We start from the raw sequence: 461,373 nt of genomic DNA, 5'->3' as shown, positions 1-461,373 counted from the left end.
GGCTCTAGTGGTGGACTTCATCTTCCTGCCTACTTTGTTGATGATGTTTGACAAAGATACCCAGCCAGAATCCCAAACAAACGATGCCATCAATCAAGCAAACAACCCAAGCCCGCAGCAAGCATAAAAAAACGACAGGGCTAAGGACGGACTTAGCCCTGTCAAACAACGACTCAATTTAAAGGACTAACCATGAATACATCATTTAACACCATTGCCCGCTTTACTCTGTTGATGACCGCGACATTATTTAGTGTCAGTGTTTTTGCCGACGCGTCTCGTGGGCTTGAAATCGCTATGGAACGAAAAGCAAGAGATACCGGCTGGCAAGATTCAACAGCAACAATGAATATGGAACTGAGCAACGCTCACGGAGAAAGCAGCACAAGACTAATGCGAATGAAGTCATTGGAGGTAGAACAAGACGGTGATAAAGGCTTAACCATATTTGACCAACCAAGGGATGTAAAAGGCACCGCTTTTCTTAACCACTCGCACATACAACAAGCAGACGATCAGTGGCTATATCTCCCAGCGCTGAAACGAGTCAAGCGCATCTCTTCTCGCAACAAATCAGGCCCATTTATGGGCAGTGAGTTTGCCTATGAAGACTTAAGCTCCTTTGAGTTAGAAAAATACACCTTTAACTACTTAAAAGACGAAGAGTATAACGGCTACAGCACCTTTGTTATGGAGCAAATCCCTACCGATAAGAACTCAGGTTATACCAAGCAATTAGTTTGGTTAGAACAAGGTGAGTACCGTCCACTCAAGGTCGAATTCTATGACCGAAAGGGGTCACTACTAAAAACGCTAACCTTTGCACAGTATGAACAATATCAAGACCAATACTGGCGCGCCCACAAGATGGAAATGGTTAACCATCAGTCCGGTAAGAAAACGACACTAACCACTCAAGATATGGAATTCAAAACAGGGCTTAAAGAAAGTGATTTCAATAAAAATGCCCTTAAACGCATTCGCTAAGGATTGGCCATGAAACAAACATCGATTCTGTGGTTCGCCTTAGCGGTAACTGCATCACCCACTTTGTATGCTGAAGTCTCGGGGAAAATCAGCGTCGAGCATAGGCAGTTCTTTCAATCTGGATTGGATGACCAGGGTAAATCTCAGTCATCCATCACTGCCCAGCCAGAGTGGTATTGGCAGACCGACAATGGTGCCTGGAGTTTTACTCCCTTTGCTCGGCTAGATAGCATGGACGGCGAGCGAACACATGCCGATATTCGTGAAGCGCAATATTTGCATTTGTTCGACACTGCGGAAGTTCGTATCGGCATCAGTAAGGTTTTCTGGGGCGTCACTGAGTCTGCACACTTGGTTGATGTGATCAACCAGTCTGATTCGGTTGAGTCCCTTGATGGCGAACAAAAGCTGGGACAACCCATGGTTCACTTGACCTATCCAAGCCAATGGGGAACGCTGGATGCGCTGGTTCTACCCTACTTTCGAGAGCGTACTTTCGCAGGTTCCAATGGTAGATTAAGACCACCAGCACCCATCAGCAAAAACGCTCAATACGAATCTTCTCATGAGGCACAGCACGTTGACTATGCACTACGCTACACACAAATGCTGGGAGATTGGGATATCGGCCTTAGCTACTTTAACGGCACAAACCGAGACCCTTATTACTTACTGGGTAGCAACGGCATTACGCCTTATTACGCACAAATGTCGCAAGTGGGGTTAGATCTCCAAGGCATCGTAGGCGATTGGCTATGGAAACTGGAGAGCATATATAGAGACAGCCGAGATACACATACAGGTCTTGTTACTGGGTTTGAATACACCATGATTGGCGTATGGGATAGTAGTTGGGATATTGGCCTAATCAGTGAATACCTCTACGACTCCCGTGGTAACAACGCTCAGACGATAGGCCAAAATGATATATTCATCGGTACTCGATGGGTTGCCAATGACATACAGGGCACGGAAATCTTAGTCGGGCTAACTCAGGATCTCGACAACAGTGACGTGTACAACGCCCGCGTAGAAGCATCAAGCCGATTCAATAACAATTGGAAATGGCGAATTGATGCCTGGTTACTTCAAAATGATACCCCGACAGATTTGCTTTATTTTGGCAGACAAGATGATTTTGTAGAAGCCGCGCTAGAGTACTATTTTTAGCGAACTACTTACATTGACCTCCTATTAATAAAAAAGCATCCAATCATGCGAATGAATGGATGCCTTTTTATCAATAAAGCTCGAAGTTCTAAATCTTATTCCTACGCCCCGGCTTCCATTGGCCTATTCGCGAGCTCGTCACTTTGTTCAACTCGGCGATAAAGCACCATCATGACACCACACAGAACAATACACAGACCAAACAGCCAGTTAGAGCTTAACGTCCCCAGTACCATGCCACCAACAAGCGGGGCAACAGCAAAACCTAAGCTGTATAACGCTGCAGCTCCAAAATAGGAGCCTCTTAAATGAGGTGGCGCTAAGCGGTCTATTTGCACATTCAAGGTTGGAAACGCTATCACCTCGCCCATACTTAAAACAAAACATGCTAGCCCCCAGCCAATCACTGAATCGACCGGAGTCAGTAAAAAGCCCACTTGAGAAAGCCCCATCAAAGCCATGCCAATTCGGGTACGAACAAAGAGTGGTAGATGCTCCATTAGCTTCAGCATTGGGAACTGGAATATGATGATCGTTAACGTATTCACCAACACCAAACTGGCAATGAGTTGACCGGCATCTTGTATAGATGAGCGTACAATGACTTGAGGAATGGACGATTCGACCTGAGCATAAACAAACATCATCAAGAAGTTTGCCACCATCAACTTCACAAAAATGGTGTCTTTGCTGATCACTCGCACAATCGCAGAAAAATTGGGAACCGAACTTTTATCAATCTCAGTTTCACCGTTTTCTTGCTGGGATAGTTTAGGCTCAATACCAATGAGTAACCACACACCATAAACAACATAGACGATTCCAGTGGCGACAAATAGAGACTGAGGTTGCGCCAGCGCCAAGGTAATACCAATTAATGGCCCAATCGCACCGCCTAAGTTAATCAAAAAGTAACGAATATTCATCGCCAACTCTCTGTCTTTTAAATTGGACAAATTGTCACTGATCACAGCTTTTGAGGGTGCTTCTATCATCGGCCGCATAAAACCCGTCAATAATATCAACACAAAGAATTGCCAAATTTGGTCTGCTAGTCCAATCCCTGCATACGCAAACGCCGCAATGGTACTGCCAGTCACCATGACCCATTTACGACCAAACTTATCCGAGAGATAACCGGAATACAGCCCAGTAAATGCGCCAACAAGCGCCGAGGCCGCGAGCATCGCCCCTACTTCTATTTCACTTGCGCCATAATCCTGATAAAGAAATACGATGAGAAACGGCCACGCCATAAAATAACTAGTTCGAGCTAACAAGGTTCCCGATAAAACCGTCCAAATAGGGAGGTTAAAGTGCCCGACTCTTTGCCATTGAAATAAACTACCATCGTCTGTCATTAATGCTCCTTGCTAAGGTTCCAATGCGTGGTTAAAAATGCAACACATTTAATATCTACAATAACTTCAACGACCGAATTATACAAACTGAAATGATATTTAGATACATTTAGAATACAATTCTCTCAAATCACACTAAACAACATAAATAGATACTATATTATTGTTTAAAAAGGCTATTATTCAGACAAACAACACATTACTACCAGTTCATAGCACAACATACCATATAGATAACCATGAAAAACAAACAACTGAGAACGTAACTATTCAAAGCGTCCATTTCATCGCATTGATGATGTTTTATTGCCCATAGCAGTTCTAACGTCTATTCTGATAATCGTTTTCATGTATAGAGAATCTGAACTAAACTATAAGCAAATGCACTAGGTTATAAGAGTAAGAGCAACGTCTGTTATCTTGTTTATCTAAATTCATAAGTTTCAAATAGCTAGATAACTTGGCTTTGTGCATAATATGCGGCCATGCGAACGTATGCGTTAATTAAGGTCCGTCTTTATAATGTATTTTCACTCTTACCGTTTACTGCTGATTATTTTGCTGTCCTGTGCTTCATTGGCAGGATGCTCAACGACTATCGATCCTCAACGCTATGATAAAACCCCCTCTCATCATCAGGGTTACGCTTTGGGTAGCCCCTTAGACACATATCTAGCGATACCGGAAGAGCAACGTGAAACGCTCACAGGTTTTGTACCTTTGAATCTTGGTCATGATGCGTTACTAGCAAGAATCGCACTCATCGAAGCCGCTCAGGAAACCATCGATCTTCAGTATTATATTTATCGGGATGACGAAACGAGCCAACTTCTATCTTGGCGATTGTTTGAAGCGGCTGAGCGCGGAGTTCGCGTGCGAGTATTGTTAGATGACATGCAAAATCGCAACGATTCCGAACTGGCCCAATTCAGTCATCATCCCAATATCGAAGTCCGGCTGTTTAACCCCCATCAATATCGCACCGCTCGTGGGTTGGCACTTTTAAGCGATTTTGATCGACTGAATCGACGCATGCACAACAAGTCTTTGTCTGTTGATGGCGCAGCTAGCATCATTGGCGGTCGCAACATTGGTAACGAGTACTTCTCCGTGTCTGCAGGTGTCGAGTTTGGCGACCTTGACCTCTTGCTCGTAGGTAATACCGTCAAACAAATTGGCGAACAATTCGATCTCTATTGGAACGATGATTATGCCATCCCTATTGAATGGCTCTCCGATGAGACCACCACCATAACAAAACAGCAAATCGAAACTTGGGCCGTGGAAGTTGACCTAGCTGAAAAATTTTCTCACGGGCGATACGACTTTAAGAAGCTGCCCATCTACCATCGCCTCATCAATGGTGGGTTGCATTTCTACTGGGGGGAGGCGGAAGTCTTATATGATTTGCCCAGTAAAATCGAAACTCAACAAAGTGACCTAACCGACAGTCTTTCAGCCTTACTGGAGCAAGCCGAGCAGTCGCTTCTTATAATATCGCCGTACTTTGTTCCCACACAGGAAGGCACAGAGCAAATGATCGATGCCGTAAAAAATGGCAAACGCATCATCGTTGTAACCAATTCTTTGGCTTCCAATGACGTTTTCGCGGTCCATGGCTGGTATGCAAAATATCGCCAACAATTGGTCGAAGGCGGTGTCGAGTTGTGGGAAATGAAAGCCAATGCTCACATTGCCAAAAAGTGGAGTATCACTGGCAGTTCGCGCACCAGCTTGCACGCAAAAGCCTTTGTCATCGATAAAAAAGACTTGTTTGTCGGTTCAATGAATTGGGACCCAAGATCCGCGGTTTTAAACACCGAAATGGGCGTTATCATCCACCACGCTGAATACTCAAGCAAAGTATGGCAAGAAATGCCCCACTTACTGCGCCGTGCCGCCTTTGACATTCAAACCAAAGATGGAGACATCATTTGGGTTGATCACCAAAATGGTGTGACATACACCAGTGAACCTGATGCCAGCATGTTTAGGAAAATAGGAGCATGGTTTAGTGGCATCATGCCCATTGAAGATCATTTGTAAGCATGCCAAGAACCAAATAGGAGCACGACAAGTGCTCCTATTATTAACTCACATTATTCTTGATTCGCCTTTCGCAATGATCGCTGTTTATAACGAACACAAAGCGTTTCAATTAGCGTCATGGCTAAACCAAACCATATAAGACCAAAGCTCACCACTTTTACTTCATCAAACATTTCACCAAATAACAATACCGCCAAGACAAACTGCAAACTAGGTTCTATATATTGCATTAACCCAACATTGGTGAGGCTGGTGTACTTGATTGCCAATGAATAAAATACCAAAGGTAATAAAGTGATCGGAGCGGCTCCTAGGTAAAGTAAGAACACATCATAGTTAGACGTAAGAGCTACGCTACCCACGGTATATGACTTATAAATCATGTAGCCCAGTGCGACCGGAGTAAGCAACAAAGCTTCCATGAACAACGCGGTACTCCAACTATAACGAATGTACTTTTTGCATAACCCATACAGCGCGAAAAAAACGGCCATCGATATTGCTATATAGGGAGCATGTCCATACTGATACACTTGATAACTAATGCCCAACGCAGCAAAGAACACCCCTAGTTTCTTACCCGTACTGAGCTTTTCTTTTAGCGCCACGACACCCAAAGCGACGAACACCAAAGGGCTTATAAAAAAGCCAAGACTCGCTTCCATCACTTGCTCATTGGTCAAAGCCCAAGTGAAGCTATACCACGATATACTCATCATGGCACTGGCAAGAAACGAAAACAGCAGAGATCGTTTGTCAGAAAAAATGGCAGACCAGTTAGGTAGACGTCCTTGAATTACCACTATTATCAATAGCCCAACAGGAACTGAAGCAATAAGCCTCAATGCCAGCAACTCATCCGTGGCTGCATTTGGGAGGAAATGATAATAGAGCGGCAAAAGTCCCCAAATTAAAAAGGAGATGGCCGCCATCACGTCACCATAACGTGTCGATTTCATTTATATGTCTCTAATTTACGGTATGAATATCATCGACATTCTAACTATAAGTTACCACTTGTAAAGAAATTTTACAGTATAACCATCGAGGTTAGTTTCAAATGGTCGATATTCACGGATTTTTTATATTTAACTATTAATAACATGATGTTAGAGAATCTATATTTCAAAAAAACCAACCAATCCCATCATTGATCTTTATATTTATTCTTATTTTTCGTGGGTTTAACTGCTCTTTATAGCTGAACGACCCTTGGCTATGCGCGTTATTTTATATTAATTTAAAAATGAAATTGTTTTTTTGGAAGGAAGATGGCAAAAAACCAAAACTGAACATCGTCCAATTTTGGTTTATCATTATCAAAACGCAGAGTTTTGTCGTGTTGCTATTTTTGATTCACATAATCTTTGAATCGAGCTTGAGTTTCTGCATCGGCTTTATCGTACCAAAAATGCAGCATTTCTTCAGCCGTAGAGTCACCACTTGCACCGCTTTTCATCGCCCCTGCATCGGTCGACGCAGTTGTTGATGTGGCTGTTGCTATCACAGCAACGCCTTTACCTTGGCGATTATAGTCTTGAATTTCACGTTGTAGATCACGGCTCATCTGGAAGCCATGCTTGATCAGCTTATCTTCAACAATTTGAATCGATGCGCCACTTTCGTCTACCAAAGCCCACTCCATCGTGTCGATGTTTGCTTCCGCCTGACGAGCATCACGATACTTAGGGAGTTGGAATTCTAATTCCGTATCATAAGCATCAAATTTCGCGACAATAGGCTCACTTGGTACTTTAACGCGATCGTTACCCTGCTCAAAATACGGAGTGAAACGGAACACAATTTGGTTCACTCCATCAGGTAATGTGACGCTCTTAGTCGATGAGAACAAGCCACCTGACTTCATATTTACGCCGTACTCATTAGCAACGATGATATCTACCGTATCAGGAAATACCAGCTTCACTTCAGCCATCGCAATGTTTGCGCAGGTTAACGCCGCTAAGCCGACAATTGCTTTTGTCCATTTCATTCGTTGGTTCCTATTCAGTCATAGAATGTTTTTTGGAAAGGCTGCACCTGAATGGACAAATTTGCAATACGTAACCACTCAATAGATTTAAAATTCATCAAAAAATGACAATTATGATGATTTCTTCAGCACTCAGACAAACGAACATCGCCTACCAGAGTTTTCTAATGACTGACTCATAGACAGTAGATGAGACACTAGGCAAACGACTAGCAACATGAATATGATGGTGAGCTATGTTTTGCATGGTATTATCAGCGCTCACCTTAAATATCAGACCAACCGATCATGAAAGTTCTAAAATCCATTTTATTCATCGCCCTATTTTGTACTGTCGCATTTGCAGCTTGGTTGTTGATGCCAGCCCAATCAACACTTGAAAAACAAGTTCTCGACGCACCATTTTCAGATGCTCCGTTCAAAATGGTCGGATTTCGCAGTATCTCAACCGATCCGGAAATTGACCCTATGTACCATTATTATGTAATAACAGATGATACTAATGTCAGTGATATTGAACCTTTCCTGATTACCAGCGACCCGTTTGTCCGCTTGACTGACAATGAAGACCATACCCTAACAATTACGGTCAATGGCAAAATCACCCAATACAAGAATGATCTCTGGATAGAATTACCCAATGGTAAACTTCACCACTGGTACGTAAGCGCAATTGCGGGTTATGTGAGGTAGCCCATCACTCATTTGAACCACAGGAGCTGCGTACAATTAACTTTGGCGGGAAAATAAGACTCTTAATAGGCTTATCTCCTCCTTTCATCCTAGTTAAAAGGATCTCGCCTGCTGCTCTACCAATTTGACGAGCTGAAACAGAAATAGTCGTTAAACTAGGAATCGTGTCTGTCGCTTCAGGTACATCATCAAACCCAACCACGGCAATGTCTTCACCTACCTTCATCCCCATGTCTTTAATCGCCCGCATTACACCAAAAGCTACAATGTCTTGATACCCAATAACGGCGGTAATCTCCGGATTTTGTTTAAGCATATTTTTGGTCGCCGTCGCACCTTCCGGTCGGCTTGCACCGCAACTTAAAATGTATTTTTCTTGAGGAGAAATACCATGTTCAAGCAGCTTAGACATGTAACCACCAAGACGATGTGAGCGAGTTTGAGAGCCCTCTAAGCCACCAATAAATGCAATATTTCGATGACCAAGGTTAATTAAATGCTCTGTCGCGGCCTGCAACCCCATGAAATTGTTGGTACCGACATAATCAAACTGATCTTCTCCCACCGGACGCACTGCAAGTACGATAGGAAAACCTCGACCTCTTACCGTATTAAGAAAGCTCACATCGGTGTCTTTTGCTGGGCATAGCACTAGCCCTCCTGCATTCTGGCTTATCAAGGATTCAATAAATTTATCTTGCCTAGCAACATTTTCTTCCGCATTTGCAAGAAATAACAATGAGTCATTTTCTTCCAGCCAATGGCTTAGTCCAGCAATAAGCTCAGCATAGAATGGGTTAGTAATATCAGGAATAAGTAACCCCACGAGATTGCTGCGTTTGTGGCGCAAGTTCGCGGCTGCTTGATTGTAGATATAACCAAGATCATCTACCGCTTTAAGTACTTTAGCGCGGGTTGCCTCCGAAATACGCCCCTTATTGGTCAACACCATCGACACCGTTGCCGTCGACACTTGGCAATACTTCGCAACATCCGCAATCGTCGCCTTACCCATGACATCTCCTGTGGTTAACACCTAGGTTAATCGATTAACCTTAATTGGAGCTTTTTTAACCGTTTGATGCTGTGATCTGACCGACGTTTATCAGCCGAACGTACTTCAGTCGGGCTTAATTGACGGGTTAACCACGTTAACCAATTTGCCGTGTTTCACGTTTGCTGATTAATATATCAACAGAAAACAAACGAAGGATGATTTATGACGTATCTATCTGAAAGCCCGAATTACGACAAGTTTCCCCACGTCACTGTCACGGGATTTGATCACCACGCTTGGCAAAATTGGCCAGAGATTACCCGTGAAATTCAAACTCGCATTGAATCGGGCAGCAAGCATGTTTTAGTGATTGATACCTACCATGGGGTTAATCACGATGATCTACTGACACACCTAATCACCCCTTTAGGTGGCAAACACCTTTTCTTTACCGATCAAGCTAAATACAGCGAAGAACGCATCTTCGACATGCTAGAACGCCACATCACCGACGACCGAGTATTCGGTGTTATCGCTCCCCATAAATTAGATGAGTTCTTTGATAGGGACAAACTTTGCGACCTACAGCAACAAATAGAACGAATTGAGTCTGGCTTGGTTGTGGTTTACGGCCACGGAGCGTCTCTTTTTGCTAATGCTGATACGTTGATTTACGCCGATCTAGCGCGCTGGGAGATTCAGCAGCGCTTTCGTCGCGGCGAGCTAGGCAACTGGGGCGTTAATAACTTCGATGAAGATCTGCTGCGCCGTTACAAACGTTCTTTCTTTATCGAATGGCGCGTATTCGACCGCTACAAAAGCAAATTGTTGCCTCAGGCTGATTTCCTACTCGACACCAACAACATCAATACACCCAAGCTATTGACAGGACAGGCACTGATCTCGGGGTTAAAACAAACCACCGAACAACCATTTCGTCTTGTTCCTTTTTTCGACCCGGGAGTTTGGGGCGGCCAATGGATGAAAGAGGTGTGCGATCTTGACCCAAGTAAACAAAACTATGCTTGGTGTTTTGATTGCGTACCAGAAGAGAACAGTTTACTGCTTAAATACAACGACATCATCATCGAGATCCCATCACAAAACCTCGTCATGCTCGAACCAAAAGCGCTTCTAGGAGAAGAAGTTCATGCGAGATTTGGCGCTGAATTCCCTATTCGTTTCGACTTTCTCGATACCATGCAAGGTCAACACTTAAGCTTACAAGTTCACCCACTGACCGAATACATCCAACAGGAATTCGGCATGCACTATACCCAAGATGAAAGTTACTACATGCTGGATGTCGGTGACGATGCAAGCGTTTATCTGGGTACAAAAACAGGCATTGACCCAGACGATATGATGGCCGACTTACACGCAGCCCAACGGGGCGAGAAGTCTTTTGACGATGAGCGGTTTATTAATCAATTCCCGGCTAAGAAACACGATCACTTTTTGATCCCTGCGGGCACCATTCACTGCTCTGGCGCAAACTCAATGGTGCTAGAGATCAGCGCCACTCCTTACATATTCACCTTTAAGTTATGGGATTGGGACCGAATCGGATTAGACGGGCAGCCACGCCCCGTTCATTTGGATCACGGTAAGGAAGTGATTCAGTGGGATCGCGATACACAATGGGTTACTGACAACCTAGTCAATGCTGTAACGCCACTAGGTGAAGGCGATGGCTGGAAAGAAGAGCGCACGGGTCTACATGAGCGAGAGTTCATCGAAACTCGCCGTCATTGGTTTAGCAAACCTGTTTTGCATAGAACCGGAGGCAAAGTAAATGTACTTAACTTAGTGGAAGGGCGCGAAGCCGTAGTAAGCAGCCCAACTCACCAGTTTGCCCCATTTGTCGTCCATTATGCAGAAACGTTTATCATTCCAGCCAACGTCGATGAATACCAAATTCAACCTTGCGAACAGAGCGACCAAAAAACGCTCGCCACAATCAAAGCTTACGTGAGAGGTTAATCATGATTCACTTTGTTATAGCGACTCACGGCCCACTAGCCAACGCCCTGATTACCAGCGCGAAAATGGTGTTTGGTGAGCTACCCAATACTTCCAGCCTCTCTCTCACCGAAGTTGGTGGTATTGAACGGTTTAAACAAGATTTTGCTACCCACATGCTTGCGCTTCAGCAGCAAAATTTGAACGGCATCGTGGTTCTGTGCGATCTCGAATGCGGCACTCCCTATAACGTAGCCTGCACCTATGCTTTCGATGACAGATTGTCTGTCCCAGTAACTGTATTAACTGGGATTAACTTCCCCACCCTATTAATGGCAGCCGACTTAACCGAAGAGAACAACCCAACCTCGGTTGCCCATACCCTACAACAAGAAGCGCTTGGCACCATCGTAGTGGCAAAAAGACCGACGACAGTGGAACAAGACGACGATTTTTAAGGAGCAAACATGGCTATTTCATTTGTACGAATTGACGACCGAGTGATCCACGGTCAATTAATGACCCGTTGGGCTAAAGAACGTCCTTGTGACGGTATCGTCGCGATTGACGACGCGGTTGCCGCTGACCCCTTGCTATCTCAAGTAATGAAAGGCGCCGTCACTGATGTAAAAGTATGGCTATTTGACACCCAAACCGCCATTGCCAAGCTGCCAAAAGTGATTGCCAGCGAGAAGAAATACTTCGTAATTGCCAAGTCGCCAGTGACATTGGAGAACATCTGCAAAGCAGGGATCGACCTCCAAAACTTAAATAACAACATTAACGTTGGGCCAATGAGTGCCCGCGCCAACACCGTCACCATTGGCAGTAATCAATGTGTAAATCCAGAAGAGATCGCCGCATTCGATTACTTAACAACACTTGGTCATCAGATCGACTTCCGACTCGTGCCCGACGCCAGTTCCTACACCTGGCAAGATGCACAAGCCAAATTAAACAAATAAAAAATGACGTGAACTAAAGGACTATATTATGTTTTTTGAAGCTGTCTTAATCGGGATACTCTGTTATCTCGGCGCACTATCCACCCCTTGGCTACTTGGCCTAACAGGAGGATGGTACACCCTCACCCGCCCACTGGTATCCGGTATGTTAGTCGGATTGATATTGGGCGACCTGCAAACGGGGATCATGGTCGGGGTTGCCGTTCAGGCCGTATATATCGCGATGGTAACCCCTGGCGGTGCAATGCCCGCAGACCTAAACTTTGTCGCTTATCCCGCCGTCGCCCTTGGCGTAATGTCAGGGCAAGGGGTCGAAGTGGCCGTCGCCATTGCTGCCACCATCGGTATCGCGGGCACCATCATTTTCAACTTTATGATGGTACTCAACTCCTATTGGAACCACCGAGCGGACTTATCCATCGAAGATGGCGATGATAAAGGCGTTTACATGAACACCGCCATTTATCCGCAAATCACCAACTTCTTAATGCGCTTTATTCCAACTTTTATCGCGGTCTACTTTGGTAATCAATACATCGAAGGCTTTATGGCCAGTTTGCCCGACTTGGTGATCAATACAATGACGGTACTCGGAGGTATTTTGCCTGCCGTTGGTATCGCTATCTTGCTTAAACAAATCATCAAAGAGTCCACTATGCTGATCTACTTCCTCGTTGGGTTTGTTGGCATCGTGTTCCTTAAGCTCAATATGGTTGGCCTAGTTATGGTAGGGGCTCTACTGGCACTGCTCCACTACAACTACAAACCAGATCCGCAGCCAGCGCCTGCCGCATCGGCTCAAGTAATGGACGACGATGAGGACGAATTCTAATGACTAATACAACTCAAAACAGCATCGAAAACAGCCAAATTGCGTTGGATAAGAAAGACCTGACTAAATGTTGGCGCGCATGGATGATGTATAACCTTTCCTCAATGAGCTTTGAGCGTTTGGAATCCTTTGGCTTTTGCCTTGGCATGATGCCCGCACTAAAAAAACTCTACCCAAATAAGGATAAACGCCAAGAAGCGATGAAACGTCACGCGTCGTTTTATAACACTGAGCCACAACTGGGCGCCATCATATCTGGTATGGCTGTCGGGCTGGAAGAGAAAAAGGCCAATGGCGAACCGGTTGATGGTGAAACCATTAACACCTTAAAAGTCGGCCTAATGGGGCCGGTTGCCGGCATTGGCGATTCGATGATCCCGGGCATGCTTATCCCAATCTTACTTAGTATTGGTATGGCGCTCGCCGCTGGCGGCAACATTCTTGGGCCGCTGTTCTACATTATTTCATTTAATGTCATCGTCATTTTTGGCTCGTATGCGCTATTTATGAAGGGCTACAAAATGGGGGCAGGTTCGGTAGAGGTGCTGGTGAGTCATAAATCCACCAAAATTCGAGAAGCACTGTCATTACTTGGGGTGTTTGTTATGGGCGGAGTAGCAGCAAGTTACGTCAACCTAAGTACAGGACTAGAATACGTGACTAGCGACGGGGTGAATATCCATGTTCAAGCCATGATTGACGGCATCTTCCCTAAACTGCTACCGCTACTCGTCGTACTTGGGACGTGGTATGCCATGGCGAAGAAAAATTTAAGCCCAGTCAAAGCCATGTTGTCGTTGGTGGCGCTATCCGCACTCGGTGTTGCGGTCGGCTTGTTCTAATCATCTCTTAATTTAGGGGGCTTCGGCCCTCTTATATTTAACGGAAGACACAATGAATACCATTCATTCTCAAGCGCAACGGTGCCAAAAGTGGTTGATCCAACAGGCACTACCAACGTGGCTAAAATCAGGCTTTTCACCTGAATCCGCACTATTTCATGAAGGGCTTTATGCCGACGGTAACCCCTATCAAGAAAACGCACGTCGCTTTCGGGTTCAACCACGACAAATCTATGTATTCAGCCACGCCCATCTACAGGGGCTAATTAGCTCACGTAACCAAGTTGACCAGTGCATCCAAAAAGGGCTTCCCCGCTTTTATAACCAGAGCGGTGAATTTGTCTTTTCACTAGACGAACAGCTAAAGCCAAACGATAACAGCGCCAATGCCTATGAACACGCTTTTGCTCTGCTGGGGTATGCGTGGCATTACCACTTAACGTTAGACCCTGACAGTGAGCAGGAACTCGAACGAATTTACCAATGGTTTGAATCTTCACTGCAAGCCCCATTCACGCCAGGATTCCGCTCGTCGACAAACGAAAATCAACTTCGCTGTCAAAATCCGCACATGCATTTATTTGAAGCGCTCATGGTTTGCTATGAGTTAACCGGTGACACTATTTGGCTAACACGAGCTCAATCCATATACCGCTTATTTGAAACCATTTTTCTACGCAAAAACCACTCAAATGAAGGCTATTTAGCCGAGTTTTTCACCGCTACGTGGCGTAGCCAGCACCCTCTTAGTCATCAAGTTGACCCTGGCCATCACTACGAGTGGATATGGCTTTTACACCATTACCGTAAACTTTCTGGAACCGATATTTCAGCTCACATTACGACACTAGAGCAATTTGCCAACCAATACGGTCATAATCCTAATGGACTGGTTAGAGATGAAGTGCTTTTCGATGGAACACCATTCCGTTCTACTTCGCGATTATGGTGCCAGACAGAATATCTAAAAGCTCAGATTGCTTTATGGGAAGACAGCCGTCTCCCTTGTTACCGAGATAACATCATTGACGCCGTAGAGCGAATTTTCGATTTCTATCTAACACCCGCTAAGTCCGGTTTATGGATAGATCAGTTGGATCAATATGGTCAAGCACTTCACCACAACTCACCGGCCAGCACTTTCTACCACCTGTTTCTCGCATTTAGTGAACTCAACCGCATTGCCAATAAGGGGATCTCATGCCAATAGCTCTCTCAATATCACCAAGTATTGATTTCAATACCGGTCAAATCAATACCATCAACAAACAATCTAAAGTGACCAAGCTATCCGATCTACAAGGTGTTTTTCGTGATACTGACGCTTATCAAGCTAAGGATAGTGAACAAACGGTTTACCAAGTGGAAATGTTACCCGCCCAAAGTGCGGAAGGTGAACTCAATTTTGGTGTCACACACCTTGAAGCAGGCACCGTCGGTGATGAATTTTATATGACCCGTGGGCACTTCCACCAACGCATTGAACAAGCTGAATTCTATTTAGGTTGCCAAGGAGAAGGCTTGCTGGTTTTACAAGACGAACAAGGTGAAGTTCGTGTTGAGAACGTTTTTGCTGGCAGTGTTCACCATATTGGTAGTTATTTGGCACACCGCCTCGTTAATACTGGTAAAACCCGCCTGTCTGCTATGGCAGTTTGGCCAGCCGTGGCAGGACACAACTACGACGCCCTTAAACAAAACGGTTTTAATGTCTCCGTGATCAAAGATGGAGACCATTATAGGCTAGTTGAAAAACCGTAATTCAACGGCCTTTAGCGCACCTCCCCCAAGCGCACCCAAGCCAGCACGCTCCTTGCTGGCTTTTTTCGTTTAGGGGTGTTCAAAAAGCGGTAAGAAGGAAAATGATTAAGGGCAGCCCATATGACTTATCTCACTTAGACCTTGCGATGAAAACTCTTCATCATTGCTAAGTAGCTTTTTCCCTCGGGTTGCAGGACGATCGATATTGTAAATAAGAAATTTCTGATATTGTCCAACCAACTTAGCCTCCAGCCATACTCCAGATGAAGCTCGTTCAGTCGGGATTAGGTGATACCAAGTACCAACACATTCTCTTACTAGTAATGAGCCCGTTTCATTTCGAATCGCTAAGTAGCCACTTCCTTTAAAGGTCATGTGACTCCATCTAATGGTCGAAATATTACCTAGATTACTGGTGTAGCTTGAATCTAACTGTTTAGCAATTAAAGGCTCATTATCTGGTAAATAAGGGTTCCGTAACACCCCAGAATTTGTAAGCACAAAAACCAAACCAAACAATACAAAAGCAGCTAGAAGCCCCCATTTAAATTGGGTAGGTCTATGTAGATCGTGATCTTCGATTAACTCACGACTCTCTTGATGACGAAGCTGGTTCCTCAAAACGTAATTCTGCTGTTCAAGCGAATTCACTTTTTGGTGCATCGCTACGATCTTAAGCATCAGTTTTTCGTCTACACCAAATAAGCTGTCGGAACCTTTACCTTGCTCGATACGCTCTAACGCTTTATCGATCAAATTAAGTAAAGGCTCTGGCACATGATCAGATTGTTGGATCAGCTGATGCAATTGCTGATGTTGCTGCTGCGCTCGTTGTACGCTGCATTTCTCTTTTACACCCAACAGTTGAAAGCTCTTAACCATAGGACCTCACAAGATAAATTCGCGGCGATACTAGCACATTGATACTTAAAACGTTAAGCACAAAAAAAAGCGCCTAGCTATAAGACTAGGCGCAAAATTAGGACAGGACTACTTAATTATTAGAAATTGTAAATAAGGGCCAGTTCAACACGGGCAATGTTACTGCTATTCTCGCCAACAACATCTCGGGTGTATTGGCTATCCAATGCATAGTAGAAGTTGCTTTCTACTTTTACATTCGTCGTGAGGTAATTATGGAACTGTAAGTAAAACTGTGTGTATGCGTATTTTTCGTCTGAGTTTGCCCCAAACAACACATCTTGATTTAACGTATAAATCGCGTCTTCAGTGTTGGCTCTCCACGTCGACATAAAACCGGCAATCACACTCTGTTTTGGCATGTATTCAATCACAGTATAAGAACCTAACTGTATTGCGTTTCCGTATGCTCCATCATGTGCAAAGCCCAGAGGGTCCCCTGTCCATAATGGGTTAAAGGTATTTACTTTATCACTGTCTTTACTAGAACCAGAAGCATAGTGCATATTCATGCCTAAGCGGTAATTCCAATCAGCTTTCCAGTTGTAATTAAGGTCTAAGTAACCCATGTAGGCAGAAATGTCTTTTCCTGCATGATCACCAAACTGGTAAATACCGTCAGCCATGTAGCCAAAGCCTTCGCTAACAAAGTTATGAGCGTGCAAACCAAGCACTTGAATGTCAACATCACCATTTGGCGCATTAACGAAGCTCGAGTTCGTCAGTTTATTGCTCATTAAATAGCTTTGCATAGAACCAAAATCTGTTTTCCAATTTGCAAACAAACCAACCGATTTATTGCCGTTTACTTTGTCATCCCAATTACCGCCCCAACCGGCATCAGTTCTGGTTGGGAATATCTCTTCCCCGTAGTATGCGTCAAAGTTAATGCCGTTTACTTGATATTTAAAACTGGCCGCATTCCAACTAGACTGAACAGGCGTAGGCTCACGGTTCATCATTTGCCAGTCATTTAAATAAATTTCTTGTCGACCAAGGCGTGTACTTAAGAACTGCTCACCATCATCAAGAAGCTTAAATTCAGCAAATAGTTGATGTACATCAGTACCGCCATCATCAACGGGACCAGGGCTTTCCAAATTGGTATAATTGGTTCGAATTTCACCAAACACACGCATCCAGTCTTGATAGGTAACATCAGAGCTTAGATATAAACGCGTGCGGACTTCATTTTTTTTACGATCACTGCTGTCATACATGTGATTCCAGCGGTTATCCAACGACGCTTTAAAGTTGCCGCCAAACGACACTTTCCAATCACCAGATTCACCAAAATCAATGCGTTTCAGTTTTTCCGAAAAACTCTTTTCCGATTCAGTCAAACCATCGACATAACTCCAGTCTTCATTTGCTCGGTCCCCCCAGAACACAATAGGGCTTCGTTCTGACCATTCAGGATTAGAAGGAGTTTCGTTAGCATACAACGCACCAGATACACTCAGTGCAAGCACTGACAGAGTACAACTTTTCTTAGAGATCATCGTATTTTCCATATTTTGGGTACAGGGAACCCATCCCCATGACTGTGTGTCATGGAGTGGGCATTTTATTATTATTGGAGGGTAGAGCTAGGAGTCGAAGCCTAGGGCTTCTTTAACATTGGAAGCGATGGTGATCACATTAGCACCGTAAATCACCTGGATGCCTTTGTTCATACGCACAACCCCGATTGCATTCAAGTCCTGCTTCCATATTTGGTCGTTGGAAGCCAGTGATTCATCATGAAGTGATATGCGTAAGCGGGTTGCACAGTTAGCGACGTTTTCAATGTTGTCTGCACCACCCAATGCTTCAATGATGCCCTGAGTTAACCCTGTCGCGGCGATACCTTCTGCAGCAGCTCCTTCTTGTTTGCCGTCTTTTGCTAAGAAGTCTTTCTTAGTAAATAGTTTTGTTTCACCTTCAGTTTCATCTTCGCGCCCTGGTGTTTTCGCATTCCACTTAAGAATCGCGTATTTAAAGGCAAAGAAGTAAACCACAAAGTAAAGCGGTACAAGATATAACAGCGACCATGCATGTACTTTATGAGGCTGGAACAAGTTAGGTACCATGAACAACAATTGGTTACCTAAGATAGACACATTTGTCATCTCAGCCAGGATGTACGCAAGCCCGTTTAGTGGCACATGGATAGCAAAGTAAAGCAAAGGTTGAACAAATAGGAAGGTGTACTCGAGTGGCTCAGTAATACCAACGAACGCACAAGTGAACACGGCAGGAACTAACAACGAAGCCACTTTCTTCTTATTCTCAGCTTTTGCTGTCATGTAGATAGCAAGTGCCGCTCCTGGTAAGCCACCAAATTGAATAAGAATACGACCCGTAGTGAAGTTATGAACGATGTATTCTGTCGCATCGGCTGATTTCGCCTGAGCTAACATAATATTACGGACGCCTTCAATCATTTGACCGTCGACTTCCAGAACACCACCCACTCGAGTGTATTCAATCGGGAACGCTACTAAGTGGTGAAGCCCTAACGGCAATAGTGATTTATCCACAACACCGAACAGAAATGAACCAAACACACCTGACTCTGTAATCGCATAAGTAATCGACTGCAAGCCACCAGCAATATAAGGCCATACGTAGTAAGAAATACCACCAACCGGGATCATAACGAAGAACAGAATAATCACAACAAAGCGCGGACCGCCAAAGAAGCTGATCAAATTCGGTAGTTCGGTTTTGTAGTAACGGTTGTGCACTGCAGCAACAATCGCACCGACTAATAGACCACTAAATATACCCATATTGTAAGTGAAAATGCCACCAACATCGCCCCAAAGAGCATTGAAGTTTAGTGCAGTTTGTTTCTCCATACCCATTTGGGTAATAAGATTCTCAACTTCTATAGTTTCTTGCGTCCAACCATTGATCCCCGCAACGGTGCGGATAACAACGTTAAAGGCCATCAACATAGTGAAACCTGTAAAGGCTGCCCAGCCTTTTTCAGCTTTCGCTAAGCCAAATGCTAAGCCCATAGCAAAGAAGAATGGTAAGTAATTCATTACCATAAAGCCCATATCCACGATGATCTTGAATATAGCCCACAGGAATGTGCCCTCAGGTAAAATGTAGTTTACAAAGGCGGCGCCGATACCCACAAATAGACCTACCATAACCAGTAGGATAATTGGGATCATCATTGCCCCGGCGAATGCTTGTACCTTATCTCTCATAATTTACTCCTAAAGCGATATGAGAACTTTCACGTAAATTGTTATAGATTTTATAAGTGACTCTAGGCTGAGTTGTTCGTTCGGCTCATGCACATAAGTCACATCTCCTGGGAAGGTAGGGCCAAAAGCGACACCGTGTTCAAGAGCACGAGCATAAGATGCTGCGCCTTTACTAAAGCACTTTGCTTCAGTTCCGGTGACCGATTGATAGGCACTTCCCATCGCGCGGATTAAGGGGTCTTCGGGTGAGAGGTAAGATAGAGGTAAGTATTGATGTTCAACAAAGCTCGCTCCAAATTGGCGTGCCAATAATTGAAGCTGGGTACGAGCCTGCTCGACCGTCAATCCTTTAGGAAACCGAAAATCAAAATCCAAATTGTACTGATGTTGATCCATATTGAGCGAAGACACACAGCATGTCGTGCTGCCCATTTCTTCATCAACATGATATAGACCCAGTTTCTTTGCATCCCATGAGTTCGAAAATAAGGTATCTAACAAACTTACAACCTCACAGGTACGGCGATCTAGGTGATCCACATCTCGCAACACTTGAACAAACTGATCAATGCAGTTGTCCACTCGGTGCGGGTTGCGGGATTTCTCCCACGGCGTCTCAAACAAGACGCGACTGCACTCCTTTGACTGATAAATACTTGCAACATGAGCCATTTCACTGGCCAGTTGCGCTCCTTTTTTGCCCGTTAATTCCACTTCCAAATTGTGACAGGTAGAACTGCGGTCACGCTCGCTGGAAATGCCAATCATAAGGCCAGGATCTTGGTCATTACTCTCGGATGGGAAGTCCTTAATAAATGAACCATAAATGATCCCTTTTTCACCGTTGACGATTGGGAAGTCGCCATCGGGAGAAAAACCGTATTTCGGTTGCGGGTTGTGTTTGAAATAATGTTCAACACACTCCCACGTTGTTTCTTCTGCGCCACCAACAATCAAGCGAACACGCCTGTTTACAGGTAACTTAAGTTTTTTGATCATCTTCAAGATGTAAAAACTGGCAACAAGCGGCCCTTTATTATCAGTAACACCGCGACCAAATAACAAGTCATCTTCTTGCGTCAATTGATAAGCCGGCGTTCGCCACTTGGATACATCACCTTCGGAAACCACATCAACATGATGCAATAGAGCAATTTCTTCTTCACCCTCTCCATAGGCAATATCCAGTGCGTATCCTTCGTGGTCTCGAACTGCAAAGCCTTCGCGCTTTGCCATAGCGATAAGCACATCAAACGCCTGTCTTATCGCCAAACCGAATGGTGCATTTTCCGTTCGAGTCGATTCGTCACGAACCGAAGGTATTGCAACCAATTTAGCAAGATCGGATAACAGCGCCGTTTGATTGTGCTCAAGGTACCCTGTTAGCTGTTTTGTTACGTTGCAATCCTTCATATTTATCGCCTTATTGACCTTGACCTGACAGGGTTATTGATAGTTCTGTAACCAGGCTCTCATTTCGAGAAAACAGGGTTACACCGCTCTGCTCAGAAAACAGCATTAAGTCTGCTTTTCTGCTAGCAAAGATGCCATTTTCAACCACCCCAGGAACAGCATTCAGCTCTATTTCCAAACGCTCCGGTTCTGTCATATCAAGACCGGTTACATCCAAAATAATATTGCCGTTGTCCGTCACACAACCTGCTCTCAACGTCACTTCTCCACCTAACTGGCGGAAAGCGAGAGTGGCCGCAAGTTGTGCACTAGGCAAAATCTCGATAGGTAATGGGAATTGCCCTAATTCTTGTACCTTACGGCCACTATCAGCAATGGTGATAAACGTTTTGGCTAGCGTCGCTAGCACTTTTTCACGAGCAAGTGCAGCGCCACCGCCTTTGATGGTTGTTCCGTTTTCAAGCCCTTCATCAATACCATCGATATAGAAGTCAACTTGGCTGCATTCCTTCATTTCGATCAGAGGTAATTGGTGTTTTGTTATCGCCTTGGTCGAACGGTCAGAGCTAGACACGCAAGCAGCAAATGTTGCTCTGCTACTCGCAAGCAGCTCAACAAAAACTTCAACGGTCGCCCCTGTACCAATACCGATAATTGAATCTGTTTTTAGGTTCGCTAACACATGGGTTAATGCGATTTTGGCCGCTTTGGTTCTCAAGCAATCGTCCGTACCTAAATAACCATTGCGAAAGTCTTCATTTGAAAAATAATGCGTTGTCATAGTCATGCACTCACCTCAAGCAATGTGTTTGCACGGTCAACGATATTATCCACGGTAAAACCAAACATTTCGAATAACTGCTCCGCCGGCGCCGACTCACCAAAGCTTGTCATACCAACGATATCGCCGTTTAAACCAACATATTTAAACCAGAAATCACTGATGCCCGCTTCAACCGCAACCCTAGCCGTCACATTTGATGGCAATACCGAATCTCGATACGCTTTATCTTGTGCATCAAATAAGTCAGTTGATGGCATTGACACCACTCGAACTCGCTTGCCTAAAGCTGATAGCTTTGCGCTAGCGCTCATCGCAAGTGCTACTTCAGAACCAGTTGCGATGAAGATAAGCTCTGGTTCACCATCACAATCAGAAAGGACATAACCACCCTTAGCTATATTTGCCAACGTCTCGGGGCTACGATCAAACTGATCTAGGTTCTGACGAGAGAAAATAAGTGAGGTTGGGCCATCAGTTCGCTCTATCGCCGACTTCCAAGCTACTGCTGTTTCTACTTGATCACACGGACGCCACGTACTCATGTTCGGCGTTAAGCGTAATGACGCAATTTGTTCAACAGGCTGGTGTGTAGGCCCATCCTCACCTAGCCCAATCGAATCATGGGTATAGACGAAAATACTGCGCTGCTTCATCAATGCTGCCATGCGAAGTGCATTGCGAGCGTATTCCATGAACATAAGGAATGTGCCGCCGTAAGGGATAAAGCCACCATGAAGCGCAATACCATTCATCATGGCCGACATAGCAAATTCACGTACGCCGTAGCTTAAGTAATTTCCTGAAGCATCCTCTGCACTGATGGTTTTGGAGCCAGACCAGTTTGTTAGGTTTGATGGCGTTAAGTCCGCTGAACCTCCTAAGAATTCAGGTAAAATTGAACCGAATTCTTCTAAGGTATTTTGCGATGCTTTACGCGTCGCAATGGTTTGCGGGTTGGCCTGCAGTTTATTGATAAACGCTTCACTCACCGCCTGCCAATTCTCAGGCAAAGTTCCTGTTTCGCGACGTTCAAATTCAGCAGCCAGTTCAGGGTAGGCTTTTTGATAAGCATCGAAACGGGCTTGCCACTGTGCTTCATGCTGCTTACCTTGCTCTTTTCTGTCCCACTCTTTAGCGATATCTGCTGGGATTTCAAATGCAGGAGCACTCCAACCAAGTGACTTTCTAACCAGCGCCACTTCTTCTTTTCCTAATGGTGAACCATGACAATCATGACTGGCGGCTTTATTTGGTGAACCAAAACCAATGACGGTTTTGCAGCAAATAAGTGTCGGTTTGTTGGTTTCATTCTTTGCAGCCGTGATAGCGGCGTGAATATCGTCGGCATCGTGACCATCCACATCCGAGATAACATGCCAGCCGTAAGCTTCAAAGCGTTTAGGCGTATCATCAGAGAACCAACCTTCAACGTCTCCATCAATAGAAATGCCATTGTCATCCCAAAAAGCAACCAGCTTACCTAAACCTAACGTTCCAGCTAGCGAACATGCTTCATGAGAAATGCCTTCCATCATGCAACCATCACCCATGAAAACATAAGTATGATGGTCGACAATATCGTGGCTTGGACGGTTAAATTGTTCAGCAAGTACTTTCTCGGCCAGTGCCATGCCAACACCGTTAGTAATGCCTTGCCCTAGTGGACCTGTCGTCGTTTCGATACCCGGCGCATAACCGTATTCTGGATGGCCCGCCGTTTTACTATGCAGTTGACGGAACGACTTAATATCGTCCATTGACAGTTCGTACCCCGTCAAATGAAGCAAGCTGTAAATCAGCATTGACCCGTGACCATTGGATAGAATGAAACGGTCTCGGTCAGGCCAATTTGGATTGGTTGGGTTATGCTTTAAAAAATCGCGCCAAAGCACTTCTGCAATGTCAGCCATCCCCATAGGAGCACCTGGGTGACCAGAGCCTGCTTTTTGCACCGCATCCATACTTAAAACACGAACGGCATCAGCCAGTTTTGAACGTAAAATCATAGTCATGCTCCTACAAACGTGCCGCTAACATGGATTCAAGCTTGCCTTGGTCAACCGCAAAATTGCGAATGCCTTCAGACAGTTTTTCTGTTGCCATTGGGTCTTGATTCATTTCCCAACGGAACGCGGCTTCAAGCATGGCTTCAGGTGCAGGCTTTACTGTGTCTCTATGTGCTTCAAGCGCTGCGGTCACATCACCTTCTGAGCTTGCTAACTCATCTAACAAAGCAATGCCAATGGTTAAACGATCACAACCAGCAAGAGCCAATACTTCATCGGTATTACGGAAACTTGCGCCCATCACCACAGTTTTGTAACCATGATCTTTGTAGTAATTGTAAATTTCACTCACTGAAACCACGCCCGGATCTTCAAATGGTGCGTACTCTTGCTTGTCTGTATTGCTGCGGAACCAATCCAATATACGACCAACGAACGGGGAAATTAGGAATACGCCCGCTTCAGCGCACGCTTTTGCTTGTGCGAAATTAAACAACAACGTCAAGTTACAGTTAATGCCTTCTTGCTCTAATACTTTTGCCGCTTGAATGCCTTCCCAGGTAGAGGCCAGCTTAATCAGGATTCGATCGTTTTCGATACCAGCGTGGTTATACATTGCGATTAATTTACGTGCTTTGCTCAAGCTTGATTCTTTATCAAAAGACAAACGAGCATCGACTTCGGTCGAAATTTTTCCCGGCACGGTTTTTAGTATTTCCAGACCGATGTTGACCGCGAGCTTATCAGCCGCATCAATGATCTGTTGATCACGTTGCGTACTTTGCTTCTTAGCCCATCCAATAGCATCTTGAATTAGGTGATCATATTGCGGCATCTCGGCCGCTTTAAGTACCAAAGATGGGTTTGTGGTTGCATCCTGAGGTTGGAATGCAGCAATCGCCTCAATATCGCCTGTATCAGCTACAACGGTCGTAAACTGCTTCAGTTGTTCTAATTTGTTCATGATGACTTCTCTGATAAGTGATGAATTAAAGGGATAAGGGGCATGTCGGTCATTGAGCTAAGGACGACATTGGCTTCGGATAAATCTAAATGCCGCGTTAATGTGTTAGCAACGGCGACTGTCCGTATCCCTGCCGCTCGAGCTGCCGTCACTCCAGGAGGTGAGTCCTCGAAGGCGATAGCTTGACTGGCAGAAACACCGAGTAGGCGTAGAGCTTGTAAATAAACATCTGGCTGGGGTTTACGTCTTTCTTTAACGATGTCTTCTGCGCCAACAAAGTGGTCAAAAAAATGGGTCAATTGAAGACGTTCTAATATTGGTAAGTAATGTGATTGTTCTGAACTGGTGGCTAACGCAATGTTAAAGCCCAATTTACGAGCCTGTTGCAGGTAATCCAATACTCCTTCGCGCTCGGTAATGGTTTCGATCCGCTGATAAGCAATACGAAGTACTTGCTCAACAATTTCTTCATTACTGATTGATAACCCTGAAGCGTGACGATAGAGGTTATAGAGGTCGGTTGCTGGCGCTGAGCACCCTACTAGGCCAGCAACCTGGAGTTGCGATACCGAGACTTGATACGATGACAACAAAGCTTCCCAGGCTTCGTACATACAAGTTTCAGTGTCGACAAGGAGACCATCGAAATCAAAAATGACCGCTTTAGTGTTTGCTTGTAATGAATCCTCTCTTTCCATTTCATTACAGCCGTTACTCAATTGATTCATTGATTTTTCCATGGTCGTGCCTCCTGTTTTATTCGATTTAGACTAAGCTCGCGTGAAGTACTTTCTTCATATCTTCAGCGCTGGTTAATGGTAAATCGAAACAAAATGCAGGTTCTAAATCGAGTACGTCTTGCTCGGTAATGCCGACTTGCGTCAAATTACTTTCTAAGCCGATTTCCGATAAGAACTGAACAAGGTGTCCGGCTAATGCTTGTGCTTTCTCTTCAGTGCTTCCCACGGCACCAAACAGTTCGGCAACTTGTGCAAATCGCTCTGGTTGTTTACGCCATTGAATCTGTACATAAGCTGGATAAACGATGGCCAAAGTCAGGCCGTGTGGTAACGATGTATTTTTACCACCAAGGATTTCACCCAATGGATGCGGTGCCCCCGCGCCACCATTGGCCAATGAAATACCACCTAAAGTGTCGGCCACGGCTAGTTGGCACCTTCCATCCAAATCCAGTCCGTTTTTCACTACATTAGGTAGGTTATCCACTACCAATTTCATCGCTTGCAACGCAAGGTTGTCGACAAAAGGAGATGGCATAGCGCCCGTAAATGATTCAAATGCATGCGAAAATGCATCAAACCCTGTCATGGCTGTCATTCGTGCAGGCAAGGTGAGCATCAGCTCGGGATCTATCACGGCTTCAAGCGGGTAAAACTCTGGATGAAATAGGGTTAGTTTTGCGTGTTGTACTTGGTCTGTAATGACGGCAGCATGCGTAACTTGAGAACCGGTTCCAGATGTTGTTGGCACGGCGATTAGAGGCAAAACTTCAGCAGGAAGCGCTTCTATTTCACCAAACGGTTTGTCGTAACTGTTAAACCAATGCGGCCAATCAATACGTTCCGTTTTTGTTGTCGCAGAAATAATTTTTGCAGTATCAATGGATGAACCTCCACCAATCGCTAAAACCACATCACATTGACAGTCTATCGCTGCTTGCCTCCCCAGTTCAACCACTTCTGTTGGTGGGTTAGGTACTACACCATCAAAATGTACGACGTCGACTCCACTTTGTTCGAGCAAAGCAAAAATACGTTGATAAGCAGGTTCTACAGCCGCAAATACAGGCTCAGACACAACCAAACAGCGTTGACCATATCGAGCAACAAGTTGGCCGATTTGTTCAATTTTCCCAGCACCAAATGTCAGCTGAGTCGGTTGATAATGATTAAATGATGTCATACCTATGTCCTTAAGTATTGGCGCCTTACTGCGAGCATTAGGGGGGGAGCAGCTCAGCGCCAAAAATGATGATTGAAGTTATGCCGTTTCAGCTTCAACTTTCGCTTCTGTCTCTATTTCCGCTTTGTTTTCTAATTGGTCGATAGCCGCTCTGAAGTCACGCACACCGGCTGTAATGCCATCTTCGTGGCCGAAGATATTTGTTGACGCAACCATTACATCGATGTCTTCGTTTAGAAGCAGTTCGATATTGTGATTGCGAATGCCGCCGTCTACACATAGTTCACAGTTAGGGTTACGCTCGTTAATCAACTCACGCGCTTCACGGATCATCGCGATAGCAGACTCGCGCCATAGCCACTCATCGTCGTCATCGTTGATACCGTGAATAACAATATGTAGGCGATCCAAGTAGTAAATAGATTCTTTTACAAACGACACTGGCGTTAGAGCGCCCACTGTTAGACCAAACTTCATGTTCATGTCTTTACAGTATTTGATGATGTAACAAAGTGGTGCGCCAATGAAATGCTCCGCAGGCAAGATAAGCATGTCTGCACCAGCCGCTGCGATTTTTTCAATGAAAAGACGGTCGCAATCTTTAAAGTAAGCGTGTACTTCAATTGGTTTTTCAGTGTACGGACGAATGCCTTCAACGATCTGGTGACCACCCATTAACTGTAGATTTTTCAGGTCATGCATATCGGCAGCATCACAGTGAATGTAGTCAGCACCCGCATCGGAAACTTCTTTAACGACATCTGCAATGTGACCGTAATCAACGTGTGCAAGACCTGCGGCGATTTTTACTTTTTTCATGATTTTTCCTTATTAGCTATACGAGTGATTGTGAAAACGCTGACCTTCTTGAATAATCAAGCGAAGGTACTGGCCGATACCACAACCGTTATTATCAGTAATGATGACATTGGCGATACTTTTGAGACCTGGGCTGGCATTCGCCATAGCAACGGGTTCTCCAACACTATTAAGCATGGATGAATCGTTGTCCCCGTCGCCAAAAGCCACCGTGAAATGAGAAGAGATATCACAACGCTGTAACCAGGTTTCAAGCGCTCGGCCTTTACTGGCAGCTTTCGCGGTGATATCCAATTTGTTCGGTGTTGATAAGTCAGCTTGAAATTGTGTCGACAAGGTATTTCTAAGTTCGGCTAGTAATAGGTTGTCTTGATTTGGCACTAATATTTTGAACACCGCTCCGGCCGCAATAACCAATGAATCCAGGTCAGAGATAAGCTGAACGTTCAAATCGACACCTAATTCGTTGCCTTGTGTCGATATACCAGCAATATGTTTCGATTCATGTTGAGCGAAAATGCCGTTTTCAGCGTAAAGAGTGAAATCAAATTGCCCATCGTTAAGTAGATGAAGTAACTTAACGAGTTCCATTTTGTTAATCGGCAAGGCATCAATTTTCGAATTAGTTGTCACATCAAACAAGTAAGCACCGTTGCAACAAACCAGAGGTTCTTGAATGTTTAAACTCTTTGCGTAAGGCAACATCATCTGATGTGGTCTTCCACTAGCGAGCGTTACTTTATAGCCTTCATTAATGGCCAATTTCACTGCGGCTTGATTCACTTCATTTATTTGATTCTGGTCATTAAGCAATGTCCCATCTAAATCCAACACAACGGCTTGATACTTCATATTGACTCCTAGTGAACTCCCCTGCTGCAAAACAACCATAACCGACCACATTCGGTCACGTAAAGTCATTTTACTCTTTTTAAGGTCACAAATGTGTCATAAATCACAATTTATGCGTCAAAACAGGTCAATTCGAGTCATTAAGAATCTTAAATTGCTTTTATGGTCAAAAGAGGTCAAAATAAGTCAAGAAAAGTTCAGGAGAGAATAGAAATGAATGAATCTCAACGTCATAGACGGTTATTGGATCATTTAACCAGTCACCGGTTTATCTCAACCAATGATTACGTCAGCATGCTGGATATATCACTATCTACTGCAAGACGAGATATTACGAAACTTGGAAGAGAAGGAAGGCTGATAAAGATTAGAAATGGGGCTGAAGCCATTGATGCAGACTCAGAGCAAATAAGGCAAACACCAGTCAGCTTTATTCCTAGTGAAAAAGATATAGAGGGATACGATCGTAAAGAAGCCATAGCAGAAGCAGCAGCAATGATGTGTGATGAGCATGACAGCGTCGTGATCAGTGGCAGTAACACAACATTCTTAATGGCTGATCACCTAGCAGGACGTGATGTGCAAGTGGTTACAAACTTTATGCCGCTCGCATGCCAACTGATCCAGCAAGATCACCAAAATATCATCATATTAGGTGGGCAGTATTTACCAGAGCGACAAATAACCATATCGCCAGACCCTGAGGCCAGCGACGATACCAAGAGCCGTTTTATTTTCTTTACTGGCGCAGGTGTTTCTAAATCTGGAGTTCATACTTCAGATCTATTGGTCTACATGGCAGAAAAAAAGCTGTTGGAATATGGAGACAGATTAGTCGCGCTAGTAGACAGCAGTAAAATAGGAAAACATGGCGGAAAAGTACTCGCAGCCGCAAATCAGCTAGATACTCTCATCACCGATAACCTCTCTGATGAAACGGTTCTTGACTCTCTTAGAGACGCAGGGGTCAACGTTGTTATTGTTGACGTATAAGCGATGCTTTGAGCAGGGAAACCTTTATATATGGCAGACCAATAGCACTTGGTTCTGCCTCACCTTCGTATAGAGGTCCCTTTTTAGCTCCCTTCGGGCAAGTAATGGGAAAAAATATCTTGAAAGTCGCTTCGCCCAGTATCAGTTTTGACTTTCATTACCTCTTCAACCGCTTTTTGCAACTCGTCCACGGTACTTTGCTCCGTACCTCGGTTAAGTGCAAAGTACATATCCAATTCCATTAGCACATAAACAGATTCAAAATCTCGGCTATCAAGCCCGGATTGCTCCATCACCCACAAAGCAGCATTCTCTTCATAAGCCCATAAATCTATGCGGCCAAGATCGAGCATTTTTGCCAGTGATTTTGTGGTCGAAGTATGTTCAATCGTCTCGGCATCTACCCCATTTTGCTCAACTAACTTCTGTGCCACATCGTCTCTAATTGTGCCAATTTTATAATCCAATAGTTGGCTTGGTACGCTAATGTCGATCTTGCGACTTTTTTTGGCCAGCAGTACCACTCGGGTTTGACCAATGGGGCCGACCCACTTGAACAGTTTTTCTCTGCTGGGAATGTGCGCCATAGAAAATAGCATGGTGTTAGGCTCAACCTGTACTCGTCGATAGGACCGCGCCCACGGGTGTACTTTAATGTCGTCAGCTTGAATCGGCTTACCAATACGCTTAGTAGCTTCAAGTAACAACTCGACGGTAATGCCCCTTAACTTGCCATTTTCGGTGAAATTATAGGGAGGAAATTCTTCCGTGTAGATGGTTAGATCGTCGAACGACAACACCGAAAAACTGATGAAAATTATAGAAGCGATAAAGCTATTTCGAATCCATTTTAAACACTTTTTCATGCTAATACCTATGCGAGATTCAATTAATAGCCTTTGTTATTATTATGTTAATAATAGACCAGCATCTTCGACAATGATAAAAATCAGCAGATTATTCTCAAACCACATGCCATTCCTAATTTTCAGTTTGTTAATTTACCTATTGCCACCTTATTGTCATTCTTAGTTCGTGAGCCTACCGACTAAACCGAACGACTTATCGCATTAGTTTATTGTTCAAATTGGCTTTGTTTGTTACCTTTGCGCCACTATAGACTTAGTGTGTTTTTCCTATGCCTTCAGAATATCGAATTAAGAAAATTGTTGAGATTGGCGATAAGCTTCATCGTAGCGGTTGTGCGCCTTACAAAGTAGAAAAATACACGCAGCATTATGCGTCTAAGCACAATGTTGAAGTGATGATTCAAGCAACGCCAACCACTATCAACTATCAATTCCCTAACGATAACAACGCCGTGGTCATGAAGCGTTTAAAACCGGCTTCAATCAACCTCGCGCTGCTTGCTAATACTATCATTCGCATTAATCAGCCAAGTCACGAAGCGGTAGATGAACCTGTTGGCTACCCTAAATGGGTGGTCGCACTAGCAAACATGGGCATTCCACCGGCTTATCTCATGCTGGTGGGCAGTACCATGGAAGCGGTTTTGTTTTCGATATTTTTAGGCTTTATGGTTTGGGTTTGTCAGCTTATTTGTAAAGGGCGTCGAAGCATTGCGGTTGAATTTATTTCATCATTAGTTACCGGGATCTTAGTCGCTTTTGTTGCCAGCACTGGTTTGCCCATTCCGGTTTGGACCATATGCATTGCAGCAGTGATTTTGTTTGTGCCAGGGCTCTCTATCGCCAATGCTTTAGAGTGCCTCGCGTTTAATGATCTTGTATCCGGCACTAGTCTGTTAGGGCAAAGCGCGCTCACCTTGATAAAACTATTTGTTGGCATTGTGATTGGGCTGAATATCGGTGAATCCGTTTGGGGGCATGCGCCAGATACCAGTTACCTCAATGAAGTACCGATATTTTTGCACATCATTGGGCTATTTTTGCTGTCCGCTTCTATTGGTATCATTTTTAATGCGCGACCAATGGATATTCTACTTGGGCTTCCCGTTGCTGTATTAGGAATGTGGGGACCACATTACTTGGGATTAGACAGTGGATGGGTGGTAGGTACTTGGGTGACCACCGTACTGATCACCTTATATGGCACTTGGGTGGCTAAAAAACTCAACTTAACCGGAGCGATATACATTCTTCAAGGCATTATCATTTTGGTTCCGGGTAGCCGAGTGTTGATCAGTGCCAGCCAGTCTGTGTTTGAGCAATCTATTTTACCTATTCCAAGTATTGGTTTGTCTGCTTTGTTTATGTTTTCAGCTATTGTAGCCGGGCAAGTGACGGCCTACTCCATTTACCCTCCTAAAATAGAGCGATAACGAGCACGAAAAAGCGAGCATAACTGAGTGATTGCTCGCTTATTTTTCTTCAAAACCCGCCTTTCACAACCAATAATGATCCACCAACAATGCTGCAAATAACCACATCAATTGATAGATAGAGTATTTAAACACCCCCATTGCATAACCAGGTTTGTCAGTAAATTTTAACTGCCACGCTTTGTAAATAAACCCAGCGCTCAAGACGGTAGAAACCGCCATGTAGAACTGCCCGCTCATGCCGACTAAAACAGGGAATAAACACGAGATGGCCACCAAAATGGTATAAAGTAAGATACTGGTTTTAGTATATTCAACCCCATGGGTTACGGGCAACATTGGAATGTCGGCTTTTGCGTAGTCATCCTTACGATGTATGGCTAACGCCCAAAAATGTGGTGGTGTCCAAATGAAAATGATCATAACAAGTAACCACGCATGCGAATGAAGCTCTCCCGTTATCGCAGTCCAACCTAACAACGGTGGCATCGCGCCAGCAATTCCCGCAATGACGATATTTTGCGGCGTTGCTCGTTTTAAATACAAGGTATACACCACCGCATACCCCAGCAAACTAGCGAATGTTAACCACGCGGTCAGTGGGTTAGTCCACAAATATAAGATGACGAAGCCTAACGCGCCAATACCGACCGCAAAAAAGAACGCGTTGACGGCTTTTACATTCCCTGATGGCAAAGGGCGCTTATACGTCCTCGCCATCACCGCATCAATTCGTCGATCGATCAGGTGATTAAACGCAGCTGCACTGGCGGCCATTAAGCCAATCCCAACGAGGCCTGCGGTCACATTTAACCACGGCAGCGCCCCAGTTGAAGACAGTGCCATCCCCACTAACGCGGTAAGCAACATCAAGGCGACTACTTTGGGCTTGGTTAACCGATAGTAATCCTGCCATTGAAATGACGCCTCTGAATTTGATAACGACGCAGTTTGAGAAGAAGATTTATCGATCATGATTCGCCTCCAGTGCTCATCATTGGCTGAGAGTGTTTAATGGGTACCGTACGAGTAAATAGAATGTAATTAATACGAACCAAGCAGAGTAGCAACAAGGCCGCGCCTAAATTATGAGCAACGGCTACAGGCAGTGGAAGCTGGTATAAAACGTTACTAATACCTAACGTAATTTGCCCAATGAGTAATAAGAGTAAGGCTCTTCCAGAAACCTTTAACGATGCTTGGGTGTGATTCCATAACTTAACAATGAGGCAAAACAATACGATGGTCGTCAGAATTGCGCCGAACCGATGGGACACATGAATGGTCATTCTCGCAGAGTAATCAAGTACACCATATTCATAATTGTCATGACCGCTTTGCAATAAATCAAATGCTTGTGAAAAGTTGAGCTGAGAAGCCCACTCCCCTTGGCAAATAGGTAAAGTGGTACACATGAGTGCGGCATAATTCGATGATGTCCAGCCCCCCAATAAGATTTGACCAAGTAAGACAACAATGCTTAAAACCGCAAGCTTATTGGGCCAAGGAACTTGGTTATCACCCGACATCGATGTTTTTGATGCAATGCCTCGTGATAATTCCGCATTTTGTTGGCAATGAAGCAGATAAAGTAGACTCAGCAAGGTAAAGCCGCCAATGAGGTGCAGCATCACAACAACAGGTAACAACTTAAGCGTCACCGTCCACATTCCAAGTGCGCCCTGAGCAATGACCAGAAACACCAAAACAGACGGCAAGACTTGCAGTTGACCTTTAACTTTGGCACTCCAAATTGCTATCACACAAATAACCAAACCCAAACTCGCCGCGCAGTATCTGTGGATCATTTCTAACCATGCTTTATGTGGTTCTACCGTCAATTCAGGATACAGAGCTTTGGCTGCTGTCAACTCACTGGCTTTTTCTGGAACCAGCAGTTGCCCATAACATCCCGGCCAATCTGGGCAGCCTAATCCGGCATCTGATAACCTAGTGTACGCGCCGAGCACAATCACGATCATCGTCAGCAATACACACACTTTAATAAGTAAATTCAACGACAATCGTATTTTCATCTCACTTCCTTTTAAATGCGCGGCGCTCACTGCCCCGCCCTAGCCAACACGTGACAGTTTTAACAACTTACGAAAATCCGCTAACATGCCTTTACTTTGTGAAATGAGCAGGCCCTGTTTTTCCAGTTTTGGATAATGCATAACAAATTGCCCGAGCGGATCGATAATCACAAACTCTTGCTCTGGGAAATGATTCGTCAACTTATCGTCCACGCTCACTTGCGCAAAAACATAATCGCCCAATTGGCTGGTATCACTATCAATAGAAACAAACACCGTCGGCATCACTCGCGTTTTATACTTACCCAGTGAAATGTGACTTTGCTGGAGTAAATACAGCTGCTTTTGACAAAATTCGGTACACTTTTTTGGTAATACATAAGCCAATCGCCATTGTGGTTCTTCCGGTTGTGGCAAAGAAAAATCCATTGTCGATAGGCTCGGTTGCACTAACTCACCTTGGTTCGTCACTCCCGGTTGATACCAGTTCATGGTTAAAATCAATTTGGCAGCCAATGCTGGCAAGGCGAACACCACCACCAAAGCAATGAGCATTAAACGCCCTCTCAATACATCGCCTTTTAACACTGAGTTATTCATGATCTTCTCCTGTGGTTCGAACAGATCGAGCCGAAACCCTAATTTGGCGAATACTGCGCCAGCATATCGTTAGCATAATGAGAATAAATACGCCTGCCATCGAGAACCACTGCACCGCATAACCCATATGTTTGTCGGCATTCATGCTGACGGGTTTCCAAGGCTGAGGATATGGCCAGTTTTCAATGTTCTGAACTTGCATCGCCCATGGTAAGAGTTTAATAGGCGAGCCATTCTCCATGATTAATAGTTCAGCTAGTTCAGCTAGATTTAGATTTTGAATGCGTTTGGGCCAGCCAGATTCTGCGTGTAGCTGATGACTGATTGGGTTGGTTTCGCGTCGATACAGGCGGCCAGATACTATTTTTTTGTTTCGTAACATAGCAATCAGGGGCAGTTCATTACGACTTAATGGCGCCTTTACAAACCCTAACTCAAGTAACACGAAAAATGGCGTTTCGGAAGGAGCCGTAACCACAGCAACTTGATAAGCCAGATAGCCCACCTTGCCATTAAAGGTTTGATTATCCAGCAGTACGATTTGACCCGGCACAGGGTCAACATCGGCAATACCAATCACACCCGTTAAATTGGAGTCAGTTGGTAGTTTTGATATTTGAGTAAGGGAGACTGCCGCTTGATTTTGTCGTTCTGCCAATTGTTGTTCCAAAACTGATTTTTGCGCAGCACGGTCAAGTTGCCACAGCCCTAACTTGATCAAAATAGAAAACACCACCACAGTTAATACAAACGCCATCCAAAACCACACACGCATCAACATCACTCGCCATGGAGCAATTATCGAAATGTCTTGGTTTAAATTGATTCTCGTCTGCATGCTTCTATTTGTTATCCTTAACTTAGGTCGTGCCTTATTTGCCATGATGAAAGGCAACAGTGATAAACCGACCAGCCACTTTCTCGGCCGTCGCCTGATGTACTCTGCGCTTGTTATCGTCCTACTATTGGTCGCACTCAATTTTGGCTGGATAACCCCAAATCCAAGGCCTTATTAGAGGTACTAAAGGCGAGGTACTAAAAGCTAAGTTCTAAACTCTAAGTGGAAGAGCCTGTTCGTTTTAGCTTCAGGTACGTCGACTTTATAAACTCCACTCAACACTTACTACTTAGCTTTTTAGCGCTCCGCTTTTAGCTTTTAATACTTCGCTTTTAGCACTTAGCCTTTAGTACTTCCCCTTCCCCCATCAAAGCACATAAACAAAGATAAACAGAGTCAGCCAAACCACGTCAACAAAGTGCCAGTACCAACTGCCAGCTTGAAAAGCAAAGTGATTTTTCGGATTAAAATGGTCACACGCTATACGTGCCAGCAGTACTATCAAAAACACCGTTCCTAAAAATACATGCATGCCATGAAAGCCGGTGAGCAAGAAAAAGGTATTCCCATACACTCCTGATTGAAGCGTTAAACCCAAGTCCTGGTAGGCATGAATGTATTCTTGACCTTGGTAATACAAAAAAGTCACGGCAAGAATAATGGTCAGCTCTAACCACACAACTAATGCCGTTCGATGATTTTTCTCCAAACTGGTGTGAGCCATATGTAGAGTAATCGACGAGGTAATCAAGATAATGGTGTTAAAAAGTGGTAAGCCTTGCCACCCCATTGCTTGTGTCGTTTGCCCACTCGGCGTAGTGGTTAATGGCCACATTTCTTCGAATCCAGGCCACAATACTGCATTGGTCATTGCATTGTTGTCACCGCCCGCAAGCCAATGAACGGCAACCATACGGGCATAAAATAATGCGCCAAAAAAGGCTGCAAAAAACATCACTTCCGAGAAAATAAACCAACTCATTCCTTGTCTGAAAGAAACGTCTAACTGCCGAGAATAAAGCCCAGACAAAGACTCTTGAATGACATTTCTCATCCAACCGATGAACATGAATAGGAAAATAGCCACTCCCGCAAACAACATCATCTTGCCAAATACACTTCCTGTATCAAGGCTTTGCACCGTCACGCCCGCCCCTACTGCGATAAAAAACAACGCAATAGCGCCGACCAAAGGCCAAACACTATGAGGAGGAACATAATAGGTAGAGGGTTGAGTACTCATTGTGACGCTCCTTGCTCTTGCGCATGCTCTGGCGTTAGAGCTTGATAAGCCAATTTATCTCTTGCGATATGATTTGATACAGACTCTGTCGGTTCTGCGTTGGTGTTTTCTTTGAATTGAAAAAGAGTGTAAGAAAGCGTCAGGGTATGGATGCTCTCTGGAATATCAGGCTCGATATAAAAGATAACAGGAAGCTCTGCCGCACTTTTGCCAGCTAAAGGCTGTTTGTTAAAGCAAAAGCACTCGATTTTATTAAAGTAACTCGCAGCTAAACCCGGTGAAACCGAAGGTACTGCTTGCCCTGTTAGATCGTTAGAAGCCGTATTGAACGCATGATAGGCGGTTTGAATCACTTCCCCCGGATGCACGAACATTTCAGACTCGATAGGGCCAAAATCCCACGGAATTTGCGAATCAACTTGAGCGATGAACTGCACTTTGATTAAACGGCTTTTATCTACCTGCATTCCCGTTGGAGATTCCACCGCATTACTGTTCGTTTTGCCGTTAATCCCCAATTGCTCACACATGATGTCGTACAAAGGCACAAGCGCATAACCAAAGCCAAACATACCCACAACGGCCAATAACAGCCATTTAGTCAATGCTTTGTTCGCTTCATTAACATCACTCATAAGTGCTCCTAACTCTCAATTTTCGGAGGCGTTTCAAACGTATGATGTGGCGCAGGACTTGCTACCGTCCACTCTAATCCCTCAGCACCTTGCCAAACTTTCGCCGGTGCTTTCTCACCACCGCGCACGCACTTAATCACTAACCAAAGGAAGATTAGCTGTGATAAACCAAAAGCAAACCCGCCAATAGAAACAATTTGGTTTACATCAGCAAACTGAATCGCGTAATCGGGAATTCGTCTTGGCATACCAGCCAAGCCTAAGAAGTGCATCGGGAAAAACAGAATATTGACAGATATGACCGAACACCAGAAATGCCACAAACTCAAACGTTGGTCATACATATGCCCCGTCCACTTCGGCAGCCAATAGTAGGCAGCAGCCATAATGGAAAATACAGCGCCAGACACCAGAACATAGTGAAAATGGGCCACCACGAAATATGTATCGTGGTACTGAAAATCAGCCGGGACGATCGCCAACATTAACCCGGAAAAACCACCTATCGTGAACAGAACAATAAAGGCGATGGCGAACAACATGGGCGTTTCAAACGTTAATGAACCTCGCCACATAGTCGCGACCCAATTAAAGACTTTCACCCCGGTTGGAACAGAGATCAACATGGTGCAATACATAAAGAATAGCTCGGCAAACACCGGCATACCTGTGGTAAACATGTGATGTGCCCAAACCAAAAATGACAGCAGAGCGATACTGCACGTTGCGTACACCATGGAATGATAACCAAACAACTTCTTACCGCTGAACGCAGGCACAATGGCTGAGATGATGCCAAACGACGGTAATATCATGATGTACACTTCTGGGTGGCCAAAGAACCAGAAAATGTGCTGGAACATCACAGGATCCCCCCCACCTGCGGCATCAAAGAAGCTGGTGCCAAAGTACTTATCCGTCAAAATCATGGTCACTGCCCCGGCCAAAACAGGCATCACGGCGATAAGCAAAAATGCGGTAATGAGCCACGTCCAAACGAACATTGGCATTTTCATTAAGGTCATACCGGGAGCACGCATATTGAATATGGTTACAATCACGTTAATTGCGCCCATGATCGAGCTGATCCCCATGATATGGACGCTAAACACAAACAAAGCCGTACTGTCTGGAGCGTAAGTGGTTGATAGCGGTGCGTAGAACGTCCACCCAAAATTCGGGCCACCACCTTCCATGAATAATGAACTGAGAAGAATTAAAAATGCGAATGGCAGAATCCAAAAGCTCAGATTGTTCATTCGTGGCAGTGCCATATCAGGCGCGCCGATCATCAGCGGGATCATCCAATTCGCTAAACCAACAAAGGCAGGCATTACCGCACCAAACACCATGATCAAGCCATGCATGGTGGTCATCTGATTAAACAAGTTGGGTTCGAGAAATTGTAAGCCCGGCTGAAACAGCTCCACACGAATGAGCATCGCGAAGAAACCACCCGTCAAAAACATGCAGAAGCTAAACCAGAGATAAAGCGTGCCAATGTCTTTATGATTCGTTGAATAGAGCCAGCGCCCTAATCCCTTTGGCGCGCCATGGTGAACCTCATGATCATGCTCGGCATTTTGTTCGCCTCCGTAACTAGGATCTGCGCTTTGGTTAGTTAAATTCTCATTAGTCTCACTCATTGCGCTTCCTTAACACCTAGTTGATTAACGTCCGATGCTTGCACCACGTCGTTGGTATTGTTACCCCAGGCATTACGCTCGTAGGTGACAACGGCGGCGATTTCTTCCTCACTCAATTGATCTGCAAAGGCTTGCATCGCCGTGCCCGCTACGCCATTTGCGACAACATCAATGTGTGTCGTGACGTCCCCTAGGGCCACAGGGCTGTCTTTTAATGCGGGGAATACACCAGCGAGACCAGCACCTGTTGGTTGATGACACACGCTACAACGATCAAGGTAGACTTTCTCGCCCAAGGTCATTAACTCTTCCATGCTACGAGTGCTCGCTAGTGCCTGTTGTTCTGCCAATTTTGTTGCTTGTGCAAGTACTTTTTGTTCGGCCAGCCATACATCAAACTCTTTTTCTTCCATCGCATGCACCACGATTGGCATGAAACCGTGATTGCGACCGCACAACTCAGCGCACTGGCCGCGATACACTCCTGGCTTGTCTATTTTGGTCCACGACTCGTTAATAAAACCGGGAACGGTGTCTTTTTTAACCGCGAAGTCCGGCACCCACCATGAGTGGATCACATCGTCAGAAGTAAATAGGAAACGGATCTTTCGATTAATGGGCACGACTAACGGGTTATCCACTTCCAGCAAGTAGTGAGCACCTTTTACTTCCTCCCCTTCAATCTGCTTTGAACTGGTGCTCATGAAACTGTAGAACTCCACATCCTCACCAAAATAGCTGTAGTGCCACTTCCACTGTGACCCTGTCACCTTAACGGTAATATCGGATTTGCTGGTATCTTCCATCGCAATAAGTGTGGTTGTCGCAGGAATTGCCATAGCAATAAGAATAATGATAGGAATGACGGTCCAGATGATCTCGACCTTGGTGCTTTCATGAAAGTTTGCAGCGACAGCACCTTGAGATTTTCGGTGCTTAAGAATTGAATAAAACATTACGCCAAACACAATAACCGCTATTGCCACGCAAATATAAAATATCAACATGTGCAGTTCGTAAACTTGAGCACTTATTTGAGTGACACCTTTGGTCATATTGAACTGGCTTTCGCTCCAACCCGCTGGAGAAAAACATGCAGCCAATAGCCATAAAGATCCTGATCTTCTCAAAAGGTGTTCCCTCCCATGATCGCTCCCTGCTCAATACACGATTGTTGCATCAATGTTAATAAAGCTAGGTTCTTATTCCGATATGTTCAAGAAACAATCTTCGATATGCATGCAGATATTTCGCTAATAAATCACCTAATTAAGCAGCACCACACACTAAGTAATGTTAATAATGACAAGACTGTGAGCCAAATATGACGAGTGGCGGAAAGCAGAGACTCTATAGAGAGCAAGGGGTCTGAGTAAGACCATTTGAAGGTTAGGGTTAACGACAGAATGGAAATTAAGCTGATAATAAAATCAAAATGGCAGCATTCGCACTGCCAAATTAATTAACGTGTTTTTTTACAAAAAAGACCGCGGCGACTTGGCTGGGGTATTACTGAAATTATCTAGTGGCATCAAGAAAGCGACATTAGTTCCATCTCTGACATTTCTTGTTTTAACGTGGTGGATAGTTGCGCTTTTTGGTGAGTCGTAAAGTCAAACATCACAACTTGCGCTTCACCTTTAGTGACCACTTTCCCTTGCTTCGAGCTAAACACTTGATATTCCATATCGAAGCGATCATCGGCAATATTGACGACTTTTGTGCCAATATGCAAAGTATCTGGATAAGTGACTGGCAGGAAGTATTTCGCGTTAGTTGAACCAAGCACTGGCCCAATATTGGTCGCGTACATCGATTCCATTAACTGAACTCGGTTAAAATACTCTAACCTCGCGATTTCAAAATATCGAAAATAGACCGCGTTATTGACATGATTTAACGCATCCATTTCTCCCCACGCGACTTTGATATCGGTGATACAGGGAAACATTGTTTCAAACTCTTCTTTTGTCATTTTGCACTCCTTTTTATTATTTTTGTCATCCGTAACTCATGTGGAACTTTCGAAATAATGTTAACAAATTGTTACTCCAAATACTGTAAGTTCAGTCAAATTCTTTAACAAGGATTAAACTTACTCTGATGATTAAAGGAAGAACAACGAGATACCACCGATCGCTGCTAGCGTGCCTAATACTGCACTTTTCCCTATCGGTTCACCTTTCCAATAATAGATAAACAAAATAAAGAGCGGACTTGTTGCAATGAGAGTCTGAGCAACGGCTGGATTGGCATGCTTAAGTGCGATTTGTTGTAACCATAACGCCAAAAAGGTGCCAACGAAAATAGCAGCCAGCAAAACATACCGAGCTCTTTTGGTTAAGCTTCTGGCGTTACGGATCAACGTGGGATATGGCTTTTTCTCAAGAAAATTAATGCAAATCATCACTGCGAAAACGCCAACGGCTAAACGAATCAGCGCCCCCAAAAGTGGTGGCACATCACCTGCCACCAAAGCGTAATGAGAAATAACAACACCCGTAGCTTGGCATACGCTGGCTAACAAGCCAAAGCCAATACCCGATGCCGAGGTTTTCTCCCCCGTCGTGTCGGGTTTAAACATAACAAACGTCACGGCCAGTGTTGTGATCAAGACACCAAGCCAGCTTTGTATGCTCAAGCTAGACCCAAGGGCAATTAGAGCCAAAACACCAGACAAAGGAGGTGCGAGAGATTCTAGTAACAGTGTTTTATTCGCACCTATACGTTTAAGGGCTGCAAAGTAGGCACTATCGCCAATCGCAATGCCGATGACACCAGAGATAGCCAAGATCATTAAGTGGTCAGAGCCAATCGCCATCGTAGGCATTGGCATAAATGGCATCACCAACAGCATCATTGCCGACGCGACCGTGCCTTTAACAATATTAAGCTGCAGCGCAGAAAACTGATGACTAAACTGGCTATAAATCCAGGTTGCTACTGCCCACACTATTGCCGCCGATACCGCAGCTAACTCACCTATATACATCGTAACCTCACTTTTTCCTCACTGTATAAAGCGTGACAAAGTTAATCAAGAGAGTCCGTTGTTAAATCGGATATAGAAACCGACAAAAACCAATTAATCAACATGCATGTAAATTATTATTTTTCAAATAGATAAAGTATTGCTAATCTATCATTAACCATAATAAATCAAGGATCGATTATGTTTTTAGATTACTTTGCCCTTGTGCTTCTGATCTTTGTTGCCCTCGTTATTTTCTACGGCATCATTGTCATTCACGACATCCCTTACGAGATAGCAAAAGAACGCAACCACCCTCATCAAGATGCCATCCACGTTTCCGGTTGGGTAAGCTTATTCACATTACATACTATTTGGCCATTCCTTTGGATTTGGGCAACCCTTTGGCGCAAAGAGCGTGGCTGGGGCTTTCACAAATTGGAAGAAGAGCAACACGATATTCATCACCGAGTGGACGTATTAATTGACCAAGTTAAAAGCTTGGAAGAACAAGTGCAAAATTTACAGTCAACCAAGGCTCAGCCAATCAACTCCCCGGCCGTTGATGCTCCGAGCACATCAGAAGGAGAGAAATAATGGATTTACTGCTGATTCTCACCTATGCCGCGATGTGCATCGCTATTTTTAAGATTTTCAAGATCCCACTAAACAAGTGGACAGTCCCAACTGCAGTTCTTGGCGGTGTCGTTCTTATTGGTACGCTTATTCTGCTGATGAACTATAATCACCCATTTACGCAACTTGGCGGTCAATACTATACAACGACACCAATTGTCCCAAGCGTTAAGGGCAAGGTTATCGAGGTAAATGCTCAGGCGAATACGCCAATGAATAAAGGCGATGTTTTATTCAAGATCGACCCAACGCCATTCAAGGCTGAGTTGATCCGTAAAAAAGCCGCGTTGGCTGCTGCGCAACAAGATGCTTTAACACTCGAATCTGAGTACAAAGAAGCTCAAGCGGGTTCCATTAAAGCGGAAGCGGACAGAGATAAAGTCAAACGAGAGTTTGCAAGATACGAAAAAGGCTTCGCCAAAGGCGCGTTTACCGAGCAACAAGTGGATACTCGTCGTCAAGCTTATAAAGCAGCTCAAGCCAGTTTGGAAGCGGCCATCGCTAATACCAAACAAGCGGAACTGGCATTTACTTCTGAAATTGATGGTGAAAACACCACGGTTGCCCAAAGAAAAGCTGAGCTGGAACAAGCTCAATTTAACTTTGACGAAACCGTTGTTAAAGCACCAACAGACGGATACGTCACTCAACTTGCACTCCGTCCAGGAATGATGGCGGTACCCATCCCACTTCGTCCAGTAATGACATTTGTTCACACTGAAGACAAGTTCTACGTGGGCGCTTTTCGTCAAAACTCTCTGCAACGATTACAACCTGGTTTCCAAGCCGAGTTTTTGTTCAGAGCACTACCTGGCCGAGTGTTTACTGGTGAAATCGTAGAAGTGATTCCTGCGATTGGTGAGGGGCAAATACAAGCGTCAGGTAGTTTGCTTACCACAAGCGCGTTGCGCAGTAATGGGCGCGCTATGGTAAAACTTCGCATCACCGATGATTTGTCTGAGTACCATTTACCAATGGGTAGCAATGCCGAAATCGCTATTTATTCTGATAGCTTCACTCATGTTTCTATCATGCGTAAAGTATTAATTAGAATGAAAAGTTGGCAGAACTACTTGTACTTAGATCATTAAGAGCTAAAGGCCAGAATAATAAGCAAGAAGTAAAAATCCCAGCACGTTATTTGCTGGGATTTTTTACTTTCAAAGGTATCGTGCTTACTTAGAAGTAGTAGTTAGCCTGCAACCAAGCTACCGTGTCGGCTTTTTGATCTTTATCTAAGCTGTTGTTAGACGTTTTCTTAATTTCTGTTGTGTGTTCCAATTTGAAACCAACAGAAGTCACCGCTGACGTCATCAAACCACCACCTACTTCAATCTGATTTACAAATTGCTTACCCTCTACATGATAGGTTGTTTTAGGGTTGGCATATAACCAGTGTCCATCATCAAACGCATACATCGCATACACACCCGCTTGTGCTAAGCCGCTGTCTTTCGCCATGCCAAGCTTGTCTTTTCCATCTTTAGTAGCAGAGTAACCCGCTGATAAAATAGGGAATACGGTTACATTATCAGAAACTGGCATTTTGTATATCAAGCCACCAAGTACCGTCGTGTTATTCACACCGCCCAGCACGTCAACCGAGTAACCTAGGCCATCAGTTACGTGAAAATAGCGGCCACGGTAGTTAAGTCGGTCTTCGACATTTTTAACTTTCGCATCATAACCAAGGTCAAACGAAAAAATGTTAGAGCCAGCTCCGTACATCATGTTCACTTGCCCTGCACGGTCGGTACCACTCACACCAACGGTGCTAAAGCTTGCTGTTGGATCTCCATAATTGATGTCTTCTTTAGGCGCTTCCTGTGCCATTGTTGTTGCGCTTGTCGCACAGATAAGTACTGCTAGAAGTGTCTTTTTCATAATAATGCTCTCTTTCATGGATATCTTGTATGGCTTAATCATCACAAATGAGCTTTAATAGATCGAATTAGTATCTAACGGGTTATCGAATAGGTGGACCAATGCTCAACATGGATCAATTGGCTGCATTTGTTGCAGCTGCCGAAAAAGGCTCTTTTTCTGCTGCCGCACGGCACCTTGGCAAAAGCCAAAGCTCGGTCAGTATCGGAGTTAACAATCTGGAACTGGATCTCGGTGTTACGTTGTTTGATAGAAGTACCAAATACCCGAACTTAACACCGCAGGGGGAGCGTTTGTATGCCCAAGCCAAGGTATTAATACGTCAAGCGGAACGAATTCAAAGCTACGCTCAAGAAGTTGTGAATGAGGTGGAGGGCGAACTTAAAATAGCGATCGACCCGTTGGTGCCATTTGATGTGATTGATTCGACTTTGGAAAAGCTGGCTCAGCAGTTTCCTTATACTCAAATACACATAGCGAAATATAACAACGAACAAATAACCAGCTTGTTACTCAGTGAAGAGGTAAATCTCGGGCTACATATTACTCATAAAGGCATACCCGATAATCTGGAGTTCATCGCCATAGAGCAAGTAGAGTGGATTTGTGTTTGTAGCCCAGACTCAGAACTCGCCGATTTGGACGAAGTTGACAACGAAACCTTGATATCAAAAAGACAAATAGCTTGTGACAGCATGATGATTAACCCGCTATTAAGTGCGACAGGGAAAATTTCTCAAGATATTTGGACTGCATCCGATCAAGACGACATGGTTCGCCTAGTAGAGCAAGGAATTGGCTGGGCATTTTTACCTAAACAGATGTCTTTGGAAAAACTCGCGCTCGGTACTTTGATTGAGTTCAACCCTGAGTTTAAAAAAACCAATATGCACAGCGTTATCGACCTCATTTGGAAAGCGAACGCACAGCAAGGTCCAGTGATGCGCTTCTTGTTAAATGAGCTAGCACCCAAAGGTTAAGCGAAACAATAATGATGTAAAAAACCATGGTGACACTAGCCACCATGGTTTTAAAATGGTTACTTAGCAACCTGATCGTAGGCTTCTACTGCACTGGCTAATTGACTCAAATTCGAATCACACAAGTAAGGTTTTAACGCTTCAAATTTGGCCTCGGGCCAATCATAGATATTCATCGAAAGCAGCTGTTGTACTGTCTCTTCATCAAAACGGTGCTTGACCAGCTTTGCAGGGCTTCCACCAACGATACTATAAGGCGCAACGTCTTTTGTAACCACGCTGTTTGCCGCTATGATCGCTCCCTCACCAATAGTAACGCCCGGCATGATCATCGCTCGCATTCCTAGCCAAGCGCCATCATGTATGTGCGTATCGCCTTTAGAAACGTACGCTTGGTCGATCACATCCATAAATGGGTATAAACAAAACCAATCCGCTCGGTGAGTATGGTTACCTCCCATGAGGATGACGACCTCTGCACCAATACAGACGTAATCACCAATATGGAGTTTGTCGATCTCCCATCTTGGTTCCCACTCGCGGCTTATTTTATCTCCATGAAGATAGCGAACCACCGACTCTTCGAACCCGTTGTCCCAGCAATCACTGTAGTAACTGTGTTTACCTTTAACGGTGATGTTTTCGTTCGTTACCACTTCATGCAGTAACTGGAATTTAGACCAATGTTTTTCTTTCATGACAAGATTCTCTGTATAGATTTAAACTTTTGCCACGGAACGTTATGCCAATTAATGAACTGACAGTAACAGTGGCGATATGTTCACGCTCAGAACACATCGCGTCAAACGATTCGGGGATGATTCAATAGTGGATTCATCAGAAACCTCTCTTTGTACTTTACTCGTTTCTAAAAGAAAGTGCTTTGCATCAATTATAGATTACCTAAATAATTTCTTAGACAAAGCCGCACTAAGGCTGAGCGCTCTTTTAGGAATCAAGTTAAGTGAGATAATAAAAAATCCCACGTTGACTAGACGTGGGATTAGGTAACCAATTATAGGGGGCTAAAAATCTCGGATATGAATATTTTTTAGCATTTTTGGTTGGTTTTAGTATGCATAACATTGGAAAACAATAAAAGAGTAATAATCAAACCTTTACATTTCCCCTTTTAAATCCCAACTTGTTTGGATGCCTTGCATTTTTGCTAAAATTTACAATGTAAATCTTCTATTGAGCTTTGTGTCTATCTTAGCCGTACCATTAAGCCACTTAATGCTGCCCTTGTTGTTCCACCGCAACCGCAAGTGCGACCGTTGCACCTACCATAGGGTTGTTGCCCATTCCAATGAAACCCATCATGGCAACATGAGCAGGTACAGAGGAGCTACCAGCAAACTGGGCATCCGCATGCATTCTGCCCATCGTATCCGTCAAACCATACGAAGCAGGGCCTGCAGCTACATTATCTGGATGAAGGGTACGGCCAGTGCCGCCACCTGAAGCCACCGAAAAGTACAGTTTTCCTTGGTTTAGTCTTTCTAATTTATACGTCCCTGCGACAGGGTGTTGAAATCGGGTTGGGTTAGTCGAGTTACCCGTTATACTCACATCAACGTCTTCTCTGTGCATGATTGCCACGCCTTCTCTGACATCATCAGCACCGTAACAGAGAATGTCACCACGTAAACTTTTCGAAAAACGTTTACGACTGACTTCGTTTAGCTCCCCAGTTTCATAATCGTATTCAGTTCTTACATAAGTAAAACCATTTATGCGAGAGATAAGATAAGCGGCATCTTTACCCAATCCATTGAGGATCACTTTTATTGGGGTTTTACGCGACTTATTGGCGTTTAACGCTATTTTTATTGCGCCTTCAGCAGCAGCAAATGACTCATGACCCGCTAAAAAAGCAAAACACTTTGTTTCTTCATTTAATAAACGAGCTGCAAGGGCTCCATGACCTAGGCCTACGCGCCGTTGAGCCGCAACACTGCCTGGTTTACAAAATGCTTGCAGGCCCTCTCCAATACTCAGTGCCGCAGATTCGGCGTTTTGATTGTGTCGAAATAGCGCGAGAGCAGTACCCAAGGTATATGCGTCACACGCATTATCAAACGCGATGGGCTGTGTATCGAGCACCATTTCTTTAGCATCAATGCCATTAGATAAGCAGTATTGGTATGCTTGTTCGATATTACAAAAGTTCATGTCTTTTAGGATTTGGATCGCTTGATTGTTCATAGTAGAGCCTCTGATCATGCTTGACGTGGGTTGATGGTTTTAACGGCTTCATCGAAACGGCCATATGTTCCTTTCGCTTCGACCATTGCACTCTCGGCCGATTCGCCCTGCCCAATCAGAGCCATCATTTTTCCTAGGTTCAAATATTCATACCCGATAATTTCATCGTCTTCATCTAACGCTAATGCAGTGACATAACCTTCTGCTAATTCCATATAACGCGCTCCTTTAAGGCGTGTAGAATAGCTTGTACCAACTTGGCTTCTTACGGTTTTACCCAAATCCTCTAGCCCTGCACCAATTTCTAATCCATCTTCAGAAAAAGCGGATTGTGTACGACCGTATACAAACTGAAGGAAGATTTCTCTCATCGCGACATTGATTGCATCACACACCAAATCTGTGTTGAGTGCTTCCATAATCGTTTTTCCAGGCAATATTTCAGAAGCCATCGCTGCAGAATGTGTCATGCCTGAACACCCAATCGTTTCAATAAGTGCTTCTTCAATAACGCCTTGCTTGACGTTAAGCGTGATTTTGGCTGCACCTTGCTGAGGAGCACAAGTACCGACTCCATGACTTAAACCCGAAATAGCGATCACGTCTGTTGGACGGACCATTCGACCTTCGACTGGAATTGGCGCAGAGAGATGTAAATCGCCCCGTTGAATTGGGCACATGGATTGAATATCAGAAGAGTATTGCATGCTGCTTTCCTATGGTAAGGAAAACAAGTGTGGTTGTGGCGGTATTCCCACAGAACGATAAGCAATCTACATTGCTACACCAACAGATACACCTGTTTTCGTTTCTGTAGGAGTCATCAGCCAAATTGGCGGTTAAGTAGGTGGAACCCCATCACCTGTGACAACTATAGTAGATCTAGATCACCTTTTCGTGCAACCGCCTTATTAGAGCAATTTGTCATATTAATGATTTCTTAATACTCAGTTGAGCATATGGCCACTTTACCGCTTCGCTAGATCAAAAAAAAGGAAGCACTCTCGGGCTTCCTCTAATTCAAAGAACGTCAAATAATAACGACGCCTAAGTAGCCGATACTTGGTTTTCGCTGCCTAACGCAGACGCATGAGATTGAATCACAAATTTCAAACGAATCAGCATGAACAATGCCGCCAGCGTAAGGCCCGAAATAATACCAATCCAAAAACCGACCTCTCCCATTGCAGGACCTGCGAGATCGGTCATCCCTAAGATAATACCCAAAGGCAATGCGACTCCCCAATACGCAAATACTGCGAAAATCATCGGTATTTTAGTATCCTTGTAACCACGAAGTGCACCATTGGCTGAGGTTTGAATTGCATCGCTGATTTGATATACCGCAGTGTATACAAGCAATAAACTCGCCGTTGAAGCGATGACAGGATCAGGCGTATATAGACCGATTAGCCACTCAGGGAAGAGTAAAAGCCCGCTCACCGAAATCAACGACAGCAATACGGCAACAATGATTCCGACGTGACTTCGATGAACCGCTCCTAGGTTATCTTTTGCACCTAGAGCATGACCAACCCGTATGGTAATACCAAATGATAGACTCATCGGAATCATGTAAGTCATACTTGAGATGTTCAAAGCAATTTGGGCTGCAGCGACGTTTTCGGCACCTATTCGGCCAATAAGCAACGCAATCACAGCAAAAATGCTGCCACAGATCGCTATGTTCAAACCAATAGGGAATCCCAGTTTGAGCATATGTACAATCTCGTCTTTTCTTGGCTTTATATCACTCGCATCAATCACTTTTTTGTAGTGATGGTGTGACTTTATGTAGCTAATAAGCATGAGAGACATCAACCAAAACACCAAACTGGTCGCGACACCACAACCTACTGCACCCATCGCTGGTAAGCCAAATTCACCGTAAATCAGTATGTAATTCGTGGGTATGTTTATCAGCAAACCAATTACCGAAATGATCATCGGTGCACGAGTGTTATTCATGCCCTCACAAAAACCATTTAGCACATAGAACAGCGCAATACCAGGAACGCCAAAGGTCAAGGCTATCGCGTAATCACTTGCGATAGGGACAATTTCTGGTGCCACTCCAATAGCATTAAGAATGTTTTCGGCTTGCAATAAATACACGATCAAGACAATGCTGACCGCCGTCGCTATCCAAATCATTTGGAACAATTCAACGGATATGTTTTTAAAGTCTCTAGCACCGCGGTGAAACGCGACGATCGGTGTTAACGCCATGATGATACCGCGTAATAGCAGTGACACCGGAATCCATAGGCTGGTACCAAGCGCGATAGCCGCAAGATCTGCTGGGCTAACTTGGCCGGCCATTGTGGTATCAACAAAGCCCATCGCTTGTGTCGCCAGTTGGGTAAAAATAATTGGAATAGAAAGCTGCAAAAGGGAGCCAGATTCCGTCAAGAATCCAGATTTATTTGTATTTGTGTTAGGCATAGTACTTAGTACACCAATATAAATGCACCAAAGGAGGCAGGATAGCGTGGATGCATTTTAGGGTGTGCCCTTGGGGCGGCAGGCAATGTAGATGAGTTAGGTTTGATTATCAAGCAAGGAATTGTTAGACAACGCATCATCACAACCGCAACAGCACAAGGTTTCATTGTTTCTGATTTTAAAATCTCATATTATTCAGAATGATAGATGGTTTACATTACAATTTGTTCTGTGAAGCGCGCCGAAAATAAATCTTTCCTCTTATTTTGAATATGATTGCCCATCTAAGATAACGGTTCTTAATTTGATGGAGCAACACATGTATCCCGACGTCATTTTACTTAACGGAACCGGCAGTAGTGGAAAAACCAGTGTCGCAAAGATTTTGCAGGAAACGCTAAAAACTCAGTACTTGAACTTCAGCATTGATAGCGTTTTATATGCTTTACCACCTACTGATTTACAAGCCATGATCAAAGGTTCGCCAATCACAAGAGATGGCTACGACTACGCAAACTTAGTCAAAGGCTATCACTTATGCCTTCCGGGTTTAATCCAAGCAAACTGCCGCCTAATCATTGATAACGCTTGGATTGATAAGCAAGAGATAGACGCCTTACTTGCGCTATTAGCGCCATATAATGTCATTAAGATTGGCGTGTATTGTGAGCTTAACGTGGCGAATCAACGAGAAAAAGATCGAGGTGACAGAGCCATCGGTTTAGCCGCCTATGAATACCCTCTTGTCCATCAGAATATGAATTACGATTTAGTGGTTGATACCAGCACTAAGTCACCAGAACAGGCAGCAGAGGAGATTGTCGCTTTTTTGAAACATAACTAGCCCGTTTCAATCACGAATTGGCCACGTGTTAAAGATAGATCTCCAATGATTAAGGCCAAAATCCCTATTTGATTTTGGCCTTAATTTAACATTTTGCACATTCAAAATGGGTTCATTAATCAACTTTAAAGGCTTGTTGTTGGAACAGCTGGTCAACAATGTCATGTGAAGATGACGTCGCTGAGATGTCAAGCCCAGAGAGATCTAAGTTGTCCATTTGAACTGTTTGAGTCATACCCGCATCGGTTTTAACCGTCATGGCTATTTGATGATTGCCATCAAACTTAGCCTCGATATGACCAAGTAAATTGTCCATCGGAGACACGCTAGTGTTACTCGATAAAATATCACTAATGTCCAATTTATCTTGACCAAGCTTAAAGTCAGTAATGGTATCGGTATAATGAGTATCGCTTATTGATAGCAGATCAAACACGAATACATCATGACCACTACCACCTGTTAAAATATCGTTACCCAATCCCCCGACCAAAGTGTCATTTTCATCCCCCCCCATCAGGATGTCATTCCCGATGCCTCCGTGTAAAGAATCGTCACCTCCGAGTCCTGCCAGCACATCTCTCGCATCCGTTCCTGTTAGGGTATTGTTTCCGTCATCCCCTAGGATTGAATGTCGGGTTGTCGAGTTGACGAGGTCTTCAGTAGCACGATCTCGAATATCGATAACGATTTCACTGCTTGCCGTATCTCCATCAAAATCTCCAATAACCACCTTGAATGTCTCTTGCTGATGTCCCGAAACATTAGATGCCTTATAGTCATACCATCCATTTTCAAAATTTATGGTTAAAAACCCATGTTCGGTTGCTAGCTTAACAAGCGATCCTTCCTCAAACTGGTGATGAACATTAAATTTATCAGTCTTGATCACGTGACCCGCTTCTTTATCGAAGTGGTAAACATCATCGCCAATCGAAATACTGCGCACTTGCTCAATTTCGCCCTGATGAGACAGACTAATCGAGCCTTGCAACTGGCCTGAAATCGTCTTAGCCAATACGTCACCGATGTTTGCATCATCTTCGACCACAATCGCAGAACCTTTGTCAGTCGCAATTGGCGTTAAGTACTCCAAAGATGCCCCAGCACCAATACCTATAGACCAAATATTATTGAACGCATGGCCGTTTACCGTAATGCCACTTTCCATCGCCTGCTCAAGAATGAGTTGCTCTTCCGCTTTAGTTGGCGTTACACGACCATTGAGCAAGTCTTGATAGCGTTGGTCACTCTCAAAATCACTTGCTTGCATATACTCCATCAAATCCGTTCGAGCTTTGACATAATATCGATCGGTTTGATTGGTCCAATTATCAAAATCTGACGGACTACCATCAGAGATAAAATACAACTGGCTGTTTGTCCCAGCGATTTCATCTTGGCTTTCTTGCTCGTTAAGCACGTCACTGATTTGATTTATCGCCTGAGAGTATGGCGTAAAACCCGATGGCCTAACAGAATCAAAGAAAGCATCAATATCATCAACAGATTCAATCCAACCTGATACCTTTCCAGAAGGGTAACCACTGTGAGTGGCTATTTTGAGCTTAACATCACCGAGGTCATCGTATTTTTCGAACATGTCTTTAATGGAGTTTCTCGCCAAGTCCCATCGCGTTACATCATCTCCATCAGCATCTTTGACTACATTCATCATGGAACCAGAGGCATCTAAAGCAATGATCAAGCTGTTATTTTGCGGTTCAACATCATTGATGACATGATGTTGATTATTCGCCGTCGGAACGGAGTCGATGACATTAAGATTCAATGTCGCGGTGTCTGTTTGTGTTCCTACATTAACTGCAATGTTTATTGGTAACGTCAGTGTATCAGCCCCTTGATCTGGATGATCGATCGGAGCCGACTGTTCAACTTTGTAGTGCCCAGTCTCGGAATTTAACGTTGCCTTCAAGACTTCGACACGGTCTGCGCCTTGTCCAACAAACCCAGTTAACGTCGCCTTATCACTGCTAACTTCGAATTGAACAGCCTTACCTTCTGAAGTAATTCCAGACAGCGTTTGATTCTCACCAAACTGATAAGTTGCGTCGCTGGCCGAACCAATATCCGCTGAAAGGTCACCTTCCGCTTCAACCGGCTGCCCTGCATTCAAGTCAGATTCCGACAATGTTACTTGCGAATCATCCAGAGAAATAGCTTCACCAATAATGGTTACGGTTACGGATGCGGTGTCCTGCAGACCATGTTCGTCTTGTATCGTGTAGTCAAACTTCACATGACGAACCGCGCCAGCTTGGATATCTCGCTGATCGACAGGCAAAGTGTTCAGATATTTTTCAGAATCAAAGACTAGCTTGCCATCTTGTAAGGTTAAATAACCGTCCTTCGGATAATCAATAATGGTCAATGCATCATTATCTGGATCACTGTCGTTCGCCAGTACGTCGAGTGATAACGAGCCCGTACCGTGGGTGTGGTAGGCGTCATCAAACGACGTCAGGTTCGCTTTTACTTCAGTAATGAAATATTCAGAACCTTTCGGATCGACCACGCCATCTTTATAGCTGAGCGCCGACATTTCAATGCTATCGAAGTATCGTCCATTCGCATCAACGACAACCGTCGGTGAACCACTGCCAGTACCTTCAAATACACCGCTAGCGATCACTTCACCCTGATAGTAGGCTTTCCACATACCGCGTTCTATGCCCGGCTCCCAACTGCCGTGCTTGGTATCCGTCCACAGATTTTTCAATTCAACTTCTGCGTGATTGGCAAGTTGACCTTCAGCAAAGCTAAATCGTACAGCTTCACTTTGCTCTGTCGCATCGTCATAACCTATTTGTTGGTTTTTGACTTTATCGGTCCCGGTATCAAGAGCGGAATTAACGCCGAACTTGCTGTTACCACCATCGCCATCGTAGTCAGCCTTCGTTGCGTCTGCGGTTTTAGCACCTGTTTTGGTATCAATGACGTAATAGCTGACTTGAATATCCTTATGGCTATCCCAGTTACTCGCATCTAGAGTTTTGGTTTCAGTAGTCAAGCCCTGATCATCAACGGCAATAGGGGCTTCGTTGATGTCTTTCACGACTACGTCTATTTTCGCTGTGTCTTTCAGGCCATCTGAATCGGCGACTTCTACATCAAGTTGATAGCTAGGCGTGCTTTCATGATCGAGCGATACACCAGACTTCAGGCTAACTACGCCACTGACGCTATCAATTTCAAACAGGTCGGTATGGTTGGTTAACACATAAGACAGAGTGTCACCGTTATCATGATCAAACGCGTTTACTGCGCCAACTTCTGCACCAGCACTGTTCTCATTCACTTCGAATCGGTACGTATCAGCATCCGTTTGACCCTGTGCGTTCAGTCCTTTTTCGTCGTTCGCACCACTGATGAATTCTGGCTTATCGTCCGTCCCCTTAATGGTTACTTTCACTTCGTGCGTCGTGCCATCGGCAGAGGATACGGTGATAGTTCGAACGATTGGCTTGCTGTCGGTGTCTAGCGCCTGAACATCCGCATGAGCGTTATTGAGCGTATATTTCCACGCACCTGTTTCGTCAATGCTGAACGAGCCGTAGTTGCCATCGGCCACATTGGTTTGCTCAACGAACACGGCTTCGCCTGCGTCTGGGTCAACCACATTCAGGTTGCCTGAAGTCGTGAGCGTCACGTCTTCTTGCACTGCGCCGGCATCATCCGTCGGGCTGTTTGGTGTGATCACCGCTTTGTCGTCGCTGCCTGTGATGGTGACCGTCACTTCATGGGTCGTGCCATCGGCAGAGGAGACGATGATAGTACGAACGATTGGCTTGCTGTCGGCGTCTAGCGCCTGAACATCCGCATGAGCGTTATTGAGCGTATATTTCCACTCGCCTGTTTCGTCAATGCTGAACGAGCCGTAGTTGCCATCGGCGACGTTGGTTTGCTCAACGAACACGGCTTCGCCTGCGTCTGGATCAACCACGTTCAGGTTGCCAGAAGTCGTTAGCGTCACGTCTTCTTGTACTGCGCCAGCATCATCCGCCGGGGTGCTTGGTGTGATCACCGCTTTATCGTCACTGCCTGTGATGGTGACCGTCACGTCATGGGTAATGCCATCAGCCGAAGATACAGTGATGGTACGGACGATTGGCTTACTGTCGGCGTCTAGTGCTTGAACATCGGCATGGTCGTTGTTGAGCTTGTAGGTCCACTCGCCTGTCTCGTCGATAGTAAACGAGCCGTAGTTGCCATCAGCGACGTTGGTTTGAGTGATGAACACCGCTTCGCCTGCGTCTGGGTCAACCACGTTCAGGTTACCTGATGTCGTTAGCGTCACGTCTTCTTGCACCGCACCGGCATCATCCGTAGGGCTGTTTGGTGTGATCACCGCTTTGTCGTCGGTGCCTGTGATGGTGACCGTCACTTCGTGCGTCGTGCCATCGGCAGAGGAGACGGTGATAGTACGAACGAGCGGCTTGCTGTCGGCGTCTAGCGCTTGAACATCCGCATGGTCATTGTTAAGCGTGTATTTCCACTCGCCTGTTTCATCGATGCTGAACGAGCCGTAGTTACCATCGGCCACATTGGTTTGCTCAACGAACACGGCTTCGCCTGCGTCTGGGTCGACTACGTTCAAGTTGCCTGAAGTCGTGAGCGTCACGTCTTCTTGCACCGCCCCTGCATCATCCGTCGGGCTGTTTGGTGTGATCACCGCTTTGTCGTCAGTGCCTGTGATGGTGACCGTCACTTCGTGCGTCGTACCATCAGCAGAGGATACGGTGATAGTTCGAACGATTGGCTTGCTGTCGGCGTCTAGTGCTTGAACATCCGCATGAGCGTTATTGAGCGTATATTTCCACTCGCCTGTTTCGTCGATGCTGAACGAGCCGTAGTTACCATCGGCGACGTTGGTTTGAGTGATGAATACCGCTTCGCCTGCGTCTGGGTCAACCACATTCAGGTTGCCTGAAGTCGTGAGCGTCACGTCTTCTTGCACCGCCCCTGCATCATCCGTCGGGCTGTTTGGTGTGATCACCGCTTTGTCGTCGCTGCCTGTGATGGTGACCGTCACTTCGTGCGTCGTGCCATCGGCAGAGGATACGCTGATAGTTCGAACGATTGGCTTGCTGTCAGCGTCTAGTGCTTGAACATCCGCATGAGCGTTATTGAGCGTATATTTCCACTCGCCTGTTTCATCAATGCTGAACGAGCCGTAGTTGCCATCGGCCACATTGGTTTGCTCAACGAACACGGCTTCGCCGGCATCAGGGTCAATTACGTTCAGGTTGCCAGAAGTCGTTAACGTCACGTCTTCTTGTACTGTGCCGGCATCATCCGCCGGGCTGTGTGGTGTGATGACCGCTTTGTCGTCGGTACCTGTGATGGTGACCGTCACTTCATGGGTAGTGCCATCGGCAGAAGATACTGTGATAGTTCGAACGATTGGCTTACTGTCAGCGTCTAACGCTTGAACATCCGCATGGTCGTTGTTGAGTGTGTATTTCCACTCGCCTGTTTCATCAATGCTGAACGAGCCGTAGTTACCATCCGCCACATCAGTCTGAGTGATGAACACCGCTTCGCCTGCGTCTGGGTCAACCACATTCAGGGTGCCAGAAGTGGTCAGCGTCACGTCTTCTTGCACTGCGCCAGCATCATCCGCCGGACTGTTTGGTGTGATGACCGCTTTATCGTCACTGCCTGTGATGGTGACCGTCACGTCGTGAGTGGTGTCATCAGCCGAAGCTACGGTAATAGTTCGAACAATCGGCTTGCTGTCGGCGTCGAGAGCCTGAACATCGGCATGATCGTTGTTGAGCGTGTATGTCCACTCACCTGTTTCATCGATGCTGAACGAGCCGAAATTGCCATCGGCGACGTTAGTTTGCTCAACAAACACGGCTTCGCCTGCGTCTGGGTCAACCACGTTCAGGTTACCTGATGCCGTTAGCGTCACGTCTTCTTGCACTGCGCCTGCATCATCCGACGGAGTGTTTGGTGTGATCACCGCTTTATCGTCACTACCTGTGATGGTTACGGTCACTTCATGCGTCGTGCCATCAGCCGAAGCTACAGTGATGGTACGAACGATTGGCTTACTGTCGGCATCAAGTGCTTGTACATCCGCATGGTCGTTGTTAAGCGTGTATTTCCACTCGCCTGTTTCATCGATGCTAAACCAGCCGTAATTGCCATCGGCGACGTTAGTTTGCTCAACAAACACGGCTTCGCCTGCATCTGGGTCGACCACGTTCAGATTCCCAGAAGTGGTCAGCGTCACGTCTTCTTGCACTGCGCCTGCATCATCTTCTGGGCTGTTTGGTGTGATGACCGCTTTATCGTCGGTGCCTGTGATGGTGACCGTCACGTCGTGAGTGGTGCCATCAGCCGAAGCTACAGTAATGGTACGGACGATTGGCTTACTGTCGGCGTCGAGCGCTTGAACATCTGCATGATCGTTGTTAAGCGTGTATGTCCACTCGCCTGTTTCATCAATGCTGAGCGAGCCGTAGTTACCATCGACAACGTTAGTTTGCTCAACAAACACCGCTTCGCCGGCGTCTGGATCAACCACGTTCAGGTTACCAGAAGTCGTTAACGTGACATCTTCTTGCACCGCACCTGCATCATCCGCCGGGCTGTTTGGTGTGATGACCGCTTTATCGTCACTGCCTGTAATGGTAACCGTCACGTCATGAGTCGTGCCATCAGCCGAAGCAACGGTAATGGTACGAATGATTGGCTTGCTGTCGGCGTCTAGCGCTTGAACATCCGCATGGTCGTTGTTGAGTGTGTATTTCCACTCGCCTGTTTCATCGATGCTAAACGAGCCGTAATTGCCATCGGCGACGTTAGTTTGCTCAACAAACACGGCTTCGCCTGCGTCTGGGTCAACCACGTTCAGGTTACCTGATGTCGTTAGCGTCACATCTTCTTGCACTGAGCCTGCATCATCATTTGGCGAGTTCGGGGTGATGATGGCGTTATCGTCACTGCCTGTGATGGTGACCGTCACGTCGTGAGTGGTGCCATCGGCAGAGAATACTGTGATAGTTCGAACAATCGGCTTGCTGTCGGCGTCGAGCGCTTGAACATCGGCATGGTCGTTGTTGAGTGTGTATTTCCACTCGCCTGTTTCATCGATGCTGAACGAGCCGTAATTGCCATCGGCGACGTTAGTTTGCTCAACAAACACGGCTTCGCCTGCGTCTGGGTCAACCACGTTCAGGTTACCTGATGTCGTTAGCGTCACATCTTCTTGCACTGAGCCTGCATCATCATTTGGCGAGTTCGGGGTGATGATGGCTTTATCGTCACTGCCTGTGATGGTGACCGTCACGTCGTGAGTGGTGCCATCAGCCGAAGCTACAGTGATGGTACGAACGATTGGCTTGCTATCGGCGTCTAGCGCTTGAACATCCGCATGGTCGTTGTTGAGTGTGTATTTCCACTCGCCTGTTTCATCGATGCTGAACGAGCCGTAATTGCCATCGGCGACGTTAGTTTGCTCAACAAACACGGCTTCGCCTGCGTCTGGGTCAACCACGTTCAGGTTACCTGATGTCGTTAGCGTCACGTCTTCTTGCACTGCACCTGCATCATCCGCCGGGGTGTTGGGTGTGATCACTGCTTGATCGTCACTGCCTGTGATGGTGACCGTCACTTCCGTGGTAGTGCCATCGGCAGAGGATACAGTGATGGTACGAACGATTGGCTTGCTGTCGGCGTCTAGCGCTTGAACATCCGCATGGTCGTTGTTAAGTGTGTATTTCCACTCGCCTGTTTCGTCGATAGTGAACGAGCCGTAGTTGCCATCGGCCACATCAGTCTGAGTGATGAACACTGCTTCGCCGGCGTCTGGGTCAACCACGTTTAAGTTGCCTGAGGTCGTTAGCGTCACGTCTTCTTGCACTGCACCTGCATCATCCGCCGGACTGTTTAGTGTGATCACCGCTTTATCGTCGGTACCTGTGATGGTTACGGTCACTTCATGGGTCGTGCCATCGGCAGAGGATACAGTAATGGTACGAACGATTGGCTTGCTGTCGGCGTCTAACGCTTGAACATCCGCATGGTCGTTGTTAAGCGTGTATTTCCACTCGCCTGTTTCATCAATGCTGAACGAGCCGTAGTTGCCATCCGCCACATCAGTCTGAGTGATGAACACCGCTTCGCCTGCGTCTGGGTCAATCACGTTTAAGTTGCCTGAAGTCGTTAGCGTTACGTCTTCTTGCACTGCGCCGGCATCGTCATTTGGCGAATTGGGTGTGATCACTGCTTTGTCGTCAGTACCTATAATCGTGACAGTCACATCGTGAGTCGTGCCATCAGCAGAGGAGACGGTGATAGTACGAACGATGGGCGCACTGTCAGAGTCTAATTCTTGCACATCTTTATGGTTGTTATTGAGCTTGTAACTCCAGTTACCGTCTTTGTCGATGCTGAATAACCCATAATTACCATCGGCCACATCAGTTTGCTCGGTAAATTCAGCTTCACCTGGATTGCGATCGGTTACGTCCAACTTACCACCAGCTAACAAGATTTCGTCTTCTATGACCTTACCTTGATCTCCACCGTTGATACTTGGTTTGAGCACAGCCGGAGTTGCACCGATTTCAGTGTCAGATGCTACCCCACGAAATAAATTAAATAAGGTAGCCTGCTGTGTCGTTGGAAAACCTGACGTTTCAAAAAATGTACTTGCCAACACTTCAGCACCAGTACGCTCAATGGTGCCAGAAGCCGTTAAGCTAGAGCCACCATTATTAGATCCTGCCGCCGAAGCAAATTCATCACCTAACTGAGTCGGATCTTCTCCAGTCTGTAATGCGTCAATAATCGCTGCAATATCAGATGATATGTCATCAGCGTTACCCTCATCCTGAACAATTTTTGCACCAACAAAGGTTTGATCCACGAGTGTCTCAACGATCACTTCTCCAGGATACAGAATCTCTCCTTGCTCCAAAACTTTAATGTTTCCATCCAATCCGATAACAACAACTGTTTTTGAAGCTAATTCTGTTTTTTCGATCAAAACCTGTACCCCGATAGAATCAAAATAAAACTAAAATGTACTAAATAAAAATACTTAAAAGTCTATTTAATAATCATTATTCGCAAGGCGCGTAATTTATCATTAAGTCCACCACTTAAAACATGCACATTTACGCCAAGTAAATTTCATGTTTTAAATTCATTTAAATTTTCCTTATAAAAATCTATTTTAACAAGGAATCGATAAATCTAATTAGACCTGTATTAGAAATTAACCATTTTAAGTTCTAGTAAGAAACAGCCACTTAATTCCCAAAAAGAATTAACTAGAGGCCATTTATTTCCCAGAGCCCTGGGAGCTTAATAATAAATTAAATATTTTATATGTGGAGACACCCAGTGAAGTTTACTTCTCTTAGTGTATTGTTTTGTGGAGCATTGATTTCCCTAACAACAAATGCACAAACTTTAGAGCAAGCCGTATCCATTACGTTGGCAACCAACCCGGAAATCAAGAGTGCCTTCAACGAGTACATGAGCTCTAAACATACGATAGACATATCTTCTGGTGCATATAAGCCCGACATCAATTTAGATGCTGGCGTTGGTTATGAGCACATTAATCCTGCTGATTCGACGTCACGAGAGTCCACCAATTTAACAAGAAAAGATGCGTCACTTACCTTATCTCAGTTAATTTGGGATGGTTCAAAAACATTAAATGATATTAATCGCACCTCTGCCGATGCAGAATCTGTACGTTATCAACTATTAACTACTGCACAAAACACTTCATTAGAAGTCACTCAAATATACTTGGAGATATTAAAGTCAACGGAAGTCTTAGCATTGTCAGAAAGCAACCTAAGTACTCATAAGAAGATCTACAAAGATATAAAGAAACGAACAGAGTCAGGGATTGGCTCAACCGCGGACTTAACACAAGTAAAAGCACGTTTAGCGAAAGCAAATAGTAATGTCTTGGCGGCACAGAATAATTTACGTGATGCTGAAACAATGTACATACGTTTAGTTGGGCAACACCCTATATCATTAGTATTCCCTAAAGTTGATCAGAACTTTGTTCCAACGGACTTAAAACAAGCGCTCATACTCGCGCATGAGAGTCACCCTGTAATTAAGATAGCTCAAGCTGACGTAGAGTCGGCAAATTTTCAATATCAGCAATCTAAAGGCAATAATTTCCCAGCCATTTCATTCGAAGCAGCGCAAAACTGGCGAGATGATGCGGGAGGCATTGAGGGCAGCAGTAATGAATTGTCTGCAATGTTACGCCTTCGATACAACCTCTATAACGGCGGAAGTGATTCAGCCACTATCGATAAGAATGCATATCAAATCAATAAGGCGAAAGATCTTAGAGAAAGAGCTTTTCGCAATGTTGATGAAGGACTAAAGCTGGCTTGGAGTGCATTAGATTTAACCTCTCAGCAAAAAATATTCTTATCCCAACATGTCGATGCTGCATCAGACACAGTTATTGCCTACGAGAAACAATATCGAATAGGTAAACGAACACTTCTAGATTTACTCAACACAGAAAACGAATTGTTCGAATCTCGAAAAGGCTATGTAGAAGCACACTATGCGCAGCAATACGCTAAGTACCGAATCTTAACGTCTACTGGAACGTTGTTAGACGCACTTAGAGTCGACATCCCTAAGCAATGGAACCAAAAGGTGGAATACTAACCATGAATAACAAATGTGTATTATTCGCAACATTACTAGTTTGCATGTTCTCCACTACGAGCAGTATCGCTGAAGAGATTGACTACATCCCAACACCAAATGTCATTCAAATCGCAGACTTGAATGATGATGACAACGATGGCGTTATAAATGCTCGAGATTTGTGTTTACAAACACCAACAGGTGCTGAAGTCGACAATGATGGATGTGAAGCCTATGTAGAGTCGGAAGAGATCTATCAACTAAAAATTCTCTTCAATAATGACTCGGATAAGATTGAACGCGGATTCGAACAACAAATTGAAGGACTCGCGAGTTTTTTGGAAATTTATGCATCCACTTCCGTAGAAATACAGGGTTACGCAAGCAAAGTCGGCCGCGCTGCTCACAATCTAGAGCTATCGATTCGCCGAGCCAATAGTGTTCGCGACACTCTCATTCGATTTGGAATAGACGCACAACGCGTGAAAATTATTGGCTACGGGGATACCGTATTAAATCGCACTGGAACAGATGAAGCCACACATGCCGGAAATCGACGTGTCACAGCAGCAGTCGTTGGCCATAAAGGCAACGTAAAGGATGAATGGACCATCTTTACGACCATTCCAAAACAAGACTAATTCAAGGTAAAAAGATGTGGATGCAACTCATTCACATCTTACTTTTGAATAACTCGAGTTATTAAAGGTTCGTTAACACAATAAATGGGAGGAATAAAAACAAACAAAATCATAGGTATTATAAATATACATATTTTATGAATGTTCTATTGCCTCCTATTACCTTACTAATATTATTGCCAGTTAGGCGTAAGCTCATATTAACTCCAACTAATTGAAATATTTTAGTTATACTAAAAGTAGATAGGTCCCTCGAACCTAAAATTTCAAGCTTGCTTTACATAAACCAAATCTAATATATAAATTGCTTTTGTTGCTCACAGAACAACGAAAAGCTTAATAAGCCTAAAAATGGCAGAGCTCAATTATGACCGAAACATGTCTTCGTCGATTGAATCAACTACTAAAAAAGTTCAATCAGGCGCATATATACTCAACTAGCCTTGACGATTTGGAGTGCGCATTCTCTACGTCTCGCCGCAATACGTCCAACATACTAAAAATGCTTAATAATTTAGGTTGGATAGACTGGAAACCCGGAATCGGCAGAGGAAAAACAAGCACGTTAAAGATAACCACCTCGTTGCATCAGGCTATATACCAAACTATTGAAAACGAACTAAAGTCAGGGAATTTTGACCAGATCGGTAAGCTACTTGAGACTTACCAAGCTGTAGCGGCAAGTGCACTAAACCAAGCAATGGAAGACGCGACTCGCAGCCAAGAGAAAAGTAATTCCCTGATCATTAGCCAATACCCTTGGGTTGATCAACTTCACCCAGCCAAAACATACCGATTTTCTGAACTGCAAATCATTCGTAGCTTATACGATACGTTGCTCAGCATAAACTCCAGTGGTGAGATTTGTACCCACTTAGCATGTGACTTCAAAGTTATAGATAACACGTTGTATTTTTGGCTAAGATCTGACATCCCGTGCCATGATGGGGTGATACTCAGTAATGATGACGTTATTCTAAGTTTGCAAAACCTGAGAGATGAAGACGGTCCCATGAGTGGGCTATTTCGTCAAATACAGGAAATTGGGCTTGATGAAGAAAAAGGAGCAATCTACATTCGGTTAGAGCGAGCCAACCCTTTGTTCGTCTATTGCCTTGCGATCGCCAATGCCTCTATTTATTCTGATCGACTTGTTGATTACGGCAATAACAAATCAGCCCCTGTCGGTTCTGGTCCATTCAGCTTAAAGGCTTGGGACAAAGACCAACTCACGCTAAAACAACATCAAAGCTACTTTTCTAAGCGAGCCTTGTTACAAGAAATCAAGCTAAGCCACCAAGGTGAAGAACTGAGTAAGCACCTTATTAGCTACAATAAAAAAGGCAGTGAAACTGAAAGCCAACTGATTCAAGCATTTTCATATCTCGCATTGAACCGAAGGCCAGAAAGTAATGTCAGTTCCGGTACATGGCAGATTCTTTTCGATTACATTGAATACAAGCGTCATGAATTTAGTGACGGGGGTGACCTGGAGCTCGCATGCCTAGTGAGTGATGCGAACACTCATGATCCAGAAGGCCCTATTCCACAACTTCACGGCAACATCGTTTTATCGCATCCAAAGTGGACCATAGATTACTTAGATAAATTAACTCGCTGGTTAATCACAACAATTGAAGATACCGGGTTAAAAGTGACCATTCTGGAGCTTTCGGATGCGAGCAGGCCTCAAATTGTCCGCGATCAGTCTGATCTGTTCATTGTGGAAGATATTATTGAGCAACCAACTGAATTTGGCTTTTATGACTGGCTTTTAACAGGCTCGGCGATTCGGTTTGCCTTTGATGAAGAAACCCTTACTCATCATATTAATAATGTTCAACAGACTCTCAGTACAGGTGACATGAAAAGCAGCCTTTATGATCTGCTAAAAAGCCTACGTGAGGAATGTACAGTTTTACCGCTATTCTGGGGCTTAGAAAACATCACAAGCGCTAAAGAAGTCAGTGGAATCCAAATAGGTAAAACGGGATACAGCGATTTCTATAAGTTATGGATTAATCCAAGCTAATTCATACCTGCGCACTTTCTGTCAGATCTTTATTTCCCATGTGAATTATCCTTAATAAAAATATAAGGAGTTACCATGAAACGACTGGAATCGCTGGACGGAATTCGAGGTATATTATTATTCTTGATGACCATCAACCACCTTGTTTGGATGAGTGGGGGGCAATCTAGCCTGCAATATTTTACCTTACAACCATTTGGTCAGGTTGGGGCTGCAGAGGGGTTTATATTCCTCTCTGGCCTGCTTGCAGGAATGGTCTATAGCTCAAACAAACTCACCGAATTAAGCGCTCGCAGCAAGGCACTACTAAGAGCGTTCACTATCTACAAATACCATATCTTAGTTCTCGCGGTATTGGTGACCTATGGCTGGCTAATGATACAAGTGGATCCCGTATACCTTGATAGTGCCTTGTTCATCAACGCCAATTTTGTTCACGAGCCTATTCACAGTACGTGGCTGTCACTGCTACTGCTCAATCGCCCTGCCTATCTCGATATTCTGCCACTTTATGTGTTACTCATGCTTTCTTTACCGTTAATTTTAGCAGGGTTACGTCGTCACCTGTGGTGGCTGGTACTGCCGATCAGTGGGCTATTTTGGGCGGCAAGTGGTCACATTAGCATTTCGCTGGTTGAACCTATATACCAGTCAATTTCGACCAATTTGACGGCGAGCTTAGGTTATTTTGATTTCTTTGCTTGGCAGTTCGTGTTTGTTATCGGGGTTACTTTAGGTTATTACCAGCGACACCAACCCATTAATTGGTACCCATCTAAAGTACTGACAAGCACGGTAGCCTTGATAGCAATTGGCCTTGCATTGATTCACTTTGGCGTATTCGGTCAGTACGGGGTTCATCAGGGTGTTACTTATCCATTAGCAGATAAACCTGAAATGGGTTGGTTGCGACTGCTGCATTTGGGAGTATGGGTTTATTTACTCGGTGCGATAATAAGCCATTATCCAAATACATTTAAGCTACCGTTTTTCTCCTTTATTGGTAAGCACTCATTACAAGTGTTTGCATGGCAATCCTTGCTCATCTTTTTTGCATCCCCAACGCTATACTACGCAAGAGGTGAAATCAAGTATGACTTATTGCTTATCGGCTTTGCTGCCACGCTTTGGGTTCCGGCCAAACTGCACCAAATATGGCTGTTAAGGAGAAAGCCCCAAACCAATGCGGCTCTATCTGTAAACGAAGATCCTGTAAACGAGGCCCCTGTAAACGAAAGCCACTAACGCTTTTTAACCGGAAAGAGTGCCGTCACTCGATAGGTGTCGTGCACTTTTTTAATCTCGGAGAACCATTCACACCCAACGCAGGAGTAATAAGCAGAATCATCCAAGTAAGCAAATAGAACGTAATCGACCGCCTGTGCCAATTCGGTAACGGTACCAACCAATTCAACCCGCAAGTAATCATTTTCGGCCACTGTAATCACGGCAGTTGCGTCGCTTTCATACTTCTCATTGGAGATAAAATGGCTCGTGAACTGATGATCAATTGCAAACTCTGTTTTGGAGTAGTCACCTACAATAATGTCGGCATCAGAACGAAACTTTGTTTCCCAATTATCAAGCAAGCTTTTTATTCTTAACCCGGTTTCCCGAAGATCGACGCTTACGTCGTATTTTGCAGCGACAACCTCTTTACTCGGCATACGCACAAGGCCAGATGAAATAGATGCAATGGCCTTAGGCAAGGTTTGCTCATCAGCATATTCAAGTGCATACAAACCACATAGGTTTTGTTCTGGGTCCATTTGCCACAGAACAGGCAACTTCATTACGCAGCGCTTAGAGTGCGGCATATAAACGTAATATAGATATTCTAAGAAATATTCAGTCAATTCTGGCTTAGGTACTGAAAATCGCAGTCGTTGATGGGCAGGCATAAAGCTAACGGATTCAACATCTGGGTCAAATGATCGGGTTCTGGCTGCCATCATAGTAAACTTCTGCATCTGATGGGAACCTCGGTCAAAAGTTTCGACGGAATAATAATCTTGCCATCGCCCCATGTCATCATCTGGAATTGAAGTTAAAAACTCATCCCACAGGCCTCTTAATTGACTAAGAAAGCTTTCACTGTTAAAACGAATGGCCTCGAAATAGTCATACATACCGTAGAAGTGAGTGTCTGGAAAGTTGACAACACTCGGTGGGTTAGCCGAACAGTAGTGAAAGCAGTCGATGTATTCCTTGCCAATTGGCCGAGTAAATAAATTGTTAGCCCAAGTCGGTTGAAGTTTGAGATGTTTAGGCGAAATGCCATATTGACGTTTAAACGCACGAGCAAACGCTTCTTGAGATTCAAAATCAAAATCCATCGCAACATCTATAATGCGTTTGTCGGTGTTCGCAATTTCGTGAGCGGCCATACCAAGCCTTCGCGTTCTCGCATACTGGCCAATAGACATGCCCGTATTCGCCTTGAACTCTCGCTGTAGATGCCATTTTGAAACGGCAATTTTTGCTGCTAGGTCATCAAGAACCCAACTGTATGGCAACTTTTGTTCAACTAAAGCAACGACCTCCAAAACTCGAGATATCATTTTGTACTTACACCATCTTATTGCCATGCTTACGCACCAAGCCTAAATAGTAAGTCTTTCTATGCAAGATAAGTAACAAGGCAATTAAAGATGCGAGCTATTTCATAAAATAAACAAAACCTTTTGTTACAAAAACCCAAATTGCAGTTAATCTATTGTTTTTAAATATAATTATTTTCACCTTACAGTCCCCCACTTTCGACAGTCACCGATATTTCCTTATGATGTCTTCAAACTAATGGAAAAGGGCCTAAACAATGTGCGAGATCTATTCTGGCGTGGAAGACGAACTATTTGAACTGAAAACACGGTCGATTCGGCTTGATGGCGTTGTCACAAGCATCCGTTTAGAGGGGGTATTCTGGCAGGTTCTCGAAGCCATAGCTCAAGAAGATAACCTGACCATAGGCTTGTTTTTAACGCGCATTTACAATGAAGTTATCGCTAGAAGTGGTGAAGTAAAAAACTTCACCTCGATTTTGAGAGTCGCTTGTACCACTTACCTCAACCAAGGAAAGCGGATAACCCCGTTGCCTACACGCTATTGCGAAAGTGACATAATGACACCGTAAGCGCGTCCTATTTATGTGATGTTATAACAATTCATCTTGTTATTTTATAATTGATATTTTACTCTTCAAGGTTCTATATAAGACATCCTCTGGAACCTATCATGCGTTCTCGCGCTTATCGCACTTTCAAGGTACTGTTGCTTGGCCTGCTAGCCAGTACCTGCACTGTTTTCTCGAGTTTAACGGTCGCTCACCCACATTCTTGGGTAGAAATGAAAACTCTTATCAACGGTATTGATGACGTTGTTACGGGCTTCTCAATGGAATGGACGTTCGATGCAATGACCTCCGCCTATATGCTCGATGGCGAAGACATGTCACCGAAAAGCAAAGAAGGAACGCTCAAAAACTTGGCTCGATCCATTGTAAAAAACATGCTGCAAGATCATTATTTTACCTATTTTTTCGACGGTGATTCGCCGATCCGTTACAAAGAGGTTCTCGACGCCGAGTTAACGCAACACAGAGGAAAATTCACTTTATCCTTTAACCTGCCATTAGCTGAGCCCAAAACAGTGTTTGGGAGCAAGTTAAAGCTGATGATTTTTGAACCGAGCTATTACGTCGACATGAGTTGGAAAGGTGTAGAATCACTTTCTTTAAGCCCTGCACTTCAAGCTCACTGTCACATCAAACTTATTGAGCCTACCCCATCTTCAGAACAAATGGCTTATGCACTTGCCCTGCCTGCCGATGCCGACCCAGACAACGCTCTCGGTCAGTTATTCACACAACACGCTTACCTCAATTGTGGAGAGTAAACATGAGTTGTGAAGAAAGAAATGAATTCAGCCATCGTTTACTTTGGATAACAACCGCTGTTGCGGTGTTAGTCGCAGCCTTATTATGGCGCTATTGGCCTGATTTACTTTTGCAAGCAATCCATTGGCAACGAGACCTTAACAGCCAACTTAGCGACTTGTTATACGATATCCAAGAGAACAAGGAGCAAGCATGGTTAACTTTTGTGGTCGTGAGCTTCGCCTATGGTGTCCTTCACTCTATGGGGCCGGGGCATGGTAAAGTCATTGTTGCCACCTACTTGATGACCCAACCCAGCGATGCACGAAGTAGCCTAGTTATCACCGTGCTATCGTCAGTATTGCAAGCTATCGTTGCGGTGGTTTTAGTCACGGCCTTACTCTCGATATTTCAATCCTCAATGCGTGAAATCCATTCTCAGGCAGAAGTGGTGATGAAATTGAGCTACTTTTGTGTCGCATTACTGGGATTAACACTGTGTTACAAGGCACTTCGTAAGCTCATATTCACGAAAAGAAAATCGTCAGGCACTTGTAAAAATACGCCCACCAATTCCAGCCAAAAAGAAAAAGCAGCCATTATTCTAGCCATCGGTTTAAGGCCTTGCACAGGAGCCATTATGATTCTTCTATTTGCGAACATGGTGGGTTTGTATTGGGTGGGAATCGTCAGTGCGCTGATTATGGCATTGGGCACGTGCATCACGACATCGTGTATCGCTTTGATGACATTAGGTGGAAAAAAAGTGGTGCTGGGTTACATGAAATATTCAAATACGTCAGCAGTAAAAAGCCATGCGCCAGACCTATTCAAGCTCATTGGGGGTATATTAGTTGCGGCATTTGGGTTGCTATTGCTTCAGTCAACGGCCCCAGCGTTTTCAAGCGTCATTTAGTCAATAAACGAAGCGCAAGTGAATCGCTAACACCTTTATTCAGTTAGCGATTCATCACAAATCAATGGACAGGCTACTCGCTTTCCGCTTCTTCATGGTGCTTTGTTAACTGCTTATAAAGAATGTCTTTTAGCTCCATCCTCTTAACTTTCATCTCATGCATACTTTCATCGTCGATTGGGCTTCCAGAAACCTCTAATTCGCGAATATCGTAATCAAGTAAATGGTACTCCTGCAAATCAGCTTTGAACTTGGGATCGTCGTGGTTGAGTTGGACAATGTCTAATTTAAGCTCTGGGAAATCTAAAATAAAAGCATGGTTTTCATTTAACATCGGCATTCCTCTTCAATCGAATGATCTTCAGTATAAAAAATTTCTTCACGAAGAAATGCGGCATAAAACCCAAATTGGTGAATAGATAAATGACAATTCTGGACAGCTTATAGGGCCTTACTGTGCCCTCTTACATAAATGAAAAAACTGAGTAATTGGGGGGAATTACTCAGTAAAGAAAGAACCATGCTGCATCTGTTACGCGACATTCCCTGTCACGGCGGACCCCAGATAAACAGCACGGCCCTTTGACTAACATCAGGGCTCTTGGTGATGACGGTTTAGCGATGACAATCGAACGTCATCAGCCTTTCACTTCTCCGGCACCAGGTGTTGCATGACAAATGTAGATGGATTCTTTTAATCCAGTGATCGCTTGGTATTTATCTTCTACCGTTGCTGTTACTTCATTAACCAAATTTGGTGGCATAACCGCAACGATACAACCACCAAACCCTCCGCCAGTCATGCGGACACCACCTTTATCTCCGATGACTTCTTTAACCATGTCCACTAATGCATCCACTTCAGGTACCGTGATTTCAAAATCGTCACGCATAGAGGCATGAGACTGAGCCATTAACTCTCCCAATCGCTTCATATTTTGCGCTATCAATGCCTCTGCCGCTTCAAGCGTTCGCGTATTTTCGGTAATCACATGACGAGCGCGCATTGCTACTTGGCTACTTAGCTCACTTTCGCGACGCACAAACTCATCGATGGTGACATCTCTTAGGGCTTTCACTTCAAAAATACGAGCGGCTTCTTCGCATTGCTCTCGGCGGGTGTTGTATTCGCTATCCACTAAACCGCGTTTTTTATTTGAATTAATGATCACCACCGCCATTTCTTCCGGCATAGAGACCGCTTGGGTTTCAAGGCTTCGACAATCAATCAATAACGCATGGTTGGCTTCGCCTTGCGCTGAGATAAGTTGATCCATGATGCCGCAATTACAACCAACAAATTCATTTTCAGCCTGTTGACCATTCAGTGCGATGTCCGTTTGGCTAATATCCAGTTCGAACAGTACTTTAAATGTTTGACCAATCACGACTTCCAACGCAGCAGAGGAGCTTAAACCCGCTCCTTGAGGTACGTTACCGCTCACTGAAATATCAGCACCTGAGAACTCAAAGCCTCGCTCCTTCAAGCACTTGATAACCCCACGAATGTAATTCGCCCACATCTTGTCTTGTGAAAATGTAATCTCTTGATTTAAATCGAACTGATCGGTTTCATCGTCAAAATCTACTGCAACCAAACGAACTATTGAATCCGTGCGCTTTGAGGCTGCAACAACAGTCTGATAGTTAATTGCACATGGCAGTACAAACCCATCGTTGTAATCGGTATGTTCACCTATCAAATTGACCCTACCTGGGGCTTGGATGATGTGGCTTGCTTTATAGTCAAAAGCGCGCTCGAATGACGCTTTTACATTTTTTATCAAATCTATCATGCGTGTTTCCTCAAATTCTCTGATTCTTTTCGCTAAATCTTTGTCTTACAAGCCGCTTTAGAAACCGCTTATTTTTGTTCTTTATAGTGAACGTCACTCACGTCTCTCAAGCGCTGGGCGGCTTGTTCTGCCGTTAGATCTCGTTGAGATTCCGCTAGCATTTCATACCCAACCATGAATTTGCGAACAGACGCTGAGCGCAGTAATGGCGGATAAAATAGAGCGTGCAACTGCCAATATTCAATGTCTGTGCCCTGTTCGAAAAATGGTGCGTAATGCCACCCCATCGAATACGGAAATGAGCACTCAAATAGGTTGTCGTAACGACTGGTCAGCTTCTTGATTGCCAGTGCTAAGTCATCCCGTTGTTCATCAGACAGCTCAGCCATTCTGCGAATGTGAGCTTTTGGTAACAACATGGTTTCAAACGGCCAAGCAGCCCAATACGGGACCACCGCTATCCAATGTTCAGTTTCAACAACAGTACGAGTACCGTCCGCAGATTCCTGATTCGCGTAGTCCACCAGCAAATTACTTCCATGCTTCTGGTAATGCGATTTTAAATTAAGATCTTTACGTTCAATTTCATTGGGTAGAAAACTGTTTGCCCAAATTTGACCATGAGGATGCGGTTGAGAGCAGCCCATGGTTTCACCTTTATTCTCAAATGCCTGAACCCAAAGGTAATCTTCACCTAACTCTTCAATTTGCTCATCCCATGTATCAATGACGCCACGGATTTTTCTGAGCGGCAACTCTGGTAGAGTTTTGCTGTGGTCAGGAGAGAAACAGATCACACGGCTAAGACCACGTACACCTTGAGCTTTAAACAGAGGATTACTTGATTCCGGAGCGGCCGGTGAGTCTGGCATCAATGCAGCAAAATCATTACCAAATACGTACGTTCCCTCATAATCTGGGTTTTCATCGCCGGAAATACGGGCGTTACCAGGACAAAGAAAACACTCCGATTCGTACGACGCTAGGGTTTCTGTTGCGGGTGTTTCATCTTGCCCACTCCACGGGCGCTTGGCACGATGCGGTGACACTAAGATCCACTGTCCCGTTAATGGGTTGTATCTTCTATGGGGGTGTTCAACGGGATCAAATTTACTCTCTGACATTCAATAATCTCTTTTCGTTAAGTCAGCCGTATTTAAATGCAAACTATTAACCATTCACTCACATTAATCGGCTAAATCTGCTTCATTGGCTAAATACTAGCAGGTCATCCGGTTACAAACTTACGTTCACATCACAATTTGTGGAAACGTTTACACTAATTTAAATCGTTTATTAATGACAAGATAACTATATAACGACTTAAATTTTCACAAAAATACCCGCAAGCATTTGATACGTTTACATTTAAGTAGCAACAGGCAGTGGAATCGACTTCAATTCAACCAATTGTAAAATAACTCCGGAACACGTCACTCACAGCAATTGGTAGCGATATCGCACCTATTCCATGATTCTGTAGCCTGTTACCTAGCAAGTTTTGAATCCCGCCGCATGCTGACAAAAGCTCTCCCGACTGCATTTCCCGTTTATTCGCCGCGCGACTAAGATAATTTTTGACACAAGACTATTTCATTTATCCACCGTAATTTACGGAACACTTATTTAGATAGATTAGGAGTCAATTCATGTTCAAACTTGGCCTTATCCCTGCACTCATTGGTTGCAGCTTTGCAGCCGATGCTGCCACAATGAATCCACAGCCAGACCCTCTCAATCCGACCGGTTACATCGTTTCTCGAGCTGAAATTCACGCTCTCGAAGCAGCTAAAACCAGTGACCCTATGTACGCAATCTGGGCGCAAGCACTAGAAACACAAACCAACACCGTGGTTGAAGCTATTGATGCCGGTGTTGCGAGTAACCCTGCAAACGTAAAGCGAGTAGAGCGAGTATTTCCACAAGAACAATGGGATTTTCTAACCCATATGGCCGCCCCTGAATACACCTATACCCGCTTCTTACGAGCTATTGGTAAGTTTCCAGCCTTTTGTGGCGATTACACCGACGGAAGAAACGCAGATGCCATCTGTAAAAAATCGATCGTCACCGCATTCGCTCACTTTTCTCAAGAAACCGGTGGTCATATCGCCATCGACAATACGTGGGATAACCCGTTAGGGCTTGAAGAGTGGCAACAGGCTCTTGTTCATGTTCGTGAGATGGGCTGGTCTGAGGGGCAACCCGGTTACACCACTGGTTGTGGCCAAAATGACTGGCAAAACAAACGTTGGCCGTGTGCCGCCAACCAAGGTTATTTTGGGCGTGGCGCGAAGCAACTGTCTTATCACTTTAACTACGGTGCATTCTCTGAAGTCATGTTTGATGGCGATGCGACGGTATTGCTAAACAACCCTGGCCTGGTCGCGGACTCATGGCTCAACCTTGCTTCGGCAATTTGGTTTTTCCTTACACCACAAGCGCCTAAGCCTGCCATGTTGCACGTTATTGACAGAACATGGTCGCCTTCTTTGCGTGAAACTGAGGCGAATATTGGTTACGGATTTGGTACCACCATCAATGTCATTAATGGTGGTATCGAATGTGGCGAGCAAAACAAAAACAAAGGCCAACCTGTTAACCGTATTCGTTACTGGGAGGGGCTATCTAACCATTATCAAATCCCCGTCGAAGCAGACGAAGCCAATACATGCTGGCAACAAACCCCATACGGCAGTTTGAACTTAAATGGCGCGACTGACGTGCTTTATACCAACTGGGATGGTAACTGGAAGTACTACGCTGATAGGCCTGAGGGGGCCTCTTTTGAATGTGAACTGGTTGGTTTTCAAACCGCCTATTCTGCACTTGTACCTGGCGACTACGAAAAATGTGTGACTAACTTTTACGAGTCTCACTCCAACTGGCCGCAAGTTCGCGTTGTCGATACCATCACTCCGGATCCGGGACCAGGCCCCGATCCAACACCAAACGGCTGGAGTGCAACAAAGGTCTATAACGGAGGAGACCAAGTCGTCATTAATGGGATCACTTACGAAGCTAAGTGGTATACCCAAGGAGATGATCCAGAACAAAGTGGTGCATGGGGCCCTTGGAAAGTAGTATAGGATCTTAACGTAGCCAATAAAGCGCAAATAACGGGTATCCCTAATTGGATGCCCGTTATTTTTAGCGGGATGAGTTGATTTGTTATCTCGCAATCGGTGGTTCTATTAGCGGCCATTCAGACTGAGGCGTTGGTGCATCGCTGGTTAATATTGTTTCAAGTAACGTTAGAACTTGCCTTGAGTACACAAGATATTCTCTGTCACCAACCAGTTGCACTAACTTTAGTTTTCCTGATGAAATGCAATAACGAAGCACTTGTGTCAGCCAAGGTAAGTCAATGCCAACGGTGGTTTGGTTTCGGTAATGCGCGATAATAGAGGCCAAATCAATATCGATCACCAACTGTTCAACTTTTGCCCCAAAACTATATAACTGATCTTTGATTTGGTGGCGGTGTCGCAAGTTACATTCTGCTTTTGTTAACCAGTAGCAATTCATGTCTTCTGCGTATTCAAGCTCTGAAGCGCTGAGTTTTTCTTCGTCAATTCCTAGCCCTAAAAATTGCAACTGGTCATACTTTTCTAAAATACGATGATATGCCGATCCCGTTTGCAATGTCGCGTCAACCGACATATGAAAGTCCCGCCCTATGCTGATAACACCCACGCTGCCTTTGGTAGCAATCGGCTCAATATTCGTGTTCATCGTATCGTGGCAATTTGACATAATGACAGGCAGGCGCTCACTTTCCAGCCACGAAATCAAGTTCTGCAGCCACAATTGATTTCCGAATCTGTTCTCATGAGCCAATGCAAAATGGCCGGCCTTTTCAAACAACAGAGGATCAATTTGTTGTTTGTTTAGATACCAATCATAACTTGGGGCCAATACTTTTTGATTCATTATAAATTGTTGATTCGACATATTAGTTAATTGCATATATTGACTAGCAAAGATAACCAATATTGGGTCTTTCTTATCAGATTTGAACCACGACTTCATTAAACGTTCAAACATAAGCGTAACCAACCTATTTAGCTGTTTATTATGATTTATTCTTTTCTATTTAGATTCATACTCCCATAACTATATTTCACAATCATGACTTTATTATGCTGATACGCTTACAGCAGGTCTACGTTAGTAAATCTTGAGTTCTCTGAAATGGATATAGCCGCTATGGGGCCCTTACAATGAACCCACACGCAAATTTTATATTCCATTTATCATAAATTAAACATATTAAAAATAGCGTTTAACACACTAAACATCACGAGACATTTTATAATAAGCAACGCCCGATTTATAAAAAATCGTCCCGTTCACGATTAGACCTTGTCGTTGATAAAATCCAACAGCTGTTGCTCTTGCATCACACCAAAATACGCTGGCTTGTGTGTCAGTCAGATCCGTCAATATATAAGCCACTAGCTGAGTACCAATTCCTTGTGATTGATACTCGCCTAATGTGGCGAACTTTCTTAGCCTCGCTTTTTTTCCATCAATATAAATCGATGCAACCGCAACCAATTTTTCTTTAACAAAATAGCCATAATGCATCGCCGACTCGTCTGCTTCGACTTTGCAAAATTCTGGAGATTCAGTCGGCCACAATACTTGATGCCTGATTGGCAGCGCTTGCTGCCAGTTTATACGTTTAATTGTCAATTTTTTTCCTACTCACAGCGTTGCTAGTACCACGACACATTACCAATCACACACTCTAGATCACCAACACAACCAAGAATCAAGGGAGTATCAATATAACGGAGATCCTGTTCAGAAAACTCACTTATCGGGATGTCTATTGTCTGAAATTCATCGCTACCGATTAAGTCAGCATCAAGGTACGGGCTAATATCGATACTTAGATCACTTAACTCGGATATTCCTACACATATAGCTGAATCACTCAAACTGATTATTCTAATATCAAATTTTAGTCCTTTAGAAAAACCAGACAAGTTATCGGTACTGCCATCCGTGGAATTAAGGTACAACTCTCCACCACCGTCACGGCATATCCATCTGATCGCATCCTGTTGTTGCTGGTAATTATAAGGAAAAGTGTCAACACTAGATAATATAACTGGGTTATTTCGAGAAACGTCTACCCCCATGATATGTTCCGCGTCTCTCACTCTCAGTTGATAATCACCAACGTTGGCTCTGATTCCATATAATTCGAGTGGCTTATTTTGCTGATGATCGCAAAACTCGTCTTGATCTAATTCCACGTTAACGAACACATCATCTTTATAAGTCAAACCATAACCCAACTCAAATAGCGGCTTGTGTTCTCCTTCTGGATCTTGTTCTTGCTCGGGCAACACGTAATTCGGGACGTGAGAAGGACGAGCATTCACAGCATCACTGCGCATTTTATTTGGCCAACTGAAAGATAACTTACCTTGAAAATCAACCCTTGGCTTCACTTGTAAATCGCTATCACTGTCGCATGAACTCAGCCCTTTTTCAGTCACGGCCTCGCCGACCAATACATCGGTGATCCCTAAGCCCTCACTGCCGGGCAACCACGCAGCCACAAAGGCTTCAGACAAACCGATTTCTTTATTGAGATACAAAGGCCTGCCACTAAAGAATACAGAAATTACCTTTACACCTTGAGAGTGAAGTTTATCGATAATGGCACAATCGTTAGAGTAACTGCGCTTTAGGCTTGAATATTCCAAACTTTGCCACGTTTTTATGTCTCCCATCATTTCTGCATAGGGGTCTTCGCCAAACGCAACGATCGCGATATCTCCAGCGGCATACTCCCCTCTTTGCTCCGGGTCAAAGTCAAGGTTGGGCATTTCCTGCTCTAATGCCATTTTTAACGTAGTAGCCCCCGGAAAATCGGAAACTGAATTCTCATCACCTTGCCAAGTCAAGTTCCATCCACCCGCTTGTTTTTGCAAATCGTCCGCCGCGCTACCAGTTAGCCAAACCTTTTGATTTGCCGCTAATGGTAAGATATTGTTGTCATTCTTGAGTAATACCAAAGATTTTCTAACCGCTTCACGGGCCACCATGCGATGTTCGTCTGCCCCTAAGATATTTGAATTCCCGGCTAATCGGCGCTGACTCGGTTGCGGTTTGTCCCAAAGACCTGCACGAGCTTTAATTCTCAGTATTCTTGTGACCGCATCATCAATGCGTTCTGCCGAGATGATCCCACGATTAACGTCTTCTAGAGTTTGTTTCCAAACGCTTTTCCAATGTTCTCTTACCGGCACCATCAGCACATCGTTACCCGCGTTGATTGCGTAACTTGCGTCGCCATCAGAACATTTACTTACTTCGGCATGACCATGCCAATCCGTTACGACTACACCGTCATAGCCCATATGTTGCTTGAGCACATCATTAAGCAAGTACTTACTACCATGGATCTTTTGATTGTACTCGACTCCATTTGTGGTGTGGTCGTAATTGGCTTCGTCGCGCCAGCTATTAAAGGATGACATCACCACCTGAGCACCGGCTTGTAAGCCACTAAAATACCCAGGCCCGTGAATATTGCGAAGCAGCTCTTCTGAGTAACCATTTACTCCACGGTCAACACCATTAACCGTGCCACCATCCCCAAGCCAATGCTTCACATTAGACAAAACTTTTAAGTCAGTTTTAAGCTCTTGAGAGTTGCCCTGTAAGCCAAGTACCATTTGCTGCGCGTAGTGATAGGTAATCGTAGGGTCTTCCGAGTAACCCTCATATACACGACCCCAGCGTAAGTTACGTGGTGTCGCTACGGTAGGTGCGAATGTCCAATCAAGCCCAGTTGCCACAATTTCTTTGGCGGTGATCTCTCCAATTTTTCGAATCAGTTCGTTGTCTCGCGCCGCCCCTAAACCGATGTTATGAGGAAACACCGTTGCACCAAAAACGTTGTTATGCCCGTGCACCGCATCGGTTGCCCACATAAATGGAATTCGAAATGGGCGATCGATATAAGCTTCTTCAACCGCAAGCCAGAATTCATCGGCTTTGTTAGCCCAACATTTCGCGCTGGCGTGTTTATTTTCATTCGGCCACGCTCCTCCCCCATTTAAAATGGAGCCGAGTTTATATTCTCTGGCTTCTTCGGGAGTCACGTCTCGCAAGTTTGGTTGGATCATTTGACCCACTTTTTCTTCTAGGGTCATCTGCGCCAGAATTGTCGCAATTAACTGCTCAATTTTCGGATCTTTTTGGGTTTGTATTTTTGGCCAATCGGCGAAATATGGGCACGTTTCCATAACTGACTCTTACTCAATAAATGTTGATTCATAATAGGGCATAGTTTTGGCAAAATACGCATTGTTGATACGCTTAATCGCCAGTTTGTGAGCGATGTTTCATCCATACCCGGTCAAACGAAAAAAGGCAGCCATTACTGGCTGCCAAAGTCCCTCTGCTCCCCCGCAAAAGAAAACTAACTCATTACCACCACATATCAGCTTGAATGCCGACAATGAAATCTTTGTCACGCTTATCGCCATCTAAGTACGTTGCCAAGAATCTAATCTCTGGTGCAGGCCCCATTCCCGTTGGTACAATAATAGTTGGTGCTATCGTTGCTTTGTATTGTGTTGCGTTGTCGCCTGAACCACTTGCATCTTTCCAGTTGTTGTACTGATAACCAAATTCCGTTGCGATGAAGAAGTTTTCTACCACTGGGAATGATGGACGTACCATTGCCGATGTCCAGTAATCCGTCGCTCCGTCTTCCATGTCGTTATACTGACCTTGAATAGAGTGGAACACATTTACACCATTTTCAAAGAAGTAACCGCCCCATACCAAGGCACGAGCAGACGTGTCACCTGATTGAACTTTCTTCATTTTCGATGGCCCTTCAAGCGCACCGTTACCTGGCTTATATGCATTATAAGTAGTGAGCGTACCACCTAATAATTGGCCAGAACCTAAACCTTTACCCGCTTGTGCGATGTATTTTGTAAATCCTTTATCAGACAAACCAAATACTGACTCTGAGTGGTAAATACCCGTAACTTCAGCACCACTGCTCGCGTAAGTTTCACCACCAACAATATTATCAGGAAGATGTTTTGCCATGCCGTGTACTTCGAAAGTACCAAAATTCACACTAGTGTGAAAAGCATGCATCAGGTTGTTTTCATCGCTCCAAAAGTTAGTTGTATCTTGAGAATTATCACTTCCGATATAAGCGAAATCCCACTTGTTTCCTCCTAACTCGACACCTTCAATACCAACACCCGTACCAGACATATCGGTATAGAAGAAATCGGTCATGAAAATGTAGTTATCTTTGCCGTAAAAGCGTTTACCAGCCCAAAGTACGCCTGTATCACTCAGAACACCTTCAAACTCTACAAATGTTTCCATTAAACCAATTTGAGAATTAGCGGCATCAGCATTGGCGCCCAATTGGTTCATTGCAGATTGGCTGTTATCAGCACCCGCACGAGTTTTAATGCGGATTTTTTGGCCGTTGTCCATGCTGAAATTTTTCTGTAATGCCAACTCAAAGTGGTTATCCGACTCAATACCTAATCGGCCTAAACGTTCTTTTGATGCTGGAAACTTTGCTCGTTTAAAGTCATTGTCAGCACTCACCAGCACTCCTGCTCGGAAATAGCCGTGAAATTCAAACCCGTCTTCAGTTTCTGCCATTACCTGTGTTGCCTGGGTAGAAAGGGCTAGCAAGCACGCCAAAGATACTTTGGAAATCTTCATATTAACTCCATGTTATTTGCGCCAGAAAGAAAGCGCTTTCTTTTATATTTAAAAATATTCGACTATAAGACGAGGTGACAAAACAGGAAGGCAGCGGATTAAACTGATTAATTCCCTTTATCTGTCGGCTTTATTCATCCCTTAGCCGTTGATGCTGAGTATATAATCGCCCTTTCTAATAAACCGTGAACACCATCACCAAAGAAAGCGCTTTCTTTGCATGACTTCACATTTACTCTGGATAGTTCAATTAACCACCTTGTAAATGTGACCGCTAACCGTTTTTTTATCAAATAGCTTTATAACTAGAGTAAAGCGCTCCCCCAACGCGCTTTATAACGTTAACATAGAGACAGCTTTTACATTGCTCAGTAGGAAACAAGGTTTGATTACGATTAAAGAAGTTGCTGAATTTGCTAAAGTTTCACAATCTACTGTCTCTCGGGCATTAAACGGACATGCATCGGTTAAAGAAGCGAACCGCCAAAAGGTATTTGATGCGATAGAAGAACTTGGCTATCAACCCAATGCCTTTGCTCAAGCACTTGCTTCAAATCGCTCATACAGCATCGGTATGTTAGTAGGCACATTAGATGGCCCTTTTTATGGCCCACTTATGCACACGGTCGAGAAAATCGTTCGTAAAGATAACTATCACCTCATCATTACTAGCGGCCAAGAGCGCTATGACGAAGAGCAAGAATCTTTGCGCTTTCTCAGTTCCAAAAAAGTTGATGGCTTAATACTGACCGCAGATATGCTAAGCGATAGCGATATTCTAGCGATCACCCAGCAAACTCCTGCAACGATCCTAATGAACCGCTACATTCCAGAGATTGCCGATCGCTGTATCTGTGTCGACAATGAACTTGGCGCTATGATCGCCATCGAGTATTTGATCGAATGTGGCCATCAACACATTGGTTGTGTAACCGGGCAGCTAAGCAAAAATGATAGTCGTGATCGCTTACAAGGATACCGCAGTGCCCTAAGTAGGCACGATGTGGAGTACGATCCAAATTATGTCATTGAGGGACGGTTTGATCACAATGGCAATCATGAAACAATCAGTCGATTGCTAGATCGAGCCCCTAACTTAACGGCTCTATTTTGTATGAATGACAATATAGCAATGGCTGCATACGGTGTCTGTCATGAACGTGGACTTAAGGTTGGCGACGACATCTCAATTGTCGGTTTCGATAATGACAGCCACAGTGCCTATATGAGCCCAAGCTTAACAACCGTCAATTACCCTAAGTCTGAAATGGCTACCGAAGCCGCGAAGGGCGTTTTAAGCATCATAAAAGGGCAAGGAACAGTTGGAATTACGACTAAGCTTAACCCGACGTTGATTAAACGCGGTTCGGTCAAAAAATTCATTTAACCACTTACGAGGATCAATAAACCCGTGCAGCTCATTAACGTAGACAAAACCACGTACAAAAAACGCCTTAATTTAATTTCCGTTGTCCTTGTAGGAGCACTAGCTGTACTTGCTATTGGCTTTGGTAGTTTGCTCATTGCCTTATTTGGCGCACCGTCAGTGTCTGGTGAGTCTACTGGAAACTTCCACTTAAATCTGATTGGTGTTATTGGTGCTGCTCTTGTATGTGCTGCGGCTCTTTCTCGCCTGAAACACACCGCCTACTTTATCGAGGTGTATTATGTTTGGCGGCTAAAAGCGCTGCAAAACCGCATATACCGAAAAGTGAAAACCATCAAACAGCGAGCGAATGAAAACGACCGTGATGCGATCGTTGTACTCTATTTCTACTATCACAGCCTAAAACAAGTTTACTCTCTCGATAACAACACACTGACGCTTCCAGAACTTGAGAAAAATATCCAAGCTCTACAGCAGCAAATTGATTCATTAGGGATCCAAGTTAACGTAGAAGATTTCGATACGAGTTTGATTAAGTAAGCCTCAGGTTACTCAGCATAACCAGCACTAACAGACTATGCTTGCAACAAGGCTCGGCAAACACAGGGAAAGTGATGCTAACACTACCGCAAATCAGCTTATTATTTATCTCTTGTCTTACTGTTAGTTCTGCACAAGCACTGCAAGCTAAAAAAATAGCCAGTGATTTAGATGCGCCGTGGGGCTTGGCTTACTCCACTAACAACACAATGCTTGTCACACAGAAAAGGGGCACGATTAAACAAGTTAACCTCACCACAGGCGAACAGCAATCCTTATTCAGCATTCCTGATGTTTGGGCCAATGGTCAAGGCGGACTACTTGATATTGCCATCTCTCCATTTGCCGAAAATACGCTGTACTTCACCTACAGTAAAAATGTAAATGGCGACGGGGTAACAACACTCGCCACCGCTCACTACCAAAACAATACCATCACAAACTGGCAAGATGTGTTGATCTCGCAATCACGTACCGACACCAGCCGACATTTTGGTAGCCGTATAACCTTTGACAAGGACAGCCTCTACTTTTCGATTGGAGATCGCGGCGAGCGAGAAAACGGCCAAGATACATTAACGCATGCCGGTTCGATTTTACGCCTGAACCCAGATGGCAGTGTGCCTAGTGATAATCCACACGTTGAAAACAATAAAGTTCTCGATGAGATTTGGAGTTATGGTCATCGCAACCCACAAGGGCTATTTTTTGATTCCAAAAGCCAGCAACTATGGTCTATTGAGCATGGACCTCGTGGTGGCGACGAGATCAACCTAATCATAAAGGGCGCGAACTATGGTTGGCCTGTGACCTCGCACGGAAAAGAGTATTGGGGTCCGATTCGCGTAGGTGAATCAGAAGAAAAACACGGCATAGAGTCACCGATTAAGGTCTATGTACCATCCATTGCCCCCAGCAGTTTGATTTTATACCGAGGTACTCAGTTCCCAGAGTTCAACGGTAAACTACTCGCTGGAGCGTTAAAGCTCACTCACATTAATGTTGTCACGCTTGAAGCAAGCCTAAACGGTGATAAAGCCGTGTTTGAAGAGCGCTTATTTGAAGATTTAAATGAGCGAATCAGAGACATCGAGACCTCCCCGAGCGGAGAGATCTACTTCATAACCGATAACGGCAATCTTTATCAGATCACGCGCTGATTTTTCGTCTCTTTTTGTAAACGACGCAGAAGTTGCCACGCTTTGTTCGGCACTTTGAACATCGCTCGCAATCCACGGGAGTTATGCTCCCGTCTTTCCAACGCTTAACTAACTGAGGCTCTCCTAATAAAGGGCGCGACAGGGCAAAATATTCAATACCCGTGGTTTGTGCAATTTGATCAATCGCTCCGATGTCACTTAAGCCGCCCACGGTTATTACAGGCACATCGACATCTGGGCTGATCACGTGGCCGTACTCTTGAAAATAACCCTCCTGTTGCAGAGTATGCCCATCAAAAGTTTGCCCAACCATGGTACTGGCCTTTCCGTGAATATTGCCCGAAATGACATTTCTTCAGTGCGTCCCTCAATTTTGTGCTTAATAATTCTAAAATGTACTATATCTACGTATATCAAATTGATGTCTTTGTAATCTCTGCACCTTCCCCACAATTTAGCGTACGGGTAATATGATACAATCAGTGTATCCCTCTTTTTAGTCCACCCAATCTGCAAGCATTTCTCGTCTCTTGGCCACCATACTTTCAAAGTGACCGTTGATGCTCATCCACGTCATCAGGTTTTCGTGGGGCCTAAACTTGCTCTCTCTATCCAGCTCTTTTAGCTTGAGTAATTCTTTTGCTGCCTCAACTTCGATTTCTTTGTCTAGCAACTGATACCATCGTTTTGGGGGGGCGGTAACGGCACAATTCATCAAGTGAATTTCATTGGTCTTCAAATCCCTTAAGCCAGAACCTTGGGGGCCATTAAGAACAACGTTAAACCGAACCCCTGTCATGGAAACCAAGTCAGTATATTTTGGACGAATCATTGGCCTTAGCCCATTGACCTTATGACCAAAAAAGTTGATGTATGATAATTCAACGACATTGGCAAATAATACGGTCTCTTGTTCATAACTAAAAGCACGCTCCAGTGCGAGTTTACGTAAATCGAGTGAACTGAGCTTTTCAATGTCTCGCTGTAGCCTTCGCACCGATCCTGGCAACTGCTGGACGTCATATTCTAGTGCCGTAAAGCTGAATGTATTGCCATCTTCTTTTACGCTCCCCAAACGGTAGACTGATTGAATATCACTTAATCCTCGATCTTCAGAAAAAAACCAATTCCCAGGTTCTTGAACAGCCGTATTCAGCGGAATGATATTTTTATCATATTCAAAATTCGCGAGTTTTTCTGGATCACACGGTTTTGAGCGTATGATCAAGGTTGCGCTAACATCTTCATTCCAGCTAAATCCATCAATCGCCCCAAGAAGACGTTTGGATTTAGACACTAATGGGTTACTTCTATCTAACCTTTTTGCAGTCTCATCGAACATCAATCCTTTCTGACCGATGTAAAAGCTCGCCTTTGCACCATCAAACACCTGAGGGAAAGTCGCCGCTGTATGATTACTTGGTGGCTTAAGAAAACTCTTTTCATAAAACAGGCCATCCGCTAACTGCCCTGGAGCTGTATTTTTAAAGTCTTTGGTAAATTCATACATCCGCGAAGGAGTAAGGGTGACGTTGAACCGTTTCTCAGTATTTGGTGCCCCACGATAATTACTCAACAGGTTGATGTCTTTCTCAGTCTTGCTCTGCCCAGGGACGTCTAGTTGCAGGTAATAGCGCAAATGTTTTGACCCACCTGACACATGGGATTTCTCCGATGTGTCGAACAAGCTTTTCATGACGGAATCCTCGTAATCTGCAATCGGGCGAATTCCGAAAATTCGAGTCGTACCAAAGAAGTAGCTGGGCTCTATGATCACGCCGAATCGAGAAGCTGACATGTCGTTGCCAAAGATGGCCTGTTGCTCTTCTTTACTAGCGAAATCCGATGGCTGAAGCGGCATCACGTACTCAAGATTACTTGACGCTTCTGAATCAAAAAACGTCCAGCTACCTTCATTAAAGCTGTTTAACATGACTTTTAATCGAACGGGTAACTGACCGACGACGTTACTCTGATCTTCAGCTCCAAGCCCTTCTTTAAGCACCACCACAACCCTTACCTGATCATACGGCGTTAACTGCCTTTTATTTTCTTTATAATATTGTTCGAAAGGGATCCAATCATCTCGCTTTGGTACTCTGCCGTTATGCTTATACGGACGCCGCACAAAGACGACACAACGTTCAAATACGCTATCATCTAAGTTTTGTGGAATGTCATCCGCCACTAATGCTCTAAAGTGTTCATCGGTTTGGCTTGCTCGGTAATGTATTGGGAAATACTTGCTATTCCTTGCTGCTTTACCTTGAATTAAGGCCGTTTTTTCATCTGTGATGACTTTTCTAAACACGGTTTGCCCGTAAGCAAACGCCATTTCAACAGACCCAGTTCCAATGGATTCGTATTCAGATCTTAAAGGACTATTTCTCTGCATCCAAACTTCGTCTAAATGCTCTGCCCCTAGCAGGGACATGTCCACTGACCATTCATCTTTTAAAATAAATTCGTCAATATATCCAAGGACATCAAGACTCTCAAAACTAAAAGAATCAAAGGAACTTTGGCGATCCATCAAGGTATGCTCTGAACCTGCTGCTACTCCTCGTTGCTTAATAAACTGATAACTTTTAATAAGCCTAATCAAACCATTCAGAGCCATCATTCGCTTCATGTAGGCTTTTAAATGAACTTGCACGGCTTCTCGCGTATCTGACTGTGCCAGATAGCTACTAATGATCATGATGTCTTTATAACGGAGGGCTTCGAGTTGCTTCATCGCTTTATAACTGTTGGAGGTTGACTGCAATAAGTCGACCATCTGGTTGGCGAGTTCCAACCCTTCCTTAGCGGCAGCAATGGCTTTTACTGGTGGGAAAAAGGCACCAACACCAATTAACGCGGCATTCACAACAGAGTCCAACATTTTTACCGTGTTGTCATTGACCCCGATGTCTTTCAAGATTTTTTCTTTCGCGGCCTTCTCGACCAAGTACAAACCAGAACGGCAAGGCGGGTACTCAATCGCTTTACTGAAACTGAGTAGAATTTCAACTCGGCGGTTATGTTCGCGCTGTTCTTTAGTCTCGTTACCATTCTCAGGCAAAGGATCAGAAAACCCTTTAGCTACAACTCGTAGCATCGGTGTCCAAATATCTCGTTCATTCTCGCTTACCTGTTCTAAGTTAGCGAGTATCGCCTCTTTAACGGCTTCGGCTCGTCGCTTAGAAAGCTTTAGGTTATACCGCTCTGAACCGGTAGAACAAGTGTGCCCTGTAATGACGATTTCAAATGGAGAAGAGCTTAGCTTACTCAATTCATCCGCCAGCACTTTGTAAACAACGCCATCCTGGATATTTGATGAATCGAAATCGAACAAGGTGGCACTCAAGCGAAGGCGTGTATCCAAGACATCTTGCTGCGTTGTAAGCGTCGACTTATTAGGTTGTACGACAAGCAAATTATTCAGCTTTTGCTTAAGAGATAAAACAGCCGCTTTATAGGTCTCGTTACCCTCTTGCTGCATTTGTATCAACTGTTCGCGTCGAACGGATGCCGATTGCATTCCATAGTGAAAGACTTGCTGAATTAAATCGCCATCGGCTTTTTTCTGCTTGTCTACACTGCTATGAAGGGCTCCAGAATTATAAGCAACTTCTGCGAAAGACAATGGCTTATCGAGCAAAAAAGTGCCGAGCTTTCCGACACCACGTAACAATGGATCGAAAGAGCTGGATGTGTTTTGCAGTAAGGTGCTTTCTGGGAACAGATTAACCAGAGCCATTATTGCAGTGGTATGAGTTGGCAGACTTTCACCAAAAGCAAGAACTTGACCTAACCGGTTTGATACGCGGTGCGCCCCTCTTGTTAGCCAAGTGTCATAGTCCTCATGCAAATCTCCCAAAGTACTCATAAACTTGGCCGAGGCCCTGGTAACACCTGCGGCTTTTTGGGCGTTGAGGCCTATGTCGCTTATTGATTCATCGTGCTCACTCGTAACATATGAAGTTGCTGCAGCCATCACTTTGCCTAACGTTATCCAAGATATTCCTTTCTCGAGTGCGCCAGAACCGGCTTCTAATAAGCCTTTTTGATGTTGAATCACACTCCAAGTCTGCTCTGGGAGAGAGGTGCTAAGCTGTTTATTTAACGCCAGTTTGGCAGGCAGTTCAAAGGGTTGCTTTGCCATATCAGCAATTAAGTGCGGATAAAACTGTGGCACATGGTTAATCAATGCTTCTTCTACACTGATTGGATCGCCGTTAATCAAGCAGCAACGGCCCGAGGGAGTATTAATAGGAAGATTTAGTATGTTTTCTTTTAAGCTGTATGCTTTGGGGATACCTTTATTTTCTATTTCATCATGTTGATGGTCATTTTCAATTTTATACAAATTAATATCAATGCGGGAACTTTTCGCTACAGTAACTTGGCTTAAGACCTCGACCGACTCAATCCAAAAAGTTGCAATATATGCATATTCATCATAAGTGTTCGAGCCCTTGTTTTTGTCGCTAAAGTACTTATATTCCACCTCCTGAACTTTAGATACAGGATGCTGCAACTCTGACGAGTCCTCTGTACCAGTAATCATAATATGCTCGGGAACGTCACTTAATGTCACCTCCGCACCCAAATACACTTTCGATGAGAATATAACTTGAATGGTGTAAAACTGCGGAACCTCTACTGTATAAATAGTATTGTGCTGATTTTGGTTAAACCAATCCGTATAGTTTTTGAAGTATGTATCTTCTGCCAAGCTAGTTTCGTTACGAGGTGCCAAACACTCATTTTTTACTGATCTCTTTTGCATTGGCATGTCAAAAACACAATCAAACTCATCATCTTTATTTTTAAGAACACTTAACGCCTTATAGTCTAAAGAAGTATAGAGCATGTCTAACCAGCCTTTTTCCTCGAGTCCTTTTTTCGCGATATGCCCAATCTGACTCAGTGGCACCAAGTAACTTGGAAAGAACAGTACTTTTTTCAAGACGCCAAAATAATCGGTATTTGTATGTTCTATAGGGCAAAATCCAGCGGCTGCTCTGACTAACTTGCCACTCCCACCTTCATCTTCGCTTAAAATGGTTAGCGCACCATTTTGATCGCTTATCGCTATGGGGTATAGACCCTTATTCTCTGTCTTGATTTGCTTATCTTCATCGCCTAAACCTGGAGCAATAAAGGTTTCATGTGGCAATGGAAAGCTAGGGCTAACAGGGACACCGTCTTTATTATGTAAACGTCCCATTAGGTAGAGTTTTCTTATATCTGTGTTCGAACTCACGATTTATTCCTCTTCCCTGTCAATTTTTTTTCCCGCTCTTTAAGTTGCCTCTGTAACGATTCATCGTATTGCTCTTGAGTTGGGATCGTAGGGAAAAAGGGCCTTAAGTCATAGTTGGCAAAGTCTTTGGCTATTTTAGGTGGGATGAAGTAGTTCAATTTATTTAGCTGATAATATCCTGATGACCTATCTGCCGTTATAAAGACATAATGATATTTCAACCTATCAAACATGCCGGGCTCATCTTGTTGGCGAAAGCGTAGTAGTGCATGACCAAATCGCTCGGCATACCATTTTTGTTTTTGAAGTATTACTCTCATCTCATAAGGTGCTTCTTCAACTACCTTAGACGGATCGATAAAAGAGTAAATATCATTGTATTTATGTGAGACACCTTTAACTCGATTTTTCCCTTTATTACTACAGACAAAATAGTTAGATACAGGATTTCTACCGAATCCAGTCTGACAGTCTTCAGATAAATAACTTTGCTTTCCAATTAGTGACATGTCTGACAATTTAAAAACCAATTGCGCAATCTGAATTACTTCTCCACGATTATCTTTAGGTGAGACAGTCCAAATAAAACGATCATTTTTTTCATCTAACGCAAAACCTCTCTGGTGTCGTTTAGGATAAAACACTTCGTTTCCAACATGTATTGGGCCATCAAAAACATAGGATTTTTTCCTTGTTTCCAAGTCTATTTTTTGAACCTGTCTAGACTCTGTGAAATAAAATTGCTCACTGTCTTGCGTAAAGGTTGCCGAAAAACACGAATCTACCTTAGCGACAACTTCCCGCATTTTAAGATCGTATACAGCGCAAGATTGCGCCACGCTGGCGTAATAATTTAGAGCCAGATAACGCCCATTCGGCGAGCGCTGGGTAAACCCTCGATATGGCAACTCTCCCAGTTCATCCCGATGTAACAGCTGCCGTACATCGGTGCCATTTAAGTTCATTGTATATACGGTGGCGTCACGGCCATAAGTAAACATTACCTGCGGTTGATCATGCTTGGCATCCCATACTTCTATAATTGGGGTTTCTGGGATTTTTAATAATAATGTCCAACTAGGCGGTTTACTCAAAAAATCGTCTCGGTTTGCTTTGGTTCCATAGTCTCTAAACTCATGATTATAGACGATATAATCAAGCCGCTTTTGATAGACAAGGTCGACTTCTGGTTCAGGCTCTCCGCAACCGGTAAGCCCTGCTATCACTAAACCCGAGGCCATGCCGAGAATTATCCGTATCTTTTTCATTTTATTGGTCACTAAAAATTAATTGAGTCATCATATCCAGCACGTCATGTTGCTGTTGCCTGATACGTTTCGTTTCTTTATCCACTTCCTGAAGCTGGTGAGGCTCTCCAGTCGGTAGTTCTGCAGGTTTGGCTGTCACATCTTGATAGGTCATCCCTTCAAACAACACCATCGCACTGTCGTTACCCTCGACATTGGCCAGTATCAAAGTGAACACACCTTGGGGCGGTAAATTTAGGAACAGTGCGCTAATAAAGCCCTGCTGTACGTTGTGTTCAAAAGGTTCACAAGCGCTCCAATCGCTTTCTGAGTCTTCCATAATCGCGACGGCGCCTTGATAACGACTGCTTATTTCATCATCAGGTTGTTCACCTAATGTGCCCTCCTCGTAACTCACTTCTAGCCGTACTACGAGGCCCGAGTTATGCCCGTCAACATAAGCCACCACGGTATTGCTTGCATCAAAGCTTCGCACTGGCGCGCTTTCGTCTGATAGCCATGGCATGTCATTTTCGTTAAGGGAATGAACAACGGCAGCTTCTACATCACTGGTATGTTGCTGCGCTTTAAATATTTGGCTTTCGCTGTAACTCGTTAATTCATTTAATGTGACGCACTCTTTATCCAACTTACTCACATCAGACTCTAGCGTTTCTATTTGCTGCCATGTCTTTTGCTTCGGAGCAAAGTCGAGCTTAATACTGTGCTCTCCTTGCTGAATTTGGCCGTTAATTTTGTACGGTATCCACAACTGCGATAACCGTGTGCCTTCTGCCTTACGTGGTTCTACCGTATGGGCTGGTGATTTTTCATCGCTTCCTTCATCTTGATGATTTGCTTGTTGGCTTTTTTGTTTTTGGGCTTTTTGTCTATGGCCTTCTACATCGATGTCTCGGTATTCGCCTGAAGCCGTGACTTCTAACTCACGCCACAACTTATTTTTCCAATAAACGTATAAGTAGCCACTTTTTAGCTCTGCGGCGTAGTTTTTGTCTTGTTTTTCATCCAAGTACGCAAGCGGCCTTACAGGAACCAACACCGTATCCCACTCCGGCTTCTTAATTGCAAATTCAACTGGTTGAATATTCTCAGCCAGTGTAAGTTCAAGAGGCTCAGATTGACCACGCATAGGTATGGTTAGGATGAGGTTTTTTGGAGTCGGTTCTAGTTCTTCGAATTCAACGAGGCAACGATGGGTGAATTCATCGTCTTTCTTAGGCTTTCTGGTTAGCTTACTTTCGCTGCTACTTTCTTTATTGGAAGGAACCAGCATTAGGCTTGCAGGAGTACTCGGCCATTGGCCTGCAAGCTCTACGACAACCTTGTATTCGGGAGGTAGCTCCACAGGTTTACGAGCTTGCTTTTTGATAGGCGGCATCGCGCGAACTGGGGCTTTCTTAATGGCTGGCACTTGCACTACGTCATCTTGCTGTTTCGCGCCATTGCCACCAAGACGAGCGGTTGGATTATGTACCTTATTGACGGGTGCTAGCTTTTCTCCGACCAAGGCATTAATTAAAGCCTTTTCTGGCTCGGTGTCATTCTTGCCCGCAACAACGGTTGGGGTCTCGCAACACAAGCCCGTAGGATCAACCCAATTAATAGGGTTGGGCGCGTATTGATAAGGGTTAATCCCCCCTAAGATCCCAATCGGATCGGGTTGAATGAATCGCCCTGCGAGAGGGTCGTAATAACGCGCTAAGTTATAATGTAGCTTCGACTCTGCGTCGAAATATTGGCCTTGAAAACGCAGTGGGTTGTCGATGGTTTCAATTTCAACATGAGCAAGCCCCATTGCAGTGTAACTCGCTTGCCATACAGTAAGACCACACCTGTCTACCAAACGAACGGGCGTGCCGATATGATCGTTTTGATAAAAATAACATTGCCCACTGTCCACCAGCATAAGAGGAGAAAATGAATCGGGGTGATATACATACCAGCGACACTTACCCTTGGTTATTTCTCCTATCAGCTTACTGCCCTGCCAAATAAATTCGGTTATGCCAAACTCGGTGACTTTTTTGCAGCGACGTCCTAGTGCATCGTAATGATAGTGGCTAAGCTTGCCGTTGTGGTTAACGTGTACGAGTTGATTTAATGCGTTGAATTCTCGGTTTTGCCGCGCGTCATCAGACTGAAATACGATCTGATTGCCTTGCTCATCATACTGGTAATGATGCTGGCCGAGGTTAAGCAACATATCGCCATTTAGCTCTACACCTTCTCCTTGAGGGTTACCGAAGCTCCCCAAGCTAAACCGCTCTGTATCATCCAGCGTCTTTACTCTGGTTAGTTGGTTAAGCTCATCATAGTGATATTGATGATGCCCAAGTTCGCTATCAACAATACTGACTAGGTTATGCTTGGCATCAAAACGACAGTCTCGCGTACGCGTTTGCCACTGCTGGCACTTTAACCGTCCAATACCGTCAAAATGACGTTGCTCTGTTTGATTATTACCATAGAGAAGATGATCTACCCGTCCCATGTCATCATATGACAATTGAACATCCGGCAGGGAAACAGCAGCACGAGGATCGCAGATGAATTGTACACTGGCTAACTGCCCATATTGGGTATAGGAGAATTCAAATCCATCACCATTAGGTAACCACAAAGTTTGGCTAACACCGTGATTAACGTATTGGTATTGCAGGCCGAAGTCACCTTGCCACTCTCTTGCTAGGCGTCCGTTGTCTTGGTATTCGTATTGTAATGTTCGTGATTCATTAGCAGCAGTAAGCAGCTTACCGGCAAGGCTATGATGATAATGACTTTCTTGATAATGCTCTTGGCTGTAAGCGCGTAAAACCGAGATGTCGCTGTGGACGTTATAGTCCACTTTTAGCGTTCGTGAAGCCGAGCTTAACTCCATTAACTGGCCATTGCCGTCATAATGATAATGTTGGCTTACCCGATTAAAACTCTGTGTACTTTCAAGTAAGCCGTCACTAGTCTGCGTGAATAGATGCGTTAAGCCATCACTTCTTTCGATTGACGTGACATTACGCTCGCCGTCATAACTAAAGGTCAGTTGGCTTCCATCATTTCGTTCTAATACTGCGGGCTGAGATAAACCCGCCCACTCAAAATTAGTGATACCTGAGGGCGTAATGAGCATGGCTAATCGCCCGCTTTCATCGTAGCTGTAACGATGCTCGCGGCCAATGCTTGGTTCTTTCGGATGATAATGGGCTACTCGGCTAAGCTGCCCATATTGATTACGCTCGAAAGCCGTGATCATGCCATTTGAATAAGCCACCCCATTAAGGTGTTGTTGACGGTTGTAGCTATACCGAATCAAGGCTTGGTTATGCTTGCTAGCCTGCAAACGGTTGTGACTATTCCACCACCACTGCTCAGTTTCACCATGGCTGCCTTGCGCACGGATCATACGTCCGCATTTGTCATATTGATACGAAATGGCGGGCTGATATTCAAAACAGGCATCCACGGTTTCTGATTGAAACACTAACTGCCCTAGGCTATTGAAATTCTGCGATACGGCTTCGCCATCGGCGTTGATGATTAACGTTCTTTGTCCAAGATGGTTGTACTGATATTGCTCTATTGCACCACTGGAATGTTGCGTCGAAATCAGCTGACCAAACTCATTATAAAAATATTCAATGGACGCACCTTGCGGTAAGTTCGCTTGAGATAGTCGGCCAGTTTCATCGTATACCCAATGCCAAACGCGCCCTTCTGGTGACGTTTTCTTGCGTAACTTGCCCTGTGAGTCATGTTCAAAGTGCCATTGATTACCTAAGGTATTGGTATAGCTGGAGACATTGTCATCAAATTGGAAGTGATAATCGTAAGTCGCGTTATCACCGTAATTTCGAATGCATTGGGCTTCTTGCGCGTCACCTTTCCATTCGAAATAATGGCTAAATCCACTGGCTTTCTTCCGCTTCAATAACAAGTTATTCAAGCTGTATTGATAAGACTCACTTAAACCAAAACGATCGGATACTTCTACTAGCTGGCGATGGCTATTCTGTTGGTAGTTAGTCAGCATTACGTCCGTAAATGCGCAGCGTAACCCGAGCAAGCGGCCATCTCTATCGTATTGGCAACGAACAACCAAGGCTCCATTGGCGTCAATTTCAATCAAGCGCCCATTAGGTGAGTACCTTAAATCATATTGTTGGAAGCTCGGTTCGCGTATCTGACATAATCGCCAAACGTCATTTAATACTTGAAATTTGTACTGAACCCCAGAACTCAGGGTGATCACTCTGTAGCCATTTTCATGATATAGGCAACTGGCACCAACATAACTTTGATGGCTCACCGCCCCAATACCTACTGGCTGAAAGTGGATTTCATCTCCCATGTCATCAACAAAGCACCAAGCGATAACGTTATGGTTTTCATCGTATTGATCATGAAGCTCAAAGCAGAAACTGTGTCGCCAACCGAATCCCATACCTATATCTTGCAAGCATAAAGAAGAGCGGTAGTTTCGCAGCCAAGCCGTGCCGGAGCCATCGCTCCAATCTTCAATTGAAAGTAACTCTTCTCCTGTCACCATCGAGACTGGGTCGCCTGCAGTTTGGTGATGTTTGGCACTGTCTTTGACTGGATCTTCCTGCACTGTATCTTGTGAAGGCGATGGCGTTTTTTGACCATTCGAGTGCGCAGTTGGCGTGCTATCACTTTGTACACTCGTGACTTCTACGGTTTCGTACTCTTTAGAACTTAAGGAAATCGAACCCGACGAGATATAACAAAACACCTGTTCTTGATGAAGGGCTTTTGCGAGGTTTTTAACCTGGTGGCGGTGAACCGATAGTGGCAACTGACTTGTTGGAACTTGACCATCGCCTAAAAAACGAGATAGCTCGTACAACAATGAACTGTTTTCAGTGGTAAACGAGTCAAATAGGAATTTAGTAAATGCCAAGGCCTCAAATTCGCTGCTGAAATTACGTCGTTTACCTTGTCCCATTTTTTCAGCACTGAATGAATAGACATCATCGCCACAACGCTTAATTTTAACTGCGCTTTGCTTAATCATTTTTCATATCTCTTTAATCGCACCAATTAAAAACTGCAGCACTCAAATGTGCATTATCAGCAATATCCATTTGTAAGCAGTAATGCTCGTTATTTTGTGATTTGCTTAGTGCATTCATTATTTTAAGTGTTTTAAACAAAGCGAGATTCACACCCAAATCACCTACTTGGTATTCAGTAAAGTGGTGATGAGTCTGGGTATTAATGTTGTTGTGCAAAAAATGGAATTCGTGAATCCAATCATTTTCTACGTCGTCAGTTCGAGCCATCGGTAACCAAAGCGATTCATAAACATGAGGAACAGATTGAATACTGGCTCGAAATAGAAATCGAACGCACTCTTGCGTGCTCTTTCCACCCACAGCCGCATCCATTTGAGTCCATACAGGGTTAAGGCCTCTGCTGTGACTGGTCGCTTTAAGGACAAATAATGAATCAACACAGGCAACCATCTGCGTTATGCAGGTGTCCTGCTGACAAAAAGCCAAGGCTGTATCCAAGCCAATAACCCAAACGCCTTGTTCAAGGTGTTGATTTGCCAACGATTCAATTTTTCTTAATGCCATAAGAAATGAAGCATGTCCGTACGGGTAAATCAGCGCCAGTGAGCCGCCTTGCATTGGTAAAAATGCTTGCTTTAATGCATTAACCACGGACGCAGTGTTTTTCTGACCGTCCATTTCTGGCAATAACACAACGCACGCAGCCTGCTCGGTAATGGCTTGTAATGCTTGCGTTTGATCTTCTATGATGGATATTAAACGATCACTTAATGAACAAGACTGAGCTTCAATCATTCGTGAAGTGGGGGCCTGCACATAGTCTGTGTTTTCCCAAGTCATCTGAAGTTCGTCTTGTTGTACCAAGTAAGATTCGAGGCAATGGTTGCCACTGCGCAATATTTTGGGCTGAAAAAGTAACGGCATTTATCCACCTATCACCACGGTTCCAACACCCGATGTAATCACGCCACCATGCTGTGAACTGTCGCCCATTCGAGCCGCCGCTTTTCCGTTAATGCTTACGCTCGACGATCCAGAGGCGATCTTGTCTGGTGGTCCACTGCAGACCATCATGTCGCCCTCTCTTGCTGCTGGCATTCCACCAATGAATACATTGCCCGAGCCTGCTGCAACGGGACCACCTACATGTGGGGTTTTTCCATTCCACTGAGGACAAGAATGAGCGCTGCCAATAACTGCTGCGGGTTTTGCCATGTCTATACCTAACCCTTAATTAAGTGCGATCTTGCCAGCTTTAAGATTGATGGCGGAACCATTGATAGCAATTTCATTGCCTTTGATATCGATACTGCCTGAACTCGACATAGTGATGGATGCGCCTCCAACTTTTATTTCAATACTTTTGCCAGCCGAAAGGCTTAACACTTCACCAATATCCATACTCAAGTTCTTACCTATTTTGGCAATTTGATTGTTATTGGTTGTCTCGACTTTATCTTTTTCGACCAGAGAGATAGAGGACTCTTCAACCACAGATTGAAAGGTTTTTTCGGCATGAAGATACACCAACTCTTTACCCGGCTTATCGTCAAAGCGCAGTTCATTAAAGTTGGCGGCTTGCCCCTGAACGGTACGGGTCTTAATGCCACTTTGTGATTTGTTGTCTGGCAGCGAATAGGGGGTGCTATTCGCACCGTTGTACAGGCAGCCCATGACGATAGGTTGGTCAGGGTCACCGTTAACAAATTCAACAATGACTTCTTGCCCGACTCGTGGATGAAAAACACTGCCCCAACCATTTCCGGCACTTTGTTGAGCAACACGAATCCAACACGAACTTTCTGCGTCTTTTTTACCTTCGCGATCCCAGTGAAATTGAACCTTAATACGTCCAAATTTATCAACGTACACTTCACCTTGACTCGAGCCCGTTACTAGTGCCGTTTGTATTCCAGCAATTTGGGGTTTATTGACCGTTAATGACGGTCTAAATGGTTTATTGGCATCCACACAACTGAACTGAATATCCACTCCTTGCTCAGCGGAACCATCAACACCGGTTTGATTAAAAACCGAAGCTTGAATGGATACATGCGTCAAAACGTATTTTTTGCTAACAAACGATTTATCTTCATGTTGTTCAAATTTGAATGTTCTGCCAATTGAGAAGCTACGACAACTGGCATCACCACTAAAGAAATGGTCGTCTCGTTGCAATGATTCCAAGGTATGTCTATTTTTGCAAGCATATTGATCACTGGTTGCTTCTTCACCTAAGAATTCATAATGCTCACTGAGAGGAGGACTGTAAGACGCAGCATTACCCGTGAGAACATGATTGGGGTAGCTTTCCGGCTTTCTCATATCAAAACCTGAAAGGCAGCTAGATTTAGGAATCATATTTTGGCTTTCGTGCCACGAAGATATATGAGCTTTATCATTACTTCCGCTAGAGTAGCTAACTCGGTTTTCTATATTTGGTTTATAAAAGCTAACGTCATCAAAAAGTACTAATTTATGACTAGACTTTGAATGCTTGAAACAATAACTAACGCCTTCCTCTGACAATAACCTCAATACAAATTCTAAATTCGTTTCATTATATTGAACTTTAAAATCATATTTTTGGTAGCCTTTCGTTAAGTTAATTCCAAAATCAATTTCATGTTCAGAAAACAATAAAGAAACAATTTCTTTAACGTCTTTTTTTTGATACACACGATTATTTTTTCGGAAGGCACAAAATGACAACTTAGGTTGAATGGTCAGTTCGATATTTTTATAGTTTTCTCCGCCACCGCTAACCGTTACTCGACTACCGAGTATACGAGCACTCGTGACAATACCATGAAAATATCTTGGTTCACTCGCAACCAAAGAATGGCTATCCATAGAAATCACTGCGGGCTTGCCAATCACTTGGTTAAGTTCACCTTGGGTGCCGTTAAAATACGCATGAGCTTGCAATGAAAAAAGCTCTGATAACGCTTCATAATACTGAAAGTTATTCAGAATAATTGAGTCGTAACCAAAAGCAGTGGTGATTTTAATAAAACTATTGTTTTGCGTGGCTTTTTTCATGACTTACTACTTAAAAGTATTAGATAATGCGGGGCAAGATACCCCGCAAGAATTGATTACATCTGCTGGCCTTTAACGCCACTGTAACCGTAAACAAGAGGAGCAACAGTGTTGTTCTTATCGTCGGTAGGAGTCACTGTCATCATCATTTCTGTATAAGAGATAGTGATCGTTTCTACAGGGCGGTCGTCTTGGATAGACACGGCATAGTTTGAAATCATGGCATCGGTCAGTTCGATTTTCATAATTTCTTCTACTTTTTCACCTTGTTTGGTGATATGGAATACCGCAGGTTTCCCTTTACCAATCGTTGCTTCTTTGAACAAATCCGGAGAGGCTCTGTCTTGAAGCTTAGTGATTGTTAAGTCATAAAGGCGCGTTGAACTCGCTTCACGATCTTGAGCGGTACCAGTATATGAACTAATTTCACGGCCAACACTCCAATCGACTGATAAAAGAGTAATTAGGTCTTTATACTGCTCTGCTGTTGCTTCACCTTTAATATCTGCATATTTTAGGTATGTATTTGCCTGCATGCTAATCTCCTGTAGCATTAATAATTACAACTCATGGATATGAGTAAGTATTGGACTCTATTGAAAACAGAGACCATTAATAACAAAGTTATAAATTGAAATAATTCAACTTGCTTTTTTATACGCTATCTAATTGTCAATTTCATTGTATTATTGGTTAATAAATTGAAATTTTGAATTGCACCGCATTAGTTTAATAATAAAAAATGTAACGTTACTCTACATTGATAGATATAACATTTTCATTATTATCAACAGTAATGCAATTAACAAGCGTATCATTAAATACAGATTCTAATACTGACGATGATATTTTTGGTAACAATGAATTCTGAATAATAGTTTGAATCGCTCGTGCTCCACTTCCATCTTCATTACATTGATTTACTAGGTTCTCAATCAGATTTTCAGAATATAAAAATTCAGCTTGATAATGTTCGATTAAACGGTTCGATATTTTATTTAACTGTATCTCCGCAATCGTTTTTAATAGCTCTCGATCTAATGGAAGGTATGGGATAACGTTAACCCGGCCTAAAAAGGCAGGTTTAAATGCATCAAGCAAATCGTCTCTCAACGCTTCTTTCAGGCCATCAACGTCCGGAGCTAGCTGTGGGTCTTGGTAAAGCGCCATCGTAGTGTCTGTGCCTACGTTGGATGTCATGATAATGATGGTATTGCGAAAGTCGATATCTCTTCCTTCACCATCTTTGATGCTCCCTTTATCGAACACTTGGTAAAAAATATCCTGTACGCCTGGGTGAGCTTTCTCCATTTCATCTAGCAATATCACACTATACGGCTTTCGTCTGACCGCCTCGGTTAAGACGCCACCCTCACCATACCCAACATAGCCAGGAGGGGACCCAAGTAACAAAGACACTTTATGTTCTTCTTTAAACTCCGACATATTAATAACGGTAACGTTATCTTCACTGCCATAAACCTGTTCGGCAATCGCTAACGCCGACTCGGTTTTCCCCACACCACTTGGGCCCGTTAAAAAGAAGATCCCGTTCGGCTTACGTTCTTCATTTAACTGAGCTCGTGCGGTAATGATCACTTGAGACATAGTATCCAACGCATGATCTTGGCCGATGACTCTCTCGCAAAGTTTTTCTTTAAGCGACAATAAACTTTTTATTTCATTATTTTGCAATTTACCCAATGGAATGCCCGTCCAGTCCGATACGATTTCGGAAACTAGAGCCTCATTCACATAAGAAAAAACCATTGGCGTGACATTTTCCGCTAGGGTCGCTTCCAATTCGACAAGGCGAAGACGAGCATCTGGCTGCTTGCCATTCAATACACTGTCTTTAAGTTGATTTGATTCTTCAACTAACTGTTTTTCTTTTTGCCAAGTTTCATTTAGCGAAGCGATCTCTTTCTCTAGAATTTGGGTTTCTTCGGTCAATTGTTTTATCGTACTTTCATGGTTCCCCCCTAAAGCTTGCTCCTTTTCTAATTGAGATATTTGAGCCTTTCTTTGTTGTTGAACCCTTTGCTGTATGTCGAGTTGACCCGGCGTACTCGCTTGACTCAAAGCAACCCTTGAACATGCTGTATCCAGCACGGATACGGCTTTATCCGGCAACTGCCGCCCTTGAATGTAACGGCCAGAAAGCGACACCGCCGCTTTCAACGCTTCATTTGTAATATGAACACCATGATGCTTTTCTAATACCGGCACCAGCCCGCGTAGCATTTCTATCGCGAGATCCGGTGTAGGCTCTTCGATTTGAACAACTTGGAAGCGTCGGGTTAATGCGGCATCTTTTTCAACATATTTTTTGTACTCAGCCCAAGTCGTGGCGGCAATGGTTCTCAGTTCACCGCGAGCGAGAGCTGGCTTTAAAATATTCGCGGTATCACCTTGACCTGCTTGACCTCCACTGCCAATCAGGCCATGAGCTTCATCAATAAACATAATGATCGGCGTTGGTGATTCATTGACTTCTTTGATGACCGACTTTAAGCGGTTTTCAAATTCCCCTTTCATGCCCGCCCCTGCTTGCAACAGCGCCAAATCAAGAGACCGAATAGCAACACCGTTTAACGCTGGAGGTACATCGTCAGCCACAACTTTTAGTGCTAAGCCTTCCACTACCGCCGTTTTTCCGACACCCGCCTCTCCAGTCAAAATAGGGTTGTTTTGCCTACGGCGCATTAAAATATCGATCATCAAGCGGATCTCACTATCTCGACCAACCACTGGGTCAATACGCCCTTGCCGTGCTTGTTCGGTCAGATCTACGGTGAATTGGTCAAGAGCTTGAGTCGAAAGTGGGGGGCTTATTTGCTCGCTTGAGTGAGCTCGATTCTCCGATTGCCAAAAGAGCTTTAGTCCATCTGCCGACAACTTTGCTAGTTCGTCACCAAATACGTTCGATACTGCAAATAGCGTATCGTCATTAATAACCGCGTAAATGAGATGAACCGTGTCAATGTTGTTATCTGAAAACTCGATGCTAGACGCTATCCACGCGCCCTTCAGCAAACTGACGGTGTGTCCAGAAAGGCCGGGAACGGACTGACACCCCGTTTTCATTTTTTCTAAGCTGTGTTGTACATCGACCTCCAACTGAGCCAGGTTGAGATCGAAGTGCCCAGCCAACAATTTCAGGGTGTCGCTCTGCTGCTTAATAATACTGAGCAACCAGTGGCTCATTTCAATACTGTGATGGCTGCGACTGCTCGCCAATGCTGCGGCCTGCTCCAGTGAGCTTCTGGCCTCTGGTGTAAGCCTTTCAACTAACGCCGTTAATGATAGTGATGTCATTCAATTCCCTTTTTAACCGATTTCTGCGTTTGTAAATTACTGATAAATATGGCGTAATACGACTAAACTCGAATCGTAATAGTCCGTTTTTTCGAGCTTTCGTGGGGTGCGATAACACACCCCATCGCCAGCTGACTTTGTGTTTTATTTAATTGAACTCGTGGCAAATATTGATATTGCGTCGTCAACAGCCATTCAATTGCTAATGTTTCTCCTAACAACGCTCGGCAGGTTGTTTTGATAGCGTCGATTTTTTTGCCTTGTGGCAACAAGCCTTGAACTTGCGTAAGACAATCCGCAACAAACTCTACTTGGAACCCTGCATTCATGTTCCACGCTCGCTTCCCTAAGCTTGCCCCATTCCCTAATTGAGCGAACTGCCCTTCTTGCAGACGTGTCGAACATAGGCGAGTCTGCTCTTGGGGCTGTAGCTTCATCCACTGGCCTTTAAAGTCACGAATAATGACGGTACAACCCGCAAGCGATTCAAGACAAGCCTGTACAGCACCTCGACTGCGCACAGCCTGACTGAAATAGCCACCTAAATAGAGGCTTCTTGGCCCTTTATCACCGGTCAGAGACACCAATATTTGATGCCATGCCGATGGTTGCTTAGCGGCCACTTTTTGATATTGAACATGGGGTTGGTAGCTCTGCCATGTGCGATAAAACAGTGACAAAAGACGGTGGTTAAAAATGTCCAAGAAATCTTTAAACGTTGGGTCGTTATTTTTCAGTCGTTGAAGAACAAGCTCAGTGTAATGACTAGGTAATACACCATGCTCGCCAGTCAACCCGATTAAGTTAGTTACAATTTCGACCTCTTGATTGTTGCCCAATTGAATATCGGCAAACTCACCCGCTTCATAGCCAAGTTGCTGAGACACTTTTAGCTGAATGCTCTCGTTGCTCGGCAACACGTCGGTTCCGAGTGTTGATTGGCCTTTTTGTAAAAATCGCTCAATAAGATGAAGCGATTGGAACAACTGCTCACGATCCAAATCATCAAGAAACGTTTGTTTATTCATAGCAGGGCTTTCTCCCCACACAAAGCGGGCCATTGATGGAAGCACTCACCAGATTCTTTATAGATAATGGATAGCCGTGTGAAGGTGTTGATTTCGGCAAATTGGGAAAAATAGGTGGAAAGCACATTGCCCAACAAAAACATTTGCTCGCTCGCTAATAGGCTCTCCGATACTTCCAGCCTCACATCAGAGCCATGGCAAAAGCCAACGCGCCCTCTTTGATTGACACGTCCCGTTCTTGCCGTGACTGCTAGCCCAGTAATTGAGTCAATCAAAGCTTTGGACTCAGGTGACGATTTAAAGGCATACAAGTTTAATGTTTCGCGCAGGTTCTTGAGCCCATCGTTTCCAGAAAAATGGGACAGAGTCATTAATTTAGCAAACTGCCAACGCGTTGCTCCATCCATCGCAGGTCGAATGGTTTCAGAAGGCGCGACTAAGCAACGCAGCGAACCGAAGTTATTGCTAATATTGGGTAAATCAATGTTGGGTAGCCCGCCACCAAAGGGCAATTTTTTGGCTAAGTTACGATTACAGCACTGCGCTTTCACCGACATTATCCAATTTTCATCTTCTGCCAATTCGGCAAGCTGATGTTCTTTATCGATAAGAGAGATGTATACGTCACGGCCAGGTTCATCGAAGCCACCAGCCCAGCTTTTATCTTCTCTTCTCATGGACCAATAAATGTCACTTTCTGACAAGTAGTTGGTATGCTCTCCAGCATAAAACGGAGGCAGTTTTTGATAATTCATTTTCCAACTTCGAATGCCAACTTCTTCAATTTTAACGACTTCGGTGGTATCAGGCTCTAGATGCTCAGGATGAAGTGGGTACTCATATTCCGTAGGAACCACTCGTGACGGCTCCATAGGGTAAGAAAACAAATTAATGATCGGCGTACAACCGATCATAATATTGTCTTTGGTGACTTGTTTTTCTAACCATTCGTTGCTGCTATCAAAATAGATCCAAATTTCAGCCTTATCTGTATGACCAAACCAACTTGGGTCTAATTGGGTTAACTCCGCAAACAGGAATTTCTCTGGAAAATGGAAGTATTCGACCAATAACCGAGAGCCCATAAAGCTCTGCTTTCCGTAGGGCACGACTGCCGACTTCTGGTCGTATCCGACAGGGATAATATGCCTAGGCGTTAAGGTTTTCGTCACATTTGCCGACGGCGCTAAGGATTCTTGCTTAGTCCCGACCTCGTGAACCACTATCGCGATCCCTAAAGCAGACTGATGCATCAGCTGGTAAAGTTGATGGCAAACTTGAGGTTGCCCATTAAAGAACAATCTCAAGTTATCAAAGCAAAGCTGATTGAGTTCTATTTCTGGGCTGTAACCCTGAATAGCAAGTTTGAGTACTGAGCTGGCTTCTTTCTCAATACCCAACCCTACCCCTTTAAATGGCGCATTTTCAAACGTCGCCGATGTCATTTCAATTGGCAGTACCTGCGTGTCATAGCAAGTACGGAAGGTGCACGACTTAAAGCCCTGAGCACCTAACGATACCTTTTCGCCTTTTGCAATATTAAGGCCGGTTGTCGCCGTTTCGTCACACGCAATCTTTAAGATACTCAACGACGGAATAGGCGCATGAAAGTCAGGAAACAACTGGCCAATCAGTGCTTCAGTTAATTGCGGAAAGCTATTGTCTAGACTTTGTCTTATTTGAGCGGTAAGAAAAGCGCACCCTTCAAGGATCCTCGCAACATGAGGATCTTCGACTTGCTCTTCACTTAACTTCAGCCGAGCAGCAATTTTTGGATACATGCTGCCAAAGTCTTGCCCTTTGTGTCTCAAATAAGCGAGTTCTCGATTATAGTATTTTAAGAATTCATCATTCATACGGGCTCACTTAACTTAATCCCTAAACTGACTGGCTCCACTTCTGAGTCCAAAATCAGTTCTTGTACCTCATTGTCGACGTAATACCGAGCTGTGATACGTAAACGAAGTATTCGATCCAAATTGTCATTGTTGGAGACGATTTCAACAGAAACGTGCTTAAACCTTGGCTCGAAATCTAACAAGGTTGTTCGAACAATTTCACGCAAGTACTGCTGGCCATCTTTGCTACTAAAAGGCATCGAAGAAAAATCTGGCAGCCCATACCCCACAATAGAACCCGCTAATTCAGATAAGCTTGAATCGAGCTTAAGCCAGCTGGTTCGTGAGTTGAGCAAAGCTTCAACATCGCGGATCAAACCTTGGGCAATGGCTTTATCCGTTAATGGGTATGCGACATCTATGGCCGTCTCTGGGTTATGGTCAATCAACTTATCGAGTAAAGACATGCCAGAGTTCATAGAGTTTCGGTGCTTGATCATGAAGCGCAATCAATCTTTGTACTAATCTCGCTAATTGAAGTGATAGGAACAGCACATTCATCGGCTAACCAAACTTTTTGCCCTAAACCTTGGAAGACACGGTCTTCGGAAACTGGCTTCCAGTCCGTCTCTTTTCCTAATTTGTGTGCTTGTGTTGATGCATGCAAATAAGTCAGAGGTAAGTGAGCTTCACCTTCAATTACGCCTTCAATTTCAAACTCAACCGGACGCCATAGAGTTTCAAGTACGTTATTGGCAGGCTTAATACTGAGATAAGTGATTTGATCGAGTGGAGCTAAATAATAATTGCCTGTACTGCTGAATAGCTCGATGAATCCACCTAGCGAGTCGTCGATATCACGTACATCTTGGTAATCAGTCCCATTGATAGTCAGAGCTGTTTTTGGCCGTAGCGTTTCTAACTCATCACTTAATCGTGGAATATCATTTTGCTTATCATGGTAAATAGCTAAATTTAGTTTTAACAACTTTTGGTATTGTTCATCACGTCCCCCCAGAAAATTAGCAGTGGCTCCCCCTTTAGAGAAATCATCACGTGCTTGGGCGGCTTTAAGCATATGCCGTATTTGGCTTGCTCCCGCTATAAACTCGGGGAACAATTTAATTGCCTGCATCAATTGCTGATCGGCGCGCTCTAGCTGACCATCAATACAAAGAAGTTCGATAAATTGACTGCGTAAACCAGGGTCTTTAGGGTTAGATTTAATGGCGTTAACGACGCTTTCCATCGCTTGATTTAATTTTGCATTTCTTAATAGCTGTTGCCAATCTGACATATGACTTCCTAAATTATTTTTTCTGGTGAAAGTTCTGTAATAAGCCGAATCGAAGTCACCATTTGGTCCAACTGAAAATGTGGCCTTAAATGGATGATCGAATAATAGTGGCCTGGGCTGCCTTGCTTTTCTTTTACTTGAATACGAGCTTCATTTAATGGGTACTTGGCACGCAGTTCATCTGACGCCTCATCGGATCCGGTTGTGTACTGATGAAGCCAACGTTGAAAGTCAGATTCAATCGTCACCGCGCTCTGATAACGCCCTACTTTGTCTCGCCCCATCACTTTGATGTAATGAGCAATACGAGAGACACACAATGTATATTGGAGCATTGATGACAGCTGAGCATTCATCGCCGCCCCTTGTTGCTGGTAGTTTTGGGGGTGGTGCAACGATGCATTGGTTGCAAAAGACACAAAAGGCGTTTCCGCAACAGGAGACATAGGAATAAAGCCATTATCAGACAGCCTTTGTTCTTTACGCTCCGATACCTGAAAATTGACAGGGCTGCGGTAACGAGACTTTTTTCCGGGGAACCTCACTTGCATGTTAACCGGCGGAAAAACAACACCTTGCTGGTAATTTCCGGCCGTCACCCCCCTGATTTGAGCAAACCAGCCAGACTCGCTGTATGCCCTTAATATCACTGACGCTAAACAATATGAGGCGTTCCCCCACAAGAGATCCACTTCGGAATCAACGATCTTTTCTTTAAAGGCGAACGCTTCTAGGCGAGATCCGTCGGTTTGATATGGTTTTCTCATCAAGACAAAAGGTAAGGTGATCGCCAAAAACCGAGCGTCCTCACTGTTTCGTAATTGATGCCACTTAACGTATTCGGGTAATTCAAATTGAGTTTCTATCGCGGCCGTTGTCGCCAACTGAGCAAAGCTATCTACGCCAAAAAGACTTGGCGTAGCAGACAACAAAAACGGACAAAAGGCCGCCGCAGCAGTCTGGCTAATTTTCGTTAACACCGCTAAATCTCTATCTAGCTGATGACTACCCGGTTTATGTTGAATATGGTAATCCCCGACAAGCAACCCAAATGGCTCACCTCCAGGCATAGAAAATTCATTCTGATAGATCCACTTGAACAAGTTGGTTTGGTCAAATTCAATGGCATTCTGACTGTCTCGAACCAACTCATTCCAACTGCAACTCAACAGTTTTATTTTCGATTCTTGTTCTGATTCATAGCTCGATTGTTGAACGACTAAGTAGTGTAACCCTCGCCAACTGGCCTCTAGATCTTGCAATTGATCGTTATGAAGAATCTCATTTACTTGCTGGTTGAGTAGCGCATCTATTCGCTCAATTGCCCCGACAATACTAGGTCGAACAGAAATCACATCCTTAATACCGTTGGCATCGCACCAATATTTAAGTGCTAAACCATCGGTTCTAATATCTAAAAAACGCTCAAGCCAATTCGCATTCAACTCCGGATTTTCCGGTTCTGGAATGTCATGGCTAAGCTGATTAGGGTCTATAAATTGAATATCTGTCATGGGATTTAGCTGGCCTTTCGACCAGCTTATTTGTTAACTGCCTGAATCTGGAATTTTTGCGACTAAGCGCAATGACGTGGTCAGTTCTTCCATTTGTAGCCAAGGCTTAAGCCAAGCAACCGCATTATAAGAACCAGGGCTTCCAGGAATTTCCTTAACCTGGACTTTGGCATCCGCTAGTGGGTATTTGGCGCGGATATCCTGACCTCCACCTTCTGATGCATTCACATACGATAAGATCCAACGGTTAAGCCACGACTCGACATCTTCAGCCTCCATGAAGCTGCCAATTTTGTCGCGAGCCATTACCTTCAAGTAATGAGCAAAACGGGAGGTAGCCATCATATATGGCAATCTCGCGGAAATTGCCGCATTCGCAGTTGCATCTAATGAGCTATATTTAGCGGGTTTTTGACACGTTTGAGCGCCAAAAAATACCGCATAGTTCGTATTTTTATAATGACAAAGTGGTAAGAATCCCAGTTTTCCCAGTTCCGATTCGCGTCGGTCTGTAATACCAATTTCAGTTGGGCACTTCATATCTGGATCGCCATCATCGCTCATAAAGAAGTGAGTGGGTAAGTTGTCTACTCGGCCTCCGCCTTCAGCGCCACGAATTGCGGTACAGAACCCGTACTTAGAAAACGCGTCGGTCAATTTCGCTCCCATCACGTAAGAGGAGTTCATCCAACAATAATCGTCATGCTTGGCATCTACAGCGACGCCTGATATTGGATCAACATTGAACTCTTCATAACCGAACTCTTCGACCGGCGTAGTCGCTTCACCGTAAGGCAACCGTGCCAAGACTTTCGGCATGGTTAATGAAACAAATCGAGAATCAGAACTGTCGCGGAATGAACGCCATTGAGCATATTCCAGTGACTCGAATACTTTTTCTAAATCACGGGGCTTAGACAATTCTGACCACTCATCAAAACCAAATAATGCCGGAGATGCCGCCGACAAAAATGGCGCAAAACCAGCCGCTGCGACATTCGACATCAATCCTAGAGTCTCAATATCTTCAGGGTGATTTGTAAATTCATAGTCACCAATCAACGCGCCGTAAGGTTCGCCACCTGCGCTGCCAAATTCTGATTCATAAACTTTCTTGAAGATCTGGCTTTGGTCAAACTCCACCGCTTTACTTAAATCTTTATGAAGCTCTTTTTTACGTACGCTCATCATGCGTATTTTCAATGTCGCGCTGGTGTCAGAGTTCGATGTTAAGTAATGCAAACCACGCCAAGAGCCTTCTAGCTTTTGCAAGTCGGGGTGATGCATTACCGCGGCAAGTTGCTCTGATATTTGGTTATCTAACGCCGTAATCGCCTCGCGAAATGTTACCGTCAGATTTTTGTTCCAGCTAACGGTGCCTTTCATTGCTTCTTCGGTGAGTGTCTTGATTAACTCTTCGGCGCGAGACGCTTCAGTCTGTTTCGTCGCTCCAATAGCTTGATCCAAAAATGAAACCGCTTCATGCTCGAGAGTAGGGTCTAAATGTTGTTCCGTTTGCATGCTCATGACTCTACTCCTTCATTCGCATCAACGCCTTTGCCAAGGTTTAACTCACCCGCTAATTTGGCTAAATTGTCAGTGTTGTTCAGTACCGCTTCTAAGACATCTTCAAGCTCCTCAGAGCGATCGACTTTTGTCATTAAGTCGCGAAGTTTATTGCGGGTTTCCATTAATTTACGTAACGGCTCAACCTGATTTACGATAGCGGCGGGTTCAAAGTCTTTTAATGACTGAAACTGGAGATCAACCTGAAAGTTGGAGTCATTGTTCTCTAGCTTGTTATCGACGTTAAAAGATAATGACGGGCTCATTTTTTTGAGAACATCATCAAAGTTATCTCGATCTATTTGAATGAATCGACGATCTTTTAATGGCTTAAGGTCAGTGGTATTTTGCCCAGCAAAATCCCCCATTACACCCAATACGAATGGCAGTTCCTTTTTCAGCGACGCATTCTCTGTCTCGATGTCATAAGTGATATGGACACGAGGCTTCCTAACGCGTGAAAGCTTCGAGTGAATACTACTCGTCATATGTTTCTCCCTTGATGTTATTCATCATTTTTATTTGCTATACCAACCAGACGGAAGTAGCCATTTTTTGCTTCTCCATCAGAAATCAACTCTGCCAATAATTCAGGCAAAGGCATGTCACACCACCGAACGACTTGTTCAATGGAATAGGAAACCGGCGAGTGCGGCTCCGTAAGTTTAAAAAATTCAGCGATGTTGCTAAGTTGAGATATTGCCTGCTCACGAGAGGTTAAATTTGCCGCGAGCAAGCCCGTTGACACTTGTGCTCCTTCTGTACTCCCCCCTTCAGGCTCGGTACTTTGCACTTCGGTATCATCAATAATGGGTTTCGTTGGTCGAAGGCGCTCACCCACTAGATGCTCTAATGCGGTTTTTATTGCTTCCAGTTTTCTATCGATATAAGAGCTTGGCATGGGTTCAGCACATGCCTTGTCCATTGCTTGGCTGTAGCGCTTAAATGTGTCAATGGCCTGGTTTAAGTCTAAGTACAGCTGTTGGTAAAATTCATTTGAGGAACCTTCAACTTCAAGCTTAATGCTTTGTAAATCTGCACTGCCAGAATCGATTCGTTGTCGCTTTTTATCGTCATCCAGTTTTTCTATGTCTACCGCCTGTTGGTACTCCCAATAGGCATAACTTTTCCCACCTGTTGCCTGAGTTAACGGTATGGAGGCAATTGGAAACAGTAAGGTTCCTTCTTGCTCAATGCCGTTTAACCCAATGATGCCTGCTACCCGTGTTTCTACTCCGTCTTCATCCGGCATGGGATAGAGCCCATCCCAATATTGGTCAATAAGCTGCACCGCGATTTCGTAACCCTGTGCAAGTCCCTTAAAGCCATGAAGCCGAGTTAAGGCTTCGATGAGCCACGCAACCAGTTCTAAATCCTTTGTGACCGAGGTTAACTGTTCAGGTACCACATCTAAGAACACCCGCCATAAATTGGCATAGTGAGAAATGGGTTCATCATCTACGATTGCATTGCGTTCCTCGTTACGAGCCACCATGCGCTGATCTTTCAGGTAGAAATACGCTGATTCAGGACTAATATCTGAACGAAGATCTGTCCCTGTTGGGCTCTGCTCTGAGATGGCCTCAAGCACGTTAGGCACCCAATCAAAAATTGGCTCTTGAGACTCCATCATCTTCTTCCCCTAGGAAAAATAGGAACCGTTGCATCACACGAGCGTGGAGCGATACCAGAGCTTTCATTTGAGGCGACTTTGATCAACGCGCACGTCACGTTGTCTTGTGCGCCTTTCACCAATGCGGAGTGCATTAAAGCAAGACCCGATTGATTAACAGAATCGGCCTTAAGCCCCATGCTCATATCTTGTTCTGTTAATTCCTTCGTGAGGCCGTCACTACAAAGTAAAAACAGATCGTCGACTAATAGCTGACCAGACACTTGATCTATGACGACATCCGACTCAACCCCCACGGCGCGAGTTATTACGTTAGCTAAAGGGTGGCTTTCTGCTTCATGCAATTCGATTAAACCTTGTTCAACGAGATCCATGACTTGACTGTGATCTCGCGTTTTTTGTATCAGTTGCTGATGACGCATTAAATAAATACGGCTGTCTCCGACCCATAAGCAATGGTAATAACCATCTTGCAAATATAAGAGCACGGCGGTGGTGCCCATGGTTTTCCCGTTAAGATGCGCTTCCCCATACTGATAGATTTCAACGTTGGCTTTTTGAATCACGGCACGTAAATCGTCAATGCTAAAGTCGTTGTGATCCACTACGTATTGCTCGACAATATCGACAAGCATCTGACTGGCAATGTCACCCGCCTCATGGCCGCCCATACCGTCTGCGACCACCCAAACTCCTTTTGAAGGAAGATCTAAGACTGCGTCTTCGTTATAAGGCCGAACCTTACCTGGGTGTGTTCTAGAAAACGTAAAGAAGTTCCAGTTCATATGCTCAATCCCTACCAATTCCATTTATCCCAACAGCCATCCAACATCGCTGAAAATTGCCCTACTGCAGGCAACCCGTCTGTAACAGCACTAACCGGGCTGATACTTTCGGTGCCTTCCGTCCACCAAAAGCAGGCTCTCGGTTGTTGCGCTTGTAACAACTTATTTAATAGCGCACTGCCTTCTATCTGCACATGTTCTTCATACACCAAATTCTGCGTCGCTTGGAGGATCGGTGTGATCGGCCCTATCGCGGGATAACAAAACGTATCCTCTTGAAGATTCGCCTTTAAATCATTTATCCATTTCTCGTGTTGGTAGTTGTCATCAAGCACTTTTAATGCAAGACCTTGTGTCAGTTCGCTCCATGACCGATTTAGCCAATAAGACAAGGCATCGCCTTCAACGCTACGCGCCACAGTAAAAAAGAAGTATCGCCCTACAGAATCAACGCTCGGGATCATAGTGCCAATCATTGCTCGCTCTCCGCAGACCTTTGGCGCAAACGAAAAGTGCCATATCGGCGCATTCATATAGAGCGTTGTCCAATCCTCTTCCAGTTGTTCTCGGCTTACCGCTAGCACCGCTTGCTGCCAGTCTTGCCAACTATTAACAAAGTCCAAGGGCAAGCCATCTTTGATAAAATCGCCTTTAGTGGGGATTTTGCCAAAATACCCCCACGGCAAAACTACAGAACTTTCGGACATGAGAAACGCTCCAGATCGGTAGACCAAAAAGGGTTAATCGTGCTTTCTGGAATTAACTCTAATTGCACTTTGTTCCCTTTTAAGTTGATCATGACGATGTTATCTTTTCTCGACTCAGGGCGAGCTTTCAAAGATTGGTCCAAGAGCTTAAATAATCCCCATTGCCCCTGATAGCTATGGGAAACTTCTCGGCCAGAACCCGGCGGCGTGAAGACGATTCGAGTCTCGGAGTTCTTCGGTGACCACACAAGTTGTTGGCTTCTTGCTGGCCCGTGTTGATAGGTTAGACCTTGGCTTCCTAACTCCATCTTAAAACGAGCGATGTGTTGATCTAGGTAAACAGGCTTCAGTCCAAATTCAACTTTCAAGCTGTTGTCCGACTCAAAAAAGGTATGACGAATTTTTTTTGCTCGCTGGAAAACCGTCAACACCTCTTGGCTAACACCTATCTCTTTTTCAAACCGCCAGACCCGAGATGTGGTATCGACGAATGGAGAAAGGTAATCATTGAAAAACTTATCTAACGTTCCTCCATAGCCAAAGAAACGTTTAAAGTCTTTTAAGCTCACTTCTTTACTGGTGTTCGACTTAAACGGATAGCGCCCCTTAATGCTTCGCTCATAGGCTTTAACCACTTGCGTTTGCCAAATTTTGTTTAAGTGGATCTGGGATCCCTTTTCAGCCAATTTGGATGATTCAGCCGACAAGCTGGTTAACCATGAATTAAACGGGGCTGGTAATATTTCGTTTGTTCGTTGAATTGAACGGGCGATATCGGTTGTTACGGTGCCATCTAACATGCTGCGGTATGCCAACTTCTGGTTATTACCCGAGCTCGACAGATCAGAAAGGTACGCTTTCAGCGTCACAAGCGATTGATTGATTTCCTCAAACTGCTGCTGGTCGATTTGTAACAAGGGATCAAATGCCTGCTCAATTTCTTTACCTGGTAATGCAACTGAAAGCTGGGTATTTTCCGTTGGAAGAAAGCGGTTAATGCTGTTCTTTTTGTCTCGTAGCGCAACATCAGCCGCTTTTGTCGCGACTTCTGCCGCCACTTTACTATTTTGACTCAATGTCATCTTAGTTAACGCGACTTCTTTTTGTATCGCTTTGAGCAAGGCTTCAATTGGGCGCTCGGAGCTCGCCAATATTCGGCTTTGTATTAAACTCAGTTCTAGACTCGGCGCAGATTTTAAGCGGATATCGTCTAACAACTGCTCCCACTCATAAACAAAGTCACGGTTGTATCGCGCACGTACCCCCGCTAAAGCAACGTCAAAATCCACCGTTTTTACATCAATTTTGTCGCCATACACCCAGTTGTCTTCCATTAGGTTTTTAACGGTTCTATTGACTTGCATTTGAAAAACGCCATGGAATCCGTTGTAGGTATAAAAACCCGGAATTCCCATAGATAAAGGCTTGCCGCTCCCGCGTTCGAACTGGCTAAGACTCTGCGGCCCCCACACGTCCGTCAAACGAAACGATGGCACATGACTCTTCATAAACTGAAGCTTCATGCGTTGATAAGCACGCTCGGCCAGAGGAAGTTGAGTCAATATATCTCTTGCACTTTGAACCGACTCATAATCCATGTAGACCCCAAACTCATCGCCATTCAGCCAGTTATTTGTGTGCTTAATCAGGATTTCTCTTTGCTGCTCATTGAACTCTCCCGGAAATCGATTTTCAAAATACAAGACGAACCAACTTTGAACATGAACACGCTCCATTCGTTTTGGCATAAAGAGCATCAGGTACGCTTTTAACGTTTCGTATAGATATTCTCGGTGCTCTTGATTGCTCTCCATTTCGTCAACCAGCGCGCCAGATAACCACGTTGAAAAGTACTGGGTAAGGGCTTGTTGATAGGCCGAGTTGGCTGGCTGAGCTATTTTCTCGCCTTGGTAAAGACCAAATGAATTAATGCCTTCTACATCCTGATAGTTGCCCTCAAATCCCATCGGTAATTGAGCCAACTTATCAAGCAAAATTAACGACTCCGGCAAGTTGTATTCAAAGTCGAACTGCACTTGTTCGATGTCTTGTTCGAGATTCAAAATTCTTTGATCTGACGTATCAATGAGGGTCTTGTTCCATTGATAGCTTTGCAGCCAAATCACCCCGCATATTGCTAGGCTGATACAGCTCATTCCAAACACGCCGTGGCTGACCCAACGGTTTTGTTTTTGATGATGGCGATTAACACTGCCCAAATAGCGCTCTTGGAAAACAACATCTTCAAATAATGAGCGAATGAAGAATCGTGAGGATTGATTGGCATTCGTCTTGAGAGTAAGTTGTGAAAGCCCTAAACCAACCGAGGTTTCTCCCATAACGCGATCAATAGGAACGCCTTCCTGTACCGCGCTGACGATAAATACCCCACGGATCATTGCGGATTCTTCAAACGCATTATTGGCAAAGATGTCGGACAGCAATTCATCAAGATTGGCTTGTAACATTCGTAGTTGCTTTGGAAATTCAAAAATCAACGCTCGCCTATCTAGATCGGTTTCCTGCTCTAAACGCTTAACCATGCGTTTATCCAAGCTTTCCAATAACGTGTGAAATTCTTTATTAAATAATGAGATGACCCCTTTCTCATCCTCACAAAACTCAGGCAGTAAGAAACCAAACAGTTGGTCACGTTCGTCGTCTTCTAAATCAAGAAAAAATTCGTTGAAACCCGCGATAAGATCAGCTTTGGTTAACACAACATAGATTGGAAATTGCATACCAAGCTGATTCTTTAGTTCTTGAATACGCATTTTGATTGAACGAGCGTGCATGCTTCGCTCTGTCCGTGTTTGGCTCATTAGGCTCGCTAAACTCACCGCAACAATCGCACCGTTAACGGGTCTTTTTGTCCGATACTTTTTAAGCAGCCCTAAGAAGCCCAGCCAAGCTCTTGAGTCCTTATCGGCACCGCTATCTTGTGTTGTGTAACGTCCGGCCGTATCAATGAGCACGGCTTTATTGGTAAACCACCAATCGCAATGCAACGTTCCACCAATACCTGAAAGTGGAGTACTGCCCATGCTTTCACTTAATGGAAACTCTAAACCGCTGTTAGCCAGTACGGTTGTTTTACCCGTCCCAGGAGGGCCAATTAATAGGTACCAAGGGAGCTGATAAACACTCATTTTTCCTTTTTTTCCCGTCTTGGCGAGAACGGCAATCGCTTGATCGATTCTCTCTTTTAGTACGCCGATCTCCGCCGCTGATTCTTCGTCATTTTTTGCATCGACTTGAAGCAGAGATTGAATGCTTTCATCCTCAGCTTTCTTCTCTCTATTTTGACGGAGAAGATTGGTTGCTCCCCAACCAAACATCAAACACAGCAATACCACCAAACGTGCGCTTTCACTCTTTAACGGCTCGTATTCCGCAATGGCGATGAGCGGCCCAACCAACCAAATCAACAATGACAGTGCTAGTAGTCCTAAAAGGCTTATTAGCCACTTCTGACGCAAGAATTTTCCCGCTTTGCGAATACTCATTGCTCGTCTCCTTGTTCGGTTCTTTGGGTCACGATCAGATCTATTTCTACACGGCGATTTTTCGACCTGTTTTCTTCAGAATTATTTTTGACGATAGGACGAGCGTCGCCCATTCCCTCCGGGAGTAACCTTCCCCGTAAATCGCCACTGCTGGCTAATTGATCAGTCACCGACGTTGCTCGAGCCAAGGATAGATGCCAATTTGAAGGAAATTTACTAGTAAAAATGGGTTGGTCATCGGTATGGCCTATAACTAATAACTTTCCGGTTGTTCCTTCTAAAGCACGGGCAACTTTAGACAGTATCGGACGGGTATGAATCATCAGCTCTGCACTGCCCGACTCAAAGAGTTGATTAGCCAGAAAAGAAATTCGTACGCGATCGGGTAACGACTGAATATGAACTAAGCCACGCTCCGCTTCCGTCGACAGCGACTGGTTAATACGACTGGCTATCGCGGGCACAATTGCTACCGCTTGAGACGGTGTTTGTTCAATGGTTGGAACCAAATTAAGCAAGCGCGAAAATGTATGGTTAGAAGCCGTATTTAACTGATAACTAAATGACATGTACATAGCGGCTAACATAGCGCCTGTAATGGAGAGAACGACCCAAATTGGTGCACTTTCTTTCGCTGAGTTTTCAGCCACTAGCACTTTGTGTTCCCAATCGTTAACTAGGTATTTAGGCGCTTTAGACGTCATCGAATGTAATGTATCAAACACTCTTTTTCTGACGCTTCGGTGCGTGTCTAGGCCGTTTTTTTCGAGTCGATAACGCCCAACAAACCCTAAAGACATACAAATGTATTGAAGTTCCAATAAATTTGCCGCCTCGTTAGGCATGAGCAAAGCGTCATCTAAATATTGATAGAATTGCTCGCCGCCTTGTGTGTTGGTGTAAAACGTGGAAAGAAGGGAATTATCACCCCAAATAGACTGCCCACCCCAAACGGTATTGAGTATCGACTCGTCAACCAAGCAACATAGACAAAAACGCGCGATATCCACTTCTTTATCGGTGATATCTTGCAGCCTTAAACGGGTTTCGTAATCTCGGATCTTCTGTATAAAGGCATCGCGCAGTTGTTGAATATCTCCGTATTGACTTGTGGCTCTTATCTGGCCTATCAATGACAGAATCACGTTAGCTTCTGCTAACAATGGATTTTGACCAAAGGCAATAATGCTCGACGTTTTATCTTCACGGACGACTTTAGTCAGCAAGACGGTATTATCCTGCTCGGGACTTTGTGGAACAGGTGTCGGTTCTTGCGGCTTATTGACACTACGACGTCCAGGTGTAGGTTTCATTATTCGGTATTCCTTTGTGTATTCAGTTACTGATTAATTGTCCACAGTTCAATGCCTAGCCCTGGGTAACTCCCCGATAAATGAATAGCCAGCCCGCCACTTTCAAGAAGCCTCTGCCAATACATGCCTTGCTTATTAACTTCAAAATAGTGATAACCGGTTTGATAAGGCAACTGACGTGGAACAACCGCCAGCGCCGAGATTGAAATGCCGTGCAACTGGTTATTAATTAAGTCACGTATATTCTCAACGGGACCCAATTTAATTTGACTTGGCAACCGAGTTCGCAACTCCTCTCCTGCCATATCCGCTTTAACAGCAATAACAAATTGACAGGTAGATAGGATTTTTTTGTCCGGTATTGGCGTAACACGAATACCGTACTGGCGAATATCTAACGGTAATTTCGTCGCGGTTTGTTCAAGGACCACACTAAGGTATTGGCTCAATATTTGATGGTAGGAATGAAACACGTCATTAATTTGTGTATGTTGATACTCCAACAACTTCGGCGGACGTTTATCTTTAGCTGAAAAAGTAGCAAGTTCTCCGATGAGGCCAAGTAGAGACGTCGAAAGGTCAAAAGGATGCAGGTTGGCACTTTTGCTTAACTGACGTAAGGTCGTTTCATAGCGATTTAGCATTTGTAACATCACGAAATCAACCGTCGAAGCCGACGCTGATTTCCCGTGCCCTAAACGCTGCGCAACGGCATCAGCACGAATTTTAATCATTGCAACGACGTTAACTAAATACTTATTTAACGTCTTGTTTTCATTTGCATTAAGTGTCGGCGGTATGTAACTCGCATCCAGTATTATCTCGCCTTCAACCGTCACCTCTCGAATTCGTGCAATTCGAATTGACAGGTAACCGGGCAAGTTGTCGTTGGTAATTTTGATTTGCACACGTAAGGCAGCCAATTGTAGAACTTCTTCGTCCAACCCTGTTACGTTGTCAGTCACTGACTGATCTTGATAGGTATACCTTGTGACGAGATCGTCATCATAAGTCGATACATTCTGTCCCGTAACACGATCAAACGGGATAACCAGTGCTACATAGGTATCGGTAATCTCACTACCAACGAGTACTGATTCCGGGACAAACTCTTTATTTGGAATATCGATTAAGGTCATGTCAGGAAAGATCGCCTGACATTGTTCCAGTTGAATTTGCCCTTCTTTTAGCAAGGCCTGATTAATACTTAATGCACCGACTCCCCAAGGGTAAGGTGACAACAAACGCTGAATCCCTTTGGACTCAAAATTGATCGAACGCTCTTGCTGCTGAAAGTGCTGCGGGCGCAAAAACATGCCCTCACACCATACGATGGGAGAATACTCGCTCATGAAAAATATAACCTACGTCAGAAAATGAATTACTTAAGGGCTACAGACAGTTGGCCAATAATAACTTTGTGTTCTTTATAACCTGTTTTATCAATCGGCATTATTTTTCGCCAATTCGCATTTTCTATATCTCGGAATGCGGCGACGACACCAACATATTCCACTTCTGGACTCATACTTACCTCATACTTTTCAACCGCCCCCGGAGAAAAAGTAAATTCTTTTTTAGCCACTAAATCTGGCCCTAGAACAGTTTCAGCATTCTCATATAATGAGAAGAAATCTTGATTTTCAAATAACGTATTTGATGTCAATTCATAGACATAAATAACCACTGGTGACGGCCTACCATTTAAATCAGGATTGGCTTTATTACTCACATCAAAGGTTAACGTTGAATAAGCAGGCACGACATAATTTGCGACGGTACAACCACTAATAGACGTTAATAATAGAAGCGCTAACAATACACTTTGTTTGTTCATTTTGTACTCCTTTCAACTTTCTTTAATGCCACTTCGTAAGATTTGGCAAAGTCTTCCAAGTAGAATGGACTATTTCCTGCTTGGATTTCATTATTCAATTCAATAAATATTTTCTCATAGCGTTTCCAGTAATTAACTGCAGAGTTATTTGGAATTAGCTTATCAAGTACGCCCACTTTGAAATTTTGGTTGGTGATATAGCTTGGTTCTAGAAGGTTCATTACACCACTAACTGCACCTTCGACTCCGTGCATGAGTGCTTTTTCATGCTTTTCAATATCATCAAATGCTTCCTCTATTGATTGCAGCGGCCCCAGAAAACTTGCTGAATTTCGGTTATATAAATTGTGTATAGCATCTTCGACATTGGCAGAAAACTTAAGAGGGTTATTTTCATGTCGCTGGAACGCGGTATGGTTTAGCCGATTAGATTGCTTAAACGCTGCCCTATGGTGCAGCGTTTCCATTAAACCGCTCAAAAGCAGCGTAAATGACGAACCTAACATCTCAAACCACGCATCTTTGCCGTGGACGGGTACCATTTGAGGGGATATCCCCATTCCCTTCAAGAATGCAGCCATCTCATTACCTTCCGCTAATTGAGAGGTTTGCGCTAATTGAGCGGTTTGTTCTGGACGTTGAGATTGATTATCCTCATGGATAGGTGCAGGAGGACTCATTGTTGTCGATGGCTCAGCAGAAAATTGACGGACAGGTGACGTTGACTCTAAATCGAAAAAGTCATCAGAAAGGCCTAGGTTCGACTCAAATATCGATTCATGATTGGGTTCCTGAGAAAGAAGGACATTAATATCAACCCCAAATCCATTTTGAGATTCATTTGAAACGATTTTATTATCATCGTTATCCGTTAATAATGTTGTATTTCCACTATTAATCTCCACCACGACTTCATAGTCACCAAAATTAATAACATCATTGTCATTTATTTTAATTTCATTACCTAAACCTAATGCTGTTACTGAGTTATTTAAAAATATCCCATTGGTTGATAGATCTCTTATTAAATAATCCCCACCAAAAGGGATGATTTCACCATGAACATTGGAAATAACTCTTTCAGGATCGGGGAATTGCCAATCACAAGCCTCAGAACGACCAAAACTGACCGTGTTTTTGTTGTTTTCATCACTAATTACAAATTCACTTTCCATTTCCGACGTGAACTTATGAAAACTATTTACTTTAAGTGAAAGACTCATTAAAACCTCAGAACTATAATAACACTTAGCTCAATTATTATTGTTAATCATATCAGTAATAATACTAACAATAATAATCCGTCTAAATCAGGCTGCACTATGAATAATTTACGAGTAAATTAGTATTATATTTATTTCATCAATCAAATTTATACAGCGGACTTCAAAGTTTTCTCTCACCATATTCAAGCTTTATCAATCTGATGTTATATATACCGAAAATTTCATCCGTGCTAATTGTTTAGTTTTCGAGAGTGTCTGAACATGCTGCTATTCAAACTGGAGTTCAGTATATGTCTAAAGATAAAACCTCACCTTCCGAGCCAAAACAAAGTAAAGACGGTGATCGCACACAACTCATCGAGTCGGCTGAAGAGCCGACATCAACACAACCACAATCTGATGCTGAAGGCTTAATCGGAACAATGGTTAAAGGACGTTACAAGCTTGATGCTCTTATCGGTCATGGTGGCCTTTGCGATGTCTATCGAGCCACGGATAGAGTATTAGAATCATCCGGCGCCGAGTTTCCTTTTGTCGCACTAAAGATTTTGCAAAAAGAATACGTAAACCAACCTGAAACAGCGCGAATGCTTATCCGTGAAGCGCAAAACACCCAAAAACTTAGCCATCCCAATATCATTCGAGTTTTCGATTTTGGCGTCGATCAGCAAATTTATTATTTGGTAATGGAATATCTTGATGGCGAGACTTTAGAGCAGGTAATACAACGATCTCGCCCAAACGGATTGCAATTTACGAAAGCACTATCTCTATTAAATCAAGTGCTTGATGCGCTGGAATACGCGCATAATCAAGATATTATTCATGCGGATCTGAAGCCAGCTAATATTATGCTTACCTCGAATGGCCAGATTAAGATCTTTGATTTTGGCGTATCGAAAGTCTTTAAGATTAAGCAAGATCAATACGCGGCAGCACGTATCGATACGTCAGATGTCGTTGGAGGCTATACGCCTAACTACGCTTCCCTTAATGTTATCAATGGTTCCGAACCAACCCAAACCGATGATCTATTCGCATTTTGTTGTATTACTTACGAGCTCCTCACCTGTAAGCATCCTTATAGCAGAAAACAAGCCGATATTGCGCTAAAAGAAGGGATCAAACCGAACAAGCCCGCCAATATTCCCACGACAAAGTGGAAAGCCCTTAATCAGCATTTAGATTTGTCTTCTTCTATCCCACAAGACACCGCAACAAGGATTAAAACTCAGCTTAACAAAAACCATGCTCCTGCTATCGCCTCTATTGCTGCAATCTTAAGTTTAGGAGGGCTTCTAACGTTAGGCTATCAACAAAAAGAGGCGGAGGTTACCCATTACCAAGATCAAGTAACCGCACTACAACAAGAAATAGAGCTTACAAACAACAAACTCAATACTGATAGTGAACAGGTAACTCATTTAATTGATATGAGTGTTCATGAAACGTCTGTTATTGAAGACGGCCTTCTTCGACATCATAAATCATCGATCATTGGCCAATTCGAAACACAAATTGATGAAATTCTTAATGACCGTTCAAGTACGTACCCAAACTACTCCGCAATTGAAAGTGTGATTTCCGAGGCAAAACGGTATTATCCCGACTCTCACTCGTTAGAGTTGATTGCTGCAGATATCCAATCAAGTAAATTTTCCACCCTCTCGTCGATTGCACAGAGGATTAATACCCACCTCGAAAAAGGTCGCTATGCCCAAAACAACGACACAGACAATGTGTTTAGGCTGTATAAGGATTTGCATATTATTCAGTCGGACTATGACTTTACGCCATCATCACTTTCAAGTGATTTATTTGGCACAAACCTAGAACAGGCACTACAAAAGCAAGACACCGTCGCACTAGCGGAATTAATCACCGTTGGAAACGTATTATTTTCAGATATAGAAAAACACAAAGCACTGTTAGATAAGAGCAACAGCTTGGAAGAAGCCATCCGCTCACTCAGTCACTATCACATTTCAATTAAAAAGGGCAAACCAATAGCCTACCCACATCAGGCAGCTAAAATTTTGTATGGTGAAGAAGTGAGCCTCCTGACTTCCTCGTTAGAGAAAGCCAAAACCGTTAGACAACTAAATGAGCTCGTTAGCAAAATTGATCAGTTTTCAAGTAAGGTTCCTAATGACTTCCAAGATTTAACGACCTTAAGATTTGACACTGCGAACAAATACTTGGAGTTTTCCGACATACTGCTTAAGAAACGCAAGGCTTCTCAGGCTCGTGCCGCAATGAAAAAAGCCAATGCACTGCTTAAACAGGTCGATAACAGTAAGGTTCGCAGCTAGTCGTATGAGCTCTCTTTGTCAGCTGATTGAATTATCATACTTAGACCGAACGATTATCAAAGATCGCTTCGGAAATAGTTATCTATTCATAGAAAAAAGGAGGCTGTTACCTGTTAGTAACTGCCCTCCTTGTGAAACTCGTTCTGTCGCCCTTTCAGTCATGTTAGGGCAGAGCTCAAGCCTTCTTTCAAGGTTATTTCGAAAAATGCACACATGGAATCTTTTCGGAGTAGACAAGACTAAAGCACCAAGCATCACTAGAGAAATCATGCATCAGATAAACACGGGCACCGTGGTGCTTGTATGCTTAGGTAAATAACACTGACTGTGATTGTTTTAATCAATAAGTTTTAGACCCATTGCCGGCCCACTCTGAAATGAAACTGACATCAACTTGCTCTATATTTCAGCTTTAACATGAGCAAACTCAAGAGCGCACGATGTCTATTCCTTTATATGTCTTTGATATGGATGAAACTTTGGTTAATGGCGATTGTGCCATGATTTGGAATGAATTTTTGGTTGAAAAAGGCATTGCGACTCAACCGAATTTTTTAGAACAAGATCAACATCTAATGGCTCTCTATGCCAAAGGCGAGATGGATATGCAAGACTATCTCGCGTTTTCTATTGCGCCGCTCGCCGCTCTGCCCACTTCAGATGTGGCGATATTGGTCGAAGAATGTGTCGAGCAATACATTCTGCCCAAGGTCTTTGTGCAGGCCGCATCACTCATCGGCCAACTCAAGCGCAATAATGTTGAAATGGTGGTGGTATCAGCCTCTGTGACTTTTATCGTTGAAGCGGTGGCAAAAAAACTGGGCATTTCACATGCTATAGGCATTGATCTGGCCGAGTATCAAGGCTGTTACTCATCAAAAATGATCGGCACACCTAGCTACCGTGAAGGTAAAGTCACGAGGTTAGAGCAATGGCTAGCCACGCAAGACCAAAGTTTCACTGAGGTTCATTTCTATACCGATTCCATCAACGATTTGCCGCTTTGCAATTATGCCGACCATGCTTATTTGGTCAATCCTTGCAAACAATTGTCCCAGTGTAACCATCAAAACCAGTGGCAGGTATTGAATTGGGGGAATGAACAATAACTTCGAATGCGATAAAGGCAGCGAATAGTCGCGTGCCTTTTTGTGATCGAAACTAACGATTTTGGATATTAATATGCCATGAATCACTTGGCTCCGCGCATACATTGCTGTCCGCAATACTGGCATGAGAAGCAACGCCACTTTGGCAACGAAGGTAAGGTGTGCGATCAACCACTAGAGCGATAATGGTCGAAAACGCTAAGATAATCAGTACCCATCCGGCAATAAGTCGTAACATAATTCACCTCCATCTCATTAACTTCAGTTTTATTTTAACCGACCATAACGAATCAAAATAATGCATAATGAGGGGGATTCATTAACATTGGAGAGCGTATGTTTTCATATGAACACTTGGCTGCGTTTTGTGCGACCTACGAAGAAGGAAGCTACAGCGGCGCAGCAAGAAAACTGAATAAAGACCGGACAACCATTCGAGAGCAAATCAAGTTACTTGAAGACTGCTACGCCATCCAACTGTTCTCTATCAAAGGCAAGTCCGCTGTCGCTTCTAGTGACGCTGAAAACATCTATCAACAAGCAAGCCTATTGGTTCGCAACAGTGAAAAACTCGACGTGCATATGTTGAATTTATACCGCCAAGAAGTTACCCAGCTCGATATTTTTCACGATATCTTGGTTCCGAGCTCTCTTATCGTGCATATCGAGCAATACGTTGCAGACAAACACCCTAAAACTCGCCTCAATTGGTTACATAGAAATCGAGACGAAGCACTCAGTACTTTGGCACGCAGTAATCATCATTTGGCTATCATGCAACACACCTACGACAAGCGAACTGATTACCTAATTAGCTCACTTAACTTAGGTAGTGGCGCTTTTGCTCTGTACGCTAACCCTACGCATCCTCTTTGCCAACTCACGACCGTGTCGCTAGGAGAGTTGCAATTAGAAAAGCAGTACATCAGTGAAAACCACTTTAATGCCATGCCTCATTTCTTCCAAGTTTCGCCCGATTTTAGGTTGGTGAGTAACAACGATATCCTTGTAGAGTTATTGAAAAAAGATGGCTGGGCACTGCTCAGTACCAGCTTGGCAGAACATTACGTAGAAACTGGACAACTGAAACAATTACCAATCAAAGAGCTGGCATCTTCGCTCGATGTTGGAATATCTTTTTACTACCCTGACGCTCTGGCATCATCCCCTTTGCTACAAGAAATAATGCAGCAGCTAACATTGTATGTTTCACAACATAGAACCTAATGACACCGAAGCTTTACGCTACATCTAAATAGGTGATCAACCATTTTGTCCCACTCAGATCGAGATTTCTAGCCCAAGTTTGATAAAAGCAGTTACACTCAGGTTACTCACATATTTTGTGGGTAACCTATATTATTCCTATAGAAACAAATAGATAACAGGCGCGATAAGATATGCTCAATCCACTTTGGCTCAAGACGTTTTGTACCTTGGCTGACATCGGCCATTTCACCAAAACGGCTGATTCCCTTTATATGACTCAACCAGGCGTTAGTCAGCATATTAAAAAGCTGGAACATGCCTGTGGTTATGAGTTACTAAAGCGCGACGGGAAAAGTGTTGAGCTCACAGAACGTGGCAGGTTAGTTTACGATTACGCGAAACAACAACAGGTACACGCCAATAAGCTAACCGAAACGCTCGCGTTCGACGACCCACATAAAGGTGCCTGTAAGTTCTCATGTTCAGGGGCACTATCGTTGCGGCTTTATCCCGAATTCATCAAGCTGCAAAAACAGCATTCCGGGCTAATGACTCAGCTAGAAGTTGCGCCAAACCACAACATTTTGACGGCGTTGCAAGACTCAAGCATCGATCTTGGTATTGTCACCCACATCCCAACACCAAGTTTATTTAGCTTTGAGGAAATTGGGCAGGAAACACTCTGTTTGGTTCTTCCTGAGCAATATAGAGGCAGGGCCATCACACAAGAAACTTTGGCCGAATGTGGGCTGATTCACCACCCAGACGCTGAGCATTGCCTCACTCTGTATTTGGATTCGTGTGGCGACAAAGCATTACAAGAACTCGACGTCGAAAAGCTACCTATTACTAGTAAAATAAACCAGCTTAGTCAGATATTGCTGCCGATTTCTATGGGCGTTGGTTTTACTGTGTTACCGAAAAGTGCTGTAGATCTATTCCCACACAAAGACAAACTGCACATTCACACCCCAGCCAAAACCGTAACTGAAAATTTATACCTTGTTAGAAAGCGCAATCGTCAACTTCCTGTTAGATATGACACCTTGATATCTAAAATTAAAACGCTCATTAGCAACAAAAATGACACTTAGGCTAGGCGCGCATCCGTATTTCGAGCCTCTATTACTCATAGACTGCTAAAATGACATAAAGACTGTTTATATCGAGGTAAGAATATGGAATTAGGCGCTCACTCAATCAGCTTGAACGTAAAAGACTTACAGGCATCAAAAGCCTTTTATGAAAAGCTCGGCTTTGTTGTTACAGGCGGAGACGAGCCTAGCAGCTGGCTCATCTTAAAAAATGGACAGTGCATTATTGGGTTGTTCCAAGGCATGTTCGAAAAAAACATTCTCACTTTTAACCCCGGTTGGAATAACGATGCCGAAGAAACCAATCCATTTACTGACGTCAGGCAATTGCAGGAAACACTCAAACAAGACGGTGTGGAGTTCGTTAGCCAAGCAAACACTCAGTCTACAGGGCCCGCAAGCTTCATTATTGAAGATCCAGACGGCAACCCGATTCTGGTAGATCAACACAGATAGAGGAACATCTTGTATTACAAATATAAAGGTAACCCTATGGATTACTGTTCAATCTCACTCACACCATCAGTGGATAACAACCAATTTAGTTTGAATTCATAGAGATAATATTCATTGCGTTAATCATCTAGAATAAGCTGGATAATTAACCGACAAACTATTAGTATGATTTAATATATACACCCTCGAAGACAACATCATGCTTGAACAGTTTATTTTCTCCGCCACGATCACTGGCCCAATATTTCTTATGCTGTTGCTTGGGGTTGTGTTAAAGCGGATCAACTTGATCAACGAACCGTTTATAGAAACCGCTTCAAAGCTGGTGTTTCAAGTCACATTACCTGCTCTGTTATTTTTGAGTATCGTGAATGCTGATCATGATTTTGAAAAAAGTCTGCCGTTTGTATTTTATGGCTTGGCAGCAAACATTCTGTTCTTCATATTCACGTCGTTATCAACGAAAGTTTTATTCAAAAATGGCATCGACAACGGCGTGATCATTCAAGGCGGGTTTCGAGCTAACACCGCGATCATTGGCCTTGCATATATCGCTAATGCTTACGGGGATTCAGGGGTTGCGATTGCTGCGCTGTATGTCGCGTCAACCACTGTGCTATACAACATTTTAGCCGTCATCGCCCTTAGCCCTAAGAACGAATCGTCCAGTGTTAAAGCGTACGCAATGATCGTAAAGACCGTCACTAAGAACCCCCTAATCATTGCCATCATGGCCGCGTTTGCTTGCTTTTCACTCTCGATCCCTATTCCCGATATGCTAACAAGCGCAGGGCAATACTTCGCCGATATGACGCTGCCGTTAGCTCTCCTATGCACGGGCGGTTCACTAAACCTTAAATCATTGAAAGATGAGCAAATGAGTACCTGGTTTGCAAGTATTTGTAAGCTGGTTCTGTGCCCGTTACTGATCACCACTGGCGGCTACTTATTTGGCTTTAGAGGCATCGAACTCGGGATCTTGTTTTTCATGACCGCAGCACCAACCGCAGCAGCCAGTTATGTTATGGCGCGTGCGATGGGCGGAAACCCTACTCTGGCTGCAAACATCATAGCCCTAACCACCGTGGCATCATTGGCCACATACACCGTTGGCATTGTGTTACTTTCAAATCTCAACCTAATGTGAACCTTCTCGCAAACATTGAGGCAATTAAACGTTAACTTGTAAAATAGAAATCAAAATTGATACTAGACATTACTTTCAAACACTTAGCTGGTAATTTGTGAGTTCTGTTGAATATCTGGTTAAGAGTATGCCTCAAGAATCCGCTCATAAAATCGCTAGCTTCGAGCTAGGCCGAATCCTCGCTATGCTGGCTATTATCGTGCTACATAGCCAGGTTATTTTAACTTATGCATTGGTCGATGAAGTCCCGTGGGTTGGCTATATTGTCAACCAACTGTGCCGATTTGCCGTTCCTTTGTTCTTTCTCATATCTGGCTATCTCATTCAGCCAAAATTAGACAGCACACCTGCTTTCACTTTCATCCGCTACAGTCAACCTCTGGTCAAAATTTGGTTGGTTTGGAGTGTTATCTGCTTAGTGATGCCCTTTAACCTTCACGTCGTTGCCACTGATGGGTATTTGGCTGAACGAATGGGGTATTGGAGTTGGCTCATGCAGGCTCCTCTCAATACGTTAATGGAGGGAGGGTTAGTCCATTTATGGTACATCCCTGGTTTACTGTGCGCCCTTGCACTAATGACGTTATGCATTCATAAACACAAAGTGACGTTGATCCTGCCAATGGCGCTACTTCTGTACGTATACGGTGTGCTCGCAGGCAGTTACCAAGAACTGACACAATTATGGACACCATTCTTCACCCGAAATGGGCCATTTTTTAGCTTACTCATGGTCACTCTTGGCTATTGGGTGCGCAAAAATCAGTTCTCACTTTCTTTAAACAAAGCACTGGTGTTATCTGCTTTCGGGCTAGCGGTGCATTTCTTTGAGGCATATTGGCTAATGGGGTTCGACATTGCGTTCAATACACACGACTTTTTGTTCGGTACGCCGCTGTGGGCATTCGGGCTATTCATGGCATTGCTTGCCGTTCCTGATTTCGGCCGACGCATTCCAAATTTGTTTTCAGCGTCAGCTCTAATACTCGGAGTTTACGTCGCGCACCTACCTGTTGTTATCTTGATGAACAATGTGGCGGGTATGATGGAATTAGCCAATATGGAAAAAGATTTACTCGTGGTTATCGGCACCATCACGCTAACAATTCCGTTAGTTTGGGCTATCAATAAAAGTAAGCTCCGCTCGCTTTTGCTGCGTTAAGACAGCCCTACAAGGCACTCGGCACACAATCAATTGACACGCATCTAAGTTCGATGTTGATGACATGTCGATTGCCAATTCTTCAGCGCTTCTGGCGAGTATCGCTTCAAGCCGATTACTATGAAGAGTTACGAAGTAGAGAATTAGCGTACCTACAAAAAAACCACCTAAACAGGTGGTTTTCATCAGGATGCCCGCAAGGCACCGGCTTATAACACTGTGTTATTGCTAGCCTATTCGCTGCGGTTCATTAAGCAAGCGTAACCAACGTTAAATGCTTCTTCTTGATACTGCTTTAAGCCCATTTCTTTGAAGTTAACAGCCAGTGGGTTTCTTTTTAAGCTAGCTTTGATCTCCATTGGATCAACCACTCGCACATTAAGACCTTCAATAAGCTGGATTGCAGCTTCAAGTTTGAAACCTACCGCGCCACCAGCAAATTTACCTTTAGTCTGGCGCTGACGGATCACAACTCTATCTACTTGGTAATCTTCCATCAATTTAGCGAAAGAAAACTGAAATTCTCTTACTTTTTCAGTGTCGTTAGCGTCACCGATTGCAAGTTTAGGTACTCGGCAATCAGGAATGTTAAATACACCGTCAGATAGGGAAAGAAGACAAACAACCGCGTCGTTACCTTTAAGCTCAACACCACAAATTTTCATGTAAATACCTATTTATTTTCTAGACGCGCATTATAGGGCCTGTTGGCCTTTCAAACCAGTGCCGAAAGTCAGGCTTGGGCTGTTTATTTTCCTTAATAAACCTTCACTCAACTAACTGAGCCTGAAATTGCTTGGCGACAAAATCGAATACTCGGCGAATTCTTGGGTTGGTATGAAGCTCTTGGTGGCAAACCAGCCAGACGGGCAATCTCATAATCGGCCCGAATTCAGAGAAAGCTTGCATAAGTTGAGGCTCTTTTTCGGCCATGTCTTGAGGCAAATAAACAAGCCCGAGACTCCGGTTACATAAATTCAGTTGCAGCGGCTGAAAAGACGTCGTCACCTGAAAGTTATCTTTGCTTAACCGCCAGCCTCTCTGGTTCATCACCTCGATAACTCGACTGACATCGCTAAAGCCAATCAACTGAATATCTTGAACATCACTTAATTTGGTGACGTGTTTGTATGGATGCAGATAATCTGGGGTGCCATATAACCATATGACTTCTTCCCCCAGTTTTCTTGCGATTAAATCTGGTTGGGTTGGGCGAAAACTGCGAATCGCAATATCAGCATCACGTCGCTTTAGATCGCTCACTTCATTGGTTACCACAACTTCTATGCTGATTCCGGGCTCTTGCTGCCTTAATTGGGCAATGATATTCGGCAACCGGTAGATGGCATCAACTTCACACACCGATATCACCACATTACCTTCAAGCACCTGAGACTGCCCACCCGCAACCAACGAGAACTCTTGTGCGGCCTCGCCCATTTTTTTTGCCATAGCAAGCAGCTCTATGCCGCTAGGGGTTAGTACTAACTTCTGGCCCACTCGTTCAAACAGCGTAACGCCAATTTCATGTTCAAGTGCAGCCACTTGGCGACTCAAGGTTGGCTGTGTCATTCCTAACGCTTTTGCAGCCGAAGACAAACTGCCTTCTTCTGCGGTTACTAAAAAAGCGCGAGTGCGATTCCAATCAAAACAAACAGATGACCAACTCATACAAATACGTATATCCCTATGCAATTTTCGCCAATACACACACCAAAGACGTATAGGTATAGTAGCGATAATTCCAACACTTACAAGGACACGTTATGGCAACGCTGGTTTTAGGGGCAACAGGAGCAACAGGTCGATTGGTTGTTGAACAGCTCATCCAACGAGGTAAAAAAACAAAATTGATTGTGAGGAGTACAGAGCAGCTGCCAACGCATATAAAGGTGCATGAACTCGTCACGATTACTGTCGACAATGTGTTAGATATGAGTGACGAGCAACTGATGGAGCACCTCCGAGGGTGTGACTCCGTTGTTTCTTGTTTAGGCCATAACCTAACCCTTAAAGGCATGTTCGGCCAGCCAAGAAGGTTGGTGACGAATGTAACCAAGCGAGTTTGCCGTGCAATAGAGGCTTTGCAACCGGAACAGCCCGTTAAGTTTGTATTGATGAACACGACCGGAAATCAAAATAAGAGTGCCGGAGAATTAGTATCGGCTTCTCACTTTGCTGTCGTCAGCTTATTAAGAATACTACTTCCTCCCCATGTCGATAACGAACAGGCGGCTGCGTTTTTGCAAAACCAAATAACAAAAGACTCAGCCTACATTCAGTGGGTCGGCGTAAGGCCCGATAGCTTAGTCGATCAAGTCGCACCGAGTGCTTATGATGTACATCACTCCCCCACCCGTGATCCTATTTTTAATGCCGGGCAGACCAGCCGAGCGAATGTCGCTCACTTTATGGCATCGCTTTTGACTGATCCGCAATTATGGCAGCGTTGGCGGGGGCATCTGCCGGTTATCTATAATTCGGATGGTTCATGATGTTTAAGCGTTATTTTTCTGTTTTGGTCAGCGCGCGCATCAATTAGATTCCTGATAACAATGCTAACCTACAGCGCTAAAATTGGCTGTCGTGGGTACATTGTTTCAGGAGTGACGAATTAAATAGCTGAAATCTACTCATCACCTTTATGCTAAATGGGTCAACCTAAAGACCCATTAACAGCCGTTTCCCTATTTTGGCAACCCAACTACAGAACGATTTAACTTCTGGAACAGCCACCCTAGGGCAATCAATGAGCCGCCTAACCCTAAGAAACTGATCGCTCGCCAAAAACCGTCTAGGGAACGTACATCCCACAAGAACACTTTTAACGCGACACAAGCTAGCACAATCAAACCGAGGCGTTGCACTGAGTGCGCTTTACGCATGACACCACCCCAAGTAAGTAGGCTGCCCACAATCAAGCCAGCGACGGAGTAACTAAACAGCTCTGCCATGCTCGTCGGTTGCGATAACAACATAGAAACCGATTGCCAAAACTGGCGTATCGACAAACCTAACCAAATTGCGCCAAGTGTAAAGCCGAGGCCTGCCACTATTGGCCTTGGGATCTGTAGTGTGTTCCAACGTATAAACGCGGTAACGATAAGGATTGATGCGGGTAAGAACCAGCCTAGTAACAACATATTGAAAATTGGCATCGCCTCTACCGAGACGTTATTCACCACAAGTGGTGATTCTAGGGTATTAAGTAGCAAGATTAATAAACCAAATGTCGCCCAAAGGAGGTAGCTATACCCTTGATAGACACGCTGCAATTGTTGAGCAAATTGGCTGCGATAGCTGTAAACCAAGCCCATAACCAGAGCCTGATTGGCGAACACAACAGCTGAGGTAAAATCAACATCGCCTAGGTAGCCATAATGGCCAGTTAGCCAATAGTTAGTTTGAGTGAAAATCGCCATTACAAAGACGTGTAAAAACGCCCCTTCAAACCAATTCACCAGCTCGAAATCTGTACGCTGAAGTATTGTGCGTGCGTAAGCCAGAATCAATAAAGAAGGCAGGTAACTGGTCAGCCCCCATCCCCAATGAGCCACATTGACAGGTTGCCACTCTGGAATAAATGGCAACAAGGTTAGCCTGACCACCAAAATACCCATCGCGATCTTGATCGCCCAATTAGCAGGGCGGAACAAACCGTGTTGAGCTTGCAGGGCCATGACCGCTACTTGAATAGAAAGCGCGGTTGTAACCCAAATATCATTAAGCCAGACAACAAAAATGGTCGCAATAATGGCGTGCACAATCGCAGAACATTCTTGCGCCAAGAATTTCAAGCGCTGGCCAAGCACCAAGTAATGGATAGCCACTAAAGCGGTGAATACAGTCCAAGCGAATAAGTAGCCGCCCATAAATTGATAGATATATAGCAAAGTAGTCAAAGTCATCAGCGACGTGAGTACTAACAACAGGACTTTGGCTATATGCGATCGATCACCCGCACAGACTTGGAAGAACATTCTTGCGGCAATAAGCGCGATACTCGACGCCAACATAACCAGCAACCAAGTTTGCGAATTGATGACGTAAACAGAATCGATCCCAACGAAGAGCAACAACATTGCCGTTGAAGACACGAATATAGACGGCAGAAAAGCCCGCAAAGACCAACCTTTACGAATCGCAGGTAGCCAAACTAATAAGATTAGAATGGCAAAAAAGAAGGTAATTTGAATCGCGCTCGGCTCAGAAATACAAGCAGCCGAAAACAAAACCAGCAATACGATAGCAAGCGAAACCGCTACAGGTGAATGAGTCCATTGACTCTGGCCATGGCGATAGCGTGGGTTCAGCGCCCACCCTAGCCTTGGTACACTAAACAATAAGTACAGCGTAAATGACAAGAAAATAGCCAACCATGGGAATAGCTGCTCTGCTGGCATTGCCTCTGTCATCACCAGCATCCACATGAAATGCGGAACCGCAATACTTGGGGCGATCCAGTTGCGGCGCACGGTTTGCATCAACATCGTGGCTGCAATAGAGATCGCGCAGATGTACCCCGCGAGCAAGTAGTAATTAGGCTCGGCTCCAGCAATCCATAATGGCGCAGTGTAACCACCAATCAGCCCAAGTACGGCCATCGAAGGACCTTGGCGCAAAGATAAGAAAAGACTTGAGAACGCAACGGCCGCTAAAATCGCCAATGACACACTTGGGGTTAGCAGCTGATAGACAACAAAGGCGAATATCGCAGTGCCGTAAATACCCGTTAACCCCGTTCCCGTGATGGCGGCGGGAACATAGGTAAACCCTTGCGCTAGCTTGGATCGCAGTGGGATTTTCTGTTCTTTTTGATGAAGCCACTCGCCAGCAAAAACCGTCGCTAACGAAAGACAAAGCGCGATCGTCACACGCATGAACGGAGAAAACTCGATATGACTACCGATCACTTGAACTAAGTAACCCCCACCAATCAGCATTGCTAATGCACCGACCCAAATTAACCAGTTTTCTTGGAGATTGGCCATTAGCTTACTGCTCTGTTTTTCAAATGCAGGCTCACGGGGTTGGGTAAACGCTATTTGAACATCATCAGACTTAATGGGCTCTGGTGCATCTGCCTGCTGTGTTTGCGCTTTAGTTGCAAACGTATCAACTAGCTCTGAAGTGACTTCAGGGTCATCTGAGTGAATCGGTGCACAAGATTGAGCGAGCTCTGCCTCAACGACAGTAGGAGGTTCACTGGTTTGTTCACGTTCAGAGAAGCTCGTCCGTTCTAAAAACAGTGAACGTAACTCTGAAAGCTCTTGATTGAGCTTATAAACTTTGCCTTCTAGCTTTGATATTCGACTGACCGCTCTCCATGTAATAAGCGCCCCGACAATTACCACTATCATGAGTATGGTAAACAACTATTTGTGCTCCTGCCTCAAGTGCTGAGATCTTAGCTTAAAAAACTACCTAAGATTAATGGTAAGTTAATACTATATGCAACTTTAACCCTTAAATAGTTGTACAGCCCTCGAGTTACCCTGATTGTTTGATGTTTTGGCGTTAGGTGCCAGCCCTAGGTCCCCCTTAAGGGCGAGCAACATATTGGAGCGGGAGACCGACTATCTTGTTAGTTTGTTGATACCCATTTCTGTTCAAGGCTAAAACTGTGGTCATCGAAGTCGATTTTCCCTTGGATACCTAGGGGTGTAACAAGCATAGGATGGGTATGACAACTGTCAAAGCCATAAAAAATTGGTACAGGTTTACCATTCAATACTTCAAGTAAGACATCAAGTGGAGTTCGCCCTGTCCCCTTATCATCGAACAACTCATGCTTACCCAATATGATTGCCCCTACTTTGTCGAAAACACCACAAACAAATAAGTGAGCAAAAGATCGCTCTACGGTTTCGATGCCGCATAATGAGTCTTCGACTAACAAGATATCGCCTTGTTGAATGGTTGGCATATATGGACTCCCCCATATACCAGCCATTGTATTTAAGTTACCACCCACAATGCGACCTTCAACTATCCCATCACCGACAAATTTCCATTCATTAGGATAGGTAGGCTTACCTGAGTTTTGTGTATCCCAGTTATGCCGAACATCTGTCCACTCTTCCGGTATAGAATAAGAATACATACCAGAAGTTGAAGATAATATATCAATGAAAGAGTCGAATGTTTTGTCGACTAACGGTGGAAATTCACCAAAAGAAGCAACCAAGGCAGGGCCATAAAATGTAATTAGCCCAGTCTGGGCGTAGATACCCATGAGTAAGGCGGTAACGTCTGAGTAACCTATAATGATTTTAGGGTCATTACGCAGGGCTTCATAATCAATATACGGCAATAAAGCATTGCTGTTGTTGCCTCCAATCGTAGACATAATACAGCGAATACTTGGATCACGAATAAGTTCGTTTAACTCATGAGCACGTTCTTGAATTGAACCAGAACGATAGGAGTCTGTTTTTCCGGTTAGAGTGCCTGCAACTAGCTCGAACCCCTTTGATTTAAGGTAATTTTTAGCTCGATCAAATCGAATTTCTGCAAATACTGTGGCTGGTGATGACGGTGAGAAAAAGCCGATTTTGTCACCGGTATTTAGAGCTTTTGGATATAACACTTAATTTAATCCTCCATAATTTGAGTAAGCAAGCCAACACCTGCATTAAGGTGTGCCAGCACTGAACGCCATACCAAAACTACCAATTGTGACTTTTGGTTCCTGTCCCTTTAAGTCGTCAATATTCAGACTCGTTTAGCTGTTGTCTCATTTAGTTGTTTGCAATAACGGCCTGGTAACGCCCTGGTTTGTGGTTCATTGCTAATATGAGATTCGTGACTATCGCGCCAAGTACAGAGAGCGCAATCAACTCAATATTGACGATAAACAGCGACATAACCACTATTGAGCAATCCAATCCCATTTGCACTTTGCCAGCACGAATACCAAAACGCTCTTGTAAAAACAGAGCTAAGATATTAAAGCCACCGAGGCTCATTTTGTGCCTAAAGATCACCAGCATTCCCATACCAATCAACCCACCACCAACCAGCGCCGCGTACAACGGCTCGATATGAGCGATCTGAATGACATGGTAAAGGTGATCAACCGCGAATGAGACAATACTTACCGCGATAAACGTGTTAATAGAAAAGCGCCACCCCATACGAGTGACCGACAAGATATAGAAAGGAAGGTTTAACACAAAGAATACCTGACCGAATGAGAAATCAGACACTTTTGTGATGAAGATAGACAGCCCTGCGGTTCCCCCAGTTAAGAGCCCAACTTGGTTAAAAAATATCACGCCCAATGACACAAGCGCACTACCAAGAATTAAAGCCAGCAGGTTTTCTCGAAGACTATGATCTTTATCCATGATTCCAATATCCTTATCGTAATGACATTCAACAGCACTTCATGCGCCGTGAGCACGCCCAACAGTAAAATGACTCAAAACAATAGGTGAGGCGATTCAATTGAAGGCGTTGAAGCCATATAAGATGACGTTAAACAAACGGAATGTCGACAATCAATAAGAGGTTACCTCTTCAAGAAGTGTTAATAAATTTATACAGTAGAAGTCAGAAAACACGCTCCCAGTTAACAACACAGTTCTGTTTTTCGAGAAATTTATCGCTCTAATCCACAACGAATTAGTCATCTGATTTGTTATTTAGGAGGCGTTGGTTCGCTATCTCAACAGTCATGTCGAGAATGATATTGATGTAATACGATAGCAAGGATTATGCAAAGATGGCTTGGCGCACGTCTTGGATACTTGGTTCAAGACGAAACAGGTAGATCAGGTCCCAAAATTTGGGCGATTTGTCTCATGACAACATCATCATAAGTAAGGTGACTATTCGAACAACAAGCATGTTAGACTCAGCTTTCGTTATTCATATCAACAATAGAATCAATGACACTTGAATACATTCAAAAAGAGCTCGGTTCTGAAGAGAAACTTATCTGGTCAGGTAGGCCAAAACAAGGCGTTGTGGTCCAAGGCTTAGACTATATATCCATAGCGATAGGTGTTCTTTTTCTAGCAATAGCTATATCTGTGATGGCAACATTATACAGTTCTTTATTTGAGCGACCTGAAGTATCTGTCTTTCCAGCGATAGCCGCTTTAACTTGTTTTATGTTGCTTACCGCCTTCTTTCTATTCTGGCGTTTTCACAGCGACAAGATCTATCGTTCCCACTCTTATTACGGCGTGACAAATAAACGTGTGATAATTGTGAGCAGGAGATTTAGCAAAACGGTTTACAGCTTGTCTCTTTCCGAGTTGGAGAACGTTGCTACCATTAAAGAATATAGTGACAAATCCGGAAGTATCACCTTTGCTTCCAGAGAGAAAATCCGATCTGCTCACTTTACTCCAATGCCCATAATTTTCTTCTTCATAGCGGCTGGAGATGGCATTCCTAGATTCAAACACATCGAAAATGTCAGGAAAGTTTTTGAATTAATTGTTCCGAGGAAATAAACAGCGGGTGGTATAAGGTAACGCGGGTACTTTGTTGTGGCGTTAGGTGCTTGTCCCTTCAAAGTCCAGGCTCCACTATCGTCGTACCGAACACGGAACAATCGAATTCAGGCATATACCCATACACAGCATTGCTAACACATTTTGGGACATACACGATTTAGAAAGCCAGTTCAGTTTGTACCTATCTAGATAAGGTTCTGTATTGAAAACGTCTAAGTAAGTGCCCACCTTCACTTCACCACTGAATTACACCAATAATCATTAGTATCTGGATATTTCTAGTTATTAAATGTGCTAGTCTTGGCGAAATAAAGCAAACATGGAACCTGTTTTTAAGGGCCTTAGGTGCCTGTCCCTTCAAGTCCTGCAATCGCTCATTGGGCAACTTATGAATGGCTTCAGGTATAGCAAAATCACTTAACTCCATTCAGTTTTTAGACTGAAGTAACAAACAAACGAGTATCAACACAATACCAATCCACCCACTCGAAGAAATAGACTCTCCCACAATAACAACGGCCAGTACAGCAGCGATAACTGGTTCAAACAAAGTGAGTAAGTTTGCACTACTTGCAGTCACAAATCTTAATCCAAACCCATAAGCTATATAACCTACTCCCATCGGGATCAATGCCATGTAGCCAATAATCATTACGTTCGTCGATGACGCAAACAGGTTATCTCCCGTAATAAAAAGTGTTGGTAGAAGCAAAATAGCACCAAACCCAAAAGTGCAGCCCATAGCAGCTTGTGACTGTACACCTCGGTCAATCATAGCTTTTACTCCCCATGAGTAAGTCGCATAAGTCATACCTGAAACAAAGCCGAGTAAGATACCAACAAACCTCGTGTCTTGATCAATATTGTTGATCGAGGAAGACTCAGAAGTGACCAACAACATAATCCCTGCCACTCCTACTACGAAGCTAAGCAACCACTGTTTAGTGATGTTAGTCTTTTTGCTAAATAGACACTCTAAAAAAACAGAAAAGAAAGGAGCGGTAGAGATAGATATAACCGTGCCTATTGCCACTCCAGCCAACCTCATCGATGAATAAAAAGCTACTGGGTAGACAACTAAGGCGATAATACTAACCATTAACGTCTTTTAAGATTAAAGAGAGATTAAAGAGACACACACAAAACAAAGCAATTAAAGGAAGACGTACGAAATTCGCTGCGTATTCATTGAATGCGGCGTTGTTGTAACGAAAAGGCATATGAGGTGGTTTATTTTAGGGGTAGTGTCGACGTTACTCTGGATTTTAAACAAACGCCATTAGCCAACTTAATGCTGGCGTGGTATTTGGAGTGATAAAGGTGTGTTGCTGGTGCTATTCGAGTGGGTAGTAATGAATTTTTGATTTATTTAGCACGGCTTTCGCGTGCATAAGGTTGCAAGGTGAGCCGATGGCAGTTGAACGTTTTCGCTCCAATGCAGTACAGACTTCTAACCAACTCTTTTGATTAAAGCTTAGCCTTTCTAAAATTGGAGGTAAATTTGAAGCAATTGATGCCTTACCGTTTCGCAATTGCCTTGCCGTCCAGTCTACCAATTCGATGTAATCTATTAACCTAAAGGGTATCCCGTCTATCAATTTGTTGGTTGGGCTGCCAATAAACGGGTGCAAACACGGCGCGGTTTCAAACTGGTCGTTAAGAGCTCTTAATCTTGCTTGTATTGAGGTAAAGTCTGATTGCTCAGGGGTTTTCGCTATCCCCGCACGAACAGGATTTAAGTCTACATAGGCCATGGCAGCCGCTAAGGCTTTTTCATCCAGCAATGCTTGGCTTTTAAAGCGACTTTCCCAAAAGTGCCCAGTGCATTGGTCTTCTTGGTTGGCCTTACAGGCGATATCGTAGTTGAGCTCTTTCATAAACCAGCTCAATGACCATAACCTCTCTCGCCATGTTTCTATGATGTCTATCGCCTTATCTTGCTCAGCTTGGGTTTTTGCTTGTTGTTTTAGCCAACGTTGAATCAGTACTGGCAATTTGTGTGCATAGCTCCAGCGCTCAACCACCTCATCAAGCGATAAGCCAAGAGCCTTGTCGCGATTGATATGCAAGACTAGGTGGTAGTGGTTGCTCATCACAGCATACGCGCATACGTCGATGCAATAGCAGTGGGTGAGGGATTGAATTTTATTCTCAATCCATTCCTTCCTATGCTCATAACTCTTGTGAGTAGTGGCGTCTTCACCACATAAAAAGCTTCGTCTTACGCATCTAGAAACGCAATGATAATAGGGTGTCGCCTCGACGGATATGAGTTGTTTTCTTGCGGTGGCCATGAGCTTTCTCCGTGTTTTTTTGACAGGATAGCAATGGTGCAAGGTAGGAAAAGGTGGGGGAGATGGATTTGGAGCGGTATCGACGTAAAGTCAGTCGTTTGGTCATACTATTTGGTGTGTGTCCGCTTAAAGTCCTTAAAGTAGTCCTTAAAGTCACATTATGCTCCTCAAGACGAGCTAGCTTCTTTTTAAGCTCTCATATTTCAATTTGTTCAGGCGTCATTGGTGAGGCTTTAGGTGCTTTACCTTGGCGTTCTTCTTTTAGTTGGCGAACCCATTTATCCATGGTGGACTTGCCCACATTCATGGCTTGAGCAGCTTCAGCTACTGAGTGGTTTTGATCGAGGACTAGTTGGGCTGCCTCTAGTTTAAATTCAGCGCTAAAAAGTCGCCTTGTACGTTTCGTCATAATGTCACCTGTTAACTTATGAGGTGATGATATCACCTCTAACTAGGTGGCCAAATTAACTATGCCACTACAGTCTTTCGCACTTAGAAACGCAATGATAGTAAGGGGTCGCCTCGATGGATATGAGTTGTTTTCTTGCGGTGGCTATGAGCTTTCTCCGTGTTTTTTGACAGGATAGCAATGGTGCAAGGTAGGAAAAGGTGGGACTTATGAATTTGGAGCGGTATCGAAGTAAAGTCAGTCGTTTGGTCATACTATTTGGTGTGTGTCCGCTTAAAGTCCGAACGTTTACACAAAAAATAAGGGGTTGGTGAACATTACCCCGAGAGGTTACATGGTACAGCGCGCCTACATACTTAGTATGTAACGATCTACTCTTCTTTCTCCCAGCTTCGATAACTTGGCGCTGTTGTGCCTACCCAGCTTTTAAATGCACGATTAAAGTTACTCAAATCACTGTAACCCACTTGCCAGCTGATCTCTTGCACTGAAAGATCCGTTTCATCGAGCAACTGCTTGGCTTTACTCTCCCGAACCTTTTCTTTGGCCTCTTTAAAGAGAATACCTTTACTCTTCAGGTTTCGTTGCAGTGTTCGCTTTGTCATACCGAGCATGGTGGCAAACCATTCAATATTAAACCAAGGTAAAGTCGCATAGGTCTCTATCAATGTCTCGACGGCCTGGTGCCAATCTTGGGTGCTATTTTGTTCTGAAATGGCACGATAATCATCAGGCAGTGGAATCGAGAACGCACCATATTGCTCTTCAAACTGAATATCAGAATCAAAGAAATGCTTAGGTAATTTACGTGTGCTGTTGTGCTTAGAGACAAACTTGGCGTGTGATGGTTGCCAGCGACTGTCAATGAACTTACGACAGAGGCTAATCACGGTCAGGGCACGAAACCATTCGGCTTGTTCAAAACCTGAGGTCGATGGGTGATAGCAACTTCGATGACACAGCCACCACAATCCATCGCTTTTTTCCGTCCATATGCTGACGTGATTACTTAAGGTCGATATTTCAGTAATCAAGCAGCGTACAGCTTGCTCTAGTGAAGTGCACTGGTCAATTTTTCGGTCTAGCTCAGGTGACAATTGATCTAGAGAGGCTCTACGTCCAACCTCAATCCCTATCGAATAGCCAAACTTACGCTCAAGGCCATGAATGAAGCGAATCACATCTTGTGTAGGAAGCCATTGATTGGATTGTGTTAGCTCAATGGGTAGACCGCACGCAACGGCGACGGTGCGCCAATCGAGACTATGTTTGTCACAATACTGAATATACGGGGCAATGTTACTGGTCGAAGTGAGCAGTATGTTGGTGGTATTCGATGATGCTTTCATTATTTTTGTGCCTACCATTAAATGTCACCAAGTGACCTAATTAAGTATAACGCCTCTCTCTATACTTCTCCCAACCCAAACAGGAGAACAATTATGAAACTTAAACACATTGCCGTTCTAGTCTCATTAGCGACCGCATCGTCATTTGCTATTGCAGTAAACCCAGTTGAAGAAGCACTAAAAGTTAAAGGCGCTCAGGTTACCTTAACAGTGCAAGAGGCGAGTACAGCATTCACCCCAAGTTTTACTGATTCAGCTCGTGAGTTATTCAACAACTTCCACTGGCAGATGGGCGGCGACCACAGTGTTTATTACAACATGCATATGAGTGAGTTTCTACCTACGGCACTGGCGGCTCCAAACGAAGAATACAAACCGTTAGTCAAAAATATCGACCCACGACTAGCAGCACTCAAAGTTGACACTGAAAGCAAAGGTCCGTTGACAATGGACGAGTACTTGGCGGATGAGCAGTTCCGTACTCAGGGCTTTATGTTGATTCACAAAGGAGAGATCGTTTACCAAGCTTACCCAGGCATGAAGCCGACAGACACGCATGTCTGGGCATCTACTGCAAAAACGACAGTTGGTACTGTAATCGCGATGTTAGTGGAAGAAGGCAAAGTCGATCCTGAAAAGGACATCACAGAGTATGTTTCTGAACTGAAAGGAACGAACTGGGATGGCATCACAGTACACCAAGTTCTGAACATGTCGACCGCTCTAGACAATGAAGAGACATTAGAGTCTATCTTGAACCCAGACTCTGACGTGGTGCGTTTCTTCGCAGCATCGTTTAACTCACCAAGAGCTAAGACGGGTGAGATGGAAGCTTGGATGAATGTCGCTAAAGGCGCTCAGAAGCTAGATGGCGAGAAAGCAGGTGACCATTTCCGTTACGCATCTATCAATACCATGGTACTGACTAAGTTAGTTGAAAACATTGAAAACAAAACATGGACTCAAGTATTCGAAGATCGTGTTTGGTCAAAAGTGTACGCACGTCAACCAATGCAATTCAACTTAACGCCAGATGGCATGGCTATCGCGGTTGGCTTGGTTTCATCAACTCTAGAAGACATGGCTCGTTGGGGCACGCTATTCACACCTAGCTGGAAAGCGGTGGCTGATGAGCCAGTGGTTTCACAAGCTGTGATTGATCGTATTCGTGACAGCGGTGACCCAAAAGCATTCGTAGGCACTAGCAAAGAGATCAGCTCACTGCACGCTTACAACGAAAAAGCGGACTACAACGCATACCAGTTTGATTTCATTTTCAATGATGGTGCGATGTCAAAAAGCGGCAACCTAGGACAATTTATTTACATCGATCCTGCGCGTGACTTTGTGGGTGTGATGTTCTCAACCAACCCATACCACTCTGGTTTTGGTGAGAATAAAGGTCCGGCACTAATGCGCTCTGCTGCAAAACTACTTGCTGACAAATAATCAATTTATTACCCAACAGGATGTTCCAGGCTTCAAGGAGGAAGCAAACGACTTTCGAGAGATATAATGAAAAATTTTGCTCTATTAATCCCATTGAGTTTAGCTCTAGCCCTTCCTGCACATGCAGATTCAGAACGAGTTATCGACCCTGCTGATGTCACCAAAGTTTATACTCAAGCCGCATTGATGTTTAATGGTAGTTCAGATATCCAATTTCAGGGGCAAGTGTCTGGTGGTTTAAAAAACGGCCAACAGTTTGCCTTACTGGCTGAAGGGACCTTTGTCGATGAGAGTAACACAGCACTTCGAGATCCAGACAAATTCGGTACTGAATATAGTAACTCTAGAATCCAGTACTTTCACGTCTTTGAAACGGGCACTGAAGCGACACCTAAAGTGGGTCTTTCATTAGACTATATTAATACGCGTACTAGCATTAAAAACGATTTGTTATCGGTTGGTGGGGTTGTTGCGATAAATCCTGCTTACACCGCTGGTTTCCTAGTATTTCCAAGAGCAGGACTGATGACGGGTAGTATGGAGATCCCTGGTATTACCTCATCTAAAGATGATTTAACTGGATACTCGCTTGGTTTGATTACTGCGAAGCATCTCGGAGACTCTGGCGCTTATATCTCTTTTGTACCTGAGTGGCAGGATCTTTCTGGCGATGATATCGACATGCAAAACTTCTCATTTAAAACGTCGTTAAATGTGCCGATGAACACCGCAAGAACTTGGTGGCTGAATACGCGTTATGACATTACCAAAACGGATGTTGATGTAAAAGGTGCGTCAATGCCGAATGATTGGCAAACCGAGGCATGGGTTGGTGTGAGGTACTATTTCTAGTCCTTTTAAATTTGCTTAGTTTGCTTATACACATAGAATTCCCATGTGATAAAAACCACTCAGTTGCTGAAGAAAGCAGCTAAATACCCAGCGAGAAGTTGAAATAGAAACGCCATTCGCACTTAAGCGAATGGCATTAACCCTGAGGTCGGCTTCCGTTTAACTAAATTTTAGCTTATTGAGTGACTGTTACGTCATGGAACTGTAGTGCAATATCGTAGATAGTCATTGATGTGTACTCAACCATAGAGAAGTCAATCTTGTTTAAGTCAACTTTACGGATTTGCTGGTTGTCAGTAGTACGGAAGTAGTAATCTTTGTTGATGATGTCTACAACGTTACCGTAACCAACCATTTGTGGGGCTGGGGCTGGCGATACCCATTCCTAGAACAGTAGCAACGCGAGTGAAACGACCCTCAAGACTTGAATCACGCTTGTCGAAGGAAGCGAGAGCGTCACCGTCACGTGCGTTAACTTCTTTGATTGCTGCATTCGCCAGTTCAACTTGAATTGAGTATTACGTCGTGGATTGCGAAGTGCATGCTAAAATCAGGCTGTGAGTAACTTCAAGGTAGTTAATCTCGCCTTCAGAGACGTACTTAGAATCACCTAGCGCCAGAGACTCAACGTTAACTCCGTGCTCGTTAAGGCCTGTGAAGAAATCCACTCAGTTTCAGCGTGACGCATGCCGATGAAGCCTACATCGCCAGATTTACCATTAATTGCGTAGCCTTGTGGAACAGTAACTAGGTGCTACCTTCGCTTCCTTAATTCTTAACCTCACTGTCTTCTGGCTCTAAATTGAATCGAAGCCCTTCGCCAGCGTCACGCAATATATTGATTGGCGAAAGAATTACGCCCTTAACAGCACCTTGCGTAGCTTCTTGAGTCAATTGTTCGCTTTTTTCTACGATTTCATCGACCTTAGCAAGGATAACAGGCACATCTCGGCGCAGATGCTCAGATTCAGCAACCACGGTTGGTATTGTTGTTTGGCGATGTGCTTGGCTTTCTTTGATCACGGGTGGAATGACTTCTTTTCGATATAACGCCAGTTCAGACAAGGTATCTGGCACAGTTCGATTGTTGATCACATCGACCGTTTTAAGCACGCTTGGTAGCGTTGCGGTGCGGATGACCTTCACTTCATCGAGTATCAATGGGATTTTCTGATCCACGGAAGAAATGGTTTGGTTAACATCACCCACGGTGCTTTTTATTTCAGCAGCAAGTGCTATGGCTTGAGGCGCTATATTTTCAAAGGTTTTTGCTACTAGCAACCACTGTTCAATTTCAAGTTTGTCGGCAGTGGCGTTGATGTCTTCCATCACTTGAGGATAGGTGTCGACTACTTTTACGATCGTATGAGTGAACGTGTAGATGGTGTAACCCAAATAGAAGATCGACGCCGCCAATAGTGCCTGTATTACCAATCCAATTCGAACCTGCATGATTACATCCATTATGCGTTTGATTTACATTAACAATACATGAAGCCATGACGGTGAGACAAGTTAGGTTTAACCCGATCTACAGCACTTTGTTGATCACTTTATCCAAAACGTTAATGGCCTGGGCCGCATGAGTGATCACTTCTGCTTGCTGAGACACTTTAAGGCTCGCTTGCTCGGCCGTAGTTTTGTATTTTTTTAGGCTATCGATGGCTTGTAACCATTGATCATCTTGCCTCGCTAAACGCTCGCTGACCAACCTGTCCATTTGATAAAACAATTGCAATAATTGAGAACGCAGCACCGCGGTTTGATCAGGCTCTAACGTTATTTCTAACACCAAATTGTGCTTATCAATCGCTTCTTGAAGCTCTTTGAGTACGACGTCCTGCATTTTATGTCCTTATGAATTACAGATCAGTTGATTGTTTTTCTTTTCGACCGTGCCATCGCAGGTCGCGAGCAGCTCATCGACACTATCAAAGCCTTGCTTTAATTCCTGCATTTCTGCAATGGCTTGTTTAATGGCAGCGCTCGCGAATACATCTCGCGTAAGCTCATCCGCTAACACATGATGGCTTTTCTGAACGGCTTTTATGGCAGAGATGGATTGATCAACGGCCATTTGTGTTGTTGCAACTTCTTGCCAACGGCGATAAAGGTATTCCACTTCTTTGCGGCTTTTGTTCAACGCCATGGTTCGTATTTGAACGCGGTTGTTAAAGTCGCGAATTTCCTCGGCTAATACGTAAGAACGAGACGTTGAAAGTGCCACCGCAATGTTGCTTTGTTCAAGGGTTTCTAGCATGCCCTCGCACAGTAAGCTGACGACAGGATCCGCTTCCAATACGATGCGTTTGATCGCCTGCTGTTTTTCTTTCTCAGAATAAGCATTGCCTAGCTGAGCAACCAAACTGCTAAATAGTCGAAGATTATCTTCGTTAAGTGGTGCGTCTATCGCGTTGAGCTCTGCGGCGCTGGTATTCACCTGAGAAATAGACCGATATAGGTCAACACTCGCCAATTCAGTCTCTGTTGAGTGCTCGGCTTGCATGAGGGTCATTAAGGCTTCGCTATACGCTTTTAAGGCTTGTGACGCTTGAACGATAGGCAAGTTTTGTGGCGCAGAGGTTGTCTCGATAGACGCCAATTTAGAACTGGATAGTAACCCCTCGCCTTTGCTGCCGACTTCTACAGACAGCATGGTTAATTTGCGCTCGAACGTGGCGAGGTGATACTCAGCGATGAGTTTGTCAACTTGCTCAATTAGCGCAGCGGAACTGTGGGTATATAGTTTTACGTCGTTTTGAGGTACTTGAACGCATCCTGAGGATAACGCTAAAGTCGACATGATAAGGAAAATCCTTTTCTTCATCATTTAATAAGCTCTGATTTTATGAAATAACAGAGTTAAGTGTCTCAAATGCACAGCCCACGGTTTGAGAGTGATATCTCATTCTAAGTATTAGTAAATATGACAGTAATCAGCTCAAAAATACCACTCAAGCCAACCATAATTTACATCAATGAAAATCGCTTTTTTAAACCTATTCTGCTAACCATTCTGTTTCTAGCAAGATTTGGTCAGCATGCTTTAAGCGCATCATAAAGACGTCTCCAACTTCAACCGTACCGACACCTTTTGGAGTGCCTGTCATCAAAATATCGCCATCTTCTAGTGTGGTATAAGCCAATACTTCTTCGAGGATGACTTGCGGAGAATACAACATTTGTTCGATGTGACCGCACTGAACGCGAACACAATTAATGTACACTTCAACCGAAAACTGGTTGATGTCTAAACCGTCTAGAGAGACAAAACGACTAAAGACCGCTGAACCATCAAAGGCTTTAGCTCGTTCCCACGGCAATTGTTTAGATTTAAGCGCGCTTTGCAACGAGCGCTTCGTCAAATCAAGCCCCACTCCAATCGCCGCAAGCTGGCGGTTCTTAACGATGAAGCTTAACTCACCTTCGTAATGCAATTGTTCGTGTTGATGGTACGCATAGAGCTGAGGTGAAATAGAGGAGTTCGGTTTATTGAACACCACCATTTGTTCAGGAATGGCGTTACCCAGCTCATGGATGTGTTCAACGTAATTACGCCCTACACACACAATCTTAGATGGGGTTATCGGTTGTCCTTCTAACAAAACAGTACGCATTATTCCTCCATGAAAGCTGACGTAATTTCAAACAGTATTGAATCAAGGTCGTGAAATATAACAGCTTTTCATGACAACTTCTGTCACGGACAATAGGAATAATGCGATTCTTTGGCTCAAACTCTAAATTTGCTATCAAGCTCACTTAAACCTAAGCCGCTTTTCTTGTGCACTTTCAACTGCACTGGAATTCGCTCTTTCATAGCCTCTATATGGCTGATCACACCAATTGTTTTGCCCGAGGCATTCAGGTTATCCAAGGCATCGAGCGCCATGTCTAGTGTCTCGGCATCAAGCGTGCCAAAGCCTTCATCAAGAAATAAAGAGTCGATGCTGGTCTTATGGCTCACCAGGTCAGAGAGGGCTAACGCCAAAGCCAAGCTGACTAAGAAGCTTTCACCTCCGGATAAGGTTTTGGTGTCTCGTTCGCTGTCTCCTTGCCATGTGTCTAGCACCATTAACTCTAGCCCTTCACTTTGCTTGCGCTTGAGTTGGTATCGGCCGTGTAGGCGATCAAGCTGGTTGTTAGCCAGATAAATCAGGTTATCCAAGGTTAAACCTTGGGCAAATTTGCGGAATTTGTCACCTTTTTGAGAACCAATCAAACCATGTAAATAAGCAATGTCATCGTACTCTTTTTGATAAACTGCAATTTCATCGAATAGCGCTTGCTGGCTTTGTCTGTGCTGTTTATCTGATTGGATCTGATTATTCAGCTCACCTTGCTTATGCGCGCCATGCTCATAATTTGAAGTTACGTCGGTTAGCTGAGCCACCACGCTTTCTTCGGCCACATCCTGCCAATCTTGTGCTTTGGGGTGGAGGCACAATTGCGCCAATTTCTGCTCGCCACTGGCTAATAATGTTTGCTGACGTTCTAGCGCAGAATTGAGTGTTTGTTTCAGTTGCGCTAACTGTTCTTTCAAGTCAGGAGTGAGTAGCGCCGCTTTAAACACATCTAAGTTATCAAATGGGCTGCCTGTTAGAAGCTGTGCCCATTCATGGTTTCTCTGGCGCTCTTTTTCTGTCAGCTCAAGGATTTGTGCTTTAAGAGACGCAAGGTTCGCCACGTCTTTTGCTTGTGTAGATTGCATATTTTGATAAGTGCTGACTATCTCACTGAACGCAATTTCAGCTTCGTTCAGTGTCGTTTGGCTTTGGCTACGCTCTATGGCTGGGTCTTTATCTTCAAACAGCTGATGACGCATTTCTTGCTTCAGTGCTAGCTGCTCATTTAAGGCTTCAAGCCCTTGTTGTAGAGCCGCGACTCTGAGCTCTAACTCCTGACACTGGGTCTGTTGCTGAGCGGAACTCTGCTCTAACAGGCTAAGGTTTTGAATGCTGGTTTGCAGCAGTTCAGTGGCGTTTTGGTAGGCTTGCATGGCCTGCTGTTTATCTGCTAGCCAATGGGTGAATTCTTGCTCTGGCCAATCCACACCTTGCTGGCTCAGCGACGATTTCAACTCGGCTAATTTCGCTTCTAGTGCTTGTTCTTGCGTTTCTAGCACCAAGCTCTTTGCTTCCGCTTGTTCAATCACATTCACGTGTTGCTGTTGCGCCAATTTCAATTCTGTTTGCTGGTTGCTCAGTACGACGAGTGCTTGTTGCGCTTTTTGTTCCAAACCACGGCACAGATTCTGTTGATCTTTGATATTTCGAACCACACGTTGGTCATTCTGAGCTTGCTCGTTTAGCGCTTGCTGCCATGTCGCGACACTCTGGGGCTGAGTAATATCTAGATCCGCAGGTAAGTTTGATTCCGCCTGCCATTGTTGTTCCAGAGACTGTTTGGCTTGTTCAATAGAAACCAGCTTTGTCTTTTGCTCTTCCAAATGCCGTTGCTTTACAGCTAAGTCCGCACTGACTTGCTCACCGCGCTGTTTGGTTTGCTCTAACAAGGCCTCTTGCTCGGCTTTATCGCGTAAAGTTTGTGGTACATCCAGAGCTTTGTATTGTTCCAGTTTGGGGTGCTCTGTGCTGCCACACAACGGGCAGTCATCCCCTTGCTCAAGGGTCTTTCTGAAATGAGCTAAGTGTTCTTCTTGACCCAATAACAAAGACATACTTTTATACAATTGATTCTGAGCCGAATACAACTCGCGCAAGCTCTGTTGTTCTTTGAGCAAAGTGTCCGTTTGTTGTTCTAATTCGGTAATGTGAACTGTAATGGTTTTTATTTCTTCGACATGACCAGCCCATTGCTGCTGCCAATTACTCCACTGATGAGACTGCCCCAGCAATGCATTCGCAGCATGCTGTTGCTGCTCTAATTCTTCAAGGGTTTGGCCATTCAGTTTGCCTGCTAACGTTGCCTGCGCTGTTGTTAGATCGTTGTTCAACTGCTCGCTAATTAGGCTTTGTTTGTCGCTCTCTGTCTGCAGGTTAACTGACGATTGAGCTAGGGTTTGAGCTTGTGTATGCAAGTTCGTCAGTTCTTGCTTGCCCTGTTTTGCCTGTTTACGTTCAGCTTCAATGTGCGTGAATTCCGAACGCCATTGACCTAAATTCCCGCTCAGTTGCTTATCTTGCTCATGCTCACTAAGAAAGCGTTGATGCGTTTGCTGCTGTTGCTTATTTTGTTCAATTTGCACCGCACTGTTGGCAAGTAATTGCTTTTGTTCTTGCTGCTTGTTTATTTGAGTTGAGAGTTCACTTTTTTGCTTATTCGATTGATCTTGTACGGAGCGGATTTCACTATCAAGCGGTAACACTTTTTCAATCTGTTCTGTTAAATGCTGGTGTGCGTTCTTTTGCTTGGCGACGTTTTGTTCGGCCAATTCCAATTGCTGTTTAACTTCGGCGCATTGACGCTCAGATTGCTTTAACTCTAGCTCTGTTGGGGCAAGCTGATCTGTCGCTTTATCTAGTTGTTGAAGCGTTTCTTGCCACAACTGAAAAGGGGCTCGGAGTGCTTCTGCAGGTTGGCTGAGTCGCAACTGTTCGAGCTGCGGTTTCGCTTGTTCAAGTTCGCCTTCTGCAATGCCTATGGCCTGTTTCGATTGTGAATTTTCAGCAACTAATATGGCGTGATCGCACCACCATTTAAGCTGTTCTTGCAGTTGGGCTTGCTGGCCTTTGTGCACCGCTTGCGAGGTGGTAAGCGCAGCAAGTTCGGTTTCAATTTCGGCTAATTGCTCTTCTGACAACAAAATAACGCCATCAGCTTTTGCTTGCATGGTTTGTAATTTAGTTTTAGCCGCAGCAAAGTGTTGATGAACACGTTCTGAAATTCGGCCGTATATTTCCGTACCGGTGAGTTCTTCCAGCAACTCGGCTCGTTCACCCTCTTTGGCATTCAAAAAGGCCGCAAACTGGCCTTGAGACAACATCATTGATTTCGTAAAGCGGGCAAAATCCAGCCCAGTCACTTGCTCAATCAGGTCTGATTTTTTCTTAATTTGGGTCGCCAGTACTTTGCCCGTTTCAACTTCAGCAAGCTCTACTACCGCAGGTTGCAAATTGCCGTCGGCTTTACCGCGAGAGCGACGCATGCTCCAAAAAGCTCTGTAAGCGGTGCCTTTTACTTCAAATTCAACTTCGGCGCTGCACTCCGCCTCGCCGCGAGTCATGATCTCATTGCTGGATGTCGACAAGGTATCTAGGCGTGGAGTGCGGTGGTATAACGCAACACAAATCGCATCTAACAGAGTTGTTTTGCCAGCACCCGTTGGACCGGTAATAGCAAACAGGCCGTTATCGACAAATGGCGCTTGGGTAAAATCGACTTTCCACTCACCTTTTAGTGAGTTTAGATTGTTGAATCGGAGCGATAAAATTCTCATGCCTTATCCTCCGTCTTGATGTGCTTATCATCGGCATTCTCGTCTCGAACTTCTTCAACAATGTTGCGAAACTGCTCGGTAATTCGTTCACATCGTTTTTGCTCAACATCGGATTCAAAGACTTCTTGAGCCAGTCGTTTTTCAAACACATCAAAAGGCGTGAGTTCCGCTAAAGTTTCTTTTTGTTGCTGCTGCAATGCCTGACTTTTAGCTTGTCTGGCCCGTCTTAGTTGCAAAACTTCCACTGGAGAGCCGTCAATAAGGGTTTGTATTCGGTGCTGTAAATCGGTCAGGTAATCTTGGCTTTCAACTTCAATAGCAAGCCAAATCAATTTATCTCTATTCGCTTCATCACCCTCAATCAACTCACTGCACAGTTTGGTCAGCTCAGACTCAATATGAACAAGATCGCCTTTAATGGTTGCCATTGGTTGGAACATGGGTACTGGTAGCAATTCAATTTTCGTCGCTGGCTGAGTTTCTGAGCTTAGTTTTCCGCCTGATTCAAATTCCACCAGTACCACTTGTTTATTAGGTGATAGTTTATTAGATGACCATTTATTAGATGGCAGTTCATCAAAACTTAACGGAATTGGAGAGCCGCAATAGCGGATGTTATCTCGTTTAGCCACAATTTGTGGGCGATGAATATGGCCAAGGGCAATGTAGTCGGCAGGCGGGAAACCATCGGCAGCAAAGCCATCCAATGTGCCAATGTAGATATCTCGCACTGATTCAGATTGAGATACGCCCAACGCAGTTAAATGACCCGTTGTGATGATGGGTAAATTGATACCGAGTTGCGCGCGTTTTTCCAGTGCCAGTTGATACAAAGCACCATAATGTTGCTTGATGGCTTCTGAGATACCTTGCTGCTTTTGTTGACTAGATAGACCTGCCTCACTGCGAACCAGATCCCTTGGGCGCAAATAAGGGATCGCGCATAAAATAGCGCCCGGCTCCCCTTTGCTATTATTGAGCGTAAACAGCTGCTGAGATAAGTCATCATTGCTGCTGGCGACAACGTAAGTATTCAAACAGGCCAATAATTGCTTGGATTCATTTAAGGTCGAAACCGAATCATGATTTCCTCCTAATACCACCAGAGTGCAGCCTTTTTTTTGCAAGTCGACCACGAACTGATTATACAGCTCACGGGCATAGCTTGGCGGCGCTCCGGTATCAAACACATCTCCGGCCACAATTACCGCGTCAATCGACTGAGCATCAACTTGTTCTAGCAGCCATAACATGAACGCTTGATGTTCTTTTTTCCGGCTTTTGGTAAAGAAATTCTGACCTAAATGCCAATCGGAGGTGTGAAGAATTCGCATGAGAGAAATGGATTCGCTGTTTCAATAGTGTTGTGTCCAACGTTACCGCTTTTTTGCCCTTGCTGTCCATTGATAACCTTATGAAAAACCATGTCGCCATGCATTAGTCGGTTTTGTGTCACGATAGCGCTTTGCTTTAGGATTCATGCTGCTAGTATTAGAAAGCTGCCTGTTTGTATTCGCTCAACAACTCATGCAACAGACACTGGAATACATTCTAATAAAAACAAATAAGGATATTGTTATGACAGACCGACAACGCAAAAGCACATTGCGTTTTTTGGCTGAACCAACAGACGTAAACTTTGGGGGCAAAGTTCACGGTGGTACAGCAATGAAATGGATCGATTTGGCCGCTTACGCTTGTTCAGCCGCTTGGAGTGGTAAATATTGCATTACGGCGTACGCCGGGGGCATTCGTTTTGTGTCGCCTATTTTGGTCGGCAACATGGTTGAAGTTACCGCTAAGGTTATTTACACCGGTAGCTCTTCTATGCATATTGCCATCGACGTACAAGCGTGTGACCCGAAAGTCTTGGATAAAAAGCTCACCACACACTGTATTGTGATCATGGTTGCGGTAGACAGCGACGGCAAACCAACGCCCGTACCAAAATGGGTGCCAGAAACAGACGAAGATAAAGCACTAGAAACGTCGGCGCTGCGTTTGATTGAAATGAGAAAGCAAATTGGCGACGAAATGCAGGCTCACGTTAAAGATCTCAAATAACTTTTATCGCGTGCTAATTTATCAAAAACAAAAACGCGAGCCTTTTGCTCGCGTTTAATTATTCACTCTAGTTAGAACACTCAATTAGAGCACATCTAATGATTTAACAGTGCTTAAGCGATCTCCATAACGATTCGACCGGTTATTTCACCTTTTTCCATATCATCAAAAATGTCGTTAATGTCTTCTAGCTGTTTCACTTCGGTAATTGCTTTTACTTTGCCCTCAGCGGCAAATTGTAAGCACTCCATGAGATCTTTACGGGTTCCCACAATAGAACCAATCACTTTGATTCCATTCAGCACAGTATCAAAAATAGGAATGGGCATCTCTTCTGGTGGCAGACCGACTAATACACAAGAACCACCTCGACGAACAGAATAATAGGCTTCTTGGAACGCAGGCTTAGAGACGGCAGTACACACTACGCCATGGACACCGCCGTTGGTAAATTCTTTGATTTTCTCAGAGGGTTTGTCCTTCATAAAGTCGATACAATGTTGAGCACCAAGTTCTTTGGCAAGATCTAACTTTGCATCGCCAGTATCAACTGCAACGACGTTCATCCCCATTGCTACCGCGTATTGAATGGCTAAGTGCCCAAGCCCACCAACCCCTACAATCGCAACCCATTGACCCGGTTTAACACTGGTGACTTTCAATGCCTTATAAGTTGTGACACCCGCACAAAAAAGAGGTGCGGCATCTACATAACTAATCCCTTCTGGAATCTTAATGACATACTCGCCATTTGCTAAGCAGTATTCTGCAAAGCCACCGTCGACTGAGTAACCTGCATTATGTTGTTCTAAACACAGGGTTTCTTGCCCTTCTAAACAATAATCACAATATCCACAAGCGCTATAAAGCCATGGTACACCTACTCGATCACCTGCTTTCAGATGGCGAATTTCACTGCCGACCTCAACGACTTCACCTACCCCTTCATGCCCTGGAACCAACGGCATTTTAGGTTTCACAGGCCAATCGCCATGGCAGGCGTGTAAATCTGTATGGCAAACACCACAAGCGTGAATTTTGACCAAAACATCTCGCGCTTTAACGCTTGGAAGTGGGATGTTTTGTATCTCTAATTTACCCTTGAATTCGTTTACTACAGCTGCTTTCATCATATACCGAACCTCATTATTGATAATGATTATCATTCTTGATCGTTTTTATGAAATATGATGTGAGCGTAGTCTCAAAGTAACTAATTGCATTAAAGGGTGATCTAAGCCTGCCTATAGCGTTCGCAAAATGACCATAGCCCCTTTATCTCCAATATTGTTATGAATTAGAGGATTAACTTGAATATTGACGTTACTGGCGGTGTTTGGGCTAGATAATCGACTGATTGTCGCGACACCATGATGCTCTTTACCAAACTCCAATGCACGGTGAACCCAGTTAGACAAATGTTCTTTGGACGGATACGAAGACATTATGAGCTCTAAGAACTGCCCTTGAATTTGTTGTTCTGAGAACCCTAACCATTCGATCCCCGCCGGGTTGCAGTAATCAATTCGACCATTGGCATCAACGGTCACTATGATATCACTGATGGAATACAGCAAGATCTGGCTGAATAGGTGTTACTCGTAGAGACCATCATAAACTCGGTAAAACTGCTCTCCCAACAGTTTAAGTTCACTGTTTTTAGTATGATCAAATGGCGCTAGCTGCTTTGAGCTGTCTTCTATGTCTGCGGTTTTTAACCAAGACAGTAATTCGGAAATAGGCGTTGTGATATTACGTGTCAATACTTCTAATATCGCCATTGTCAGCACTAACTGCACGACGGCTATTGGTATTAACCACCCAAGGACGCCCCATAAGATGGAACTATCGCCATCCAAAGCAAATACAATTTGAATTGGCAGCGTATCGCCGACATCCGTTTGAATTGATACCACTCCAGAAGTCGCCGACAATCCGTTATTAGTGACGAACGTTTCCCAGCGCCAAGACGGATCATACGGATACACTTTCTTTGAACCATTTTGTTTACTAAATAACAGCGCCACATCGCTTTCTAGCAGATACGACATATCGGACAAAGCCCCATCCGACAGTTTAGTGATCAAGACGGTCTGCACATCGAGTCTCGGTGAATAGACATCTGTATCACTCTTGTAGCGAGCATAAATATAGGCATTTTCGTTGTCGATAATAACGCCGCCAGACTGCTTATTTTCCAAAATGGAAACCCATTCGTTTTGACTGAGTTCGAACACCCGGTGAGCACGCAATTGTAAACGTTCATTCATACCACCAAAAACCGCAATAGCTAACACTCGGTTTGCATTGCGAGAATCTTTTTCAAAGTGCAATGAATCCATCGAAATTTCTCCGCGCTGTTGCAATGCACTCTTCGACAATTGAGTTTTATGTTTCGCCAATAACTGCAATTGTTCAAATTCTTGTCGTAGAAGATTTCCTGCAATCGATTTGGTCAGTTGAAATCGAGCTAATTCTGAGTCCTTCTTTTGGGTCATCGCCGCGTAATACGCGCCCATGGCCATCAAAACGAAACTACACACTATCGCCAACACAAAAATACGGCTTAGTCTTCCACCAATAGAGGCGTCTTGTTTTAATTCAGGACTCACGGCTTACCTCTTTGTCCACAGCCAATGTAGCCAAACCGTCTGAACGTATGCTTTCAGCTGTGCTAATTTGATAACAAGACAATACTCGGATCACCACAATGGTCTTTGAAATAGCACGAGAGTGGACATCATTGGGCTGGCAAATGACATCACAACGAAACACCTGGTCTCGCTTTGTTAACACCACTAAGCTTTGCGTAAACTCAGTGCGTTGATTCGTATTGTTGATCTCTCCCAATAAATTGGGTTGGGGAAACAGTAGCGAAGATTCGGCGGCTTCTTGATACCCCCCGACAAATAGCTCGAACGGCTGACCAATCACAAGGCTTTCATCCAACCCTAACCATCTCACCGCTGCCGGATTGCAATACTGAATGTTGCGACTGTCGTCGAGTGTAATAATGATATCGCCAATAGCATCTAACAATCGTTGGCCAAATAAGTGTTGCTCGTTTAAATCCTGACTAACGGTGATTAAGCGGTGATAGATGCTTGCTAATTCCGTGGGTAAGTCGCCACACTGCTGACATTTACCTTCAAGGTCTAAGATTGGGCCATCAAAGCGTGAAGAAATGCAATCGATAGGTTTCAAGATTTCCCTACGTAATAAGTACCAGAAGCTAAAGCACATTACGGGGATCAGCAGGATCGCAAGTACAAGCCACCTAGGGTCAAATAAGCGATATTCATCAGCAACAATTTGAATCGCAAAACTGGCTGGCTGTTTCGCTCCCCCGTACAGCAGCACATCAAATAGCACTTCGGTTCCGTTACTGTGTTCGGTTTCACTCACCAAAACGGCCTCATAACCGTTATGGTAGCTTGACCTATTTAATCTTGACTCTGCCGTATTAAAATGAAGATTAAACTCGCTTCCAATTTGCTTACCAATTCGGCTCAAGTAACTCGGTGTTACTTCTTTAAAAACGGTGATGGTCGACTGTTTATGTTTATCACTTGGGATCTTCGTCCTTTGCTCATTAAGGAACACAGGCTGAGTGGCATACATGAACACGCGCCCATCAACAAACGCGATCCCCATGTCTTTTGATAGTGTGTTTGCTTTCCCTGCTATTGGCAAAAATAAGCCCCACAGGCGTTGGCTAAAAGTTGCACTCATCGTGGTTTCCGAGTGGCTTACTTCACCATTCTTATTTTGTTCAATAATCGCCGCAATATCGTATTGTTCTAAGCGACCATCTATCGTATCTGTATGTTGCTCCCACTGGCTTGAAAACACTGCAGCCAGTGAAACATGCTGCCAAAACTGCTCTTCAATGGCGTTAGTTACGCGGGTTTTGTAACGTTCAATTTTTCCATGGCGCGCATTGTTATGTTCTAACCACCAAATAGATCCCATTAGGATAAATGTCAGGAAACACATGCCGAGACAAAGCAAGGCCGAAGCCTGTTTGAAGTAACGCTGAATCGATCGTTCGATCATGATGCAACTAACGCCTCTGTACAATATTCACGAACTTGTTCACCAAGCTGTTTAATGCCATTCGATAGGCTTTGTACTCGTTGCTCTACCTCATCAAAGCCTAACTCCATAGCGTGAACTTCAATGAACTTAGCTTGATCAGCGGCGTTTTGCGCCCCCAAATACAGCAAACTGCCTTTCACTCGGTGAGCGGTAGATTTGAGCCTGTCCATGTCTCCTTGCGCGACAACCTCGGCCAGTTCTTCTATATCTTGTGGATAGTTATCAACAAAGGAAGTGAGAATATCTAACGCGATGTACATGTCGTCTCCACACATCAAGAGAATGTGCTCAGGATGAAACTCGATATCCTCATCAATAAGAATGAGCACTTCGCTTTCATCATTTGTCGCATTTTTTTTGCCAGCAGTGCTTATTTGATTTTCAAAGTCAGAAGCGTCCATTTCATCTAAAAGATCATGACCTGAACTGCGCATATGATGGGCCGCCAGTAAGGCTTTGCTGTCTTCATTAAGATCACTGTCTGCATCATCAACGTGTCTAGCGACATCAAAATCGCTGACGTGATTAAAGTCCTCGCCTACCTTCACATCGCTGTCGTCTAAAGAACAGAACTCCTCCATCAAAGCTAGCAGTGAGGCGGATAACGCTTCCTCATCACGTTGAACTTCTTGCTCTGAAGCAAACTCCCATGAATTGTTTGCACCAAATAACACCGAATCCAAATCAAAGGTATGATTCGCCGGCTTAGTGGCGTTTGATAGCCCTTTTAACGTATAGGCATACGTGAGTTTTGAATTGAGTAGCTCGATCGGACAAGGCTTGGAAAGATAATCATCAAACCCTGCGTTTAGGCATTTTTCAGCCGCGCCACTTAGTGCATCTGCGGTGATGGCGATCAAGTACGGTTTATCATCGCCATAGGTTTCTGCGATGTTCTTGGCAAGTGTAAAGCCATCCATTATCGGCATGTGGCAATCAGATAACACCACATCAACATGGTGAGCCGACATTAAGTCAAACGCTTCTTGCCCGTTATTGGCGGTAACAAAGTCGACATTTAAGCGCGATAACTGTCCGCCAATTACTTTCTGATTAACCTCATTGTCTTCAGCTAACAACACCGTCAAACCGCTGAAATTGGAGACCTGGCCCTGCTCGGCGATCAACAAGTGGGTGTCGCTGAAGGTGCGCTCGCTGTCTTGCTCCAAAGGCAAGGTAATGCTGAACAAGCTACCATGCCCTTGTACCGACGATACGTGGATCTCACCGTTCATCTCCGTTACGATTTCGTGGCAGATACTTAACCCCAACCCCGTTCCACCGAACCGACGGGTAATATCGCCGTCGGCTTGGACAAACGGATCAAACAAGGTGTTTAGTTTATCGGGGTGAATACCGATGCCGCTATCCCGTATATGAACGCGAACCAGATCAGTCTTGTTTCCTACCTCATCAGGGCTATGGTTCTCGATATAGTGAATATTGAGTTCAATAAAACCTGTTTCTGAAAACTTAATTGAATTCGATATCAAGTTATTAATCACTTGCATCAACCGTGTTCCATCGCACAGATAAGAATGCGCTAACTTAGGATCGACATAGCTGCTCAACTGTAAATTGCGAGAAGCCGCTTTGTGCCTAAAGTTGTTAATGACATTCGTTGCAACCGAACTCAAATTACAACTGGTGGATTCCAATGTGAGCTTGCCCGCATCCATTTTCGAAAAATCCAGCACATCATTGAGTAGCGCCATCAAGTTACATGCAGAGCCATTTAGTGTGTTCAGTAAGTCTTCTTGCTCCGTATCGAGTTGAGTAAAAGATAGCGCCTCAGCCATACCTAATACCCCATTCATCGGGGTTCGAATTTCATGACTCATTCTCGCTAAAAAATCGGATTTTGCCTGCGTCATAGCTTCGGCTTTTTGTTTGGCCTTTTCAGCCTCTTCTAACGCATTTTTTAACGTCGCTTGAATGCGTTTTTGCTTGGCGTTTTGCTGGCGGCTAATGATAAACCAGAGCGTAAAAACCAAAGAAGCGAGCAGCAAAAACCACATTGAACGTTGGTATACTTCGCTAACCCGTTCGGCCTCTCGGCTAAACACCAAGTACTTGCGCCATTTTTGTTGCAACTGCTGTTGGTAGTCCCCCCCAAGGCTGTTTAAGCTTTGATTCAATAATTGAACCCATTCAGGTTGGTCTTTTGCTAATGCTATTCTTGGTTTGAGATCGGCATTCAAGTCTTGGGCTCTGTGAATCGCCAAATTATGCAAATTCAGTTTGTTGATCAAATAGGCACTGCTTAGCATTTTTCCAACAAAGGCATCGGCTTTACCATCGGCGACTGCTCTGATCGCTTCTTCTGCAGTATCAACGAATATGATCGGATTTTCTGGCAGTTTCTCGGCAACCAGCTCGTTCTCATAAAAGCCGCGCACCATAGCTAGCCGTTGGTCGACTAATTCGCTGGTTTTGTAATAGTCTCGTTCTGAAATAATAGCCAGTAATGTATGATCAATATCAACCGAAAAATCTAGGCTTTGACTGCGACCCTTCGTTTTGTAAATCCCGGCAAATATATCCACTTCATTTTGCTTCACCGCATCCAATGCCGCTTGAAATGACAAGTAATCCGTCGCGGTGATATCGACCCCTAACCCACGCGAGACTCTAAACAGTACATCGACGATGTAACCATCAAGAAATACTTCATCATTGATAAAATATGGTTCTTCACCTTGTACAATGTTGACAAAAGACAGGCTAGCTTGTGCTGAAATCAATCGCTCTTGCTTCTCTGTTAAGTTAGTCAAAAAACCCGTATAGCGCTCATATACCGGGTTGTCCTTTACGAACAACTCGTCCCACAACTGTTGGGTCGACTCATTGTCAGTGGTTCTTATCCAGGTGTTCATGTTCAGCAGCAAATCTTGTTCACTTTTAAGTGTCATTGCCTGTAATGATATGGATGGGGTCGGCTGATCCACTCGGATAAAAGTATTGTTCAATGCGCTTGACTGGAGCTTGGCTTCAAAACTTTGTACGTCCCATGTAACGATATGATCTTGCTCCGTCGCTTTCGCAAAAACGGCATCCAACGATATGCTGTGTGTCACCACTGCATTTTTAGGATTGAGAAGCGGAACTAAAACTTGCTTTGGCAGATGTAGACCAATAGTTTGAGAAGACGATAGCTCTCCACTTCGACGATATAAAGCCGTCTTTATGCCAATATACGGGACGCTGTAAATGGCTCCCTCATTGCCCGACAGCTCTTTTGACGTCAGTGCTATCATGTTGATTTCCCCTCTGACGAGCTTTTTGTGCAGTATGTTTGTTGCTGCCACTTCAAACTCTATCTGGAAACCATTGGCTTTCGCCCAACGCGTCCAATACTGCGCCAAATAACTTTGCAGGTTATTGGCTTGGCGCAACCGATCCGAAGAGTCTTGGTCTAACGCTTTCGCTTGCCTAGACGTCGGGTTTAAGTAATAGGGGGTAGGGATCCCGACAACCACCACTTCACCAGAATCCTCAGCCACACTTGGCAGATCTATCGCCTGAGAAAACCCAATATGAGCAAGTAGCAGAAAAGAAGAAAGCATCAATCGGTAAATCATACGCAGAAAAACCATTCTCGAAGTGGCGATAAAGTGGCCGAATTGTATAGAGTAAAATCTGAAAACACTGTTCTTTAGGGAACAGACACGATCACATTCTTAAGCCACAATGCCGCCACCTAAAATACGGTAACCCAGAGCTATGAATTTCCAATCTGATCTTGTTTTAATCATTGATGACAGCTCAATGTATCGCACCGCTGCTAAGGGCATGTTGCAAAAGCTCGGCTTCCAAGTTCAGAACTTGCACTTTGCCAATGATGCTCACGAAGCATTACAAAAAGCGCGAACGCATGCATTTCAGTTAGTGCTTTGTGATTACAATTTGGGTGAAAAAGCAAACGGTTACCAACTGATTGACCAACTTCAATCTCAACAATTACTCCCTGCAAACTGCTCACTTGTGATCGTCACTGGGGACGGCACGCCAGATGTGGTGCGTGGATTCGCAGAACTAGAGCCCGATGGGTACCTGCTGAAACCACTTAACTACGTGACATTAAAAGAACGCTTGCCAATTTTTATGCACAAAAAGAAGTCTTTGTCTGACATGTTGCTTGCGCTTCGTAAAAAAGATTATCCGCAAGTTTTGGAATTGGTAGAACAAGCCTATTTTCGAGACTCAGAAAGCACGCTGCTCGCTCAGCAGATAAAAACGCAGGCCCACATTCAGATGGGCGATGTTGATTTAGCAGGCAATTGCCTCATCAGCATGATCAATAGCGATAAATCATTTGCTCACTACGAATTGGCCAAAATTTCGCTCAAGAAAAGACAGTTCAAAGAAGCTTCGTACCTGCTCAGCACCCTAGAAAAAGACGCCACCTATAAAGCGAAAGTCAGCCAACTCAATAGCGATATCGCCATACAACTCAAAGATTTCCAAACTGCGCTGGAACACAGCACCATCGCGGTAGCCTGTTCACCAAAAGTCATTCAACGGCATTGGCAGAAAGTCTACTTGGAGCTTATTGGCCTAGAATTTGGCGCTGCCTTACAATCAACAAAAACTATGATAGGCAGCGCTAAGTTCTCCTTTCGAGAGTCAACGGACATGTACTTGCTCGGCGCATCGTTACTCCTCGATACCGCTCAGGTCGACCCAACTAAGAACCTGGCGCAGGTCGCAAACTGGTGTGAAGTTTGGCGCAAGCGATTCAACCAACTGGATTACAAGCCATTCGAGTTACTGGTTTTCTCTCGTGGCTACATCATTCGTAATAATTTGGCCAATGCAAAACAATTCATAGGTGATTATGAGCAATACTGCGTAGAGCACGAAAACCACATTCCGTCGCCCCTTGAACTGGTTGAGCAACTTAAGGTGTATCAATTACTTAAGCAAAATGACAAGTATCAGCAAGTTCATGTTCAGCTTCAGGATCAATGGCAAGCAACCCTCGACAAGGGCATTCACGGCCATAATGAAGAAGGTCAGGCCGTGTTGATTCAATTGCAACAACATGCCCTATCTCAATGGCGCAGCCGTTTGCAAATCCAAACCCAAAAATTGATTGAAGTGAAACAGCAGAGCCACTCCCTACTCAAGCAGTCTCACTATGAAAAAGCGATTCATATTCTGGTTGAAGCATTGCCCACATCGCTCAACGATTTAGAAATACCGTTTTTGTTGATGGGTGCGTTAACCAAGTCATGGCCTTTAGGCTGGAACCGTCGCCAAGTCTCCGAGTTAGTGATGCGATGTCATGCAAAATTAGTGGGCAGCTCGTATGAGCATAATATGGAATATCGTCGTATTGCCCTTGTTTTATCTAAGAAACTCGAACTAACGGAGCTCAGTATTCAACATGCCTCTTAGCCCATCTGATTCGTTGTTTTCTTCCATTTTGATTGTGGAAGACGACCTATTCCAGAGCAAAATATTGAGCAGCATAATCGCGTCTTTAACCGATGCTGATATCCACTGCGCTCAAAACGGTGAAGATGCACTATCGCTCATTCATCAAGTAAAACCTGATATCGTTTTTTGTGACCTAATCATGCCCAAGATGGATGGCGTCGAATTTACTCGCCAATTGGCCGCATTCGATCCAACGGCCATTGTGGTGTTCATTAGCAGTGCAGCGCAAGATGTACAAAGAGCGGTTGTTGAGATGGCCAAATCAGCAGGCTTGATGCATGTGAATAACCTAGAGAAACCCATCTCTCGTAGCCAAATTGGCGACGTATTACACTGGGCCCAAGCGCAATGCCGTAACACTCATAATACCCATGCACAAAGCGTTTTCATTTCAGATGAAGAAATTCGTAATGCGGTTGCTGCAAATGAGTTCGAACCCTTTTATCAGGCGCATTTTCATGGTGAAAGCAACGAGCTAGTTGGGGCAGAGGCGCTTATCCGCTGGCGTCACCCTAAGCATGGTTACTTAGCTCCTGCACTGTTTTTAGACCGCCTATTTGAACTAGGGCTAAGCTACCCTATTTGCTGCCAGATGATACGTAACGCCGTTGAGACAGCGAATCTATGGCACCAAGCAGGGTGGTATCTTAATATTTCGGTTAATGTCACACCGTCCGATCTCGCTCAATCAGATTTCAGTCAACGTGTTCTAGCGATTTTAGAGCAAGCTCGCTTCCCAGCGAACAAGCTTACCTTGGAAGTTACTGAGATAGAGCTTAGCCCAGATGTGGTTTCTTCGTTGGAGTCATCAAGCCGTTTAAGAATGCATGGCATATCCATTTCAATAGACGACTTTGGTACCGGGCATTCATCCCTAACGCAGCTCATCAGTAGCCCATTTACTGAATTAAAGATCGACCAAACCTTTGTCGCCGACATGCTGGAAAGCACAAAACACATGGCTGCGGTGAAGTGTGTGATTGACCTCAGCAAAAACCTAGGGTTAACCGTGGTGGCAGAGGGCGTAGAAACCCTCGCTCAAGCTAAACAGTTAACCAGCATGGGTTGCGACATCTTACAAGGCTATGCTTTGGCTAAGCCTTTATCCAATCATGACTTTGCTCAACTGTGTGAAAATAGATTAACCCCAAGTGCCCGCGGACTCGCACAACCCGTGTCCATTTAATGTAACAGCCCTTGTTCAGGTAACGATCGTTAAATAAGATTATTCACGTGGTCCACATTAGGAGCTTGTACCTAGGAAATCATTTGTTCTAAAATGATCATCTAATCACCCCACCTAGGTGCAAACTTGTCCCATAATCATGTTGATATTCTCTGGCCCTGCGAGCTAGATGAGCAAACCAAAATTCAATTAATGAGTATTGTAAAGCCAATTACAGGCATCGCACATTTCGTTAATCGATCCGAGTTGACAAATCAACGACGTGGTGTGTATTACGTCCGCAAAGGCATCGTGGCAATTGCTTTCTCTCCTGAAGGTCCTAACAGCATGAATTCGGGAATATTGAGCCACGGTTTATGGATCGGGGGTGGTGTCATGATGGGCCAGCAGTTTATGCGTGCGGCTTTTGAAGAAATTGAACCACTAGAGCTATTTTTTTTCCAAAAAGACAAGATTGAACAGTTGGCTGAATCGAACCCTTTTATTTATAAGTGGTTATATTATGGGTCGCTGGATACGCAAAAGATCTGGATTTCCGCCCAAGTCGCGTCATTGCACGACAAAGAAGTTCGCATTGTTTCCGCTCTACTCGACCTACTAAATCGGTCTAAAACCATTAAAGGCAGCGTACCTGAAATAAAAGTCTCGCAGAAGCAGCTAAGTATCATTACAGGCATTTCTCGCCCACGCTTAAATGAAGTATTAAAACTACTCGAGAGCAGCCAAGAAATCACATTAGCACGAGGAAAGATTTACTTAACCGACTTAGAAGCGTTAACAAAAAGAACCAAAGCGCTCGATATTATTCTGCCTAAAAACAAATAGCTAATCGCTATTTTTCTCCAGTGTCATTTTTCTTTCATCAATCTTTGTTTTAATCCTTGGATTGAAATAGATATCGAAGCTCGAAAGCATGACTACGTCGACCACCCTTAGCCATAGCACCATCAAAAACCTTAAGTCTGTGGAATACCAGTGGGTGAGAAGTATGTATGTCGAGGGTTATGCAGACCTTGAAATCAATCACTACATTCAAGCCTGTTTTGGTGGAGACGAGGTGTTTGCTGATCTCTTTCGCAAAGTCGCACTTGAACATGAAAGCTTGTACGTTTTAATGCGTCACTTGGGCTGTGCACCATCCAACTTAGAACAAATTTAGCCTACCGCTAACTGCTACTCAAGCAGCATTTCTTGATGTAACCATAGTCTAGCTATGGTTATTTATTTGATCTGCGCCGCACACAAGTTCGATAATCGATGCTTAATAAAAATTAGATAGCTAATATCTGTTCTCTTCTATACCACTTTGCTTATGGCATAAAAAACCCAAGCTTTCGCTTGGGTTCCGTTACAAGAACTATTAGACAATTCATAAAGAACAAGGCTAACAGCCAGCTATGCATAACCAAAAATATGTGTGCATTCCACTTAGCGAAGTCAGCGGCCAAACCAAAAAGTGCTAAGCGAATACTATTGTTATTGTTAGATGCGGCCGAAACCGCAATCTCTATTATCCCTTAACGCCACCTGCTGTCAATCCTCCAACTAACCAACGTTGTGCCAATAAGAACACACATGTGATTGGTAGTGCTGAAAGTACAGCGGCTGCGGCAAAGTCACCCCATAAATAGTTCTGAGGATATAGATACTGTTGCATACCCACAGCTAGAGTATAGTTGTTAACATCAGAAAGAAGCAAGGAAGCAACTGGAACTTCTGTAACCGCTCCGATAAACGCCAAGATAAACACAACCGCTAGAATAGGCACCGACAATGGTAGCAATACCAAACGGAATGCCTGCCAAGGTGTTGCGCCATCAAGTGCGGCGGCTTCTTCTAGTGAATTATCAATCGTTTCAAAATAGCCTTTAATCGTCCATACGTGCAGTGCAATACCACCTAAATAAGCGAAGATTAAGCCACCGTGCGTGTTTAAGCCTAAGAACGGTATGTACTGACCTAACTTATCAAACAACGCATACAGAGCAACCAGAGCAAGTACGGCTGGGAACATCTGGAAAATCATCATTGCCTTTAGAATGGCACTTTTTCCGCTAAAGCGCATACGAGCAAACGCGTAAGCTGATGTCGTGGATAGCGCAACAATAATAATGGCCGTAACGCCTGCTACTTTTACCGAGTTCCATAGCCACAATAATACTGGGAACGGCGGTGGTGTGATGCTGCCATCAGCGTTAGTCACTGAAAATCCAAGAGCCAGTTTCCAGTGATCCCAAGATGGGTTCGATGGAATCAATTCACCTGTTGCAAAGTTACCCTCACGTAATGAAATTGCCACGACCATCAACAATGGAAAGATGATCAGTGATAAGAAACACCATAGTGCGATATGTGTTGCCCAAACTCTGTATTTGAGCGATTTCCCTTGTACCATTGGCATCGTAGTGCTCCTTAATCTTGAGACAGTTTGGTGAATCGTAGGTTAAGCAATGCAAGACCACCAACCAATAGGAATATAAGTGTTGCAATAGCACTTGCCAGACCAAAGTCTTGACCACCACTGCCTTCAAATGCAATACGGTAGGTATAGCTCACCAATAGATCGGTGTAACCTGCCGGCTCTGATGTACCAATCATGTTTGGCCCACCTTGGGTAAGCAGCATGATCATCACGAAGTTGTTAAAGTTAAACGCAAAGCTCGCAATCAGTAGTGGCGTTAACGGCTTGATCATCAAAGGAACGGTGATGTTCATAAAGTTTTTGAACGGACCCGCGCCATCAATAGAAGACGCTTCATACAAGTCATCAGGAATCGCCTTCAATAGACCCATACAAAGGATCATCATGTAAGGGAAACCCAACCATGTGTTTACAATGATAACCATTAGCTTGGCTAACATTGGGTCTGAGAACCAACTCGGGCTAATACCGAAGATGGCTTGAAGCAACATATTGATTTCACCAAAGCTTTGGTTAAACAAACCTTTGAAGATTAGGATAGAGATAAATGATGGAACCGCATAAGGAAGGATCAAAAGCACACGGTAAATTGCACGGCCTTTTAGCTCTTCCCACTGTACGATACTGCCTAGCACGAGACCGATAACCAGTGTTAAACCAACTGAAATAGCCGAAAATAAAACCGTCCAAATAAAGATGCTGATGAATGGCTGTTTGATACCATCATCTTTGTAAACTCGCTCGAAGTTGGCCGTTCCAATCGTTACCACAAACCCAGGAGAGGTAGTTTCGCCAACAAACTCGCCGTTAGCGTCAACGGTTTGATAGAAACCAACGTCCATATTTGGTTTAAGCGTATCGCCCGTGCTGTTGTTGATCAGTGTTTCACCATCGGATTGCAGCGTATAAAGCGGCGCTATGGCAGCAAATTTACGCAAGCTACTCATACGAACGTTTTTACCATCGGGTTTATGTAAATCTATGCCACTGATGGTTAAACGGTTCTGCACGATGGCTTTGATTTTTTCTTTTTCGCCAGTCACCTCTGAAACAGGTGTTAACTCGAGCGTCAAGTCAGTGACGTTAGCCAAGTTAATATCTTTGGTGACGAGCAGGTTGTCGCCATCTTTGATAGCAATTTTGTGTCCGCCATCAGTTTTATAAAGGGTGAACGGATAACTGTCACCACTTTGGAATGTTTGATCCAACAAGACCGATTGAGCCCGGTCAAAGGATAGTTGATTTTTAGCACTATAATTCGTGAATGCAAGACCTATGGTGTATACCAAAGGAAACAGAATGAACAAAATCATTCCAGCAACACCAGGGTAAATGTAACGGTGTGCGTAAGTCTTTTTACTGCCAAAAATATAGAGAGCAAGTGCGGTAAGAACAACGGTTAACAATGCAAAAGAGAGCTCTCCACGAGCGTACATCAATACACTTGCGTATCCGTTGACGAGGCCAATCGTCGACAGAAGAGACCATTTAATAAATACCTGCTTACTGGCCTTAGGTGGGGCTGCATTAATAGCGTCTGAGCCTTGAACTGACTGCATAGAAGAACCTACTAGCGAAATAATAAATAAAAAAGTAGGAGGGGTTACCCCCTCCTAAAAAGGGTAAAGCTTATTAACAAGTAATCAGGAGATTACTTAGTCATTTGTTTTTCAGCGTCAGCTAATGCTGCATCTACTGTTTGACGACCATCTACCACGTTTACTACTGCGTTCTTAGCTGAGCTCCAGAATGCGTTCATTTGTGGGATGTTTGGCATAACTTCACCGTTCAGTGCATTATCCATCGTTGCTGCGATACGCTTGTCGTTACCTAGCTCTTCTTGGAAAGAGTTAAGAGCAACTGCACCTAGTGGCTTATCATCATTTACTTTACGTAGACCATCGTTAGTCAATAGGTAGTTTTCAATGAACTCTACTGCAAGGTCTTGGTTAGGTGACGCCGTGCTGATACCAGCCGTTAGTACACCAACGAATGGCTTAGAAGGTTGACCGTTGAACTTAGGCAGTGTTGCTACGCCGTAGTTGATGCCAGATTTTTCAATGTTGCCCCACGCCCAAGGACCGTTGATAGTCATTGCCGTGTTGCCTTTGTTGAACTCTGATTCAGATACTGAGTAGTCCATATCGGCAGAGATAACGCCTTTATCAACAAGACCTTTTACAAAGTTCATTGAGGCTTTAACACCAGGTTTAGCGATACCAGCGTCTTTCACATCGTAACCTTCAGATGTATATTTAAACGCATAGCCACCGTCAGCTGCCATTAGAGGCCATGTGAAGTATGGTTCTTTTAGGTTCCACATGATTGCTGTCTTGCCGTCTTTCTGAAGTTTCGCGTTAAGTGCTTCTACTTCTTCCCAGTTCTTAGGTGGGTTTGGCACAAGATCTTTGTTGTAGATAAGAGACAGAGACTCAACCGCTACTGGGTAACCCACTAACTTACCTTTGTAAGTTACTGCATCCCATGCGAAATCAACCACGCCTTGCTTAATTTCTTTAGAAGGGTTCACTTCTGCTAGTAGACCCGATTCTGCGTAGCCACCGAAGCGGTCGTGTGCCCAAAATACGATATCTGGACCATCACCCGTCGCCGCTGTTTGCGGGAATTTATCTTGTAGGCCATCAGGGTGCGCTACGGTTACTTTAATACCTGTATCTTCTTCGAACTTTTTACCTACTTCAGCAAGTCCGTTATAGCCTTTATCACCATTAATCCAGATAGTTAGTTGACCTTCTTCGATCGCTGCGTTTGCACCGAAAGAACCTAAGGCCGTTAACGTACATACCGCAATAGTGCTTAGAGCTTTTCTCATTGTTATATCCTTTTTATATTGATGTAGGGCATTCAGTTTTAGCGAGTTCTCGTTATTAGCATTCATAACCCATAAGTACTGCAGTTGGGTTAAGAACCTGATGAAACCAAGTCGAAGCCGAATTTCGACTGTAATCATCTAAAATGTTGGCTTCAAGCTCATCCTCCTAAACTCTACGCCCTATGGATTATGAGACAGTTTCGTGATCTAAATCGAGCCATCTATCGAAGCAGATCACAAAACCAACTCAATATGTGATGAAGAGCACATAAAGGCGGCGATTTTTTTTGAAGTGCCTCGAAATACCCTCTAACCCCCTCCTCCCCCATTACTCCCCCTCAGTTATTTTTGCCTAGGAGGATGAACTTCAACGGGCAATATTACAGAATTCAGTCATCCAATGATGGATGTAAACCCAAGCATGCGATGTTCCTTATCTGCTTGGTAGAGTGAACCCTTATATCAGCGCCTAGCAGCTGAACTTTAAAGGCCGAGCATTTACATTAGGTATTATTTAAACGTGTGGTATATCTGTACGGGGGAGTACGTTTAAATAGTGGCGAGGGAAAATGTAAATGACTATTGGCTAAAGTGGGTGATGACTAACCTATTTTTCTTAGCATCACCCACTTTTTTTCTTATTTGACTGTTTCCTACTGTTATTGTCACAAAAATCAATCATATAATGTCGACAGTAACGGCTTAAAAAAAATAGATCGAGGACAAGCTAAATGGCGAGTGTCACGTTAAAAAATGTTAGTAAAGCATACGGCGACGTACTGATTTCCAAGAACATTGACTTAGAAGTTAAAGAAGGCGAATTTGTTGTTTTTGTCGGCCCATCTGGCTGTGGTAAATCAACACTTTTACGCTGCATCGCAGGTTTAGAAGATATTACGTCTGGCGATCTTTACATTGGTGAAGAACGCATGAATGACGTTGAACCGTCTAAACGTGGCGTTGGTATGGTGTTCCAATCTTACGCCCTGTACCCACACTTGAACCTATACGACAACATGTCATTTGGCCTGAAATTAGCGAAAGCAGATAAAGCTGAAATAGACAAACGTGTTTCTCACGCGGCTGAAATCTTACAACTAGGTCACTTGCTTGAACGCCAGCCAAAAGCACTATCAGGCGGTCAACGTCAGCGTGTTGCTATTGGACGTACTCTTGTTTCGCAACCTAACTTATTTCTGCTAGATGAACCGCTATCTAACCTAGATGCGGCGCTTCGAGTACAAATGCGTAGCCAAATCACCAAACTGCAGCGTCAGCTTGGTTGTACCATGATTTATGTAACTCATGATCAGGTTGAAGCCATGACCATGGCCGACAAAATTGTAGTACTAGATGATGGTTATGTCGCTCAAGTTGGCGCGCCACTGGAACTGTACCACTACCCAGAAAACCGTTTTGTTGCAGGCTTTATTGGTTCTCCAAAAATGAACTTCATCAGCGTGTTCATTGAAGCAGTTGAAAGTGAGCGTGTCATGGTTCAGCTTTCTAACGGCAGCACATTCTGGATCCCTGTTGATGGCACGACCGTCAACAAAGGCGACCGTATGTCTATGGGCATTCGTCCTGAACATATTGTTTCAACAGAAGTTGGTGATGCAGCCATTGAAGGTGAAATCATGGTGGTAGAAAAGCTGGGTAACGAAACCCAAGTTTACCTAAACCTTGAAGGCGCAGATGCAGACGTAATCTACCGAGCACAAGATACGCTAACGGTAGAGCCTGGTGAAAAGTACATGATTGGTATCCCGGCTCATCGTTGCCACCTATTCCACAGTGATGGCGCAGCATGTCGCAGGCTTCACAAAGAAGTCGGTGTATAGGCACACCATCTAATTCGTATATCTAAACCCTCTTCGGAGGGTTTTTTTTTGATAAAGTTTGACCCCATAAATTCATCACTATTCTTAATATTGAGATTGTCAATGTAAGCAGATGATTACGATGAATAATTTGTAAATCAACATAGATATCTATATGCATAAGGACTTGACCTTATGATTAGAAGGAATAAATTAACCTCTCACTTTGGTTGGCTTATAGGATATTGGCATGAACGTTAGTGTTGATAATGAGATCCAAGCGATTTTTATAGCAGAGAATAATTTACAATCAACACTGCTAAAAGAATCGATAGAAAAAGAAGTTCAATTAAGCGTCAAATTACTGTGCCCAGAGAAAGTGGCAGAAGCATCTTTCCTTTCCTCTACACACTCTCCTCAACTGATCATTGTTGATATTTCTAGCTGTAAGAATCACCGACTTGATAAGATACTTCGCGCCCACCCCACTCTACATTCCGTTAATGTGGTGCTGATTAATTGTCCTTGTGAAGTTGAATGCAAAGACGCCATTCGTTGGAAGTACTTAGTCGGGGTATTCAACGTAGAAGATACGTTAGAAAACCTACTCAATGGTATGGAAAAAATACGAAGAGGTGAACTTTGGTTAAGCAGAAAGCTCACCCATCAATATATTCATTTTTACCGGAAGCGAGAACAAAGCAGTACCAGCTCCGGTTATTTGGAACTGACGAAGCGAGAGCAACAAATCATCAAGCTACTTGGCAGTGGCGCATCGAACGTTCAAATCGCCGATAAGCTCTTTGTAAGCGAAAATACCGTTAAAACACACCTTCATAACGCTTTTAAGAAAATTAACGTTAAAAACCGCTTACAGGCTCTTCTATGGGTCAAAGACAACATCGGCAGCGAAGAGTTTGTGTAATACCATAATGCAGAGAACCTAAAAAACCCGAAATGATGTATTTCGGGTTTTTTAGGTTCTCTGTCAGGCCAAAACGAGCGGCTACTGTTTCATCACCAGTGTTTATAATATTTGGCGTTTTTGATTAACGTAACGCTGGATGATAGGGTCACTCTCATAATTCTCAGCTTGGGGCTTCCACAAGCCTGCTTGAATGCCTTTGACAACTAAATGGATCACCGCGGCGTCAATGGCTGACATCATCGCTATATTAACGGGTTCGTTATGGGCGTAGCCGAGTTCCGCTTCAAGCAGTTCTTTGTAATCAATGAACCTAAAGGCTCCAGCACTCACTTCATGTGAGAAGATCGTTTTACTGGTTGTGATGCTCAATAATATACGGCCACTTCGAACATCCACAGCTCTTAAATTAACGGTAACTTGATCTGTACGGTATTGGCCTGATGTACCTATCCCCAAATACCTTGCACCGACACCGCCTGTTCGGATGTTGGAATCGTAGGCAACAATCCCTCCCTCGACAACAATGTTAGCAGAGCTGAGCGAACTCAAACTATTACCATGGTTATTTACACTGGTGTCTTTTTTCTGCGCGGCTCGAATGATCTTTCTCTCAGTTAACAGGTTCTGCAACCCCTCACGTTCCAACGGCACAAACCAATTTGAATCAAGCAGGGAATTAGTCAGCAAGGCTGTTCCTCCCTGAGGTACCGCAGTAGAAAAGTTACTGTTTGGCTGAGGTTTATATTGGCCCGTTTGATCGCGAAAGTCGTACACCGACACCAGAATCTTACCTTTAGGAACAGGCAGAGAAACTAAGTCGAGGTAGGTGGCTCCCCTAGGCATTAACGTTGGTGCCTTATCGGCCTCTGGAATGGCTAAGCTCGCAGTACAACCGGATAAAAACACCAGACAGATACTTAAAATAATCCCTTTCATTGTTCCTATCCTTATAAGTCTGGGGTTAGGCCCGAAACCTGAATTTCAGTCGATTCACCGGTGGCTTTATCTACGATCTGCACCAGTAAGGTCCCATCTTCATCCACGATATTGAGAAAGAAGTCATCGGTTTCTAATTGGCCTGTATTGCCATTACCGACATCAGCCAATAATTGGCTGATCAACCGCGACTCCAGGCTAGATGCCAAGCGATCTAACGCACTTTGTTCGGTCAATCTGGAATCACTGGTCGGCCCTTTGTAATCATTAATGGCATTCGCTACACCAAATAAATGAGAGGTGTTAAGCGGGTTACCACCAAAACTTGGATTAACCGGTGTATATGTCAGTTCGGTAGCATGACCATATGAAACACAAAAAATGGATACCAAACTCACGACTAAAATCTTTGAGAACTTCATCCCTGCCTCGCTATATTTCGTCATATTCTAGGTCGAAGGTGTCTTGAAACAAACGCTCTGCTTCCCACCTTATGATATGAGCGTTAACCGCTCTGAGTGCTTGTTGTGCTTTTTCTTCCGCTTGCCTTCTACCAGGAGATAACGCCGTCCTATAGATGAGCTTATTTCGATGATGGATACTAATAATGCTGCCAGAAAGTGCTGTTGGTCTTTCACTCACCGTCAGGTTTTCGTCTAAATTGTCATACCGGTCATTGAGAAGCTGCGAAAAGTTTGAGTAGAAATCCTCACCAAACCGCGTCATCGTGCGATCAATAATCAAACCACCCACTTCTGAAAAATCGGAAAATTGCTGTGCTTTACTCTCTAGACTTGGCCCATTTTCAATGGGTTTACTGTCTTCAATCGGTTTATTTCCATCCCCTGAACATGAGAATGAAATTAATAAAAGAACAAAAGCTAAGGTATTAGCATTAGTCTTTTTATTTTCTATAATATATCCCATGTGTATTCACTCACACTGAAACTCTCGATAATTCTACACGCTATTTCTCTTATAGTTTGTATTCTCAATAGCTCAATTATTAGTTGTATCACTTTTAAGAAAATGCAATACAAGAAAATCATTCCATTACAATCAACATCTTAGCTAACACACCTAATACTTAAGTTTATTGCAAAAAAGGTAAAATAATCATTGAGTGCTAATTTAACCACTGCTAATCCTTACAAAGTTCAGAAATAAACTATTTATTTACTAACAAAGTTTATTGTCGTTCTGTTCATCACAAAACATAATTAACTCAAACACAGACATCGCTTATTTAATATAAGGGTAAGTAAATGACCATCAGGCTAAATAAACTAAACAGAACAATCGTGGGAAGTTTTGGTTCATTTGCATTGCTATTTGTTACTACAACATTTGCAGGTGGTGAAGCAAGAGGCTATATATCCGACTTAGGGCTAGAAGAATTTAACCCGTCTGACAGCTTTAATGATCTCGATGCAATATCAGATCTCGCAACAACCACTAACTATGCGGATGTTGAAGTCATTGCATCCGAAAATGGCCGCATCATTGTTCGCCAACGAGGGAACAGTAATGCAGCAGGCGTGACTCAAACCAACTCAATAAATAGTAAGGCAACGGTAAAACAGAAAGGCATTAACAACACGGCAATGATAGAGCAAGGGAATGTTGATTCCATCAGTAGCGATAATATCGCCATCATTGAGCAGTGGGGTGTCGATCACAAAGGATACATTAGCCAGGTTGGTCATAATAATCTGGCGATTTTGAAACAATGCGAACATCTAAATGGTAACTGTATTGGTGAATCTAATCACTCTAGTGAGTGGAGCATAAATCAAACAGGTAATGACAATATTGCTGAGGTATATGACTCTGGTCAGGCCAGCTATGACATTACACAAACCGGTGGTGACGAAATTCTCGTTATCAACAACATGAGCCGTGGTATCTACATCAAACAATAACCAATGTAGTCGGCGTTTATCTTAAGACATGAAGAACTTATAGTTCAAAAAGGACGTTAACATGAAAAAGGTAGCTTTAGCGGTATCAATTGCAATGATCTCAGGTGGTGCATTTGCAGGCAATTTAATTGACTATAACCTACAAGGTGAAGTCGATTCGGATATTACCGTCACTCAAAACTCACCGGGCACAGCAACAGCAGATGGTAATTACGTCAGTATCCAAATGACGAATGGTGATGATAATGACGGTACAATCATGCAAACTGGAGAAATGAATAAAACCTACATCGTTTCTGATGCGGGTGCATGGATGAATGAATTCACAGTTACTCAAACAGGAGATGGTAACACTTCAAACGTAGACTTTAATGACTCTTACTTAAATGAAGCAACAGCGACTGTGTCCGGTAACTTAAACACCACCACTTCCACTTTTGACGGTTACTATTCTGATCATAACGTCGCCGTATTAAACGTAACGGGTGATAGCAATACCATTACGACCTCAGTCGAAGGTAGCAACAATACGAACAGAAATAACTTTGCCGTTGATGCGACCGGAAATGGTAACACCGTTAGCCTAACCGCTCGTGGTCATCAGACTAATGATAACGTCTTTGATGTCGATATCACAGGTGACGGTAACTCGGTCACCTCTATTGTAAGAACATCTAACTCACAAGATAATGTTCTAGATGTCGATATTATAGGCTTAAGTAATGACAACACCATCATGACAACGCAAACGGGTAGTGATGCAGAAATTCACGTTAATGTCTCTGGTGCTTCATTTATGAATAATGTCACGATTACTCAAAATAATACTGATATTGCAAACGTTACTTACGGTGCTGCCTCAAGTAACAATACGTTAGTATTGGTTCAAAACTAATCATGAACTTTCCATTAATCAAAGCGGCCGTTTGCGCCGCTTTATTTTCCTGGAGTATTGTCCAACCGAGTGCGCTAGCTAGTGGCAACCAATCCGCGAAAAATATAATGAGTGACCCAAGCCTCCAATGTTCACTTGCGAATAACAAGGTACTTATCTCTCTCACTAGCGCCACGTTTTCAGGCCAAGTGGTATTGAAAACCAGTGATGGGAATTCTCTCACGATGACCAGTTCACCGAATTCTCATCAAAACTTTCGCTTCGGAGAAGAACAACTGCCAATCACACTGAACATCTACACTAAAAACGCTACGCCCATCTCTTATTTAATTGACGCAACTTGCCAAGTTAAGGCCCATTAAAAAAGCCAGTGACATGGTCACTGGCTTTTCACGACTACTTACTCATAGGTAAACAGTTCAGTTTTATAGCGCGCCTTCTTGGGCTTGCTTAAGTAATGCCTGACGTTGAGTTTCCGTATCAGAGTGAATTTCATTTTCCGTATGCAATTCAATATCCATTTCTTGCGGAAGAAAAACATAGTACTTATTAGTAATCATCTTAGAACCTCTATTGTTTGAACGCCTTAATTCTGTCGAATGACAGAAAAAGTCACATCCTCCATAATGTCTTTTTTATTGGCGTAGATTTCGAGGCGTAGAGTACTCCGAATAGGATTAATGTAAAATATGGTACTCATTTCATTTCTCACTATTGTTTTCGAACCCTTAGCTACCAACTTGCACCGCTAATACATTGTAATTCGAGTTCACTAATATAGCTTGCCACGCTGCTCGCCTCTCATCTACACTCGCAATGAAAGGAGAGAGCATAATGCATGACATACCAGAAGTTGGCTTTAATCATAACAAAACAAACAACGCCGAATTTGAAGTCGTCGACCTTTCAAAGATACAAACCGATCATAGCTTTAATGTAGGGAACCCTTCGTTACCTCACCGTATTAACTTCTTTAATCTCATTTATATAGAAGAAGGAAGTGGCAGCCATCTGATCGACTTCGTCGACTACCCATTTGAATCTGGTTCATTTATTTTTGTGCAAGTAAACCAAGTTCACGCGTTTGATTTTTCCCAACAGCCAAAAGGAAAGGCCATACTCTTCACACAACGATTTCTCGATCAATTACATCAAAACATGAGGGTACCCGAGTTTACTCCCACCCATCTAGACTACAACCATCGCCCAGTCGTCTCAGTAGAGAAAGAGCTACAAAAGAGCATTAAAGTACTGCTCAGTGAAATGGAGACAGAAATCTTAAGGCCCAACTCGGATCCTCTTATTGTTATGTACCTATTTTCTTCTCTGGCCTTAATGTTTCACCGGATCAGGCCTGAAACTCATCACCAAAAGCTCTCTCCCGAGCAAATGGTCAAATTTTCTAAGTTCATTGAACTTTTGCAGACTCATTTCAACCAAGTGCGTGACGCCAATTGGTATGCGGAGCAAATATTTACCACCTACAAGACATTGAACCTAGTTTGTAAAGTTGCAACTAACCTTACTGTGAAACAACTCATCGATGCTTACACCATTTTGGAAGCGAAACGTCGACTTGTTATCAGCCAGATTTCTACTCAACAGTTGGCATACGAGCTTGGGTTTGATGATGTTAGCAATTTCATTAAGTACTTTAAAAAGAACACTCTAATCACCCCTTCCCGCTTCCAAAAAATGTACCGCACTCCTAATCTTTAAGTCGAGAACGACAACCTCAGTATCTTGACGAATCAACCCAACCTCTCCTTATCGATCACTGTTCATTTCATTCTAAGGTTCGATATTTACCATTTTTAGGCTGAGTCGTACCGTGTGCTAACGGCAGCCAACTCGTATTATTTCCTCACACCAATACGAGGATACGAACATGGCTAACAACACTCTAACAACTCTTTTTCGCCGTTCACTCATTACTGCTGGCATTATTACCGCCGCAGGATGTACTACCTTTTCCGAGGGCACTTCTATGACATTAACTAACACCGACAAGGCAACCGCTTTAATCGAAAGTATTGAGACTGGCGATCATGCGCCTATCGCTTATATCAATGCCGATAAGTACATTCAACACAACTTAGCGGTGGCCGATGGGCTAGCAGGCTTTGGTGCTGTACTAAAAGCATTGCCAAAGGGCAGTGCGAAGGCCAAAGTCATACGAGCATTTGAAGATGGAAATTTCGCCGTTACCCACACCGAATATGATTTCTTCGGACCAAAAGTTGGCTTTGATGTATTTCGGTTCGAAGAGGGAAAAATCGTTGAACATTGGGACAATCTACAAGAAATCGCCCCTATCAACGCAAGCGGTCGCTCACAGCTAGATGGTACGACGAAGATGACCGATCTAGCTAAAACCGACCAAAACAAAGCCATCGTAGAAGATTTTGTACAAAGCATTCTAATTAATGGCGAAATGAAAAAAATAGAACAATTTATCGGTCCAAACGAGGATGATTATTTACAGCACAATCCATCTGTCTCAGACGGGTTAAAGGGACTAGGCGAGGCATTAGGCGCGCTTGCTGAACAAGGTATGCCGATGATCTATGAAAAAAATCATATCATTTTAGGTCAAGGTAATTTCGTGCTAGCGATAAGCGAAGGTCAGTTTTTGAATCAGCATGTGGCTTTTTACGACTTATTCCGTTTGGACAACAGCATGATTGTTGAACATTGGGATACCATTGAAGTCATTCAAGAAAAAGATCAGTGGAAAAACAATAACGGAAAATTTGCGTTCTAACTTTTCCATAACATCACTGTTAAAAAATTGGCCTGTGTTAATACAACATAGGCCAATTCATTTAATTCAACGATACGCTTATACTTCGATTAGCGAATTCTAGTCCCACCAATTCTAGAACTCGTTTGATAGGATCTAAGCGATATCAATTACACTTTAAAGTAACGTAACTGATCTTTGAGCACCTCAGAGGCTTCCGCCATCGATTGGCTTTCTTCTGCCAGCATCTGCGAGGCCTGCTTCACTTCATTGGCCGATAAATGAATACTACTCACATTGTGGTTCACTTCTTGCGCCACCGTTCCTTGCTGCTCCGACGCTGCTGCAATTTGAGAAACACGATCGCTAGAGGTCATCAATTCTTCAACCATCAAAGACAATTGATTTTGCGTTTCTTGTGCTTTAATCACACTCTGTTCCACTTTTTGATGGCTGGCCTGCATCGACTTTGCGGTATTACCCGTTTGCTCGATGAGAGCATCAATGGTGCTTTGTACTTCAGCCGTCGATTTTTGCGTTCTGCTTGCTAAGCTACGAACTTCATCAGCCACAACCGCAAACCCTCGCCCTTGTTCACCAGCGCGAGCCGCTTCAATCGCCGCATTCAATGCCAATAAGTTGGTCTGCTCGGAAACATCATTAATAACGTGTACGACCGCACTTATTTCATCGACACCTGATTTAAGCTCTGTGACCAATTTATCGGCTATAGCAATATTGTCGGACACTTCTGCAATCGTTGTGCTGGTAACTTCCATATTCTCACGACTGGTTTGGGCATGAGACACGACTGTATCCGTCGAATGGGCAGTACTTTCTGCATTGTGGGCAACATCAGAAATAGTGGCACTCATTTCTGTCATTGCGGTTGAGAGCTGTTCTAACTGGCTATACTGAGAGTTAACGCTGGTTGCGGCTTCTTCGCTGGCTGATGCAATATTGGTTGCCATGTCTGAAGATTGGGTTGCCGACTCATTTGCAGCAAGTAATGTCGATTGCAACTTATCTAACATACGGTCAATCTCGCTGCCCATTTCCCCCAGTTCATCTTTGCGTTTAAAATCCAACCTCACGGTCAGGTCACCATCCGCTATTTTATGTGTATTACCGATAAGCCTTTCAAGAGGCGTTACAATATTGGTCGAGATAATAAAACCGAGCAACAACAACATGCCCGTCATGCATATCGCGACTATTGCTTCTTTTATCGCATTGGCATAAAAGACTTCCTGGATATCGGCAACTAAAATACCAGAGCCGATAATCCAACCCCACTCAGGAAAATACTCAACAAAGGATATTTTGTCTTTCAATTCACCCGACGGTAACTTCCATTGGTAATCCAAAAAGCCTTTCGACGTCGTGCGCGCTATTGTTGCCATCTCTCGCCAGTGATGCTTCCCTGCCCCATCGACGTTGTTACGAACGTTTGTTCCATTCAATTCAGGCTTAACTGGATGCAGCAACACCTCAAGCTCTGGACTCACAACCCAAAAGTAGTTATCGCCGTCATATCTGAGATTGTTGATCGCCTCTAGGGCTAATGTTTGGGCTTGCTCTTTTCCGAGAACAGATCGTTTTGAATAGAAATATTTCACCAGGTTAGTGGTGGTTTCCACTTGTGCTGAAAGTTTGCCCTCTCTTTCACTGTAAGAGGCTTTCCTTTGTTCGTTTAGGTTGTATGTGCAGGTTGCGATAATCATAAACACAGCAGTTGCAACCATAACCAATAGTTTATTTTTTACTGACAGATTTCTAAGTTTCATAGTCATCCTACCCAATTGTCGTTGTATTAATTTTATTGTTATGCAACACAGTGTGGCAGAAAATTAGCATTTTCTTGATTTATAGATAACAAAATAACCGTACCATTCACAAAAAAAAACCTCAGTCTCAATTATGAGTCAGCTCATTGATAAGCAGAACCTTATTGGCACTTATATCAATAGTATAATGAGCAGATATCAACTCAGATAACGCCATCAAGTAAAGTGACAATGTCAGCAAAACAGAAGTAGTTGTTCAAATCACTGAACTATTAATCTTCCATCAAACGAGTAGACTAACAGCACTTTCAAAAAAGGATGCTTTCATGTTTCACGCACACGTATATTTTGCTTTAAGACATATAGATCGAGCCAAAGCACTGCATAAGAAAATAAAAAGCGAACGAAAAGACGTGACCGCTATTTTCCCTCTGGTCAATCATTTAGTGGGCCCTCACAAGATGCCAATGTTTGAGCTCCATTTTAGCAATGACGACAAAAACCTCATTGGCTGGCTTGAATCAGAGAGAGGCGACATGCCTGTTCTCATTCATCCCGTGTCGGGCGACGAACTACTTGATCATACCGAGCGTGCTATCTGGCTTGGACGCGAGTTGGGCATTTTTGAAGACACATTGCGCTAACAAGGTCGCTCGAATCATTATCAAATAATTTTTGATAATGATTCTATTGTGAGCTGCTTTTTCAGTAAATTAAACACGGCTATTATTGCCTCCAAGATAAACACCGTTGAATGTTCCGGTGTTTCGTAATACGCACGAAAATGCTGGAGAATAAAATGATTCACCCAATTATTGCTGATTTAGAAAGTCGCTATACTGCAAAAAAATACGACGCTACTAAGCGTATCCCTCAAGCAGATCTAGACGTTATCTACGAGGCTATCCGACTTTCTGCTTCATCGATTAACTCGCAGCCGTGGAAGTTCATCGTTATAGAATCTGATGAAGCAAAACAACGCATGCACGATACGTTTGCGAACAAGTTTCAATTCAATCAACCTCACGTTAAGTCTGCATCTCACATTGTGCTGTTTGCCCACAACCCAAACTACACCCGTGACGATTATGCCAAGGTAGTCGATAAAGGCATTGATGATGGCCGAACTACGCCAGAGCAACGCGATCAGGCATTTGGTGCGTTTGCATTTGTTGATCTCAATACTGATGAAGCAGGTAACAATGCTTCTTGGACAAAGTCTCAGACGTATTTAGCACTTGGTAACACGATGCACGTATTGGCTCGCTTAGGTATCGATTCAACACCGATGGAAGGTGTCGACGCGGAAATGATCAGTGAGATTTTCCAACAAGAATTAGGTGGCTATGTATGCGACGTGGCACTGGCTATGGGCTATCATGACGCATCAGAAGATTACAACGTAGGCTTACCAAAATCTCGCCTTACTGCTGAGCAAGTACTGCAAGTTTTATAAGCTACAAAAACAGATATCTATCACTTAAAAGCCTTCGTCATTTTGCGAAGGCTTTTTTATTTCAAATTATTAGGACAATTTAAACCGTCCAACGATTCCTGTTAGTTTCTGGTTCATGTCGGAAATGTTTTGCGCTTCTTCTAAAGCTTGTTGGCCGTTACTATCAAGTTCACCGACAATATCGCTAATGGCGGTCATATTGCGGCTAAGCTCTTGAGTTACACTGCTTTGTTCTTCAGCTGCGGTTGCAATCTGCGTGCTTAGGTCGTTAATATCAGTGACAAATTCAGTCATCACATCGAGGCTTTCTGCTACCTCACCAGCACCTTCAGCGGTTTGAGCACACTTCTGCTTTGTTGAGTCCATTGAATCAACCACAGATTGACTACCACGAAGTAAACTCGCTAGCGCTGCTTCAATTTCTTCCGTGCTCATTTTCGTGCGACTGGCTAGGTTACGAACTTCATCCGCGACAACCGCAAATCCTCTCCCTTGCTCGCCAGCCCTCGCCGCTTCAATAGCTGCGTTCAATGCCAATAAATTCGTTTGCTCTGCAATATCACCAATGACACCCAAAATGGTATTAATTCCGTCAGTCTCGGAAGCCATGCTGTTGACGTTTTCAGATGCAGCGCTCACATCTTCCACCAACTCTTGCACGTTATTTTGCGCTTGAGTCACGGTTTTTTTCGATGTTGAGCTCGCCTCACTCGCTTTGTGGGTAAGTTGAGCAGTATTTGCTGCATCCGTTGCCATCGAGTCAGCCGTAGAATTCATTTCTTCAATTGCAGTCACGACCTGCTCGGTTTCTTGAACATGATTTTGGAGAATGACACTGGTTCGTTGACTTTGATCTTTCATCCGATCGACATTCTCGTTCAAATTGTCCGTCACTTGGCTTATTTCTAGCATCATAGATTGAAGGTTAGCGATAAACGCATTCACCCCTTCCGAAATTTGGCCAAGATCATCCTTAGTTGTCACTTCAATTCGCTGCGTTAGATCACCATCACCTCGGCTTAAACCAGTAATGGTTTCTTTTAACACCAGAATTGGTCGATACAGTACTTTCATGATGATAAGTGCTAAGACAATGCTAATTGAGGTAGCAATTATAGCCGTCGTGATTGCTGTCTGCTTCGCTGAAGCCAGATCTGCAAATACTACGTCCTTTTCTAACCCAGCAACAAAGTACCAATTTTTGCCCGCAATATTGATTTGATGTGAAAAAAACAACTTTTCCTTGTCCCCCATGAAACCGTCAAATATCACGTCTGTATTATCAAGCGATGCTTGAACCACATCATTCAGCCACGGATAATTATCCGATTTCTCGCCCGCTTTTACGCTCTGAACCGATGAGGCTAAAACCGTTCTGTCATGATTGATGATCATCGCTATGGCACCTGGGATTTCATTGGCGTTTTTAACAATATCGTTCAAAAAAGCCAATTTCATATCCACGGAAATCATACCGCTGAATGTTTTCCTGACAATAGAAACCCAGTACACATCGCCATCACTACTGAGGTACGGTTCCGTCATTGCTGCAGATGCACTTTTGCGTCCAAGCTGGTACCAACTTCTAGTGGTGACATCTCCCTCGTACTTGTGATTTGGCCAGGTTGGTGCGGTTTGATTCCAGTAGCCGTCACCATTAGTGAATGCCACCACGGAGCTATTTAGGTTCATTCCACCAGCAATAAGATGAGTTAGCGCAATAAAATCATCGGGCTGGCCTTGAATCGGTTTGTTTTTAAGTTGATCACCCAGCTTGTCTAAGCCAGCGACTTTCTCATTCAGTTTATTCTCTATCTGCTCTGCTTGGCTTTTTACATACTCTTGGTTACTGCTAGTAATCAGTTCAACTAAGGTTTGTTTTTGTTTCACATAAGCAACATAACTAGATATCGATACCGAAAAAACAACCAAAGCAATGATTGAGATAAGCAACAGTTTTTTGAACCCTAAATTCCTCATTACACACGACCTTCTTTGCTCTTTACTTATAAATATAATTGATAGATTTATAAGTAAATTATGGGCGTTATGCGTCAAAGATCCACATCATGTGTGTAAATAAGGCATTAATAATTGCAAGGTCATTAATTCGAAGTGAAATTAGCGTAGTTGTAGCTGGTTACCCTAACCAACTAACGAGCAGGCACCAACCACATGATGTCATAACCATTCAACACGATTTCACTTTCTTTCAGTACTTTGCCACTCAGTAAATCAACAACATCTCGTGTAGCCAAAATATCACAAATAGAGCTAGGGACGGTTTGTGGGCGCTCACTAAAATTACAGATAACCAGCAATCGTTCACCATCATCATGAATTCGACAATAAGAGAATAGGCTACTTCGATACGTTTCCAATACTTGTGTCTTCGCTTGCCCTAACACCTTCAAGCTTTTTCTTTGGGCAATTAACGTCCTCAGTCCTTGATTTACTCTGTATGAGAAACTGCCTGCGTTCTCAGCATCATCAATTGCAGTTGACGTTATTTTTGGTCGATTAACCCAACGTGCGTCGTCTTTTTTGCTGTCGTCTTGCAAATAACGGTAATCGTTAAGAATACCAAGCTCGTCTCCTTGATAAATAAGTGGGATACCACCAATACTGAGGTTGATCCCGTTAAACAATCGAATTCTTTTCGCTGCCAATTCCAATGACTTAACCTGCACAGCCGACTCTTTTCCTGTTTGGAATAATGCTTGCTCAGCCCCGGTCAGGGAAGCCAAAGAACCACAGACGCGACAATCGCCAGTTACCGGATTTTGCTGAAACGGCACGCCAACAGCAAAGCTGCCTTGAAACTGCCCAGTATAAAACTGATTTAAAAAGCGACGATGATCATAACCATTAATACCTAATCTCATGGCGATATCATCATCAAACGTCCAGCCAATGTCATCATGACAGCGGATGTAGTTAACCCAACTGCATTGCTCGGAAATTGAAAAACTGTGTTTAAGAGATGCCGTCAATAATTTCGTTTCTCGTGTTGCCAAGCTCTCCCACATTAAAGCCATTAGCAGCGGGTTGTAAGAAAGTTGACACTCGGATTTGTCGATGTATTTCACCACTTCATCGGGGTGAACAATCGCCTCAGACTTGAACAATACCGACGGCGCAACAATCTGCAAACAGGCGTTAAAACACTGCACCAATGTATGAGCATGAGGCAAGCTTTCACAGAGCGTACCTTTCTCTTTCCAAATAAAAGCAAGAGCGTCTAACCTCAAGCCCTCACAGCCTAAGTTAGCTAAAAATAGCATTTCCTCTACCACAGCATTGAATACCGCGGGGTTTGAATAGTTCAGATCCCATTGAAAGCTGTTAAACGTTGTCCATACCCACTGATTTTGTTGTGGCAGATGGGTAAAGCTCCCGCGCCGAACGGAGGGGAATATCTCGCGGCACGTTTTGTTGTACTCGTCCACTTCACTTTTATCGTCAAAAAAGTAATAGAATTCGGTTAATTCGGGGTCGCCATGTTTCGCTCCTATCGCCCAGCGATGCTCATCAGAGGTATGGTTGAATACAAAATCCAACACCATGCTAATACCCGCCTCATTGAGCGCATCCGCGAGCTGTTGCAAATTTTTAGGGCTGCCGAGCTTAGGATCAGTTTGCCGATAATCTGACACTGCGTATCCGCCGTCGCTGTCGTTTTCAGGCGACTTATACATTGGCATTAAATGTAAATAGTTAACGCCGAGCGACTGAAGGTATGGAATTTTATTCACGAGCCCCTTGAAGTCACCCGCAAACAAATCCACATAAACCGCCATACCAAGCATCTGCTCACTGCGATACCACAACGGTTCTTTTTCTCTTTTCTGGTCTCGATCTTTGTGCTTTCTTTTACGCTCTTTAAAACCGTTAGCAAGCGACTCGATCAACTGCTCCAAGTGACAATAAAAATCAAATTGGTGTCCGTACAATTGATGCAGCTTACCAATGAGATCAGGTAAATGAGCGTGTAGCCTCTCCTCAAACAACCGCTTATCTTTTTGAGCGATCGGGGGTAGCTTAGCAGTAGACAAAAGTTTAACTACTGCTTGCTGCCGCTGTTTTTCCGTTAGCGTATTCACTGTGATTTAAGCACCTCACTACAGTAATAGTTGCACAAGTTACTGCAACAACGTCACGATCATCGATTCGTAAGGGCGTAGAGTCAGAGTTTGTAAGCTTAATGAACCCGAAGAATTCTGCGGATAATTACCCAAGAGAATCTTTTCGATTTCGCCCAAATAACAGCGATATTGAGTTTCACCGGTAAAGTTTGCAATAACCATTAGCTGCTTTGCCTGATACTCTCGGATATAACTGTAAACTTCACTGTCATCAGAATCGAGTAATTGATAAGTACCGTAAACAATCACATCGCCAAACTCTTCCCCTTGCCTCAACGCCACTAACTGTCGGTAATGGTGATAAATGGATTGATCATCTTGCACCGCTTGTTTGGCATTAATCAGATCGTAATTATCATTGAGCGGTAACCATGGGCTACCTGATGTGAAACCTCCATTTTCCGTGTCATCCCAGTGCATCGGCACACGAGCATGATCACGAGAAAAGTCATTAAGAAAGTCGATCGCCACTTGAGGTGAAACGCCTCTTTCCATCATTTTTTGATAATGAAACTTGGCCATCAGGTCGTTAAACTCTTCAATGTTATTGAAGTGCTTATTCGTCATCCCTAATTCTTCACCTTGATAGATATAAGGCGTACCGCTCATGCAGTGCAACACAGTACCCAACATTTTGGCACTGATCACTCGATAGGCTTCACTATCGTCTCCGTAACGAGATACCGCCCTAGGCTGATCATGATTACTCCAGTACACACTGTTCCACCCTTTGCCATGGAGATCATTTTGCCAGCGAGACATCACTTCTTTGTATTGCACTAAATCGAACGGTTTTTTTACCGCGTTGTGCTCTTCTCTGTCGATACTTACGTGTTCAAACTGAAAGATCATACTCAGTTCGTTACGTTCTGGGTGAGAGTAGAACCGCCCATCTGTCGTATCTGTAAAGGGTGTTTCGCCCACAGTAAGTACGTCATAATGGCGCAATACCTTGTCATGCATTTCACGTAAATATTGATGACAGAGGTCGGTATTTGACCAATGCTCCCACCCCGCAACGCCAGCATCAAAAATAGTGGCGTCCGGAAAATCCGAAGGCTTGCCAATCATATTGATGACATCCATGCGAAATCCGCCGAGCCCCTTTTTCAGCCAGAAATGCATCATGTCATACACAGCATCACGTACTTCTGGATTTGCCCAATTTAGATCGGGCTGGCGATTGCTGAAAATATGCATGTAATACTGACCTGTCGTTTCATCGAACGTCCAGGCTTTAGGCTTGAAAAATGATTCCCAATTATTCGGCTCGCTGCCATCAGCTTTTGCGTCTTTCCAGATATACCAGTCCCGTTTAGGGTTATCGAGACTGCTTTTAGATTCTTGAAACCAAGGGTGTTCATCAGAGGTGTGGTTAACCACCAAGTCCATCACGATTTTGATACCACGTTGTTTGGCTTGCTCAATCAGGCTGTCCATGTCCTCCATTGAGCCAAACTCAGGGGCTATTTTTCGGTAATCAGAAATATCGTAGCCATTGTCGTCCATTGGCGATTGATACACAGGGCTTAGCCATATTACGTTAGCGCCTAACCCCTTAATGTGGTCGAGCTTTTCAATAATACCGGGAATATCACCGATGCCATCGCCATTGGAGTCGTTAAAGCTCCTAGGGTAAATTTGATAAACAACGGCGTTATGCCACCAACGTTTTTCAATCAACTCAACACTCATTTTATGCACTCCTAAAGGAAAAACACGTAACCGACTTCTTGATCTTAGATTGTGAAGTTTTACTTTTTTGTACGCTACACCCCTACATCAGGCATCGCCGGTACTACTGCGTAAAACCAGCTCAGTTTGTAATGTCATGGACTGATAGGGAATTAAACCCAACGCCATTTTTGCAGCGGCTCTGCCTTTTTCAAACATAGGTTGCTGCACGGTAGTGAGTTGAGATGACTTAGCCTGTGGAATGCCATCAAAACCAGTAATTCTTAACTGCTCTGGTAGAGTGAGCTTTAGTTCATTCGCCACTTCCATCGCTGCAATGGCAATTCTGTCACTCATGCACAGCAACACATCCACCTTTTCCGGAGAGGTAAGCACCCCACGCAACATGGTTTTAAGGGTATCCGCTTCCAAATCGTGAATTTGCCAAACATTGTTACGTTTCAAAGTCACTCCCTCGTCTTTCAGTGCTTGTAAGTAACCCTCAAAACGACGGCGAGAGATCGATTCCTGCGCCGAATATAGGTTGTCGAGATTTGCAATAGAGAAAGAGGTCGAGGCTTCTAATCGCAACCCGAGTACCATGACATTATCTAGACTACTGCGAATAGCATGACGCGCAATATTGTAACTTGCATTCTGATCATCAACATCTATCGCTGCAATATCTGGCAGCGAAAAATCCACTGTTATGATCTTTTTATGCTGGCGCTGAATGAGGTTAATTACATCTTTTTCGAGGGGCTTACCATAAACGATGAAGCTCTCTGGAATCGTTTCCGCTTGGGTATTTTTGTAGTTTTCTACATTGGTTGGCAGCAGTAGCATATTCACGTGCTGCTCATCTAAAACACTGGAAAGCCCAGCCAAGAATTCCGTTGCTACCGGGTCGGTAAAGCTATAGGCCAGAGTCTCTGCCAACAAAACGCCTATTACGCCTGTTTTGCCGGTTCTTAAGCTGCGAGCGTTAAAGCTTGGTCCGGTATAGCCCAAAGCTTCACACTCGGAAAGGATGCGCTCTCGCAAGGGCTTGGATAATTGGTCAGGGCGATTAAATGCATTCGACACCGTCGCGGTCGACACCCCTAAATGCGCAGCAACCACTTTTAAGGTCGGCTTTTTGCGTTGAATGTTTGTCATTATTTGACCTATTGGCTCACTTTTAATACAGCAGTTACATTCTGCTCGCCTTAATACTAAAACGATTAAGATAAATTACCATTAATATGAATTCTAGATTTTCAAAACTTGACCACACGTCAATTTATCGACCAATAATTATTATAAAACGCGATCATTAACACAATTACAGCGCAATAATTGGTCAATATGCGAGTCAGTGCTATTTTAAGCATAGACCTTAAACGATTAAGTAATCGTGCAGTAATGGGTCATATCAGTATAAGACGATATACCAAACCCTATGACATGGAGTTGACATAATGAGAACGTCCTTACTCGCTGCACTCGTAGCCCTCGCAATCCCTACAACCTCTGCGCTTGCTGCTGATCTAAAATTCGCTCCCGGTAAAGACCCGCAATTCAATTGGCAAAGCTATGAAGCTTTAAAAAAAATGGATTTAAAGGGAGAAACCGTCACTATTTTTGGCCCTTGGCTGACATCTGATAAAGAGTTAGTAGAGAGCGTTATTGCTTACTTTGAAGAAGCAACAGGTGCTGAAGTAAAATACTCAGGCTCTGATTCCTTTGAACAACAGATTGCCATTGATGTACAGGCAGGCAGTGCGCCTAACATTGCAATTTTCCCTCAGCCAGGTTTAGCGGCCGATCTCGCTGCTAAAGGTTTTTTGACCCCTCTTCCATCATCAACGGCAACGTGGATCAACGATAACTACGCTGCGGGATCCTCTTGGGTAGATCTGGGCACGTTTGCCGGAAAAGATGGCAAAGACGCACTTTATGGTTTCTTCTATAAGGTCGATCTCAAGTCTTTGGTTTGGTATGTACCCGAAAACTTTGAAGATGCAGGTTATGAAGTACCTGAGTCACTAGAAGAGCTAAAATCACTAACAAAACAGATTGCCGCAGAAGGCGAGACCCCATGGTGTATTGGATTAGGTTCAGGTGGCGCTACGGGGTGGCCGGCGACAGACTGGGTAGAAGACATGATGTTACGAACTCAGTCTCCTGCTGACTACGACAAGTGGGTTTCTAACGAACTTAAATTCAACGACCCGAAAGTGGTCGCTGCGATTGAAGAATTTGGTTGGTTTGCTGGTAACGACAAATACGTCGATGGTGGCGCTCGCGCAGTAGCCACAACGGACTTCCGTGATTCGCCAAAAGGCATGTTCACTTCGCCGGCTAAATGTTACATGCACCGTCAAGCATCGTTCATTCCTAGCTTCTTCCCAGAGGGTACGGAACTGGGCGAAGACGCAGACTTCTTCTACTTCCCAGCATATGAGGGGAAAGATCTCGGTAAGCCGGTACTCGGCGCTGGCACAATGTGGAGTATTACCAAAGACTCCAAAGCAGCACGAGCATTTATGGAGTTCTTAGAATCTCCAATTGCTCACGAAATTTGGATGGCTCAATCTGGATTCTTAACACCTCACAAAGGCGCCAACATTGAGGCATACGGTAACGATACACTTAAGAAACAAGGCGAAATCTTACTAGAAGCGACTACGTTCCGATTCGATGGCTCAGATTTGATGCCGGGTAAAATTGGAGCAGGTGCTTTCTGGACAGGTATGGTCGACTACAGTGGCGGTAAATCTGCCCAACAAGTTGGTGATGACATCCAGAAAACTTGGGATGCACTTAAGTAACTATTTTTCTTAAATAGTTACTGTTAGGTTTTGGCGCTTATGGTTTCAGCTATGCTTTGATGACGTGTTCATCGAATGGACGAGGCTAGCGCCAAAATCGAAACTTTTGCACCGCATACGAGAGAGACAATTATGGAACAACTGTATTCCTCGCTTTTTATCATGGTACTTGGGGTCGCTTGCTGCGTGGTCTACTTTCTAGGCAGCAATTGGTTACTCACCGTAATATTCCCGACCAGAAAAGTCAGCAACGCCGTTATGGCTCAAAACCTACGACGTGCCGCCTCAATAAGACCATGGCTTTTCTTAGGGCCTGCTCTGTTCTTCTTAACCCTGTATTTAATCTATCCTGTATTTGAGTCTGTCTATCTCTCTTTTCATGACAGAAATGCCGACGAATTTGTTGGCGCATCGAATTACATTTGGCTGTTTAAAGACCCCGAATTTCAAGAATCATTATTCAACAATTTACTTTGGTTACTGATCGTGCCTGCGGCATCAACGTTCTTTGGTTTGGTTATCGCCGCATTAACCGACAAGGTAAGCTGGGGAAACATCGCCAAGAGCTTGGTGTTTATGCCTATGGCTATCTCGTTTATTGGTGCGTCTATCATTTGGAAATTTGTGTACGACTATCGTGCTACGGGCTCTGACCAAATCGGTATTCTGAACGCATTGGTCGAGTATTTTGGCGGTACTGCGCAAGCTTGGGTGACCATTCCTTTTTGGAACAATATCTTCTTAATGGTCATCTTAATTTGGATTCAAACCGGGTTTGCGATGGTAATTTTGTCCGCCGCATTACGCGGTATTCCAGAAGAAACCGTAGAAGCCGCAGTACTTGATGGTGCCAGTGGTGTACAAATTTTCTTTAAGATCCTCATCCCACAGATCTGGGGTACCATCGCTGTTGTATGGACCACCATTACCATTTTGGTACTCAAGGTTTTCGATATCGTACTCGCCATGACCAATGGCCAATGGAGTACACAAGTACTCGCGAACATGATGTTTGACTGGATGTTCCGAGGCGGGGGTGACTTTGGTCGCGGTGCTGCGATTGCCGTGATCATCATGATTGCCGTGATCCCCGTTATGGTATGGAACATGCGCCAAGCCGCAGATCAAATGGAAGATCGCTAATGACTGATAAAGACCAAAACATCACACCAGAAAACACTGAGGCACCTCAGTTTGGTATCAGCAAGTTACGACGTTCTCCGTTAACCATACTGGTTCACCTTTCTGTTTTGTTGATCGTCATCCTTTGGACGCTACCAACAGCTGGTCTTCTTATTTCGTCTTTTCGAGATAAAGACCAACTTGCTCTCACTGGTTGGTGGACGTCACTGACCGAATCTCAGCAAAATCTTATTGCGCGTACCGACGCGCCTAAAGATCAGATTCAAGAGGGGGGTCTCTATGTACTGCAAGGCGTACTAGAACTGGATGGAAACCCGGCTTCAGTCAGTGCCTTTGGCTTTTCTTCACGAGCACCGACCGCATACCAGCCCGGCCAGTCTGCGCCAATGAAGAACGATGGCTCGTTAACCGTATCTGAAAATGGCGAGTACCGCATGGTGTCTCCGATACCATTTAAGGGTAAGCGTGGTAAACGAATATTCTATACCAGTGTTGTTCCTCCCAAATTTGGCTTAGATAACTACCGCGAAGTCTTATCCGCCGAAGGGATTGGCCAATCATTTATTAACTCACTGACTGTGACGATCCCAGCCACCGTGATTCCCATTTTAATTGCCGCTTACGCTGCATACGCGCTGTCTTGGATGAGAATGCCCGGTAGAAATCTCCTCATTGCCGTCGTGGTTGGCCTACTTGTTGTGCCTCTACAAATGTCACTCATTCCTTTACTTAGGTTGTATAACGACATCGGTGCGTTCTTTGGAGTGGGTGCAAAGACCTATCTGGGAATATGGCTGGCCCACACTGGGTTTGGTTTACCGTTAGCGATCTACTTGCTTCGAAACTATATCTCTAGCTTACCGAAAGAAATCATCGAATCTGCCAAAGTAGATGGCGCAACCGATTTTGAAATCTTCATGAAAATCGTGCTACCGCTGTCTTTCCCAGCGCTTGCATCATTTGCGATATTCCAATTCTTATGGGTATGGAACGATTTACTTGTGGCGACCGTATTCTTAGGCACTGGCGAAGAACACATGGTGTTAACCGCCAGGTTACGAGAACTATTAGGATCTCGAGGTGGCAACTGGGAAATTTTGACCGCTTCCGCTTTTGTTTCTATCGCTGTGCCTTTAGGGGTGTTCTTTACCCTACAGCGTTACCTTGTACGCGGGCTACTTTCTGGCTCCGTAAAATAACCATCGTGAACACATTGAGAGAATGATTAAAATGACAGGATTGACACTGAAAAAGGTAAAAAAATCATACGGTGACACTCAAGTACTTCACGGTATCGACCTCGACGTACAACAAGGTGAATTCATTGTTTTCGTTGGCCCATCAGGTTGCGGAAAGTCAACTTTACTTAGAATGATAGCCGGACTAGAAGACATTTCTTCCGGCGAACTCTACATTGAAAATGCGAAGGTAAACGACCTACCCGCGGCCATGCGTGGCATTGCTATGGTATTTCAAACCTACGCGCTTTACCCACATATGACCGTCTATGACAACATGGCTTTCGCAATGCGCATCGCTAAAGAAACCACAGATGCTATCCATGAACGAGTGATGGAAGCGGCGCGGATGCTGCAACTCGAACCCTACTTAGACCGCCTGCCGAAAGCGCTCTCTGGTGGCCAGCGTCAACGAGTGGCCATTGGTCGAGCCATTGTACGTCAGCCAAAGGTTTTCTTATTTGATGAACCGCTATCCAATTTGGATGCGGCCCTACGTGTACAAACTCGAATTGAAATCGCCAACTTAAAAGAAGCACTACCCGAAACCACCATGATTTACGTCACCCACGATCAGGTTGAAGCCATGACTCTAGCCGACCGAATTGTGGTTCTGTCTGCAGGAAAAATTGAGCAAGTAGGCACACCATTGGAGCTCTATACCAACCCCTCGAACGTCTTCGTGGCTCAGTTCATTGGCTCCCCTTCCATGAACATCATTACCGCGAAAATGGAATCGACGGGCGAATCATCACAAGTTCTGACTCAACAAGGTGCTTCATTGGACGTCCCTATTGCGTCAGCCAGCATCTTGCAAGGCGCACAATTACAACTGGGGATCAGACCGGAAGACTTTGTATTGGCCGAAAACCACCCAGCCCTCATTGAGGGTAGAATATCGTTTGTTGAATCATTAGGCGAAGTCACGTTACTGCATATTGATGTGGAAGGCTTAGACAAAGCCGTTGTAGCAAAACTACCTGGAATTTTAGACATGCGAAAAGGAGAAAGCGTTGCGCTGCAAGCCAAAGTTGACAAGGTGCATTTGTTTACAGAGCTTGGTGAGTCTTTAAAGTATCTAGCTTAGTGCGCTCGTTGGGTAAGCCATTCTCGATAAGTGGCTTATCCTAATTCAAGATCTTCTCTACCAAACTTTTGATCCATAAAGTCCATCAGCGCTGATGACTACAGGTTATCAGCGTTCCCTCCACCACTAGCGCAGTCAACAGATCTCTATCTTTGCATCAAGGCACAACTTACACTCTTTCAAAGTCAAACTTCCCAACTGCAATTATGCAATAATGCAATAATATAGGCTGACGAATGCACGAGTTGAAGCTGGGAATGTATCGATAGGCCTTCTTAGACGGAAAGCCCGCCAGGTATAGGAAAGTCGCTTAGTGAAGTTCCAGTCTGACTGGAGCAGATCACTTTATTGGCAAGCCAAATTTGAACACCAGAGACCATAACAACAAGCACACTAATGACAATGGCAATGTGGATAGGGAGTGTTCTAGGTGCTTTATTCATCTACTGTTAAGGCCTATTTACTTTAGAGTTAATATGAGAATAGTTACATTTAATTGAATCGGTAGTGTCTCTCTTCAATTAAATGTTTTCGCTTAAAAAACATTTAATTAATGAGCTAGAAACGCCTTTAGTGCAGTACCTAAATTGCCCGTGTAGAATCACGAAATTTATGAGATAAATAATCTTGAGAATAAAGTGGGAAATGCAGTCAATTCGAATGAAAATAGCAATGAAAAACCTAAAGTATCAATTCCGATACGGGGTGCTTCCAATTGATGGACCATACAAAACCATCGTAGGAAGCAACCGTAAAAACCTTTAAGATTATGTTTGATGAGCTGTTAGCTGATTGCTATAACTAAGAACAGTTAAAAGCACTGTTCTTGGTTCAATTACTTAAAGTGATAAGAAAAAACAAGCTCTAGTGTATCAACATCACCCGATAAACGATGCCATTGTAGATCGGACTTAAATTGACCAAAGTTTAGTACATTCACGCCGACGCCTATATTGGGGTGGACATTATTCTCAACTTCAAAATCTTCTGAGTTGTTCGAACTTGCATCAAGATAACCTAAGCCCAAGCTGAAATATGGGGCGAATTGATCACCCCAAAGCTGTGTAACTCGATAAACAAAGTTAAAGCTGTAATGTTGGTAATCGACCGTCATATTATTATATTGCGGATGTTCCGCTTTCAAATCGACACTATTTAGCCAGCGATAAGTAAACTGGATACTCGCGTTATTATCAAACTGGTACCCTAAGCTACTGCCGGAAGAAAACTGACTGTTGCTTTCCTGGCTCCACGCGTCGTGATCAGTATCTGGCTCTAACCATGAAACACCAGGGTTAATTGTTACGTATATACCGTTATTCTCTTCTGCAGCGTGAGCGAGAGGAGAAAGGCTTATCAGTAAAGGTACAGTTATTTTAACGGCAAGTGACTTTTGATTCCTAACCAGTGCGAACATCATTAATAGCAGTATGCTTAAGAACCCTATAGAGCCACCACTACTGGTGCCGGCGATAACTTTACCGCCATGCGGAACCCCAGCGCTTACGTGAATTAAAACTTTGGTAGGGGAACTATGCATTCCATCACTATCAAAAGCTTCGTACTCAAAAACATCATCTCCAGTAAAATTTTGGTTAGGAGTATAAGTGAATTCACCGTCATCTTTCATCACGACTGACCCATGTTGAGGCTGCTTATAAACCTTTGCCGTTAACCCTGCATAAAGTGGAGATTGAGAGTTCTGATCATCTTTATCGTTGATCAATACTCCAGGTGCAACCATTGTATCTATACTGTCAGCATAAACTTTATAGCTATCACCTAAAGTTACAGGCGGTTGTTGCGTTGGCGATTGTGGAAGGATTTTTACCCAGCCAGTTGAACGAACAGTCAGTGAAACTTTGGCTTTTGAACCACCTATGGAATAATAGAATTCATCATTTCCATAGTAATCTGTATCTGGTTGGTATTGAAAACTGCCATCGCTATTTAAAGTAACATTGCCGTGTGTTGCATCTTGTTCTAGTGCGGCGCCCTGTCCTGAATAAGTATCATTGGCTAACACTCCATCAACTGAAAGTACGGCAAGCAATACGCCTTCATCTGTAACATAATTATCTGAATGAGCATACAATGTTATATGCTTTTCGTAGGCTCCGATATCTACATTTGCCCCTTGAGAACGCTGCTCCTTGCCTAAATCCTGAGTGATTAAACTGCCATCAGCATATACACTTTTTGAGCTATCCCCTTTGTCGATTAGACCTATGGATAACGCATTCGTTTTAAAACAATCAGTTACAGAAATATAACATGACCTATCACTCATTCCCGTTTGAGGAACATCATCCACACCCGGCGCTGAAATGTAACTATTATTGTTCCCAGCCGTCGGGTATTTAGTCGTGTCATCCCAGTCGTTAGGGTAAATAGTAGGGCCAGTATTTGAAGGAGAATTAAAAACGAGCAATAAGCTATTATTCGCTATAAGCTGAGCTCCTCTGCGCAGCTCAATATGCGTTGCCTTCAAAGAAGCATCGGTGTTGCTGCTAAATGGAGGGTAGTAAAGTGTGCTGTTGGTTAGTGTTAAATTAGCTTGGTCAACATAGATAGGCTCGCCTTTCTTTGCTGATGAACCATTAATCAAAGTGTTGCTAATTTCTATATCAGCTCGTTGGAAGAAAAAGCTTGAATTTGTCAAATCTTGGAAAATACTGTCTTTAATTGAAACAGAGCTCTGCCCAACGCCATTCCCTAACGTTTGAAGCATATGCGTGTAAATATTCGGCTTAGAGGGACCATTACTAGCGAATCGAGAGTTAATAATATCAAGGTCGCCATTGATAAATAGAAAAGTAGACGAAGCCTTTGGTCCTTTGTTTTCATACAATATAGAATCTTTTATTGTAAATTTCCCACCGCTTGCCGCTATCGCTGACACACTTCCATCTTTAGGCACAATGCTATGCACAATAACATTATCAAGAGTAACGTTAGCGTTATCAGAATCCAAAAAGCTGGACATGTGCTGCACCCTAATATTTTTTAAGGTGAGATTTAACGTTCGACCTGCTTGGTTATTGCGATTAACCTGGAACAGTAGGCCTGACAATTTAATCACTGTGTTTCGATAGTCTGAAGGGTAACCTGTATTAATTAAACCAGCTGATGATATCCAGCGTTGATGATCATCAATTATCACCTGAGTACTCCCCAAACCTTCGATGATAAGATCGTCTGTAATCGCCATTCTATGATCTGAATAGGCCCCTGTTACTACTCCTAAGTTCGTTGATAACGGACTATATTGAGCGGGGATTTCTATCGTATCCGCTCCTGGGTTTAGATTTGCCTTTTCAATGAGGTAACGAAGAGAGCCCAGTCCCTGATCTGAAGACGTAGTTACCGTGTATGTATCTGCCTGTGCCAGAGAGCTAAGGGTAAATAATAGAAAAGATAAGCAGATTTTCAACTTCATACCATAAATCCTTTTTATTGGCTTTTATAGAAACAGAATAGCACCCGATTTATTGTTTTTCATTAAAAAACCACAAACATATAACTGATACTTAACATATTAATTCCCCCAGTATTCGTATTGCGGTTAACATCAATCTAATGTCAATTGCACCTTGAGTGCAATGGTCCGGCTGCGCTCAAACATTGCCGCATCACATTTATAAGAACCGGAGAAGATTGAAATCTCCGTGTATATCGCCCCGTACCACACTCAAGTTCACAAAAAGAAGTTAAAAACGGATAACATTTTATAAGGGAAATCCATATCAAAGTAATATGGATTAATTATTACTCTTACGCATAAAGGGGCAGAAGCGTGTTAGCTAATTCGCTCCTCCAGACCTGACATTACTCAGAACAGATCAATCTTTATTGTAAATGATCAGACTTTATTGAAACTGAGCAAAGTTTATTGTCCACCGACCCGACCGCAGCACCGTCGTTCTGGATAAGCCAACTTGCTCAGGTAATTCGGATATTTTATACACGTAAATAGACCTTACTGCCGTTGATGGGTAAGTACTTTAAACGATAAAGTAGTAGATAGGTCAATGGATAAAAAATAACAAGACACTAAAGGTGGGGAAAGACGGACATTAACGGATACAGAACCTCTTTACTGCCGGACTGAGTTTACTTTAACGCTTCAACGGCTTTGCTTATCTTCAATGAAAATTTGTCTAAGGTGCCTTTAGCTCTAAGCCTATCCAGCGCTTGTTTGACCGGAGTTACTAAATAAGAATTGGAGGATTCTTTTGAGAAATACAGATCGGCTTGAATTGAACTAACAGTGTACATTGTCGTAATGGCATCTAGGGGGATATCCATTTGCTCCATCGCATAGTAAATTGTCTGATCTGCACTTGCTAGCGCATAGATACGCCCATTAAGTAACATATCAATACCTTGCTTCATCGATCCAAGCGAGCGTTTTTTCATTGTCCGATGATCATCGAAATCAGGCCCATATTTAGAACCACGAATATGGCCGACCATCTTACCTGTCAGATCATCCAGCGAGGCTATCGGTTCTCTATCCGCGACGCCAATAATGATCACGCGAGCGTCTACAACCTTGCCCAATGAAACCGCTATGCTGTTTGCGCTGGAACTATTAAACATAACGGCAAAATCAACAGTGGCCGTTTTAATTTCGTGGATTACCCGTGGGTATGGACGAAGCTGGTTTTCAATAACGATATCGCCGCCGTTGCTCAACTCACCTTGTAATGCGTCAGCGACGCGAATGAGTAGACCCGTTGGCTTACCGTCGCTGCCCAAAAAACCCCACGGTTTTACATTGCTGGTAGAGAACTTTGCAACACTCGCAACTGCGGGGGGCACTGAAAAAAGAACAACAATAAATAGCAATAAGTTAGCAACCGCACACCTAAGTCTCATTACCTCAAACTACCTTATTGAGCTAAAAAACGAATAATGGCTCAAGCATAGCACCAAAGTAATCGATTACATTAAGTTGAATAGATCGATTGGGAGTTAACACGAAGATTTTAGAAATAGCACAGAGAAGATTGAAGTAATACAGGTGATGTAAGAAATTGAATGTAGTTTGGAGTGTGTTGTAAGTAGGAGAGTTTTGGAAGTAGAGAGTTTTGGAATTTACATAGCGCAGATAAAAAAGTGACGCAAATGGTTAAAAACCATTTGCGTCGGCTTACAAGATTATAACGCTACAACGTTAGAAGCTTGTGGGCCTTTTTGACCTTGTTCAACTTCGAAAGAAACCTTTTGGCCTTCCGCAAGTGTTTTGAAGCCTTCAGAAGCGATAGCACGGAAGTGAACGAATACGTCAGCACCGCCGTTGTCTTGAGTAATGAAACCGAAACCTTTCTCTTCGTTAAACCATTTTACGATGCCAGTAGTCTTAGACATGATATGTCCCTTATATAATTAAATTCATAAAGTTATCGCGAAATTGCGACTGCGCTGATAGCTTGAATTATTGAATGTGACGATGAAGCTAAGGGAACCACTGAGGATAACGACAATAACGAAGCAATACTAAGGATTTTCTTTTACTTAATCTTTATGTTTCAAATAACTCTGCAATAGAGCGAGACGAATCATACCCCATTGAGGTTCTTTGTAAAGGCTTATCGTGAAATTAATGCAAATAAAGCGAGTTTTTTCTGTTTCTGTCGACAAAATAAACAAGCTAACCGAATGACACGAAAGGAAAAGACAAAAAAAGCCCCAAACAGACCAATCTGTTTGGGGCAAAGGGTACTTATAATATGAAAAAAACTATAGATGCCTCTCTACTTGCATCCTAAAGGTCACTGTTAAAAATAACCTTTAGGATACTCATTACAACACTTCTATGCGGCTATTTGTTTCACACTCAGATAAAACGATTGGCACCGCTAACACTAGCATTAACACTAATAGTGGTAAAAAAAGAAGATATTTGTTCGTTGTAATGCACCTCCCAAGTATGCTGTATTCCATCTATCTAGATATCGTTCCGTTGACACAAACAAGAATACGCTCGTCACCAATGAGAAGCGAAATATTAAGTATTCGGTAATCAAATACATTGCACAGTTCATGGTTTATTTTGACCATAGATTGTGCAACTTGCCGTTTGAATTGTGCAAAAATCTACCTACTATCGACTCTTGATATTCATAAAGGTAGATATTGTTGAAATAGTGAACACATAGTAACATCGCCGCGCTAATGGGTTTAAGGTGTAAGTCGACAATGAAAAAAAGTGTTTTAATCTCCATACTGGTATTCAGTGTAAGCCTGTTGACCGCCGTTGTTTTCGACATATTTACTTCTGAGCTTGATTCATCCCCTACGACCCAGCTCGTCAGTTACAACCCTGAAGTCGACCTCGCTACGTCTCCTTATGGGAAGGCGCTTCTATCGTTGCATTCATTGATGACGGCCACTGAACCTAAACAGGTACGCAAAGAACTGGCCCAGGTTGACGCCCAACACCCTGACTCCATCTCACCTTTAGAGTCAGCCTACCGCACGTTGATTTTGCAATATTTAGCAAAACAAGAAAAAGACCGAGTGCACCTAGCGCAATACACCAACGATCTGCGCCATCTCGCTAAGGAACACGAATTCGGATGGCTTGAGGCATCTCTAACAATCGATGATGCTATTAGCTACGCAAAAAAGGGCCAAGTAGAAGCTGGAATAAAGGCCGCCTTAGAAGCAATAACTTTGGCCCAAAACAGTAACGCACTGTATTTATTACCCAAGGCTTACAATACAGCCGGAGTGCTCAGTAACCTATCAAACCAACTTATTGATGCCCAACGCTACTTCATGCAAGGTATATCGGTTGCGGAGCAACTTCCCCCGAACCTCTACACGAGCAAAACTTACAATAATTTAGGGTTGCTCTACTTGCACATTGAGAAATGGCAAAAAGCCCTAGAATACATTCAGCAATCTAAGCAGCTTTATTATGAAAGTGGTCTATTTGATAACTACCTCATGAACGTTTTACTATTAAATGAAGCTTACGTTTATAACCGACTTGGTAATACAAAAGCATCAAAGCAAGCCTATGAGTCATCACAACAGTATTATGAACCAAGCGATGCAGGCACCCGACAAAACTTGATGAACCTAAAAGGTAAGGCTGAATTGGCACTATTGCTGGACGACTTAAGTAATGCGCTGACGTCCAGTGAACAATGTATCAACACTCTAAACGCGCAAAGCTTCCCAGTTGAATATGGGCAATGTTGGTTACTAAAATCCAAGACCCTATCGGAACTTCAATTACACGCTGAATCTCTTGAAAGTGTAGAACAAAGCATTGATATCTTTAAGAACATTGAGCATAGCCGCTGGCTTATACGCGCTTATAAGCAAAAGGCGCAAGCGCATGAAAACCTTGGTGAACCGCTCGTCGCTTTGACGACTTATAAAACGTTCTACACCCAAGAAAAGCAACAATTGCTAGGTAAGGTTTACGATCTAGAACATGCATTTGCCACTCGTCAAATAGAGCAAGAGCGAGATCTACTCAACATTCAAAATCGATTGGCTAATGTGCAACTCAGTAAAGAAACCTTGCGCTTCCAGGTCGCCTGTATTGCGGTGATCATTGCTATTCTTGCGTTAGCTTTTGCACTCAGACAAACTTTTTCGGTGCACTCCAAAAATGTTGAGTTAGAAAACCTGTCTAATATTGACCAACTCACAGGTCTGCACAACCGCCGTTATTACCTACAACAACTAAAACTATGCTCTCAGATCAACCGACGCACTCAATACCGCATCGTGTTATTTGATTTGGACCATTTCAAGTCTGTTAACGATCAGCATGGGCACGATATCGGAGACGAAGTACTCGTCGAAACTGCTGAGCGACTCAGACAGTTCACAGCTCAATCTGAACTCCTAATTCGCTGGGGAGGAGAAGAGTTTCTCATGCTTTTAAAAGATGATGCCCATTTACCCACAAGAATCGAAGTCATACGAGAAGCGATTAGCCAAGATGATTTCCCAACACTTGCTGGCGGGCTAAACGTCACTACGTCGATTGGTGTGAGTCAACCTGCCTCTCCGTTATTGTTAAGAGCCAACGATGAGTTCTTTCGAAATGCCGATAAAAACCTCTACGAAGCCAAACGTTCAGGTAGAAACCGAGCGGTATTTCCCATCAATGACGAAGAGCTGGTTTAACCCTTTAACTCGAGTTTAGCTTTCTATGCAGCACTCCGATTAAACAATAAAGCGTTTAGACCCTGCGCCGGTTGAGTAACGCTTTCGGAGAAAAACCGGTCACAAACATGGTTCCCGCTACCACCATTACTGAACCAACAATGGTATTGACCCCAATTTCTTCGCCTAAGAATACGTGCCCCCAAACAATGCCAAACACCGGGACGAGAAACGTAACTGAAAGCGCAGAAGGCGCCCCTAAATCTGCGATCAATCGGAAATACAACAGGTAGGCAAACCCAGTACATACAACGCCAAGCAGAATAACAGCCATTGCGATATCTAAGGTCGGGTCTTCTCGCATAGGGATGAATGGCACAAAGGGTAAAACCAACAACACAGATGCCCACATGCTTCCATGCGCGTTGCTGAAAGAGTCAACCTTAGGTGCGTTTTTTGCGTAATTGGATGCAATACCATAGCTAAATGCCGCCATGATCGCAGAAAAAATGGGCAAAATTGCCTCACTTCCGATATTTGCAGCGTCCCAACCAACCAAAATGCTCACACCGACGATACCGATACACAGCCCTAAGATCACTTTTTTCGTTAAGGGCGTCTTAGTCCAAATGGCGCCAATGATCGCCCCCCATATTGGGGCTGTAGAATTCAGAATGGAGAGTGACGAAGCATTAAGGGTTTGTGCAGCATAAGCAAAGCACAGGAACGGCAATGCGGTATTAAAACAACCCAGGGTAAAATAGTGCTTCGCATTAGAAGAGAAACTGAGCGTTTTCTTAAGATAAATGGAAACTAAAAGGAGTGTTATCGCAGCGAACACGACCCGAGCTTCAATTAAAACCGCTGGTCCCAATGGGTTTGAGGCAATGCGCATAAAAAGAAATGACCCACCCCAAATTGCTGCAAGCGTTATAAGTCTCAGAAAACTGGCCATGTGGTTCATCCATAAACTAAAGTGGCAATCACGTACTGTGAAGTATTCTAACGTTCGGCGCAAATAAAAAAACGACACCAGAACTAAACTAATGTCGCTTTAATAATACTGACGCTCGGTGATTAGCCAGCCAACACGAGACTAGAAACGTTAGGCCTGTTTAAGCTCATCGGTTTGCATCTAATCCCTGTTGCCAAAATGCCACCTCCATGCGAGTCGCCGTCTTAAACACCGCAATGAGGTTTCGTCCTCTTTCACTGTTTTTGTCTATTTCGGCTAAAATCTCATCTAGGTGAGCTGTACTTTCAGCGACACCCGTTTGAAACTCCTCTCCACTATACAGTTCAATCCAACTCGCGAATGGGTTTCCATTCAGCTGGGTGCTTGTGGCTGCCATCAAATTTTTGCCGATTTCAGCGTACCCGATTGAACAAGGTGCTAAAGCTGCATACAAATCAACGATATCCCCCGTCATCCCTGCATCAAGCACATACCGCGTATACGCCACAGTACCAAAGTCTTCTGGTTCCGCTTCCATGTCTGATTCCGTTAAGTGCCATTGCTCGCAGTACGTAACGTGGTGGGCAATTTCAGAATCTAACAGCGCATGCACACTTGGCAGCGCTCGTCGCATATCCGCCAGCGTCCTTGCCTTATAAATCGCAAGGGCATGAGCGCGAGCATATTGCTTAAGAAACAAGAAATCTTGCTTTAAGTAATGTAAATAGCAAGGCTGCGCCAATGTTCCATCAGCTAACGTTTGTACAAATTGATGCTGTGTATAGGCATCCCAATCTTCACGACAGGCATGAATTAAATCTTGATGGTTCATTTCGTTTTTCTCACTTAGAGGGATTTACCCGACCAATCTAAAAATAATTTATTGGAAGTTAGGCACGTAGTCTTTAGCTTTAGGTAATGTTTCAATGATGTTCTGTGAATACATAAACTCGGCATAATCATCATAACGCTTCAAATCTACCGCCGACGGACGTAGGGCAAATCGAGTTAATGTATCGTTCCACGCACGTTTATTTAGCTCATTGTTTAACGTATCTGGTGCATATGCGACAAACTCTTTCCACGACTGCTGAGGGTGATTAACGATGTAAGTGGTGGCTTGTTCTAGCGCTTTATTGAACGCCATGATCGCAGCTTTATCATAGTTATTAGCGTTAGCAACAAACACCAATTCATCGTAGGCTGGCACACCATGCTCTTCAGGGAAGAATGCTTTTGCTTCATAGCCCTCCAAAGCCAATTGATTGGTTTCAAAGTTACGTAAACCACCCCAAATAGCATCGACTTTGCCAGAAGCTAGTGACGATGACAGCGCCCAGCCGACGTTAACGATATTTACATCTTCGTAATTCACACCACCGGTTTTCAACATAGTTCCAATGGTCGCTTCTTCATTACCCGCAATCGCAATACCAATAGTTTTGTCTTTTAAGTCCGCTATCTCGCCAATTTTTTTGTTGTCTAGCACCATAAGAGTATTAAGAGGCGTGGCGATCAAGGTTGCTGAGCGTATCAACGGTAAGCCAGCGGCGACATCTATAGTTAAGCTCGGCTGGTAAGAAATCGCCAAATCCACTTTGTTTGCGGCAACGAGCTTAGGCGGCATGCTTGGGTCTGCTGGCTCTTGAACCTCAACGGTCAACCCTTGCTGTTTGAAGTAACCACGTTCTTTAGCAATCACGATTGGGCCATGATTCGGGTTTACAAACCAATCTAACATTAGGGTTAAGTTTTTGGTTTCTGCTTGAGCGTTCATTGAAAGCATGATGGTAGATAAGGCAAAAGCACCGAGTACGGTTTTGTTTTTCATTTGTTCTGATTTCCTTTCAAAATTTAATAAATTGATGGCTGTTTTTTCTAGTTATATTGGGTAACGCACGAATATTTTATAGTTGGTGTATCGTTTCGTTGGATCACTTTTCCCAAGGCACGAGCACTTTCAGTATTTTGTCGGTAATAAAGTAAAGTGCGACCGATAAAGCCGATAAGATGAACAAGGCCGCGAACATCTCATCAATCATCATTCGTGCATTGGAATGAAGCATTAAGTAACCCAACCCTTCACTTGAACCAACCCACTCCCCGGCCACCGCGCCAATCGGAGCGATAACAACGGCGACTCGAATCCCAGAGGCCAATGTTGGCAATGAGGCTGGCAGTTGAACATGCCGTAACAATTGCCAACGGCTTGCGCCCATGGTTTTCGCAAGATCAAGATAGCCCGACGGCGTATTTCTTAAACCGTCATAACAGCATGTGGTAACTGGGAAGAAAATAATAATGGCGGCCATGACTACCTTTGATGCTATCCCATAGCCAAGCCACAACATCAACACGGGCGCGAGTGCAAAAACGGGGATCGCTTGGCTAGCAATAAGTAAAGGCAACAGCCAACGTTTAACGGGTTTAAACAGCAACATTTGCAGCGCAAAAAACAACCCCATAGAAAGGCCTAATAATAAGCCTAATAGGATTTCCTGAGCGGTAACCCAGGTGTGTTTCAGTAGTACATCCTGACGCTGTATTAATTTGGTAAACACATCCAAAGGAGCGGGTAATATAAACGAGGGCATAGCAAAAATATCGACGATAGCTTGCCAAATCCCTATGATAACGGCAGCGCTAATGACCATTCTAATCAATGGGCGCGAGAGTTTTTCACTGTTTTTTAAGTCACGAGAAATCGACGTAATTTGAGTCATTTCGCTCATCGATTTTCCTGTGTATTCACTTGGCTAGACATAATCTTGCTCCAACCTTTCTATAATGACTTGCTGTAACAGAGCGCTTTGCGCATCGTACTTCCTCGGCATGCCCACATCAGAAGAACTTAAGGCAGCGGGCAGTTTTATTGCTTGAGCGTGGGCCGGAGAGCCCTGCATAACGTAAAGTTTATGGCCTAATCGAATTGCTTCTTGTGGATCATGGGTGATCAACACCACGGTTTTATCCGCCAACAGCTCAAATGCGAGACGCTGTAAACGATGCCTTGTCACCGCATCTAGCGCCGAAAATGGCTCATCCATTAAGACGATGGGCTGGTCTTGCATTAATGTTCGAGCTAACGCCACTCGCTGGCGCATTCCTCCAGATAACTGCATGGGCGAGTAATGAGCCTTGTCCACCAAGCCGACTTTTTCCAACAGGGTTAACGCTTTATCTTTTTGCTCTGCCGTCTGGTTTTTATTTTGCTTAGCAGACACGCCAAAACGTGTACTTAATAACACATTATCTAACGCTGAGAGCCAAGGCATCAGCAAATCTTGTTGGGCCATATATGCTATGTGATGGCTCATCGAATCGGCCCCATTAACACCTGTGTTCAAGGCTCGCTTTATCGTTAACTGACCGTCCCACTCAACCAAATGGTCTAATAGACCCGCCAAGTAACGCAACAGCGACGTTTTACCACAACCACTTCGGCCTAAAATGCACGTCCACTGCCCAATAGGGATCTGCATGTTTAAGCCGTCGAGAGTGGCTCTGTCACTATCGAGGTAACGTAAATAACCAGCACGAATGTCTATTTGGCCCTGTGAATAGACAGCCGAACGCTCCTCAGCAGGCAACGTCGATGGTGCTGCGCTCATTACTTGTCACCTAATCCAGCATAAAAATGATGAACCGGGCCATGGCCTTTACCTACATCTAACTGGTCTGCGTGTGCGATGGCATTCGAAATGTAACTTTTACCCAATTTCACTGATTCTAGTAGGCCATGGCCTTGAGCTAGGTAAGACGCAATAGCGGAAGAAAGCGTGCAACCCGTTCCGTGAGTATTCTTCGTGTTCACACGCTTGGCACTTAAATGTGCAACATCATCAGACAAGATTAACAAGTCATTGCTGTTGTCATCTTGCTCTAAATGACCACCTTTGAGTAGAACGGAATGAGCGCCTAAACCTCGTAATTGAGCGACCATTTCTGTCATTTGTTGCTCGGTTTTCGGAATATCACAACCAATTAATGCCGCACCTTCGGGCAAATTAGGCGTGATGACATCGGCCATGGGTAGCAGCTCTGTTTTTAACGTCGTAATCGCCGACTCTTGCAGTAATAAATCGCCGCTGGTTGCTACCATGACAGGATCAACCACCAGAAATTGAGGCTTGTATTGGTTCAATTTGGCCGCCACGACTCTGATGATGTCGCAGTCGGCTAGCATGCCAACTTTAACGGCCACAATATTGAGATCAGTGAAAACGGCATCAAGCTGCTTCTCAACGTGTTCAAGGGGAATAGGAAAAATAGCTGAAACGCCAAGGGTGTTTTGTGCGGTAATGGCGGTGATCACCGAACAAGCGTAACTGCCCGTTGCAGACATGGCTTTGATGTCGGCTTGAATACCAGCGCCGCCACCAGAATCAGATCCAGCGATTGTAAGCACAATTGGGGTAGTAGAGTGTACAGCCGATATAGGCGAAGATGCGCTAGTTTCAGACGGCGCAACAGTAGAATGGGACATTAAAGCTCCTATACTGGCGTGTAGGAACTGTGCTTACTAACGATCAGACAAACGGGTGCGCAGCATCATCAAGCAAGACTTATAGTTCCCTACGTCAGTGTTAACTGAATCAGGTTCAACGGGTCTCGCGGATGCGATCTCAGCCCTTAGGCCCCCCGACTATGTATGCGGCGATAATAACAACTTATACTAAAAGGGCAACGTTTTGATTAAATTGTTAATGACTAATCGCTACGCTCTAACGCCAAACACACCAAGTCTATCGGGCCAACAAGGGCTTCTGTTGGTAAAGTGCCCCCGTGATTACAATATTCGGAGATTTAGCAGAGCCGTTGAACTTCAAGCTAGTTAAAAGTCAGAGTTTTTTGGGTGCGATCGTTCAAAGCCACTACGTTAGAAATAAGCAGTAGCTAAACATTTAAAAAAGCCGCAATCTGTTGGCAAACACCTGTTATTAAATCGTTTTCCCAGCTAGCTTTAATTTCAGCTCATTTTTATTCTTGTACATGCTTTTATCCGCTTTAGACAACAGTTGTTTGATGGTCGTCTCTTCTTGGCCATCATAAATTGTATAGCCGATACTTAAAGATGGTCTTATCTCATGGCCATCAAAAGTAATGGGACTTGCTTCGATTAAACCGCGGATTTTCGCGATGATCTTATCCAGCTTCTGCGGGTCTGACACTCCGTAAAGTAACAGGGTAAATTCGTCTCCACCGAACCTAGCGACGACATCACTGGATCTCACACTGTGCTGCAGCGAAGTCGCAATGTGCTTTAACAATACATCACCGGCCTCATGGCCATGGGTGTCATTCACTTGTTTGAACGCATTTAAATCAATGCTCAAGAGAGAAAACGACGACTTACTCGGGTCTCTCGCCATCTGTCGCTTAAGCATGGTGATTATATAACGGCGATTAGGCAAGTTGGTTAGCTCATCATGTAATGACGCTCGATGAGCGATAACGAAATTTCGATACAGTAAAAACAAAAGGGAATACACGAGAAACGAAGTCAACACACCAATCACGGCGACCATCTTTTTCACGTATTGAAGATACGCGACATCTTCCGTGTTAAAGCTAGCGGCCAATTCCCAAGTAACACTCGGCAGATGAATTTGATGCAAAACATCAATATCCTGCTTATCAAATACCGCACTATTTCCATAAAACACACGGCTAGGCCCACTGCTAGTCACTTGCTTTCTTATTGCGACATCAGCACCTTCAAAGCCTGTTAGGCCGGTACTTTCGAGCAACTTGTCGTAGTCCATCACAACACTCACCGCCCCCCAATATACTTTGTTAGTCGGGTAGTCAGAAAAAATGGGAAAACGAGCGATGAGCCCCTGACCACCTTGCACCAATTCAACCGGCCCGGAGATGTACACTTTCTGCATTTTTTTTGCCGCCAGAATAGACTTATGCTGCTCTGGGACCGTGCGATAATCTAACCCGATGGCTTTTTCATTGCCTTTAATTGGAAATACATGACTGATGATATCGTTTGGTGCGAGCGCAACATTTCTGACGTAATTAGATTTTCTATGAAGCTTACCTGCAACTGTAGGCCAGTTATTGGTGGTGAGATCTGGATCAATGGTAACCACCGTTGCCAAACTGTCGGCAAGATAGGTATCCATGTAGATAGAGGCTTCAAAATTTGAACGAATCAAGGCCAGTTGGTTACGCAGCACATTTTCCGCTTTGGCTGTTTCACTTTGCACAAAGTAAGTGGTTACGACACCCGTAACAAAAGTGGCAAAAACCAAGTAGAAAAAAGATAACATTAAAAACAACACGTTAACTTTCTTATTTAGAATAGACAGCATAGACTTCCCATAAACTAAACCCAATAGGTGCTTTGATTCATTTTTAAAGCCGATACTTTAGTTATTATATTTTCTGTTAATTATACATATAAGCGCCACATTGTGCAGTAAACCGAAGAAATACCACATTGTGCGTACAGACCAACACATGATATGCAATCAATATTGTCCGTAATTTTCTGTTAAAAAACCATGATTTGATCAAACACCACTTAGCTGATCAGCTCACTTTGCCCATACATAAATAGGGGGATACGCCACTCCCCCCTACCTACAACCTCAGAATTACCCTAGGACGTTTGAAATAGCTAAAAGCGCTATCGCTTCATCGTCTTCTTGGGCTAATCCACTGATGCCGATCGCGCCGATCACCTCACCATCATGCTCTATGGGTACACCTCCCATAAATCCTGTAATTCGATTGTCGGCCCAACTTGCTAATGGTGTGCCAGATGACTTCGCCCAAGCTCCCAGATTTCCACTTGGTTGCCTGTCTCGCGCCGATGTGTAAGCTTTGTTTTGTGCCAACATACCGGCTTGCACACTCACACCATCCATCCGTAAGTACCCTAACAACTCACCATGAGTGTCGCATACCGACACCGCAATATTCTGTTGTTTCGATTCCGCCATGTTTATTGCTTGCTCTATCAGTTGCTGAGTCATTGCCTGCTTCATGCATTTTTCCTTTCTAGTTATCTATCCGATGAGTTTCATTCGGCTCGAATTTACCCTCATTAAGGCACTTCATTACCCAAACTGCGCTGTAATAACCCATACCAATCCTCTCGACTCAATTGAACATTCGACACGTCACCGCAAGCACGGATACGATCTAAATTCGTAGTGCCAATAACCGGCTGGATTTTTGATGGGTGGCGAGTCAAAAACGCTAGCACGATGCTTTCAGGGCTTGTGCGGTATCGTTCTGCAAGCTGAAAAACAAAACGCGTCGTTTCCCTGATGATTGAATTTTCAGAATTTAATGAGGTATGGCGACTAAATTGACCCTGGGCTAGTGAGCCCCATGATTGAAGCTGTATGCCATTCTCACCACAATACTCCAGCGTACCCTGAGGGAAATGACTGGCACTGTTTGACGTTCCAGAAACCGAAATAGACTGAGTAACAAACTCATTTTTCAGTAAGCTCATTTCCAACTGGTTCACAACAATAGGCATATCCAGTGCCGATTGAAGATACTGAATTTGATGATGGCTCATATTCGACACACCGAAGAACTTCGCCTTGCCGCTTTGATGAATGCGAGCAAGCGTTTCGGCTACTTCATCAAGCTCCATTAACGGGTCAGGACGATGCAGCATAAACACATCAAGATAGTCACAAGACAAGCGATCCAAGATGTTATTCAACGACTGTTCAATCCACTGCGCTGAAAAATCGTAACGTTTCCCGCCCGATTCATCGGGTAAGCGAATACCGCATTTGGATTGCAAGTAAAACTCACCTCTTAAGCTTGGTTTGTCTTTTAGCACGCGACCAAACGCGGCCTCCGCTTTACCAAATGTGTAAATATCTGCATGATCGAATAAGCTAATGCCCGCCTCTAACACAGTATCAATCACGCTTTGTGTTTGTTTTATGTCTTCCATAGTAACTGGCGCATCATTCCACCCACCACCTAGGCCCATGCAGCCGTAAGCCAACTGGCTAACTTTCGGCAAATATTGGCTCAACGGCAAGGCTTCCTGCGGACTCTGATTTGATGAACTCTCTTTAACGTGCAAAGACATGGGCTGACTCCTAATTCGTGCGTAAGCTTTCTTATTTGTTAGTCATAGTTTATTGTTCACTTAAAAAATGATAAGACGTTAATTATGAAATCATTATTCGATATAGCGAACAATAGGAATCAACATGAAAACTAAGCGAGTCGAGCAACTGATGTTATTTTTAGAAGTAGCACAACAACTTAGTTTCTCAAAAGCCGCCTCTGAGTTAGGTATTTCACGTAGCCACTTATCAGAACAAATCAAGCGGCTTGAAAACGATTTACGCACTCCGTTACTGATCAGAACAACACGCAGCGTTCGTCTGACAACCGAGGGAGAAAACGTCCGTCAGCAAGCACTAGAAATCCGCAATCAAGTGCATCACCTAGAGCGTAACTTACACTCTCAAAATACAATCGTGAGCGGTGTGTTGAAACTCACGGCTCCGAAAATGTTCGCTGAAACCGTCTTGCTTGATATGTGTAAACAGTTTCGCTGCTTGCACCCTGAGATCAGCTTTGAAATTAATTCGAGCTATCAGGCGTTTAATCTCGCGGAGTCTGATATTGATGTGGCCTTTCGTGCATCTCGCAATCCCCCACAAAACATGGTTGCGATTCATTTAGCGGATTACCAACACTGTTTGGTCGCGGCGCCAAACTACCTAGAGGCCAAAGGAACTCCCACCAGTATCGACGAGCTGATACACCATGAGTGTTTAACGACCTTGCATCAACGATTATGGGAATTAAGAAGTGGAGAGCGCTATGTGGAAGGATGGCTAACGACCAACGATAACCGAGCGTTGAGGCAACTGGCTCTGACTGGAGAGGGAATCATCAGAATTGCTCGATACTATGTAGAAAGTGACATTCAAGCTGGCGCCCTACACCCCATATTGCCGAACGAAACCAGTAACAGCTTTAACTCACTGTATATGGTTTACCCACAACGTGTTTACCCATCGGCTAAATTGAAAGCGTTTATCGAATTTGCGAAACAGTATTGCCAAGAAACCCACATCTTCGACTGATGCTACGTGGTTCTTGGCAAACTTCAATAGGGCATATTAAGCCGCAGAGGTGGAGTTACTTAAACATCCTTAGCAATGGCTAAACGATGCTCCAAGAATGCGTCATCGTTACCCCTTCGGCCAACATCAAACACACAGAGCAGTATTTCTTCAATGAGTCTTCAGTTACTTTCGCAACAATGCTCGGGTCTAAGTCCTCACCAGATACGTCAAAGTGAACGTTAATCGCTGTAAAAATCCGAGGCGCGGTATCTCGTCTTTCTGTTGTCATTTTCGCCACACAGCCAGTAACAGTTTGTTCCGCACTTTTTAGGCCATCAACCACATCCACTGAGCTACACCCACCAGCGGCCATCAGTACCATTTCCATTGGGCTTGGACCCGTTTTTCCACCGCTGCCATCCATCACTACGGCATGGCCTGATTGTGATTCACCAATAAATTGAAAACCATCAACCCACTTTACTTCTGCTTGCATACTCTTTCCTTACTGTTTCTATATAGATAGTAAGTACATACTATCTTTATGTGTTAACTATCGTCGGATAAATCAATATGACTTGGCGTTGTTTTATGAACATGCCATTGGGTACAACCATTAAACGTCATAAACTGGGTCAATTCGAGTTTTAAGGCGGCAACAAACTCATCCAATTGGGTTATGTGATCTTCTACGACAAGATTAAATATCTGTAAAGTACCGGTCTTTTTCTCTGCTTTACAATCCATACGTGCCACTAACGTTCCATCCCACATGATGGGCAAACAGAAATAACCGAATCGCCTTTTCGCTTCAGGCACATAGCATTCAATAAGGTAGTCGAAGTTAAACAAGGCTTGCATGCGCTTACGCTGAATCAACAGGTTATCAAAAGGGGAGAGTATTTTAAGTCTACTTTTTGCTAACGGTTTGGACAGCAAGGCTAGCACGCCTGGTAACGCATAATACGAAACACCCGCTACCTTGATTTCGATGACATCACCATCAGCGATCATTTGCTGGATCGTCAACAACACCATAGGTTTGGTATTTTTTAACAAGTACACCATTTCAGCGACTAAGCCCAACCCATTCGCCGTAAGATACCGGGTGATTAAATGCCGAGCGTATTCGTCATCGGTTGGCATGCTTGTGTCGATTCCATCTGGAATCACTCGCTCTGTTAGGTCGTACACTTTATGGAAATTAACGCGTTTTGGGATCATCAGATCCCCTTGCATATACAAGTTCTCCAACGCCCGTTTGGCAGGTTTACTGCCCCAACCTGCACTCTGTTGGCTCTCACCCTCAAAGTCCTTGGCCATCAACGGACCTTCGGTTTCTATTCTTTTTAGAATCGCGTCCATCATCCCATGATTACGCTCATACCAATGATTTTGATGCCCTTGGGTAACAGCGTGTTTTCTTAGCAGGCTAAAGCGATAATCTCGCATCGGTAAGTAAGCCGCTGCATGAGACCAATATTCGAAAATGGCTTTGTCTTCTAATAGAGTATCTAAGTGCTTGGCTTGATAACGAGGGTTTCGGTTCCACAACGTATGATGATGGGCTCGTTGAACCACCGAAATAGTGTCGATTTGTATATAACCTAGATGCTCAATCGCCGATAACGTCGCCATTATCGCGCTGCCTTTTTGTTGCTTAGGAGGCAGCCTTTGCGCGTGCAACACCAGTTTTCTTGCCTCAAAGGCCGATAGAGATTGCGTCATCGCGGATGTCATACTCATAGAAATGGGGATACGAAGTCCGCCACACGTGATTATTCAACAAGCAGCGAAGCAGAACCGAATCACATTAAGATTTTATCGACACACCTTCAATCTCAATGACAGTGCTAGCATTTGCGCGTTCGATAATTTTCACCAGCGCAGATTGAATCACTTCGTCTTCACGCGCATCCGTTTTCGTTGCGAATCGCTCTTCTTGAGGTTCCGCGCCCTCTTCTAACGTAAACTGAACAACGACTTCCGTCGCGACATCCACATTTTCGCCGAAGTAAGACAGCGAAATTTGAGGGTAGCCCTTAAATCCTTTCTTAACTTGCTTGGCTATACGTTTCTTCGCTTTATCTAGATTCATTTCAAGTCCTTGTAATAATTATGGCAACCAATCTAGCATACCTATTATTACGACTTATGTAACCAACACGACCGCTATGTTGGCACTTTCTTCAAATCAACCGTCACCAGCTCAAGCCATCAGCGCGGCTTTAAGGCTTAATATAGTCCCCTCGTTGAGACTCCATAAAATACTGGTCGTATTTACCACTTTGTTTGAGCTTTTTAAGACCACGGTTAAATACTTCAACTAACTCTTTATTTTTTTCCACTTTCTTAGACAACATCAAGTGCATATCCGCGTTTTGTAGCATTTTAGGGTGGTAAGTCACCAACTCGATATCTTCCGGGTGAACTTGTTGCAACGCATAGTAACCTTGGTCGATGGTCGAGAGTGCAATATCAATGCGATTTCCATGAGCTAGTTTGGTCATGTTCTGTTGATGAGTGTTAACTCGCTGAGTAGCGATTAATCCACTGGCATCTGCCTCATCGAATTCGTCGCTGTACGAGTACCCAAGCAAAGCACCGATTTTCAACCCTTGCAGGTCTTCCATGCTATTCCAATCAAATTGCGTGCTTTTCAAATGAAAAAATACTCGCTTTTTCTCGAAAACCGGATCGGAAAAATAAAAATGCTCAAGGCGAGAGGATTTTTTTGTTGCATAACCCACTCCATCCAACTTACCTGACAGAATATATTTATACGCCCTTTTCCATGGCAAAAATTTATAGGTGACTTCTACCCCTTCTAACGCAAACGCCTCTGTGACAATTCGAGACACAACGCCATAGTGTTTCAAATTAGGCGATTGATAAGGAGGGTAGTTACCAGCGGTCAGGGTAATAGATTTTTCGTAGCCAAAACTTGAAAAGGTAAACAGGAAAAGAGAACCCACTATGATTGTTCTAAGCATTAACACACTCCACGACTTGATCCTTGTTTAACCTTAGCTCACACACAATGGCAGCACACATATTTTGTAAAACAGCCGTCATAATCTCACTATCAAGACAGCTTATCCCGTGTATTACGAACAAAAAAAACCGCAACCCTTCATAAGATCGCGATAGTCATATTCCACACGCAATGTGACTCACTTGTCGGCATGTCGCCCTTAAGCGAATTCTTTTTCTAGGTAAGCAACAATATCAGACGACTCGTACATCCATACAGCTTCGCCATTCTCTTTCTCAATACGTAGACATGGCACTTTGATCGCACCGCCGTTCGTCAATAAGTCATCTCGATGTACTGGATTATTTTTTGCATCTCGAAGATCAAAAGTCACCGATTGACGCTTCATTGCACGTCGTACTTTTACACAAAAAGGACAAGCTTCAAATTGATACAGCGCCATTGATTTCGACCTTTCGTCAACATCTTGCTGCAACTCTACTGTACGTTTTTTACCCTGAGGACTAAAAACGAAATTCAGCGTCAAAATCACTTTCCCCAAAAACCAACGGATGAACGCCATAACTACTCTTTCCAATGATATATAAAGTTCACAATAGTGTAACAGTGTTATCAATAAGGAAACAAATGGAATTCACATGATAAAAAGCCCTGATTAGGTCAGGGCTTTAAAGGCAGCGTCTAGTTGGTCGTCTAGATCACTGTTTGTTTTTTCGAATTAGAATTTACTCACGTCTGTCCAATTGTCATTTTGTCTGATGACATCGATGATCTTCTGATACTGGCACCCTTGTTTAAAGGTCTGATACGGTTCTACACTTTCTCCTTGAACGTCTTTCACCAATTGAACAGCAAGATGAGTCCAGCTTCTTTGCGTATCATCCGCTATGGATGGCAGCGAAGCAGAAATATCCTGTGGTAGTGGGATTTCTTGCCACTGTTTATTTGCTCCCCAAAGGTAAAGTGGGCCCGTGCCATAGTGGCCCTTGATGTAAATTGAACCCGCACTGCCATGGAACACAATGTGATCATCGTTAAACCTTGGTGTCAGCCCACCATGCTTAAACAATACCGACACTGGGTTAGGTGCACGCAACTTACTTTCAATTTGGGCTAGAACGGTATAAGACCATTCCACATCGGTTTCTTTCCACTCTAAGTTAGGATCGTTAATGTCTTCTGGAATGTAATTTCTTCTTTCCATAAAGTTATGAACACCATCAACAACGGGCGCTGTTGGCATGTCATTTCTTACTTCACCTTTTATAGATAGAATATTTTCACCGACCACCGATGTCACGATGGATAATAAATGGGTAAAGTTGTTGTTTAGGCGACCACCACCGGCTTGTGCGCTGTGCGACCAGCCAAATGGGATGTATTTGTCTAAATTGAAGTGCGAGATACACTCCACCTCTGTCGGTAAACCTATCAGCCCTTGCTCCACCAATCGCTTGGCGTGCATAATTTCTGGCATATAACGAAAACTCGCGGCGAACGCTGTTTTTACGTTATGCGCTTTCGCCATGTCGTAGATTTCTTGCGCCGTTTCACCACTTTCCGTTAGTGGTTTATCGCAAAATATATGGCAGCCAAATTCGATAGCCTGTTTAATCGCCTCTACGTGCGCGCCCCCCGGCGTTGCAATCGCGACAATATCTGGCTTGCACACTTCTAATGCTTGTACCCAGTCGGTACCTGCGTAACCAATATCTAAATCACTGGCCACTTGCTTAACCACACTTTCCGTTCGCCCAACAATACCAACGACTTCTGCGCCAGCATCTCTAAACGCCTGAGAGTGACCTTGTCCGGCAAACCCCGTTCCATACACAAGCACTGTTTTCTTATTATTCATTCATATCCCTTAATTCTTTATGATAAATTGTTTGGGTTCTAAATCGGTTTACCAGTGCCAAAGTGTCCCATCTTCAAGACGACTAACTGGCAGATACGAACGCTTATACGGGTACTCTTGCGCCGCTTCTTCGTCAAATTCGACGCCTAGCCCTGGCTTGTCTGACACGTAAACCATACCGTTGTCTAAATACATATCATGGCTGAACAAGCGCAATGTCGCTTCGTTGCCTAACCCTACGTACTCTTGAATGCCAAAGTTCGGCGTTGAGATGTTCAGATGCATGTGAGCCGCGAAACAAATTGGCGATAGATCCGGAGCACCGTGTGGCGCTGTTTTCACGTTATACACACTGGCAAAGTCAGCAATTCTGCGCATAGCAGTAATACCACCAGCGTGAGTTGCTGCAACTCGGATGTAATCAATCAGTTGATTTTCTAACAGTTCTTTACAGTCCCAAATGGTGTTGTAGGTTTCACCCAAAGCCAATGGTGTTGTTGTGTGATGACGTATGATTTTGTAGTTATCTTGATTCTCTGCAATCGACGCATCTTCAAGGAAGAACAAGTTATACTTCTCTAGCAACTTACCTAGTTTTGCTGATTCGATTGGCGTCAAGCGGCTGTGCACGTCGTGCGTGAAGTGAATGTCGTATCCAAAACGCTCACGAGCTTGCTCGAACAACTCTACAACCATTTTAAAGTATTTACTGGTCGACCATTCTTGTTCTGGCGGTAATGGGCGGTTGCCTTGCAGCTCAAAATAATCTTTTTTGTCACCTAGCACACCGTACGTTTCTTTTAAGCCCGGTACCGCGCATTGCAAACGCACGACTTTATAGCCTTGCTCGATACACTCGCCCACTTTGTCTAGCGTGTCTTCGATGGTTTCACCATTTGCGTGAGCATAAACCGTAACACCCGTTCGGCTTTTTCCACCAAGCAATTGATAAACAGGCAAACCTGCAACCTTGCCTTTGATGTCCCATAACGCCATATCAATCGCAGCGATCGCTGCCATGGTAATTGGGCCGCGGCGCCAGTACACGCCACGATACAGGTATTGCCAAATGTCTTCGATATTATGAGCATCTCGGCCAATCAAACATGGAACAACATGTTCAGATAAGTAGCTTGCTACCGCCATTTCACGGCCATTAACCGTTGCATCGCCTAAACCGTACTCTCCGCTTTCTGTGATGACTTTTACCGTGACGAAATTACGGCCCGGACAAGTAACAAATACTTTAATATCTTTAATTTTCATAATCTTAATTCCATTCCAACAATTATATCTAGCGAATTAACCGACCTAGCATTGTTATAAGTTACTGATAAATCATCTCATCCAATGCAACTAAATCGGTTTACTAAACCGGTTTAGTTGATTAATTTACCCTCACTGGGTAGAATGTCAATAATGAAAAACGGACTTAGTTAACAAAAATATAATCAGGTATGAAAAAAATAAAAATAATCGATGTTGCCGAGCACGCAGGGGTATCAAAAAGTACCGTATCTCAGTTTTTAAACGGACGATTTGATTACATGTCGGAGGGGACGAGAGCGCGAATCGAGTCCGCCATCAGCGAATTAAACTACGTTCCTAATGCCATAGCGCGCAGTTTAAAAACCGACAAAACCAACACCATAGGCGTGATTGTTCGTGACATTACGGGATTTTATACCAGCCGTGTTCTGCGTGGTATTGACGACTTTTGTAAAACCAGTAAATATAACGTACTGATTTACAACACAGATTTTGATGCAGAAACCGAAGCTCGCGCCTTAAGGTCATTAAAGCAGATGCGGGTAGACGGCATTATCATTGCTTCATCAGGCAAGAACCTTAATATCGTATCTGAGTACATTGATAGCCATTTTCCACTGGTGCAATTTCAATTAGAATATGACGAGTGCGATTCAAACATTGTGCTATCGGATTATCGTAAAGCTGCATTTAAAGCGACGGAATACCTCATTAAACTGGGTCATCAGCGAATCGGTTTTCTTACTCAAAAATTTGAGGGAATTCGCTCCCGTGACGAACGATACCAAGGCTATTGCTCTGCGCTAAGCCGATATGGCCTCGAGAAAGATCCAGAGCTTGTGCACCTTTGGGATCGAGAGCATGGCTTTCATACTCCGCTTAACGACATCGTCAGAGGCGACAATGCTCCTACCGCCTTGTTCTCTCAACACTTGGCGATCACCATTGAAGTCATTAAAGAATTTGAACAGCTGGGTATTCAGATGCCACAAGATGTGTCTCTGCTTGGTTTTGACGAGATTCCGATGGTTGAGCATTTTAAAGTGCCGATCAGTGTGATCAAGCAAGATCCCTACAAAGTGGGTATCGAGTCGGCGAAGTTACTGCTAGAAAACATTAATGAAGAGACCAAAGAGGTTAAAAAAATCACCATTCCATGTACCTTGGTCGAGCGAAGCTCTTGTAGAAAACTGTAGTGCCTGCTTAAAAAGTAATGGGCCTAAAGCGGAAATAACGGATAAACCCCAATTTATCCGTTATTTAATGGCCTTAGAAAGCCCTAACGTCAGTAAGAGCTAAGGCGCTAGCGGCTTAGTTTAAACAATGCCACTTGGGTGGTTTGATCTTCAGACTGCACTTTTAACGCTTTACTGACTTCCGCATTATTCATCGCTTCTTGCTCGGTCGCTTCACCTAGTTCAACAATTCTATGCATGTTGTCATTCACTTGGCTTGCTACCAATAGCTTGTCTTGGGCCGTTGTTGCGATCCGCTGACTACCATCTTGGATTTGGCCCATCACTAACGCTATTTTCTTTAATTGCTGCTCATTTTTTTCAGTTTGGCTAAAGCACTGACTAACCATGCCCTCACCTTCGGCCATAATGGACACCGCTTCCTCAGACGCACTTTGTAACGACTGGATCACATTGAGGATTTCTACGGTCGAAGCTTGAGTTCTACTGGCTAATACTCGGACCTCATCAGCTACAACGGCAAACCCTCGTCCTTGTTCACCTGCACGAGCGGCTTCAATAGCAGCATTTAAAGCCAACAAGTTTGTTTGCTCCGCGATGCTTTGTATCACATCCAGGATCTGGCTAATGTCATTAGATTGCTCTTTCAATTGGCGTGTTTTATTAACCGCTGTATCCATTGAATCTCGTAGGGATAACGTAAGCTTATGAGTGCTTCTTACATCCTCTTGGCTCTGACTCGCAAGCTCTGACGCGTTGGCAATTTCATTTTTTGCGTTATCCGCAAGTTCAGACACTTCACGAATGCCTTCATTCATTTCTTCTATGGCGTTTGCCGCCTCTTCTATCTGTGATTTCTGGTCACGAATGAGAGATCGAGTTTCTTCACTACTTAACAAACCTTTGTCAGCCCCACCGGCTAACTTCTGAGCATTCCCGACCACTTCCACCAGAATGCCATTTAATTGATCTGTTAATGTGTTCAGTTGAGTTCCAATTTGGCCAAATTCATCTTTCGAGGCAATCACCGCCTTATGCGTGAAATCTCCAGACACTAAACGGTCCATTTGCGCGAGTGTTCTTTTCAGCGACCCTTTAATACTGCTGATCAAGCTCCATATAATGCCCGATGAGATCACAACAGAAACCAAAATCACAAGCATCATTTGAATGGTGGCATTGTGGCTGTTTTCGTCTGCTAATTGGTGAGCGCTAAGCAGTTCAGCATCAACGTGCTGGCTAGATAATTCAAGCTCGGGCAACATAACGTCGATTAGATCGCCAATTTGTACTAACTGTTGATTTTGTTTGGTTGCTAACATTGCCGTATTCGATAGCGTTGCGAACAAGCCTTCTTCTGAGAACGCGTCTTCTATCATTTGGAAATAGCCATCAAGAGACGAAATCGCATCTTGAGCATTTTGAGGGAACTGCTTTCTCTTGGTTAGCATGGATTCATGATGTGATGCCATGGCTTGTAAATACTGAGCCTGGTCTTCTTCGGTTGTTGCAAAGAACGCTTGCTCAAGCGCCCTTCCCAGCAAAATTCCGTCTTTCTTTAGCCCTTCGGCTAGCCATTGGTCACTACTGTTAACACTATCAATTAGATATTGTGCGTCGTCGGGAAAGAACTCCCACTCGTTCATGAAATCATCGGCAAGTTTGTTTTGTTGAACATTTGAGGAAACCCACTGCTCACGCACCAAGAATTGTGCTCGACTTACATCAAACAGGGACTCGGAGTGAATTACAACGCCCGAAAGCAATGCCTGGAATTTAGGTTGGCTAACGGAGTCTTTAACTAGAGATTGTGCCGTACTGCTATATGTGTCCATGAGCACAGTTGTTTGATCGACCAATTGAGCCCGCAGCTCTTGCTCTTTGGTGATCCCATGTAAGCTCACCAAACGCGCGACGTTCAATAACACTCCTGATAACTGATTGGTCTTTTTTGCCATCGGAGCCAAATTCGTGACCGTCGTGTCCAGTTGAAAATTCAACTTATTGATGTTGGCCAAGCCAATGACCGACGAAATAATGACAAACGATAAGAGAACAAATAAACTCAAAAGCGTGCGTTTTACAACTGATAAATTCATACAAATACCACAAAATAATAGGTACTCTATGATTTCAGCACCTGATAAACGTGTGGGAAAGTATACATTAAAGCAATAGAACATTGACTTGAGGCAGGTAAGCGAACTTCATTAGTGTGATATGTAATTATATATTAAAGTAATACATTATTATTTTTGAGATCTGCAATCAAAAGCAACTCTGATTCGCCTCTCTAGCATGAATCAATAACCTTCGATTGAGACGCTTATTTCGCAAAATTCCAACCTCCTTGTTGAAAATCGTTTCATGGGTCACACCAACGCGGTTGACGACTCTCACTCGATAATTTATATTAGTAATACAAAACTACAAATATTGTAGTTAACTCAATTTTTGAGTGCGTGTCGGCGTATTTTGGATTACTCGGTAGTCCTTACTAAGACATCACTCTATATGGTCATGTTGATTAAAACGTCACCATCTCGTGCATCTTATATTTAAAGGTAAAGACATGTTTGTATACAATGATTCTGTAGAACTTGAAGTCCTTGACGGTGGCATCTCACGTAAAGTACTAGCGTACAGCGACAACATCATGACAGTAGAAGTACACTTTGAAAAAGGTGCCGTTGCTGCAATGCACTCTCACCCACATGAACAACTAACTTATGTTCTTTCTGGTGCTTTTGAATTCACCATCGGTGACGAAACAAAAGTAGTGAAAGCAGGCGACACTATGTACAAAGAGCCAAACATCATGCACGGTGCAACGTGCATCGAAGCGGGTATCCTGCTTGATAACTTCACGCCAATGCGTAAAGATTTCGTTTAATTACGAATTCTTAGCAGCGTACAAAAAAGAGCGAAACAACATGATGTTGTTTCGCTCTTTTTGTTTTCTATTCGCACCAAATCGTTCTGATTAACTCAACGTACCCGTTTGGTCAAAACAACGTAATTGCTGCTCAAACTCACAGGTGTCACCGATATTTTGTTTCACCCATATTGGGTTCTGATAGGTATCTAAGTAGCGTTCTCCGCTATCACACAGCAAGGTAACAATGGAACCACCACCTTGTTGTTGCAGTTCACTGGCGAGTTGCAATACACCGTACATATTGGTTCCTGTTGATGGCCCAACTTTACGCCCAAGAATACCCTCTAACCACTTCATGGTTGCAAGGCTTGCAGTGTCTGGCACCGTAGACATCGTATCCACTACTCCGGCAATAAAGCTTGGCTCCACTCTAGGGCGACCAATGCCCTCAATGCGGCTGCCGCGCTCCCCAGTTAGGCTTGCGTCGCCGTTTCGAAAGTATTCATGAAATACTGAATGCTCTGGGTCGACCACGTGAAGTTTCGTTGCAAACTTCTGGTAACGAATAAATCGACCAATGGTCGCAGAAGTACCACCTGTCCCTGCACTCATCACAACCCAACTTGGCAACGGGTAACGCTCAAATTTCATCTGGTCAAAAATACTGTTGGCTATGTTGTTATTGCCTCTCCAGTCCGTCGCCCGTTCTGCGTAGGTGAATTGATCCATGTAATGACCATTCAACTCTTTTGCCAAGCGGCGAGATTCACTGTAAATCTGATCGGTACGTTCAACTAGATGGGCTTGACCGCCATAAAATTCAATCTGTTCAATTTTCTTCGCCGCGGTCGTTTTTGGTACCACCGCAATAAATGGCAAGCCCAACAGGCGAGCAAAATACGCCTCAGAAACCGCAGTGCTGCCTGAAGAGGATTCTATAATTGTCGTTTTTGGCCCAACGCAGCCATTACAAAGGGCAAACAAAAAAAGTGAACGTGCGAGACGATGTTTCAAAGAACCGGTTGGGTGCGTGCTTTCATCTTTTAAATACACATCGACATCTGGCACGCTCGGCAGGGTTATCTTGATTAAATGCGTATCAGCACTTCGTTGAAAATCGGCTTCAATCTTGCTGATGGCTTGATTAACCCACTCTCGATTACATATCGGCATAGTGTCTCTCTTTCTAATTGAGCTAAGTTGGCTGAAAGTCATCGCAGTGTTATGACTGCGTATTATTATCATTAAAAACTAACACCGAACCCAATAATAAGCCATCAAACATTTAAGATCATTTCAGCTAATCCACTAAGAGTGAATCGACGTTAACCAGCATTGAACATCTTTTACGATACTTTCACGATTTGTTTCATTAAACAATTCGTGCCTAGCACCTTGATACAGGTAATACGTCGTTTTACTGCAACCATGTTGATTAAGCTTGTCGACTAACGCACTGGTTCCAACCCCATAACGCGTAATAGGGTCCGCCTCGCCCCCAATCACCAATATAGGCAGGTCATTTGGAATCGCATCAAAGGCGTCATCTTTACTGATCGCAGCCAAACCACCTAAAAAGTCAATCCAAAATTGAGCCGTACACGTGAAACCGCAATAAGGATCTTGAATATACGCATCGACCAAAGCCTCTTCTCGGCTAAGCCAGTCTTGTTCTGTTCTAGTTGGGCGAATTCCCTTATTTGCATTCCCAAAACTTAGCTTTTCAAGTAACGGGCTCGGCACGTTATACCCAATTCGCTTTGCTTCCAATTTGGCCGCGATACGCCCCACCTGAAATAGGAACGGAGATTGATGATTTGATCCACATAGCACTAAGCCAGAAAGCTTATTTCCATTCAAGACAGCGTAATGACGTGCGATAAATGACCCCATACTGTGCCCGATAAGAACTGGGCGGGCTTCATTCGTTACTAACGCTTTTCGCTCGTTAGGTAAGATTTTCGCCCCATAATCAATGACGCAATCCAGATCATCCAACACGCAGTGCCAGCCATTGTCATCGGAAAAATGCCCCAACTGTTCGGCCTCTTCACCATGGCCTCGATGGTTAATACCTAACACCAACATACCTGAACGAGTGAGTGAGGTAGCAAGTTCATCGTAACGGTCAATGTGCTCGGCCATACCGTGGCTTAGAACGACCGTTTGAATCACTTCACCGATTGGCCGCCAAACTCGCACTTTCAATAGTCGATCATTTTTAGAATTTAGGCTTATCACTTCCATACATCAATTCCTTAGAATAACTATGTCTATCATTGCACAGCAACACTCACAAACGATACCGAATGGATCACTCTATTCACGCTTTCGACTAAAATGAGTCTATGCTACTCAGTGCTTTAAACCATTCGGTTAACCGAAAAGAAACCACCCTAGCGGCGGAATTCTCAATCTCGGACTCACGAACCAAGGCTGACCATTCAAGAGTGAGCGTCTTTTCTCCTAATGGAACCGACACCACTTTCCCACTGTCAATTGCAGACTGAACCGCCCACTTTGAAAGAATACTCACTCCAAACCCCGCAGCTATTAACTCAACAATGGCATCGGTCACTTCAACCACTGTCACTAAATACGGCACCACACCAGATGGGCGAATAAATCGCTCATACTCAAAACCGGGTTGAGCCGATTGACTGTAAGTTAGGTAGTCTTCATTTGCTAAGTCGCTCGCTTCAATAAATGATTGAGCCGCCAAGCTGTGCTTCGGATGAGCGATAAGAACCAATTCATCTTGAAAAATAGGAATAGAATCAACGCCGGGGATAGCCAAATGCCCAGGTGCCAGCACGACATCGACGGAACCATCTTGAAGATTTTTAAGTGGAGTCTGAGTGGCAGAGGCCACTAACTCTAGCTGGATATTGGGCTCTTTCTTTGCCATGACGTTCAAAAATGACGGCAACCAATGATAGCAGCTGTATGCCGCGACACCGAAGCGTACCACCGTCTTTTCATTGAGCGCCATTTTCTGAAAATCAAACTCAGCTCGCTGTAAAACAGGGATCACTTGCATCGCCGTTTGTATCATGGCTCGTCCCGCATTGGTTTGCCTAAGCCTGCGCCCCTCACGTTCAAACAACCGCCCACCTAAACGCCTTTCCGCTTCAGCCAATCGGTGGCTCAAAGCAGATTGAGTAATGCCCAAGGTGTAGGCTGCCTGCCTAAGGGTACCCGCATCGTTAATCGCTTTGAGCATTTGCCAATGCTTTAAATCTAATCTCATGAGGTTACCCATCATCCTTAATTGAGATAAACCACCGAGTGTGCCGATACACTCGAATCAATACATGAACATTATTAATCAATAAGGTGAATTTTTCATTATTTTAATAATCAATAGCAAGCTATTGTTCCACCTCTTTTAAACAACGGCGTTAAGGGAGTAAACTCGCGTGGATAGCAACTCAACAATAAATGGACAGTATTTGGTTCTAGCATCAGCATTCTTTTACGGGCTTAACCCTTTCTTTGCCCAGTTATTATTTGAAGAGGGCTTCGGTGCGGAAATGGTCAGTTTGTATCGATTTATCTTGCCCGCCGTCTTTTTTATCTTCTTTTTACGCACCCCAAAAAAGCATTGGCCAGAAGCGGCGCGTTGCTTTTTACTTGGGCTAGTGAGCGGTATTGCTATCTTTAGTTACTTTCATGCGTTAGAAACTATCCCTGCTGCCACCGCGATTCTTATTTACTACAGCTATCCATTTTTTAGCGTATTAATCGGTTGGGGCATCTTTCGTCGAACCCCATCTCAAAACGCATTGGTATCGGCTGCACTCGTCGCGATTGCAGCCTCACTAACAGTAAGGCCTGAATCGATACCTGATGGCACATTTTTAGCGGTCGCATGCTGTTTTTTAGCCCCGTTGACAGTGGCGACTCAAGTTCAATATTTATCCAAACCCAAAATAGTGATCCCAACGCTTAATCGAATGGGGTGGATCACCATGGGGCATGTAGTCGTCTTGCTACCCATAGCCTTATTGAGTAATCCGGTTCATCTGCTGCCACAGTCTCCTATGGGGTTTATGGCTATGTTAGGCGTTGCATTATTGGCCGCAGCAATCCCACAGTTTTTGTTTATGATAGGTGCGCCAAGGTCATGTGCGAATAAAAACGCCGTCACAGGCTCGCTTGAATTGATGGTCGCCATGCTCACTGGCGCCATATTACTCGGAGAGCACTTAAATAGGCTAGAAATCACAGCCATGGCATTAATGATGCTCGCTTTGTTCATTAAGCAAGTACAACCTACCCACACAAATGAGACTATTGTAAAGCAACACTGAATACGAACACATTGGGTTAGTGCTCTGAAAACATTCTAATCATGGTTTGATACAGCCACTCTGAGACAGGGCCCTCTCGGCTGTCACACCGTTTCACCAGCCCCATTTCAACCACCAATGAGTTAGGAATGTGTTTAGTCGACAATTGAACCAATCTATCTGCGTACCAGTCATCGTTTGCGACATGCTCCGGTACTAGCGCCCAGCCAATACCCACGTTCACTAGCGACGTAATCGAATAGTAACTGTCAGCATGCCAATGCAAGGAAGAGATAGGGTTAGATTGAGACTCGCCCATGCGATCTCGGATGACTAACTGCCGATATTGATTGAGGTCAGTAAAGGTTGGCACTGGAATTTGAGCGAGAGGGTGATCCTTACTCACAATTAACGATTGGCGAAAGTGACCTATCGACACAAACTCTAAGCTGTCTGCCAGTTCACTTAGATGGAATAAAAAACCAATGTCGGCTTTTTTCTCATCGACCCACTTAGCAATGTCGTCTTGAGAGCCATTGATAATGCTCACCCTCAGTGACGGATAGTTCACCGCAATTTCCGCAAACACTTTTTCTAAGAAGAAAATAGGCACGGCTTCGTCAAGCGCGATGGTTAATGCCAGTTCTTGTCCACTGCTTACCGTCATCGCACGCGACTCTAAACGCTGGCACTGGGAAAGTACCGCCTGTGCCTCGATATAAATGTCTGAACCTTGTGGCGTCAGCACAGGCAACCGTGCTGAACGATCAAACAAATCAAAGCCAAGATCCGCTTCTAAATTAGCAATCGCAGTACTGACTCGAGATTGAGCCTTACCTAGCTTACGGGCCGCTGCCGAAAATGAGCCAAGTTTCACCGACATAACAAAGGCTTCTAACTGATCCAATGTCCAATTCACAATCTTATTCTCCCCCATTTAATCCATCCGAAATACAGATGGATACTAACTTCCATCAATCTCACAAACAAGGATAATACGAGACACCATTTTTGACTGAAGCACACAAAATGCAAAACGACACCACACACATAGCAGGTAACGAATCTATCTCTCGCACATTTTGGCGCTACGCCATTCCCTCGATTGCGGCAATGATGGTGAACGGGCTATATCAAGTGGTTGATGGCATGTTTGTCGGCCATTACGTCGGGTTTGAAGGCTTGGCGGGTATCACATTAGCTTGGCCAGTCATCGGATTGATTGCGGGCTTAGGTATTATGATTGGTATGGGCGGTGGAAGTTTAGTTTCCATTTTCCGTGGCGAAGACAAGCCTCAAAAAGCAAAACTGGCACTATCAACGAGCCTATGGCTTATCGCTTTGGTCGGGCTACTGGCGATGATCTTTATCATTACGCTTGGCGACAGTATCGTCGCAATGCAAGGCGCTTCAGGTAATAGCCAAATCTATAGCCTAGAGTACATACACGTATTTGCTTGGGGCACCCTGGTTACCATTGGTGGCGCAGCCATTCCTATGCTGATCCGCAATGATAACAGCCCAAACGTTGCTACAAGCCTAATGGCAATAGGCGCAATCGTTAATATCGGCTTAGATTACTTACTTATCGGGCAATTTGGTCTCCGTTTAGAAGGCGCGGCCATTGCGACATTAATATCACAGTTCATCGTTGCCCTACTTGGTTTTGGTTACTTCTTTTCAAAGCATGCTGAAATTAAGCTCGATATACGCCAATTCGCATTTAACCCAACCATAGCTGGACGTAGCATTGCACTCGGCTCTTCTAGTTTGTTTATGTTCCTGTATTTCAGCTTCATCTCAGCGGTACATAACAAGTTATTTATGACCTACGGCGATGCCGTACAAGTAGGTGCGTTTGCTATCGTAGGCTATTTGGCCACCATGTACTACTTAGCATCAGAGGGCATCGCCAATGGTATGCAGCCCCCTGTCAGTTACTATTTTGGCGCTAAGCAAGTAGAACGCATTCGCGCAACGGTATGGTTAGCGCTCAAGGTGATCTTAATTTCAGGGATCGCCACTGTAGTGATTGTTAACCTCTACCCTGAAGTATTGATTAGTATGTTCAGTAACGGTGACCAAGCACTACTGGAGGCAACCAAAAATGGCCTCAGACTGCATTTATTTGCATTGTTCTTAGATGGGTTTATCTTTTTAGCATCGGTTTACTTTATGTCGGTTAACCAAGGTGGTAAGGCTCTGGCTATTTCCATTGGTAATATGGTCATACAGCTGCCATTCCTATATGTGCTGCCTAAAGTAATGGGGTTGAATGGTATTTGGATGAGTGTGCCTATTTCTAATATCGTGCTGACCTTAATCATCGTTCCAATCCTTTGGCGAGATCTAAAAAACATCAGCAATCAAAACGGCGAACACCCCCTAAGTAAAGAGCAGTTCGTCAAAGAAACGCAGCCAACGAAACTGCAAACCAATACGTAACCGTCACGACTTAAACGGTTTAACGCTCTAAACGTACTATCAAGATCACAACGCGCCGCAATCAATGCATGATTAATAATTAGCATTGTTGTGGCGCTTTTCGTTTCTAAAGCTAAAATTCCACCCTCCTTCAAACCCTATGGAAAAACCATAGGAAACCTATTTATTGATTAGGAAATATTAGTGGATAATTCAATCAGACCTCAGGGGATGAGGCAAATGACTTTCACAACGAAGCACTTTATTTCAAACTAATCAGAGGCAACAAATTATGAATAAATCAATCCTAGCAATCACAATGGCTCTTTCTTTTTCTGCGGCAGCAAGCGCATCACTAAATGTTGCAGGTGATGATCTGGCGTTCTTTGACGGTCAACGCGAAGCCGTACAAAAAGGGGCTATCGTGATTGATGTATCAGATCAAGGTCAACACGAACTAGCCAGCATCATGGCAAAACAGCCTCTGGGTGAATTCAGCCCTGAAGTACTAAAAGCGGCAGAAAGAGCAGTAGAAAACAACCGAAAGATTGCCCCTAAATACGTCGCAATGATGGAAGAAGCCGCTCAACTTCGTGGCATACCCGTTGCTGAAGTATTTGCATCAGTTTCTCAAGTTGACTACAGCGTTAACCAAGCCATTAAAGCAAGCATGTCTGCCAGTGAAGACGTTGATACCATGAAAGGCTGTACCTCTGTCGCATTCAATAATGGCATTGTAGGCCAAACTAACGACTTGAGCTTAGCAAGCAGCCTAACCGACCATACCACTGTGGTAAAAACAGAAGATTCAATATTTGTTATTGCCGACGGCGCTCATTTCCAAGGCATGGGTAAAAACGTCGGTATTGTCATTAACTTTATGGGCCAGCCTGCTGGCGTTGAAGGAATAGACAATGATGAACTAGTGACGGTAGATGCCGTATTTGCGGCGGCGACAGCGGCTAAAAGCGTGGAAGCCTTCATTGATACCATTAAAGATGTCAAGACCATCATTCCTTTCAACTTTACCGTTGCCGATAACAACGGCGGCCATGCTGCGATTGAAATTACGGTAGAAAATGGGCTAAACGTAACACAGTACTCTGAGCGTGGTTCGGTACATGCTAATCACTCAGCAGATTTCAAAGAGTCGTTTCTTAAAACCAATACCGCTCTTGAAGCGAATACAGCCTTCTTTAGCACCTTTGCACGTGAAGAGGCCGCTGCCAACTTCTTAGATTATTCACCGGAGCTTACGGTTGAATCAATGCAGTGGTTATTTAGCCAACGTCCAATCAACATGACAAAATACAACGGTAAAGACTTTGTTACGGTAGAAGCGATGATATTTGATACAGTAGAAGGCTGTGCTTATGTTGCGGGTGATAACCCTAACTTTGCTGGTTACTCACAAGTATGTTTCGATTAACGGATTAACAAATAAATAGTGACCGACCTCTAAAGCAAGTTGCTAGAAATCAAATGATAAATGCCTCTGCACACCAGTGCAGAGGCATTTCTATATCTAAGTGATGTTTACCACGTAATTAGAGCCGCCGGTGAACAGGTCTAGAACGTAAACGCCAAGTTGAGTGAGCCACCAAATTGGTTGTTTCCTGCGTATGTACCTGCAAGATCTAGGCTAACAAGATCGCCAGGGCTGATACCGACACCAAACGTAAAGGCATTATCTACGTTGTTTTTCATATCGATTTCATAGCCAGCACGTAACTGAGCCCAGTTCCATGCATTGCCCTCAACACCGATACGCGCAAACTGAGTATCATCTGACGAAGTATTGAATCGCTCTTGTTTAGTTAAGTCCAAATCAATGCTTGCCGTAATTAACTCTGTTACGTAACCCAAGCCCACTTTTGCTTGTGGATTCAATTTATACGTGTAGCCACCTTTCTGCGTTTTTATCTCTTGAGACAAAACGTCTTTAATCACCAAGCCCACACGATAGGCGCCTTGCACCCAAGCTGCACCGAGGTCAAAATTGAACGCGCTTTGTGTGACTTCACTGTCTTTATAGTTATCAAATTTAAAATCGTTCACTTTATCGATGGCCGAGTAAGTAAACAGCTGCTGAAATTTAGGAGTAATACCAAACGAGATATTATGGCCAGAGATCGGCACGACTTTAGAAAGAGACAAGCCATATTCGTAGGTACCAAAGGCCACCATACCCACCTTAGAGTCCTCATAACGTTTCTGTACATCAATAGGTGCATCACCATTATCTGCAGCCACATCTGTAATTGCGATCACTTCAGTAAAGCCAGCACCATAAAAATTCAGAGAAACATGCTCAGTTGGAATTGCAACAGCAAAACCGGCCCCAGCCGTCACATTTATAGGCGCATTACCATCAAGCTGATTGAGCAAATTATTTAATGCTGTCGCGTCTGATGGATCGACAGCACTCGATTTTTCATACAGTTTTTGCATGTCATCTATCGTTTGCAACGAATCGTCCGAATCTCTTGCATTCACTCCAACCGCAGGAATGAGAATTCCCACGTCGTCATTTTCACGGTACAAAGCACCAAGAGCCGGGTTATGAAATGAAGAAGTCAGGAAATCCGCTGAGACTACCCCTGTATTGCCCATACCGTTGCTTCTTGCGTCTGCCACATAAGGGGCAGCGACGGCTACTTGAACCCCTGCTGATGCGAAGATGGCGGTTGCCAATAACGTTTTTTTAATATCCACTGCGTAACTCCATTTATAATCTTTAATAGATTTTTTATTGTTCCAATTATCCACACGGTGATTGCCATAAACGGTAATCATTCAGGCAATCTAATAATTGCACCCGTAGTTGTTTTATACAACTGCTTTACCAATTTCATTTAGTGATTAGCTCAGCGGTGTTAGGTAAAGCCACATAACATCAAGTTGTTATATGAATATCTATTTTATTCAGCAGAGTAAAAGAGAACAAAGATTGGAAGGGAGAGGTAACGTCGCGGCATTATTGTTCGCCATAAGAGAATGTTCATTCACTTGATGACTCACTAATACACTCGAAGTTTTTTCAAATAAAGATCAAGGCTATCTAATTTCAGCATAATTTTGATAACCTAAGGAAACGCAACAGACTCTGTTTCTACCTGAATTTTTGGCATCATAAAGGGCGAGATCGGCTTTTTTTAATAGGGATTCCCAGCTTTCATTTTCATTACTTTCTGCAACACCAAAACTGGCTGTGATGTGTTTCTTGAGGTCTTGCTCACCAGAAAAATGATGCTCAATTGCACTTCTAATTCGCTCAGCCACTACGATTGCTCGATCGAGTTCGGTATCCGGTAGCACGACGAGAAACTCTTCTCCCCCGTAACGAATACAGTAATCTCTGTCTCGACACTGGCTCTTTAGTACTTTAGAAAACGAAGACAAAACAAGATCACCATAATCGTGACCAAACGTATCATTAACCCTTTTGAAGTGGTCTAAATCAGCGATAATTACAGACATCGTACTTGTTTTTATTCTGGCAGATTTGCGCCATTTTTCACGCAGTTCTTCCAATCCGTTGCGATTATACAAGTTCGTCAATTGGTCAAATACTGACGATTGATGCAACTTTGCTATCAGCCTTTCCGTCAATATCCAGAACACGGCAAAGCTGATTGAAATCACTACCATAATGATCATTAAATAGACCATTTTATGAAGAAATGACAAATCGAAATACGCCAATGAACTCTCTTCACTCAATGTGAACCCAACCCTTACCATCATGTACATGCCGTGCACAGATAATACTGCAGCCAAAATCATTACGGGTGTTCTGCTGTCTTTTTTTACTGACGTGACGTTAATATAGACGGCGATAAAACACATCAACGCCGTAAAACCACTCCGAACAGCGACTCGCCCAGTAAGCGATGGTTCGATCAAAATAAAATACCCGATCAAGAGACACGAGCTAAGCGTCACTGCTAATGCAAAGCGCTTCCCTGATACGCCAGAATAATCTCTGAGTTGAATGACTCCAAGCACTAGCGCACAGATAGATAATAGATAAATAACATTAGAATACAGGACATACGCCCAGTAGCTAGAATGAAACCCAAAACAAATTGGGATGATACTCGCCCCCATCAATGTAAATGAAAACGAAAAATAATTGACCCCTTTGACTTCACCATGAAACATAAAACGATAACAAAGAAAGAGCCCTCCGCCTAAAGACAGAGACAACAGCACGCTTATAATTGCTAAGGTGTGTATATCCACAAGATTCCAGCTTAATCGTTATTGTTTGCTTACTTAAAAAGTGTAGCAAGCCCTCTCTTTTCCGAACGCATAACGCGGACCAGAACAATCAAAATGATAAATCCATCACACTTTATATGGTTATTTTCAGAATAGGACCAAATTAAAGACTCACTGCTTAGCGGTCACTCGAACCAACCAAACTAAAATCACAAATGCTCAGCTCTCGGCCATTAAGAATAATAGATACTTGATGTAACCCCGGGTGAAACTTACGAGTCGTGATGACTTTAAAACTCTGCTTACGTTTTACTGGGTATCGCTCGCCTGTTGCAATTTCTCGCTCGCTGATCTTGAACACCTTACGAGCCAAAGTGCCATTATGCTTTTGGTAGTAAATGCCATATTCCAGACGAAGCTTTTTATTCTGCTCACTGCGGTTATATACCTCGAAAGAGAACTCTAGTGCCGAGCCAATCATCACTTGCGCCGTATGGACTACAAATTCAGACAATTCTATACCTTGGCTATCAAACCCAAACAACGCTAAGGTGTTGGGTTCCGCTTGCTTTAGCAACGTGCGGCAGGCGTGCTTGATCAGCTTATCTCGATTTGTGTTATCACCAAAGTAGCGCTGAGAAAACTCGATCACGACTGCAGAATTGTCTTTCGCTATGTCATTCAAGTTATTAGCCACACTACGTCTAACCACTTCGCACTCGTCATCTTTGAGTGCGAGTAGAATCGGCATGATCGGAGCGGGATCTTTCTTCAGCTCTGCCAGCGCCATTCCCCACGGCAGCCTCGGCCGACTCCCCTCACTGGCTAAACGGCGGACTCGGCGGTCGGAATGCACTGTCCATTTCTGCATTTGATCAATCATTTGTGGGTATTTGACAATGAAAGGTCGCACGGCGAATTCGCACGTGATAAAGGGCGTGATCACTTCAAATGCATCAACCGCCAATTGATACTCACCAATACCATAGCGTTCAACGTATTCAGGAATGAACAAATACACCAAACTGTCTTCCACAATCTCTTGAGCTTGAAGCTTACGCACCACCTCAACCAAGTATGGCGCCGCCTCTTCAAATTCGGCAGGCATAAATTCATGCAATACTTCACAGGTACGAGTGATCCTTTGCTTCATTTCAAGCTGTTCGAAGTCATCTGCGCGCACCTTTTCCAAGAAAACTCGCTCATCAAAGTTGGGTAACACGTCATTGAGGACTTTGATTAACCCATGGTAAAAATCTTCACTGAACAAATCTTTAAATAATGTGCTCATCTCATTCCTTTCTTATTGTCGTTAATCCGTAATGATTCAATTTCAATACTCACTCGTGAGCCATTTTTATTGCTTATGCTGGCCTACGTTAACCCAGCCTTAACCCAGAAATCCGTATCCTAGCTTTCATCATGACAGGAGATGAAAGATGATGCCCAATCTTCCTTTTAAACACACAATTTTATCACTCGTATTCACAAGCTTAGTTGGTTGTAGTACCACGAGCCAAACTGACTATGCAACACTCGCAAATGACAACATCACGAACCAGCAGATGTTAACGCACTTTATTGAAGACAAAAGCTCTGAGCAACAAGCCGGTGGAGAAAATAACGACCAGAGACAAAATACCCAACTCACCGAGCTAGTAGAACTTCCAGAAATGAACACGTTTATAGAAAACGCTCTCAAGAATAATCCTAGCCTCCAGCAGAATGTTGTTGCATTGAATATAGCCTACGCACAACAAGGTATTACTGGCTCTAGCCGCTTACCAACGGTAAATGCAAGTTTCACCGGTAACGCAGCACAAGACAGCGATTCGTCATACACAACCGAAGTTGCCGTGAGCTGGGAGCTGGACTTGTGGCAAAAACTGGCTGACAGCAATAACGCCGCCTACAAAGACATCGCAAGCTCACAAGCCAATTTGCAAGCCGCGCGGGATCTTGTTGCCGCAAACATCATGCGTACTTGGTTAGAGATAAGCCTGAAACAACAGTTGATTGCGATTGAAAATCAGAGATTGGACGTTTTAGAAAACAATGAAAACCTTGTTCTCGATCGATACCGTGCCGGACTTGGCAGCCTACAAGAACTGGATAATGCCAAAACCAGCAGTGCCACGACTCGCTCGACCCTTGCCAACTATCAAGAGCAACTAGCATTAAGCCAACGTAGCTTAATGTTGCTCTCTGGGCAATGGCAAGGTGACGATCTTACTGCTGAAATATCACCAACTTTTCCATCAATATTGAGCCCGCTCGATAATATGCCAAAGCAAGATTTATCACGCAGACCAGATCTCCAGTCAGCGTTCCTAAACATAGAAGCCGAGTCACTGCGTACCGATGCAGCCTATAAAGCGATGCTGCCTTCGATCAGCTTAAAAGCAAGCCTATCAGACATGGCAGAGTCCCCAAGTGAGGCACTACTAACTGGTCCTTTATGGAGTGCATTAGGGCAGGTTTCTGCGCCGCTTTTCCAAGGTGGCTTGCTTAAGTCGCAAGCAGAAGTGGCAGAACTCACAACAGAAAAAAGCTACTGGGCATACCAAGAAGCTTTACTCAACGCAGTTAACGAAGTTGAAAATGCCATTGGCCAAGAAGGATCTTTGTCCCAGCAGCAATCACATTTAACCGATGCGCTAGAAAGCGCGCAACGAAGCTTTGTGAGTTACGAAGAGAAATACCGTCAAGGTTTGGTCGACATTTTTGATCTCCTTACTGTTCAGCAGCAAACCTACGACTTAGAAGCTCAACTGACGCAAGCCATTTATAACCGTCTTGTTAACCGAATTGATTTAGGCCTAGCACTTGGCCTAGGAGTGTCCGCATGAAATTCAATACCATCACATTAGCCATTACTCTTATCGCAGGCTGTAGCATTTTTGCGGCCCTCGCCTATAACGGTTCTCAAATGGCCCCAAAAGGCCCAGAACAAAACGTTCAGGTTAAAGCGCCAGCCAGTGCAGAGCAACAACTCGAGTCTACCTTAGCCAAAGCGCTTAGCAAAAACGCTGCAAGCCAAGCGCAACAAGTCGCGGTGATCAATGTACAAGCGAATAACTATCAAGCGGAAGTGGTCGGCCACGGGGAAGCAAAATCACGTTACGAATTGAACTTTTCTGCGGAAGTATCAGGCCGAATTGAACAAGTAAGTTCACTATTTGAATCAGGACAAGTGATCAAAAAAGGCACCGTCATTGCGAGTATTGACGACACCAGTTATCGCCAAGCGCTGACTCAAGCTCAAGCTGACGTTGAACAAGCCAAACTCAACCTACTCGAAGAACAACGCCAAGGTGAACAAGCCAAATCAGAATGGGAACGCTCCGGCTTAACGGGCGAGCCGGATTCCCCCCTTGTATTGAGAATACCACAATTAGCACAAGTAACAGCCGCATTAGACAACGCCCAACTAGCCCTGAAAACGGCACAACAAAACTTAGATAGAACCCAAGTCAAAGCCCCTTTTGATGCCTTGGTAGTGAGCCGAGACATTCAACCGGGTAGCTACGTTCAAACGGGTACTCAAGTGGCAACACTGTATAGCGTTGATGAAATCGAAATTGACATTCCCCTTTCTGAAGCACAATGGCGCAACTTGCCCTCTTTCGACAATGCAGAGCTTGCGCACAGTCAATGGCCGGTATTGGTAGAAAGCTCAGACGGAGCCCATCAATGGCAAGGTTATGTTGGCCGTATTGAACAGCACTTATCTTCACAAACTCGACAACGTTCATTGATTGTCGTCGTTGAAAAGCCATTAGAACAAAACGCTGACCTGTACCCAGGGACGTTTGTAAAAGCCGCCATTAATGGTCGCTCGCTTGAACAACTTTGGCAATTGCCGTCGTCAGCGGTTTCCCAACAGGGAGAGTTATGGTTTGTTGACGAGCATGGCCAGCTAAATAAATCCGCTGCAGACACTCAGTTTGAAAAAGATGGCTTTGTTTATATTTCCCCATCATCGTTGAACAACGAAAGCAGCGTATCTCAAGTGCAAATAGTCAAGCGCCCATTAAGCAATTTCCAAGTAGGTACTCTTGTTACCGCCAAGGTTGAGGGCTAATTATGTCTGGGCAAAAACAACACACCGGCGCCATTGCCTGGTTCGCCAATAACTCTGTCGCAGCAAACCTATTGCTCGTCGGCATGATCGTTATTGGTTTGTTTTCAGTTAACTCATTACGTAAAGAGGCGTTTCCTAGCCTAGAACCCGATCGAGTAACCGTTTCTGTTAACTACGACAGTGGTGACCCAGTTCAAGCTGAAGAAGGCTTAGCCATAAAAATTGAAGACGCGTTAGAAACCGTTCCTGGAATCAAGCGCATCACCTCCACTTCCGATGCATCAGGCAGCCACGTTACGATTGAAAAAGAGAGTTCATACGACCTCGATACACTGCTCAGTGATGTAAAAACCAAAATTGATGCCGTAAACAACCTGCCGTCTGAAGCGGACAACCCTGTAATCGATAAAGCCAGAATGCAAGATCACGCGTTATGGATTCAACTTTATGGCGATGCAGATCGTGCCACATTACAGTCACTAGCCGAACAGTTAAAATCAGACTTACTGAGCCAGTCGAGTATTCGAGATCTTGAAATTAAAGCCAAAGCCGACCCAATGATTTCGGTCGAAGTGGACGAGAACAAGCTACAGGCTTACGGCCTAACATTAACAGATGTATCTGAAGCCATTAACGCAGAGTCTTCAACCGCGATGTCGACAAGCTTACGAAATGGCGACAAAACCGTGCGCTTGAAAGTGTCTGAACAAGCTTATGAACTGCAAGATTTCAATGCGATTCCTGTTGTCACCAGCAGCACGGGTACGCAAATAACGTTAGGTGATATCGCCACAGTTAAAGACACATTCGAGGATGATACGTTCATTCTGTCACGTTATAACCAAGAAAATTCCATCGCAATTCAAATCGTTATGGATGAATACGGCGACGTAATCAACATTGTGGAACAAGCAGAGAACGTAATTGAGCGCTGGCAAAACAGCAATATTTTACCCGCTGACGTCGAAATCGAATCCTGGTACGACAAAAGCACCATGATCGAAGATCGCTTATCTCTGTTAGTGAAAAACGCATTAACGGGTATTGCGCTCGTGTTCATCGTCTTGGCTCTGTTCTTAAACGTGCGTGTGGCGTTTTGGGTGGCTGCCGGTCTGCCGTTCGTTTTCTTTGGCACACTGTTTTTTATGACCGACTCCTTTGTTGGCCTCACGATTAATGAGATGACCACATTTGGTTTCATTATGGCCCTAGGGATAGTGGTCGATGATGCCGTAGTGGTAGGAGAAAGCATTTACTCGACTCGAAAATCCGACGGTGACTCCATCGACAGCACCATAAGAGGCACGATGAAAGTTGCCGCACCAACCATTTTCGGAGTCCTGACCACGGTTGTTGCCTTTTTAGCGCTAGCGAACGTCGAAGGTCGAATGGGTGAGATCTACGCTCAATTCGGCACCGTAGTTACCATCTGTTTACTGCTTTCATTAGTTGAATCTAAGTTTATTCTTCCGTCACACTTAGCGCACATCAACACGCATCGCGGTAAAACAAAAGGCATTTGGAGCCGCATACAACATGGAGCAGATTCCGGCTTACAATGGTTCAACCAAGAAGTTTACAGCCGTGTGATTGAGTGGGCACTCAAGTTCCGTTATGCCGTATTAATGGTCTTCATTTCTTTGCTAATTTTGGTGGCTGGCCTGCCAATGACGGGAGGCGTTCGCGTTGCATTCTTCCCTGACATCCCAGGAGACACCGTCACCGCTGATATGTCGATGTTAAATGATGCTAGCTTTGGCCAAACTCAGTCTAACCTGTTAGTGATTGAAGCAGCAGCCAAGCAAGCGGATCTTGATCTGCGCACAAAGTATGGTACTGAAAAAGAAGCCTCTGAATTAACCAGTTTGCAAATCATCGCAAGCAGTGACGATTCGGGTCAAGTTCGCGTTGAACTGGATTCAGACAGCGTTTACCCATCTAACGAGTTTTCCACGCATTGGTCTGAATTGGTGGGCAACTTAGAGGGCGTGAAAAAACTCAAAGTCTTATCTAAAATGGAGATGCTCGATAACTTCAAAGTAGAAATAAAATCATGGAATGATGAGTCGGTTACTGATGCTGGCAACCAACTGATGGCTCAGCTCCAAACCCTTGATGGTGTAAGCGGTATCGACCACAATTTAGATTTAGGCGAGCCACAATATCGCTTCGAATTAACCGACCAAGGACGCGCACTTGGCTTTGATACGGCCAGTCTTGCAAAGCAGGTACTGCAATCGTTTGGTGGCGATATCGTGCAAAGATTCCAACGTGGTAAAGACGAAGTAAAAGTCCGAGTTCGGTACCCAGAAGCGGATCGTCAAACCATTGCCGATATTAATCAAGCCAATGTAAGGACGCCAGACGGCACCGTTGTACCCCTTAATACCGTTGCAAACATCATCTCTGACTATCAAGTTTCTGAGATCACACGAATTGACAGCCAACGAGCGGTATACATCAGCGCCGTGTTAGACAAAGACGTCATCGCGCCAAACGAGTTAGTTAGCCAGTTAAAAGCAACTGTCGTCGCGGATCTGCAAACACAGTACCCAAGCTTAACGGTCGATTTCGCTGGCGAGGCTGAGCAGCAAGAAGAGACCACCAGCTCTATGACTAGCATGTTCATGCTTGCTATGATTGCTATCTACGCGCTGTTGGCAATTCCGCTAAAGTCTTACGTTCAGCCGTTAATCATTATGACCGCGATTCCTTTTGGCATTGTCGGGGCGATCTTGGGTCACTGGTGGAACGACTTAACCATCAGCATCCTGTCTTTGAACGGCATACTGGCACTCAGTGGTGTGGTGGTCAATGACAGCCTGCTGTTGGTATCTCGTTTTAACGAACTGATTAAAGAAAAAAGCATGTCGGTTCATGATGCTATCGTTCAGGCCTGTACAGGTAGATTACGTGCTGTACTGCTCACATCTGTAACGACATTTGCAGGGCTATCACCATTATTGGGTGAAACATCGTTACAAGCTCAGTTCCTGATTCCAGCGGCTGCGGCATTAGGGTATGGTATTTTGTTCGCGACATTTATTACTTTGATTCTTACCCCATCACTGTTAATGATTCAAATGGAAATTAAAGCAATTCTGGTGCGTTTAAAAAATAAAATGAACTCTAACAACAACGATGCGGCGATAAGTGTTGGAGAGCTATCTAACCAGAGTTCTAACGTTATCTAACCTATAAATAGTCTGACCTGCAAATGATAAGACAGCACTCAGTTTGGGTGCTGTCTGTTATAGGTAATAGGTAACAGGTAATAGGTAACAGGTAACAGGTAACAGGTAATAGGTAACAACGAGTTCTATCAACACCAATCACAATCGTAATAACAATAAAAATGAGGGCTTTATGATCACAGACAAACTTCAATTACTGCTTGTTGAAGACGACCTCGACCTCGCGACTGCCGTCATCGACTACCTAGAGTTAGAAGACATTCAATGCGACCACGCAGCCAATGGCGTTGCAGGTCTTAACCTCATTCAACAAAATCACTACGACACCGTTATTTTAGATCTCAACCTACCCAAGATGGACGGCTTGCAAGTTTGCGAAAAACTGCGGGCACACGGTATTGATGTCCCGGTGCTCATGCTCACCGCGAGAGACACATTGGATGATAAGTTAGCGGGTTTTTCAAAGGGCGCCGACGACTATTTGATCAAGCCGTTTGCGATGGAAGAGTTGATCGTACGCACCCAAGTACTGGCGAAGAGGCGAAGTGGCCAAATCACCAAACTGTCGGTCTCGGATTTGGTGCTCGATACGGCGCAACAACATGCGGAACGGGCCGGTTACCCACTCAAGCTATCTCCAACTGCTCTGAAGATTCTAGACATATTAATGCGTGAAAGCCCCAAAACCATTTCACGAGAAACACTCATGCAAACCATTTGGGGCGACGAACAACCCGATAGCAATAGTCTAAAAGTACACATATTTAATCTTCGTAAACAGGTGGATGCCAATAACGACCATAAACTGGTGCATACTATTCCAGGCAAAGGATTTGCGATAAAGGACCTAGCAAAATAATGAGAATAAGACCAAGTATTAGACTCTATGTGTTACTCGCGATGTCGGTCACAGGCATCAGCACAATATTGGTTTTATCTGCCCTTAGTGTCCATTATTTTGTATCGGGAATGGACGTATCAATGCGTGTCTCCATGTACATCCAAGCGAGTGAAGACTTGCCCCTATCGGATAACGATCTCCCAATTGAAGGCTTCGTTATCGCCAAACAATGGCAAGATCTGCCTCAAAAAGTTCAGGACAGCTTTCATGAAGAGGACATAGAATTTGACGTGCTCAGTAAGCATGTTGTGGGGGCAACGCTTTTCTCACCACCAAAATCAGGACATTTCGTGATGAAGGTCGGCGATGACGACAACTTTCGCTATGTGACAACAACGTTTAATACACCAGACAAAACACTATTTAGGATGAATGAGATACCGCACTTCCTCATTATATTCATCACCGCGCTGGGTTGTATCGCCCTATTTTCTGCCATATTGCTGCTTGTGATGAGACGAATAACTCGGCCGGTAAAGCAACTCAAAACTTGGGCAAAAGATCTGAATCAAGACAAATTGAACCAAGTCGTTCCCGATTTTCACTACAGTGAACTCAACACCTTAGCCACGATCATACAAAGCAGTTTAGGCTCGGTTCAAGAAAGTTTGGAACGAGAGCAAAAATTCCTTGGTTATGCGAGCCATGAATTGAGAACCCCGATAGCGGTCACACGAACCAATTGCGAATTACTGGAAAAACTAATTATTAAAGGCATGAGCCCTAGCAGACAGTTGGAAGTGTTAGAGCGCATTAAGCGCGCTGGATTCACCATGACGAATCTTACGGAAACCTTGCTCTGGTTAACGCGACAAGAAAGTAAACAATTACCAGAAAATGTCATACAACTTAGTGCAGTGGTGACTCAAATTAACCAGGATTTAGAATACATGTTAGCCGGAAAGAAAGTGGATGTTCGGTTGCAAACCGATAACTCAAAAGCGAGCTTACCGGAAGGGTTATGCCGCATTGTCATCGTTAACCTTATTCGCAATGCTTTTCAACATACCCAAGAAGGTCACGTAGAAATCAAACAAGAAGGCCGTCGCGTCTCTATCGTCAATCACAACGTCTCTGATAGCGGAGAAGACAGTCACCTCGGATTTGGTTTAGGATTGGAGTTGACCGAGCGTCTCGTAGGCCAATACAACTGGTTCTATCAAAATGAAAAGAAAGACTCAGGCCACGCTGTTGTGGTTAATTTCGATGAGAATGGGCACCATGGAAGCAAACAAATATAACACCCTGCGTTAATGTAATACGCACTCAGATAGAACAAGCCGCCACAGTCAGTGACGGCTTGATGCTTACCCATTTGATTCCTAACTTCGCAATCAATCTCTTTGCTATCAACCTCGTCGTAAGGCAAGTAACCCTGCTACATCAATCTCTTTGGTGAAGCGAGTAAAATCGGTTTCCTTGGCTTCAATGGCAAGTATAGACATTCGGTCAGCCAATTCATTGCCTTCGACACCAACGTGCCCATTCACGTGATGGATCGCGATCTTAGGTTCGATCTGCAAATACAATGCATACATGATCTTTATTAGTTCTAAGTTCTTGATCTCCCCAGACGACTTCTTCCAACCTTTGGCTTTCCAACCTTTGGCCCACGTCGTCATGCATTGAATCGAGTAACTTGAGTCACTGTAAATGGCGACGGTTTTACCATGTTCGATGAGCGCTTTTGCCAAAATAAATGATTGGTGCAGCGCATTCAGTTCCGCGGTATTGTTGGTTCCCATCGCTTCATACATGCCATACCAAAGGGCATCGACTTTATTATCACGATACACCGCCATCCCTGCGCCCGCTTCACCAGGGTTAGGCTCACACGCACCATCGGTATAGATTTTGTACTCGTAAGGCATTTGGGCAATTTTTTCATCAGTCAAAGGCGACGATTTCGGCTTCTTTTTCGCGAAAGAGCCGGCTTTAGCACCCGACCCACTCGGTTTGCGCGCAGAACCACTAAATGGCGTTGTTGATGCTTTGCCAAACGCTTGCTCTGCTTCGGCTTGAGTCGGAAACGATTTGTATCGAGCCCCGGTAAATTGATCGACTTGTGCTTTACAATCTGCCCAAGAAGTAAATATACCGGGTTGTCTGCCTTTCCAAACTACATAAAATTTTTTCGCCATTGGTAACCTATTGCATTGTTAATCTGCTATTGCAAGGCCGCCAGTATCTCACTATTCACGCTTCTCGACACCACCTTTCACCATATGCTTGGCTGTAATCAGGCATTTCAATTTCCGGGGCCAAGTCTTCTGCTGATTTCAGCGGACCAACAACGGTTTTGTAAGGTAAATATCCAGCCCATATCGGCAATTCCATGTCTGCTAAATCATCGCTCACACCAAAATTACTGATCTTTACCGATGCCTCTGTCAGCGGCATTTCCAGTAACATTGTCGCATTAAGCTCTTTCTGATTACTCAATCGTGCTTCGCCTGTTCTCCCTGGAGCAATCTGTTCAACGAAGTGATTCAGTAAGCGATCCTTTTCTTGGTTGTCATCAACAACTTCAAACGCCCCAAACACAACCGCTGAACGGTAATGAGCACTGTGATGAAAAGCCGAGCGTGCCAATACCCAGCCGTCAAACAAAGTGAACGTTAAACAAGTTTGCACACCTTTTTTTAAGTTCCTCAACAGACGGCTGTTATTGGCTCCATGGATATAAACTTTATCTTCAACACGCCAAGCCAACATTGGGATCACAATTGGGCCCGACTCCTCAATAATTGCCATATGAGCAATCAGACTTTCATCAATGATTTGATTCAAAGCTTGTGGGTCAAAACTGGTTTTTTTTACGTTTTTCTTAATCGTACTTCTGCTCGTGCTAGAAAGTTGAATATTAGAAGCTGGATTATTGGTGTCTGAATTTTTGGTGTTATTCGTCGATGAACTCATGGCTTGTCCCTAATTCTCATTACCTGTTGATTGCAATATAGCGACATACTGGTATGTTTTTTAGAACCAGTTTATTTTAATAGTTAGGGCCAGTTGTGCAATTAATCGATATCGGTGATTTAAAGCTAAGTGACGGAAAAGGCTCAAGACAAGGCAAGCTGTTCAACGCCATTAGAGATAAAATTGTTCACAACCTTTGGCCTAAAGGAGGAAAACTTCCATCAACACGTAAACTCGCGACTGAGCTATCGCTTGGAAGAAATACGGTCACTTCTGCTTATGAACAACTGGTTGCCGAAGGATATCTAGAAAGTCGCCAAGGCTCTGGTTTTTACGTTGCAGTAGAATTGCCCGAACACTACTTACCCGCTCATTCTACGGACAAAAAGACGGTTAACCTCGTCTCTACTCAAGACATCAACCGTCCCTTCGCACCAGGCGTGCCAGACTTAGCCCAGTTTCCGGTCTCAAAATGGCAAAAGCTGTTACAAAGACATGCCTCGAGAACCATCCTACTGGGTAATCAAGATGTACAAGGGAGCCCTGAACTTAGAACCGCTCTTTCTGATTACCTCGCCACCAGCCGTTCTGTCATTTGCAATCCAAACAGAATCATTATTACTTCTGGCGCACAACAGGCGTTAAGCATCGCTTTAATGGCCGTTATGCAAAAAAACGACGCGGTTTTGATGGAGCAACCCGGTTATACCCAAATGCGAAAAATCATCGATTTATTGGGGCACCAACTGCGCCCCGTCGACGTTACTCAGCCGTTTCACGAACAACTCGACACCATATTAAAAAGTGACGCGCGCGCACTCTATATTACCCCCAGCAACCAATACCCAATGGGCACGTCATTAAACATTGAGCAACGGCTTCAACTTATTGAATGGGCTCACTCAAATAATCGATGGGTTATTGAAGACGATTACGACAGCGAGTTTCAATTTGCGCACCGCCCTTATACCAGTTTACAAGGATTGGCGGGGCAAATGGGCCGAGATGAACACGTCATTTATATTGGCTCGTTTAGCAAAACCATGTTTAACGGTATGCGGGTGGGCTACATGGTCGTCCCTGAATCACTTGTTTCTCGCTGTTTAATGATAAAAGACGCCATCACAGGTGACTCCCCACCACACACTCAAGCGGCATTAACCGACTTCATTTTAGAGGGGGATTTAATACGCCACATTCGCAAAATGCGCCGTTTGTACAAATCAAAACACCAACAAATGGTCACGTCGATAGACACCCACTTAGGGTCTTCAGTAGAGATCATAAGCCAAGCTGCGGGGTTGCATGTAACATTGAGGTGGGCCAATGGCATCGACGAGAAAAGATGGGTACAGCGCGCTTACGAAAAAGGCATCATCATGCGTCCTTTAAGCTATTACGAATTAGATTGTGCGCCCCCTAGAAAGTGGCAAAGCGTCGTACTGGGGTTTGGAAATATCGCACTTGAGAGCATTGATGAGAACATCAAAACGCTGGCGAGATTGTTTTTCCACAGTAACAAATAAGAACAGATTTACTATGATAGACGCTTCAGTACTCAACCCCTTGTGAAGCGCATACGAAATTCTTTTGGCGTCAGCCCCATTGTTTTGATGAAAACCTTACGACAGGCACTGGCATCTTCATATCCAACTTGGTGAGCGATGGTTTCAAACGAAGCTTGTGAGCTCTCTATCAGATCGCACGCTTTTTGAATTCTTAACCGCTGTAAGTAGCGATTCGGATTATCACCGGTCGCTTTTACAAAGCGGCGCTGCATTGTTCGGACCGTCAAATTGGCATGACTCGCAAGCGATTGAACCGTTATGTCACGCATATATTCTAAGTTCATGCTCTGTTGAATACGAACAATAGCTTGGTCACCATGCAAAAGAGTGGGCTTGAATTGTTGATAGAAGCGTTGCTCTCTTGGTGCTGTATCTACGACAAGTTGTTTTCCTAGGTTGCGCATTACACTTGCGTTGGTGTGCTTGTTAATCAACTCAAAACCAAGATCAACCCAAGACATCATGCCACCAGCAGTGATCACGTCTCCATGATCAATGAGGATCTCATTACTTTTTAACTCTATATGAGGAAAAGTCTGATGGAATAATTCAGACAAACCCCAGTGTGTTGTCACCGCTCGCCTATCCACTAACGAGGTGGCTGCAAGGATAAAGGCGCCAGCACACGCTGTTGCTATCGTCGCTCCTTGTTCATGTTGAGATATGAGCCAATTTAAATCTTTTGGATTAACTTGGAGGTACGCTTGGCTATGTAAGCTCGGCGGCAACAAAATGACGGCAAATTTCTGCTCTATCGAAGGCGGTTCTACAAAAATAGTTGGAGAAAACCGAATATTCAACTGCTGCTCTTTGCAGATATTGTTAGCCAACATGAACATTTCTTCTAGTCCGTAAATGGCCGATTTCAACGCATTGGAGTAATGATAGATACCGATAGAAATTTGTTTCATCTGATAACACACCTTGTCGCTTTTGACTCATAATATATCATTTTAGACTATTAAGTATACTCTCATCTTCGGCGATAATTCTCCTACTGAAGCAACTCATGATCTATTTATCCAGGAGAAAACCATGAATAACAAAGCACTCATCGTCGTCGACTTACAAAATGACTACTTCCCAGAGGGCAAATTCCCATTGTGGAATACCGAACAAACGCTCATTAATGTTAAAGCCGCAATCAAACAAGCCAACCTTAAGAACATACCTGTCATTCATGTTCAGCATATTGCTGATCCGGCTAACGGTATCGCGCCTTTCTTTAATCAAGGTAGCCTAGGTGCGGATATTCACGCAGAAATTTTAGCATTGGCTCCTAATGCTGACGTGGTCACTAAACAATTTGCCGATGGGTTTGAACAAACCAATTTGGAAGAGGTTTTACAACAGCAGAACATAGACGAGTTACTCATTTGCGGCATGATGACCCAAAACTGTGTCACTCACACGGCTATCTCACCAGCGGCGAGTAAGTATTCAGTTTCTGTTCTGGTTGATTGCTGCACGACGGTTGATGAAATGATCCACAACATCGCTTTACATGCGATTTCGCATCGTGTTTCGCTAGTACCTGCCGAACAAGCACTGTAAATCAACCCGCTATAAACACTAGGGGCAATCACTGATGATTGCCCCTAGTGTTTATCCAATAAAAAGTACAAATGCGCTAAATCGTCACCACAACTCTAACCGCAAGCAGTATTAAGAAAATCCCCGACAAGCGATCGATCAACACGGCTCGTGCTCGAATACGCTCAACGACACGAGAACTAGACAGTACAAAAGTGATCAACGTATACCACAAGCCATCGAGCAATAACGGGGTGGCCACGATAATGAGCTGGCTGCTCAATTCGTTTCCGAGTGCCACAAATTGGCTAAAGAGAGCAATAAAAAACAGTGCGATTTTTGGGTTCAATATTGAAATCAAAAAGCCTTCGCGTGCCGATTGCATCACACTGGTCTCATCTCCCCCCTCCAACTTAGCCGCAACACCACCTTTTGAACGTAACGCATTTACCCCTAAATAAGCCAAATACGCAGCACCTGCGAGGCTGATCGACTTAAACAACAGCTCACTCTGCTGCAAGACAACAGCCAAGCCAACCAAACTGATTACGGCATAAATGCCAATTCCAAACGCATGAGCCCAAGCTGCCGCGATGCCGTTGGTGCGGCCTCCCGCTAAGGAATGCTTTGCAACTACCGCCAAACTAGGCCCCGGGGACATCGCCCCTAAAAGACAGACAATAAAAAGTGATAACCAAACTGTTAACGTCATAAAAAACTCTCCTGTTTGAGCTTAATCTACCAACAGACATGGCATGAAAGGAAATCATATTTACGCATAAAGGTCATGATTTTGAATCATAGGAAAAGGTAATCTCAACGGGATAGCTATCGAGTGGATTGCTATCGAATCGAATACTCAGCCAAGGCCATCACAGCCCGAATTTCTTCTCGCAGCCATTTATGAGCAGAGTCACTGTCGTATTTCGGATGCCACATAAGCCAATATTGGTGTTTGGCCATATCAAACGGCAAGGATTTATACTTCAAATTCCAGTGTTTGCTTAAATTTCTTGCGATGTGCTCAGGTACGACCATCAAGTGCTCACTGGATACCAATCGATTGATGGCAGCAGAAAAGAAAGGGACTTTTAACGTAATATGACGTTCCAACCCCAGATTCCTAAGCGCGAGATCGGTGTGCGAATCTTTATCGCCCCCTCCTGTCACCTTAATATGTGAATAACGTATCAAATCGTACACTTCAAGATCTGGGTTATCAGCCAAAGGATGAGTCGCACTCATCAGACAAACTGAATAGTCAGACCCAATGTTTATGCTCGACACCCCTTCAGGTTTCTCAGGGTACATAGACGAAGCAATATGAATCCCTGCCTCATGAAGTTTGTCCAACTGATCCGGCTGCCAAAGCCGGTAGGTCATATCTAACTGAGGGGCAAGATCACTTAAATGTGCGGCGATATCAGGCAGCACATACTGCGCCACGTAATCACTGGAAGCCAGTACGACCTCCCCTTGCCAGTCACTAGGAGCAAACGGCTTTTCATCCAGCAGGTGATCAAATTCAGCAAACAAAGCATCTAATTTGCTTCGTAAAACGAGAGCTCTTGGCGTCGGTATGAGTAAATTACCCTGACGCACTAGCAACGGGTCAGCACACAGCTCACGTAATTGAGAAAGTTGGCGGCTCACAGCAGATTGACTTATATTCAACCTATTCGCTGTTCGGCTCACATGACACTCTTCCAACAACACGTGTAATGAGCGCAATAAATTTAGATTAATGTTATTTAACATACGCTACCTACTTAACTCAGATTCAAGTAAAGGCGGGTCCTGCCTTATTAATTATCAAATTTATTTTGATAATATTTCAATCATTGCGCTGTTTTTGTTTTTAAGATTTATTCTATCATAGCGATCAACAACACGAGAGCAATCAAGATATTCGGACATTTTTCCCGTCAAATTTAATGATAAGGTAAAACATGACAAAGCTAACCATCGTCGCCAACATCGTAGCAAACGAAGACAAAATCGAACTCGTTCGCACAGAACTACTCAAGTTAATCGAACTTACTCGAGCTGAAGAAGGTTGTATCAACTACGATTTGCATCAAGATAACGACAACCCAACGCATTTCGTGTTTTACGAGAACTGGACGTCAAAAGAGCTACTTCAAGCTCATTTAGCAAGCCAGCATATTGCCGACTACGTAGCCGCTACTGAAGGTTGTGTAGCGCAATTTACCCTTAACGAAATGACGCATATTGGCTAGATAGCCCCTCATTACCAAAGCATTCTTAAAGCTGGGTATCTCACCAAATAAGTAACAGGATCACTGTAACGTTAATTTTTTTGCTGTTGCGTAGCTTTACTTCAATCCAAACGTTGATGTTAACGCGAGATAAAGCGTACACTGGGCTTAGTGATGATACCTAGTAAAAAGGACAACCAGTAATGACTCATGAAACGAAAACAATGGAAGTACCTGTCGCAATCGCCGAAAGAGTACAGGCTTTGATTGATTCCTACGAAGCTCAAGAGAAGTTCAAAGCTGAGCGTAAAGTCGTCGTAAACAACTTCCTCTCTATGGATAATCTGAGTTGTGAGATGGGCGTTTATAGCCTGCAACAAAATGAACTGCTAGACACACTAAGGTATGTCTATGAGATTTCTGGTACCAACAGCCGCTTTATCAAAAATATCCTGACTCAATCTAGAGAAAACCCGAAAAAGGTTTTATCTGATGCCCAGCGCTCATCCGCCAAAAGCTTGTTGTTCAACCTTCTTAACGACCCATCGGTCATTTCTGCGATGAAAGAAATGTAGTCATTTCGTAAACCAAGTTGCCTCTTGGCGAGAGCCGTCTCATACCGAGGTAACTTGGAATACTAGACTCTGTCTCTCTACTTATGAGATAAAAATAATGTCTTTATCTGCTCAAGAAAAAAGACATGAACGTCTGTCATTGGCTGGTTCTTAGGCCAAATTACATCATATTGGATCTGCATATGTGTTTCGGCAAATTCTGGGGCCAATACATAAGTGTCACTAGGTAATTGGGCTTTTTCAGCGTTAATAAATGCCCAACCAATCCCTGCGGCAACAAGCTGAAGAATCGCCTGATGGCCATTAGCAAACCATACCGACGGAGACATTTGAGTGACTTGATACAAGGTTTTGTTTTCTTCCACCCCACTACTGATAATTTGTGTATGAGACATCAAATCATCATTACTCACCACTCGCTTTTTAGCTAAAGCATGTTGTTTTGCACAGATAATATATACCGCACTATGTCCGACCGCTTTAAATTCATAAAATTGACTATTGCCCTCTAAACTCGGTACGACAGCGAAATCAATCTCTTGCTGACGCACTCCTTCAAAAATTTGTGTGGCCTTATCTATCATCACGGAAATACGCAAATGCGGCCATTTTTGTTGACAAGTTTTTAGTATGCTCGCAAATCTTAACAGATTTAAATCTTCATCGATGGCGATGGTAAATGTCGCAGGAATGCCCGCAGATAACTGTGTGGCACTCAAAGTAAAACGTTCTACGCTATCAACAATGACTTTCGCACTATCATAAAGGTTCAAACCAGCATCAGTTAATTGCGGGTATTTTCCGTCACGATCGAAAAGCAAGACACCAAGTTCATCTTCTAAACGTGCAATATTGCCACTCACTGTCGCTAGGTGTTTGCCAATCTTACGTCCGGCCGCACTGAAAGACCCCGTATCAGCCGCCGCAATAAAGCACTTTAACAACTCAGGCTTAACCATTGTTCATTCCATTCATCTCTGTTTTACCCACAACCTATGAGGTAACCATAGGAAATTCATTAAATAATATTTAAACTACTATAGATAATAACCTCGCATTCAACGAGAACCAAATAACCGAAACGCGAGACTCGTGATAAATACATCCATCAAAGCTCTCTCATCCACACATTTTCTACACCAATCTTCCAACCAATATTTGGAGTGCATCACTCCTGACAGGTTCTGACAATCCACTTAGGTATCCTTAACTCGACCTCAACAACACTAATAAGGACATACCATGCAACAAGTTATCGAAATCGTATCGTATAAAGCCAATGAAAATGTGTCAGAACAAGATATGATCGCAGCATCAGAGCAAAGCCATAAGTTCATTGCGAGTCTTCCAGGTTTCTTATATCGTTCAGTCAGTCATAATCCTGAAACTCAATCTTGGACCGATGTTGTTTATTGGCGCAACCTAGACGACGCAAAATCCGCAGGTGAACAATTTATGCAATCTGCTGACTGCCAACCATTGGTTGCGCTGATCAGCCAAGATAGCCTATCGATGCAGCACCAGTTCATTAAAATGAGCGGTGAATGCCAAGCTTAACTTCGTAATACAGCTTCTAAGCCAGCAAAGAGGGAAACATGAGTAAATCGGAACGTTTATTTGAATTGCTCACTTTGCTGCGCTCAAAGCGCTACGCTGTAACGGCTGTCGAACTGGCTAACCGAATGCAGGTTAGCGAGCGAACCATTTATCGAGACATTCAGTCGCTTATCAACTCCGGTGTTCCCATTCAAGGGGAGGCTGGAATTGGTTATATCTTACAAGCCGGCTCTCACCTGCCACCGCTTATGTTTACCGAAAAAGAAATGGTCGCACTTGAACTTGGCATGCGAATGGTTCGAGCTTGGTCTGATGCTGAATTGGCCGATGCCAGCCGCTCTGCTTCCACCAAAATACTCTCTGTATTGCCAGATAAACGTAAGAGTCAGGTAGAAAGCTTTCCCATCCTGGTGCCTAATTTTCATATTCAAACTCAGGCGGCCAAGCGCGGTCAGATGTTACGCCACGCTACGGATAGCCAGCTCAAAGTGCGCATCGCTTATGTCGCAGAACACGGTGATTCAAGCCAAAGAGTGCTGCATCCGTTAGGTCAGGTATTTTGGGGCAAAGTCTGGACCCTCATCGCGTGGTGTGAACTGCGAGAGAGTTACCGTAATTTTCGCCTAGATCGGATCGAGAAATTAGAAGTGCTCGATGAGAGCTTTGACATCAGTGAAACGAAATCTCTCACCCACTATATGTCCATTTATATCCCACCTGAACATCATGGTTCTCAGTAACCTTTAACGTTACTGCCCCTATCTAGTCGCTGTTCTTGTCACTGATGGCACCTGTTCATTGACAAACTTTGATTATCAAACTAAATTAACAATCAAACACTTTGACAATCAAACTAAATGGGTCGCCTTTTGCAATTCTCCTCTGAACACAGTCACAACTTTAGCGCTCATAATCAAAAAGGTGAGCAACGTACCGTCTATGTACTCATATTGACCGTCACAGCAATGGTGGCAGAAATCGTAGCGGGCACGGTATATGGTTCAATGGCTCTGCTCGCAGACGGCTGGCATATGGGCACTCATGCCGCCGCATTTTGCATTACATTATTTGCTTATCGTTACGCTAAAAAACACGAAAATAGTGGTAAATTCTCATTTGGCGCAGGAAAAGTCAGCGTTTTAGGGGGATACACCAGTGCTATTGCATTGGGGATCGTCGCACTAATGATGGTCATAGAGTCTGTCAATCGACTCTTTCACCCTCAAGATATACAGTTTAATGAAGCCATTATGGTCGCTATTATAGGGTTAATTGTAAACGTAGTGAGCATGTACCTTCTGCATGATCATCATGACCACTCTCACCATCATGATCACCAGTGCCATGAACATACAAGCCTTGAGCACACGAACGATGAACATAGCCACGGACACCACGACCACAACTTACGCGCTGCATATTTACACGTATTCGCTGATACGCTAACGTCTTTACTCGCCATCGTTGCATTACTGTTTGGTAAGTACTTGGGATGGAACTGGTTAGATGCCGTTATGGGTATTGTGGGTGCGATTGTGATTGCTAAATGGACAATAGGCTTGATGAAACAAACCAGTCCTATCCTGTTGGATGAGAGCAGTACTCATACACATAAGCAGAAGATCATCGATGCACTCTCCCCATGGGCAAAAATCAAAGACTTACATATTTGGAAAGTGAGCAGCCACCACTATTCAGCCGCCATCATTCTTGAATCTGATAGTGATAAAACCGTTCAAGATTTCAAAGACATCTTGGCTCGCTTCGATTCCATTCATCACCTCACTTTGGAGCTAAACCAAGTATCAAAACAAAATGAAACGTTCACATAACTGAGATTCAGTAGAATGCACAACAGAAACTAACTAACATAAAAGAAGTTTGGTAGTATCGATTCTATTATCTAAATCTTGCCGTGGTCGATGCATGCAACACATAGAGAAACTGAATCAAGCTTTAACTGAGTTCTACGACAAAATGTCGTCTTGGGAACAGTCCGTTGTAAAAGAAACGGGGTATTCGCTAGCGCAAGTACATACCATTGAAGTACTTGGTAATCACGGTGCCCTAAGAATGAAAGAACTGGCACAAAAACTCAGTATTACCACCGGAACGCTCACCGTTCAAATAGAAAAACTGGTTAAGGCAGAGCTTATTGAACGTCTTCCTCACCCTGAAGACCGTCGAGCTATTGTGGTGACTCTCACCTCTGAGGGCGAGAAAATTCACCGTCATCATAACCAGTTACACCTGAACCTAGTTAAAGAGCTCACTGCAAGCATTCCCCTAGAGCAAAGTGACATACTTTTAAACTGCTTAGCTACGATGAATCAAGAATTCTAAGCTAAAGCGCTTTATCAGCACGCCAATACGCATACAAACCAGCAATATCCGACGAGCACATTAACGCCATCGCCCCTTTCAATTGCTCGTCGCTCCATTGCCACCACTGCATTTCCAGAAGCTGTGCAATTTCTTGCTCAGAAAATCGAAAACGAATGTGTTTTGCTGGGTTTGAACCGACAACAGAATAAGGCGCCACATCTTTAGTAACGACAGCTCGGCTTGCGATGATTGCCCCATCCCCTACTGTCACCCCACTCATGATCATGGCTTCGCTGCCAATCCAAACATCATTCCCTATCACAGTATCGCCAGCACGCTGGAAACCATCTTTAGCACCGATAAAGTTTTCGTTATCTTGGTAGAAAAATGGAAAAGTGCTCACCCATTTATTTTGGTGGCCTTGATTGCCTGCCATCATAAATACCGCGCCTGAACCAACAGAGCAATAACTGCCAATGATCAGCTTATCCACATCGTCTCTGTCAGAGATAAGGTATCGCGCACAATCATCAAAACTGTGGTTATGATAATACCCGGAGTAATAGCTGTGTTTACCCACGACGATGTTCGAATTGGTGATTTGCTCGGCGATGGATACCCCTTTAAACGGGCTCTCGAAATAGTTGTTCATTGCTATCCTTAAAATTGCTCCAATTTCAATATAATGCTAAATGCTAAATGCTAAATGCTAACGTACAGTTTATCCCTATTAACCGCCAAAGCACTCTACATTTTCATCATGTTCGGATAAACGCTTTCATATCTATAGTATCAATACCTCTAACTGACTAGTACACAGGTAATCTGCACGCTAGAATAGCGCACACGACTCGCGGCATGAGGTCATCGGCTGCTTTGTTATCAAATAGAGTGAAAATACATTGGAATTACTAAATATCGACTGCTTAGGCAAGCCACTGCGCCTTGAAGGATCTATGGCGGGTTGGCAACAACTCTTTTGGGACAACCAAGTGGTTTCCGTCATTCATGCTTCAAGCGATTATGAAGGCATCAAAGAACATCAATTTTCTCTGAGCACACAACCGACACATACCTCCGGGAATCTAGATGCCAATACGTTAAGTGACGCCGACATAGCTCAGCAAACTCAAACCATTAACGTGCGCTTGGTTACAGACCTAACTTGGCAGCCCTTTGCGATAAGCTACCAGCTTTTTGTTAATGATGAAGCCATTGTCGACGGCAGTCGAAATACCAAAGACATCGAACAACAAACGCCTGTCACGCCGATTGAAAAGCAAAACAAACTCAGCATTATTGGCTTGGCTTCACTCGGGTTCAAACTACTAAAAAGCGCCAAAGTCATTAAAGTGGTGTTAATGGGGGCCAGTGTCGCCGCCTATTCTTGGCTTTTTTCGTTTCAATTTGCGCTCGCGTTAATCGCCTGTTTAGTGTTTCACGAATACGGCCACATTCGTGCGATGCAATATTTTGGCATGAAGACCAAAGGCATTTATTTGATCCCATTTATGGGTGGCTTAGCACTAAGTGACGAGCGGATTAATACACGCTGGCAAGATGTCGTAATTTCAATCATGGGCCCTACTTTTGGCCTACTGATGTCTGTTGCATCTTTGCTCGCATATTGGGTCACGGGATCAGATTTCTTTGCAGGCCTTGCTGCATTTAATGCGTTATTGAACTTGTTTAATTTGTTGCCCATCTTGCCACTTGATGGCGGCCACATACTTAAAAGCATCAGCTTTTCGATGAACTCTGTTGTTGGTTTATCACTGTGTATTGCTGGCGCGGCATTTGGTGTGTTTTTAAGCTATTCATTGAACCTGACGCTACTTGGTTTTATGTTGCTCATTGGTAGTATCGAAATCGTGGTGGAATGGCGTACACGCCACCATAGCCATCTACTGCCCTTGGATCGTTCAGGACAGATCTTTTCGGCATGTTGGTATATCGCGACGGTCGCTTGTTTAATCGGAATCATCTGGTATTTGGCGGGTACTGGCGACGACATGCTTGGCTTGCCATTGAAGATTTTGCAAAGCTAACCTGTAATTTTAGGTTTTCGTGTTGTAAGGGCATCTCGTAGGATGCCCTTTATTAATACGTACTGTTTATTCGTTTTTTCTTTAAAGCTAAACACAGCTGCGCAGTCGTGATTCCTGGCTTCGTTATACCGCCTTACTCCTACCCATAACTAATAGTTATTACTCTTTTCGCTCCCATCGGTTTTAAACTCAGAAAATGCCCCGATATAAGTATTACCAACTAAGGTTGGTATAGGCACTTCCACTAATAAAAAGGAATAACAATGGCTAACGAATACACTCCACCGAAAGTTTGGGTTAACGAAGCTAGTGGTGGTAACAAATGGGCGAACATCAACAGCCCTGAATCTGGCGCAAGATATGAAAGAGACCTACCGCAAGGCCAGCACGCGCTGCAGCTTTATTCTCTTGCAACCCCAAACGGCCAAAAAGTGACGATATTGCTTGAGGAGCTGTTAGCTCTTGGCATTAAAGAAGCGGAGTACGACGCCTACTTGGTCAATATTGGCGAGTCCGATCAGTTTTCATCCGGATTTGTTGGTGTGAACCCTAACTCGAAAATCCCCGCTTTGGTTGATAAAACCGGCGACGAAGCGGTTAACGTCTTTGAATCTGCATCAATATTGGTGCATTTAGCAGAAAAATTCGGTCACTTCTTACCAAAAGAAGGCGCAGAGCGAAGCCAAACATTCAATTGGCTGTTCTGGGCACAAGGTTCAGCACCTTTCTTAGGAGGAGGCTTTGGTCATTTCTACGCGTATGCGGACGAAAAATATGAATACCCAATTAACCGTTTTGCTATGGAAGCAAAACGTCAACTGGATGTTCTAGACAAGCAACTTGCTGACAATACGTTCATCGCGGGTGAAGAGTATTCAATCGCAGATATGGCTATCTGGCCATGGTACGGCAATTTAGTGCTAGGCAACTTGTATGAGGCTGGCGAGTTTTTGCAGGTCGAGTCTTACACCAACGTAGTTCGTTGGGCTAAGTTGATTGAATCTCGTGAAGCTGTTCAGCGTGGCCGCATAGTGAATCGCGGTTGGGGTGAAGAATGGGAGCAAGTGCCAGAGCGTCACTCTGCAGAAGATATTGATAGCGTACTAAACTCTCGCCCTTAATTACTTCCTCCTTTTCAAGGAGCCGGATTATTCACTGGCTCCTTATCGAACATCTAACGATCGTTCATTGCATTAGTTATGCTAACCTGATTTTACAAAAACATCGCTATCGCGGCACTCCACCTGCTTATATTCGCCTTACCCCCACTAATTCATTCGCCTAAATCTCCCATATTTATCGGTACCTATGAATTGAGGTAATAGATTTCTTGACAATATAGTTGACAACATCAATCAATTGACAATATGATTGATATTATCAACTAAATATCAATGAGCAGTTAAGGAAACACAATGACCACACAAACCGTCGATCGAAACTTAATGCCAAGCGAAAAGAAAGCACCTTTGATTCAAAAGGTTCTTATTGTCGCAGGTATGATGAGTTTAATGGCCGGATCACTGACTGGCGTTATGACATACATGAACGTTGGAATGACCGACTCATTCATGACTGATTGGTTAAGTTCGTTCTTATCAGCGGCCGTCGTTATGCCATTCGGCTTCATTTTCATGGTAATCATCACGGCTCTTATCGAAAAGCAAATGCCCAATACTAGTGAGCGCCGACGCAACCTCATCACTGGGGTGATTATGGCCATAGTGATGGAATCCATCATGGCGTTTGCAACCGCATTCAACAACATTGGGTTTGCACAACCCTCTGAATTTTTTTCAGGCTGGCTAAATGGATTTATTGCGGCGTTGCCACTGGGATTAACTTTGGTCATCACGATCTCTATGACCATCAAACCTAAAATTGAACGCATTCTGAAGAGCTAATCATTCAAATGCGCTCCCCGTAAATCATCCATTAACACATCGATTGAACGCAGGAAAACCTTATGCTTGACCATCTAAACAAAGAAAACACATACCGTGTCACCATAGAAAAAATCGAATTGGGTTCAGAGAAAAATCACTCTCTTCAGTTCGACTTTGAAGACAGGGAAGATCTATTTAAGACAATCTCTCGCTTAAAAGAGGGCAGTGGTTTGGAAGCCAAAGAAGCAACAAAAACGGCGGTGGCTTTACGTTTGCTCGGCCCTTTGATGATTAAGAACAGAAAGCACCCGCTGTTCATTGACTTCATGCCTCACTTTAAAACCTTTATGAAACACTTAAAAAGCACAGTGAAAAATTCACAAAAAGGAGATTGATGATGAATGTGACAGGACGTCGCAAAAAATGACGCAGGCTTAGCGTACTAACTCTGCGTCATTTCACTGGATATAGTGATTCAACAGTTTAAATTAAAATACTAACCCAAGAAATTCCCATTCAGACTCTGTTTCTCAAAGCTCTCGATATTCGACAATGTACTCTGAGCAATATTTTCCAGTGCATCCACGGTCAAAAATGCTTGGTGCCCAGTAAACACCACATTATGACAAGCAGAAAGGCGACGGAATACATCATCCACAATCACATCATTAGATTTGTCTTGGAAAAACAACTCTTTTTCACTCTCGTAAACATCCAATCCTAGCGCCCCAATTCGGCCCTGCTTTAGCGCTTCAATCGCGGCAGCTGAATCTAACAGTTCACCCCTACTGGTATTAATGATCATCACCCCATCTTTCATTTTACCAAACGCGGATTCATCCAACAGGTGATGATTTTCAGGCGTCATCGGGCAATGCAGCGAAATAATATCGGACTGACGAATAAGCGTGTCTAAGTCACAATAAGTGACGCCCAGCTTCTTGGCAGCATCGCTTGGGTAAGGATCAAAGCACAACACTTCCATTCCCAATCCCTTGAGGATACGTATCGTTGCTACGCCAATTTTACCCGTCCCTATAATGCCAGCCGTGCGACCGTGAAAATTGAACCCAACCAACCCCTCTAATGAGAAGTTCGCATCTCGAGTGCGTTGATACGCCTTATGATAACGGCGATTAAGCGTCATCATTAGTCCAACAGCGTGCTCCGCAATGGCTTCAGGTGAATACGAAGGCACACGAGCAACCAAGATACCGAGCGCCTTAGCCGCTTCCAAATCTACATTATTAAACCCTGCACAACGCATCGCAATCATTTTGACACCTCGATACGAAAGCTGCTCCAGTACCGGTTTAGAAAGGTCATCGTTGACGAACGCACACACGACGTCACAACCTTTCGCCATTTTTGCGGTTTTCTCTGTCAGCAAGAAGTCGTAAAAGTGGTAGTGAAATTCATGATGGGCTTTGGCTTGTTCGAATGCCGCTTCGTCGTATGATTTAGTACTAAAAAAAGCAATGTTGATCATAATTTTCCCTCATCGCATAAATTCTTAGATCTTTATAACACGATTGATGAGGCCAACTACAAGCGATTTTTTTCAACACTTAAGACGATAACTCATTGTTTTATATAGCCATACAAAAAACACTGTCTTTTATCACTTCCTTAAAATAGTTCTGGTAAGCCATTTTTAAACCAAAAACTGTCCTAGAAATAACTAGTTAGCCTAAGATCTAGATCACATTATTTTAGGTTCCGTCGTTTTAGCAGCCTATGAGAATTTGCAAGGTACCCCCTTCCAACTGCTTAGCTGTTTCCGATAGCTTTTTCACATAGAGTAAAACTTACATCTGTCTACTCCTTTGTTCTTTGTTCTTTGTCGTAGATGTGAATTTTCTTGCATTGACTTGGAAACTGATACTCATGGGAAATAAATGAATGTAGACATTAGCACCATAGTTTATTGATTTTGCGGCGAATTACTCTCTCACAGAAGTAAGCATTTGTATTTTCTCTAGCAGCCTTAGCCTCAACTGCTCATATGTTAATGGTCTGCGTCCACGTTTCGTTTTTCGTTCTCTAGCGATTCCGATTAATGTTTCCTTGTTTTGTTCTAACTCACAGAGTTGTCTCTCGTATCTATGTAGCTCCCTTTGAATTTTCTGATTTTTATTTAGTGGTTTACGACCGACTTTAGTTTTCATTGGATCGTGATATTTACTCCAAAGTTGCTGAGGTGTTATTGGGGTCAACTGCACCTCACGACATTCATTTGATAACGCTTGATAGTCATCGATTAAAGCCTGTTCTGCTCGGGTAAGTTTAATAGGTAGAGGAAGTTTGGGCCTTCCCGGGTTTCTGGCGCTGGTTAGTGGGAAAAGCACACCTATACGTTTATCGACCATATAGTTGAGGGCTTTTCTTAAAAATGATCGGTATCGTTGCAAGGTGTTCAGACTTATGGGTTTTAGACATTGTGTTTCGAACCACAAGGTAATACCACAGAGAGTAACTGTTTGGTCGTTCGTAGATTGCATTCCTATACGTGACAATTCTTTATTAATGATCTCTGAATTTGCATTACACCAGTATGCCTCGCTGGGCAAAATTGCCTGATGACGCTGACTTAATATTAACTGATAAGTCTGGCGTAGTTGAACCAGATGCGCGTCTATTTTATGTAGTTGTGTAGAGAACTGTTTTATTGGGTCTTTGTGCCTTTGAATAGACAGAAGACGATTATCCAAGGCTGACCACAAACGATACTCTTCAGCAGTAGCAAGGATCAACTGTTCAATATCTGCGAGGGAAGCTGAGTTCAGTTTTGGATAACGCTGCTTTAGTTCTATAGCGAACTGTTTACGTAGTTCCTGCAGTTCTTGATAACGCTTCGCAACGTGACGTTGATAGTACTCAACCTGGCTACGTGCTGGCCTTCCTCTTAGGGGGCGAAGATCGGAGTTTGGAGATTTTATCAACGTCATAATGGGATCAGAGAAGTTGCCTGAAACGCGCCATCACATTGAGATTCAACTTCGATATAAACACGCTGACCTATAGTCAAATCTAGGTGGGGAATGCTCATATCCGATAGTTCAATGAGCACATCAACCGGTAAAGCATCAGGAACAGCGAAGCCAAATTTTTTGTCTTTATTAAACCAAGTTATCTTTGCTTTTAAGCCAACCATTTTATGCCCCTTTGAATTAATAAGTATTAAATTAAATAGCAAAAAAAGCAGACCTTAACCACGCTTTCATGTTCCTAACTCTTCTAAATTTGATCTAGAACATTTCCTATACCTGCGCCGCTACGTATACGCCGTTGTTGACTGTAAAACACGCCTACTAAAACACAGGTAATCATTGTTATTACGTTGTAAACCTAAGAGTAAAACTATGAATAGACTAATGTTAAGCGCTGTTGGCATCAGTTTGACACTAAGCGGGACGTTCGCGGTGGCACAAACTGTCGATTTGCAGCAACTCTATCTCGACTCACTAGAGAATAACCCCATGCTAGCAAGCGCGGCATTGGAGGTGGATAGTGCGCGCAAAGGAAGTCGCATCATTGATGGCCAATATCGGCCTCAAGTCAATGTTGGTGTTCAATATGGCATGTTGCGAAACGATTGGACAACAATGAACGAAACGGATGGGCAAGGTGGAGAAGTATCGCTCACCGTTGGGCAAAATATTTTTAATGATCAACTCAATAGAGCGAGTGCGCTCTCCGAGCAGCAGCATGTTCTCAGCAAGGCTAGCTACGATTATGCTCTAGTGACAATGCAGATGAGTGTCGTAAATGGCTACTTCAATGCGCTCAAAGCACAAGAGAAACAAAAACAGGTCAACGCAACCAAGCAAGCTATTGGCGAACACCTAATTCAAGTGAAGCACCGTTATCGCAATGGTCTGGTACCAGAGAATGATGTTAAAGAAACGCGAGCGCAATATGACCTTGCGGAAACGGCTGTCATCTTTGCTCACAACGAATTGGAAAAGGCTCTCGATTACTTGTATGAATTGACAGGTCGTGAATATGCCTATGTTGCATCGCTAGACTCCAATCACCCTAAGGTTTCAATCCCACAAGCCAATGGTTACGTCAGCTGGCAAGAGCTCGCGCAGGCAGAGAGTCAGAAAATGGTGATTCAACGTCAGCTAGTCGAGTTATCGCGAGAACAAATTTCCTTAGCGCAAGCAGGACATATGCCGACGATTGGCTTAGTCGCAGAATACCGCTATGCGTTTGCTACTCAATCACGTAGCAATGATCCACAGCAAACAAAAGGTTCGTTTCAAGATTTAGACAACAATGCCACGGTGTTCGCCGGTGTGGCGATGTCCCTCCCTGCATACCGTGGTGGCTCGACAGACAACCAAGTTGAACAAGCAAACATTCAGTACCAACAGGCTCTTGAACTTCAAAGACATACTTGGCGACAGGTAGCCCGAAAAGTACGCAGTGCAGAAAAAGATTTAGTGGCGCTTGAAAGTGCGCAATCTGCTTATCAACAGGCGGTGCTTTCTGCGGAGTCGGCATTGAAAGCGACTGAACAAGGGTTAGACATTGGTACACGAACCATCGTTGATGTACTTGACTCTACTCGTCAACTCTACTCGGCGAGAGAGCAGTTAACGGTCGCTCAGATCGATTTTTTGGTTGCAAATCTTCAACTGCATTTCCTCGCTGGCGTCCTAGATGATGAAGCGCTAAAAGCAACAAACCGCTTATTAGCTATTTAGCGACTAAACCACATCCATTCAATCAAATTGTTTAATAAAGAGAAAATTATGAGAAAAGTGCCCTTGTACACAGCGATTGCCTTTTTGCTATCCGGTTGTGGTGGTTCAAATGAACGCAATCAGCAAAATGTTGCTCAAGTAACACACGTTAGTGTCGTAAACGCAAAAGCGCATTTACATAGCCCCACCAATTACTATGTTGGCCGAATACAAGCAATAGAGTCTGCAAAGCTGACGCCGAAAACCACCGGTTACTTACTTAAGAAGTGCTTTGAAGATGGCGCATTGGTTGAGCAAGGTGACGTTCTATTTACAATCGACCCCACGTCATACCAAGCTGCGCTTGATGCTGCTAGAGCGTCTATGAGCGAAGCGAAATCGGCGCTAGCACTCACGGAGTTGAACCATCAACGTAATGAAAATATGTTGAAAACAGGTGGTGTTTCTCAATCGCAGTTTGATTTCAGTGCCGCAGAATTGTCTCAAGCGAAACACCGTGTCGAATCGGCGCAAGCCAACCTAGTTATGCAGCAAGACAACTTAGAACAAACCCAAGTAAGATCGCCTTACAGTGGCAAACTAGGTAAGAGCCTTTTCTCTATTGGGGATATGGTTGGGCCTAACTTTGGGCCATTGATAGATTTGATCCAAATTCACCCGATTGAAGCAAGCTTCTCACTTAAGCAGACCGATGTCACCGCGCATGATTTCTCGCATCAAGGTTCGACACTCGTGTCACTTGAAATAGCAGGTGAAGTTGTCGACAGCGAAGGAGTACTCTCTTTTGTTGATAATAAGATTGATCCGCAAAGTGGCACGATTGATCTGGCAGCTACCTTCAATAATAAACAGGGGCAGTTGACGGCAAATCAATATGTTCGTGTTGGGCTTGCACCTACTCAATCATTAACTGGGGTTAAAATTCCACATGCTGCGGTACACCAAGATTACAAAGCGCAATATGTCATGACTATTGAAGATGGGATTGCGGTTCGTCGAGATGTGGAAGTGGCAGATCGCATTGGTCAAAATGTATTTATTACACAAGGTTTGGCCATGGAAGAGCCAATCATTATCGGTGGTCTACAGCGCATTAGAGAAGGTGCTCAAGTAGTGGTAGCGGAGTAGGTTCATGCTAAGTCAATTTTTCATCAATCGACCAAAATTTGCGTTTGTCATTTCGATCTTTCTGACGTTGCTCGGTCTGATTGCGATCAAAACCATGTCAGTTGCCGAATATCCAAGTGTGACACCGCCGCAGGTGCGTGTTATTGCCGTTCTACCGGGGGCGAGTGCTGAGACGGTCAAAGAGGTGATTGGTAACGCGATCGAAGAAGAAGTCAACGGCGTAGATGGTATGGTTTACATGCAGTCGCGTTCCACTAACGATGGCCGTTACTTCCTGAATATCACGTTTGATAACAGCGTCGACCCTGATATGGCGATGGTGAACGTTTCAAACCGTGTGGCGGTTGCGGAAAACATGTTGCCATTCGAAGTACGCGCACGTGGTATACGTATTCGCAAAGCGACCCCTGATGACTTGCTTGCCGTTGCATTTTACTCAAAAACCCAGTCAATGTCAGAGCTTGAGCTCAACTCGTGGGTGGAATCCAATTTCATGGAGCGTATTGCTCGTATTCCAGGGCTAGCGACCAGCGATCTTATCGGAGCAACGTATGGCATGCGTGTGTGGCTTGATATGGATCGCATGGCGGCACTAGATGTCAGCACAGTGGAAGTGAAGAATGCTATTCGTGAGCAAAATGCCGTTGTCCCTGCTGGCCGCATTGGTCAAGGTCCGAGCCGTGAAAATGCTGCACTTCAGTTTAATCTGATCACACAAGGACGTTTAACTAGTGCACAAGATTTTGAGCAAGTGATTGTCAAAACATTCGCCAATGGTAACCATATTCACCTTGCGGATGTGGCCGATATCGAAATTGGCAGTCAGTTCTACGATGCGTACGCCAACTACAATGGTCAAGAAGCCGCACTAGTCATGATGCAAGCGAACCCAGATGCAAACGCATTAGAAACGGGTGATGCGGTTAAAGCCATTCTAAAAGATATTGAATCCATTCTGCCTGCCGGAATGTCGTATGCCATACCTTACGACACAACACTTGCGGTAGAGGCATCAATTAAGAGTATCGTTGAAACATTGATTGTCGCGGTTCTGCTGGTTATTGCGGTGACTTACCTGTTCTTGGGCAATGTCCGTGCGACGTTAGCACCAGTAGTGGCGATTCCTGTCTCATTAATCGGTACATTTGCCTTTATGCAGGTGGGAGGCTTTAGCATTAATACCGTTACCCTATTTGGATTGATTCTAGCGATTGGTATCGTGGTAGATAACGCAATCCTCGTGGTGGAAAACGTTGAGCGCATTCTTGAAGAACAGCCACAGTGGTCGAGCAAAGAGGCGACCATTCAAGCCATGAAAGAGGTAACCGGACCGATTGTTGCTTCTACATTGGTTATGCTTGCGGTCTTTATTCCAGTTGCAATACTGCCAGGTATTACAGGCTTGATGTTCGCTCAGTTCTCGATCACGATTTGTATCGCGTTGGTGTTATCTGCAATTAACGCGCTAACTCTATCTCCAGCACTTTGTGCCATGGTAATGAAGCGAAATAGCAAGCCTGCGAATTGGTTTATCGCTTTTAACCGCATGTTTGATCGCGCCACCAACGTTTACGGTAAAGCCGTAGCACTGATGGTCCGCAAGAGTTTAGTGCTGGGCGTAACATTCATTGTCGCGATTGGCGCTATGGTCGTCATGAACAGTAAATTACCTACAGCGTTTGTTCCTGCTGAAGACAAAGGAGTACTTGCGCTCGCGATGTTCTTGCCTGACAACGCGTCTAAAGAGCGTACGCATGATCTGATCCGTAAAGCCGAAGCACTTTTGAACGAAGATCCAGCGATCGAAGATTATGCAGGTGCGATTGGTTTCAACGCGGTAACTGGTAGCGTGGCGTCGAACTCGGCGACCATGTTCATCAACTTAAAGCACTGGGATGAGCGCCTTGCACTCGAGGGGGACCATACTCAGGCTGCGGTTGCACAGCGTTTGAATCGTCAGTTACATGGCATCGATAAGGCGATGACGTTTACCATGGGTATGCCCGCGATTCCGGGTGTAGGTGCCGGTGACTCACTTGAGTTCATGCTGCAAGACACTGGTGGTCGTAACGCACAAGAACTGGCCAAGATGACTTACGCTATGGTCGCGGCGGCGAACCAAACTCCCGAGATCACCCGCGCGATGACAACGTATCGTGCTAACGTACCTCACTACCATGTAGACATTGACCGTGAAAAAGCGCGTCAAATGGGCGTAACGCTAGGCGCAATCAATGATGCGATGGCCACGCACCTTGCATCTTCTTACGTGAATGATTTTGCACTTAATGGTCGTAGCTACCGTGTGTTCGTTCAGGCAAAAGGCGAGCAGCGCAACGATCTTGATGACGTTCTACGTATCCATGTGCCATCAAATAGCGGTAAGCAGGTTCCATTGTCGACGGTGGCAACGATTTCACCGACACTTGAGCCAGATTTAGTGACTAGTTACAACATGCTACCAGCGGCGCGTATTCAGCTAAATGCCGCACCAGGATATTCATCGGGTCAAGCGATTGAAACGATGGAGCGCATTGCCGGTGAAGTGCTCGAGGCGGGCTATACATTTGAATGGACCAACATGGCGTACCAAGAGAAACAAGCGGGCGGTACAGCACAGATTGCGATGATGCTAGCATTGGTGTTCATCTACCTGTTCTTGGTGGCACAGTATGAATCTTGGGCGCTGCCTGTGGCAATCATCATCGTAGCCCCAACAGCTGCAGTCGGTACTTATGCGGCACTACTTATGGGTGGTCAGGCTCTGTCGATTTACGGCCAAATCGGGTTGATTCTGTTGGTATCGTTGGCAGCCAAAAACGCTATCTTGATGATCGAGTTCTCGAAAGTTAAGCGTGAAGGCCAAGGCCTGTCGATTGAAGAGGCTGCCATCCAAGGCGGTAAAATGCGCTTTAGAGCGGTTAACATGACGTCGTGGTCATTTATTTTAGGTATTTCACCTCTCGCCTTTGCACAAGGTGCGGGTGCGACAGCGCAAAACACCACCGGTCTTGCCCTGCTGGGTGGCATGCTGATGGTACTTGCGGTGGGCTCGATTATGACCCCAGGTTTCTATGCCGTGTTTCAAAAACTGCGTGAAAAAGTAAAAGCGTAATAAACACAGTCCTTAAGTTGTAAAGCGGAGCTCAATTGAGCTCCGCTTTTTTGTGTGAGTTATTTGATGGAATGAGCGTTGAATCTCGAACACCTATCTCGCGGCAATGAAATTTGAGAAGCGTAATGCATTTGAAGCCAAACTCAATGCAGTTTAACGAAGCCATAATTGTGGCATTTATTGGCCTAACAGTTATCGTTATGAGTGTGTTTTTTTGAGCGGTTAAAAGCGGACGTTGTACGAATTCCTGCGAGCCACGTTTTATCTTGTGTGCTCAAGGCTGAAGTGACGTATTACACGTCAGCGGTCACGGTTACCAAGGCACAAGTTCATACGCGTAGTAAGCCTCGAGCCCTTGTTCATTGCGCAGTTTATACGGCGTAAGTGAGCTAAAGTCTGCTCCTTTTTTCCGTGCTGTAAGCGTAGTTTAGCGACAGCAGGACTTGGCGGTGCGGAAAAGGCTAAGTTCGTAAAGCCATGACGCGTTCCTCCACCATAGAAACTGGCTGGGCGCATCATCTCAATCACATTAAACTTACCGACCATGATTAGCGACCAATTGAGTGTTGATCTTGACTCAGTGTATTGTCAAAGGTCGAATTAGCAATAGCGGCTGCGCTATAGCCGGAAAACATCGCTGTTAACGCGAATGCGATCGGTGAGCGTTTCATAAAGTTCTCTATGATTAAAGAATTTTTTTAACGTGCTTTAAGCTGTTTCTGACCTATCGAGGTTGCAACTGGACAAATTGCAAGCGTTGCTGGCATGCAAGTTGTGCGCGATAAGCGTCAATCGCTTCACTAAGGTTGAGCAGGCCTTTGCGGTATGCGGTGGCAATATGAAGACCATTGCCCTCCGTGAGTTGGGTTGGCCGTGAGATCATTTGTCTATTCATAAGGTAAGAGAACAGCAGGTGCATTTTCTCGTCATCTTGGCAAGAGAGAGGCTCATCATTGTTCAGCAAATAAGTCGCCATGCTCCGAGCTCGCTCGAGTAGCAGATTAAACTGGTCGTAACGCTTAAGGTTAATCACAACCGACAAGCGTTCTACCAATTCAAGTGCTTGGTGAATGTGTCTGACTTCGACTCGCTGCTGTTCTAGCGTATCTGAGACCAACTGTTCGACGAGTTCGATAATACGGTATTTCTCTATTGGGAAAATTTTTACTGTGTCGTCCCTAACATGAGCAATAATTTCCTGAAATAGCGTGACAAAATCTGTCAGTTCAGGGCGTTTTATGATCATGGTTTCTGTATTGTCTGTTGGGTTAATGTTGTTTACGTGAGTTGAGCGAGAACGACGATGTTCAACGTTCGGACAGTAAAGTGTAAACATGGTTTCGCTCGGTCTGGCTCGACTCTCGCTCAATATTGATTGGGTAAACGGAGTGGAGAATCAGCCGAGCGAATGTCACTGGTGTCGATAGCGTAAAATTGATATCCGATAAAATGGCTACATGGGCATGGAGCATTGCAGAATGTGCCATATTGTGGATAAAGAGTCTGGCTATAAAGTGTTGCGCACTGCTCCTATGTAGAACTACTCTCTTTGGACGACTCTAATTAAAAGAACCACTTCATGCCGATTTCGACACGCAGCTCAGGATCATTGTTAATTTCAGTACCGTCAGGCAACACAACATCGGCTGAGCCGTATTCAAAACGAGTCATTAACCATTGAGTACGGTCTGATCGAGTCGGTGCGCTGACAAAGAAATTCAGCTTGCTTGACTCCATCAATACCACATCGCCTTCTACTTTGAAGTACTCTGGCGAGAACTGAATGAAGCTGCCAGAGTCGCCAATTTCTTTGGTCAGGAACATGTTTAGCATGTAGCCATCTGCACTTTCACCAAATACGCTACCAGTGGTGTAAGCGATGTTCGGGAACACTTTTGCACCAAAGGTGTAGGCGGGGTTGATCAGACCAATGACACCTGCGGAAAATAGTGTCGTGTCTTTAAGGCCAGAGTCTTGTGCGGCACCCGCTTCGCCGTTTTGGTGAATTAAATCGGTTGAGAAACCAACACGAGGTACCACTGAGTTATCTAGCGCATGGACTTGAAAGTACTGCGCGCGCCCTTTCTGGTAGTCGGTTCCAAGTTTGTGTTTTCCATTAACTTTAGCGTCATCGTTGCCAAATGTACCTTCTGCAAAGCCAGCAAACTGAATGTTTTCTGACCATGCACCTGTCATCATTCCTGATACTCGAACGTCAGCATTGGAGTCTAGAAAGACGGCAGCTTGGGTATAAACGCGTGTAAGATCAGATGGGTTGATCACTTCGTTTTCTTGTTCTTCGGCAATCGCAGTACTGGAAAATGCGAAAATGAGTGAAGCGGTAACGGCAGTTCTATTCATGGTTTTACCTTGTGTTATTACCAGATTTTTGTTCCAACATGGTAGAAATGCATCCTTGCAAGGTCTTAAGTGAATTATGAAATAACGACGAGCGTATATGAAAAATGAGGAAAAAAGCTCTTACTTTCATACGCGTTGTGTCACCCAATTTGTAGGGTTATTAAAGCAAGAGAGCTTGCCTTGCGCTTTGCATTTTAGGTCAGTCGATTAGCCAGCTAGGACAATGGGGAATTTGTTGATTCTGGTCATCCTTTCTTAGGGGACTCAGTTTGTGATGTACGCGAAGATAATGAGCACAGTTGAGAAACGAGGACAGCGAATGCCAATAAAAGAGAGGTAGAAGGTTGTTGTGGTATCTAAAAATGCCGGCTGAGTAGGCCGGCATTTGATTCAAGCTAAGTACGGATGAGCATGTTGATCAAAGCAATCTAGTGCAAAACGAATTTCGTCTCGATTATTGCTGGTTAAGCCAAAAAATAGGCAAACGCCTCTCATATAACTGCGCGTTGCTTCATTAAGTGTGAGAGGTTGCAGAAGTCCTTGTTGAACAAATGGTTCGGCCAACGAACAGGACAGTGCTATCCAACCGCCTTGAGCGAGTAGCGCACTGACGAGATTGAGAGAGCTGATTTTTTCAATGGTGTTCGATACGCGAAAGCATCCCAAGTCACCTTCTTTAGTTTGGGGCAGTTCAAACTGGGTTTCGAGTCTTAGTCGCTCAATCGAAACATTATTTTGTTGTGCTAGAGGAGAGTCAGGGCTCACATAGGCACCAAGGGCTAGATTACCAATATAGTGCGAATCAATTCGAGCTTGGGTTCTTGGGGAATCTTCGGTGGACATAATCGCAATGTGACATTGGCCTTGCTCGAGGAATTCGTAAGCGTGCCCTCTTGAGGCACACGTTACATCGATAGCCAGTTGAGGGTATTGCTGTTTAATCTCCATAATGGCAGAGCTCATCCAGCCACTTGGGATCTGGTCATCATGCATTACGATCAGTTTTTCTAGTGGCTCATCGAGCAAGGAGAAAGCCGTGAGTTCAAAATCTTTGGCTTGTTTGCTTAAGTTAGTCGCCCGTGAAATGAGCTGGTGGGCCGCATTGGTGGGTTTGGCTTTTCTTCCCTTGATTTGGAACAGTTCAACACCAACCATATCTTCTAAGTTCACCACTTGCTCCCGAATTGTGCTGCGCTCTTTATGTGCTGCACGGGCAGCGGCACTGTACGAGCCGTATTGATAAACCAGAGTAAACGCGTGAATCTGTTCAATTGATATCATGGAGCAACCTTATAGCCGAAGATATATAAGATACTGGTTTGTGCTGCGATTGTCATGAGCAGGAGTTATATTATAAATCACCTAGCTTCGAGAATACTAATAGGATAAAAAGCCTAAACGTTTCCGCTTAGGCTTTGGTCTTATCCCGATAAATTGGTGTGCTTACTTTGCGTTAGCTAGTTGCTCTGCAACTTTGCGGAAGTAAGCAGGCGCTTTAATTTCACCGTAAGGTGGCACATAAGGTGTTGCTCCGAAGTAAACAGCTGCAAAGTCACGTGCTGGATCAACGTAGATACCTTGACCAGAGTTACCGTGTTTGTACATGGCACCATCTTCAAAAATGAAGTCGAACTGGTAGGCACCTTTCATTGGCTTTTCACCAAATAGACCAATCGCTTGGTTTTCTTTGTTACCTCCGACAAATGCGTCTGCGTTACCTGCTGAGCGAATGCGCTCAAGTAGAGTCGCTGTGACTACCTGCTCGTGGGCTACCTTATCCCAGCTTGGTGTGTACATAGTTGCGTACTTAGCGAAATCTTCTAGTGTCGAAGACATGATGGCTAGGTTTAGTGGTGTACCGTCAGGTGTTAAGTGAACCTGTAGCGGCATGCGTGCACCCAATTTACCCCAAATACGCTCTTCAGCAACGTCAGTCCAACGTTTATTGGTTGCGTTTTGAATCACTTGGCCCAGTACGTGCGTGTTAAGTGATGAGTAGCGGAAACGGTCGCCAGGTTTTTCGTTTTCTAGTGGTTGCACTTCTTTTAGCACGTCACGCCATGTTTCACCCTTAGTGCAGCCATTGGTAGTGCCGAGCGCAGAACTAATGAAGCGAACGAATACGCCTTCAGGGTCAAGGATAGATTCGTTGCTCTCTTCGTGCTCAAGACCAGCAGTATGGTTAACTAAGTCAAGGATAGTGACGTTGTCCCATGCTGTGCCTTTAAGTTCAGGTACGTATTTCGTGGTTGAAGCACTCATGTCTAACTGACCTTCTTCCGCAAGCATTGCCGTGATAAGGCCAGTCAGTGTCTTTGATGATGACATCCAAACGTGTGAATCCGTTGGTTTCATACCCGGGTATGCTTCGTACACCACTTCGCCTTTGTGGATCATCATCACCCCTTGGTGACGGAATGTTGGATGAACGAAGTAGTCATCCATCTTCAGCTCACCTTCGCTGTCAGTCTTAACAGTGATGTTACCGATTTTGTTATTGATATTGCGCGCCAATATTTTTTGCTCGGCCGCAGGATTAACATTGTCGGTGCGCATCACAGTGCTGAAGTTGGTCATGTAATAAAGCGCATGGTCACCACCCATTTGAGCATGGAAACTTTCGAAGCTGTCGTACGCGCCTTGCACAAAATCAAGTTCAAAAGACTGTTTTGCAGCGGTAACTGGCAAGTTTACCGAGGCACCCGGTGCACTTAGATATTTAGCTAAAGGATGATCGGCTGGAACATTCGCTTGCACAGTGGCTGACGTAAGTGCAAATGTTAAAGTGGTTAAGGCAAATTTCTTCATGATTTTTCCAAAGGACGTTATTTATAGGAACAAGATGTTTGTTTCGATGACTATGATAGCGTGAACGATCAAACAAAAAATTCAATTATGTATGGTTATCCCATACAAGTTTCGTTAAGCAAAGAAAAGCTCTGGGTAGGACAGAGCTCTTTGGCTTAGTCTGACTTTAGTTTTCGTTATTCAATACGTTCAATGATGGTCGCGATGCCTTGGCCCATACCAATACACATGGTTGCAAGGCCATAGCGACCGCCATGCTGTTCCATGATATTGATAAGAGAACCGACAATACGTGCGCCTGAACAACCTAGAGGGTGACCCAGTGAAATTGCGCCACCATGCAAGTTTACTTTGTCATCACGCTGCTCCCACAAACCAAGATCTTTCAGACAAGGAATCGCTTGAGCGGCAAAAGCTTCGTTGACTTCAGCAAAATCAATTTGGTCAATGTCTAATTCTGCTTTCTTCAGCGCTTTTTGTGTTGCTGGAACAGGGCCATAACCCATGATCGCTGCTGGTACACCAGCACTTGTCGCAGCAATAACTCGCGCTCTTGCTTTCAAACCGAGCTCGATGGCTTTTTCTTCGCTCATCACCAGTAGACATGACGCGCCATCAGACAGTGCTGACGATGTACCTGCCGTTACAGTGCCGCGCGGGTCAAACACAGGGCGAAGCGTTGACAACGATTCTGCTGTAGTCTCTGGTCGAATCACTTCATCGTGTTGTACTAAAATTGGTAGACCCGCAGCATCGTGGCCTAGTGTTGGGACAATCTCATTATCAAAGCGACCTTCAAGGGTGGCTTGATGAGCAAGACGATGAGAACGAGCGCCTAGCTCATCTTGTTCCTCACGAGGCACTTTATGCATCTTGCCAAGGGCTTCTGCAGTAAGTCCCATCATCGCAGAGGCTTGCGCCATGTTGCGGTTATATGGGTTCATACTGATGCCTTTTGTCATCGGCACGTGGCCCATGTGTTCAACACCACCGACAAGCACCACATCTGAGTCGCCCGCTTTGATGGCACGCGTTGCCATGTGCAATGCATCCATCGATGAACCACATAGTCTGTTGACGGTGGTCGCTGGCACGGTTTCCGGAAGGCCAGCTTGCAGGGCAGCAACGCGAGCTAGGTTAGCACCTTGTTCCTCAGTCTGTTGCACACAGCCCCAAATGACGTCGTCAATGAGTGCTGCATCAAGATTAGGTTGACGCTCAATCATGCTTTTCATTAGATGCGCAGACAGATCGTCCGCACGTACGTGGCGAAAAACACCATTCTTTGATTTATCCATAGGAGTACGGATAGCATCAACAATCACTACATTTTTCATTTTTATTCTCCTAATTAGGCGTAAAAGCTTTGGTTGTTATTGGCACGTTCAATCAGACCTTGAGGTATTGCGTAAAGTGAACCCAGTGATTCGTATTTTTGTGCTATTTCCATTAAGTTCTCGAGACCAAGGCTGTCCATGTAGTAGAAAATACCGCCACGGAAAGGAGGGAATCCCGTACCATACACAAAGGCTATATCGCCCTCTTGAGGCGAGTTGATGATACCTTCATCGAGGCAGCGAATCGCTTCAAACATCATTGGTAACATCATGCGCATAGTCACTTGCTCATCGCTAAATACCGCTGGTACGCCGCATTCATTGTCAAGTAGCGCTTGAGTATCAACGCTCAGTGACGGCTGTAAACGACCTTTACGGTCTTTACTGTAGCTGTAGAAGCCGTGTTCAGATTTCTGACCCAGTTTTTTGTGCTCACATAGCATTTCGATTAGGTTTACTAAAGGTTTACCTAGACGTTCAGGGAAAGCTTCGTCCATTACATCCATACAATGTTTGGCCGTATCAAGGCCAATCACATCAGCAAGGTGCGCAGGACCCATCGGCCATCCAAAGCCTTTACTCATGACTTTGTCTGCTTGCGCAATGCTGCCACCGTCAACTAGCAGTTGGTTGAACGCTAGGAAGTAAGGGGTTAAACAACGGTTAACCAAGAAGCCTGCACAGTCGTTAACCACAACAGGCACTTTGCCTAATTGGAGAACATAATTAACAGCTTTAGCGATAGTCTCTGTTGACGTCTTTTCGCCACGAATCACTTCGACTAGCGGCATACGGTGTACAGGGTTGAAGAAGTGGATGCCACAGAAGTTTTCAGGTTTTTTCAGTGCCTGAGCGAGCCCACTGATCTTCAGCGTCGATGTGTTTGATGCGATGATGGCGTTCGGTGCTATCTCTTCAAGTTGAGCCAATACTTTTTCTTTCACCATTGGGTTTTCAACCACCGCTTCGATGATCATATCGGTGCCTACCAGTGTCGCATCATGCAGCGTTGGCACGATGCGATTTAGGACATTACCCATCTCGCGTGGGGTCTTCTTCTTACGTTCAACTTGCTTCGTTAGAAGGTTGTTCGCTTCCGAAAGACCAAGATCAAGACCTTGCTTATTAATGTCTTTCATCACCACATCAATGCCACGATCTGCGCTCACGTAGGCAATACCGCCCCCCATGATGCCAGCTCCGATAACGCCGACTTGCGCTGTTTTACTCACTTCAGGCTGCTCTGCGTGTTTCTTAGCTGCGGCTTTTGCTGCCATGTCGCTTAGAAAAACATTCACTAGCGCGTCTGCCACTCCGCTCTCTGCACAAGCCACAATGCCCTTGGCTTCAATTTTCAGCGCGTCATCACGTGTACAACGTGCGGCGTTGAATACGGTATCGAGAATAATACCAGGGGCTGGATAGTGAGGACCCGCCGCTTTTGCCACCATGCCACGAGCGACATTGATGGACATCGTCAACTCTAGCTCGTTCATTGGAAGTGCTTGACGCTTTTCTTCTTGACGCGCTTGCCAATCCAGTTCACCACGTTGTGCACGCTCGATTACGCGCAGCGCTTGCTCAACCGGATTTTCTTGGCTTGGGTCGATGATGCCGTCTACAACGTGATCGCTTAATGCTTTTTCAGCCGAGAAGTTTCTACCCGTGGTCAACCAGCCCAGAGCAGTATCAACACCAACAATACGTGGAAGACGTGTTACGCCGCCCCAACCAGGCATAATGCCTAACTTAACTTCTGGCAAACTGATTTTTGCATCTGTTGTTGCCAAACGGTAATCAGCCAATAGAGAAAGCTCTACACCACCGCCTGCCGCCACACCATTGATAATTGCCACTTTAGGGCAATCGAGATCTTCTACGCGATTGTAGATTGAGTGAACCCAATCTAGGAACGGCGTAATCGCTGCGTCGCCCTCTTTGAATAATTCACGGAAGGCTTTTACGTCGGCCCCCGCACTAAACAGCGCTTTTCCAGAATGAATGATTAAGCCTTTCGGTTTGTCTTGTTCAAGTAGCGTAATACACACTTCAAGTTCAGTGAGTGCGGCATTGCGTAATGTATTCACTGGATCTTTTTCAGCGTTAAAAACCAGCTCTACGGCTTGCTTGTCGCCCAAAGTGCTTAGGGTGAAAAATTGACCTTTGTACATAATTGGGCTCCTTATTTGGCTAGACCTAGTTTTGTTGCTTTCTCATGAAGTTCATCTCTAAACTCTGGATGAGCAATGTTGATGAGTGCTTTCACACGTTGTGGGGTCGTTAAACCACGTAGGTCCGCTGCGCCGTATTCAGTGACAACAACTTGAGTGTCATTGCGAGGTGTTGTGATTGGTGTCCCTGCTGGAAGTGCGATACGAATATTTGACTCAAAACCGTCTTTGCCATCGCGAGTCGAAGACAGGGCTAGAATGCTCACTCCTCCTTTAGACATGCCCGCAGCACGAACAAAGTCGAGTTGACCTCCAGATCCAGAAATTTGTGAGAAACCCACACCTTCAGATGCGACTTGGCCAACGACGTCAACCATCACACACGTATTGATCGATACAAAGTTGTCGTTCTTTGCCACTTCATAAGCATCGACGACATCAGCCATCCCGCCCATTTCAATGGCTTCGTTGTTGTGTAGGTAGTCCATTACTTCTTGCGGTCCTGCAGCAAACGCAGTCACGATTTTATTCGGCTTGTAGTTTTTTAGCTTGCCGCTAACTGCGCCAGCTGTACACATTTCCATAAGAGATTCGGTAAACATTTCAGTGTGAATACCTAGGTCTTGGTGATCACACAGCGCCATGCCCAAGGCGTTGGAAATGGTGCCAATACCAATTTGTACCGTCATGCCATTTCTTACGAATGGGCTAACGTGCTGAGCGATTTGTTGTTCAAGTTCGCTTGGCTCCCCCGCTTTTGGCATTGCAATGCTGTGGTGGCCTTCAACGATAAAGTCGGCGTAGTCAACATGGACGAGGTTGTCTTTGTTGCCGATGAATGGCTGCTGATCGTTAACCGCAAAAATAACTTTCTTCGCGTACTTCAGCGCTTCTTTGCTGCCGACACCACCGCATGCCCCTAGGCTTACGTAACCGTCTGCATTCGGCGGTGTGACCTCAATGATAACTGCATTCGGTTTTAATGCTGCAAATGTCTGTTTGAAGTTAGAAAAGTGGAAGTTCATTACTTCAATATTCCCACCATGCTGGCACTTACGCTCCAACGGCCCCATAAACAGACTAACGTGTTTAAAATTCTCTTTGTATTGAGGTTTTAGGAACTCATATGGGTAGGTCATCAGGCCAGTGTATAGCTCACAGCCGTGGAATTGCTCTAGATGTTTGTCGAGTTCTTGAAGGAAGGCGACAGGCATTGACAACAAACCGCCAGCCCAAATTTTATCACCCGATTCAATTTTGCCTACTGCCGACTCTAATGAGATGATTTTTTCGGCGAATTGATTTTTCCAATCAGTCATAGTGATGCTCTCTGTTTTCGCATATTGAACTATTCGACATCGACTTCTCTACCGTGAAAATTTCCGATGCATCATGTCCAATTTGATTTATGTAGGGAAGAAAGTCCGTTTCACTGCGTACAGCTTACTCTGTTGATGAAGGTCAATGCTTTGCTTTTTAAGACAGATAGTATGCAAGTTGAGTCACTATTGACCTTTGTGTATTGAGCCACAAATTTAGGACATTCAATGATATGAATAATAAAAAATCCATGTTTGACAATGCGCTTTCTGTGCATGCTGGCTGGATGAAGCTATTTCAGCCGATAGCTGAAGCATCAGTGGTCGAAGCCATTAACTACAATGAAGAGGGTAGAGTAAATGTACAAGATTTACGCACCATTCTTTATCAAGCTTATAAGCAGAATGAGACACCAATAATGTTGGCCAATATCGCTGATACAGTAGAGTCGCTGACGTTTGGAAGCTTTTCGACCGCGCTATGGACGGCACAAGATCTCGATAGTTTGCTGAGTGTATTGCAAGAATTCGTGATCGTTTTGAGTGCGCCTGTACGGCTGAACTATAAGCGCGATCGCCAAGGTAATGCCGAGCTTTGGGTTATGGATGCGGAGTCGCTTGGTAACGATTCAAAAGTCAGTTACCTCGGGATTACGTTGTTTATCGCGGTTGTGATAAAAATTATTCACAAAGTACTCAGCAGTATTAAAGTGACGCTGGATGTTTGTTTGATCGAACATCGCTACCACGAGGCAGATAATGCGCTACTTGAAAAGGAAATGCGTTGCGTGATAGTGGAAGGCTCACCTATTCGTAAGCTGATTATTCCCAAACATTTTCTCTATATTCCTCTCGACCATAGTGACAAAAACCTCCATTTTTGTTGCATAAACCTATTGCGACAAGAAGCGGAACGTTTAAAAAAAGATGATTTGATTCTTCTGATTTATCATTTTCTCAACAACCAGAGTAATTTAGTGGACATCAATGGTCCTGTCATCGCAAATGCGCTGAATATGAACTTACGCACGTTAAACCGACATCTTGCGCAGCAAAACACCAGCTATCGAGGGGTGGTTGAAAAATACAAGCTAGAGAAGGCGCTGCACCTACTTGATGCCGGAAAAGTTAATATGACCGAAATTGCCTACCAACTTGGCTTTTCGGACTTAAGTACTTTCTCGCGCGCTTTTAAAAGGTGGACAGGTGTATCACCAATATCAATAAGGCAAGAGATTACGGAGAGGTAAGACTGAATATGATGCGTATCAAAGAATGTCAGGTTGTCTTGAATCGCTAATTGCCTGTCCTATAATGCCAAGCAATAAGCGTTGAGAGTTGTTTTAATACTCGCAGATTCTGTCACTGGTTATTTTGGTGACATACCAATAATGTGGAGTGTTCTATGTTAAAACAACAGCACAAAATTCTTTTTGAGCCGATGCAAATTGGCTCGTTAAAACTGAAAAACCGTTACTCAATGGCACCGATGGGCACATTGGGCTGTGTCGACGGCGACGGCGCGTACAACCAGCGTGGTGTCGAGTACTACATAGCGCGCGCTCGTGGCGGTGTTGGCTTGATTATCACCGGTGTACAAATGGTCGAAAACGAGTTGGAACAATTTCCAATGCCTTCACTACCGTGTCCTACCAATCACCCTACAGCCTATATTCGCAGTGCTAAAGAGATGACAGAGCGAGTACATACTTATGGTACAAAAATCTTTGCTCAGCTCACCGCTGGTTGGGGGCGTTCTTGTATTCCTGGTTTTACTCCAGAAAACAAATCGATTGCACCTTCAGATGCACCAAACCGTTTTGATCCTTCCATCCAGCACCGAGAGCTGACGACGGATGAAGTAAAGTACTTCATTGGTAAATTTGTTGAGTCTGCAGCAATTGCACAAAAAGCAGGCTTTGACGGTGTTGAAATTCACGCGGTGCACGAAGGCTACCTACTTGACCAGTTCACCATGGAGTTCTTCAACCAACGTACTGATCAGTACGGTGGTAGTTTTGAAAACCGTTACCGTTTTGCGGTAGAAATTGTGCAAGGTATCAAATCGGTTTGTGGTCAAAACTTTCCGGTCTCTCTTCGCTACTCAGTGAAAGGAAACATGAAAGGCTTTGGTCAAGGTATTCTTCCGGGTGAAGAAGCTGAAGAAGTGGGTCGCGACATGGAAGAAGGCTTGAAAGCGGCTAAATACCTGCAAGACGCGGGTTTCGATGCACTGAACGTGGATGCGGGTACCTACGATTCATGGTACTGGAACCACCCGCCTAACTACTTCGAACCAGGTATGTACAAACCTTACTGTAAGGCAGTATCAGAAGTAGTCGATGTGCCAGTATTAATGGCGGGTCGCATGGAAAACCCAGATCTAGCAGCTCACGCGGTCGAAAATGGCATCTCTGATGGTATTTCTCTTGGTCGCCCACTTCTGGCTGACCCTGATACGATAAACAAGATTCGCCGTGGTCGCTTTGACGAAGTGCGACCTTGTCTTTCTTGTCACTTAGGCTGTTTAGGTCGTATGGCTGAAGTGGGCAATTTGTCTTGCGCGGTGAACCCTAGTTGTGGCCGTGAAGAGGAGTTCCGCTTAACGCACACGCATCGTAGTCAGAACGTTGTGGTTGTGGGTGGCGGTGTCGCGGGAATGGAAGCGGCACGTATTGCGTCAGTACGTGGGCATAAAGTCACTCTACTTGAGAAATCGAAGCAACTTGGGGGCAACGTTATCCCAGGGAGCCAACCTCCATTCAAACACGATGACAAGTTACTTATCGAATGGTTTGCTGGAGAGATGCACCGTAAGAGTGTGGATGTGCGTTTTGACGTTACAGCAGATAAAGAGACAATCGAATCGTTTAATCCAGACAGCGTTATTTTTGCTACGGGATCCCGTCCATTACAGCCAAATTGGTTGTTTGGTCAAGATAAGCCGCATGTGATCGTTGCAGAAGATATGTTGATGAATCCAGATAAGATCTCTGGAGACAAAGTCACCGTAGTTGGTGGTGGCTTAGTAGGCGCTGAGGCTGCGTTGTGGATGGCTCAACAGGGTAAAGCTGTTACGTTGATTGAAGCAAGTGACGATATTATCGGTGGCCCTCATGGGACCTGTTTTGCCAATTATCAGATGCTTAAAGAGTTGTTAGTGAATGAACAAGTCAACGTACTTACGTCAACTTCATTGAAAACTATCACAGACACTGGTGTTGTAGTTAAATCTGATCAAAGCGACATAGAAATTTTATCGAATCATGTTGTATTGGCACTCGGCTACAAATCTGAAGACCACCTGCACGAGGCGCTAATCAATGAACTGGATGTAGATCATGTATTTAATATTGGTGATAGTCAGGAAGCGCGTACTATCATGACTGCTATTTGGGATGGGTTTGAAGTCGCTCGAACGCTTTAATTAGTGGGCTTTGGCTTATGCGAATGCCGCTAACAATAAAAGTATTTAAACGCCATTAAATACCGTAACAAATTGATTTATATGTACACATAGAAAAAGGGCTAAACGATGTTTCGTTCAGCCCTCTCCTATCAAACTAACACTTTCTATTGATTAGTCATCGGCGTTTTACTCTGCAGTAACTTACTGCTGTGCTAGTGGGTCATTTGCCACAACCACAGAGAATGAATTTCCATTATATGAGCTCGCTTCATTGAGATCAGAATCTAAATTCGTATCAACTGCATAGCCCTCAAAATCGTCAGAAAACAATTCATTCGTACCATCTGTATCGGTATAAACTTTATAGTTATCTACATACAATGTTGTGTCTGCCATACCAGAATTAGACGAGAATTTAATGGCGGTAGCTGTCACTTCTACACCCTTGTTTTGCCTGTTCAAAGGCCGCTTCGTCGTATGATTTAGTACTAAAAAAAGCAATGTTGAGCATAATTTTTCCTCATCACATAAATTCTTAGATCTTTATAGCACGATTGATGAGGCCAATTGCAAGCGATTTTTATTCAATACAGTAGTCCATAAGCCCTTGTTTTATATAGCCATACAACTAACATTGTCTTATATCACTTCCTTAAAAGAGTTCTGGGAAGCCATTTTTAAACCAAAAACTGTGCAAGAAATAACAAGTTAACCCAAGATCTAGATCACATTATTTTAGGTTGAGTCGTTTTAGCAACCTATGCAAATTTGCAGGATACACCCCCAACTGATTAGCTGTTTCCGATAGCTTTTTATCATTATCCATATACGCCTTTTCAACAAAATGATGTTTGAACGCCTCCGTGGCGTCTTTGAGAGTCATTTTATGGCTCGTTGACATAGCCGACATATCGAGTTCTGATGTTTGAATAGGTTCTGATACGGGATTAGAGACGGAGGTCAGGTTATCCCCCAAATGAAAATGATGAGGATGCAGAACCAGATGAAGTTGCTGACTTTCTGCCTTGGCAACCACAGCAGCTCGATTCATTGCATGCTCCAGCTCGCGCACATTCCCCTCCCATCGGTAATTAAGAAGCAGCCCATGAACGGAACGGTGCAATTGGATACTAGAAACATTCAACTTATGCTGACAGCGCTCCGCAAAAAAGCCAGCCAACAGAATGACGTCTTTTCCTCTTTCTCTAAGGGGAGGAACAAATATCGGGAACACACTCAGGCGATGATATAGATCCGCTCTAAACTGCCCCGCCTTAACTTCTTCATGTAGCACCTTATTGGTCGCAGCCACAATACGTACATCTACTTTTATATTGCGATCGTCGCCAACTCGCTGAATGTCACCATATTGCAGTGCCCGCAGCAATTTCGCTTGCAGACCAAGAGACAGCTCTCCGATTTCATCAAGAAATAGTGTGCCCTTGTTTGCCAGTTCGAATTTCCCTTTTCGATGACTGATCGCCCCTGTAAACGCACCTTTAATGTGCCCGAATAGCTCACTTTCAGCCACCGATTCAGGCAGCGCTGCGCAATTCAAATACACAAAGGCCTCTTTGCTACGTTGTGACTCAGAGAAAATCGCTTGAGCGACCAACTCTTTACCCACTCCCGTCTCCCCCAAAATTAGAACAGATAGATCGGTAGAAGCCACCGCTTCAATGTGATTCTTTAACTCAAGCATTCCCGTAGATTGGCCTATCATGTCTTGCTTATTGGAGTTAAAACGTTTTGAACGCGCAGGCGCTGAATTCAAATCTGCTGCTTTTTCTAGCTTCTCCATCAACAGCGCGGTATGCAAACTATTCGATGCCAATGCACTAATAAGTCGAAGATTATCATCATCAAATTGATCAAATTGAGCGGGGTCAAACGCATCAATGGTAACCGCACCAATAAGACGTTCATCATGCAATAAGGGCAAGCCCACACACGCATGGACTTCAAGGTTACCGTCGTGATTAGGGATCAAGGCATCGTAAGGGTCAGGTAAGTCACTGTCGCTTGGGAACCGAACGATGTCTCCAGCCCTTGCAATGGCTTCAAACCTTGGATGTTGCTCAATCGCGAATCGCCGACCTAAAACGTCTTCACTTAACCCGTTAGTTGCTAAAGGAATGAAGTTTTGATCTTTGTAAAGAAGAAGCGCAGACGCATCACACAACAGCATATGACGAACCGTAGATAGCAATCGATCAAAGCGATCTTTTTCTGAAATACCAGATGTAATATCCAGCGCCACTTGCAACCATTCATTCTTAAACTGTTTCATGCTACTCCTCTTAACTCTTCAACCGTCACTACCTTACTGCCATACTGCCATACTGCCATACTGCCATACTGCCATAGACCACTTAACTACCTGCCCCTTAACGTTACTCAAAATGGTAACTTATATCATAGAGATAATTGATTATCTTATAGATAAAGTTGAATCAATATCATTATGATAAAATATCACGTTAACAATAAAATAAACACCAAATAAACAACAAGTTACAGTCATCGTAATTATTGGCACAAGCTATGCACTATAAGGAGCAATCTCACTAAATCATATAGATTAAAAGGTAGTACTATGACGATTCACGTTAAAAACAACATCCATTGGGTTGGCCAACGCGACTGGGAAGTTCAAGATTTTCATGGCACGGAATACAAAATAACAAAAGGCACAAGCTATAACAGCTACCTTATACGTGAAGAAAAAACAGTACTGATTGATACCGTTGACCATCGTTTCAGCCACCAGTTCATCCAAAACCTAGAGATGGAAATTGACCTAGATTCTATCGACTATATTGTCATGAACCATGCTGAAGAAGACCACTCCGGCGCTCTTTCTGATTTAATGGCACGCATTCCAAACACGCCGATTTACTGCACTGAAGCGGCGATTGACTCTATCGTTGGTCACCACCACCATCCAGAATGGAATTTCCAAACCGTTAAAACTGGCGACTCGCTTGATATTGGTAACGGAAAACAGTTGGTGTTTGTTGAAGCGCCGATGCTGCATTGGCCTGATAGCATGATGACCTACTTAACCGGAGATGCGGTGTTGTTCAGCAATGACGCTTTTGGGCAACACTATTGCGACGAGCGCCTATTCAACGATGAAGTCGACCAAACTGAATTAATGGATCAATGCTTGCGCTATTACTCAAACATCTTAACGCCGTTCAGTAGCCTAGTAACGGCTAAGATCCACGAAGTACTGAGCTTCAACTTACCCGTTGATATGATCGCCACATCTCACGGCATTGTATGGCGCGACAATCCGACTCAAATTATTGAAAAATACTTAGAGTGGGCAGATGCATATCAAGAAGATCGTATCACCATTTTTTACGACTCCATGTCTAACAATACCCGTATGATGGCCGATGCCATAGCCCAAGGTATTCACGATGTTGATCCTGGTGTTGCGGTGAAGGTATTCAACACTTCGCGCCATGACAAAAACGAAATCCTTGCCAATGTCTTCCGATCCAAAGGCGTACTAGTGGGTTCATCAACCATGAATAATGTGATGATGCCAAAAATTGCAGGCATGCTAGAGGAAATGACGGGCTTACGTTTTAAAGAGAAAAAAGCGGGCGCATTTGGTAGCTATGGTTGGAATGGTGGAGCAGTCGATCGCATTCACTCTCGTTTAACCGATGCTGGTTTTCAGATGACGGAAGGCTTAAAAGCCAAATGGAAACCCGATGGTAAAGCACTGCGTGTATGCCGAGAACACGGTCAGCGTGTTGCCAAGTTATGGGCGCTCAACGCTATCAATGTAGAGCCGATCAACACTGAATCGAATGCGGACTTGCTTAATAATCAAGAAGCAATGCATGTACCTTCAGAAGTTAGTGATACAAGCACTTCTCTAGAGACAAAGCAAAGCCACGGCCCTGACTGCCAATGCATGATCTGTACCGTATGTAATTGGATCTATGACCCAAAAGTTGGCGAACCGAACCAAGGCGTAGAGGTAGGAACACCATGGGCTGAAGTACCTGATTATTTCTTATGCCCTGAATGCAACCTTGGCAAAGATGTGTTTGTTCCCCATAGCAAAGAGGAAGTGGCATAATGTCGGACTGCAACTTCAAAGCAAATAGCACGCAAGACCCGATTGTTATTATTGGCAGCGGTTTTGCGGCTTATCAATTGGTGAAAGCGATTCGCCGCCAAGACAAAAACATCAACATTTCAGTCATCACGGCCAACGATGGGCACGATTACAATAAGCCAGACTTAAGCCATGTATTCTCGAAGAAACAGGCAATACAAGATCTCATTGTTGCATCAGGAGAAGAGTTTGCTAAACAACATGATATTCAGCTATTTAGCCACAAGAAAGTAAGCGCCATTAATACAGATGAACGATACATCAGCTTTGATGGTGGCCAAATGAACTATGCAAAATTGGTGTTAGCAACAGGCGCAAACACGTTCGTTCCACCCATTCAAGGGAACAATGCCCATTCAATTGTTACGCTAAATAGCCTAGAAGAGTTTGCGACTCATGCTGAATCAATCACCAATGCAGACCATGTTGTGGTGCTTGGCGGTGGTTTAATTGGGGTTGAAATTGCGTTAGATCTTGCCAATGCTGGCAAACGAGTCTCGCTGGTTGAGCCTGCTTCAACGCTAATGGAAAATCAATTACCTGAACTCATCGCTCTGAAATTATCTTTGCACATGCAAAACAAAGACATATCAATCTACACCGAATCACGCATAGAACGCATAAATGCACACGAAACGAAATCCACAGTTTTGCTCTCTAATGGTAAAGAACTTCACGTTGACCAAGTCATTGCTTGCGCTGGATTACGGGCCAATACCTTTCTTGCACGAGAAGCGGGGCTTAAAATAAACAAAGGCATTATCGTAGACGGTACTATGCAAACGTCCACGCGGCATGTCTTTGCTATAGGAGATTGTGCAGAATTTAAAGGCGAAGTGCGGGCGTATCTACAACCGGCGTTAATCAGTGCAAATACGTTAGCCAAAACACTCTTAGGTGATAAAGCTGATGTTGTATTGCCAAAGATGATGGTTAAAGTAAAAACACCAAGCTACCCAATCCAGTTTGGCGGAATTACCTCCGGGCAAGAGGTTGAACGTTGGCAACTGGAAGTCACATCCGACGGGATAGTTGCCAAAGCAATTAATAGCGAGAATAAATCCATTGGTTTTGTAACGACGCAACGAATGGTGCCCCAATCCTTTTCTCTTTTAAGGGAAATCGTTTAAACCTGAAAGGGTACGTGTTTAGATCGCAACATCAAAGATAGCAACATCAAAAACAGAAACGGCAAATAGCTTTGTAACCAAAAGTAGCTAATTTGCCTTTTTTACCCTTAAAAAAATATACCGCTAGCTGACGACTGAGCAACTAGCGGTATTAACGTGTCGGCAAAGTTAAATTAGGTTTTCGATACCATAATCACAGCCATAGTTCTCAACAACAAAGTCGATATCTTTGTCACCACGTCCTGAAAGATTTAACAAAATCGATCCACTCTCACCTTGCTGTGCTAACTTAATTGCGTAAGCGACGGCATGTGCAGATTCAATCGCAGGAATAATACCCTCTAGACGCGAAAGCTCGAAGAAAGCATCAATAGCCTCTTGGTCGTTTATATGACCATAACGAACACGGCCGCTGTCTTTAAGGTAAGCATGTTGCGGCCCAACCGATGGGTAATCTAGACCACTGGCCACCGAATACACTTCTTGTGGTTCACCATTGGGGTCGGTGAGCATGTATGACTTAAAACCGTGCATTACACCAGGTTGACCTAAAGTTAGCGTCGCGGCATGCTCACCAATGGTATGCAAATCACGGCCAGACGGTTCAACACCATAAATATTGACCTTCTCATCCTCTAAGAAAGCACTAAACAAGCCCATCGCATTCGAGCCACCCCCGACACAAGCGACCAAATTATCTGGCAACGTCTCTGTCATTTCTTGAAATTGAATACGAGCTTCATTGCCAATAATCGACTGAAAATCGCGTACCATCGCAGGAAATGGGTGAGGCCCCACAACAGACCCGATAGCATAGAGTTGAGTATGAGGGTCTTTCATGTAAGCTTCAAAGGCGGCATCTACCGCCTCTTTTAATGTTTTACGACCGTGCGTTGCAGGGATAACATTGGCACCCAAAATTCGCATGCGCACTACATTTGGGTGCTCTTTTACTATATCCACTTCACCCATATAAATATCACACTCTAGCCCCACCAATGCCGCTGCGGTTGCAAGCGCCACACCATGTTGGCCTGCACCAGTTTCTGCGATGAGTTTCTTTTTACCCAACTTCTTCGCAATAAGTGCTTCACCTAAGCAATGGTTGATTTTGTGAGCGCCAGTATGATTTAAATCTTCTCGCTTTAGATAGATTTGAGCACCATACTTGTTAGACAAATTTTGAGCATGAAATATGGGGCTAGGCCGACCAACAAAGTGCTTATATAAACGGGCAAGTTCTGTTTTAAATGCGGGATCTTGACGACATTCATCGTAAGCGGCCCCGATTTCATCCATGATTTTTTTAAGTTCTGGCGGAATAAAACTGCCGCCATACTCACCGAAATAACCATCTTCATTCGGCATCTTGTGCTCAAACGTATTTTCCATGATCCTACACCTCACGTGAATTTAGGGTTATTTGGTTATAACGCAATCAAATTCACATGCACATAAGTTCTTGACAGAGTTGTGACTGATGGTGTTTTCAAAATGAGTATCAAAGACTGTTTTGGGATCTTGTTACTAATGGTGTTGAATATATCAATGACAAAGTAAGTCCTGATAGCCGCTGCGTAGTAAGATTTCGTCATAAAAAACGCAATGTTGATAATAATCTGTCCCTCCTTTAGAAAGCACTATTTTTGTTACCTCCTCACAAACGACTACACTTCCTCCCGATTAATTTCCCCACAAACTGTCTGTATTTGTCGAGTTATTGCTCAGTTATACTCCTGCCACACTAAAAAGGCTCAAGCAGCCATCGCTCAACTGCTCTGGATTTACGTTCCAGTTCGCAAAAGGAAAACTCACCATGACTCAATACGTCGTTTGTGCTCTGTACAAATTTGTAAAACTTGAAGACTATCAAGATATTCGCTTACCGCTAACCGACCTACTAGAAGACTTAGCAATCAAAGGTACTTTGCTTTTGGCCAGTGAAGGCATTAACGGCACCGTTGCTGGCTCTCGTGATGCTATCGACAAGTTGCTAGCTTGGTTCAAACAAGATGCCCGTCTAGCCGATGTGATATATAAAGAATCATTCAATGAACAACAGCCCTTTAACCGCACCAAAGTGAAACTTAAAAAAGAAATTGTCACTATGGGTGTAGAAGGCATAGACCCACGTCATGTCGTTGGTACTTACGTAAAACCCGACCAATGGAATGCCCTGATTTCCGACCCCGAGGTACTGTTGGTAGACACCCGTAATGATTACGAAGTAGACATCGGTACCTTCAAAAACGCCGTTAACCCACATACAGACACTTTCCGTGAATTTCCAAAGTACGTTGAAAAGAACCTAGACCCGGCTAAACATAAAAAGGTCGCCATGTTCTGCACCGGCGGCATTCGCTGTGAAAAATCAACTGCGTACCTTAAAGAGCAAGGCTTTGACGAGGTTTACCACCTTGAAGGCGGCATTCTAAAATACTTAGAAGAAGTGCCAGAAGAGCAAAGTATGTGGGAAGGTGACTGCTACGTTTTCGATGGCCGAGTTGCAGTTAACCATCAGCTAGAAAAAAGCGGCTATGACGTTTGTAATGCATGCCGTTTACCTATTACTGAAGATGAAAAACAATCAGATCAGTATGAAAAAGGCGTAAGCTGCCCGAAATGTATTGACCAACATTCTGATGATCAAAAAGCCCGTTTCCGTGAGCGTGAAAAGCAAGTGTCCCTTGCAAATCAACGCGGTGAAACCCATGTTGGCGGTGATGCTGGTAAGCTCATTGAACAGCGAAAAAAAGAGAAACAAGCGAAGAAACAACAACAGCGCGCATCAAAATAGCATACTGTAACAAATTGAATTTGCTGTGGAAAACTCATCTTGGTATGAAACTGATATCAAGATGGGTTACAATTCGCGCTTCAGATATTTAAGATTTGAAACGCCAGTTGCAAGGAGCACACGTGAATAGACGGGACGTTATAAACGCATACAATTTATATGAAAGACAGAGCCTAGCAATCCCCGGTTGTGAAAAGCTCACCACTCCCGAACTAACGCGCTTTGTCTCCCAGCAAGACTATGGCAGTTTCATTTCCTATCATCAATTCAATGAGCAAAGCACAGCCGCCATCATTGAGCGTGAGATTGAATTTTTCACACAAGAAAAACGCAGTTTCGAGTGGAAAACCTACTTATCAGACACCCCGACTAATCTCACTGAACAGTTAATCGCACGCGGCTTTTGTGCCGAAGAAGCCGAATCTTTCATGGTCTTTGATCTCGCTAATGTTACCCAGCGACTCGAAACAAGAAACCTGGCGGTAGAGGTCACAGATGAAGCTGGCATTCGTGATGCTATTGATGTTCAAGAGAAAGTCTGGGGCGGTGATCTTAGTGGTCACTACCATCAACTTGTCGCGTCTAAAAAAGCGGATCCCGAAGCACTTAGAATCTACGTGATCTATCAAAATGGCGAACCCGTTTCCTCTGCATGGATCGTTTTCAATTCAGACAGCCCATTTGCCGGTATTTGGGGTGGCAGCACGGCTGAAGCATACCGAGGCAACGGCTATTACACAGAACTTCTACATATTCGAATAAACCTTGCCAAACAATATGGCCGAGAATATTTGATGATTGACGCTTCTGATATGAGCCGCCCGATTGTCGAAAAGCACGGCTTCTTGTTTATCGACCAAACGACACCCTACATTTATAACGTCCCTACAACGGCAGATATAAAATGAAACCAGAATATCAGGCTTACATCGAGCAATATTTATCTCAACTTTCAGAACAAGAGCGTAATGCCGTTCCTCAGGTGACTGCCGAGCACTTTTGCGCTGATGAGTTCAATGCCAATGAGTGCGCACGTCTTATCAGCCAACGCATTAAAACCGCGACCTGCAGCCTAAAACAAGGTTACGACATAGACAACGAACCCCTACCAGAAGTAGGAAGATTAACCTTGGTGCTCAACTGGCAGCAAGAACCTGTTTGCATTATCAAAGTAACTGAGGTCTCTGTTTGCCCATTTGATCAGGTCAGCGAGGCATTCGCGTACGCAGAAGGGGAAGGAGACCGAAGCTATCAGTGGTGGCACAAAGCCCACCTCGATTTCTTTACCCAATACGCAGCAGAAATCGGCGCCGATTTTCAGCCGGATTCAGAATTAGTCCTTGAGCGATTCGAAAAAGTTTTTCCACTTAATTAAATTGGTATAACCCTATGATCCCAGTAAATACTTCCGTTGTCTCAGGTGTCGCTATCTCAGAAATTGATGGCGAACCTAAAATGCTATTAATGAAACGCGTCAAAGGCAAATTTTGGTGCCACGTTGCGGGCTCTATCGAGGCTGGAGAAAAAGGTTGGCAAGCCATCATCCGTGAGTTTGATGAGGAAACTAAAATCCCACCACATGCTCTTTATAACGCGCAATTTATGGAGCAGTTTTACGAAGCCAGCGTCGAAGTCATCGAGTTGATCCCAGTTTTTGTTGTAATGTGCCCAGCCAATCAAGAAGTGATATTGAATGAGGAGCACACCGAATTCCGATGGTGTACATTGGAAGAAGCGAAACAACTCGCGCCATTTCCTAATCAGCACGCTGTATACGATCACGTTTGGGCATGGTTCGTAAACAGACAGCCAAATGAACGTTTTAAGATGAAACTATAACAATTTGGTCTGAGTCTAAGTCTAAGTGGATTGTTTTGGTTTAATGGCTTAAGCACATCTTGCCATTAAACCAAAATCTCGAATCAAGCCAGTGTCATCTCTATGGCTGCACGATTAAAACCAATATCTTTAGCAGCATTCATCATGGCATGCTCTGTTTTAAATAATCTTGGCTTTAAGTCTCGACTATTTTCTAGAAAGCTATTTACGCCCCACTTTTTACTTTTAACCATTAAGTAATACCCGTCACCTTTGGGAGATGGAACGGCAATAACATCATCAAGGTTCCCTTGTTTATAATGAGTTTTAAATTCTCTAAGCAACACGACAAAATATCCTTATTATGTAAACGTCAGATATAAAAAAGGAGCGAATACGCTCCCTTTAATTTTATATGATATCTCTAATTATAAAAACGCTTTATAAGGCAATTCCGGTTCATTTGTGAATACATCAGTAAAGCCACGGAAGTGCTGGTAGTGCATACGCCCTTTGTCTGTTGGGTACGTATATTTACCACCAACCTGCCAGAAGAACGGAGCAAATCCATATTGCAGACGATCTTTCTTCATGTTCCATAACACTTCAATTTCACGAGGATCATTTTGGAAGTTTGCCCAGATATCATGATGGAATGGCATGACTACGTTACAGTCTAGTGATTCACCAGCACGTAAAATATCAGAAGCCGTCATTTTATCGGTTACGCCTCTTGGGTTCTCACCAAATGAAAGTAATGCCACATCAATATCGTAGTCGTTACCATGCTTCGCGTAGTAATTTGAGTAATGAGAATCACCAGAGTGGTAAACAGACCCGCCCGTCGTTTCGATTAGGTAGTTGACTGCACGGTCATCCATGCCATCCAAAATGCCTTTATCATAAGAAGACGTGCCTTCAGGTAAAGTAACGAGAGCGGTACGATCAAAGGAGTCCAGTACGCGAATCTTCATGTCTCCCACTTCGAGGACATCGCCTACTTTGGCAACCACACAGCGATCTTCAGGTACACCCCAGCCCAGCCACAAATTGACACACGCTTGTGGGCCGATAAATTTCACATGGTCACCGCAGTTTTGCAGTACCGCAGCAGCAACATTCACATCAATATGATCAGCGTGATCGTGAGAGGCTAACACTGCGTCAATTTCTTTAATGCCAAACGGATCAAGAGGGAAAATAGCAGTACGTAAATTTGGCTGTAGGTTTTCAACACCACCCATGCGCATCATCTGATGCTGATTTTTCATGAACGCATTTTTCTGGGTTTTTTTACCTGTGCCACACCAGAAATCAATCGATATATTGGTATTGCCTTCTGACTTAAGCCAAATTCCAGTACAGCCTAACCACCACATAGAAAATGTATCTTTTTCAACTTGAGTGTTCTCAATTTCTTCATTAAGCCACGTCCCCCACTCAGGAAATGTATTTAAGATCCAAGATTCACGTGTGATTTCATTTACATTACTCATATTATTACCTCTTACTTAATAAGTTATTGGATTATTTAGGATGTAGGGATCCTAACGTCTTATTTTCACAAGTCGCTTTATATTAATTTGGGTTATTTAGGATGTGATGATCCTAGCGCACTATTCTATTAAGGCGCTTAATTGCTCTATTTGACTAAGAATAGTGATTAACTAAATATATCTGTTGCTAAGAGTATTTATTAGCTATCACTATTCCTTTATTTAATTAAACCAGTAAAACTTCGACACCTTGAGCTCTCATGGATTCTATAACCTTAGGGTCGGCATCTTTACCTGTGATCACCATGTCAATTTTCTCGGTTGGGCAAAATAGCATACCGGTAGACTGGCCTACCTTCGAGCTATCCACGACCACCACCAACTTGCCTATTTGCTCTAGCATCTGTTGCTCTGCAATGGCTGTTAGCATATCACTCTTATACAAGCCGTTTTCCGTCAATCCTTTACCACTGGTAAACATCCAATGACCGGCATAGCCTCCCAACGAATTAGGCGTTGGATTCAAAAATATGTTCTGTGTTTTATTGTACTGACCACCGATGATGATGACATTGTCATGCTCTTCATTGATCAGGTAACTCGCCAACGGAAAGTAGTTCGTGACGATGTGAATGTCCTGCCCGCATAACTCTTGGCCTAAAAGAAACGCCGTAGACCCGCAGTTAATCACGACACTTTCTCCATCACCACAAAGTGATGCTGCTTTTACCGCGATTCTGGATTTCTCGTGGTAGTGATCCGTGCTGTCTATGTTTAAGGGAGTCCATGCACGCTTTTTACTTTCAATTCTTTGTGCACCGTTACGGACTTTCTTTAACTTACCTAGCTCATCTAACTTTGAAATGTCTCTTCGAGCTGTTGCTGGTGAAATCTGAAATTTATCGATGATGTTCGATACATTGATCGTTCTACGCTCATCTAATAGAGACAAAATTTCATGGTGCCTTTGCACTTCGTTCATAAATTATCACCTTATCTTTTCATCAAGTGATTACTTGGTGATTAATATTGATTTGTTATGATTGTATTGATGATTAAAAAATATGTCAATTTTCCACAGGATAAAAATGAGGCATTACGCATATTTTTTTATAACATATTGATTTAATTGCTATTGTTATTTTTATCAGTGATCAACCTATCAGTTTTGCCCCTACCAGCTGCTCAAAATTGATTTCGATCAATGTAATCACAAATGAGCATTGAATGATTATAAATGATTGGTATGGTTTGTTTTGTGAGCAAATCTTGAGTCGATATCAGAACAAAAATAACTGAATCACTCTGTCCTACACATAACTAAAAACACATAGATAAGGGGTAAGATATGGAGTTTCTTTACGATGCTTTCTATATTTTTTACAGCCAAGTAATGACAAAAGCGCCGTTACTGCTCGGTTTAGTAACGCTGATTGGTTACTGGCTGCTGCGACGCGATATCACCACCATCATCAAGGGAACCATCAAAACCATCGTCGGTTTTATGTTGGTTCAAGTCGGTGCTGGCACACTGGTAGCAGGTTTCAAACCGGTAATAACAAAACTTTCTGAATATCACGGCCTAACAGGTTCGGTGATTGACCCTTACACCACAATGATGTCGACCATGGAAACAATGGGCGACAACTACTCTTGGGTTGGTTACACCGTACTGTTAGCCCTTGGTCTTAATATCCTTTTGGTGCTTTTTCGCCGAATTACCGGTATTCGAACCATCATGCTTACGGGACATATCATGTTCCAACAAGCTGGTTTAATCGCTGTTTTCTATTTCATTCTTGGTACCAGCATGTGGGAAACCATCCTTTACTCTGCCGTATTAATGGCATTGTATTGGGGTATATCAGCCAACATCATGTTCAAACCAACACAGGAAGTTACAGGCGGAGCGGGTTTTTCTATTGGTCACCAACAACAAGTCGCTTCGTGGATTGCTACTAAAGTTGCCCCAAAATTAGGTGACAAAAAAGACAGTGTTGATCATCTAGAACTGCCTAAATGGCTGCATATCTTCCACGATAGTATTGCGGCAACTGCCATCGTCATGACCGTATTCTTCGGCATCATCTTGCTTTCATTTGGTCTTGATAACCTGCAAGAAATGGCAGGGAAAACGCATTGGTCTATCTACATTTTAGAAACAGGCCTTAAGTTCGCCGTAGCTATTCAAGTCATCGTTGCGGGTGTGCGTATGTTCGTTGCTGAGCTGTCAGAAGCCTTTAAAGGTATTTCTGAGCGTGTCATTCCAAACGCAGTATTAGCGATTGACTGTGCGGCTATCTACGCATTTTCTCCAAACGCGATGGTATTTGGTTTCATGTGGGGCGCAATTGGCCAATTCACTGCGGTTCTCGCTATGTTGGCATTTGATGCACCGATCATGATCATCCCTGGCTTCATTCCTATGTTCTTCTCGAACGCCACCATTGGTGTGTTTGCTAACCACTTTGGCGGCTGGCGTGCGGTAATGAAAATCTGTTTCGTGATGGGTATCATCGAAGTGGTCGGTTCTGCTTGGGCTATCCACTTGATCACCCAGCAAGGTGCCGAGTTCAATGGCTGGATGGGTATGGCTGACTGGGCATTAGTATTCCCACCAATCATGCAGGGCTTGTCCATGTCTAACCTGTTCTTCTTTGTATTGCTTGCTTTAGCTGGTGTGTACATGTACTTCGCTTCAAAACAGCTTCGTGCAGAAGAAGATGCAGAAGGCCTAGTACAAATCAGCGAAGAGCCAGAAATCGTCGAAGCGGTTGAACGTGCCATCTCACAAAGCGACGGTGTTCGTCCTGTTAGCATCCTTGCGGTATGTGGCAATGGTCAAGGTTCATCAATGATGATGAAAATGAAAATTGGTAAATACCTAGAGAAAAAAGGCATCCCTCATGTCATGGATTCATGTGCGGTCTCGGACTACAAATCGAAACTTGCCTCTACCGATATCATCGTTTCATCTAAGCATTTATCGGCCGAAATGACCCCAGGAGAAGGCAAATTTGTACTCGGTGTACAGAACATGCTGAACCCAAATAGCTTTGGTGACGAGTTGCTCGACATCATCGACAAGAACTTCGTTCCAACTAAGTAGACCTAAAACGATTCAGTAAACCTGAACACCCTACATATAACTAGAAATACCGTGCCAGTTAGCGCTGGCACAACCATCGAACGACCAACTGGAGATAGAACAATGGGTTTTAAACAATCACTTATCGACAACAATTCCATCTGTTTACAAGCGCAAGCAGGTTCATGGCAAACAGCGATAAAAGTGGGAACGGATATGCTCATTGCCTCGGGTGCAATTGAAGCTAGCTATCACGAAGCGATCATCAATAGCATTACAAAGCTGGGCCCTTATATCGTCATCGCCCCTAACTTCGCCATGCCACATGCACGCCCTGAAGATGGGGTAAACCGCACCGCTTTTGCTTTAGTCACACTCGCGACACCTATTTATTTTGAAGGTGAAGACGAGCCCGTTGATGTGATGGTCACTCTAGCAGGCAGCTCTTCAGATGAACACATGGAAGGCTTAATGGAAGTCACCACCGTATTAGATGACGAAGACAGCGAAACCGGGGTTGATTTAGACAAGTTACGCCGCTGCCGCAGTAAAGAAGACATTTTTAATGTCATTGACGAAGCGCTCGCCGCTGCCATCGCGTAGCCAATTCGGCCCAAATTAATCAGGAGGACCTATGTATCAAGCTCTTAAACAACGTGTACTAGACGCTAATCTCAAATTGCCAAAATATGGTCTTGTCACTTTCACATGGGGAAACGTATCCGAGATAGATAGAGAGTTAGGCGTCATCGCGATTAAACCTTCGGGCGTAGAATATGATGTGATGACGGTTGACCATATCGTTGTGGTTGATCTTGCCGGTAATCAACTGGAAGGCACACTTAACCCTTCAAGCGATACCGCCACACACCTCGAACTGTACAAAGCCTTTCCTAACATTGGTGGCGTTGTTCACACGCACTCACGTAGTGCGACCATCTGGGCTCAAGCAGGCATAGATATTCCCGCACTCGGCACCACACATGCCGACTATTTCTACGGGGATATTCCGTGTACTCGTAAACTCTCACAGGCTGAAATTCGTGAAGAATATGAGAAAAACACAGGCTTAGTCATCATCGAAGAATTCGCACAACGCAAGGTTGATCCAAAAGCCGTACCGAGTGTGATTGTGTCTGGTCATGCACCATTTTCTTGGGGCAAAGATGCAATAGACGCGGTGCACAATGCCGTGGTATTGGAAGAAATATCCGCCATGGCGCTGGCAACACGCTCACTCAATAGTGGCATAAAAATCCAACCTGAACTGTCCGACAAGCACTACCTGCGTAAGCACGGTGAAAATGCCTATTACGGCCAAAGGTGATCTTATGTACAAAGTGTTGGCTCTTGATCTCGATGGCACCGTTCTCACTGATGAACATACGATTAACCCTGAAGTAAAACGCGCAATTCAAGAAGCAAGGCAGCACTGCCATGTTGTGATTGTCACCGGCCGTCATCATACCGCAGCGAAACCTTACTACGAGGAATTGGGGCTAACTACGCCCATTATCTGCTGCAACGGCACGTACATATACGATTACCAGAATGATTGCGTTGTACAACATAACGCAATTAGCAAGCAAGACGCTTTGTCTTTTATCTCTCTTGCTCATGAGTACCAGATGAAAATGGTCATGTACGTTACCGACTCAATGACCTATTCATCACATAACCCAATAACGTACATGCAAGCACTTGAAAGTTGGGCCGATCAATTTGAAGGGAATTCAAAGCCAAAAATCGAGCGAATCGACTCCTTTAGTGATTTAGTCAACGAGACTCAATACGTGTGGAAGTTTGTTGTAGAAGGACAACCAAGTTCAGTCGAACGATTGCTTGAGCACGATTACGTTAAACGTAAGTTCAATGGAGAACGATCTTGGTCTAACCGAATTGATTTTGCCGCTTTAGGCAACAACAAAGGCGCACTGCTTGCAGAGTATGTCACCAATCTTGGCTATCACGCCAATCACGTGCTTGCTGTGGGCGATAACCATAATGACATTTCCATGCTCGAGTATGCCGGCTTAGGTGTTGCCATGGAAAACGCAGATGACACGGTAAAAAGTGCCGCCAGATTAGTGTGTGAAACAAATAACAATGAAGACGGCTTAGCTCGTCTGATTCGAAATAAAATTAAAGGATAACATCATGACTGTAACATCAACCGCCACCAATAAACCTATGATTCAAATCGCACTTGATCAAACGGATCTTGCGTCGGCAATTCAAGTGGCCAACAACGTAGAAAGCTTTGTCGATGTGATTGAAATTGGCACGATTCTGGCGTTTGCCGAAGGCATGAATGCCGTTCAAACACTGCGTAAAAACCACCCAGACCACATCCTCGTGTGTGATATGAAAACAACCGACGGTGGTGCCATTCTAGCAAAAATGGCCTTTGAAGCAGGTTCCGATTGGATCACCGTCTCCGCTGCGGCCCACATTGCCACGATTGCTGCATGCAAAAAGGTAGCCGACCAATTTAACGGCGAAATTCAAATTGAAATCTACGGCAATTGGACCATGGATGACGCAGAAGCATGGGTTGACCTAGGCATTACTCAAGCAATCTATCACCGCTCCCGCGATGCGGAACTGGCCGGGGTTGGTTGGACAGAAGAAGATTTAATCAAAATGCGTAAGTTGTCCGAACTCGGTTTAGAGCTTTCTATTACTGGTGGTATCGTGCCTGAAGATCTGTATCTATTTGAAGGCATCAAAGCCAAGACCTTTATTGCTGGCCGCGCACTTGCCGGAGAACAAGGCAAACAAACAGCCGAAGCACTTCGCGCCCAAATTGACCGCTACTGGGTATAGGTGATCTTATGTATCAACACTTACAACGACACCGAGTCGGGCTTTACGAGAAAGCCCTACCCAATGAACTAAGTTGGGATCAAAAACTAGAAAAAACCAAACAACTCGGATTCGATTTTCTAGAAATTTCGGTGGATGAATCTGATGAAAGACGCAGCCGCCTAGATTGGGACGACGCCACAATTTATGAACTTCGGGATTTGTGTATCAAACATGGTATCCCTTTGCAGTCCATGTGTTTAAGTGCGCACAGAAAGTACCCATTCGGTTCTGCAGATGCTGCAATACGAGAACAAGCCGTCATCCACATGGAAAAAGCGATCACTCTGGCTTTCAAGTTAGGAATCCGTAACATCCAACTTGCGGGCTACGACGTGTATTACGAGCCTGCAAACAAGGAGACTCACCAACGATTCATCGATGGAATGCGCCATTGTGCCAAATTAGCTGAGCGGGCCGGTATCATGCTTGCCGTCGAAATAATGGATACTGATTACCTCAACTCGTTAAGTAAATTTGAGATCTTAAAAAGAGAAATACCATCGCCTTACTTCACTGCATATCCGGATATTGGCAATATTTCGGGGTGGAATTATGACGTATGCACTGAACTTGCACTGAGCATGCCGCATATTACTCAGATCCATCTTAAAGACACTTATAAAGTAAAAGATGGATATGGCGGCCAGTTCCGAGATCTCGTCATTGGTGAAGGCGAAGTCGACTTCGATGCCATCTTTGTCACGCTCAAAGAAACCAACTGTGTTGTGCCCCTAGTGATTGAAATGTGGGCTCAAGATGAACAGTGGGAACACAACATTAAACTGGCGCAGAAAAGGTTGAATCAATCCTGCTTACAAGCCGAACTGCCAGTACTTTTTTAAACAAATCCATGCTCCTGACGCCTAATAATAAAACTTAAGGCGTCACAATCCCAACGTGGATAGCGCAGCCAAATCTTCTCTCCCCCGGGGATGTTTGCTGCGCTTTTTTTATGCCAGCCCGCACAGCAACCCATGCTTATTTTGTTGACAACCTAAGCGCGTTGCAGCAGAGTTGTGCACCTCATTGTTTATCCATTTAAGTCGACTTATGAAGCTGCTTCACCTACAACTCTTTTGGTTTGAAAAGCATCACGTGCTACTCGAGTTAGAAGATCTACCTGAGCTCACTAATAGCCAGCAAGCAGAACTGCAACAATGGATAAAAAGCAGAAGAAAGCTACTCAGCTTTGAAGTGCACCAGCAAGTATGGGTCAAAGTAAATTCAGATGGTTTTTCTTCTGAATTGATCATTAAACCCAATGGCACGTTGGTGGAAAAAGACCTGTTCAGTGACAAGAAGCTTAACGGACTATGGCAAGTGGTTGATGGTTTACTCTTTCTGAAAATTGTCAGTGGCGAGTTCATCGTTGAATATCAAGTCGTGGGCCATAATCAAGATAACATTCACAGTGGCGTTGAGTACATCAATGGTAAAGTAAGTGCTCATAGTCGCTTCGTGCAAAGCAGACCAACGTCTTTATAAACACATTCCGGAGGCAGGATCATGCGGTACGTTTCTTTTTTATTTTTCGTATTATTGGTTGGCTGCCAAACAACTTCAGCACCCAATAACACGCCTATCGGTTATCTCGGCTTTGCCAATCAGCACTCTTGGGCTGTTAAATTTAACGACTGTACCGTTTACGACCAACAAGGCGCTCTTCCGTATCTATGGCTAAACCGAACGCTCACAACCATTAGTTGCTATCAAGTTCAATCAAGCGATTTATCCTCATTCGATACCCCTCAGATCGCGCTTTATGATGAACCACATTTTGATGCCCAAGTAACAAATGTCGACACACTTGAAGAGCTTTTCATCTCGGAGTCTGGCTGGGGAACTTTCCCTTTCGTTTATCAGGCCCTTCCAAGTAACTGGATACAATTAAAGGAAGGGTGGATTCATCTTTCTTCTAATGACCTCAATGTCGTACAGCTCCATCAAGGAAGCCAAAATGACACAGCCAAAGCCAAACACGATGAATATTATTTAAACCATTGACATCCATATCAACCGCTCCATCAACCAGTCAACACTAAAATACGCGCCAGCCAAACGACGATTATCTTTCGCCTTGTATCTCAAAATGATCGCTGGCTAGTCGTGCTTTACCATCCGCCTCCACAACCCACAATTCGCGGTGGACTACCCCAAACGCTTTGTTCATCGTCCAATTAGAAGACAAGATATAACCATTGTCACCATGAGCTTCCCATTTCACCTCTGTGTAAGCCACATCAGCAAAACCTTTGTCCATGATATCTTGCCAAAATGCTTGAATGGCCTCTTTTCCTTCAAACTCACCAAACGGGGCGGCGGTCATCACGCAGCTTTCACTATATTGATCGGCACACCCTTTCGCATTTTGACTATTGAACGCCTGCTGCCATGCTGCAAGACCTTGTTTACATACTTCTAATACGTTGTTTGACATAATTATTATTCCTATTGTGAGCCTAGTTATTTTTCTAAAAGGGCCGCTGAGAAACGGGGATGTTTCGTTAAGCGCCGTAAAGTAAAGCTAGATTAACGCTACCAATAGAGTAGAAAAACAGTTAGATTAGAAATAACTGTTTAGAAAAATGGAACAATAAATGAATCGCCTACGTCAGATGTCGGTATTTGCGCATATTGTCGAATCAGGATCGATGTCAGCAGCGGCCGATGCTCTAGACCTTTCAAAGTCAGTCATCAGCCAACATTTGAAAGCTCTGGAAACGGAACTCGGGATTACTCTGCTAAAACGCACGACTCGGAGACAGGTGCTGACGGTTGAAGGCGAACGTTTCTACCAAAGCTGCAACAAAATCAACCTCCTTGCAGACTCTGCTTGGAGCGATGCGTTGGAGTCGATAGAAGTGCCTAAAGGCCGAATTCGGATCACCGCACCCAACGCGTTAATGGAAACCCTTATCACCCCTGTCATCGGAGAGCTGATGCAACAGTACCCACAACTGATGCCGGAACTCATAGGCAGTGACGAAAGGTTAGATTTTCTGGAACATGATATTGATTTGGCTATTCGTGTTGGGCAATCTGAAGACAGTGCCATCATTCAAAAACGTTTAGGTGAGTTTAAAGACGTGCTCTGCGGCATCTTAACCGATGAGCAAAAAAAGAACCCACTAGAGGTCAGTTACATCGCTAACTCTTGGCAGGGCAGGCGCATTCGACATGAGTTTGACCGCCAAAACACCGCGCCATTAATCTATGAAGCAGAAGCTCGCTGTATCACTAATTCATTTCACAGTACCTTGGCATTGATTACGTCGGGAGCGGGAGTAGGAATAGTCCCAGACTTTTATTTACCCTTAATAAATACCAAATTAGAACCTGTATTTCCAAAATACTCTCTTAAGACCACCAGCATTTATGCCTTAAATCCTTTTGGGAAGAAAACACCGTTGTCGGTTAGAGTCTGTACTCAGGCGATCCAAGAAAAACTCTCTACTTTAGTGACATGAACAGGAACTGGCGTGGCAATAGCAGCTGCGTTATTCTATCTGGCTTGCTGATCAATACGATGAGCAAGCCACCGTTTATGGCTTGAAACGGAGCAATCATTTTCATTGCAGGGAGCAATAAGTTCTATGTCTACCTATCTCGCTGGTTTTTCTTTAAGTCTCTCTTTGATCCTTGCTATTGGATCGCAAAATGCGTTCGTCTTAAAGCAAGGCCTGAAAAATCAACATATCTTCGCTGTATGCGCCGTGTGTGCGCTATCCGATGCCATCTTAATATCCGTAGGCATCGCTGGTTTTGGTGCAATGGTGCAACAGTTTCCATGGATTGAAGTGTCTGCTCGGTATGGTGGTGCTGCGTTTCTCACCATTTATGCTCTCATCAGTTTTCGTTCTGCTTTGACTACCGATCATGCTTTAAAAGCAGACCAACACACTCAAACATCGCTGGCTAAAACCATTGGTATTTGCTTAGCCTTTACTTGGCTTAACCCACACGTGTACCTTGATACCATGGTATTACTGGGATCTATTTCGACTCAGTATCATCCCTTTGAGTCTCAATTTGCCATTGGCGCAATTGCTTCTTCTTTCGTATTTTTCTTTTCTCTCGGTTACGGTGCAAGGCTACTCACCCCTTTATTTCAAAAACCAAAGACATGGAAAATACTCGAATTTGTTGTCGGGGCTGTGATGTTGTCCATCGCCACTTCATTAGTATTTAATGCCTAAAAACGAGGTCATCATGTTGGTATATTTAAGAGACATGCGACAAGAGGAATACCCTGCTTATTGTCAGTATTTCATCGACGATTACAGCCAAGAAATTGCCACCAATTATGGTCATTCGATGGAAATGGCGATTGAGCTAGCGCAAGCCGATTTACAGCGCTGTTTTCCTAATGGCTTAGAAACCGCAGAGCACGATTTACTTTGTATCGAAATTAATTCAAACGGCTTAACAGTACCAGTAGGCTATTTATGGCATAGCATCAACCAACAAGATCATTCGACCTTTATTTACGACTTCTTTATATCCGAAGAACATCGCGGAAAAGGCATCGGAAAGTCAGCCATCGAGGCTCTAGAACGCCAGCTTCTTCCTTTGGAAATCAAGCAAATAAAACTGCGAGTGGCTTATCATAACTCACGGGCTCTCAAACTATACCAAGAAGTAGGCTTTGCCATAACGGGCTATAATATGGCAAAAACCATAACATCGAATTAAGGATGATAAGATGATAAAGCAAGTTGGCGAGACCAAAATTAACCAAAAGCACAAAGCAAGTTGCCACTGTGGCGCGGTAGAATTGGAACTCTCCCTACCGAATGGCATTGAAAACCCACGCCGCTGTGATTGTTCAATATGTCGAAGAAAAGGGGCGATGGTTGGTTCGGTTGATTTAAGCGGAATTCGCATTGTGAAAGGTGCTGATGTTCTTAAGCTGTATCAATTCAATACTAATACAGCAAAGCACTACTTTTGCTCAAACTGTGGCATTTACACTCACCACCAGCGCCGTTCTAACCCGCATGAGTACGGATTCAATATTGGCTGCCTTGAAGGTGTTAATCCGTTCGATTTGAGTGACGTTGTCACTAACGATGGCGTAAATCATCCCGCAGATCGATAAGGCCTATATTGCCTTAATAACCCAATAGTCCTAACGAAAAAATAGCGTCCCACCGTTCCAAGACGTGACAGTGATAAACAAAGCTTCATATCTAGTCAAACCGAAGGCGGCCTCAGGGTCGCCTTTTGACTTTAAACGTATGACTTTAAGCGGACACGCACCAAATAGTATGTCGAGGAGAAGGGACCGAGTCCCAATAAACGCAAACACGTTTCTGCCCCTTTCTGAGTTGCGAGCATTTATCTATTCGGTTCTCTAAAGCGTAATTTGACCTATTCTTCCTTATACTTAGATCTCTAACTAAATTTGCCAATCCACTACAAACGGCTGTGTAAGATTAGACCTGAAAATATCACGAAATTATCGGCGTCATTATTTTGCCATTGTAATGTTCAATGGCAAATAATGAGGTGGGGTGTACCCCTAACTGAAGTGTGTTAACCCACTATACGTCTCACCAAGTAAAAGTGCTTTTTACCGCGTTGAAGTAACCAGTATTGGTCGAATAACGGGAAGTTCAAGTTTGAGTTTTCTGTATCAACTTTCTCGCCATTCACACTGATGGCGTTGCTGCCAATCAGTTCACGGGCAATGCGTTTTGATTTGGCTAAGCCTGACTCAACCAGAAGCTCTAACAAGTCTCGCTCAGCACTTTGCATATTAGGCAAGCCATCGAGTTCCAACTGTTTCAACTCGTTCAAGCTCAATTGCTGGACGTTACCACTAAATAGCGCTTGAGTGATTCGCTCTGCACTTGCTAAGCCTTCTTCACCGTGGACAAAGCGCGTCATTTGCTCTGCTAGGATACGCTGTGCTTGCGGTTTGCCTTTGCTCTCTTTGTCTTGTACTTCAATCGCAGTAATCTCATCGCAGCTCAAGAAGGTGTAGTAGCGCAGGAAGTGGTAAACATCGGCATCTTCAGCAGATAACCAGAATTGATAGAAAGCGTAAGGTGAGGTCTTACTTGGATCTAACCACACTGCACTACCTTCGGTTTTACCAAATTTAGTGCCGTCTGATTTGGTGATCAAAGGTAGGGTTAGACCGAAGACCTGCTCACCATTTTGACGGCGAGTAAGGTCAATACCGCTAACAATGTTGCCCCATTGGTCGTTGCCACCGATTTGTAGGCGGCAGTCGTACTGACGGTTTAGTTCTGCGAAGTCGTAAGATTGCAGCAGTGCGTAACTGAACTCGGTAAATGAGATGCCTTGATCTGGACGTTGTAAACGTTGTTTAACGGACTCTCGGCTGATCATGGTATTCACGGAGAAATGCTTACCTACGTCGCGGAAGAAGTCGATCACGTTAATCTGCTTCACCCAATCCGCATTGTTTACCATGATCATTGGCTTGCTGACTTGGTTATTCATCAACTGTTGAATTTGGTTCGACAGATCTTGTACCCAGCCCGTTACGGTTTCTTGTGAGTTTAAGCTTCTCTCTGTGGCTTTAAAGCTCGGGTCACCAATCATACCGGTCGCACCACCAATCAGAGCGATGGCTTGATGTCCTGCATCTTGAAAGCGTTTGAGCATAATCAGTGGCACTAGGTGGCCGATATGCAAGCTACCTGCAGTTGGATCGAAGCCGCAGTACAAGGTTTGTGGTTCAGATAGCAGTTGTTGAACTTGGTCTAAATCGCTCGCTTGGGCAATCAAACCGCGTGCTTGTAAATCTTCAATCAGTGTCATCGTCTTATCTTTGTCTGGTTTGGTTGTATTCAGATTAAAAGGCGATGCGGAATCTAGATATATCCCTAAAGGGACAGTTTGCTATCTTGATTGAGTGATCAGGTGGTTAAGAAACAATTGAAAGAACTCGCTTAACGATGCGACATTTAACTGCGCGTAGATGCGTTTGCGGTGGTTCTTAACTGTGCCTTCGGCGACATCTAGCTGCGTTGCAACCTCTTTGCTGTCATAACCTTGCGCGATCAATGCCGCGATTTCCTGTTCTCGTTTGGTGAGCACTGTTTCACCAAAAGATGCCAGTGCGGATTCAATCGCTACACGTATTTGCCCCGAGTAGGCGTTAGGGCTGAACACTGGCTCGGCGAGTATAAACTCGGTTTGTTTCCAGTGTTGTTGGCACAAAGACTGGATAATGGCGAAGTAAGATTTGAGCTTGGTTACTTGAGGCTTGGTGAAGCGCTTATCGTCCTGCATAAATCCAAAGTAGAGCATTACCCAGCGTGTCGGCTCAATTTCGATCAGCATACTGAGTTCATCCTTCCAGCCCGTTTGATGGTAAAACTGCTCACAGTAGGCTTGGTAATCGAGATCGTTGCGCGCGACGTCTTTGCCCACCACATCTTTGAGTGTAAAGATACCTTGTTCTTTGTTCGCGTTCAGCTTCTGATAAAACGGATCGTTTTGAAAAGAGGTGGTGAGATAACGTTGGAACAGTAGCTCGCGTTCATTTTCAATCGAATCATACAGATAGATAGGATGTTTACCTTGGCGGTAGCCGAGGATCACCGCGCAATCAAAACTCAATAATGAAGCAATAACGCTCATGAGTTTAGGCGTAAAGCTTGGTGAGTTAAGAGCAGAAATTGTTTCTGAAAGTTGAGTGTTGAATGGGTCGTTAGGCATGGTGATTCGGGAGTTGGGTAAAGGTGAGATAAGCATAACGCAACAGGCTGTTACCCCAAAGTTATCTGTATTGGATAAATGAATTTGGCCCCTTACATGTCATACTAAGTGCATGGCTGCAATACTTGAAGTAAGCCGAAAAGTTAGATTGTGTTGTGGTTCGTAACGCGTTTCTGTCCAGAGGTGTGTTGATGGCGCTAAGCAACAACGGCCATCACTACACCTTGTTCTGAACAACGTTATATTTGATTAACTATAGGTTGATTTTCTTCGCAACTTGAGTCGCCACGGCGAGGATTTCAGACTCTTGCTGGGAAGAAATAGATGACATGTTGTAAAACAAAATACAGTCTTGGCGCACCATTCTTGGGGGCTTCTTTTAGTTCTACTTCTCGAATATCGCAGCTTGAGGCGTGGTGGCTCATCTTATCGGGTGAGCACACTGTCCATCCACCTAATTTTAGTTTATCTATGAGTAAGTGTTGCGAGCTGACAATCTCAAATTCGCTGCTGAGCTTAGTGTGTCTTAACTCATTGACGAGATCATTTTCTGTTATAAGCTGGCGAAAAGTGGCTAACTCAGCGATAGATACCGGTATGTTAGGAATTGTTGAATTGGTAGCAGTAAAGATGCTCAAATGAAAAGAGCCAAGGTTGATATTGCCAATGCCTGCGCTAGGGTGGAGGTTACCCATGCCCGGCATGATAGCAAACAGTGCATCGCCGTCTTTTACTTGCTGTAAACAGTGGTTTCTATCCCTTTGCAACCAGTTAATGATCATGCTTGGTTGAAGCGATTTAATCTCTGACTCGATACTCAACAGCAGTTGTGAGGGAATTGAACTGTCGTGGTAAACGGTAATGTTGCTCAATTCACCTTTGTAGGCAGACAACGCAATATTCTCGAACTCCAGAGACTGCCTTGCCAATAACCTGTTACGAATAATTACGAACTAGACAGTTTTTCGCTATAGAGCGCGGGTTTAATATCAACTAAATGAGTATTGTCCAAACAGTCAAGTCCCTTAACGGTAAGTACACCTTCATCAATTGCTTCTATTGGTAATACTGCCGCTCCAATTGGATTATGGCGATGGGGAGAACGAAGTGCAAATGTCCCTTTGCTATCCCCACCACTGACAGCGTGCTCCAAAACGTCACGCTGTGCATTTGCTAACCAGTACAGTACGAGAATATTATCTCCTACTGTTAAACCAGTTAAGCCTTGTTTGAATTCGTCAAAAACCACAATTTTACAAATGGGTCCTTGAGGTTGAATATTGTTCGGACACACCTCTACTGAAGTATAAGGTGTCGTAATTTTCCCAATAAACTTAAGTGCTGCTGTCATAGGGTTCTCCTTAATCACTGGTTATTTTTCATGGTGACGAATGTGTAAATGAAAATGGTGACTAAAATAATTGAGCCTCCCATAATACTTGCTACCGCCGGTATCTCAGCGAAGAATAGAAAACCCCATACTGGTGCCAGTACCGTTTCCAACATCAACGTCATCGACACCTCTGCGGCCGTGATATAACGGGTCGCAACCATCGACATCACTCGTCCTAGTGGCGCGGTCAACAGCCCCATTGCAGCCATAATCAGCCAAGTATTTGCGCTGTAGCTGCCAGGTTCTGCGAAGAACGACATCACGACAGCTAAAAGAAAACCACCTAACGCAACGCTCGCCAGTCTACTTACATCGTGATATTTGCGCAGCAAGGTGAACATTAACGACAGGCAAATCACCGAGAACACCGCTAAAGCATCACCAAACCAGTTGCCCGAGCTAAACGACCCAGACACAACAATACCAATACCGATCATGACTGTGATAATCGCAATAACTGTCGTGCGACTGGTTTTCTCACGCAAAAATAACCAACTAAAGATCGCTGATACAGCAGGAGCAGCACTCAGAATAACGAAGGTATTAGCAATCGATGTATTTTTGATACTAAATACTAACCCCGTTGCACTGCCTACCATCAATAATCCAGCGAATAGTAGCGGCCAACCACTCTGAATTACGACCTTTCTAATGCCGCGCTTATCGTTAATCTTAAGAAAGACAGACATGGATATCGCGCTAAAAAAACCGAAAAGAAAAGCGGTATCGAAGCCACTTACACCAGCAAAGCGGATAAATATTGGATCGATACTCATCAATAGCGCGCCTAGAAGCGCTATTAAAAAACCAGTTGTGCGGCTGTTCTTTACAGCCAAAGTCGGAAGTGAAGAAGTAGTCATAATTAACCTCCATCAAAAATCATACTCGATAGTATGATTTTTAGATGCTATTGTGTCAATAAAAATCACACCCATGAGTATGATATTTATTTCCAAAGGACAGTGATGAGCAAAATTGAAGAAAATAGAGAGAAAAAAAAACAAGCTATCTTGGCTGCTGCAAAGTCTGTTTTTTTATCTGAGGGATACACTTCTACCGGTATGGATGCTGTCGCCGCGCAAGCGAAGCTGACAAAGCAAACGCTATATCGCTACTTCCCTTCCAAGAGCGAACTTTTCCAAGCGACTTTGAAGCAGATTGGTGAAAGTTATACCGACCGATATTCACAACATCTCGCGCTAGAAAGTACTCGAGATGCACTAATTGCATTTGCAACTGAGTTTATGAGGTTTCATTTATCGCAAGAACATATTGCAACACAGCGCCTATTGATTATAGAAGCGAATCAAGATCCTGAAATTCTAACGATTTTTATGGGTATTGCTCCTGACGATACCAATGCTGCTTTAAACGTGTTCTTTGCCGAACGATTTAATTTACAGCAACCAAATACCAAAATTGAACTCTGGCTCGGCATGTTGCTTGCGCCACGCTCTAGAGCACTATTGGGGACCCCTGTACTGAACGACCAACAAATTGAGAAGCATGCCATGGAGGCTACCGATTTGTTACTTTTTGGTATCCAATAGAGGCTTCTTTAGTAACATTATTGATACGGATTTATCCCTACACTTCCTCCCCTATACAAAAAGAGGATTAGTATCTCTACCAATCCTCTTTAGGTGGATTACCCTTCTGCCTTAAAGGCAGTAAGGGCTCACTGTTACTCGTAATCTGAAGCGTAAGTCTCTTCATAGGTATGAGAGTAAAGCTCAAACAAGTTGCCAAACGGGTCTTCTAGGTAAACCATTTTAGCTTGCTTGTTTTCATCTTCTGGGTGATAACGCATGATATCCATGCGAACCTTACCGCCAAATTTTTCAGTGCGTTCAATTGCCGCTGCAAAGTCGTCCGTTTGAAGACAAAAATGGAAAATACCTAAGCGAGAGAAATCCACTTCGTGACGTTCTTGGCGCTCTTTCATTTCAAACAATTCAACACCGATACCATCAGTCGTTACCAAGTGAGCAATATTGAAACCTTTAAAGCCTTCACCGAATACCGCAATGCACATACGGCCAATCGCTGATTCACGTTCTTCGATAACTTTGGTGTTATTCATCACGATTTTTAAGCCGAGAGCCTTAGTATAAAACTCGACAGCTTTGTCCATATCGCCAACCATGATGCCTACGTGATTCATTTTCATTTTGCTCTCCAAACTCAGTTAATTTGTCGTATCTTGTTTCGATGAGGAGAGTATATGCAAAATCAATAATTACTAGAAATTATCATAATTTATTATTTTGATAATTTAAATTTATACCAAGACAGGCATTGTCCGGCGTCTTTCGTAACTCGCACCAGAATGTTGACATATAGATTACAAATCTCTGGAGAATCGTTCTAAAATTCTCACATCATGAAAAACAGAGTGTCACCAATGATTGGGCGTCTATACATATTGTGTCTGGCAAGTTTGTTTTCTAGCGTCACATTTGGCCAAAATTTGCAAAGCCAGTGGCAAACGCTTTACCAGAATTTATGGCAAAAGACGCCGCTGACACTCTCACAAAATGAGATCAGCGAATATCCCAATGCACTATGGATGGACGCATCGCGTTACCCCAATTTCGAGAACATTAACTGGCATGACTTGCGAACTCTCAATAATGTCGCATCTCAGTGTCGTCCAGTAGAGCAAGCTAACAACGCGCTGCAGCCAGCGATTGGCTTTGAACTCGCCTTATGTCAAGGAACGCCTTTAAGCGAAGATTGGTTTGCGACCAACGATGTTTTACACCCTGCAGGCGGGAGCTATGCCGATCGCTATCTTGCTAACCGTGGCAAGCTTGCGCAAAGTTCCTCAAATAAGATATTAAGATTCACCAGTATCTCTAACCCGCTCAATCCTCTTCATCACAAGCTTTCACCCCTTTCTGAACCGGGTAAAGAAGCACTAATTAATGGCTATCGAGCCTGGATGGAAGGTGACACATTGTGGCTATCAGGTGAAAGCGGCTGGAAGGCGGTCCCCACTAACATTTGGCACCCACTAGTAAAGGAGGCAAACATAACACTCCAAGGTGACAGCTGCACTTTTTCCTACAGCAATTTATGTATTAGCAAGAAACAACCCTTGGGTGTCTCGATACAGGTCTTACTGCTATTTCTCGGTTCAGTGCTGTTGGCTTTTTTATTGCGTCTTAGCTATTTAAAACACAAACAACGCAAAGAGAAGCGTTTCATTTTACAGTTGCTAACTCACGAGCTGCGAACTCCCATTACCAGCTTGGGGTTAACCATTGATATGTTTCGTCACCATTTTGATTCGCTCGATGACGACGTACAAGATGTCTTTTGGCGGTTGCTCTCAGATTACCAAAGGTTGTCGCAACTCACTCAAAACAGTAAAGCCTATTTAAGTGCTGAAAAGTCTACTACTTTGCTGTATCAAACAGGCCCGCTTGGTGATTGGCTGAGTCACTATTGTGATAAACATGAAGTGCAATACAGCCTGAATAAAGATGACGAGATAAGCCTGCCTTACTATTGGCTCGCGATCTGCTTAGAAAACTTAATCAGAAATGCAAAGCAACATGGTAAAGGCGTGGTCACCGTTACCGCGCATTTGACTACAACCTTAGTGATTGAAGTGAAAGATGAAGGTGAATTCCCCACCTTATGGCAAAAAATATTTCAACAACGAGAAGCCATTAAAAGCAACGATAATATGGGCATTGGCTTAGACATTGTCGAACACTTAATACAGATGGTAAATGGCAAACTGACCATCCATCGCAACCCCACACGCTGTATTTTGGAGCTGCCGTATGAGCACGATTCTACTGATTGAAGACGATGAACTATTAGGTGAAGGCTTAGTCACTTTTTTCAAGAACAATAAATTTGACTGTGTATGGGCAACCAGCGCCAAACAAGCCACTAAGCTCTGGTATAAAGCTGATTTAGTCATTCTCGACCGACAGTTGAGCGATGGGGATAGCCTGCAACACATAGCTCAGTGGTTACTACTCAAAGCGGTGCCTGTTATCGTTTTGACGGCCAAAATCGATGTTGAGCAAAGAATTGAAGGGCTAAAGGCCGGGACCAAAGACTATGTCACTAAGCCATTTTCAAGTGACGAACTGCTTGCCAGAGTCAATACCCAATTGCGCCCATTAGGCTCGAGTTTACTGACGTATGCAGATATTGAAGTCGATTTAGGGCAGAGGATCGCTAAAGTGAACGAAGTAAACGTTGCTCTGAAACCTAAAGAATTTCAGCTTTTGCTGCTGTTTGTACAACATCAAGGCCGCGTATTTCACCGTGATGAATTACTCAATAAAATCTGGGGCTACGAGGTATTCCCGAGCACGCGAACCGTCGATAATCACATTTTACACCTAAGGCAAAAACTACCCAGTTTGGCCATTAAAACTCACCGAGGTGTTGGGTATCGATTGTTAGAGGCCAAGTAATGAAAACCATCAAACCACAACTCACACTGGCACTTGTTACCTTCACCCTACCTAATTTGGTGCATGCCAACCTATTTGCGGACACGCCGCTACAGCATGCATATCAGGCGCTGGCGACCAACCAGCCTCAGCTCGCTTGGCAGGAGCTGAACTTGGCCCTTAATCAGCACACGATAAGCAGCCAACATTGGCAACCCATTAAGCGCGAGATCCTCAGTCAAACGGCATGTGGAACAGCCCTACCGTTAGAGGTCAAGCTTGATACAAAACTACGGTTGAGTGTCATAAAACGCTCAGGGCTTACGTCTCAGGGCTACCAAGTTCGGCTTTCAACTGAAGCGAGCCCAGTTAAAGAAGAGATTTTATTAACCTCACCTGATGGCGTCGTGTTATTGGAAGGGAGTCTTGCAGCAAGCCGCCAATATCAAGAGCTTGAGAGCGCTGAACTTTTGCATAAACCTGCATCAGGGTTGTTTATGCTATCAGTAGGAGATAAACAAGTTACCCTGCTACTTTCAATGAACTTACTTTCAATGGACAGTCACACGTCATGGCTAACCCAAAGCCAACAGACCAATCGAGCACAAGTATCACTCGACTTACCAGCTCATATCGCCGGGTGCCCAGTTGCTGCGGCAAGTTGGCAATGGTTCGATAAAAACTACAACATGTTGGGTTCCAAAGTCCCGTTTCAATACGCTCAAGAGAATCGCCCAACCGCTCTACCTATCGCCTCTAAAGCAAGTTACCTGAGCGCCAGTGTTGAGCTTATCGAGTTTCAACAAGGTATTCGCATTGAATACGTTCAACGGCTCGCCATACCTTATCAATTAAATGGAGACATATAGGTGACATGACGGCTCCAACATCCAGCTTAAATACCGCTAAGATTAATTTGGAGTTATCTCATGTTACAAAGTAAAACTGATCGACGAAACACCGCGATCCTACGGGTACTGATGATGTGCCCGTTTCTGTTCTTTTCCGCAGTCAGCGCGGCAGACACCATTCAACTAAAGAGCGTTCAAGACCAAATCTCTATCTCTCCTAGCACTCTGGCTATCCGCTGGAATGGGCTATCTGTGAACGACGCGGCACTGACCATAAACTCACAAGCACAAAAAGACTATCGCATACTTGCGCAATCCGAAGATCAAATCAGCTGGGAAGTGTTACCTAGTGGTCTACATATCACAGCGTCATTAACTGATAGGAAACTCGCACTGTCTTTAAAACCAAGCCATGAACAGGTCATCTCTCGCCAGCAGCCTGCTACGGTAAATTGGTTCAATCTGAACGAAACCAAGAGCCAAACACTACTACTGCCTTTTAGCGAAGGCATGCGAGTGCCCGTTGCCCACCCTATTTGGGCCCAGTTTCTTGCCAATAACTACACGGGTTCTAATACGACTCAAGATCTAAAAATGCCATTTTGGACCGTTGAACAAAATGGCACGTTTATCAATTATCAATTACTGGAAGCAACCAACAACCAGTTAACTTTTACAGACCAACAAGGCCGCGTGGATATGGTAGCGGCACATCAATTTACGCCGCTAAACCGCACCGAATCGTACAAGGTAGAGATCGCTTTAGGAGATAACCTACTCAGTGGTGCTAAGCAATATCGACAGTGGCGAGAACTCAACAACCTTACTGACCCTTTAAGCGCTAAAGCGTCTCGCAACAGACAGGTTACGAAGCTAATTGGGGCAAGTCATGTGTACTTGTTTGGTAAAGACCCGCTAAGTCGTAGTGATGTCAAAGATTGGTGGGGACTAAAACACTGGTATCTTGAATTATCCGGCCTAACCATAGATAAATCTGCAGCAAAGGAGCTGACTGGTTTACACAAACAGCAAGGGTGGTTTAGCGCGTATCATAAACAACTGCTGCTAGAGTCGATCAATGCGTCTCTATCTTACCCATTCACAGTAGGTTATCCGACCTTAAGTGATAATACGATTGCCGCTCAATACCGCGCAGCTCAGTCTAAGGTCTCTTGGTTAGCCAAGCACGCAGGCGATTACTTAATTGAACCTAATCGTTGGGGCCAAGCACTTTCAATCGATATGCTCAAAAGCTTTAAACAGGCTGGGCTCAGTCGCCTATGGCTGGGTTTTGATAACTGGATGCCAAGCTTTTACAATCCGGAAGTAATAGAAAAAGCCAAACAACAAGGCTATTTGGTTGGCGTGTATGATTCCTATAACACCGCAATTTCACCCGGCAGTAACGACAGCTGGTTAACGGCCAATTTGCCAAAAGAAATGCGCTTTGGTTGCGCTATCGAGATGGCGAGCGGCAAGAAAAAGTCTGGTTTTCGTAATAACGGCTACTACCTAAACCCTAACTGTCATTTGGATTATGTAAAACAACGAGTATTGGATATCGTCAAGTATGGGCGTTTTAACAGCCTATTTTTAGATGTTGATGCAACCGCTATGGCACGTGAAGACTATCGCGATAACAGCAGTGAAAATGACATGCTCAACGCGTTCAATCAACGTTTAGCTTGGCTTGGCGAGCAAACAGGCATTATTTTGGGATCCGAAGATGGTAATGCCCTAACGACTAGGGGAATGGCGTTTGCTCATGGACTAGAAACCGTCGGCTTTGGTTGGACAGACACAGACATGACCAAAAATAGAAAATCGAAGTATTATTTAGGCCGTTGGTACCCTGATAACAAGCCAGAATATTTCTTTAAATCCGCGCAAGTCAAAGAGCCGTACCGCTCGCTATTTTTTGCGCCACAATATCGAGTACCTTTATACCAAACGGTATTTCATGATGAAGTGATCAACAGTCATCATTGGCATACCGACAGCTTAAAATTTAGCGATGTAAAGGCCAGCAGAGATCTCACCGCTATGCTGTACAACACACCCGCAATGGTGCACCTCACTCGCGATGAAGCGCTGTCTTCACAAAGTAAGAGAGTGCAGGCGCTTAAGCATTATCAAACAGGCTTTAAGCCAATCCATGAGCAACTCTGGGACAAAAAGCTAATGAGTTTCACATGGCTTGATTCTAAAGGATTCGTTCAACAAACCACATTTGAAGATGGCAGCAAAATTATTGCCAATTTCTTAGCTAAACCATACCAGCACAACGGCATCACCATTGATAAGCAATCAATTTACGCCAAGCTTGGTAACGGTGGCACCGTTCAATGGGCAAGCAAATAACCCCGCAAAGCAGAACATAATAAAAGGAAGAAAAGCCAACTCAGTGAACTGAACTCCAATCGTTGGCTTTTCTATTTCTTAATTCAGGCATCATATCGAATACGACTGTTCACAGGGTTATGTTATAAGCACACTTCACTCTGCTTATCGTCTAACAACCAAGAGACCCAACGCCTTCTTGAATTAAGCACAAACCCTTCACTCGGCTCTAGCCCACTTAAAACGTAACCATCCGAATTCCTTCCTCCTTCATTTTGGCTAAAGACCCAGTCGGCGCTATTAATTCGGCCGCCGCTGACCAGCTTTTCGCTTAACTCGGAATTGGTAATCACGATCGCGACTCCATTAGAAGAACGCACACCTATTTGAGCCTCTGAAAAGGCACCAATCGCGACAGGCACTTCGAGGGTACAATGTCGACCCTTCTCGTCGATACGGGTATATTTACCTTCGCCTACCCGGCCTTTTAACCACATGAGACGCCCTTCTGTCATGTGTTTTACAACCAAAATACCGACGATTTTCTGAGACTGAAGATCGGCTTGAATGTTCTGTGCCAATGACAAGTAACTCGCCATTGTGAGCGTTACAGCTAATGTTTTTAAAACAAGCGATTTCAACATGAGTAATTCCCCTCAATCATGGCACCTTCGCTATGTTTACATAACAAATAAATTAACCAGAACGGCCCGATAATCGGCAGCAAGAATACCCAACCCCACCAGCCTGAATGACCGGCATCATGCAAGCGACGAACAATAAACGCCAGCATAGGGAATAAGCTGATGATGCTATAAGACAGATCCAAAAAACCACCTGGCAGTACCACCACATCCAAGATGATGAGTAGTAAGCTTATGGCGAAGTGCACGGCCATAAACATCCAAAACTCGTGCCTATAGGCTCGCCCTGAAAAATCGAAACAGTGTCGCCATCCGCTTAGGTAACCAATCCAAAAATCATGTATCTTCATTAGGAGTCTCCATTTAAGTTGGTGAACCTAATATTGGTGTAAGCCAGAGCCAATAACGTCCTAATACCTGTTTTAGGACGTCCTGATACCCGTATTTGTTCGATTGGTGCTTTTTTGTATCGCTGCAAAACGTTAAGCTGATACTTCAATTTCCCCTTGGTTTCACAACAAGCAGATTTCTCTATGTTGGCTATACCGGTTCCTTTTGTTGTCTCAATGCTACTGGCTCTGTTAGCCATTACTTTGTATTTTCGTTACGAAGATCGAGCGAAAACGGTATGTTTGTTTTTAGGGTTGTGTGCATCAACAACGGCCATGGTCGGCCTAAGATGGACATTAAATATAGACGCCTTCGCAATTGCGCAGCCTATTCTGGCTTCCACCATTCCAATTGCTGCTTGGTATACGTTTGCTCATGCAAGCCAGGGGCAAGGCTTCTTACCATTTAAGCACTTTATTGCACCTCTATTCGTCGTTATTAGCGCGACAACTCAACCTTGGTTAACTCTTCCGTTAGATGAAATATTAACCCTGATTTACGTTGGTTACGGAGTAGCGCTTATTCGCTTTTCATCCAAAGAAACGGTGTTAATTAATGTTTCGCTTGGAAACTGGGAGGGTGTAAAGAAAGCAGAAAGTGTTGCTGGGTGGATGCTGATTTTCTCAGCGTTTGTCGATACGTTCATGTCGTGGGATTTCACATTCAACCAAGGAGCGTTTTCCCTCTATATTCTCACGACAGCGCACTTAGTTCTTTTGCCGGTTTTATCATTGGCTGTAGTGGTCGCTGGTATCAATACGCCTGTGGCAGAGGAACCACAATCACACAAAAACGACATCAAAAATGAGGAGCCAGTCCACCCCACCACAATGACTAATGAACGAGCTCATGAAATTGCCGCCATACTAGATCAGAGAATTCGCCAAGACTCCCTATATCTTGATCCTGAGCTCACTCTTTCTAAGTTAACGCGTAAATTAGGCGTGCCTGCCAAGCAAATTTCGATTGCCGTCAATCAAGTCCATGAGCAAAATATTTCCAAGCTCATCAATGAATATCGTATTAATCACGCCAAACATTCTTTGCTCACCTCTCAAGACACCATTACCCAGATCTTCATGAATTCAGGTTTTCAGACCAAATCCAATTTTAACCGCGAGTTTTTGAGAATGACCAATATGACTCCCAGTGAATTCCGAAAAAATAAAGCGGATCACATGGAATGATGTTGACGCCTATGTTCAGGAGCCTGACCTTCACAGCTGTGTTTCAAGCCACTCTATAAACGCCGCTATTTTGGGCCTGTGCTGCTGATCGTTTAAACAAATCAAATCATAACCTCGGCCAGAATCGACTCGCTCAAATGGGGCGACTAACTCACCGTTAGCGATACTGCTGCGTACTAAAGACTCCCGTGCGATACCGATTCCCATGCCGTTTTTAGCCGCAGTCATCGCCATGTCTGAGTGATTAAATAAATAGGTTCTGTCCATAACGTTTAAAGGCTTAAAGGCCTCTTCTGTCTGATTTTCTAACCATATTTTCCATTCAAGATTAGGGTCACTTGCTTCTAGCGATTCAGTACAGTGAATAAACGTTGCAGACGTCAATTGCGCGGCAAAACTTCTGCCACCAGCAAAGTGCGTGTCAAAATACTCGGGGCTGCACACGGGCACAAGCTGCTCATCAAACAATCTTCGGTGATAAAAGCCTGGGTGATCGCTGTCGCTATAATAGATGGCAATGTCGACGGGTTCGTGTTGAAAATCCAAACGGCTGGCTTTGACTCTAAGCTTAACATTGAGGTGAGGATACAAGCGTTGAAAGTCTGCCAGTTTGGGTAATAACCAGCTTTGAGCAAACGTTGGGGCTGCGCCAATATAAAGCTCTCCACGCAGTTCATTGAATTTTATCTCTTCCAGTTCCGAGAATATAACGTCAAAAGAGTGGTTCAACGCATGTAGCAACCGTTCTCCCTCTTTCGTTAGATCTAGCCGCCGCGTCATACGGACAAATAAGCTAAAACCTAATTGCTCCTCTAATGATTTTATTCGCTGGCTGACCGCCCCCTGAGTAATAAACAACTCTTCTGCCGCTTTAGTAAAACTCAGAAACTTACCGGCAATCGCAAAAGTGTACATGTTAGACAACATCTGTTGCTTTCGATCCATAACTCACCCCATACATTAGCAGTGCTAATTCATAGCAAGGTTTAATTGGTTTGTATAGCCAACACCAATCATTTTTAATCAATGTTACTTATCCATAACGAGAAACATCACAATGAATAATAATCTCAAAATTACCATTATTGGGGCAGGATCCAGCTACACGCCAGAACTCATTGAAGGCTTAATCAAACGAAGTTACGAGTTGCCTATTGGTGAACTTTGGTTGGTTGATATCCAAGATGGCGCTGAAAAAGTAAACATCATTGCCGACTTAACGCGACGCATGCTGGCTAAAAACAACCTGTCGCACATTGACGTACACGTCACTTTAGACCGTGCTCCTGCACTTAAGGGGGCAGACTTTGTTTGTTCTCAATTCCGAGCCGGTTGCTTGGAAGGCCGAATACGCGATGAGCGCATCTCGCTTAAATACGGGATGATAGGCCAAGAAACCAATGGGCTTGGTGGGTTTGCTAACGCTTGTCGCACGATCCCCATCGCGCTAGAGATAGCGAAAGAGATGGAAGAGTTGTGCCCAGAGGCATGGCTGTTGAACTTCACCAACCCATCAGGCATGGTGACTGAAGCCATATTGAAGCATAGCAAAGTGAAAACCGTCGGGTTGTGTAATGTTCCTGTCATCATGCAAAAAGGCATTGCGAAAATGCTGAATACCAACGAACAAGACTTTGTATTACAAGTGGCGGGGTTAAATCACTTTATTTGGGCTCGCCAGATCTTGCACGACGGCCGAGATAAGCTGCAAGAAGTGATGGAGGAAATTTTATCGGGTAATGACCCATTAGTGCCACAAAACATCCCACCGTTCGAATGGCCAGCGGAGTTGCTTCGCAACATGGGCATGATCCCGTGCGCTTATCTTCGTTACTACTACAGCGCCGAAGACATTCTGGCTCAAGAACAAGAAGAAGCCAGCAGCGAAGGCACTCGCGGTGAAGTCGTTAAAGCGATGGAGAAGCGTCTATTTGATATCTACAGCAATCCAGAATTAAATGAAAAACCAAAAGAGTTAGAAAAGCGTGGTGGCCAATATTACTCAGAAGCCGCCTGCGAATTGATGAGTTCTATATTCAATGACAAACGTACCATCATGCACGTAAACACCCATAATAATGGTGCCATTAATGGCTTACCTGACGACTGCGCCGTAGAAGTAAGCTGTATGATCACCAAAGCCGGCCCTGTTCCATTAAACGTAGCGCCTTTCCCATCCGACACTCTGCGCCTGATTCAATTAATGAAAGAGTTTGAATCACTTACAGTGGAGGCGGCCGTCATGGGCGATCGCAATGCTGCCCATCGGGCATTGATTTTAAATCCACTGGTTACAACAGGTACCGTTCTAGAGAGAGCACTAGAAGAAACCATTGAAGCAAACCTAGACTACATGCCTCAATTTCGTTAACCGAGATTGCATCATCACGTAGTTGAAATAGATCATCGTGCAAGGTTGCGCACTGGAGAGACATGATCTTCAAACGGCACATGGCGGCGTAAAAAAACCGCCCCTTGCACGCATTCAGGGTCACTTATCCGATCCATTCTAAAATGACGAAAATCGTTGCGCTCCGGATCCCACGCCACCAAATACCATAAGGGTGGCAAGATCAACATCGCTTGAGGTTCGACATATCGTTGAGTCATCGCTCCTTTGGCATCGCAATATTGAAAACGAAGATGTAGCTGTTGCAAAAACGCAGTTTCAAAAGCTGGCAATAGTGCTTCATCCATTTCTCCCATCCCTGAGATATCCACCTGCGAAGCCAGTTTACTGACAAATAAGCAGCCCAATAGGCGACGCAAGTCATGCAGTTTGTCGGCCGGTAGCGCTTTTTCTATTTTAGCCAGCGCAACATCAGCAAGCCCCGCAAACGGAATACCACCAATGGCAGCCATTGAAGCAACACTGATCAGCAGAGCAAAGACTTCCGCTACCGACAACTTAACCGTAGTTTGAACAGAACGAGGGTCAAGTTGCACCCCGCCTCCTCGACCAGATTCAGAGTGAATAACAAAGCCCTCATCACGCAATGCACTGAGATCGCGTAGTACCGTTCGTCTGGATGCACCAATCTCTTGGGCTAACTCGGCAACGGTTGAAGTCCCGTTCCTGCGGAGGCTGCGTACGATGGCGTCTTGGCGTAGGCGAATATTCATTTTGTCAGATTACCTTTCAAAGGTGCCAGTATTTGTCACCATTACGATATATAAATTAGTCGTCAACGTCAGTAAGGAGACGCAAAATGTTTGATCCAACCAAATTTCCACTACCTACTCAGATTTCAGTTAATGGAGTCACACTCGAAGTTTTCGAAGCAGGTCAGCACAATGCCGGCAACCCTATCGTGCTTTGTCACGGCTGGCCAGAGATCGCTTTTTCGTGGCGCTATCAAATACCAGCCCTTGTTGAAGCCGGTTACCATGTCATCGTGCCAAACCAGCGCGGGTATGGAAACTCCTCATGTCCATCCGATATTACAGATTATGATTTAGTCCATTTGACTGGCGATCTCGTCGGCCTACTCGACCATTATGGTTACCAAGATGCCACGTTTATCGGTCACGATTGGGGGGCAATGGTAGTTTGGGGGGTGGCATTATTTCATCCAAGCCGAATCAACAAAGTGATAAACCTGAGTTTGCCGTATCAAGAAAGAGGAGAAGAGCCTTGGCTTGAATTAATGGAGCAATTTCTTGGCGCCGACAACTATTTTGTCCACTTTAATCGACAACCCGGTGTCGCAGACGCCGTATTCGAACACAATACGTTCCAATTTCTCCGTAACCTCTACCGGAAAAACCAAGCTCAACAAGAACCAGAGCAAGGTATGGTGATGATCAACCTCGCGCAAGCAGGAGAACCGACAGGGGAACCTATAATGAGCGATGACGAGTTGGCTATTTTTGTTTCTGCATTCGATCGATCAGGCTTCACTGGCAGCATAAATTGGTATCGAAACCTTGACCGAAATTGGCACTTATTGGCTGATACTAATCCAGTAATTCAATGCCCTACACTTATGATCTATGGTGAGCGAGATGTGATCCCCCCATCAGAAAGGCTACCGATATTCGTGCCTAATGTGGACGTAGTCAGCCTAGATTGTGGTCATTGGATCCAGCAAGAAAAGCCAGAAGTAACTAACCAAGCCATTGTAGAATGGCTAACATCAAAAACCGCACACTAACTACAAAGCGATTCATCCTCCCTCTCGCCAAATAGGGGGACACTGAGTGTCAATATTCGAAGCATAAATACCAAACGATTAGAAAGGAATAACTGAAAATGACTGAACTGATTTTTTTCAGAACCCAAGAAGAATTTGGCCTGTGGCTAGAAAATCATCATAACGTCACCACTGAATTATGGGTCGGTTTTTACAAAAAAAGAACCAACCGAGAAAGTATTACCTGGTCTGACTCTGTTGATGTTGCGCTGTGTTTTGGCTGGATTGACGGCATACGAAAAACGATTGATTCCGAAAGCTATAAGATTCGCTTTACTCCACGTAAAACAAACAGCGTATGGAGTGCGGTGAACGTTAATAAAGCAAAAGCACTGATACAACTTGGCGCAATGAGGCCAGAAGGCGTGGTTCTCTTTAACAGCAGATCCGATGATCTCGGCTATAGTTCAGAACAACGGAATATAGTGCTTGCCAAGGAGTATGAAAACCAGATCAAAGCAAACGATAAAGCATGGCAATTCTTTATTCAGTTAGCCCCCTCCTACAAACGCGACTCAATCTGGTGGGTTATGAGCGCGAAGAAAAAAGAAACCCAACTCAAAAGGCTGGGTATATTGGTTGAATCATCTGAAGCGGGCTTGAAAATCCCAATGCTAAGAAAGAAATCAGATATTTGAAAGTTAGTGAAAATCCGCTACTTACTGCAGACTTTGGCTCTAAAAACTCGGAATCATCGATAAAATCAGGCATATTGAATCCACCTTACAAAATAATTACAACTGCCAGAGCACATATGAATTCAATCAACCTCAGTGAACCGTTCTCCCTAACTAATGGCCAAGTGATTAAAAATCGTCTGTTTAAGTCGGCAATGAGCGAGCAACTTGCGGATAAACAACATAATCCTACTCCTGGCTTAGCCACCCTATACCAACGCTGGGCCAAAGGAGGCATTGGGCTATCGATTACCGGTAACGTAATGGTGGAAAGAAGTGCTCTTGGCGAACCAAACAATGTGGTATTGGATGAAGAAAGTGACTTAGCGTTATTTAGCCAGTGGGCTGACGCAGGTAAGAAAAATGGTGCGCAAATTTGGGTACAGCTTAACCACCCAGGAAAACAAATCCCTAAGTTTTTGTGCGATGAACCCGTCGCACCATCCGCCATTTCCTTGGGTCGCGGGCTAGAAAAGGGCTTCAATACCCCACGAGCTCTGACTGAAAGCGAAATCCATCAAGTGATTGGTAAGTTTGCCACCAGCGCTAAACTAGCGAAACAAGCCGGCTTTACCGGCGTACAAATTCATGGTGCTCACGGCTATCTTATCAGCCAGTTTTTATCCACAAGGCACAACCAACGAGACGATAAATGGGGCGGTTCACTGGAGAATCGACTTCGATTTGTACGAGAAGTATATCGGGCCATTCGCAATGAAGTAGGCGATAACTTCCCTGTTGGAATTAAGCTCAACAGCGCCGACTTCATGAAAGGCGGCTTTACTGAGGAAGAGTCGATGCAGGTTGTGCAGGTATTGAGTGACGATGGTATAGACTTAATCGAAATATCAGGTGGAACCTACGAAAGCCCGTCGATGATGGGGGCTAAAAATAAATCGGTTAAGGCAAGCACCATAAAACGTGAAGCCTATTTTCTAGATTACATGGTAAAGGTAAGAAAACTGGTGAACACACCACTGGTCGTAACCGGTGGTTTTCGAACGGCCCCAGCGATGAATGACGCCTTAAATTCATCAGCCACTGATTTTGTTGGCATTGCTCGAACCATGGCTGTCGACCCCGACTTCCCCAATAAATTAATTGAAAACCCAGATTATGGCATGCCACTGAGCGAACCGACCACAGGTAAACCAGCGCTCGATAAAATGGCTATGGTTGGGCTGGTATGGTACGAACACCAAATGTGGCGTATTGCCGCAGGTAAAAATGCCAAGCCAAACTTGAGCCCGCTTGGCGTGGTAATAAAAACCATCCTAAGTGCGGGTTGGCATACGTTTAAACAACGTAGGGCATAAAGCCAATATTGATTACTAACGAATAGCCCTTTCGGATTACGTCATTCAACTAGTGACTTCACCTTATGGTGAAGATGAACGATCGCTTAGCACTGCACGTAAGAAACACCTCTCGACATAGTTACTACTAAGGAACAAGTCGATTAGCTTAGTTTGTTATTTATCAACTAGACTTATAAACAGTGTGGTTGATAAGGTACAAATATGACTCGTCACCCATTGAATAGATTTCAATACATTCCCGTTATTGCTTTGGCACTTTCTTTTGTTTTGGGTGGCTACGTATACAGCAGGACTCTCGACGAATGGCTAACGAACATCGTTAGTAGCTATATGCTTGATTTATTAGACGATGTTAATCATGAAGTAAAGAGAGGCAAACTTCACCTTTATGATTTTACCCCCCACGAAATTGATCAATTTTTGGATAACTTATCCCAATCCTCTTCACAGCGTCGATTCACTATAATCCATGAAAGTGGGAAAGTACTCGGTGATTCAATACTGACCAAGAAAGAAACTTACCATTTAGGGAGTTTTAGCCAACGCCCCGAGGTGGTGTCTGCCTTAGCCACTGGACATGGGATTGCAAAGCGATATAGTGAAACCAACCATCAAGAAGTTCTTTATGTCGCTGCTCGGCTAGAAATTGACGATCATGAACACGATCACTTGATGGCCAAAAATTCGGTAATAGATCCTAAAGAACACGAAAAGCCAAGTATTGCAGAGCAGAATGACCATGCAATACACAGCTCTGTTTACATTCTTAGGCTAGCAATGCCGATGACTTCGCTTCGAAGCATGTCCGAAGACCTCAGATTTATTCTCTTCATACTTATGGGCTGTTCTATGGGAGTGCTTATTGCTTCTTCATGGTTCAGTCAGCGAAAGATAACACAGGCGATTAATGAAGAAAGGCAGCAACAGCAAACGAGAATAGACAAAAGCACCCGGGAAATTGAATTACTGCGTCAACTCGCCAATATGCTTGCGGCCTGTAAGGACATACACGAAGCACAACTTGTTGTGAAAGACATTATTCCGAGATTACTTGGCAACGTAAATGGTTGCATTTCCATCATGCGCGAATCTCGAAACTTACTGGAAGTAGAAATTGACTGGGGAGAAAAGTGGCCAGCCGCCACCGCATTTTCTCCACAAGATTGCTGGGCCATGAGAAAAGGCAAAGCTCACCTGTCGCATGATAAACATCAGAGTTTAAATTGTAACCATATGAGCAGGAAAAACACTAAGGACACCACACTGTGTATTCCCCTTACCGCTCACGGAAACACAGTCGGGATCATCCATCTTAATTTCCCCAGCGCCGGCTCTCTAGTACCAAATGATATCCAACAGTTAGCCTTTACCCTGGCGGAGCACCTTGGCCTTGCACTGGCTAATCTTCGCCTTCAGGATAAGCTCCGCTCGCAGGCATTGCGTGACTCGCTAACAGGGCTATATAACAGACGGTATTTTGAAGATAAACTCGAAAAAGAATGGTCGCTTGTTTACCAAAGTGACGCCCCGCAGCCCTTATCCATCATCATGTTAGATCTTGACCATTTCAAACGATTCAACGACAACTTTGGCCACGATGCTGGCGACTATGTACTCAAAGAGCTAGCAAACCTACTGATGCATTCGATAGACGGTAGAAGTGTCGTATGTCGGCTTGGCGGCGAAGAATTTTCTGTTATTTGCCCCAATACTACAGAACAGGAAGCCATTGCCGTGGCCGAAACCACTATCGAGAAAGTCAGAGAACTGCACCTTAGCATCAAAGGACTGCCACTTGGCCAGTTAGGGATCTCTGCGGGCATCTCTACTTACTTAGACACCTTCATGTCTGAAGAAGAGTTAGTAAAACTTGCAGATACTGCGCTCTACAAAGCAAAAGAAAGAGGACGCGCTCAGGCTGTGCATGCCAACCAACTGCAAGATAATCCCCCGCAAGATAGTCATTTCCAAGACAACTAAAACATTTAAGCGAATTTAGATTTGTCTCTAAATCTATTGTTAACCACAGCCATACCAATCTATACGTATTTCGAATAGATACCATTTCGCATCAATCGAATAATAAATACATTATAGCTACACAGCAAACGAAGCAGCTCTGATTCACGACGAACTTAATAGCAGTTGCATCAATGGGTCACTAATAAAAGGCAAACGACATGAAGATGAAAAATACAGTCCTAGCAACAATTCTGGCAGCAACGACTTTTGGCGCTACCACTACCGCCTCGGCCGCAGACGCAGTCCCTTTGTCTAAGTTTTACGAAGGTTATGCCGTTGAAGAGATCCCAGCGGATGCATTCCAACAATGGCCCTACTACACTTATGCTTCGGCGCATATTGAAGACTTCTTACGCTATGGCGTTCACAAACTACCTGCATCTGCTAACCCAGTACAAGTAGAGCGCGTTGGTGGCTTTAATATCTCCCCTGAACTACGTAAAGACCTGATCGATACACAAGTGAAAGCTTTCGTAGTAATGAAAGACGGTAAAGTTCTAGCGGAGCATTTCGATAATGGCTTTAAAGTTGGAATGCTAAATAACTTACAGTCAGCAGCTAAGACTTACGTGGGTGTACTGTTAAGCCATGCCGTCGACTCTGGAAAAATTGCACTTGATGAGAAAGCCAAAACTTATTTACCTGAATTGGAAGGTTCTATAATCGGAGAAGCGACCATCAGCGAAATAGCGACAATGAACTCCGGTATTGAACCACTTAGCGACTACCACACCCCTGGCTCTAATGGCTACGAGTGGGAGAAAGAAATCGGACTGCAAAATGCGGGTGAACCGATCGGTCACTTGAATGCAATTAAGGCTGCTAAAGCGACACCAAACGAGCGTGGCACTAACTGGGATTACACCGACCAAAACTCTGACACCCTAGCGCTTATTGTAGCAAAAGTGGAAGGTAAACCATTTGAGCAACTGCTTGCTGACCTGCACAATAGTTACGGTGGCAACAACGAAATTCAAATTGCTAAAACGTCCGATGGCACAACATCTCCTGCGTATGGCATCAACATAAGCGCATACGATTACGCACTATTCACAGGATACATTGCGCAAGGAAAAGCAGGGAGTTCTTTCTATAAAGAGTTGAAAGACCCATCTAACGACGTACTAAATGTGACCCCTGGAGTGAAGGATGTCTTTGGCGCAGCAAGCCCTACGACGTATGACATGCAGTCTTACACAATGCTCGATGAGAAGATCATCTACTCGCATGGCTCATTCGGTCAAACCGGTTTTTCTGACACGAAGTCTGGCTATTCTGTGATCTATCTATCAGATTGGTATACCAATACAGATGTCCCTAGCCTACAGAAACAGTTAATCAATGCCGTTGATGTCATTAATGAGCTACGCGCTAAGTAATCACTTTCGTTAATTAACAAATCAGAACTTACCAACCTAAAAGCAGAGTGATATCACTCTGCTTTTTGTTTTTTATCGTAGAAACTCATTCCCCCTTAATAAGCTAACCCACCTCCACAATCTAGGCACTTGTCCTCGGTGCGCTAGAGCCAAAAAAAAACCAAGAAAGCTAAGCAGAATCAGAGATGCCATTACCGACATTCTGTTTGGCTTGGGCCTGTAAGGACACCACACTGTCTATTCCCCTTACCGCTCAAGGAAACACAGTCGGGATCATCCATCTTAATTTCCCCAACGCCGGCTCTCTAGTACCAGATGATATCCTACTGTTAGCCTTTACCCTGGAGGAACACCTTGGTCTTGCACTGGCTAATCTTCGTCTTCAGGATAAGCTCCGCTCGCAGGCATTGCGTGACTCGCTAACAGGGCTATACAACAGACGATATTTTGAAGATAAACTCTAAAAAAATGGTCGCTTGTTTACCAAAGTGACGCCCCGCAGCCCTTATCCATCATCATGCTAGATCTTGACCATTTCAAACGATTCAACGACAACTTTGGCCACGATGCTGACGACGATGTACTCAAAGAGCTAGCAAACTTACTGATGCATTCGATCGATGTTCGAAGTGTTGTATGCCGGCTTGGCGGCGAAGAATTTTCTGTTATTTGCCCCAATACTACAGAACAGGAAGCCATTGCCGTGGCCGAAACCATTATCGAGAAAGTCAGAGAACTGCACCTTAGCATCAAATGACTTTCACTAGGCCAGTTAGGGATCTCTGCAGGGATTTCTACTTACTTAGACATTTGCATACCTGAAGAAGAGTTGGTAAAGCTTGCTGATACTGCGCTCAACAAAGCCAAAGAAAGAGGACGCGCTCAGGCTATACATGCCAATCAACTGCAAGATCCACTCCCGCAAGATAGTCATCTTCAGGACAACCAAGACGATTAAGCGCGCGTGGATCTAACTGGGGTTACACTGGCCAACATTCTGATACCCTAGCGCTTATTGTAGAAAAAGTGGACGGTAAGCCATTTGAGAAACTACATGCTGACCTGCACAATAGTTACGGTGGCAAGTACGTATCGTCCATCAACCAAGAAGAGGCAGCTCTTTATTTTTCGAGCCTGGTATTCAAGCAAGGGAGGAGATTTAATTATATTTACTGAATTGGAAGATTAATGTCAACTTCGAAATACGGCTCATCAGGTTTAACCACTTTATATGAATCGAACCTAATCCTATTATCCAAACTATAACCACTATTGGGCAACCAGACATTAAAAACACCTTTATACTCATGTGCAATTACGCTTGGGTTACCTTTAGATGAATAGGATGCAAACTTACCTCCTTTAATAATACGCGTGTCGGTGGTTATATGTGGAGGCAAGCGTGTATCAGAATCTAATATAATACAAATATCATATATACAACGCTTTTTGTCTGTAATATTTGGATCGCTATAACACACATCAATTAATTGTGAATCATCTTGAACGAGACTACGATGCTCATCGATAAACTTCGGCCAGTGATGGATAAGGTCGCCATAGTCGCCAATGTAACGACGGTAGATTACTCGAATATCTTCTAACTCCCGAATTACAACATTTTTATTATAGTATTCAAAATCTTGATATACGATATCTTTACCGTCGAAATAGTTTACTAAGTCAAATTTCTTATCTTTCTTAAGTTTTCTAAATTTTGCAGGAGAGATCCCGTGGTGCTTAGTAAACGCTGAACTGTAGTTGGATGAACTGTATCCATAACCTAAGCCAATGTCGGTAATACTATTGCCGGTATTGGTGCCTAGGACAATCGCACTATCTTCCATTTTCAATCGTTTGATTAACGAGTATATACTTTCGCCAGTCGATTTTTTAAACAATCGACTAAAGTGGAATTTTGATATATTACAATAGCTTGCGACCGAATCCACACCTAACTCGCTGGTCAGGTTATCGAAAATGTATTCAATGGCATTGTTAATAATTTTATTTGTTATTTCCATTTATAAGTCCATTTGCATATAAATAACTGATTACTGTGCGGATTAAATACATAAGCCTATGTATTCCCAATACTATTTAAATTTTGAAAAAAAGCACAAATTCAGAAGTAAAGAGATATAAAACTTAGTACCATGCATTGTCGATAATGATTATCATTATCCTATCAAAAGGAAGGGCATTGAGAAAGCAGCTTTGAGATTATCAAATGGATTCGTTTGTTGTCTAAATCAGTTGTTGGCAGGTGTCGGTCAATCGTAAGTATTAGGGTTAAAAAACAATATGACGCAGTTTTCTCAACCTGTTTCAGAGACCAAAACGTTAACCTATAAAAACCAAGGAAAATTTAACCAAGTAGAGATTGCATGGACTGACAAAGATGTACCTCGTATCCAAGCAGATAACTATGAAGGTTTAGGGTTTGGCTATGGGTATGCCCATGCCCGAGATAGGTTGATTGAGGTGGCTGGGCAGGCTATTGCTATGCGTGGTCAGCGATCCAAGCATTACGGACCAGAAGCTTTCTCTACCTTAGGTTTTCTCAAAACTACCAACCTAAATTCGGACCTAATGTTCAAACTCAGGGTTCCTGATGAGTGGGTAAAAGAAGAGCTTGAACGGCTAAGGGCAGAGACGCGAGAGTATATCTTTGGCTATGTGAATGGCCTTAATTACTTTGTAGATAACCTATCTGAGACAGAATACCAGCAAATTATTGGCCAAGAACCGATGGTACGATTTGAAGTCGAAGACGCAGTACGCTTTGCCATGCGCTTTGGGGTGATGAAAGAATTGATCGAAATTGGCCCACACCTAGTTGCATCGGCTAATTACATCAATGATAGTAAGCCAAGTAATATGGTTTCTCCCCATGCTGCCCCTGTTGAGGTCGAAGGGGGATTTGGCAGCAATGCTTGGGCCTACGGTGGTGATGTCGTTGAAGGTAGTAGTGCCATGCTGGTTGGCAATCCTCATTCTGCTTGGCAAAGAAACCCTGATCAATTACGTATTTACATGCACCAATGCCATCTCACTATTCCGGGTGAACTTGACATTGCAGGCACCACATTTCTGGGATTTCCTCTCCCGTTGACAGGGTACAATGCTAACGTATCTTGGAGCATTTTGGATGCAGCGACAGTCACCCCGTATGTTATGCAGCTTATGGAAGTTAACCAGAAGCAAAACTCCATCGAATACTTGATGGATGGTGGCTATCAGTGCGCAACTATACGCTACATCGATATTGAAACACGGCAAGAATCAGGTGACGTCACCATTCAAACCTACCAGTTTGCTGAATCACATCTAGGGACACTTTTCCAGTTGCCCCAATCACCGAATAAGCCGGCAGGTTGGTACGCAATCACCAACCCGGGAGAGAGAAATGCTAAGGGCTTAGACCAATTTCTGTTGGCAGCTAAGGCTCGCTCAACTAGAGAGTTTATCGAACAGATAGAACAGTATCGCGGCGTGCTTTGTCAGCTTGTTGTCGCAGATAAGCATGGTGATGTGGGTTACGTGGTAGCGGGAAATGTACCACCGATCACCGATGAAGCAATGGCAAGTGCCCATGTGGGTATTGAAGGCGTTGCATTTAACGTCTTGAATGGAAGCAAATCAAAAAATTCGTTCCGAGATCAAAACCAAAGACCGCTGCAAGCGGCTAAGTCATTTTATCCCAACATCATCTCTCGCGGCATTATTCACAATACCAACAACAGCTATAAATACAGCGAATTTGGCAAGCAGCAGCCTGACTATCCATCAGTTTTTGGTCAGCATAAACAGCAACACTCCTTAGCAGCGGCTAGGCTCGATTATGACCCTCGACTGATAATGTCATATAAGCGAATGCAGGAAATCAGCTCGATCGGCAAGATCAGTGCTCGGCAGGCATTAGATGTAATATTTGATAACCGTAACTATGCTGCTGAAACCTTTCTTGATTGGATTTTGAATCTAGAGCCAAGTGATTGCACAACGCCAGTGAAGCAAGCATTTCAGGTCTTGGCAAGTTGGGATCGTAAGAACAACCCAGATAGCCGTGGTGCGCTGTTATTTCATCATCTATGGGGCAAGGTTATTCGCGCTAAGTTGGTATGGGTGATGGGGTTTGGCAATCCTGAAGTTGAATCAGAACTCTCGACTACACCACAAAGCAGAAAAGCGATATTAGAAGCATTAGCGCAATCCATCGATGAGCTTGAGCAACTTGGATTTGCGTTGGATACAGCATGGGGTAGCGTTCTCTATCAGACCGCAGAACAACTTCCCATCGCCATGCATGGTGGCTCTTATGAGCAAGGCATCCTTAATGGAGAAATGCCCGCTGAATTAACCCGAAATGGGTTTGCATACATCCTGTTTGGAACCGCATATATACAGCTAGTCCAGTGGCAGGGTGGTTCGATTTGCCCGCTGGTGTTATTGGCACATGGCCAGCGTGATGGGGTAGATTCTTTGGCACGTACACGTCAATTGCAGATGTTTTTAAATAAAGAGCTGTACCCGATGCCTTACGCTGCGCATCAGTGGGAGAATACCAACTTCACCAATATAATTACGATTACCAGCACCTAGCGTGCATTTTCAATTCGTGTACTTAGTTTGTCATTGTACCCACAGTTATATATTTCACATGAGTCTTAATCACTGATGAAAAAGATTATTCTAGCTCTGGTGGTTGTATTAACCGCCGCCACTTCAACAACTGCTTTGGCATGGCCAAGGAGTTTTGTTAATGCCGATGGCAGTACGACAACCATACCAACTAATCCCGTTAGGGTTCTATCTACCTCGGTAACAGTAACAGGTACTTTGCTTGCTATTGAAGCACCGTTAATTGCAAGTGCAACCGATACTGCTGGCAGGTTTTTTGGTCAATGGCAGGTGGTTGCTAATGAACGCTCGGTAGCGAAACTCTGGCCGGCAGGCAGTGTCGACCTCGAGTCTGCATATCTAAATCGACCAGATCTGATTGTGGTATCTAAATCTGGCGCCGACTCAGCGCTTAATCAAATCAAAGAGTTTCGCGCCATTGCTCCGACCATTATTGTCGATTACAGCACTCAGTCATGGCAGGATCTAGCCAAACAACTGGGTGACGCATTGGGCAGTGAAAAACATGTAGAAAAGACGGTAGCTGAGTTTGACTTATTAGTTGCTAATACCAAGGCTCAATTAAATCTGCCAGATGGGAAAGTCAATATCATTAGCTACCACGGAGCAGGAGTGACCAATGCGGTGGCGAAACCAGAAGGAGCACATGCGCTGCTACTTAGTGCTCTGGGGTTTCAGCTAGAATCACCAGATTATAACTGGCACACCGGTCCGCTCTCTCATAGTGATTTCTTACGAGTGAACTATGAAAAGTTGACCCTACTTAAGGCTGAGACCAGCTTCTTACTTGAAGCTTCTGATCAGCATGCGCAGAGATTAATGTCTAACAAGGTTTTAAAAAATCTACCATCAGTAAAGAACCACCAAGTATACGGACTTGGCGAGAATACCTTCCGAGTTGATCTCTATAGTTCGAAAGAGATCATCAACAACATGCTTAGGCGATTTGGAAGCGAGTGATTGATTGTGTTGGAAAAGTTAACCCAATGACCGAGCTAGATCATCAAATCGATCAAAAGAAAAAACGGCAAGTAAACGCCCCTATAGTGATCGTGCTCGTTTGTTTACCAATTTTGATGCTGATCAGTATCTTTGTTGGATCTAGGGATATTGCCGTAACAATCACTCTAGATGCCCTGTTTCACTTTGATGCCCATAACTCTCAGCACCTAATTGTACACCACTTGCGAATTCCTAGAACTCTACTTGCTGTGGTTGTTGGCGCTGCACTTGGCGTCTCAGGCATCATAATGCAAGCCCTTACTCGCAATCCTCTATCTGACCCGGGGATCCTAGGGATCAATGCAGGTGCAATGGTCATGATAGTTTTAGGTATTGCCATATTTGGCATGACAAGCCTTGCAAGTTATATGTGGTTAGGGCTATTAGGCGCTGCATTGGCGGGCTTTATGGTTTACCTCTTTGCTGGAAGGGGAAGGAAGGTTGATACGGTCCGAGTCGTATTATCTGGCACCGCATTAACTATTATGTTGCTGGCGATCACTAGCCTAATCACCATTAATAGTCACCAAGAAGTATTTCACCAGTATCGCCACTGGTCAGTCGGCTCACTGCAGGGGCGCGGTTATGACGTGCTCTATCCGGTGACTATATTAATCGCAATTGGACTGTTGTTGTCATTAGCTCTAGCAAAACCACTAGATTCGATTGTATTAGGCTATGAAAAAGGGCTAACACTGGGAGTTAACCCTAAACTGGTTTGGGCAGGTTCGTGCATAGTGGTGACTATATTAGCTGGTAGTGCAACTGCTGCTGCTGGCCCAATTAGCTTTCTTGGCTTGACCGCACCTCATATTACCAAGCTAATTGTAGGGACTGACCATAAAAAGCTGCTGCCGGCATCTATGCTGATTTCAGCATTATTATTGCTTTGCGCGGATATATTAGGTCGTATTGTTGGCCATCCCGATGAAATTAGTGCCGGTATTATGGTGGCATTAATTGGCGGACCTTTTTTTCTATTTTTAATTAGGCGTTAGTGTGTTTACTGTTACAAAAGTGCTTACTTCTCGACAAATGTACGCCCTGCGCTACAAGTCAGCCTCTATTGTAGTAAATATTAAGAATGTGTCGATTGCAGGAGCAATGTTACTCGCTCTGTGCGCTTTGATTTTATTTGCATTAAGCGTTGGTAAATTACCCCTTACTATTGCCCAAGTTATCGAGATATTGATTACTCCGGAAAATGCCGAATCTGCTTTTCCAGCTAAAATCCTATGGGACATCCGTTTACCGAGAGTTATTACCGCTGTATTTGCCGGTGCTGCTCTTGGGATCGCAGGTTCAATCTTTCAGTCGATTTCTCGTAATCCCTTAGGTTCTCCCGATATTATTGGTTTTACCTCTGGGGCCGCAACTGGCGCACTGATTCAGATCATCTACTTTGCCGGTGACTCTATTCAGGTAGCTCTTGGGGCAATTGTCGGCGGACTCGCAACGGCTGCGGTAGTTCTGACATTATCCTACCAAGGTGGCACCATCAAGCGTCAAAAAATGGTACTAACCGGAATAGGCGTTGGGGCAATGCTAAGTGCATTTAATGGCCTTCTGCTGGTCAAAGGGGAGATAGATAGTGCTATCTCCGCCAACCTATGGCTAGCCGGTTCGCTCCATGCCAGAACTTGGGATCATGCGCTACCCGTGTTAGCCGGAGTCGTACTATTGTTGCCGATAACAAAGCTATTTTCAGCGGAAATAGTAGGCTTAGAGTTAGGCGAGTTACGCGCTCGTTCAATTGGCATACGGGTACTAAAGTTACGCTTGATCATGACTTTACTGGGTGTATCACTTGCTGCACTAGCAACAGCATCAACTGGGCCTATCGCCTTTATCGCCTTGGCTGCACCACAATTGGCGCTTCGATTGAGAAACACCGCTAACCTGCCATTTGTTTCTTCCGCCCTGATGGGAGCATTGATACTGCTTATCGCTGATCTGATCACTCAATTGATACCATCGGATATCAACTTACCAATAGGAAGAGTGTGCGGGATTATTGGTGGATTTTATCTGCTTTGGCTCCTAATCAGAGCTCGTTAACTAAGTAATATATTATGACTATTTTTAACTCAGTAACTGCTGAAAATCTATCGCTAGGTGCGGAAAACCTAACACTTGGCTATGGCTCTAAGATTATATGTGAAGCACTAGATGTTATTATCCCTAATAGGAAGCTCACCGTGATTGTTGGCCCAAACGGCTGTGGAAAGTCGACCTTATTAAAAAGTCTCTGCCGATTACTTAAGCCAAAACAGGGGCATGTAGTCCTTAATGGTGAACAGATACAGCGAATGCCAGGCAAGGATATCGCTAAGCGATTAGGCTTTTTGCCACAAAGTTCTCCTAAGCCGGAACGGGTTACCGTCGCTGAGTTAGTTGCACGAGGCCGCCATGCTCATCAAGGATTGTTTAGCCAATGGAGTATCAAAGACGAGCAAGCAGTAAAGCAAGCCATGCGCATTACCCGAGTCGAAGAATTTGCCGAACTTGCAGTGGATGCACTATCAGGCGGCCAAAGACAGCGAGTATGGATTGCTATGTTGCTAGCACAGCAAGCACCCATCTTAATGCTTGATGAACCAACTACCTATCTAGATATATCCCATCAACTGGAATTATTAGAGCTGTTTAAAAAGCTGAACCAACAGCGGGGAAATACTGTCGTTGCTGTATTACATGACTTAAATCAAGCCTGTCGCTATGCCGATAATTTGATTGTATTAAGCGGTGGAAAAGTTGTCGCACAGGGCTCCCCTGAAGAACTCATGACAGAGTCGCTAATTAAGCAAGTGTTCGGCCTAGACAGCCTAATTATTCAAGACCCCGTTACAAACACTCCAATGATTGTACCCAAAGCGCCCATGATACCCGATGTAGTATAAGCAGAATTAAACCAAATAGTATTCGAATTGTTCTGCACTAGCAGGACTGGACACTTCATTAAGCAATATGACGCTATCAATGTTAACCGAGCTTAGATACCCGGGAACACAATGCCCTGATGGAGCATCTCATAAACTCCTCAGAGCATAGCTATCTTTTAAGAATGAATTAGCTAGATCAACGGCTACCAAAGCATTTATCTTTGCTCGATACTTGGCTATTAAAACTACAGATGGCAAAACAAAAATAAAGATTAAAACCATGATCTTTAACTAAATAATATAGTAACAGCTCAGCACTATATTCAGTCTATCTTCCGCTTAACTTACTATCTTAGCGACTTTCCATAATTCAGTTAGCTTGCCTGCTCGAACAGCACAAATTCAGAAGTATAAGCCTACAACTCTTAGTAACATACACAATGTAAATGATAACTATTATTAAATATATAATCTATATAACACGATAACTAGGCCATAAGATTCAAGGATATGCCCTACCAGAAAAAAGCCCGTATCAGGGGGAACACCTATATAGATCATGACTATTGTCACGTGTTAGACGTGTTAGACGTGTTAGACGTGTTAGAAAATTAATAAAGCAGTGCTACTGCCGTATCACCCAAAACTCAAGATAGAGGGAATGCAAGACATAGCTGCTTGCAATACGGCGACTGGTAACAACCTAGGAGAATGACCAAATGAAATTATTGCGCATGGAGCGCTTAACGAAAAGCCAGCCAAACAGACACCATCTCAGCGCCCTCGCAGCATCAATTGCCGTTGCCTGTTTTGGCATACAGACTAACCTTGCTGTTGCCGCTGAAGAGACCAAAGATGGAACAGTACCTACTCTAGTGGTATACGGTGACAAATCCGAACGTTCGCTCCAAGAAACCAGCGCAAGTGTTGTGGTTTATGACCAAGACTCAATGCAGGAAAAGGGCATTAACTCAACTCAAGATCTGCTGAGAATGAGCCCAAACATTGTCGATACTGGCTATGGTAATCAGGTTGCTACAATACGAGGGGTAGATGGTTCTGGTCCGGGAGTTGGCGCAGCGGCCTTTATTTCTGGAGCTAAACCAAGACTAAATGTCTCTTTAGATGGGCGCACACTCTCCTATAATGAACTCGCCTATGGTACAAGCTCAATGTGGGATATGCAGCAAGCAGAGGTTTATCTTGGCCCGCAAAGCTATATCCAAGGTCGAAACTCCATTGCAGGAACTGTGGTATTGGTATCCAACGACCCTGTTTTTGAGCGTCAGTTTTCAGCTAAAGGTGGCTTGGGAAATCATGGCTACCAACAAACCGCTCTTGTATATAATGATGTTCTTGTGGATGACCAAGTAGCGCTACGTATCAGTGCCGATCGACAGTATAAAGAAAGTGCCGTAGCACTGGTTAGTTACGACCCGGCAGGAAACTCAAAAGAAATTGAGTCGAATGTCATTCGAGCGAAACTACTGGTAGAGCCAAGCAAGATCCCAGAACTTTCTTCAACTCTCACCATTTCACGAAATAACATCCGTTCCCCACAAGGGGAATATGAACCTGATGATTCACCAAATGCTGCATTTCCTTCAACGCGGCCAGTATTTGAAGGAAAATCCAATAGCTATGTATGGGATCTAAATTACGATGCGACATCCAATATCGAGCTAACATTTAACACCAACTACACCGACTTTGAAATTGAGCGTATTGTTCCAAAAGGTGAGAGATTTGCTGCCGATATCCAAGGGAAGGAATACCATATCGAGCCGTCGCTTAGGTATCGGACTGATTCTGAGCAACTGGACCTTCTCGTTGGAGCACGATATTTCAGTAATAGCCAAGATGACTCTATTAATGGTATGGGTAGCTACGAAGATCAAACTAAGACTCAGTCTGTTTACCTGCAAGCTATTTATAACCTAAGCTCAAAGTTGGTGCTGACAGCGGTCGGACGCTATGAAAGTGAAAAACGCTTTAGACAGGGTGGCACAGGGCCATTTGCACTAGAGCTAGATAAAACCTACAACAATTTTTTACCTAAGCTAGCCTTAGCGTGGAGCTCAGACGAAAATAACACCTTTGGCGTAAGTGCAGCGAAAGGATTTAGCTCTGGCGGTGCCGGGGTTAGCTTTACCACCAGGCCTCCAACGGTTTATACCTTTGATGAAGAGTCAGTTTGGAACTATGAGTTCTTTACCCGCCACCGCTTGATGAATCAAAGAATGCAGCTTACAACAAACGTATTCTATAACGACTATAAAGATCTGCAGCAGCTTACTGGCTCCACCATTTCAAACATAGAGAGTGCTAAATCGTATGGCGCAGAGGCAACTATGGATTGGTTCGCAACAGAAGACCTCAGTATATTCGCCAATATGGGGTTATTGAAAACGAAAATTAACGATACGACCCAGCACATCTATGACGGTAAAGAGTTTGCTCGTGCACCAGCCTTTACTGGTGCAACTGGCTTAAACTACTGGCTAGGTAACTTTGAGTTCAATGGTAATGTTCAGTATGTTGGCGACTACTACTCAACCACTGACAATATCGAAGAAGGTAAGATACCTGCTTATACCACGGTAAATGCATCGATTGGTTATGTATTCGACTACGGACGCGCCACGCTATTTGCCAACAACCTGCTCGACTCCAATAAGGTCATACTCTATGAAGCGCGCGGCACTGTTTACAGTGAGTCACCGCTTCTGCAAAGAGATCGTACTGTAGGTTTGTCAGTACAGCTAGATTTCTAAATCTAAACTCAGGCTAGCATTCATGATGCTGGCCTTTTTTGATCAGCTACTGACTAGATTTTTTAAATTGCATATAAGACAGAGGCTTTGATGTGTAGGAGTCTACATGAGAAGCCGATAACGCCGTAGAATTAGCCAACAAACACCGCCCGAGCATTCGCTTAGCGGATGATATTTTGCAGGACGTCAATATCAAAGCCGACCAAAAGATTGCACAACTTGAATCAAAAGACAAACTTCAGAATTGGCTGTATCGCATTACTCATAATACGATTATGTATTTCTACCGTGCCCGTCAAAACCACTAAGGACTAGTTTTTTGTCACTACAATTTGCTTCCCACTACGTGCTTCGCGTTATGGCGTAATTACCTACCACTCTCTTTATTTTTACCTCTTCTCGCTCGGAACACCTTGCTCTTACGAATTCGCGTCTGTGTTTAATGCTATTTATCAATGGAATCAATCTCGTCACGGCCTAGCTCTCAATCCGAAAACTTTGTACAAGTCCCGGGTATGTTGAGTGCCATTGCTTTATTGGTCCGCCAATTTCAGTTCAAATAACTTGCCAATAGCATCTTGATAAGCTTGGGTATACAAAAGAGGCTTTACTCGAATGAAAGTAAAGCCTCTTAATAATATGCATTTTTGGATGAATTACTTACTGAATCAATCCAAACATTCGTGGTAAAAATAAGCTAATTTCAGGGATAAAGGTGATTGCCAATAATGTGACGATAAGTACGGCGCAAAACGGCATAATACTTCTTATCACATTTTCAATTTTGGAGCCGCTGACACTACAACCGACGAATAATGCGGTACCCACTGGTGGCGTTGCAATACCAATACATAAGTTGAATATAATCATCATTGCAAAGTGAACTGGGTGCATACCTAAATGCTCAGCAATCGGCATAAAAATAGGTGTAAAGATCAATACGGCAGGCGTAAGGTCCATAAACATACCAATAATCAGCAAAATCAGGTTCATCAAAATAAAGATGATAATAGGATTATCGGAAATAGACAGCATCCAGTCACTGATCATCGTTGGTAGACCAGTAAACGCCATTGCCCATGACATGATGGTTGAAGCACCAATCAAGAACAGCATGATACCGGTGACCTGAACCGTCTCTTTACAAATGAGTGGAAAGTGGGACCACTTAAGTGTTCGGTAACAAAGTGACAGCAAAAAAGAATAAAGAACCGCTATACAAGCCCCCTCCGTTGCCGTGAATACACCACCAATAATGCCACCAATAACAACAAAAATAAGCCCTAAGCTCGGCGTTGCTTGCCAAACAATGTTCAGTACATCTTTAACTGTGAAGCCGTCATTCGCACTTGTTTTATAGCCCTTCTTTTTGGCGATAAAATAGGCGACAACCATACAGCTTAAACCCATTAAAATACCCGGTACATAACCGGCGATAAACAGTGCAGCAACGGATGTTCCACCCGATACAACTGAAAATACGATCAATGAATTACTCGGTGGTATCAATAAGCCAGCTGGGCAGGATGCAACGTTTACTGCTGTTGCTAAGTTTTTATCGTACCCATCTTTTTCCAATTCAGGCCCTAACGTTTTACCAACCGCCGCAGCAGCAGCAACAGCTGAACCAGACACGGCTCCAAACATCATATTGGCAAAGATATTAACGTGAAAAAGTGAGCCCGGAATCCAGCCAACTAAGAGCTTTGCGAGATTGATAAGTCGACTAGCGATACCACCCACATTCATTATATTCCCCGCGAGAATAAAGAACGGGATAGCTAATAAACTGAAACTATCAATACCGGTTATTATTTTTTGACCGGCAGTAATACTTGCGACTTCAAACGGTAAAATGAAGTACATGATAGTCAAAGATGACATCGCAATAGCAATTGCAATGGGCATGCTTATCGCAATCATGAATAAAAATAGGCCTAACAGCCAAACACCAATGGACAAATCCATAATATAAAGTCCTTTTAAAACTTACTTTTTGTTAGGTTCACAAAAAAGATCAATAGTATTCATTGCCAAATAAATGAGAATAATAACGGCTGAAATAGGTAATATTGAATAAACCGTAGACATCGGCAATTGCAATGCTGGTGATAGCTGTTGTGTGGTTCTTCCCATTAGAGCGATGCCACCTTGAAGCATAGCGAGAGCGACAAACGAGCCAGAGATAGCATTAATAAGTACATGCAACGCTATGTGTGCTTTTCCCTTAAGATAACCGTCCAATAACGTTATTGCTAAGTGTCCTTTTATACCAAATAAGTAGCTTGCTCCTAATAAGCCAAGCCATATCATCGCATAACGAGCGAGTTCATCAGTCCAGTTACTTGGATCATTCAACACATAACGACTAAAAACCTGCCAAGTGACCGTAACGACAAGTAACATTAATGAAAAAGAAGAGACAAAAAGAATCAACCTATCGAGTAGGTTTCTGAAAGTTGCTAACATGGAGTTATACCTCAAAAAATTTTGCCTTAGCAACGCCAAGGCAAAATCATATTTTTACTAATACAAACTAAAGCGCTTCGATTTTTTCAATGAAGGCAGCAAGTTTAGGATCTTTTTTCGCTTCATCAATCATAGGCTTAACAGCGGCACGGAAAGGGGCTTTATCAACTTCAACGAACGTTACGCCTTCTTTAATTCCTTTCGCTTTGTTCATATCATCGGTTGCATCCCAGATTTTGATCTGCTCTTCAAGAGACTCTGCGGCTGCTTGTTTTAAGATTTTTTGCTCTTCTGCTGTTAGTGAATTCCATTTGTTTTCTGAAATGATGATCACATCAGGTGTCATCATATGCTGATCCATAGAGTAGAATTTCGCCACTTCACTATGTTTCATTTCAACTAAACTAGAAATATTGTTTTCTGCACCGTCAATGACGCCCTGTTGCAGTGCAGTGTAAACCTCATTGAATGGTACCGGAGTCGCCTTACCGCCCAATAAGTTCACCATTTCCATCATCGTTGGAGAACCTGGAACACGAACTTTCATGCCAGCAAGGTCAGCTGGCGAGTTGATTGCTTTTTTTGCGTAGAAGCTACGTGTACCTGAATCATAAAAAGTAAGGCCAATGAAACCTTTGCCTTCACTGGTCACTAGCATCTCTTGTGCGGCTTCACTTCTCATGAATTTTCTCATGTGTGGAACATCACGGAATAGGAAAGGCAGGGCGTTAACTTTGAACGTTGGTTCGAAAGACTCTGCTAACCCACCATTGATTTTTGCCATGTCAATTGCACCGGTAACAACTTGCTCTGCCTGATCACGTTCAGAACCTAGTTGACCGTTTGGAAAAATCTTAATTGTCAGGTCGCCATTTGATTTTTCTTTAACTTTATCGGCCATGATCACCATGCCTTGGTGAGCGGCGCTTTCTAATGACATTGCATGCCCAAGAGTGAGAGTTTTCGCCGTAACGTTGCAAGCAAAAAGGATTGAAGAGGTAAGGATGGTTAGGGCTACTTTGTTCATAGTTTTACTCCATAAAACATTATAATTAGATCCATTTTGTAACTGGACATTTCAGTAGGGACGAACAAAAACTAGCCTCTGCATTATTGTATTACAAGACTACAACGAGCGTATTGTGACCGCTATTTGATAAATTTTAAATCTTATGGGTTCTATTGTGAGCCCTATCTCCTTATCGATAGTTAACCACTCACCACACAAGCCGTTATATGCAATCTATTGATACAGAGCGACTTCATTAGCCGTTCCATCATTATAAAACTCAATGAACTAAGAAGGATCATTGGGAAGCAATTCCGACTCTGAGATTAGAAAAAAAACGAAAAAGCAGTGATTAAATACTTCATTAAAACAAGAAGAACATAACACAATGCCAATAATTAGTTGATTATAAACACAAAAAATACAACCCTCACTAAATGACGATTGAAAGTAACAGAAACATCAGCATCGATTCTTTCAAAGTGCCGTAACGAAATGACCACCTACGCGATAATTTCGGACGGACTAGCATGGAAACTCTTGGTTTAATGCATTTATACGGCATAAATCTCGGTCATCAGTTTTTTCATTTTGAGATAGAGTTAAAAATTACATATTTTTCAACTTTAAACCTCTCACCTAAGTGATGATTTCTTTTAATCTTATAAGACAAATGAAAATTGTGGACGAGCCAAGTAGTTCATTGGTAAGCGATTGAATACATCTGGGGGATGGAGATAGTGCATAACATTGCGTTTCGTCAAACGAACAAAAGTGCGTGATGAAAAAGAGGAAGATCAACCTCCCCTTTCTATGCGTTTAACGTGAACTAAGACACATCGACTAATGGACGAATTTTAACGATGTTTATCCGCTGTTTTTTCTTCAATTGAATATGGCAAAGCTCTAGAGCCAAACCAAATACCATCGCAAAATAGATATAGCCTTTATTCACATGAATCGCGAAGCCTTCTGCCATTAACAAGCCACCGAGTAGAATTAAGAACAATAACGCCAAGGTTTTAAAACCTGGGTATTTTGTCACCACGTGATTAATCTTCTCTGCCGTTAACACCATAACAACGGCCGATGAGACAATCGCAGCTATCATGATAGGGATATTATTAGTTAACCCCACAGCCGTGATCACCGAATCCATCGAAAATACAGCATCGACCGCGACTATTTGAAGTAATACCACAGCAAGCCCAGTCCTTGCACAGGTTGAATGCCCCATTTCCGTATGCATTAACCAGCCCCACAGCTCTTTCAAGCTTTTACCGAGCAAGAACGCACCACCAAAGATCATGATGAGATCTCGGCCTGTGAACGCGTGATTTGCAAGATTCATTAATGGCTGAGTAAGAGACATCAACCAAGAAATAGAAAAGACCAAGACAATTCGAGCCATTACCGCTAAGGCAATGCCTAAGTTTCGGGCTAATTTACGCTGCTGTTGTGGCAATCGTTCGCAAAGTATCAAAATAAAAATAACATTATCTACCCCAAGTATGACTTCGAGTGCGAATAACGTTGCGAATATTGCCCAGGTTTCTGGTTGTAGAAATAGCTCTATCATAATAATGCCTCCAAGGAGTGGAAGCTTAGTGAAGTGTTCAGTCGACTAAAGGGGTCGTCCATTAATTTTTATACCTCTATTACTTAGGAGAGCCAAGTAAATCACCAAATTTCGCCTTCAGCAATAGTCAATTTTCACGCGTAATGCTCTGTAACATTAGAGGTCAAAATAGTTTGTAGACTCCCCAATTCTTAAAGCTATGTGACAGAACCACTGCCAAATAATTTCAATAACGTTATTTATATCGTGTACTAATGGTTCACTTAGAAAATAAACGCAAATGTAACTGTCTCCAAACCTACATAGAGCAGCAGAATCCATCGAATAGCCTGAAGATTTTCATCTCTACAAATGTAAAAAAGCGACTTAACCAGAAGGTAAGCCGCCTTTACTATCGCTCATAAATACCAATACTCGGCACTAACTCAATTTAAAATTCGCCACTTGGCGCTTAAGATCGTCATTCGTATCATTAAGTAGCTGGGTCGCTTGCACGGTATGCTGACCACTGCTTACTAATGATTCAACAATATCTCGAATCGACAGCATATTACGACTTAACTCTTCAGCAACCGTACTCTGTTCTTCTGTCGCGGCAGCAATCTGAGTACTCACATCGTCGATTTCATTTACCGATGCACTCATGACCGTCAAGCTCTCAGACACTTCCGCCGTTTTGTCGGCTGTCTCTTGGCACTGCATTTTGGTTGAATCCATTGCTTTAACAACATTCTCAGTTCCACCCAGCAATTGATTAAGCATGTCTGAAATTTCCATTGTGCTGTTTTGCGTTCGGCCTGCAAGCGCACGTACTTCATCAGCTACAACTGCAAAGCCACGGCCCTGCTCTCCCGCACGAGCCGCTTCTATGGCGGCATTTAGCGCCAGCAAATTCGTTTGTTCAGAGATATCGCCGATCACATTGAGCACACTGCTGATTTTATTCGCGTCTTGATTCATCCGAAGAATGCTATTAGACATATCCTCGACTTCGATGACTAATGCTGTGACTGTGCTGACCGCATTGTTGACAATAGACAACGATGATTCCGCTTCTTTACTTGCCTCATCAGTAATGCGATTCGATTGATTCACATTTTCAGCAACGGTCCGTGCACTTTCACTCATCTGTGTAATGGCGGTAACCACTTGTTCAGTTTCACTAGAGTGAGTCACCAGCCTTGCTTCGTTTTCACGCGCCGTAGTGCCCAACTGATTGGCACTGACCGAGATATTTTGACTTGCTTGAGAGATATGGAGCATCATCTCTTGAAGGTTCTCTACAAATCGATTAAAGCCCTGACTGATGTGAGCTAAGTCGTCATTGCCTTCTATTTTTAATCGTTGAGTGAGATCACCCGTCCCATGAGAAAGATCAAGTACCGCACTTTTCAATTTCAGTAGCGGTCGATAAGCATATTGTAAAATAACAAAAATCGCACCGAAGCTTACAAGCAGGAGCAAACCACCTGTCACCAGTGAGTCGTACATTGCGGCGTAGACTACGGTGAGTGCACTCTCTTGATCAACAAATACCATCAACGTCCAATACATATCGGGAGTCAGATTTACACGCTCAAAATAGCCATCAAACTGAATTCCAAGATAAGGGAAACTCAAATTACCTGATTGCTGAGAAAAAAACTGACGCTCCATCTCCGCGAAGTTTGCACTAATTTGAGAGGGTGTTTTTCCGATATCATTCGGATCATCACTGGCAAAAAATACCGCCTTGTTATCCGTCAATGTCGCCGCGCCACCGGCAAAGCGCATATTGCTGACTGCGCTTATCACCTCACCCAGCGGTATATCACCAAGCAGAACACCAATAGCCTGCCCATCTTGAGTTACAGGCATCGTCACGCTAACGACTTTCTCTTGAGTCACTTGGTCTTGATACACGCCAGTAATCATAACATCACGGGCACTTTTCGCATTTTTATACCAATCACGCTGACGAAAATCAGGTTTATCTCCGCCTAACGACATGAACGCACGACCATCTTGATACGTCATGATGACATTGGAGAACGACGAGCTTTGCGCCAAAAGTTCGACTAAACGTTGGTTGTCCTCACCTGTCAGTTGGCGATTAAAACTTTTCGCTCCATTCTTAATTGCCAGACTCTTAAACGCCATCATCTGTTCCAGCTCCGTAACATGGAAGCTGAGCTTGTCCGACGTTTTCTCCACCAGAGAGCCAACCATGTTATCTTTCATCGCTAGTATATTAAGCGTCCCTAGCACGATGAGTGAAGCGGCAACGAGTACCCCGACACCAAAGAAAATTCTCGATTTAAAACCTAAATTCATCCTATACCTCACTGTTTACGTAAGTGTTAGAGCGATATTTTGATGATGCTGGTCGTTTATTTTTATTTCACGTCACTGAGCACTCAGCACATGAAGACTGAAACCAATCTATCACCTAGCCATGACAACCCGTTTGCTTATATGCAACTAAGCCGTCAATAGACTCTAGTTGCCGACAAGTAAACTATCAATGTTTATGCGCTTAATTTTATAAAAATATGCGCCTTCTTTAATATTTAAATATTCATTTAGTCCCATAACCAATAAAGTGCCTATAGTTAGCGATACACGAATAATTCGTGGTTGGCTAAGTAGCAAAAAACTCTCGCTACTGTTCCTGATAAACAATCTTAAAAAAATGGAGCAACACTATGAGTGACAAGGCAAAAATTAAATACGGCCCAAGGCGAAAGCCATGGATAGAGCAAGTACCAGACTTCGCGTTAGGAAAAATATCCCCACCCACAGCGGACCCAACAAAGGTTTATGCAGAAAGAAACTATGACTTTCACTACACCGAGCAGGCGGTTGACAACTTTGATGTAGAGCTCCCACCAATCGGGCAGACAAACGGAGAGCAAGATCAGGTTTATCAACAGTTACTTGCGTACGTGGATGTTCAGAAACAGCATTTTCTTGGCTATCAAACAGAAGAAAGCATCCGTTATGAAAAACGGCTCGCTCCGTTTCTTGACGTTAGTCTAAATAACGTCGGCGACCCTTTTGTTAACGGAAACTATACGATCAACTCAAAATGTGTTGAACGTTCAGTTCTCGATTACTTTGCCTGTTTATGGAATGCCAGATGGCCTTCACAAGGCCCGTACATTGATCAGAACGACCAATTTCAGCCCGGAGATCCGGAAAGCTATTGGGGCTATGTTCTCACTATGGGCAGTACAGAAGGAAACTTGTATGCCATGCTCAATGCGCGTGATTATTTGAGTGGTGTCATGTTGTTAGAAGAGGAAATAAGATCAGAAACGGTCACTGGTGCAACCTTGGTTAACAATGAAGTATATGCCCACTACCCTTGCCCACCACCAAAGCAAACCAATGCCTACACCCCTGTGGCGTTTTTTTCTGAAGATACCCATTACTCGATAGTAAAGGCCATGGCGGTTGAGAAAATCGACACCTTCGGCGATCTTGGTAATCGACTTTACCCTGATCAAAACCCCGTCGAACCGGGTAAACCTTGGCCAAGAGAAGTTGAGTCAGAAATGCCGACGCCTGACCTTCCCGCAGGTTCTGGCGCGATTGACGTTGAAAAACTCATCAAATACGTCACGTTTTTTGCTCAAAAAGGCTATCCCGTTTTATTGGTGTTAAATTGTGGGACAACCTTCAAAGGTGCTTATGATGATGTAGACCAAATAACGTCTCTGTTAGAGCCCATTTTAAAAGAAAATGGCTTATGGCAAAGAGAAGTGCCTATCGACCCACAAGACCCCAATAGTGATTTTGAAGTGCGAACGGGCTACTGGGTGCATGTTGATGGTGCTCTTGGTGCCAGTTATCTACCGTTCATAAAAATGGCAAGAGATTGCCCGGAGTACCAAAGCGATTTTGCCAATCATGGTGATAACTCAGGGCCAAATTTTGACTTCAAAAATACGATGATTCACTCCATTGTCACCAGTGGGCATAAGTGGCCAGGCGCACCATGGCCGACGGGGGTTTACATGACCAAGCAAAAATTCATGGTTTCTCCTCCCGATAACCCGGAATACATTGGCTCACCCGACACCACTTTTGCAGGTTCGCGCAACGGCCTTTCCCCGATCGTACTTTGGGAATATTTTGCCCGTAACAACTATCAGAAACAGATAGAACTTGCCATGCAAGGACAAAAAATGGCGCAGTATGCTTACGAGCAATTATCACAGGTTGCAGACTATTGGCGCGATAAAGGCACTGGCTTACCTGACGGATTGTGGCTGCAAAGGACTCCGTTGTCCCTCTCGTTGATATTCTGCCAACCAAATGAGGAGATTATTTTCCGTTATTCGCTTGCCAAAGAGAGCACCAGTATTGGTGAGCAAGATACCGAGCAGCGGCATTATGTTCATCTTTTCACTATGTGGGACGTCGACAAATCACTGATCGACAGTTTATGCCACGACCTTTCACAGCCGGGCGCATTCAACTGCCAGTTATTTGAATCCATCAAACACAGTAAGGTAAGTAAACCCAGAGTCGCAAACACACTCAAACAAATCCGATTACCCCTTAGGGGCCGTTCATTTCGTTAAGGAAATGCAGCTTTATTAGACACCAACATCGCCTCGAATTAGAGGCGATATTGTCTCGGTAAGGTTAATTAAAGTCTTGAGTCCAGTAAGACATCTTTGCTAAATCGCTTTTACTGTTCAATATCAGGTAACGAGCAAATGATCACGGTACGCTCTGTAACGGTTAACTCAGCCTGTTAACTGGAAAACTTCAAGTAAACTATTTATTAAGTAAGCTACCTATAAATGAGCTTGCTAATTACTTGGCCAAGTTCTTGGCAATTTGGCGAGCGTAACTAAAAGTATAGTAAGCTTGGTTCGTTGCAAATGAAGCAACCACTAAATCTTTGTCAGGCGATACGTATAACGTTTGCCCGTGATAACCCGCTTTAGCAAAGTCACCATCTGTCATGATGCCATCCCACTGGTAAGCAGTTGATTGCAAATCACCTAAGAAGTAACCGTTGAAGTAATCAAACCCTATACCTGCTTTAAGCACTTCAGGACGTCCCATGGTTTGAACATTTTTAATAAGCTTGTCTGAAATTACCCCTTTTTTATTTGAGCTAGGGGTAAACAACATGCCATAACGAGCTAAATCTCTCAGTGTTGAACTGATTGCACCGTGAGCACCTGGTGCTCCTGAAGGTGACACTTGTAACATTGCGTCATTTTCCGCCCCGATGTGCTGCCAGATTCTTTCTTCAATGACTTCAGCGTAAGTTTGCCCTGTAACCTTCTCAATTAACCAAGCGAGAACGAAAGTATTAACAGAGGTATATTCATGCTTCTCACCTGAGTTTTTCAGACGCTCTAACTTCGTCATATAGTCATAAGTAGATTTCATTGTTTTCGGCGTTTGCCCAACTAAACCAAGGCTCGATTCAAATAATCCGTAAGGTGATTCCTGATTAGTATATGCTTCTGGATCATCTGCTTCGAGGCCCGACATACCTGACGCCATTTCAGCGATATCTCTTACCGATGTACCAGCCCAGTCAGAACCATTTAGCTCTGGAATATACTTTTCAATATTGTCTTGAATGTTAACCTTGCCTTCAACTTCGAGCATACCTAGCAAAGTACCGGTAACGCTTTTGCTGATTGACCACCATAAATGTTTGTCTTGCGCTTGCATGCGAGGGTACTTTTCATAAACAATTTTACCTTTGTGAACCACAATAACACCATCTAGGTGGTCTTTAGTCCATTGGTCTAATGTGAGTTCGCCGTGGCTGGTATTTACTTTTACATCACCAATATTGTTATCAATTTTAGTGACTAGCTCTGTTACTTGGCCTTTTCTAGCGATCATTTCATGATTGAAGAATTCAGACATATTCAAGTAGGTAAACCTTGTTAAATCTTCATCAACCGCTAGCTGATAAGTATTAATATCAAAGTCTTTTTTAAATTGTGCCGATTGCTGCTGCGTATAACCTTCACTTGGGTTGATGTCAGAAGGTGTTGCAATAGCCAAAGAAGACGCTAAAACGAGTGAAGCAGCAATAGAAGTGCAAATAGTTGAAAGTTTCATAAGTATTCCTAAATCAGTTTTTTTAAGTTGGTTGTATTTTACAGCGAAGCATCTAAACTAAAAAAAACAAGTCGTTTAAAAAATCTAAACTAGATTCCTGGAACATCCATATGTTTACACTCGAGCAATTGCAGACTTTAATCCTTGTGAACGACACCGGTTCTGTTTCGCAAGCTGCAAGAACGTTAGGTAAATCGAAAGGCGCGGTGAGCTTGGCAATATCTGCACTTGAGGATGAATTGGGGTATACACTCTTTGATCGTTCAGGTTGGAAGTTAGAGCTAACGGAATTTGGCCAGAAAGTGCTAGGGGATGCTCACATACTTAATCGTCAAATCGCAAAAATTCAGTCGTATACTGAAGTTCGCGACGATACATATGAGCCCGTTCTAAAAATAGGGCTGCATGAAGTAATACCTATTCTTGAGTTTCAGTCTATTTTCGAACAATTTCAACAACGCTTCCCACATACTAGCATTCAAGTACTCAGACTGACCGAAGAGGAGTCACTTGAGGGGTTACAAACAGGAAAGTTAGATATATACATTCGCCTATTGCTAAAAGCGAAACCCCCAATCGATTGTGAAAGCGCCACCATTAAATCTATGCCGTTCGTTTTTGCCTGTGCGCCTGACGGTGAACTGACAAATACTGATATTTCAAGTTCAACCCAATTAATGAATATTCCACAAGTCATACTCGATTTACGAGATAGCGCTGAGAATGAAGCTCAACAGCTTTCAACGGAAATATTGTTAGCGGCAACAAGGGAAGATCAACTATATTGGGTTGAAATGGATGCTGGCTGGTGCATGTTGCCGAAATCTGTTTTTGAAGAACGCCAAGCGATTGGGAGCTTGATGCAGTTTTACCCCAAATTTGAACGACGCCCCATTTCACAAGTTACCCTTGATATGCTGTATTCCATTAAACGACCCGAGAGCTCAGCTTTTAATTGGCTTGTAGAGGCGCTAAGCGACGAACCAACAAAAAGCGGTTGAATCTTGTTTAGAAAATACAGTTGTAGAAGTGCTAAAAATTCGCTTATTTTTAAAAGGACAGGCGCTTAAGCATAAGAAGCACCATAGCTGACGGGTGTTTACATGACCAAGCAGAAATTCATGGTTTCTCCTCCCGATAACCCAGAATACATTGGCTCACCCGACACCACTTTTTCAGGTTCGCGCAACGGCCTTTCTCCAATCGTACTTTGGGAATATTTTGCCAACCCATTGAGGAGATTATTTTCCGTTATTCGCTTGCCAAAGAGAGCAGCGGCATTATGTTCATCTTTTCACTATGTGGGACGTCGACAAATCCCTAATCGACAGTTTATGCCACGACCTTTCACAGCCGGGCGCATTCAACTGCCAGTTATTTGAATCCATCAAACACAGTAAGGTAAGTAAACCCAGAGTCGCAAACACACTCAAACAAATCCGACTACCCCTTAGAGGCCGTTCATTTCGTTAAGGAAATGCAGCTTTATTAGACATCAATATCGCCTCGAATTAGAGGCGATATTGTCTCGGTAAGGTTAATTAAAGTCTTGAGTCCAGTAAGACATCTTTGCTAAATCGCTTTTACTGTTCTTATACCCAATCCCCATTTTCGTATGCTTACTATTCATAACATTTTGACAGTGCCCTGCATGTCCTGCCCAGCTATTGAGGCCCGCATCGTTAACCTTGCCATCGCTTCTTGGGCTTGTGTAACCAAAGATAGGGCTTATGGAGGTATTAGAAGATAAAACAAACGCATTTTGGCCGGCACTATTGACGACAAAATGACCTTGTGCATTTCTTCGGTACTGCTCGTCTGAATTCAATTGAGCATTGCTGGCCGTGCCGTTATCCCATGCGATCGGTGGAACCGATGGGTAGTTTCCACTTGAAAATGACGAGCCAAACGAATCACAGTAGCGCAATGTCGACCTTGCGCAATTAGTCGAAATGATTGATTGATACTTGATACTCTCCTGACTTAAATCATCGGGAATATTCACAATTTTGCACCATTTTTCGTCTGCGACACCTTGCCCTGGCATGCCCCAAATCGAACCCTTCAGTATTTGGTGTTTATCCAGAGAGGCGAAGTCGATAACCGCATCATTATTGAGCGAACCTAGATTCAAATGAATATTCCCAGAGGACGTATCTAATGCAAACATCCGAGCTCCTACATCTTTTGCAGCTGCATCAATTTTCTTTCGCTGCATCAGCTCCCATGCATCGCCAAATCGCTGTTTTGACTGATGACCATAAGCCAATGCTATAAATTGGTAAGTGGGTAAATTCACCTCAATACCGCTCTTGTTTTTTGTTACCACACTTCCAACCGTTGCAAACGTTAAGGCGTTATCAAAGACGGCATTGTTGAATACATACGTTCCTAAACTCTCGCTAGAGCAGGCGTTGGTTTTCATGTCGTATCGATATTCTGAAATGACACCATCAACAAATAACTGATGGTTTTTTCTTTGTGCGGTTAATCCAACGGCTTCGTAACAGTGCCAATCGTTAACTAGATTACTCCCGTTATCGATGATGATCGTCGGTACAGGAATGGTTATATCAACCTTTGGGGTATCTCCCCCCTTAAATGCCGGAAGATTGGCGTTAACAGGAATCGATGAATAAGGATTTACCATTCCTCCCTTTTCAACAAGACCTTCAATAGCAAAGATCATATTGCTCTTGAGTATCTTAATATCTGGCTGCTGAACAGTGACTGTTGATGATCCCCCAGGGTTACTCGAATGACTCGGTTTCGCATTCTTACTGCCCTCCCCTGATGAACTTTCGCCACCACATCCTGAAATGGTAAGTGCAATTAGCCCTACTGCTAATAAATTTTGGTGATCCATTAGTTAATCCCTAACCATACATTATTCTTTAGGGTTGGGATGTTGCCTCATAGCCTTAGTTTGAATTTCAGGTGAATGTCAGAGAACTCAAAAACTGACATTCAATTAACAATGAGAGGGGGATGCAAGCAGGGAGAGAATCGTAGGCGTCACATGTAGTTAGGTTGGTGTCGGTTGTAGTGACACTGAATCCAACAACCGCCTTGCTTGTTCCCTGAGCAAAGCACGTTTCTAGCTCACTTTTGCCCCAAAGCTTTTTAGAGTGAATGGCCTCTTTGAGTGTATCTCATATTTTTTACCCTAGTAGTGCTAATCCTGATGAGCTTGGTGTTCTATGCGGATTATTTCCGTAATCGATTCTCTATTGGTATACCAAAATCACACAACACCCTGAAGCGCATTGAGTTTCATACAGATCGAGCGCAGTATAGAGAGATTGCGGATACGGGAAAATACCGTCTATAAAGCGTTAGATTTTCATTTGAATCTTGGAGGAAAATATGAGTAATCCTATAGTGGTTACATCTCAGAGTCAGGTAGCAACGGGTGTTGATCAATTTTCAAATGGATTAACTACATACTTAGGTGAACTTGGTTTACCAACCGAGCAAGTTTTAGTTCCTGTGTCTGAAAGGTCACGAGTAATAAATAATTTACCTGAAGTTATTACGTTGATTGATGCAAGTCAGCGTACCACTTCAATCTACCTTTCTAAATTTATAGCGGCATGTGGTGCTGGCTTATTTGATGCCGCATTAAACTTTATTTGGGACGAAACGGTTGTTAACTTACGAGAAAAAGTTGCTCGTTTTGATATTGAATACTTTTATGACAGCGTGGTTACTGATGAAAACCGCAGGAAAAAACTGAAAGATGAACATGATTTAGTCAAAATTGATGAATGGGAGTTAGTCCGAGGGTGCCACCTGACAGGGATTCTGTCAGATATCGGTTATAAACATTTGGACTACATTCGAGATATGAGAAATTGGGCTAGTGCAGCTCACCCTAACCAAAATGATCTAACTGGTTTCCAGTTAATTGCTTGGTTGGAGACGTGTATAAGAGAAGTAATAGGTAAAGAACCTGAAGGCGTCGCAATCGAGATTAAACGCTTTTTAGGTAATGTTCGTAATAATGTTCTGAGTACAACAGATGCTGACCATATTAATGCTGGGTTAGAGCATTTACCTCAAGATCTTGGAACGTCATTACTTAGAACATTGTTTGGCATGTACACCGCGCCAAATGCCACAGTACAAATTAAAAATAACATACGTCTAATTTGTTCTAAGTCTTGGCTGATGGCTCCAGAGGCAGTTCGGTTTGAGTGTGGTCTAAAATATGCCACTTATGCTTCAAATGGTGAAATCATCCGAAAGGATGCTGCAAATGAGTTTTTAACTATTGTTGGTGGATTACCTTACCTTCCTAAAGATACGTTGGCTGTAGAGTTATCGGTGAAAATTGCCAACCTATATACAGCTCATATTGGTCACAATAATTTTCATAATGAACCAGCTCATGCTCGTATTTTGGACTCATATGTATCATCCACAGGTGTTGTGCCTGATTCAGTGCGTAAGCAATACGTTAAAACGATCGTAATGGCAAAAATGGGGAATGGTCATGGTATATCTACAATGGCTGAATCCTATTACGACAGTATGCTCGTAAAGTTTGGTGATGATGAAATCAAAGAGTTTGTAAGTCTTTTGACTGATAGAGAAGTAACATCAAGATTGTGTCTACCTTCATGTCATCAAGGCTATAAAAACTTAGCGACTTACTTTACTAGTCGCACTACGAATCAAGTTTCATTACAAGCAATTGGGTTTATTTCAGCTGCGACTTCACAGCAATTGCCTAACCTAGGTAAAGACACTCGTTACCAAACTGTTTTAGCTTCGTTTACATAGAAAATCTAACGCAGCGTTATTTGGTATAGGTAAGTTGGTAGGATAAAATGCATAAAATTGATTGGATTAGGATTAGGAATTTCCGCTCATGCGTTGATGTTTCCTTAAATCTAGAAAAATACTCTCCACTAGTAGGCTATAACAATGCTGGTAAATCAAATCTTCTAAAGGCGATCAAGTGGTTCTTGCGCCCTACAGGTTTAGCGGACAAAGATTTCAATGATGTAGCGAATGAGGTTATTGTCACAGCGAAGATTTCAGGCATAAGTGATGAGCTATTAAATGCCATTGATGAAAAACATAAGGCAAGTATTTCTCCTTACATTGAAGAAGAGTCTATGTTTGTTCGCCTTGTCCAAAAGTCACCGGGTGGTGCTAAAACCCTTCGTAAGCTTTACGTTTCAAAGGGTGGTGAAGGTGAGGACGATACATGGGAATGGAAAGTAAACCCGGGAGGTTTACAAGAAGCATTACATGATCTCTTCCCTGAGCCAATTTTTGTCCAATCAATGGACAATGCAACCGATGACGTCTCAAAATTTAAGACAAGCTCTACTATCGGTAAATTATTGCAATTACTAAGCTCCAGAATAGAAGAAGAGCAGCATGAACTGATAGATGCATTGAATGTTATAGGGAAAAAATTGAATTTCGATGGCGGAGAAAGATTAGCCGCACTCGATGACTTCGATCAACGAGCAACTCAGCGAGTTCAAGATTTTTTCCCGGGGGTATCAATCAAAGTACATATACCAACACCATCGCTGTCGAAATTATTTACTGATGGAACAATTAAGGTTCAAGAGATCGGGCGTGATAGTGCCGATGTAGACTCACTAGGTCACGGTGCTCAACGTTCTATTCAAATGGCATTAATTCGATTGCTCGCAGAAGCACAAACAGAAGCAGAGTCTGGGCAAACAACATTACTTCTTATTGATGAGCCAGAGCTATATTTACACCCACAAGCGACAGAGTTAGTGAGAGATGCCCTGAAAGTTTTGAGTGACAGTGGGTATCAAATTGTATTTACAACTCACTCGGCTTTAATGGTTGAACAAGAAGATGTTCCTAACACAAGTATCGTTCGCAAAAATGAACACCAACAAACAATCGTTTCGGAGAGAATTGCTGAAGCTATCAAAGCGGTAATTGAAGGGAATGCGAACCAAGCTCGAATCTTGTTTGAAGTGTATAACATGAGCCAAATTTTGTTTGCCGACAGAGTGTTGATCGCAGAAGGCGCTACAGAACTCTCAGTGCTACCAGATTTATTCAAAGCTTGTGGGCGTTCATTTAATGCTCATAAGACAGCACTAGTCATAGGTGACGGATGTGCTGGCATACATAAAATGGGGAGAATTCTCCGTCGAATCGGTATTCCTTTCAAAGCTCTGGTTGACCTCGACTATGTTTTCACTACAGCTAGAAGTGCGAATTTACTTCAAGAAGATGATGAGAATTTAACTACAGCTATACCGATGTTATCGGCATCTGCTGTTCAAAATGGTTTTGAGCTTGAAGGTGGTGTGCTACCTAAGAAAACTGGGGGCAGAAAGGCTTATGAAGCGTACGAATTATTTGCAGATGAGCAAGGTACATCCGAGGTTATTTCCGCTCTACATGAAAGCTTGAAGGAGCAAAACTATTGGTTGTGGACAAAAGGAGCAATCGAGAAGCACCTATCTTTGGAAGCAAAAACAACAGGAGATTGGATAGCCTTTAAGTTAGATCTAAAAGAGAACAATGTTGAAGATGTATTAGAAGACCATCCATTTGTAAATCAAATGGTTGAATGGGCTACGTCGTAAATACCATATGACAAGCGCTTAAGGTTTCAAGATACTTTTTCTAATCTGATAGAAACGGTTTAGCTCAGTGGCCGTAAATCGTTTCTGTCCAGCTCCGAGTCAGCGCAAGCACACCGACTCATCTTTCCCACCTTCCAAACCCTTGATTAAGCTTTCACAGAAACCGATTGAGTTCGAGTTTTTATAATGTCCGATATCGAGAACCAAACGATCAAGGCCACCGAGGTACTTATCAATCCCACTTCTTGAATCGAAGGCTTTGAATACAACGCCGACTCAAACAAGTAAGAAATAGCGGGGATGACTGACAGTCAAACAAATCCGATTCCCCCTTAGGGGTCGTTCATTTCGTTGAGGGAACAGAATAGTTTTAGACACCAACATCGCCTCAAATTCACCGTTTTCTTTGAGGCGATTTTTTCTTCAACATGCGTTGTATTCAAGCCAAAAACAGAGCAACGCACAACCGCTCACATTAAAACTTAGTTGCATATTCTTTACCTTTCTACTCTCAGCCAACAGATTAAATCTCGTTCAAAACTGAAACGTTAGCTTGCTCGATGTAGCGTTGACGGGCACGTTTAAGGAGCGCATTATTTTATCTTCAGACAGAACAAATCCTGCTTTCGTTGAGTGAGTAATCCATCATTTGTTCTGTGCAACGCAACTATTTGAATGGCAGGCCACATGAATAAAATCGTTATGTTAGTAATGGGGCTGCTTTTTACCAGTCGCTTGTATGCCAGTATCGCACCGCATGTAACTCAACTAGAGCATGATGCGCCTATTCTCATTCGCTCTGCACTCATCGTCGGCGTTATGGGCTATCTCATCTGGACGGTAATTAAATACCTGAAAAAAAATAAGACCTCTCCTTAAAATCAATTCATCCAAATTAGTCCTTTACCTCAAGTTAAGGTGAGGTTTTATGATGTCCTTGTTGATTACGAAAACACGAAAAGGAACATCGTATGATAAAACTTGAACATGTAAATATCGTCGTGAAAGATATCCCTGAAATGCTGAAATTCTATCAAGCTGTATTTCCCCACTGGTATGTACGTGATGAAGGACAAGGAGAATGGTATGGCAAGCCTCGTAACTGGCTGCATTTTGGTGATGAATATCAGTATATCGCCTTAAGTGATCATGGTGAGGGAGAAAACCGAGAACTATCCGGACATCAAGTTGGGCTCGCTCACTTTGCCTATGTGACCAACGATATTCAAAGCGTAATAGACAGGCTCACCCATGTAGGGTTCTCGGTGGCGAAAACGGGGGCAACAGAACCCTACCGTAAGAACGTCTATTTTGTTGACCCATCAGGCTTTGAAGTAGAGTTCGTTGAGTATCTAAGTGATGACCCAAAGCTACGAAACCTTTCTAGTTAAGTTGAACATTAGAGCAAGGTAAAAACGACGTGAGAAAATGAATAATACCCAAGCGACTCTCATCACTTGGGTATTCGATTTAAAAGTAGTAATTCACACCGGTTGAAATGTAGGTCGATTTCACATCATGGAAGTTGATATCGGAGTCTTCATTACTGACACCACCAATCACGCTAACACTGACACTTTCCCAACCAAACGGCTGTTCGTAAGCATAAACCCCAAATAAATTGGTAACCGTGGTATCTTGTTTCTTATCAAATACTGGGTTGTTGGCGTCAAAACCGCGTTTAGCGAAGCCTGCATGAGTAACAAAACTGTGTTTTCCAAAAGACATATGCACCCCAAGCTCTCCACCAAGCTCTTTAAAGCTATGGGCTTTACCATCTGCGTCTCGCATGGTGTATCTCACTGCTGGTAACAATGCGATGTTGTCGGTGATCGGCACAACGGTTTCAAGCCCTACCCTTTGATAGATGCTGTTTCTTTCTAGCTTCTTCATGCTTTCTGCCGATAAATTTTGCCCTTTACCTGACTTATCGTTTTCAACGTCATATTGTACGAAAGCGTATCGAATGGTTAGCGGCAAAATCAATTCAGGCGAATAAGCAATCCGGCCACCATGTGCATTTGACCCGGTTTTTTTACGAGCAGAGCCGACCAAATAAGCGTCTTCCCATACTTCATTTACCCCAGGAACTTTTGGAAAGTACGCGGCGTTCAATAAACCTAAGCCTTCCATATAGTGATTCACGCCAATTTCTGCTTGGAACTGCTCACTGGTGACCTGATCTTCACTTTGACCGAGATAAAATTGGGTATTTCCACTATCTAAGGTGTACTCAACTCGGACAAAAGGGAATAGGCCAAAACCAGAGATTGATTTACCACTGCTCTGTAGTGAATCGGTGGTTTTATTATCATCATCAGTATTGAGCTGAGATTGTTCACTACCCACGCCAACGTTGGCCGATAACACAAATTGCCAACCAGGTTCAAAAGCGGATTCTTGCTCTGCTGTTTCTTCGTTTGCTGCCAGTGGAGCACTCAGTATTAAGCAGGTTAATCCAACTGTTCTGTTCAGATATTTCATCCCTGTACCTTTTGTTCATTAAGAGAGTCGGCTTAATATGTTTGATTTCAAGCTATAGTTCCATGCCAGAATAAAGACTAACTGTGACCATTTGTGACGGCAGACGTACGGTTTATAGCTTGCTTATCTGTAGGCATCGCGTTCCAGCGTAAGGTAAATTTAGCGCCACCAAGTGAAGATTGAGAAACAAACGAATCGCCGTCATGCCAGATGGCAATCTGTTTCACGATGGCCAAACCCAATCCGTGACCAGTTGTGGTGTTCCTTTCTTCATTATCAACCTGTGCAAACGGATCAAAAATAGACTCCCAGAGCTCTTGAGGTATTCCTATCCCATCATCTTCAATCATCAACACCCAGCTTTTAGGGTGACGCTCAAAAGTCACAACAATGGTGCTCTTTGCGTACCTCGCGGCATTGGACAATAAATTGTTTACCGCTCGGATCATTGCTCTGTGATCGACCATGACCTCTTCATCAAGCAAGCGGGAACACTTAAACTCAACGGACAGTTGCGGATGTTCTAATTGGAAGTGATGCAGTTCATCTTGCAACATAGGCTCTAGAGCGCATGGGGCGATGTGGTTGGAATCAGGCACTCTGCGAGAATAGCGTGAGAGGATCAGCGCCTGATTAATCAAGTGGTCTAAGTCATCAATACTTTTCCCCGCAGCATTATTGTATTTTTCTATCTGCTCCTTGGAAAGGGTATTGTCATTGAGCATCTCTAAAGCAAATCTCAGCCGATAAAGTGGCGTTCTTAAATCGTGTGCTATGGCATTGGTGAGGTCACGATGCCCGAGTACCAGTTTTTCGACGCTATCAGCCATTTTATTAAATGATGTGCCCAGCTGAGCAACGACCGACCATTTAGACGTTTTTGCCCGAGCTTGAAGATCACCGTTACCATATTGGTTTGTTGTCGTTACGAGGCGTTTTAAATCGCGCCATAAAGGAATAGCCCATAACATCATGACTGCCGCAATGCACAGCATGATCCCCATAACAATCGCACTCATGAACAGTATTTGGACAGACGTCGATTGATTATCTATTACCTGTAAAATATCCTTATCTTCAATGAGAGCAAAGAGTATCTGATCTTCGTTTTCGTTAATTACAGACGCAATTTCTCCCGCTAGAAGTAGAGATTTCTGCTCTTCGGGCAGTTCTATCGAATCAAAGTGTTCAATCGTGGCAGCGACAGGCATTGATATGGTGATTTTATTCAATTGAACGCTGCGCTGATCTCTGGGTAATTTTTTCATTTCACGCACGAGTAAGAATATCGGCCCGCTGGCCTGCAATTTTCCATAGTCATCACTCGCTAGATCCATCGCGAGATAGATCGCTTGCTCACTTTGCTTTATGCCCATAACCAAAGCTGAAGGATCGGCAATATGGTAGGCCATTTCGCCTGCTTTGATGCTTGTTAAGTTCGCAGGACTTAACGGGAGCTCTGCTATATCGACAAGTTTGAGCTGCATACCAAAATGAGGTTGTAGATTTTGTATGGTTTGTTGCCAATCTTGTGGAGGCTGGGAAGTTAAGTCCTCATGTATTGTTCGTAACGTCGGCCCGTAAAGCTCTTGATAGACATCTTTGGAAATTATCTCGTTGATTTTGGTGATAGGGTTAACCGTAATGGGGTTAAAGAAAAACGCGATGAGTAACAATATCACCAACCAAAGAAGCGAAAATGCTTTAATCATGGGAGCTCCGTTAGCGGTTATCTGCGCAAAGCTGGTAACCTTTACCACGAATCGTTTTGATAATTTGTGGTTTGTTAGGATCATCTTGAAGGGTTCGTCTTAAACGAGAAATCCGTCGGTCTATTGAGCGATCCAAGCCATCGTACTCATAGCCTCTGACCTGCTGAACAATCTCGTCTCTCGATACGACTTGTCCTGAATTCTTTGCAAGCAAATGCAACAGCTCAAACTCGGCGGTAGTTAACCGTATTTCATTGTTATTTAGCGAAACCCGTCGTTTCTGTAAGTCGATTTTCAGTGCTCCAAATACAAATATCGACGGAGAATCTGAAGGGGTATTGATACGTTGATTCCGTCGAAGGAGTGCACGCACCCGCGAAAGAAGGAGCCTTGGTTGCACTTGCTTCACAATGTAATCATCGGCACCCAACTCCAAGCCCATCATTTGATCGATGTCATCATCGAGCGCTGTTTGCATCAAAATCATCCCCAAATAATCGGTTCTTACTTCTCGGCAAACATCCATACCAGAAAGACCCGGTAACATAACGTCCAATATGACCAAATCGGGTTGTTCAGCCATGATTCTTTGTACGGCTTCTAAGCCGTTACTCACGTGGGAGACATTAAACTCGTAATTTATCAAATAATCACAAATCAATTCAGCCAATTCCATGTCATCTTCAACGAGCATCAAGTGATATTGACTTGCAGGGTTCATTAGATACATTTCCCATCCTTAAGCATTACAGGCGATTTTATTTCATTCTGACTGAGTGGACTGTGACGGTTTGTGACGCGAACTAAGCAATACCTGAGAGTTATATTTTATAAATCATGGTTATCAGCACACTTTAAGGCATGCACCGAGCAAATAAAAGCGCAGATTAACATCAGCAATCAAAATAGGTGACAAGCGAACTGGTGTTAAAACAGCCATGAACTTAGGCTGTGGAGGAGTGGACTGAGGGCGAAAACAGATGTAGCGCCCTCAGTGCCATAAAGATTAAGACTGAGAAGATGACTGGTTAGCCAATCAATGGCATTCCAATGAACAGTTTATGTAAGTAGAGGATAAATACGACCGCTAATCCGACGCCAATAACAATGGCCAAAACATCGTTGACTACGCTAGGTTTAAGCGCAGGAACTTCACGTGGTTGCCGCTTCTTCATGGAGATTCTATCCACCACCGCCCACGCTAAAAACGCCCCGAAAAGGATCACGTCTGCCAACATGCCATTGACGAGTAAATGGCTGAGTGCCCAAAGCTTAACCGCTATGAGTTGGGGATGTTTGGTTACCTGTTTTATCTTACCGGGTAGATAAGGCGCAACCAGTAACACCATCACAGGCAGCATCAGTAAGTAAGTCACGTGCCTCATCCAATATGGAGGAACGTATAGCACCACAGGCTCAAGCCTAAGCGTGGCATATCCATTCGCGATCAGCACGACACCTGCAATGGATATCAGTGAATAAATGGCCTTCCAACCCATTTCACTTTTGGCGACCATTCTATTTCTGGTATCTTCCGCCACGATGGATATGGAATGAATCCCGAGAAACAATAATAAACCTGCAATTAAGCTCAACATAACCTATTTTCCTTTATAGCCGACAAATGAACACTCACTGTTTTTTGTTGTTTAATAACATTAATATCGTGCAAAATCAAATTGCGAGCAATTAAATTTATAACAGGTTCACTATTGCTTGAGCTGCACATCATCCGCCGCTAACTATCGCGATTATCATCTAACCAAGTTTGTAACCGTTGCGAATACGCGAGCATTTCATTGAGCTGCTTAGCATCCCACCCCTCAAAGCAGCGATCGACCATCGGTAAAAAACTCATGAACGCACTTTGGCTTTTATCCAAACCGTTTTGATTAATACTAATCCATTTTTTTCGGCCATCGTGGCTGTCTTTACGAATGCCGACCAACCCCATGTCTACTAACTTGTTCACGACTTTAGTGATGCCCGGCTGGTTCATCTGCATCACTTCCGCTAACTGACTGATGGTTTGCTCTCGCTCTGGGTGATGAGAAAAATGAACGAGTAAATTAAACTGCGATTGATTTATGCCGTGAGGTATTAGAGCCTTGCTCAACCATGCATCAGTAAGTTGATTTATTATCCCTAATGATGTCATTAACTTAAGTGAGATCTGCTGCTTTTCTTCCAACATTATTTAAAAACCCCTTGAATTACATTCCTAGGAATGTAATATTTATTCCATGGAATGATTCTAGCAGAAAGGGGCATATTATGAACAGAAGAAACTTTATCAAAATCTTAGGGGCTAGCGGGGTTGTGCTGGCTGCTACTCCGATAGTGACTCACCAGTTATCAAGTAAAGAAAGCCTAACCGTTAGGCCAACGCACACTTATGATGATATAAGAAAGACACTACTGAGCTATGCCATGCTGAGTGCGAATCCGCATAATACGCAAGCATGGAAAGTGGCTCTACCAAGTAACAACACTATCCTACTTTATGTTGATCCTGAGCGATTATTGCCTCACACCGACCCTATTTACCGCCAGATCCATATTGGTCAAGGCGCCTTTATTGAAAGCTTGGTCATCGCCGCCAGTCAATTCGGCGTTCGCGCAGAAGTCGACTACTTCCCACAAGGTGAGTACGACAATCAGACTTTAGAAGCCAAGCCTGTCGCCTCAATTACTCTGGTATCAGAACCCACTATTGTTGCCGATCCTCTGTTTCAATACTTGGTTACTCGCCAATCAACAAAGACACCTTACGACGCAGAAACCGTGCCTAAAGCGCAACTCACTCAGTTGAAAGCCGTCAGTAACAGCGCGACTTTTCCTATTCGGTTTATTGATGCCGCAGGTGATAACGGTAAGATGAGCGACTTCTTGACGGATTCAATGCGCATCGAAGAACACAATGCCTCACGAAGCTTAGAAACCATCGGCATGTTCCGCTTTAATGATGAAGAGTTTGTTACCCACAGAGACGGGTTCGGGCTAGAACAAAACGGAGTAAGTGGCGCTAAACGCTGGTTTGCTGAAAAATTTTTTATTAGCCGAGAACAAGCGGAAGCAGACCCACAAAATTTTGGTAAAGAAGGCGTAAAACTGACCAAAACAGTGGCCGACAACGCACCACACTTTGGTTTACTTATCAGTAATAACAACGGCCGTTTAGCTCAAGTTGAATGTGGCCGAATCTATCAGAGAATGAATCTGGTCACCACTTCCATGGGGTTAGCACAGCATCCTATGAGCCAAATATTGCAAGAATACCCAGACATGTTGCCGTTGCAGGCAGAATTTAAGAAACACTATGGTATTAAGCCTGACCAGACCGTGCAGATGCTGTTTCGCTTAGGCAAAGCATCATTAACTCCACCATCTCCACGCCGAGAAGTCAGTGATATTGTATTGAGTTAAACGGCTTTATCACATTTTCTTTCAATGACTTATGGACTCTCGCATGATTGAAAAAGGCGAACCACACTGTTCGCCTTTTGATTGATATTATCTCGCCCTAACACGAGCTTACACATTAAAGGCTAAAATGGATAATGACTGAATACGTCTTCTACCATTTGTTCTAATGGCGCGTTGCTATCATTGGCTTTAGCGTAAATACGTAGCCCTGATATTTGCACCTGTACGTGCCGAGCAAGATGTTGTGGGTCTTTGTCTTTGCTCACTTCGCCTATTTCTTGCGCTTCAATAATCAAACGAGCAAATTCGGCTTCCATTATTTTAAGTGATTTCTTCGCTTCAGCCAGTAATTCGGCGTGTTCTTCCGTCAACTCAGCAACAGTTTTTGCCAGCATACACATGCCATTTGGCGCATCATGTTGAGACTTAAGCACGAGATGTTTCACGAATGCCTTTAACGCTTCAACGGGCGTATCTCTTTCTTGTTGGCATTGCGCCAATTGCGCGATACCTAACTCAGTGTATCGAGCCAACGTTTCCTTAAACAATCCCTCTTTACTACCAAACGTGGCGTAAATGCTGCCGGGACGCATATCAATCACATCTTGTAGATTACGCATAGACGTTGCATGAAAGCCTTTTTCCCAATACAGATCTTTTGCTTTATCAACAACTTGCTCGCGATCAAATTTGGTATTTTTTCTCACAATATTAACTCACTGCAACATAACTTGAACGATTGTTCAATTTTATCTTGAACGATCGTTCAAATCCAGTTATATTCTCAACACACCAACAAACGAGTTAGCACTCTGGCTATAAACAAGATGTTTATAACTTTGACTATTGAAGATAAGAAGGGATCACAATGAGCAGCTTTAAAATTCACACGTTAGAATCCGCACCAGAAGCGAGTAAATCTGCGGTACAAGCCTCTATCAATGCCAATGGCCGCTTGCCTGGACTGCACGCTGTCATGTCTGAAGCGCCAGGGCTACTAGAGGGTTATCAAGTGCTGCACAAGCTTTTTACTGAATCATCATTTGATGCAGAAGAACTGACCGTGGTTTGGCAAACCATTAATGTAGAACACGAATGTGGTTACTGCGTACCGGCTCACACTGGCATCGCGCACATGATGAAAGTTGACCCAGCATTAACCGAAGCTCTTCGTAATAGTGAAGCAATGCCAACAGCGAAACTGCAGGCGCTGCACGACACGACACTCGCGATGACACGTAATCGTGGCAATTTGACCCAAGCAGAGCTAGATAACTTTTACTCGGCAGGTTACGAGCAACGTCAAGTGCTGGAGATCGTCTTAGGGTTGGCTCAGAAAGTAATGAGTAATTACACCAACCACTTGGCCGAAACACCAGTAGATAAAGTGTTTGAAAAATTTGCTTGGCAAAAATAGTGACATTCTAACTTGCTACAAAAGCTCATACTCTTATTAGATATGAGCTTTTTTTAGTGCTTCCAGCCTTCCAAGAAATACGCTTTTAACCTGTAGCAGATCAATTAAACAAGTCGCCTATGGAGTACAACCTAACATTCGCCAATGCCGTCTATCTCGGTAGGAAACGGATGGTAATAAAGCATGTTATAGTCAATATAAGTCAATGAATCATTATCGATTATGTTATTAGAAGATCTACAAGTCATATTAAAAGTGGCGGAATTTCGCAGTATCACCCAAGCCGCAGCCAATCTCGACATGCGAGTGGCCACCGCCAGTGCCGCCGTTAAACGTGTAGAGGCTTCTTTAGGCGTCGAGCTTTTCGTGCGTACCACTCGAAGTTTACGTTTATCGAGTGCTGGCGAGCGTTACTTACCTCAGTGCGAAGAAGCCCTGCAAATGTTAGAAAAAGCCAAGCTCAATATGAAAGGTGATCTCGACATTATTGATGGTGAATTACGTATTGCTGTTTCCAGCGATCTCGGCCGTAACCTTGCGATGGGCTGGATAGATGAGTTTATGGATCAATACCCAAAAGTCAGCTTGCGCGCTTATTTAAGTGACAGTAATGTCGATTTCTACCGCGATTCGATCGACATGGCTCTACGATACGGCTCACCATCAGACTCGAACTTATACGGTTTTAAAATCTGTACCATACCCAAGATACTGTGCGCGACACCTACATATTTAGCTGAACACGGAACACCAACCCACCCTAATGATCTGAACGCACACAACGGATTGTTATATCAAGTGCGCGATGTCATTCACGACGTGTGGGACTTCAAACATATTGATAGCTATCTAGAGTCTAGTGAAAGCTATAAAATTAAAATGAGAGCGAATCGCTCCTCTAACGATGCAGATCTTGTTAGACGATGGTGCGTTGCGGGTAAGGGGCTAGCCATCAAATCCGGGTTAGACATGGCAAACGATTTGCTCACGGGAAATTTAGTTCATGTCATGCCTGACTATCAAGCCAAACCGACAGAGTTATGGTTAGTGTGCCCAAGTAAGCAATCTATTACGCCTGCGGTGCGAATTTTACGTGACAGCTTTCGGGCTAAATCGAAAGCTATTCTGCAACAGTTAGTAGAACGCGGAATACTAGATTCAAGATTGGTTGACTAGCTTGGTTAGTTAACTCCGTACATCATCCAGGGAATTGTGCTGGCATGACTGGTCTCGATTTTAGCGTAACCAGCTTCCCCCTACTTACCTGATATTAAATAGATTATTGCCGATAATAGGCTTTCTTGCTTTGGTACATATGACGGTCGGCCACCTTAAACATCTCAAACGCAGAGCATTGATCCGATGACGCCACACCAATAGAGTAATGCAATACATGTTGTTGCCCTTTATCATCCACAATTTGAACGTTATTCTGCGCGATATCAAGCTGATCTAACATTTCAAGGCCGGCGATTGAGTTCATGTCTTCGCATAAAATCACGAACTCATCTCCGCCAATCCGATACAGGTATTGATTACCTACCAATTCATTGTTGATGAGATCAGCGCATTCCGTGATCAGTTTATCGCCTAACTCATGACCATGGGTATCATTGATCGCTTTCAATCCATTGATATCTAATACCAGCAATGAAAAACAAGCGAATCTATTGCTATCAAGGCTAGCCTGCATGTAATGAAAGTCTTCTTCGAAGGCTTGTCGATTACCTGCACAGGCTAAACTGTCGCTCCGAGTGAAGCTCAAAAGCTCTAGCCAATACCCTAATTGCTTGCCGTATAACTCAATTAAAACGGCACTTTCTTTATCATGTTGCGAGACATCAAACTCAATGTACGCAAGCGTTGCACCGCCACTAGAAGCGATAATCATCATCGACTCTGGATCGGTGTCGTGCCCCGGATTTGCATAACTGAATCGGCAATTTAGGTTAGGCAGCAGTGAGTCAAGATGCTGGTCAACCACCGCGATTAACCCCCGGTAACCTGCATCCTTGAGCTGAGAACTGCAATGAATCACTTCCACTAACTTACCTTGGTGGATCTCTTCTCGGTGCAATGAATCCGTTAATTGTGAAGTCTTGCTCGCGACTTGTTGCTCTAATTGCTGATTAAAAGAAGCCAGCCTTTCATTGGTCGCCTCAACTAAGGCATTGGCCGTCGTTAACTGGTCATTCTTATTTTTAAGCTCCACAACATGGTTGTTGATCTTCTTCCACATGCTATCAAGTAGATGAGACACATTTAGGAATTCTTGGCTGCGAAACTTATGAGTGTGTGGTAGCGGTTGTCGCTCTTGTGAATACGACTTTACGATGTCTGCAACACCCATGAATTGGCGTGAAACCCAACGATTAAGAAACAAAACGGTCAACACAACCAAAAGCAAAATACCGATGAGAATTCGAATCGTATCTGAGCGAGTTTCTTGTATTTCAGCTTTGCGGGCTTTGTCTGAGAAGTGATAGTACAGGTGCAGTTTAATCGGCGATGCTAAGTTATCGTGCTCGATGACCATGTCCGTGACAGGGAGTCCATCACGAGACTCATGACCATAGGCAACTTCAACATCGTGCACCATATCGACTCGTTCATCATCATATAACACAGTGTCTAGACTTTTAGCGGAAGCCTGATAGTCAACTAACGCAACAATCGTCCCCTGTGGTTCGTATTGCGAATGTTCTAAAAGCGTGTATGCCAACAAAGGTGAGAACAACGCAACACCTCGTGAACCACCATGATCAACTAAATCGACTTCATTAAATATCGTATGGTAGATTTTTCCTGCTTTGAATGCGGATTGTCCCTGATCTAATTTCTTATACAATTCACTCTTTTCAAAGTGGTAGGCACTGCCACCATGAGAATAGATAACTTCTCCGTCCTTATCTATCACATAGATAGCACTGATCACCTCACTAAACTGGCTCATGGCTTCAAGACGCTCCCAGATGACCGCAGAATACAAGATGTTATCGGCCCCTCGTAGCACCGAGCGATCGCGGGAAAACCACACCAAAATGTTAACCAATTTATCCACTTCAACGTCGATAGTAGACACAATGTTCGAGATAGTATTGTTAAGCTTATCTTCTTCGCTTTTTTGCATAAACTCGGTTTGTCGCTCGATGAAATACTGGCTAATAATCATCGCAGGAACGAGTGCGGTCACCAGCAACAGATAGCTGAGCGTTTTTTGTAGACTGATGGGTTTCCGATTACTTTTCGGCACGGCGATCCACCTTAGCAAAATACTTATTAAGGAAATGAATCACATACTCAGCACTTTCATCTGCTGGGCTGCCTTTTTGATACCTCATGTAGCCTCTAAACATTGCCTCCCAATAAATCGCCATTTTTAGCGAAGTATTCATGGGTTGAGACTGCAAATACAATCGGTACATTGTGGCATCGATACTGTTAGGTTCTGAAAAAAACTGGGCATTGACAGATTGATTAGCCGAAATAAAAATATTGCTGTTCATTAACTCTTTCAAGAATGCTGGTCGTTGTACCAATTCAGACAATTGCTTCATGGCTTGTCGTTTTTCTGGGTCAGCAAAGTGACGTTGGGTAAAAGCCAAGATTTTCCCACCGGATAAGGACGTCATTTTCTTTCCGTTTAACGTCGGCAGCGGTGCAATTCCCACTTTAGCTTTAAATTCGTCATTCATACTATTTATCGCCCAGTCACCGTCGATCAAATAGGCCGACTTCTCAGCAATAAAACGGGTTCTCGGACAAAGCGAATCACAGTGAGAGAAAAACACGCCTTGATCGATCAACTCTTTGTAAAACTCGAAAGACCGAGCAATGGTTGACGCTTCAAACTCGAGAATGGCAAATGGATTGTCATCGGTAAACAAACTAAAAAAAGCCGCTAAATAGTAGTTCTGTTTGTAGTCCATCAAGATGACTGGCTTTTGGGTTTCTCGAGTCGTCGTTATCAGTGCTTCCCACGAGGTGGCAGGCGTTTGTACTAGCGACTTGTTGTAATAAAGCATGAGGTGATTACCCAACGAAATGGGCAAAGCGTAGTATTGGTTATCGGTTGTAATATGGTGGAAGGCGGACGCTTCTAACTCCGATGAGGTAATCCAGTCATCTGGGATGGCTTGTAAACCTAGGTAGTCATGCATACCAAGAAAATCGGAGGGCACCCATACAACATCGGGCAAATAGGCTTCAAAACGTTCGGCTAATAAGGTTTCAGCTCGCATCGAGTTGGTGTCTACATTTCGGATCACCAATTCATGCCCTGTTTCTTGCTTAAATCGCTGTGCGACCTTATACAAAAGATCCCCATCGAACGCTGACCAAACTTCAAGAGTAAGTGCATGGGTCGTCGGTGCTATCAGGAAAGATAAAGCCAATAAAAGAGTTTGAGTAAAACGTTTCATATCACCGAGAAGAGTAATTAACCACAGAAAGCGTAACAGTTTATCACCCGCACTCGCACTTATCCCCCTTTGAAGATAGAAAATGTCGCCTCTATAATTTATCGCCTTTCAAATCCACTCAGATAAGCATTAGGCGCTAATCTTTTGTTGCATGCTCACCTAGGTGTATAAAAAAGCCCTGCTTGAAAGCAGGGCATATTTAATCCATTGAATGTTTAGATGAATTAATACTTAAATCGTTGGATCTGTTCCGACAATTGACTACCGACATCAATTAATTGGGTCACCACTTGTTCTGTAGATTGGTTCTCTTGTTCTAATTTCTCAGCTCCTTGCTGCAATTGTGCCATGTCTTGACTGACCAAATTAGTCACGTTCGACTGCTCTTCACACGCGCTTGATATCATAATGACCATATCATTAATACCCGTCATTTCAGCACTGATCTTTTCCAAAGCAACGCCTGTGTGTTCTGCTTTGTTTCTCGTGTCGCTGACCATGTTCTTACTGGTCACTGTTGCTTTATAAGAAGCATCTGCTCTTTGCTGAAGCTCTTCAATGATGCTTTCTATCTCTGTTGTGGAGTCATGTGTCTTGCTTGCAAGCGCTCTCACTTCATCAGCCACCACGGCAAAACCGCGCCCGCTTTCTCCTGCTCGCGCCGCTTCAATCGCAGCATTTAGAGCCAACAAGTTGGTTTGTTCTGCAATGCCTTTGATCACGTCTAAAACGCTACCGATGTTGTCACTGGTTTGCTTTAAACTCGATACTTCTTCGGACGTTACCTCAAGATTTTCGACCAACGCATTAATATTGGTGATATTCGCATCAATCGCTTCTTTACTACTGTCAGCCACATCACACGCTTGGTTGGCTTTTTGCACTGTAGACTCAGTACTCTGTGCAATCTCTTGGGTGGCCACGTCAAGATGAGAAATATTGGTTGCAGAGCTGCCAGTGAGCTGTAACTGACGAGCATTTGAAGCTCGGGTAGATTCAAGAATTGCCCCTACACGCTTAGACGCATCATCAAGCGATGCAGATGCAACACTCATGTCTTTAATGATATTTTGAATGGTTTCAATGAATGCATTAAAACGTTCCGATAGTTGACCGATCTCATCGGCTCTATCTACGGGAATTCGCGCGGTTAAATCACCGCCACCAGAAGCGATATCACCCAAGACGCTGTTCACTCTTTGTAATGGCTGCAATACGATGCGTTGTAGAACACTTACCAATACCACGATCATCAGTACGATAGTAATCAAGACGGAAATAATGGATTGCTCTAAAGAGTTTTGTAGCGTCTGACTCTTTGCCTGATGTGAAATGCTGACCATCACTGAACCAATACTTTTCCCCTCCCACGTCAGAGGCACTTCCATACTGTCGTCAGTACTCACTGTAGACTCTGTTTGCGCCAGTAACTGACCTCTGTGGTCTTTAACAACAATCTGCGCGATCATGGAATTTGAAGAAAATGAATCGACCGTAGATTGGATGATGGCTTTATCGTAAACATAAACAGGTTCTTGCAAGATAACTTCTAGCTGTTTGGCAAGATTCTGCTTGTCGAGAACGAACTCGGATTCAAGGGCACTGCTGTTTGTCCAATACATACCCATCGAGACAATGCCACCGACCACCAACAACAATAACGTCAGAACCGATAGGATTTTGGCTGTTATGCTTTTCATTATTTCACTTCCTTAAGGGGATCGAACCAGAATTTATTTGGAATTTGTTGGGACTTTTGACTCAACTCGGGGTTATTAAGATCAAATATTGTCCGTTTTTCTAGACCTGCGAGATTGAGCGCGTCAGACACCTCTTTATCGGCAAAGAACAATCGCTCATACGTTCCGTCTTCAAACATGTCATAAAGAATGTCTTGAAAATGCATCGCTAACTCCGGGTCATTTTTCGCAGTGTAGAAATAAAACGGCATGCGGTACCTCAGCATCACATATTCATCAACGGCTAAGTTAAATTGGCTTTGTGCGACCACTTCGGTAAACGGTTCAAACACGCCGCGAGGAAAGTAATCGCAGCGTCCACCGTCCAGCATTGGGAACAAATTGGGGTACTTTAGACTCTTGGCTATTTTGATACCATTCGCTTCCAAAATGGCGGTATCTGGCCACGCTTTCCCCTGACAAGCGACGAAATTCCGTACTTGTGAAAAGTTAGTGACTCCCTGAAACAAGCCCACATTCGGCTGTGTAACAATGCCGAGTCTCATGCCTAATAAACCACGGTAAATAGGAAAATAAACCGTACTCATATTAGATTCATTTTCTTTGGATGCCGCCACATACATGATGTCTAGATTTCCATTCATCAGGTCGGCGGTCATTTTGGCGGTATTGGGGTCACCATTTTGGCCGTAATAATGGGACACCCCTTCAAACCGATCGCTTCGTTCGGCAATTTCGGCCAGAACTGCTTGCATCAATTTAACCTCTCCCGGCTTGCCAGGAATAACCAGTGGCGCTGCCTGTGCTATTGCAGTCGCGCAACACAGAATCAGCCCGATCAATTTTTTCATAAAGATCCCTTTATGTTGTTTAATTTATACTTCTATTATTAACCACTCAGCAGGCGATGTAATCAGCCCAAGCACTCGTTATCGACACCGTAGGTAATGCAAAAAAAATCCTCCATAATTAGAGGTTTATGTTATTTATTTTATAAGCACAATAAATATATAGCACATAATATAGAACTCAGCCTCCAAGCCTACAAACTACTCCTAACTTTCCCACAACTCATCGCCGCACTACGCCTAGCTCCGCCTTGGTATGTCATACGGTCGTTGTGCATTTTTTAGAGCGATATCGAGGTTGGTAGTGGCTATAACCATCCCCCATCAGCGCTTGTTCTGGCAGCCCAGCTTCCGCCAACAAGAGACATAAACAATACAACTAAGCCCGCACCAATAATGGTTTGCTCTAATGGAATGCCTAAAACAACACTTGTGAACAACGCACATTTTAAAATTTATAGACCATTGTAAAAATAGAAGCTCTCAACCTTGTTAGAATTCGATCGTAAATATACGCGCCAAAGCCCACTAAGAAGTGGGGAAGTTAGAACGGACTCCACCGTAAGCATCAATCGTCAACCCGCGCTCTTTTTCGTAGGTTTTAGGAGTAAAGCCTAACTGTTTCTTTAGGTAGCGGATCAAATGAGGTTGATCACTAAAGCCGAACTTAAAAGCAACATCCACCCAATCTAGTTCTGCTGCGTCTCGTTGGTACACATATTCCAGCATTTCTTCCAAACGGTTCATCGACTGACACTGTTTAAGCGTTAACCCTGTGACACGCTGAAAGCTTCTTTCAAGTGTGCGTTGTGAACAATACAGTTGATCTCCAAGTTCTGAAATTGACACTTTATCTAGTAATTTCATAATTTTACTGGTCAGTTTACTGTGCTGATCTTCAGCACAATTTACGAGCCACGGTGCCAGTAAAGTATCGAGCAGTTCACAACATTGCTCGGGGTTACATCGCGCAGCATCGATCAGTGCACTCTCGTCTAAACGTAATTGTGAGTGAAGCGCAGAGCCTTCTAGCTGCTCGACCCTATCTAGCGATAGAGGATCATCAGAGAAGTCAGGTAAGTTATACAGTGCGCCTGTTTTGAACTTAATCCCGATATGTATAAAGGGCTTTGAATGGTCGAGTTCAACGGTTTGTTTATGTGGAAACAACCAATGGCTGCCCTGTCCTGCTGCAACTCCCGGATTAAAGTCGTAGTGATAGGCCTGACTCTGCGGTGAAATGATCAAATGAGCACAAGGATCAGGGTTAAGTTTAGGGTACTGATGAGCGGTCGAGTCCAATGTCTTTTCTATCACCCAATAACAATCTACGTATTTGGCAACCAGAGCGGATTGTGGCGACTGTAGCCAATGAATCATAACAAGGTCCACTTATCTATAAGAGGTTAACTATCAATATAAGACCAATAGCCGTAAACGCAAAGACCCCATGTGAAAGGTCAGCAAGGGGTCATCGCTTAGTTGCAACTAAGATGAGATCTGATCCGTTTCGCTGTGGCCAAATTCAATTTGAACGATACGATTTAGTGGTTCTAAACCCGCGCGTTTAATGGCTTTTTGGGCTCCAAGGTTATCACTTTCAGTAGAACAGATTGGAGTTAATCCTCGATCGTTCGCGGCACTAACTAGCCAATTAAGCACTTGAGTTGCAATGCCTTTACCGCGTTGAGATTGGGCGACGATCATGCCAAGATCGGCGTATTCAGTCTGATATTCATCAAATAAACGACATTCGCCTGTTGCCAATAATTCGCCCTCACTCCAGTAACCAAACAGCTCTTTACGGTTGATCAAATTTCCATAGTAACCAGATAGCCATTGCTCAGGCGCACCAATATTGGTTACCGCGAACGCAACGAATGTGTTCAATTGTTCAGGCTCTGCTCGCTTAAGTTCAAACTCATTCGGCTTATTTTGAGCATCGTGCTTGGTTTGCTTATACATCAGTGAATTCACTTTGAATACGGACGAATTATCAAGGCAAAGTGATAAATATTGAGGCTCTGCAGTGCTCACAAATGCGCCCTTTACGTCTCCGATCACGATACTATTCTGCTCGGCAATCAGGGTAAATAGTTCTTTGGCGTCGATCTTTGCTCCATCGTCTAGATAAAATTGCAGCATGTAACCATCGGCATTAATGCAGCAATATCCTACCAAACGCTCTTGTGCTAGCTCTTGTTCATAGAAACCGAAATGTGCCGACATAGGAACAAATCCGAAATGCCACATACCGTCTAGCGGTGCCGTAGACTGGGCAAAGTAAGCTTGCTTTAGTTGGCTGATTTCTTCTAAATTTTCGATAGGCTTAATTTTTAACATCGCGGATTACTCAATTTCTTATCATAAATATGAACGCCAACAGTCATTCCCCAAGCGGGTATCGCGTTCGGATGTCATAAATATTAATCAATGCGGCAAAGTGAAGATTGAATAAAAACGACAGTTTCGCGCTTTATCAGTGCAGTTAGAATGATTTGGATGGGACTATTCATTGATAGGGCTGCGCAGAACTAGCTGTGGCTGCTAGCTCAATGCACCGAAGACAGAGATTATTTTTCATCTCCACTGAGTAAATTGGCTCCTTCGCCAGTTTGACCTATGACATCTTGCGGGTTGCGTAAATTACAATGTTCCAACGACAAACAACCGCAACCAATGCAGCCACCTAAATCTTGTTGTAAGGATTTTAATCTAAGAATTTTTTCTTCTAACATGTCGTGCCAACGGCTAGCCATGTCTTCCCACTGTTTTTTATTTGGCGCGTGGTCAATAGGTAAATGCGACATCGCCTGAATGATCTCATCTAGGCTCAATCCAACTTGCTGCGCCGATTTAATCACAGCCACTCGCCTTAGCACACTGCTGTGATAACGTCGCTGGTTGCCCACATTGCGCCAACTGGTAATAAGCCCTTTTGTCTCATAAAAATGCAGCGCTGAAACCGCCACACCAGCCCTCTTTGCTACATTCCCTACACTGAGTTCCATCTTTACATTCCCTGCCGTTTTATTCCTTCATGACCATCACTATTAACCAAAAGAGACATGACCTCAAGTTAACTTTAGGGTGATATGGAACGATGCGTAGCTGTATTATGCGAATATGGATTCTATCGCTGCGACGACTTTGGCATTCTTCTCTGCATTTAATGCATCTGAATGAGGTGACGTAAAACAACCAGAATCGTTATCAAAGTATTTACCCGATGAGTTGGCAAATTCTTCAGATAAAGCAGCTCGGTGCAAAATATCGGCGCCAATCGATAAGTCATTACCAGCCACACCGTAGGCTTCTTTAACCAATTTGCTCCCAAGGAATGAAGCAGGGTTAACCGCGACCACCAGCGGCCCGTTACCATTTAATTGAGCCGCAAGATGAACCGACCACATCGTAAGTGCGAGTTTACTTTGCGCATAAACCTGGCCATCGGCGTTACCTGCGTTTGCGCTAACAAGATCATTCAAATTTACTGTCGTTTGGGCTGCAGAAGAAAGGTTCACCACTCGACCGGTAGCATCAAACAAAGGCAGTAATCGCTGAGTTAGGAGATAGGGCGCAATGGTATTTACAACAAAACGAATGTCTAGATTCTCTTTTGTCGTGATCGTCGGTACGTTAAAGACACCTGCGTTGTTAATCAACACGTCCAGTCTAGTGTGTTTCTCGGCAACAGCATGAGCAAAGACTTCAACTTCTTTAAGGCTTGAGAGGTCGGCAACATAGGACTCTATTTGGGCATCATTCGAAATCTGCTCAAGTGCTGCTTTCACGCTTTCCAGCTTATTCGGATTTCGACCATGTATAAGGACATTATGCCCCTCAGCCACAAGTAATTTAGCCGTCTCTAAACCAATACCGTCCGTTGACCCCGTAATTAAGATTGTTTTTTTCATCCCGTGCGCTCCGTAAACCTAATTCACCCTATTGGCCTAGTATAACCCTACAAAACGGACACACCAATTTACACAACTCTGATTGTTCATGGACATTAGAGGTGAGCCTTTGAAAGATCACTGAGCAATCTGAGACACTTTTTTCACATTCACTCAAGTGATAATACTCCTGCCGTTCATAACAGGAGCAAACCCCGTGCACCAGCAGACATCTGCCATCACCCTTTCAGCTATCTTGAGCAAGCACCGTTATAAAGTCGGTGTGACTTGGTTGATGGTCATATTAGAAAATGTGCTATTGGCATTGTTACCCTTGTTTATTGGCTATTCGATAGACAGCTTATTAGTTGGCCAGCATCATGATCTGATCACACTGTCAGTCATCCTGACCTCGCTGATCGTCCTATCTGTTTTGCGCCGAATATACGACACAAGAGCCTATGGCGAGATTCGAGTTGAAATTGGTATGCAAGCGGACAGTCTACTTCGCCGCCAATCTATTACCACTCGTAACGCACGATTAACCATGTCTCGAGAAATCGTCGACTTTCTTGAAGATGATTTACCGCCTCTGCTCACCGCCATCATTCAACTGTTTGTTGCCATCGTTATTTTGTGGAGTTTTAATTTCTGGTTAGGGCTTGGTGCCATTTTAACCGGCTTAATGATGCTACTCACATACAGCGGTTTTCATCAGTCATTTATTCGCCTAAATGCAAAACTGAACACCCAAATGGAACGTCAAGTAAACGTATTATCTTGCTTGCCACTGAGCGGGTTACGCGTTCATTTAAACAAGCTCAAATGTCGAGAAATTCACCTGTCTGATACCGAGGCCATCGTGTATGGGCTGATTTTCTTACTGTTGTTCGGCTTTGTCGTAATTAACCTGTTGTTAACTACCCAACTTCTGACGCCAAGTTCTGGAGAGCTATTTTCAATCGTCACTTATTCATTAGAGTTTGTTGAAGCGGCCATCATGCTGCCCATTACCCTGCAAACCTTATCTCGATTGAGTGAAATCAATCAGCGTTTAAACGTAACCTAACTAAACCTAACTAAACCTAAATAAGAGCAACTCAAACATGAAACGAAAGCTGCCTATTTTCATTGGATTCTTTATTTTCGCCCTTGCTGTTGTCACTGTCATAGTGATCGAACCAGAGCCTAAACTAACCAAAGAGCCGCAAGACACTTTGCCTCCTGTTACGGTACAAACGGTTCAACTAAGTAATTTTAGCCCGACACTTTCTATGCTTGGCACCACATCCGCACGTTGGATCAGTGAGTTAAAAGCCCAAAGCAGTGCCAAAATCGTGTGGCTTAATGATGAACTAGAACCTGGAAGCCTGATAAAAAAAGGGCAAACTCTAGCCAAACTAGAAACGACCCACCTTGAGTCGCAAGTGGCGCAAGCACATGGCTTAGTCAAACAGGCCGAATTACAATTGCGCAAAGAAAAGCACGAGCAAACCGTCGCCCTCAAAATGCTACAAGGAAAAAACAGCTCTAGCTATGCTCGAAAAGAACCACAAATTGAGGCGGCAAACGCTACACTAGACCAAGCAAAAACCGCTTTACTAGATGCGAAAAAACGCCTATCAGAAGCACATATACGGGCGCCATTTGACGCCATCATACTGGCTAGGAATATCAGCCCTGCGCAATATGTCGATCAAGGCCAAGCGTTATTCAAGTTGGCTTCCAGTAAAAGTTTGGACGTGGTGGTGCCCGTTGCAGAACAACAATGGCAAGCCATCAGTGCAGCGTTACACACTCCGTCGATCACTGTGAAAGATCGCCAAGATAAACAATGGAATGCTAGCGTGCGTCATTTGGCTCCAGAAGTGGATCAAGCGACAAGGCAAAGACAAGTCGTTCTGGCCATCAAGCAACCGTTTTTAAGTAACCCTCGCCTATTGCCAAACCAACAAGTGCGTGTCGATGTGACACTAGAAGATCAGGAAAATAGCCTATTAATTTCATCAAGCAGTATCACTCGCGATAGTCAAATATGGCTGGTTGATGAGCACGACACCTTAGTCAAACGCAACGTGAATTTACTGCAAAGGCTGGATGACGACCGTGTTTGGGTGCAGTTAGTGACTAAATCCAACATAGCCGGCATGCCAGACCAAAAAGACGTCATCCAAGATACCTATCAAGTGGTGATGTACCCACTACTTTCCATGTTACAGGGCATTGAAGTCACCCCTGTCTATGAAGGAGATGATGAATGAGCTGGTTAACCAAATGGTTCATTGAAAACCCTGTTGGTGCGAACCTACTCATGGTCGCTATTCTCGCGACTGGTGTTTTGTCGGTAGGAAGTCTAAGGGTTGAGTCCTTCCCACAAGTGGCGCCTTCCAGTTTGGTTATTCAAGTCGCCTATCCGGGAGCAACAGCAAAACAGATCGATCAAAGCATTACCCAACGTGTTGAAGAGTCGATAAGTGGCGTTGCTGGAATTAAACAAGTCGTGAGCAGTTCAAGCGATGGATTGGCATCCATTCGTGTCAAAAAAACCTCCGCCACCAATCTTGATCGGCTAATCGAAGATATTCGCAATCAAGTTAGCGCTATTGCCAACTTTCCAGTCAAGGCGGAACGTCCTCAGGTCGTTCGTGAAGAGTTCACCAACTTGGCGGCTTTTGTCATCATCTCTGGCCAACGTTCCGATGAAGAGCTGCAACCGATCGCACGTCAAGTGTCATTGGCATTAAAAAAACACCCCAAAATAGCCAAAGTCAGCAATTGGGGGGCAAGGCAACCACTACTTATCATTGAACCAGACATCACTAAGCTTGAGAGCCTAGGGTTTAATCTTGAGCAACTGGCACAAAAAATTGAGCAACGCTCGTTAGAGGGCACAAGTGGTCTGCTCAAAGGTAGCCAAGGCCGTATCACTATTCGTGGTGATGGCTTTGCGGATAACATTCTAAAACTTAAAGCACTAGAAATCGTATCTACCAAAGGCGGCTCTATACATTTAGGAGACATCGCCACCATTTCTCGCAGTTATGAAAGTAATGAATCCATTGTGCGAAACAACGGGGAGACAGCCATTGCCTTGTTGGTCAGCACTGGCCAGCAAGACAATTTATTGCAAGTCAGTGAAGCGATTACCGAAACACTCGCAGAGCAGCAATCTAGATTACCTGCCGACATTCAACTATCCGTGATGGCAGACATGGCGCCTTACATCAGCGATCAACTCAATCGGTTAGGCGAAAATGCATGGCAAGGCTTGATCATCGTCTTGATCTTATTAGGGATCTTCTTAGAAGTCAGGTTGGCTTTCTGGGTAGCGTTGGGGATCCCCATTTCACTGTTTGGTACGTTGGCTGCCATGAATGTGTTTAACTTCAGTATCAACGATATCACTCTATTTGGTTTTATCTTGGTACTGGGCATCTTAGTCGACGATGCGGTTGTTGTTGGTGAGAGTATTCACGGTGAACGAACCAAAGGACACACACCTAAAAAAGCCGCGTGGTTAGGGGTTAAATCCGTATCCGTTGCCACGGTGTTTGGTGTTTTAACCACCATCGCAGCCTTCTCGCCTATGCTGTGGATCAATAATGAATTTGCTAAGGTTTTAGCTGGGTTTTCTGCCGTTGTTATCATGGCTTTAAGCTTTTCCTTAATCGAGAGCAAGTTCATATTGCCTTCACATTTAGCCAGTTCCACAGGCAAAACATGGGGCTGGTTTGCCTCTATACAATCATGGTTTCAATCCGGATTAACCTGGTTCATTGAAACCCTATATACCCCAGTGGTACGTCACGCTATTCGCAATAAAAGAGCGACCTTGTTGAGTTTTGTTGCCTTTATTGTTTTGGCGTATGGCTTGTGGGCTAAAGGCATTATTGGCAGCGCTATATTTCCCGAGATCCCAGGGCGTTACGTAACAGCGAAAATTGATCTAGAAGATGGCGCGCCATTGCCTCTACAAGCAAAAGCACTGCTTCAGTCCGAACAAGCGGCTTTAAGCGTAAATACCGCCATTCAAAAAGAATACCAACTCAATCAACCACCCCTAACCAATCTTCTTAGCTGGTCGGATGGTTATGGCCAAATTGAAATATCGGCAGAGCTCACCACTGAAGCACTAAGCCGATTACCAGCCAATGCGTTGGTTGCCCAATGGCGAGAGCTCACTGCAGAAGTAGAAGGCGCTTATTCTGTTCGCTTCTCTTCAGCAGAATCTCCAGCGGGAGGAAGTGCGTTGACCATTTCGTCATCCGATCGAGAACTCGCAATTCTTGTCACAGAAAGCCTTTCGGATGAATTGGCTTCGTTTCCTGGGGTAGAAGATTTGTATCATGATGGTAAAGATGGTCAACCGCAGATTCGACTCACCCTCAATCAATTCGGTCGCCAGTTAGGCATAACCAAAGGCCAATTAGCCAACCTCGCCGGGGATACCTTTGGGCAACGAGAAATACACCGAATTCTTGAGCAAGGCCAGGAGACCAAGCTGATTGTCCGTTTACCCGAAAAACAAAAGCGTACACCAGAACAATTGATGAATACCCCTGTATTTGTTGCTGAAGGAAAAACCGTATTACTTGGCGATGTTGCAGACATTCAATTTACCCGTCAACCAGACGTGATATACCGACGAGACAGAGAGCAAGTGATCAACCTCTCTTGGAGTCAAAACCGAACGGAGCAATCACCTGAAGCAACGTTACAGCAACTTGAACCGGTTCTTGCTCAATTAAAAGTGCAATACCCGAATGTCACCATTAAGCCAGCAGGAGAGTTTGAAGAGATAGGCGAAGTCCAGAATGGTTTCAAACAGGCCATGTTATTTACTATATTGTTGATTTACATCCTGCTAGCCGTACCACTGAAATCCTATTGGCAGCCGCTTATCATTATGGCGGTAATCCCTTTTGGTTTTGCTGGGGCTATCTTTGGTCATGGGCTCATGGGGCTGCCTGTTAGCTTACTTTCATTGTTTGGCATGATGGCCATGACCGGTATTGTGATTAATGACTCCTTGGTCTTGATCACCCGATTTAATGATTTTTATCGTTCGGGCATGCCTCTTGAAGAAGCCTTGATTCGTTCGGCCACTAGCCGATTTAGAGCCATTTTCCTGACAACAGTAACCACTGTCTGTGGCCTATTACCCTTGTTAAGTGAATCTGCAGAACAAGCGCAATATCTCAAACCCGCGGTGGTGTCTTTGGTATTTGGTGAGTTGTTCGCCACAACGATTACGCTAATATTAATACCAGTGTTACTTGGCAGTACATCTAAAAAGTAGCATCAAGACCAAAGCGCAGAAATATCACTGGCTTAATAATGGAGCGCTGTACACGGTACGGCGCACAAAAGTCTGAAATACAATAATCCGATGCACCGTAGAATAAACCAAATAGGAACACCCATGATGTCCGAATTCACATCAAAGCCATACAGCCTAGTACCAGAAGCAAGCCTCATTGAGACCCTTCCCGAGCACCAACGAAAGAGGTTTGTGAAGGCGTTGGATCTGATGCATGAAGATATTGGAGAAGCGATCAGTTGGGAGGAAATAGCCACACGCAGTGCGATTTCCCCCTTCCATTTCCATCGCCAATTTACCCAGCTTTTTCATGAAACTCCGGGACATTATTTAGGCCGCGTTCGGCTGCAACACGCGGTATCGATGTTGTTTGAAAATCCAGAGCTCAGTGTGACGGACATTGCTCAGTATTGTGGTTTTTCTTCCTCTCAAGCCTTGGCAAAAGCCCTTAAGCGCGATTTAGGCATGACGGCTAAAGCCATTCGTAAGCTTGGAAGCGAGGGGAGTGCTGATGATGTCGCGGACCTATTTGATAAACTCGCACACAAAGACAGTAATGACGAGTCAATAGAGAATCAGTTGGCAGAAAATATGCCTTGCCAAGTGACGCATTTCCCACAGAGAGCGATCAAAGCTCGCGTATTACCAGACGTCGATTTCGAGACATTATGTGAAAAACTCGGTTCAAAAATGCTCGATCTGGTGTTCGTCACTACAATTAAAGATCTCGATAGTTCTTGGATCGACGACAATCACCAAGCGGGAGCGTGGGTTGCACCGAGCCAAGCTGATTCAGAGCATGATATTCATATCAAAGCAGGGCACTTTATTTGTGCAGAGGTCTACGTCACGTCCGACATAGGCTACGTCGCAGCTCTGGATGGCTTGTATTACTACGCCGAAAAGTACGGCTTAGAGATTGATCCTGATGGTCAGTGTCTTGAGCAAGTTAAAGACATTGAATGGACATCAACCGGCGGGATCGTAATATCAATACAGGTATCCATTTTAGGTTAACCAAGCGTCGCCACAGCACACCTCATCATACGTCTTAAACAGCTAACTCGAGCCAGTTTTACAGTAAATTGGCTCCACCGCCCTGCTCTCCGACGACATCTTCTGGATTTCTTAAATTACCTTTTTCAAGCAATAAACAACTGCAACCGATGCATCCTCCCAAGTCGTCTTTCAAAGAAGTCAGCATCTGAATTTTCAGTTTCAGAGCATCATGCCACTGGCTCGCCATATCTTCCCATTCTTGCTTATTATGAGTGATTTAGCTCATTGAAAAAATTTTTCTAAAAGGACAGACGCTTCAACATAACAGAATTTTCTGTTCCAGAGCATCATGTCATTGGCTCACTATCTCTTCCCATTCTTGCTTATCATGGGTGTTTTAGCACATTGAAATAATTTTCTAAAAGGACAGACGCTTCAACACAACACTGCCCACTTTACTAAGAGCACTTTGCTAAGAGGACACACGCTTCAATACTAAGGCTGACAAACCGCTTCGGAAAATTAAAAGACACACCACGAAGCACAACTTCAAAAGCATTCTTCTGTATTACTTACGATTTAAAAGATTGATGAGAGTCCGAAAGAGAATAAAAATAGACTTAAGGCAAAGAAAGGGCTATCTGGGATGGGGTGAGGTCTGAATTACACGATAACTCACTGGATAGGCGGTATTTGGGTATCGCTTATCATCGATCTAAACGAAGCCCATTGACCCGCGAGTGATTACTTTGAAGTCGCTGCATATTAGCGCTTCGGCCGACATAACAGGCTCGTTTACGTTCAAGCGTAGAGCATGCTTTTAGCCACTGCATTTGGTTAAGGGAAAGACGATCCAAAATAGGTGGGATATCATGACTAATCGCAGCTTTGTCGTGGCGATACTGCCTGCCGCTCCAGTCTAGCAATTCGAGATAGTCGATTAAGCGAAATGGAATGCCTTTTACCGATTCATGACTTGAACCGCCTATAAACACAGCTAACCCTGGGGCTGTTTGTTGGTTTTTCGATAACGATTTTAAACGCTGTTTGACAGATGTAAAGTCAGATGATTCCGGTGTTTTGGCGATCCCTGAACGAATGGCGTTTAAGTCTACATACGCCATTGCGGCGACTAGGGCTGACTCATCTAATAGTGCTTGGCTTTTAAAGCGGCTTTCCCAAAAGTGTCCTGTACAGTTATCCTCTTTATTCGCTTGGCAGGCAATATCATAATTGAGTTCTTTCATAAACCAACTAAGGTTAAACAGCCGAGATCGCCATTGCTCAATGATAACCTCACATGCGTCTCGCTCCGCTTTGCTAGTTAACGCCCCCTTTAGCCAATGAGTGATAATGACAGGCAACTTGTGCGCCATTCCCCAGCGTTTTACCACCTCGTCGAGGCTAAGCTGTTCGGCTTCCTCTTTATCAATATATACCACCAGATGATAATGGTTACTCATGATCGCGTAGCTGCAAATATCAATGCAATATATTGAGGCCAATGCGTACATTTTCTGCTCAATCCAGTCTCGACGATGATGATAACTTTTTCCTGTCAGCTCATCTTGCCCACACAAGAAGGAGCGGCGTACACAGCGAGAAACACAATGATAGTAAGCGGTGGTGTTTAGGTCGACTAATCGGCTTCGTGTAGTGGTCATCATGCTGCCCTTTTTCTCTTCATTCGATAAGAGCAAGAGTGAAGCATTTCGTTAGTCGCTAAAACCAACAAGTAACAGAGATGCTAGCGACTACGCTAATCTTCATGCTTTTTTCACTCTTGAGGTGTGTGTCCTTTTAGGAAGAAAGAGAGGACGACATTTAGTTCTGCGCTTTATTACCTCAAGTGCGCTTCTACAACTGCCAACAACTGCTCACCAAATTTACTGACTTTGCTTTCTCCAAAACCGGAAATTTGGCTCAACTGCTCTAATGTTTGTGGGCGATGTGTTGCGACTGCTTTTAAACTGGCGTCGTGACAAATAATATACGCAGGGACATTTTGCGCCCTTGCTAAGCTAGCTCGAACTTCTTTAAGTGCTTCGAACTGTGTGGTATCTGCTGGCGATAGGTCATCAAGCAGGCTCGATTTCGACGCTTTTTTCGGTTTGTTATTCCGCAATTCACGCAGTTGTACTGTCTGCTCTCCTTTGAGAATAGGTCGGCACTTCGGTGTGAGTTTTAAGCTATTGTAGTCACCTTCGACCCGTAAGTAATTGCTTGCAATCAATTGGCGAAAAACGCCCTTCCATTGGTTGGCATTCAACTCAGAACCAATACCAAATGTCGATACTTTATCGTGACCAAATCGAATCATGCGTTCATCACTTTTTCCCATCAATACATTAATGAGATACGTTACCCCAAACCGTTGATCGCAACGATACACCGTCGAAAGAGCTTTTTGCGCGGCTTGTGTGCCATCCCAAGTTTTAGGTGGGGTTAAACAATTATCACAATTACCACAAGGCTCAGGAAGCACCTCATCAAAATACGCCAAAATGGTCTGACGTCGGCATCCTACTAATTCGCAGTAACCCAATAATGCGTTGAGTTTTTGGTTCTGAACCTGTTTATAGGCATCGTTCCCGTCTGAGTTTTCTACCATTTGGCGCTGCATCACCATATCTTGCATGCCGTAAGCCATCCACGCATTGGCGGGCTCACCATCTCGGCCTGCACGCCCGGTTTCTTGGTAATAGGATTCCATACTCTTAGGCAAGCTAAGATGCGCAACAAATCGTACGTCAGGTTTGTCTATACCCATACCAAAAGCCACCGTCGCGACAATAATAATGCCTTGTTCACGTAAAAAACGTTGTTGGTGCTCATTACGTATTTCAACCGGCATACCAGCATGATACGCCAAAGCCACTCGACCTTTACTTGTTAGCCACTGTGCCGTCTCTTCCACTTTCTTACGTGACAAGCAATACACCACCCCGGCATCGCTGGCATGATGGGTGCTAATAAACGACCACAAATCATTTTTGGCGTTAGTCGGTTCATTCACGTAATAGCGAATGTTAGCGCGATCGAAGCTGTGCACAAAAACTTGTGCAACCTCCAAACCTAACTGGCTGATGATTTCTTGTTTCGTTCGCTGATCGGCCGTGGCGGTCAGCGCAATTCGAGGTACACCAGGAAAGCGTTGATGTAAGACTGAAAGTTGTTGATATTCAGGCCTAAAATCGTGTCCCCATTGGCTAACACAGTGCGCTTCATCGATAGCAAACAATGAAATTCTGCACTGCGCTAATAAAGACAATGTGGACTCCATCATCAGGCGTTCAGGTGCGATGTACAAAAGCTGTATTTCTTCATTTCGGATGGCTTCTTCAACTTCACGTTGCTCATAACTGCTCAACGTGGAGTTTAAGTACGCCGCAGCCACACCGACTTGGCGCAGCGCATCTACTTGATCTTTCATCAAAGCAATCAGCGGAGAAACCACCACACCAACACCAGGGCGAACAATCGCAGGGATCTGATAACAAAGCGATTTTCCTCCACCTGTTGGCATCAAGGTCAACACGTCACCTCCATCTACTAAGGTATCAATAATGGCTTGTTGTTGATGACGGAAACTATCGTAGCCAAAAACGGATTTTAACACCTCTATAGGGGTCGGACGCTGCATGAGGACTCTTCTTTATGACGTAAAAACGCGTAGACCTTACATTAGGTTAGGCCACAGATCACTAGCTTATGACAAATTGAATCGGATTGCTGCGCTTGGTTTGAATAGTCTCCGGTTTTCTCACCCACTACACACATTTTCTCTCATCCACAAATTGAACTGAGTAGATTCAATAACTTTCAAAAGACAGTAACTTTCAAAAAACACTTTACCTCAAGTAAAGTTGAGGTATTAGAGTGGCGCCATTACCCCACCAATTCGCAAAGGAATCGCGATGAAAAACCGAACTCTTCCCTACTTGTCTGGCCGATTTTTTGATGGCATCAGTTCTGGGCTATTTATGATGGCTCTGCCTTGGTTGATGCTTCAAACACCCAACATGGGCACCTTTGTGGCACTCACGGCACTGACCTGTACCGCCATTTCATTTTTGGTCACGCCATTTTTTGCCAATTTGACCGATCAACATTCTCGTAAGCATGTTCTAATTCTGGTGCAAGTCGTGCAGAGCGCTACAGCAGCAATCGTATTGATGGCTTACCTATCTGGATTAGGTTCGAACTGGGTACTTGCTGCATCTCAGCTCATTTTTTGGGTTTCAAGTAACATTGCATGGCACGCTAATAGTGCATTCACACAAGAAAATTATGAAAAGCACGAGTACGCTAAAATTTCGGGGTATCAAGAAATTGTTATGCAGGGAACGACTCTTGGAGCTGGCGCACTTGGCATCGTTCTACTTGAACATTGGGGTATGCAGCAATTCGCATTATTCGCGACCATGGCATCAGGAATAGCGGCGATTTCTTATCTTATTACCCCGTACACAAGAAAAATACAACCGTCAGCCAAGACACCGTTTCTCAAGCAAACATCAGAAATTAAACAGTTATTCATGGCTCAGCCAACTTTTTATGGCTTCCTGCTTATCTCATGCCTTTCCTACCCAATATTGACCTTCCTGGGCAAGCTGATCCCCATCTGGTTTGCAAAACAAGGCGTCTCGGGAGAATGGGTCGCTTGGTACAACATTGCATTTGGATTGGGGTCATTAGTGACTGGACTCGTCGTATCTTACATTCTGGCTTCCGTTCACCATGTGCGGATCATGCAATACTCAATGCTAATTCTTGCTTTTGTTTTGCTAGCGATGAGCCAGTTTATGCAACCTATCCACATTGTTGTACTAACTCTTAGCTTCGGGTTCTTTAATGCCCTAAACCGAATTGCACGCACTAATTGGATGCACCATACCGTACCAATGCAACAACGGGGACGAATTGATGGTGGCTTAGGCATGTTCGCCACCACCATACAAAGCCTAAGTTACGTATTCATCGCCTTTCTCGCCAGTTACAGCATTGAGGAGTACGGGTTCTTAGTTGTTGCTATGATTATGCTCATCGCCAGCGTATGGATGTTGCGATTAGGGAGCAAGCTTACAAAAGAACTTGAACTGGCAACTCAATAACCAGCTCAATACCAACCTAGATAGTATGGGTTGGTATTATGCGGTGAGTACTCTTATGACGTGAGCTCTATTATGCAGTAAGTTCCAAGCGATTGCCTTCAGGGTCCAGAACAACGCTTTCATAGTAGCCATCGCCCGTTGTTCGTGGGCCATCAAGTACTGTGAACCCATCGTTCACAAATCTCTTGGTAAGTTCGTCCACCTGTTGCTCGGAACTGAGCTGGAATGCAAAGTGCGCTAAGCCAAACATGATTTTGCTAGCCGATTCCGTGATTTCTGGTTGATGCATCAATTCAATGCGAGCACCTTCTTTTAGCTTGAGAAAATAAGAGCTAAATCCCTTGCTAGGATTGTGGTATAGCTCGTTAGACTCCATACCAAAGTAATGCTGATAAAACCCACGCATTTTTTCTAAATCTTGTACCCATATCGCTAAGTGTTCAATTTTCATCATGAATCCTATTTTTTGTACAACACTGGCTTGCTGAGATGAGCATTGGGGGGTGTTTACCTCAGCCCGCCAGATCATATTTTTGCATTCTCGTTATTTGTTTAAGACGTAAGCGATGCCTTACTAAAAATAACTACCAATGACATAACTGAATAAGGGAGAGAATAGCCAAACGTTCTAACCAACTTTGACTGTGCTCTAATCTGAAATGATAAAATTCAACCATGTGCTTTTCTTTACTATAAGTAGGTAACATAGGTCCTCCTTTATGAAGCGATGTTTAGGCTATTTGAGCTTGTCTAAATATGATGCAGCCAAAAGGGGATAACAAAAACAGACAGGTTTAACTAAATTTGTTCCTTAATTTAATCATTAGTTCGAACTTTAGGTCTAAATCGCAGAATTACACATAAAACAAGAACAAAAATTAAAGAACCGGTTCTGGGTATTTTGAATGATTTTTGGTTATGATGGTTCTACCCTTCATCCTTATGGTCTCTACGATGTCTGAACAAAGTCTAATGCGCTATTACTCACGCTTATTGCCATTAGGGGTTGGGGAGGAAATTAAAACATCGCTTTTTGAAGTGTCAGAGAGACTCTTTACCAGTACCCGACATGCTCGTACCCTGCTCAATAAAATGCACCTACAAGGGTGGTTAATATGGCAACCTAAAGCAGGTAGAAGCCAGCGTTCATCCCTATTTCTTCAGTTGGAACCAGGTGAACTAAAGTCTCAACTGGCGACTGAGCAAATAGCTCTCGGGCAATACGAAAAAGCCCTTCAATTTCTAGACGGTGACCAAGCTCTATTTGGTCAGCTACTGCAAAACACCTCAGGAGCAACCATCAGAGAGGGGTTATTGCATATTCAATTGACCTATAAGCGCTCTTTTGAGCAACTCGTTCCTCATCACCTACACAGATCAAGTGAACGGTTTTTTATCCGTCAGTTATATTCATGCCTTGTGAGTAGTAATAATGATGGTGAATTGGAAGGACAACTGGCTCACCATTGGGTTCACAACGGCCTTCAATGGCGATTCTATCTTCGTCCGGGACTCACCTTCCACAATGGCCAGCCGATAACTGCCGAATCCATTGCCGCTTTATTTAGCAAGTTACAAACTCTAGATGCATATAAGCACGACCTTTCTCACGTTGAAAGCGTCATCGCCCCAACGTCACACCAAGTTCTGTTTACTCTCTCTCAGCGCGACAACGGATTTGGTGGCTTACTCTCCGACGTCAGATATTCAATTCAGCCTCCGAGTCAGATCAATGGCTCCAATGCGAATCGAATTGTAGGGAGTGGCCCATTTATGCTCTTAGAGCACAATGAGGAGCAACTAAAATTAGAAGCCTTTGAGCGCTATTTTGGCAATCGTGCATTACCTGATCAAGTAACCGTCTGGCCTGTCGCCGAGTCGAACGATGGGCAATGCGAATACCATGTATCACAAGTTTGCTCCAACAACTCACAAAAAGGCACCAAACACAGCCAAGTTGAATATGGCTGCATCTTTTTGCTATTTAACCAACGACCAAACTCGGAATCAGTCAATAAGCTTAACGAGCAACAGCGCCGTTACCTCACCACACTACTCGCACCGCTAGCACTAAAGCAGTACACAGATAACACGGCATTTGGTGGCGTACCTGCTGGGAATATGTTGCCAGTGTGGAAAAAGATAGTACGCCCCAGCGCACCACATGTGCCACTGCCTAAGAAGATTTCCATTTCGATATATCGGTACTCAGCACTAGATATTTGTGCGACCGCTGCTGCATCTATTTTGGAGAAGCTAGGTGTTGAGGTGACCATAAACCGGTACACTTACAGGCAACTCATGCAGTCAGACAAGCTTGAAGAAGATCTGATCATCACCAATATAAACTTGGATGATAATCGCCATGCATCAGCCTTCGGTCATTTATGGGCAAATCCAATACTTCATGGTTACTTAAGTACAACTGCCAGTCAGTGGCTTAAAACTGAGTTGAGCAAATTAAGGAACGACACTCCGCTTAATCAGTATCTTGTGCAACTAGAACCCATCGCATCGACTCTCGTCACTGAGTACTGGCTAACGCCTTTATTTCATCACCAACAAACCTTACGATTTCATGGGGTATTAAAAAACGTAGCCCTGACGAACTGGGGCTGGCCAGATCTGCGTAACGTATGGTCAGCCGAAGAGTGACAAGCTATGTCGCCCTAAGTACGCCACTGCATAACCGGTGATTATTTAGTAACTGATGGTGTGAGCGTATTCCACCACAACTTGATTATTCTCGACATACACACGTTGAATTGCACCATCAACACTCATTCGACTTTCAAGGTAAACAACACTCTGCCCGTCCGAGCCATTAGTCATTAGCGATGGAATATAGAGCTTAGGGTCGACATGCAATAACCGACAAAACTGACTCACAAATGTCATGCTCAACTCAGAGTTCCCACGTAATAAGTTAGAAAAATCCAATTGTGTCATACCTAAGCGCCTTGCGACGTCCATTTGCGTAAGTCGCATTTTGGCCTTTTGAGACATCCAAATATTGTAAAGTGCATCTCTGTCGTTTTGATTAAATTCCACTGCCGTTCTCTCTCTATTCTTTATATGGCAAGGATTTTGGCAACTCCCACATTTGCCTTGTCAGTTAAGTGTGAATTTTCTTTCAGAGTTCTGACATGAAAAATACGAATCAATTACTTAGCAAGAAAGTCGTCAATACATCCTCCATTGATTAAAAAGTTCCCTCTCTAAAATAGTTTTCACAAGCCTCTAGTGTTCAATTATTGAACATAATTGACACAAAACTCAATTAACAACCTAATATTAACATTGCCCTGACTTAGCATAGCTTTCTATTCGAATATCGAATGGTTTCTATTTATGGGTTATGCGATTCCATTGCTAAATTTGCCGCACCTAACAAGTCCTAGGTACACAAATTCAAGGGTATTAGTAATGAACAAGAAAATTATGGTAATCGCATTAGCTTCAGCAATGACAAGTGGTTTTGCCGCTGCCGAAGGTGTTAATGCAGGGTTAGAACTAGACGTTAAAACACGTGTTGGTGCTGCCGCTGGTAATGCAGATTCAGGTGCAAAACTATTCGTAGGCTACGAAGGCTTCGGTGCTTCAGCAAAAAGCAAACGTAACTCAGACAGCGAGTATAACTTCAACTACAAGCACGACTTCGATGGTTTCTACCTAAAGGGTGAGTTCGAAATTGTTGATAAAAAAGAAGCAAACAACCAGCAAAAATTTGGTATTACGGCTGGTACCAACGTTAGCGGTTACTTCGATACGTCGCTTCGTTTGCGCAAAGACTTAGACACTGAAAACAAAAACAATGTAGAAAAAGGCGACGTGAACCGTTTTGACTTCGCAGTAGGCCGTCAGTTTGAAAATGTCTACCTAAACACCAAAGTTATTGGTCAAAAACAAAACACCGCTTCTCGTGTTGGCACTGATGGTAAAGACACTATCTACAACTACGAAGCGCGTTTAACGTTCACCAACATCCACGGGGTTACCCCGTACTTTGAAGCAGGCAATGAAGCTAGCTTTGAGAACTCTAAACGTAATACTTATGGAAAAGTCGGCGTTGTATTTCCTTTCTAGTGAGTAACGTATGATGAAAAAAAGTCTTATCGCTTTGTTAGCCATTTTTTCTGCTAATACCTTTGCTTTATGTGAATCTGGTAATTCCATAACAGATGCGGTTGAAGGTGCGGTAGTAGGTGGTGTCGTCGGCGCAGTCGTCGGAGACGCAGGAGCTGGTGCAGCTATTGGTGCAACAGCGGGTGTTATTGATGGCGCTTACGCAGATGTAGAATGCGAAGAAGCTATTGGTGATCACTTAGTTGCCGATGCCATTGAAGATGAATATGAAAGAGAGCTAGTTGAGGACGCAATTATTGAAGATGCGATAGTTGAAGACGCACTTTACTAAACCTTTCATCAAACAAGCCCCCTTTAAACTAGGCCGCCATTTGGTGGCCTAGTTTATTTGCACCAGTGTCATCCCGCCTTTCCTACTATATAAGCAAGTCGATGATGCTCCTCACTTTGTCTATATAGACAAAATGAAATGGAGGAATAGCCCTCCCCCGGCCAATTTACGTCCTTTAATCTGCAGCTTGCAGTACCAACTGCGATGTCATACCGCATTCTTGTACAAAATCTGCATCATGGCTTATCAACGCAAATCCCCCTCGATAGCCGTTTAGTGCCTCAGCCAATAAATGTTTTGAGTCTAGATCTAAATGGTTATCAGGTTCGTCCAACAGCAAAAATGGTTGCTCTGGTTGATGTGTAACCACCAGCATAGACAACTTCATCTTTTCACCGCCACTTAAGTTCGACACTTGCCTAAACACAGAGTCTTTACGAAAGCCAACACCGGCCAATAAAGTACGAGCATCACTTTCAAGAATGCCCTCACAAAAATGCCGCATTGTATCAAGTAGGCTAAGTTTGTTGTCGAGTAGACTAAAGTTCTGATCAAGATAGTGCATTTCTGTATTAACACGCAGCCCACCACTTAGCAGCGTAACTTTTCCCTGCAAAATCTGCATCAGTGTCGATTTTCCGCTGCCATTCGAGCCCATCACATGAACTCGGCATTGGCTGGAAATAGCAAACGTTAATGCCTCGTTAGCGACATACGGCAATACGGCTTGATCCAAGTAAAAGGCATCTGCGCTTCTTTGCTTGCATGAATCAATATACAACCTTTGCGCTTTGACTTGCTCGTAACGATTGCTTAAAGATTGCGACGTTTTAGCCAGCATTTCACTACGGCCACTTTCATTCTTCAGCCGATTAGAAACACTTTGCTCGGCGCTGTTTTTCATGCCATCTAATAAAATTTTGGGCTGACTGCCGTCCTTACGCATTCGATTTCCTTGCGAGGCACGTTGCTCTGCTTTTTCTCGGTTTTTTTGCGCCTGTACTTCTAATTTTTTTTGCTGTTTTTGTACGCTTGCCATTTGCCTTTCTAGCGCACTCACCGCCTGTGCTTTTTGCTCTGCATAGAAGTCATAATTGCCCCCATATTGAGTGAGCCCCAAACTGGATAACTCCCAAATCTGTTCCATCTCACGCAGTAACACGCGATCGTGGCTGACCAAAAGAATATGCCCTGAGAATCGCTGCATTTGCTCAATCAGCCAAGTTTTGGCATCAGAATCTAAGTGATTAGAAGGCTCATCAAGTACCAGTAGATCCGCGGCCGATTGAAATAGCTTCCACAATTGCAGTTTTGCCAACTGACCGCCACTTAGCTTATTACATACTAAGTCTAAATCTTGGGGTAAGCCCATTTCAGACAGCTTCGTTAACAACTCACTTTTGAGTTGCCACTGCTCGCCAATTAGATCAAATAACTGCGTACTGCATTCACCGTTTTCTATTCGTTTAAGCGCATTAAGCACCTCGCTAACCTCGAGGTACTCCGCAACCGTTATGTCTGTTAGCAATAGATCTGATGGTAACTGAGAGTAAGTAACCACTTTTCCATTAAGCCTTATATAACCTTGTGTCGGTGTTTTTTGTTCTGTAAGTAGAGAAACAAGCAGTGATTTACCACAGCCATTTTTTCCAACCAAAGCCACTCGGCTAGCCGTCATAGAGCAGTTAATGTTGTGTAAGATTTGATGACCATCAGCGAACTGATAACCAAGTTGATGAGTAAATAATATTGGCATAATGCCTCCTGTGATCAGGGACATTAGACGAAGCTAAATGTGCAGGTGCGTTTAGCCTAATACGTTAAGTAAGGCCAAATATTTTGTGCAAAGTGCAAGCAGAACTAAAGCTACGCCTACTAACCCTGTGAATCCAATAGATGATATGAAAATGGATGACAGGTATTAGTGCTTCATTATGGCGTAGACCTCTGGGGATATGATGCGCTAAGTGTAACTAACAGGTGGGACATAAAGCAAGCAGATCCATCACTAAATGAACAATATTCAATGTCTACTTCGCTCTACTCTCCCTAAGATGTTAAGTGCGTCCAATACCAAACAATTATCACTAAGCATTTGCATGTTTCAATATTAACCTTTGATTTTAATGAATTAATTTCTCTTCCTATTGACAGAAAAGTTACTTACATTCGTCATAAATAGTTAATAATCAGATATTATTCTTATCGCACTTCATACAGTTAGGCTTATTCCATGAAAAAAACAGCACTCGTCATCGCTCTATCTCTTACTTGCGCATCCGCAGCCGCGTTTGACCTAGGCAACCCAACAAATAACGACACGTCTAATCTAGTTTGGACTGGCCACATAAGCCCAGATACCGACACGGTGACTTCAGCTATTGCAGCCGCTCATATCTATGGCGGTCAAGCGGTGGTCCCGGAACAAATTAACCCCGAAAGTACCTTTGTGTTGGAATACTGCAAAACACAAACGCCGCCCGTACTGAATGACTTTTCAGGCAAAAAAGTCGGCCTAGTCGACTTTAACCAAAAAACTCAATTGCAGAAAACCATTGATGAAAGCAGCATTGTCGCCATCGTTGATCACCACGCAATCGGTGGACAGCCAGTGAACATGTCTCAGGTAGCAACGCTTGATATACGTCCTTGGGGTTCAGCCGCCACGATATTGGCAGACCGAGCAGAGAAAATGGGGAAAGTGCTTTCGAAGCAAGTGGCGTGTACTACGTTAGCCGGGATTTTATCTGACACTGTCGTTTTAGAATCACCGACCACTACTGAATACGATCACAAATACGCGAAATCTCTGGCGAAACAAGCAGGCATCAAAAATCTGCATGACTTCGGCCAAAAAATGCTGATCGCTAAGTCGGATCTTAGCCACCTGAGCGCATTAGAGATCCTGACAATGGACTATAAGAATTTTGAATTTTCAGGCAAGAAAGTCGGCATTGGTGTGGCTGAAACGCTAACGGCGGATCAACTGATTGCTCGTAAAGATGAGTTTATTCAAGCGATGCAAGCCCATAAAAAAGCCAAAGGACTCGATCACTTGTTTTTCTCCGTCACTGATACCAAAAATAAGCAGGCAAACCTTATTTGGATTGACGCAGCGGACGCTAAAGTCGCACAACAAGCGTTTCAACACTCAGAGATAGATTCTTGGTTAACATTACCAGGCGTGACTTCTCGTAAGCGCCAGATCGGCCCTTCAATCCAAAATGCGATTGAAAACCTAAACTAAGCCCAATAAAAAGGACAAGCTAATCATTTAACTTGTCCTTTAATCCTTCTATTCCGCAACACTCTTCATTAACAGGTTAATGATTGTTGACCTGCTAATCTTTATCAAACACAACACAGTCGAACTCGTCTCTACGAGCACATTCATTGCGCTTTTGATTCAAGACTTTGCTATTGATGTCCATTTGTTGCCATTCTTGGTCGGATACTAAGCGTGTACCGTCCCAAAAATCTAGCAGTACTTCAGGGCTTTTCTTGTCCCTTTCCCAAACAGACTTTTTGTAGACAAATGGCTTGTTCTTAAAAGAGCACTGATGGCTCCGCGCATCTTCAATCGGCAATGTACACGGATCAAATTCAAGTAACACGGTATCACTATTAGAGGAAGCAATTGCGGTATTTGATAGTAGTAATAACAGTGAAACATTCATTTTATTGTTCATATTCTTCCTCCCTTTGGTATTAGCTTTCGAACATACAATATATTTTATAAATTATATGCACAATGCTAATTTTACAGTAGCCCCTTAGTAATACCAGCGCGCTCTTGCTAAATCTTAGGCACTAAAACCGAAAACCTTGCTCCACCAAGATGACTGTCATCAACTGAAAAGGTCCAACCGAGCTGTTTTGCCGCACTAGTGGCTATTGCGAGCCCAAGCCCAAACCCTCCTTGATTTGCATTGCGGCTTTTATCCAATCGCGAAAAGGCGATAAAAATATCATTTCTATGCTCAATGGGGATACCAGCGCCATTATCATCAACGTCGACAATCCAAAACCCGTCTACTGACGTTAGCCTCAACTCTACTTGCCCGTTACCGTATCGGCACGCATTCTTCAATAAGTTATCCAGTACTAACCTTGCAAGGGTTACTTCAAACTCAAGCGGTTTATCTTCTTCGTTCCGCTCATAACAAAACGTAATATCGCACACACAGTTAGCACTTAAACGGTCTTTACAAAACTCAGGGAAGTTAACCAAAGTCGTCGAGATATCCTGAATACCACCAACCATATTTAGTTTTGAAAGCATCACGATACTTGAGGTTAGCGTAGAGATATCTTCGACGTAAGCATCTATGTTATCAAACATAGCCTGATCGTCTTTGCTCACTTTACTTCTAGCTAAGTCCGACGCCAATTGAATTCGGCTTAAAGGGGTTCTGACTTCATGGGGAATCGCTTGAGTAAACACTTGATTTTGCTTTACTCGGCTCTCGATTTCATCCGCCATCATGTTAAAGCTGTTGGCCAGTTCTTTTACCGGTGAAGTCAGATCATCAGTGACTCTCTCATCTAAACTGCCCGCACCAAAACGCTGCTGGGCTTGGCGGAGTTTCAGTATCTGATTTTGTAGTTGGCGAACGGGGAAATAGATGGTTAAGCCTAAGCAAAAAATAATAATGCCAATAAGGCCCAGAGCAAAGTGGAGTTCTGGGTCTTGCTGCCACTCGATTACAGGATCAAAAAATTCGTGATGCTCTTTAAATAGAAAGCTCTGATTAGTGTTTGGGATTGAAAAAACGGCTCGATATAAGTCGCCACCTTCAACAAAAACCGACACGTCGTCTTCTGAGATAAGTAATCGACAATCTTCACATAACGCGTCACTTTCCCAATCATCAATGAGGTACAAATCAAAAATGAAGAAACGCTGATGCTTATTTTCAATAAGAGGGCGATATAATGAATCAGGCTGATCTTTTTGTTGCAAATATTGCTCAACAAAATAACGACCGTCCTGAACGAACATTTTGATCTCAGTTCCACGAAAGTAATCGCCACCCAGACTAAAAATAAGAAGAATCGCCAAGGAAACCCCACTAATAATGCCGAGATAGAGACGTTTGAACAAAGATGGCATCATTTATGTCCCCGTTAGCATATAACCTTGATTTCTTATCGTCTTAATCACGGCCGTAGTAACATTGGCTTGAGTGAGTTTCTTGCGTAAACCAGAGACTCGCATATCAATTGAACGGTCTTTCGCGTTATATTCGATGCCTCGACTCGACTCACAACACGTTGCCCTTGAAACTGGCGTATCCACAGATTTCATCAAGATATGCAATATATCGTACTCAGAATCGGTCAACACGATGGGCTTTTGATTAAAAAACACTTGTTGCCTCTGAGTGCATAACTCCACCCCATAATGCTCAATAACATTTGGATTAGGGGCCTTAGCAGAGCGTTGATATCGTCTCAATAAAGCCTCAATTCGAGCGACCAGTATATGACCACGCACGGGTTTAGTGACGTAATCGTCTACGCCGAATTTAAACAAGCTGACTTCACTCATTTCATCTTCCGATGCGGTCACGGCCATAATCATACCTTGATAGAACTCTCGCACTTCACGGCAAATGGTCGCTCCATCTTTGCCTGGTAACATAAGATCAAGCAGCACGACATCAGGGTTATAGTCTTTTACTGTTTCAACGGCGATGGCCCCATCTTCTATTGCTAGAACCTCATAGCCTTCTGCTTCAAGGTACATTTTGGTTAAACGAGCAATCTCTCTGTCGTCTTCAATCAATAGAACTTTACAATGATCCAATAGCTTCTACTCACAAGAAATCCCACCCGGATTATATACAAGCCAAACTCATTCACAAATACTATAAATAGGCTTTCAGCATATAAAACAACAATCACAATAACGGTTTTTGTAAACCCACCCTTACACACCCTTACAAAACACCAATTAAGCTGATACCTTCGCTTTTAACGCAAAACACAACAATTAAAGCGGTCAAAAAGCCAGATTATTAGATAAAAACTCTAGTTAACTCACATAAACTAGAATTTAAAATCAAAAAGACATCCTTACTTTCTCTTACGTTTTTTTCTCGCCCCCATACGGGACTAATTGACCATATAGACATTATATTTTTCGGTCGTATTATTGGCGCCAAATTATTGTCATGAGTTTGAACCAGAGATATGGCCTTCTCACTCCGACAATAGCTGCATTATTCATTCGTCCTGATATAAGAGCCAAACATGAAAAAGACACTTAGCGTCATCCTTGCTTCTCTCGCGATTTCAGCTTGTGGCAGCATAGCCATCATGGATAAATCTGAGGCGGTTAAAGCACAGCCTGAAATGATCATTACCACAGATGCAGCATTCTGGAATTCAGCAGGTAACTACTCGATTGCAGGCCTGTACTCAGGTGAATTTACTCGCGACTACTCTAACTCAACTATGTTTAACACTTTTTCGTACAAAGATGGTGGCATGGCAGCCACAATCATCAATAACGAAACCAAAGATACATGGAAGATTCTGTGTACCGGTGGCGGTCTAGCCGTTACATATATGGGCGTCGACTTCGGTGGCAATGACCCATATCAGTGTGCGATCACCAAAGACGGTAAAGAACTGGGCGAGTATAAAATTGAGCCCGAAGCAGGCATGATTGACATGAGTTTAGAAAAGAAAGAAAAAGGGCTTATTCGTATCGGTTCAACCCACTTTAACATCGAAACGATTCACAGCAGTGAAAGCATGATGATGAATGTAGCAGTACCACTTGGTTACAGCTTTAAACAAGGCACTCAGGAAGTTGCGGCAGTTCAAACTAACGGTGTACTTACCGTGCAAATGCTTGAAAGCTTAACCCAAGAACAAAAAGACACCATCGCAGTTGGCGCAATTGCCAGCGCACTAAGCTGGCGTCCAGAAGATTAACAGCAATTTCCTGGCAAAATAGGAGAGGCGAAGGGATGCGCCTCTCAATCATTCTACACATCGGATAAGGTAAATAATTTCAGTGCTGCCTATGGTTTAGTTTATACCTCACCAGCTACACCAACCATCAACCATCAACCATCAACATAAGTAGTTTTGAAAGGCTTTGTACACTCGGAATAACAATCTGATAAACTTGGAAGTCTTTGATGTAATTAACTGATTCTTTAGTCACTTTGATGAAATCAATCTTTACAAAACTGGAAGCCAACACTTCTTTGCTCTGTTTATTCAATATCGTATAGTGAATGACATCATGCTTGTTTGGAGTTCTTGGAAATGAAGATAATTATACTGCACGGCTTATATATGCATGGTTTAGTCATGAAACCGTTAGCCGATGAACTTCGTACACTTGGATACCGCACAAAGATCATTTCTTACAACAGCGTAGCGATCAATGAAAGACGTGTTTTTGCCGCCATAGATGCAGCGCTAGATAGAACCAAAACTAACATTCTTCTTGGCCATAGCCTTGGTGGTATCGTGATTAAACGTTATCTCGCCAGTCGGCAACCCTCTCCCACTCTCGTCTCTCATGTTGTTACTCTTGGTTCTCCACTTAAAGGGGCTTCCATAACGGATAAAGTCACCCGTCTAGGACTCAAAAAAATTCTGGGCAACTCACCCGAATTTGGCCTGAACAAGCATCATGACCAATGGGAATATGCACAAAAACTGGGATCTATTGCGGGAACAACAGCAATTGGTATGCGTTCACTATTGGTTTGGGACGACAAAACCGAGTCCGATGGCACAGTGACGGTCGATGAGACAAAAATTGATGGTATGACCGACCATATAGAAGTAAACAGCAGCCACACGAGCATGATCTACAGCTCGCTTGTTCCAAAGCAAATCGATCACTTCATTAAGCAAGGTGAATTCAAACACAAACAATTTCACTATCAATAGCCCTCGACTAAGGTTTACCTTTTTCAGTTTACAGTGTAAATATGGTCATCTATTGAACATTTTTCTTTGGGGTTTGTATGAAAACGATAGGAATGATCGGCGGCATGAGTTGGGAGTCAACGCTCAGTTACTACCAACAGCTTAATCAAGGAGTAAAACACGCTCTTGGCGGGCTGCATTCCGCCAAAATCTGCCTATACAGCGTTGATTTTGCGCCTATTGAACAGCTTCAACATCAAGGTGACTGGGATAAAATGGCCGATATTCTCATTGATGCGGCCAAGCATGTACAAGCTGGCGGCGCGGATTTTCTCCTCATCTGCACCAACACCATGCACAAAGTCGCCCCTCAAATTCAAGCCAACGTCTCGATTCCACTACTGCACATTGCCGACGCTACGGCTAAACAGCTTAAAATAGACGGCATCACTAAAGTAGGGTTGTTGGGTACCATGTTCACCATGGAGCAAGACTTCTATAAACAAAGGTTAATTCAAGACTTCGGCATTGATGTCGTTATCCCAAACTCTACATCTAGACAAGTCGTACATGACATCATTTATCAAGAACTCTGCTTAGGTAAAATCTCTTCCGTATCGAAAGAAGCTTATTTAGGCATTATGAATGAATTAGCCGCGGATGGCGCGCAGGCGATTATTCTAGGTTGCACTGAAATTGCACTTTTGGTAAGCCAAACCGATACCAACATTCCGCTTTACGACACCACAAGCATTCATGCCAAAGCCGCTGTTGAGGATGCGGTTGGCAATGAACTTTTGCTCTAACGAGTAATCTGCTCCAACGAGCTACACACGCTACATTGAGTTCAATTGACAAGTTAGAAAATGGTGCAATAATGCAGGCTAATTCATACGCAAAAAAAGAGAGGACAAAAATGATTGTTTTAAATATCCACCCGGCACAAGAAAGCGCTAAGGCTTAATTACTATTAGTCGCATTGCGACATTGCCTACAAATTCCCTTCTATTGCCCGGTGTTATCAGACCGGGGTCTCGTTAATGCTCTATTACTTTGCGATCTTTCGCCAAGTACTATTTTGCATTAGCACTGCACGTTTTTCAGTCAGTACCCGACCTCATACAAAATTTATGCTGTTTTTCAGTAGGTACTATCATGAATACTATTTTTACTCATCCAATCACATTAACTCAACTTGGATGGCAACCATTTTTTACCCAACAACTCGCACTTGAAGATTACGATAATTGCGTTGTAGGCCGGGTGACAGAACACCACAAAAGTGGTTATGTTGTCGCAACCGAAGCCAAAACGTTTCACTTAGATGCCCATATCAACCTACCCGCAATGACCGTAGGTGACTGGATATTATTAAATAGCGAGACCTTTCAATTCGATCGCATGCTAGAGCGTAAATCTCTGTTTAAACGTAAAGCGCCTGGGCCAAAGCTCAAAGAGCAGTTTATCGCGGCAAACGTTGATACTGTTTTTATCGTGATGTCACTCAATCAAGATTTTAACCTCAGCCGAGTCGAGCGCTATTTAGCTCTGGCAAAAGAAGCAAAAGTTGAACCCGTTGTGGTGCTGACCAAAGCAGATTTATGTGACGATGCAGATGACAAACGTGCCGAAATCCAAAATCTAGATGCTTTTTTACTTACCGAAGTGGTTAATGCTCTGGATGCAAGCACCTTACAAGGGCTGCGCAGTTGGTGTAACTCCGGTCAAACCGTGGCATTTATTGGTTCATCAGGCGTGGGGAAATCCACCCTCGTAAACTCCTTAATTGGTGGCGAAAGCCAATCAACAGGAGGCATCCGAGAGGACGACAGCAAAGGACGACATACCACAACATCAAGAACCTTACTTCCTCTTCCAGAGGGTGGGTTATTGATGGATACTCCGGGAATGCGCGAACTGCAGTTGTCTAGCTGTGAAGAAGGTGTATCAGAAACCTTTGCTGATATTGAAACCTTGGTCTCACAATGTCGATTTTCCGATTGCCAGCATCACGAAGAACCCGGATGCGCGGTACGCAAAGCGTTAGAAAATGGTGATATTGATAATCGTCGATTAGACAATTACAACAAACTGCTCCGTGAACAAGCCAGAAATGGCGCATCCATTGCAGAAAAACGAAGTGCAGACAAAAAGTTTGGCAAGATGTGTAAAACCTTTATGTCGGCAAAAAAACAATCTAGGCATGGTGGCTAATACCATGACGTCATGACGTATAGTTAATACAACTATCCTCCATGAAAAAAAGCCAGCAAATGAATAGGTTTGCTGGCTTTTATCTACCGGGTATTCAGATCACTAAATTGCGGGTCTACCACGGAATGCATTAGCACGCTTTAACTTAGGCGGATGACGGCGAATCGCATTTTGACGTTGTAGTGGTTGGAACTCAGGGCGCTTCACATCAGAAGTAATGACATGCGCTCCTTCCAAACCTTGCTGCTGCTTCAACAATTCATTTTGCCAAGAAACGTCGCTGGCAAAGATGACGTTGTATTCCGCCGTGTATTCACGAATGTAACCGCCAGAGGCCTGCTTCATGTTTTCAATATGCTTAGACCCCTTAGTGTACTGAAGCTGCGCATCGGTACGCACACGCCCTAACCTATCCAATAAAGATAAGAAACTATATGGGTGAGCGATAGCTCCTGAGTGCATCAGTAGTGCACCTAATACAGGGCTCAGTGCCAAGGAGTTAGTAAACCAATCATTGAATCGCTTCGCATCCAAAGCTATCGAAGAACAGTTGAGCAAATTACCTTGCTCTTTCTTCGCTTTCTTCAACACTCGGTGTAAATTCACGCGTTGAATAATGAAATCAATCAGCTTAAAAATCTTCTGCAATGCGGTGGCCACGTAACTTAGAATCGATCCAATTCCGATGGTGTCGCCAGTCGCGGTAAGGGCAATTTTACCAACGGACACGCCCGCATCTTTTGCACCCAATAGCGCTTTGGCCGTCATATGCGAGCGCAGATCTCTTGCAATGATTTCTGGGTGACCACTCTTTAGAGAAACCCCACGTCCAGATAATTTCAAAGACACGTAAGTGGTCACGCCTTCAACGGTTGTTTTTAACCCTTTATACAAATCAGAAGCACTTTGCACATAAGCCCAGACTGGAATAGCGTTCGTAATGTCGGCTTTTAAAGACGCCACTAACCACCCTGCAACCTCCGTAATAAAAGAGGTCACCCAAGCGATATCGGAATAAGCTTTCTTGAAAAAGCTCATCATTTTACTCACGAATTTTTCCAATAATTCTTCGATTTTTCTTTTGATTTTATCAACCGCTTTGGCAGCTTTATCGGCCATATTTTTTAAAGCTACAGCTGGTCGACTGTTAGTAATCGCAGTTCTTACACCTTGAGCCACCTGAGAGACTTTGTGGCCAGCTTTTGTGTGATCAAGCACCATACAGCAGCCTTTCTTCAATAACGCCGTGGCGTCATCTAGAGGTGTTGTATCGACCAGAAAATTTGCCATCGCATCCGATGCGAACACCGCTTTTTTTTGCACTTCTAATGACGATAAATAATTCACCACATTCACACGCGCATATAAGGTTTCTATCTCTTGGATATTCCATCCAGTGGTATCTACCACGTTTTCAACGTCAGCAATTGAAACAGGCATGGTGCCCTCCTAGTTATTGTTATGGGTTGGTTTAGCCACCTCAGAGCGGCGCAACCAACCATCGAGCGACTCTCTAATTGAAACCGCCGTCTTTCTTTGCTTATGCCCTATGGGAGAGCGAACGAACTGATTGATCATTTTTTTTAAGGCGTGCCAATCGTCCGCCTGAGTAACGACACCTTCTCCTCGCCACTGCTCAGAAGAGGCGAAGGTTTGACTTGCTTGCCAACACGTTAAGTCTTCTCTTCGTGTCCCTAGCGGGTAACTCGCTCCGAAATCAATCAACAAAATCGAGTCCAAATGAGGAAGAAACAAAATATTGCTTGGCTTAATATCCCCGTGCACCCAGCCACATTGATGACAATGGTGAATAGCGCGAATGATGATAGGTAACATACCGACAAAAGTTTCAGCGTCTTGGAACTCGAACCTCGACAATGGCTTGGCCTGCTGCTCGTAAACCAGATGCATCACCTTTTTATCCGTATCGAATTCAAGCGCCTTTTGCACGTACCCCCCCGCACATGCCGTCAACGCTTGCCACTCTCGACTCATCGCTTGTTGATTCGAATAACGCTTTGTCAGTCGTTGTAGACACCAGTCCTCTTCCACGGAGTGAAAAAAAGTCCTTTGCATCGAAGTCTCTTCCGAATCGCACGTAACAGACTGGTGTTTAAGTGTCATCAATTGGCCTTAAAAACTCTTCATGATGTCGCTTTCAGAAGAGTCGGTAACCTGTTTCAAACCTTCCATATAGGTGTTGATGGTAAACGCCGTCGCTTCCATCGCTTTACACATGTCTGAGACTTTTTCTACGTAATGCTTCACCTCATACAAGCTCATTGCCGCGTCTTCACGACTTTTCACCAAAGCGCGCACATTCGCCGGATTATTAGGATCTTGTGCGTGTTTTGCGCTGCATAAGTTCAACTGCTGCTTGCGTGAATTTAAGATCTCTACTGACTGCTTTAATTTATAAAGGTTACGCTGGATCTTCGGTCCCAAATCCGCAATGTCTTTCGACTGCCATTTGGCTTTCTTTCGGTTATATTCTTGCTTACCCAACTTGGCTTCAAGCATCTGGCGATTGCCATCTGAGGTATATTCATTTTTCTTACGATCTCGCCTCGCCCCTGCAAACTTGCCAACCACATATTCGCCACCTTTAATGGCAAACTTAGCGACTTCACCTAATGGCACAATGCTCAATGGGACTTTTGCGACCTTGATAGGGTTCTTTTTCAAGCCACGCGCTTTGTCTTGCAATTTGCGCTGCATTTTATAAAAACGTTCACCCTGATGCTTTTTGTAAATGCCTTCTGCACCACTTAGCCAGTCTTGGCCTTTTTTCCCTTGAAGTGCGCCGCGTCTGTCTTTAGATAACACCGTTGGCGTGGTAAACGCAGAAACGGAATTGGCGGTTTTTTGGCTGACATAAGCATGGAATTTTTGCTTTACTGTTTCGACAACCTTGGTCTTTTCAATTTTGCCGAATCCGCCTTCTACTAATTCAACCGGAATATCAATGGCCTTTCCTAGCGGCGTGCTATCCAGTAGGCCAGTGCCTAAATCAAACGCACTCTCTCCAATTGCCAAACCATTCAAGCTAGTTTTTGAATTTCCGTCATTTGCATTGCCGATTTCGTCGTGTAGCGTTTTGCCAAAAGAGGTGGCGTTACTAATGTTGTCGAGCATGTTACTTCTCCTAAATGAAGTCTCGAGCTGTGTCGGCCATGATGCAACTCCTCATGACCTTCACACTCTCATTCGCTGGCAGAAAAAATAGCCAGTGTTAAATCATAAACTTACAAATGCTTGGGCAGCGCAAAACTGGTAAACAATGATTTATCCAGTGTTTGGTTTGAATCCCGTAGGGTGTAATCAATTACGATGCGATTGTCGTTAAGCTTATAATTGAGTTTCCTGACTAAACGAGTCGCTGTTTTGGTTGAATCGCCATCAAATAGCGCTCTGAACAGAGCCCACTGCCCTGTATAAGATCGGGTCGCGACGCGATTTTCACCTTGATAGAAGTTAGTCGTCAGGTATCCCTCAACACCCGTAGTAGGCCAACTCACTTCCGTCCAAACTCGTGGGCCATGACGATAGTCGAACACACTCTCTGCTTCGCGAATTTGAAACTGAGTGACTGAGGTATTCATCGAGCTCGCTCTAAGTGCAAATTTGAGTGCCAACTCCTGACCTGTTGGCCCAAAGAAAGTCTGACTCAACTTACGAGCTTGGCGAAGCTGGTTTCTTGCTTGACCACTTAAAGGCAAGGTTAAGCCGTCGACTTCGTTGAGTTTTAATGTCCCGTTGTCCCAATAGACAAAAGGTTTCAACATCTCGTCAATGAACTGATCTACCCGGCCTTGCGGTTTAAAGAACGACGCGAAATCAGTTAAGTCCACTTCTCCACGGCCATGCTTAGCAAATGGGAAGCGCCCTTCAATCGCTGCGACATAAAACTGATACACTCGCTCATCCCATTGCTGATTGAGGTAACCAACGCTGCCAGAGACGACTTGACGCCAAGCCTGCTGCGCCAAGTTCTTGGTCCATTTCGCCACTTGATTTGGCGCTTTACTGCCCTGTCTTTGAAACAAAACAATGGCATCTTGGCTACCCGCAGCATGTGCTAACGCATACGCGTGCATGGCTTTACCAGGATCTGCACTGGAAAGGGCGTCATCAAAGTAACCATTAAGAGAATCAAATTGTTGAATGAGCCCATCCAATGGCACGGCATCTCCCGCCTTTCCTGTTCCATTGATGTAGTTGGCGTAACCAATAAAGGCCTCGTTTACGACAAAAGAAGGCTGTAAACGAATCAATTTCCCACCTACAGCGCGGTTAATTTTGTCTGCTTTAGACAAGCCTTTAGCCACTTTTTTCAGCCCTAATTGACTTGCTACTCGTTTGTTGCCTCGAGTATCTGGCTGCTCTTCGACTGCAAGAGTGGTATTGACCACCACAGCGCCAAGCACATCCAACACTGGGCTGGTGACTGGCTCACGGGCCGCTTTTAGCGCGTACGCAAACTCAACAGGTGAATTGAATTGTTTGATGTGAATGTTATTCACCAAGTCTTTCCAGTAATAGATGTAGTCTGCAAAGTACAAACGCTGGATCTGCTTACTGAGGTCGGTTAACTCCGTTATGGAAGCGCCAGACATATCACCTTGAATCGATTTAAATTCACTTAACTGGCGGCGAAGCAATTCAGATTTGGCACTCAGATCTAATTGGCTATAACCTTGCTTGGTAAATATTTCCGGGATCAAATAGCCATGAAATCCTTCTGAAAACTCAAAGCTAGTGTCGAATTTATCTCCAAGCTGGCGGCGAATATCAACTTGGCTTCTATATTGCGGCAGCCCTTTAATACGAGCATAAATAAGGCGCTCTGGCGACAAGCCTTCTAAGTTGTTTGCTGCGACCGAAATCAAGGCCGCGTTTGGCTCTAGACGGTTCGCATAATCGCTGTTAAATAAGTCTTCAATGAGCAACGCCAAAACGTTGATGTCATCAGAGGAAACGTCACCCTGATCTTTGAGGTTATCCAACAAGTAACGTTGCATTTCATCAATGTTTAGTTGCTGTTTATCAAACAACATTTGGTAATAACGCAAAATCTCAAAGACTTTACTTGGGTTACCTAAATTGACGTAAACGTAGAGCTCGGAGCTTATCAGCTCTTCAAGTTTGGGCAGTAAAATGACATTTAACTGCTCTTGGTAAGTAGAATAAATGCGCTCTGCTGTATCACTTTGCTTGGTGCTCACCAATTGATACCAAGCTTTAGTTTCAATCCCGGCCGCCGCAACACCGCGCAGTTCATTAAGCACCGCAATCATGTCAGACAGCGAATAGTTGTTTTCCAAACGGTGAATATCAGCGCCGTAAAGTCGCAGTTGCGTCATGGCATCCGCTCGCCACTGCTCATCTTGGTTCCAGTTGTCTTTTAGCAGTAAACCAACGGAAGCAAGTGATGCGATCACCAATAGAATCATCATACTACGTGCCGCCAGATAGCCTATGTGGCGTATCTGATTTACGCCTGTGATGCCACTTTCAGGCAGGATCACATGGCTAAACAAGCGAGTAGAAAAGTAGCTACGGCGGCTCGGAAACTGCTCACGAGTACTTTGGCTGTTAAATTCTGCACGGTCGGCAACCACTTGGGTCAGCAAGTCATGTTCATTGCCTTTCTGACCACAAGACAGAAGGTAAGCACCCCTTAACCATACCGCTTCACGAACTCGGTTTTCTCGGCCAATATCCGTCAGCAGTTCGTTCACTCTTTCAAAGAAAATACGCAGTTGATATGGCAATGCGATCACAGAGCCCGACTTTTCTTTGCTGATGTTCCGCAGCAGTTCAAATTGCTGCTCTGCCATGGATTTCACCAAGGCTTTGCTTTGTGCTTCAAATTTGTGTTTGTCAAAACGACGCTGTGCATCACATGGGAAAGTGATGCCAAATGGGTTTTCAACATCGCAACCCGAATAGCTTTCAAAAAACTCGACAAAATCAGCAATGGTATCGGCTTTCGAAAACACACTGTAAACAGGCAAAGTTAACTGCAAAGTGCTGCCCATAGATAGCACCGCTTCTTGATAGATACTGCTGAGCTTCTGGCGAGCTTTACGATCCCCTTGCAGCAATCGGTCGCAACCGATCACCGAGACAACACCATTCAACCCTTGGCGAGGGCGGTACTTAAGCAATTGGTGTGCGAGCACATCCCATAGGCGTTCATCCACCCCTTCACTATCAAAAAGACGATGTCCGACTTCCACGGTCACCACATGGTCGTTGCTCCAAAACTTCAGATATTGCTCGGTATCGCTGTCTCCCAAATGCTTGTCCAAAACTGGCTCTAACCCGTTTTGTTGCAAAAAGTAGCTCTTGGCGTCTTTCTCTCCGCCGATCACCAAATACCACGGCAAGCTATACAGGCTGTCTAACTTACTGCGCCCACGGCCACGAATTTTCTTACTCGCCAGCTTAAATAACTGCTGAATGACCTTGGTGTCTTGTTTGAGCAATAACTGTTGATCGTGTTGCTCTTTTGGTTGATGGCTTTTTTTGCGTTGCTTGAACCACCACACCACGACCACCAGCAATACCAATGCAGCCAGTGCGGTAACACCGTATTTAACAGGGTTCATTTCTGGTTCTGGGTAATACCACCAGCAAAACGCAGCGGCTATTATCATTAGAGCTGCGAATAGCATCGCGACTGTTTTCTTCATCATGTTATTTCTGTGCTCTTCTAATCGTCGCATTGAGACCAAAACGAACGTTCAATTCATTTTTCAGTTTTCGGATCAGGGTGAGGTTGTCTCCGGCACGCAAGTAAAGCTCAATGCCGTGCTCTGTCTCACGCGTGAATGACTCGTAACCCGCTTTTTGCAACTCCGAGACAAGACGTACAGCGTCGGACGAACGAGTTAAAACGGCTAACACGACCTCCCATTGCTGCGCCACCGGCACAACTTGAGTGCTCTGTGACGTATCCGCCTCAGCAGTGGCTATTCCTATGTCCGATTCCGTACTGACATACACCAATTCGTTGTTGGCTTTTTTCAAATTCACGCCAGACATATCGATGCTGCTAAACTGCTGCAAAATCGGTTGGCTGCGGTTGAAATACCAATACTCAGACGCCGCATAAGCACTGCCAAGGCACAACGTGGCTAACGTCAACGTTTTGGGTAAACTCAACATCCGCCAAGGCCGTTTGCCTTCAATCAGTTCAGGTGTTTTCGGAACGGGTAAGACACTTTCACCGCGATAATGACGAATGACGGTGTAAACCCGAGATTGGATCTCATGCAACTCACTCTCATCTTCGTGACGGTAACGCCCTTTAAAACCCAGCATCAACAACACGTATTGCAGCTCTAAGAAATCCACCAATTTGGCGGGTTGCTGGCTGGCTTTGTCTAATAAAGAGAAAAACGCTTCGCCGCCATTTCTTTGTGAAAAGACCGAACTTAATAGCGAATGATTTTCCCAGCGTGCGCGTTCGCCCCAACTGGTATAGAGAATCGCCTCATCAAAGGCGGCACAAAGCACAAAACAGCTTTTATCAATGATGCTTGGATGGTAGTCCAAATAGAGACCACGCTGACGGAACGCAGAAATCGCATCCAATAAACGTTGGCGAAATCGCTCAATATCCCTTGGTTCTCCTTGGCGAGGCAAGGTCACCAAAATACCAAACAGCTCCGTTGCACCATTGAGCAACGGGCAACTGTACACCGCCAAGTTATCAATCAGACGCTCGGTTCCTGAAAGGTCGACACCACTGTTTTTCAACCCTTGAGGTTTGGCTTTAGGCTGTTCCTGCCGGCGGTGAATTTCCACCGTCGGCTCTTCATTAAATAGTCCAGTCACTGTTCACCTACCTGATCACGTGGAATTCAACGTGGACGTCTTCGATTCGCTCATCAATGTGCAAAGCGATCGGTTCATCTTTTTTCACCAAGCGTTGCCATATGTCCGATTTGGTGTCCACTTCAAAATAAGCAGCATCATGTTTCGATTTAAGCTCGGAAGGAGCGTAAGGAAGATTGCGCAGCGCAACACCTGATAATGCGTTACGCACCAACGCAGCAATGTCACTGTTGCCCGCCAGTTTCGTCGCTTTAGGAAATTCTTCGCTCAATCGTGATGCCCCTATTGGCGATGTGGCCACCAAAATGAAACGCCCTTGGTTATAAACGCTACGATCTTGCACCAGCGTTCTTAACAATCTGCGGCTCACAAACAACTGGGTATCCCACACAAGGCTTGTCACGTTATCAATTTGAACTTCACGAAGTAGAACCAACAACTCTGAAAATACGGCAGAAAACACGCCGTACAGATCGTGTTGGTTCCACGTTGCAAACGACTTAGGCATCTTCCCTTCCAGCCCCTGCATTTGCCCCGCCATTGATAAACATTCCAAGTAGAGCTGCTTAGTCAGTAACGTTGAATCTTCATTCCATTGCTGCAATTTTGGCATCCAAGCACCCAAGGCTTGTAACCACAAGTAATCGCGCATTAACGCTTGGTAGCTCTTACTTCCATCTTCGGCTTGTAAACGGGTCGAGATAGCACGCGCGCGGTATTGCACTTGCGCATACACATCCGCAACGCAATCTTTCAGATAATTAGAAACACCAAAATGCAGGCTCTGTGGAACAAAGGCTTGATTTAAAATAACCGCCCCTTCTGATTTGTGCTCACTCACATCGGCGATGGCAATCAGGGTGTAATCTTGCAGCTCTTCGCCTTCTAACTTGAGTTCAATATTCAACTCGGCCAATTCAAGCGGTACAGGATCACTGTGCTCACGGCTGGTATCAAAAACAGAGTGTTCAATCGATGCATGCCTCAGCCGTTGATCCTCTCCGACATCGACGGCTCCAGGCCTGGTGACAGGAAGCGCCAAATAGACTTTTTTACTATGGGTGTTTTTATCGATCTCTAGTATCAGGCTCTGATTGATCTCAAACGGCGTACCATCAGGAAAAATGCCTTTTGCTCGACGCACGGCCACTTTGCCAATGTTGAGCATGGAGCGATCTAAATCCAATAGAGTTAAGCCAAAGCACTGTGGCACCATTTGACCAGCAAATTCACGCGTGAATGATTCAACGTAACGCTCTTGCTGCTGAAAATGCTGTGGCGAAAGAAACATGCCTTCGCTCCAAACCACTTTTTTATTGTCCATGACTAATCCTCTTCGCCTGTGACCGATAAATTAACGCCATCTAATTGGATATTGATGGCCGATGAACCCAACACCACAGGCTGGTAAATAACTTTATTTTTTGCTTCACGGTAATCGGCGAATCCTGCGATCACGCCGATGTACTTAGTCTCAGCGCCCATAGGAATCACTTCTTTGCGGTTCTCGCTCGGTAAGACGCTGGCCAATTGGCGCGCAATCAACAACTCGGCTTTCAACACACCTTGGGCATCGCTGTATAGCTGAATAAAGTCAGCTTGATTGAACGCCTGACTGTCACTAAGCTGGTAAATTCGTACTTCAACCGGAGACGGTTTACCTTCCACGTTTGGATTTATGTTGGCTGAAGCTTGAATATTGATCACCAATTGAGGTGCTAAGTCGTTACCCCAGAAACTGCATCCTGAAAGCAACGCGGTCAACAAAAGTAAACCGACCTTTCTCATGAGTTTTGCCCTCCATCTAAATTACGCTGTAAGCGCATCGCATCATGAAAATAGGCATGAAACTTTATTTGCCAGTCACGATTGTCTACTTGGCGAGTGAAGTAGCGTTTGTACATGTCCCAGTACTTGGGTTTTCCGCCCCAAAACGTCGGCGCAGAAAGGTCATCAAACATGGTTTCAACGGCTTGCGGAGCGATGTCTGACAATAGGCGGTTTAGGGCCATTTCTAGCGCTTTGTCCGTTTGCTGCTGCAAGCGCTCTTCCGCATGTTGATAAGCCGCTAACTCGTGGCGAGATGGAGTCGTGTTATGAACGAGTGCTTCCATTGGCGTTGGCAAATTTGCTTGCAAACCTGTGTCGGCTAAAGGGTCATCATCGATCGCAGAAAAGCTCAGATTGAACTCGTTAGTTTCAACTCGACGTGGCGCAACATCACCTAGAAACGGGTCATCATCTACAACGTCAAAAGCCGATGCCGTAAAATCCGGTTCAAGCTCGGTTTCAATAAAAGGCGTCGCTAATGGCTCGTTATCGCTGCTAAAAGGATCGTCACCAAACAGGCCTTGACGCAGGTTGGGCTCTTCACTTTTAACCCGTGCCTGTTCGGGAATAAAACACGAGACCAACAAACGGTAGCGGCCAACATCCAAGACGTCGCCATCACTTAATGTCGATTGGTTGCCTTTGCCTAACGGCGTATCTGAACCGTTGATATACAAACCATTCGTACTGTTATCCAGCACTTGATAACCACGGGAAGTTTTTTTGATCAACGCGTGAGAACATGACACTTCTCTACGAGCGTCACTCAACTGCATCGTCGCCCCAAAAGCGCGACCAATTTCGCCCCCTTCATCTGGAAACGATTTATTCCATTCTGAAATGCTTTCGCCATCAGGAGAGCTAATAATTCTGATTGATAGAGGCATATTATTTACCCTTACATTGTGCGTTAGCGCGGTTAAATTCAGTTAAAAATTGCGGGTACTTTTCGGTAAATGACTTCGAAAAATAGACGCCTAAAGGCTGAGATTTCATCCGTGTTTTGGAGATAGCTCGATAGCTTATGCCCATTTGTTTGATCGTCTCTTCAATCACGGCATCGTTGCCTAAGATGGCTCCAACCCCTCCGTTCAACATCAGTTTCAGCATGGCTTTAGCGCTGCGCGGCTTCATCGACACTCGATAGCCATTCTTTTGCAGCCAAAACCACTTGTTTGAACCAAATAACGCGGCGACTTCCACTTGATTTTTGAACATTGCGCTGTTGACATCAGTGGCATCAGAAAGCGAAAACCAGCTCCAATTTTGCTCTGCCACGGCATCAGACGCGATCGCGTATTCGTCACGCTTGTTGTTGTGAGAGGCTAAGAAAAATCCGTGCTGGCTGCCGACTTCCGTCAACAGCTGGGCACGATCCCACTTAGTCATAGTGAATTGATATGGCTGGCGCATCACGCGCATCACGCATTTGATTTTTTCAATGCCAACCCCTTTCATCTGTCCATTCTCTTGATACTGATAGGGAAACCATTCTTGGGTCGCTAACAACAAACGCTCTGGACGATTGAATGCGTGAGCAACGTTCAAGCTGCTCATAACCAGTAATAAACACATCACTATTGACGGCTTCATGGCTTGGTTTTCTCCATACTCATACCGGCGGCTCGGATCATCTCGCCATCTTGGGCATAGATATCGCTGGCCATTTCGATCAAAACAAAAGGCAATTTGGCGTTAAGGCGGTCGGCTTGTTTAAAGCTGATAGAGATATCCGGTGGCGATAACACGCCAACAGGCAGCGCACTCGGTGACTTACCATCACGCAATATTTGAATGCCATACAGCGCTGCTTGGTGAGCATTGTTTTCAAATCCGACCCCCACCGACATCAATGCACTGTTTGCGCTACCATTAACGGCATCAGGTACCACGGTTAGCAAAGGGGCTTGCTCCGTATGGGCGTAGATCTCTTCCATTCGCTCTAGCAAACTGGAACTGCCCGTTAACCAAAGAATCGAATGTTCTAGTTGAGGATCGGCTTGCTTGATCGCTAACATTTGCTGCTGCATAACCTCGCCTAACCCCCCATTAGGGTCGTTTTCGTCGACTTCGAAGCCAAACACCGTAATGCCCGACTTCTCTGCTTGCGCTTTGAGGGGCAAATACTGAGTTACGTAAGCGCTGGTATTGCTTTTAGCGTATAAAATGCCAATTTGACGCAACTCTGGATTAAAGCGTCTGAGGAAGCTCAACGTGATATCCGCTGGCAAATTAAGCGACGTATAGGCAAAGTTATTACCACTGGTACGGTAGTTATCGGTTAAACCAAGTAACACGGGATCTTTGGCATTCACCGATACCACAGGTAAGGTTCCACCCGCATAAACATCATGCACTGCAACGGTCGCCTTAGAGCCAACGGCATAGATCAGACTCGCATTACGCTCCGCTTTTTTTAGCCAAAGGCGCAACGCGCTAGGCGTCTCAGGAAGCAAAAATACTCGAAATGACGTTGCACTCAGCTCCTGCTTATACACTTTGAGCATGGTTGCAATTGCTGTGTCATAAGAGCGAGCTTTACGTGATACCAACACCCAAACACTCGGTGTTTCACGCACAGGAAGAAATGCTACTGAGCGCTCACTGCTACTTATCTGCCAGGAAGACGTTTGGTTTAAGTCCTGACCTAACCAACTCGGCCATTCCGCTCGTAGCTGACAAGACAGTAAAGCGATCACAAAGCACAGACCGTAAATAGTGCGTTTTATCATGCTGCTACCTCACTGGCTTTTTGACGATCCAATAGCAACATCAAGACACTGGCAAAAATGAAGAACACGCCAATGGCCCAAAATGCATACAAGTGACCCAATGACGCCAGTAGTTGACCCACCACAATCGCACCTGCAACATGGCCGAATCGTTCCAAAAAGCGATACGTTGCTGCAACAGAATTGGCATTGTGCCCTTCGGTTGCTTTCACCACGTGCGTCACAACCGGCGCATTAATCAAACCGTGCGCCACGCCCATTACCAGCATTGAAATTGTCGCCAGTGACACCACAAATCCCGCTTCGACCAATGAAAAGGCAGCGCCTAACACCCCAAGAGACAATGCCGCAACGGCATTACCTAAACACAAGGCCCACTTGCTTGAACCAAATCGGTCGATAAGAGGCGAAACACGGCCACTGATAAACAGCACAGCAAACGCATAAGCCATGAGCACTTGGCCTATGCTTTCTTTCGCCACGCCTTTATCACTCAATAACAAAGGCACGGCGAAAGACACCACACCCGTTAGCATCATTTTGGTTGGCATACCAACTAACAACATGGTGCGCATAAACGCAGGCACTCGAATCAAGGTTGCAGACTCGTGCATCACCCCTTTAATGTTATCAAGCAAGCTGTTTTGCCCGGTACACACCGCTTTCATTGATGGCAGTAACATGCTGAACATCAACATCAAGCCTCCAATCAACGCTGATAACGCGAAAATGCCCTGAATACCTAATGTGTCTGCCAACAAAGCGCCGATTGCGGCACCTGAAATAAAGCCAGCGTTAAAACAAAAGACGATGATTCCAGCCGCTTGTGTTTTGTTCGACTGATCGCTAAAGCGCAGAATGTAGCCTTGCACAGCAATGAAGATGATGGCTTGCCCTACCCCTGAGATAAAACGCGCCACTAAAACGCTGGTCAAATGGCTGTCATAAGCTAAAAAGGCGCAGCCTAAGCTGGAAAGAATCACCCCTGCACTCAACACTCGTCGAATATCAAACATTTCTATCAAGCGAGAAGCAGGCAACAATGTCGCAGCAAAGCCAACAAAATACAGGGTAAAAAAGTATGAAGACCACGCTGCACTGCCACCGTTATCCAACGCAATTTGCGTCAGATATTGAGGCAAAACAGGCGCCATCAGGGACTCCATCAGGACGGTAACGAGCAAGAGCGGTTTCACTTGTGCCAAGACCACTTCTGAATGGCTCTGGTTTTCTGAGCGACTCAGCAAACGAATAAAAGCAAAACAGATGAAGGCACATCCCGCAAAAAGAATGGCAAAGTTTTTCAGTATTTTGAGTAATTGAGAAAGCAGCACCTTAGGGTGGAAAGCAATCGTCACCTTGTTGCCACGCTCATCTGAAATTGGGAATTCCGCCATCCCTTCAACAGACATCAACGCTTGCTGTGCCTGACTGCTGGCAATTGTGCGCGCTTGCTGTTCAACAACAATGCTTGATACTTCTTTATTGGTTTGACGAAAGCCATCTAGCATTTCATCTACACCACTGATACGTTGCGGAGAAATACCCCACACCAAAACAGGAGCTAAACGTTGTGTCACGATGCTAGCCATCGAGTTTGCTTTACTCTCAAGACCCGATTTATAGAGCGCACCAACCATCAACATCACGCTTAATGACATAGTCAAAAAGACAATGCCAAACGCGGTAAAGTAGATGGCTCGATTATGCGCTCGCAATACCATGAATACGAACAAGCCGACTAAGATCCCCACCAGCCAAATCATCGGCACAAAGCGGGCACTGATCTCGCGCTGAACTTTTTCGTCACTGACAACAATCTCTAGCTGCCCCACTTGGGTAAACTTATTGTGAAGCGCGATGCTAATCACGCTGCCATCAAATTCACTGTCGGTGTAACGGTAAAGCTCTTGCTGCCCCGAGATCATTCGAATGTCGACCACCGCCTTATCAGACAATGCGATCGGCGCTAGAACCTTTTCTAGGCCAGCAATGTCATGTAATGGCACACCAGAACTTAAGATCTGCTCGATCCCCATTCTTGCGGCGTCAGTTTGCGCGATTACCGCATCGCGGCTTTGCTGCTGATAACTCTTTAGTGCCTGCGCATACCCCACCACAAAAATCAGGGATAAAGACAGCACCACAAGTAAGGCGCCCAGCAGAAGTCGACTGTGTTGCTTAATCGTATTCAACCTTGACTCCTAAACGTCGCCAATCAGGTCGAATTGTTCATTCAAACAATGCGCCAATGCCATTGGACGTTTGGCTTTCAAAAACGACAAACGATTAAAAACCAATGATTGAATGAGGTCGGTATAGCTCATCCCTTCACGTTGTAAATCATGACAAACCAAGCTGACCTTATCGCCTTCAGGACGCTTTAGATCGGGCTTAGGATTGGTCTCTAACACATACAAATTACCGGCGTTATCCATACGCATATCGACTCGAACTAAGGTTTGTAAACCCAATTGGCGGTAGATTTTCTGGCCAATTTCCGCCAATTGATCTCGCAACGGCTGTTCGGTAACGGCAATCAGTCGGTCTTGCGTAATGGGTTTAATATCCATCGAGGTGAAAATAGGTTCATCGACGCCCAATACACGTTCGGTGATCGAAAAAGCCATCGGTTTGTCTGACTGAGTCAATTCGCCTTGTTTAAAGGTGTACTCTCCTGCCACTGCCACGACAAATTCACGCCCGCCAAGAAACGGTTCGATCATCACGATGTTATTACTCGCTTGACGCACTTTCTCAACCGTACTTGCCAGTTCACTTCGATCAAACACTGGGTACACATGAATAGAAGCTCGCCCAGAAACCGGCTTAACAATGAACCCTTGTGGGAAACGACGTGCAATGTCGTCCAGTGCGCGCTGGTTGCTTTCACTCGCAAAATCTTCGTCGATACCGATAGTAATGAAAGGCGCAGTGGGCAGGCCTGCCGCTTTTATTTCATGTTTAAAAAGGTGCTTATTGTCTAACAGGCCTGCTGTCATTGGTGAATGCCCCACATACGGCACGCCCAACATTTCTAGCATTGAAGGTAAGTGACACATAGAATCAAAACCTTGCAGACCACCGCTGTTGGTGATCACCAAATCCACTTGCTCCTGACGCAGAGTTTCAGCCAAATAAATATCTTCAGCCAATACCGTGACCAATTGGAAACCGGATTCACGCAGCGCGTTAGCAATATCGTGTGCCACGGCTTCATAAGTTTTGGTTGAACGTGGACTCAGGTTTTCAAAAATAAAACCTCGAGGTTGGGCTTTGTCTCCACCGTGGATCACGGCAATTTTCAATTTGTTGCGAATCCAATTAAGTTGTGCAGGCGAAAAAATAAAGTTGGTCATCTTGTGTTACCTATCAATGGGTTACTCTCAAAAAGTGGAGTAACAAGTTTTTACGATTTTGTTCTAATAGTGTTTGGGAGCGTGTCATGTCTATCGGCAGGCTCCCATTCGACCTACCGATAAGGTATTTAATTAGCTGATATCAATAACAAACCGGCCCTGTTGCACAGAAACAGAAACTGAATGAATGGGCTGAGACATACTCATACGAACGATGCATTTGTTCGCCAATTCAGGCATCAATTGTCGGTTGATCAATTGCTCAATCGCACGCGCACCCGTTTCTGGCGACAGGTTAAGGCTGACCAAAAGATCCACCACTTGTGGGTCATACTGGAAAGTCGCGCCATAATGCGATTTCACACGTTTTTCGATTCGGCGTAGCGACAATTGCGCAATTTTTCCCATCTCTTCATCATTCAATGGGAAATATGGCACTATGGTCGCGCGCCCCAAAAACGCAGGTTTGAAGAACTGTTGTAGCTCTGGAAAAATGGCTTGAGTCAGATCAGGAATCGCCGGACGGCCCGTCGCACAGGCGTTCACCACCGCGCTGTCTGCCGCATTGGATGTCATAATGATGATGGTGTTGCGAAAATCTATCTCACGCCCTTCGCTATCGGAAATCGAGCCTTTATCAAAGATTTGGTAGAAGATATCGTGGACACCTGGGTGTGCTTTTTCCATCTCATCCAGTAATAGCACCGAATAAGGGTTCCGACGCACGGCTTCTGTCAGCACGCCGCCCTTGCCATAACCCACGTAACCTGCAGGCGACCCCAATAGCATCGAGACTTTGTGCTGCTCTTTAAACTCAGTCATGTTGATGGTGGTAATGTTACGCTCGCCACCATAAAGCAGATCAGTCAAAGCCAAGGCGGTTTCCGTTTTACCAACACCACTTGGGCCACACATCAGGAATACGCCCACCGGTTTACGTGGATCCATTAACCCAGCTCGTGCCATGCGAATAGCTTGCGAGATTTCGGCAATCGGCGTGATTTGCCCAATGACTCGTTCACCGATGTGATTTTCAAGGTGCATTAGACGCTCAACTTCCTGTTTGAGCATGTTACCAACCGGTATCCCAGTCCAAAGCGAGATCACTTCAGCCACGGTTTGCTGATTGACTTGTGGTAACACCAAAGGTTGTTCACCTTGCATTTCGCGCAGCGCATTCATCTTGCTTTTAAGCAGCGCTTTTTCCGGGTTTTGCTTTAGATCTTCCCCTGCGACAAACAAAGCATCCAACTGAGTTTGAAGCTCGATGATCTCGTTCACTAACGACTTCTCTTGCTCCCAACGCAGCTCAATCGCTTGATGCTCGCTTTGCAATGCCGACAGTTTTTGCTCAACAGTGTCACGACGTACGTCATCAATCGACCAAAGTGCCGCTTCGTGATTGAGCGTCTCGATTTCGTTTTCAACGTAACGGATTTGCTCAGCAATGGCTTCCAACTGGCGCGGCGCCGCGCTTTGACTCAGGCCAATGCGAGAACACGCCGTATCAAGTAAGCTGATGGCCTTATCAGGTAGCTTACGCTCAGGCAGGTAACGTACAGAAAGCGCGACAGCAGCATCAATCGCTTCTTGCATCACTTTAACGCTGTGATGTTTTTCTAGGCTTTTTTTCACGCCGCGTAACATGTGAACCGCGTCTTCTTCACTTGGCTCACCAATAGAAACGACTTGAAAACGTCGGGTCAACGCTGCGTCTGACTCAAAATACTGCTTATATTCTGCCCACGTTGTTGCCGCGATAGAACGGAACTCGCCACGCGCCAATGCCGGTTTTAAGATATTGGCGGCATCGTTTTGTCCAGCGGCGCCGCCAGCACCGATCAGGGTGTGAGCTTCATCGATAAACATGATGATTGGCGTCGACGACTGTTTGATCTCGTTGATGACGTCTTTAAGACGGTTTTCGAACTCGCCCTTAATACTTGCGCCCGCTTGCAAAGCGGATAAGTCCAAACTACGTAGCTCGACGTTGGCAAGCGCAGGAGGCACATTGCCATCAACAATTTGCTGTGCAAGACCTTCTACAATCGCCGTTTTACCCACACCCGGGTCGCCCACTAAAATAGGGCTGTTTTGACGACGGCGACACAGAATGTCCACCGCTTTACGGACTTCGTCACCACGTCCAGAAATAGGGTCAAGCTCACCGTTACGAGCGCTCTGCGTCAGGTTTTGCGAGTATTTGTCCAGTGCTGGCGTATTGCCATCGACGAACTCGCTATTGACCATGCTCGGGGAAGTCGGTTTCTGTGCACTGGGAGCAGTATTTGCCAACGATTGAGAGCGTAACCATTCAGATGACAAAGCGTTAAGCCAATGAGAGAGTGCGCCGTTGTATGCGCCTTGTTCGATTCTCTGCTTAAGCACCATGAGAAGATGATATTCGTTGACCGACAGTTGCTTATGGTTAAGCGAGGCGATCATCCATGCGTCTTTTAACAGTTCAACTAAAGAAGGGGATAACGATGGCGATGTATTATTACCCTGTGCAAGCCCCGCCAAGTGATTATTCAGTTGCTCGATTAGCCCTTGCGGTGCCACACCAGCTTGCTGTAATGCTTGATGCCAACCCATGGATGAGTTTTGCAGCAATTGAATGAACCAGTGCTCTAACTCTATGGCAAAATGACCACGATTCACGCACTCGCCAGCTGCAGATTCCAACGACGACTTTAGGTTTGGGGTTAGCCGAGTTACTAGGCTTTGTAATTCAATATTGATCATTTTATTCACTCGCGGTTAGTGGCATTTCTACGAATTGCTGTTGATTGGTACGACTATTCATCCAAGCAGATTGACCGACTTTCAGGCCGCTTTCAGCACTACTCGCGAGCTTAACGCGCGGTAAATAACGACTATCTACTTTCATGTACAATTTGTATTTAATGTTGATTCCCATGTAACTTCTTACTAGGTGCTCTATCGCTCGAATCATCTTTTGGTCACTTCGAATACTCAGATAATGACGGTAGTTCTTTGGGCACAATTTGATATTGAGTTTTTGGCCAACCATTGGCGCATGTTTGCCCAACAATGCGCCCATTCCGAGCTGGCGGTTTTGGCCACGCCCCCCTAATTGGGTCAGAGAACATGGAGTTAATGGCTGATATTCAAGGCCGCTCGGTTCAATCACGAACTGCGCGCCAAAATAATCCTCTAGCAGGTGCTTTAACGCATGAGGGCAAGTTAGCTTTAATCCCAACAAGCCGCTGTACTGAATCAAGTGTGATTTTGGTACTACGTCGTTGGCTTCATGTTGACCACCAAAGCTCGACAACATGGTGGTCACAGACTGTTTATGCTGATTCCAACTGAAGGTTTCTTCTTCTAACTGGCTGCATAGGTCGTGCTTAAGCTCTGTCTGACAATACAAACGAAAATAGCGATTATTAAAGCTATCGAAAAAGTCCAGTGCCGCCTCGTCACCAAGATCAAACTGGGCGCTCAAAGCCTGACGGTACATAGTACGAGGCATAACGCCGCGACTGCCCGCTAACGCCATCAATGGTGTTTTCATTACGTAGTGGCCTTGGCTATCGCTCGAGACACTGGTCACTTGTGTTTGATAATGCGCAGGAAGAGATTCCGCACTAAAGCGTAATTTAGGACGAATGCCACGATGCTCCGCGCGATGCTTGAACATCTGCCACGCTTTATCGAGTTCCACATGAAATTGACCCGTCGCTAGGCGCTCTAAAGCAGACTTTTGCATCCAGCTCTCCTTGGGAAGGTCATGAACTGGCCATCTTGTCCTTCAAGTTTAATTTCAACCTGAGTAAAGCTATTAAAGCCGGCAAAATAGGAGAAAAATCGGTCAAGCAGATGGCTGAACAAAGTGACGCCACCGTTAATGTTGCTGCCATCAAGCGTCACGGTAATTTTGGTCCCATAAGCAAAACACGTTTTGCCCGATACGCGGATAGGAGCAACGACTTGCTCTTGATCGATACCAACTATCGACTCGATGTACACATGATTTTGCGAACTCTGATTATGGTTATAAAGCTCGAACACGTTTTTTAATGTGGCTTTAGGATCATCGGTTCCCAAGATTGCGTGGTAGTTAAAATGCAAATGGCAAAGCAACGACCAGACATTTCTGTTGGCGTCTTTACTGCGCATCGGTAAAGATGGACGACGCAACAATTCCATTTTTGCTGGAATGGTCAAAGACTCTCGGCACTCCACTTTACTGGTGACCGGCAGATAGCCCGCTTTAATGCCGTCACTTACCGTGCCATTAACCAACCAAGTACGAGGCTCACTTTGAGCACTGATATGATCAAGGTCTGCCACTTTTAGGCTGCTCTCCAACCCACCACTTTCGTGCAATGTTTGCACCAGCTGCCAACGCAAACCCGAGTGGTTTGGCGAGAATTTCTCACCATAAACTTGGGCAATACTGACAGGGGTAGCTTGGGTTACATCCAAAACGTCATCAACTGAAAACAGCTCTAAGTCATGATCTTGGCTCGCATCAAGCACGATAGGATAGTGCTTCTTAAAGAAGTCAATTTCGACAGGATCAGACACCGCTTGATGCAAGTTAACAATCGGGGTGGTAAACAGGCAAAAGTGTTCTTCGCTCAAGGTTCTCGCCAAGTCGACACTCAATTCATCAATGAACAGTTGCAGCTTAAATTGATGGCCGCGAACTCCTTTCAAAGCATCAGAGAAATCAAATCGGAATCCGTTAAAACGTTCTGAAAACATGAAGAATTCAGTCAATAACTTGAAGCCACCAAAGCTGGCTGCTTGATACGGTAATATGGTGTCGTCAACGTCGAAGCCGACGGGTTGCATCGCGTCTCGACCTAATTCAGATCGAGAGCCTTCACTCGCCACGCACACTTGAACGGTGCCTTGTGACAACAGGTCGTACAATCGCAAAGCAAAACTACTGTCACCCTTTAGGTGTACTTTAAGGCCATCAATATCAAGTTCAGATAACTCAACACCCGGGTCGATGGCTGAAATAGTAATTTCTATCAAAGCTTTGGCATGTTCGGCACCACGAGGTTTCGCAAATTCGAATGGGGCAAACGCAACGTTCACTTTTTCAATTTTTAGTGGGTACAAAGCAACGTTTTCAGTGGTACGAAAAATCGCACTTTCACCTTGTTCATCACGTAATTCGAACTCAGTACCGACTGGGATCTGGTGCGTCGCGTTCGCATCTTCATTGACAACAAAATCAAGCAAGCTGTACGACGGAATGGGGCGTAAATAATGAGGAAACAGTAAACGAATCAGGCTTTCTGTGAGCTCAGGAAACGACTCATCTAGACGCTGTTGAAGCTTGCCATTAAGCAGCGCCACGCTTTCTATCAATCGCGTAACTTGGGGGTCATCAATCCCATCTTGGTTGATCCCAAGAGAATTGGCCGCACCAGGATGACGGGCAGCGAACTGCGACGCTTCATCACGAATGAAACGCAGCTCTTGTTCGAAATAGGAAAGCAAAGTATCAGACAAGGTTCGATTTCCTTACATCTAGTTTGTTACGGCCAAAGTCCAAAAAGGAATCCAGTACAATCGCTTCATCCCCTAAATTGGAGTGCATGACAGCGGCGAGGCGAAACTTCAATTGATTGTGTTGATAAGAATCTTCATCGACGTCAATTTCCACTTGAATCAAGCGAGGCTCAAAACGTGCGATCAGATCAGCAATATCAGCCACGATCACATCGCTGTTCGATTTACTTTGTGAACGTGTCACGTTACGCAGACCAATATTCACAATGGTATTCTTCAATGCTTGGTCATTGGCTTCTGTTGCCCAAATAGGGGCACGGCTGGAAATCAAACCACATACATTTTCAATAATGGCGTCACGTTGAGCGTCCATATCTTCACGCCAGGTCTGCGTGAGTTTGGCCATAAGGCTCATGCGCTTTCCCCCACTTCTTGATTCGAGACAGAGGTAGTCAGCACCACTTGCGCATCCATCATTTCGTACTGATATTGAGGTTGAAGCATGATCTGACAGAGATAACGAGTCGGATCATGAGTGTCTTGTTCTATGCTCACTTGGCACGCCTTTAATGGATAGCGAGCCATAACGGAGTCCTCACCATAATCCACTTCGCTGATATAATGTTGGAGCCAGTTTTCAAGCGAGCGCTTACAATCAGAAGCACTGTCGTAACGACCAATTTGGTCGCGAATTTGCGCTTTGATGTAGTGACCAAATCGGCACGCCATTAAGTTGGTTTGTAACATCCCCAACATACGAGCCGCTTCATTAGGGGCCTGCCACACAGACTGATTACTAAAGAAACCTTTCTGCTCTGTAAGGTATAAGCTGCTCAAAGGAACAAAACCTTGCTCGGCCCAAAAACCATCTTCTTCGCTGTACAGGTCGACTTTTGCAGTAAGCGATGTAGAACCATCAACAATTGCGCCGTAAGAACCGGTTTCGTTATACGAACGCAAAAACCCAAACCAGCTGATCCGGTCAAACTCTCGAATCACATTCGCGGCCAGTAAGTAGCCACTGTTACCCCACAAGGCATGGTCACGATCATTTGCTTGGTTATAGATAAACCCCGCAGTGTACTGACGGTATGGCTGGCGCATAAGAAACTCAGGCATCACCAAGTGAAGAAAACGAGCAGAGGTTTTTTCACGTAATAGTTGCCAAGATCGGAAGTCTCGGCTGTCTAGAATCCGTTTAATTCTCGCGCTGTCGTGCAGTTGGCGATTTGGGTCATCACCGAAGAAAAACTCATCGAGGCCAAGTACCATTGGGCATAACGCACGCTCACCTAGCTCTGATAACAACTGCAAGGTATAAAGATCATCATGATCTTGCTCATCGCTGTAATCTGAGCTGACTTTGTGATCAACCAGCACCAAGCCAAATGGTGTGCCACCCGCCGTGTCAAACTCGTTGGAATAAAGCTTTTTAAACAAAGCAGTTTGCTTTATGTCGAACGAATAGTTGAGATCGTTTGAAACCATGTCCCAGCTTAGGTCAAGTGCTTTCACTTTGACTCGTCGCTGTGACACGGGCAGCTCAGTCAACATTTGCAGCCCTGACCAACTCGCTTCAAGTTGCTTAAAGTCGTTGTGTTGCATGACTTCAGATAATTGTTCACTGATCGTTTGATCTAGCTGAACGATCAGTTGGGTTAAAAGTGCTTTGAATTGGACACTCTCATTCTCTTTTGCAAGCGGCAATAACTCATGCCAAGCGAGCTTGGCAAGTGCAGGGGAAATCATTGCTATTCGAGATTGAGTTATCATGCAGTGTCCAAATCAAAGCCGTTTAACGGTACACATCGTCGGAAAAAATTCGGGGACTGTCGCCCCCGAATTAAATTAACCTGGGATGTTCGCTACCATGCGCAAGGAAGTGCTGAGCTCTTCCATTTGCAACCAAGGGCGTAAATACGCGACTGCAGAATAGGCACCCGGTCGTCCGGCTTGCTCTTCTACGGTTACCTTCGCTTCAACAAGTGGGTGACGAGCTTTCGCTTCGTTGCCAATTGCGTTCGGGTTAACGTATTGATGAATCCAAGTATTTAGGTCTTTTTCTACGTCGTTTGGATCTAGGTTTGAACCGATACGGTCACGTCCCATCACTTTCAAGAACTGAGCAATACGGCTGCTTGCCATGGTGTAAGGCAAGCGCGCTGAAATCGCTGCGTTCGCAGTCGCGTCAGGGTCTGTATAGGTCTTTGGTTTATGGGTCGTTTGAGCGCCCATAAATACGGCGTAGTTGGTATTCTTGTAGTGAACCAATGGTAGGAAACCAAGGTCGCTGAGCTCTTTTTCACGCTCATCAGTTAGATTCACTTCTGTCGGGCATTGCTGCAGCAAATCGCCAGCATTCGAGTAGTAAGTAAAGTTAGATAAATTCTCAACCTTACCGCCATTTTCAGTACCACGAATCGCCGTACACCAGCCAAATTGGGTATACGCTTGAGTCAGCAGTAAACCGAACTCGTATGCCGCGTTGCTCCAAACAAAGTCTTGATCAGATTCAACGATTTGCTGACCGTTTTCACGTGTTTTCAGCTCCTCAAAATCAAACGACTTCACTTGCACGGTCTCAGAACCATAAGGCAAGCGAGCAATGGTTTTTGGCAGCGTTAACGCCACGTAACGTGAGTCATCACTTTCTCGGAACGCATTCCAACTCGCATACGCAGGCGAATCAAAACCAGCTGCTACAGGTTTGCCATCAGCAAAAGTTGCAAAGGAATTGAAATCAAACATGCTTGCATTAGCAGCCGCAACAAATGGAGCATGAGAAGCCGAAGCCACTTCACCCATGTAACGTAGCAGAGCCACGTCTTCGTCGCCGTAACCAAATTCGTAATCACCGATAAGCGCACCGTACGGTTGACCACCAGCAGTACCAAACTCTTCTTGGTAAACCATAGTGAAGAAACGGCTACGATCGATTGCTGGCGCATCTTCAAACTGCTCTAGCAATTCGTCTTTGGTGTAATCGGCCAACTTAATCTTCAAATCCGGGCCAAGCTCACTATTTTTAACAAGCTTCTGTAGACCTAACCATGTGCCTTCCAGCTTTTGGAAGTCACTGTTTTTCATGACAGAAGACAGTTGCTCTGAAATTTTACTGTCCAGTGCACTAATGGCTTTCTCGATTGTTAGGGTTAAGTTTTTATCCCATGTGACTGTGCCTTCCAACGCTTGCGACGTCAGAATGCTCAATAATTCTTTAGTTGTATCCACCGGCGTTTGTGCCGTTGCAGTGATCGCGCGATCTAAAACGCTCAACGATGCTTGCGCTTCTACAGCACCTTCGGTAGCAGTTAGTTGCTCAGTAGACATTATTCAGCTCCCTCTTTTTTCAAGCCAAGCTCATCGGCTAAACCTTGAATAGCATCAGCACTTTGTAAGACTTCTTTTAGCAAACGTTCCAAATCGCGTGAGCGGTCTGCTTTACTCAGCAGAACTTTCAACTGGTTGCGTGTCTCTACCAATTGCTTCAGCGGATCGATTTGCTCAACCACGTTTTCAGGGTGAAAGTCTTTCATTGAGCTAAAGTTCATGTTGACTTCAAATTGGCTGTCATCATTCGCCAGCTTGTTATCAACTTTGTAAGAAAGGGTTGGGTTAACTTGGCTCATTACAGTGTCGAAGTTATCTTTATCGATGCCTGTAAATTCACGCTCTTCCAAGTCCACTTTGTCAGATTCTGGTTTGTGACCAGAAAAATCACCAATAACGCCTACGACGAATGGCAACTCTTTGGTTTCAACTGCGCCGTTGGTTTCTACATCGTAAGTGATGCTCACGCGGTTTTTGCTGACGCGCTTATGTTGTGAATTCAATGCCATAGATGTGTCCTAATTAAGAAATTGCATCGTTGTAAAAAAGGCACTTCGCCAAAACGAAGTACCTCACTGTGCGGATTATTTAGAGCCAGACAGCAACTTACCTTGAGGTAGGTTGTAAGTGACGATTCCGCCGTCTTTGATTTCGCCGCCTTCTAGTTCGTAGTTATGTTTCTGAGAAATCTCTACGTAAGACAAAGAAATGCTTTCGAATGGTTGAGAGCCGTCGCTGCCGCTTACGTTGTAAGAAACAAGACGTGCTTTAGATAGCTTCACTTGGAAGTACAATTTCGCGCCAGAACCGTCAGATTCTGGTTTAGTGAACGCGATTTCTACAGTCTTGCCTTCTTTACCAGGGTTAAATAGGTAAGAAAGCAGATCTTCAGACGCACCATCCACTTGTTTTGCGATATTAACTTCGCTTAAAGCCACCATGCCTGCATCGGCGTTGTTACCATTACCGATATCCATTGCAACGTTGCGCACACCGCCCCAAGAGTAAGAAGAGATAGCAAACCAACTGTTGCCTTCTAGGCCTTCAACTGTTGCGCCACCTTTAACGTCGACGCCTTCAATACGCATGTAAATACTTGCCATATTTATTCTTCCTTATTTGCAAAAAAGAGGATCACCAACGAAGGGCTGTTGAGCCTGATGGTGATGGTTTTTCACTTTGTTGTTTTAATGGAGTATCAGCAGTGGAAGACTCTGATACTTGTCGTTCAACACTGACGGGTTCCGGTTCAATAACCGGAGCCACTGGTGTTGAATTGTTTTTAATGTCGGTCGCGACAATCTCTACATCCGGCAGCAAAACCTGATCGAGGTGATTGAGCCCTGCGGCATTAAAAATTTGGTTAAGCTGATCACCTTGTTGCTCTGCCATCATGTCTTGCAATAATTCAGGCAACGGCAGGTAGCCCCAGCGAATGGCTTTTTCGAGCAAAAATGACACCGGACTATGCGGCTCACTTTGGCGGAAATAATCGGATATTTCGCGTAACAGATGAAACGCCACATCACGATTCATGCTGTTAGTTTTGGCTGTCTGGGACAGGTTACCTGTCCCTAATGTCATGGGCGCTGCGGCTTCAACCGAAGAAGCAACGGTTTGGTTAATTCCACTTGATTCAGGCTGTTCAACGTGGCTCGATTCCAAGGCTTGATCTTGAGTTTCAGGAGCAGAAGCAGAGGCAACGGCTTTCAATTCAACCTTAACGCCGGTTAACTGCTGAAGTGCCGCGCTATACTTAGTCATCAGCCCTTTAACAAAATTGAAATTCGGACTGGCCACTCCAAGAGAATTCGCTTTCTCACGCGTTAACCCAGCTAACCGCCCTATTTGCTCCAGACACAGTGTTAAGTTATTCAGCTTTTGATTAATTTGCGCTCGCTCGTGTCCGACGTGCGCGCTGGCTTGTTGCTTAAGTTGATTCAACTCCCCTTTACGTTCTGCACTCTGGTAGTCGTAAAAAGAAATATCGCCTACCAACGGCTGAAAGAGCATCGGCGCATAAAGCAAGCTGCTCTCTTCACTGTCACCCAAGAGCTGAAAAAACGCCTTCACTTTGGCTTCATATTGCTCCGCAGCGCGACCTGCTTCACCGTCACTCTTAAGCTTACTTTCCGGTAATACTGGGTTAAGCGCATCCCACTGTTGCTCGACGAGATCGCCCAACCAAACTAAGGTATTTGACAGAGCGTCGAGTTGTTCATCAAGCACCACTTGTGACGCCATGAACCAACTCACCAGTTCAATATCGCGAGTCACCGTTTGAAACTGCTTCAACAGAGATTGCGATAATTGTTGCCAATTTTCGTGATTCTGCTCTTGTAGTATTTCACGTTCTTCTGCACTTGGATTTTGGCTTAATTTACGCATAGAAGTTTGCGCAACATTAAATTCATTGCGAAGAGGACGAAACGCGCCTTTGTCAGACTTTAAGTAAACGCCACACACGGCATCATCTTGAATTGGAGACATTAGCTCCGATATATATTTTTTACTGAACAACATACGCGATAATCTTGTAGTGAATACTTACTTGAGCAATAAGAAAATTAAAGGTACAGAGATCAACAAAAGCTCTAGGGAGCCCGTCGAACCCAAGAAGATATTAAACCCTGCCTAAATAAACGCCAATACAACTGTAAATTCTGTGATACTGAATCCAAACAAATAGGAATAATTTAAATAAGGACCTACAAATTTAGATGGTGCTAAATTAGAGTTAATCTAGCTAAATATGAGGACTAAAAATAACTTAACATTAATCGAATGTTATAAATTATATCTTTTGAACTACTAAAAAAAAAGACCCGATTCTGTATTTATATAAATGCCACATCGTACCTAAATATATATCATGATTCGCTAAAAAACCGCAAATCATTGATTAATAAGAACAGCAAACGATTGCAAATGTAACCAAATATTTCTCATCTTACCAGATAGGTATCTTAGCGAACCAAGAACAAATGAACTTAATTGCACTGAAATTAATTATGCCCATTTGTTAAATATATATATGTTCCAAATTTTCTAATTTAGTGTTTTTACTCTATTTTACTATGACAAACATAGGACAAATAATTACTTTACTTTCCACTAAAGTAATTATAAAAAGGCGAGGTTAATAATACACACAGAGATAAACACAATAAATATGGAAGTCATTACATGACATTTGTTCATTGTTTAATTTTTCTTCCTTGAATGCTCTACTATGTTATTACTTACATCTAGTATATACCTTTAAAACCCACTTTAGAGGTATTGTTATTTATTAAAGAACGCGGTGGTTATGCCAAATAGTGAAATAAAGAATGAGACTCGCCCGCTCACAGCCAAACTGTCAGACGGTAAAACTTATATCGTGACACACCTAGAGTGCGAAGAACGCCTCTCTCACGGTGTAACCATGTCTTTTACTATTGCATCTAACAACCAAATTTCGAGCAAACCTCTAGGTAAACCTCTTTGCATACGCTATAAACAAGCCAGCGAAACTCGCCAGTTTTTAGGCCTTGTTTCCAGTATTGAGTTGATGAGTCATAGTGAAGAGAAATCTCTCTATTTCTACCAAGTGCAAGCAGTTGACCCGCTATCACTATTAGCATATCGCCGTAATCGCCAGATATTCCAAAATCTGACAACTAAGCAAATTATCGAAAAAGTTATCGGTGATTCTGACTTCAAAAGCTATTTCAAACTTGCTATTTCTGGTAATGGTCAAAAACACGAATATTGCGTGCAACTTGACGAGAGTGATCTTGCGTTTATGCAACGTTTACTTTCTGCTGAAGGCTGGCACTATCATGTCGAACACAGTGATAGCAAACCTATCGTCACTATTGCTGATTCCAACCAATCATTTAAGGCGATTGAGCGCAGTACTATCGCCTTTCAAAGTGGCCTTCTAGATCCAGAAAGAGTCCTGAATCATTGGCAGCATAAAGCTCAAATCACGACCTCAAAATTATGTCTAGCGGATCATAGCCAAGAATTGGCTGACGTCTTTGATAGTGGTGAACGAAAAAGCGCAGCAGACGACACAATCAAATCGTTGGAAGACTATCGCTACGGCCAAGGGTTTGGTGACAAAAGTGTCATTCGCAAAGCTGCGAAGATCCAAATGGAAGCCCACGATGCCCTGCAAAGCACCGTAACGTCTAAGTCCTCTATCAGTGCTTTAGCCTGTGGCAAGCGCTTCAAATTAAGCGATCACCCGGTTGCATCATTCAATCAAGATTACTTCATCATCAAGATTGTTCATTCGGTAACGTGTGATGAATCGAGCCAACAAACCCACTATAACAACCACTTTCAAGCCGTTAGTTACGCAACACCGTTTCGCCCAGATGTCATTGATAAACCCCATGCTAATGGTATCCATACTGCGACCGTCACCGGCCCCAAAGGGGAAGAGATCTACCGAGACAAAGTTGGCCGTATTAAAGTTCACTTTCACTGGGACCGAGACGGAAAGCCAGACGAAAACTGTTCATGTTGGTTGCCCGTATCGCAAGGCGCGGCCAGTAAAGGGTTTGGTATGCAATTCATTCCACGAATTGGTGATGAAGTACTGGTTCAATACATAGACGCCAATCCAGATAGGCCAATTGTCGTCGGTTCAATTTACAATAAAGCCAATAGCACGCCCTACTCCTCAGCGACTCAAGCAGGAATAAAAACTCGCTCGACGCCGAAAGGCAGCAGTAAGCAAGGCAACGAATTACGCTTTGAAGATCAAAAAGACAAAGAGCAGGTCTTTTTGCACGCAGAAAAAGACTGGTTGCTCGATGTAAATAACGATTCAACATCAACAATTAAGGGCAAGGCGCTCACACAAGTTGAAAAAACACTCGATGTATCCAGCAAAGAAGCGTTCACCGTTAAGAGTGAAAAAACTCTGACCACCAATGCAAAAGATGATCTCTCGGCAGCAAGCGACAAAAACATTAACCTAGATGCCGGGTCCAACGCCTCGATTACTGCAAAATCTGCCGTAAAAGTCGACGGAAGCAGCATCTCAATTACGGGCAAGAGCAAAATAGAACTCAAAGTTGGCGCAAGTAAAATTGAAATCAGCGCCAGTGGTATAAAAATAGATGCGCCTCAGGTTTCGATAAGCGGAAAAGCCAAAGCAGAAATGAAAGCCGCAATGGTGACCGTTGAAGGGCAAGGAAAAGCGGACGTTAAAGCCGCGATGGTGAGTATTAATGGAAGTGCCATGACTCAGGTTAAAGCGGGTGCGATGGTTCAAATTCAAGGGGCAATTGCAAAGGTAAACTAATGAAGTTAATAAAAATCCCTTATGAAAATGCAAAGCAGATCTTCTCATTCTATGACGCTAACAACGAAATCTGCCAACTCGCAACCGACGGCATGTCACCTTACGAATTGATTCAATTGGCAATCGGTGAAGAACTTTACGCGGATGCCATTACTTACCTTGCACACGGAATGCCCGTCAGAGAAGCGATTTGGTGGGCCAGTTGCTGTGCCAGCCAACGTCAAGATTGGAACGAACAAGAGTTAGATGCCATTCGTGCGGCCAAAGCCTGGGTTCATACTCCGGATGAAACCAGTCGCCGATTTGCAGAGTCGATGGCAGAAAGTGCCACACTGGATACTGGCGCTGGCTGGGTAGCACAAGCGGCGTTTTGGAGTGGCGGCAGTATGACCAGCCCGAAAGATCCGATTGTTCCGCCTCCTGCCTATTTGTATGCACAAGCCGTCGCAGGAAGCATTAACCTCACCGCTGTTTTGCCTGATGGTGAAGAGGCAAAGCAACGTTACAAAAGCTATTTCGACATTGGTTTTAACATCGCCCAAGGCGGAAACGGGGAAATTTAGGATAATACTATGTTACCAGCAGCTCGAGCCACCGACATGCATATGTGCCCGATGCAAACTCCGGCAATCGTTCCCATTCCACACGTAGGCGGCCCATTATTACCAATGCCAAGTACTGTGCTTATTGGCAACCTTCCGGCCGCAACCTTAGGCCAAATGTGCGTGTGTGTCGGACCTCCAGATAGTGTTGTAAAAGGCAGTGCGACGGTACTTATCAATAATAAACCAGCAGCTCGTATGGGCGATCTTACCGCTCATGGTGGCACGATCATTATGGGAATGCCTACGGTACTCATTGGTGGATAATATCTTCCCTATCTCGCCTTCACCATATATGAATTTGGTCACTCTTTATCGTTCGGTGGCGAGAGAAATATGCCGATTTGTTGCTTTAGCGATAAGCGCTTGTCTTGCGCAGCTTGGAACATATCTCGCCACTCAGAGAAGGTTACGGTAATCGGGTTATAACTGTGTACTGGCTTAGTAATTCCGTAGCGTACTGCCTCAACTTCTGGTGCGAAGGTACCGAAGATTTTGTCCCAAATGATCAGGACACCAGCGTAGTTTTTGTCGATATATTGCGGGTTTTTCCCATGATGCACTCTATGGTGAGATGGCGTATTAAAAACTAGCTCAATTAAACCTAATGAGCGAACCCACTGCGTGTGGACAAAGAACTGCAAACCTAGGTTGAGTAGTACCGCAAAAATCACCCATTTCGGCTCAAATCCCAAGATGACCAGAGGTACCCAAAATAGCCACATTCCCGCAATTGGATACATTAAGCTTTGACGGAATGCGGTGCTAAAGTTCATTCGCTCTGAACTGTGATGGGCGACATGAGCGGCCCACATCCAGCGTATTCTATGACTTGCCCGATGAAACCAGTAATAGCAGAAGTCTTGTAAAATGAGTAGAGTGATAAACGAAGTCACGTTCATTTCGATCTCTAATAGCTTCCAACCAAATAGCCACATATAGAGTTTTACGATGAGTAGCCCAGTCAGTAGATCCGCAAGTTGATGCATTCCCGCTAGCGAGAAGTTGCATAACACTTCGGGCAATTTATAGGCTGAATTTTCTGGCAGTTTGCCCCGTCTTTGGCCAATAAAGTACTCTGCTAACATCAAACCGACAAACAGTGGGGCAAGCAGCATAAGCAGCCACTCTGGATGATCAATAATTGTTTGAAATTCCATTCTTATCTCCGAAAAAGAGTTACCACTTGGCGAAGTGATCTTCTGTTAGCCCTAGTACGTTGCTCAGCTCGTGCTTTGCCCCATCAGTGTCGATAATAAAACCACTAAAGTGACCGATAAATTGGCGAAAGTTGCTCTTAAGTAGCAGTAAGTTGAGTTTTTCGCTGCGTTTGTTGACTGGAGTAAAATGAAGATCGAGTCGACCATCCTCTGAGTGGATGTGCCAATCTTGCTCGATATGGTCACGATCGAAGGTAAAGTGGACAGAATTAAGTAAGTGCCTACGGCCATCTACCCACAACGCATTTTCGCAGCTCCCGGTTTCGTTAACGCCTGCGGCCAAGTTTAGGCCCAATAGGCTGCCGTCAATTTGAGTGCTAATACTTGCCCATCTCCAACTTGTCTCACGGCGCATATAGCCTGCTGAGAAGTCGTAGCCTGCCAAGGCATCTTCCAGTTCAATAACGACATCATCCACCTTTAGCGAGCCCTTTACTGAAAGCGCGTTATGTTTTTGGGTGTACGTCCAGCCTGAGTATGCGGTAGGCGTACAGACTGACAATGGCATGCTTCCATCGCTTGGTTGTAAGTGAACGTCTAGCTCTAGGTGCTTGCAGTTTGCTTGTACGCGCCAAAGGCCTTGTTTGATTTCAAAATGCAGTTTGTTTTGAACAATATGGCTATCCCCAGAATAGGAAGAACTTGCCATTTTCTTACCAAAGGACAGCGGCCTTAGCCAAGTCTTCTCGATGAGGCCATCATTTTCTATATCGTAGACGTAACAAAATGAAGAGCCCAGATAACGGATGTCGGCAATGGCAACACCGATGAGGTATCGCTCGGTTCTTAAGCTCACAAACTGAAACTGTTTATAGTGGAAATATTTAGCCAGCTTGCCTGCACTCTTATCCATACAATCTCTGTAGTCAAACCTCTGGGCGTTAATGTTTTCTGGAATGCCATCGAAGTGACCATAGACAGGCTTACCGTCTATCGAAATTAAACTCTCAGGAGCAGGACGTGTAGAAGTCATAATTTTCTTTACAAATAGTTAACACTTACGTCAGTTTGATCTAATCTAGGCATAAATATCAGGTCATTATCGGACATAAAGTGATTGGCGATCACGAACATGGCTGAATGGGCCTGTATGGAAAGCAAAAAAATAGGGTGCCTTTACGATGGAAGTTGTCGCTGAATACCGGTCTACAGACTATCGCCATCAATTGGGAGTAATGGATATCGCCTTGTTGTTAGAGGCGGTTGAGGGCCTTGGATTTAAACCTACCGCTATGTTGCAGGAAATTGGGTTCGGGAAGCTAGATTGGCAGGCTGAAAGCGCTCAAATGACTTATGCCGATAAATTGATGCTATTTCGCAATATAAATCGTCACTTTCAGGGTTTGGGCGTTGGCTTGCTAGTGGGAGAGAGAGCAAAGCTAAGTCACTTCGGCATTTTAGGCTATGCGATATTGAGTAGCCGAACTGTAGAACAGGCCATAACCACGGGGTTTAAATACCTTAATCTCAATGGGCCGGTTTTTTCAGTTAAAGTTATAAAGGACGCTCAAACTGCGGCGATTGTGCTGGAAAATGTGCTAGATATCGGTGATTTGCTGCCGTTCTGTAGCGAGTATTTTTATAGTGCCATTGCCTCTTTATTCGAAGAGCTAACGGGTGAAGTTCTTGCCGTTCGCTCATTGACTGTTCCTTACCCTAAAACGGATTACAGCCAGAAGTACAATGAACGGTTTGGTTGTCGCACCCAATTTGAAGCAACAAGCCTTAAGCTTAGTTTAGATTCTTCACAGCTGTCGATGCCCCTTAAAACTCATAACGCGGATATGCTGAATAACTACCTTCAGTCATGTGAGTCGGTTATGGCCGCGTTGCAATCTCCTTATCTACTGACGAATCAAATTAAGGCGATCTTATACACGAGTACTGGTGATTTCCCTTCGATAGAGGCGATCGCCGTTCAGTTCGGTTGCTCGCCGCGCACATTGAGAAGAAAGCTTGAGCAGAATCAAACGAGCTATCAGAATCTAGTTAGTGAAGTGCGTGCTGATATCGCCAAAGAGTTTTTAATCCAGACTAAGTTGACGATAGAAGAGATGGCGTTTCGGCTGGGGTACAGTGATACCGCCAACTTTCGTCGATGGTTTAAGCGTTGGACCGGTATGACTCCGCAACAGTTTCGTGGGGACAGTTAAAAAAGCCAGCGAGTATAGATACTCACTGGCTTTTGTCATCCCAAATACAGAGATTAAGCGTACTTGAGCTCTACAGCGTCTGCTTTATGAAAAGCATCGTGGGTAGCGAGTTGCTCAGCGTAACGTTTTAAATTAGCGAAATGCTCAATAGAGCCATTGTTGACCAGGTTCTCGACAATGAATGACATCATGATATCCGCCCCTGAGAGCGTGTCTTCTACCAAGTAGGTTTTACCCACTAAGCTTTGGTCAAAGTAACTCAATACTTTCATGGTCTCAGCATCCGCGTAGTCCGCTAAAAAGTTAGTTTCACAACCATCTTTAGTAACAAACAATTTTAATAGCAGCGGTAACATCGCCGAACTTTCCGCAAAGTGCAGCCATTGTGAATATTCAGTATACGCTCGCGTTCCACGCTCTGGTGATAACGCTCCCTTGCCGTATTTGTCGATCAGGTATTCGGTAATTGCCCCCGACTCCGTCACCACTAGGTCACCATCTTCAAGCACGGGTGACTTACCCAAAGGATGCACGCTCTTTAACTCAGGTGGCGCAAGAAAAGTAACATTGTCTCTTTGGTATGGCGTAATTTGGTAATCTAGCTCAAGCTCTTCCAACAACCAAATAATGCGTTTAGAACGAGATTTATTTAAATGGTGTAAAGTAATCATTGCCGTTGTCCTTATTTTGGTTGGTTCACTTGAATAACGAGCTTGCCGAAGTTTTTGCCTTCTAGTAGACCCATAAAGGCTTCTGGTGCTTGCTCTAAACCATCGACTAGGTGCTCTCGGTATTGCATCTTACCTTGTGCAAGCCATGCACCCATCTCTTCTGCGAACTCGTTGTAACGATGCGCGTAATCATCAAAAATGATGAAGCCTTGCATCTTGATGCGTTTTACCAACAAAGCGCCCATCAGAGCAGACATACGATCAGGGCCTTCAGGTAATGCTGTTGCATTGTATTGAGAAATCAAACCACACAGTGGCACGCGAGCCGCCGTATTCAATAGCGGTAGAACCGCATCAAACACTTTACCGCCTACGTTCTCAAAATAAACATCGATGCCGTTGTCACAAGCGGCCGCCAATTGCTCGGCAAAGTCTTCTGCTTTATGGTCAATACACTCATCAAAGCCCAGTACCTCTTTTGCGTAACGGCATTTTTCTTCGCCACCAGCAACGCCGACTACACGGCAGCCTTTTAACTTACCAATTTGACCTACTGTTGCGCCTACTGCGCCAGTCGCCGCAGCAACTACCAATGTTTCACCTGCTTTAGGAGCACCAATATCAAGCAGCCCCATGTAAGCGGTAAACCCAGGCATGCCCATGATGCCCAGTGCGAACGATGGATGAGCAGGATTCTGACCGAGCTTAATTAAACCTTCTCCATTTGATACCCCATAGTCCTGCCAACCTGTGTAAGCTAACACCCATTCGCCTACTGGAAAGTCAGCATTATTCGACGCTTCCACCTGACACACTGTAGCGCCAACCATAACGTCATCAAGCTCCACTGGATCGGCATAAGATTTGGCAGCGCTCATGCGACCACGCATATATGGGTCTAACGACAAATAGATGCTTTTAAGTAACATTTCGCCGTCAGCAATACTTGGAATTTCAGCTTGTTCAATGCGAAAATCAGCTTGAGTGGGCGCGCCAACAGGGCGAGAAGCCAGTACAACGCGACGGTTAGTAGCTTGAGTCATTGGATTATTCCTTTATGTCGTTATTGACCAATCTTCATAAAATTAGACCAGTCGTCTAGTGTTCATTTCAAAAAATCCCGCCGTATTAAACAGCGGGGATTATGTTTGTTATCTAGTTGAGCTACTTATCGGACAAAAAGTGCTTGGTTGTCACCAAGGCTTGCTCTAAGCCGGTTTGATTTTGGTTCAACTTACTCATTAAGCTTGCCCCTAACCATAAGTGATAAATGGTGGCGGCCATTGACTCACTGTCTAAGGCTTTAATTGAACCATCCTCAATGCCACTTTCTAAGCACTGACTAATGGTCGATATCACTTTATTGGCACCCAATAGTAAAGACTCTCGCATCGTTGGCGACAAGTCTGACACTTCGGCGCTGAGTTTTACCACTAAGCACTTATGAGCATTGCAGCTGCCATTCTCAATATTCAACCAACGGCCAAAATACGCAAGTAGACGCTCACGACCATTACCGTCTCCCAATACTAAAACACCATTAATGCGTTCTAAGTATTGATGAAAGTAGTCTTCAATTAACGCCTCACCAAATTGCTCTTTCGATTTAAAGTAGTGATAGAAAGACCCTTTGGGTACATCAGCGGTTTTTAATAGTTCAGACAAACCAACACTGGTAAAGCCTTTTGCTACCACAAGCTGGTAGCCGACATCCAATATATGCTGGCGTGTATCGTTGATTTTTGTATTCATAAGCCAACTGTAACCAAAATTAGACCAGTCGTCTAGTGATAATTATTGTGGCCGTTATTTGGCCTTACCCAGAGTTAACGTAACGCCCACCATCAACTTATTGCTGTCTGTCTTTGAGATCGGAAAAAGACTACAATGCGCGCCTTACAGAGCAAGTGATCATGAGCCAATGAAAGAACGTAAACTGGGCAAACGACTAAAAAAAATTGAAGCCATGGTAGAGTCTGGTTACCAGCACATCTGGGATTGCTGTTGCGATCACGGTCAACTGGGAGGCGCTTTACTGACTCGAAAAGCAGCTAAAATGGTCCATTTTGTTGACATCGTCCCTAACCTGATCGAAGAGTTAACCAATAAACTCAACCAATTGATGGTAAAACAGGAAGCCCCTCATTGGCAGACTTACTGCCTGGACGTCACCAAAATTCCTGTTGCGAGCAAGCAAGGAAAGCAGCTTATTATCATTGCAGGCGTTGGCGGTGATCTCATGACGCATTTGGTTCAAGAAATCACACTGAACAATCCCGATATTGAACTCGATTTCCTACTTTGCCCTGTTCACCACAATCACACATTAAGGCACGCATTAAACAAATTAGATTTACGATTGAAAAAGGAAGTACTGGTAGAAGAGAATCGTCGGATCTACGAAATTTTATTCGTTACAAAGGCTCTGAAACAAGACCCACACCTACCGAAAATAAGCGCTGTTGGTGAGCAAATCTGGCAAACCGAATCGTTAGAGCAACGCCGTGTAGCAACACGCTACCTTGCCACTACTCTCGCACATTACCAACGAATGATGGCAGGGAAAAAGCAAGACATCGAGCCCATTTTGCACGCTTACCAGCAAGTCAGCATATCGGAACTATAATCACTCTATATAACAATTCACTCTATATAACAATTCACTCTGTATAACAATTCACTCTGTATAAAAAAAGCGGCTTAATAAGCCGCTTTCAATCATTCAAAAATCGCAGTTAACACTGATTAGTCCAGTTCAACCAAGTTCTTTTCAAATGCTTCGTGTTGAGATTTCACCTCGTCGCTTGGTTCACCGCTGATCTTACTTACAACAATGATTGCAATTGTCGAGAAGATGATGCCCGGTACGATTTCGTACACATCAAACCAACCGCCTGTCAGTTGCTTCCAAACCACGATGGTAATACCACCAATAACAATACCAGCAAGTGCACCATTACGGTTCATACCAGACCAGTATAGGCTTAGAACAATAGCAGGACCAAACGCAGCACCGAAGCCAGCCCAAGCGTAAGAAACCAAACCAAGAACTGAACTATCAGGGTTCATAGCAAGAAACAACGCAACCAGTGACAAGCCAATAACCGCAACACGGCCAACCATAACAACTTGCTGTTGGCTCGCATCTTTATTGAATACTTGTTTGTAGAAGTCTTCTGCTAATGCCGATGAAGAAACCAATAATTGGCTATCTGCCGTACTCATAATGGCCGCTAAGATAGCAGCAAGCAAAATACCTGCAATTACTGGGTGGAACATCGCGTTAACAAGCAGCATGAAGATTTTCTCTCCATCAGCAATCTCGCCACCGGTTTTGGTTGTGTAAATTAAACCAACTAGGCCGACTAGCATGGCACCAAACATAGAAAGACCGGTCCAGATCACCGCGATACGGCGAGCCGTCGTCAAATCTTTGTTGCTACGAGTCGCTTTAAAACGCGCCAAGATATGTGGCTGACCGAAATAACCTAGGCCCCACGCCGCAAGTGAAATAATCGCAATAGCGGTAAGTGGCTCACCTTTCGTGTCATTCCACAACGTGAGTAGCTCTGGGTTAATCGCGCTGAGATCCGATGTTAACTGGCCAAAACCACCGTCCATCGCCGCCAATGGGACAATCAGCAGCGCCGCTGACATCAGTAGACCTTGTACTAAATCGGTCCAAGATACCGCAAGGAAACCACCAAATAGCGTATAAGATACGACACAGACCGTGCCTATCACTACGGCGACGCTATAATCAAGACCAAATACCGTTTCAAACAATTTTCCGCCTGCTACCAAACCTGAGCTGGTATAAAAGAGGAAAAATAAAAGGATAAAGAACGCAGAAATCGTTTGAATCAATTTCGAATTATCTTGGAATCGACGCGACAAGAACTCTGGCAGAGTCAAAGCATCCGTCGTGATACTGTAGGTACGCAGTCTTTTGGCATTAATAAACCAGTTTGCCCAAGTACCAATTAATAGGCCACCCGCTAACCAAAATGCCTCAAAGCCTGCCGCATAAGCATAACCTGGTAGCCCAAGTAGCAACCAGCCACTCATATCTGATGCGCCAGCAGACAAAGCCGCAGGCCATGGACCTAATGAACGACCACCCAAAAAGTAGTCACTTGAACTTGATGTACGCTTATAAGCAATCACGCCGATCGCTAGCATACCGATTAAGTACGCAATAAAAGTACCGGTAATAGCAAAGCTATTCTCGATCATGGTTTTCTCCTCATTTTATAATAATGGCTCTTCCGTGAACCTCCGCCCGTAAGCGGAGGCTTTTAGAAAGATGGTCAGTGGCCGTCGCTCCCAAGCTCTAGCAAGGTTGCATTACCGCCTACTGCCGTAATATTGATGGTGCGCGTTCGTTCTGTAACAAAGCGCAAAGCGAGAACCGTATCTAAAGCGGTAGGTAGCCCCACCAAATCGGTCTCACTGATAAACGAAACAATCGCGCCACTCCGTTGTGACAAACTGCGATTTAAGTTAATTGCCTCACCCTCGCCCCCCACAAAACCTACGCAGCGCACATCGCACTCCAATAAGCTTTGCGCTGCATCTACTGGCACAACTTGAACCGAATTGGTTGGCAACGTTGCCCCTACAGATGCACTGCTAAGTAAAGCAATAAGCTCTTCATCGTCGCTTGCGACCACGACGCTATTGCCGGCCAATAAGCTACACGTCAATTGTGCAATTAACGCTTGTTGCGCCTGCTGGCCTATTTCATCTTGAATTAATAAACTCACTCCGCGTCCTGCGATGTAAAGTTCATTCGTTTCGCCAGTTGGACCTGGCATTAAATGGCAAGGAGATAAAATGGCATCCCCTTGTTCCAAATGAAAGGTCATCACCTTAGCGAGTGACACATCATGAAGCGCGACTTCATTTTTAAGTGCCATCACAGCATCACTGCGTTGTTGATAACCGGTTATGTTCCAATTTTCCCACGCTGAGTAGGCATCAGAAAAACACGTAACTTGATGAACCATAATGCTTCTCCTTATGCATAAACCGGTTGAGTAAATCGGAATAAATAGTGCGGACCACCCGCTTTAGGGCCTGTGCCCGAAAGGCCTTGACCACCAAATGGCTGTACGCCAACAACCGCACCGACTTGGTCTCGGTTGATGTAGCAGTTACCAACACGGACATGTTTTTCAATCCAGCGGTAGGTCGTTTCGTTACGGCTGTGGACACCCATAGTCAAACCAAAACCTGTTTGGTTAATCTCATCGACCACTTTGGCAATTTCATTCGCCTTAAAGCGAACAACATGCAAAATTGGGCCAAAATGCTCTTTGCTTAACGCCGCGATACTGTCAATTTCAAACGCCGTTGGTGGAACAAAGTCACCGTGCTCACAACCATCAGGCAATGCCGTTTGAGTAATGAGCTTTTGGGTAGAAGTCATGTGTTCAATATGATCAAGCAAGCCTTGTTTAGCCGCTGTATCAATCACAGGGCCCACATCCGTTTTATGTAAATGAGGCAGCCCCACGTCAAGTTGAGCCATCGCGCCTTGAATTAGGTTGATAATTCGCTCAGCGATGTCTTCTTGAACATACAAGACACGCAATGCCGAACAGCGCTGCCCGGCAGACGCAAAAGCAGAACGAATGACATCACGTACGACCTGCTCAGGCAAAGCCGTGCTGTCGACAATCATGGCATTTTGACCGCCAGTTTCAGCGATAAACGGAACCGGCATACTGCCGCGGCTTGCCAACGTCGAGTTGATTCTCTGTGCGGTTGCGGTTGAGCCTGTAAACACCACGCCAGCAATGGCTGGATGAACACTGAGCGCGCCACCTATTTCTGCACCAATACCCGGAAGTAATTGGATAACACCAGCAGGGAAGCCCGCTTCTAGCATCATTTCAACGGCGCGTGCGGCCATTAGGCTAGTTTGCTCAGCCGGTTTTGCCACAACGGTATTACCGGTCACTAATGCGGCTGTAATTTGGCCTAAGAAGATCGCCAGTGGGAAGTTCCAAGGGCTAATACAAACAAACACGCCACGGCCTTGACGGGTGATCTCACGAGTCACATCATCGAATCCTTTTACTGGCTGAGGAGTAAGTTCTAACGCTTGATGCGCGTAATAACGACAAAAATCGACCGCTTCTCGCACTTCATCAATACTGTCATGGATGGTTTTGCCCGCTTCTAAATGGCACAGAGCCACCAGCTCAGCTAAGTGTTTCTCAAGGACATCTGCAAAATCAAGGAGATACTGACCGCGTTCGCCAGCAGATAGCGCTTGCCAACCAGCGACACTGTTTTGAGCAAGATCGATCGCCTCGGAAACATGATCAAGGTTAGCCATTGCAACCTGACCCACTGAAATCCGGCGATCATAAGGAGCAGTCACCTTAACCGAAGTATGATCCGCCTTGATCATGCTTTCGAACTGGTTTACACCATTTAAAATTGGCGCCGCTTGCCACTCATGCTTCATCCAAGCATCTACTTTGGCTTCAAAAGGCAAAGCTTCGCTCGCGACGTCAACGTTCACCCCGATAGCATTTTTACGCTCAGGAAAAATAGCAGGGGGTAAAGGTATCTTGGTGTTGTTGATGGTTTCAAACGCCAATAGCGAATCCACCGGATGGTGAGTCAGGCTTTCAACTGGGCAACGTGCATCCACCAAACGGTGAACAAACGAGCTGTTTGCGCCATTTTCCAATAAACGACGAACCAAATAAGGCAGTAAATCTTTATGACTACCCACTGGCGCATAAATTCGCACTGGCTGCTGATACGCTTCCATTGCATGGTTATATAACGAGTCACCCATACCATGTAAGCGTTGGAATTCGTAATCACTGTGCGAAGCCATCACCGCAACGGCGGTAACAGTATGGGCGTTGTGACTCGCAAACTGAGGGTAGATATTGCCACGCACTTGTGGGCTTAGTAAGAAACGTGCGCAGGCAAGGTAAGCCACATCGGTCGATTCTTTACGTGTATAAACAGGATAGTCGTCGTACCCAGCTTGCTGAGACCATTTTACTTCGCTGTCCCAATACGCCCCTTTAACCAAGCGCAATGGAATAGGGTCACCCTGCTGCTTAGCCACAGCAGTAAGCCATGTGAGTACCGGTAAAGCCCGTTTTGAGTACGCTTGAATCACAAGGCCAAACTTTCCCCAGCCTTTTACTGTTTCGCTGTTATACAGTTTTTCAAACAGTTTTAAAGACAGCTCTAAACGATCGGCTTCTTCCGCATCAATCGTAATTGGCACATCCAATTCACGTGCACGTACCAACAAACTGCTTAGGCTTTCAAACATCTCGCCCATCACACGTTCTTGATTAGCCACCTCATAGCGCGGGTGCAAAGCGGATAATTTGATAGACACAGACGGTGATGGACCAGAACCATTAGGTTCACGGCCTACCGCTTCAATCGCCATGATGTAATCTTTAAAGTACTTATTCGCGTCTGCTTCGGTTAAAGCTGCTTCACCCAGCATGTCATAGGAATAGGTAAAGCCTTTATCGCGCATCTTAGCGCCATTTTTCTGAGCTTCTGCAATGCTGCGACCAAGAACAAATTGATGCCCCATGATCTTCATTGCCTGATGCATCGCGTTACGTATAACAGGCTCCGACAGCTTGTTCACTAAACCATTAATGGCTTGAGTAGAGCTGTTGGTTTTTGAATCTTTAAGGCCCACTACTTTACCTGTTAGCATTAATCCCCACGTTGAGGCATTAACAAAAACAGAATCAGAATTCTTTAAGTGAGACTTCCAATCGGCTACCGTCAGTTTGTCTCGGATCAGAGCATCGGCGGTGGCTGCATCAGGAATACGCATCAAGGCTTCCGCAAGACACATAAGCAAAATACCTTCGTGAGTATCTAAGCTGTATTCAAGCAGCAACGCATCAATCATTTGAATCGACGTCTTGTCAGCGCGAATCGCTTCAATCAAAGCGGTTGTCTTTTGCTGCGTCGCCAGTTTCTCGGCATCGGTAGGCTTGGCTAAAGGCAGGAGTTGCTCTAGCCATTGGGTTTCATCCACCATATATAATGGTGAGATCAACGACCAAAGCTCATCAAGCGGCTGCTCGACAAACTCCGGCTTCAACACATCTGTTGCTGTAAACATGCGTTTTCCTCAATCTCAAGACCCGAACAAAATGTCGGGTTCTTCCTCAATGGCTAGCAGTGTATTTTGAGCTTGAGAGAGATACTTGTCAAAAACTCCGAGTTTTTTGATAAAAAGTCGGATAATTAACAAAAGCAAAACATGATCACATTATATTTATTAACCACACTTAAATTAAGTGCAACCTATTTAACACTAAATCGCTTTTTATATTGAGAGGGAGACAACCCTTGGATGCGAGAGAAAGCATGAGTAAAAGCACTTTGACCAGAAAAACCCGTCAATTCAGCGATATGACCTAAGCTCAAATTGCCCGCTTCAATGAGTACTTTAGCTGCATCAATGCGTTTGGTGAGGACATATTGGTGAGGAGTTACCCCTGTTTGTTCTTTGAAAAGCATATGAAACTGGCTTTCACCAAGAAATACACTGCTTGCGAGTTCACTGACTGAGATCTTTCTGCTTAAGTGTAAATCGATGTACCGATCAACCCCATCTAGATCCATTCTACTTTCTCTTTGCAGCGCATGGTATGACTTCATGTGTTTCTGCAATAAGGCTAATACCATCTCATTACAGGAACGACTAAGCAGGCGATCTTCTGGCGCTTCAAGCATCTCGAGCGACAACGTCTTAATTAATTGCTGGATGGAAGAATCAAGCTGGAAGTAAATATCTTTTCTACCGAGCTCATTGAGCCTTTCATGAACCAATCGGTCCTCGGATCTTTCCGCCAACATATTCAAAACAAGAATATCGGACTTACCTACGCCACCAAACGCATGCTCCGTGGACGCTGTCACAACGCAACCTTGGCCCTGTCCAATAAAATTTCCCACGCCAGAAACATCAAATTCCGCTTGCCCATTAAGGCCTATCACAATTTGAGTGTAATCATGAGAATGGATATTCATTTCGCTAGACAAAGTCATCACTTGAGCTGGCTTAGGGTTGGAATACTCACTCGCAAAATTTAAATCGGGGCAAGTATTGGTTGGCAAAGATGAAGACGAAGTCATAGTGACACCAAGAATAATTTTGAGCCTATGTTACCTTTGCCCTTTTGTTGGAGTCAAAATCAAGTCCTCAATGATTTTATTCTTCGGAACAATGATCAAGAGCACATAAATTACGGCTTCTGCGGGTTCAATTTAAAATCAATGAAAACATCGTCATCGAATATTTACTGTAACAACATCCATTTTATAGACTCATTCAATCCAATCTTTTACTCATTTTCTAATCGGCTCAACAAAACTGAGCCTCTAAAGCTGAAATTTAAGTAAAAAGCTGTTACAAAGCAGGTATTATAGATAAAAAATAAGTTATACATTTCATATCTAGTTATGCTTTCTCACCATACAATGGCCGGAAGCCTTTGTTTAACACCTATTAAATGCAGGGAATTATGATCAAACGTCGAATCCCAGCGCTATTGCTTGCGCTAACACCTATTCTTATGTCTGCACATTCACAGGCCGAAGATATCCAACAAATTGACCCTGTAGCTGCCATTAATGAAAAAATTTCATTAAAAAACGATGACATCAAAACCGTTGAGCAAGATGCCGAGACTCAAACGACTCAATTAAACCGCTTACTTCAGAAGCGACAAAACCTGAAACAAGAAAGCAGCGAGTTTGCGACCAAAAGAAATCGCGCTAAAACGGCACTGGACAAGCAGTATAATAGGCTGACCGAAGAGCCAGATATCGACCTAACTAGCTTTCAAAAGCAATACCAAGAATCTTGGCAGTCAGTCAAAGAGAATCAAAAAGCACAACTTGAAAATGAACAGCTGATCAGTGAAAACGAAATGCAGCTTTCTTTGCTTAAACAAAAGAAAGCACGCTTGACCAGCGAACAACAGAACCTACAAGAATCTAAGATAGAAGCAAGAGTTAAGCGCCTATCTACTGAGTTACGCGAAGGTTCTGTATTAGAAACTCACTATCAAACCACCTGTTCAACAACCATGACTTTAGGTGAGTGTGCTAATCAAGGTAAATACTTAACGAAGCAAAAAGCCGTTAAAACATTCAAAAACAAGTTACTTGCCAATTTAACTGAATCGAATTTAGTTAAACAAAACCTGCAAGGTGTTCAGCTCAACATTCATGTGCAAGAAAGCCAATTTATCAAAAGTGGCTTTTCAGGTAACAATGGTTACTACACTGAAATGCAGGCGCAACTTCAAGCTAAGCCTGAAGCTGTTGCCTCATGTAAACTGCTTAATGTTGAAGCTCGCTACTGTTTGACCAACAGCAGTGCTAAAGGCAAAACGGTAAAAAAAGACGACAAACAGTGGGCTAACGTCACTGTACGTTCTGACCAATATAACGATGATGTCACCATCAACGGCGTTAAATACGGCAGCACACCCGTCGAGATTGTCCTACCGACAGGTCGCCACCAAGTGACCGTCGCTAAAGATGGCTACGAAACTTACAACCGAGCGATTACCGTCAACGGTAGTGACACGGTTTGGGTAAAACTTCGTCCTCAAAAAGACGGTTAACTCAATAAACCACCTAGAATTCCGGTCAATTTCTGGTCGGAATTCACAAAGATCACCTTTAAACGCCATTTTGTTGCTCAGTCGAGATACTAAGACTGCACACAAAATGGCGTTTTAGTATAAACTGGACAAATTAACTTCATTATCAAGATAGTAGTACTTCAATGCGACATGGTTTACCTGCACTTTTGTTGACGCTTTTTCCTGCTTTAATGAGCACTTCGGCATTTGCAGATGCTGGAAACATTGGCGGTATTGAACAAGCAATTTCAAACAAACAATCTGAAATTTCGATGGCCAATGATCAGGCTCGAGATACTCAATTAAATATTCGCCAATTCGAACAAGACCTTTCTAAATTGGAGTCACTGTCTAAAACACTGGACGGTAAACGGCTATCAAGTAAGAAAGCGCTCGATCGCGAATACGCTTTGATGCTTGATAAGCCTGATCTTGATATCACGGCAACCCAGCAGGCATACCAAGATGCCTGGGCGCTGGTCAAACAAAATCAACATTCTCGCCTAGAAAAAGAACAACAACTGCAAGAAGTATTAGCTGAACTAGCGGCCGAAAAAGCACAGTCCAGCAAACTACATGCTGAACTCAATCAGTTAAATCAAGACCACTTACGTTCACGTGCCGAGCGCCTACAGAGCGAATTAAGCGTACAAAATGAGCGTACGGTTCAATTTACTAATGTGTGTGACCAAAGCATGACGTTGGCTCAGTGTAACGATCAAACGTCTAACTTAGCGCTGCAAAAAGCCGTTAATCAATTTCAAGCTGAGTTAGTGAGTAATACCACTGAGACGGCAATCATCAAACAAAACATGGCCAATGCCTCATTTAATATCCATGTATTGAATCACAAAACAAAAGACTCTGGTTTCTACGACGGAAAAAGATACAAATCCGTGTTACAGGTAGCGCTAGAAGCACGACCGGCCAAAAACCTTGCGTGTAAGCTACTTGATATCGACTCAGGCTATTGTTTTGAGCAAAGCGATGTTAAAGAGCAACAAACACCGCAGAAAGAAGTGCGTTGGGTTAACCTCACGATTCGCTCCAATCAACACCAAGATAAAGTGAAAATTGATGGCGTCAATTATGGCACCACTCCGGTAGAAATAATGCTACCTGCAGGTGTTCATATGGTGACGGTTGAGAAAGAGGGATACCGCTCATTCCACCAAGAATTAACCGTTCGCTCTGATCATACCTTAAGGGCAAACCTGCGCGAGAAACAAAACCTACCCACCGCAGGTAAGGCGTTTGCCGATCAACTAAAAACAGGCACTAAAGCCCCAAAAATGATCGTCGTGACGGATGGCCAATATTTGATTGGCGAAAACGGATCACAGCAATTTAACCTTGATCATGCTTTCGCAATCGCGGCAACACCGATTACCGTTGATCAGTTCTCTACTTTCGTGAACCAAACCAACTATCAATCAGATGCTGAACTGAAAAAGATCTGCACCACCATTGATAATGCCAAAGTAATGCCAGTGAAAGGCAGTTACTGGCGAAACCCGGGGTTCAAGCAGCAAAGCAATTCTCCGGCGGTTTGCTTAAGCCAAAACGATGCAAAAGCCTATGTAAAATGGCTTTCAGGCCAAACAGGGCATCAATACCGCTTACCGACCGAAGCTGAGTGGGAAGTCGCTGCACGAGCTGGCAGTAAATCCGCTTATTGGTGGGGTAACAGCATGGGAACAGGGCAAGCAAACACAGGTTGGAGTGGAACAACTTGGTCGAACAACAGCACCTCCCCTGTTGACTCATTTTCTCCGAACCAATATGGCCTGTATGATATGGTCGGAAACGTATGGGAATGGACGGCATCTAAGCAGGGTACGGTTAAAGGCGGCGCGTGGAGTTTTGCTCCAGCTAAAGCAGCAGCTCACGAAAGCTTAGCGGTTTCTTCAAACACCACAGCGAACTATATCGGCTTTCGCGTAATCCGAGATCTTAGCAACTAATCTCTGTGCGATCTCTATTAGAAACCCAGCAATAAAAAGCGTCACAATAAAAAACCTCGCATTCAAAAAATGCGAGGTTTTTCCATTCTTACACTATTGAAACCATCACGACGTATGGCGCACAACTAAAACTCTGCCATCAGTATAGTAGTCCCGCTCACTGCTCAACGTACTCGGCTCTGTTAGTGCTAACATCGACGGCTGCCACTCACTGTCTAGGCTCTTAATTTGATTCGCCAGCGCATCTCTCATCTCATCTACATTAGGGTCAATACGGTGAAGTATGGTGACGATCCCAGCGTAGGCCGTCAGTTTAAAGCCATCATCATAGCTGATTGCCCCCACCCATTTGGGTTGCTTGGTTGCCGGATCTACGCCTGAATACCACCAGCGAATATGACTACGCTTATCAAGCGTACCCGGCAGTTGATACGCCATATTTTGCGGTTGCCCTTGCCAATACAAATCCGACACTGGCGGTGTATTTTTTCGCAACAACGCGAGGTAATCGAGCATTTCAATATCGTGACGAGAAAAGGTGCGATTTTCAATCCACCCTAATTGTTGCATGAGAGCATTTGGGTTGTTTCCAATATACACCACGTTCACCGCTTGGCTTTTAAAGTAACCAGAACGACCAGGACGAGCCTCAAAGTCGATCAAGGTGGTTTTGGTCACCGAATTTTGTTCCGGGGAAACATTAGCAATATCATCGCTAAACCAAAAAAAGTGGCTGTAGTTTATTGCAAGGATGCTAATCAACAGGACAAGCGCCGACTTGACCCACAATCGTGACCACTTGCGCTTAATGCCAATATAAGTAAACCCGAGCGACACCAACAGAGCCAGCAGCAGATATTGATGCTCGATAAAAAACTGTTGCGCTGCTGTCAACCAAGGCACGTTATCGATGCCATAAGAAAGCAGATACCCCCAGACAACGAACTGCCCAACACCTAAAACCAAACCTAAAAACGAGTACAGGCTAAATCGGCGCCACGGGATCTGTTCTACCCCCGCAATAAAAGGCACCACCCAAGCAACAGGGCCAAGTAAACGTGCAAACACCAAAACCATACGGCCTCTGTTTTTCATCAGCAGTTTGCACTTCGCTACACTTCTACGTGTTTTTGGTTGCCAACGCACCAGCTTTGTTTGTAGCCAACGACCATGACGACGACCAATAGCATAGCTGGCTTGATCACCTAGCCATCCCCCCAGCAAGACAGCAATCACGCCATATACCACTCCCTGATGAAGTTGGTAACCCGCAGCAATAAGAAAAGGTTCGCCGGGTACAAATAGGTTAGGGCCAATCAGCGCATCTAAGAATGCGCCGAAAAATAGGCCAAGTTGCGTCAACATCCTGTCTTCCTAACGGTTATTTCTGTTCTGCATAATGGCCAAAACGATAATTCATTTCGTTATTACGCATTTCTCCAAGAAAGAAACGACGCACATTAGCTTTTAGATAAGTGAAACCCATTTTGAAAAAACCATCTTGGTCGAGTCTTCTTGGATCAAATTCGAATGACAACGTCAGCATGCGGTAGCGCCATGTCTGACTGGCACGCTTTACATAGTCACAGTCTTCACACAACTTGATTTCTTCATCGAATCCACCGATTTCTTGGTGTAATCTCTTAGTGGAGAAAATACACGCGCCCACAGCCGTTGGGAAAAAGAACTGAGTGACAAATAAGCCCGCATTAAACGCACCGTAACCCAGCTTTTGTGCAACGGGCAGCTGCTTCGCTCCCATGTACACGCCAGCCACTTCAAGCTTACTGTCATCAAGCTTGGTTAAGGCGCGAACGAGAAAATCAGGAGAAAGCCTAACATCAGCATCAAGAAACAAAATTCTTTCGTGCTTTGCCAATGAAGCACCAGTATTACGCCCTAAACTAACGCCTTGTTGATCCATTTTGTGAATGGTTAATTCCGGCAAGGATTCACGATAGCCTTCGGCCACTTCACAAGTGTTATCGGTGCTATTTGAATCCACCAGCAACACTTCAAAATTTTGATGGCTTTGGTTAACTAAATCGCTGAGTAAGCGACCAATGCGTTCTTGCTCGTTAAGAGTGATGACAACAATACTAATCGGGTTCATATTCGGCTCCATTTTATTATTAAGTCGCAGTCTTTTTTCGTTACTCGCCATTGCGATACGCTGACTGCGTGAATTCTGGTGCCATCATAGAGCCAAGCAATTTAACCTAGCGTGAGTAATCTATTCAGTTTGCGTTCACTTTTAGATCGCCTTGATCATCTTTTCGTACTGAGTGTTTTTCGTCTACCGATTTTGGTTCACATGCCCATGCCGCGAATTTTCTAATTTGTGGAAGCACCGTTAAATTCAACACCAGCGCGCAGGGCCATGCCACACAAAATCCTTGGAACCAAATGGGAGGCCAATCAGCACTAAACCCCATCTTGCTGCCGGATATAATGCCTGACATGATCGACGCCATCGTTAATGACGACAGTAAACTCGTTAACCAAAATTGTTTTTTGTTCATTATTTTCACTCATTTCAATGATTGTTTTTTGATGTAAATAAGCTTATAACCATTCAATATTGAAAAAAATAGGCAGAAATAGAAGTATGAATTCCATATATGGAAATATCGACGATCTGTATTTATTTTGTGCGGTGGTCGAGCATGGGTCTTTGCTCGCCGCAGCTGAATATTTAAACTTGCCCGTTTCAACCATGTCCCGTCGACTGTCTGGATTAGAGTCGCGCCTCAACATTCGATTACTAGAAAAACAAGGCCGAGAACTGGTCGCAACACAGTTGGGTCAAAGTGCATTTGCGTCTTTAACTAGTGGTATGGAACAACTGGAGCATGCATTTTCTAATCTTCAAAGCGAAGCAAACGAAGTGCAAGGAAGCCTAAAATTAGCACTGCCTCATAATTTGTATCAAGGGTTCGCGGGAAAGGTCATTGAAGAGTTTTTGCAAAGCTATCCAAAAGTAAAGCTGGAGTTAATACTGAGCCAACAGCAAGTCACGCCAGAAACCGACCGAGATCTACTGATAACGTTTGATGTATCGCCGATGCAAGGCATGATAGCCAGACCGTTGTTTAATGCACGTCACGGTTTTTTTGCAAGCCCTACCTACCTAGCCCAACATGAAAAGATATTGAGCGCTCAAGATTTAAAACAGCATAGCTGGGTGAGTGTCGATCACATCACAACTATCCCGGTTTTTGAGGGCAATGAACTGATCGAGCAAATATCGATTAGCCCCAAGCTTATCGTCAATGACATTCTAGCGGTCATTCGCGCGACAGAAGCAGGCTTAGGTATCGCCTCTTTACCGTTTAGGCATGTGTCGCCGAGTGCCCACCTAGAACAAGTATTGCCAGAATATCACCGTAGCGAGCGCCAGGCCTATCTAGTGTACAAAGAACGAACCTACCAACCAAAAGCACTCACCTTATTAATTGACGCGCTACTCAGCGGTATTCACCAAATGCAAATACCCTACAAGGGCACAACGTAACTCGCCCGTTATCCATTAAGTGAAGGAGTTTTGAGTAAGTTATTGGTTCAACAATCATTAGAGAGGGAAATCCCCCCTTTTACCCCTTGATAAGATCCACTATTTTAGTATCAGTGGAGTTTAGATATTCAACTAAATACCTAACTCTCATGGTGTGCGCACTCAGACCCTGAAGTGCAACATACCTCTTCTACACGTCGACAAGATGTATCTTGTGTTTGCCAGCCCCCTCAGGCTGGCTTTTTTTATCCCTCTATAAACTTAATGATATTTTCGAACTTAGTGATATTTCCCATAATAGTATTGTGGTTTATTTTATGAGACTGGTATCATTGCATATCACTTAGAAGCCGTAGAGCCCTTTCATGGCGTTGGATAGCACCTTTCAATCATTGTTCGAACAACTCCCCGGTTGCTGGGGCTGCAAGGATAAAAACTCCACCTTTGTTTATGCAAACCAAGCCTATGGCAAGCTAATTGGCGTTGAGCACCACTCCCAATGCGTGGGCCGCAGTGATTATGATATGCCAAGCCCGACGACAGAATGCGCAGCCGACTTTCAGCGTCAAGACAAGCGTGTGATGTCAGAACTAAAAACTCTACGAGTATTAGACATTCACCCCTACCCTGATGGCCGCTGGCGAGCACACATTTTTACTAAAAAACCGTGGCTGAATTCGGAAGGAGAAGTACAAGGCACCATTTTTTACGGTCAAGAATTAGAAAACACCGCAATACTAGAAGTTGGCCACTGGATATGCAGGGCAACAGGGCTCAGCCAATCTCACCACGTCTTTGGCTCTAATTTGACTCACGCCCCCGCCAAACTGAACCAACGAGAATCCCAAGTATTGTTTTTGCTACTTTATGGAAAGAAACCGCAATTTATCGCGAATGCGATGGGTATTTCAGTCAAAACCGTCGAGGGTCATGTCGCAAGGCTGAGGACTAAATTTAATGCCAATAGCAAAAACGAACTGATCGAACTGGCACTTGATGCAGGGTATGGTTCAAGGATCCCTGAAAGTCTGCTTAAAACTCAGATATCCGTGGTACTGACGGCCATAGATTAATGAATAGCAATAGGCGAACAACAGCGCTCATCTGCACTTGCGAGGTTCCGAGCACAAAAATGCACTCATAATAGAGTGCATTTTTACATCATCTGAGCGCTTCTATATCAACATGCGCCTTTTTTATGGAGCAAGACGATCGATGTCCCAGCTTCCGTCTTTGCCACTGTATAAAAAGCGATCATGCAAGCGGTGCTCACCACCTTGCCAAAACTCAATGCTGGTCGGCTTAATTCTAAAGCCACCCCAGAACTTAGGTACTGGGATTTCACCTTGTTCAAACTGCTCTTTCAGCTCCATGTACTTGCTTATTAGCATGCTACGGGCAGAAATTCGGCTGCTTTGCTTACTCGCAATGGCTGCAATTTGGCTCTCTTTTGGCCTAGAACTAAAGTACTTCATGTTCTCAAGCGCGGTCAGCTTTTGGGCAACACCCGTAATATGAACTTGGCGCTCTAGCGGGTGCCATGGGAAGTGCAAACTGATATTCGCATTATGTTCCAGCTGTTGTGCCTTACGACTGCCAAGATTGGTGTAAAAAACAAACCCGTCTTTATCGACATTTTTAAGCAAAACAATACGCTGGAATGGCATGCCATTTTGATCAACCGTTGCTACGGTCATCGCGGTTGGATCCGTTAATTTTGCCTCTACGGCCTGCTCTAGCCACAAATTAAACTGGTCGATGGGATCGGCTTTTAAATCATCTCGGCGAAGACCACTTTTAAGGTACTCGCGACGAATATCTGTAAGTTCCATTTATGCTCCTTTTTATCTACGCCAATTTTGCGCCTAAGCTAATACGAACTCAAGCGATAAATCCCACTATGATTTAGAAAGCCAATTGCATTTAATTGTCTTCAATTTCGACTAAATCTCATATCTATAGCCTATAATTACAGGATTAACTTAACATCTTGTTAAACAAATAATAAACTGAAAGCAATGAACACATTTTGATGGTGTAAGACACGCATCAAATATAAGGGATTACGCATGGACAAAAAGAGCTTGAATAAGCTGGATAAACACGAGCTCGAATACGTTGATGATAAGACAGCGGCATTACTACTCAACACACCTAGTAGCGCGCGTATCTTGTTGTGGACCATGTTGCTGTTTTTTGCTTTGGCCATCGCTTGGGCCAGTTGGGCTCAGATCGATAAAGTCACGGTAGGACAGGGCAAAGTCATTCCCTCATCTCAGTTACAGATCGTACAAAACCTGGAAGGCGGATTAGTTAAGAAGATCCTTGTCTCTGAAGGGCAACATGTTGAAAAAGATCAACAACTACTGCTCATCGATGACACACGATTTCGTTCTGACTTCCGTGAGCGCGAACAGCAAGTGATCAACTTGACTGCTAATGTCTTACAACTGACCGCTTCGATTTCTAGTGTTCGAGTCGATGAATCGCTAAAAGATGCCAACTGGCGTGACAGCGTCACCCTTGATCGCAACAAATTGGTCTTCCCTACTCAGTTAGAAGAAAGTGCACCTACCTTAGTAAGTCGACAAATGGCCGAATACCGTAGCGACATTAATAATCTTCGCAACCAATTGTCCGTTCTCGATCAACAAGTAAAACAAAAACAACAAGACCTCATTGAAATCACCGCCCGCGTACAAAACTTAAAACGCAGCTATGATTTCGCCAACAAAGAATTGGAAATCACGCGTCCGCTTGCTGATGAAGGCGTTGTACCTAAAATTGAACTGTTGAAACTGCAACGACAAGTGAACGACACTCGCCGTGAGCTAACCTCTTCTCAGCTTAAACTGCCTACACTTCAATCATCTATCGATGAAGCAAAGCTTGGCCGTATTGATATCGCATTAAAATTTCGCTCGGAGCAACAAGAAAAGTTAAACGCAGCGCAAGACAAGCTTTCTGCCCTCACCCAATCGACGGTAGGCCTTGAAGACCGTGTAAACCGAACCATTGTTTTGTCACCGGTAACAGGCACCATCAAGAAGCTCTATATCAATACCGTTGGTGGTGTTATCCAACCAGGAATGGACTTGGTGGAAATTGTTCCGACCGAAGACTCCTTGTTGGTAGAAGCCAAAATTGCGCCACAAGACATCGCATTCTTATACCCTGGGCTCCCAGCGCTCGTTAAATTCAGTGCTTATGACTTTACTCGATATGGCGGCCTTGACGGTAAGCTAGAACACATCAGTGCCGATACGATTCAAGACGAAGAGGGAAACAGTTTTTACCTTGTTCGTATACGCACCACAGAGGAGCGCTTTGGTCATTCCGATAAACTGCCAATCATTCCGGGTATGACCGCGTCCGTTGATATTATTACCGGCAAACGCACGATTTTAGATTATATGCTCAAACCGATCACAAAAGCTCGACAAACGGCGCTGCGAGAATAACTCGTGAGTTTTAGCCTAAGCATGACCTTACCTCTAATGAGCCCTTCTTCATGAAGTCGTGGCTTGCGCTGATCTTCCTGTTCTTAGTGAGCAGTGCTTCGTTTGCACTCAATAAGCAGGAAGAAAAGTGGGTGTCAGCGGTACTAAACACCTATGGAGAACGTGCTGCTAAAAGGGTAACAGCATGGCGAGGGGTTTTAGAACAATACAATGGGTTACCCGAAACCGACCAGCTAGAGGCCGTTAACCAGTTTTTTAACCAAATGTACTTTACCAACGACATTGACCTTTGGGGTAAGAAAGATTACTGGGCGACACCACTAGAGTTTCTCGGCGCCGCCGCAGGGGATTGCGAAGACTTTACGATTGCTAAGTACTTTTCGTTACTCGAGCTTGGCGTGTCTGATAAAAAGCTTCGCCTGATTTATGTTAAGGCCATTGAATTAAACCAATTTCACATGGTGTTGGCTTATTACGCCAAACCCAGCTCACAACCACTGATTTTAGACAATTTAATATTCGACATTAAGCCCGCGTCTCGGCGCCCAGATTTACTACCGATCTACAGTTTTAACGGTAAAAATCTGTGGCTCATGAAAGAAAAAGGCAGCGGCAAACTCGCAGGGAAGTCATCACGCTTGAGCTTATGGAACGACTTACGCTCTCGTGAACAAAACCTAAAACTGAATACACCGATTATCAATTATGATGAGTAAGTAACATGACACTATATAAACAGCTCGTCGCGTGGATGTTGGCAGTCTTTTTACTGCTAATTAGTTCTGTCTTTGTGATTGAATTTAACACCACCCGAAACTTCTTAGAGCAGCAGCAGCGCTCCGAAGTCAACAACACCATTAACACCGTGGGGCTCGCATTGGCGCCCTATCTCGAATCGCAGGATCAAGTGGCGGTCGAGTCGGTGATTAATGCCTTGTTTGACGGCAGTTCTTACTCGGCGGTTAGGTTGACATTTCTAAGTGACGACAACGAAATTGTTCGGACTTACCCCATCAAACGTCAAGACGTTCCCGAGTGGTTCTCTAACCTTGGGCTATTTCGAACCATTCATGACCGACGCGTTGTGACTAGCGGTTGGTTACAACTGGCCGAAGTCGAAATTATTAGCCACCCAGGTGATGCCTATTTCCAACTGTGGAAAGCGCTCACAGGGCTATTAACCGCCTTCATCGGTATCTTCCTTATTGGTGCCTCAATCATTGCTCTTGTGGTTAAAAGTGCGCTTAAACCACTGACTTTGATCATTAAAAAGATGGACGAAGTGGCGAACAATCAATTTGGATCACCACTAGCCAAGCCAAAAACGCGAGATCTCATCGCGGTGGTCAACGGCATTAACAGCATGTCGGCACAAGTCGAACAGAGCTTTAAAGCTCAGGCTAAAGAAGCGGAACAATTACGCAAACGTGCGTACATGGATCCGGTGTCACAACTCGGAAACCGTTCGTTCTTCATAGGCCAGCTCAACACTTGGTTAAACGAATCGGCTATTGGTGGTGTTGCCATCTTACAAGCCACCTTTATCAAAGAAACTTATGACGAAGAAGGCTATGAAGTGGGCGACGCTTTAGTTAAAGAATTAGCCGACCACCTCAGAGTAACCACTTCTTCACCGGATGTGACGATCGCTCGTATCAATACAGCGGAGTTTGGTTTTATTCTGCCGAATTTAGATGAAAGTGAGCTGCACATGCTGGCAGAAAGCATCATGAATTACACGCAAGATGTTCGTCCAGACCCAACAGGGACCGCGCCAGCTCATGCTTACCTTGGCGTGGTTTACAACGAAAATAGAAAGAACACCACCGAGATTTTATCGCTAGTAGATAACGCCCTATCGACGGCACATGCCCACCCAGATAAAGCCTACAGCATGGTAACCGATCAACAGAACCACGTATTACTGGGTAAACAGCAATGGCGTGGGTTGGTTGAAGAGGCCATTCTTAATAATTGGGTTGAATTCAAATTCCAAAAAGCCATGTATTTGGATGGCAAGCCATACCACAAAGAAGTGTTTTCATCGATTGAAAAAGAAGGTGAACGTTACACGGCTAACCAATACCTGTTTGCATTAGAGCAACTCAATGCCGGTCATATTTTTGATCAGTACGTCATTAGCACCATGATTGAAAAACTTGAGTCGGGAGAAGTCACTCACAACCTAGCGATTAACTTAACCATTAGCAGTATTACTGAACCAAGCTTTATTCGTTGGTTAAATCACACCTTAACGAAGCATCGTCAGGTTGTGGGTAAACTGCATTTCGAAATCCCAGAGTCTTGCTTCATCAACCACCAGCACCATACGGCTTTAGTGTGTCATGCCATTAGAAGTGCTGGCGCGGAATTTGGCGTTGATAACTACGGCCGCCATTTCCACTCACTAGAATACATTAATGAATTTAGACCGGCTTACGTGAAGTTAGATTACCTTTACACGCACAGCCTAGATGACGAGAAACAGCAATATACTCTGACGTCTATTTCTCGTACGGCGCATAACTTAGGCATCATGACTATTGCCTCTCGTGTGGAAACTCAAGCCCAGCTCGACTTCTTGTCTGAGCACTTCATTGAAGCTTTCCAAGGCTTCATTGTTGATAACAACTAGAAAGGTCTGACTGGATGCAAGATCCACTATTAAATGCGCTGGTATACGTTAGCCGTTACTACGGGCTCTCGAATTCCCCTGAAGCGCTTATCAGCGGTTTACCGTTAGCGGATGGCAAACTCACGCCATTTTTATTCCCGAGAGCCGCAGAACGAGCCGGGTTAGTTGCCCGTGAAAACCGATCCAGCTTTGAAACAATCCCAGAGGTTGTACTTCCTGCCATTCTGATGCTGAGAGGAGGCGATGCCTGCGTTCTCGTAAGCATAAACAAAGAAACCAAGGAAGCGGAAGTCATCACCAGCGATTCGCACATGATGCCTATCTCTCTGCCACTGAGTGAACTAGCCGAACAATACATTGGCCGATATTTCTTAGTTAAAAAACAATTCCGCTATGATGAACGTTCTCCGGAAGTCCTAAAAACACGCGATGGCCACTGGTTTTGGAGTACCCTCTTTGAATCCAAAAGCATTTATCGCGATGTGTTTTTTGCATCAATATTGATCAATATTTTTGCCATTGCCGCCCCAATGTTTACTCGTTTGGTGTATGACAAAGTCGTCCCTAACCTCGCATTTGAGTCTTTATGGGTTCTGTCGTCAGGGATATTAGTGGTCTTTGTGTTTGATTTTATTCTCAAACTACTTCGAAGTTACTTTATCGATGTGGCGGGGAAAAAGTCTGACATTCTGATTTCATCCAAACTGTTTGCCAAAGTCATGGGCATTCGTATGGAGTCGAAACCACCATCAGTCGGCGCATTTGCTCGCCATCTACAAGAATTCGAATCTATCCGAGAGTTCTTTACCTCAGCAACCGTGTCTTCATTGATTGACTTGCCGTTTGCCCTGTTATTCCTAGTGGTTATTTGGCTAGTCGGAGGGCCTATTGTGTTAGTCCCTATCATTGGGATCCTCTTGTTGATTATTCACGCCTTTGTTATTCAAGGGCCATTGCGTAAAAGCATTGAAGAAGGCTCTCGTCTTTCTTCGCAAAAATACGCTAATTTGATCGAAAGCTTAGCGGGCCTTGAAACAGTGAAAGCATTTGGTGCACAAAGCCAATTCCAGTTCAAGTGGGAAGAAGCCGTTGCACACATGTCTAACTGGAACATCAAAACTCGACGCATTACAGACTCTATTCAAAATTCCGCGGGCTTTGTTCAGCAGGCATCGAATATCGGTATGATCATTGTGGGCGTGTATTTGATAGCGGAAGGCGAACTCAGCATGGGTGGACTTATCGCATCGACCATGTTGAGCGGCCGCGCAGTTGGCCCACTGGTTCAGCTTTCATTGCTTTCAACTCGCTACAATCAAGCGAAATCCGCAATGACTATCATTGAACAAGTGATGGAAATGCCAGACGAACAAGAAGAAGGTAAGCGTTATATTCACCGCCCTATTGTACAAGGGAAAATCGAATTAGATCGCGTGACCTTTAACTACCCTGAGGCAGAAATCCCCTCAGTACGTGATGTGAGTTTAACCATTAACCCCGGGGAAAAAGTCGCGATTATTGGCCGTATCGGTTCAGGTAAAACCACCATTGAGCGCTTGATCATGGGCCTATACCAACCCACGCAGGGCAACGTGCGAATAGACGATACCGACATCGCTCAACTCCATCATGTGGATGTGCGCCGCAACATAGGTTGCGTCCCTCAAGACGTTACGCTGTTCTTTGGTTCAATCCGAGACAACATTACGTTAGGTCAGACTCTGGTGGATGACCGCGAAGTACTGGATGCCGCCAACCGAGCTGGCGTTACCGTCTTTACTCAACAAGATCCAGCTGGCCTAGAAAGACAAGTCGGTGAAGGCGGCCTGATGCTCTCAGGAGGCCAGAGACAAGCCGTTGCTATCGCTAGAGCATTTGTTGGCAGACCCCCTATTATGCTGCTCGATGAGCCAACCAGTTCGATGGATAACCGCTCAGAGATGCACATTAAACACCAACTGCATGCCATGAAGAAAAGCGAAACACTTATCTTGATCACCCATAAAACATCAATGCTAGATATCGTCGATAGGGTCATTGTAATGGAAAAAGGTGTGATTATTGCAGATGGGCCAAAAGAAGAAGTGCTTAACGATTTGAAGCGAGGCAAAGTTCGCGCGGTAAACTAACCCACTTATCTTTTGAAGCGCGTTATCCAATTAAAGGCGTGATGATTATAGCGATCATCACGCCTTTTCTGTTTTGATCCTGCTGTGACCATCCCCTCCACTTCACATGTGCAAACAAACAGACATGTAAGAATACACAGTCATTCGATGTTAGAGTGCAAAGCGCTTTCTTTCACGATTAACTCACTTGGTAATTTGCTGATAATACCCTGTTTTACATCATCAAATGTGCTAATGTGCATATAAAATTTAAACCGGATAGATGGCGATCGATTGGAGCTTAAACAGGCTCTTAGCGGTTTAAAGACTGTTAAGCGATTTAAGAGTATTACGAAAGTTGGCAATAATAGGAAAGATAATGAAGAAAAAAGTACAGTGTTCAGGGGTATTGAAAACCTTGTCGTTGGATAGCTTATCCTTTTTTGAAAAAAGGATAGTTAACAATATATCAAAATCATGGTTTGTTACTTTTTGTAAGACAACAAAATTTAAAGGTAGTGATTACTCCTTTGTTTTTGGGAGAGCTACTGATGGAATTGCAGAACAATTCCATTTTTCACGTGAGGTTCTGTTTTTACTCACACCATCACAACATTTCTTGACTAGAAGCTTAGATTTTGTCGATAAATTGATGTCTGATTATCAAAATAGATTGGATAAGTTATGTGTAGTCATTATAAGCCGAGATAATCAGCTAGAACAAAAAGTCGCCAACGTGCTCCTACAAGATAAAGAGTCAAGAATCATAGTTCCCTTCACTTATGATGAACTGGGCGGGGAAAATACATGTCAACTTCAAATTGAAAGGTTGAAGAGCTCTTTTTATGAACGCGATTTATTTGCCTATGAAACGCCACTCAAAACAGACACATATTTCTTTGGCAGACAAAGTGTAATTCAAAGTATCTATGGTAAATACCAAACGGGTCAATGTGCTTCTTTATTTGGTTTGCGTCGAATAGGTAAGACATCTGTATTGTACGCTGTACTAAGAATGATGCGCATGAGAGATGAACCGGGAGTTTATATTGATTGTTCAGAGCCATCACTCCATATTAGACGCTGGAATGAAACATTACACTTTATTATTGGTGAGTTGAATAAAAGTTTATTTGGAGAAGACAGTTTACCCCTTAACAATGAATCTGATTACACTGAGCGTGATGCTTCAATAAAATTTGAGGAAGATCTTCAGAAAATATATGAAGCAAGCGGTGAGCAAAGAATTCTAATTATGCTTGATGAAATTGAAAACATAACTTTCAACATTTCACCATCACAGCATTGGAAAGATAGTTTGGATTTCATTTTCTTTTGGCAAGTTCTTCGTTCAATTTTCCAGAAAAGGCCAGAATTGTTATCTTTTGTTATATCTGGAGTTAATCCTAAAGCTATTGAAACTCCAACTGTAATGTCATATGACAACCCCATATATCGCTTTATAACTCCAATATATTTGCCTTTCTTCAATCAAGACGAAGTAAAAGAGATGGTTGAAACTATTGGCTCATATATGGGCATGAGTTTCGATAACGAGGTCTTTACGTACCTAACAGATGACTTTGGAGGACACCCATTCTTAATAAGACAAGTTTGTAGTAAGTTATTTAAGGATAAAGGTGGTTCTAAACAACTAATTATTACTAAATTCAATTATGAAGGCAAGCGAGATGTTTTAAACAAAAGTGTTACTGACTACCTTGATCTCATAGTTTCGGTTTTAAGAGAGCGTTACCCGGAAGAGTATGAATTAATAGAATATTTAGCTGCGGGAGATTATGCTACATTTAATGATTTCTACCGATTATCAGAAAAGTTAGTTGAGCATTTAGTTGGTTATGGTTTGGTTGTGAATTCTGATGATCACTTCCACTTTACAATCAAGTCAATTGAAGGCTATATAAATGATGTTTCTAATGTAAAGAAAGCACCTAAAAATAATCAAGAAAAATGGACTAGAGTTTGCTCTCTAAGGAATGAACTAGAATCGAATTTGCGAACTTTAGTTAAGAGAAACTTGAAGTATAAATATGGTGTTGACGAAGCTAAAAAAATGTTTGTAGCCATTATATCACCACCTAGTAGGCAGAAGCAGTTAGAAGCTATGTCTTACAATGATATTTTCACGTCTCATCTATATTTTCAGGATATTAGCAAAGTAATCGAGAAAAATTGGCAGGACTTCGGTTCTATATTTAAAGGAGACAAAGGGCGATTCAAACAATATATGGAGTTTATTAACTCTCATAGAGCTGATGCTCATGCAAATTCGATATCTTCAGAAGATATTGCAATATTGGAAATCGCAGTTGATTGGTTAGCTAATAGAATTGTGGACTACTTAGACTAAATCGCTTAACAAGACAATCAAGGTGATGCATTTTACTCGGCATTTTTGGTTTGAAGTTCGGTGTGCTTGGTTAGTTCAGAGTTGGCACACCTTATTGTAGGCGTTATGCAGCAGAGAGTGTAATCAAGATACTAACCTCTGTGGGGCTTGAAATATCAAGAGTCATACACATATCAGTTAAGTGGTTTTTATTAAAGGTTTTAAGCATGGATTTCTTAGTAAGTGGATGGCAGTGGCTGGTAGCTCAATTCGATAGCATTGGTGCAGGGATAATTACAACAGTTTTGATCGCGCTATTTCTCATGGTGGGCAAAGCACTTTATAAATTCATTAATCGATTAATGCCTTTAACACTAACTGAATACAAATTGTTGAATGGAGTACGTACGATTATTCCACCAACAGAAATCTCTGTCACAACGTACAACAAAGTTGTGGCTGGCACGTACTCTCCCGATGAATCAGATACATCCGAGTGCCTCAAAGCGATTGCGAAATTAAAGCAAAAAGGAGCAATCAAGAATGGCAACAATGGAAACAACTCAATAATAGAAGAGTCGTACATTATGACAAAGTACGGACGTAAACGTCTCAAGCGCTACGAGATCGCTATGAATGCGAAGCAAGTATTGAAGCCTGAGAATCTTAAACAAGTTTGGAACAGTGCAAAAGACGAATCAAGTCGTAAGTAACTGCATAACAAAGCGTTTAATACAGATTCCCAACGCATGGCATTTTTCATTCCATCGTTGGGTTTTGTGTTTACGGTGGTATGGTTAGGTTTCGTGGTAGCGTTGCTCACTACTTAACGCGGCCTTGATATGACCCCCACTGTCAATTGAAACGTAGAAGTTTATGCTCCCATATTTCCAGA

At 44.1% G+C, this 461,373-nt stretch carries 384 protein-coding genes, 7 pseudogenes and 2 riboswitches (1 of these 393 only partly in view); of the genes and pseudogenes, 165 read left to right on the top strand and 226 right to left on the bottom strand.

Annotated elements, in window-relative coordinates; genetic code table 11:
• From QWZ04_RS12605 to QWZ04_RS12595, 3 genes are all read left to right on the top strand, one after another.
• Nucleotides 1–127, top strand: the 3' end of a protein-coding gene (locus tag QWZ04_RS12605) for an efflux RND transporter permease subunit (protein WP_290328487.1). 2,234 nt of this gene lie to the left of the window's left edge; 127 of the gene's 2,361 nt are visible here — the last part of the coding sequence; its start codon lies beyond the left edge, outside the window; its stop codon occupies nt 125–127.
• 107 nt (nt 128–234) lie between these two features.
• On the top strand, nt 235–987 hold the full coding sequence (locus tag QWZ04_RS12600; protein ID WP_290328786.1) for an outer membrane lipoprotein-sorting protein: 753 nt from the start codon (nt 235–237) through the stop codon (nt 985–987).
• A 9-nt stretch (nt 988–996) separates the two neighbouring features.
• A complete protein-coding gene (locus QWZ04_RS12595; protein WP_290328486.1) occupies nt 997–2,157 on the top strand; it encodes a hypothetical protein in 1,161 nt (386 codons plus the stop codon).
• 101 nt (nt 2,158–2,258) lie between these two features.
• On the opposite strand, the gene QWZ04_RS12590 is transcribed toward QWZ04_RS12595, so the two are convergent.
• A complete protein-coding gene (locus QWZ04_RS12590) occupies nt 2,259–3,518 on the bottom strand; it encodes an MDR family MFS transporter (protein ID WP_290328484.1) in 1,260 nt (419 codons plus the stop codon).
• 522 nt (nt 3,519–4,040) lie between these two features.
• Between QWZ04_RS12590 and QWZ04_RS12585 the strand changes: the two genes are divergently transcribed.
• Complete coding sequence (locus QWZ04_RS12585) at nt 4,041–5,564, top strand: phospholipase D family protein (protein WP_290328482.1); 1,524 nt, start codon at nt 4,041–4,043, stop codon at nt 5,562–5,564.
• Nucleotides 5,565–5,617: 53 nt separating this feature from the next.
• On the opposite strand, the gene rarD is transcribed toward QWZ04_RS12585, so the two are convergent.
• The gene (rarD, locus tag QWZ04_RS12580) at nt 5,618–6,526 is read right to left on the bottom strand and encodes an EamA family transporter RarD (protein ID WP_290328480.1); all 909 of its coding nucleotides are present in this window, start codon (nt 6,524–6,526) and stop codon (nt 5,618–5,620) included.
• A 386-nt stretch (nt 6,527–6,912) separates the two neighbouring features.
• The gene (locus QWZ04_RS12575; protein WP_290328478.1) at nt 6,913–7,560 is read right to left on the bottom strand and encodes a DUF2057 family protein; all 648 of its coding nucleotides are present in this window, start codon (nt 7,558–7,560) and stop codon (nt 6,913–6,915) included.
• Between the two features lie 288 nt (nt 7,561–7,848).
• Here QWZ04_RS12575 and QWZ04_RS12570 point away from each other — a divergent pair, with 288 nt between their 5' ends.
• Nucleotides 7,849–8,253 (top strand): hypothetical protein, encoded by a 405-nt coding sequence (locus tag QWZ04_RS12570; protein WP_290328476.1) that lies wholly within the window; start codon nt 7,849–7,851, stop codon nt 8,251–8,253.
• 4 nt (nt 8,254–8,257) lie between these two features.
• On the opposite strand, the gene QWZ04_RS12565 is transcribed toward QWZ04_RS12570, so the two are convergent.
• Nucleotides 8,258–9,268, bottom strand: coding sequence for a LacI family DNA-binding transcriptional regulator (locus tag QWZ04_RS12565; protein ID WP_290328473.1), 1,011 nt, complete (start codon nt 9,266–9,268; stop codon nt 8,258–8,260).
• A 204-nt stretch (nt 9,269–9,472) separates the two neighbouring features.
• On the opposite strand from QWZ04_RS12565, the gene QWZ04_RS12560 reads away from it, so the two are divergent.
• Genes QWZ04_RS12560 through QWZ04_RS12530 form a run of 7 tightly spaced genes read left to right on the top strand, consistent with a single transcriptional unit; the run spans nt 9,473 to nt 15,612 of the window.
• Nucleotides 9,473–11,233 carry a class I mannose-6-phosphate isomerase gene (locus QWZ04_RS12560; protein ID WP_290328471.1) on the top strand — a complete coding sequence of 587 codons (1,761 nt, stop codon included), beginning with the start codon at nt 9,473–9,475 and terminating at the stop codon, nt 11,231–11,233.
• Between the two features lie 2 nt (nt 11,234–11,235).
• Nucleotides 11,236–11,670, top strand: a complete 435-nt coding sequence (locus QWZ04_RS12555; RefSeq protein WP_290328470.1) for a PTS sugar transporter subunit IIA — start codon at nt 11,236–11,238, stop codon at nt 11,668–11,670.
• Nucleotides 11,671–11,679: 9 nt separating this feature from the next.
• Nucleotides 11,680–12,177, top strand: a complete 498-nt coding sequence (locus tag QWZ04_RS12550) for a PTS sugar transporter subunit IIB (RefSeq protein WP_102524868.1) — start codon at nt 11,680–11,682, stop codon at nt 12,175–12,177.
• 28 nt (nt 12,178–12,205) lie between these two features.
• Nucleotides 12,206–13,009, top strand: coding sequence for a PTS mannose/fructose/sorbose/N-acetylgalactosamine transporter subunit IIC (locus QWZ04_RS12545; protein ID WP_102524867.1), 804 nt, complete (start codon nt 12,206–12,208; stop codon nt 13,007–13,009).
• A complete protein-coding gene (locus QWZ04_RS12540; RefSeq protein ID WP_290328466.1) occupies nt 13,009–13,851 on the top strand; it encodes a PTS system mannose/fructose/sorbose family transporter subunit IID in 843 nt (280 codons plus the stop codon). The genes QWZ04_RS12545 and QWZ04_RS12540 overlap by 1 nt, the downstream gene beginning before the upstream one ends.
• Before the next feature lie 52 nt (nt 13,852–13,903).
• On the top strand, nt 13,904–15,061 hold the full coding sequence (locus QWZ04_RS12535) for an AGE family epimerase/isomerase (protein ID WP_290328464.1): 1,158 nt from the start codon (nt 13,904–13,906) through the stop codon (nt 15,059–15,061).
• Nucleotides 15,052–15,612: a glucose-6-phosphate isomerase family protein gene (locus tag QWZ04_RS12530; protein WP_290328462.1), complete on the top strand. Its 561-nt coding sequence runs from the start codon at nt 15,052–15,054 to the stop codon at nt 15,610–15,612. Before QWZ04_RS12535 ends, QWZ04_RS12530 begins: the two co-directional genes overlap by 10 nt.
• A gap of 105 nt (nt 15,613–15,717) precedes the next feature.
• On the opposite strand, the gene QWZ04_RS12525 is transcribed toward QWZ04_RS12530, so the two are convergent.
• The 11 genes from QWZ04_RS12525 to QWZ04_RS12475 all read right to left on the bottom strand — a co-directional run bounded on the left by QWZ04_RS12525 (nt 15,718) and on the right by QWZ04_RS12475 (nt 28,566).
• Nucleotides 15,718–16,494 carry a hypothetical protein gene (locus QWZ04_RS12525; RefSeq protein ID WP_290328460.1) on the bottom strand — a complete coding sequence of 259 codons (777 nt, stop codon included), beginning with the start codon at nt 16,492–16,494 and terminating at the stop codon, nt 15,718–15,720.
• A 119-nt stretch (nt 16,495–16,613) separates the two neighbouring features.
• The gene (locus QWZ04_RS12520) at nt 16,614–18,035 is read right to left on the bottom strand and encodes an alginate export family protein (RefSeq protein WP_435433611.1); all 1,422 of its coding nucleotides are present in this window, start codon (nt 18,033–18,035) and stop codon (nt 16,614–16,616) included.
• A gap of 87 nt (nt 18,036–18,122) precedes the next feature.
• Nucleotides 18,123–19,736, bottom strand: a complete 1,614-nt coding sequence (locus QWZ04_RS12515; RefSeq protein WP_290328455.1) for a PTS transporter subunit EIIC — start codon at nt 19,734–19,736, stop codon at nt 18,123–18,125.
• 9 nt (nt 19,737–19,745) lie between these two features.
• Nucleotides 19,746–21,149 carry a Sapep family Mn(2+)-dependent dipeptidase gene (locus QWZ04_RS12510; RefSeq protein ID WP_290328452.1) on the bottom strand — a complete coding sequence of 468 codons (1,404 nt, stop codon included), beginning with the start codon at nt 21,147–21,149 and terminating at the stop codon, nt 19,746–19,748.
• Between the two features lie 10 nt (nt 21,150–21,159).
• Nucleotides 21,160–21,930, bottom strand: coding sequence for a ribose-5-phosphate isomerase RpiA (gene rpiA, locus QWZ04_RS12505; protein WP_435433615.1), 771 nt, complete (start codon nt 21,928–21,930; stop codon nt 21,160–21,162).
• A 2-nt stretch (nt 21,931–21,932) separates the two neighbouring features.
• On the bottom strand, nt 21,933–23,939 hold the full coding sequence (tkt, locus tag QWZ04_RS12500) for a transketolase (protein WP_290328448.1): 2,007 nt from the start codon (nt 23,937–23,939) through the stop codon (nt 21,933–21,935).
• Nucleotides 23,940–23,949: 10 nt separating this feature from the next.
• Nucleotides 23,950–24,903 (bottom strand): transaldolase, encoded by a 954-nt coding sequence (gene tal / locus QWZ04_RS12495; RefSeq protein WP_353958859.1) that lies wholly within the window; start codon nt 24,901–24,903, stop codon nt 23,950–23,952.
• Nucleotides 24,900–25,643 (bottom strand): HAD family hydrolase, encoded by a 744-nt coding sequence (locus tag QWZ04_RS12490; protein WP_435433610.1) that lies wholly within the window; start codon nt 25,641–25,643, stop codon nt 24,900–24,902. Before QWZ04_RS12490 ends, tal begins: the two co-directional genes overlap by 4 nt.
• A 25-nt stretch (nt 25,644–25,668) precedes the next feature.
• Nucleotides 25,669–26,826, bottom strand: a complete 1,158-nt coding sequence (locus QWZ04_RS12485; RefSeq protein WP_290328446.1) for an iron-containing alcohol dehydrogenase — start codon at nt 26,824–26,826, stop codon at nt 25,669–25,671.
• Between the two features lie 78 nt (nt 26,827–26,904).
• Nucleotides 26,905–27,645, bottom strand: a complete 741-nt coding sequence (locus tag QWZ04_RS12480) for a ribulose-phosphate 3-epimerase (protein ID WP_290328444.1) — start codon at nt 27,643–27,645, stop codon at nt 26,905–26,907.
• A 12-nt stretch (nt 27,646–27,657) separates the two neighbouring features.
• On the bottom strand, nt 27,658–28,566 hold the full coding sequence (locus QWZ04_RS12475; RefSeq protein ID WP_353958858.1) for an HAD family hydrolase: 909 nt from the start codon (nt 28,564–28,566) through the stop codon (nt 27,658–27,660).
• Between the two features lie 144 nt (nt 28,567–28,710).
• Here QWZ04_RS12475 and ulaR (QWZ04_RS12470) point away from each other — a divergent pair, with 144 nt between their 5' ends.
• Nucleotides 28,711–29,490 (top strand): HTH-type transcriptional regulator UlaR, encoded by a 780-nt coding sequence (gene ulaR, locus QWZ04_RS12470; RefSeq protein WP_290328442.1) that lies wholly within the window; start codon nt 28,711–28,713, stop codon nt 29,488–29,490.
• Between the two features lie 83 nt (nt 29,491–29,573).
• On the opposite strand, the gene QWZ04_RS12465 is transcribed toward ulaR (QWZ04_RS12470), so the two are convergent.
• Nucleotides 29,574–30,356, bottom strand: a complete 783-nt coding sequence (locus QWZ04_RS12465) for a substrate-binding periplasmic protein (RefSeq protein ID WP_290328440.1) — start codon at nt 30,354–30,356, stop codon at nt 29,574–29,576.
• 272 nt (nt 30,357–30,628) lie between these two features.
• Between QWZ04_RS12465 and QWZ04_RS12460 the strand changes: the two genes are divergently transcribed.
• Nucleotides 30,629–31,792: a threonine/serine exporter family protein gene (locus QWZ04_RS12460; RefSeq protein ID WP_290328438.1), complete on the top strand. Its 1,164-nt coding sequence runs from the start codon at nt 30,629–30,631 to the stop codon at nt 31,790–31,792.
• 63 nt (nt 31,793–31,855) lie between these two features.
• Here the strand turns inward: QWZ04_RS12460 and cyoE are convergent, their stop codons facing one another.
• From cyoE to QWZ04_RS12440, 4 genes are read right to left on the bottom strand one after another with little or no spacing between them, the layout of a single operon-like run.
• Entirely contained in the window at nt 31,856–32,767 is a 912-nt protein-coding gene (gene cyoE / locus QWZ04_RS12455) for a heme o synthase (RefSeq protein WP_290328436.1), read from the bottom strand.
• Nucleotides 32,764–33,828 carry a COX15/CtaA family protein gene (locus QWZ04_RS12450; protein WP_290328434.1) on the bottom strand — a complete coding sequence of 355 codons (1,065 nt, stop codon included), beginning with the start codon at nt 33,826–33,828 and terminating at the stop codon, nt 32,764–32,766. The genes cyoE and QWZ04_RS12450 overlap by 4 nt, the downstream gene beginning before the upstream one ends.
• A 39-nt stretch (nt 33,829–33,867) precedes the next feature.
• On the bottom strand, nt 33,868–34,428 hold the full coding sequence (locus QWZ04_RS12445; protein WP_290328433.1) for a redox-active disulfide-containing membrane protein: 561 nt from the start codon (nt 34,426–34,428) through the stop codon (nt 33,868–33,870).
• Complete coding sequence (locus tag QWZ04_RS12440; protein ID WP_290328432.1) at nt 34,421–35,203, bottom strand: SURF1 family protein; 783 nt, start codon at nt 35,201–35,203, stop codon at nt 34,421–34,423. The genes QWZ04_RS12445 and QWZ04_RS12440 overlap by 8 nt, the downstream gene beginning before the upstream one ends.
• A gap of 31 nt (nt 35,204–35,234) precedes the next feature.
• On the opposite strand from QWZ04_RS12440, the gene QWZ04_RS12435 reads away from it, so the two are divergent.
• Complete coding sequence (locus QWZ04_RS12435) at nt 35,235–35,444, top strand: DUF2909 domain-containing protein (protein ID WP_290328431.1); 210 nt, start codon at nt 35,235–35,237, stop codon at nt 35,442–35,444.
• A 189-nt stretch (nt 35,445–35,633) separates the two neighbouring features.
• Here the strand turns inward: QWZ04_RS12435 and QWZ04_RS12430 are convergent, their stop codons facing one another.
• The 6 genes from QWZ04_RS12430 to QWZ04_RS12405 all read right to left on the bottom strand — a co-directional run bounded on the left by QWZ04_RS12430 (nt 35,634) and on the right by QWZ04_RS12405 (nt 41,782).
• The gene (locus tag QWZ04_RS12430) at nt 35,634–36,509 is read right to left on the bottom strand and encodes a cytochrome c oxidase subunit 3 (RefSeq protein WP_290328430.1); all 876 of its coding nucleotides are present in this window, start codon (nt 36,507–36,509) and stop codon (nt 35,634–35,636) included.
• Nucleotides 36,506–37,144 carry a cytochrome c oxidase assembly protein gene (locus QWZ04_RS12425; protein ID WP_290328429.1) on the bottom strand — a complete coding sequence of 213 codons (639 nt, stop codon included), beginning with the start codon at nt 37,142–37,144 and terminating at the stop codon, nt 36,506–36,508. The genes QWZ04_RS12430 and QWZ04_RS12425 overlap by 4 nt, the downstream gene beginning before the upstream one ends.
• A gap of 8 nt (nt 37,145–37,152) precedes the next feature.
• Entirely contained in the window at nt 37,153–38,790 is a 1,638-nt protein-coding gene (gene ctaD / locus QWZ04_RS12420) for a cytochrome c oxidase subunit I (RefSeq protein WP_290328428.1), read from the bottom strand.
• Complete coding sequence (gene coxB / locus QWZ04_RS12415; RefSeq protein WP_290328782.1) at nt 38,787–39,893, bottom strand: cytochrome c oxidase subunit II; 1,107 nt, start codon at nt 39,891–39,893, stop codon at nt 38,787–38,789. Before coxB ends, ctaD begins: the two co-directional genes overlap by 4 nt.
• A 428-nt stretch (nt 39,894–40,321) precedes the next feature.
• On the bottom strand, nt 40,322–40,765 hold the full coding sequence (locus QWZ04_RS12410) for an acyl-CoA thioesterase (RefSeq protein WP_290328427.1): 444 nt from the start codon (nt 40,763–40,765) through the stop codon (nt 40,322–40,324).
• A 132-nt stretch (nt 40,766–40,897) separates the two neighbouring features.
• The gene (locus tag QWZ04_RS12405) at nt 40,898–41,782 is read right to left on the bottom strand and encodes a DMT family transporter (RefSeq protein ID WP_290328426.1); all 885 of its coding nucleotides are present in this window, start codon (nt 41,780–41,782) and stop codon (nt 40,898–40,900) included.
• A gap of 180 nt (nt 41,783–41,962) precedes the next feature.
• Between QWZ04_RS12405 and QWZ04_RS12400 the strand changes: the two genes are divergently transcribed.
• Nucleotides 41,963–42,358 (top strand): DUF3302 domain-containing protein, encoded by a 396-nt coding sequence (locus tag QWZ04_RS12400; protein WP_290328425.1) that lies wholly within the window; start codon nt 41,963–41,965, stop codon nt 42,356–42,358.
• Nucleotides 42,358–43,488 carry an HlyD family secretion protein gene (locus QWZ04_RS12395; RefSeq protein WP_290328424.1) on the top strand — a complete coding sequence of 377 codons (1,131 nt, stop codon included), beginning with the start codon at nt 42,358–42,360 and terminating at the stop codon, nt 43,486–43,488. Before QWZ04_RS12400 ends, QWZ04_RS12395 begins: the two co-directional genes overlap by 1 nt.
• A gap of 88 nt (nt 43,489–43,576) precedes the next feature.
• Here the strand turns inward: QWZ04_RS12395 and QWZ04_RS12390 are convergent, their stop codons facing one another.
• Complete coding sequence (locus QWZ04_RS12390; protein ID WP_290328423.1) at nt 43,577–44,281, bottom strand: hypothetical protein; 705 nt, start codon at nt 44,279–44,281, stop codon at nt 43,577–43,579.
• 101 nt (nt 44,282–44,382) lie between these two features.
• On the opposite strand from QWZ04_RS12390, the gene QWZ04_RS12385 reads away from it, so the two are divergent.
• Nucleotides 44,383–45,261: a LysR family transcriptional regulator gene (locus tag QWZ04_RS12385; protein WP_290328422.1), complete on the top strand. Its 879-nt coding sequence runs from the start codon at nt 44,383–44,385 to the stop codon at nt 45,259–45,261.
• A gap of 59 nt (nt 45,262–45,320) precedes the next feature.
• Here the strand turns inward: QWZ04_RS12385 and QWZ04_RS12380 are convergent, their stop codons facing one another.
• From QWZ04_RS12380 to QWZ04_RS12365, 4 genes are all read right to left on the bottom strand, one after another.
• Complete coding sequence (locus QWZ04_RS12380; RefSeq protein ID WP_102524837.1) at nt 45,321–45,959, bottom strand: CatB-related O-acetyltransferase; 639 nt, start codon at nt 45,957–45,959, stop codon at nt 45,321–45,323.
• 535 nt (nt 45,960–46,494) lie between these two features.
• Nucleotides 46,495–47,469 carry a GGGtGRT protein gene (locus QWZ04_RS12375; RefSeq protein WP_290328421.1) on the bottom strand — a complete coding sequence of 325 codons (975 nt, stop codon included), beginning with the start codon at nt 47,467–47,469 and terminating at the stop codon, nt 46,495–46,497.
• 14 nt (nt 47,470–47,483) lie between these two features.
• Nucleotides 47,484–48,176 carry an iron-sulfur cluster assembly scaffold protein gene (locus QWZ04_RS12370; RefSeq protein WP_290328420.1) on the bottom strand — a complete coding sequence of 231 codons (693 nt, stop codon included), beginning with the start codon at nt 48,174–48,176 and terminating at the stop codon, nt 47,484–47,486.
• A gap of 100 nt (nt 48,177–48,276) precedes the next feature.
• Nucleotides 48,277–48,341, bottom strand: a riboswitch (Fluoride riboswitch).
• Between the two features lie 175 nt (nt 48,342–48,516).
• Nucleotides 48,517–49,914 (bottom strand): MATE family efflux transporter, encoded by a 1,398-nt coding sequence (locus tag QWZ04_RS12365; protein ID WP_290328419.1) that lies wholly within the window; start codon nt 49,912–49,914, stop codon nt 48,517–48,519.
• A 319-nt stretch (nt 49,915–50,233) separates the two neighbouring features.
• Between QWZ04_RS12365 and QWZ04_RS12360 the strand changes: the two genes are divergently transcribed.
• Entirely contained in the window at nt 50,234–50,758 is a 525-nt protein-coding gene (locus QWZ04_RS12360) for a chloramphenicol phosphotransferase CPT family protein (RefSeq protein WP_290328418.1), read from the top strand.
• 115 nt (nt 50,759–50,873) lie between these two features.
• Here the strand turns inward: QWZ04_RS12360 and QWZ04_RS12355 are convergent, their stop codons facing one another.
• Complete coding sequence (locus QWZ04_RS12355) at nt 50,874–59,780, bottom strand: VCBS domain-containing protein (protein WP_290328416.1); 8,907 nt, start codon at nt 59,778–59,780, stop codon at nt 50,874–50,876.
• Between the two features lie 359 nt (nt 59,781–60,139).
• Here QWZ04_RS12355 and QWZ04_RS12350 point away from each other — a divergent pair, with 359 nt between their 5' ends.
• From QWZ04_RS12350 to opgC, 4 genes are all read left to right on the top strand, one after another.
• Nucleotides 60,140–61,453 carry a TolC family outer membrane protein gene (locus tag QWZ04_RS12350; protein WP_290328414.1) on the top strand — a complete coding sequence of 438 codons (1,314 nt, stop codon included), beginning with the start codon at nt 60,140–60,142 and terminating at the stop codon, nt 61,451–61,453.
• 2 nt (nt 61,454–61,455) lie between these two features.
• Nucleotides 61,456–62,076: an OmpA family protein gene (locus QWZ04_RS12345; protein ID WP_290328412.1), complete on the top strand. Its 621-nt coding sequence runs from the start codon at nt 61,456–61,458 to the stop codon at nt 62,074–62,076.
• A gap of 367 nt (nt 62,077–62,443) precedes the next feature.
• Nucleotides 62,444–64,108, top strand: a complete 1,665-nt coding sequence (locus QWZ04_RS12340; protein ID WP_290328410.1) for an SgrR family transcriptional regulator — start codon at nt 62,444–62,446, stop codon at nt 64,106–64,108.
• 75 nt (nt 64,109–64,183) lie between these two features.
• Nucleotides 64,184–65,353, top strand: coding sequence for an OpgC domain-containing protein (gene opgC / locus QWZ04_RS12335; RefSeq protein WP_290328408.1), 1,170 nt, complete (start codon nt 64,184–64,186; stop codon nt 65,351–65,353).
• Here opgC and QWZ04_RS12330 read toward each other — a convergent pair.
• Nucleotides 65,350–66,669 carry a helix-turn-helix transcriptional regulator gene (locus tag QWZ04_RS12330; RefSeq protein WP_290328406.1) on the bottom strand — a complete coding sequence of 440 codons (1,320 nt, stop codon included), beginning with the start codon at nt 66,667–66,669 and terminating at the stop codon, nt 65,350–65,352. The two genes, opgC and QWZ04_RS12330, sit on opposite strands and share 4 nt — an antisense overlap.
• Nucleotides 66,670–66,926: 257 nt before the next feature.
• Between QWZ04_RS12330 and QWZ04_RS12325 the strand changes: the two genes are divergently transcribed.
• The 3 genes from QWZ04_RS12325 to QWZ04_RS12315 all read left to right on the top strand — a co-directional run bounded on the left by QWZ04_RS12325 (nt 66,927) and on the right by QWZ04_RS12315 (nt 68,898).
• A complete protein-coding gene (locus QWZ04_RS12325) occupies nt 66,927–67,241 on the top strand; it encodes a ribbon-helix-helix domain-containing protein (protein WP_290328404.1) in 315 nt (104 codons plus the stop codon).
• Nucleotides 67,242–67,342: 101 nt separating this feature from the next.
• Nucleotides 67,343–68,002 carry a DUF1007 family protein gene (locus QWZ04_RS12320; protein WP_290328403.1) on the top strand — a complete coding sequence of 220 codons (660 nt, stop codon included), beginning with the start codon at nt 67,343–67,345 and terminating at the stop codon, nt 68,000–68,002.
• A gap of 2 nt (nt 68,003–68,004) precedes the next feature.
• Complete coding sequence (locus QWZ04_RS12315; protein WP_290328401.1) at nt 68,005–68,898, top strand: nickel/cobalt transporter; 894 nt, start codon at nt 68,005–68,007, stop codon at nt 68,896–68,898.
• Nucleotides 68,899–68,971: 73 nt separating this feature from the next.
• Here QWZ04_RS12315 and QWZ04_RS12310 read toward each other — a convergent pair whose 3' ends face one another.
• From QWZ04_RS12310 to QWZ04_RS12300, 3 genes are all read right to left on the bottom strand, one after another.
• Nucleotides 68,972–69,232 carry an HP1242/YdcH family protein gene (locus QWZ04_RS12310; protein ID WP_290328781.1) on the bottom strand — a complete coding sequence of 87 codons (261 nt, stop codon included), beginning with the start codon at nt 69,230–69,232 and terminating at the stop codon, nt 68,972–68,974.
• 304 nt (nt 69,233–69,536) lie between these two features.
• Nucleotides 69,537–70,694: a galactokinase gene (gene galK, locus QWZ04_RS12305; RefSeq protein WP_290328399.1), complete on the bottom strand. Its 1,158-nt coding sequence runs from the start codon at nt 70,692–70,694 to the stop codon at nt 69,537–69,539.
• A gap of 68 nt (nt 70,695–70,762) precedes the next feature.
• On the bottom strand, nt 70,763–71,818 hold the full coding sequence (locus tag QWZ04_RS12300) for a UDP-glucose--hexose-1-phosphate uridylyltransferase (RefSeq protein ID WP_290328397.1): 1,056 nt from the start codon (nt 71,816–71,818) through the stop codon (nt 70,763–70,765).
• Between the two features lie 525 nt (nt 71,819–72,343).
• Here QWZ04_RS12300 and QWZ04_RS12295 point away from each other — a divergent pair.
• A pseudogene (locus QWZ04_RS12295) lies at nt 72,344–73,780 on the top strand (chitinase); the annotation flags it as partial.
• An 85-nt stretch (nt 73,781–73,865) separates the two neighbouring features.
• On the opposite strand, the gene QWZ04_RS12290 reads toward QWZ04_RS12295, so the two are convergent.
• From QWZ04_RS12290 to QWZ04_RS12275, 4 genes are all read right to left on the bottom strand, one after another.
• Nucleotides 73,866–74,741, bottom strand: a complete 876-nt coding sequence (locus QWZ04_RS12290; RefSeq protein ID WP_290328395.1) for an arginase family protein — start codon at nt 74,739–74,741, stop codon at nt 73,866–73,868.
• A 246-nt stretch (nt 74,742–74,987) separates the two neighbouring features.
• Nucleotides 74,988–75,392, bottom strand: coding sequence for a GNAT family N-acetyltransferase (locus tag QWZ04_RS12285; RefSeq protein ID WP_290328393.1), 405 nt, complete (start codon nt 75,390–75,392; stop codon nt 74,988–74,990).
• Nucleotides 75,393–75,415: 23 nt separating this feature from the next.
• Nucleotides 75,416–77,965 carry a glycoside hydrolase family 3 protein gene (locus QWZ04_RS12280; RefSeq protein WP_290328392.1) on the bottom strand — a complete coding sequence of 850 codons (2,550 nt, stop codon included), beginning with the start codon at nt 77,963–77,965 and terminating at the stop codon, nt 75,416–75,418.
• A 184-nt stretch (nt 77,966–78,149) separates the two neighbouring features.
• Nucleotides 78,150–79,427 (bottom strand): carbohydrate porin, encoded by a 1,278-nt coding sequence (locus QWZ04_RS12275; RefSeq protein ID WP_290328390.1) that lies wholly within the window; start codon nt 79,425–79,427, stop codon nt 78,150–78,152.
• Between the two features lie 385 nt (nt 79,428–79,812).
• Between QWZ04_RS12275 and QWZ04_RS12270 the strand changes: the two genes are divergently transcribed.
• From QWZ04_RS12270 to QWZ04_RS12260, 3 genes are all read left to right on the top strand, one after another.
• Nucleotides 79,813–80,814: a LacI family DNA-binding transcriptional regulator gene (locus tag QWZ04_RS12270; RefSeq protein WP_290328388.1), complete on the top strand. Its 1,002-nt coding sequence runs from the start codon at nt 79,813–79,815 to the stop codon at nt 80,812–80,814.
• Nucleotides 80,815–80,838: 24 nt separating this feature from the next.
• Complete coding sequence (locus tag QWZ04_RS12265) at nt 80,839–81,354, top strand: DUF3087 domain-containing protein (protein WP_290328386.1); 516 nt, start codon at nt 80,839–80,841, stop codon at nt 81,352–81,354.
• 74 nt (nt 81,355–81,428) lie between these two features.
• Nucleotides 81,429–82,514 (top strand): PQQ-dependent sugar dehydrogenase, encoded by a 1,086-nt coding sequence (locus tag QWZ04_RS12260; protein ID WP_290328384.1) that lies wholly within the window; start codon nt 81,429–81,431, stop codon nt 82,512–82,514.
• Here the strand turns inward: QWZ04_RS12260 and QWZ04_RS12255 are convergent.
• From QWZ04_RS12255 to tagH, 24 genes and pseudogenes are all read right to left on the bottom strand, one after another.
• Nucleotides 82,504–82,863, bottom strand: a pseudogene (locus QWZ04_RS12255) (NADH:flavin oxidoreductase); the annotation flags it as partial. The gene QWZ04_RS12260 and the pseudogene QWZ04_RS12255 overlap by 11 nt on opposite strands.
• Nucleotides 82,864–83,010: 147 nt before the next feature.
• Complete coding sequence (locus QWZ04_RS12250) at nt 83,011–87,765, bottom strand: OmpA family protein (RefSeq protein WP_290328382.1); 4,755 nt, start codon at nt 87,763–87,765, stop codon at nt 83,011–83,013.
• Nucleotides 87,762–89,033, bottom strand: coding sequence for a TolB-like translocation protein (locus QWZ04_RS12245; RefSeq protein ID WP_290328380.1), 1,272 nt, complete (start codon nt 89,031–89,033; stop codon nt 87,762–87,764). Before QWZ04_RS12245 ends, QWZ04_RS12250 begins: the two co-directional genes overlap by 4 nt.
• A 1-nt stretch (nt 89,034) precedes the next feature.
• Nucleotides 89,035–94,059: an RHS repeat-associated core domain-containing protein gene (locus QWZ04_RS12240; RefSeq protein WP_290328378.1), complete on the bottom strand. Its 5,025-nt coding sequence runs from the start codon at nt 94,057–94,059 to the stop codon at nt 89,035–89,037.
• A gap of 13 nt (nt 94,060–94,072) precedes the next feature.
• A complete protein-coding gene (locus tag QWZ04_RS12235) occupies nt 94,073–94,984 on the bottom strand; it encodes a hypothetical protein (protein WP_290328376.1) in 912 nt (303 codons plus the stop codon).
• On the bottom strand, nt 94,985–95,275 hold the full coding sequence (locus tag QWZ04_RS12230; protein ID WP_290328374.1) for a PAAR domain-containing protein: 291 nt from the start codon (nt 95,273–95,275) through the stop codon (nt 94,985–94,987).
• 15 nt (nt 95,276–95,290) lie between these two features.
• Nucleotides 95,291–97,102: a type VI secretion system tip protein TssI/VgrG gene (gene tssI / locus QWZ04_RS12225; RefSeq protein ID WP_290328372.1), complete on the bottom strand. Its 1,812-nt coding sequence runs from the start codon at nt 97,100–97,102 to the stop codon at nt 95,291–95,293.
• Between the two features lie 56 nt (nt 97,103–97,158).
• Nucleotides 97,159–97,638, bottom strand: a complete 480-nt coding sequence (locus tag QWZ04_RS12220) for an Hcp family type VI secretion system effector (RefSeq protein WP_290328370.1) — start codon at nt 97,636–97,638, stop codon at nt 97,159–97,161.
• Nucleotides 97,639–97,852: 214 nt separating this feature from the next.
• Complete coding sequence (gene tssH / locus QWZ04_RS12215) at nt 97,853–100,420, bottom strand: type VI secretion system ATPase TssH (protein WP_290328368.1); 2,568 nt, start codon at nt 100,418–100,420, stop codon at nt 97,853–97,855.
• 62 nt (nt 100,421–100,482) lie between these two features.
• Complete coding sequence (gene tssG, locus QWZ04_RS12210) at nt 100,483–101,448, bottom strand: type VI secretion system baseplate subunit TssG (RefSeq protein ID WP_290328366.1); 966 nt, start codon at nt 101,446–101,448, stop codon at nt 100,483–100,485.
• Nucleotides 101,445–103,304, bottom strand: coding sequence for a type VI secretion system baseplate subunit TssF (tssF, locus tag QWZ04_RS12205; RefSeq protein ID WP_290328364.1), 1,860 nt, complete (start codon nt 103,302–103,304; stop codon nt 101,445–101,447). The genes tssG and tssF (QWZ04_RS12205) overlap by 4 nt, the downstream gene beginning before the upstream one ends.
• The gene (tssE, locus tag QWZ04_RS12200) at nt 103,301–103,786 is read right to left on the bottom strand and encodes a type VI secretion system baseplate subunit TssE (protein WP_290328362.1); all 486 of its coding nucleotides are present in this window, start codon (nt 103,784–103,786) and stop codon (nt 103,301–103,303) included. The genes tssF (QWZ04_RS12205) and tssE overlap by 4 nt, the downstream gene beginning before the upstream one ends.
• Nucleotides 103,783–104,583 carry a type VI secretion system accessory protein TagJ gene (locus tag QWZ04_RS12195; RefSeq protein WP_290328359.1) on the bottom strand — a complete coding sequence of 267 codons (801 nt, stop codon included), beginning with the start codon at nt 104,581–104,583 and terminating at the stop codon, nt 103,783–103,785. Before QWZ04_RS12195 ends, tssE begins: the two co-directional genes overlap by 4 nt.
• A gap of 8 nt (nt 104,584–104,591) precedes the next feature.
• Entirely contained in the window at nt 104,592–106,097 is a 1,506-nt protein-coding gene (tssC, locus tag QWZ04_RS12190; RefSeq protein ID WP_290328358.1) for a type VI secretion system contractile sheath large subunit, read from the bottom strand.
• 33 nt (nt 106,098–106,130) lie between these two features.
• Nucleotides 106,131–107,624, bottom strand: coding sequence for a type VI secretion system contractile sheath large subunit (tssC, locus tag QWZ04_RS12185; RefSeq protein WP_290328356.1), 1,494 nt, complete (start codon nt 107,622–107,624; stop codon nt 106,131–106,133).
• Nucleotides 107,621–108,151 (bottom strand): type VI secretion system contractile sheath small subunit, encoded by a 531-nt coding sequence (tssB, locus tag QWZ04_RS12180; protein ID WP_290328354.1) that lies wholly within the window; start codon nt 108,149–108,151, stop codon nt 107,621–107,623. The genes tssC (QWZ04_RS12185) and tssB (QWZ04_RS12180) overlap by 4 nt, the downstream gene beginning before the upstream one ends.
• A gap of 17 nt (nt 108,152–108,168) precedes the next feature.
• Nucleotides 108,169–109,293, bottom strand: a complete 1,125-nt coding sequence (gene tssA, locus QWZ04_RS12175; RefSeq protein ID WP_290328780.1) for a type VI secretion system protein TssA — start codon at nt 109,291–109,293, stop codon at nt 108,169–108,171.
• On the bottom strand, nt 109,293–110,081 hold the full coding sequence (locus tag QWZ04_RS12170; RefSeq protein ID WP_290328352.1) for a PP2C family protein-serine/threonine phosphatase: 789 nt from the start codon (nt 110,079–110,081) through the stop codon (nt 109,293–109,295). Before QWZ04_RS12170 ends, tssA begins: the two co-directional genes overlap by 1 nt.
• An 11-nt stretch (nt 110,082–110,092) precedes the next feature.
• The gene (tagF, locus tag QWZ04_RS12165) at nt 110,093–110,788 is read right to left on the bottom strand and encodes a type VI secretion system-associated protein TagF (protein ID WP_290328350.1); all 696 of its coding nucleotides are present in this window, start codon (nt 110,786–110,788) and stop codon (nt 110,093–110,095) included.
• The gene (gene tssM, locus QWZ04_RS12160) at nt 110,770–114,294 is read right to left on the bottom strand and encodes a type VI secretion system membrane subunit TssM (RefSeq protein WP_290328348.1); all 3,525 of its coding nucleotides are present in this window, start codon (nt 114,292–114,294) and stop codon (nt 110,770–110,772) included. Before tssM (QWZ04_RS12160) ends, tagF begins: the two co-directional genes overlap by 19 nt.
• On the bottom strand, nt 114,291–115,607 hold the full coding sequence (gene tssL, locus QWZ04_RS12155; RefSeq protein WP_290328346.1) for a type VI secretion system protein TssL, long form: 1,317 nt from the start codon (nt 115,605–115,607) through the stop codon (nt 114,291–114,293). The genes tssM (QWZ04_RS12160) and tssL overlap by 4 nt, the downstream gene beginning before the upstream one ends.
• Nucleotides 115,608–115,633: 26 nt before the next feature.
• A complete protein-coding gene (gene tssK / locus QWZ04_RS12150) occupies nt 115,634–116,959 on the bottom strand; it encodes a type VI secretion system baseplate subunit TssK (RefSeq protein ID WP_290328344.1) in 1,326 nt (441 codons plus the stop codon).
• Between the two features lie 29 nt (nt 116,960–116,988).
• The gene (gene tssJ / locus QWZ04_RS12145; protein WP_290328342.1) at nt 116,989–117,444 is read right to left on the bottom strand and encodes a type VI secretion system lipoprotein TssJ; all 456 of its coding nucleotides are present in this window, start codon (nt 117,442–117,444) and stop codon (nt 116,989–116,991) included.
• A complete protein-coding gene (tagH, locus tag QWZ04_RS12140; RefSeq protein WP_290328340.1) occupies nt 117,441–118,667 on the bottom strand; it encodes a type VI secretion system-associated FHA domain protein TagH in 1,227 nt (408 codons plus the stop codon). The genes tssJ (QWZ04_RS12145) and tagH overlap by 4 nt, the downstream gene beginning before the upstream one ends.
• Before the next feature lie 293 nt (nt 118,668–118,960).
• Here tagH and QWZ04_RS12135 point away from each other — a divergent pair, with 293 nt between their 5' ends.
• Both QWZ04_RS12135 and QWZ04_RS12130 read left to right on the top strand, forming a co-directional pair.
• The gene (locus QWZ04_RS12135) at nt 118,961–120,982 is read left to right on the top strand and encodes a serine/threonine-protein kinase (RefSeq protein WP_290328338.1); all 2,022 of its coding nucleotides are present in this window, start codon (nt 118,961–118,963) and stop codon (nt 120,980–120,982) included.
• A 440-nt stretch (nt 120,983–121,422) separates the two neighbouring features.
• Nucleotides 121,423–122,091: an HAD family hydrolase gene (locus tag QWZ04_RS12130; protein WP_290328336.1), complete on the top strand. Its 669-nt coding sequence runs from the start codon at nt 121,423–121,425 to the stop codon at nt 122,089–122,091.
• A 52-nt stretch (nt 122,092–122,143) separates the two neighbouring features.
• On the opposite strand, the gene QWZ04_RS12125 is transcribed toward QWZ04_RS12130, so the two are convergent.
• Entirely contained in the window at nt 122,144–122,329 is a 186-nt protein-coding gene (locus QWZ04_RS12125; RefSeq protein ID WP_290328334.1) for a hypothetical protein, read from the bottom strand.
• Nucleotides 122,330–122,427: 98 nt separating this feature from the next.
• On the opposite strand from QWZ04_RS12125, the gene QWZ04_RS12120 reads away from it, so the two are divergent.
• The 5 genes from QWZ04_RS12120 to QWZ04_RS12100 all read left to right on the top strand — a co-directional run bounded on the left by QWZ04_RS12120 (nt 122,428) and on the right by QWZ04_RS12100 (nt 127,159).
• Complete coding sequence (locus QWZ04_RS12120) at nt 122,428–123,318, top strand: LysR family transcriptional regulator (RefSeq protein WP_290328332.1); 891 nt, start codon at nt 122,428–122,430, stop codon at nt 123,316–123,318.
• A gap of 173 nt (nt 123,319–123,491) precedes the next feature.
• Nucleotides 123,492–124,394: a LysR family transcriptional regulator gene (locus QWZ04_RS12115; protein ID WP_290328329.1), complete on the top strand. Its 903-nt coding sequence runs from the start codon at nt 123,492–123,494 to the stop codon at nt 124,392–124,394.
• Nucleotides 124,395–124,478: 84 nt separating this feature from the next.
• The gene (locus tag QWZ04_RS12110) at nt 124,479–124,850 is read left to right on the top strand and encodes a VOC family protein (RefSeq protein WP_290328327.1); all 372 of its coding nucleotides are present in this window, start codon (nt 124,479–124,481) and stop codon (nt 124,848–124,850) included.
• Nucleotides 124,851–125,049: 199 nt separating this feature from the next.
• Nucleotides 125,050–125,997, top strand: coding sequence for an AEC family transporter (locus QWZ04_RS12105; RefSeq protein WP_290328325.1), 948 nt, complete (start codon nt 125,050–125,052; stop codon nt 125,995–125,997).
• 127 nt (nt 125,998–126,124) lie between these two features.
• On the top strand, nt 126,125–127,159 hold the full coding sequence (locus QWZ04_RS12100; protein WP_290328323.1) for an acyltransferase: 1,035 nt from the start codon (nt 126,125–126,127) through the stop codon (nt 127,157–127,159).
• 233 nt (nt 127,160–127,392) lie between these two features.
• On the opposite strand, the gene QWZ04_RS12095 is transcribed toward QWZ04_RS12100, so the two are convergent.
• Nucleotides 127,393–127,824: a DUF3010 family protein gene (locus QWZ04_RS12095; RefSeq protein ID WP_290328321.1), complete on the bottom strand. Its 432-nt coding sequence runs from the start codon at nt 127,822–127,824 to the stop codon at nt 127,393–127,395.
• Between the two features lie 103 nt (nt 127,825–127,927).
• Nucleotides 127,928–128,830 carry a LysR family transcriptional regulator gene (locus QWZ04_RS12090; protein WP_290328319.1) on the bottom strand — a complete coding sequence of 301 codons (903 nt, stop codon included), beginning with the start codon at nt 128,828–128,830 and terminating at the stop codon, nt 127,928–127,930.
• A 95-nt stretch (nt 128,831–128,925) separates the two neighbouring features.
• On the opposite strand from QWZ04_RS12090, the gene QWZ04_RS12085 reads away from it, so the two are divergent.
• Nucleotides 128,926–129,654, top strand: coding sequence for an NAD(P)-dependent oxidoreductase (locus tag QWZ04_RS12085; protein WP_290328317.1), 729 nt, complete (start codon nt 128,926–128,928; stop codon nt 129,652–129,654).
• Between the two features lie 192 nt (nt 129,655–129,846).
• Here QWZ04_RS12085 and QWZ04_RS12080 read toward each other — a convergent pair whose 3' ends face one another.
• From QWZ04_RS12080 to QWZ04_RS12070, 3 genes are all read right to left on the bottom strand, one after another.
• Complete coding sequence (locus QWZ04_RS12080; protein WP_435433609.1) at nt 129,847–132,534, bottom strand: DUF2339 domain-containing protein; 2,688 nt, start codon at nt 132,532–132,534, stop codon at nt 129,847–129,849.
• A gap of 209 nt (nt 132,535–132,743) precedes the next feature.
• Nucleotides 132,744–133,748, bottom strand: a complete 1,005-nt coding sequence (locus QWZ04_RS12075; protein ID WP_290328314.1) for a S66 family peptidase — start codon at nt 133,746–133,748, stop codon at nt 132,744–132,746.
• A 151-nt stretch (nt 133,749–133,899) separates the two neighbouring features.
• Nucleotides 133,900–134,508 carry a DUF6198 family protein gene (locus QWZ04_RS12070; RefSeq protein WP_290328312.1) on the bottom strand — a complete coding sequence of 203 codons (609 nt, stop codon included), beginning with the start codon at nt 134,506–134,508 and terminating at the stop codon, nt 133,900–133,902.
• A 543-nt stretch (nt 134,509–135,051) separates the two neighbouring features.
• Between QWZ04_RS12070 and QWZ04_RS12065 the strand changes: the two genes are divergently transcribed.
• A complete protein-coding gene (locus QWZ04_RS12065) occupies nt 135,052–135,624 on the top strand; it encodes a hypothetical protein (protein WP_290328310.1) in 573 nt (190 codons plus the stop codon).
• Between the two features lie 430 nt (nt 135,625–136,054).
• On the opposite strand, the pseudogene QWZ04_RS12060 reads toward QWZ04_RS12065, so the two are convergent.
• The 4 genes and pseudogenes from QWZ04_RS12060 to QWZ04_RS12045 all read right to left on the bottom strand — a co-directional run.
• A pseudogene (locus QWZ04_RS12060) lies at nt 136,055–136,735 on the bottom strand (DMT family transporter); the annotation flags it as partial.
• A 226-nt stretch (nt 136,736–136,961) separates the two neighbouring features.
• Nucleotides 136,962–137,921, bottom strand: coding sequence for a transposase (locus tag QWZ04_RS12055; protein WP_290328308.1), 960 nt, complete (start codon nt 137,919–137,921; stop codon nt 136,962–136,964).
• 199 nt (nt 137,922–138,120) lie between these two features.
• Nucleotides 138,121–138,330, bottom strand: a pseudogene (locus QWZ04_RS12050) (transposase); the annotation flags it as partial.
• A 371-nt stretch (nt 138,331–138,701) separates the two neighbouring features.
• Nucleotides 138,702–139,679, bottom strand: coding sequence for a helix-turn-helix domain-containing protein (locus QWZ04_RS12045; RefSeq protein WP_290328306.1), 978 nt, complete (start codon nt 139,677–139,679; stop codon nt 138,702–138,704).
• Between the two features lie 93 nt (nt 139,680–139,772).
• On the opposite strand from QWZ04_RS12045, the gene QWZ04_RS12040 reads away from it, so the two are divergent.
• Nucleotides 139,773–141,128, top strand: a complete 1,356-nt coding sequence (locus QWZ04_RS12040) for a serine hydrolase domain-containing protein (RefSeq protein WP_290328304.1) — start codon at nt 139,773–139,775, stop codon at nt 141,126–141,128.
• A 66-nt stretch (nt 141,129–141,194) separates the two neighbouring features.
• Nucleotides 141,195–141,980: a hypothetical protein gene (locus QWZ04_RS12035; protein WP_290328302.1), complete on the top strand. Its 786-nt coding sequence runs from the start codon at nt 141,195–141,197 to the stop codon at nt 141,978–141,980.
• A gap of 175 nt (nt 141,981–142,155) precedes the next feature.
• On the opposite strand, the gene QWZ04_RS12030 is transcribed toward QWZ04_RS12035, so the two are convergent.
• The 7 genes from QWZ04_RS12030 to sbcD form a co-directional block, all read right to left on the bottom strand.
• Nucleotides 142,156–142,335, bottom strand: coding sequence for a linear amide C-N hydrolase (locus tag QWZ04_RS12030; RefSeq protein ID WP_290328301.1), 180 nt, complete (start codon nt 142,333–142,335; stop codon nt 142,156–142,158).
• A 413-nt stretch (nt 142,336–142,748) separates the two neighbouring features.
• A complete protein-coding gene (locus QWZ04_RS12025) occupies nt 142,749–143,432 on the bottom strand; it encodes a hypothetical protein (protein WP_290328298.1) in 684 nt (227 codons plus the stop codon).
• A 79-nt stretch (nt 143,433–143,511) separates the two neighbouring features.
• Nucleotides 143,512–143,826 (bottom strand): hypothetical protein, encoded by a 315-nt coding sequence (locus QWZ04_RS12020; protein ID WP_290328296.1) that lies wholly within the window; start codon nt 143,824–143,826, stop codon nt 143,512–143,514.
• A 9-nt stretch (nt 143,827–143,835) separates the two neighbouring features.
• On the bottom strand, nt 143,836–144,783 hold the full coding sequence (locus QWZ04_RS12015; RefSeq protein ID WP_290328293.1) for a hypothetical protein: 948 nt from the start codon (nt 144,781–144,783) through the stop codon (nt 143,836–143,838).
• A gap of 196 nt (nt 144,784–144,979) precedes the next feature.
• Nucleotides 144,980–145,597: a fumarylacetoacetate hydrolase family protein gene (locus QWZ04_RS12010; protein WP_290328291.1), complete on the bottom strand. Its 618-nt coding sequence runs from the start codon at nt 145,595–145,597 to the stop codon at nt 144,980–144,982.
• Nucleotides 145,598–145,713: 116 nt separating this feature from the next.
• The gene (locus QWZ04_RS12005; protein WP_290328289.1) at nt 145,714–149,379 is read right to left on the bottom strand and encodes an AAA family ATPase; all 3,666 of its coding nucleotides are present in this window, start codon (nt 149,377–149,379) and stop codon (nt 145,714–145,716) included.
• On the bottom strand, nt 149,376–150,713 hold the full coding sequence (gene sbcD, locus QWZ04_RS12000) for an exonuclease subunit SbcD (protein WP_290328288.1): 1,338 nt from the start codon (nt 150,711–150,713) through the stop codon (nt 149,376–149,378). The genes QWZ04_RS12005 and sbcD overlap by 4 nt, the downstream gene beginning before the upstream one ends.
• Nucleotides 150,714–150,957: 244 nt before the next feature.
• On the opposite strand from sbcD, the gene QWZ04_RS11995 reads away from it, so the two are divergent.
• A complete protein-coding gene (locus tag QWZ04_RS11995; RefSeq protein ID WP_290328286.1) occupies nt 150,958–151,443 on the top strand; it encodes an acyl-CoA thioesterase in 486 nt (161 codons plus the stop codon).
• Between the two features lie 113 nt (nt 151,444–151,556).
• On the opposite strand, the gene adhP is transcribed toward QWZ04_RS11995, so the two are convergent.
• The 5 genes from adhP to QWZ04_RS11970 all read right to left on the bottom strand — a co-directional run bounded on the left by adhP (nt 151,557) and on the right by QWZ04_RS11970 (nt 159,122).
• On the bottom strand, nt 151,557–152,573 hold the full coding sequence (gene adhP, locus QWZ04_RS11990) for an alcohol dehydrogenase AdhP (protein WP_353958860.1): 1,017 nt from the start codon (nt 152,571–152,573) through the stop codon (nt 151,557–151,559).
• Between the two features lie 114 nt (nt 152,574–152,687).
• Entirely contained in the window at nt 152,688–153,020 is a 333-nt protein-coding gene (locus QWZ04_RS11985; protein ID WP_290328282.1) for a PAS domain-containing protein, read from the bottom strand.
• Between the two features lie 18 nt (nt 153,021–153,038).
• Nucleotides 153,039–154,055, bottom strand: coding sequence for a hypothetical protein (locus QWZ04_RS11980; RefSeq protein ID WP_290328280.1), 1,017 nt, complete (start codon nt 154,053–154,055; stop codon nt 153,039–153,041).
• Entirely contained in the window at nt 154,045–155,499 is a 1,455-nt protein-coding gene (locus tag QWZ04_RS11975) for a PAS domain-containing protein (RefSeq protein ID WP_290328278.1), read from the bottom strand. Before QWZ04_RS11975 ends, QWZ04_RS11980 begins: the two co-directional genes overlap by 11 nt.
• Nucleotides 155,496–159,122, bottom strand: a complete 3,627-nt coding sequence (locus QWZ04_RS11970) for an ATP-binding protein (protein ID WP_290328276.1) — start codon at nt 159,120–159,122, stop codon at nt 155,496–155,498. Before QWZ04_RS11970 ends, QWZ04_RS11975 begins: the two co-directional genes overlap by 4 nt.
• Before the next feature lie 142 nt (nt 159,123–159,264).
• Between QWZ04_RS11970 and QWZ04_RS11965 the strand changes: the two genes are divergently transcribed.
• From QWZ04_RS11965 to QWZ04_RS11950, 4 genes are all read left to right on the top strand, one after another.
• Nucleotides 159,265–160,941: a response regulator gene (locus QWZ04_RS11965; protein WP_290328274.1), complete on the top strand. Its 1,677-nt coding sequence runs from the start codon at nt 159,265–159,267 to the stop codon at nt 160,939–160,941.
• Nucleotides 160,931–162,169: an EAL domain-containing response regulator gene (locus QWZ04_RS11960; protein WP_290328272.1), complete on the top strand. Its 1,239-nt coding sequence runs from the start codon at nt 160,931–160,933 to the stop codon at nt 162,167–162,169. The genes QWZ04_RS11965 and QWZ04_RS11960 overlap by 11 nt, the downstream gene beginning before the upstream one ends.
• Before the next feature lie 126 nt (nt 162,170–162,295).
• Nucleotides 162,296–162,994: a Crp/Fnr family transcriptional regulator gene (locus tag QWZ04_RS11955; protein WP_290328270.1), complete on the top strand. Its 699-nt coding sequence runs from the start codon at nt 162,296–162,298 to the stop codon at nt 162,992–162,994.
• An 88-nt stretch (nt 162,995–163,082) separates the two neighbouring features.
• Nucleotides 163,083–163,328 carry a hypothetical protein gene (locus QWZ04_RS11950; RefSeq protein WP_290328267.1) on the top strand — a complete coding sequence of 82 codons (246 nt, stop codon included), beginning with the start codon at nt 163,083–163,085 and terminating at the stop codon, nt 163,326–163,328.
• 351 nt (nt 163,329–163,679) lie between these two features.
• On the opposite strand, the gene malG is transcribed toward QWZ04_RS11950, so the two are convergent.
• From malG to malE, 3 genes are all read right to left on the bottom strand, one after another.
• Nucleotides 163,680–164,570 (bottom strand): maltose ABC transporter permease MalG, encoded by an 891-nt coding sequence (malG, locus tag QWZ04_RS11945; RefSeq protein ID WP_290328264.1) that lies wholly within the window; start codon nt 164,568–164,570, stop codon nt 163,680–163,682.
• A gap of 11 nt (nt 164,571–164,581) precedes the next feature.
• Nucleotides 164,582–166,150 carry a maltose ABC transporter permease MalF gene (gene malF / locus QWZ04_RS11940; RefSeq protein ID WP_290328262.1) on the bottom strand — a complete coding sequence of 523 codons (1,569 nt, stop codon included), beginning with the start codon at nt 166,148–166,150 and terminating at the stop codon, nt 164,582–164,584.
• Between the two features lie 92 nt (nt 166,151–166,242).
• Nucleotides 166,243–167,424, bottom strand: coding sequence for a maltose/maltodextrin ABC transporter substrate-binding protein MalE (gene malE / locus QWZ04_RS11935; RefSeq protein ID WP_290328260.1), 1,182 nt, complete (start codon nt 167,422–167,424; stop codon nt 166,243–166,245).
• 731 nt (nt 167,425–168,155) lie between these two features.
• On the opposite strand from malE, the gene malK reads away from it, so the two are divergent.
• Both malK and QWZ04_RS11925 read left to right on the top strand, forming a co-directional pair.
• Nucleotides 168,156–169,265, top strand: coding sequence for a maltose/maltodextrin ABC transporter ATP-binding protein MalK (gene malK, locus QWZ04_RS11930; RefSeq protein ID WP_290328258.1), 1,110 nt, complete (start codon nt 168,156–168,158; stop codon nt 169,263–169,265).
• A 229-nt stretch (nt 169,266–169,494) separates the two neighbouring features.
• Entirely contained in the window at nt 169,495–170,169 is a 675-nt protein-coding gene (locus tag QWZ04_RS11925) for a LuxR C-terminal-related transcriptional regulator (protein ID WP_290328256.1), read from the top strand.
• A gap of 102 nt (nt 170,170–170,271) precedes the next feature.
• On the opposite strand, the gene QWZ04_RS11920 is transcribed toward QWZ04_RS11925, so the two are convergent.
• Genes QWZ04_RS11920 through QWZ04_RS11910 form a run of 3 tightly spaced genes read right to left on the bottom strand, consistent with a single transcriptional unit; the run spans nt 170,272 to nt 172,035 of the window.
• Entirely contained in the window at nt 170,272–171,108 is an 837-nt protein-coding gene (locus tag QWZ04_RS11920; protein WP_290328255.1) for a CsgG/HfaB family protein, read from the bottom strand.
• Between the two features lie 11 nt (nt 171,109–171,119).
• The gene (locus QWZ04_RS11915; protein WP_290328253.1) at nt 171,120–171,530 is read right to left on the bottom strand and encodes a curli assembly protein CsgF; all 411 of its coding nucleotides are present in this window, start codon (nt 171,528–171,530) and stop codon (nt 171,120–171,122) included.
• Between the two features lie 10 nt (nt 171,531–171,540).
• Nucleotides 171,541–172,035, bottom strand: coding sequence for a curli production assembly/transport protein CsgE (locus QWZ04_RS11910; protein WP_290328250.1), 495 nt, complete (start codon nt 172,033–172,035; stop codon nt 171,541–171,543).
• A gap of 338 nt (nt 172,036–172,373) precedes the next feature.
• Here QWZ04_RS11910 and QWZ04_RS11905 point away from each other — a divergent pair, with 338 nt between their 5' ends.
• From QWZ04_RS11905 to QWZ04_RS11895, 3 genes are all read left to right on the top strand, one after another.
• Entirely contained in the window at nt 172,374–173,030 is a 657-nt protein-coding gene (locus QWZ04_RS11905) for a hypothetical protein (RefSeq protein WP_290328248.1), read from the top strand.
• A 61-nt stretch (nt 173,031–173,091) separates the two neighbouring features.
• Complete coding sequence (locus QWZ04_RS11900) at nt 173,092–173,925, top strand: hypothetical protein (protein WP_290328247.1); 834 nt, start codon at nt 173,092–173,094, stop codon at nt 173,923–173,925.
• A 2-nt stretch (nt 173,926–173,927) separates the two neighbouring features.
• The gene (locus tag QWZ04_RS11895; RefSeq protein ID WP_290328244.1) at nt 173,928–174,287 is read left to right on the top strand and encodes a hypothetical protein; all 360 of its coding nucleotides are present in this window, start codon (nt 173,928–173,930) and stop codon (nt 174,285–174,287) included.
• Between the two features lie 63 nt (nt 174,288–174,350).
• Here QWZ04_RS11895 and QWZ04_RS11890 read toward each other — a convergent pair whose 3' ends face one another.
• Nucleotides 174,351–174,485, bottom strand: coding sequence for a hypothetical protein (locus QWZ04_RS11890; RefSeq protein WP_290328242.1), 135 nt, complete (start codon nt 174,483–174,485; stop codon nt 174,351–174,353).
• A gap of 274 nt (nt 174,486–174,759) precedes the next feature.
• Between QWZ04_RS11890 and QWZ04_RS11885 the strand changes: the two genes are divergently transcribed.
• Both QWZ04_RS11885 and QWZ04_RS11880 read left to right on the top strand, forming a co-directional pair.
• Nucleotides 174,760–175,644, top strand: a complete 885-nt coding sequence (locus QWZ04_RS11885) for an AraC family transcriptional regulator (RefSeq protein WP_290328240.1) — start codon at nt 174,760–174,762, stop codon at nt 175,642–175,644.
• A gap of 169 nt (nt 175,645–175,813) precedes the next feature.
• Entirely contained in the window at nt 175,814–176,689 is an 876-nt protein-coding gene (locus tag QWZ04_RS11880; RefSeq protein ID WP_290328238.1) for a nuclear transport factor 2 family protein, read from the top strand.
• A 149-nt stretch (nt 176,690–176,838) separates the two neighbouring features.
• Here the strand turns inward: QWZ04_RS11880 and QWZ04_RS11875 are convergent, their stop codons facing one another.
• Nucleotides 176,839–178,455, bottom strand: a complete 1,617-nt coding sequence (locus tag QWZ04_RS11875) for a methyl-accepting chemotaxis protein (RefSeq protein ID WP_290328236.1) — start codon at nt 178,453–178,455, stop codon at nt 176,839–176,841.
• A 326-nt stretch (nt 178,456–178,781) separates the two neighbouring features.
• Between QWZ04_RS11875 and QWZ04_RS11870 the strand changes: the two genes are divergently transcribed.
• Together QWZ04_RS11870 and QWZ04_RS11865 are read left to right on the top strand one after the other, a co-directional pair.
• Nucleotides 178,782–179,099 carry a DOPA 4,5-dioxygenase family protein gene (locus tag QWZ04_RS11870; protein WP_290328234.1) on the top strand — a complete coding sequence of 106 codons (318 nt, stop codon included), beginning with the start codon at nt 178,782–178,784 and terminating at the stop codon, nt 179,097–179,099.
• Nucleotides 179,100–179,254: 155 nt separating this feature from the next.
• Nucleotides 179,255–179,911: a nitroreductase family protein gene (locus QWZ04_RS11865; RefSeq protein ID WP_290328231.1), complete on the top strand. Its 657-nt coding sequence runs from the start codon at nt 179,255–179,257 to the stop codon at nt 179,909–179,911.
• A gap of 69 nt (nt 179,912–179,980) precedes the next feature.
• On the opposite strand, the gene QWZ04_RS11860 is transcribed toward QWZ04_RS11865, so the two are convergent.
• The 4 genes from QWZ04_RS11860 to QWZ04_RS11845 form a co-directional block, all read right to left on the bottom strand.
• Nucleotides 179,981–181,891: a methyl-accepting chemotaxis protein gene (locus QWZ04_RS11860; RefSeq protein ID WP_290328229.1), complete on the bottom strand. Its 1,911-nt coding sequence runs from the start codon at nt 181,889–181,891 to the stop codon at nt 179,981–179,983.
• A gap of 173 nt (nt 181,892–182,064) precedes the next feature.
• A complete protein-coding gene (locus QWZ04_RS11855) occupies nt 182,065–184,014 on the bottom strand; it encodes an amylosucrase (RefSeq protein WP_290328227.1) in 1,950 nt (649 codons plus the stop codon).
• A gap of 39 nt (nt 184,015–184,053) precedes the next feature.
• Complete coding sequence (locus tag QWZ04_RS11850) at nt 184,054–185,751, bottom strand: glycoside hydrolase family 13 protein (RefSeq protein ID WP_290328225.1); 1,698 nt, start codon at nt 185,749–185,751, stop codon at nt 184,054–184,056.
• A gap of 87 nt (nt 185,752–185,838) precedes the next feature.
• A complete protein-coding gene (locus tag QWZ04_RS11845; protein WP_290328223.1) occupies nt 185,839–186,888 on the bottom strand; it encodes a LacI family DNA-binding transcriptional regulator in 1,050 nt (349 codons plus the stop codon).
• A gap of 302 nt (nt 186,889–187,190) precedes the next feature.
• On the opposite strand from QWZ04_RS11845, the gene QWZ04_RS11840 reads away from it, so the two are divergent.
• From QWZ04_RS11840 to QWZ04_RS11825, 4 genes are all read left to right on the top strand, one after another.
• Nucleotides 187,191–188,543, top strand: a complete 1,353-nt coding sequence (locus QWZ04_RS11840; RefSeq protein WP_290328221.1) for an ABC transporter substrate-binding protein — start codon at nt 187,191–187,193, stop codon at nt 188,541–188,543.
• 132 nt (nt 188,544–188,675) lie between these two features.
• The gene (locus QWZ04_RS11835; protein WP_290328219.1) at nt 188,676–189,686 is read left to right on the top strand and encodes a carbohydrate ABC transporter permease; all 1,011 of its coding nucleotides are present in this window, start codon (nt 188,676–188,678) and stop codon (nt 189,684–189,686) included.
• The gene (locus tag QWZ04_RS11830) at nt 189,686–190,885 is read left to right on the top strand and encodes a carbohydrate ABC transporter permease (protein ID WP_290328217.1); all 1,200 of its coding nucleotides are present in this window, start codon (nt 189,686–189,688) and stop codon (nt 190,883–190,885) included. Before QWZ04_RS11835 ends, QWZ04_RS11830 begins: the two co-directional genes overlap by 1 nt.
• A gap of 31 nt (nt 190,886–190,916) precedes the next feature.
• Complete coding sequence (locus tag QWZ04_RS11825) at nt 190,917–192,011, top strand: ABC transporter ATP-binding protein (RefSeq protein WP_290328214.1); 1,095 nt, start codon at nt 190,917–190,919, stop codon at nt 192,009–192,011.
• A gap of 275 nt (nt 192,012–192,286) precedes the next feature.
• Here the strand turns inward: QWZ04_RS11825 and QWZ04_RS11820 are convergent, their stop codons facing one another.
• From QWZ04_RS11820 to cspE, 4 genes are all read right to left on the bottom strand, one after another.
• The gene (locus QWZ04_RS11820) at nt 192,287–192,454 is read right to left on the bottom strand and encodes a hypothetical protein (RefSeq protein ID WP_290328212.1); all 168 of its coding nucleotides are present in this window, start codon (nt 192,452–192,454) and stop codon (nt 192,287–192,289) included.
• A gap of 392 nt (nt 192,455–192,846) precedes the next feature.
• Nucleotides 192,847–195,450 (bottom strand): cadherin-like domain-containing protein, encoded by a 2,604-nt coding sequence (locus QWZ04_RS11815; RefSeq protein WP_290328211.1) that lies wholly within the window; start codon nt 195,448–195,450, stop codon nt 192,847–192,849.
• A gap of 674 nt (nt 195,451–196,124) precedes the next feature.
• Nucleotides 196,125–196,892, bottom strand: a complete 768-nt coding sequence (locus QWZ04_RS11810; protein ID WP_290328209.1) for a substrate-binding periplasmic protein — start codon at nt 196,890–196,892, stop codon at nt 196,125–196,127.
• Nucleotides 196,893–197,174: 282 nt separating this feature from the next.
• A complete protein-coding gene (gene cspE / locus QWZ04_RS11805) occupies nt 197,175–197,384 on the bottom strand; it encodes a transcription antiterminator/RNA stability regulator CspE (RefSeq protein WP_102524280.1) in 210 nt (69 codons plus the stop codon).
• A gap of 831 nt (nt 197,385–198,215) precedes the next feature.
• Here cspE and QWZ04_RS11800 point away from each other — a divergent pair.
• A complete protein-coding gene (locus QWZ04_RS11800; RefSeq protein WP_290328205.1) occupies nt 198,216–200,168 on the top strand; it encodes a tetratricopeptide repeat-containing diguanylate cyclase in 1,953 nt (650 codons plus the stop codon).
• 55 nt (nt 200,169–200,223) lie between these two features.
• Here QWZ04_RS11800 and QWZ04_RS11795 read toward each other — a convergent pair whose 3' ends face one another.
• The 9 genes from QWZ04_RS11795 to QWZ04_RS11755 all read right to left on the bottom strand — a co-directional run bounded on the left by QWZ04_RS11795 (nt 200,224) and on the right by QWZ04_RS11755 (nt 209,179).
• Nucleotides 200,224–201,102: a DMT family transporter gene (locus tag QWZ04_RS11795; protein WP_290328203.1), complete on the bottom strand. Its 879-nt coding sequence runs from the start codon at nt 201,100–201,102 to the stop codon at nt 200,224–200,226.
• 166 nt (nt 201,103–201,268) lie between these two features.
• Nucleotides 201,269–201,934, bottom strand: a complete 666-nt coding sequence (tenA, locus tag QWZ04_RS11790; RefSeq protein ID WP_290328201.1) for a thiaminase II — start codon at nt 201,932–201,934, stop codon at nt 201,269–201,271.
• Nucleotides 201,935–201,982: 48 nt separating this feature from the next.
• Entirely contained in the window at nt 201,983–202,933 is a 951-nt protein-coding gene (locus QWZ04_RS11785; protein ID WP_290328199.1) for an ABC transporter substrate-binding protein, read from the bottom strand.
• A gap of 103 nt (nt 202,934–203,036) precedes the next feature.
• Entirely contained in the window at nt 203,037–203,834 is a 798-nt protein-coding gene (locus tag QWZ04_RS11780) for an ABC transporter permease (RefSeq protein WP_290328197.1), read from the bottom strand.
• A gap of 24 nt (nt 203,835–203,858) precedes the next feature.
• Nucleotides 203,859–204,713, bottom strand: coding sequence for an ABC transporter ATP-binding protein (locus tag QWZ04_RS11775; RefSeq protein WP_290328195.1), 855 nt, complete (start codon nt 204,711–204,713; stop codon nt 203,859–203,861).
• Nucleotides 204,713–205,588 (bottom strand): bifunctional hydroxymethylpyrimidine kinase/phosphomethylpyrimidine kinase, encoded by an 876-nt coding sequence (thiD, locus tag QWZ04_RS11770; RefSeq protein WP_290328193.1) that lies wholly within the window; start codon nt 205,586–205,588, stop codon nt 204,713–204,715. The genes QWZ04_RS11775 and thiD overlap by 1 nt, the downstream gene beginning before the upstream one ends.
• A 69-nt stretch (nt 205,589–205,657) precedes the next feature.
• A riboswitch (TPP riboswitch) is annotated at nt 205,658–205,756 on the bottom strand.
• Nucleotides 205,757–206,042: 286 nt separating this feature from the next.
• Nucleotides 206,043–207,425 (bottom strand): diguanylate cyclase, encoded by a 1,383-nt coding sequence (locus tag QWZ04_RS11765; protein ID WP_290328192.1) that lies wholly within the window; start codon nt 207,423–207,425, stop codon nt 206,043–206,045.
• A gap of 285 nt (nt 207,426–207,710) precedes the next feature.
• Nucleotides 207,711–208,103: a GlcG/HbpS family heme-binding protein gene (locus tag QWZ04_RS11760; RefSeq protein ID WP_290328190.1), complete on the bottom strand. Its 393-nt coding sequence runs from the start codon at nt 208,101–208,103 to the stop codon at nt 207,711–207,713.
• Between the two features lie 59 nt (nt 208,104–208,162).
• A complete protein-coding gene (locus tag QWZ04_RS11755; protein ID WP_290328188.1) occupies nt 208,163–209,179 on the bottom strand; it encodes an aldo/keto reductase in 1,017 nt (338 codons plus the stop codon).
• A gap of 124 nt (nt 209,180–209,303) precedes the next feature.
• On the opposite strand from QWZ04_RS11755, the gene QWZ04_RS11750 reads away from it, so the two are divergent.
• The gene (locus QWZ04_RS11750) at nt 209,304–210,191 is read left to right on the top strand and encodes a LysR family transcriptional regulator (protein WP_290328186.1); all 888 of its coding nucleotides are present in this window, start codon (nt 209,304–209,306) and stop codon (nt 210,189–210,191) included.
• A gap of 79 nt (nt 210,192–210,270) precedes the next feature.
• Here QWZ04_RS11750 and QWZ04_RS11745 read toward each other — a convergent pair whose 3' ends face one another.
• The 7 genes from QWZ04_RS11745 to manD form a co-directional block, all read right to left on the bottom strand.
• On the bottom strand, nt 210,271–210,669 hold the full coding sequence (locus QWZ04_RS11745) for an OsmC family protein (RefSeq protein WP_290328183.1): 399 nt from the start codon (nt 210,667–210,669) through the stop codon (nt 210,271–210,273).
• Nucleotides 210,670–210,722: 53 nt separating this feature from the next.
• Nucleotides 210,723–211,901 (bottom strand): winged helix-turn-helix domain-containing protein, encoded by a 1,179-nt coding sequence (locus QWZ04_RS11740; RefSeq protein WP_290328181.1) that lies wholly within the window; start codon nt 211,899–211,901, stop codon nt 210,723–210,725.
• An 85-nt stretch (nt 211,902–211,986) separates the two neighbouring features.
• The gene (locus QWZ04_RS11735) at nt 211,987–212,271 is read right to left on the bottom strand and encodes a hypothetical protein (protein WP_290328179.1); all 285 of its coding nucleotides are present in this window, start codon (nt 212,269–212,271) and stop codon (nt 211,987–211,989) included.
• Between the two features lie 130 nt (nt 212,272–212,401).
• Nucleotides 212,402–213,166, bottom strand: coding sequence for a substrate-binding periplasmic protein (locus QWZ04_RS11730; protein ID WP_290328176.1), 765 nt, complete (start codon nt 213,164–213,166; stop codon nt 212,402–212,404).
• A 201-nt stretch (nt 213,167–213,367) separates the two neighbouring features.
• Nucleotides 213,368–213,730: a glutaredoxin family protein gene (locus tag QWZ04_RS11725; protein WP_290328174.1), complete on the bottom strand. Its 363-nt coding sequence runs from the start codon at nt 213,728–213,730 to the stop codon at nt 213,368–213,370.
• Between the two features lie 156 nt (nt 213,731–213,886).
• Nucleotides 213,887–215,026 (bottom strand): Gfo/Idh/MocA family protein, encoded by a 1,140-nt coding sequence (locus tag QWZ04_RS11720; protein ID WP_290328173.1) that lies wholly within the window; start codon nt 215,024–215,026, stop codon nt 213,887–213,889.
• 48 nt (nt 215,027–215,074) lie between these two features.
• Nucleotides 215,075–216,292, bottom strand: coding sequence for a D-mannonate dehydratase ManD (gene manD, locus QWZ04_RS11715; RefSeq protein ID WP_290328171.1), 1,218 nt, complete (start codon nt 216,290–216,292; stop codon nt 215,075–215,077).
• Nucleotides 216,293–216,483: 191 nt separating this feature from the next.
• Here manD and QWZ04_RS11710 point away from each other — a divergent pair, with 191 nt between their 5' ends.
• The gene (locus QWZ04_RS11710; RefSeq protein WP_290328169.1) at nt 216,484–217,491 is read left to right on the top strand and encodes a LacI family DNA-binding transcriptional regulator; all 1,008 of its coding nucleotides are present in this window, start codon (nt 216,484–216,486) and stop codon (nt 217,489–217,491) included.
• 107 nt (nt 217,492–217,598) lie between these two features.
• On the opposite strand, the gene QWZ04_RS11705 is transcribed toward QWZ04_RS11710, so the two are convergent.
• Nucleotides 217,599–219,590 carry a methyl-accepting chemotaxis protein gene (locus tag QWZ04_RS11705; RefSeq protein WP_290328167.1) on the bottom strand — a complete coding sequence of 664 codons (1,992 nt, stop codon included), beginning with the start codon at nt 219,588–219,590 and terminating at the stop codon, nt 217,599–217,601.
• A 473-nt stretch (nt 219,591–220,063) separates the two neighbouring features.
• Here QWZ04_RS11705 and QWZ04_RS11700 point away from each other — a divergent pair, with 473 nt between their 5' ends.
• Entirely contained in the window at nt 220,064–220,384 is a 321-nt protein-coding gene (locus QWZ04_RS11700) for a cupin domain-containing protein (protein WP_290328165.1), read from the top strand.
• Between the two features lie 90 nt (nt 220,385–220,474).
• Here QWZ04_RS11700 and QWZ04_RS11695 read toward each other — a convergent pair whose 3' ends face one another.
• The 3 genes from QWZ04_RS11695 to QWZ04_RS11685 form a co-directional block, all read right to left on the bottom strand.
• Nucleotides 220,475–221,542: a PLP-dependent cysteine synthase family protein gene (locus tag QWZ04_RS11695; RefSeq protein WP_435433608.1), complete on the bottom strand. Its 1,068-nt coding sequence runs from the start codon at nt 221,540–221,542 to the stop codon at nt 220,475–220,477.
• Between the two features lie 135 nt (nt 221,543–221,677).
• Complete coding sequence (locus QWZ04_RS11690; RefSeq protein WP_290328163.1) at nt 221,678–222,616, bottom strand: alpha/beta fold hydrolase; 939 nt, start codon at nt 222,614–222,616, stop codon at nt 221,678–221,680.
• An 88-nt stretch (nt 222,617–222,704) separates the two neighbouring features.
• Nucleotides 222,705–223,619: a LysR family transcriptional regulator gene (locus tag QWZ04_RS11685; protein WP_290328161.1), complete on the bottom strand. Its 915-nt coding sequence runs from the start codon at nt 223,617–223,619 to the stop codon at nt 222,705–222,707.
• 169 nt (nt 223,620–223,788) lie between these two features.
• Here QWZ04_RS11685 and QWZ04_RS11680 point away from each other — a divergent pair, with 169 nt between their 5' ends.
• Nucleotides 223,789–224,682, top strand: coding sequence for a DMT family transporter (locus QWZ04_RS11680; protein WP_290328159.1), 894 nt, complete (start codon nt 223,789–223,791; stop codon nt 224,680–224,682).
• Nucleotides 224,683–224,698: 16 nt separating this feature from the next.
• Here QWZ04_RS11680 and QWZ04_RS11675 read toward each other — a convergent pair whose 3' ends face one another.
• Entirely contained in the window at nt 224,699–225,580 is an 882-nt protein-coding gene (locus QWZ04_RS11675) for a LysR family transcriptional regulator (protein ID WP_290328157.1), read from the bottom strand.
• 110 nt (nt 225,581–225,690) lie between these two features.
• Between QWZ04_RS11675 and QWZ04_RS11670 the strand changes: the two genes are divergently transcribed.
• Both QWZ04_RS11670 and QWZ04_RS11665 read left to right on the top strand, forming a co-directional pair.
• Entirely contained in the window at nt 225,691–227,106 is a 1,416-nt protein-coding gene (locus QWZ04_RS11670) for an MATE family efflux transporter (RefSeq protein WP_290328777.1), read from the top strand.
• Between the two features lie 271 nt (nt 227,107–227,377).
• Nucleotides 227,378–228,514, top strand: a complete 1,137-nt coding sequence (locus tag QWZ04_RS11665; RefSeq protein WP_290328155.1) for a carcinine hydrolase/isopenicillin-N N-acyltransferase family protein — start codon at nt 227,378–227,380, stop codon at nt 228,512–228,514.
• A 140-nt stretch (nt 228,515–228,654) separates the two neighbouring features.
• Here QWZ04_RS11665 and QWZ04_RS11660 read toward each other — a convergent pair whose 3' ends face one another.
• The 3 genes from QWZ04_RS11660 to QWZ04_RS11650 all read right to left on the bottom strand — a co-directional run bounded on the left by QWZ04_RS11660 (nt 228,655) and on the right by QWZ04_RS11650 (nt 232,600).
• Nucleotides 228,655–229,794, bottom strand: a complete 1,140-nt coding sequence (locus QWZ04_RS11660; protein WP_290328776.1) for a conjugal transfer protein TraF — start codon at nt 229,792–229,794, stop codon at nt 228,655–228,657.
• A 348-nt stretch (nt 229,795–230,142) separates the two neighbouring features.
• Nucleotides 230,143–231,330: a GGDEF domain-containing protein gene (locus tag QWZ04_RS11655; protein WP_290328153.1), complete on the bottom strand. Its 1,188-nt coding sequence runs from the start codon at nt 231,328–231,330 to the stop codon at nt 230,143–230,145.
• Nucleotides 231,331–231,487: 157 nt separating this feature from the next.
• Nucleotides 231,488–232,600, bottom strand: coding sequence for a DNA alkylation repair protein (locus QWZ04_RS11650; RefSeq protein ID WP_290328151.1), 1,113 nt, complete (start codon nt 232,598–232,600; stop codon nt 231,488–231,490).
• 148 nt (nt 232,601–232,748) lie between these two features.
• On the opposite strand from QWZ04_RS11650, the gene QWZ04_RS11645 reads away from it, so the two are divergent.
• The 5 genes from QWZ04_RS11645 to QWZ04_RS11625 all read left to right on the top strand — a co-directional run bounded on the left by QWZ04_RS11645 (nt 232,749) and on the right by QWZ04_RS11625 (nt 240,729).
• Nucleotides 232,749–234,158, top strand: a complete 1,410-nt coding sequence (locus QWZ04_RS11645; RefSeq protein ID WP_290328150.1) for a TolC family protein — start codon at nt 232,749–232,751, stop codon at nt 234,156–234,158.
• Nucleotides 234,155–235,393 carry an efflux RND transporter periplasmic adaptor subunit gene (locus tag QWZ04_RS11640; RefSeq protein ID WP_290328148.1) on the top strand — a complete coding sequence of 413 codons (1,239 nt, stop codon included), beginning with the start codon at nt 234,155–234,157 and terminating at the stop codon, nt 235,391–235,393. Before QWZ04_RS11645 ends, QWZ04_RS11640 begins: the two co-directional genes overlap by 4 nt.
• Before the next feature lie 2 nt (nt 235,394–235,395).
• Nucleotides 235,396–238,587 carry an efflux RND transporter permease subunit gene (locus QWZ04_RS11635; protein WP_290328146.1) on the top strand — a complete coding sequence of 1,064 codons (3,192 nt, stop codon included), beginning with the start codon at nt 235,396–235,398 and terminating at the stop codon, nt 238,585–238,587.
• A gap of 172 nt (nt 238,588–238,759) precedes the next feature.
• Nucleotides 238,760–239,446, top strand: a complete 687-nt coding sequence (locus QWZ04_RS11630; RefSeq protein ID WP_290328145.1) for a response regulator transcription factor — start codon at nt 238,760–238,762, stop codon at nt 239,444–239,446.
• The gene (locus tag QWZ04_RS11625; RefSeq protein WP_290328143.1) at nt 239,446–240,729 is read left to right on the top strand and encodes a sensor histidine kinase; all 1,284 of its coding nucleotides are present in this window, start codon (nt 239,446–239,448) and stop codon (nt 240,727–240,729) included. The genes QWZ04_RS11630 and QWZ04_RS11625 overlap by 1 nt, the downstream gene beginning before the upstream one ends.
• A 108-nt stretch (nt 240,730–240,837) precedes the next feature.
• Here QWZ04_RS11625 and QWZ04_RS11620 read toward each other — a convergent pair whose 3' ends face one another.
• Together QWZ04_RS11620 and QWZ04_RS11615 are read right to left on the bottom strand one after the other, a co-directional pair.
• A complete protein-coding gene (locus tag QWZ04_RS11620) occupies nt 240,838–241,629 on the bottom strand; it encodes a ribonuclease H1 domain-containing protein (protein WP_290328140.1) in 792 nt (263 codons plus the stop codon).
• 55 nt (nt 241,630–241,684) lie between these two features.
• On the bottom strand, nt 241,685–242,407 hold the full coding sequence (locus QWZ04_RS11615; protein ID WP_290328138.1) for a pyridoxamine 5'-phosphate oxidase family protein: 723 nt from the start codon (nt 242,405–242,407) through the stop codon (nt 241,685–241,687).
• A gap of 95 nt (nt 242,408–242,502) precedes the next feature.
• Here QWZ04_RS11615 and pdxR point away from each other — a divergent pair, with 95 nt between their 5' ends.
• Nucleotides 242,503–243,933 carry a MocR-like pyridoxine biosynthesis transcription factor PdxR gene (pdxR, locus tag QWZ04_RS11610; RefSeq protein ID WP_290328136.1) on the top strand — a complete coding sequence of 477 codons (1,431 nt, stop codon included), beginning with the start codon at nt 242,503–242,505 and terminating at the stop codon, nt 243,931–243,933.
• Nucleotides 243,934–243,965: 32 nt separating this feature from the next.
• On the opposite strand, the gene QWZ04_RS11605 is transcribed toward pdxR, so the two are convergent.
• A complete protein-coding gene (locus QWZ04_RS11605; protein WP_290328134.1) occupies nt 243,966–244,886 on the bottom strand; it encodes a GlxA family transcriptional regulator in 921 nt (306 codons plus the stop codon).
• A 124-nt stretch (nt 244,887–245,010) separates the two neighbouring features.
• Here QWZ04_RS11605 and QWZ04_RS11600 point away from each other — a divergent pair, with 124 nt between their 5' ends.
• The gene (locus tag QWZ04_RS11600) at nt 245,011–245,529 is read left to right on the top strand and encodes a cysteine hydrolase family protein (protein ID WP_290328132.1); all 519 of its coding nucleotides are present in this window, start codon (nt 245,011–245,013) and stop codon (nt 245,527–245,529) included.
• A gap of 76 nt (nt 245,530–245,605) precedes the next feature.
• On the opposite strand, the gene QWZ04_RS11595 is transcribed toward QWZ04_RS11600, so the two are convergent.
• A complete protein-coding gene (locus QWZ04_RS11595; RefSeq protein ID WP_290328130.1) occupies nt 245,606–246,220 on the bottom strand; it encodes a LysE family translocator in 615 nt (204 codons plus the stop codon).
• Between the two features lie 131 nt (nt 246,221–246,351).
• On the bottom strand, nt 246,352–247,266 hold the full coding sequence (locus tag QWZ04_RS11590) for a LysR family transcriptional regulator (protein ID WP_290328128.1): 915 nt from the start codon (nt 247,264–247,266) through the stop codon (nt 246,352–246,354).
• A gap of 191 nt (nt 247,267–247,457) precedes the next feature.
• Here QWZ04_RS11590 and QWZ04_RS11585 point away from each other — a divergent pair, with 191 nt between their 5' ends.
• Complete coding sequence (locus QWZ04_RS11585; RefSeq protein ID WP_290328126.1) at nt 247,458–247,748, top strand: putative quinol monooxygenase; 291 nt, start codon at nt 247,458–247,460, stop codon at nt 247,746–247,748.
• 182 nt (nt 247,749–247,930) lie between these two features.
• Entirely contained in the window at nt 247,931–248,302 is a 372-nt protein-coding gene (locus tag QWZ04_RS11580) for a hypothetical protein (protein WP_290328124.1), read from the top strand.
• Between the two features lie 77 nt (nt 248,303–248,379).
• Here QWZ04_RS11580 and QWZ04_RS11575 read toward each other — a convergent pair whose 3' ends face one another.
• Nucleotides 248,380–249,261: a LysR family transcriptional regulator gene (locus tag QWZ04_RS11575; protein ID WP_290328122.1), complete on the bottom strand. Its 882-nt coding sequence runs from the start codon at nt 249,259–249,261 to the stop codon at nt 248,380–248,382.
• A gap of 283 nt (nt 249,262–249,544) precedes the next feature.
• On the opposite strand from QWZ04_RS11575, the gene QWZ04_RS11570 reads away from it, so the two are divergent.
• The 4 genes from QWZ04_RS11570 (at nt 249,545) to QWZ04_RS11555 (ending at nt 252,202) form a co-directional block, all read left to right on the top strand.
• Entirely contained in the window at nt 249,545–249,859 is a 315-nt protein-coding gene (locus QWZ04_RS11570; protein ID WP_290328120.1) for a hypothetical protein, read from the top strand.
• Nucleotides 249,860–249,897: 38 nt separating this feature from the next.
• On the top strand, nt 249,898–250,599 hold the full coding sequence (locus tag QWZ04_RS11565) for a helix-turn-helix transcriptional regulator (protein ID WP_290328119.1): 702 nt from the start codon (nt 249,898–249,900) through the stop codon (nt 250,597–250,599).
• A gap of 129 nt (nt 250,600–250,728) precedes the next feature.
• Nucleotides 250,729–251,691 (top strand): CDF family Co(II)/Ni(II) efflux transporter DmeF, encoded by a 963-nt coding sequence (gene dmeF, locus QWZ04_RS11560; protein WP_290328117.1) that lies wholly within the window; start codon nt 250,729–250,731, stop codon nt 251,689–251,691.
• Nucleotides 251,692–251,785: 94 nt separating this feature from the next.
• Nucleotides 251,786–252,202, top strand: coding sequence for a MarR family winged helix-turn-helix transcriptional regulator (locus QWZ04_RS11555; protein WP_290328115.1), 417 nt, complete (start codon nt 251,786–251,788; stop codon nt 252,200–252,202).
• 1 nt (nt 252,203) lies between these two features.
• On the opposite strand, the gene catB is transcribed toward QWZ04_RS11555, so the two are convergent.
• Nucleotides 252,204–252,836: a type B chloramphenicol O-acetyltransferase gene (catB, locus tag QWZ04_RS11550; protein WP_290328113.1), complete on the bottom strand. Its 633-nt coding sequence runs from the start codon at nt 252,834–252,836 to the stop codon at nt 252,204–252,206.
• 250 nt (nt 252,837–253,086) lie between these two features.
• Between catB and QWZ04_RS11545 the strand changes: the two genes are divergently transcribed.
• The 4 genes from QWZ04_RS11545 to QWZ04_RS11530 all read left to right on the top strand — a co-directional run bounded on the left by QWZ04_RS11545 (nt 253,087) and on the right by QWZ04_RS11530 (nt 256,513).
• A complete protein-coding gene (locus QWZ04_RS11545; protein WP_290328111.1) occupies nt 253,087–254,232 on the top strand; it encodes a site-2 protease family protein in 1,146 nt (381 codons plus the stop codon).
• A 263-nt stretch (nt 254,233–254,495) separates the two neighbouring features.
• Entirely contained in the window at nt 254,496–255,353 is an 858-nt protein-coding gene (gene yghU, locus QWZ04_RS11540) for a glutathione-dependent disulfide-bond oxidoreductase (RefSeq protein WP_290328109.1), read from the top strand.
• A gap of 294 nt (nt 255,354–255,647) precedes the next feature.
• Nucleotides 255,648–256,136: a DUF2798 domain-containing protein gene (locus tag QWZ04_RS11535; RefSeq protein ID WP_290328106.1), complete on the top strand. Its 489-nt coding sequence runs from the start codon at nt 255,648–255,650 to the stop codon at nt 256,134–256,136.
• Nucleotides 256,137–256,198: 62 nt separating this feature from the next.
• A complete protein-coding gene (locus tag QWZ04_RS11530; protein ID WP_290328105.1) occupies nt 256,199–256,513 on the top strand; it encodes a DUF3861 domain-containing protein in 315 nt (104 codons plus the stop codon).
• 101 nt (nt 256,514–256,614) lie between these two features.
• Here QWZ04_RS11530 and QWZ04_RS11525 read toward each other — a convergent pair whose 3' ends face one another.
• The 3 genes from QWZ04_RS11525 to QWZ04_RS11515 form a co-directional block, all read right to left on the bottom strand.
• Nucleotides 256,615–257,607 (bottom strand): 2-hydroxyacid dehydrogenase, encoded by a 993-nt coding sequence (locus QWZ04_RS11525; RefSeq protein ID WP_290328103.1) that lies wholly within the window; start codon nt 257,605–257,607, stop codon nt 256,615–256,617.
• A 454-nt stretch (nt 257,608–258,061) separates the two neighbouring features.
• Nucleotides 258,062–259,066: a hypothetical protein gene (locus QWZ04_RS11520; protein ID WP_290328100.1), complete on the bottom strand. Its 1,005-nt coding sequence runs from the start codon at nt 259,064–259,066 to the stop codon at nt 258,062–258,064.
• Nucleotides 259,063–259,272 carry a cold-shock protein gene (locus QWZ04_RS11515; protein WP_290328098.1) on the bottom strand — a complete coding sequence of 70 codons (210 nt, stop codon included), beginning with the start codon at nt 259,270–259,272 and terminating at the stop codon, nt 259,063–259,065. The genes QWZ04_RS11520 and QWZ04_RS11515 overlap by 4 nt, the downstream gene beginning before the upstream one ends.
• Before the next feature lie 208 nt (nt 259,273–259,480).
• Here QWZ04_RS11515 and QWZ04_RS11510 point away from each other — a divergent pair, with 208 nt between their 5' ends.
• Genes QWZ04_RS11510 through QWZ04_RS11500 form a run of 3 tightly spaced genes read left to right on the top strand, consistent with a single transcriptional unit; the run spans nt 259,481 to nt 265,073 of the window.
• Nucleotides 259,481–260,830, top strand: a complete 1,350-nt coding sequence (locus tag QWZ04_RS11510; protein ID WP_290328096.1) for a TolC family outer membrane protein — start codon at nt 259,481–259,483, stop codon at nt 260,828–260,830.
• Nucleotides 260,831–260,878: 48 nt separating this feature from the next.
• The gene (locus QWZ04_RS11505) at nt 260,879–261,958 is read left to right on the top strand and encodes an efflux RND transporter periplasmic adaptor subunit (RefSeq protein ID WP_290328094.1); all 1,080 of its coding nucleotides are present in this window, start codon (nt 260,879–260,881) and stop codon (nt 261,956–261,958) included.
• Nucleotides 261,959–261,962: 4 nt separating this feature from the next.
• Nucleotides 261,963–265,073, top strand: coding sequence for an efflux RND transporter permease subunit (locus tag QWZ04_RS11500; protein ID WP_290328092.1), 3,111 nt, complete (start codon nt 261,963–261,965; stop codon nt 265,071–265,073).
• A gap of 548 nt (nt 265,074–265,621) precedes the next feature.
• Here QWZ04_RS11500 and QWZ04_RS11495 read toward each other — a convergent pair.
• From QWZ04_RS11495 to QWZ04_RS11460, 8 genes are all read right to left on the bottom strand, one after another.
• Nucleotides 265,622–265,744 (bottom strand): hypothetical protein, encoded by a 123-nt coding sequence (locus QWZ04_RS11495; protein ID WP_290328090.1) that lies wholly within the window; start codon nt 265,742–265,744, stop codon nt 265,622–265,624.
• 53 nt (nt 265,745–265,797) lie between these two features.
• On the bottom strand, nt 265,798–266,409 hold the full coding sequence (locus tag QWZ04_RS11490; protein ID WP_290328088.1) for an acyltransferase: 612 nt from the start codon (nt 266,407–266,409) through the stop codon (nt 265,798–265,800).
• Between the two features lie 227 nt (nt 266,410–266,636).
• Nucleotides 266,637–267,434: a hypothetical protein gene (locus QWZ04_RS11485; RefSeq protein ID WP_290328086.1), complete on the bottom strand. Its 798-nt coding sequence runs from the start codon at nt 267,432–267,434 to the stop codon at nt 266,637–266,639.
• A 390-nt stretch (nt 267,435–267,824) separates the two neighbouring features.
• Nucleotides 267,825–268,715, bottom strand: a complete 891-nt coding sequence (locus tag QWZ04_RS11480) for a LysR family transcriptional regulator (protein ID WP_290328084.1) — start codon at nt 268,713–268,715, stop codon at nt 267,825–267,827.
• A gap of 162 nt (nt 268,716–268,877) precedes the next feature.
• Nucleotides 268,878–270,242 carry a serine hydrolase domain-containing protein gene (locus QWZ04_RS11475; protein ID WP_290328083.1) on the bottom strand — a complete coding sequence of 455 codons (1,365 nt, stop codon included), beginning with the start codon at nt 270,240–270,242 and terminating at the stop codon, nt 268,878–268,880.
• A gap of 176 nt (nt 270,243–270,418) precedes the next feature.
• The gene (gene fadA, locus QWZ04_RS11470) at nt 270,419–271,579 is read right to left on the bottom strand and encodes an acetyl-CoA C-acyltransferase FadA (protein ID WP_290328080.1); all 1,161 of its coding nucleotides are present in this window, start codon (nt 271,577–271,579) and stop codon (nt 270,419–270,421) included.
• Nucleotides 271,580–271,593: 14 nt separating this feature from the next.
• Complete coding sequence (fadB, locus tag QWZ04_RS11465; protein WP_290328079.1) at nt 271,594–273,750, bottom strand: fatty acid oxidation complex subunit alpha FadB; 2,157 nt, start codon at nt 273,748–273,750, stop codon at nt 271,594–271,596.
• Between the two features lie 11 nt (nt 273,751–273,761).
• Nucleotides 273,762–275,069 carry an acetyl-CoA hydrolase/transferase family protein gene (locus tag QWZ04_RS11460; protein WP_290328077.1) on the bottom strand — a complete coding sequence of 436 codons (1,308 nt, stop codon included), beginning with the start codon at nt 275,067–275,069 and terminating at the stop codon, nt 273,762–273,764.
• Between the two features lie 233 nt (nt 275,070–275,302).
• On the opposite strand from QWZ04_RS11460, the gene QWZ04_RS11455 reads away from it, so the two are divergent.
• Complete coding sequence (locus QWZ04_RS11455; RefSeq protein ID WP_290328075.1) at nt 275,303–276,319, top strand: helix-turn-helix domain-containing protein; 1,017 nt, start codon at nt 275,303–275,305, stop codon at nt 276,317–276,319.
• A gap of 155 nt (nt 276,320–276,474) precedes the next feature.
• A complete protein-coding gene (locus QWZ04_RS11450) occupies nt 276,475–278,496 on the top strand; it encodes an oxidoreductase (protein ID WP_290328073.1) in 2,022 nt (673 codons plus the stop codon).
• 183 nt (nt 278,497–278,679) lie between these two features.
• On the opposite strand, the gene QWZ04_RS11445 is transcribed toward QWZ04_RS11450, so the two are convergent.
• The gene (locus QWZ04_RS11445; RefSeq protein WP_290328071.1) at nt 278,680–278,913 is read right to left on the bottom strand and encodes a hypothetical protein; all 234 of its coding nucleotides are present in this window, start codon (nt 278,911–278,913) and stop codon (nt 278,680–278,682) included.
• 295 nt (nt 278,914–279,208) lie between these two features.
• The gene (gene norR / locus QWZ04_RS11440) at nt 279,209–280,768 is read right to left on the bottom strand and encodes a nitric oxide reductase transcriptional regulator NorR (protein ID WP_290328069.1); all 1,560 of its coding nucleotides are present in this window, start codon (nt 280,766–280,768) and stop codon (nt 279,209–279,211) included.
• Nucleotides 280,769–281,074: 306 nt separating this feature from the next.
• On the opposite strand from norR, the gene norV reads away from it, so the two are divergent.
• Nucleotides 281,075–282,580 (top strand): anaerobic nitric oxide reductase flavorubredoxin, encoded by a 1,506-nt coding sequence (norV, locus tag QWZ04_RS11435; RefSeq protein ID WP_290328068.1) that lies wholly within the window; start codon nt 281,075–281,077, stop codon nt 282,578–282,580.
• A complete protein-coding gene (gene norW, locus QWZ04_RS11430; protein ID WP_290328066.1) occupies nt 282,580–283,749 on the top strand; it encodes an NADH:flavorubredoxin reductase NorW in 1,170 nt (389 codons plus the stop codon). The genes norV and norW overlap by 1 nt, the downstream gene beginning before the upstream one ends.
• Before the next feature lie 168 nt (nt 283,750–283,917).
• Here norW and trpB read toward each other — a convergent pair whose 3' ends face one another.
• A complete protein-coding gene (gene trpB / locus QWZ04_RS11425; protein WP_435433614.1) occupies nt 283,918–285,117 on the bottom strand; it encodes a tryptophan synthase subunit beta in 1,200 nt (399 codons plus the stop codon).
• Nucleotides 285,118–285,565: 448 nt separating this feature from the next.
• Here trpB and trhO point away from each other — a divergent pair, with 448 nt between their 5' ends.
• The 4 genes from trhO (at nt 285,566) to QWZ04_RS11405 (ending at nt 288,385) form a co-directional block, all read left to right on the top strand.
• Nucleotides 285,566–286,546, top strand: coding sequence for an oxygen-dependent tRNA uridine(34) hydroxylase TrhO (trhO, locus tag QWZ04_RS11420; RefSeq protein WP_290328061.1), 981 nt, complete (start codon nt 285,566–285,568; stop codon nt 286,544–286,546).
• A gap of 122 nt (nt 286,547–286,668) precedes the next feature.
• Complete coding sequence (locus QWZ04_RS11415; protein WP_290328060.1) at nt 286,669–287,454, top strand: GNAT family N-acetyltransferase; 786 nt, start codon at nt 286,669–286,671, stop codon at nt 287,452–287,454.
• Nucleotides 287,451–287,921, top strand: a complete 471-nt coding sequence (locus tag QWZ04_RS11410; RefSeq protein ID WP_290328058.1) for an ASCH domain-containing protein — start codon at nt 287,451–287,453, stop codon at nt 287,919–287,921. Before QWZ04_RS11415 ends, QWZ04_RS11410 begins: the two co-directional genes overlap by 4 nt.
• Before the next feature lie 14 nt (nt 287,922–287,935).
• Entirely contained in the window at nt 287,936–288,385 is a 450-nt protein-coding gene (locus QWZ04_RS11405) for an NUDIX hydrolase (protein ID WP_290328056.1), read from the top strand.
• 83 nt (nt 288,386–288,468) lie between these two features.
• Here QWZ04_RS11405 and QWZ04_RS11400 read toward each other — a convergent pair whose 3' ends face one another.
• The 3 genes from QWZ04_RS11400 to ulaR (QWZ04_RS11390) form a co-directional block, all read right to left on the bottom strand.
• Nucleotides 288,469–288,711, bottom strand: coding sequence for a hypothetical protein (locus QWZ04_RS11400; RefSeq protein ID WP_290328054.1), 243 nt, complete (start codon nt 288,709–288,711; stop codon nt 288,469–288,471).
• 81 nt (nt 288,712–288,792) lie between these two features.
• The gene (gene ulaG / locus QWZ04_RS11395) at nt 288,793–289,860 is read right to left on the bottom strand and encodes an L-ascorbate 6-phosphate lactonase (protein WP_102524360.1); all 1,068 of its coding nucleotides are present in this window, start codon (nt 289,858–289,860) and stop codon (nt 288,793–288,795) included.
• A gap of 226 nt (nt 289,861–290,086) precedes the next feature.
• Nucleotides 290,087–290,842, bottom strand: coding sequence for an HTH-type transcriptional regulator UlaR (gene ulaR / locus QWZ04_RS11390; protein ID WP_102524361.1), 756 nt, complete (start codon nt 290,840–290,842; stop codon nt 290,087–290,089).
• 366 nt (nt 290,843–291,208) lie between these two features.
• Between ulaR (QWZ04_RS11390) and QWZ04_RS11385 the strand changes: the two genes are divergently transcribed.
• From QWZ04_RS11385 to QWZ04_RS11350, 8 genes are all read left to right on the top strand, one after another.
• Entirely contained in the window at nt 291,209–292,969 is a 1,761-nt protein-coding gene (locus QWZ04_RS11385) for a PTS ascorbate-specific subunit IIBC (RefSeq protein WP_290328052.1), read from the top strand.
• A 102-nt stretch (nt 292,970–293,071) separates the two neighbouring features.
• The gene (locus tag QWZ04_RS11380; RefSeq protein WP_290328050.1) at nt 293,072–293,551 is read left to right on the top strand and encodes a PTS sugar transporter subunit IIA; all 480 of its coding nucleotides are present in this window, start codon (nt 293,072–293,074) and stop codon (nt 293,549–293,551) included.
• Between the two features lie 31 nt (nt 293,552–293,582).
• Entirely contained in the window at nt 293,583–294,275 is a 693-nt protein-coding gene (locus tag QWZ04_RS11375) for an L-ribulose-5-phosphate 4-epimerase (protein ID WP_102524364.1), read from the top strand.
• A 4-nt stretch (nt 294,276–294,279) separates the two neighbouring features.
• The gene (locus tag QWZ04_RS11370) at nt 294,280–295,101 is read left to right on the top strand and encodes a Cof-type HAD-IIB family hydrolase (RefSeq protein WP_290328046.1); all 822 of its coding nucleotides are present in this window, start codon (nt 294,280–294,282) and stop codon (nt 295,099–295,101) included.
• A gap of 4 nt (nt 295,102–295,105) precedes the next feature.
• Nucleotides 295,106–295,774, top strand: a complete 669-nt coding sequence (locus QWZ04_RS11365) for a 3-keto-L-gulonate-6-phosphate decarboxylase UlaD (protein WP_290328044.1) — start codon at nt 295,106–295,108, stop codon at nt 295,772–295,774.
• Between the two features lie 8 nt (nt 295,775–295,782).
• Nucleotides 295,783–296,658 (top strand): L-ribulose-5-phosphate 3-epimerase, encoded by an 876-nt coding sequence (locus tag QWZ04_RS11360; protein WP_290328043.1) that lies wholly within the window; start codon nt 295,783–295,785, stop codon nt 296,656–296,658.
• 208 nt (nt 296,659–296,866) lie between these two features.
• Entirely contained in the window at nt 296,867–297,301 is a 435-nt protein-coding gene (locus QWZ04_RS11355) for a hypothetical protein (protein WP_102524368.1), read from the top strand.
• Nucleotides 297,302–297,322: 21 nt separating this feature from the next.
• Nucleotides 297,323–297,820 carry a hypothetical protein gene (locus tag QWZ04_RS11350; protein ID WP_290328039.1) on the top strand — a complete coding sequence of 166 codons (498 nt, stop codon included), beginning with the start codon at nt 297,323–297,325 and terminating at the stop codon, nt 297,818–297,820.
• A gap of 61 nt (nt 297,821–297,881) precedes the next feature.
• Here QWZ04_RS11350 and QWZ04_RS11345 read toward each other — a convergent pair whose 3' ends face one another.
• Nucleotides 297,882–298,256 carry a YybH family protein gene (locus QWZ04_RS11345; RefSeq protein WP_290328775.1) on the bottom strand — a complete coding sequence of 125 codons (375 nt, stop codon included), beginning with the start codon at nt 298,254–298,256 and terminating at the stop codon, nt 297,882–297,884.
• Between the two features lie 157 nt (nt 298,257–298,413).
• Between QWZ04_RS11345 and QWZ04_RS11340 the strand changes: the two genes are divergently transcribed.
• From QWZ04_RS11340 to QWZ04_RS11325, 4 genes are all read left to right on the top strand, one after another.
• Nucleotides 298,414–299,283, top strand: a complete 870-nt coding sequence (locus QWZ04_RS11340; RefSeq protein WP_290328037.1) for a LysR family transcriptional regulator — start codon at nt 298,414–298,416, stop codon at nt 299,281–299,283.
• 126 nt (nt 299,284–299,409) lie between these two features.
• Nucleotides 299,410–300,012, top strand: a complete 603-nt coding sequence (locus tag QWZ04_RS11335) for a LysE/ArgO family amino acid transporter (protein WP_290328035.1) — start codon at nt 299,410–299,412, stop codon at nt 300,010–300,012.
• A gap of 16 nt (nt 300,013–300,028) precedes the next feature.
• Complete coding sequence (locus QWZ04_RS11330; protein ID WP_290328774.1) at nt 300,029–300,508, top strand: GNAT family N-acetyltransferase; 480 nt, start codon at nt 300,029–300,031, stop codon at nt 300,506–300,508.
• A gap of 13 nt (nt 300,509–300,521) precedes the next feature.
• The gene (locus QWZ04_RS11325) at nt 300,522–300,914 is read left to right on the top strand and encodes a GFA family protein (RefSeq protein ID WP_290328773.1); all 393 of its coding nucleotides are present in this window, start codon (nt 300,522–300,524) and stop codon (nt 300,912–300,914) included.
• A gap of 437 nt (nt 300,915–301,351) precedes the next feature.
• On the opposite strand, the gene tyrS is transcribed toward QWZ04_RS11325, so the two are convergent.
• From tyrS to QWZ04_RS11300, 5 genes are all read right to left on the bottom strand, one after another.
• The gene (tyrS, locus tag QWZ04_RS11320) at nt 301,352–302,608 is read right to left on the bottom strand and encodes a tyrosine--tRNA ligase (protein ID WP_290328033.1); all 1,257 of its coding nucleotides are present in this window, start codon (nt 302,606–302,608) and stop codon (nt 301,352–301,354) included.
• An 81-nt stretch (nt 302,609–302,689) separates the two neighbouring features.
• Nucleotides 302,690–303,511, bottom strand: coding sequence for a LuxR C-terminal-related transcriptional regulator (locus QWZ04_RS11315; protein WP_290328031.1), 822 nt, complete (start codon nt 303,509–303,511; stop codon nt 302,690–302,692).
• A 299-nt stretch (nt 303,512–303,810) separates the two neighbouring features.
• A complete protein-coding gene (locus QWZ04_RS11310) occupies nt 303,811–304,404 on the bottom strand; it encodes a hypothetical protein (RefSeq protein ID WP_290328028.1) in 594 nt (197 codons plus the stop codon).
• A gap of 53 nt (nt 304,405–304,457) precedes the next feature.
• Nucleotides 304,458–304,862 (bottom strand): SAM-dependent methyltransferase, encoded by a 405-nt coding sequence (locus QWZ04_RS11305; protein ID WP_290328025.1) that lies wholly within the window; start codon nt 304,860–304,862, stop codon nt 304,458–304,460.
• Between the two features lie 14 nt (nt 304,863–304,876).
• Nucleotides 304,877–305,764, bottom strand: a complete 888-nt coding sequence (locus QWZ04_RS11300; RefSeq protein WP_290328023.1) for a DMT family transporter — start codon at nt 305,762–305,764, stop codon at nt 304,877–304,879.
• Nucleotides 305,765–305,869: 105 nt separating this feature from the next.
• Here QWZ04_RS11300 and QWZ04_RS11295 point away from each other — a divergent pair, with 105 nt between their 5' ends.
• On the top strand, nt 305,870–306,454 hold the full coding sequence (locus tag QWZ04_RS11295; RefSeq protein WP_290328021.1) for a TetR/AcrR family transcriptional regulator: 585 nt from the start codon (nt 305,870–305,872) through the stop codon (nt 306,452–306,454).
• Nucleotides 306,455–306,588: 134 nt separating this feature from the next.
• Here QWZ04_RS11295 and QWZ04_RS11290 read toward each other — a convergent pair whose 3' ends face one another.
• Nucleotides 306,589–307,074: a VOC family protein gene (locus tag QWZ04_RS11290; protein WP_290328018.1), complete on the bottom strand. Its 486-nt coding sequence runs from the start codon at nt 307,072–307,074 to the stop codon at nt 306,589–306,591.
• A 234-nt stretch (nt 307,075–307,308) separates the two neighbouring features.
• Here QWZ04_RS11290 and QWZ04_RS11285 point away from each other — a divergent pair, with 234 nt between their 5' ends.
• From QWZ04_RS11285 to QWZ04_RS11270, 4 genes are read left to right on the top strand one after another with little or no spacing between them, the layout of a single operon-like run.
• Entirely contained in the window at nt 307,309–308,721 is a 1,413-nt protein-coding gene (locus QWZ04_RS11285) for an ATP-binding protein (protein ID WP_290328015.1), read from the top strand.
• Nucleotides 308,699–309,346 (top strand): response regulator transcription factor, encoded by a 648-nt coding sequence (locus QWZ04_RS11280; protein ID WP_290328012.1) that lies wholly within the window; start codon nt 308,699–308,701, stop codon nt 309,344–309,346. The genes QWZ04_RS11285 and QWZ04_RS11280 overlap by 23 nt, the downstream gene beginning before the upstream one ends.
• The gene (locus QWZ04_RS11275) at nt 309,346–310,194 is read left to right on the top strand and encodes a DUF2861 family protein (RefSeq protein ID WP_290328010.1); all 849 of its coding nucleotides are present in this window, start codon (nt 309,346–309,348) and stop codon (nt 310,192–310,194) included. The genes QWZ04_RS11280 and QWZ04_RS11275 overlap by 1 nt, the downstream gene beginning before the upstream one ends.
• A 60-nt stretch (nt 310,195–310,254) precedes the next feature.
• Nucleotides 310,255–312,537, top strand: coding sequence for a glycoside hydrolase (locus QWZ04_RS11270; protein ID WP_435433607.1), 2,283 nt, complete (start codon nt 310,255–310,257; stop codon nt 312,535–312,537).
• A gap of 122 nt (nt 312,538–312,659) precedes the next feature.
• Here QWZ04_RS11270 and QWZ04_RS11265 read toward each other — a convergent pair whose 3' ends face one another.
• The gene (locus tag QWZ04_RS11265) at nt 312,660–313,160 is read right to left on the bottom strand and encodes a hypothetical protein (RefSeq protein WP_290328008.1); all 501 of its coding nucleotides are present in this window, start codon (nt 313,158–313,160) and stop codon (nt 312,660–312,662) included.
• Nucleotides 313,154–313,510, bottom strand: a complete 357-nt coding sequence (locus QWZ04_RS11260) for a DUF805 domain-containing protein (RefSeq protein ID WP_290328006.1) — start codon at nt 313,508–313,510, stop codon at nt 313,154–313,156. The genes QWZ04_RS11265 and QWZ04_RS11260 overlap by 7 nt, the downstream gene beginning before the upstream one ends.
• A gap of 183 nt (nt 313,511–313,693) precedes the next feature.
• Here QWZ04_RS11260 and QWZ04_RS11255 point away from each other — a divergent pair, with 183 nt between their 5' ends.
• The gene (locus QWZ04_RS11255; RefSeq protein ID WP_290328004.1) at nt 313,694–314,737 is read left to right on the top strand and encodes a helix-turn-helix domain-containing protein; all 1,044 of its coding nucleotides are present in this window, start codon (nt 313,694–313,696) and stop codon (nt 314,735–314,737) included.
• Nucleotides 314,738–314,767: 30 nt separating this feature from the next.
• Here QWZ04_RS11255 and QWZ04_RS11250 read toward each other — a convergent pair whose 3' ends face one another.
• Nucleotides 314,768–315,682, bottom strand: a complete 915-nt coding sequence (locus QWZ04_RS11250) for a LysR substrate-binding domain-containing protein (RefSeq protein ID WP_290328002.1) — start codon at nt 315,680–315,682, stop codon at nt 314,768–314,770.
• Nucleotides 315,683–315,794: 112 nt separating this feature from the next.
• On the opposite strand from QWZ04_RS11250, the gene QWZ04_RS11245 reads away from it, so the two are divergent.
• Nucleotides 315,795–317,108 carry a 6-phospho-beta-glucosidase gene (locus QWZ04_RS11245; RefSeq protein ID WP_290328000.1) on the top strand — a complete coding sequence of 438 codons (1,314 nt, stop codon included), beginning with the start codon at nt 315,795–315,797 and terminating at the stop codon, nt 317,106–317,108.
• A 32-nt stretch (nt 317,109–317,140) separates the two neighbouring features.
• On the opposite strand, the gene QWZ04_RS11240 is transcribed toward QWZ04_RS11245, so the two are convergent.
• The gene (locus tag QWZ04_RS11240; protein WP_290327998.1) at nt 317,141–317,860 is read right to left on the bottom strand and encodes a helix-turn-helix transcriptional regulator; all 720 of its coding nucleotides are present in this window, start codon (nt 317,858–317,860) and stop codon (nt 317,141–317,143) included.
• An 86-nt stretch (nt 317,861–317,946) separates the two neighbouring features.
• On the opposite strand from QWZ04_RS11240, the gene QWZ04_RS11235 reads away from it, so the two are divergent.
• The 7 genes from QWZ04_RS11235 (at nt 317,947) to QWZ04_RS11205 (ending at nt 325,084) form a co-directional block, all read left to right on the top strand.
• Entirely contained in the window at nt 317,947–318,891 is a 945-nt protein-coding gene (locus QWZ04_RS11235) for an alpha/beta fold hydrolase (protein ID WP_290327996.1), read from the top strand.
• Nucleotides 318,892–318,989: 98 nt separating this feature from the next.
• Nucleotides 318,990–319,568, top strand: a complete 579-nt coding sequence (locus QWZ04_RS11230; protein ID WP_290327994.1) for a YdeI/OmpD-associated family protein — start codon at nt 318,990–318,992, stop codon at nt 319,566–319,568.
• A gap of 116 nt (nt 319,569–319,684) precedes the next feature.
• Entirely contained in the window at nt 319,685–320,923 is a 1,239-nt protein-coding gene (locus QWZ04_RS11225) for an NADH:flavin oxidoreductase/NADH oxidase family protein (RefSeq protein WP_290327991.1), read from the top strand.
• A 204-nt stretch (nt 320,924–321,127) separates the two neighbouring features.
• Entirely contained in the window at nt 321,128–322,906 is a 1,779-nt protein-coding gene (locus tag QWZ04_RS11220) for a sensor domain-containing diguanylate cyclase (RefSeq protein ID WP_290327989.1), read from the top strand.
• Between the two features lie 206 nt (nt 322,907–323,112).
• Nucleotides 323,113–324,327 carry a serine hydrolase domain-containing protein gene (locus tag QWZ04_RS11215; RefSeq protein ID WP_290327987.1) on the top strand — a complete coding sequence of 405 codons (1,215 nt, stop codon included), beginning with the start codon at nt 323,113–323,115 and terminating at the stop codon, nt 324,325–324,327.
• 185 nt (nt 324,328–324,512) lie between these two features.
• Complete coding sequence (locus QWZ04_RS11210; protein ID WP_290327985.1) at nt 324,513–324,791, top strand: GAF domain-containing protein; 279 nt, start codon at nt 324,513–324,515, stop codon at nt 324,789–324,791.
• 53 nt (nt 324,792–324,844) lie between these two features.
• Entirely contained in the window at nt 324,845–325,084 is a 240-nt protein-coding gene (locus QWZ04_RS11205) for a GGDEF domain-containing protein (RefSeq protein ID WP_290327983.1), read from the top strand.
• 412 nt (nt 325,085–325,496) lie between these two features.
• Here the strand turns inward: QWZ04_RS11205 and QWZ04_RS11200 are convergent, their stop codons facing one another.
• Nucleotides 325,497–326,351 (bottom strand): AraC family transcriptional regulator, encoded by an 855-nt coding sequence (locus QWZ04_RS11200; protein ID WP_290327981.1) that lies wholly within the window; start codon nt 326,349–326,351, stop codon nt 325,497–325,499.
• 280 nt (nt 326,352–326,631) lie between these two features.
• On the opposite strand from QWZ04_RS11200, the gene QWZ04_RS11195 reads away from it, so the two are divergent.
• From QWZ04_RS11195 to QWZ04_RS11165, 7 genes and pseudogenes are all read left to right on the top strand, one after another.
• Entirely contained in the window at nt 326,632–328,932 is a 2,301-nt protein-coding gene (locus QWZ04_RS11195; protein WP_290327979.1) for a penicillin acylase family protein, read from the top strand.
• 75 nt (nt 328,933–329,007) lie between these two features.
• Complete coding sequence (gene fepB, locus QWZ04_RS11190) at nt 329,008–329,931, top strand: Fe2+-enterobactin ABC transporter substrate-binding protein (protein ID WP_290327977.1); 924 nt, start codon at nt 329,008–329,010, stop codon at nt 329,929–329,931.
• Nucleotides 329,932–330,047: 116 nt separating this feature from the next.
• Nucleotides 330,048–330,971: a FecCD family ABC transporter permease gene (locus QWZ04_RS11185; RefSeq protein WP_290328771.1), complete on the top strand. Its 924-nt coding sequence runs from the start codon at nt 330,048–330,050 to the stop codon at nt 330,969–330,971.
• Between the two features lies 1 nt (nt 330,972).
• Nucleotides 330,973–332,031 (top strand): FecCD family ABC transporter permease, encoded by a 1,059-nt coding sequence (locus QWZ04_RS11180; RefSeq protein ID WP_290327974.1) that lies wholly within the window; start codon nt 330,973–330,975, stop codon nt 332,029–332,031.
• A 14-nt stretch (nt 332,032–332,045) separates the two neighbouring features.
• A complete protein-coding gene (locus QWZ04_RS11175; RefSeq protein WP_290327971.1) occupies nt 332,046–332,873 on the top strand; it encodes an ABC transporter ATP-binding protein in 828 nt (275 codons plus the stop codon).
• A 701-nt stretch (nt 332,874–333,574) separates the two neighbouring features.
• On the top strand, nt 333,575–335,629 hold the full coding sequence (locus tag QWZ04_RS11170; protein ID WP_290327969.1) for a TonB-dependent receptor: 2,055 nt from the start codon (nt 333,575–333,577) through the stop codon (nt 335,627–335,629).
• 143 nt (nt 335,630–335,772) lie between these two features.
• Nucleotides 335,773–335,937 (top strand): annotated as a pseudogene (locus QWZ04_RS11165) (sigma factor); the annotation flags it as partial.
• 352 nt (nt 335,938–336,289) lie between these two features.
• Here QWZ04_RS11165 and QWZ04_RS11160 read toward each other — a convergent pair.
• The 5 genes from QWZ04_RS11160 to QWZ04_RS11140 all read right to left on the bottom strand — a co-directional run bounded on the left by QWZ04_RS11160 (nt 336,290) and on the right by QWZ04_RS11140 (nt 342,999).
• Nucleotides 336,290–337,597, bottom strand: coding sequence for a TRAP transporter large permease (locus tag QWZ04_RS11160; protein ID WP_290327968.1), 1,308 nt, complete (start codon nt 337,595–337,597; stop codon nt 336,290–336,292).
• A gap of 21 nt (nt 337,598–337,618) precedes the next feature.
• Nucleotides 337,619–338,098, bottom strand: coding sequence for a TRAP transporter small permease (locus tag QWZ04_RS11155; protein ID WP_290327966.1), 480 nt, complete (start codon nt 338,096–338,098; stop codon nt 337,619–337,621).
• Between the two features lie 67 nt (nt 338,099–338,165).
• On the bottom strand, nt 338,166–339,125 hold the full coding sequence (locus QWZ04_RS11150) for a TRAP transporter substrate-binding protein (protein ID WP_290327963.1): 960 nt from the start codon (nt 339,123–339,125) through the stop codon (nt 338,166–338,168).
• A gap of 811 nt (nt 339,126–339,936) precedes the next feature.
• Complete coding sequence (locus QWZ04_RS11145; RefSeq protein WP_290327961.1) at nt 339,937–340,686, bottom strand: TerC family protein; 750 nt, start codon at nt 340,684–340,686, stop codon at nt 339,937–339,939.
• Between the two features lie 420 nt (nt 340,687–341,106).
• The gene (locus QWZ04_RS11140) at nt 341,107–342,999 is read right to left on the bottom strand and encodes a methyl-accepting chemotaxis protein (protein ID WP_290327958.1); all 1,893 of its coding nucleotides are present in this window, start codon (nt 342,997–342,999) and stop codon (nt 341,107–341,109) included.
• Nucleotides 343,000–343,370: 371 nt separating this feature from the next.
• Between QWZ04_RS11140 and QWZ04_RS11135 the strand changes: the two genes are divergently transcribed.
• A complete protein-coding gene (locus tag QWZ04_RS11135) occupies nt 343,371–345,254 on the top strand; it encodes a PLP-dependent aminotransferase family protein (RefSeq protein ID WP_290327956.1) in 1,884 nt (627 codons plus the stop codon).
• A 238-nt stretch (nt 345,255–345,492) separates the two neighbouring features.
• Here QWZ04_RS11135 and QWZ04_RS11130 read toward each other — a convergent pair whose 3' ends face one another.
• On the bottom strand, nt 345,493–346,770 hold the full coding sequence (locus QWZ04_RS11130; protein ID WP_290327954.1) for a serine hydrolase domain-containing protein: 1,278 nt from the start codon (nt 346,768–346,770) through the stop codon (nt 345,493–345,495).
• Nucleotides 346,771–346,880: 110 nt separating this feature from the next.
• Here QWZ04_RS11130 and QWZ04_RS11125 point away from each other — a divergent pair, with 110 nt between their 5' ends.
• Both QWZ04_RS11125 and QWZ04_RS11120 read left to right on the top strand, forming a co-directional pair.
• A complete protein-coding gene (locus tag QWZ04_RS11125) occupies nt 346,881–347,771 on the top strand; it encodes a LysR family transcriptional regulator (RefSeq protein ID WP_290327952.1) in 891 nt (296 codons plus the stop codon).
• A gap of 90 nt (nt 347,772–347,861) precedes the next feature.
• Nucleotides 347,862–348,243, top strand: a pseudogene (locus QWZ04_RS11120) (pyridoxal-dependent decarboxylase); the annotation flags it as partial.
• A gap of 64 nt (nt 348,244–348,307) precedes the next feature.
• Here the strand turns inward: QWZ04_RS11120 and QWZ04_RS11115 are convergent.
• Nucleotides 348,308–349,636: a CAP domain-containing protein gene (locus QWZ04_RS11115; protein ID WP_290327946.1), complete on the bottom strand. Its 1,329-nt coding sequence runs from the start codon at nt 349,634–349,636 to the stop codon at nt 348,308–348,310.
• A gap of 500 nt (nt 349,637–350,136) precedes the next feature.
• Here QWZ04_RS11115 and QWZ04_RS11110 point away from each other — a divergent pair, with 500 nt between their 5' ends.
• From QWZ04_RS11110 to QWZ04_RS11095, 4 genes are all read left to right on the top strand, one after another.
• The gene (locus QWZ04_RS11110; protein ID WP_016791715.1) at nt 350,137–351,555 is read left to right on the top strand and encodes a hypothetical protein; all 1,419 of its coding nucleotides are present in this window, start codon (nt 350,137–350,139) and stop codon (nt 351,553–351,555) included.
• Nucleotides 351,556–351,602: 47 nt separating this feature from the next.
• Entirely contained in the window at nt 351,603–353,366 is a 1,764-nt protein-coding gene (locus QWZ04_RS11105; protein ID WP_290327941.1) for an ATP-dependent nuclease, read from the top strand.
• A 687-nt stretch (nt 353,367–354,053) separates the two neighbouring features.
• Nucleotides 354,054–354,245 carry a hypothetical protein gene (locus tag QWZ04_RS11100; RefSeq protein ID WP_290327938.1) on the top strand — a complete coding sequence of 64 codons (192 nt, stop codon included), beginning with the start codon at nt 354,054–354,056 and terminating at the stop codon, nt 354,243–354,245.
• 92 nt (nt 354,246–354,337) lie between these two features.
• Nucleotides 354,338–354,757: a VOC family protein gene (locus QWZ04_RS11095; RefSeq protein WP_290327936.1), complete on the top strand. Its 420-nt coding sequence runs from the start codon at nt 354,338–354,340 to the stop codon at nt 354,755–354,757.
• Nucleotides 354,758–354,836: 79 nt separating this feature from the next.
• On the opposite strand, the gene QWZ04_RS11090 is transcribed toward QWZ04_RS11095, so the two are convergent.
• From QWZ04_RS11090 to QWZ04_RS11070, 5 genes are all read right to left on the bottom strand, one after another.
• On the bottom strand, nt 354,837–355,850 hold the full coding sequence (locus QWZ04_RS11090; RefSeq protein WP_290327934.1) for a DUF2860 family protein: 1,014 nt from the start codon (nt 355,848–355,850) through the stop codon (nt 354,837–354,839).
• A gap of 77 nt (nt 355,851–355,927) precedes the next feature.
• A complete protein-coding gene (locus QWZ04_RS11085; RefSeq protein WP_290327932.1) occupies nt 355,928–357,562 on the bottom strand; it encodes an ATP-binding protein in 1,635 nt (544 codons plus the stop codon).
• Between the two features lie 10 nt (nt 357,563–357,572).
• Nucleotides 357,573–358,292 carry a winged helix-turn-helix domain-containing protein gene (locus tag QWZ04_RS11080; RefSeq protein WP_435433606.1) on the bottom strand — a complete coding sequence of 240 codons (720 nt, stop codon included), beginning with the start codon at nt 358,290–358,292 and terminating at the stop codon, nt 357,573–357,575.
• A gap of 298 nt (nt 358,293–358,590) precedes the next feature.
• Complete coding sequence (locus QWZ04_RS11075; protein ID WP_290327930.1) at nt 358,591–359,160, bottom strand: NnrU family protein; 570 nt, start codon at nt 359,158–359,160, stop codon at nt 358,591–358,593.
• Between the two features lie 140 nt (nt 359,161–359,300).
• Complete coding sequence (locus QWZ04_RS11070) at nt 359,301–359,756, bottom strand: MarR family winged helix-turn-helix transcriptional regulator (protein ID WP_290327927.1); 456 nt, start codon at nt 359,754–359,756, stop codon at nt 359,301–359,303.
• 80 nt (nt 359,757–359,836) lie between these two features.
• Between QWZ04_RS11070 and QWZ04_RS11065 the strand changes: the two genes are divergently transcribed.
• Nucleotides 359,837–360,988 carry an Acg family FMN-binding oxidoreductase gene (locus QWZ04_RS11065; protein ID WP_290327925.1) on the top strand — a complete coding sequence of 384 codons (1,152 nt, stop codon included), beginning with the start codon at nt 359,837–359,839 and terminating at the stop codon, nt 360,986–360,988.
• Nucleotides 360,989–361,110: 122 nt separating this feature from the next.
• Here QWZ04_RS11065 and QWZ04_RS11060 read toward each other — a convergent pair whose 3' ends face one another.
• Nucleotides 361,111–361,695 (bottom strand): TetR/AcrR family transcriptional regulator, encoded by a 585-nt coding sequence (locus tag QWZ04_RS11060; RefSeq protein ID WP_290327923.1) that lies wholly within the window; start codon nt 361,693–361,695, stop codon nt 361,111–361,113.
• A 161-nt stretch (nt 361,696–361,856) separates the two neighbouring features.
• Here QWZ04_RS11060 and QWZ04_RS11055 point away from each other — a divergent pair, with 161 nt between their 5' ends.
• Nucleotides 361,857–362,405 (top strand): carboxymuconolactone decarboxylase family protein, encoded by a 549-nt coding sequence (locus QWZ04_RS11055; protein WP_290327921.1) that lies wholly within the window; start codon nt 361,857–361,859, stop codon nt 362,403–362,405.
• 222 nt (nt 362,406–362,627) lie between these two features.
• Entirely contained in the window at nt 362,628–363,581 is a 954-nt protein-coding gene (locus QWZ04_RS11050) for a LysR family transcriptional regulator (RefSeq protein ID WP_290327919.1), read from the top strand.
• Nucleotides 363,582–363,684: 103 nt separating this feature from the next.
• Here the strand turns inward: QWZ04_RS11050 and QWZ04_RS11045 are convergent, their stop codons facing one another.
• The 8 genes from QWZ04_RS11045 to QWZ04_RS11010 form a co-directional block, all read right to left on the bottom strand.
• Entirely contained in the window at nt 363,685–365,658 is a 1,974-nt protein-coding gene (locus tag QWZ04_RS11045) for a GGDEF domain-containing protein (RefSeq protein WP_290327918.1), read from the bottom strand.
• Nucleotides 365,645–366,826, bottom strand: coding sequence for a sugar ABC transporter substrate-binding protein (locus tag QWZ04_RS11040; RefSeq protein WP_290327916.1), 1,182 nt, complete (start codon nt 366,824–366,826; stop codon nt 365,645–365,647). Before QWZ04_RS11040 ends, QWZ04_RS11045 begins: the two co-directional genes overlap by 14 nt.
• A 224-nt stretch (nt 366,827–367,050) precedes the next feature.
• On the bottom strand, nt 367,051–368,526 hold the full coding sequence (locus QWZ04_RS11035; protein WP_290327914.1) for a methyl-accepting chemotaxis protein: 1,476 nt from the start codon (nt 368,524–368,526) through the stop codon (nt 367,051–367,053).
• Nucleotides 368,526–369,377: an ABC transporter substrate-binding protein gene (locus tag QWZ04_RS11030; protein WP_290327912.1), complete on the bottom strand. Its 852-nt coding sequence runs from the start codon at nt 369,375–369,377 to the stop codon at nt 368,526–368,528. Before QWZ04_RS11030 ends, QWZ04_RS11035 begins: the two co-directional genes overlap by 1 nt.
• 525 nt (nt 369,378–369,902) lie before the next feature.
• Nucleotides 369,903–370,754, bottom strand: a complete 852-nt coding sequence (locus QWZ04_RS11025; RefSeq protein WP_290327911.1) for a helix-turn-helix domain-containing protein — start codon at nt 370,752–370,754, stop codon at nt 369,903–369,905.
• A gap of 108 nt (nt 370,755–370,862) precedes the next feature.
• Nucleotides 370,863–371,717 carry a GNAT family N-acetyltransferase gene (locus QWZ04_RS11020; protein WP_290327909.1) on the bottom strand — a complete coding sequence of 285 codons (855 nt, stop codon included), beginning with the start codon at nt 371,715–371,717 and terminating at the stop codon, nt 370,863–370,865.
• A gap of 230 nt (nt 371,718–371,947) precedes the next feature.
• Nucleotides 371,948–372,385, bottom strand: coding sequence for a redox-sensitive transcriptional activator SoxR (soxR, locus tag QWZ04_RS11015; RefSeq protein WP_290327907.1), 438 nt, complete (start codon nt 372,383–372,385; stop codon nt 371,948–371,950).
• Nucleotides 372,386–372,490: 105 nt separating this feature from the next.
• Nucleotides 372,491–373,291 carry an SDR family NAD(P)-dependent oxidoreductase gene (locus tag QWZ04_RS11010; RefSeq protein WP_290327905.1) on the bottom strand — a complete coding sequence of 267 codons (801 nt, stop codon included), beginning with the start codon at nt 373,289–373,291 and terminating at the stop codon, nt 372,491–372,493.
• A 196-nt stretch (nt 373,292–373,487) separates the two neighbouring features.
• Between QWZ04_RS11010 and QWZ04_RS11005 the strand changes: the two genes are divergently transcribed.
• The 4 genes from QWZ04_RS11005 (at nt 373,488) to QWZ04_RS10990 (ending at nt 379,607) form a co-directional block, all read left to right on the top strand.
• Complete coding sequence (locus QWZ04_RS11005; RefSeq protein ID WP_290327903.1) at nt 373,488–374,339, top strand: ABC transporter six-transmembrane domain-containing protein; 852 nt, start codon at nt 373,488–373,490, stop codon at nt 374,337–374,339.
• A gap of 37 nt (nt 374,340–374,376) precedes the next feature.
• A complete protein-coding gene (locus QWZ04_RS11000) occupies nt 374,377–375,531 on the top strand; it encodes an efflux RND transporter periplasmic adaptor subunit (protein WP_290327900.1) in 1,155 nt (384 codons plus the stop codon).
• Entirely contained in the window at nt 375,528–378,569 is a 3,042-nt protein-coding gene (locus QWZ04_RS10995; RefSeq protein ID WP_290327898.1) for an efflux RND transporter permease subunit, read from the top strand. Before QWZ04_RS11000 ends, QWZ04_RS10995 begins: the two co-directional genes overlap by 4 nt.
• Before the next feature lie 123 nt (nt 378,570–378,692).
• Entirely contained in the window at nt 378,693–379,607 is a 915-nt protein-coding gene (locus QWZ04_RS10990; RefSeq protein ID WP_290327896.1) for a helix-turn-helix domain-containing protein, read from the top strand.
• A 58-nt stretch (nt 379,608–379,665) separates the two neighbouring features.
• Here QWZ04_RS10990 and QWZ04_RS10985 read toward each other — a convergent pair.
• The 3 genes and pseudogenes from QWZ04_RS10985 to recQ all read right to left on the bottom strand — a co-directional run.
• A pseudogene (locus tag QWZ04_RS10985) lies at nt 379,666–379,857 on the bottom strand (MerR family transcriptional regulator); the annotation flags it as partial.
• A gap of 439 nt (nt 379,858–380,296) precedes the next feature.
• Nucleotides 380,297–381,253, bottom strand: a complete 957-nt coding sequence (locus tag QWZ04_RS10980) for a transposase (protein ID WP_290328769.1) — start codon at nt 381,251–381,253, stop codon at nt 380,297–380,299.
• Between the two features lie 176 nt (nt 381,254–381,429).
• The gene (recQ, locus tag QWZ04_RS10975; RefSeq protein WP_290327894.1) at nt 381,430–383,232 is read right to left on the bottom strand and encodes a DNA helicase RecQ; all 1,803 of its coding nucleotides are present in this window, start codon (nt 383,230–383,232) and stop codon (nt 381,430–381,432) included.
• Nucleotides 383,233–383,506: 274 nt separating this feature from the next.
• Between recQ and QWZ04_RS10970 the strand changes: the two genes are divergently transcribed.
• Nucleotides 383,507–384,703, top strand: a complete 1,197-nt coding sequence (locus QWZ04_RS10970; RefSeq protein WP_290327891.1) for an MFS transporter — start codon at nt 383,507–383,509, stop codon at nt 384,701–384,703.
• A 70-nt stretch (nt 384,704–384,773) separates the two neighbouring features.
• Here the strand turns inward: QWZ04_RS10970 and QWZ04_RS10965 are convergent, their stop codons facing one another.
• Nucleotides 384,774–385,154, bottom strand: a complete 381-nt coding sequence (locus QWZ04_RS10965; RefSeq protein WP_290328768.1) for a VOC family protein — start codon at nt 385,152–385,154, stop codon at nt 384,774–384,776.
• A gap of 503 nt (nt 385,155–385,657) precedes the next feature.
• Here QWZ04_RS10965 and QWZ04_RS10960 point away from each other — a divergent pair.
• Complete coding sequence (locus tag QWZ04_RS10960) at nt 385,658–387,358, top strand: SgrR family transcriptional regulator (protein WP_290327889.1); 1,701 nt, start codon at nt 385,658–385,660, stop codon at nt 387,356–387,358.
• A 45-nt stretch (nt 387,359–387,403) separates the two neighbouring features.
• On the opposite strand, the gene QWZ04_RS10955 is transcribed toward QWZ04_RS10960, so the two are convergent.
• Nucleotides 387,404–387,754, bottom strand: coding sequence for a helix-turn-helix domain-containing protein (locus tag QWZ04_RS10955; RefSeq protein ID WP_290327887.1), 351 nt, complete (start codon nt 387,752–387,754; stop codon nt 387,404–387,406).
• 375 nt (nt 387,755–388,129) lie between these two features.
• Here QWZ04_RS10955 and QWZ04_RS10950 point away from each other — a divergent pair, with 375 nt between their 5' ends.
• Together QWZ04_RS10950 and QWZ04_RS10945 are read left to right on the top strand one after the other, a co-directional pair.
• The gene (locus tag QWZ04_RS10950; RefSeq protein WP_290327885.1) at nt 388,130–388,789 is read left to right on the top strand and encodes a hypothetical protein; all 660 of its coding nucleotides are present in this window, start codon (nt 388,130–388,132) and stop codon (nt 388,787–388,789) included.
• Nucleotides 388,790–388,799: 10 nt separating this feature from the next.
• Nucleotides 388,800–389,120 carry a YMGG-like glycine zipper-containing protein gene (locus QWZ04_RS10945; protein ID WP_290327883.1) on the top strand — a complete coding sequence of 107 codons (321 nt, stop codon included), beginning with the start codon at nt 388,800–388,802 and terminating at the stop codon, nt 389,118–389,120.
• 175 nt (nt 389,121–389,295) lie between these two features.
• On the opposite strand, the gene QWZ04_RS10940 is transcribed toward QWZ04_RS10945, so the two are convergent.
• On the bottom strand, nt 389,296–390,876 hold the full coding sequence (locus QWZ04_RS10940; protein WP_290327881.1) for an ATP-binding cassette domain-containing protein: 1,581 nt from the start codon (nt 390,874–390,876) through the stop codon (nt 389,296–389,298).
• Between the two features lie 477 nt (nt 390,877–391,353).
• On the opposite strand from QWZ04_RS10940, the gene QWZ04_RS10935 reads away from it, so the two are divergent.
• The gene (locus QWZ04_RS10935; RefSeq protein ID WP_290327878.1) at nt 391,354–392,367 is read left to right on the top strand and encodes a manganese-dependent inorganic pyrophosphatase; all 1,014 of its coding nucleotides are present in this window, start codon (nt 391,354–391,356) and stop codon (nt 392,365–392,367) included.
• 94 nt (nt 392,368–392,461) lie between these two features.
• On the opposite strand, the gene QWZ04_RS10930 is transcribed toward QWZ04_RS10935, so the two are convergent.
• From QWZ04_RS10930 to QWZ04_RS10920, 3 genes are all read right to left on the bottom strand, one after another.
• A complete protein-coding gene (locus QWZ04_RS10930; RefSeq protein ID WP_290327876.1) occupies nt 392,462–392,809 on the bottom strand; it encodes a hypothetical protein in 348 nt (115 codons plus the stop codon).
• A gap of 107 nt (nt 392,810–392,916) precedes the next feature.
• Entirely contained in the window at nt 392,917–394,236 is a 1,320-nt protein-coding gene (locus tag QWZ04_RS10925) for an ATP-binding protein (RefSeq protein WP_290327874.1), read from the bottom strand.
• Nucleotides 394,237–394,869, bottom strand: a complete 633-nt coding sequence (locus tag QWZ04_RS10920; protein ID WP_435433613.1) for a response regulator transcription factor — start codon at nt 394,867–394,869, stop codon at nt 394,237–394,239.
• Between the two features lie 506 nt (nt 394,870–395,375).
• Here QWZ04_RS10920 and QWZ04_RS10915 point away from each other — a divergent pair.
• The 4 genes from QWZ04_RS10915 (at nt 395,376) to rsgA (ending at nt 399,233) form a co-directional block, all read left to right on the top strand.
• Nucleotides 395,376–396,065: a VV20781 family protein gene (locus QWZ04_RS10915; RefSeq protein WP_290327869.1), complete on the top strand. Its 690-nt coding sequence runs from the start codon at nt 395,376–395,378 to the stop codon at nt 396,063–396,065.
• Between the two features lie 339 nt (nt 396,066–396,404).
• A complete protein-coding gene (locus QWZ04_RS10910) occupies nt 396,405–397,040 on the top strand; it encodes an esterase/lipase family protein (RefSeq protein ID WP_290327867.1) in 636 nt (211 codons plus the stop codon).
• 77 nt (nt 397,041–397,117) lie between these two features.
• A complete protein-coding gene (locus QWZ04_RS10905; protein WP_290327865.1) occupies nt 397,118–397,825 on the top strand; it encodes an aspartate/glutamate racemase family protein in 708 nt (235 codons plus the stop codon).
• Between the two features lie 349 nt (nt 397,826–398,174).
• The gene (gene rsgA / locus QWZ04_RS10900) at nt 398,175–399,233 is read left to right on the top strand and encodes a ribosome small subunit-dependent GTPase A (RefSeq protein ID WP_290327863.1); all 1,059 of its coding nucleotides are present in this window, start codon (nt 398,175–398,177) and stop codon (nt 399,231–399,233) included.
• Nucleotides 399,234–399,335: 102 nt separating this feature from the next.
• On the opposite strand, the gene QWZ04_RS10895 is transcribed toward rsgA, so the two are convergent.
• The 21 genes from QWZ04_RS10895 to QWZ04_RS10795 form a co-directional block, all read right to left on the bottom strand.
• Nucleotides 399,336–400,673 carry a hypothetical protein gene (locus QWZ04_RS10895; RefSeq protein WP_290327861.1) on the bottom strand — a complete coding sequence of 446 codons (1,338 nt, stop codon included), beginning with the start codon at nt 400,671–400,673 and terminating at the stop codon, nt 399,336–399,338.
• A 9-nt stretch (nt 400,674–400,682) separates the two neighbouring features.
• Nucleotides 400,683–401,309 (bottom strand): protein kinase domain-containing protein, encoded by a 627-nt coding sequence (locus QWZ04_RS10890; RefSeq protein WP_290327859.1) that lies wholly within the window; start codon nt 401,307–401,309, stop codon nt 400,683–400,685.
• Between the two features lie 57 nt (nt 401,310–401,366).
• A complete protein-coding gene (locus QWZ04_RS10885; RefSeq protein WP_290327858.1) occupies nt 401,367–402,368 on the bottom strand; it encodes a hypothetical protein in 1,002 nt (333 codons plus the stop codon).
• A gap of 110 nt (nt 402,369–402,478) precedes the next feature.
• Complete coding sequence (tssM, locus tag QWZ04_RS10880) at nt 402,479–405,934, bottom strand: type VI secretion system membrane subunit TssM (RefSeq protein ID WP_435433605.1); 3,456 nt, start codon at nt 405,932–405,934, stop codon at nt 402,479–402,481.
• 1 nt (nt 405,935) lies between these two features.
• Entirely contained in the window at nt 405,936–407,078 is a 1,143-nt protein-coding gene (gene icmH / locus QWZ04_RS10875) for a type IVB secretion system protein IcmH/DotU (RefSeq protein WP_290327857.1), read from the bottom strand.
• Between the two features lie 7 nt (nt 407,079–407,085).
• Nucleotides 407,086–408,402, bottom strand: a complete 1,317-nt coding sequence (gene tssK, locus QWZ04_RS10870) for a type VI secretion system baseplate subunit TssK (RefSeq protein WP_290327856.1) — start codon at nt 408,400–408,402, stop codon at nt 407,086–407,088.
• A gap of 2 nt (nt 408,403–408,404) precedes the next feature.
• On the bottom strand, nt 408,405–408,866 hold the full coding sequence (gene tssJ / locus QWZ04_RS10865) for a type VI secretion system lipoprotein TssJ (RefSeq protein ID WP_290327855.1): 462 nt from the start codon (nt 408,864–408,866) through the stop codon (nt 408,405–408,407).
• The gene (locus tag QWZ04_RS10860; protein ID WP_290327854.1) at nt 408,863–409,795 is read right to left on the bottom strand and encodes a type VI secretion system-associated FHA domain protein; all 933 of its coding nucleotides are present in this window, start codon (nt 409,793–409,795) and stop codon (nt 408,863–408,865) included. The genes tssJ (QWZ04_RS10865) and QWZ04_RS10860 overlap by 4 nt, the downstream gene beginning before the upstream one ends.
• A gap of 1 nt (nt 409,796) precedes the next feature.
• On the bottom strand, nt 409,797–410,501 hold the full coding sequence (locus QWZ04_RS10855; protein WP_290327853.1) for a substrate-binding periplasmic protein: 705 nt from the start codon (nt 410,499–410,501) through the stop codon (nt 409,797–409,799).
• Nucleotides 410,498–411,640 (bottom strand): ABC transporter substrate-binding protein, encoded by a 1,143-nt coding sequence (locus QWZ04_RS10850; protein WP_290327852.1) that lies wholly within the window; start codon nt 411,638–411,640, stop codon nt 410,498–410,500. Before QWZ04_RS10850 ends, QWZ04_RS10855 begins: the two co-directional genes overlap by 4 nt.
• Nucleotides 411,637–413,835, bottom strand: a complete 2,199-nt coding sequence (locus QWZ04_RS10845) for an MFS transporter (protein WP_290327851.1) — start codon at nt 413,833–413,835, stop codon at nt 411,637–411,639. The genes QWZ04_RS10850 and QWZ04_RS10845 overlap by 4 nt, the downstream gene beginning before the upstream one ends.
• A gap of 9 nt (nt 413,836–413,844) precedes the next feature.
• Nucleotides 413,845–414,999 (bottom strand): D-alanine--D-alanine ligase family protein, encoded by a 1,155-nt coding sequence (locus QWZ04_RS10840; RefSeq protein ID WP_290327850.1) that lies wholly within the window; start codon nt 414,997–414,999, stop codon nt 413,845–413,847.
• A gap of 132 nt (nt 415,000–415,131) precedes the next feature.
• Nucleotides 415,132–417,744 carry a type VI secretion system ATPase TssH gene (tssH, locus tag QWZ04_RS10835; RefSeq protein ID WP_290327849.1) on the bottom strand — a complete coding sequence of 871 codons (2,613 nt, stop codon included), beginning with the start codon at nt 417,742–417,744 and terminating at the stop codon, nt 415,132–415,134.
• A gap of 1 nt (nt 417,745) precedes the next feature.
• On the bottom strand, nt 417,746–418,732 hold the full coding sequence (locus tag QWZ04_RS10830; RefSeq protein ID WP_290327847.1) for a type VI secretion system baseplate subunit TssG: 987 nt from the start codon (nt 418,730–418,732) through the stop codon (nt 417,746–417,748).
• A complete protein-coding gene (gene tssF, locus QWZ04_RS10825) occupies nt 418,714–420,495 on the bottom strand; it encodes a type VI secretion system baseplate subunit TssF (RefSeq protein WP_290327844.1) in 1,782 nt (593 codons plus the stop codon). The genes QWZ04_RS10830 and tssF (QWZ04_RS10825) overlap by 19 nt, the downstream gene beginning before the upstream one ends.
• Nucleotides 420,488–420,910 carry a GPW/gp25 family protein gene (locus QWZ04_RS10820; RefSeq protein ID WP_290327843.1) on the bottom strand — a complete coding sequence of 141 codons (423 nt, stop codon included), beginning with the start codon at nt 420,908–420,910 and terminating at the stop codon, nt 420,488–420,490. Before QWZ04_RS10820 ends, tssF (QWZ04_RS10825) begins: the two co-directional genes overlap by 8 nt.
• Nucleotides 420,907–422,268, bottom strand: a complete 1,362-nt coding sequence (locus tag QWZ04_RS10815; RefSeq protein ID WP_290327841.1) for a type VI secretion system contractile sheath domain-containing protein — start codon at nt 422,266–422,268, stop codon at nt 420,907–420,909. The genes QWZ04_RS10820 and QWZ04_RS10815 overlap by 4 nt, the downstream gene beginning before the upstream one ends.
• 75 nt (nt 422,269–422,343) lie before the next feature.
• A complete protein-coding gene (gene tssC / locus QWZ04_RS10810; RefSeq protein WP_102524495.1) occupies nt 422,344–423,825 on the bottom strand; it encodes a type VI secretion system contractile sheath large subunit in 1,482 nt (493 codons plus the stop codon).
• The gene (gene tssB / locus QWZ04_RS10805) at nt 423,825–424,334 is read right to left on the bottom strand and encodes a type VI secretion system contractile sheath small subunit (RefSeq protein ID WP_102524496.1); all 510 of its coding nucleotides are present in this window, start codon (nt 424,332–424,334) and stop codon (nt 423,825–423,827) included. Before tssB (QWZ04_RS10805) ends, tssC (QWZ04_RS10810) begins: the two co-directional genes overlap by 1 nt.
• A gap of 75 nt (nt 424,335–424,409) precedes the next feature.
• Nucleotides 424,410–424,928, bottom strand: coding sequence for an Hcp family type VI secretion system effector (locus QWZ04_RS10800; RefSeq protein WP_290327837.1), 519 nt, complete (start codon nt 424,926–424,928; stop codon nt 424,410–424,412).
• Nucleotides 424,929–424,959: 31 nt separating this feature from the next.
• A complete protein-coding gene (locus QWZ04_RS10795; protein WP_290327835.1) occupies nt 424,960–426,348 on the bottom strand; it encodes a type VI secretion system protein TssA in 1,389 nt (462 codons plus the stop codon).
• A gap of 787 nt (nt 426,349–427,135) precedes the next feature.
• On the opposite strand from QWZ04_RS10795, the gene QWZ04_RS10790 reads away from it, so the two are divergent.
• From QWZ04_RS10790 to QWZ04_RS10780, 3 genes are read left to right on the top strand one after another with little or no spacing between them, the layout of a single operon-like run.
• The gene (locus QWZ04_RS10790; protein ID WP_290327833.1) at nt 427,136–429,127 is read left to right on the top strand and encodes a type VI secretion system Vgr family protein; all 1,992 of its coding nucleotides are present in this window, start codon (nt 427,136–427,138) and stop codon (nt 429,125–429,127) included.
• Entirely contained in the window at nt 429,127–429,690 is a 564-nt protein-coding gene (locus QWZ04_RS10785) for a DUF6931 family protein (RefSeq protein ID WP_290327831.1), read from the top strand. The genes QWZ04_RS10790 and QWZ04_RS10785 overlap by 1 nt, the downstream gene beginning before the upstream one ends.
• A gap of 9 nt (nt 429,691–429,699) precedes the next feature.
• Complete coding sequence (locus tag QWZ04_RS10780; protein ID WP_102524501.1) at nt 429,700–429,996, top strand: PAAR domain-containing protein; 297 nt, start codon at nt 429,700–429,702, stop codon at nt 429,994–429,996.
• Nucleotides 429,997–430,034: 38 nt separating this feature from the next.
• Here the strand turns inward: QWZ04_RS10780 and QWZ04_RS10775 are convergent, their stop codons facing one another.
• Together QWZ04_RS10775 and QWZ04_RS10770 are read right to left on the bottom strand one after the other, a co-directional pair.
• The gene (locus tag QWZ04_RS10775; RefSeq protein WP_290327827.1) at nt 430,035–430,889 is read right to left on the bottom strand and encodes a sterol desaturase family protein; all 855 of its coding nucleotides are present in this window, start codon (nt 430,887–430,889) and stop codon (nt 430,035–430,037) included.
• Between the two features lie 19 nt (nt 430,890–430,908).
• Nucleotides 430,909–431,922 (bottom strand): DUF2804 domain-containing protein, encoded by a 1,014-nt coding sequence (locus tag QWZ04_RS10770; RefSeq protein WP_290327825.1) that lies wholly within the window; start codon nt 431,920–431,922, stop codon nt 430,909–430,911.
• A 148-nt stretch (nt 431,923–432,070) separates the two neighbouring features.
• On the opposite strand from QWZ04_RS10770, the gene QWZ04_RS10765 reads away from it, so the two are divergent.
• Complete coding sequence (locus tag QWZ04_RS10765; protein ID WP_290327823.1) at nt 432,071–433,102, top strand: AraC family transcriptional regulator; 1,032 nt, start codon at nt 432,071–432,073, stop codon at nt 433,100–433,102.
• Between the two features lie 53 nt (nt 433,103–433,155).
• Here QWZ04_RS10765 and QWZ04_RS10760 read toward each other — a convergent pair whose 3' ends face one another.
• From QWZ04_RS10760 to QWZ04_RS10750, 3 genes are all read right to left on the bottom strand, one after another.
• Nucleotides 433,156–433,773: a glutathione S-transferase family protein gene (locus QWZ04_RS10760; protein WP_290327821.1), complete on the bottom strand. Its 618-nt coding sequence runs from the start codon at nt 433,771–433,773 to the stop codon at nt 433,156–433,158.
• 11 nt (nt 433,774–433,784) lie between these two features.
• Nucleotides 433,785–434,816: an NADPH-dependent curcumin/dihydrocurcumin reductase gene (curA, locus tag QWZ04_RS10755; protein ID WP_290327819.1), complete on the bottom strand. Its 1,032-nt coding sequence runs from the start codon at nt 434,814–434,816 to the stop codon at nt 433,785–433,787.
• A 121-nt stretch (nt 434,817–434,937) separates the two neighbouring features.
• The gene (locus tag QWZ04_RS10750) at nt 434,938–435,525 is read right to left on the bottom strand and encodes a TetR/AcrR family transcriptional regulator (RefSeq protein ID WP_102524507.1); all 588 of its coding nucleotides are present in this window, start codon (nt 435,523–435,525) and stop codon (nt 434,938–434,940) included.
• 169 nt (nt 435,526–435,694) lie between these two features.
• Between QWZ04_RS10750 and QWZ04_RS10745 the strand changes: the two genes are divergently transcribed.
• Nucleotides 435,695–436,399 carry a tRNA (adenine(22)-N(1))-methyltransferase gene (locus QWZ04_RS10745; protein ID WP_290327814.1) on the top strand — a complete coding sequence of 235 codons (705 nt, stop codon included), beginning with the start codon at nt 435,695–435,697 and terminating at the stop codon, nt 436,397–436,399.
• A 119-nt stretch (nt 436,400–436,518) separates the two neighbouring features.
• Here QWZ04_RS10745 and putP read toward each other — a convergent pair whose 3' ends face one another.
• From putP to QWZ04_RS10725, 4 genes are all read right to left on the bottom strand, one after another.
• Nucleotides 436,519–438,009 (bottom strand): sodium/proline symporter PutP, encoded by a 1,491-nt coding sequence (gene putP / locus QWZ04_RS10740; RefSeq protein WP_290327812.1) that lies wholly within the window; start codon nt 438,007–438,009, stop codon nt 436,519–436,521.
• Between the two features lie 74 nt (nt 438,010–438,083).
• Entirely contained in the window at nt 438,084–438,782 is a 699-nt protein-coding gene (locus tag QWZ04_RS10735) for a 1-pyrroline-5-carboxylate dehydrogenase (protein ID WP_290327810.1), read from the bottom strand.
• Nucleotides 438,783–438,793: 11 nt separating this feature from the next.
• On the bottom strand, nt 438,794–441,907 hold the full coding sequence (putA, locus tag QWZ04_RS10730; protein WP_290327808.1) for a bifunctional proline dehydrogenase/L-glutamate gamma-semialdehyde dehydrogenase PutA: 3,114 nt from the start codon (nt 441,905–441,907) through the stop codon (nt 438,794–438,796).
• Between the two features lie 185 nt (nt 441,908–442,092).
• Nucleotides 442,093–442,926: a helix-turn-helix domain-containing protein gene (locus tag QWZ04_RS10725; protein WP_435433604.1), complete on the bottom strand. Its 834-nt coding sequence runs from the start codon at nt 442,924–442,926 to the stop codon at nt 442,093–442,095.
• 389 nt (nt 442,927–443,315) lie between these two features.
• Between QWZ04_RS10725 and QWZ04_RS10720 the strand changes: the two genes are divergently transcribed.
• Together QWZ04_RS10720 and QWZ04_RS10715 are read left to right on the top strand one after the other, a co-directional pair.
• Nucleotides 443,316–444,425, top strand: a complete 1,110-nt coding sequence (locus QWZ04_RS10720; RefSeq protein WP_290327805.1) for a PEGA domain-containing protein — start codon at nt 443,316–443,318, stop codon at nt 444,423–444,425.
• A 164-nt stretch (nt 444,426–444,589) separates the two neighbouring features.
• A complete protein-coding gene (locus QWZ04_RS10715; protein WP_290327804.1) occupies nt 444,590–446,410 on the top strand; it encodes an SUMF1/EgtB/PvdO family nonheme iron enzyme in 1,821 nt (606 codons plus the stop codon).
• A 105-nt stretch (nt 446,411–446,515) separates the two neighbouring features.
• Here QWZ04_RS10715 and QWZ04_RS10710 read toward each other — a convergent pair whose 3' ends face one another.
• From QWZ04_RS10710 to QWZ04_RS10700, 3 genes are all read right to left on the bottom strand, one after another.
• Entirely contained in the window at nt 446,516–447,775 is a 1,260-nt protein-coding gene (locus tag QWZ04_RS10710) for an LssY C-terminal domain-containing protein (RefSeq protein WP_290327801.1), read from the bottom strand.
• A 16-nt stretch (nt 447,776–447,791) separates the two neighbouring features.
• Entirely contained in the window at nt 447,792–448,523 is a 732-nt protein-coding gene (locus tag QWZ04_RS10705; RefSeq protein WP_290327799.1) for a glycosyltransferase family 2 protein, read from the bottom strand.
• A gap of 124 nt (nt 448,524–448,647) precedes the next feature.
• Nucleotides 448,648–448,932, bottom strand: coding sequence for a DUF2798 domain-containing protein (locus tag QWZ04_RS10700; RefSeq protein WP_290327797.1), 285 nt, complete (start codon nt 448,930–448,932; stop codon nt 448,648–448,650).
• An 86-nt stretch (nt 448,933–449,018) separates the two neighbouring features.
• Here QWZ04_RS10700 and QWZ04_RS10695 point away from each other — a divergent pair, with 86 nt between their 5' ends.
• Both QWZ04_RS10695 and QWZ04_RS10690 read left to right on the top strand, forming a co-directional pair.
• A complete protein-coding gene (locus tag QWZ04_RS10695; protein ID WP_290327795.1) occupies nt 449,019–449,924 on the top strand; it encodes a LysR family transcriptional regulator in 906 nt (301 codons plus the stop codon).
• A gap of 365 nt (nt 449,925–450,289) precedes the next feature.
• A complete protein-coding gene (locus tag QWZ04_RS10690; RefSeq protein WP_290327793.1) occupies nt 450,290–450,997 on the top strand; it encodes a helix-turn-helix transcriptional regulator in 708 nt (235 codons plus the stop codon).
• 123 nt (nt 450,998–451,120) lie between these two features.
• Here the strand turns inward: QWZ04_RS10690 and pdxH are convergent, their stop codons facing one another.
• The gene (gene pdxH, locus QWZ04_RS10685; protein WP_290327790.1) at nt 451,121–451,756 is read right to left on the bottom strand and encodes a pyridoxamine 5'-phosphate oxidase; all 636 of its coding nucleotides are present in this window, start codon (nt 451,754–451,756) and stop codon (nt 451,121–451,123) included.
• A 237-nt stretch (nt 451,757–451,993) separates the two neighbouring features.
• On the opposite strand from pdxH, the gene QWZ04_RS10680 reads away from it, so the two are divergent.
• The 6 genes from QWZ04_RS10680 to QWZ04_RS10655 all read left to right on the top strand — a co-directional run bounded on the left by QWZ04_RS10680 (nt 451,994) and on the right by QWZ04_RS10655 (nt 461,191).
• Nucleotides 451,994–453,385: an HlyD family type I secretion periplasmic adaptor subunit gene (locus QWZ04_RS10680; protein ID WP_290327788.1), complete on the top strand. Its 1,392-nt coding sequence runs from the start codon at nt 451,994–451,996 to the stop codon at nt 453,383–453,385.
• A gap of 50 nt (nt 453,386–453,435) precedes the next feature.
• Complete coding sequence (locus QWZ04_RS10675; RefSeq protein ID WP_290327786.1) at nt 453,436–454,101, top strand: transglutaminase-like cysteine peptidase; 666 nt, start codon at nt 453,436–453,438, stop codon at nt 454,099–454,101.
• A gap of 5 nt (nt 454,102–454,106) precedes the next feature.
• Nucleotides 454,107–456,020: a bifunctional diguanylate cyclase/phosphodiesterase gene (locus QWZ04_RS10670; RefSeq protein ID WP_290327784.1), complete on the top strand. Its 1,914-nt coding sequence runs from the start codon at nt 454,107–454,109 to the stop codon at nt 456,018–456,020.
• Between the two features lie 14 nt (nt 456,021–456,034).
• A complete protein-coding gene (locus QWZ04_RS10665; RefSeq protein WP_290327782.1) occupies nt 456,035–458,149 on the top strand; it encodes a type I secretion system permease/ATPase in 2,115 nt (704 codons plus the stop codon).
• 358 nt (nt 458,150–458,507) lie between these two features.
• Nucleotides 458,508–460,499, top strand: coding sequence for an AAA-like domain-containing protein (locus QWZ04_RS10660; RefSeq protein WP_290327779.1), 1,992 nt, complete (start codon nt 458,508–458,510; stop codon nt 460,497–460,499).
• A 206-nt stretch (nt 460,500–460,705) separates the two neighbouring features.
• A complete protein-coding gene (locus QWZ04_RS10655; protein ID WP_290327777.1) occupies nt 460,706–461,191 on the top strand; it encodes a hypothetical protein in 486 nt (161 codons plus the stop codon).
• The last annotated feature ends 182 nt before the right edge of the window (nt 461,192–461,373 follow it).

Origin of the sequence: Vibrio tapetis subsp. quintayensis (genome assembly GCF_030409945.1) — a bacterium.
Taxonomy (GTDB): domain Bacteria; phylum Pseudomonadota; class Gammaproteobacteria; order Enterobacterales; family Vibrionaceae; genus Vibrio; species Vibrio quintayensis.
This window is presented reverse-complemented; position numbering and strand designations above follow the sequence as displayed.

Excerpts from the sequence above, each read along its gene's own strand:
- QWZ04_RS12600 (WP_290328786.1), top strand. The coding sequence starts at position 235 with ATGACCGCGACATTATTTAGTGTCAGTGTTTTTGCCGACGCGTCTCGT.
- QWZ04_RS12595 (WP_290328486.1), top strand. The coding sequence starts at position 997 with ATGAAACAAACATCGATTCTGTGGTTCGCCTTAGCGGTAACTGCATCA.
- QWZ04_RS12590 (WP_290328484.1), bottom strand. The coding sequence starts at position 3,518 with ATGACAGACGATGGTAGTTTATTTCAATGGCAAAGAGTCGGGCACTTT.
- QWZ04_RS12585 (WP_290328482.1), top strand. The coding sequence starts at position 4,041 with ATGTATTTTCACTCTTACCGTTTACTGCTGATTATTTTGCTGTCCTGT.
- rarD (WP_290328480.1), bottom strand. The coding sequence starts at position 6,526 with ATGAAATCGACACGTTATGGTGACGTGATGGCGGCCATCTCCTTTTTA.
- QWZ04_RS12575 (WP_290328478.1), bottom strand. The coding sequence starts at position 7,560 with ATGAAATGGACAAAAGCAATTGTCGGCTTAGCGGCGTTAACCTGCGCA.
- QWZ04_RS12570 (WP_290328476.1), top strand. The coding sequence starts at position 7,849 with ATGAAAGTTCTAAAATCCATTTTATTCATCGCCCTATTTTGTACTGTC.
- QWZ04_RS12565 (WP_290328473.1), bottom strand. The coding sequence starts at position 9,268 with ATGGGTAAGGCGACGATTGCGGATGTTGCGAAGTATTGCCAAGTGTCG.
- QWZ04_RS12560 (WP_290328471.1), top strand. The coding sequence starts at position 9,473 with ATGACGTATCTATCTGAAAGCCCGAATTACGACAAGTTTCCCCACGTC.
- QWZ04_RS12555 (WP_290328470.1), top strand. The coding sequence starts at position 11,236 with ATGATTCACTTTGTTATAGCGACTCACGGCCCACTAGCCAACGCCCTG.
- QWZ04_RS12550 (WP_102524868.1), top strand. The coding sequence starts at position 11,680 with ATGGCTATTTCATTTGTACGAATTGACGACCGAGTGATCCACGGTCAA.
- QWZ04_RS12545 (WP_102524867.1), top strand. The coding sequence starts at position 12,206 with ATGTTTTTTGAAGCTGTCTTAATCGGGATACTCTGTTATCTCGGCGCA.
- QWZ04_RS12540 (WP_290328466.1), top strand. The coding sequence starts at position 13,009 with ATGACTAATACAACTCAAAACAGCATCGAAAACAGCCAAATTGCGTTG.
- QWZ04_RS12535 (WP_290328464.1), top strand. The coding sequence starts at position 13,904 with ATGAATACCATTCATTCTCAAGCGCAACGGTGCCAAAAGTGGTTGATC.
- QWZ04_RS12530 (WP_290328462.1), top strand. The coding sequence starts at position 15,052 with ATGCCAATAGCTCTCTCAATATCACCAAGTATTGATTTCAATACCGGT.
- QWZ04_RS12525 (WP_290328460.1), bottom strand. The coding sequence starts at position 16,494 with ATGGTTAAGAGCTTTCAACTGTTGGGTGTAAAAGAGAAATGCAGCGTA.
- QWZ04_RS12520 (WP_435433611.1), bottom strand. The coding sequence starts at position 18,035 with ATGATCTCTAAGAAAAGTTGTACTCTGTCAGTGCTTGCACTGAGTGTA.
- QWZ04_RS12515 (WP_290328455.1), bottom strand. The coding sequence starts at position 19,736 with ATGAGAGATAAGGTACAAGCATTCGCCGGGGCAATGATGATCCCAATT.
- QWZ04_RS12510 (WP_290328452.1), bottom strand. The coding sequence starts at position 21,149 with ATGAAGGATTGCAACGTAACAAAACAGCTAACAGGGTACCTTGAGCAC.
- rpiA (WP_435433615.1), bottom strand. The coding sequence starts at position 21,930 with ATGACAACGCATTATTTTTCAAATGAAGACTTTCGCAATGGTTATTTA.
- tkt (WP_290328448.1), bottom strand. The coding sequence starts at position 23,939 with ATGATTTTACGTTCAAAACTGGCTGATGCCGTTCGTGTTTTAAGTATG.
- tal (WP_353958859.1), bottom strand. The coding sequence starts at position 24,903 with ATGAACAAATTAGAACAACTGAAGCAGTTTACGACCGTTGTAGCTGAT.
- QWZ04_RS12490 (WP_435433610.1), bottom strand. The coding sequence starts at position 25,643 with ATGGAAAAATCAATGAATCAATTGAGTAACGGCTGTAATGAAATGGAA.
- QWZ04_RS12485 (WP_290328446.1), bottom strand. The coding sequence starts at position 26,826 with ATGACATCATTTAATCATTATCAACCGACTCAGCTGACATTTGGTGCT.
- QWZ04_RS12480 (WP_290328444.1), bottom strand. The coding sequence starts at position 27,645 with ATGAAAAAAGTAAAAATCGCCGCAGGTCTTGCACACGTTGATTACGGT.
- QWZ04_RS12475 (WP_353958858.1), bottom strand. The coding sequence starts at position 28,566 with ATGACTTTACGTGACCGAATGTGGTCGGTTATGGTTGTTTTGCAGCAG.
- ulaR (WP_290328442.1), top strand. The coding sequence starts at position 28,711 with ATGAATGAATCTCAACGTCATAGACGGTTATTGGATCATTTAACCAGT.
- QWZ04_RS12465 (WP_290328440.1), bottom strand. The coding sequence starts at position 30,356 with ATGAAAAAGTGTTTAAAATGGATTCGAAATAGCTTTATCGCTTCTATA.
- QWZ04_RS12460 (WP_290328438.1), top strand. The coding sequence starts at position 30,629 with ATGCCTTCAGAATATCGAATTAAGAAAATTGTTGAGATTGGCGATAAG.
- cyoE (WP_290328436.1), bottom strand. The coding sequence starts at position 32,767 with ATGATCGATAAATCTTCTTCTCAAACTGCGTCGTTATCAAATTCAGAG.
- QWZ04_RS12450 (WP_290328434.1), bottom strand. The coding sequence starts at position 33,828 with ATGAAAATACGATTGTCGTTGAATTTACTTATTAAAGTGTGTGTATTG.
- QWZ04_RS12445 (WP_290328433.1), bottom strand. The coding sequence starts at position 34,428 with ATGAATAACTCAGTGTTAAAAGGCGATGTATTGAGAGGGCGTTTAATG.
- QWZ04_RS12440 (WP_290328432.1), bottom strand. The coding sequence starts at position 35,203 with ATGCGTGTGTGGTTTTGGATGGCGTTTGTATTAACTGTGGTGGTGTTT.
- QWZ04_RS12435 (WP_290328431.1), top strand. The coding sequence starts at position 35,235 with ATGTCTTGGTTTAAATTGATTCTCGTCTGCATGCTTCTATTTGTTATC.
- QWZ04_RS12430 (WP_290328430.1), bottom strand. The coding sequence starts at position 36,509 with ATGAGTACTCAACCCTCTACCTATTATGTTCCTCCTCATAGTGTTTGG.
- QWZ04_RS12425 (WP_290328429.1), bottom strand. The coding sequence starts at position 37,144 with ATGAGTGATGTTAATGAAGCGAACAAAGCATTGACTAAATGGCTGTTA.
- ctaD (WP_290328428.1), bottom strand. The coding sequence starts at position 38,790 with ATGAGTGAGACTAATGAGAATTTAACTAACCAAAGCGCAGATCCTAGT.
- QWZ04_RS12410 (WP_290328427.1), bottom strand. The coding sequence starts at position 40,765 with ATGACAAAAGAAGAGTTTGAAACAATGTTTCCCTGTATCACCGATATC.
- QWZ04_RS12405 (WP_290328426.1), bottom strand. The coding sequence starts at position 41,782 with ATGTATATAGGTGAGTTAGCTGCGGTATCGGCGGCAATAGTGTGGGCA.
- QWZ04_RS12400 (WP_290328425.1), top strand. The coding sequence starts at position 41,963 with ATGTTTTTAGATTACTTTGCCCTTGTGCTTCTGATCTTTGTTGCCCTC.
- QWZ04_RS12395 (WP_290328424.1), top strand. The coding sequence starts at position 42,358 with ATGGATTTACTGCTGATTCTCACCTATGCCGCGATGTGCATCGCTATT.
- QWZ04_RS12390 (WP_290328423.1), bottom strand. The coding sequence starts at position 44,281 with ATGAAAAAGACACTTCTAGCAGTACTTATCTGTGCGACAAGCGCAACA.
- QWZ04_RS12385 (WP_290328422.1), top strand. The coding sequence starts at position 44,383 with ATGCTCAACATGGATCAATTGGCTGCATTTGTTGCAGCTGCCGAAAAA.
- QWZ04_RS12380 (WP_102524837.1), bottom strand. The coding sequence starts at position 45,959 with ATGAAAGAAAAACATTGGTCTAAATTCCAGTTACTGCATGAAGTGGTA.
- QWZ04_RS12375 (WP_290328421.1), bottom strand. The coding sequence starts at position 47,469 with ATGAACAATCAAGCGATCCAAATCCTAAAAGACATGAACTTTTGTAAT.
- QWZ04_RS12370 (WP_290328420.1), bottom strand. The coding sequence starts at position 48,176 with ATGCAATACTCTTCTGATATTCAATCCATGTGCCCAATTCAACGGGGC.
- QWZ04_RS12365 (WP_290328419.1), bottom strand. The coding sequence starts at position 49,914 with ATGCCTAACACAAATACAAATAAATCTGGATTCTTGACGGAATCTGGC.
- QWZ04_RS12360 (WP_290328418.1), top strand. The coding sequence starts at position 50,234 with ATGTATCCCGACGTCATTTTACTTAACGGAACCGGCAGTAGTGGAAAA.
- QWZ04_RS12345 (WP_290328412.1), top strand. The coding sequence starts at position 61,456 with ATGAATAACAAATGTGTATTATTCGCAACATTACTAGTTTGCATGTTC.
- QWZ04_RS12340 (WP_290328410.1), top strand. The coding sequence starts at position 62,444 with ATGACCGAAACATGTCTTCGTCGATTGAATCAACTACTAAAAAAGTTC.
- opgC (WP_290328408.1), top strand. The coding sequence starts at position 64,184 with ATGAAACGACTGGAATCGCTGGACGGAATTCGAGGTATATTATTATTC.
- QWZ04_RS12330 (WP_290328406.1), bottom strand. The coding sequence starts at position 66,669 with ATGATATCTCGAGTTTTGGAGGTCGTTGCTTTAGTTGAACAAAAGTTG.
- QWZ04_RS12325 (WP_290328404.1), top strand. The coding sequence starts at position 66,927 with ATGTGCGAGATCTATTCTGGCGTGGAAGACGAACTATTTGAACTGAAA.
- QWZ04_RS12320 (WP_290328403.1), top strand. The coding sequence starts at position 67,343 with ATGCGTTCTCGCGCTTATCGCACTTTCAAGGTACTGTTGCTTGGCCTG.
- QWZ04_RS12315 (WP_290328401.1), top strand. The coding sequence starts at position 68,005 with ATGAGTTGTGAAGAAAGAAATGAATTCAGCCATCGTTTACTTTGGATA.
- QWZ04_RS12310 (WP_290328781.1), bottom strand. The coding sequence starts at position 69,232 with ATGTTAAATGAAAACCATGCTTTTATTTTAGATTTCCCAGAGCTTAAA.
- galK (WP_290328399.1), bottom strand. The coding sequence starts at position 70,694 with ATGATAGATTTGATAAAAAATGTAAAAGCGTCATTCGAGCGCGCTTTT.
- QWZ04_RS12300 (WP_290328397.1), bottom strand. The coding sequence starts at position 71,818 with ATGTCAGAGAGTAAATTTGATCCCGTTGAACACCCCCATAGAAGATAC.
- QWZ04_RS12290 (WP_290328395.1), bottom strand. The coding sequence starts at position 74,741 with ATGTTTGAACGTTTAATGAAGTCGTGGTTCAAATCTGATAAGAAAGAC.
- QWZ04_RS12280 (WP_290328392.1), bottom strand. The coding sequence starts at position 77,965 with ATGGAAACGTGCCCATATTTCGCCGATTGGCCAAAAATACAAACCCAA.
- QWZ04_RS12275 (WP_290328390.1), bottom strand. The coding sequence starts at position 79,427 with ATGAAGATTTCCAAAGTATCTTTGGCGTGCTTGCTAGCCCTTTCTACC.
- QWZ04_RS12260 (WP_290328384.1), top strand. The coding sequence starts at position 81,429 with ATGCTAACACTACCGCAAATCAGCTTATTATTTATCTCTTGTCTTACT.
- QWZ04_RS12245 (WP_290328380.1), bottom strand. The coding sequence starts at position 89,033 with ATGAAAAAGATACGGATAATTCTCGGCATGGCCTCGGGTTTAGTGATA.
- QWZ04_RS12240 (WP_290328378.1), bottom strand. The coding sequence starts at position 94,059 with ATGATTAAGCAAAGCGCAGTTAAAATTAAGCGTTGTGGCGATGATGTC.
- QWZ04_RS12235 (WP_290328376.1), bottom strand. The coding sequence starts at position 94,984 with ATGCCGTTACTTTTTCAGCCCAAAATATTGCGCAGTGGCAACCATTGC.
- QWZ04_RS12230 (WP_290328374.1), bottom strand. The coding sequence starts at position 95,275 with ATGGCAAAACCCGCAGCAGTTATTGGCAGCGCTCATTCTTGTCCTCAG.
- tssI (WP_290328372.1), bottom strand. The coding sequence starts at position 97,102 with ATGAAAAAAGCCACGCAAAACAATAGTTTTATTAAAATCACCACTGCT.
- QWZ04_RS12220 (WP_290328370.1), bottom strand. The coding sequence starts at position 97,638 with ATGCAGGCAAATACATACCTAAAATATGCAGATATTAAAGGTGAAGCA.
- tssH (WP_290328368.1), bottom strand. The coding sequence starts at position 100,420 with ATGACATCACTATCATTAACGGCGTTAGTTGAAAGGCTTACACCAGAG.
- tssG (WP_290328366.1), bottom strand. The coding sequence starts at position 101,448 with ATGAATAAACAAACGTTTCTTGATGATTTGGATCGTGAGCAGTTGTTC.
- tssF (WP_290328364.1), bottom strand. The coding sequence starts at position 103,304 with ATGAATGATGAATTCTTAAAATACTATAATCGAGAACTCGCTTATTTG.
- tssE (WP_290328362.1), bottom strand. The coding sequence starts at position 103,786 with ATGATCAAGCACCGAAACTCTATGAACTCTGGCATGTCTTTACTCGAT.
- QWZ04_RS12195 (WP_290328359.1), bottom strand. The coding sequence starts at position 104,583 with ATGTCAGATTGGCAACAGCTATTAAGAAATGCAAAATTAAATCAAGCG.
- tssC (WP_290328358.1), bottom strand. The coding sequence starts at position 106,097 with ATGACAGATATTCAATTTATAGACCCTAATCAGCTTAGCCATGACATT.
- tssC (WP_290328356.1), bottom strand. The coding sequence starts at position 107,624 with ATGAGCATGCAAACGGAACAACATTTAGACCCTACTCTCGAGCATGAA.
- tssB (WP_290328354.1), bottom strand. The coding sequence starts at position 108,151 with ATGACGAGTAGTATTCACTCGAAGCTTTCACGCGTTAGGAAGCCTCGT.
- tssA (WP_290328780.1), bottom strand. The coding sequence starts at position 109,293 with ATGGAGTCTCAAGAGCCAATTTTTGATTGGGTGCCTAACGTGCTTGAG.
- QWZ04_RS12170 (WP_290328352.1), bottom strand. The coding sequence starts at position 110,081 with ATGAACTGGAACTTCTTTACGTTTTCTAGAACACACCCAGGTAAGGTT.
- tagF (WP_290328350.1), bottom strand. The coding sequence starts at position 110,788 with ATGTCCGAAAGTTCTGTAGTTTTGCCGTGGGGGTATTTTGGCAAAATC.
- tssM (WP_290328348.1), bottom strand. The coding sequence starts at position 114,294 with ATGAGTATTCGCAAAGCGGGAAAATTCTTGCGTCAGAAGTGGCTAATA.
- tssL (WP_290328346.1), bottom strand. The coding sequence starts at position 115,607 with ATGAAACCTACACCTGGACGTCGTAGTGTCAATAAGCCGCAAGAACCG.
- tssK (WP_290328344.1), bottom strand. The coding sequence starts at position 116,959 with ATGAGCGAGTATTCTCCCATCGTATGGTGTGAGGGCATGTTTTTGCGC.
- tssJ (WP_290328342.1), bottom strand. The coding sequence starts at position 117,444 with ATGAACAAACAAAGTGTATTGTTAGCGCTTCTATTATTAACGTCTATT.
- tagH (WP_290328340.1), bottom strand. The coding sequence starts at position 118,667 with ATGAGTCTTTCACTTAAAGTAAATAGTTTTCATAAGTTCACGTCGGAA.
- QWZ04_RS12135 (WP_290328338.1), top strand. The coding sequence starts at position 118,961 with ATGTCTAAAGATAAAACCTCACCTTCCGAGCCAAAACAAAGTAAAGAC.
- QWZ04_RS12130 (WP_290328336.1), top strand. The coding sequence starts at position 121,423 with ATGTCTATTCCTTTATATGTCTTTGATATGGATGAAACTTTGGTTAAT.
- QWZ04_RS12125 (WP_290328334.1), bottom strand. The coding sequence starts at position 122,329 with ATGTTACGACTTATTGCCGGATGGGTACTGATTATCTTAGCGTTTTCG.
- QWZ04_RS12120 (WP_290328332.1), top strand. The coding sequence starts at position 122,428 with ATGTTTTCATATGAACACTTGGCTGCGTTTTGTGCGACCTACGAAGAA.
- QWZ04_RS12115 (WP_290328329.1), top strand. The coding sequence starts at position 123,492 with ATGCTCAATCCACTTTGGCTCAAGACGTTTTGTACCTTGGCTGACATC.
- QWZ04_RS12110 (WP_290328327.1), top strand. The coding sequence starts at position 124,479 with ATGGAATTAGGCGCTCACTCAATCAGCTTGAACGTAAAAGACTTACAG.
- QWZ04_RS12105 (WP_290328325.1), top strand. The coding sequence starts at position 125,050 with ATGCTTGAACAGTTTATTTTCTCCGCCACGATCACTGGCCCAATATTT.
- QWZ04_RS12100 (WP_290328323.1), top strand. The coding sequence starts at position 126,125 with ATGCCTCAAGAATCCGCTCATAAAATCGCTAGCTTCGAGCTAGGCCGA.
- QWZ04_RS12095 (WP_290328321.1), bottom strand. The coding sequence starts at position 127,824 with ATGAAAATTTGTGGTGTTGAGCTTAAAGGTAACGACGCGGTTGTTTGT.
- QWZ04_RS12090 (WP_290328319.1), bottom strand. The coding sequence starts at position 128,830 with ATGAGTTGGTCATCTGTTTGTTTTGATTGGAATCGCACTCGCGCTTTT.
- QWZ04_RS12085 (WP_290328317.1), top strand. The coding sequence starts at position 128,926 with ATGGCAACGCTGGTTTTAGGGGCAACAGGAGCAACAGGTCGATTGGTT.
- QWZ04_RS12070 (WP_290328312.1), bottom strand. The coding sequence starts at position 134,508 with ATGGATAAAGATCATAGTCTTCGAGAAAACCTGCTGGCTTTAATTCTT.
- QWZ04_RS12065 (WP_290328310.1), top strand. The coding sequence starts at position 135,052 with ATGACACTTGAATACATTCAAAAAGAGCTCGGTTCTGAAGAGAAACTT.
- QWZ04_RS12055 (WP_290328308.1), bottom strand. The coding sequence starts at position 137,921 with ATGGCCACCGCAAGAAAACAACTCATATCCGTCGAGGCGACACCCTAT.
- QWZ04_RS12045 (WP_290328306.1), bottom strand. The coding sequence starts at position 139,679 with ATGAAAGCATCATCGAATACCACCAACATACTGCTCACTTCGACCAGT.
- QWZ04_RS12040 (WP_290328304.1), top strand. The coding sequence starts at position 139,773 with ATGAAACTTAAACACATTGCCGTTCTAGTCTCATTAGCGACCGCATCG.
- QWZ04_RS12035 (WP_290328302.1), top strand. The coding sequence starts at position 141,195 with ATGAAAAATTTTGCTCTATTAATCCCATTGAGTTTAGCTCTAGCCCTT.
- QWZ04_RS12030 (WP_290328301.1), bottom strand. The coding sequence starts at position 142,335 with ATGGTTGGTTACGGTAACGTTGTAGACATCATCAACAAAGATTACTAC.
- QWZ04_RS12025 (WP_290328298.1), bottom strand. The coding sequence starts at position 143,432 with ATGCAGGTTCGAATTGGATTGGTAATACAGGCACTATTGGCGGCGTCG.
- QWZ04_RS12020 (WP_290328296.1), bottom strand. The coding sequence starts at position 143,826 with ATGCAGGACGTCGTACTCAAAGAGCTTCAAGAAGCGATTGATAAGCAC.
- QWZ04_RS12015 (WP_290328293.1), bottom strand. The coding sequence starts at position 144,783 with ATGTCGACTTTAGCGTTATCCTCAGGATGCGTTCAAGTACCTCAAAAC.
- QWZ04_RS12010 (WP_290328291.1), bottom strand. The coding sequence starts at position 145,597 with ATGCGTACTGTTTTGTTAGAAGGACAACCGATAACCCCATCTAAGATT.
- QWZ04_RS12005 (WP_290328289.1), bottom strand. The coding sequence starts at position 149,379 with ATGAGAATTTTATCGCTCCGATTCAACAATCTAAACTCACTAAAAGGT.
- sbcD (WP_290328288.1), bottom strand. The coding sequence starts at position 150,713 with ATGCGAATTCTTCACACCTCCGATTGGCATTTAGGTCAGAATTTCTTT.
- QWZ04_RS11995 (WP_290328286.1), top strand. The coding sequence starts at position 150,958 with ATGACAGACCGACAACGCAAAAGCACATTGCGTTTTTTGGCTGAACCA.
- adhP (WP_353958860.1), bottom strand. The coding sequence starts at position 152,573 with ATGAAAGCAGCTGTAGTAAACGAATTCAAGGGTAAATTAGAGATACAA.
- QWZ04_RS11975 (WP_290328278.1), bottom strand. The coding sequence starts at position 155,499 with ATGATCGAACGATCGATTCAGCGTTACTTCAAACAGGCTTCGGCCTTG.
- QWZ04_RS11970 (WP_290328276.1), bottom strand. The coding sequence starts at position 159,122 with ATGATTTACCGATTGATGCTTTCTTCTTTTCTGCTACTTGCTCATATT.
- QWZ04_RS11965 (WP_290328274.1), top strand. The coding sequence starts at position 159,265 with ATGAATTTCCAATCTGATCTTGTTTTAATCATTGATGACAGCTCAATG.
- QWZ04_RS11960 (WP_290328272.1), top strand. The coding sequence starts at position 160,931 with ATGCCTCTTAGCCCATCTGATTCGTTGTTTTCTTCCATTTTGATTGTG.
- QWZ04_RS11950 (WP_290328267.1), top strand. The coding sequence starts at position 163,083 with ATGACTACGTCGACCACCCTTAGCCATAGCACCATCAAAAACCTTAAG.
- malG (WP_290328264.1), bottom strand. The coding sequence starts at position 164,570 with ATGCCAATGGTACAAGGGAAATCGCTCAAATACAGAGTTTGGGCAACA.
- malF (WP_290328262.1), bottom strand. The coding sequence starts at position 166,150 with ATGCAGTCAGTTCAAGGCTCAGACGCTATTAATGCAGCCCCACCTAAG.
- malE (WP_290328260.1), bottom strand. The coding sequence starts at position 167,424 with ATGAGAAAAGCTCTAAGCACTATTGCGGTATGTACGTTAACGGCCTTA.
- malK (WP_290328258.1), top strand. The coding sequence starts at position 168,156 with ATGGCGAGTGTCACGTTAAAAAATGTTAGTAAAGCATACGGCGACGTA.
- QWZ04_RS11925 (WP_290328256.1), top strand. The coding sequence starts at position 169,495 with ATGAACGTTAGTGTTGATAATGAGATCCAAGCGATTTTTATAGCAGAG.
- QWZ04_RS11920 (WP_290328255.1), bottom strand. The coding sequence starts at position 171,108 with ATGAAAGGGATTATTTTAAGTATCTGTCTGGTGTTTTTATCCGGTTGT.
- QWZ04_RS11915 (WP_290328253.1), bottom strand. The coding sequence starts at position 171,530 with ATGAAGTTCTCAAAGATTTTAGTCGTGAGTTTGGTATCCATTTTTTGT.
- QWZ04_RS11910 (WP_290328250.1), bottom strand. The coding sequence starts at position 172,035 with ATGGGATATATTATAGAAAATAAAAAGACTAATGCTAATACCTTAGCT.
- QWZ04_RS11905 (WP_290328248.1), top strand. The coding sequence starts at position 172,374 with ATGACCATCAGGCTAAATAAACTAAACAGAACAATCGTGGGAAGTTTT.
- QWZ04_RS11900 (WP_290328247.1), top strand. The coding sequence starts at position 173,092 with ATGAAAAAGGTAGCTTTAGCGGTATCAATTGCAATGATCTCAGGTGGT.
- QWZ04_RS11895 (WP_290328244.1), top strand. The coding sequence starts at position 173,928 with ATGAACTTTCCATTAATCAAAGCGGCCGTTTGCGCCGCTTTATTTTCC.
- QWZ04_RS11890 (WP_290328242.1), bottom strand. The coding sequence starts at position 174,485 with ATGATTACTAATAAGTACTATGTTTTTCTTCCGCAAGAAATGGATATT.
- QWZ04_RS11885 (WP_290328240.1), top strand. The coding sequence starts at position 174,760 with ATGCATGACATACCAGAAGTTGGCTTTAATCATAACAAAACAAACAAC.
- QWZ04_RS11880 (WP_290328238.1), top strand. The coding sequence starts at position 175,814 with ATGGCTAACAACACTCTAACAACTCTTTTTCGCCGTTCACTCATTACT.
- QWZ04_RS11875 (WP_290328236.1), bottom strand. The coding sequence starts at position 178,455 with ATGAAACTTAGAAATCTGTCAGTAAAAAATAAACTATTGGTTATGGTT.
- QWZ04_RS11870 (WP_290328234.1), top strand. The coding sequence starts at position 178,782 with ATGTTTCACGCACACGTATATTTTGCTTTAAGACATATAGATCGAGCC.
- QWZ04_RS11865 (WP_290328231.1), top strand. The coding sequence starts at position 179,255 with ATGATTCACCCAATTATTGCTGATTTAGAAAGTCGCTATACTGCAAAA.
- QWZ04_RS11860 (WP_290328229.1), bottom strand. The coding sequence starts at position 181,891 with ATGAGGAATTTAGGGTTCAAAAAACTGTTGCTTATCTCAATCATTGCT.
- QWZ04_RS11850 (WP_290328225.1), bottom strand. The coding sequence starts at position 185,751 with ATGAGTGTTGAGTTGATTGAAAAACGTTGGTGGCATAACGCCGTTGTT.
- QWZ04_RS11845 (WP_290328223.1), bottom strand. The coding sequence starts at position 186,888 with ATGACAAACATTCAACGCAAAAAGCCGACCTTAAAAGTGGTTGCTGCG.
- QWZ04_RS11840 (WP_290328221.1), top strand. The coding sequence starts at position 187,191 with ATGAGAACGTCCTTACTCGCTGCACTCGTAGCCCTCGCAATCCCTACA.
- QWZ04_RS11835 (WP_290328219.1), top strand. The coding sequence starts at position 188,676 with ATGGAACAACTGTATTCCTCGCTTTTTATCATGGTACTTGGGGTCGCT.
- QWZ04_RS11830 (WP_290328217.1), top strand. The coding sequence starts at position 189,686 with ATGACTGATAAAGACCAAAACATCACACCAGAAAACACTGAGGCACCT.
- QWZ04_RS11825 (WP_290328214.1), top strand. The coding sequence starts at position 190,917 with ATGACAGGATTGACACTGAAAAAGGTAAAAAAATCATACGGTGACACT.
- QWZ04_RS11820 (WP_290328212.1), bottom strand. The coding sequence starts at position 192,454 with ATGAATAAAGCACCTAGAACACTCCCTATCCACATTGCCATTGTCATT.
- QWZ04_RS11815 (WP_290328211.1), bottom strand. The coding sequence starts at position 195,450 with ATGAAGTTGAAAATCTGCTTATCTTTTCTATTATTTACCCTTAGCTCT.
- QWZ04_RS11810 (WP_290328209.1), bottom strand. The coding sequence starts at position 196,892 with ATGAGACTTAGGTGTGCGGTTGCTAACTTATTGCTATTTATTGTTGTT.
- cspE (WP_102524280.1), bottom strand. The coding sequence starts at position 197,384 with ATGTCTAAGACTACTGGCATCGTAAAATGGTTTAACGAAGAGAAAGGT.
- QWZ04_RS11800 (WP_290328205.1), top strand. The coding sequence starts at position 198,216 with ATGAAAAAAAGTGTTTTAATCTCCATACTGGTATTCAGTGTAAGCCTG.
- QWZ04_RS11795 (WP_290328203.1), bottom strand. The coding sequence starts at position 201,102 with ATGGCCAGTTTTCTGAGACTTATAACGCTTGCAGCAATTTGGGGTGGG.
- tenA (WP_290328201.1), bottom strand. The coding sequence starts at position 201,934 with ATGAACCATCAAGATTTAATTCATGCCTGTCGTGAAGATTGGGATGCC.
- QWZ04_RS11785 (WP_290328199.1), bottom strand. The coding sequence starts at position 202,933 with ATGAAAAACAAAACCGTACTCGGTGCTTTTGCCTTATCTACCATCATG.
- QWZ04_RS11780 (WP_290328197.1), bottom strand. The coding sequence starts at position 203,834 with ATGAGCGAAATGACTCAAATTACGTCGATTTCTCGTGACTTAAAAAAC.
- QWZ04_RS11775 (WP_290328195.1), bottom strand. The coding sequence starts at position 204,713 with ATGAGCGCAGCACCATCGACGTTGCCTGCTGAGGAGCGTTCGGCTGTC.
- thiD (WP_290328193.1), bottom strand. The coding sequence starts at position 205,588 with ATGTCCCATTCTACTGTTGCGCCGTCTGAAACTAGCGCATCTTCGCCT.
- QWZ04_RS11765 (WP_290328192.1), bottom strand. The coding sequence starts at position 207,425 with ATGCTGTCTATTCTAAATAAGAAAGTTAACGTGTTGTTTTTAATGTTA.
- QWZ04_RS11760 (WP_290328190.1), bottom strand. The coding sequence starts at position 208,103 with ATGAAGCAGGCAATGACTCAGCAACTGATAGAGCAAGCAATAAACATG.
- QWZ04_RS11755 (WP_290328188.1), bottom strand. The coding sequence starts at position 209,179 with ATGTCTTTGCACGTTAAAGAGAGTTCATCAAATCAGAGTCCGCAGGAA.
- QWZ04_RS11750 (WP_290328186.1), top strand. The coding sequence starts at position 209,304 with ATGAAAACTAAGCGAGTCGAGCAACTGATGTTATTTTTAGAAGTAGCA.
- QWZ04_RS11745 (WP_290328183.1), bottom strand. The coding sequence starts at position 210,669 with ATGCAAGCAGAAGTAAAGTGGGTTGATGGTTTTCAATTTATTGGTGAA.
- QWZ04_RS11740 (WP_290328181.1), bottom strand. The coding sequence starts at position 211,901 with ATGACGCAATCTCTATCGGCCTTTGAGGCAAGAAAACTGGTGTTGCAC.
- QWZ04_RS11735 (WP_290328179.1), bottom strand. The coding sequence starts at position 212,271 with ATGAATCTAGATAAAGCGAAGAAACGTATAGCCAAGCAAGTTAAGAAA.
- QWZ04_RS11730 (WP_290328176.1), bottom strand. The coding sequence starts at position 213,166 with ATGCTTAGAACAATCATAGTGGGTTCTCTTTTCCTGTTTACCTTTTCA.
- QWZ04_RS11725 (WP_290328174.1), bottom strand. The coding sequence starts at position 213,730 with ATGGCGTTCATCCGTTGGTTTTTGGGGAAAGTGATTTTGACGCTGAAT.
- QWZ04_RS11720 (WP_290328173.1), bottom strand. The coding sequence starts at position 215,026 with ATGAATAATAAGAAAACAGTGCTTGTGTATGGAACGGGGTTTGCCGGA.
- manD (WP_290328171.1), bottom strand. The coding sequence starts at position 216,292 with ATGAAAATTAAAGATATTAAAGTATTTGTTACTTGTCCGGGCCGTAAT.
- QWZ04_RS11710 (WP_290328169.1), top strand. The coding sequence starts at position 216,484 with ATGAAAAAAATAAAAATAATCGATGTTGCCGAGCACGCAGGGGTATCA.
- QWZ04_RS11705 (WP_290328167.1), bottom strand. The coding sequence starts at position 219,590 with ATGAATTTATCAGTTGTAAAACGCACGCTTTTGAGTTTATTTGTTCTC.
- QWZ04_RS11700 (WP_290328165.1), top strand. The coding sequence starts at position 220,064 with ATGTTTGTATACAATGATTCTGTAGAACTTGAAGTCCTTGACGGTGGC.
- QWZ04_RS11695 (WP_435433608.1), bottom strand. The coding sequence starts at position 221,542 with ATGCCGATATGTAATCGAGAGTGGGTTAATCAAGCCATCAGCAAGATT.
- QWZ04_RS11690 (WP_290328163.1), bottom strand. The coding sequence starts at position 222,616 with ATGGAAGTGATAAGCCTAAATTCTAAAAATGATCGACTATTGAAAGTG.
- QWZ04_RS11685 (WP_290328161.1), bottom strand. The coding sequence starts at position 223,619 with ATGAGATTAGATTTAAAGCATTGGCAAATGCTCAAAGCGATTAACGAT.
- QWZ04_RS11670 (WP_290328777.1), top strand. The coding sequence starts at position 225,691 with ATGCAAAACGACACCACACACATAGCAGGTAACGAATCTATCTCTCGC.
- QWZ04_RS11665 (WP_290328155.1), top strand. The coding sequence starts at position 227,378 with ATGAATAAATCAATCCTAGCAATCACAATGGCTCTTTCTTTTTCTGCG.
- QWZ04_RS11650 (WP_290328151.1), bottom strand. The coding sequence starts at position 232,600 with ATGAGCACATTATTTAAAGATTTGTTCAGTGAAGATTTTTACCATGGG.
- QWZ04_RS11645 (WP_290328150.1), top strand. The coding sequence starts at position 232,749 with ATGATGCCCAATCTTCCTTTTAAACACACAATTTTATCACTCGTATTC.
- QWZ04_RS11640 (WP_290328148.1), top strand. The coding sequence starts at position 234,155 with ATGAAATTCAATACCATCACATTAGCCATTACTCTTATCGCAGGCTGT.
- QWZ04_RS11635 (WP_290328146.1), top strand. The coding sequence starts at position 235,396 with ATGTCTGGGCAAAAACAACACACCGGCGCCATTGCCTGGTTCGCCAAT.
- QWZ04_RS11630 (WP_290328145.1), top strand. The coding sequence starts at position 238,760 with ATGATCACAGACAAACTTCAATTACTGCTTGTTGAAGACGACCTCGAC.
- QWZ04_RS11625 (WP_290328143.1), top strand. The coding sequence starts at position 239,446 with ATGAGAATAAGACCAAGTATTAGACTCTATGTGTTACTCGCGATGTCG.
- QWZ04_RS11620 (WP_290328140.1), bottom strand. The coding sequence starts at position 241,629 with ATGGCGAAAAAATTTTATGTAGTTTGGAAAGGCAGACAACCCGGTATA.
- QWZ04_RS11615 (WP_290328138.1), bottom strand. The coding sequence starts at position 242,407 with ATGAGTTCATCGACGAATAACACCAAAAATTCAGACACCAATAATCCA.
- QWZ04_RS11605 (WP_290328134.1), bottom strand. The coding sequence starts at position 244,886 with ATGAAACAAATTTCTATCGGTATCTATCATTACTCCAATGCGTTGAAA.
- QWZ04_RS11600 (WP_290328132.1), top strand. The coding sequence starts at position 245,011 with ATGAATAACAAAGCACTCATCGTCGTCGACTTACAAAATGACTACTTC.
- QWZ04_RS11595 (WP_290328130.1), bottom strand. The coding sequence starts at position 246,220 with ATGACGTTAACAGTTTGGTTATCACTTTTTATTGTCTGTCTTTTAGGG.
- QWZ04_RS11590 (WP_290328128.1), bottom strand. The coding sequence starts at position 247,266 with ATGTTAAATAACATTAATCTAAATTTATTGCGCTCATTACACGTGTTG.
- QWZ04_RS11585 (WP_290328126.1), top strand. The coding sequence starts at position 247,458 with ATGACAAAGCTAACCATCGTCGCCAACATCGTAGCAAACGAAGACAAA.
- QWZ04_RS11580 (WP_290328124.1), top strand. The coding sequence starts at position 247,931 with ATGACTCATGAAACGAAAACAATGGAAGTACCTGTCGCAATCGCCGAA.
- QWZ04_RS11575 (WP_290328122.1), bottom strand. The coding sequence starts at position 249,261 with ATGGTTAAGCCTGAGTTGTTAAAGTGCTTTATTGCGGCGGCTGATACG.
- QWZ04_RS11570 (WP_290328120.1), top strand. The coding sequence starts at position 249,545 with ATGCAACAAGTTATCGAAATCGTATCGTATAAAGCCAATGAAAATGTG.
- QWZ04_RS11565 (WP_290328119.1), top strand. The coding sequence starts at position 249,898 with ATGAGTAAATCGGAACGTTTATTTGAATTGCTCACTTTGCTGCGCTCA.
- QWZ04_RS11555 (WP_290328115.1), top strand. The coding sequence starts at position 251,786 with ATGCAACACATAGAGAAACTGAATCAAGCTTTAACTGAGTTCTACGAC.
- catB (WP_290328113.1), bottom strand. The coding sequence starts at position 252,836 with ATGAACAACTATTTCGAGAGCCCGTTTAAAGGGGTATCCATCGCCGAG.
- yghU (WP_290328109.1), top strand. The coding sequence starts at position 254,496 with ATGGCTAACGAATACACTCCACCGAAAGTTTGGGTTAACGAAGCTAGT.
- QWZ04_RS11535 (WP_290328106.1), top strand. The coding sequence starts at position 255,648 with ATGACCACACAAACCGTCGATCGAAACTTAATGCCAAGCGAAAAGAAA.
- QWZ04_RS11530 (WP_290328105.1), top strand. The coding sequence starts at position 256,199 with ATGCTTGACCATCTAAACAAAGAAAACACATACCGTGTCACCATAGAA.
- QWZ04_RS11525 (WP_290328103.1), bottom strand. The coding sequence starts at position 257,607 with ATGATCAACATTGCTTTTTTTAGTACTAAATCATACGACGAAGCGGCA.
- QWZ04_RS11520 (WP_290328100.1), bottom strand. The coding sequence starts at position 259,066 with ATGACGTTGATAAAATCTCCAAACTCCGATCTTCGCCCCCTAAGAGGA.
- QWZ04_RS11515 (WP_290328098.1), bottom strand. The coding sequence starts at position 259,272 with ATGGTTGGCTTAAAAGCAAAGATAACTTGGTTTAATAAAGACAAAAAA.
- QWZ04_RS11510 (WP_290328096.1), top strand. The coding sequence starts at position 259,481 with ATGAATAGACTAATGTTAAGCGCTGTTGGCATCAGTTTGACACTAAGC.
- QWZ04_RS11505 (WP_290328094.1), top strand. The coding sequence starts at position 260,879 with ATGAGAAAAGTGCCCTTGTACACAGCGATTGCCTTTTTGCTATCCGGT.
- QWZ04_RS11500 (WP_290328092.1), top strand. The coding sequence starts at position 261,963 with ATGCTAAGTCAATTTTTCATCAATCGACCAAAATTTGCGTTTGTCATT.
- QWZ04_RS11495 (WP_290328090.1), bottom strand. The coding sequence starts at position 265,744 with ATGAAACGCTCACCGATCGCATTCGCGTTAACAGCGATGTTTTCCGGC.
- QWZ04_RS11490 (WP_290328088.1), bottom strand. The coding sequence starts at position 266,409 with ATGTTTACACTTTACTGTCCGAACGTTGAACATCGTCGTTCTCGCTCA.
- QWZ04_RS11485 (WP_290328086.1), bottom strand. The coding sequence starts at position 267,434 with ATGAATAGAACTGCCGTTACCGCTTCACTCATTTTCGCATTTTCCAGT.
- QWZ04_RS11480 (WP_290328084.1), bottom strand. The coding sequence starts at position 268,715 with ATGATATCAATTGAACAGATTCACGCGTTTACTCTGGTTTATCAATAC.
- QWZ04_RS11475 (WP_290328083.1), bottom strand. The coding sequence starts at position 270,242 with ATGAAGAAATTTGCCTTAACCACTTTAACATTTGCACTTACGTCAGCC.
- fadA (WP_290328080.1), bottom strand. The coding sequence starts at position 271,579 with ATGAAAAATGTAGTGATTGTTGATGCTATCCGTACTCCTATGGATAAA.
- fadB (WP_290328079.1), bottom strand. The coding sequence starts at position 273,750 with ATGTACAAAGGTCAATTTTTCACCCTAAGCACTTTGGGCGACAAGCAA.
- QWZ04_RS11460 (WP_290328077.1), bottom strand. The coding sequence starts at position 275,069 with ATGACTGATTGGAAAAATCAATTCGCCGAAAAAATCATCTCATTAGAG.
- QWZ04_RS11455 (WP_290328075.1), top strand. The coding sequence starts at position 275,303 with ATGAATAATAAAAAATCCATGTTTGACAATGCGCTTTCTGTGCATGCT.
- QWZ04_RS11450 (WP_290328073.1), top strand. The coding sequence starts at position 276,475 with ATGTTAAAACAACAGCACAAAATTCTTTTTGAGCCGATGCAAATTGGC.
- norR (WP_290328069.1), bottom strand. The coding sequence starts at position 280,768 with ATGAAACAGTTTAAGAATGAATGGTTGCAAGTGGCGCTGGATATTACA.
- norV (WP_290328068.1), top strand. The coding sequence starts at position 281,075 with ATGACGATTCACGTTAAAAACAACATCCATTGGGTTGGCCAACGCGAC.
- norW (WP_290328066.1), top strand. The coding sequence starts at position 282,580 with ATGTCGGACTGCAACTTCAAAGCAAATAGCACGCAAGACCCGATTGTT.
- trpB (WP_435433614.1), bottom strand. The coding sequence starts at position 285,117 with ATGCCGAATGAAGATGGTTATTTCGGTGAGTATGGCGGCAGTTTTATT.
- trhO (WP_290328061.1), top strand. The coding sequence starts at position 285,566 with ATGACTCAATACGTCGTTTGTGCTCTGTACAAATTTGTAAAACTTGAA.
- QWZ04_RS11410 (WP_290328058.1), top strand. The coding sequence starts at position 287,451 with ATGAAACCAGAATATCAGGCTTACATCGAGCAATATTTATCTCAACTT.
- QWZ04_RS11405 (WP_290328056.1), top strand. The coding sequence starts at position 287,936 with ATGATCCCAGTAAATACTTCCGTTGTCTCAGGTGTCGCTATCTCAGAA.
- ulaG (WP_102524360.1), bottom strand. The coding sequence starts at position 289,860 with ATGAGTAATGTAAATGAAATCACACGTGAATCTTGGATCTTAAATACA.
- ulaR (WP_102524361.1), bottom strand. The coding sequence starts at position 290,842 with ATGAACGAAGTGCAAAGGCACCATGAAATTTTGTCTCTATTAGATGAG.
- QWZ04_RS11385 (WP_290328052.1), top strand. The coding sequence starts at position 291,209 with ATGGAGTTTCTTTACGATGCTTTCTATATTTTTTACAGCCAAGTAATG.
- QWZ04_RS11380 (WP_290328050.1), top strand. The coding sequence starts at position 293,072 with ATGGGTTTTAAACAATCACTTATCGACAACAATTCCATCTGTTTACAA.
- QWZ04_RS11375 (WP_102524364.1), top strand. The coding sequence starts at position 293,583 with ATGTATCAAGCTCTTAAACAACGTGTACTAGACGCTAATCTCAAATTG.
- QWZ04_RS11370 (WP_290328046.1), top strand. The coding sequence starts at position 294,280 with ATGTACAAAGTGTTGGCTCTTGATCTCGATGGCACCGTTCTCACTGAT.
- QWZ04_RS11365 (WP_290328044.1), top strand. The coding sequence starts at position 295,106 with ATGACTGTAACATCAACCGCCACCAATAAACCTATGATTCAAATCGCA.
- QWZ04_RS11360 (WP_290328043.1), top strand. The coding sequence starts at position 295,783 with ATGTATCAACACTTACAACGACACCGAGTCGGGCTTTACGAGAAAGCC.
- QWZ04_RS11355 (WP_102524368.1), top strand. The coding sequence starts at position 296,867 with ATGAAGCTGCTTCACCTACAACTCTTTTGGTTTGAAAAGCATCACGTG.
- QWZ04_RS11350 (WP_290328039.1), top strand. The coding sequence starts at position 297,323 with ATGCGGTACGTTTCTTTTTTATTTTTCGTATTATTGGTTGGCTGCCAA.
- QWZ04_RS11340 (WP_290328037.1), top strand. The coding sequence starts at position 298,414 with ATGAATCGCCTACGTCAGATGTCGGTATTTGCGCATATTGTCGAATCA.
- QWZ04_RS11335 (WP_290328035.1), top strand. The coding sequence starts at position 299,410 with ATGTCTACCTATCTCGCTGGTTTTTCTTTAAGTCTCTCTTTGATCCTT.
- tyrS (WP_290328033.1), bottom strand. The coding sequence starts at position 302,608 with ATGACACTGATTGAAGATTTACAAGCACGCGGTTTGATTGCCCAAGCG.
- QWZ04_RS11315 (WP_290328031.1), bottom strand. The coding sequence starts at position 303,511 with ATGCCTAACGACCCATTCAACACTCAACTTTCAGAAACAATTTCTGCT.
- QWZ04_RS11305 (WP_290328025.1), bottom strand. The coding sequence starts at position 304,862 with ATGACAGCAGCACTTAAGTTTATTGGGAAAATTACGACACCTTATACT.
- QWZ04_RS11300 (WP_290328023.1), bottom strand. The coding sequence starts at position 305,764 with ATGACTACTTCTTCACTTCCGACTTTGGCTGTAAAGAACAGCCGCACA.
- QWZ04_RS11295 (WP_290328021.1), top strand. The coding sequence starts at position 305,870 with ATGAGCAAAATTGAAGAAAATAGAGAGAAAAAAAAACAAGCTATCTTG.
- QWZ04_RS11290 (WP_290328018.1), bottom strand. The coding sequence starts at position 307,074 with ATGAAAATGAATCACGTAGGCATCATGGTTGGCGATATGGACAAAGCT.
- QWZ04_RS11285 (WP_290328015.1), top strand. The coding sequence starts at position 307,309 with ATGATTGGGCGTCTATACATATTGTGTCTGGCAAGTTTGTTTTCTAGC.
- QWZ04_RS11280 (WP_290328012.1), top strand. The coding sequence starts at position 308,699 with ATGAGCACGATTCTACTGATTGAAGACGATGAACTATTAGGTGAAGGC.
- QWZ04_RS11275 (WP_290328010.1), top strand. The coding sequence starts at position 309,346 with ATGAAAACCATCAAACCACAACTCACACTGGCACTTGTTACCTTCACC.
- QWZ04_RS11270 (WP_435433607.1), top strand. The coding sequence starts at position 310,255 with ATGTTACAAAGTAAAACTGATCGACGAAACACCGCGATCCTACGGGTA.
- QWZ04_RS11265 (WP_290328008.1), bottom strand. The coding sequence starts at position 313,160 with ATGTTGAAATCGCTTGTTTTAAAAACATTAGCTGTAACGCTCACAATG.
- QWZ04_RS11260 (WP_290328006.1), bottom strand. The coding sequence starts at position 313,510 with ATGAAGATACATGATTTTTGGATTGGTTACCTAAGCGGATGGCGACAC.
- QWZ04_RS11255 (WP_290328004.1), top strand. The coding sequence starts at position 313,694 with ATGTTGGCTATACCGGTTCCTTTTGTTGTCTCAATGCTACTGGCTCTG.
- QWZ04_RS11250 (WP_290328002.1), bottom strand. The coding sequence starts at position 315,682 with ATGGATCGAAAGCAACAGATGTTGTCTAACATGTACACTTTTGCGATT.
- QWZ04_RS11245 (WP_290328000.1), top strand. The coding sequence starts at position 315,795 with ATGAATAATAATCTCAAAATTACCATTATTGGGGCAGGATCCAGCTAC.
- QWZ04_RS11240 (WP_290327998.1), bottom strand. The coding sequence starts at position 317,860 with ATGAATATTCGCCTACGCCAAGACGCCATCGTACGCAGCCTCCGCAGG.
- QWZ04_RS11235 (WP_290327996.1), top strand. The coding sequence starts at position 317,947 with ATGTTTGATCCAACCAAATTTCCACTACCTACTCAGATTTCAGTTAAT.
- QWZ04_RS11230 (WP_290327994.1), top strand. The coding sequence starts at position 318,990 with ATGACTGAACTGATTTTTTTCAGAACCCAAGAAGAATTTGGCCTGTGG.
- QWZ04_RS11225 (WP_290327991.1), top strand. The coding sequence starts at position 319,685 with ATGAATTCAATCAACCTCAGTGAACCGTTCTCCCTAACTAATGGCCAA.
- QWZ04_RS11220 (WP_290327989.1), top strand. The coding sequence starts at position 321,128 with ATGACTCGTCACCCATTGAATAGATTTCAATACATTCCCGTTATTGCT.
- QWZ04_RS11215 (WP_290327987.1), top strand. The coding sequence starts at position 323,113 with ATGAAAAATACAGTCCTAGCAACAATTCTGGCAGCAACGACTTTTGGC.
- QWZ04_RS11210 (WP_290327985.1), top strand. The coding sequence starts at position 324,513 with ATGCCATTACCGACATTCTGTTTGGCTTGGGCCTGTAAGGACACCACA.
- QWZ04_RS11205 (WP_290327983.1), top strand. The coding sequence starts at position 324,845 with ATGCTAGATCTTGACCATTTCAAACGATTCAACGACAACTTTGGCCAC.
- QWZ04_RS11200 (WP_290327981.1), bottom strand. The coding sequence starts at position 326,351 with ATGGAAATAACAAATAAAATTATTAACAATGCCATTGAATACATTTTC.
- QWZ04_RS11195 (WP_290327979.1), top strand. The coding sequence starts at position 326,632 with ATGACGCAGTTTTCTCAACCTGTTTCAGAGACCAAAACGTTAACCTAT.
- fepB (WP_290327977.1), top strand. The coding sequence starts at position 329,008 with ATGAAAAAGATTATTCTAGCTCTGGTGGTTGTATTAACCGCCGCCACT.
- QWZ04_RS11185 (WP_290328771.1), top strand. The coding sequence starts at position 330,048 with ATGCTGATCAGTATCTTTGTTGGATCTAGGGATATTGCCGTAACAATC.
- QWZ04_RS11175 (WP_290327971.1), top strand. The coding sequence starts at position 332,046 with ATGACTATTTTTAACTCAGTAACTGCTGAAAATCTATCGCTAGGTGCG.
- QWZ04_RS11170 (WP_290327969.1), top strand. The coding sequence starts at position 333,575 with ATGAAATTATTGCGCATGGAGCGCTTAACGAAAAGCCAGCCAAACAGA.
- QWZ04_RS11160 (WP_290327968.1), bottom strand. The coding sequence starts at position 337,597 with ATGGATTTGTCCATTGGTGTTTGGCTGTTAGGCCTATTTTTATTCATG.
- QWZ04_RS11155 (WP_290327966.1), bottom strand. The coding sequence starts at position 338,098 with ATGTTAGCAACTTTCAGAAACCTACTCGATAGGTTGATTCTTTTTGTC.
- QWZ04_RS11150 (WP_290327963.1), bottom strand. The coding sequence starts at position 339,125 with ATGAACAAAGTAGCCCTAACCATCCTTACCTCTTCAATCCTTTTTGCT.
- QWZ04_RS11145 (WP_290327961.1), bottom strand. The coding sequence starts at position 340,686 with ATGATAGAGCTATTTCTACAACCAGAAACCTGGGCAATATTCGCAACG.
- QWZ04_RS11140 (WP_290327958.1), bottom strand. The coding sequence starts at position 342,999 with ATGAATTTAGGTTTTAAATCGAGAATTTTCTTTGGTGTCGGGGTACTC.
- QWZ04_RS11135 (WP_290327956.1), top strand. The coding sequence starts at position 343,371 with ATGAGTGACAAGGCAAAAATTAAATACGGCCCAAGGCGAAAGCCATGG.
- QWZ04_RS11130 (WP_290327954.1), bottom strand. The coding sequence starts at position 346,770 with ATGAAACTTTCAACTATTTGCACTTCTATTGCTGCTTCACTCGTTTTA.
- QWZ04_RS11125 (WP_290327952.1), top strand. The coding sequence starts at position 346,881 with ATGTTTACACTCGAGCAATTGCAGACTTTAATCCTTGTGAACGACACC.
- QWZ04_RS11115 (WP_290327946.1), bottom strand. The coding sequence starts at position 349,636 with ATGGATCACCAAAATTTATTAGCAGTAGGGCTAATTGCACTTACCATT.
- QWZ04_RS11110 (WP_016791715.1), top strand. The coding sequence starts at position 350,137 with ATGAGTAATCCTATAGTGGTTACATCTCAGAGTCAGGTAGCAACGGGT.
- QWZ04_RS11105 (WP_290327941.1), top strand. The coding sequence starts at position 351,603 with ATGCATAAAATTGATTGGATTAGGATTAGGAATTTCCGCTCATGCGTT.
- QWZ04_RS11100 (WP_290327938.1), top strand. The coding sequence starts at position 354,054 with ATGAATAAAATCGTTATGTTAGTAATGGGGCTGCTTTTTACCAGTCGC.
- QWZ04_RS11095 (WP_290327936.1), top strand. The coding sequence starts at position 354,338 with ATGATAAAACTTGAACATGTAAATATCGTCGTGAAAGATATCCCTGAA.
- QWZ04_RS11090 (WP_290327934.1), bottom strand. The coding sequence starts at position 355,850 with ATGAAATATCTGAACAGAACAGTTGGATTAACCTGCTTAATACTGAGT.
- QWZ04_RS11085 (WP_290327932.1), bottom strand. The coding sequence starts at position 357,562 with ATGATTAAAGCATTTTCGCTTCTTTGGTTGGTGATATTGTTACTCATC.
- QWZ04_RS11080 (WP_435433606.1), bottom strand. The coding sequence starts at position 358,292 with ATGTATCTAATGAACCCTGCAAGTCAATATCACTTGATGCTCGTTGAA.
- QWZ04_RS11075 (WP_290327930.1), bottom strand. The coding sequence starts at position 359,160 with ATGTTGAGCTTAATTGCAGGTTTATTATTGTTTCTCGGGATTCATTCC.
- QWZ04_RS11070 (WP_290327927.1), bottom strand. The coding sequence starts at position 359,756 with ATGTTGGAAGAAAAGCAGCAGATCTCACTTAAGTTAATGACATCATTA.
- QWZ04_RS11065 (WP_290327925.1), top strand. The coding sequence starts at position 359,837 with ATGAACAGAAGAAACTTTATCAAAATCTTAGGGGCTAGCGGGGTTGTG.
- QWZ04_RS11055 (WP_290327921.1), top strand. The coding sequence starts at position 361,857 with ATGAGCAGCTTTAAAATTCACACGTTAGAATCCGCACCAGAAGCGAGT.
- QWZ04_RS11050 (WP_290327919.1), top strand. The coding sequence starts at position 362,628 with ATGTTATTAGAAGATCTACAAGTCATATTAAAAGTGGCGGAATTTCGC.
- QWZ04_RS11040 (WP_290327916.1), bottom strand. The coding sequence starts at position 366,826 with ATGAAACGTTTTACTCAAACTCTTTTATTGGCTTTATCTTTCCTGATA.
- QWZ04_RS11035 (WP_290327914.1), bottom strand. The coding sequence starts at position 368,526 with ATGAAAAGCATAACAGCCAAAATCCTATCGGTTCTGACGTTATTGTTG.
- QWZ04_RS11030 (WP_290327912.1), bottom strand. The coding sequence starts at position 369,377 with ATGAAAAAATTGATCGGGCTGATTCTGTGTTGCGCGACTGCAATAGCA.
- QWZ04_RS11025 (WP_290327911.1), bottom strand. The coding sequence starts at position 370,754 with ATGATTCATTGGCTACAGTCGCCACAATCCGCTCTGGTTGCCAAATAC.
- QWZ04_RS11020 (WP_290327909.1), bottom strand. The coding sequence starts at position 371,717 with ATGTTAAAAATTAAGCCTATCGAAAATTTAGAAGAAATCAGCCAACTA.
- soxR (WP_290327907.1), bottom strand. The coding sequence starts at position 372,385 with ATGGAACTCAGTGTAGGGAATGTAGCAAAGAGGGCTGGTGTGGCGGTT.
- QWZ04_RS11010 (WP_290327905.1), bottom strand. The coding sequence starts at position 373,291 with ATGAAAAAAACAATCTTAATTACGGGGTCAACGGACGGTATTGGTTTA.
- QWZ04_RS11000 (WP_290327900.1), top strand. The coding sequence starts at position 374,377 with ATGAAACGAAAGCTGCCTATTTTCATTGGATTCTTTATTTTCGCCCTT.
- QWZ04_RS10995 (WP_290327898.1), top strand. The coding sequence starts at position 375,528 with ATGAGCTGGTTAACCAAATGGTTCATTGAAAACCCTGTTGGTGCGAAC.
- QWZ04_RS10990 (WP_290327896.1), top strand. The coding sequence starts at position 378,693 with ATGATGTCCGAATTCACATCAAAGCCATACAGCCTAGTACCAGAAGCA.
- QWZ04_RS10980 (WP_290328769.1), bottom strand. The coding sequence starts at position 381,253 with ATGACCACTACACGAAGCCGATTAGTCGACCTAAACACCACCGCTTAC.
- recQ (WP_290327894.1), bottom strand. The coding sequence starts at position 383,232 with ATGCAGCGTCCGACCCCTATAGAGGTGTTAAAATCCGTTTTTGGCTAC.
- QWZ04_RS10970 (WP_290327891.1), top strand. The coding sequence starts at position 383,507 with ATGAAAAACCGAACTCTTCCCTACTTGTCTGGCCGATTTTTTGATGGC.
- QWZ04_RS10965 (WP_290328768.1), bottom strand. The coding sequence starts at position 385,154 with ATGAAAATTGAACACTTAGCGATATGGGTACAAGATTTAGAAAAAATG.
- QWZ04_RS10960 (WP_290327889.1), top strand. The coding sequence starts at position 385,658 with ATGTCTGAACAAAGTCTAATGCGCTATTACTCACGCTTATTGCCATTA.
- QWZ04_RS10950 (WP_290327885.1), top strand. The coding sequence starts at position 388,130 with ATGAACAAGAAAATTATGGTAATCGCATTAGCTTCAGCAATGACAAGT.
- QWZ04_RS10945 (WP_290327883.1), top strand. The coding sequence starts at position 388,800 with ATGATGAAAAAAAGTCTTATCGCTTTGTTAGCCATTTTTTCTGCTAAT.
- QWZ04_RS10940 (WP_290327881.1), bottom strand. The coding sequence starts at position 390,876 with ATGCCAATATTATTTACTCATCAACTTGGTTATCAGTTCGCTGATGGT.
- QWZ04_RS10935 (WP_290327878.1), top strand. The coding sequence starts at position 391,354 with ATGAAAAAAACAGCACTCGTCATCGCTCTATCTCTTACTTGCGCATCC.
- QWZ04_RS10930 (WP_290327876.1), bottom strand. The coding sequence starts at position 392,809 with ATGAACAATAAAATGAATGTTTCACTGTTATTACTACTATCAAATACC.
- QWZ04_RS10925 (WP_290327874.1), bottom strand. The coding sequence starts at position 394,236 with ATGATGCCATCTTTGTTCAAACGTCTCTATCTCGGCATTATTAGTGGG.
- QWZ04_RS10920 (WP_435433613.1), bottom strand. The coding sequence starts at position 394,869 with ATGTACCTTGAAGCAGAAGGCTATGAGGTTCTAGCAATAGAAGATGGG.
- QWZ04_RS10915 (WP_290327869.1), top strand. The coding sequence starts at position 395,376 with ATGAAAAAGACACTTAGCGTCATCCTTGCTTCTCTCGCGATTTCAGCT.
- QWZ04_RS10910 (WP_290327867.1), top strand. The coding sequence starts at position 396,405 with ATGAAGATAATTATACTGCACGGCTTATATATGCATGGTTTAGTCATG.
- QWZ04_RS10905 (WP_290327865.1), top strand. The coding sequence starts at position 397,118 with ATGAAAACGATAGGAATGATCGGCGGCATGAGTTGGGAGTCAACGCTC.
- rsgA (WP_290327863.1), top strand. The coding sequence starts at position 398,175 with ATGAATACTATTTTTACTCATCCAATCACATTAACTCAACTTGGATGG.
- QWZ04_RS10895 (WP_290327861.1), bottom strand. The coding sequence starts at position 400,673 with ATGCCTGTTTCAATTGCTGACGTTGAAAACGTGGTAGATACCACTGGA.
- QWZ04_RS10890 (WP_290327859.1), bottom strand. The coding sequence starts at position 401,309 with ATGCAAAGGACTTTTTTTCACTCCGTGGAAGAGGACTGGTGTCTACAA.
- QWZ04_RS10885 (WP_290327858.1), bottom strand. The coding sequence starts at position 402,368 with ATGCTCGACAACATTAGTAACGCCACCTCTTTTGGCAAAACGCTACAC.
- tssM (WP_435433605.1), bottom strand. The coding sequence starts at position 405,934 with ATGATGAAGAAAACAGTCGCGATGCTATTCGCAGCTCTAATGATAATA.
- tssK (WP_290327856.1), bottom strand. The coding sequence starts at position 408,402 with ATGGACAATAAAAAAGTGGTTTGGAGCGAAGGCATGTTTCTTTCGCCA.
- tssJ (WP_290327855.1), bottom strand. The coding sequence starts at position 408,866 with ATGAGAAAGGTCGGTTTACTTTTGTTGACCGCGTTGCTTTCAGGATGC.
- QWZ04_RS10860 (WP_290327854.1), bottom strand. The coding sequence starts at position 409,795 with ATGCCTCTATCAATCAGAATTATTAGCTCTCCTGATGGCGAAAGCATT.
- QWZ04_RS10855 (WP_290327853.1), bottom strand. The coding sequence starts at position 410,501 with ATGAAGCCGTCAATAGTGATGTGTTTATTACTGGTTATGAGCAGCTTG.
- QWZ04_RS10850 (WP_290327852.1), bottom strand. The coding sequence starts at position 411,640 with ATGATAAAACGCACTATTTACGGTCTGTGCTTTGTGATCGCTTTACTG.
- QWZ04_RS10840 (WP_290327850.1), bottom strand. The coding sequence starts at position 414,999 with ATGACCAACTTTATTTTTTCGCCTGCACAACTTAATTGGATTCGCAAC.
- tssH (WP_290327849.1), bottom strand. The coding sequence starts at position 417,744 with ATGATCAATATTGAATTACAAAGCCTAGTAACTCGGCTAACCCCAAAC.
- QWZ04_RS10830 (WP_290327847.1), bottom strand. The coding sequence starts at position 418,732 with ATGCAAAAGTCTGCTTTAGAGCGCCTAGCGACGGGTCAATTTCATGTG.
- QWZ04_RS10820 (WP_290327843.1), bottom strand. The coding sequence starts at position 420,910 with ATGAGCCTTATGGCCAAACTCACGCAGACCTGGCGTGAAGATATGGAC.
- QWZ04_RS10815 (WP_290327841.1), bottom strand. The coding sequence starts at position 422,268 with ATGATAACTCAATCTCGAATAGCAATGATTTCCCCTGCACTTGCCAAG.
- tssC (WP_102524495.1), bottom strand. The coding sequence starts at position 423,825 with ATGTCTACTGAGCAACTAACTGCTACCGAAGGTGCTGTAGAAGCGCAA.
- tssB (WP_102524496.1), bottom strand. The coding sequence starts at position 424,334 with ATGGCATTGAATTCACAACATAAGCGCGTCAGCAAAAACCGCGTGAGC.
- QWZ04_RS10800 (WP_290327837.1), bottom strand. The coding sequence starts at position 424,928 with ATGGCAAGTATTTACATGCGTATTGAAGGCGTCGACGTTAAAGGTGGC.
- QWZ04_RS10795 (WP_290327835.1), bottom strand. The coding sequence starts at position 426,348 with ATGTTGTTCAGTAAAAAATATATATCGGAGCTAATGTCTCCAATTCAA.
- QWZ04_RS10790 (WP_290327833.1), top strand. The coding sequence starts at position 427,136 with ATGCCAAATAGTGAAATAAAGAATGAGACTCGCCCGCTCACAGCCAAA.
- QWZ04_RS10785 (WP_290327831.1), top strand. The coding sequence starts at position 429,127 with ATGAAGTTAATAAAAATCCCTTATGAAAATGCAAAGCAGATCTTCTCA.
- QWZ04_RS10780 (WP_102524501.1), top strand. The coding sequence starts at position 429,700 with ATGTTACCAGCAGCTCGAGCCACCGACATGCATATGTGCCCGATGCAA.
- QWZ04_RS10775 (WP_290327827.1), bottom strand. The coding sequence starts at position 430,889 with ATGGAATTTCAAACAATTATTGATCATCCAGAGTGGCTGCTTATGCTG.
- QWZ04_RS10770 (WP_290327825.1), bottom strand. The coding sequence starts at position 431,922 with ATGACTTCTACACGTCCTGCTCCTGAGAGTTTAATTTCGATAGACGGT.
- QWZ04_RS10765 (WP_290327823.1), top strand. The coding sequence starts at position 432,071 with ATGGAAGTTGTCGCTGAATACCGGTCTACAGACTATCGCCATCAATTG.
- QWZ04_RS10760 (WP_290327821.1), bottom strand. The coding sequence starts at position 433,773 with ATGATTACTTTACACCATTTAAATAAATCTCGTTCTAAACGCATTATT.
- curA (WP_290327819.1), bottom strand. The coding sequence starts at position 434,816 with ATGACTCAAGCTACTAACCGTCGCGTTGTACTGGCTTCTCGCCCTGTT.
- QWZ04_RS10750 (WP_102524507.1), bottom strand. The coding sequence starts at position 435,525 with ATGAATACAAAAATCAACGATACACGCCAGCATATATTGGATGTCGGC.
- QWZ04_RS10745 (WP_290327814.1), top strand. The coding sequence starts at position 435,695 with ATGAAAGAACGTAAACTGGGCAAACGACTAAAAAAAATTGAAGCCATG.
- putP (WP_290327812.1), bottom strand. The coding sequence starts at position 438,009 with ATGATCGAGAATAGCTTTGCTATTACCGGTACTTTTATTGCGTACTTA.
- QWZ04_RS10735 (WP_290327810.1), bottom strand. The coding sequence starts at position 438,782 with ATGGTTCATCAAGTTACGTGTTTTTCTGATGCCTACTCAGCGTGGGAA.
- putA (WP_290327808.1), bottom strand. The coding sequence starts at position 441,907 with ATGTTTACAGCAACAGATGTGTTGAAGCCGGAGTTTGTCGAGCAGCCG.
- QWZ04_RS10725 (WP_435433604.1), bottom strand. The coding sequence starts at position 442,926 with ATGACTTCGTCTTCATCTTTGCCAACCAATACTTGCCCCGATTTAAAT.
- QWZ04_RS10720 (WP_290327805.1), top strand. The coding sequence starts at position 443,316 with ATGATCAAACGTCGAATCCCAGCGCTATTGCTTGCGCTAACACCTATT.
- QWZ04_RS10715 (WP_290327804.1), top strand. The coding sequence starts at position 444,590 with ATGCGACATGGTTTACCTGCACTTTTGTTGACGCTTTTTCCTGCTTTA.
- QWZ04_RS10710 (WP_290327801.1), bottom strand. The coding sequence starts at position 447,775 with ATGTTGACGCAACTTGGCCTATTTTTCGGCGCATTCTTAGATGCGCTG.
- QWZ04_RS10705 (WP_290327799.1), bottom strand. The coding sequence starts at position 448,523 with ATGAACCCGATTAGTATTGTTGTCATCACTCTTAACGAGCAAGAACGC.
- QWZ04_RS10700 (WP_290327797.1), bottom strand. The coding sequence starts at position 448,932 with ATGAACAAAAAACAATTTTGGTTAACGAGTTTACTGTCGTCATTAACG.
- QWZ04_RS10695 (WP_290327795.1), top strand. The coding sequence starts at position 449,019 with ATGAATTCCATATATGGAAATATCGACGATCTGTATTTATTTTGTGCG.
- QWZ04_RS10690 (WP_290327793.1), top strand. The coding sequence starts at position 450,290 with ATGGCGTTGGATAGCACCTTTCAATCATTGTTCGAACAACTCCCCGGT.
- pdxH (WP_290327790.1), bottom strand. The coding sequence starts at position 451,756 with ATGGAACTTACAGATATTCGTCGCGAGTACCTTAAAAGTGGTCTTCGC.
- QWZ04_RS10680 (WP_290327788.1), top strand. The coding sequence starts at position 451,994 with ATGGACAAAAAGAGCTTGAATAAGCTGGATAAACACGAGCTCGAATAC.
- QWZ04_RS10675 (WP_290327786.1), top strand. The coding sequence starts at position 453,436 with ATGAAGTCGTGGCTTGCGCTGATCTTCCTGTTCTTAGTGAGCAGTGCT.
- QWZ04_RS10670 (WP_290327784.1), top strand. The coding sequence starts at position 454,107 with ATGACACTATATAAACAGCTCGTCGCGTGGATGTTGGCAGTCTTTTTA.
- QWZ04_RS10665 (WP_290327782.1), top strand. The coding sequence starts at position 456,035 with ATGCAAGATCCACTATTAAATGCGCTGGTATACGTTAGCCGTTACTAC.
- QWZ04_RS10660 (WP_290327779.1), top strand. The coding sequence starts at position 458,508 with ATGAAGAAAAAAGTACAGTGTTCAGGGGTATTGAAAACCTTGTCGTTG.
- QWZ04_RS10655 (WP_290327777.1), top strand. The coding sequence starts at position 460,706 with ATGGATTTCTTAGTAAGTGGATGGCAGTGGCTGGTAGCTCAATTCGAT.